This window comes from Pseudonocardia sp. Cha107L01 (assembly GCF_052566575.1).
Genome location: NZ_CP199579.1, coordinates 5,695,038 through 6,146,219 on the forward strand (window position 1 = coordinate 5,695,038; position 451,182 = coordinate 6,146,219).

The 451,182-nt window shown below is 71.6% G+C and carries 433 protein-coding genes and 4 pseudogenes (1 of these 437 cut by a window edge); 216 read left to right on the forward strand and 221 right to left on the reverse strand.

Features of this window, described 5'->3' with window-relative positions:
• Positions 1-392, forward strand: partial view of a 4,5:9,10-diseco-3-hydroxy-5,9,17-trioxoandrosta-1(10),2-diene-4-oate hydrolase gene (gene hsaD / locus ACTXG6_RS26620; RefSeq protein ID WP_445182112.1) — the final stretch only. It extends 463 nt beyond the left edge of the window; the window shows 392 of its 855 coding nt (coding positions 464-855); its start codon lies beyond the left edge, outside the window; it ends in the stop codon at positions 390-392.
• Positions 389-1,294 (forward strand): iron-dependent extradiol dioxygenase HsaC, encoded by a 906-nt coding sequence (gene hsaC, locus ACTXG6_RS26625; RefSeq protein ID WP_445182113.1) that lies wholly within the window; start codon positions 389-391, stop codon positions 1,292-1,294. The genes hsaD and hsaC overlap by 4 nt, the downstream gene beginning before the upstream one ends.
• A 205-nt stretch (positions 1,295-1,499) precedes the next feature.
• Here hsaC and ACTXG6_RS26630 read toward each other — a convergent pair whose 3' ends face one another.
• Both ACTXG6_RS26630 and ACTXG6_RS26635 read right to left on the reverse strand, forming a co-directional pair.
• Entirely contained in the window at positions 1,500-2,585 is a 1,086-nt protein-coding gene (locus tag ACTXG6_RS26630) for an acyl-CoA dehydrogenase family protein (RefSeq protein WP_445182114.1), read from the reverse strand.
• Positions 2,582-4,291 carry a FadD3 family acyl-CoA ligase gene (locus ACTXG6_RS26635; RefSeq protein ID WP_445182115.1) on the reverse strand — a complete coding sequence of 570 codons (1,710 nt, stop codon included), beginning with the start codon at positions 4,289-4,291 and terminating at the stop codon, positions 2,582-2,584. The genes ACTXG6_RS26630 and ACTXG6_RS26635 overlap by 4 nt, the downstream gene beginning before the upstream one ends.
• Positions 4,292-4,340: 49 nt before the next feature.
• Here ACTXG6_RS26635 and ACTXG6_RS26640 point away from each other — a divergent pair, with 49 nt between their 5' ends.
• Genes ACTXG6_RS26640 through ACTXG6_RS26650 form a run of 3 tightly spaced genes read left to right on the forward strand, consistent with a single transcriptional unit; the run spans position 4,341 to position 7,503 of the window.
• Positions 4,341-5,570, forward strand: coding sequence for an acyl-CoA dehydrogenase family protein (locus ACTXG6_RS26640; protein ID WP_445182116.1), 1,230 nt, complete (start codon positions 4,341-4,343; stop codon positions 5,568-5,570).
• Complete coding sequence (locus ACTXG6_RS26645) at positions 5,570-6,331, forward strand: SDR family oxidoreductase (RefSeq protein ID WP_445182117.1); 762 nt, start codon at positions 5,570-5,572, stop codon at positions 6,329-6,331. Before ACTXG6_RS26640 ends, ACTXG6_RS26645 begins: the two co-directional genes overlap by 1 nt.
• An 8-nt stretch (positions 6,332-6,339) precedes the next feature.
• The gene (locus tag ACTXG6_RS26650; RefSeq protein ID WP_445182118.1) at positions 6,340-7,503 is read left to right on the forward strand and encodes an acetyl-CoA C-acetyltransferase; all 1,164 of its coding nucleotides are present in this window, start codon (positions 6,340-6,342) and stop codon (positions 7,501-7,503) included.
• 165 nt (positions 7,504-7,668) lie between these two features.
• On the opposite strand, the gene ACTXG6_RS26655 is transcribed toward ACTXG6_RS26650, so the two are convergent.
• The 8 genes from ACTXG6_RS26655 to ACTXG6_RS26690 are packed head-to-tail and all read right to left on the reverse strand — an operon-like array spanning position 7,669 to position 14,881.
• Complete coding sequence (locus tag ACTXG6_RS26655; protein WP_445182119.1) at positions 7,669-8,634, reverse strand: alpha/beta fold hydrolase; 966 nt, start codon at positions 8,632-8,634, stop codon at positions 7,669-7,671.
• Positions 8,631-9,695, reverse strand: coding sequence for an NAD(P)H-dependent flavin oxidoreductase (locus tag ACTXG6_RS26660; protein ID WP_445190115.1), 1,065 nt, complete (start codon positions 9,693-9,695; stop codon positions 8,631-8,633). The genes ACTXG6_RS26655 and ACTXG6_RS26660 overlap by 4 nt, the downstream gene beginning before the upstream one ends.
• 11 nt (positions 9,696-9,706) lie before the next feature.
• A complete protein-coding gene (locus ACTXG6_RS26665; RefSeq protein ID WP_445182120.1) occupies positions 9,707-10,432 on the reverse strand; it encodes a CoA-transferase subunit beta in 726 nt (241 codons plus the stop codon).
• Positions 10,429-11,280: a CoA transferase subunit A gene (locus ACTXG6_RS26670; RefSeq protein WP_445182121.1), complete on the reverse strand. Its 852-nt coding sequence runs from the start codon at positions 11,278-11,280 to the stop codon at positions 10,429-10,431. The genes ACTXG6_RS26665 and ACTXG6_RS26670 overlap by 4 nt, the downstream gene beginning before the upstream one ends.
• Positions 11,280-12,053, reverse strand: coding sequence for an enoyl-CoA hydratase family protein (locus ACTXG6_RS26675; RefSeq protein WP_445182122.1), 774 nt, complete (start codon positions 12,051-12,053; stop codon positions 11,280-11,282). Before ACTXG6_RS26675 ends, ACTXG6_RS26670 begins: the two co-directional genes overlap by 1 nt.
• 1 nt (position 12,054) lies before the next feature.
• Complete coding sequence (locus tag ACTXG6_RS26680; protein WP_445182123.1) at positions 12,055-12,963, reverse strand: SDR family oxidoreductase; 909 nt, start codon at positions 12,961-12,963, stop codon at positions 12,055-12,057.
• Positions 12,960-13,751: an SDR family oxidoreductase gene (locus ACTXG6_RS26685; RefSeq protein ID WP_445182124.1), complete on the reverse strand. Its 792-nt coding sequence runs from the start codon at positions 13,749-13,751 to the stop codon at positions 12,960-12,962. Before ACTXG6_RS26685 ends, ACTXG6_RS26680 begins: the two co-directional genes overlap by 4 nt.
• The gene (locus ACTXG6_RS26690; RefSeq protein WP_445182125.1) at positions 13,751-14,881 is read right to left on the reverse strand and encodes a steroid 3-ketoacyl-CoA thiolase; all 1,131 of its coding nucleotides are present in this window, start codon (positions 14,879-14,881) and stop codon (positions 13,751-13,753) included. Before ACTXG6_RS26690 ends, ACTXG6_RS26685 begins: the two co-directional genes overlap by 1 nt.
• A gap of 184 nt (positions 14,882-15,065) precedes the next feature.
• Here ACTXG6_RS26690 and ACTXG6_RS26695 point away from each other — a divergent pair, with 184 nt between their 5' ends.
• Positions 15,066-16,301 (forward strand): cytochrome P450, encoded by a 1,236-nt coding sequence (locus tag ACTXG6_RS26695; protein WP_445182126.1) that lies wholly within the window; start codon positions 15,066-15,068, stop codon positions 16,299-16,301.
• Positions 16,301-17,416 (forward strand): NDMA-dependent alcohol dehydrogenase, encoded by a 1,116-nt coding sequence (locus ACTXG6_RS26700; RefSeq protein ID WP_445182127.1) that lies wholly within the window; start codon positions 16,301-16,303, stop codon positions 17,414-17,416. The genes ACTXG6_RS26695 and ACTXG6_RS26700 overlap by 1 nt, the downstream gene beginning before the upstream one ends.
• A gap of 100 nt (positions 17,417-17,516) precedes the next feature.
• Here the strand turns inward: ACTXG6_RS26700 and ACTXG6_RS26705 are convergent, their stop codons facing one another.
• The 7 genes from ACTXG6_RS26705 to ACTXG6_RS26735 all read right to left on the reverse strand — a co-directional run bounded on the left by ACTXG6_RS26705 (position 17,517) and on the right by ACTXG6_RS26735 (position 24,456).
• Positions 17,517-19,196: an alkaline phosphatase family protein gene (locus ACTXG6_RS26705; RefSeq protein ID WP_445182128.1), complete on the reverse strand. Its 1,680-nt coding sequence runs from the start codon at positions 19,194-19,196 to the stop codon at positions 17,517-17,519.
• Between the two features lie 136 nt (positions 19,197-19,332).
• Positions 19,333-19,782 (reverse strand): pyridoxamine 5'-phosphate oxidase family protein, encoded by a 450-nt coding sequence (locus tag ACTXG6_RS26710; RefSeq protein WP_445182129.1) that lies wholly within the window; start codon positions 19,780-19,782, stop codon positions 19,333-19,335.
• Between the two features lie 109 nt (positions 19,783-19,891).
• The gene (locus ACTXG6_RS26715) at positions 19,892-20,326 is read right to left on the reverse strand and encodes a nuclear transport factor 2 family protein (protein WP_445182130.1); all 435 of its coding nucleotides are present in this window, start codon (positions 20,324-20,326) and stop codon (positions 19,892-19,894) included.
• Positions 20,323-21,198, reverse strand: a complete 876-nt coding sequence (locus ACTXG6_RS26720) for a TIGR03619 family F420-dependent LLM class oxidoreductase (RefSeq protein WP_445182131.1) — start codon at positions 21,196-21,198, stop codon at positions 20,323-20,325. Before ACTXG6_RS26720 ends, ACTXG6_RS26715 begins: the two co-directional genes overlap by 4 nt.
• Positions 21,195-22,403 (reverse strand): thiolase domain-containing protein, encoded by a 1,209-nt coding sequence (locus tag ACTXG6_RS26725; RefSeq protein WP_445182132.1) that lies wholly within the window; start codon positions 22,401-22,403, stop codon positions 21,195-21,197. Before ACTXG6_RS26725 ends, ACTXG6_RS26720 begins: the two co-directional genes overlap by 4 nt.
• A 2-nt stretch (positions 22,404-22,405) precedes the next feature.
• The gene (locus tag ACTXG6_RS26730; RefSeq protein ID WP_445182133.1) at positions 22,406-23,467 is read right to left on the reverse strand and encodes a thiolase domain-containing protein; all 1,062 of its coding nucleotides are present in this window, start codon (positions 23,465-23,467) and stop codon (positions 22,406-22,408) included.
• Positions 23,467-24,456 carry a Zn-ribbon domain-containing OB-fold protein gene (locus tag ACTXG6_RS26735; protein WP_445182134.1) on the reverse strand — a complete coding sequence of 330 codons (990 nt, stop codon included), beginning with the start codon at positions 24,454-24,456 and terminating at the stop codon, positions 23,467-23,469. Before ACTXG6_RS26735 ends, ACTXG6_RS26730 begins: the two co-directional genes overlap by 1 nt.
• A gap of 85 nt (positions 24,457-24,541) precedes the next feature.
• Between ACTXG6_RS26735 and ACTXG6_RS26740 the strand changes: the two genes are divergently transcribed.
• Both ACTXG6_RS26740 and ACTXG6_RS26745 read left to right on the forward strand, forming a co-directional pair.
• Positions 24,542-25,603 carry an LLM class F420-dependent oxidoreductase gene (locus tag ACTXG6_RS26740; RefSeq protein ID WP_445182135.1) on the forward strand — a complete coding sequence of 354 codons (1,062 nt, stop codon included), beginning with the start codon at positions 24,542-24,544 and terminating at the stop codon, positions 25,601-25,603.
• A gap of 73 nt (positions 25,604-25,676) precedes the next feature.
• Positions 25,677-27,224, forward strand: coding sequence for an acyl-CoA synthetase (locus ACTXG6_RS26745; protein ID WP_445182136.1), 1,548 nt, complete (start codon positions 25,677-25,679; stop codon positions 27,222-27,224).
• A 102-nt stretch (positions 27,225-27,326) separates the two neighbouring features.
• On the opposite strand, the gene ACTXG6_RS26750 is transcribed toward ACTXG6_RS26745, so the two are convergent.
• Complete coding sequence (locus tag ACTXG6_RS26750; RefSeq protein WP_445182137.1) at positions 27,327-28,160, reverse strand: crotonase/enoyl-CoA hydratase family protein; 834 nt, start codon at positions 28,158-28,160, stop codon at positions 27,327-27,329.
• Between the two features lie 64 nt (positions 28,161-28,224).
• Between ACTXG6_RS26750 and ACTXG6_RS26755 the strand changes: the two genes are divergently transcribed.
• Positions 28,225-29,892 carry an acyl-CoA synthetase gene (locus tag ACTXG6_RS26755; RefSeq protein WP_445182138.1) on the forward strand — a complete coding sequence of 556 codons (1,668 nt, stop codon included), beginning with the start codon at positions 28,225-28,227 and terminating at the stop codon, positions 29,890-29,892.
• Positions 29,893-29,903: 11 nt separating this feature from the next.
• The gene (locus ACTXG6_RS26760; RefSeq protein ID WP_445190116.1) at positions 29,904-31,013 is read left to right on the forward strand and encodes an NAD(P)H-dependent flavin oxidoreductase; all 1,110 of its coding nucleotides are present in this window, start codon (positions 29,904-29,906) and stop codon (positions 31,011-31,013) included.
• 597 nt (positions 31,014-31,610) lie between these two features.
• Here ACTXG6_RS26760 and ACTXG6_RS26765 read toward each other — a convergent pair.
• The 3 genes from ACTXG6_RS26765 to ACTXG6_RS26775 form a co-directional block, all read right to left on the reverse strand.
• Positions 31,611-31,847, reverse strand: a complete 237-nt coding sequence (locus ACTXG6_RS26765) for a DUF5302 domain-containing protein (protein WP_445182139.1) — start codon at positions 31,845-31,847, stop codon at positions 31,611-31,613.
• Between the two features lie 177 nt (positions 31,848-32,024).
• A complete protein-coding gene (locus tag ACTXG6_RS26770; RefSeq protein ID WP_445182140.1) occupies positions 32,025-33,158 on the reverse strand; it encodes an acyl-CoA dehydrogenase family protein in 1,134 nt (377 codons plus the stop codon).
• A gap of 9 nt (positions 33,159-33,167) precedes the next feature.
• The gene (locus ACTXG6_RS26775) at positions 33,168-34,340 is read right to left on the reverse strand and encodes an acyl-CoA dehydrogenase family protein (RefSeq protein ID WP_445182141.1); all 1,173 of its coding nucleotides are present in this window, start codon (positions 34,338-34,340) and stop codon (positions 33,168-33,170) included.
• A 199-nt stretch (positions 34,341-34,539) separates the two neighbouring features.
• On the opposite strand from ACTXG6_RS26775, the gene ACTXG6_RS26780 reads away from it, so the two are divergent.
• Genes ACTXG6_RS26780 through ACTXG6_RS26830 form a run of 11 tightly spaced genes read left to right on the forward strand, consistent with a single transcriptional unit; the run spans position 34,540 to position 45,330 of the window.
• The gene (locus tag ACTXG6_RS26780; protein ID WP_445182142.1) at positions 34,540-35,442 is read left to right on the forward strand and encodes a 3-oxoacyl-ACP reductase; all 903 of its coding nucleotides are present in this window, start codon (positions 34,540-34,542) and stop codon (positions 35,440-35,442) included.
• Positions 35,439-36,245 carry a glucose 1-dehydrogenase gene (locus ACTXG6_RS26785; RefSeq protein WP_445182143.1) on the forward strand — a complete coding sequence of 269 codons (807 nt, stop codon included), beginning with the start codon at positions 35,439-35,441 and terminating at the stop codon, positions 36,243-36,245. Before ACTXG6_RS26780 ends, ACTXG6_RS26785 begins: the two co-directional genes overlap by 4 nt.
• Before the next feature lie 44 nt (positions 36,246-36,289).
• Positions 36,290-37,087 (forward strand): MlaE family ABC transporter permease, encoded by a 798-nt coding sequence (locus ACTXG6_RS26790; protein WP_445182144.1) that lies wholly within the window; start codon positions 36,290-36,292, stop codon positions 37,085-37,087.
• Between the two features lie 4 nt (positions 37,088-37,091).
• Positions 37,092-37,964 (forward strand): MlaE family ABC transporter permease, encoded by an 873-nt coding sequence (locus ACTXG6_RS26795; protein WP_445182145.1) that lies wholly within the window; start codon positions 37,092-37,094, stop codon positions 37,962-37,964.
• Positions 37,961-39,265 carry an MCE family protein gene (locus ACTXG6_RS26800; RefSeq protein WP_445182146.1) on the forward strand — a complete coding sequence of 435 codons (1,305 nt, stop codon included), beginning with the start codon at positions 37,961-37,963 and terminating at the stop codon, positions 39,263-39,265. Before ACTXG6_RS26795 ends, ACTXG6_RS26800 begins: the two co-directional genes overlap by 4 nt.
• Complete coding sequence (locus tag ACTXG6_RS26805) at positions 39,262-40,305, forward strand: MCE family protein (RefSeq protein ID WP_445182147.1); 1,044 nt, start codon at positions 39,262-39,264, stop codon at positions 40,303-40,305. Before ACTXG6_RS26800 ends, ACTXG6_RS26805 begins: the two co-directional genes overlap by 4 nt.
• Positions 40,302-41,339, forward strand: a complete 1,038-nt coding sequence (locus ACTXG6_RS26810; RefSeq protein ID WP_445182148.1) for an MCE family protein — start codon at positions 40,302-40,304, stop codon at positions 41,337-41,339. The genes ACTXG6_RS26805 and ACTXG6_RS26810 overlap by 4 nt, the downstream gene beginning before the upstream one ends.
• A complete protein-coding gene (locus tag ACTXG6_RS26815; protein ID WP_445182149.1) occupies positions 41,336-42,523 on the forward strand; it encodes an MCE family protein in 1,188 nt (395 codons plus the stop codon). The genes ACTXG6_RS26810 and ACTXG6_RS26815 overlap by 4 nt, the downstream gene beginning before the upstream one ends.
• On the forward strand, positions 42,520-43,692 hold the full coding sequence (locus ACTXG6_RS26820) for an MCE family protein (RefSeq protein WP_445182150.1): 1,173 nt from the start codon (positions 42,520-42,522) through the stop codon (positions 43,690-43,692). The genes ACTXG6_RS26815 and ACTXG6_RS26820 overlap by 4 nt, the downstream gene beginning before the upstream one ends.
• Positions 43,689-44,801, forward strand: a complete 1,113-nt coding sequence (locus ACTXG6_RS26825; RefSeq protein ID WP_445182151.1) for an MCE family protein — start codon at positions 43,689-43,691, stop codon at positions 44,799-44,801. Before ACTXG6_RS26820 ends, ACTXG6_RS26825 begins: the two co-directional genes overlap by 4 nt.
• A gap of 55 nt (positions 44,802-44,856) precedes the next feature.
• Positions 44,857-45,330, forward strand: a complete 474-nt coding sequence (locus ACTXG6_RS26830) for a hypothetical protein (RefSeq protein ID WP_445182152.1) — start codon at positions 44,857-44,859, stop codon at positions 45,328-45,330.
• On the opposite strand, the gene ACTXG6_RS26835 is transcribed toward ACTXG6_RS26830, so the two are convergent.
• Positions 45,316-45,669: a hypothetical protein gene (locus ACTXG6_RS26835; RefSeq protein ID WP_445182153.1), complete on the reverse strand. Its 354-nt coding sequence runs from the start codon at positions 45,667-45,669 to the stop codon at positions 45,316-45,318. The genes ACTXG6_RS26830 and ACTXG6_RS26835 overlap by 15 nt on opposite strands.
• A 131-nt stretch (positions 45,670-45,800) precedes the next feature.
• Between ACTXG6_RS26835 and ACTXG6_RS26840 the strand changes: the two genes are divergently transcribed.
• Entirely contained in the window at positions 45,801-47,153 is a 1,353-nt protein-coding gene (locus ACTXG6_RS26840; protein WP_445182154.1) for a purine-cytosine permease family protein, read from the forward strand.
• 16 nt (positions 47,154-47,169) lie between these two features.
• Here ACTXG6_RS26840 and ACTXG6_RS26845 read toward each other — a convergent pair whose 3' ends face one another.
• Positions 47,170-47,796: a TetR/AcrR family transcriptional regulator gene (locus ACTXG6_RS26845; protein ID WP_445182155.1), complete on the reverse strand. Its 627-nt coding sequence runs from the start codon at positions 47,794-47,796 to the stop codon at positions 47,170-47,172.
• 90 nt (positions 47,797-47,886) lie between these two features.
• Between ACTXG6_RS26845 and ACTXG6_RS26850 the strand changes: the two genes are divergently transcribed.
• Positions 47,887-48,915, forward strand: a complete 1,029-nt coding sequence (locus tag ACTXG6_RS26850; RefSeq protein WP_445182156.1) for a hypothetical protein — start codon at positions 47,887-47,889, stop codon at positions 48,913-48,915.
• Entirely contained in the window at positions 48,912-50,585 is a 1,674-nt protein-coding gene (locus ACTXG6_RS26855) for a PEP-utilizing enzyme (RefSeq protein ID WP_445182157.1), read from the forward strand. Before ACTXG6_RS26850 ends, ACTXG6_RS26855 begins: the two co-directional genes overlap by 4 nt.
• On the opposite strand, the gene ACTXG6_RS26860 is transcribed toward ACTXG6_RS26855, so the two are convergent.
• Positions 50,472-51,125, reverse strand: coding sequence for a hypothetical protein (locus ACTXG6_RS26860; protein ID WP_445182158.1), 654 nt, complete (start codon positions 51,123-51,125; stop codon positions 50,472-50,474). The genes ACTXG6_RS26855 and ACTXG6_RS26860 overlap by 114 nt on opposite strands.
• 104 nt (positions 51,126-51,229) lie before the next feature.
• Positions 51,230-51,628: a hypothetical protein gene (locus ACTXG6_RS26865; RefSeq protein WP_445182159.1), complete on the reverse strand. Its 399-nt coding sequence runs from the start codon at positions 51,626-51,628 to the stop codon at positions 51,230-51,232.
• Between the two features lie 286 nt (positions 51,629-51,914).
• On the opposite strand from ACTXG6_RS26865, the gene ACTXG6_RS26870 reads away from it, so the two are divergent.
• A complete protein-coding gene (locus tag ACTXG6_RS26870; protein WP_445182160.1) occupies positions 51,915-52,301 on the forward strand; it encodes a nuclear transport factor 2 family protein in 387 nt (128 codons plus the stop codon).
• Positions 52,302-52,320: 19 nt separating this feature from the next.
• Here the strand turns inward: ACTXG6_RS26870 and ACTXG6_RS26875 are convergent, their stop codons facing one another.
• The 5 genes from ACTXG6_RS26875 to ACTXG6_RS26895 all read right to left on the reverse strand — a co-directional run bounded on the left by ACTXG6_RS26875 (position 52,321) and on the right by ACTXG6_RS26895 (position 55,234).
• Complete coding sequence (locus tag ACTXG6_RS26875) at positions 52,321-53,049, reverse strand: mycothiol-dependent nitroreductase Rv2466c family protein (RefSeq protein ID WP_445182161.1); 729 nt, start codon at positions 53,047-53,049, stop codon at positions 52,321-52,323.
• Positions 53,050-53,130: 81 nt separating this feature from the next.
• Positions 53,131-53,433, reverse strand: a complete 303-nt coding sequence (locus ACTXG6_RS26880; protein ID WP_445182162.1) for a nitrile hydratase accessory protein — start codon at positions 53,431-53,433, stop codon at positions 53,131-53,133.
• A gap of 33 nt (positions 53,434-53,466) precedes the next feature.
• Positions 53,467-54,087 carry a nitrile hydratase subunit alpha gene (gene nthA / locus ACTXG6_RS26885; protein WP_445182163.1) on the reverse strand — a complete coding sequence of 207 codons (621 nt, stop codon included), beginning with the start codon at positions 54,085-54,087 and terminating at the stop codon, positions 53,467-53,469.
• On the reverse strand, positions 54,084-54,851 hold the full coding sequence (gene nthB / locus ACTXG6_RS26890; protein WP_445182164.1) for a nitrile hydratase subunit beta: 768 nt from the start codon (positions 54,849-54,851) through the stop codon (positions 54,084-54,086). Before nthB ends, nthA begins: the two co-directional genes overlap by 4 nt.
• Complete coding sequence (locus tag ACTXG6_RS26895; RefSeq protein WP_445182165.1) at positions 54,848-55,234, reverse strand: DUF1097 domain-containing protein; 387 nt, start codon at positions 55,232-55,234, stop codon at positions 54,848-54,850. Before ACTXG6_RS26895 ends, nthB begins: the two co-directional genes overlap by 4 nt.
• A 216-nt stretch (positions 55,235-55,450) precedes the next feature.
• Here ACTXG6_RS26895 and ACTXG6_RS26900 point away from each other — a divergent pair, with 216 nt between their 5' ends.
• A complete protein-coding gene (locus tag ACTXG6_RS26900) occupies positions 55,451-56,353 on the forward strand; it encodes a GlxA family transcriptional regulator (RefSeq protein ID WP_445182166.1) in 903 nt (300 codons plus the stop codon).
• Here the strand turns inward: ACTXG6_RS26900 and ACTXG6_RS26905 are convergent.
• From ACTXG6_RS26905 to ACTXG6_RS26930, 6 genes are all read right to left on the reverse strand, one after another.
• Positions 56,337-57,803 (reverse strand): OmpA family protein, encoded by a 1,467-nt coding sequence (locus tag ACTXG6_RS26905; protein ID WP_445182167.1) that lies wholly within the window; start codon positions 57,801-57,803, stop codon positions 56,337-56,339. The two genes, ACTXG6_RS26900 and ACTXG6_RS26905, sit on opposite strands and share 17 nt — an antisense overlap.
• A gap of 91 nt (positions 57,804-57,894) precedes the next feature.
• Positions 57,895-58,137 (reverse strand): FCD domain-containing protein, encoded by a 243-nt coding sequence (locus ACTXG6_RS26910; protein ID WP_445190117.1) that lies wholly within the window; start codon positions 58,135-58,137, stop codon positions 57,895-57,897.
• Positions 58,138-58,440: 303 nt separating this feature from the next.
• Positions 58,441-59,235, reverse strand: a complete 795-nt coding sequence (locus tag ACTXG6_RS26915) for a putative hydro-lyase (RefSeq protein ID WP_445182168.1) — start codon at positions 59,233-59,235, stop codon at positions 58,441-58,443.
• A 26-nt stretch (positions 59,236-59,261) separates the two neighbouring features.
• Complete coding sequence (locus ACTXG6_RS26920) at positions 59,262-60,761, reverse strand: nucleobase:cation symporter-2 family protein (RefSeq protein ID WP_445182169.1); 1,500 nt, start codon at positions 60,759-60,761, stop codon at positions 59,262-59,264.
• Between the two features lie 31 nt (positions 60,762-60,792).
• A complete protein-coding gene (locus tag ACTXG6_RS26925) occupies positions 60,793-63,603 on the reverse strand; it encodes a molybdopterin-dependent oxidoreductase (protein ID WP_445182170.1) in 2,811 nt (936 codons plus the stop codon).
• A complete protein-coding gene (locus tag ACTXG6_RS26930; protein ID WP_445182171.1) occupies positions 63,600-64,406 on the reverse strand; it encodes an FAD binding domain-containing protein in 807 nt (268 codons plus the stop codon). The genes ACTXG6_RS26925 and ACTXG6_RS26930 overlap by 4 nt, the downstream gene beginning before the upstream one ends.
• Before the next feature lie 276 nt (positions 64,407-64,682).
• On the opposite strand from ACTXG6_RS26930, the gene ACTXG6_RS26935 reads away from it, so the two are divergent.
• From ACTXG6_RS26935 to ACTXG6_RS26955, 5 genes are read left to right on the forward strand one after another with little or no spacing between them, the layout of a single operon-like run.
• Positions 64,683-64,898, forward strand: a complete 216-nt coding sequence (locus ACTXG6_RS26935; RefSeq protein WP_445182172.1) for a hypothetical protein — start codon at positions 64,683-64,685, stop codon at positions 64,896-64,898.
• A gap of 36 nt (positions 64,899-64,934) precedes the next feature.
• Entirely contained in the window at positions 64,935-65,333 is a 399-nt protein-coding gene (locus ACTXG6_RS26940; protein ID WP_445182173.1) for a hypothetical protein, read from the forward strand.
• A complete protein-coding gene (locus tag ACTXG6_RS26945; protein WP_445182174.1) occupies positions 65,254-66,339 on the forward strand; it encodes an alpha/beta fold hydrolase in 1,086 nt (361 codons plus the stop codon). Before ACTXG6_RS26940 ends, ACTXG6_RS26945 begins: the two co-directional genes overlap by 80 nt.
• On the forward strand, positions 66,336-66,863 hold the full coding sequence (locus ACTXG6_RS26950; RefSeq protein WP_445182175.1) for a GNAT family N-acetyltransferase: 528 nt from the start codon (positions 66,336-66,338) through the stop codon (positions 66,861-66,863). Before ACTXG6_RS26945 ends, ACTXG6_RS26950 begins: the two co-directional genes overlap by 4 nt.
• A gap of 3 nt (positions 66,864-66,866) precedes the next feature.
• Positions 66,867-67,631, forward strand: coding sequence for an SDR family NAD(P)-dependent oxidoreductase (locus tag ACTXG6_RS26955; protein ID WP_445182176.1), 765 nt, complete (start codon positions 66,867-66,869; stop codon positions 67,629-67,631).
• A gap of 12 nt (positions 67,632-67,643) precedes the next feature.
• On the opposite strand, the gene ACTXG6_RS26960 is transcribed toward ACTXG6_RS26955, so the two are convergent.
• Genes ACTXG6_RS26960 through ACTXG6_RS26970 form a run of 3 tightly spaced genes read right to left on the reverse strand, consistent with a single transcriptional unit; the run spans position 67,644 to position 70,195 of the window.
• Positions 67,644-68,474, reverse strand: coding sequence for an HAD family hydrolase (locus tag ACTXG6_RS26960; protein ID WP_445182177.1), 831 nt, complete (start codon positions 68,472-68,474; stop codon positions 67,644-67,646).
• Positions 68,475-68,480: 6 nt separating this feature from the next.
• The gene (locus tag ACTXG6_RS26965; RefSeq protein WP_445182178.1) at positions 68,481-69,434 is read right to left on the reverse strand and encodes a 3-hydroxyacyl-CoA dehydrogenase NAD-binding domain-containing protein; all 954 of its coding nucleotides are present in this window, start codon (positions 69,432-69,434) and stop codon (positions 68,481-68,483) included.
• A 26-nt stretch (positions 69,435-69,460) separates the two neighbouring features.
• The gene (locus ACTXG6_RS26970) at positions 69,461-70,195 is read right to left on the reverse strand and encodes an acetoacetate decarboxylase (RefSeq protein WP_445182179.1); all 735 of its coding nucleotides are present in this window, start codon (positions 70,193-70,195) and stop codon (positions 69,461-69,463) included.
• A 502-nt stretch (positions 70,196-70,697) separates the two neighbouring features.
• Here ACTXG6_RS26970 and ACTXG6_RS26975 point away from each other — a divergent pair.
• Positions 70,698-71,942, forward strand: a complete 1,245-nt coding sequence (locus ACTXG6_RS26975) for a DUF222 domain-containing protein (RefSeq protein WP_445182180.1) — start codon at positions 70,698-70,700, stop codon at positions 71,940-71,942.
• A gap of 257 nt (positions 71,943-72,199) precedes the next feature.
• On the forward strand, positions 72,200-72,616 hold the full coding sequence (locus ACTXG6_RS26980) for a YybH family protein (RefSeq protein ID WP_445182181.1): 417 nt from the start codon (positions 72,200-72,202) through the stop codon (positions 72,614-72,616).
• Between the two features lie 204 nt (positions 72,617-72,820).
• Here ACTXG6_RS26980 and ACTXG6_RS26985 read toward each other — a convergent pair whose 3' ends face one another.
• Positions 72,821-74,197, reverse strand: coding sequence for an aminotransferase class I/II-fold pyridoxal phosphate-dependent enzyme (locus ACTXG6_RS26985; RefSeq protein ID WP_445182182.1), 1,377 nt, complete (start codon positions 74,195-74,197; stop codon positions 72,821-72,823).
• A 124-nt stretch (positions 74,198-74,321) separates the two neighbouring features.
• On the opposite strand from ACTXG6_RS26985, the gene ACTXG6_RS26990 reads away from it, so the two are divergent.
• The 12 genes from ACTXG6_RS26990 to ACTXG6_RS27045 all read left to right on the forward strand — a co-directional run bounded on the left by ACTXG6_RS26990 (position 74,322) and on the right by ACTXG6_RS27045 (position 89,313).
• Entirely contained in the window at positions 74,322-75,164 is an 843-nt protein-coding gene (locus ACTXG6_RS26990; RefSeq protein WP_445182183.1) for a nitrilase-related carbon-nitrogen hydrolase, read from the forward strand.
• An 11-nt stretch (positions 75,165-75,175) separates the two neighbouring features.
• A complete protein-coding gene (locus tag ACTXG6_RS26995) occupies positions 75,176-76,477 on the forward strand; it encodes an aspartate aminotransferase family protein (protein WP_445182184.1) in 1,302 nt (433 codons plus the stop codon).
• A gap of 58 nt (positions 76,478-76,535) precedes the next feature.
• The gene (gene hydA, locus ACTXG6_RS27000; RefSeq protein ID WP_445182185.1) at positions 76,536-77,927 is read left to right on the forward strand and encodes a dihydropyrimidinase; all 1,392 of its coding nucleotides are present in this window, start codon (positions 76,536-76,538) and stop codon (positions 77,925-77,927) included.
• An 8-nt stretch (positions 77,928-77,935) separates the two neighbouring features.
• Positions 77,936-79,438 (forward strand): CoA-acylating methylmalonate-semialdehyde dehydrogenase, encoded by a 1,503-nt coding sequence (locus tag ACTXG6_RS27005; protein WP_445182186.1) that lies wholly within the window; start codon positions 77,936-77,938, stop codon positions 79,436-79,438.
• Between the two features lie 12 nt (positions 79,439-79,450).
• Positions 79,451-80,449, forward strand: coding sequence for a TIGR03842 family LLM class F420-dependent oxidoreductase (locus tag ACTXG6_RS27010; protein WP_445182187.1), 999 nt, complete (start codon positions 79,451-79,453; stop codon positions 80,447-80,449).
• A 36-nt stretch (positions 80,450-80,485) separates the two neighbouring features.
• Positions 80,486-82,045, forward strand: coding sequence for an NCS1 family nucleobase:cation symporter-1 (locus tag ACTXG6_RS27015; protein ID WP_445182188.1), 1,560 nt, complete (start codon positions 80,486-80,488; stop codon positions 82,043-82,045).
• Positions 82,046-82,198: 153 nt separating this feature from the next.
• On the forward strand, positions 82,199-82,417 hold the full coding sequence (locus ACTXG6_RS27020) for a hypothetical protein (RefSeq protein WP_445182189.1): 219 nt from the start codon (positions 82,199-82,201) through the stop codon (positions 82,415-82,417).
• A 2-nt stretch (positions 82,418-82,419) separates the two neighbouring features.
• Entirely contained in the window at positions 82,420-84,846 is a 2,427-nt protein-coding gene (locus tag ACTXG6_RS27025; protein ID WP_445182190.1) for an ATP-binding cassette domain-containing protein, read from the forward strand.
• Positions 84,847-85,390: 544 nt separating this feature from the next.
• Positions 85,391-85,651, forward strand: coding sequence for a hypothetical protein (locus ACTXG6_RS27030; protein ID WP_445182191.1), 261 nt, complete (start codon positions 85,391-85,393; stop codon positions 85,649-85,651).
• A 421-nt stretch (positions 85,652-86,072) separates the two neighbouring features.
• Complete coding sequence (locus ACTXG6_RS27035) at positions 86,073-86,708, forward strand: TetR/AcrR family transcriptional regulator (RefSeq protein ID WP_445182192.1); 636 nt, start codon at positions 86,073-86,075, stop codon at positions 86,706-86,708.
• A gap of 415 nt (positions 86,709-87,123) precedes the next feature.
• Positions 87,124-88,599: an efflux RND transporter periplasmic adaptor subunit gene (locus tag ACTXG6_RS27040; protein WP_445182193.1), complete on the forward strand. Its 1,476-nt coding sequence runs from the start codon at positions 87,124-87,126 to the stop codon at positions 88,597-88,599.
• A gap of 189 nt (positions 88,600-88,788) precedes the next feature.
• Positions 88,789-89,313 carry a universal stress protein gene (locus ACTXG6_RS27045; protein ID WP_445182194.1) on the forward strand — a complete coding sequence of 175 codons (525 nt, stop codon included), beginning with the start codon at positions 88,789-88,791 and terminating at the stop codon, positions 89,311-89,313.
• A gap of 104 nt (positions 89,314-89,417) precedes the next feature.
• On the opposite strand, the gene ACTXG6_RS27050 is transcribed toward ACTXG6_RS27045, so the two are convergent.
• Positions 89,418-89,990, reverse strand: a complete 573-nt coding sequence (locus ACTXG6_RS27050) for a TetR/AcrR family transcriptional regulator (RefSeq protein WP_445182195.1) — start codon at positions 89,988-89,990, stop codon at positions 89,418-89,420.
• 127 nt (positions 89,991-90,117) lie between these two features.
• Here ACTXG6_RS27050 and ACTXG6_RS27055 point away from each other — a divergent pair, with 127 nt between their 5' ends.
• The gene (locus ACTXG6_RS27055; protein ID WP_445182196.1) at positions 90,118-90,981 is read left to right on the forward strand and encodes an alpha/beta fold hydrolase; all 864 of its coding nucleotides are present in this window, start codon (positions 90,118-90,120) and stop codon (positions 90,979-90,981) included.
• 18 nt (positions 90,982-90,999) lie between these two features.
• Here ACTXG6_RS27055 and ACTXG6_RS27060 read toward each other — a convergent pair whose 3' ends face one another.
• Positions 91,000-91,773, reverse strand: a complete 774-nt coding sequence (locus ACTXG6_RS27060) for a lysophospholipid acyltransferase family protein (RefSeq protein WP_445182197.1) — start codon at positions 91,771-91,773, stop codon at positions 91,000-91,002.
• Complete coding sequence (locus tag ACTXG6_RS27065) at positions 91,773-92,402, reverse strand: TetR/AcrR family transcriptional regulator (RefSeq protein ID WP_445182198.1); 630 nt, start codon at positions 92,400-92,402, stop codon at positions 91,773-91,775. The genes ACTXG6_RS27060 and ACTXG6_RS27065 overlap by 1 nt, the downstream gene beginning before the upstream one ends.
• A gap of 79 nt (positions 92,403-92,481) precedes the next feature.
• Here ACTXG6_RS27065 and ACTXG6_RS27070 point away from each other — a divergent pair, with 79 nt between their 5' ends.
• Complete coding sequence (locus ACTXG6_RS27070) at positions 92,482-93,396, forward strand: oxygenase MpaB family protein (RefSeq protein WP_445182199.1); 915 nt, start codon at positions 92,482-92,484, stop codon at positions 93,394-93,396.
• 61 nt (positions 93,397-93,457) lie between these two features.
• Here ACTXG6_RS27070 and ACTXG6_RS27075 read toward each other — a convergent pair whose 3' ends face one another.
• The 8 genes from ACTXG6_RS27075 to ACTXG6_RS27110 form a co-directional block, all read right to left on the reverse strand.
• A complete protein-coding gene (locus tag ACTXG6_RS27075; RefSeq protein WP_445182200.1) occupies positions 93,458-93,886 on the reverse strand; it encodes a MarR family winged helix-turn-helix transcriptional regulator in 429 nt (142 codons plus the stop codon).
• Entirely contained in the window at positions 93,886-94,437 is a 552-nt protein-coding gene (locus tag ACTXG6_RS27080) for an SRPBCC family protein (RefSeq protein ID WP_445182201.1), read from the reverse strand. Before ACTXG6_RS27080 ends, ACTXG6_RS27075 begins: the two co-directional genes overlap by 1 nt.
• A 489-nt stretch (positions 94,438-94,926) precedes the next feature.
• A complete protein-coding gene (locus ACTXG6_RS27085) occupies positions 94,927-95,910 on the reverse strand; it encodes a zinc-dependent alcohol dehydrogenase family protein (protein ID WP_445182202.1) in 984 nt (327 codons plus the stop codon).
• 93 nt (positions 95,911-96,003) lie between these two features.
• A complete protein-coding gene (locus ACTXG6_RS27090) occupies positions 96,004-97,665 on the reverse strand; it encodes a benzoate-CoA ligase family protein (protein WP_445182203.1) in 1,662 nt (553 codons plus the stop codon).
• 101 nt (positions 97,666-97,766) lie between these two features.
• On the reverse strand, positions 97,767-98,105 hold the full coding sequence (gene fdxA, locus ACTXG6_RS27095) for a ferredoxin (RefSeq protein WP_445182204.1): 339 nt from the start codon (positions 98,103-98,105) through the stop codon (positions 97,767-97,769).
• Positions 98,106-98,238: 133 nt separating this feature from the next.
• The gene (locus tag ACTXG6_RS27100; protein ID WP_445182205.1) at positions 98,239-99,699 is read right to left on the reverse strand and encodes a dihydrolipoamide acetyltransferase family protein; all 1,461 of its coding nucleotides are present in this window, start codon (positions 99,697-99,699) and stop codon (positions 98,239-98,241) included.
• Entirely contained in the window at positions 99,696-100,667 is a 972-nt protein-coding gene (locus ACTXG6_RS27105) for an alpha-ketoacid dehydrogenase subunit beta (RefSeq protein ID WP_445190118.1), read from the reverse strand. Before ACTXG6_RS27105 ends, ACTXG6_RS27100 begins: the two co-directional genes overlap by 4 nt.
• Before the next feature lie 68 nt (positions 100,668-100,735).
• Entirely contained in the window at positions 100,736-101,830 is a 1,095-nt protein-coding gene (locus ACTXG6_RS27110; protein WP_445182206.1) for a thiamine pyrophosphate-dependent dehydrogenase E1 component subunit alpha, read from the reverse strand.
• A gap of 160 nt (positions 101,831-101,990) precedes the next feature.
• Here ACTXG6_RS27110 and ACTXG6_RS27115 point away from each other — a divergent pair, with 160 nt between their 5' ends.
• Together ACTXG6_RS27115 and ACTXG6_RS27120 are read left to right on the forward strand one after the other, a co-directional pair.
• Positions 101,991-102,431: an Lrp/AsnC family transcriptional regulator gene (locus ACTXG6_RS27115; RefSeq protein WP_445182207.1), complete on the forward strand. Its 441-nt coding sequence runs from the start codon at positions 101,991-101,993 to the stop codon at positions 102,429-102,431.
• Between the two features lie 153 nt (positions 102,432-102,584).
• Complete coding sequence (locus ACTXG6_RS27120; protein ID WP_445182208.1) at positions 102,585-103,178, forward strand: hypothetical protein; 594 nt, start codon at positions 102,585-102,587, stop codon at positions 103,176-103,178.
• A 35-nt stretch (positions 103,179-103,213) separates the two neighbouring features.
• On the opposite strand, the gene ACTXG6_RS27125 is transcribed toward ACTXG6_RS27120, so the two are convergent.
• Positions 103,214-105,685, reverse strand: a complete 2,472-nt coding sequence (locus ACTXG6_RS27125) for an Hsp70 family protein (protein WP_445182209.1) — start codon at positions 105,683-105,685, stop codon at positions 103,214-103,216.
• Between the two features lie 30 nt (positions 105,686-105,715).
• Positions 105,716-106,576, reverse strand: a complete 861-nt coding sequence (locus ACTXG6_RS27130; protein WP_445182210.1) for a helix-turn-helix domain-containing protein — start codon at positions 106,574-106,576, stop codon at positions 105,716-105,718.
• Between the two features lie 85 nt (positions 106,577-106,661).
• Here ACTXG6_RS27130 and ACTXG6_RS27135 point away from each other — a divergent pair, with 85 nt between their 5' ends.
• The 3 genes from ACTXG6_RS27135 (at position 106,662) to ACTXG6_RS27145 (ending at position 108,595) form a co-directional block, all read left to right on the forward strand.
• Positions 106,662-107,303, forward strand: coding sequence for an NAD(P)-dependent oxidoreductase (locus ACTXG6_RS27135; RefSeq protein WP_445182211.1), 642 nt, complete (start codon positions 106,662-106,664; stop codon positions 107,301-107,303).
• 86 nt (positions 107,304-107,389) lie between these two features.
• Positions 107,390-107,977: a TetR/AcrR family transcriptional regulator gene (locus tag ACTXG6_RS27140; RefSeq protein ID WP_445182212.1), complete on the forward strand. Its 588-nt coding sequence runs from the start codon at positions 107,390-107,392 to the stop codon at positions 107,975-107,977.
• Positions 107,978-108,136: 159 nt separating this feature from the next.
• Positions 108,137-108,595 carry a hypothetical protein gene (locus tag ACTXG6_RS27145; RefSeq protein WP_445182213.1) on the forward strand — a complete coding sequence of 153 codons (459 nt, stop codon included), beginning with the start codon at positions 108,137-108,139 and terminating at the stop codon, positions 108,593-108,595.
• Between the two features lie 10 nt (positions 108,596-108,605).
• On the opposite strand, the gene ACTXG6_RS27150 is transcribed toward ACTXG6_RS27145, so the two are convergent.
• Positions 108,606-109,130: a hypothetical protein gene (locus tag ACTXG6_RS27150; RefSeq protein ID WP_445182214.1), complete on the reverse strand. Its 525-nt coding sequence runs from the start codon at positions 109,128-109,130 to the stop codon at positions 108,606-108,608.
• Between the two features lie 130 nt (positions 109,131-109,260).
• Between ACTXG6_RS27150 and ACTXG6_RS27155 the strand changes: the two genes are divergently transcribed.
• Together ACTXG6_RS27155 and ACTXG6_RS27160 are read left to right on the forward strand one after the other, a co-directional pair.
• On the forward strand, positions 109,261-110,973 hold the full coding sequence (locus ACTXG6_RS27155; RefSeq protein WP_445182215.1) for an NAD-binding protein: 1,713 nt from the start codon (positions 109,261-109,263) through the stop codon (positions 110,971-110,973).
• Positions 110,974-111,083: 110 nt separating this feature from the next.
• A complete protein-coding gene (locus ACTXG6_RS27160; RefSeq protein ID WP_445182216.1) occupies positions 111,084-111,272 on the forward strand; it encodes a hypothetical protein in 189 nt (62 codons plus the stop codon).
• A 173-nt stretch (positions 111,273-111,445) separates the two neighbouring features.
• On the opposite strand, the gene ACTXG6_RS27165 is transcribed toward ACTXG6_RS27160, so the two are convergent.
• A complete protein-coding gene (locus tag ACTXG6_RS27165; protein WP_445182217.1) occupies positions 111,446-111,892 on the reverse strand; it encodes an Lrp/AsnC family transcriptional regulator in 447 nt (148 codons plus the stop codon).
• Positions 111,893-112,015: 123 nt separating this feature from the next.
• On the opposite strand from ACTXG6_RS27165, the gene ACTXG6_RS27170 reads away from it, so the two are divergent.
• From ACTXG6_RS27170 to ACTXG6_RS27190, 5 genes are all read left to right on the forward strand, one after another.
• Positions 112,016-112,915, forward strand: coding sequence for a tryptophan 2,3-dioxygenase (locus tag ACTXG6_RS27170; RefSeq protein ID WP_445182218.1), 900 nt, complete (start codon positions 112,016-112,018; stop codon positions 112,913-112,915).
• 20 nt (positions 112,916-112,935) lie between these two features.
• Positions 112,936-114,189, forward strand: a complete 1,254-nt coding sequence (gene kynU / locus ACTXG6_RS27175; protein ID WP_445182219.1) for a kynureninase — start codon at positions 112,936-112,938, stop codon at positions 114,187-114,189.
• 38 nt (positions 114,190-114,227) lie between these two features.
• Positions 114,228-115,592, forward strand: a complete 1,365-nt coding sequence (locus ACTXG6_RS27180) for an FAD-dependent oxidoreductase (RefSeq protein ID WP_445182220.1) — start codon at positions 114,228-114,230, stop codon at positions 115,590-115,592.
• A 119-nt stretch (positions 115,593-115,711) separates the two neighbouring features.
• Positions 115,712-116,173 carry an NUDIX hydrolase gene (locus ACTXG6_RS27185; RefSeq protein WP_445182221.1) on the forward strand — a complete coding sequence of 154 codons (462 nt, stop codon included), beginning with the start codon at positions 115,712-115,714 and terminating at the stop codon, positions 116,171-116,173.
• A gap of 112 nt (positions 116,174-116,285) precedes the next feature.
• Positions 116,286-116,744, forward strand: a complete 459-nt coding sequence (locus ACTXG6_RS27190) for a carboxymuconolactone decarboxylase family protein (protein ID WP_445182222.1) — start codon at positions 116,286-116,288, stop codon at positions 116,742-116,744.
• A gap of 29 nt (positions 116,745-116,773) precedes the next feature.
• On the opposite strand, the gene ACTXG6_RS27195 is transcribed toward ACTXG6_RS27190, so the two are convergent.
• Positions 116,774-117,331, reverse strand: a complete 558-nt coding sequence (locus tag ACTXG6_RS27195; protein ID WP_445182223.1) for a helix-turn-helix domain-containing protein — start codon at positions 117,329-117,331, stop codon at positions 116,774-116,776.
• Positions 117,332-117,540: 209 nt separating this feature from the next.
• Here ACTXG6_RS27195 and ACTXG6_RS27200 point away from each other — a divergent pair, with 209 nt between their 5' ends.
• The 5 genes from ACTXG6_RS27200 to ACTXG6_RS27220 all read left to right on the forward strand — a co-directional run bounded on the left by ACTXG6_RS27200 (position 117,541) and on the right by ACTXG6_RS27220 (position 121,929).
• Positions 117,541-117,855: a DUF3311 domain-containing protein gene (locus ACTXG6_RS27200; protein ID WP_445182224.1), complete on the forward strand. Its 315-nt coding sequence runs from the start codon at positions 117,541-117,543 to the stop codon at positions 117,853-117,855.
• A complete protein-coding gene (locus tag ACTXG6_RS27205) occupies positions 117,852-119,375 on the forward strand; it encodes a sodium:solute symporter family protein (RefSeq protein ID WP_445182225.1) in 1,524 nt (507 codons plus the stop codon). The genes ACTXG6_RS27200 and ACTXG6_RS27205 overlap by 4 nt, the downstream gene beginning before the upstream one ends.
• Positions 119,365-119,688, forward strand: a complete 324-nt coding sequence (locus ACTXG6_RS27210) for a TIGR04076 family protein (RefSeq protein ID WP_445182226.1) — start codon at positions 119,365-119,367, stop codon at positions 119,686-119,688. Before ACTXG6_RS27205 ends, ACTXG6_RS27210 begins: the two co-directional genes overlap by 11 nt.
• A gap of 56 nt (positions 119,689-119,744) precedes the next feature.
• Positions 119,745-120,764, forward strand: a complete 1,020-nt coding sequence (locus ACTXG6_RS27215; RefSeq protein WP_445182227.1) for an LLM class flavin-dependent oxidoreductase — start codon at positions 119,745-119,747, stop codon at positions 120,762-120,764.
• A gap of 64 nt (positions 120,765-120,828) precedes the next feature.
• The gene (locus tag ACTXG6_RS27220) at positions 120,829-121,929 is read left to right on the forward strand and encodes an LLM class flavin-dependent oxidoreductase (RefSeq protein ID WP_445182228.1); all 1,101 of its coding nucleotides are present in this window, start codon (positions 120,829-120,831) and stop codon (positions 121,927-121,929) included.
• A gap of 3 nt (positions 121,930-121,932) precedes the next feature.
• Here the strand turns inward: ACTXG6_RS27220 and ACTXG6_RS27225 are convergent, their stop codons facing one another.
• Entirely contained in the window at positions 121,933-122,730 is a 798-nt protein-coding gene (locus ACTXG6_RS27225; RefSeq protein ID WP_445182229.1) for a DUF427 domain-containing protein, read from the reverse strand.
• A gap of 41 nt (positions 122,731-122,771) precedes the next feature.
• On the opposite strand from ACTXG6_RS27225, the gene ACTXG6_RS27230 reads away from it, so the two are divergent.
• Positions 122,772-123,959 (forward strand): lactate 2-monooxygenase, encoded by a 1,188-nt coding sequence (locus tag ACTXG6_RS27230; RefSeq protein ID WP_445182230.1) that lies wholly within the window; start codon positions 122,772-122,774, stop codon positions 123,957-123,959.
• 185 nt (positions 123,960-124,144) lie between these two features.
• On the opposite strand, the gene ACTXG6_RS27235 is transcribed toward ACTXG6_RS27230, so the two are convergent.
• The gene (locus ACTXG6_RS27235) at positions 124,145-125,209 is read right to left on the reverse strand and encodes a 3-oxoacyl-ACP synthase III family protein (protein WP_445182231.1); all 1,065 of its coding nucleotides are present in this window, start codon (positions 125,207-125,209) and stop codon (positions 124,145-124,147) included.
• 339 nt (positions 125,210-125,548) lie between these two features.
• Here ACTXG6_RS27235 and ACTXG6_RS27240 point away from each other — a divergent pair, with 339 nt between their 5' ends.
• Both ACTXG6_RS27240 and ACTXG6_RS27245 read left to right on the forward strand, forming a co-directional pair.
• Positions 125,549-127,693: a protein kinase domain-containing protein gene (locus ACTXG6_RS27240; protein ID WP_445182232.1), complete on the forward strand. Its 2,145-nt coding sequence runs from the start codon at positions 125,549-125,551 to the stop codon at positions 127,691-127,693.
• A 106-nt stretch (positions 127,694-127,799) separates the two neighbouring features.
• Positions 127,800-128,492: a DUF4232 domain-containing protein gene (locus tag ACTXG6_RS27245; protein WP_445182233.1), complete on the forward strand. Its 693-nt coding sequence runs from the start codon at positions 127,800-127,802 to the stop codon at positions 128,490-128,492.
• Between the two features lie 19 nt (positions 128,493-128,511).
• Here ACTXG6_RS27245 and ACTXG6_RS27250 read toward each other — a convergent pair whose 3' ends face one another.
• The 3 genes from ACTXG6_RS27250 to ACTXG6_RS27260 form a co-directional block, all read right to left on the reverse strand.
• The gene (locus tag ACTXG6_RS27250; protein WP_445182234.1) at positions 128,512-128,970 is read right to left on the reverse strand and encodes a nuclear transport factor 2 family protein; all 459 of its coding nucleotides are present in this window, start codon (positions 128,968-128,970) and stop codon (positions 128,512-128,514) included.
• A 114-nt stretch (positions 128,971-129,084) separates the two neighbouring features.
• Positions 129,085-129,381, reverse strand: a complete 297-nt coding sequence (locus ACTXG6_RS27255; RefSeq protein ID WP_445182235.1) for a hypothetical protein — start codon at positions 129,379-129,381, stop codon at positions 129,085-129,087.
• Positions 129,382-129,540: 159 nt separating this feature from the next.
• Entirely contained in the window at positions 129,541-130,371 is an 831-nt protein-coding gene (locus ACTXG6_RS27260; protein WP_445182236.1) for a DUF2804 family protein, read from the reverse strand.
• Between the two features lie 897 nt (positions 130,372-131,268).
• Here ACTXG6_RS27260 and ACTXG6_RS27265 point away from each other — a divergent pair.
• A complete protein-coding gene (locus tag ACTXG6_RS27265; RefSeq protein WP_445190119.1) occupies positions 131,269-131,679 on the forward strand; it encodes a ClpP family protease in 411 nt (136 codons plus the stop codon).
• Between the two features lie 392 nt (positions 131,680-132,071).
• Entirely contained in the window at positions 132,072-132,245 is a 174-nt protein-coding gene (locus ACTXG6_RS27270) for an ATP-dependent Clp protease proteolytic subunit (protein WP_445182237.1), read from the forward strand.
• 209 nt (positions 132,246-132,454) lie between these two features.
• On the opposite strand, the gene bfr is transcribed toward ACTXG6_RS27270, so the two are convergent.
• Entirely contained in the window at positions 132,455-132,940 is a 486-nt protein-coding gene (bfr, locus tag ACTXG6_RS27275; RefSeq protein ID WP_445182238.1) for a bacterioferritin, read from the reverse strand.
• 147 nt (positions 132,941-133,087) lie between these two features.
• Positions 133,088-133,279, reverse strand: a complete 192-nt coding sequence (locus ACTXG6_RS27280; protein ID WP_445182239.1) for a (2Fe-2S)-binding protein — start codon at positions 133,277-133,279, stop codon at positions 133,088-133,090.
• Positions 133,280-133,447: 168 nt separating this feature from the next.
• Here ACTXG6_RS27280 and ligD point away from each other — a divergent pair, with 168 nt between their 5' ends.
• The 4 genes from ligD (at position 133,448) to ACTXG6_RS27300 (ending at position 138,642) form a co-directional block, all read left to right on the forward strand.
• Positions 133,448-135,421: a non-homologous end-joining DNA ligase gene (gene ligD, locus ACTXG6_RS27285; protein WP_445182240.1), complete on the forward strand. Its 1,974-nt coding sequence runs from the start codon at positions 133,448-133,450 to the stop codon at positions 135,419-135,421.
• A 325-nt stretch (positions 135,422-135,746) separates the two neighbouring features.
• The gene (locus tag ACTXG6_RS27290; protein WP_445182241.1) at positions 135,747-136,676 is read left to right on the forward strand and encodes a glycerophosphodiester phosphodiesterase; all 930 of its coding nucleotides are present in this window, start codon (positions 135,747-135,749) and stop codon (positions 136,674-136,676) included.
• Positions 136,673-138,031: an MFS transporter gene (locus ACTXG6_RS27295; protein WP_445182242.1), complete on the forward strand. Its 1,359-nt coding sequence runs from the start codon at positions 136,673-136,675 to the stop codon at positions 138,029-138,031. The genes ACTXG6_RS27290 and ACTXG6_RS27295 overlap by 4 nt, the downstream gene beginning before the upstream one ends.
• 266 nt (positions 138,032-138,297) lie before the next feature.
• The gene (locus ACTXG6_RS27300) at positions 138,298-138,642 is read left to right on the forward strand and encodes an RNA polymerase-binding protein RbpA (protein ID WP_445182243.1); all 345 of its coding nucleotides are present in this window, start codon (positions 138,298-138,300) and stop codon (positions 138,640-138,642) included.
• Between the two features lie 107 nt (positions 138,643-138,749).
• Here the strand turns inward: ACTXG6_RS27300 and ACTXG6_RS27305 are convergent, their stop codons facing one another.
• Genes ACTXG6_RS27305 through ACTXG6_RS27315 form a run of 3 tightly spaced genes read right to left on the reverse strand, consistent with a single transcriptional unit; the run spans position 138,750 to position 141,402 of the window.
• Positions 138,750-139,526 carry a polyprenol monophosphomannose synthase gene (locus tag ACTXG6_RS27305; RefSeq protein WP_445182244.1) on the reverse strand — a complete coding sequence of 259 codons (777 nt, stop codon included), beginning with the start codon at positions 139,524-139,526 and terminating at the stop codon, positions 138,750-138,752.
• Positions 139,519-141,171 (reverse strand): apolipoprotein N-acyltransferase, encoded by a 1,653-nt coding sequence (gene lnt, locus ACTXG6_RS27310; protein ID WP_445182245.1) that lies wholly within the window; start codon positions 141,169-141,171, stop codon positions 139,519-139,521. The genes ACTXG6_RS27305 and lnt overlap by 8 nt, the downstream gene beginning before the upstream one ends.
• A gap of 42 nt (positions 141,172-141,213) precedes the next feature.
• Positions 141,214-141,402: a PspC domain-containing protein gene (locus ACTXG6_RS27315; protein WP_445182246.1), complete on the reverse strand. Its 189-nt coding sequence runs from the start codon at positions 141,400-141,402 to the stop codon at positions 141,214-141,216.
• Positions 141,403-141,648: 246 nt separating this feature from the next.
• On the opposite strand from ACTXG6_RS27315, the gene ACTXG6_RS27320 reads away from it, so the two are divergent.
• Entirely contained in the window at positions 141,649-142,722 is a 1,074-nt protein-coding gene (locus ACTXG6_RS27320; protein WP_445182247.1) for a GDSL-type esterase/lipase family protein, read from the forward strand.
• A 28-nt stretch (positions 142,723-142,750) separates the two neighbouring features.
• Here the strand turns inward: ACTXG6_RS27320 and ACTXG6_RS27325 are convergent, their stop codons facing one another.
• Positions 142,751-144,010, reverse strand: coding sequence for a nucleotide-binding protein (locus tag ACTXG6_RS27325; RefSeq protein WP_445182248.1), 1,260 nt, complete (start codon positions 144,008-144,010; stop codon positions 142,751-142,753).
• Between the two features lie 506 nt (positions 144,011-144,516).
• On the opposite strand from ACTXG6_RS27325, the gene ACTXG6_RS27330 reads away from it, so the two are divergent.
• The 7 genes and pseudogenes from ACTXG6_RS27330 (at position 144,517) to ACTXG6_RS27360 (ending at position 151,358) form a co-directional block, all read left to right on the forward strand.
• A complete protein-coding gene (locus tag ACTXG6_RS27330) occupies positions 144,517-144,936 on the forward strand; it encodes a hypothetical protein (RefSeq protein ID WP_445182249.1) in 420 nt (139 codons plus the stop codon).
• A complete protein-coding gene (locus tag ACTXG6_RS27335; RefSeq protein ID WP_445182250.1) occupies positions 144,933-145,925 on the forward strand; it encodes an FAD:protein FMN transferase in 993 nt (330 codons plus the stop codon). Before ACTXG6_RS27330 ends, ACTXG6_RS27335 begins: the two co-directional genes overlap by 4 nt.
• Positions 145,926-145,928: 3 nt before the next feature.
• Positions 145,929-146,498: a ferric reductase-like transmembrane domain-containing protein gene (locus ACTXG6_RS27340; protein ID WP_445182251.1), complete on the forward strand. Its 570-nt coding sequence runs from the start codon at positions 145,929-145,931 to the stop codon at positions 146,496-146,498.
• A gap of 71 nt (positions 146,499-146,569) precedes the next feature.
• Entirely contained in the window at positions 146,570-148,654 is a 2,085-nt protein-coding gene (locus ACTXG6_RS27345) for an NADH-ubiquinone oxidoreductase-F iron-sulfur binding region domain-containing protein (protein ID WP_445182252.1), read from the forward strand.
• On the forward strand, positions 148,651-148,869 hold the full coding sequence (locus tag ACTXG6_RS27350; RefSeq protein WP_445182253.1) for a ferredoxin: 219 nt from the start codon (positions 148,651-148,653) through the stop codon (positions 148,867-148,869). The genes ACTXG6_RS27345 and ACTXG6_RS27350 overlap by 4 nt, the downstream gene beginning before the upstream one ends.
• Before the next feature lie 164 nt (positions 148,870-149,033).
• Positions 149,034-150,554: pseudogene (locus ACTXG6_RS27355) on the forward strand (DHA2 family efflux MFS transporter permease subunit).
• A gap of 132 nt (positions 150,555-150,686) precedes the next feature.
• Entirely contained in the window at positions 150,687-151,358 is a 672-nt protein-coding gene (locus ACTXG6_RS27360) for a hypothetical protein (RefSeq protein WP_445182254.1), read from the forward strand.
• 13 nt (positions 151,359-151,371) lie between these two features.
• Here the strand turns inward: ACTXG6_RS27360 and ACTXG6_RS27365 are convergent, their stop codons facing one another.
• Positions 151,372-151,662 carry a YggT family protein gene (locus tag ACTXG6_RS27365; protein WP_445182255.1) on the reverse strand — a complete coding sequence of 97 codons (291 nt, stop codon included), beginning with the start codon at positions 151,660-151,662 and terminating at the stop codon, positions 151,372-151,374.
• Positions 151,663-151,996: 334 nt separating this feature from the next.
• Between ACTXG6_RS27365 and ACTXG6_RS27370 the strand changes: the two genes are divergently transcribed.
• Together ACTXG6_RS27370 and ACTXG6_RS27375 are read left to right on the forward strand one after the other, a co-directional pair.
• The gene (locus ACTXG6_RS27370; protein WP_445182256.1) at positions 151,997-152,479 is read left to right on the forward strand and encodes a hypothetical protein; all 483 of its coding nucleotides are present in this window, start codon (positions 151,997-151,999) and stop codon (positions 152,477-152,479) included.
• A gap of 17 nt (positions 152,480-152,496) precedes the next feature.
• Positions 152,497-153,498 (forward strand): hypothetical protein, encoded by a 1,002-nt coding sequence (locus tag ACTXG6_RS27375; protein ID WP_445182257.1) that lies wholly within the window; start codon positions 152,497-152,499, stop codon positions 153,496-153,498.
• A gap of 91 nt (positions 153,499-153,589) precedes the next feature.
• On the opposite strand, the gene ACTXG6_RS27380 is transcribed toward ACTXG6_RS27375, so the two are convergent.
• Entirely contained in the window at positions 153,590-154,714 is a 1,125-nt protein-coding gene (locus ACTXG6_RS27380; protein WP_445182258.1) for a DUF5938 domain-containing protein, read from the reverse strand.
• Between the two features lie 85 nt (positions 154,715-154,799).
• A complete protein-coding gene (locus tag ACTXG6_RS27385) occupies positions 154,800-156,365 on the reverse strand; it encodes an AMP-binding protein (protein WP_445182259.1) in 1,566 nt (521 codons plus the stop codon).
• Positions 156,366-156,540: 175 nt separating this feature from the next.
• Between ACTXG6_RS27385 and ACTXG6_RS27390 the strand changes: the two genes are divergently transcribed.
• Both ACTXG6_RS27390 and ACTXG6_RS27395 read left to right on the forward strand, forming a co-directional pair.
• Positions 156,541-157,305, forward strand: coding sequence for an SDR family NAD(P)-dependent oxidoreductase (locus tag ACTXG6_RS27390; RefSeq protein WP_445182260.1), 765 nt, complete (start codon positions 156,541-156,543; stop codon positions 157,303-157,305).
• Entirely contained in the window at positions 157,305-158,069 is a 765-nt protein-coding gene (locus ACTXG6_RS27395) for an SDR family NAD(P)-dependent oxidoreductase (protein WP_445182261.1), read from the forward strand. The genes ACTXG6_RS27390 and ACTXG6_RS27395 overlap by 1 nt, the downstream gene beginning before the upstream one ends.
• Before the next feature lie 43 nt (positions 158,070-158,112).
• Here the strand turns inward: ACTXG6_RS27395 and ACTXG6_RS27400 are convergent, their stop codons facing one another.
• On the reverse strand, positions 158,113-159,315 hold the full coding sequence (locus ACTXG6_RS27400; protein WP_445182262.1) for a PucR family transcriptional regulator: 1,203 nt from the start codon (positions 159,313-159,315) through the stop codon (positions 158,113-158,115).
• Positions 159,316-159,670: 355 nt separating this feature from the next.
• Positions 159,671-161,179 (reverse strand): MFS transporter, encoded by a 1,509-nt coding sequence (locus ACTXG6_RS27405; RefSeq protein WP_445182263.1) that lies wholly within the window; start codon positions 161,177-161,179, stop codon positions 159,671-159,673.
• A 479-nt stretch (positions 161,180-161,658) separates the two neighbouring features.
• Here ACTXG6_RS27405 and ACTXG6_RS27410 point away from each other — a divergent pair, with 479 nt between their 5' ends.
• A complete protein-coding gene (locus tag ACTXG6_RS27410) occupies positions 161,659-162,831 on the forward strand; it encodes an LLM class flavin-dependent oxidoreductase (protein WP_445190120.1) in 1,173 nt (390 codons plus the stop codon).
• A gap of 17 nt (positions 162,832-162,848) precedes the next feature.
• Here ACTXG6_RS27410 and ACTXG6_RS27415 read toward each other — a convergent pair whose 3' ends face one another.
• From ACTXG6_RS27415 to ACTXG6_RS27435, 5 genes are all read right to left on the reverse strand, one after another.
• Positions 162,849-164,774, reverse strand: a complete 1,926-nt coding sequence (locus tag ACTXG6_RS27415) for an ABC transporter ATP-binding protein (RefSeq protein WP_445182264.1) — start codon at positions 164,772-164,774, stop codon at positions 162,849-162,851.
• Positions 164,771-165,904 carry a hypothetical protein gene (locus ACTXG6_RS27420; RefSeq protein WP_445182265.1) on the reverse strand — a complete coding sequence of 378 codons (1,134 nt, stop codon included), beginning with the start codon at positions 165,902-165,904 and terminating at the stop codon, positions 164,771-164,773. The genes ACTXG6_RS27415 and ACTXG6_RS27420 overlap by 4 nt, the downstream gene beginning before the upstream one ends.
• Positions 165,901-166,965: a DUF1611 domain-containing protein gene (locus ACTXG6_RS27425; protein WP_445182266.1), complete on the reverse strand. Its 1,065-nt coding sequence runs from the start codon at positions 166,963-166,965 to the stop codon at positions 165,901-165,903. The genes ACTXG6_RS27420 and ACTXG6_RS27425 overlap by 4 nt, the downstream gene beginning before the upstream one ends.
• Positions 166,966-167,854: 889 nt before the next feature.
• Positions 167,855-168,274, reverse strand: coding sequence for a hypothetical protein (locus ACTXG6_RS27430; RefSeq protein ID WP_445182267.1), 420 nt, complete (start codon positions 168,272-168,274; stop codon positions 167,855-167,857).
• 171 nt (positions 168,275-168,445) lie between these two features.
• Positions 168,446-168,694, reverse strand: a complete 249-nt coding sequence (locus tag ACTXG6_RS27435) for a hypothetical protein (RefSeq protein WP_445182268.1) — start codon at positions 168,692-168,694, stop codon at positions 168,446-168,448.
• A 25-nt stretch (positions 168,695-168,719) separates the two neighbouring features.
• Between ACTXG6_RS27435 and ACTXG6_RS27440 the strand changes: the two genes are divergently transcribed.
• Positions 168,720-169,850, forward strand: a complete 1,131-nt coding sequence (locus ACTXG6_RS27440; protein ID WP_445182269.1) for a right-handed parallel beta-helix repeat-containing protein — start codon at positions 168,720-168,722, stop codon at positions 169,848-169,850.
• Between the two features lie 30 nt (positions 169,851-169,880).
• On the opposite strand, the gene efp is transcribed toward ACTXG6_RS27440, so the two are convergent.
• Positions 169,881-170,444: an elongation factor P gene (gene efp, locus ACTXG6_RS27445; protein ID WP_445182270.1), complete on the reverse strand. Its 564-nt coding sequence runs from the start codon at positions 170,442-170,444 to the stop codon at positions 169,881-169,883.
• A 147-nt stretch (positions 170,445-170,591) separates the two neighbouring features.
• Positions 170,592-171,803 (reverse strand): TDT family transporter, encoded by a 1,212-nt coding sequence (locus tag ACTXG6_RS27450; protein WP_445182271.1) that lies wholly within the window; start codon positions 171,801-171,803, stop codon positions 170,592-170,594.
• Between the two features lie 103 nt (positions 171,804-171,906).
• Between ACTXG6_RS27450 and ACTXG6_RS27455 the strand changes: the two genes are divergently transcribed.
• A complete protein-coding gene (locus ACTXG6_RS27455; protein WP_445182272.1) occupies positions 171,907-172,830 on the forward strand; it encodes a LysR family transcriptional regulator in 924 nt (307 codons plus the stop codon).
• 58 nt (positions 172,831-172,888) lie between these two features.
• Here ACTXG6_RS27455 and ACTXG6_RS27460 read toward each other — a convergent pair whose 3' ends face one another.
• Complete coding sequence (locus tag ACTXG6_RS27460; protein WP_445182273.1) at positions 172,889-174,475, reverse strand: class I adenylate-forming enzyme family protein; 1,587 nt, start codon at positions 174,473-174,475, stop codon at positions 172,889-172,891.
• A gap of 188 nt (positions 174,476-174,663) precedes the next feature.
• Here ACTXG6_RS27460 and ACTXG6_RS27465 point away from each other — a divergent pair, with 188 nt between their 5' ends.
• Positions 174,664-175,296, forward strand: coding sequence for a precorrin-8X methylmutase (locus ACTXG6_RS27465; RefSeq protein ID WP_445190121.1), 633 nt, complete (start codon positions 174,664-174,666; stop codon positions 175,294-175,296).
• A 38-nt stretch (positions 175,297-175,334) separates the two neighbouring features.
• Here ACTXG6_RS27465 and ACTXG6_RS27470 read toward each other — a convergent pair whose 3' ends face one another.
• Positions 175,335-176,114, reverse strand: coding sequence for a cobalt-precorrin-6A reductase (locus ACTXG6_RS27470; protein WP_445182274.1), 780 nt, complete (start codon positions 176,112-176,114; stop codon positions 175,335-175,337).
• 172 nt (positions 176,115-176,286) lie between these two features.
• Between ACTXG6_RS27470 and ACTXG6_RS27475 the strand changes: the two genes are divergently transcribed.
• Complete coding sequence (locus ACTXG6_RS27475; RefSeq protein WP_445182275.1) at positions 176,287-177,273, forward strand: malate dehydrogenase; 987 nt, start codon at positions 176,287-176,289, stop codon at positions 177,271-177,273.
• Positions 177,274-177,361: 88 nt separating this feature from the next.
• A complete protein-coding gene (locus ACTXG6_RS27480) occupies positions 177,362-178,093 on the forward strand; it encodes a hypothetical protein (RefSeq protein ID WP_445182276.1) in 732 nt (243 codons plus the stop codon).
• A gap of 53 nt (positions 178,094-178,146) precedes the next feature.
• Here ACTXG6_RS27480 and cbiE read toward each other — a convergent pair whose 3' ends face one another.
• Both cbiE and ACTXG6_RS27490 read right to left on the reverse strand, forming a co-directional pair.
• Positions 178,147-179,388 carry a precorrin-6y C5,15-methyltransferase (decarboxylating) subunit CbiE gene (cbiE, locus tag ACTXG6_RS27485; protein ID WP_445182277.1) on the reverse strand — a complete coding sequence of 414 codons (1,242 nt, stop codon included), beginning with the start codon at positions 179,386-179,388 and terminating at the stop codon, positions 178,147-178,149.
• A gap of 44 nt (positions 179,389-179,432) precedes the next feature.
• Positions 179,433-180,185 (reverse strand): zf-HC2 domain-containing protein, encoded by a 753-nt coding sequence (locus ACTXG6_RS27490; protein WP_445182278.1) that lies wholly within the window; start codon positions 180,183-180,185, stop codon positions 179,433-179,435.
• A 72-nt stretch (positions 180,186-180,257) separates the two neighbouring features.
• Here ACTXG6_RS27490 and ACTXG6_RS27495 point away from each other — a divergent pair, with 72 nt between their 5' ends.
• Positions 180,258-180,845 carry a sigma-70 family RNA polymerase sigma factor gene (locus tag ACTXG6_RS27495; protein WP_445182279.1) on the forward strand — a complete coding sequence of 196 codons (588 nt, stop codon included), beginning with the start codon at positions 180,258-180,260 and terminating at the stop codon, positions 180,843-180,845.
• 20 nt (positions 180,846-180,865) lie between these two features.
• On the opposite strand, the gene ACTXG6_RS27500 is transcribed toward ACTXG6_RS27495, so the two are convergent.
• Complete coding sequence (locus ACTXG6_RS27500; protein ID WP_445182280.1) at positions 180,866-182,206, reverse strand: MFS transporter; 1,341 nt, start codon at positions 182,204-182,206, stop codon at positions 180,866-180,868.
• Positions 182,207-182,282: 76 nt separating this feature from the next.
• Positions 182,283-183,212, reverse strand: a complete 930-nt coding sequence (locus tag ACTXG6_RS27505; RefSeq protein WP_445182281.1) for an alpha/beta hydrolase — start codon at positions 183,210-183,212, stop codon at positions 182,283-182,285.
• Positions 183,213-183,308: 96 nt separating this feature from the next.
• Between ACTXG6_RS27505 and ACTXG6_RS27510 the strand changes: the two genes are divergently transcribed.
• Both ACTXG6_RS27510 and ACTXG6_RS27515 read left to right on the forward strand, forming a co-directional pair.
• The gene (locus ACTXG6_RS27510; RefSeq protein ID WP_445182282.1) at positions 183,309-184,184 is read left to right on the forward strand and encodes an oxidoreductase; all 876 of its coding nucleotides are present in this window, start codon (positions 183,309-183,311) and stop codon (positions 184,182-184,184) included.
• A 159-nt stretch (positions 184,185-184,343) separates the two neighbouring features.
• Positions 184,344-185,894 (forward strand): FadR/GntR family transcriptional regulator, encoded by a 1,551-nt coding sequence (locus tag ACTXG6_RS27515; protein ID WP_445182283.1) that lies wholly within the window; start codon positions 184,344-184,346, stop codon positions 185,892-185,894.
• 30 nt (positions 185,895-185,924) lie between these two features.
• On the opposite strand, the gene ACTXG6_RS27520 is transcribed toward ACTXG6_RS27515, so the two are convergent.
• Entirely contained in the window at positions 185,925-187,511 is a 1,587-nt protein-coding gene (locus ACTXG6_RS27520; RefSeq protein WP_445182284.1) for an acyl-CoA synthetase, read from the reverse strand.
• Positions 187,512-187,555: 44 nt separating this feature from the next.
• Positions 187,556-188,683 carry a winged helix DNA-binding domain-containing protein gene (locus ACTXG6_RS27525; protein ID WP_445182285.1) on the reverse strand — a complete coding sequence of 376 codons (1,128 nt, stop codon included), beginning with the start codon at positions 188,681-188,683 and terminating at the stop codon, positions 187,556-187,558.
• On the opposite strand from ACTXG6_RS27525, the gene ACTXG6_RS27530 reads away from it, so the two are divergent.
• The 3 genes from ACTXG6_RS27530 (at position 188,682) to ACTXG6_RS27540 (ending at position 191,313) form a co-directional block, all read left to right on the forward strand.
• Positions 188,682-189,920 (forward strand): CaiB/BaiF CoA transferase family protein, encoded by a 1,239-nt coding sequence (locus ACTXG6_RS27530; protein ID WP_445182286.1) that lies wholly within the window; start codon positions 188,682-188,684, stop codon positions 189,918-189,920. The two genes, ACTXG6_RS27525 and ACTXG6_RS27530, sit on opposite strands and share 2 nt — an antisense overlap.
• Positions 189,921-190,107: 187 nt before the next feature.
• Positions 190,108-191,049, forward strand: coding sequence for a hypothetical protein (locus ACTXG6_RS27535; RefSeq protein ID WP_445182287.1), 942 nt, complete (start codon positions 190,108-190,110; stop codon positions 191,047-191,049).
• A 90-nt stretch (positions 191,050-191,139) separates the two neighbouring features.
• Positions 191,140-191,313, forward strand: coding sequence for a hypothetical protein (locus ACTXG6_RS27540; protein WP_445182288.1), 174 nt, complete (start codon positions 191,140-191,142; stop codon positions 191,311-191,313).
• Between the two features lie 146 nt (positions 191,314-191,459).
• Here ACTXG6_RS27540 and ACTXG6_RS27545 read toward each other — a convergent pair whose 3' ends face one another.
• Both ACTXG6_RS27545 and wrbA read right to left on the reverse strand, forming a co-directional pair.
• Entirely contained in the window at positions 191,460-192,236 is a 777-nt protein-coding gene (locus ACTXG6_RS27545) for an SDR family NAD(P)-dependent oxidoreductase (protein WP_445182289.1), read from the reverse strand.
• 50 nt (positions 192,237-192,286) lie between these two features.
• Positions 192,287-192,937, reverse strand: coding sequence for an NAD(P)H:quinone oxidoreductase (wrbA, locus tag ACTXG6_RS27550; protein ID WP_445182290.1), 651 nt, complete (start codon positions 192,935-192,937; stop codon positions 192,287-192,289).
• 510 nt (positions 192,938-193,447) lie between these two features.
• On the opposite strand from wrbA, the gene ACTXG6_RS27555 reads away from it, so the two are divergent.
• Positions 193,448-195,415 carry an ABC transporter ATP-binding protein gene (locus ACTXG6_RS27555; protein ID WP_445182291.1) on the forward strand — a complete coding sequence of 656 codons (1,968 nt, stop codon included), beginning with the start codon at positions 193,448-193,450 and terminating at the stop codon, positions 195,413-195,415.
• On the opposite strand, the gene ACTXG6_RS27560 is transcribed toward ACTXG6_RS27555, so the two are convergent.
• From ACTXG6_RS27560 to ACTXG6_RS27575, 4 genes are all read right to left on the reverse strand, one after another.
• Positions 195,354-196,292 carry a ketopantoate reductase family protein gene (locus tag ACTXG6_RS27560; RefSeq protein ID WP_445182292.1) on the reverse strand — a complete coding sequence of 313 codons (939 nt, stop codon included), beginning with the start codon at positions 196,290-196,292 and terminating at the stop codon, positions 195,354-195,356. The genes ACTXG6_RS27555 and ACTXG6_RS27560 overlap by 62 nt on opposite strands.
• 9 nt (positions 196,293-196,301) lie before the next feature.
• Positions 196,302-197,198 carry an SMP-30/gluconolactonase/LRE family protein gene (locus tag ACTXG6_RS27565; protein WP_445182293.1) on the reverse strand — a complete coding sequence of 299 codons (897 nt, stop codon included), beginning with the start codon at positions 197,196-197,198 and terminating at the stop codon, positions 196,302-196,304.
• Positions 197,199-197,234: 36 nt separating this feature from the next.
• A complete protein-coding gene (dgoD, locus tag ACTXG6_RS27570) occupies positions 197,235-198,380 on the reverse strand; it encodes a galactonate dehydratase (RefSeq protein ID WP_445182294.1) in 1,146 nt (381 codons plus the stop codon).
• Positions 198,381-198,466: 86 nt separating this feature from the next.
• The gene (locus tag ACTXG6_RS27575; protein ID WP_445182295.1) at positions 198,467-199,234 is read right to left on the reverse strand and encodes an SDR family NAD(P)-dependent oxidoreductase; all 768 of its coding nucleotides are present in this window, start codon (positions 199,232-199,234) and stop codon (positions 198,467-198,469) included.
• A gap of 460 nt (positions 199,235-199,694) precedes the next feature.
• Here ACTXG6_RS27575 and ACTXG6_RS27580 point away from each other — a divergent pair, with 460 nt between their 5' ends.
• Positions 199,695-200,375 carry a sugar transferase gene (locus tag ACTXG6_RS27580; RefSeq protein ID WP_445182296.1) on the forward strand — a complete coding sequence of 227 codons (681 nt, stop codon included), beginning with the start codon at positions 199,695-199,697 and terminating at the stop codon, positions 200,373-200,375.
• A gap of 42 nt (positions 200,376-200,417) precedes the next feature.
• Here ACTXG6_RS27580 and ACTXG6_RS27585 read toward each other — a convergent pair whose 3' ends face one another.
• The 9 genes from ACTXG6_RS27585 to ACTXG6_RS27625 form a co-directional block, all read right to left on the reverse strand.
• Positions 200,418-200,879, reverse strand: coding sequence for a MarR family winged helix-turn-helix transcriptional regulator (locus ACTXG6_RS27585; protein ID WP_445182297.1), 462 nt, complete (start codon positions 200,877-200,879; stop codon positions 200,418-200,420).
• A 98-nt stretch (positions 200,880-200,977) separates the two neighbouring features.
• Entirely contained in the window at positions 200,978-202,153 is a 1,176-nt protein-coding gene (locus ACTXG6_RS27590) for an MFS transporter (RefSeq protein ID WP_445182298.1), read from the reverse strand.
• 92 nt (positions 202,154-202,245) lie between these two features.
• On the reverse strand, positions 202,246-202,497 hold the full coding sequence (locus ACTXG6_RS27595; protein ID WP_445182299.1) for a hypothetical protein: 252 nt from the start codon (positions 202,495-202,497) through the stop codon (positions 202,246-202,248).
• 40 nt (positions 202,498-202,537) lie between these two features.
• The gene (locus tag ACTXG6_RS27600; protein WP_445182300.1) at positions 202,538-203,602 is read right to left on the reverse strand and encodes a tartrate dehydrogenase; all 1,065 of its coding nucleotides are present in this window, start codon (positions 203,600-203,602) and stop codon (positions 202,538-202,540) included.
• Between the two features lie 69 nt (positions 203,603-203,671).
• Positions 203,672-204,601, reverse strand: a complete 930-nt coding sequence (locus ACTXG6_RS27605) for a LysR family transcriptional regulator (protein ID WP_445182301.1) — start codon at positions 204,599-204,601, stop codon at positions 203,672-203,674.
• Between the two features lie 137 nt (positions 204,602-204,738).
• Entirely contained in the window at positions 204,739-206,304 is a 1,566-nt protein-coding gene (locus ACTXG6_RS27610) for a GMC family oxidoreductase (protein WP_445182302.1), read from the reverse strand.
• The gene (locus ACTXG6_RS27615) at positions 206,301-207,887 is read right to left on the reverse strand and encodes an APC family permease (protein ID WP_445182303.1); all 1,587 of its coding nucleotides are present in this window, start codon (positions 207,885-207,887) and stop codon (positions 206,301-206,303) included. The genes ACTXG6_RS27610 and ACTXG6_RS27615 overlap by 4 nt, the downstream gene beginning before the upstream one ends.
• 57 nt (positions 207,888-207,944) lie before the next feature.
• Positions 207,945-209,411, reverse strand: a complete 1,467-nt coding sequence (locus ACTXG6_RS27620) for an aldehyde dehydrogenase family protein (protein WP_445182304.1) — start codon at positions 209,409-209,411, stop codon at positions 207,945-207,947.
• Between the two features lie 185 nt (positions 209,412-209,596).
• Positions 209,597-210,337 (reverse strand): IclR family transcriptional regulator, encoded by a 741-nt coding sequence (locus ACTXG6_RS27625; RefSeq protein WP_445182305.1) that lies wholly within the window; start codon positions 210,335-210,337, stop codon positions 209,597-209,599.
• Between the two features lie 184 nt (positions 210,338-210,521).
• On the opposite strand from ACTXG6_RS27625, the gene ACTXG6_RS27630 reads away from it, so the two are divergent.
• The 3 genes from ACTXG6_RS27630 to ACTXG6_RS27640 all read left to right on the forward strand — a co-directional run bounded on the left by ACTXG6_RS27630 (position 210,522) and on the right by ACTXG6_RS27640 (position 213,449).
• Positions 210,522-210,893, forward strand: a complete 372-nt coding sequence (locus tag ACTXG6_RS27630; RefSeq protein ID WP_445182306.1) for a bifunctional 3-phenylpropionate/cinnamic acid dioxygenase ferredoxin subunit — start codon at positions 210,522-210,524, stop codon at positions 210,891-210,893.
• Complete coding sequence (locus tag ACTXG6_RS27635; RefSeq protein WP_445182307.1) at positions 210,890-212,074, forward strand: NAD(P)/FAD-dependent oxidoreductase; 1,185 nt, start codon at positions 210,890-210,892, stop codon at positions 212,072-212,074. Before ACTXG6_RS27630 ends, ACTXG6_RS27635 begins: the two co-directional genes overlap by 4 nt.
• Before the next feature lie 322 nt (positions 212,075-212,396).
• The gene (locus ACTXG6_RS27640; protein ID WP_445190122.1) at positions 212,397-213,449 is read left to right on the forward strand and encodes an aromatic ring-hydroxylating oxygenase subunit alpha; all 1,053 of its coding nucleotides are present in this window, start codon (positions 212,397-212,399) and stop codon (positions 213,447-213,449) included.
• A 142-nt stretch (positions 213,450-213,591) separates the two neighbouring features.
• Here ACTXG6_RS27640 and ACTXG6_RS27645 read toward each other — a convergent pair whose 3' ends face one another.
• The 7 genes from ACTXG6_RS27645 to glyA form a co-directional block, all read right to left on the reverse strand.
• Positions 213,592-214,842: an ABC transporter permease gene (locus ACTXG6_RS27645; RefSeq protein WP_445182308.1), complete on the reverse strand. Its 1,251-nt coding sequence runs from the start codon at positions 214,840-214,842 to the stop codon at positions 213,592-213,594.
• A gap of 207 nt (positions 214,843-215,049) precedes the next feature.
• Positions 215,050-216,423, reverse strand: coding sequence for an L-serine ammonia-lyase (locus tag ACTXG6_RS27650; RefSeq protein ID WP_445182309.1), 1,374 nt, complete (start codon positions 216,421-216,423; stop codon positions 215,050-215,052).
• A complete protein-coding gene (locus ACTXG6_RS27655; protein WP_445182310.1) occupies positions 216,420-217,052 on the reverse strand; it encodes a sarcosine oxidase subunit gamma in 633 nt (210 codons plus the stop codon). Before ACTXG6_RS27655 ends, ACTXG6_RS27650 begins: the two co-directional genes overlap by 4 nt.
• A complete protein-coding gene (locus tag ACTXG6_RS27660; protein WP_445182311.1) occupies positions 217,042-219,945 on the reverse strand; it encodes a 2Fe-2S iron-sulfur cluster-binding protein in 2,904 nt (967 codons plus the stop codon). Before ACTXG6_RS27660 ends, ACTXG6_RS27655 begins: the two co-directional genes overlap by 11 nt.
• Complete coding sequence (locus ACTXG6_RS27665) at positions 219,942-220,220, reverse strand: sarcosine oxidase subunit delta (protein ID WP_445182312.1); 279 nt, start codon at positions 220,218-220,220, stop codon at positions 219,942-219,944. The genes ACTXG6_RS27660 and ACTXG6_RS27665 overlap by 4 nt, the downstream gene beginning before the upstream one ends.
• 107 nt (positions 220,221-220,327) lie before the next feature.
• Positions 220,328-221,545: a sarcosine oxidase subunit beta family protein gene (locus ACTXG6_RS27670; RefSeq protein WP_445182313.1), complete on the reverse strand. Its 1,218-nt coding sequence runs from the start codon at positions 221,543-221,545 to the stop codon at positions 220,328-220,330.
• Positions 221,542-222,822, reverse strand: a complete 1,281-nt coding sequence (gene glyA / locus ACTXG6_RS27675) for a serine hydroxymethyltransferase (protein WP_445182314.1) — start codon at positions 222,820-222,822, stop codon at positions 221,542-221,544. Before glyA ends, ACTXG6_RS27670 begins: the two co-directional genes overlap by 4 nt.
• A 128-nt stretch (positions 222,823-222,950) precedes the next feature.
• Between glyA and ACTXG6_RS27680 the strand changes: the two genes are divergently transcribed.
• Together ACTXG6_RS27680 and ACTXG6_RS27685 are read left to right on the forward strand one after the other, a co-directional pair.
• Positions 222,951-223,607 carry a GntR family transcriptional regulator gene (locus ACTXG6_RS27680; protein WP_445182315.1) on the forward strand — a complete coding sequence of 219 codons (657 nt, stop codon included), beginning with the start codon at positions 222,951-222,953 and terminating at the stop codon, positions 223,605-223,607.
• Positions 223,608-223,742: 135 nt separating this feature from the next.
• Positions 223,743-226,208: a GcvT family protein gene (locus tag ACTXG6_RS27685; RefSeq protein WP_445182316.1), complete on the forward strand. Its 2,466-nt coding sequence runs from the start codon at positions 223,743-223,745 to the stop codon at positions 226,206-226,208.
• A gap of 48 nt (positions 226,209-226,256) precedes the next feature.
• Here ACTXG6_RS27685 and ACTXG6_RS27690 read toward each other — a convergent pair whose 3' ends face one another.
• Positions 226,257-227,672: an MFS transporter gene (locus ACTXG6_RS27690; protein ID WP_445182317.1), complete on the reverse strand. Its 1,416-nt coding sequence runs from the start codon at positions 227,670-227,672 to the stop codon at positions 226,257-226,259.
• A gap of 158 nt (positions 227,673-227,830) precedes the next feature.
• On the opposite strand from ACTXG6_RS27690, the gene ACTXG6_RS27695 reads away from it, so the two are divergent.
• Positions 227,831-228,865, forward strand: coding sequence for a cytochrome c oxidase assembly protein (locus ACTXG6_RS27695; RefSeq protein ID WP_445182318.1), 1,035 nt, complete (start codon positions 227,831-227,833; stop codon positions 228,863-228,865).
• Positions 228,866-228,894: 29 nt separating this feature from the next.
• Positions 228,895-229,782 carry a hypothetical protein gene (locus tag ACTXG6_RS27700; RefSeq protein WP_445182319.1) on the forward strand — a complete coding sequence of 296 codons (888 nt, stop codon included), beginning with the start codon at positions 228,895-228,897 and terminating at the stop codon, positions 229,780-229,782.
• A gap of 35 nt (positions 229,783-229,817) precedes the next feature.
• On the opposite strand, the gene ACTXG6_RS27705 is transcribed toward ACTXG6_RS27700, so the two are convergent.
• Both ACTXG6_RS27705 and ACTXG6_RS27710 read right to left on the reverse strand, forming a co-directional pair.
• A complete protein-coding gene (locus ACTXG6_RS27705) occupies positions 229,818-230,669 on the reverse strand; it encodes an LLM class F420-dependent oxidoreductase (protein ID WP_445182320.1) in 852 nt (283 codons plus the stop codon).
• 48 nt (positions 230,670-230,717) lie between these two features.
• Entirely contained in the window at positions 230,718-231,077 is a 360-nt protein-coding gene (locus ACTXG6_RS27710; RefSeq protein WP_445182321.1) for a MerR family transcriptional regulator, read from the reverse strand.
• A 59-nt stretch (positions 231,078-231,136) separates the two neighbouring features.
• On the opposite strand from ACTXG6_RS27710, the pseudogene ACTXG6_RS27715 reads away from it, so the two are divergent.
• Both ACTXG6_RS27715 and ACTXG6_RS27720 read left to right on the forward strand, forming a co-directional pair.
• Positions 231,137-231,517, forward strand: a pseudogene (locus tag ACTXG6_RS27715) (MFS transporter); the annotation flags it as partial.
• An 82-nt stretch (positions 231,518-231,599) separates the two neighbouring features.
• Positions 231,600-232,562, forward strand: coding sequence for an MFS transporter (locus ACTXG6_RS27720; RefSeq protein WP_445190123.1), 963 nt, complete (start codon positions 231,600-231,602; stop codon positions 232,560-232,562).
• 22 nt (positions 232,563-232,584) lie between these two features.
• Here the strand turns inward: ACTXG6_RS27720 and ACTXG6_RS27725 are convergent, their stop codons facing one another.
• Both ACTXG6_RS27725 and ACTXG6_RS27730 read right to left on the reverse strand, forming a co-directional pair.
• Positions 232,585-233,046 carry a MarR family winged helix-turn-helix transcriptional regulator gene (locus ACTXG6_RS27725; protein ID WP_445182322.1) on the reverse strand — a complete coding sequence of 154 codons (462 nt, stop codon included), beginning with the start codon at positions 233,044-233,046 and terminating at the stop codon, positions 232,585-232,587.
• An 88-nt stretch (positions 233,047-233,134) separates the two neighbouring features.
• Entirely contained in the window at positions 233,135-233,830 is a 696-nt protein-coding gene (locus tag ACTXG6_RS27730; RefSeq protein ID WP_445182323.1) for a PP2C family protein-serine/threonine phosphatase, read from the reverse strand.
• Between the two features lie 110 nt (positions 233,831-233,940).
• On the opposite strand from ACTXG6_RS27730, the gene ACTXG6_RS27735 reads away from it, so the two are divergent.
• The 8 genes from ACTXG6_RS27735 to ACTXG6_RS27770 all read left to right on the forward strand — a co-directional run bounded on the left by ACTXG6_RS27735 (position 233,941) and on the right by ACTXG6_RS27770 (position 242,751).
• The gene (locus ACTXG6_RS27735) at positions 233,941-234,876 is read left to right on the forward strand and encodes an MOSC domain-containing protein (RefSeq protein WP_445182324.1); all 936 of its coding nucleotides are present in this window, start codon (positions 233,941-233,943) and stop codon (positions 234,874-234,876) included.
• Positions 234,873-235,553: an NAD(P)H-binding protein gene (locus tag ACTXG6_RS27740; protein WP_445182325.1), complete on the forward strand. Its 681-nt coding sequence runs from the start codon at positions 234,873-234,875 to the stop codon at positions 235,551-235,553. Before ACTXG6_RS27735 ends, ACTXG6_RS27740 begins: the two co-directional genes overlap by 4 nt.
• Before the next feature lie 120 nt (positions 235,554-235,673).
• On the forward strand, positions 235,674-236,867 hold the full coding sequence (locus ACTXG6_RS27745) for a globin domain-containing protein (RefSeq protein ID WP_445182326.1): 1,194 nt from the start codon (positions 235,674-235,676) through the stop codon (positions 236,865-236,867).
• A 405-nt stretch (positions 236,868-237,272) separates the two neighbouring features.
• Entirely contained in the window at positions 237,273-238,469 is a 1,197-nt protein-coding gene (locus tag ACTXG6_RS27750; RefSeq protein ID WP_445182327.1) for a MurT ligase domain-containing protein, read from the forward strand.
• Between the two features lie 31 nt (positions 238,470-238,500).
• Positions 238,501-239,214 carry a type 1 glutamine amidotransferase gene (locus ACTXG6_RS27755; protein ID WP_445182328.1) on the forward strand — a complete coding sequence of 238 codons (714 nt, stop codon included), beginning with the start codon at positions 238,501-238,503 and terminating at the stop codon, positions 239,212-239,214.
• 146 nt (positions 239,215-239,360) lie between these two features.
• On the forward strand, positions 239,361-239,804 hold the full coding sequence (locus tag ACTXG6_RS27760) for a hypothetical protein (RefSeq protein WP_445182329.1): 444 nt from the start codon (positions 239,361-239,363) through the stop codon (positions 239,802-239,804).
• Positions 239,705-241,267 carry a primary-amine oxidase gene (locus ACTXG6_RS27765; protein WP_445182330.1) on the forward strand — a complete coding sequence of 521 codons (1,563 nt, stop codon included), beginning with the start codon at positions 239,705-239,707 and terminating at the stop codon, positions 241,265-241,267. Before ACTXG6_RS27760 ends, ACTXG6_RS27765 begins: the two co-directional genes overlap by 100 nt.
• Before the next feature lie 38 nt (positions 241,268-241,305).
• Positions 241,306-242,751, forward strand: coding sequence for an aminobutyraldehyde dehydrogenase (locus ACTXG6_RS27770; protein WP_445182331.1), 1,446 nt, complete (start codon positions 241,306-241,308; stop codon positions 242,749-242,751).
• Here the strand turns inward: ACTXG6_RS27770 and ACTXG6_RS27775 are convergent.
• A complete protein-coding gene (locus tag ACTXG6_RS27775) occupies positions 242,736-243,917 on the reverse strand; it encodes a CaiB/BaiF CoA transferase family protein (RefSeq protein WP_445182332.1) in 1,182 nt (393 codons plus the stop codon). The two genes, ACTXG6_RS27770 and ACTXG6_RS27775, sit on opposite strands and share 16 nt — an antisense overlap.
• Before the next feature lie 139 nt (positions 243,918-244,056).
• Here ACTXG6_RS27775 and ACTXG6_RS27780 point away from each other — a divergent pair, with 139 nt between their 5' ends.
• The gene (locus ACTXG6_RS27780) at positions 244,057-244,242 is read left to right on the forward strand and encodes a DUF1707 SHOCT-like domain-containing protein (protein WP_445182333.1); all 186 of its coding nucleotides are present in this window, start codon (positions 244,057-244,059) and stop codon (positions 244,240-244,242) included.
• Here the strand turns inward: ACTXG6_RS27780 and ACTXG6_RS27785 are convergent.
• The 6 genes from ACTXG6_RS27785 to ACTXG6_RS27810 form a co-directional block, all read right to left on the reverse strand.
• Positions 244,211-245,071, reverse strand: a complete 861-nt coding sequence (locus ACTXG6_RS27785) for a slipin family protein (protein ID WP_445182334.1) — start codon at positions 245,069-245,071, stop codon at positions 244,211-244,213. The two genes, ACTXG6_RS27780 and ACTXG6_RS27785, sit on opposite strands and share 32 nt — an antisense overlap.
• A gap of 102 nt (positions 245,072-245,173) precedes the next feature.
• On the reverse strand, positions 245,174-245,491 hold the full coding sequence (locus ACTXG6_RS27790; RefSeq protein WP_445182335.1) for a hypothetical protein: 318 nt from the start codon (positions 245,489-245,491) through the stop codon (positions 245,174-245,176).
• A 37-nt stretch (positions 245,492-245,528) separates the two neighbouring features.
• Positions 245,529-246,122: a GTP-binding protein gene (locus ACTXG6_RS27795; protein ID WP_445182336.1), complete on the reverse strand. Its 594-nt coding sequence runs from the start codon at positions 246,120-246,122 to the stop codon at positions 245,529-245,531.
• On the reverse strand, positions 246,103-246,471 hold the full coding sequence (locus ACTXG6_RS27800; protein WP_445182337.1) for a DUF742 domain-containing protein: 369 nt from the start codon (positions 246,469-246,471) through the stop codon (positions 246,103-246,105). The genes ACTXG6_RS27795 and ACTXG6_RS27800 overlap by 20 nt, the downstream gene beginning before the upstream one ends.
• A 13-nt stretch (positions 246,472-246,484) precedes the next feature.
• Complete coding sequence (locus ACTXG6_RS27805; protein WP_445182338.1) at positions 246,485-246,883, reverse strand: roadblock/LC7 domain-containing protein; 399 nt, start codon at positions 246,881-246,883, stop codon at positions 246,485-246,487.
• On the reverse strand, positions 246,880-248,739 hold the full coding sequence (locus ACTXG6_RS27810) for a sensor histidine kinase (protein ID WP_445182339.1): 1,860 nt from the start codon (positions 248,737-248,739) through the stop codon (positions 246,880-246,882). The genes ACTXG6_RS27805 and ACTXG6_RS27810 overlap by 4 nt, the downstream gene beginning before the upstream one ends.
• Positions 248,740-249,155: 416 nt before the next feature.
• On the opposite strand from ACTXG6_RS27810, the gene ACTXG6_RS27815 reads away from it, so the two are divergent.
• Positions 249,156-250,145, forward strand: coding sequence for a copper resistance D family protein (locus ACTXG6_RS27815; protein ID WP_445182340.1), 990 nt, complete (start codon positions 249,156-249,158; stop codon positions 250,143-250,145).
• Between the two features lie 242 nt (positions 250,146-250,387).
• On the opposite strand, the gene ald is transcribed toward ACTXG6_RS27815, so the two are convergent.
• Positions 250,388-251,503: an alanine dehydrogenase gene (gene ald, locus ACTXG6_RS27820; protein WP_445182341.1), complete on the reverse strand. Its 1,116-nt coding sequence runs from the start codon at positions 251,501-251,503 to the stop codon at positions 250,388-250,390.
• 102 nt (positions 251,504-251,605) lie between these two features.
• On the opposite strand from ald, the gene ACTXG6_RS27825 reads away from it, so the two are divergent.
• Positions 251,606-252,115: an Lrp/AsnC family transcriptional regulator gene (locus ACTXG6_RS27825; RefSeq protein WP_445182342.1), complete on the forward strand. Its 510-nt coding sequence runs from the start codon at positions 251,606-251,608 to the stop codon at positions 252,113-252,115.
• Between the two features lie 35 nt (positions 252,116-252,150).
• Here ACTXG6_RS27825 and ACTXG6_RS27830 read toward each other — a convergent pair whose 3' ends face one another.
• A complete protein-coding gene (locus ACTXG6_RS27830) occupies positions 252,151-252,681 on the reverse strand; it encodes a CGNR zinc finger domain-containing protein (RefSeq protein WP_445182343.1) in 531 nt (176 codons plus the stop codon).
• 93 nt (positions 252,682-252,774) lie between these two features.
• Here ACTXG6_RS27830 and ACTXG6_RS27835 point away from each other — a divergent pair, with 93 nt between their 5' ends.
• On the forward strand, positions 252,775-253,242 hold the full coding sequence (locus ACTXG6_RS27835; RefSeq protein WP_445182344.1) for a VOC family protein: 468 nt from the start codon (positions 252,775-252,777) through the stop codon (positions 253,240-253,242).
• Positions 253,243-253,251: 9 nt separating this feature from the next.
• Entirely contained in the window at positions 253,252-254,175 is a 924-nt protein-coding gene (locus ACTXG6_RS27840) for a pyridoxamine 5'-phosphate oxidase family protein (protein ID WP_445182345.1), read from the forward strand.
• Between the two features lie 395 nt (positions 254,176-254,570).
• Here ACTXG6_RS27840 and ACTXG6_RS27845 read toward each other — a convergent pair whose 3' ends face one another.
• A complete protein-coding gene (locus ACTXG6_RS27845; protein ID WP_445182346.1) occupies positions 254,571-254,837 on the reverse strand; it encodes a hypothetical protein in 267 nt (88 codons plus the stop codon).
• Positions 254,838-254,960: 123 nt separating this feature from the next.
• Between ACTXG6_RS27845 and ACTXG6_RS27850 the strand changes: the two genes are divergently transcribed.
• From ACTXG6_RS27850 to ACTXG6_RS27875, 6 genes are all read left to right on the forward strand, one after another.
• Positions 254,961-256,055 (forward strand): ABC transporter ATP-binding protein, encoded by a 1,095-nt coding sequence (locus ACTXG6_RS27850; protein WP_445182347.1) that lies wholly within the window; start codon positions 254,961-254,963, stop codon positions 256,053-256,055.
• On the forward strand, positions 256,055-256,789 hold the full coding sequence (locus ACTXG6_RS27855) for an ABC transporter permease (RefSeq protein WP_445182348.1): 735 nt from the start codon (positions 256,055-256,057) through the stop codon (positions 256,787-256,789). Before ACTXG6_RS27850 ends, ACTXG6_RS27855 begins: the two co-directional genes overlap by 1 nt.
• Positions 256,786-257,505, forward strand: coding sequence for an ABC transporter permease (locus ACTXG6_RS27860; RefSeq protein WP_445182349.1), 720 nt, complete (start codon positions 256,786-256,788; stop codon positions 257,503-257,505). The genes ACTXG6_RS27855 and ACTXG6_RS27860 overlap by 4 nt, the downstream gene beginning before the upstream one ends.
• 15 nt (positions 257,506-257,520) lie before the next feature.
• Positions 257,521-258,549: an ABC transporter substrate-binding protein gene (locus ACTXG6_RS27865; protein ID WP_445182350.1), complete on the forward strand. Its 1,029-nt coding sequence runs from the start codon at positions 257,521-257,523 to the stop codon at positions 258,547-258,549.
• A gap of 99 nt (positions 258,550-258,648) precedes the next feature.
• Complete coding sequence (locus tag ACTXG6_RS27870) at positions 258,649-259,518, forward strand: metallophosphoesterase family protein (protein WP_445182351.1); 870 nt, start codon at positions 258,649-258,651, stop codon at positions 259,516-259,518.
• 46 nt (positions 259,519-259,564) lie between these two features.
• Positions 259,565-259,981, forward strand: coding sequence for a cupin domain-containing protein (locus ACTXG6_RS27875; protein WP_445182352.1), 417 nt, complete (start codon positions 259,565-259,567; stop codon positions 259,979-259,981).
• Positions 259,982-260,080: 99 nt separating this feature from the next.
• On the opposite strand, the gene ACTXG6_RS27880 is transcribed toward ACTXG6_RS27875, so the two are convergent.
• The 4 genes from ACTXG6_RS27880 to ACTXG6_RS27895 form a co-directional block, all read right to left on the reverse strand.
• A complete protein-coding gene (locus ACTXG6_RS27880; protein ID WP_445182353.1) occupies positions 260,081-260,908 on the reverse strand; it encodes an IniB N-terminal domain-containing protein in 828 nt (275 codons plus the stop codon).
• Between the two features lie 227 nt (positions 260,909-261,135).
• A complete protein-coding gene (locus ACTXG6_RS27885) occupies positions 261,136-261,858 on the reverse strand; it encodes a M24 family metallopeptidase (protein WP_445182354.1) in 723 nt (240 codons plus the stop codon).
• 63 nt (positions 261,859-261,921) lie between these two features.
• The gene (locus ACTXG6_RS27890) at positions 261,922-262,230 is read right to left on the reverse strand and encodes a hypothetical protein (RefSeq protein ID WP_445182355.1); all 309 of its coding nucleotides are present in this window, start codon (positions 262,228-262,230) and stop codon (positions 261,922-261,924) included.
• Between the two features lie 277 nt (positions 262,231-262,507).
• Positions 262,508-263,008 (reverse strand): MarR family winged helix-turn-helix transcriptional regulator, encoded by a 501-nt coding sequence (locus ACTXG6_RS27895; RefSeq protein WP_445182356.1) that lies wholly within the window; start codon positions 263,006-263,008, stop codon positions 262,508-262,510.
• Positions 263,009-263,349: 341 nt separating this feature from the next.
• Between ACTXG6_RS27895 and ACTXG6_RS27900 the strand changes: the two genes are divergently transcribed.
• The gene (locus ACTXG6_RS27900) at positions 263,350-264,168 is read left to right on the forward strand and encodes a YcnI family copper-binding membrane protein (protein ID WP_445182357.1); all 819 of its coding nucleotides are present in this window, start codon (positions 263,350-263,352) and stop codon (positions 264,166-264,168) included.
• Between the two features lie 333 nt (positions 264,169-264,501).
• Positions 264,502-265,452: a hypothetical protein gene (locus ACTXG6_RS27905; protein WP_445182358.1), complete on the forward strand. Its 951-nt coding sequence runs from the start codon at positions 264,502-264,504 to the stop codon at positions 265,450-265,452.
• Positions 265,453-265,718: 266 nt separating this feature from the next.
• Here the strand turns inward: ACTXG6_RS27905 and ACTXG6_RS27910 are convergent, their stop codons facing one another.
• From ACTXG6_RS27910 to ACTXG6_RS27930, 5 genes are all read right to left on the reverse strand, one after another.
• Positions 265,719-266,444 (reverse strand): GntR family transcriptional regulator, encoded by a 726-nt coding sequence (locus ACTXG6_RS27910; protein ID WP_445182359.1) that lies wholly within the window; start codon positions 266,442-266,444, stop codon positions 265,719-265,721.
• Positions 266,445-266,583: 139 nt separating this feature from the next.
• Positions 266,584-267,783 (reverse strand): N-acetylglucosamine-6-phosphate deacetylase, encoded by a 1,200-nt coding sequence (locus ACTXG6_RS27915; RefSeq protein ID WP_445182360.1) that lies wholly within the window; start codon positions 267,781-267,783, stop codon positions 266,584-266,586.
• Positions 267,780-269,444, reverse strand: coding sequence for a phosphoenolpyruvate--protein phosphotransferase (locus tag ACTXG6_RS27920; protein WP_445182361.1), 1,665 nt, complete (start codon positions 269,442-269,444; stop codon positions 267,780-267,782). Before ACTXG6_RS27920 ends, ACTXG6_RS27915 begins: the two co-directional genes overlap by 4 nt.
• On the reverse strand, positions 269,441-269,764 hold the full coding sequence (locus tag ACTXG6_RS27925) for an HPr family phosphocarrier protein (protein ID WP_445182362.1): 324 nt from the start codon (positions 269,762-269,764) through the stop codon (positions 269,441-269,443). The genes ACTXG6_RS27920 and ACTXG6_RS27925 overlap by 4 nt, the downstream gene beginning before the upstream one ends.
• The gene (locus ACTXG6_RS27930; protein ID WP_445182363.1) at positions 269,761-271,050 is read right to left on the reverse strand and encodes a PTS transporter subunit EIIC; all 1,290 of its coding nucleotides are present in this window, start codon (positions 271,048-271,050) and stop codon (positions 269,761-269,763) included. Before ACTXG6_RS27930 ends, ACTXG6_RS27925 begins: the two co-directional genes overlap by 4 nt.
• 224 nt (positions 271,051-271,274) lie before the next feature.
• Here ACTXG6_RS27930 and ACTXG6_RS27935 point away from each other — a divergent pair, with 224 nt between their 5' ends.
• The 3 genes from ACTXG6_RS27935 to ACTXG6_RS27945 are packed head-to-tail and all read left to right on the forward strand — an operon-like array spanning position 271,275 to position 272,673.
• A complete protein-coding gene (locus ACTXG6_RS27935) occupies positions 271,275-271,505 on the forward strand; it encodes a glucose PTS transporter subunit EIIB (protein WP_445182364.1) in 231 nt (76 codons plus the stop codon).
• Positions 271,502-271,972, forward strand: coding sequence for a PTS sugar transporter subunit IIA (locus tag ACTXG6_RS27940; protein ID WP_445182365.1), 471 nt, complete (start codon positions 271,502-271,504; stop codon positions 271,970-271,972). Before ACTXG6_RS27935 ends, ACTXG6_RS27940 begins: the two co-directional genes overlap by 4 nt.
• The gene (locus ACTXG6_RS27945; protein ID WP_445182366.1) at positions 271,969-272,673 is read left to right on the forward strand and encodes an HAD family hydrolase; all 705 of its coding nucleotides are present in this window, start codon (positions 271,969-271,971) and stop codon (positions 272,671-272,673) included. The genes ACTXG6_RS27940 and ACTXG6_RS27945 overlap by 4 nt, the downstream gene beginning before the upstream one ends.
• Here the strand turns inward: ACTXG6_RS27945 and ACTXG6_RS27950 are convergent.
• A complete protein-coding gene (locus ACTXG6_RS27950; protein WP_445182367.1) occupies positions 272,640-273,131 on the reverse strand; it encodes an ester cyclase in 492 nt (163 codons plus the stop codon). The genes ACTXG6_RS27945 and ACTXG6_RS27950 overlap by 34 nt on opposite strands.
• Positions 273,132-273,284: 153 nt before the next feature.
• Between ACTXG6_RS27950 and ACTXG6_RS27955 the strand changes: the two genes are divergently transcribed.
• The 4 genes from ACTXG6_RS27955 to ACTXG6_RS27970 all read left to right on the forward strand — a co-directional run bounded on the left by ACTXG6_RS27955 (position 273,285) and on the right by ACTXG6_RS27970 (position 280,051).
• Positions 273,285-274,322 (forward strand): 5-methyltetrahydropteroyltriglutamate--homocysteine methyltransferase, encoded by a 1,038-nt coding sequence (locus ACTXG6_RS27955; RefSeq protein WP_445182368.1) that lies wholly within the window; start codon positions 273,285-273,287, stop codon positions 274,320-274,322.
• Between the two features lie 277 nt (positions 274,323-274,599).
• Entirely contained in the window at positions 274,600-275,670 is a 1,071-nt protein-coding gene (locus tag ACTXG6_RS27960; protein ID WP_445182369.1) for a cytochrome c oxidase assembly protein, read from the forward strand.
• A gap of 113 nt (positions 275,671-275,783) precedes the next feature.
• Complete coding sequence (locus ACTXG6_RS27965) at positions 275,784-278,042, forward strand: heavy metal translocating P-type ATPase (protein ID WP_445182370.1); 2,259 nt, start codon at positions 275,784-275,786, stop codon at positions 278,040-278,042.
• Entirely contained in the window at positions 278,039-280,051 is a 2,013-nt protein-coding gene (locus ACTXG6_RS27970; RefSeq protein ID WP_445182371.1) for a cytochrome c oxidase assembly protein, read from the forward strand. Before ACTXG6_RS27965 ends, ACTXG6_RS27970 begins: the two co-directional genes overlap by 4 nt.
• A gap of 128 nt (positions 280,052-280,179) precedes the next feature.
• Here ACTXG6_RS27970 and ACTXG6_RS27975 read toward each other — a convergent pair whose 3' ends face one another.
• Positions 280,180-280,932 (reverse strand): SDR family NAD(P)-dependent oxidoreductase, encoded by a 753-nt coding sequence (locus tag ACTXG6_RS27975; RefSeq protein ID WP_445182372.1) that lies wholly within the window; start codon positions 280,930-280,932, stop codon positions 280,180-280,182.
• Entirely contained in the window at positions 280,925-282,277 is a 1,353-nt protein-coding gene (locus ACTXG6_RS27980) for an L-fuconate dehydratase (RefSeq protein ID WP_445182373.1), read from the reverse strand. The genes ACTXG6_RS27975 and ACTXG6_RS27980 overlap by 8 nt, the downstream gene beginning before the upstream one ends.
• 298 nt (positions 282,278-282,575) lie before the next feature.
• Here ACTXG6_RS27980 and ACTXG6_RS27985 point away from each other — a divergent pair, with 298 nt between their 5' ends.
• The 7 genes from ACTXG6_RS27985 to tatA all read left to right on the forward strand — a co-directional run bounded on the left by ACTXG6_RS27985 (position 282,576) and on the right by tatA (position 289,590).
• Entirely contained in the window at positions 282,576-283,319 is a 744-nt protein-coding gene (locus ACTXG6_RS27985) for a FadR/GntR family transcriptional regulator (protein ID WP_445182374.1), read from the forward strand.
• Positions 283,316-284,302: an aldo/keto reductase gene (locus tag ACTXG6_RS27990; protein ID WP_445182375.1), complete on the forward strand. Its 987-nt coding sequence runs from the start codon at positions 283,316-283,318 to the stop codon at positions 284,300-284,302. The genes ACTXG6_RS27985 and ACTXG6_RS27990 overlap by 4 nt, the downstream gene beginning before the upstream one ends.
• Positions 284,299-285,582: an MFS transporter gene (locus ACTXG6_RS27995; RefSeq protein WP_445182376.1), complete on the forward strand. Its 1,284-nt coding sequence runs from the start codon at positions 284,299-284,301 to the stop codon at positions 285,580-285,582. The genes ACTXG6_RS27990 and ACTXG6_RS27995 overlap by 4 nt, the downstream gene beginning before the upstream one ends.
• Before the next feature lie 145 nt (positions 285,583-285,727).
• Positions 285,728-287,041 (forward strand): DUF1800 domain-containing protein, encoded by a 1,314-nt coding sequence (locus tag ACTXG6_RS28000; protein ID WP_445182377.1) that lies wholly within the window; start codon positions 285,728-285,730, stop codon positions 287,039-287,041.
• A gap of 19 nt (positions 287,042-287,060) precedes the next feature.
• Entirely contained in the window at positions 287,061-288,341 is a 1,281-nt protein-coding gene (locus tag ACTXG6_RS28005) for a DUF1501 domain-containing protein (protein ID WP_445182378.1), read from the forward strand.
• Between the two features lie 18 nt (positions 288,342-288,359).
• On the forward strand, positions 288,360-289,232 hold the full coding sequence (locus ACTXG6_RS28010) for a rhomboid-like protein (protein ID WP_445182379.1): 873 nt from the start codon (positions 288,360-288,362) through the stop codon (positions 289,230-289,232).
• A 16-nt stretch (positions 289,233-289,248) separates the two neighbouring features.
• Entirely contained in the window at positions 289,249-289,590 is a 342-nt protein-coding gene (gene tatA, locus ACTXG6_RS28015) for a Sec-independent protein translocase subunit TatA (RefSeq protein ID WP_445182380.1), read from the forward strand.
• A 15-nt stretch (positions 289,591-289,605) separates the two neighbouring features.
• On the opposite strand, the gene ACTXG6_RS28020 is transcribed toward tatA, so the two are convergent.
• Both ACTXG6_RS28020 and lgt read right to left on the reverse strand, forming a co-directional pair.
• The gene (locus ACTXG6_RS28020; RefSeq protein ID WP_445182381.1) at positions 289,606-291,042 is read right to left on the reverse strand and encodes an MFS transporter; all 1,437 of its coding nucleotides are present in this window, start codon (positions 291,040-291,042) and stop codon (positions 289,606-289,608) included.
• On the reverse strand, positions 291,039-291,869 hold the full coding sequence (gene lgt / locus ACTXG6_RS28025) for a prolipoprotein diacylglyceryl transferase (protein WP_445182382.1): 831 nt from the start codon (positions 291,867-291,869) through the stop codon (positions 291,039-291,041). The genes ACTXG6_RS28020 and lgt overlap by 4 nt, the downstream gene beginning before the upstream one ends.
• An 88-nt stretch (positions 291,870-291,957) precedes the next feature.
• Between lgt and ACTXG6_RS28030 the strand changes: the two genes are divergently transcribed.
• Complete coding sequence (locus ACTXG6_RS28030; RefSeq protein ID WP_445182383.1) at positions 291,958-292,434, forward strand: MarR family winged helix-turn-helix transcriptional regulator; 477 nt, start codon at positions 291,958-291,960, stop codon at positions 292,432-292,434.
• 132 nt (positions 292,435-292,566) lie between these two features.
• Here ACTXG6_RS28030 and ACTXG6_RS28035 read toward each other — a convergent pair whose 3' ends face one another.
• From ACTXG6_RS28035 to ACTXG6_RS28060, 6 genes are all read right to left on the reverse strand, one after another.
• Positions 292,567-293,454 (reverse strand): sigma-70 family RNA polymerase sigma factor, encoded by an 888-nt coding sequence (locus tag ACTXG6_RS28035; protein WP_445182384.1) that lies wholly within the window; start codon positions 293,452-293,454, stop codon positions 292,567-292,569.
• A gap of 85 nt (positions 293,455-293,539) precedes the next feature.
• A complete protein-coding gene (locus tag ACTXG6_RS28040) occupies positions 293,540-293,836 on the reverse strand; it encodes an Ada metal-binding domain-containing protein (protein WP_445182385.1) in 297 nt (98 codons plus the stop codon).
• A gap of 4 nt (positions 293,837-293,840) precedes the next feature.
• A complete protein-coding gene (locus ACTXG6_RS28045) occupies positions 293,841-294,584 on the reverse strand; it encodes a 2OG-Fe(II) oxygenase (protein WP_445182386.1) in 744 nt (247 codons plus the stop codon).
• Complete coding sequence (locus ACTXG6_RS28050) at positions 294,581-295,210, reverse strand: methylated-DNA--[protein]-cysteine S-methyltransferase (RefSeq protein WP_445182387.1); 630 nt, start codon at positions 295,208-295,210, stop codon at positions 294,581-294,583. Before ACTXG6_RS28050 ends, ACTXG6_RS28045 begins: the two co-directional genes overlap by 4 nt.
• Positions 295,210-295,704: an RNA polymerase sigma factor gene (locus ACTXG6_RS28055; RefSeq protein WP_445182388.1), complete on the reverse strand. Its 495-nt coding sequence runs from the start codon at positions 295,702-295,704 to the stop codon at positions 295,210-295,212. The genes ACTXG6_RS28050 and ACTXG6_RS28055 overlap by 1 nt, the downstream gene beginning before the upstream one ends.
• Positions 295,705-295,764: 60 nt before the next feature.
• Positions 295,765-296,607: a PaaX family transcriptional regulator gene (locus ACTXG6_RS28060; protein ID WP_445182389.1), complete on the reverse strand. Its 843-nt coding sequence runs from the start codon at positions 296,605-296,607 to the stop codon at positions 295,765-295,767.
• A 134-nt stretch (positions 296,608-296,741) separates the two neighbouring features.
• Between ACTXG6_RS28060 and ACTXG6_RS28065 the strand changes: the two genes are divergently transcribed.
• Positions 296,742-297,794, forward strand: a complete 1,053-nt coding sequence (locus ACTXG6_RS28065; RefSeq protein ID WP_445182390.1) for an aldo/keto reductase — start codon at positions 296,742-296,744, stop codon at positions 297,792-297,794.
• Between the two features lie 45 nt (positions 297,795-297,839).
• On the opposite strand, the gene ACTXG6_RS28070 is transcribed toward ACTXG6_RS28065, so the two are convergent.
• From ACTXG6_RS28070 to ACTXG6_RS28085, 4 genes are all read right to left on the reverse strand, one after another.
• Positions 297,840-299,528, reverse strand: a complete 1,689-nt coding sequence (locus ACTXG6_RS28070) for a SulP family inorganic anion transporter (RefSeq protein WP_445182391.1) — start codon at positions 299,526-299,528, stop codon at positions 297,840-297,842.
• An 80-nt stretch (positions 299,529-299,608) separates the two neighbouring features.
• Positions 299,609-300,421, reverse strand: coding sequence for an enoyl-CoA hydratase/isomerase family protein (locus ACTXG6_RS28075; RefSeq protein ID WP_445182392.1), 813 nt, complete (start codon positions 300,419-300,421; stop codon positions 299,609-299,611).
• An 8-nt stretch (positions 300,422-300,429) separates the two neighbouring features.
• On the reverse strand, positions 300,430-301,554 hold the full coding sequence (locus tag ACTXG6_RS28080; protein ID WP_445182393.1) for an acyl-CoA dehydrogenase family protein: 1,125 nt from the start codon (positions 301,552-301,554) through the stop codon (positions 300,430-300,432).
• Between the two features lie 55 nt (positions 301,555-301,609).
• Complete coding sequence (locus ACTXG6_RS28085) at positions 301,610-302,818, reverse strand: acyl-CoA dehydrogenase family protein (RefSeq protein WP_445182394.1); 1,209 nt, start codon at positions 302,816-302,818, stop codon at positions 301,610-301,612.
• A gap of 118 nt (positions 302,819-302,936) precedes the next feature.
• Between ACTXG6_RS28085 and ACTXG6_RS28090 the strand changes: the two genes are divergently transcribed.
• Entirely contained in the window at positions 302,937-303,701 is a 765-nt protein-coding gene (locus tag ACTXG6_RS28090) for a TetR/AcrR family transcriptional regulator (protein WP_445182395.1), read from the forward strand.
• A gap of 81 nt (positions 303,702-303,782) precedes the next feature.
• Here ACTXG6_RS28090 and ACTXG6_RS28095 read toward each other — a convergent pair whose 3' ends face one another.
• Positions 303,783-304,460: a GntR family transcriptional regulator gene (locus tag ACTXG6_RS28095; protein WP_445182396.1), complete on the reverse strand. Its 678-nt coding sequence runs from the start codon at positions 304,458-304,460 to the stop codon at positions 303,783-303,785.
• Positions 304,461-304,562: 102 nt separating this feature from the next.
• Between ACTXG6_RS28095 and ACTXG6_RS28100 the strand changes: the two genes are divergently transcribed.
• Genes ACTXG6_RS28100 through ACTXG6_RS28120 form a run of 5 tightly spaced genes read left to right on the forward strand, consistent with a single transcriptional unit; the run spans position 304,563 to position 308,485 of the window.
• On the forward strand, positions 304,563-305,528 hold the full coding sequence (locus tag ACTXG6_RS28100; protein ID WP_445182397.1) for an ornithine cyclodeaminase family protein: 966 nt from the start codon (positions 304,563-304,565) through the stop codon (positions 305,526-305,528).
• Positions 305,525-306,304 carry an amino acid ABC transporter ATP-binding protein gene (locus tag ACTXG6_RS28105; protein ID WP_445182398.1) on the forward strand — a complete coding sequence of 260 codons (780 nt, stop codon included), beginning with the start codon at positions 305,525-305,527 and terminating at the stop codon, positions 306,302-306,304. Before ACTXG6_RS28100 ends, ACTXG6_RS28105 begins: the two co-directional genes overlap by 4 nt.
• Complete coding sequence (locus tag ACTXG6_RS28110) at positions 306,304-306,942, forward strand: amino acid ABC transporter permease (RefSeq protein WP_445182399.1); 639 nt, start codon at positions 306,304-306,306, stop codon at positions 306,940-306,942. The genes ACTXG6_RS28105 and ACTXG6_RS28110 overlap by 1 nt, the downstream gene beginning before the upstream one ends.
• Positions 306,939-307,601 carry an amino acid ABC transporter permease gene (locus ACTXG6_RS28115; RefSeq protein WP_445182400.1) on the forward strand — a complete coding sequence of 221 codons (663 nt, stop codon included), beginning with the start codon at positions 306,939-306,941 and terminating at the stop codon, positions 307,599-307,601. The genes ACTXG6_RS28110 and ACTXG6_RS28115 overlap by 4 nt, the downstream gene beginning before the upstream one ends.
• Positions 307,602-307,624: 23 nt before the next feature.
• A complete protein-coding gene (locus tag ACTXG6_RS28120; protein WP_445182401.1) occupies positions 307,625-308,485 on the forward strand; it encodes an ABC transporter substrate-binding protein in 861 nt (286 codons plus the stop codon).
• 14 nt (positions 308,486-308,499) lie between these two features.
• On the opposite strand, the gene ACTXG6_RS28125 is transcribed toward ACTXG6_RS28120, so the two are convergent.
• Complete coding sequence (locus tag ACTXG6_RS28125; RefSeq protein ID WP_445182402.1) at positions 308,500-310,461, reverse strand: oxidoreductase; 1,962 nt, start codon at positions 310,459-310,461, stop codon at positions 308,500-308,502.
• Between the two features lie 29 nt (positions 310,462-310,490).
• Between ACTXG6_RS28125 and ACTXG6_RS28130 the strand changes: the two genes are divergently transcribed.
• Positions 310,491-311,435 carry a hypothetical protein gene (locus ACTXG6_RS28130; protein ID WP_445182403.1) on the forward strand — a complete coding sequence of 315 codons (945 nt, stop codon included), beginning with the start codon at positions 310,491-310,493 and terminating at the stop codon, positions 311,433-311,435.
• 277 nt (positions 311,436-311,712) lie between these two features.
• Here the strand turns inward: ACTXG6_RS28130 and ACTXG6_RS28135 are convergent, their stop codons facing one another.
• A complete protein-coding gene (locus ACTXG6_RS28135) occupies positions 311,713-312,738 on the reverse strand; it encodes an LLM class F420-dependent oxidoreductase (protein ID WP_445182404.1) in 1,026 nt (341 codons plus the stop codon).
• Between the two features lie 79 nt (positions 312,739-312,817).
• On the opposite strand from ACTXG6_RS28135, the gene ACTXG6_RS28140 reads away from it, so the two are divergent.
• Positions 312,818-313,960: an acetyl-CoA C-acetyltransferase gene (locus ACTXG6_RS28140; protein WP_445182405.1), complete on the forward strand. Its 1,143-nt coding sequence runs from the start codon at positions 312,818-312,820 to the stop codon at positions 313,958-313,960.
• Between the two features lie 56 nt (positions 313,961-314,016).
• Here the strand turns inward: ACTXG6_RS28140 and ACTXG6_RS28145 are convergent, their stop codons facing one another.
• Genes ACTXG6_RS28145 through ACTXG6_RS28160 form a run of 4 tightly spaced genes read right to left on the reverse strand, consistent with a single transcriptional unit; the run spans position 314,017 to position 319,015 of the window.
• On the reverse strand, positions 314,017-315,102 hold the full coding sequence (locus ACTXG6_RS28145; RefSeq protein WP_445182406.1) for a phosphotransferase family protein: 1,086 nt from the start codon (positions 315,100-315,102) through the stop codon (positions 314,017-314,019).
• Positions 315,089-316,822 carry a class I adenylate-forming enzyme family protein gene (locus tag ACTXG6_RS28150; protein WP_445182407.1) on the reverse strand — a complete coding sequence of 578 codons (1,734 nt, stop codon included), beginning with the start codon at positions 316,820-316,822 and terminating at the stop codon, positions 315,089-315,091. The genes ACTXG6_RS28145 and ACTXG6_RS28150 overlap by 14 nt, the downstream gene beginning before the upstream one ends.
• Entirely contained in the window at positions 316,819-317,736 is a 918-nt protein-coding gene (locus ACTXG6_RS28155; RefSeq protein ID WP_445182408.1) for an SMP-30/gluconolactonase/LRE family protein, read from the reverse strand. The genes ACTXG6_RS28150 and ACTXG6_RS28155 overlap by 4 nt, the downstream gene beginning before the upstream one ends.
• Positions 317,729-319,015, reverse strand: a complete 1,287-nt coding sequence (locus ACTXG6_RS28160) for an acyl-CoA dehydrogenase family protein (RefSeq protein ID WP_445182409.1) — start codon at positions 319,013-319,015, stop codon at positions 317,729-317,731. Before ACTXG6_RS28160 ends, ACTXG6_RS28155 begins: the two co-directional genes overlap by 8 nt.
• A gap of 244 nt (positions 319,016-319,259) precedes the next feature.
• On the opposite strand from ACTXG6_RS28160, the gene ACTXG6_RS28165 reads away from it, so the two are divergent.
• The 6 genes from ACTXG6_RS28165 (at position 319,260) to ACTXG6_RS28190 (ending at position 326,240) form a co-directional block, all read left to right on the forward strand.
• Complete coding sequence (locus tag ACTXG6_RS28165; protein WP_445182410.1) at positions 319,260-320,264, forward strand: class I fructose-bisphosphate aldolase; 1,005 nt, start codon at positions 319,260-319,262, stop codon at positions 320,262-320,264.
• 79 nt (positions 320,265-320,343) lie between these two features.
• Positions 320,344-321,177 carry an esterase/lipase family protein gene (locus tag ACTXG6_RS28170; RefSeq protein WP_445182411.1) on the forward strand — a complete coding sequence of 278 codons (834 nt, stop codon included), beginning with the start codon at positions 320,344-320,346 and terminating at the stop codon, positions 321,175-321,177.
• Complete coding sequence (locus ACTXG6_RS28175) at positions 321,174-322,172, forward strand: alpha/beta fold hydrolase (protein ID WP_445182412.1); 999 nt, start codon at positions 321,174-321,176, stop codon at positions 322,170-322,172. Before ACTXG6_RS28170 ends, ACTXG6_RS28175 begins: the two co-directional genes overlap by 4 nt.
• The gene (locus tag ACTXG6_RS28180) at positions 322,169-323,608 is read left to right on the forward strand and encodes a WS/DGAT/MGAT family O-acyltransferase (protein WP_445182413.1); all 1,440 of its coding nucleotides are present in this window, start codon (positions 322,169-322,171) and stop codon (positions 323,606-323,608) included. The genes ACTXG6_RS28175 and ACTXG6_RS28180 overlap by 4 nt, the downstream gene beginning before the upstream one ends.
• A 576-nt stretch (positions 323,609-324,184) precedes the next feature.
• Positions 324,185-324,877, forward strand: a complete 693-nt coding sequence (locus ACTXG6_RS28185) for a TetR/AcrR family transcriptional regulator (RefSeq protein WP_445182414.1) — start codon at positions 324,185-324,187, stop codon at positions 324,875-324,877.
• A gap of 43 nt (positions 324,878-324,920) precedes the next feature.
• On the forward strand, positions 324,921-326,240 hold the full coding sequence (locus ACTXG6_RS28190; protein ID WP_445182415.1) for a cytochrome P450: 1,320 nt from the start codon (positions 324,921-324,923) through the stop codon (positions 326,238-326,240).
• Here the strand turns inward: ACTXG6_RS28190 and ACTXG6_RS28195 are convergent.
• Both ACTXG6_RS28195 and ACTXG6_RS28200 read right to left on the reverse strand, forming a co-directional pair.
• A complete protein-coding gene (locus ACTXG6_RS28195) occupies positions 326,192-326,473 on the reverse strand; it encodes an SDR family NAD(P)-dependent oxidoreductase (RefSeq protein WP_445182416.1) in 282 nt (93 codons plus the stop codon). The two genes, ACTXG6_RS28190 and ACTXG6_RS28195, sit on opposite strands and share 49 nt — an antisense overlap.
• Positions 326,474-326,499: 26 nt before the next feature.
• Positions 326,500-327,387, reverse strand: a complete 888-nt coding sequence (locus ACTXG6_RS28200; RefSeq protein ID WP_445182417.1) for an SDR family NAD(P)-dependent oxidoreductase — start codon at positions 327,385-327,387, stop codon at positions 326,500-326,502.
• 71 nt (positions 327,388-327,458) lie between these two features.
• Here ACTXG6_RS28200 and ACTXG6_RS28205 point away from each other — a divergent pair, with 71 nt between their 5' ends.
• Positions 327,459-328,382 (forward strand): LysR family transcriptional regulator, encoded by a 924-nt coding sequence (locus ACTXG6_RS28205; protein ID WP_445182418.1) that lies wholly within the window; start codon positions 327,459-327,461, stop codon positions 328,380-328,382.
• A 30-nt stretch (positions 328,383-328,412) separates the two neighbouring features.
• On the opposite strand, the gene ACTXG6_RS28210 is transcribed toward ACTXG6_RS28205, so the two are convergent.
• Positions 328,413-329,156 carry an SDR family oxidoreductase gene (locus ACTXG6_RS28210; protein ID WP_445182419.1) on the reverse strand — a complete coding sequence of 248 codons (744 nt, stop codon included), beginning with the start codon at positions 329,154-329,156 and terminating at the stop codon, positions 328,413-328,415.
• Between the two features lie 181 nt (positions 329,157-329,337).
• Between ACTXG6_RS28210 and ACTXG6_RS28215 the strand changes: the two genes are divergently transcribed.
• The 3 genes from ACTXG6_RS28215 to ACTXG6_RS28225 all read left to right on the forward strand — a co-directional run bounded on the left by ACTXG6_RS28215 (position 329,338) and on the right by ACTXG6_RS28225 (position 332,039).
• On the forward strand, positions 329,338-330,135 hold the full coding sequence (locus ACTXG6_RS28215) for a hypothetical protein (protein WP_445182420.1): 798 nt from the start codon (positions 329,338-329,340) through the stop codon (positions 330,133-330,135).
• Positions 330,136-330,229: 94 nt separating this feature from the next.
• Positions 330,230-330,838, forward strand: coding sequence for a hypothetical protein (locus tag ACTXG6_RS28220; protein ID WP_445182421.1), 609 nt, complete (start codon positions 330,230-330,232; stop codon positions 330,836-330,838).
• A gap of 160 nt (positions 330,839-330,998) precedes the next feature.
• A complete protein-coding gene (locus ACTXG6_RS28225) occupies positions 330,999-332,039 on the forward strand; it encodes an esterase/lipase family protein (RefSeq protein WP_445182422.1) in 1,041 nt (346 codons plus the stop codon).
• 16 nt (positions 332,040-332,055) lie between these two features.
• Here the strand turns inward: ACTXG6_RS28225 and ACTXG6_RS28230 are convergent, their stop codons facing one another.
• A complete protein-coding gene (locus tag ACTXG6_RS28230) occupies positions 332,056-332,586 on the reverse strand; it encodes a hypothetical protein (protein ID WP_445182423.1) in 531 nt (176 codons plus the stop codon).
• Positions 332,583-333,767 carry a lysylphosphatidylglycerol synthase transmembrane domain-containing protein gene (locus tag ACTXG6_RS28235; protein ID WP_445182424.1) on the reverse strand — a complete coding sequence of 395 codons (1,185 nt, stop codon included), beginning with the start codon at positions 333,765-333,767 and terminating at the stop codon, positions 332,583-332,585. The genes ACTXG6_RS28230 and ACTXG6_RS28235 overlap by 4 nt, the downstream gene beginning before the upstream one ends.
• A gap of 230 nt (positions 333,768-333,997) precedes the next feature.
• On the opposite strand from ACTXG6_RS28235, the gene ACTXG6_RS28240 reads away from it, so the two are divergent.
• The 3 genes from ACTXG6_RS28240 to ACTXG6_RS28250 all read left to right on the forward strand — a co-directional run bounded on the left by ACTXG6_RS28240 (position 333,998) and on the right by ACTXG6_RS28250 (position 340,382).
• On the forward strand, positions 333,998-334,579 hold the full coding sequence (locus ACTXG6_RS28240) for a DUF3558 family protein (RefSeq protein ID WP_445182425.1): 582 nt from the start codon (positions 333,998-334,000) through the stop codon (positions 334,577-334,579).
• Between the two features lie 836 nt (positions 334,580-335,415).
• Positions 335,416-336,621, forward strand: a complete 1,206-nt coding sequence (locus ACTXG6_RS28245; protein WP_445182426.1) for a glycosyltransferase — start codon at positions 335,416-335,418, stop codon at positions 336,619-336,621.
• 50 nt (positions 336,622-336,671) lie between these two features.
• Positions 336,672-340,382: a right-handed parallel beta-helix repeat-containing protein gene (locus ACTXG6_RS28250; RefSeq protein WP_445190124.1), complete on the forward strand. Its 3,711-nt coding sequence runs from the start codon at positions 336,672-336,674 to the stop codon at positions 340,380-340,382.
• 24 nt (positions 340,383-340,406) lie between these two features.
• On the opposite strand, the gene ACTXG6_RS28255 is transcribed toward ACTXG6_RS28250, so the two are convergent.
• The 4 genes and pseudogenes from ACTXG6_RS28255 to ACTXG6_RS28270 all read right to left on the reverse strand — a co-directional run.
• Positions 340,407-340,793 (reverse strand): STAS domain-containing protein, encoded by a 387-nt coding sequence (locus ACTXG6_RS28255; RefSeq protein ID WP_445182427.1) that lies wholly within the window; start codon positions 340,791-340,793, stop codon positions 340,407-340,409.
• A gap of 69 nt (positions 340,794-340,862) precedes the next feature.
• Positions 340,863-341,825, reverse strand: a complete 963-nt coding sequence (locus tag ACTXG6_RS28260; RefSeq protein WP_445182428.1) for a polysaccharide lyase — start codon at positions 341,823-341,825, stop codon at positions 340,863-340,865.
• A gap of 374 nt (positions 341,826-342,199) precedes the next feature.
• Positions 342,200-342,334: a hypothetical protein gene (locus ACTXG6_RS28265; protein ID WP_445182429.1), complete on the reverse strand. Its 135-nt coding sequence runs from the start codon at positions 342,332-342,334 to the stop codon at positions 342,200-342,202.
• A gap of 20 nt (positions 342,335-342,354) precedes the next feature.
• Positions 342,355-342,459: pseudogene (locus tag ACTXG6_RS28270) on the reverse strand (low temperature requirement protein A); the annotation flags it as partial.
• Positions 342,460-342,562: 103 nt separating this feature from the next.
• Here ACTXG6_RS28270 and ACTXG6_RS28275 point away from each other — a divergent pair.
• Together ACTXG6_RS28275 and ACTXG6_RS28280 are read left to right on the forward strand one after the other, a co-directional pair.
• A complete protein-coding gene (locus ACTXG6_RS28275; protein ID WP_445182430.1) occupies positions 342,563-343,432 on the forward strand; it encodes an alpha/beta fold hydrolase in 870 nt (289 codons plus the stop codon).
• Positions 343,433-343,506: 74 nt separating this feature from the next.
• Positions 343,507-345,192: a N,N-dimethylformamidase beta subunit family domain-containing protein gene (locus ACTXG6_RS28280; RefSeq protein WP_445182431.1), complete on the forward strand. Its 1,686-nt coding sequence runs from the start codon at positions 343,507-343,509 to the stop codon at positions 345,190-345,192.
• 93 nt (positions 345,193-345,285) lie between these two features.
• Here the strand turns inward: ACTXG6_RS28280 and ACTXG6_RS28285 are convergent, their stop codons facing one another.
• Positions 345,286-346,038 (reverse strand): GntR family transcriptional regulator, encoded by a 753-nt coding sequence (locus ACTXG6_RS28285; protein WP_445182432.1) that lies wholly within the window; start codon positions 346,036-346,038, stop codon positions 345,286-345,288.
• A gap of 178 nt (positions 346,039-346,216) precedes the next feature.
• Here ACTXG6_RS28285 and ACTXG6_RS28290 point away from each other — a divergent pair, with 178 nt between their 5' ends.
• The 9 genes from ACTXG6_RS28290 to ACTXG6_RS28330 all read left to right on the forward strand — a co-directional run bounded on the left by ACTXG6_RS28290 (position 346,217) and on the right by ACTXG6_RS28330 (position 355,835).
• On the forward strand, positions 346,217-346,984 hold the full coding sequence (locus tag ACTXG6_RS28290; RefSeq protein ID WP_445182433.1) for an inositol monophosphatase family protein: 768 nt from the start codon (positions 346,217-346,219) through the stop codon (positions 346,982-346,984).
• Between the two features lie 12 nt (positions 346,985-346,996).
• On the forward strand, positions 346,997-347,275 hold the full coding sequence (locus tag ACTXG6_RS28295) for a hypothetical protein (RefSeq protein ID WP_445182434.1): 279 nt from the start codon (positions 346,997-346,999) through the stop codon (positions 347,273-347,275).
• A gap of 1 nt (position 347,276) precedes the next feature.
• The gene (locus ACTXG6_RS28300; protein ID WP_445182435.1) at positions 347,277-348,836 is read left to right on the forward strand and encodes a sodium:solute symporter family protein; all 1,560 of its coding nucleotides are present in this window, start codon (positions 347,277-347,279) and stop codon (positions 348,834-348,836) included.
• On the forward strand, positions 348,829-350,064 hold the full coding sequence (locus tag ACTXG6_RS28305) for a M20 family metallo-hydrolase (RefSeq protein ID WP_445182436.1): 1,236 nt from the start codon (positions 348,829-348,831) through the stop codon (positions 350,062-350,064). The genes ACTXG6_RS28300 and ACTXG6_RS28305 overlap by 8 nt, the downstream gene beginning before the upstream one ends.
• Positions 350,061-351,473 (forward strand): amidase, encoded by a 1,413-nt coding sequence (locus ACTXG6_RS28310; RefSeq protein WP_445182437.1) that lies wholly within the window; start codon positions 350,061-350,063, stop codon positions 351,471-351,473. The genes ACTXG6_RS28305 and ACTXG6_RS28310 overlap by 4 nt, the downstream gene beginning before the upstream one ends.
• A complete protein-coding gene (locus tag ACTXG6_RS28315) occupies positions 351,470-352,408 on the forward strand; it encodes a phosphotransferase family protein (RefSeq protein ID WP_445182438.1) in 939 nt (312 codons plus the stop codon). The genes ACTXG6_RS28310 and ACTXG6_RS28315 overlap by 4 nt, the downstream gene beginning before the upstream one ends.
• A gap of 16 nt (positions 352,409-352,424) precedes the next feature.
• Positions 352,425-353,375, forward strand: coding sequence for a phosphotransferase (locus ACTXG6_RS28320; RefSeq protein WP_445182439.1), 951 nt, complete (start codon positions 352,425-352,427; stop codon positions 353,373-353,375).
• Positions 353,376-354,023: 648 nt separating this feature from the next.
• Positions 354,024-354,977, forward strand: a complete 954-nt coding sequence (locus ACTXG6_RS28325) for an FAD-dependent oxidoreductase (RefSeq protein ID WP_445182440.1) — start codon at positions 354,024-354,026, stop codon at positions 354,975-354,977.
• A gap of 69 nt (positions 354,978-355,046) precedes the next feature.
• Complete coding sequence (locus ACTXG6_RS28330) at positions 355,047-355,835, forward strand: MgtC/SapB family protein (protein WP_445182441.1); 789 nt, start codon at positions 355,047-355,049, stop codon at positions 355,833-355,835.
• Positions 355,836-355,837: 2 nt separating this feature from the next.
• Here the strand turns inward: ACTXG6_RS28330 and ACTXG6_RS28335 are convergent, their stop codons facing one another.
• A complete protein-coding gene (locus ACTXG6_RS28335; RefSeq protein ID WP_445182442.1) occupies positions 355,838-356,137 on the reverse strand; it encodes a DUF3040 domain-containing protein in 300 nt (99 codons plus the stop codon).
• A gap of 251 nt (positions 356,138-356,388) precedes the next feature.
• Between ACTXG6_RS28335 and ACTXG6_RS28340 the strand changes: the two genes are divergently transcribed.
• Positions 356,389-357,432, forward strand: coding sequence for a right-handed parallel beta-helix repeat-containing protein (locus ACTXG6_RS28340; protein ID WP_445182443.1), 1,044 nt, complete (start codon positions 356,389-356,391; stop codon positions 357,430-357,432).
• A 100-nt stretch (positions 357,433-357,532) separates the two neighbouring features.
• Here the strand turns inward: ACTXG6_RS28340 and ACTXG6_RS28345 are convergent, their stop codons facing one another.
• From ACTXG6_RS28345 to ACTXG6_RS28355, 3 genes are all read right to left on the reverse strand, one after another.
• Positions 357,533-357,676 (reverse strand): hypothetical protein, encoded by a 144-nt coding sequence (locus ACTXG6_RS28345; RefSeq protein WP_445182444.1) that lies wholly within the window; start codon positions 357,674-357,676, stop codon positions 357,533-357,535.
• 6 nt (positions 357,677-357,682) lie between these two features.
• Positions 357,683-358,615 (reverse strand): nucleoside hydrolase, encoded by a 933-nt coding sequence (locus ACTXG6_RS28350; protein ID WP_445182445.1) that lies wholly within the window; start codon positions 358,613-358,615, stop codon positions 357,683-357,685.
• A 115-nt stretch (positions 358,616-358,730) separates the two neighbouring features.
• A complete protein-coding gene (locus tag ACTXG6_RS28355; protein ID WP_445182446.1) occupies positions 358,731-359,666 on the reverse strand; it encodes a polysaccharide lyase family 7 protein in 936 nt (311 codons plus the stop codon).
• Positions 359,667-359,929: 263 nt separating this feature from the next.
• Here ACTXG6_RS28355 and ACTXG6_RS28360 point away from each other — a divergent pair, with 263 nt between their 5' ends.
• Positions 359,930-361,318, forward strand: coding sequence for a sugar porter family MFS transporter (locus ACTXG6_RS28360; RefSeq protein ID WP_445182447.1), 1,389 nt, complete (start codon positions 359,930-359,932; stop codon positions 361,316-361,318).
• Positions 361,319-361,719: 401 nt separating this feature from the next.
• Here ACTXG6_RS28360 and ACTXG6_RS28365 read toward each other — a convergent pair whose 3' ends face one another.
• The gene (locus ACTXG6_RS28365; protein WP_445182448.1) at positions 361,720-363,633 is read right to left on the reverse strand and encodes an acyl-CoA dehydrogenase family protein; all 1,914 of its coding nucleotides are present in this window, start codon (positions 363,631-363,633) and stop codon (positions 361,720-361,722) included.
• Positions 363,634-363,863: 230 nt separating this feature from the next.
• Here ACTXG6_RS28365 and ACTXG6_RS28370 point away from each other — a divergent pair, with 230 nt between their 5' ends.
• The 4 genes from ACTXG6_RS28370 to ACTXG6_RS28385 all read left to right on the forward strand — a co-directional run bounded on the left by ACTXG6_RS28370 (position 363,864) and on the right by ACTXG6_RS28385 (position 369,164).
• Positions 363,864-365,159, forward strand: a complete 1,296-nt coding sequence (locus ACTXG6_RS28370; protein WP_445182449.1) for an acetyl-CoA C-acetyltransferase — start codon at positions 363,864-363,866, stop codon at positions 365,157-365,159.
• Positions 365,156-366,526, forward strand: coding sequence for a 3-oxoacyl-ACP reductase (locus tag ACTXG6_RS28375; protein ID WP_445182450.1), 1,371 nt, complete (start codon positions 365,156-365,158; stop codon positions 366,524-366,526). The genes ACTXG6_RS28370 and ACTXG6_RS28375 overlap by 4 nt, the downstream gene beginning before the upstream one ends.
• Position 366,527: 1 nt before the next feature.
• Positions 366,528-367,454 (forward strand): MaoC/PaaZ C-terminal domain-containing protein, encoded by a 927-nt coding sequence (locus tag ACTXG6_RS28380; protein WP_445182451.1) that lies wholly within the window; start codon positions 366,528-366,530, stop codon positions 367,452-367,454.
• Between the two features lie 78 nt (positions 367,455-367,532).
• Positions 367,533-369,164 carry an L-lactate permease gene (locus tag ACTXG6_RS28385; RefSeq protein ID WP_445182452.1) on the forward strand — a complete coding sequence of 544 codons (1,632 nt, stop codon included), beginning with the start codon at positions 367,533-367,535 and terminating at the stop codon, positions 369,162-369,164.
• Here the strand turns inward: ACTXG6_RS28385 and ACTXG6_RS28390 are convergent.
• Complete coding sequence (locus ACTXG6_RS28390) at positions 369,161-369,400, reverse strand: hypothetical protein (RefSeq protein ID WP_445182453.1); 240 nt, start codon at positions 369,398-369,400, stop codon at positions 369,161-369,163. The genes ACTXG6_RS28385 and ACTXG6_RS28390 overlap by 4 nt on opposite strands.
• A gap of 124 nt (positions 369,401-369,524) precedes the next feature.
• Between ACTXG6_RS28390 and ACTXG6_RS28395 the strand changes: the two genes are divergently transcribed.
• Positions 369,525-371,108: a S53 family peptidase gene (locus ACTXG6_RS28395; protein ID WP_445182454.1), complete on the forward strand. Its 1,584-nt coding sequence runs from the start codon at positions 369,525-369,527 to the stop codon at positions 371,106-371,108.
• A 588-nt stretch (positions 371,109-371,696) separates the two neighbouring features.
• On the opposite strand, the gene ACTXG6_RS28400 is transcribed toward ACTXG6_RS28395, so the two are convergent.
• The 4 genes from ACTXG6_RS28400 to ACTXG6_RS28415 all read right to left on the reverse strand — a co-directional run bounded on the left by ACTXG6_RS28400 (position 371,697) and on the right by ACTXG6_RS28415 (position 376,991).
• Positions 371,697-372,749 carry a cupin domain-containing protein gene (locus tag ACTXG6_RS28400; RefSeq protein WP_445182455.1) on the reverse strand — a complete coding sequence of 351 codons (1,053 nt, stop codon included), beginning with the start codon at positions 372,747-372,749 and terminating at the stop codon, positions 371,697-371,699.
• A 78-nt stretch (positions 372,750-372,827) separates the two neighbouring features.
• Positions 372,828-374,201, reverse strand: coding sequence for a M1 family aminopeptidase (locus ACTXG6_RS28405; RefSeq protein WP_445182456.1), 1,374 nt, complete (start codon positions 374,199-374,201; stop codon positions 372,828-372,830).
• Between the two features lie 124 nt (positions 374,202-374,325).
• Complete coding sequence (locus ACTXG6_RS28410; RefSeq protein WP_445182457.1) at positions 374,326-375,753, reverse strand: MFS transporter; 1,428 nt, start codon at positions 375,751-375,753, stop codon at positions 374,326-374,328.
• On the reverse strand, positions 375,753-376,991 hold the full coding sequence (locus tag ACTXG6_RS28415) for an amidohydrolase family protein (protein WP_445182458.1): 1,239 nt from the start codon (positions 376,989-376,991) through the stop codon (positions 375,753-375,755). The genes ACTXG6_RS28410 and ACTXG6_RS28415 overlap by 1 nt, the downstream gene beginning before the upstream one ends.
• 174 nt (positions 376,992-377,165) lie before the next feature.
• Between ACTXG6_RS28415 and ACTXG6_RS28420 the strand changes: the two genes are divergently transcribed.
• Positions 377,166-378,014, forward strand: coding sequence for a MurR/RpiR family transcriptional regulator (locus tag ACTXG6_RS28420; RefSeq protein ID WP_445182459.1), 849 nt, complete (start codon positions 377,166-377,168; stop codon positions 378,012-378,014).
• A gap of 6 nt (positions 378,015-378,020) precedes the next feature.
• Here ACTXG6_RS28420 and ACTXG6_RS28425 read toward each other — a convergent pair whose 3' ends face one another.
• Positions 378,021-378,884, reverse strand: coding sequence for an NAD-dependent epimerase/dehydratase family protein (locus tag ACTXG6_RS28425; protein WP_445182460.1), 864 nt, complete (start codon positions 378,882-378,884; stop codon positions 378,021-378,023).
• Positions 378,881-379,684 carry an IclR family transcriptional regulator gene (locus tag ACTXG6_RS28430; protein ID WP_445182461.1) on the reverse strand — a complete coding sequence of 268 codons (804 nt, stop codon included), beginning with the start codon at positions 379,682-379,684 and terminating at the stop codon, positions 378,881-378,883. The genes ACTXG6_RS28425 and ACTXG6_RS28430 overlap by 4 nt, the downstream gene beginning before the upstream one ends.
• 548 nt (positions 379,685-380,232) lie before the next feature.
• On the opposite strand from ACTXG6_RS28430, the gene ACTXG6_RS28435 reads away from it, so the two are divergent.
• The 3 genes from ACTXG6_RS28435 to ACTXG6_RS28445 are packed head-to-tail and all read left to right on the forward strand — an operon-like array spanning position 380,233 to position 382,665.
• A complete protein-coding gene (locus tag ACTXG6_RS28435) occupies positions 380,233-380,562 on the forward strand; it encodes a hypothetical protein (RefSeq protein ID WP_445182462.1) in 330 nt (109 codons plus the stop codon).
• Positions 380,501-381,466, forward strand: a complete 966-nt coding sequence (locus ACTXG6_RS28440; RefSeq protein WP_445182463.1) for a 5-dehydro-4-deoxyglucarate dehydratase — start codon at positions 380,501-380,503, stop codon at positions 381,464-381,466. Before ACTXG6_RS28435 ends, ACTXG6_RS28440 begins: the two co-directional genes overlap by 62 nt.
• Positions 381,463-382,665, forward strand: a complete 1,203-nt coding sequence (locus ACTXG6_RS28445) for a hypothetical protein (protein ID WP_445182464.1) — start codon at positions 381,463-381,465, stop codon at positions 382,663-382,665. Before ACTXG6_RS28440 ends, ACTXG6_RS28445 begins: the two co-directional genes overlap by 4 nt.
• On the opposite strand, the gene ACTXG6_RS28450 is transcribed toward ACTXG6_RS28445, so the two are convergent.
• From ACTXG6_RS28450 to ACTXG6_RS28480, 7 genes are all read right to left on the reverse strand, one after another.
• Positions 382,653-383,399 (reverse strand): response regulator transcription factor, encoded by a 747-nt coding sequence (locus tag ACTXG6_RS28450; protein ID WP_445182465.1) that lies wholly within the window; start codon positions 383,397-383,399, stop codon positions 382,653-382,655. The genes ACTXG6_RS28445 and ACTXG6_RS28450 overlap by 13 nt on opposite strands.
• Before the next feature lie 67 nt (positions 383,400-383,466).
• Positions 383,467-384,111: a K(+)-transporting ATPase subunit C gene (gene kdpC / locus ACTXG6_RS28455; protein WP_445182466.1), complete on the reverse strand. Its 645-nt coding sequence runs from the start codon at positions 384,109-384,111 to the stop codon at positions 383,467-383,469.
• Between the two features lie 5 nt (positions 384,112-384,116).
• Positions 384,117-386,249, reverse strand: coding sequence for a potassium-transporting ATPase subunit KdpB (gene kdpB, locus ACTXG6_RS28460; protein WP_445182467.1), 2,133 nt, complete (start codon positions 386,247-386,249; stop codon positions 384,117-384,119).
• Complete coding sequence (kdpA, locus tag ACTXG6_RS28465; RefSeq protein WP_445182468.1) at positions 386,249-387,910, reverse strand: potassium-transporting ATPase subunit KdpA; 1,662 nt, start codon at positions 387,908-387,910, stop codon at positions 386,249-386,251. The genes kdpB and kdpA overlap by 1 nt, the downstream gene beginning before the upstream one ends.
• The gene (gene kdpF, locus ACTXG6_RS28470; protein ID WP_445182469.1) at positions 387,910-388,254 is read right to left on the reverse strand and encodes a K(+)-transporting ATPase subunit F; all 345 of its coding nucleotides are present in this window, start codon (positions 388,252-388,254) and stop codon (positions 387,910-387,912) included. The genes kdpA and kdpF overlap by 1 nt, the downstream gene beginning before the upstream one ends.
• 40 nt (positions 388,255-388,294) lie before the next feature.
• Positions 388,295-388,963, reverse strand: coding sequence for a response regulator (locus tag ACTXG6_RS28475; protein ID WP_445182470.1), 669 nt, complete (start codon positions 388,961-388,963; stop codon positions 388,295-388,297).
• A complete protein-coding gene (locus ACTXG6_RS28480; RefSeq protein WP_445182471.1) occupies positions 388,960-390,576 on the reverse strand; it encodes a sensor histidine kinase in 1,617 nt (538 codons plus the stop codon). The genes ACTXG6_RS28475 and ACTXG6_RS28480 overlap by 4 nt, the downstream gene beginning before the upstream one ends.
• A 235-nt stretch (positions 390,577-390,811) precedes the next feature.
• Between ACTXG6_RS28480 and ACTXG6_RS28485 the strand changes: the two genes are divergently transcribed.
• Positions 390,812-392,110: a cation:dicarboxylate symporter family transporter gene (locus ACTXG6_RS28485; RefSeq protein WP_445190125.1), complete on the forward strand. Its 1,299-nt coding sequence runs from the start codon at positions 390,812-390,814 to the stop codon at positions 392,108-392,110.
• 407 nt (positions 392,111-392,517) lie between these two features.
• Complete coding sequence (locus ACTXG6_RS28490; RefSeq protein WP_445182472.1) at positions 392,518-393,165, forward strand: HlyD family efflux transporter periplasmic adaptor subunit; 648 nt, start codon at positions 392,518-392,520, stop codon at positions 393,163-393,165.
• Positions 393,166-393,240: 75 nt separating this feature from the next.
• Here the strand turns inward: ACTXG6_RS28490 and ACTXG6_RS28495 are convergent, their stop codons facing one another.
• The 5 genes from ACTXG6_RS28495 to ACTXG6_RS28515 form a co-directional block, all read right to left on the reverse strand.
• On the reverse strand, positions 393,241-394,554 hold the full coding sequence (locus ACTXG6_RS28495) for a bifunctional o-acetylhomoserine/o-acetylserine sulfhydrylase (protein ID WP_445182473.1): 1,314 nt from the start codon (positions 394,552-394,554) through the stop codon (positions 393,241-393,243).
• A gap of 306 nt (positions 394,555-394,860) precedes the next feature.
• The gene (gene fahA / locus ACTXG6_RS28500; protein ID WP_445182474.1) at positions 394,861-396,042 is read right to left on the reverse strand and encodes a fumarylacetoacetase; all 1,182 of its coding nucleotides are present in this window, start codon (positions 396,040-396,042) and stop codon (positions 394,861-394,863) included.
• Positions 396,043-396,057: 15 nt separating this feature from the next.
• On the reverse strand, positions 396,058-396,282 hold the full coding sequence (locus ACTXG6_RS28505; RefSeq protein WP_445182475.1) for a hypothetical protein: 225 nt from the start codon (positions 396,280-396,282) through the stop codon (positions 396,058-396,060).
• Positions 396,283-396,287: 5 nt separating this feature from the next.
• A complete protein-coding gene (locus ACTXG6_RS28510; protein WP_445182476.1) occupies positions 396,288-396,527 on the reverse strand; it encodes a hypothetical protein in 240 nt (79 codons plus the stop codon).
• Between the two features lie 185 nt (positions 396,528-396,712).
• On the reverse strand, positions 396,713-397,396 hold the full coding sequence (locus tag ACTXG6_RS28515; protein WP_445182477.1) for an IclR family transcriptional regulator: 684 nt from the start codon (positions 397,394-397,396) through the stop codon (positions 396,713-396,715).
• 223 nt (positions 397,397-397,619) lie between these two features.
• On the opposite strand from ACTXG6_RS28515, the gene ACTXG6_RS28520 reads away from it, so the two are divergent.
• Both ACTXG6_RS28520 and ACTXG6_RS28525 read left to right on the forward strand, forming a co-directional pair.
• A complete protein-coding gene (locus ACTXG6_RS28520; protein WP_445182478.1) occupies positions 397,620-399,050 on the forward strand; it encodes a pyridoxal-dependent decarboxylase in 1,431 nt (476 codons plus the stop codon).
• 23 nt (positions 399,051-399,073) lie between these two features.
• Positions 399,074-399,505, forward strand: a complete 432-nt coding sequence (locus ACTXG6_RS28525; RefSeq protein WP_445182479.1) for an STAS domain-containing protein — start codon at positions 399,074-399,076, stop codon at positions 399,503-399,505.
• A 102-nt stretch (positions 399,506-399,607) separates the two neighbouring features.
• On the opposite strand, the gene ACTXG6_RS28530 is transcribed toward ACTXG6_RS28525, so the two are convergent.
• The 7 genes from ACTXG6_RS28530 to ACTXG6_RS28560 form a co-directional block, all read right to left on the reverse strand.
• Entirely contained in the window at positions 399,608-401,587 is a 1,980-nt protein-coding gene (locus tag ACTXG6_RS28530; RefSeq protein WP_445182480.1) for a S9 family peptidase, read from the reverse strand.
• A 43-nt stretch (positions 401,588-401,630) separates the two neighbouring features.
• On the reverse strand, positions 401,631-401,954 hold the full coding sequence (locus ACTXG6_RS28535) for an MFS transporter (RefSeq protein WP_445182481.1): 324 nt from the start codon (positions 401,952-401,954) through the stop codon (positions 401,631-401,633).
• A 91-nt stretch (positions 401,955-402,045) separates the two neighbouring features.
• Complete coding sequence (locus ACTXG6_RS28540; RefSeq protein ID WP_445182482.1) at positions 402,046-404,577, reverse strand: ATP-dependent Clp protease ATP-binding subunit; 2,532 nt, start codon at positions 404,575-404,577, stop codon at positions 402,046-402,048.
• Between the two features lie 262 nt (positions 404,578-404,839).
• Entirely contained in the window at positions 404,840-405,841 is a 1,002-nt protein-coding gene (locus ACTXG6_RS28545) for an RNA polymerase sigma factor (protein ID WP_445182483.1), read from the reverse strand.
• A 2-nt stretch (positions 405,842-405,843) separates the two neighbouring features.
• Positions 405,844-406,248, reverse strand: coding sequence for a ribosome hibernation-promoting factor, HPF/YfiA family (gene hpf / locus ACTXG6_RS28550; protein WP_445182484.1), 405 nt, complete (start codon positions 406,246-406,248; stop codon positions 405,844-405,846).
• Positions 406,249-406,706: 458 nt separating this feature from the next.
• Positions 406,707-406,940: a fatty acid desaturase family protein gene (locus tag ACTXG6_RS28555; protein ID WP_445182485.1), complete on the reverse strand. Its 234-nt coding sequence runs from the start codon at positions 406,938-406,940 to the stop codon at positions 406,707-406,709.
• Positions 406,941-407,056: 116 nt separating this feature from the next.
• The gene (locus ACTXG6_RS28560; protein ID WP_445182486.1) at positions 407,057-407,884 is read right to left on the reverse strand and encodes a hypothetical protein; all 828 of its coding nucleotides are present in this window, start codon (positions 407,882-407,884) and stop codon (positions 407,057-407,059) included.
• A 248-nt stretch (positions 407,885-408,132) separates the two neighbouring features.
• Between ACTXG6_RS28560 and ACTXG6_RS28565 the strand changes: the two genes are divergently transcribed.
• Entirely contained in the window at positions 408,133-408,792 is a 660-nt protein-coding gene (locus tag ACTXG6_RS28565) for a hypothetical protein (protein ID WP_445182487.1), read from the forward strand.
• A 62-nt stretch (positions 408,793-408,854) separates the two neighbouring features.
• Complete coding sequence (locus ACTXG6_RS28570; protein ID WP_445182488.1) at positions 408,855-409,613, forward strand: hypothetical protein; 759 nt, start codon at positions 408,855-408,857, stop codon at positions 409,611-409,613.
• A 345-nt stretch (positions 409,614-409,958) separates the two neighbouring features.
• Here ACTXG6_RS28570 and ACTXG6_RS28575 read toward each other — a convergent pair whose 3' ends face one another.
• Complete coding sequence (locus tag ACTXG6_RS28575) at positions 409,959-410,882, reverse strand: EamA family transporter (protein WP_445182489.1); 924 nt, start codon at positions 410,880-410,882, stop codon at positions 409,959-409,961.
• Between the two features lie 83 nt (positions 410,883-410,965).
• On the opposite strand from ACTXG6_RS28575, the gene ACTXG6_RS28580 reads away from it, so the two are divergent.
• Entirely contained in the window at positions 410,966-411,892 is a 927-nt protein-coding gene (locus ACTXG6_RS28580; RefSeq protein WP_445182490.1) for a LysR family transcriptional regulator, read from the forward strand.
• An 83-nt stretch (positions 411,893-411,975) separates the two neighbouring features.
• Here the strand turns inward: ACTXG6_RS28580 and ACTXG6_RS28585 are convergent, their stop codons facing one another.
• The 3 genes from ACTXG6_RS28585 to ACTXG6_RS28595 all read right to left on the reverse strand — a co-directional run bounded on the left by ACTXG6_RS28585 (position 411,976) and on the right by ACTXG6_RS28595 (position 418,996).
• Positions 411,976-413,286: an aspartate aminotransferase family protein gene (locus ACTXG6_RS28585; protein ID WP_445182491.1), complete on the reverse strand. Its 1,311-nt coding sequence runs from the start codon at positions 413,284-413,286 to the stop codon at positions 411,976-411,978.
• Between the two features lie 177 nt (positions 413,287-413,463).
• Positions 413,464-417,594 carry a Pls/PosA family non-ribosomal peptide synthetase gene (locus tag ACTXG6_RS28590; protein ID WP_445182492.1) on the reverse strand — a complete coding sequence of 1,377 codons (4,131 nt, stop codon included), beginning with the start codon at positions 417,592-417,594 and terminating at the stop codon, positions 413,464-413,466.
• 136 nt (positions 417,595-417,730) lie between these two features.
• Positions 417,731-418,996 (reverse strand): aspartate kinase, encoded by a 1,266-nt coding sequence (locus tag ACTXG6_RS28595; RefSeq protein ID WP_445182493.1) that lies wholly within the window; start codon positions 418,994-418,996, stop codon positions 417,731-417,733.
• A 284-nt stretch (positions 418,997-419,280) separates the two neighbouring features.
• Here ACTXG6_RS28595 and ACTXG6_RS28600 point away from each other — a divergent pair, with 284 nt between their 5' ends.
• Positions 419,281-419,823 carry a TetR/AcrR family transcriptional regulator gene (locus ACTXG6_RS28600; RefSeq protein WP_445182494.1) on the forward strand — a complete coding sequence of 181 codons (543 nt, stop codon included), beginning with the start codon at positions 419,281-419,283 and terminating at the stop codon, positions 419,821-419,823.
• Positions 419,824-419,850: 27 nt separating this feature from the next.
• On the opposite strand, the gene ACTXG6_RS28605 is transcribed toward ACTXG6_RS28600, so the two are convergent.
• The gene (locus tag ACTXG6_RS28605) at positions 419,851-420,429 is read right to left on the reverse strand and encodes a hypothetical protein (RefSeq protein WP_445182495.1); all 579 of its coding nucleotides are present in this window, start codon (positions 420,427-420,429) and stop codon (positions 419,851-419,853) included.
• Between the two features lie 45 nt (positions 420,430-420,474).
• A complete protein-coding gene (locus tag ACTXG6_RS28610; protein WP_445182496.1) occupies positions 420,475-421,152 on the reverse strand; it encodes a flavin reductase family protein in 678 nt (225 codons plus the stop codon).
• A gap of 188 nt (positions 421,153-421,340) precedes the next feature.
• Between ACTXG6_RS28610 and ACTXG6_RS28615 the strand changes: the two genes are divergently transcribed.
• From ACTXG6_RS28615 to ACTXG6_RS28650, 8 genes are all read left to right on the forward strand, one after another.
• The gene (locus tag ACTXG6_RS28615) at positions 421,341-421,721 is read left to right on the forward strand and encodes an ArsR/SmtB family transcription factor (protein ID WP_445182497.1); all 381 of its coding nucleotides are present in this window, start codon (positions 421,341-421,343) and stop codon (positions 421,719-421,721) included.
• Positions 421,722-421,810: 89 nt separating this feature from the next.
• Positions 421,811-422,614, forward strand: coding sequence for a DsbA family protein (locus tag ACTXG6_RS28620; protein WP_445182498.1), 804 nt, complete (start codon positions 421,811-421,813; stop codon positions 422,612-422,614).
• A 479-nt stretch (positions 422,615-423,093) separates the two neighbouring features.
• Positions 423,094-423,564, forward strand: coding sequence for a hypothetical protein (locus tag ACTXG6_RS28625; RefSeq protein WP_445182499.1), 471 nt, complete (start codon positions 423,094-423,096; stop codon positions 423,562-423,564).
• Positions 423,565-423,684: 120 nt separating this feature from the next.
• Positions 423,685-424,146, forward strand: a complete 462-nt coding sequence (locus ACTXG6_RS28630) for a cupin domain-containing protein (protein WP_445182500.1) — start codon at positions 423,685-423,687, stop codon at positions 424,144-424,146.
• A gap of 16 nt (positions 424,147-424,162) precedes the next feature.
• Positions 424,163-425,431, forward strand: coding sequence for a flavin-dependent oxidoreductase (locus ACTXG6_RS28635; RefSeq protein WP_445182501.1), 1,269 nt, complete (start codon positions 424,163-424,165; stop codon positions 425,429-425,431).
• A gap of 207 nt (positions 425,432-425,638) precedes the next feature.
• Positions 425,639-427,261, forward strand: coding sequence for a DHA2 family efflux MFS transporter permease subunit (locus ACTXG6_RS28640; RefSeq protein ID WP_445182502.1), 1,623 nt, complete (start codon positions 425,639-425,641; stop codon positions 427,259-427,261).
• A gap of 585 nt (positions 427,262-427,846) precedes the next feature.
• Complete coding sequence (locus tag ACTXG6_RS28645) at positions 427,847-428,116, forward strand: hypothetical protein (protein WP_445182503.1); 270 nt, start codon at positions 427,847-427,849, stop codon at positions 428,114-428,116.
• A 109-nt stretch (positions 428,117-428,225) separates the two neighbouring features.
• Positions 428,226-428,846, forward strand: a complete 621-nt coding sequence (locus ACTXG6_RS28650) for a hypothetical protein (RefSeq protein ID WP_445182504.1) — start codon at positions 428,226-428,228, stop codon at positions 428,844-428,846.
• 30 nt (positions 428,847-428,876) lie between these two features.
• On the opposite strand, the gene ykgO is transcribed toward ACTXG6_RS28650, so the two are convergent.
• The 3 genes from ykgO to ACTXG6_RS28665 form a co-directional block, all read right to left on the reverse strand.
• Positions 428,877-428,999, reverse strand: a complete 123-nt coding sequence (ykgO, locus tag ACTXG6_RS28655) for a type B 50S ribosomal protein L36 (protein ID WP_445182505.1) — start codon at positions 428,997-428,999, stop codon at positions 428,877-428,879.
• Between the two features lie 108 nt (positions 429,000-429,107).
• Complete coding sequence (locus ACTXG6_RS28660) at positions 429,108-429,380, reverse strand: DUF4242 domain-containing protein (RefSeq protein WP_445182506.1); 273 nt, start codon at positions 429,378-429,380, stop codon at positions 429,108-429,110.
• Positions 429,381-429,525: 145 nt separating this feature from the next.
• On the reverse strand, positions 429,526-430,365 hold the full coding sequence (locus tag ACTXG6_RS28665) for a MerR family transcriptional regulator (RefSeq protein ID WP_445182507.1): 840 nt from the start codon (positions 430,363-430,365) through the stop codon (positions 429,526-429,528).
• Between the two features lie 130 nt (positions 430,366-430,495).
• Between ACTXG6_RS28665 and ACTXG6_RS28670 the strand changes: the two genes are divergently transcribed.
• Complete coding sequence (locus ACTXG6_RS28670; RefSeq protein ID WP_445182508.1) at positions 430,496-430,855, forward strand: nuclear transport factor 2 family protein; 360 nt, start codon at positions 430,496-430,498, stop codon at positions 430,853-430,855.
• Between the two features lie 42 nt (positions 430,856-430,897).
• On the opposite strand, the gene ACTXG6_RS28675 is transcribed toward ACTXG6_RS28670, so the two are convergent.
• The 4 genes and pseudogenes from ACTXG6_RS28675 to ACTXG6_RS28690 all read right to left on the reverse strand — a co-directional run.
• Entirely contained in the window at positions 430,898-431,275 is a 378-nt protein-coding gene (locus tag ACTXG6_RS28675) for a hypothetical protein (protein WP_445182509.1), read from the reverse strand.
• 96 nt (positions 431,276-431,371) lie between these two features.
• Positions 431,372-432,688, reverse strand: coding sequence for a bifunctional PIG-L family deacetylase/class I SAM-dependent methyltransferase (locus tag ACTXG6_RS28680; RefSeq protein WP_445182510.1), 1,317 nt, complete (start codon positions 432,686-432,688; stop codon positions 431,372-431,374).
• Positions 432,685-433,608, reverse strand: a complete 924-nt coding sequence (locus tag ACTXG6_RS28685; protein ID WP_445182511.1) for an acyl-CoA dehydrogenase family protein — start codon at positions 433,606-433,608, stop codon at positions 432,685-432,687. The genes ACTXG6_RS28680 and ACTXG6_RS28685 overlap by 4 nt, the downstream gene beginning before the upstream one ends.
• A gap of 226 nt (positions 433,609-433,834) precedes the next feature.
• Positions 433,835-434,494: pseudogene (locus tag ACTXG6_RS28690) on the reverse strand (FAD-dependent oxidoreductase); the annotation flags it as partial.
• Positions 434,495-434,734: 240 nt separating this feature from the next.
• Between ACTXG6_RS28690 and ACTXG6_RS28695 the strand changes: the two are divergent.
• The gene (locus ACTXG6_RS28695) at positions 434,735-435,235 is read left to right on the forward strand and encodes a hypothetical protein (RefSeq protein ID WP_445182512.1); all 501 of its coding nucleotides are present in this window, start codon (positions 434,735-434,737) and stop codon (positions 435,233-435,235) included.
• Positions 435,236-435,241: 6 nt separating this feature from the next.
• Complete coding sequence (locus ACTXG6_RS28700; protein WP_445182513.1) at positions 435,242-435,544, forward strand: hypothetical protein; 303 nt, start codon at positions 435,242-435,244, stop codon at positions 435,542-435,544.
• Positions 435,545-435,570: 26 nt separating this feature from the next.
• On the opposite strand, the gene ACTXG6_RS28705 is transcribed toward ACTXG6_RS28700, so the two are convergent.
• The gene (locus ACTXG6_RS28705; protein WP_445182514.1) at positions 435,571-435,984 is read right to left on the reverse strand and encodes an MmcQ/YjbR family DNA-binding protein; all 414 of its coding nucleotides are present in this window, start codon (positions 435,982-435,984) and stop codon (positions 435,571-435,573) included.
• Between the two features lie 147 nt (positions 435,985-436,131).
• Here ACTXG6_RS28705 and ACTXG6_RS28710 point away from each other — a divergent pair, with 147 nt between their 5' ends.
• The 3 genes from ACTXG6_RS28710 to ACTXG6_RS28720 all read left to right on the forward strand — a co-directional run bounded on the left by ACTXG6_RS28710 (position 436,132) and on the right by ACTXG6_RS28720 (position 438,138).
• The gene (locus ACTXG6_RS28710; protein WP_445182515.1) at positions 436,132-436,818 is read left to right on the forward strand and encodes a hypothetical protein; all 687 of its coding nucleotides are present in this window, start codon (positions 436,132-436,134) and stop codon (positions 436,816-436,818) included.
• A gap of 118 nt (positions 436,819-436,936) precedes the next feature.
• Entirely contained in the window at positions 436,937-437,173 is a 237-nt protein-coding gene (gene mbp1 / locus ACTXG6_RS28715) for a microaggregate-binding protein 1 (protein WP_445182516.1), read from the forward strand.
• Positions 437,174-437,388: 215 nt separating this feature from the next.
• Positions 437,389-438,138 (forward strand): hypothetical protein, encoded by a 750-nt coding sequence (locus tag ACTXG6_RS28720; protein WP_445182517.1) that lies wholly within the window; start codon positions 437,389-437,391, stop codon positions 438,136-438,138.
• Here ACTXG6_RS28720 and ACTXG6_RS28725 read toward each other — a convergent pair.
• Positions 438,127-438,495, reverse strand: a complete 369-nt coding sequence (locus ACTXG6_RS28725; RefSeq protein WP_445182518.1) for a DUF952 domain-containing protein — start codon at positions 438,493-438,495, stop codon at positions 438,127-438,129. The genes ACTXG6_RS28720 and ACTXG6_RS28725 overlap by 12 nt on opposite strands.
• 394 nt (positions 438,496-438,889) lie before the next feature.
• Here ACTXG6_RS28725 and ACTXG6_RS28730 point away from each other — a divergent pair, with 394 nt between their 5' ends.
• The 3 genes from ACTXG6_RS28730 (at position 438,890) to ACTXG6_RS28740 (ending at position 441,109) form a co-directional block, all read left to right on the forward strand.
• A complete protein-coding gene (locus ACTXG6_RS28730; protein ID WP_445182519.1) occupies positions 438,890-439,408 on the forward strand; it encodes a hypothetical protein in 519 nt (172 codons plus the stop codon).
• Between the two features lie 20 nt (positions 439,409-439,428).
• Complete coding sequence (locus tag ACTXG6_RS28735) at positions 439,429-440,532, forward strand: substrate-binding domain-containing protein (RefSeq protein WP_445182520.1); 1,104 nt, start codon at positions 439,429-439,431, stop codon at positions 440,530-440,532.
• Positions 440,533-440,830: 298 nt separating this feature from the next.
• Positions 440,831-441,109: a hypothetical protein gene (locus ACTXG6_RS28740; protein ID WP_445182521.1), complete on the forward strand. Its 279-nt coding sequence runs from the start codon at positions 440,831-440,833 to the stop codon at positions 441,107-441,109.
• 94 nt (positions 441,110-441,203) lie between these two features.
• Here the strand turns inward: ACTXG6_RS28740 and ACTXG6_RS28745 are convergent, their stop codons facing one another.
• The 5 genes from ACTXG6_RS28745 to ACTXG6_RS28765 all read right to left on the reverse strand — a co-directional run bounded on the left by ACTXG6_RS28745 (position 441,204) and on the right by ACTXG6_RS28765 (position 444,755).
• Positions 441,204-441,860 carry a GOLPH3/VPS74 family protein gene (locus ACTXG6_RS28745; protein WP_445182522.1) on the reverse strand — a complete coding sequence of 219 codons (657 nt, stop codon included), beginning with the start codon at positions 441,858-441,860 and terminating at the stop codon, positions 441,204-441,206.
• A 21-nt stretch (positions 441,861-441,881) separates the two neighbouring features.
• Complete coding sequence (locus tag ACTXG6_RS28750; RefSeq protein WP_445182523.1) at positions 441,882-442,382, reverse strand: methylated-DNA--[protein]-cysteine S-methyltransferase; 501 nt, start codon at positions 442,380-442,382, stop codon at positions 441,882-441,884.
• A gap of 179 nt (positions 442,383-442,561) precedes the next feature.
• Complete coding sequence (gene lat / locus ACTXG6_RS28755; protein ID WP_445182524.1) at positions 442,562-443,893, reverse strand: L-lysine 6-transaminase; 1,332 nt, start codon at positions 443,891-443,893, stop codon at positions 442,562-442,564.
• Between the two features lie 60 nt (positions 443,894-443,953).
• On the reverse strand, positions 443,954-444,421 hold the full coding sequence (locus tag ACTXG6_RS28760) for an Lrp/AsnC family transcriptional regulator (protein ID WP_445182525.1): 468 nt from the start codon (positions 444,419-444,421) through the stop codon (positions 443,954-443,956).
• 55 nt (positions 444,422-444,476) lie between these two features.
• Entirely contained in the window at positions 444,477-444,755 is a 279-nt protein-coding gene (locus tag ACTXG6_RS28765; protein WP_445182526.1) for a hypothetical protein, read from the reverse strand.
• Positions 444,756-445,074: 319 nt separating this feature from the next.
• Here ACTXG6_RS28765 and ACTXG6_RS28770 point away from each other — a divergent pair, with 319 nt between their 5' ends.
• A complete protein-coding gene (locus tag ACTXG6_RS28770; RefSeq protein WP_445182527.1) occupies positions 445,075-445,818 on the forward strand; it encodes a COG4705 family protein in 744 nt (247 codons plus the stop codon).
• 59 nt (positions 445,819-445,877) lie between these two features.
• On the opposite strand, the gene ACTXG6_RS28775 is transcribed toward ACTXG6_RS28770, so the two are convergent.
• From ACTXG6_RS28775 to ACTXG6_RS28790, 4 genes are read right to left on the reverse strand one after another with little or no spacing between them, the layout of a single operon-like run.
• A complete protein-coding gene (locus tag ACTXG6_RS28775; RefSeq protein WP_445182528.1) occupies positions 445,878-446,546 on the reverse strand; it encodes a hypothetical protein in 669 nt (222 codons plus the stop codon).
• 55 nt (positions 446,547-446,601) lie between these two features.
• The gene (locus tag ACTXG6_RS28780; protein ID WP_445182529.1) at positions 446,602-447,222 is read right to left on the reverse strand and encodes an efflux RND transporter periplasmic adaptor subunit; all 621 of its coding nucleotides are present in this window, start codon (positions 447,220-447,222) and stop codon (positions 446,602-446,604) included.
• Positions 447,223-447,240: 18 nt separating this feature from the next.
• On the reverse strand, positions 447,241-449,052 hold the full coding sequence (locus tag ACTXG6_RS28785; protein ID WP_445182530.1) for an FAD-dependent monooxygenase: 1,812 nt from the start codon (positions 449,050-449,052) through the stop codon (positions 447,241-447,243).
• A gap of 13 nt (positions 449,053-449,065) precedes the next feature.
• Positions 449,066-449,419 (reverse strand): hypothetical protein, encoded by a 354-nt coding sequence (locus ACTXG6_RS28790; RefSeq protein ID WP_445182531.1) that lies wholly within the window; start codon positions 449,417-449,419, stop codon positions 449,066-449,068.
• 526 nt (positions 449,420-449,945) lie between these two features.
• Here ACTXG6_RS28790 and ACTXG6_RS28795 point away from each other — a divergent pair.
• Positions 449,946-450,626: a GntR family transcriptional regulator gene (locus tag ACTXG6_RS28795; protein WP_445182532.1), complete on the forward strand. Its 681-nt coding sequence runs from the start codon at positions 449,946-449,948 to the stop codon at positions 450,624-450,626.
• A 286-nt stretch (positions 450,627-450,912) separates the two neighbouring features.
• Here the strand turns inward: ACTXG6_RS28795 and ACTXG6_RS28800 are convergent, their stop codons facing one another.
• A complete protein-coding gene (locus ACTXG6_RS28800) occupies positions 450,913-451,182 on the reverse strand; it encodes a hypothetical protein (RefSeq protein ID WP_445182533.1) in 270 nt (89 codons plus the stop codon).

A 451,182-nucleotide genomic window follows, 5' to 3' on the forward strand; every position in this document is an offset into this window, starting at 1 on the left:
CCGCGCCGCCCGGGCCCAGCAGGGAACGGCTCGCCGCGTTCCTGCGCACCCTGGTGTTCGACCCGGCGCTGGTCACCGACGAGCTCGTGGCGGAGCGGTTCGCCGCCGCCAGCGACCCGGCCGCGCTCGCCGCCATGGGTGTGATGGGTCGCATGTTCGGGGCGTTTCCGGAGGACGGGATGCTGTGGCGCGACGCCCACCGGCTGCGCCAGCGGGTGCTGCTGGTGTGGGGCCGGGAGGACCGGGTGATCCCGCTGGACGGGGCGTTGGTCGCGCTCAAGCTGATCAAGCGCGCCCAGCTGCACGTGTTCGGTGGCTGTGGGCACTGGGCGCAGCTGGAGCGCTTCGACGAGTTCAACCGGCTCGTGCTGGACTTCCTGGGGGCGTCGTGATCCGTTCGTTGGGTTACCTGCGGATCGAGGCCACCGATGTGTCGGCCTGGCGGGAGTACGGGCTCAAGGTGCTGGGCATGCTCGAAGGACAGGGTGGCCAGCCGGACGCGCTGTACCTGCGGATGGACGACTTCCCGGCCCGGCTGGTGATCGTGCCGGGGGAGCGGGACCGGCTGGCCGCGTCCGGCTGGGAGGCTGCCGACGCCGCCGGGCTGGCCGAGATCCGGGGCCGGCTGGAGCGGGCCGGAGTGGCCTACAAGGAAGGCAGCGCCGCCGAGCGGGCGGACCGGCGGGTCGACGAGCTGATCCGGTTCGACGACCCGTCCGGCAACGCTCTGGAGGTGTTCCACGGTGCCGCGCTGGAGCACCGCCGGGTGGTCAGCCCCTACGGGCACCGGTTCGTCACCGGTGAGCAGGGGCTCGGCCACGTGGTCCTGTCCACCCACGACGACGAGGCGGCGCTGCGGTTCTACCGCGATGTGCTCGGGTTCCGGCTGCGCGACTCGATGCGGCTGCCACCGCAGCTGGTCGGGCGGCCGGCCGACGGCGCGCCGGCCTGGCTGCGGTTCTTCGGCTGCAACCCCCGCCACCACAGCCTGGCGTTCCTGCCGATGCCCACACCCAGCGGCATCGTGCACCTGATGGTCGAGGTGGAGAACACCGACGATGTGGGGCTGGCCCTGGACCGGGCGCTGCGCCGCAAGGTGCCGATGTCGGCCACCCTCGGGCGGCACGTGAACGACCAGATGCTGTCGTTCTACATGAAGACGCCGGGTGGCTTCGACGTCGAGTTCGGCACCGAGGGCCGCCAGGTCGACGACGAGCGCTGGATCGCCAGGGAGTCCACCGCGGTGAGCCTGTGGGGCCACGACTTCACTATCGGCGCCCGCCCGCGGCCCTAGTTCTACGTCTCACCGGGGCCGCACAGCCGCGCGTGGTTACGTCTCACCGGGGCCGCACAGCCGCGCGTGGTTACGTCTTACCGGGGCCGCACAGCCGCGTGTGGTTACGTCTCACCGGGCCGCACAGACCGGGTGCGGTCGGCACAGACCGTGCAGAGTCTGTGCGGCCCGCGGTGGGTCTGTGCGGGCGATCGGAGGACGACGGTCAGAGCACGAGCGCGGCGAGCCGGTTGATGTGCTCGTGGGGCTGGCCGAGTAGTTGGGCCCCGCCGTGTGCGCGCTTGAAGTACCGGTGCGCCTCGTGCTCCCAGGTGATCGCGATGCCGCCGTGCAGCTGGACCATCTCGGCCGCCGCCCGCCGCGCCACCTCCGTGCAGTGCACCTTCGCCACGCCGGCCAGCAGCGGCAGCTCGGGTCCGCCGGCGCCGGTCGGTCCAGCCGCGCCGGTCGGTGCGCCGGCGCCAACCGTTCCGGCCGCCTCGGCCGCCGCCCAGACCGTCGAGCGCGCCGTCTCGACCAGCACGTGCAGGTCGGCCATCCGGTGCTGCAGCGCCTGGAAATGCGCGATCGGCCGGCCGAACTGGACCCGCTGCTTCGTGTACGCCACGGTCGTGTCCAGGCAGTGCGCCGCGGTGCCGAGCTGCTCGGCGGCCAGTGCCACGCAGCCGACGTCCCGGACGTGCGCCAGGGCGGCGGTCTGGTCGGCCGCGGTGCCCAGCGGGCGGGCAGGGCAGCCGTCCAGCGCGACGGTGGCCAGTGGGCGGGTGGCGTCGAGCGGGGTCGACCCGGTGCGACGGGTGTCGGCGGGGTCGACCTCGAACAGCCGCACCCCGCCGTCGGTGCGCGCCGCCACCACGAACACCTCGGCCGCCGCGCCGTCCAGCACGTAGTGCGCCTCGCCGTGCAACCGGCCGTCCCAGTGGCAGGCCGGCGCGGCGGGATCCCACTGCCCGTCGCGGCCGGCCCAGACCAGCGCCGCCGTGGTGCTGCCGGCCGCGATACCGGGGAGCAGCCGCGCGCAGGAGTCGTCGTCGTGGGTGCCGAGCAGCGCCGCGGCGGCCAGTACGGCGGAGCCGAGCATCGGGCACGGCGTGAGAGTCCGCCCGAGCTCCTCGAGCACCACACACACCTCGGGCAGACCCGCTCCGGTGCCGCCGTACCGCGACGGCACGGCCAGCGATGCGACGCCGACCTCGCCGCACAGCCGCGCCCAGGCGTTCGCCTCCGGGGTCGCGCCGAGGAGGCCGCGCACGGCCGCCCGCAGCGCGTCGAGGTCCTCGTCCTCGCTCACGGCGACCCCAGGCTCGGCGCTGGCTGGTCCGGCGCTGCTCGGTCCGGCACTGATTGGTCCCGCGCTGACTGGCGCAGCGCGGTCTTGAGTACCTTGCCGGCCGCGTTGCGGGGCAACTCCGCACGGAACTCGACCCGGTGCGGCACCTTGTACCCGGCGAGGTTGTCCCGGCAGAACGCCAGCACGTCCTCGGCGGTCAGTGTGGCGCCGGCGCGGGGCACCACGAACGCCGCGCCGACCTCGCCGAGCCGGGCGTCGGGCACCCCGACCACGGCGGCCTCGGCCACCCCCGCCAGCCGGGCCAGCGCCTGCTCCACCTCGGCCGGGTACACGTTGAAGCCGCTCCGGATGTACATGTCCTTGAGCCGGTCGGTGATGCTCAGGTAGCCGTGCGCGTCGAGCCGGCCAATGTCGCCGGTGTGCAGCCAGCCGTCCGCGTCCACGGCCTCGGCGGTGGCCGCCGGATCGTCCAGGTAGCCGAGCATCACGTTCGGGCCGCGCAACAGCACCTCGCCGGTGTCGGAATCCACACTGCCGGCCGGCGCGTCCACCCGCACCTCGAAGCCCGCGGCGGCCCGCCCACAGCTGCGCGCCACGGTGGCCGCGTCGTCGCCGGGGCGGCACATGGTGGCCACCACGGCCTCGGTCAGCCCGTACGCAGTGAGCACGCAGTCGAAGCTGAGCTCGCGGCGCATCTCCTCGACCAGCGCGACGGGCACGACGGCCGCCCCGGTGACCGCGAGCCGCAGGCTGGACAGGTCGTGCCCGGCACGCGCCGGGGCATCCAGGATCGAGCGGTAGAGGGTGGGCGGGCCGGGCAGCACGGTGACCCGCTCCCGCTCGACCAGCGCCAGCGCCCGGTTCACGTCGAACACCGCCATCGGCACGATCGCGGCGCCGGTGAGCACGCAGGCCAGGATGCCCGCCTTGTAGCCGAAGCTGTGGAAGAACGGGTTGACCACCAGGTAGCGGTCCGCCTCGGTCAGCTCGGCGTGCTCCGCCCAGGCCGCCGCGACACCCAGCGACTGCGCGTGGCTGCTCATCGCACCCTTGCTCCGCCCGGTGGTGCCGGAGGTGAACAGCACGTCGGCGACCTGGTCCGGGCGCACCCCGGCGGCGCGCGCCTGGGCCGAGCCGGCCGGCTCCAGCTGCGCCCGGTCGGCCACCTCGGCCCAGCGGTACTCGACCCAGTCGGGTCCGTTGCTCCGTTCGGGGGTGTCGAAATCCGCGACTCGGCCTGCCAAATTCCCCGACTCGCGGGGGACTGGGGTGACGGACGGGCCGCGCGCTTCCGGGCCGGGGGTGCGGAGGATGAGGGTGAGGTCGGGGGCGCTGGTGAGGCCGGCGGCGCGCAGCTCGGCGAGGCGGTCCACGCCGAGGAAGGGTTCGGCAACGACCAGGGCGCGCGCCTTCGACCGGCGCAGCACGTCCAGCGCCTCTGGGGCGGTGAACCGGGTGCTGACCGGGACCAGTTCGGCGCCGGTGCACAGGGCGCCGAGCGCGGCGAGTACCCAGTGCCAGCTGTTCGGGGCCTGCACGGCCACCCGGTGACCCGGCCGTACCCCTTCGGCGGCGAAGAACCGGGCCACCTGGTGCACCTGCTCGGCCAGCTCCGACCAGGTCAGCCGGACCTCGCCGTCGATCAGCGCCGGTCCGTCCGGCCACCGCAGCGCCGCCTCGGCCAACGCGCCCGGGATGGTCGGCACCTCGGACGACACCTCCACAACTAGAACGTGTTCTTGTACTGTAGCGGCCATGGGCTCGCCGAGTACAGCGCTGCCGGAGCGGCCGGACAGGTACGTGTTCCAGGCCGATCCGGGAGCCGATCCGCGCGCTGATCCGGACCGGTTCCGCGCGGCCGTGCGGGACTGGCTGGCCGACGCGCTGGCCGGCGAGTTCAGCGGGCTGCGCGGCGCCGGCGGTCCGGGCCGGGAGCACGAGGCGTTCGACGAGCGGCTGGCCTGGGACCGGCACCTGGCCGAGGCGGGCTGGACGTGCCTCGGCTGGCCGGTCGAGCACGGCGGCGCCGGCGCCCCGCTGGCCCACCAGGTGATCTTCCACGAGGAGTACGCCCGCGCGGACGCCCCGGCTCGGGTCAACCACTTCGGCGAGGAGCTGCTCGGCCCGACCCTGATCGCCTTCGGCACGCCCGCCCAGCAACAGCGGTTCCTGCCCGGCATCGTGGCGGTGCGCGAGCTGTGGTGCCAGGGCTACTCCGAGCCTGGCGCCGGGTCCGACCTGGCCGCCGTGCGTACTCGCGCAACCCTCGACGGCGAGGCGTGGGTGATCGACGGGCAGAAAGTGTGGACGTCGCTGGCGCACGTGGCGCACTGGTGCTTCCTGCTCGCCCGCACCGATCCCGACCAGCAACGACACCGCGGCCTGTCCTACCTGCTGGTGCCGATGCACCAACCCGGCGTCGAGGTTCGGCCGATCCGGCAGCTGACCGGTACCGCCGAGTTCAACGAGGTGTTCTTCACCGGCGCGCGCACCGATGCCGACCTGGTGGTGGGTGCGGTCGGCGACGGGTGGCGGGTCGCGCTGGGCACCCTGGCGATGGAGCGTGGGGTGGCCACCCTCGGTCAGCAGGTCGGGTTCCGCCGCGAGCTGGACGCCCTGGTGGGGCTGGCCCGGCGCACCGGCGCGCTGGCCGACCCGGTGCTGCGCGACAAGCTGGTGCGGGCCCGCATCGGCCTCGAAGTGATGCAGGCGCATGCGCGGCGCACCCTGGGCAGTGACGCACCCGGCGTGGCGTCGGTGTCCAAGCTGGTCTGGGCGGCCTGGCACCGCGGGCTGGGGGAGCTGGCCATGGAGGTTCTCGGCGCCGGTTCGCTGGTCGCCCAGGGGGAGCCGTACGACCTGGACCGCTGGCAGCGGCTGTTCCTGTTCAGCCGCGCGGACACCATCTACGGCGGCTCCGACGAGGTGCAGCGGACCATCCTCGCCGAGCGCGTCCTCGGGCTGCCCCGGCCGGTGCGCCCGTGATGCCCGGGCACGACCTGCTGGCCGGAAAGGTCGTGGTGGTCACCGCGGCGGCGGGTACCGGGATCGGCTCCGCGGTTGCGTCCAGGGCGCTGGAGGAAGGTGCCCAGGTGGTGGTCAGTGATCACCACGAGCGGCGGTTGGGGGAGACGGCGGAGCGGCTGTGCGCCGAGCACGGTGACCGGGTGCACGCGCTGACCTGCGACGTCACCGTGGAGGAGCAGGTGCAGGCGCTGCTGGCCGGTGCGGCGGCGGCGTTCGGCCGGGTCGACGTGATGATGAACAACGCCGGGCTGGGCGGTACCCGGTCGGTACTGGAGATGCCCGATGAAGAGTGGTACCGGGTACTGGACGTGACGCTGAACGGCACGTTCCGGTGCACCCGCGCCGCGCTGCGCCGGATGGTCGAGCAGGGCGGCGGCGGGGTGATTGTGAACAATGCGTCGGTGATCGGCTGGCGCGCGCAGGCGGGGCAGGCGCACTACGCGGCGGCCAAGGCGGGGGTGATGGCACTGACCCGGTGCGCCGCGATGGACGCCGCCGAGCACGGCATCCGGGTCAACGCGGTGGCGCCCAGCCTGGCGATGCACCCGTTCCTGGCCAAGGTCACCAGTCCCGAACTGCTCGACGAGCTCGCCGCGAAGGAGGCGTTCGGCCGTGCGGCGGAGCCGTGGGAGGTGGCCAACGTGATGGTGTTCCTGGCCAGCGACTACTCGTCCTACCTCACCGGCGAAGTCGTCTCGGTGAGCAGCCAACACCCCTAGGAGTGCACATGCTGGACGCGTATCTCATCGACGCGGTGCGCAGCCCGGTCTGCCGGCGGGGTGGTTCGCTGGCGTCCGTGCACCCCGCCGACCTGGCCGGGTACGTCATGACGGCGCTGCTCGAGCGCACCGGGGTGGACCCGGCGGCGGTGGACGACGTGGTGCTCGGCTGCGTGGACTCCGTCGGCCCGCAGGCCGGTGACATCGCGCGCACCGCATGGTTGGCCGCCGGGCTGCCGGAGGAGGTGCCCGGGGTGACCGTGGACCGACAGTGCGGGTCGAGCCAGCAGGCGCTGCACTTCGCCGCGCAGGCGGTGGCCAGCGGGACCGCGGACCTCGTGGTGGCCGGCGGCGTGCAGAACATGAGCGCGGTACCGATCGGCGCGGCGATGACCGTCGGCGAGCAGTTCGGCTTCCCCACCCCGTTCACCGGCTCGCTCGGCTGGGAGAAGCGCTACGGGGGTGAGGAGATCTCGCAGTTCCGGGCCGCGGAGCTGATCGCGCACCGGTGGGACATCTCCCGCGTCGACATGGAGGAGTACGCGCTGCGCAGCCACCAGCGGGCACTCGCGGCGATCGATGGCGGCGCGTTCGGCGGCGAGATCGTGCCGGTCGAAACCCCGCACGGCACCGTGAGCCTCGACGAGGGTCCGCGCCGCGACACCAGCGCCGCCCGGATGGCCAGGCTGGCCGCGCTGACCGACGGCGGGCGGGTCACCGCCGCGACCGCCAGCCAGATCTCCGACGGGGCCAGCGCGGTGCTGGTGGCGTCCTCGCGGGCGGTACGCGAGCACGGACTCAACCCCCGGGCCCGGGTGCACCACCTGTCCGCGCGGGGTTCCGATCCGGTCCTGATGCTGACCGCGCCGATCCCGGCCACCCGGTACGCGCTGGACCGGGCCGGCCTGGGCATCGACGACATCGACCTGTTCGAGATCAACGAGGCGTTCGCCAGCGTGGTGCTGGCCTGGCTGGCCGAGACCGGCGCCGACCCGGAGCGGGTCAATGTCCACGGCGGTGCGATCGCGCTCGGCCACCCACTCGGCGCGACCGGCACCAAACTGTGTGCCACCCTGCTCAACGCCCTGGAACAGCGCGGCGGGCGCTACGGCCTACAGGTCATGTGCGAGGGCGGCGGGCAGGCGAACGTGACCATCCTGGAGCGCCTCTGACTCCGTTCCCCGCCGGTGGGAGGCGAGTGGTCCGGTGCGACCACACGACACTCACAGGGTCCATCAGTAGGTTGGCTCGATGCCCCGCGCGCGGATCATCGGCGGTACCGGTCTGGTCGGGCGCCGGGCCGGTCGGTTGACCCTCGATCCTGGCCGCCGCTCGGGTCAGGCGAACTTGCTCAGGAAAGCGAGCATGATGTCGTTGACCTCCGCGGCAGCTTCCAGCTGCACAAAATGGCCGGCCCCCGGGACGATGTGTATCCCGTCCAGCCCGGGGACCGTGTCCCGCATCGCCTGAAACGGGTCCGGCCCGCTCAGTTGCTGTACCGGATCCCGCTCGCCGGTGATGAACGTGGTGGGCACGGTGATCGGCAGATCGGGTAGTCCCTGCCGCTCGGACCAGACGTGGTCGGCGGCGCGGTACCAGTTCAGGCCGCCGGTGAATCCGGTCCGGGCGAACTCCCGCGCGTAGTGGTCGAGATCCCGCTGGGACATCCACGGCCACGGCAAGGGTGGTGGTTCGGGGAGCACGTCGAGGTAGCCACGACCCTCGCTCGGATGCCGGAAGATGTCCCGGTACCGGTACCCGCCGCTGAGCGCCCAGAAGATCTTGGTGAGGAACAGCGCGGGATTGGCGCCGAGCTCCTCGTCGGCTGGCCCTTTCTCCTGGAAGTAGTGCAGGTGAAAGAAATGCCGGGTTGCGATTTCAGCGAATGTCGTACTGGGCCGGCGCCCCGAGGTCCCGGTCCGCGGGACGCTCAACTGGATGAGTGCCTTGACCCGACCCGGCGCCCACTGTGGCAGATCCCAGGTCAGTGCCGCGCCGAAGTCATGGCCGACGAAGACGGCCTCCTCGATGGCCGATGCGTCCAGCAGACCGACCAGGTCCGCAACGGTGTTCGCCCTGTTGTAGTCGGTGGGGTCCGCCGGCCGGTCGCTCCGGCCGTAACCGCGCATGTCCAGCGCGATGGCGCGGAATCCGTTCGCGGCGAGCACCGGGAGCTGGTTGCGCCAGCTGTACCAGAGCCCGGGAAAACCGTGACACAGGACCACGGCCGGGCCCGCGCCCTGCTCGGCTGTGTGCAACCGAATGCCGCCGACATCGATGGTCCGATGGCGGAGCGGACTCATGGGTGCTCGACGGCAACCGGCGGGGCGAGGCGGGCGAGAATCTCGACGGCCTGACCGACCACGCCGGTGATCAGCTCGGCGCAGCTGGGGAGGTCGTGCAGCAGCCCGACCACCTGGCCGGACGCGAGCACGCCGGCGTCGGTGCGGCCCTGCACCAGACCGGCGCGCAGCAGCATCGGGGTGTTCGCGGCCATCAGCACCTGCGCCCAGGTCAGGTCGCGCCCGTGCCGCATCGCCCGGCCCTCGCGGAGCATGGTCGGCCAGGACATCCCGGTGACCGCCCGGAACCGCGCCGCGTTGGCCACCGCCCGGCCCAGCCCGCGCAGCCGGCCGGCCCGCTCCAGTCCGTCCACCAGCTCGGTGCGCAGTACCCGGTGCGGCAGCCCGTCCACCCGCCTGGTGACCACGGTGCCGTCCAGCCCGAAACCCAGGTACTTCCGCTTCACCTCGTCGGGCACCGTGCTCTCCCTGGTGAGCAGGAACCGGGTCCCCATCGCCACCCCGGCGGCACCGTAGGCCAGCGCGGCGGCCAGCCCCCGCCCGTCGTAGAACCCGCCGGCGGCGATCACCGGGATGTCCACGGCGTCCACCACCGACGGCAGCAGCAGGGTGCTGGCCACCCCGCCGGTGTGCCCGCCGCCCTCGCCGCCCTGCACGATCACCGCGTCGGCGCCCCAGGCCGCGACCTTCTCGGCGTGCCGCGCGGCGCCCACGGACGGGATCACCACGATGCCGGCGTCCTTGAGCCGGGTGATCAGCTCGGGCTTCGGCGCCAGCGCGAACGAGGCCACCGCGACCCGTTCCTCGATCAGCAGCCGCACCCGCTCGGCGGCGTCGGTGGCGTCCGCACGCAGGTTCACCCCGAACGGCGCGGCGGTGCGCTGCTTGGTGTCCCGGATGGCGGCGGCCAGCTCCGGGTAGGTCATCGTCGCCGAGGCGAGAATGCCCAGCCCGCCGGCCTCGGCGACGGCGCCGACCAGCCGGGGACCGGCGACCCAGCCCATCCCGGTCTGCACCACAGGGTGCCGCACGCCGACCAGCTTCGTGAGTGCGGTCTCCAACCTGGGCCCGCTCATGACGAGGGAACCTCCTTCTCCCGCCGGCCGTCCGGGTCGAGCACCGTGCGCAGCAGTTCCAGCTCGGTCGGCGACGGGGTGCGACTTGCCGGGACACCGTCGGTGCGCACCGGGAACCCGGTCTGCGCGACCACCTCATCGACGTCCACCCCGGGGTGCACCGAGCGCAGCCGGATCGCGCCGTCCGGCGTGCCGAAGTCGAACACCGCCAGGTTGGTCACCACGCGGTACACGTCGTGGAACCGCAACCCCACGGCTCGCGCCCGGTCGTGGCCGACGCCGGACACCACGTCCACCGCCTCGACCAGCACCCGCCGGGAGTGCCGGGGCACCCAGTAGCTGGTGCGGTGGTTGGCGGTGTTGCCGGGTGCGCCGCGCATGCCGAGCAGCTGGCGCGCCGGGCGCTCGTGCGCTCCGATGCAGGAGATGTTCTGGTTGCCGTAGCGGTCCACCTGGTTGGCGCCCATCACCACGTGCCGGCGCCCGTACGCGACCACGTCGAACACCTGGCGGAACGGCAGCCAGCCCTCCGGCGCACCGTCCGGGCCGAGCAGCGTCGCCTCGCCGTCCGACAGCAGCAGCTCGGGCGCGCTGGTCAGCCGGGCCAACCGGGCACCGAGCGAGGGGATCAACCCCATCGGCGAGGCGAGGATCTCACCGTCGTCGGCGAACAGGTCGGCGCACGCGGCCACACACACCTCGGCCCTGCTCACCGCGCTCATACCGCCCACTCCTCGACCGCGGCCCGGTAGGCGTTCTCGCCGCCGGTGAGGAACCGCTCGGCGAAGCCGGACCACGCGGCCGGGTCGCGGGAGGCCTCGGCGTAGTGCCGCTGGAACGCCTCGTCGCGGCCGTAGTCGGGCACGCAGCTGGTCGGGTGTGCCCCGCCCGGCGCCTCGACCACGCCGTCGACCATCATCCGGTTCAGCAGCATGGTCTGCGGCGGCGCGCCGGTCAGCTCGGCGGTCGGCACGATCCGTTCGCAGGACACGTACCTGCGGCGCGCGGCCAGGCAGAACAGGTCGTCGAAGTACGGGTCCGGCCCGAGGTACTGCGCGTTGCCGTGCCGGTCGGCCCGGTTGAGGTGCACCAGCGCGGCGTCCAGCGGCAACGCCGGCATCGCGATCAGCTCCTCGCCGTCGTCGTAAGGTGACCGGACGGTCCGCAGCGACGGGTCCAGGGTGAGTACGTCCGAGCCCAGCCCGGCCCGGATCGGCAGGAACGGCAACCGGTGCGCGGCGGCCCGCAGCCCGCACTGCAGCATGCCCTCGTCGAGCTCACGGACCGCGATCGCCGCGTCCTGGCGCGCCCGGGAGAAGTGCGGGTCGTAGGGGATGGTGTCCAGCGTGACGAAGCCGAACACCGCCCGGCGAACCTTGCCCGCCGCGCAGAGCAGGCCCAGGTCGGGACCGCCGTAGGAGACCACGGTCAGATCCCGCAGCGGCGAGGCCAGGATCGCCCGGACCAGCGCCATCGGCTTGCGGCGTGAGCCCCAGCCGCCGATCCCGACGGTCATCCCGTCGGCCAGCTCGGCGACCACCTCGGCGGCCGACATCCGTTTGTCCCGCATCACCGCTCCCCGGGGGCGGTGGTCGGGGTCGCGGCCGCGCCGTTGGCGAACCGGCTCCGCGCCTCGTCCCCGGCGCCGGTCAGGGTGAGCTCGTAGGTGAAGCCCTGCTCGAAGCGGTAGCTGCGGCGCACCGGCTGCGGGTCGATCCCGTTAAGCGCCTCCTTCGCCGCCCGGATCACCCGGGTGTCCTTGGCGGCGATCTCGGCGGCCACCGCCAGCGCGGCCGCGTCCAGCTCGGCGCGGGGCACCACGTCCAGCACCGAACCGTGCCGGTACAGCTCGGCGGCGGTGACGGTGCGCGCGGTGAAGTACAGCGCCCTGAGCAGGTGCTGCGGCACCAACCGGGCCAGGTGGGTGGCCGCGCCCAGCGCACCGCGGTCCACCTCGGGCAGCCCGAAGGTGGCGTCCTCAGCGGCCAGCACCACGTCGGCGTTGCCCACCAGACCGATCCCGCCGCCCAGGCAGAACCCGTGCACTGCGGCCACCACCGGCACCGCGCAGTCGTACACCGCGCCGAACGCCGCCGCGCAGCCCCGGTTCACCCCGACCAGCGCCTGGTGGCCCGGGTCGCGTTGCAGCTCCTTGATGTCCACCCCGGCGCAGAACCCGCGTCCCTCGGCACGCAGCACCACCACGTGCGTCGCCGGGTCGTCGCCGGCTTCGCGGAGCACGGTGGCCAGGTCGAACCAGGCCGCCACCGGCAGCGCGTTGACCGGCGGATGGTCGATGGTGACCAGTGCGACGGGGCCGTCGCGGCGCGTACTGATACCCATGTCAGCTCCCGTATACCGGCTCGGGCGCGGTGGCCTCGGCGAGCAGCTTCGGCACCACGTCGCCGAGCTCGCCCGGCGTCCACCGGCGCCCCTGATCGACCGACGGACCACGCCGCCAGCCGTCGGCGACCACGATCCGGCCACCGTCCACCTCGAACACCCGCCCGGTCACCTCGCGGGACTCGGTGCTGCCCAGCCACACCACCAGCGGTGACACGTTCTCCGGTGCCATCGCGTCGAACGCGCCCCGCTCGGGGGCCGTCATCGCGTCGGCGAAGGCCCGCTCGGTCATCCGGGTCCGGGCCGCCGGGGCGATCGCGTTCACCGTCACGCCGTAGCGGGCCAGCTCGGCGGCCGCGACCATGGTCAACCCGAGGATGCCGGCCTTCGCCGTCGAGTAGCTGCCCTGGCCGACGCTGCCCAACAGGCCGGCACCGGAACTGGTGTTGACCACCCGGGCGTCCACCGGTTCGCCGGCCTTGCCCCGGGCCCGCCAGTGCGCGGCGGCGTGGTGCAGGGTCGCGGCGTGGCCCTTCAGGTGCACCCGCAGCACCGCGTCCCACTCGCCCTCGTCCAGGCTGACCACCATCCGGTCGCGCAGGATGCCGGCGTTGTTCACCAACACGTCGAGGCGGCCGAACTCGCCGACCGCGTGCGCCACCAACCGCGCCGCGCCGGCCCAGTCGGCCACGTCCTCGCCGTCCGCGACGGCCTCGCAACCCGCCGCGCGGATCTCGGCCACCACCTCGGCGGCCGGCCCGGCCGAACCACCGGAGCCGTCCAGTGCGGCGCCGACGTCGTTGACCACCACCCGGGCCCCCTCGGCGGCGAAGGCCAGTGCATGCGCCCTACCCAGTCCCCGGCCGGCGCCGGTCACGATGACCACCCGCCCCGCGCACAGCCCGCTCACGCCGGCGCTCCTTCCGGGACCTGGGCGGTGGCCGCCGCCAGGAACGCCGGCCGCTCACCGCCGCCGTGCACCGCGAGGGTGGCCCCGGTGACATAGGAGGCAAGCGGCGAAGCCAGGAACACCGCGCAGGCACCGACCTCGGCGGGCTCGGCGAGCCGGCCCAGCGGCACCGTGGCGCCCACCGCGGCGATGCCGGCCTCGTCGCCGTAGTGCAGGTGGGCCTGCTCGGTGCGGACCAGACCCACCGCCAGCGCGTTGACCCGCACCTTCGGCGCCCATTCCACGGCCAGGGTGGCGGTGAGGTTCTCCAGGCCGGCCTTCGCTGCACCGTAGGCGGCGGTACCGGGGGAGGGGCGGCGGCCGCTGACACTGCTGACCATGACGATCGCGCCGCCGCCGGCCCGCCGCTGCATGACCGCGTTGGCGGCCTGCGACACCAGCAGCGGCGCGAGCAGGTTCAACTGCAGCACGCCGGCGGAGAAGCGCGGCGAGGCGTCGGCGGCGGGCACCGGTGGCGACCCGCCGGCGTTGTTCACCAGTACGTCGAGCCGGCCGTGCCGGGCCACGATCTCGTCGATGAGCGCGCTGACCTGGTCCGGCTCGCGCACGTCACAGCGGATGAACTCGTCGGCGGGAGCCGGGGGAGTGGTGCGCCCGCAGGTCACCACGGTCGCCCCGGCCCGCCGGAACGACGCCGCGATGCCGGCCCCGACGCCCCGGCCGCCCCCGGTGACCAGCACGACCGCGCCGTCCAACCCGAGCGCCAACCCGGTGCCAGGCTCCGGCATCAGAGGCGCTCCAGGATGGTGCCGGTGGACAGCGCACCGCCAGCGCACATGGTGACCAGCGCGGTGGTCGCGTCCCGGCGCTCCAGCTCGTGCAGCGCGGTGGTGATCAGCCGGGTACCGGTGCTGCCGACCGGGTGCCCGAGCGCGATGGCGCCGCCGTTGACGTTGACGCGCTCCGGGTCGGGCTCGTGCACCGCCGCCCAGGACAGCACCACCGAGGCGAAGGCCTCGTTGACCTCGAACAGGTCCAGGTCGCCGATCTTCATGCCGGTGCGTTCCAGCACCCGTTCGGTGGCCCGGACCGGCCCGTCCAGGTGGTAGTACGGCTCGGCGCCCACCAGGCACTGGGCCAGGATCCGCGCCCGGGGGCGCAGCCCCAGCTCCTTGGCCCGGTCCTCGTCCATCAACACCACGGCAGCCGCGCCGTCGGAGATCTGCGACGAGGTACCCGCGGTGTGCAGGCCGTCGGGCAGCACCGGTTTGAGCCCGGCCAGCGCCGGCAGGCTGGTGTCCCGCAACCCCTCGTCCCGGGTCACCGTCCCGCCGGCGGCCGGCACCGGCACCACCTCACGGTCGAACCGGCCCTCCGCCCAGGCCGCCGCCGCCCGGTTCTGCGACCGCAGCCCGAACTGGTCGACCTGGGCGCGGGTGAGCCCTCGGCGGGTGGCGATCCGCTCGGCGGCCAGGTACTGGTTGGGCAGGTCGATGTCCCAGGAGTCCGGGCGGGGCATCCCCGCGCCGTCGCCGATGTTGGCCCGCAGCGGCACCCGGCTCATCGCCTCGACCCCGCACGCGACGCCGACGTCGATGGCCCCGGTGGCGATCAGCCCGGCGACCAGGTGGGTGGCCTGCTGCGCGGAACCGCACTGGCAGTCCACCGTGGTCGCACCGGTCGCCTCCGGCAGGCCGGCGTGCAGCCAGGCGGTCCGGGTGATGTTGTTGGACTGCTCGCCGGCCTGGGTGACGCAGCCACCGATGACCTGCTCCACGAGCGCCGGGTCGACGCCGCCTCGATCGAGCACGCCGCGCAGGGCGACGCCCAGGATCTCCGCGGCATGCAGCCCGGACAGCACCCCGCGGCGGCGCCCGATCGGCGTCCGTGCCGCCGCCACGATCACCGGACTGCCCATCGGTCTCCTCCCCGAGACTGGTCGAGGCGGACTGACAGACTCACCCGCGACCGGATCAGCACAAAGGTAGAACACGTTCTTGTTAGCGACAACCCGGTGCCGGTCGAGGGGTTCACGCGGTCGGGCCGGTGTGCTTGACTGGAACTAGAACGTGTTTCACGTACCACCGTGGCAGGAGGTAGCCGTGGTCGTTGCACGGATCCCCGAAGGCTTCGACTTCACCGACCCTGACCTGTACGCCGAGCGGGTGCCGCTGGCCGAGTTCGCCGAGCTGCGCCGCTCCGCGCCGGTCTGGTGGAACGCCCAGCGGCGGGGCAGTGCGGGCTTCGACGACGAGGGCTTCTGGGTGGTGAGCAGACACTCCGACGTCAAGGAGGTGTCGCGCAACAGCGACGTCTACTCGACCTGGGAGAACTCCGCGATCATCCGGCTCGGCGAGGGCACCACCCGCGAGCAGATCGACATGCAGCGGTTCATCATGATCAACAATGACCCGCCGCAGCACACCGCGTTGCGTCGCATCGTGTCCCGGGGCTTCACCCCGCGCGCGGTGGACGGCCTGCGCGACGCACTGGCCGAACGCGCGCAGCAGATCATGCACACCGCGCTGTCCGAGGGCACCGGGGACTTCGTCACCGACGTGGCCTGTGAGCTGCCGCTGCAGGCCATCGCCGAGCTGCTCGGGGTGCCCCAGGACGACCGCCGCAAGATCTTCGAGTGGTCCAACCAGATGATCGCCTACGACGACCCCGAGTACGAGGTCGAGCCGGAGACCGCGGCGGTCGAGCTGCTGGGCTACTCGATGGCGATGGCCGAGGAGCGCAAGCGCTGCCCGATGGACGACATCGTCACGAAGCTCGTGCAGGCCGACGTCGACGGGCGCGGGCTGAACGCCGACGAGTTCGGCTTCTTCGTGCTGCTGCTCGCGGTGGCCGGCAACGAGACCACCCGCAACGCGATCACCCACGGCATGATGGCGCTGCTGGACAACCCCGAGCAGTGGGAGCGGTACAAGGCGGACCGACCGGCCACGGCGGCCGACGAGATCGTCCGGTGGGCGACCCCGGTGGTGGCATTCCAGCGCACCGCGAAGGTGGACGCCGAGCTCGGTGGCCAGCAGATCAAGGCCGGGCAGCGGGTCGGCATCTTCTACAGCTCGGCCAACTTCGACGAGACGGTGTTCGATGCGCCGGAGCGCTTCGACATCGGCCGCGACCCGAACCCGCACCTCGGCTTCGGCGGCAGCGGCGCACACTTCTGCCTGGGCGCGAGTCTGGCCCGGCTGGAGATCGACCTCATCTTCAACGCGATCGCCGAGCACATGCCGGACATCAGCCGCGCCGGCCCGGAGCGCCGGCTGCGCTCCGGCTGGCTCAACGGCATCAAGGAGTTCCCGGTGAACTACGGACGGGGGCGCTGATGCGGACGCGGGCGGCGGCGCTGCTGGAACAGCCGGGCAAGTGGCAGGTCGTGGACGTCGAGTTGGACGACCCGGCGGCGAACGAGGTGCTGGTGCGGTTCGTCGCCGCCGGGCTGTGCCACTCCGACGACCACGCGTCGACCGGGGACATGCCGATCGGCAAGCTGCCGCTGATCGGGGGTCACGAGGGTGCCGGGGTGGTCGAGGCGGTCGGTCCCGGGGTCCGCTCGCTGGCGGTCGGCGATCGCGTGGTGGCGCAGTTCGTACCGTCCTGCGGGCGCTGCGGGCCGTGCTCCTCGGGTCGGGGCAACCTCTGTGACCTGGGCATGTACGCGCTGGCCGGGTCCATGACGGACGGCACCTTCCGGGCCCACGTGGACGGCGTCGACGCCGGCCAGATGACCATGGTGGGTACGTTCGCCGAGCACGCCGTGGTGCCCGAGTACTCGCTGACCAGGATCGACGACGACATCCCGTTCCAGGTCGCCGCGCTGCTGTCCTGCGGGGTGCCGACCGGGTGGGGCTCCGCCGAGTACGGCGCCGAGGTCTCCGCCGGCGACACGGTGATCGTGATGGGTACCGGCGGGGTCGGCATGAACGCGGTGCAGGCCGCTTCGGCGCGCGGCGCGGCGCACGTGATCGCGGTCGACCCGGTGGCGTTCAAGCGGGAGTCCGCCGCCCAGTTCGGCGCCACCGAGAGCTTCGCCGACATCAACGAGGCGGCCGACTTCGCCCGCTCGGTGACCGGCGGGCAGGGCGCGCACTCGGCGATCGTGACCGTCGGCGTCACCACCGGCGAGCACGTGGCGCAGGCGGTCAACGCGATCGGCAAGTTCGGCACCGTCGTGGTGACCGGCATCGGCGACATCAAGGACGAGGGTCTGCCGATCAACCTGTGGCTGTTGTCGATGATGCAGAAGCGGATCCAGGGCGTGATCTTCGGGATGGGCACGCCGCCCTACGAGATCACCCGGCTGGCCGGGATGTACCGGGCCGGGCGGCTCAAGCTGGACGAGCTGATCACCACGACGTACCGGCTCGACGAGGTCAACCAGGCCTACGCCGACATGCACGCCGGCCGCAACATCCGCGGCGTCATCCTCCACGACCACTGACCCCGTGCTCCCGGTACTCGACACCTACCCGGGGCAGTTCCCGGAGTACCTCACCCCGGGTTGAACGCGTTGAGGCCCGAGCGCGGCGTTCCGGCGAACCTCAGCGAGGGAGTGAGCTGGTGTGCTCGCGGTCGACCGCCTGCAACTCGCCGGGATCGAGCCCGAGCGCAGTGAGGACGGTCGGCGCTATCTGCGTTGTCTCGACCGGGGCGGGATTGGACCGCCCGCGTTCAACTCCGGGCCCGCTGATCAGGATCGGTACGTTCCGGGACTGGGCATCAGTGCCGCCGTGTTCAGCAATCTTGCTCTTTCCTCCGGTATAGACGGTGCCGTTCTGTGCGATCCCGACGATGTCGGGAACTCGAGCGTCTCCTGGCGTGGCGTGAAAGTATGTTGCCGCCGCCTGGCCTGCCTCGATCTCGCTGAGTCCGGCGGAGGAGAATTGGCGGGCCTTGTCACTGATGTCGTTGCCGGAACCGGACTGTGCGAGCAGGAAGGTGCGCGCGAAATCGGCCGCTGCCTGGGAATGGTCGGCAAGCCACAACAACATTCCGTCGTCGTCGGTGGAATGCACGACCAACTTTCCTGCACCTGGGTGGGCTGCCGCCCAAGCGGCGTTGAGGCCGTCAAGGATCGGGGTATCGTCGATGCGAGTGAGCGCGGCCGGGTTCATGGGGGATTGACCATGTTTGGACGACAGGATGATCGTCGTGCTGCCGGTGAGCTGCTGGGCGTCGATTTCGCGGGTGAATGTGGCGAGCTGCCCATCGACGAAGTCGAGAGCATTTGACAGAAGTGGTCCCGGCGTTACTCCGTCAGGCCCGTATCCGCCGGCCTGGCCGTCGGATGTCGGCAGTTTCTCCGCTGTGGAAACCGATTGAAAATTGATCCCGAAGATGGCGGGCACACCAACCTTCGTGGCACGGGAGTGATCGTATCCGTCGAGCTCATTGACCACGGCCTGAACCTTCCGGCCGTCGTACTCCTGCGTCTTGAGGTTGTCGGTCGTCCAGTCGCCGCCCGCTGGTAGCGCCGGGGCCTCACTATTGATCTCCGGCGTGAACAGATCTTGTACACCGGTGCCCGATGGCCCGTTCAGGATGTCATAGGCGGCGTGCTTGTCGGACCAGGCGGTGCGCAGATTGTGTGCCCTGGCGACCTCGAAAATTGTGTTCACCTGCATGTACTGGTGCGGAAGCATTGGCCTGCAGGTCTTAGGGTCGACCGGTAACTTGGCTGGGTCGATAAGGCCTTGCGGCTGACCGGTCATCTGCAGAACATCGTCCGGGAGCTTGCTCAGGCCCTGGCCGGCGTCCAGGGCCTTGGGATTCCGGTCGATCGTCTCGTCGAACTCGACGTCGGCCCCGGTCGGTGCATTGGCCGGGCAGGAGGTGGTCCCGGCCGGGAGCAGCGCGCGGGAATAGCTGTTGTCGTAGTAGACGCCTGTGGTGGCCGGGTGGCCGCCGGTCACCTGGGCAACTGTGCCGGGAAACGAGTCCGAGGGAAACGAAGTACTCGCCTGCGGGTATTCGGTCCCCGACTGGGTCAGGGCGGCGAGCGCCGACCGCGGACGGTGGGCTACATACCACGCAAGATCCGACTGGTGCAATCCGTCTACTGAGATCAGTAACACATGACGACCGGTGGGGGCGGTGCTGGTAGGGGGAACGCCCGCATTTCCAGAGCCGCCGGACGAGGCACATGCGGAACTGAGAAAAAGCAGTGACGCGACGCCGGCCGCCAGGGCTGCCCGCACCGACAAAATTGATGGTCTGTGCATTCAGAATACCCCAGTCGGCTCGAGCGTCTGTCGCCCAATCGTGACCCGGTGATCAGTGAGTTTGCTTTACGTCCGCATGAACAGTTCAGGTACGCAAAGCAAAGGATCCATTGTCGCCGCTGAACCCGCTACCCGATCAGCTGTGGTCCGTCGAGTACCAGCGCCGGGGCCGCATGTGCAGCGTCACGATCTGGCTGCCCTCGATCGCCTTGAGGTAGCCGTCCAGCGCGTCGCCGTCGAAGTAGCGCCGCGCCATCGCCTCCCGGTCCGGCTGGGTGGTGTCGGACTCGATGGACACAACCGGCCCGGACACGCTCACGTACTTGTACGGCGGCGTCTCCTCCTGCACCAGCAGGCTGAACTCCCGGGCGCTGTCCAGCAGCCGGAACTTCAGCGACTCCGGCCCGGTCTGCACCCGGACCTCGCCGCCCGGCTCGTACTGGTACCAGACCGGCACCGTCAGCGGCGGCCCGTCCGACCGCGCGACGCTGAGCGCTCCGACATGCACCGCCGCCAGGAACTCCTCGCGCTGCGCCACATCCATTGCCGCCATGCCGGTGTCCTCCCCGTTGTCGACCTTCGTCACCGAAGCCAACGGCAGGAGGGGCAGCCCTGTTCCCCGCAACCGGATCCGCGCAGGTCAGCACTCGTGAGTGGCGAGTGGTCCCAGAGGACCACTCGCCGCTCACCGGGCACTAGGCGGGGCGCAGGGTCTTCATGGCGCGGTCGAACTCCCAGAACGCGCGCAGCGAGCGGATCAACCCGTCCGGCCCGACCCGGTAGACGAACACGCCCTCGGCGTCCAGGCACTGCTCGCCAGGCAGGTACGTGGTGATCGTGCCGACGTTGGCCACCTCGTCGCCGGCGGCGAAGGAGTCGCGGACGGCGAACTCGATGCGCTCAGCGTTGCCGATTGTGGCGTCCCAGAACGCGGCCAGCGCGGTGTGCCCGTGGTGGCCCGTGCCGTCCGGGTCGAAGATCGACGGGCCGACCGGGTCCTGTACCACCGCGTCCGGCGCGAACAGCGCGAGCCAGTCCTGCTTGGCCCCGCGCGACACCGCGTCCATCGAGCGGCGGGAGGCGGTGCGCGCCGGGTGCTCGTCCTCCGGGCCGGACCAGTCCACCTTCATCGAACCCCCATCCCGTCCAGGATCACGTCGGCGAACCGCTCGAGGCTGTCCTGCTTGGAGCGCAGGTCGCTGTCGAAGCCGAGCCCGTCGAACGCCCACGGGACGACCGTCGCGTCGGTGACACCGATCTCGGCCTGCCGCTGGTAGCCGTCCAGCCCGAAGCGGTCCACACAGACCGACTGGATCTCGAACGGCGCGTCCGCCCGGCCGCACTCGGCGCGCATCGCGTCCAGCTTGCCGATGGTGTCGCGCAGGTCGTCGAACCGGATCATCGCCGAGGACCAGCCGTCGTAGCGGGCCGCGCGGCGCAGGCCGGCGTCGCTGTGGCCGCCGACGATGATCGGCACCTGCTCGGTCGGCGTCGGGCTCATCTGCAGCTCGTCGAAGTCGTAGAACTCACCGTGGTGGGCGACCATGCCGCCGCCGAGCACCAGCCGCAGCACGTCCAGGAACTCGTCGGCGCGCCGACCCCGGTGCTCGAACGGCACGCCGCACCATTCGAACTCCTCGGGTGACCAGCCCAGGCCCACGCCGAGGGTGAACCGGTTGCCGGTGAGCGCCGCGATCGAGTTGACCTGGCGGGCCAGCGGCAGCGGCTGCCGGGAGCCGAGCTTCAGTACCTGCGTGCAGAACCGGATCCGCTCGGTGACCGCGCCCATCGCGCCGGCGGCGATGAGCGGATCCACCCACGGGGTGTTCGCGGTCCACATCCGGGAACCGTCCGGGGTGTAGGGGTACCGGGCGGACACCTGCTCGGAGTAGAAGATCGAGTCGGGCAGCGCGATGCCGTGGTAGCCGCAGCGCTCGGCGGTGCGGGCCAGTTCGACGAGCTGATTCAGCGGGCACATCGCGACCGCAACGGTGAACTTCATCGTCCTACCCCCGGTTCGTCCGTACTGGTGCGCCGAGCCGTCGGCTTGGCTGAACCCACCACCCACATGGAGAAGAACTGCGACCCGCCGCCGTAGGCGTGACCGAGCGCGGTGCGCGCCCCGTCGACCTGGTGGTCGCCCGCGCGGCCCATGACCTGCATCGCCGACTCGGCGAACCGCAGCAGCCCGGAGGCGCCGATCGGGTTGGACGAGAGCACTCCGCCGGACGGGTTCACCGGCAGCTGGCCGCCCATCTCGGTGCCGCCCGCCTCGGTCAGCTTCCAACCCTCGCCGACCGGTACGAAGCCCAGGTTCTCCAGCCACATCGGTTCGAACCAGGAGAACGGCACGTAGATCTCCGCCACGTCGATCTCGTTCAGCGGGTCGGTGATGCCCGCCTTGGCCCACAGTGCGGCGGCGGCGTCCCGGCCGGCTTGCGGGTTCGCGTGGTTGCGCCCGACCGCGACGGTGGGTTCGGTGCGCATCGCGGTGGCGTGGATCCAGGCCGGCTGGGCACCGGCCGCGAGCGCGGCGTCACCGGCGGCCTCGTCGCCGATCAGCATCGCGCAGGCGCCGTCCGAGGACGGGCAGGTCTCGTCGTAGCGGATCGGGTCCCACAGCATGGTCGACGACATGACCGACTCCAGCGTGATGTCCGGCTGGTGCAGGTGGGCGTACGGGTTGCGCGCGCCGTTGCGCCGGTCCTTCACCGCGACCATCGCGCCCACGTGCTCCGGTGCGCCGGAGCGGCGGATGTAGGACCGCACGTGGGGCGCGAAGTAGCCGCCCGCGCCGGCGTTCACCGGCATGCTGAACGGCACCGCGATGGACAGCGCCCACATCGCGTTGGACTCGGACTGCTTCTCGAACGCGACCGCCAGCACCCGCCGGTGCACCCCGGCCTGCACCAGACTCGCCGCCACCACAGCGGTGGAGCCGCCCACCGAACCGGCCGTGTGCACCCGCAGCAGCGGTTTGCCGGTGGCGCCGATCGCGTCGGCCAGCGCCAGCTCGGGCATCATCACGCCCTCGAACAGGTCCGGCGCCTTGCCCAGCACCACCGCGTCGACCTCGTCCCAGCCGACCCGCGCGTCGGCCAGCGCGCGGTCGATGGCCTCCCGGCACAGCCCGCCCATCGAGACGTCGGTGCGCTTCGAGGTGTGCTTGGTCTGCCCGGTGCCGAGCACCGCGGCCAGCTCAGCCATGGCTAACGCCCCTCCATCACGCAGATCAGGTTCTGCTGCAGCAGCGGGCCGTTGCTGGCGTGCCCGAGCACCCGCTGCGCTCCGCCGTCCAGGACCCGGGACGCCGCCTCGCCGATCCGGACCAACCCGCCGGCGAACATCGGGTTGCCGCACAGCGGGCCGCCGGACGGGTTGATCACCACGTCGTCGGCCAGTCCGAGCTCGCGGCGCAGCAGCAGCTCCTGCGAGGTGAACGGGGTCGCCAGTTCGGCGACCTGGACGCCGTCGATGCCCGCCGCGGCGGCGGCCGCCCCGGCGGACGGGGCCCGGGTGAGGTCGCGGGCGCCGAGTGCGGGGGAGTCCACCCGGTGCTCCAGCCCGGTGATCCAGGCCGGCCGTGCACAGAGCTCGCGGGCCCGGTGGCCGGCGGCGAGCACGATCGCGGCGGCGCCGTCGGTGATCGGTGCGCAGTCGTGCGCGCGCAGCGGGTCGGCCAGGTACGGGGTGTCCAGCAGGGCGGTCGGGTCCACCGGGTCACGCAGCTGGGCGCTCGGGTTGGCGGCGGCGTCGGCGCGGCTGCGGGCGGCGACCTCCGCCATCTCCTTCTCGCTCCACAGCCCGGCGTCGATGCCGAGGCGCGCCTGCAACGCGGCGATGCTCACCGAGTCCGGCCAGAGCGGCGCCACCAGGTACGGGTCCAGCTGCAGCGCGAGCACCCGGCGCAGGTCACCCGCGCTGGACTTGCCGAAGCCGTACACCAGCGCGGTGTCCACCTCGCCGGTGCGGATCTTCACCCACGCCTCGTAGAGCGCCCAGGCCGCGTCCGACTCCACGTGCGACTCGGCGATCGGCGGCAGCGCCCCGATGGCGTCCACCGCGGAGACGAAGGAGAACGCCCGCCCGGCCAGGTAGTCCGACGACCCGGAGCACCAGAACCCCACCTCGCGGCGGGACAGCCCGGTCGCGGCCAGCACCCGCTGGAACACCGGGACCAACATCTCGACGCCGTTGGTGGTGCCGGTGGTCTCCCGTACCTGCGGGGACTGGGCGAACCCGACCACGGCGACCTCGGGAAAGGTACTCATCACAGGTACTCCGCGTACGACTCGAACTCCGCGTCCGGCTCACCGCTGGGGCGGAAGTGGTCGATGTTGCCCAGCGTGCTGCCCCACTCCTCCCGGGGCCGCCACTGCGCCGTCACCCGCATGCCCATCCGCACCTCGTCGGCGGCGCAGCCCAACACCAGGTGCATGAGCGGGATGTCCGCCCCGTCCAGCAGCACGTAGGCGGACACGTACGGCGGTGTGATGCGCTGGCCGAGGAACGGCACGTTGACGATGCAGAACGTGGTGACCGTGCCGGTGTCCGGCAGTTCGACCTCTTCCTCGGTGGGCACGCCGTCGGTGGGGCAGGCGCCGCGCGGCGGGATGTAGACCTTGCCGCACTCCGGGCAGCGCTGGCCGAGCAGCCGGCCCCGTTTCAGTCCGCGCAGGTAGCGGCTCTCCTCCAGGGACGCGGAGTGCCGGTAGTGCAGGTGCACCGGCGTAGTGATCATCGTGACTGGGTTCTCGCTGGTCGGAGGTCGTGAGTGGCGATCGTCGCCATCGCGGCCATCGCCACTCACGGGGTTGTCCAGTGGTTCGAAGCAGGCGATGTCGGTGATGTGCCCGACGGTCTGCTCGGCCCAGCGGATCCGGACCCGCATTCCGGTGCGCATCCGGGCCGGGTCGCCGGCGTCGACGGCGTGCAGCAGTGCGGTGTCCGCGCCGTCCAGGCGGACCAGCGCCCAGCCGAACGGGCGGTCCAGCGGCTGGCCCTCCATCGGCGTGGGCATCCAGGACCAGGTCAGCACGGTGCCCACACTGGCGACCTCGACCGGTTCGGACAGCGGCGCCCCGGTGACCGGGTCGTACTCCGCCGGTGGCACGTGCACCCGGCCGTCGGACCCGCGCACGCCTTCCACCCGGCGGTCCCGCAGTGCGGTGACGAACCGGGACAGGACCGGGCCGAGTGAGCGCGTGTAGTCGAACCCCAACTCCAGCGGTGCCGACATCGGCGCTTCGGTGGCGACCATCGGCCAAGTAGAACAGGTTCTCGATTCGCCTGGCAAGATGGGCCGGCGCCCGGTGTTCGCCGGGGACCGCCGGAAGGAGACCGCGATGCGGCTGGGACTGCAGCTCGGGTACTGGGGTGCCGGCCCGCCGACGGGGGCGGCCGAGCTGGTGCTGGCCGCCGAGCGGGCCGGCTTCGACGCGGTGTTCGCCGCCGAGTCCTGGGGGTCGGACGCGTTCACCCCGCTGGCCTGGTGGGGATCGCGCACCGAGCGGGTGCTGCTCGGCACGTCGGTCGCCCAGCTGTCCGCGCGCACCCCGACCTCGTGCGCCATGCACGCGCTGACCCTGGACCACCTGTCCGGCGGGCGGGCCGTGCTCGGGCTCGGCGTCTCCGGCCCGCAGGTCGTGGAGGGCTGGTACGGCGGGCCGTTCGGCCGACCGCTGGCCCGCACCCGGGAGTACGTGTCGATCGTGCGCCAGGTGTTGGCCAGGGAGGCGCCGGTGCGCAACGACGGGCCGCACTACCCGCTGCCCTACACCGGCCCCGGCGCGGTCGGGCTGGGCAAACCGCTGCGCCCGATCACCCACCCACTCCGCGCTGACCTGCCCATCTGGCTCGGCGCCGAGGGCCCGAGGAACGTGGCGATGACCGGCGAGATCGCCGACGGGTGGCTGGCCATCTACTACTCGCCCCGGCTCGGGCCGATGTACCAGCAGTGGCTTGCCGACGGTATGGCCCGCCCCGGTGCCCGCCGCCGGCGCGCGGAGTTCACCGTCGCGGCGAGCTGCTCGGTGGTGGTCACCGACGACCCCGCCGCCGTGGTCGCCGGGCTCAAGCAGACCATGGCGCTGTACCTGGGCGGCATGGGCGCGCCGGGGCAGAACTTCCACGCCGACGTGTTCTCCCGGATGGGCTACGCCGAGGCGGTGGCCGAGATCGGCGCCCACTTCCAGGCCGGGCGCCGCGCCGAGGCGGCCGCCGCCGTGCCGGACGAGCTGATCGCCGACACCGCGATCATCGGGACGGCCGACCAGGTGCGCGCCGGGGTGGCCCGCTGGGAGGCGTCCGGGGTGGACATGCTGATCGTCGGCTGCCCGGACGCCGAGCGGCTGACGGCCGTCGCCGACGCTGTGGGCCCCGCGTCGCACCACCTTGTCAGCGAGTGAAACTCGTTCTAGTTTGGGGCCGAGTGCCGGCCCGGGACAAGCTCGGGAGCCCGGCACGGACAGGGGCAGCACCGTGACCGCTCTGGGACTGTGGAACATCGCCGGCCAGGAGCCGGACCGCCCGGCCGTCGTCGACCCGGGCGGCGGCACGGTCAGCTACGGCGAGCTGGCCGCCGCCGCGGACCGGTACGCGCGCGGGCTCCACCAGATGGGGCTGCGGGCCGGCGACGCCATCGTGCTGATGATGCCGAACTGCGCGGAGATGCTCGCGGTGCACTTCGCCGCGCTGCAGACCGGGCTCTACATCGTCGCGGTGAACTGGCACCTGGTCAGGCCGGAGGTGGCCTACATCCTGTCCGACAGCGGCGCCAAGGCGTTCGTGGCGCACGAGCGCTTCGCCGAGGTGGCCTCGGCGGCCGCCGAGCAGGCGGGGCTGCCCGCCGGGGCGCGGTTCGCGGTCGGTGAGGTGCCCGGTTTCCGCCCGCTCGCCGAACTGGGCGCCGACCAGCCACCCGGGCGGCCCGGGTCGCGGACCATGGGCGGGCCGATGCTCTACACCTCGGGCACCACCGGCCGCCCCAAGGGTGTCCGCCGCCCGCTCACCGGTGCCGACCCGGACGACGTGCCGGGCACCGCGATCTGGTTCTTCGGCATCTTCGGGTTGGCCCCGCACGACGGGCACGTGCACCTGTGCGGGTCGCCGCTCTATCACACCGCGGTGCTGAACTTCGTGGTCATCTCCATCCAGCTGGGCCATCCGGCGGTGCTGATGGACGGCTGGTCGCCCGCCGAGATGCTGCGGCTGGTCGAGCGGCACCGGGTGACCCACAGCCACCTGGTACCGACCCAGTTCTCCAGGCTGCTGGCGCTGCCCGAGGCCGAACGCACCCGCTACGACCTGTCCTCGATGCGCGCGATGATCCACGGGGCGGCGCCGTGCCCCCGGTCGGTCAAGCGGCGGATGCTGGACTGGTGGGGGCCCGTGGTGGTCGAGTACTACGCGGCCACCGAGGGCGGCGGTACCACGATCATGGCGGAGGAGTGGCTGCGCAAGCCCGGTTCGGTGGGCCGCCCGTGGCCGGGGTCGGTGGTGCGGGTGCTCGACGACGACGGCCACGAGCTGCCGACCGGTGAGCCCGGACTGGTGTACCTGCGGATGGGCACCTCGAGCTTCGAGTACCACGGCGACCGGGAGAAGACCAGGTCGGCGCGGGTGGGGGACCTGTTCACCCTCGGCGACGTCGGGCATCTGGACTCCGACGGCTACCTGTTCCTGCACGACCGCAAGGCCGACATGATCATCACTGGCGGGGTGAACGTGTACCCGGCGGAGATCGAGGGCGAGCTGGCCGGGCATCCCAAGGTGGCCGACGTGGCGGTGTTCGGCATCCCGCACCCGGAGTGGGGTGAGGAGATCAAGGCCGTGGTCCAGCCCGCCGACGGTGTCGCGCCCGGCGACGAGCTCACCGACGAGCTGCTGAGCTACGCCCGGGACCGGCTGGCCCGCTTCAAGCTGCCGCGCACCGTCGACTACGTCACCGAGCTGCCGCGCGACCCCAACGGCAAGCTCTACAAGCGCCGGCTGCGCGACCCGTACTGGGCGGAGGCCGCCCGACCCTGACCGGCCGCCGCCGCCCAGTTCGGTGGGGCCGCACAGACCCAGCGCCTGCCGCACAGACCGTGCATGCTCTGTGCGGCAGGGAGCCGGTCTGTGCGAGCGGTATCACTCGCCGCGGAACTCCGGGGCGCGCTTGGCGGCGAACGCCCGTGGGCCCTCCTTGGCGTCCGCGCTGGCGAACACCGCCATGCCCAACTTGGCCTCGACGGCGAACGCCTCCTGCTCCGCCATGCCCTCGGTCTCCCGCATGGTGCGCAGGATGGCCTGCACCGCGAGCGGGCCGTTCGCCGCCACCAGCTCGGCCAGCTCCAGCGCGCGCGCCAACGCCTCACCGTCCGGCACCACGTGCCCGATCAGCCCGATCGCGCGGGCCTCCTCGGCGGACAGGTGCCGCCCGGTGAGCAGCAGCTCCGCGGCCAGGGTGTACGGGATCTGCCGGGGCAGCCGCACCGCCGAGCCACCCAGCGGGAACAGCCCCCAGCGTGCCTCGGACACCCCGAACCGGGCGCTCTGCCCGGCCACCCGGATGTCGGTGGCCTGCAGGATCTCGGTGCCGCCGGCGATCGCCGGGCCCTCCACAGCGGCGATCAGCGGCTTGGTCAACCGCCGCCCCTTGAGCAGCGGCTCGATCACCGAGAGGTCCCAGCCGCCGCCGGCGAAGCTGTCGCCGGGGTGACTGGTGGTCATGGCCTTGAGGTCGGCGCCGGCGCAGAACGCCCCACCCGCCCCGGTCAGCACGCAGGCCCGGATCGACGGGTCGCCGTCGACCTGGTCCCAGGCGTCCTTCATGATCGCGAGCATCGGGCCGGACAGCGCATTGCGGGCGTGCGGGCGGTTCATGGTCACGATCAACACGGCGCCGCGCCGCTCGAGCAGGCAGTGCGGCTGCTCGTCGTCCTCGGGGCGGGCGGCGGCGTCCGGTCTTGTCGGAACTGTCATCGACACTCCTGATAGCCGGGGCGGAGTATTGTCCGAAACGATAACATGTTCTAGTTTATTGAGAATGGCGCTGAACATCGCGGACCTCTTCGAACACGCCGTCGACCTCGTCCCGGACCGGATCGCGCTGGTCTGCGGAGAGCAGCGGGTGACCTTCGCGCAGTTGGAGGAGAACGCCAACCGGCTGGCCCACCACCTACGAGATCACGGTGTGACACCCGGGTCGCACGTGGGTGTCCAGTGCCAGAACTCGATCGAGGCGGTGCAGGCCATCCTCGCCGCCTACAAGCTGCGCGCGGTGGCCGTCAACGTGAACTACCGCTACGTCGAGAACGAGCTGCGGTACCTGTTCCAGAACGCCGACCTGGTCGCGCTCGTGCACGACCGGCGCTACACCGACCGGGTTGCCCAGGTGCTGCCCGAGGTGCCGACCCTGCGCCACGTCGTCGTGGTGGACGACGGCAGCGGAGTGACCGTCCCGGCCGCGCACGGCACGCACTACCAGGAGGCACTGGCCGGCTCACCCGCCGAGCGTGACTTCGGCGAGCGCAGCGGCGACGACACCTACGTGCTCTACACCGGCGGCACCACCGGCATGCCCAAGGGTGTGCTGTGGCGTCACGAGGACGTCTGGCGCGCGCTCGGCGGTGGGATCGACTTCATCTCCGGCGAGAAGCTCACCGACGAGTGGCAGCAGTCGCTGGCCGGCAAGGACTTCGCGCTGGTCCGGCTGTGCCTGCCGCCGTTGATCCACGGTGCCGCGCAGTGGTCGGTGCTGCCCGCGCTGTTCGGCTGCGGGACCGTGGTGCTGGTGCGGCGGTTCGACCCGGCGGAGGTGTGGCGCGCCATCGAGCGCAACCGGGTGAACGTGGTGACCATGGTCGGCGACGCGATGGCCCGGCCGCTGATCGAGGCGTTCGAGAGCTACCCGGCCGGCAGCTACGACGTGTCCTCACTGGTGGCGATGTCGAGCCACGCCGCGCTGTTCTCCCAGTCGGTGCAGGAACGGATCCTGGCCGCACTGCCGAATGTGGTGCTCACCGACGCGATCGGTTCCTCGGAGTCCGGCTTCAACGGCATCCAGCTCGTCGCCAAGGATGCCGAGCGCACCGGTGGGCCCCGGGTCAGCCCGGGCCCGGACGTGATCGTGATCGACGACGCGGGCCGCCAGGTGCCGGTGGGGTCCGGCCAGGTCGGCCGGGTCGGGCGCGGCGGCCACATCCCGTTCGGCTACTACAAGGACCCGGCGAAGACCGCCGAGCTGTTCGTCGAGATCGACGGCACCCGCTACGCGGTACCCGGCGACTACGCGCGGATGGAGGTCGACGGGACCATGACCCTGCTCGGCCGGGGCAACGTGTCGGTCAACACCGGCGGCGAGAAGGTGTTCCCCGAGGAGGTCGAGGGCGCGCTGAAGTCGCACCCCGACGTGTTCGACGCGCTGGTGATCGGGGTGCCCGACGAGCGGCTCGGGCAGCGGGTCGGGGCGGTGGTGCAGCCGAGGCCGGGTGCCGCGCCGGACCTGGCCGCCCTGGACGCGCACGTCCGCGCCCAGCTGGCCGGGTACAAGGTGCCCCGCAGCCTGTGGCTGGTCGACGAGGTCGGCCGGTCGCCGAGCGGCAAGCCGGACTACCGGTGGGCCCAGGACCACGCCGCGACGCACGCCCCGGTCGCCGAGGCGCCGACGCCGGTCTCGTCGACCGGGTCGTCCGACGGGTCTTCCGTCGGATGAGCGCGGGAAACGTGCGCACCGAGATCTGCGACCGGTTCGGCATCGAGCACCCGATCATCGGCTTCACCCCGTCCGAGCACGTCGCGGCGGCGATCAGCCGCGCCGGCGGCCTCGGCGTGCTGGGGTGTGTGCGGTACAACGACGCCGCCGAGCTGGACCGTGCGCTGCACTGGATGGACGACAACACCGGCGGCCGGCCGTACGGGGTCGACGTGGTGATGCCGGCGACGCTGCCCACCGAGGGCACCCCGGTGGACCTGGGCACGCTGATCCCGGCCGGGCACCGCGAGTTCGTCGAGCGCACCCTCACCGAGCTGGGGGTGCCGCCGCTGCCCGCCGGCTCGGACGCCGCCGGCGGGTCGGGCGTGCTCGGCTGGCTGCACTCGGTGGCCCGCGCGCACGTGGACGTCGCGCTCAAGCACCCGATCGCGCTGATCGCCAACGCCCTCGGTTCGCCGCCCCCGGACGTGCTGGCGCGCGCGCACGACGCCGGCATCCCGGTCGCCGCGCTGGCCGGCACCGCCGCGCACGCCCAGCGGCACGTCGACGCCGGCGTGGACGTTGTGGTCGCGCAGGGCTACGAGGCGGGCGGGCACACCGGGGAGATCGCGACCATGGTGCTGCTGCCCGAGGTGGTGGACGCGGTGGGGGACCGGGCGCCGGTGCTGGCCGCCGGGGGTATCGGCACCGGGCGGCAGATCGCCGCTGCGCTCGCACTCGGCGCCGCCGGCGTCTGGATGGGTTCGACCTGGCTGACCACGAGCGAGTACGCCACCGGCATGCCTGCCTCGGCGACCCAGGCGGCGTTGCTGGCGGCCGGGTCCTCGGACACGGTGCGCTCGCGGGTGTACAGCGGCAAGCCGGCGCGGCTGCTGAAGACCCGCTGGACACAGGCCTGGAGCGCCCCCGATGCGCCTGCGCCGTTGCCCATGCCGCTGCAGAACCTGCTGGTCGGCGCCGCCCACGAGCGGATCTCCCGGTCCGGCGACCCGGACGTGGTGGCGATGCCTGTCGGTCAGATCGTCGGCCGGATGAACGTGGTCCGCCCGGTGGCCGACGTCATGGCCGACCTGCTCGGGGAGCTCGACGGCACGCTGGACCGGCTCGGCGGGCTGCGCTAGGAACCCAGCTAGCTCGAGTCGCGGGCCGGCGCGGCCGGCGGCCGCTCGAGAGTAACGCCAGTCCGTGATTCACATGATCGAAGCGAGCTAGCGTTACGTTGACCTTGAAACACTCGCGTCGTAACCCGGTTCACCTCCGGCGCGTCCGGAGTAGCCCCGCCGGAGCCCTCCGGGACAGCTCGCCCGGGCCCCTGGGGGAGCGCCGTACGCCTCGGGGACACCCTGAACCGACTTATCCGCCTGGGCCGGAGTTCTCCGGTGCAGGGGAGCCAAGTCAGCCGAGAGTAACGCCAGTCCGATAACGCTCATGATTGAAACGAACTGGTGTTACGTTGACCTTGAAACTCGCGCAGGGAACTGACTGACGTCCGAAGTCGCCCTGCCGGCGCGGCGAACCCGGGGGTCCAAGGCGGAGCGATGCCCGCCACAACAGGGCTCGCCCAGCGATCTATCCCGACTCGCTGCAAAATTCCGCGACTCACCCTGCCAAATATCCCGACTCACCCTGCTCAAAATCCCGACTCGCGCAAAATTCCGCGACTCGCCGAAGCGTGCCCCGGTCCCGTCGACACGGCTCGAACCGCGGGCCGGCGGGGGTCAGCCGCTCTTGCGCCGGAAGGTGCGCTTGCCGCCGGCCTTGCGGTGTGCCTCGCCGACCTTCGGTGACGCGGCTCCGTGACCTTGGGAGGACCGGGCCTTGGCCTCGCCGCGTTTGCGGTCGAGCGCCGCGCGGAAGCGGTCCTTGAGCTCGTCGGCGTGGGCGGCGGGATCCGGCGTCGCCTCGGTGGCGTCCGCGTCCGTGCGCGGCTCCTCGGCCTTCGGCGAGTCCGGCATGTGTCCATCCCCCTGTTATCGGTGCGATCTCGGCCAGCCTGGCACGTCCGGAGCACGCCCGCGATCGGGTTTGCCCGGTGATCCACCGTTCACCGTCGATGGTAGTCGCTGCGCCGTGGCGTTCTCACCACCGGCAAGCCGCCGGGCCGCTCTGTCGGGGGCCGGAGGGGCACCGGCTCACTGTTCGGCGGGCAGTGGGGTACCGGGGTCCTCGGCGAGCAGGGCGCCGAGGCGGAGCAGTTGTTCGGTGGCGCCGCCCAGGGCGAACTCGTAACGCTTGGCGGCGGTGAAGTACCGGTGCAGGGGGTGCTCGACGTCGAGCCCCACGCCGCCGTGCACGTGTACCGCGGTGTGCGCGACCCGGTGTCCCGCGTCGGCCGCCCAGAACTTCGCGGTGGCGATCTCGGCGTCGGCGGGCTGCCCGGTGGCCAGCAGCCAGGCCGCCTGCCACAGGGTCAACCGGATCGCCTCCACGTCGACGTAGCCGTCCGCGAGCCGTTGCGACACCGCCTGGAACCCACCGATCGGCCGACCGAACTGGACCCGCGCGCGGGCGTACTCGGCGGTCAGCTCCAGGGCGCGCTCGGTGACTCCCAGCTGCAGCGCGCACAGCCCCACGGTGGCCCGCGCGAGCAGCCAGCCCGCCACCTCCGCCCCCTGCCCGGCCCGCCCGAGCACCCGGTCGGCCGGCAACGCCACGTCCGTCAGTTCGAGCTGGCCGGCGCTGTCCAGGTCGACCATCCGCTGCCGGTGCACCCTCACCCCGCCGTCCGCGGCTTCGACCAGGAGGACGACGGGCCCCTCCGCTGTGGCCGCGGGCACCACGAACAGGTCCGCGATCGCACCGGAGGGCACGGCCACCGCGGTACCGCTGAGCACCCAGCCGCCGCCGGGGCCCGGTACCGCCCTCGGCGCAGCGGCTTCGTCGGACACCTCGAGGGCGGCGGTCAGCACCAGCCGCCCAGCGGCGGCCGGCGCCACCCAGCGGTCCAGCTGCCCGGCGTCGGCAAACCGGGCGAGCGCGGACGCGGCGACCGCGATCGAGGTGAAGTAGGGCACCGGTGCCACCGTGCGGCCGATCTCGACCAGGACCCCGCACTGCTCCAGGAGCCCGAGCCCGCTACCCCCGACCGACTCCGGCAGTGTGGCCGCGAGCACCCCGGCCTCGGCCAGCGCGGACCACAGCTCCGGGTCGAACCGGTCCGCGCCGTCCTCGAGCTTGCGCAGCCGGTCCGGGGTGGCCTGGTCGGTCAGGATGCGGCGGGCCAGCGCGGTGAGGTCGGCCTGCGCCTCGGTGGGGGAGAAGTCCATGGTGACCTTTCAGCGTCGGGAGATCGGCTGGCCCAGGGCGGCTGCGGCGATGATGTCGCGCTGCACCTCGTTGGTACCGCCGCCGACGGTGAGGATCAGCGCGGCCCGGTGCATCCGTTCGATCCGCCCGCGCAGCAGCTCACCCGGCGAGCCGGCCCGGACGGTCGCGGCCGGGCCGAGCACCTCCATCAGCAGTCGGTAGGCCTCGGTGGCGAACTCGGTACCGAACACCTTGGTCGCCGAGGCGTCCGCCGGGCCGGGAGTGGCCTCCGCCGCCGCGAGCCGCCAGCCCATGAGCTTCAGGAACTCGGCCTTCGCGTGCACCCGCGCCAGGTGCACCTGGACCCACTCCCGCCGCAGCGCACCGGTGGCCCTGGCCCACTCGGTCACCTGGCGCAGTGCGGTGAAGATCGGCGCGGCCGTGGTGAGCGCGACCCGCTCGTGGTTGAGCTGGTTGGTGATCAGGCTCCAGCCCCGGTTCTCCTCGCCGACCAGCGCGGACCCCGGCACCCGGACATCGGAGTAGTAGGTGGCGCTGGTGCCGACACCGGCCATGGTGCGCACCGGCGTCCAGGAGAACCCGGGGGCGTCGGTGGGCACGATCAGGATGGACAGCCCCCGGTGCGCCGCCGCGTCAGGGTCGGTCCGGCAGGCCAGCCACACGTAGTCGGCGTGCTGGATCAGGCTGGTCCACATCTTCTGGCCGTTGATGACGAAGTCCGCGTCGGGGCCGTCGCCGTCGCGGACCGCCCTGGTGCGCAGCGATGCCAGGTCGGTGCCGGCCTCCGGCTCGGAGTAGCCGATGGAGAAGTGCAGCTCGCCGCGGGCGATCCGGGGCAGGAAGAACGCCCGCTGCGCCGGGGTGCCGAACCGGATGATCGTCGGGCCGATGGTGTTCAGGGTCAGGAACGGCACCGGTACCCCGGCGGCGGCGGCCTCGTCGGTGAAGATCAGTTGATCGGTCAGCGACCGGTCCTGGCCGCCGTGCTCCGACGGCCAGCCGAGCGTGAGCCAACCGTCCGCCCCGAGCTGGCGGACGATCTCGCGGTAGGCTCCGCCGCTGCCGTACTCGCCTTCCCCAGAGGTCAGGTCGGCGTGGCGCTCCGGGGTCATCACACCGGCGAAGTAGGCCCGCAGTTCGGTGCGTAGCGCGTCCTGTTCCGGGGTGAACGCGAGATGCATCCGGTGCTCCGTTCCGAGGTGGCTACCCAACGGCTAACTGTAACGCGTTACAGAAAGTGTAGAGATCGCGTACAGCCAGGTCCAGTGGGGTGCAGACACAACATTGATACCCCAGGTTTGACTGAAATAAGAACCGGTTCTAGCATCCGCGTGACGTCGGCCGGGGGCTCGGTCGGCGCTCGGAGAGGAGCTGGCGCTGATGGCGGTCGAACCGCGGGATGCCAGTCTGGGCGGCCGGGTCGCGGTGGTCACCGGAGCGGGTGCCGGACTGGGTCGGGCCGAGGCGCTCGCGCTGGCCGCCGACGGCGCCGACCTGGTGCTCAACGATCTCGACCCGGCGGCGGCACAGGTGGTCGACGAGATCGAGGCGCTGGGTGGGAAAGCGGTGCTGGTGACCGGCGACATCGCCGAGCGCGCCACCGCCGACGCACTGGTGGCCACCGCGCTGGAGCGGTTCGGCGCACTGGACGTGGTGGTGAACAACGCCGGTCTGCTGCGCGACCGGATGGTCTTCGGGATGACCGACGAGGACTGGGACCTGGTCATCCGGGTCCACCTGCGCGGGCATTTCCTGCTCTGCCGCAACGCCGCCGCGCACTGGCGGGGCCAGGCCAAGGCGACCGGCGCCCCGGTGTACGGGCGGGTGGTCAACACCTCCTCGGAAGCGTTCCTGCTCGGCCCGCCGGGGCAGGCGAACTACGCCGCCGCGAAGGCCGGCATCGTCGCGCTCACCGTCTCCACCGCCCGGGCGCTGCGGCGGATCGGCGCGACCGCCAACGCGATCTGCCCCCGGGCGCGCACCGCGATGACGTCCGACGTCTTCGGCGCGGCACCCACCGACGGCCCGGACCCGCTGAGCACCGACCACGTCGCACCGCTGGTCGCCTACCTCGCCTCGCCGGCCGCCGCCTCGATCAGCGGGCAGGTGTTCGTGGTGCACGGCGGCAAGGTCGCGCTGCTCGCGCCGCCGACCGTGGAGCAGCGGTTCGACGCGGCCGGCGACCGGTGGTCGGCGGCAGAGCTGGACGCCACCGTCGGGCGCTACTTCACCGACCGCGACCCGGAACGGATGTTCATCGCCTCGGAGGTGCTGGCGCTGTGAGCGCGCACGAGCCCCTCGAGCCCGAGCCCCGCGCCGCGGCGGGGCGCCTGGCCGGCAAGGTCGCGCTGATCACCGGCGCGGCCCGGGGCCAGGGCGCGGCGGCGGTGCGCCGGTTCGTCGCCGAGGGGGCCAGGGTGCTGGCCGCCGACATCGCCGACGAGGCCGGCAAGGCGCTGGCCGAGCAGCTGGGGGACGCGGTCCGCTACACCCACCTCGATGTCGGCTCCGAGGAGGACTGGGCGGCCGCGATCACCGAGGTCACCGGCGCCTTCGGCCGGCTCGACGTGCTGGTCAACAACGCCGGCGTGCTGCACTTCAGCGCGCTCGCGGACACCACCCTCGCCGACTACCTGCGGGTGGTCACGGTCAACCAGGTGGGCACCTTCCTCGGCATGCGGGCCGCCGTGCCGGCGCTGCGGGCCGCCGGCGGCGGCTCGATCGTCAACCTGTCCTCGATCGAGGGGCTGGCCGCCGCCCCGTACCTGACCGCCTACACGGCCAGCAAGTTCGCCATCCGGGGCATGACCAAGGTCGCCGCGCTCGAGCTCGGGCCCGACGGCATCCGGGTCAACTCGGTGCACCCGGGCATGATCGACACGAAGATGATCAGCGACGCGATCGGCGGCGCGGAGCTGGACCTGAGCCGGGTCGGGCGCAAGCTCGCACTGCGCCGGGTGGGCCACGTGGAGGACATCGCCGCGCTGGTGCTCTTCCTGGCCAGCGACGAGAGCGCGTACTGCACCGGCTCGGAGTTCGTGGCCGACGGCGGCGCCACCGCGACGCACGCACTGAACGTCACCTAGGACCGGGGCCAGTCGTTGGATCATCATATCGCCGGGAGGTCAGCATGACCCGTGGAGGCAGGGCCCCCACAGACTTCCCTGGGGTGCGCGCGCTACGGCAGGTCGGCAATCTCGCCACCCTGGCCTGGCTGGTGTTCCGCAACCTGCCCCGCCGCCCGTTCCAGCTCCGCGAGTTCCTGCAGCAGGCGTGGTTGTTCGCCAGCGTCACGATCCTGCCGACCGCGCTGGTGGCCATCCCGTTCGGCGCGGTGATCGCGCTGCAGCTGGGCTCGCTGACCGAGCAGATCGGCGCGCAGTCGTTCACCGGCGCGGCCAGCGCACTGGCCATCGTGCAGCAGGCCAGCCCGCTGATCACCGCTCTGCTGGTGGCCGGCGCCGGCGGCTCGGCGATGTGCGCGGACCTCGGGGCGCGCGCCATCCGCGAGGAGATCGACGCGATGGAGGTGCTCGGGATCAACCCGGTGCACCGCCTCATCGTGCCGAGGGTGCTCGCCGCAATGTTCGTCTCGGTGCTGCTCAACGGCCTGGTCAGTGTGGTCGGCGTGATGGGCGGCTACTTCTTCAACGTGGTCATGCAGGGCGGTACCCCGGGCGCCTACCTGGCCAGCTTCAACGCGCTGGCCCAGCTGCCGGACCTGTGGATCAGCGAGTTCAAGGCGCTGCTCTACGGATTCGTCGCCGGCGTGGTCGCCGCCTACCGGGGCCTGAACCCGCGCGGCGGCCCGAAGGGGGTCGGCGACGCGGTGAACCAAGCCGTGGTGATCACCTTCCTGCTGCTGTTCCTGATCAACCTGATCCTGACCGGGATCTACCTGCAAGTCGTCCCGCCGAAGGCGCTCTGAACCGATGCCCCGCTACTCACCCATCGTGCCGCCGTCGCGGCTGTCGCTCAGCGCCATCGCCGCGCGCGCGGTCGACCGGCGCGCCACCACGCTGGCCGACGTCGGCTGGCAGCTGGCCTTCTACGGGCGGACGGTGGGCTCGGCGCCGCGCGCGGTGCGCCGCTACCCGAGGGAGACGCTGCGGCTGCTCTCCGAGGTGTGCTTCGGCACCGGCGGCCTGGCGGTGATCGGCGGCACGCTCGGCGTGATGATCGGCATGACCGTGTTCACCGGCGCGGTGGTCGGCCTGCAGGGCTACTCGGCGCTGCAGCAGCTCGGTACCGCCGCGCTGACCGGGTTCATCTCGGCGTACTTCAACACCCGCGAAGTGGCGCCGCTGTCCGCCGGACTTGCGCTGTCGGCCACCGTGGGCTGCGGGTTCACCGCCCAGCTCGGCGCGATGCGGATCTCCGAGGAGATCGACGCGCTCGAGGTGATGGCGGTGCGCAGCCTGCCGTATCTGGTGACCACCCGGGTGGTGGCCGGGTTCGTCGCGGTGATCCCGCTCTACGTGGTCGGCCTGCTGGCCGCCTACCTGGCCTCACGGCAGACCACGGTGTGGTTCTACGGCCAGTCCGGTGGCACCTACGACCACTACTTCCACGTGTTCCTGCCGCCCGGCGACGTGCTCTGGTCGTTCCTGAAGGTGCTGGTCTTCGCCCTGGTCGTGATCCTCTCGCACTGCTACTACGGCTATACCGCGACCGGCGGGCCGGCCGGGGTCGGGGTGGCGGTGGGCCGGGCGGTGCGCACCTCGATCGTGCTGGTGTCGTTCACCGACTTCTTCCTGAGCCTGGCCATCTGGGGCTCCACCACCACGGTCCGGATAGCCGGGTGATCTGGTACACCCGCGCCGAGCGGCCCCGCTACCTGCTCCTGGGACTGCTGTTCCTGGTGCTCGCGGTGGGCTTCGTGGCCCTCTCGGTCGGGATCTACCGCAAGGTGTTCACCCCGGTGGACCTGGTCACGCTGCGGGTCGAGCGGACCGGAACCCAGCTGAACGCCGGGGCGGACGTCAAGGTGCGCGGGGTACGGGTGGGGTCGGTGCGCTCGGTGGCCGCCGACGCGGACGGGGCGTCGATCACGCTGGCGCTGGACCCGGACTCGGTGGCGCTGGTGCCGGCGAACGTCTCGGCGCGGGTACTGCCCAAGACGCTGTTCGGCGAGCGGTACGTGGACCTGCGGCTGCCGAGCGCGCCCGCCGCGCCGATCGCCGCCGGCGACGTGATCCCCCAGGACCGGTCCGAGACGGCGATCGAGGCGCAGCAGGTACTTGACCACCTGCTGCCGCTGCTCACCGCCGTGCACCCGGCTCAGGTGGCGACCACGCTGAGCGCACTGTCCCAGGCGCTGCACGGCCGGGGCACCCAGCTGGGCACCACGCTGGTCGGCCTGGACAACTACCTCAAGGGGTTCAACCCCGCGGTGCCTGACCTGATCAAGGTGTTGGACGACCTGCCCCCGGTGGCGGACGCCTACGCCAGGGCGGCGCCGGACCTGTTCGGCGGGCTGGCCGACCTGACCACCACGACCCGGACCTTCGAGGACAAGCGCGACCAGCTGCGGCGCGTCTTCCTCGGGGTGGGCGGCGCGTCCGACGACCTGCACGACTACCTCGACGACCACGGCGACGACCTGGTTGACCTGTCCCGCTCGGCCCGCCCGGCGCTGCAGGTGCTGGCCCACTACGCGCCCGAGCTCCCGTGCTTCTTCCGCCAGGTGGTCGGCGGGATCCCGCGCGCCGAGGCGACGTTCGGCAAGGGCTCCGCGCACCCCGAGCAGGTGAAGGTGCTGCTCGAGATCGCCGCCAACCGCGGTAGGTACGTGCCCGGGGTCGATACGCCGCACTACGAGGACAACCGGGGCCCGCGCTGCTACGACCAGACGCCGGTGTTCCCGCAGTACCCGCCGGGTGGCCCGCTCCAGGACGGTTCCCGCAAGCCCGTGGCGCCGGCCGAGGAGCCCGACCCGCTGTCCGGCCTGCTGCCGCTGGACGACCCGGCCAACCGCGGTCGCGAGGTCGGCCCGGGCGACGGGAGCAAGGGGGACGCCCTGCTCATGGTGCCGATGATCGGTGACCGGCCCGGGGTGCCCACCGAACAGCCGCACCCGGCCACGCCGCTGGAGGGCCCACGATGAGGGACGCGCTGGGCCCCTCGGTCAAGCTGGCGATCTTCACGGTGGTCACCGTGCTGTTCACCGGCATCCTTGCCGCCACCATCGCCAACACCGGCTTCGGCCGCGGCTCCGGGTACACCGCGATCTTCACCGACGCGTCCGGGCTGCAGGACGGCGACGACGTACGGATGCGCGGGGTGAAGATCGGCCAGGTCACCGGGCTGCACGTCCAGGACGGCCAGTTCGCGGCCGTGGACTTCCAGGTGGACTCCTCGCGCACCCTGCCGGCCTCGGTGACCGCCGTGATCAAGTACCGCAACCTGATCGGCCAGCGGTACGTCTCGCTGGACACGGGCACCCCCGGCCCGGCAGAGCCGACCGGCACGCTGCCGGTGGGCGGCACCATCCCGCTGGGCCGCACCCACCCCGCGCTGAACCTGACCGAGCTGTTCAACGGCTTCCAGCCGCTGTTCCAGGCGCTCAGCCCGGACGACGTCAACAAGCTCTCCTTCGAGATCATCCAGGTGTTCCAGGGTGAGGGCCCGACCGTGGAGAGCCTGCTGACGTCCACCGCGTCGCTGACCTCGACGCTGGCCGACCGGGACGAGGTCATCGGGCGGGTCATCGACAACCTGAACACGGTCATCGGCACGGTCAGCGACCGGGCGCCACAGCTGTCGCAGCTGATCGACACGCTGCAACAGCTGGTCAGCGGCCTGAACGAACAGCGCCAGCCCATCGGCTCCGCGATCGACGCCCTCGGCGACCTGACCGACACCACCGCCGGGCTCTTCGAGCACGCCCGGTCGCCGTTGAAGGACGACATCGGCCACCTGCGCGATCTGGCCGGCACGCTGAACGACAACTCCGACACGATCGACCACGCGATCACCACCTGGGGCCCCAAGCTGGACCGGCTGGCCCGGACGGTGGGCTACGGCAGCTGGTTCAACTTCTACATGTGCCAGCTCAATGCCCAGGTCTCGGTGCAGGACAAGGGCGTGGTCGTGCCGGTGTTCCCACTGGAGGGCACCCAGCGCCCGGCCAGGTGCGGGCCGTGAAGGCGCTGAAGGAGCGCAACCAGGCCGCGGTGGGCGCCGTGGCCCTGGTGCTGATCGTGCTCGCGGCGTTCACCGCGTACCACGCGCAGGACCTGCCGGGCATCGGCGGCGGCACCGAGTACACCGCCCAGTTCACCGAGTCGGCCGGGCTGAACCCGTCCGACGAGGTGCGGGTGGCCGGCATCCGGGTCGGCAAGGTCACCGACGTCGGCCTGGCCCGGGGTGCGGTCGTGGTGCGGTTCCGGGTCACCGGGGTGCCGGTGGGGGACCAGAGCCGCGCGTCCATCGAGATCAAGACGCTGCTCGGCGCGAAGTACCTGGCGGTGCACCCGGCCGGCGCCGCCGCGCAGGACCCGGACGTGCCCATCCCGGTCGCCCGCACCAACACCCCGTTCGAGATCCCGGACGCGTTCAACCAGCTCAGCCAGACGGTGAACCGGATCAACACCGACCAGCTCGCCCAGAGCTTCCGGGTGCTGGCCACCACGTTCGCCAACACACCCCAGGAGTTCCGGGGCACGCTGGACGGCCTGTCCCGGCTCTCCCAGACGATCTCCTCGCGGGACCAGGCACTGACCTCGCTGCTGGCCAGCGCCAGCAACGTCAGCGGGGTGCTGGCCCAGCGCAACCAACAGGTGGACAAGCTGATCTCCGACGGGTCGACGCTGCTGGGCGAGCTGCAGCGGCGCAAGGACGCCATCAGCCGGCTGCTGGACGGCACCGAGCGGCTGGCCGACCAGCTGCACGGCGTGGTGAACGACAACCAGGGGCAGCTGCACCCGGCGCTCCAGCAGCTGGACGACCTCACCAAGCTGTTGCAGCGCGACCAGGACGACCTCGCGCACGGCATCGCCGCGCTCGCGCCCTACACGCGGGCCTACAACAACGTGGTCGGCAACGGCCGGTGGTTCGACGGCTACTTCTGCGGGCTGCTCACCCCGACGATCAACCTGGGTGCCGTGGAGCTCAACCCCGGCGGCTGCGGCCCGCCGAAGCCCCTCGACCAGCCGACGGCACTGCGGAGCGGCCGATGAGCGCGCGCGGCAGGACTCCGCTGATCGCGCTGGCCTGCGTTTTCGTCCTCGTGTTGGCCACCGGGCTGTGGTGGCTGACCCGGCCGGCCGCGCCCACCCGGCTGACCGCCTACTTCGACCGGGCGGTCGGCCTGTACGACGGTTCGGACGTCCGGGTGCTCGGGGTGAAGGTGGGCACGGTGCGGGACGTCACCCCGGAGGGCCCGGTCGTCCGGGTGGATCTGACCGTGGACCCGAAGTACCCGATCCCGGCCGGCGCCTCGGCGGCGATCATCGCGTCCAGCCTGGTCAGCGACCGGTACGTGCAGCTCACGCCGGCCTACATCGACGGCCCGACGATGGCCACCGGCACAGTGATCCCCCGGGAGCGCACGGCCACCCCGGTCGAGATCGACGAGCTGCTGCGCAGCGTGGACACGCTGTCGACCGCGCTCGGCCCGAACGGCGCGAACAGCACCGGCGCGCTGTCCGCCGTGCTGGACACCACGGCGGCCAACCTGGCCGGCAACGGCGCCGATCTGAACACGACGCTCACCCAGCTCGGCAAGCTCGCCGACACGCTGGGCCGGTCCCGGGGTGACCTGTTCGCCACGGTGGACAACCTGAACACGTTCACCGCCACGCTGGCCCGGAGCGACGCGCAGGTGCGCCAGTTCCAGTCCCGGCTGGCCGACGTGAGCGGCTACCTCGCCGGCGAGCGCGGCCAGGTGGGGGACACGCTGAAGGCGACGGCCGGCGCGCTCGGCCAGGTGAGCTCGTTCATCAGGGACAACCGCGAGCTGGTCGCGTCGAACCTGCGCCAGCTGACGGACATCACGCAGGCACTGGTCGACGAGCGCAAGGCACTCGCCGAGGTGATCGACGTGGCGCCGCTCGGCTCGGCCAACTACCTGGGTGCCTACGACTCCGCGTCCGCCTCGATCGCGGTGCGCGGCGTGTTCACCGAGCTGCAGCTGCCGATCGGCGTGCTGGCCTGCACGATCCTGCAGCGCTACGGCAAGCAGCAGCCGCAGCTCAACCCGCCCGTCGGGCAGGACGTGCTGAGCGCCTGCGTATCGCTGATGCAGGGGCTGAACAAGATCGTGCCGACGCCGTCGCCGGCGCAGGTGCTCGGCGACGTGCAGCAGGGCAAGCTGCCCCTGCCCGCACTCCCGCCGGCGTCGGCACCGGGAGGTGGCCGGTGAGACGGCTGCTGGGACTGCTGCTCACCGTCGCGGTGGGCGGCGGCCTGCTCGCCGGCTGTGGTTCGGGGCTGTACGGCGCCCCGCTGCCCGGCGGCGCCGACCTGGGCGGCCACCCGTACCGCGTCACCGCCCAGTTCGTCGACGTGCTCGACCTGGTGCCGCAGGCCACCGTGCGGCTGAACGACGTCGCGGTGGGCCGGGTGGACCAGATCTCGCTGGCCCCGGACGGGTCGGTGGCGCTCGTGTCGCTCGCTATCAACGGCGACGTGGCACTGCCGGCGACCACGCACGCCGAACTGAGCTCGGCCAGCCTGCTCGGGGAGAAGTTCGTCGAGCTCGTCGCGCCCCCTGGGCAACCGACTCCGCCAGCCGGCGCACCGCTGCGCGACGGCGCCGTCATCCCGGTCGCCAACACCCGCCGCTACCCCGAGGTGGAGGAGGTGTTCGGCGCGCTGTCGCTGCTGCTCAACGGCGGCGGGCTGGCCCAGCTGCAGGACATCGTCCGCGAGGTCAACGCGACAACCAGCGGCAACGAGCCGCAGCTGCGCGACCTGCTCACCCAGGTGGCCCGGCTGACCGGCCAGCTCGACGCCCAGCGGGCCACCATCGTGCGTGCCATCGACGGCCTGGACCGGCTCGCAGGAGTGCTGGCCGGCCAGACCGGCCACATCGACACGGCGCTGGACCAGCTCGGCCCCGGCCTGCGGGTGCTGAACGACCAGCGCGACCAGCTGGTCACCATGCTCAAGTCGTTGGACCGGCTGTCCGGGGTGGCGGTGGACACCGTGAACCGGAGCCGCGACGACCTGGTGGCCGACCTGCGCGCGCTGACCCCGACGCTGCGCGAGCTGGCCGAGGCCGGCGACAACATCCCCAGGTCGCTGCAGATCCTGCTGACCTACCCGTTCCCGGACTACGCGATGAAGGCGCTCAAGGGCGACTACTTCAACACCGACCTGCTGTTCAAGCTGGACGTGAACAGCACGCTGGGCAACCTGCTCCGGTCCTCGCAGCCGCCGGTGGCGATCCCGGGCACGCCCGCCGAGCCGCTGCCCGGCGCGCTCGGGCAGATCATCCGGACCCCGTTGCTGCCGGAACCGAGGCCGCCGGCCGGGCTGGGCGGGCTGCTGCTGCCCCTGTCCGGTGGCGGCGGCGGGGGAGACCGATGATCAGCCGCCGAGTCAAGATCCAGCTGGTCATCTTCGCGCTCATCGCGGCCATCGGGGTGACGTACACCGGGGCGCGCTACGCCGGGCTGGACCGGCTGTTCGGGGCGGGTGGCTACCAGGTCAGCGTGCGGCTGGCCGACTCCGGCGGCATCTTCCCGAACGCCGAGGTCACCTACCGGGGGGTGGCCGTCGGCCAGGTGACCGCGCTGCGGCTGAACCCGGACGGCGTGACGGCCGACCTGCGCATCGAGGACACCGCCCCGCCGATCCCCGCCGACACCGCGGCCGTGGTCAGCGACCGCTCGGCCATCGGGGAGCAGACGGTCGACCTGCGCCCCGCCCACACCGGCGGCCCCTACCTGGCCGAGGGCGCGGTCATCCCGGTGCAGCGCACCACCCTGCCGCCCACCCCGTCGGACGTGCTGACCAACCTGGACCGGCTCGCCGGCAGCGTGCCCGCCGACTCGCTGCGCACCGTGGTCACCGAGCTGGGCACGGGCTTCGTCGGCACCGGGCCGTCGCTGCGGCAGCTCATCGACGGCGCCGGCGGGTTCAGCCAGACCGCCACGGCGCACCTGCCGCAGACCGTCGGCCTGCTGGACAGCGCGCAGACCGTGCTCAACACCCAGCGCGAGCAGAGCGCCGACGTGCTGGAGCTCAGCCGGGGGCTGCGCCAGATCGCCGCCCAGCTGAAGGACTCCGACCCGGACCTGCGGCGCATCGTCGACGACGCGCCCGAGCTGGCCGAGCAGGTGCGGTGGCTGCTCGACCACGCCGGCCAGCCGCTGTCCGACGTGGTGCGCAACTCGTTGGTGGTCGCCCGGATCACCGAGACCCGGGTGCCCGCGCTGCAGGAGCTGCTCGTCGCGTTCCCGATGGTCAACGCCGTCGGACCGACGCTCGCCCCGGACGGCCGGGGCCGGCTGGCGTTCATCCCGAACTTCTACGACCCGCCGCCGTGTGAGAAGGGCTACCAGGGCACCCAGCAGCGCGGCGCGGACGAGTTCGGGCCGGTCAAGCCCAACTACGGCGTGCACTGCGCCGAGCCGAAGGGCAGCCCGACCAGTGTCCGGGGCTCCCAGAACGCGCCGACCGGTGGCGGTCGATGAAGGGCCGCGACCCGGAGCCCACCTGTCCGGCCGCACTCCATACGATCTGGCAACCGTGAGCATCTCCAACATCGTCATCGCCGTTGCCGTGGTGGTGTGGCTGATCGTGCGGCAGCTGCAGGTGCGACCGGTGAAGGAGAACCGCCCGTACCGGATCGCGCTGGTCCTGGGGGTCATCGGCGTGATCGAGATCAGCAACTACGTCGGCGGCAAGCACCTCCCGGCGGTGGCCTACGTCATCCTGGTGCTCAGCCTGGCGGTCGGCGCCGTCTTCGGGTTCCTCCGGGCCCAGGTGACCGCGGTGTGGCGCGGCGACGACGGCGTGCTCGTGCGGCAGGGCAACGCGGTCACCGTGGTGCTGTGGATCATCGGGCTCGCGCTGCACATCGGGATCGACCTGGTTCTCAGGCGCACCACGACCGCCGCCGACCAGCTCGGCTCGGTCAGCCTGCTGCTCTACCTCGCGGTGACGGTCGCCGCGCAGCGCTGGCTGGTCACCGGCAAGGCCGCCCGTCTAACCCCCGCCTGACCCGGTCACCCGCCGCCCCGTGAGTGGCGGCCTGTTGTTACCGAGCTGCACAACAGGCATGTTTTTCCGCCGCTCAACGTGCACGGTGTGCAGCTCGGTAACGATAGGCGCGTGCGCCCGCCGCTCAACGTGCACCGTGTGCAGCTCGGTAACGGTGGGCACGTGCGCCCACCGCTCAACGTGCACCGTGTGCAGCTCGGTAACGGTGGGCAGGTGCGCCCGCCGCTCGACGTGCACGGTGTGCAGCTCGGTAACGGTGGGCACGTGCGCCCGCCGCTCAACGTGCACGGTGTGCAGCTCGGTAACGGTAGGCACGTGCGCCCGCCGCTCAACGTGCACCGTGTGCAGCTCGGTAACGGTAGGCACGTGCGCCCGCCGCTCACGAGTGTGTCCAGTCGCTCGGTGACCCGGATGGGTCCGGCGTGATCTCATGAGCCGCGAGTCCAGCGCGGCAACATCGGAGGGGACCTGTGGCCGGTAACGCAGCGAAGCAGTCGACGAACGACCCGACCGCGACCGGCAACGAGGTGGCGGTCCGGCTCGACGGCCCGGTCCCACGCACCCTTGGCGTGCTGGACCAGGGTGCTTTCTGGGCGAACCTCGGGGTGAGCCTGCTCGGCTTCGCCGGTGTGCTCGCGGTGCTGCAACCCTCCGGCGCCACCCAGCTCACGGTTGCGGCCGCGGTGCTTGCGACGATTGTCGGGACGGTGATCGGCAGCGCCATGGTGGGCCTGTCCGCCATCCCCGGCGCGATGACCGGGGCGCCGGCGATGGTGCTGCTTCGCGGGCTCTTCGGCGGCCGGCTCTCCGCGGTGCCGACCTTCCTCAACGTCGTGCAGCTGATCGGCTGGGGCACCTTCGAGCTGGTGGTGATCGCGCAGGCGGCGCAGACCGCGTTCCCGAACACGGTGCGCTGGGTCTGGGTGGTGGGCGCCGGCGTGCTGACGGTGCTGCTGACACTGCGCCCGCTGGGCACCATGCGCCTGCTGCGCCGGGTGGTCACGATCGCGGTGGCGATCTCGCTGGCGTATCTCGCGTGGCACCTGCTGCGGCATCCGCTCCCGAGTCTGGGGGAGGGGAGCTGGGAAAGTTTCTGGAAGGGCGCGGACGCGGCGATCGCGGTGGCGATCTCCTGGATCCCGGTGGCGTCGGACTACTCCCGGCACTCGCGTACCCCGTTCGCCGCATTCACGTCGGCGACCATTGGCTACTCGATCGCCCAGATCGTCACGTTCCTGCTCGGACTGGTGGCCCTGGCTCTGGTCGCCGGCAACGGTGACGCGGTGTTCAGCCCGATGTTGGCCGTGCCGTTCGGGCTGGTGGCCTTCCTGGTACTGACGGTGCGCGAGGTCGACCAGTCCTTCGCCAACGTCTACTCGACGGCGGTGTCGGTGCAGAACCTGCTGCCCCGGGCCGACCGGCGGGTGCTGACCGTGTGCACCGGTGCGCTGATCATGTTGTTGGCACTGGCGCTCGACATCAACTCGTACGCGGATTTCCTGTTGGTGATCGGTTCGGTGTTCGTTCCGCTGCTCGGTGTCGGGGTCGGCGATGCGCTGGCCCGGCGCCAACTGGTCCGGGACCTGTCGCCGACCGCTCCGTCCCGGCCGTTGATGCTGCTCGCCTGGCTGATCGGGCTCGTCGTCTACCAGCTGGTGAATCCGGGCGGCCTGGCCGGCTGGTCGGACGCCTGGATCTGGGCTCAGCACGCCGTGCACCTGTCCCCGCCGTCCTGGCTCTCGGCGTCGCTGCTCTCCTTCGTGTGCGCGGGTATCGCGGCGATCGCGCTCGTCCCGCTGGAAGGACGTGCGCGTCGCGGTTAACAGACCGCGCGAGAGGCTAGCGGACCTCGTAGATGCACCACACCATGGTCGCCAGGCTCTCGGCGAGCCTGTCGAGCGCGGCGTTGTCGGCGATCGACGCGATCTTGGTCATGCCGCGCTCCGCCATCCAGGTGAGCCAGGCGGCCGTCTCGTGCGCCAGTACGTCAGGGCGGACAAATCCCGCCCGCTGCCCTTGGGTGATGTGCTCGGCGATGGACCGCTGGACCTCGGCGAAGCCCTGCTCGAAGAGCTCCCGCACGGCGGGTGAGTGGTACGACGCCTCCACCATGGCGCCGATCACCGGCACGTGGGGGAGGTAGATGTCGAAGTTGCGGCGGAGCTCGGCCCGCAGCTCGTCGCGGGTCGGAGCGGTGTCGCGGTCCCACGGTCGGATCGCGGCGGCACGCACGTCGGCGAACACCGGCTCGCCGAGTGCCAGCAGCAGCTCGTTCTTGTCCTTGAAGTACCGGTAGAAGGTCGAACGCGACAGCAGCGCGTCCTGCAGGATGTCCTCCACCCGCAGGTTGGCGTAGCTCCCGGCCTCGGCAACCTTCTGCTCGACCACGGGTAGGACACGCCCGACGATCTCCCGCTTCCGTGCCTCGTGTCGGCGGGCGTCGATCTCCTGCTGATCGATGGTCACCGCGCCGAGCGTAGTCGGTGGCAGGTGGCAGTCACCGCACGGATGGGACCCCGTGTATGTTTTGTGAAACACAGTGTTCCAGGAGGCCCGATGACACGGTCGTTGTCAGTCCACGAGCCGGGCACCGACCTGATCGGCGTCGCCGCGACCGAGGGCGGGTGGGAGCCGCACACGGTTCATACGCACTACTTCGGCTTCCAGGTGCCGGAGGCCGGGATCGGCGCGTTCACCTACATCCGCTACCAGCCGTACTTCTCCCTGTCGCAGGGCAGTGTGATGATCTTCCAGGGACTCGACCACCGGATGCCGCTGGACATGGCGTACCTGGACTGGCAGATGACGATGCCGTACCCGACGGTCGACGGTTCGAAGATCACCGCCGCTAACGGCTACAGGATCGAGTTCCTCGAGCTCGGGCGTCAGGCGCGGATCACCTATGAGAGCGCCGACGCCGCGTTCGACATCACCCAGACCGCCGTGACGCCGCTGGTCGCGCGCGGCGCGGTCATCCCCGGCGAGAATCTGCACGTGTCACACGACCCCGGCGGCAGCGAACAGTTCATGCACTGCACCGGTGAGCTGCGGCTGCGCGGTGAGACCTACGCGGTGGACTGCTACATGCCCCGGGACCGCTCCTGGCGCCAGAGCCGCACCGAGGAGCGCGGTGGGCGCCACGACCCCCCAGTTGCCTGGACACCCATCTACTTCCCGGACAACCAGCTCGCGTTCAACCAGGTCGGGTTCGAGTCACCGGGCACCAACCCGGTGTGGGAAGGCGCGCTGTCGATCCCGGCGGGCGCTCCCGGTCACCATTTCGCCTGGGTGTGCGACCGGGGCGAGCTGCGCGACCTGACCCGCGTGCACCGCTCGGTGGACGAGTTGCACCCGTACGTCCCGGCGCCGCTGCGGCAGACCATCGAGGCCGAGGACAGCGCCGGGGCGGTCTACCGCTTCACCGGCGAGGCGGTGGCCCTGGCGCCGATCCCGTCCTGGCCCAACGCGTTCACCTGGGACAGTGTGATCCGGTGGACCGACGATGCGGGCCGGATCGGCTACGGTCCCTGCCAGGGCATCTGGTACGACGCCTTCCAGCGGCTGATGAAGGACCTCCGGTCGTGACCGGCGAGGCCTGGGACACGCTGCACGACCCCGGCTCGCCGGACGAGCACTGGTCGACGGACAACGTCGGCGAGGCGGCACCGGGGGTGCTCACGCCACTGAGCTGGAGCATGTGGGGCGCCACCGGCGACCGGATGCCGCGCGAGATCGCGTTCCGGATGGGCATGTTCTCCGCGGCGGACCGCCGCGACTTCCCGCGCATCGTGCGCCCCTTCTACGGGCGGATCGCGATGCGCATGGAGTACCTCGGCGCTGTCGGCGACCGGATGCCCGGCGCCACCGGCCAGGACGCGGTGCGCAGCCTGTTCGGGCGGGTGCCGGAGACGATGACCTTCGCCCCGAGCCGCGCCCGCTACCCCGTTGTCGCCTACCGGATGCCTTGGGCGATGCTCGGCACGCCCCGTGCCGTGCGCGCTGTCGCGGCGGAGACCGACGACTGGTGGCGCAGTCAGATCGCCCGGCTGCCGGCGCTGACGACCGAGGGGGCCAGGACGGTGCTGGCCGACGCGGTCGCGCGCTTCGACGAGACGCTGACGATCCACTCGCTCGGCCTGCTCGCCGTAATGCAACCGCTGCTGGTGGAGCTGACCAAGCTCGTCGAGCGCGCCGGGGTCGGTGACGTCGGCGCGCTCAGTGGCACCGGCGGGGCCGAGATGGCGATCATCGAGGACATCTGGGAGGCCTCCCGCGGCAGGATCACGGTCGACGACGTCATCGCCAACCACGGTTTCCACGGCCCCCTCGAGGGCGAGGCCTCGGGTCGGGTGTGGCGTGAGGACCCCGCACCGCTGATCCGGATGATCAGTGGTTACGCCAAGCTCGACGATGCCGAGAGTCCGGTAGCGCGGACGAGACTCGCGCGGGAACGGCTCCCCGAGCTGCAGCGCGCGGTGTTGGCGGCCCTGCCGCCCGGCCGACGCGCGTCGGCCCGGTTGCTGCTGCGCCTCGCGGCTCGGCTGCTGCCGCTGCGTGGCGTCGGCAAGCGCGCGTTCCTGCAGTCGCTCGACGTCGCGCGCGGCGCCACCCGCCGCCTCGGCGAGCAGCTCGAGCTCGACGCCTTCTACCTGACAGCGGCCGAGCTGACCGGGGAACTACCGCCCGGCGCGGGGGAGCTGGTGGCCCGCCGCCGCGAGCGCCGCCGGGAGTACCAGTCGCTCACCATCCCCAGCATGTGGCGGGGCGTTCCCGCGCCGGTGGCAGCGGGGGAGCCGGCGGACAGCGCGGTCAGCGGCATCGGTGTGAGTGCCGGCATCGCGGAAGGCGTCGTGCGGGTGGTCACCGACCCGAGCTTCGCCGAGGTCGAGGAGGGCGAGGTGCTCGTGACGCCGACGACCGACCCGAGCTGGGCGTCGATCATGTTCCTCTCCTCGGCACTCGTGGTGGACATCGGCGGTGCACTGAGCCACGCGGCGGTGGTGGCCAGGGAGCTGGGCATCCCGTGTGTGGTGAACACCCGCAACGGCAGATGCGTGCTGTGTACCGGCGACCGGGTGCGGGTCGACGGCAAGGCCGGCACCGTCGAGGTGCTCGAGCGGGCCGACGAGATCAGGCGGTGGTCAGGAGTCCGCCTGGGCCGGGATGTCGCACCGCTGGTTGGCGTAGATGGACCCGACGATCACCGGCAGGTTGTTCGGCGGGTTGAGCTCGGCGGCGACCCGGCCGGTCAGTGAGTCCTCGCAGGCATTGGTCGCGGCCAGCGTGCCGTCCTGGCCGCCGATCCACATGTCCAGGTGGGTGTCGGTGCCGGCCGGCGCACGGCTGGCACCGGAGTCCTCCACGATGACGTAGCGCTTGACCGTGGGCAGGTAGAACCGGGTGCCCGGCTGCCATGCCATGGCCCCCTGGTGACCGGGTACCGCGACGGTGATCGGGTCGGCGAAGGTGCCGGTGCCGCCGGCCTGTTGGTGCAGGACCGGTTCGCCGACGACGGACGATCCGGGGGGCGTGTTGTCCTGCCAGGAGTAGCCGGTCAGCCAGATGTTGAGTTGCTTGGCGGCGGGCGCCGGGGCGGCAGGTGGCGCGGCGAGTGGCGGCGGAGCGGACGGCCTGACGGCCGGTGCCGGAGCGGGCGCGGCTGGCGCCCGCGCGGGCGGCGCGGGAGCACCGCAGGCGGCGAGCGACACCATGACCGCGGCGAGCCCGACGCCCCAGCGGGCCGACGGACCCAGTCGGCGCGCGGCGGATCTCCAGGACTGCGGCACAGAATTCACGCTACAAGCGCGCCGAGGGGGAGGAGGCCGAGAAAGCGGCGTCACGCGAGATTCACATGTAGGCCACAGCTAACTACCTCGCCGAGTACGTCTCGCCGGACCGGTCAGCCGATGAGTGGCAGTCGGTTGTCCGGGTGTGCGGCCCGACCGGACGCGGCCACCACCCAGACCCGATCGTCGGCCAGGTCGGCCGGGCGCGTTCCGACGGTGCGCCTGGCCAGCAGGTCGTCCAGGATCGCGGCGGTCAGCGTCAGGCCGGGCAGTGTGGTGATCGGGTCCCGGCCCAGCGCCTGGGTGAGGTCCAGCCCGTGCACCACGGCCTCGACGACCCTGCTGGCGACGAACTCGTCCAGTCGCATCGGCGCGAAGTAGCCGGGGCCGACGGTGTCCGGCCCCATGGCGCGCGACTCCGCCACGACCCGCGAGAACGTCTCGTGCAGCACGTCCGCCATCTTGTCCGTCGTGCGGTCGGCGACCATGGTGTAGGCGTACTCGTAGACCACCGGCGCGGTTTCCGAACGCGGGTTGATGAAGAAGCTACACCTGTTCGACGTTGTGCAGCTCCTGGGCCAGAACGTCCAGCAGTCCCTCGTACGACTCCATCTGTGCACCGCCCGCCGGGGGTTTGATGAGGCTGGACGAGTGTGGCCTGGATCGCACACCTGAACAAGGTCTCGCCGCACCCGACCGGTCGCCAGGTCGACGCTTCGGTGGCAGTGTTGACCTCAGTCGAACACCGTGGGTGTCGGAGGTCCGGCAGGACCGCCGGACGACTCGGAAGGAGTGCCGGTGACTGTCACCGAAGACATCGTGGCTCAGATCCACGCGCTGGAGGACCAGCGTTTCGACGCCGCCGTCGCGGGCGACCTGGACACGTTCGGCGGCCTGTGCGACGACGAGCTGGCGTACACCCACAGCAACGGCGTCGTCGACTCCCGCGAGGCCTACCTCAAGAAGTGCGCGGACGGCTACTACGTCTACCACCGCGTCGACCACCCGATCGACCGGGTCATCGTGCTGGGGTCGGACACCGCCGTGGTGGTCGGGCAGATGAACGCCGACATCACCGCCGGTGGAGTGGACAGGCAGCTGACGAACAACATCACCGCGGTGTGGACCCGCCGCGCCAGCGGTTGGAAGTTGATCTCACACGCGTCCACCCCGCGCAGCTACTAGCGCGTCTCCCGGCGGGCGGCTACTTCTTGAGGCGGCGGCTGCCGCCGTGCCAGTCCTCCTGGGTGCCGACCTCGTCGTCGCGCACACCGAACGAGCGCAGCTGGGGCTGCTCGCGCAGGCTGCGCTTGAGCTCGGCGAAGCCGGGGAAACGGGCCAGCCCGACCACGTGGTCCCACAGCTCGGCTGCCTGCTCGTCGGACGGCAGCCGGCTGATCACCGGCCCGAAGAACGCGACGCCGGCCGGCGGCTCGAAGTGCAGGATCGGGGTGCCGACGTCCTTGCCGGTGAGGGCGAGCGCCTCGTCGGTCTCGGCCTGGATCTGGACGTCCCACGAGGTGTCCTCGAGGGCGTCGGCCAGCGTGCCCGGCAGTCCGGCGCCGGCCAGGACCGGCTCGAGGAACGCCAGCGTGCCGCGACGGGCGCCGCTGGCCCGGTCGTCCCCGGTCGGTTCGGTGTCGAAGATCCGCGCACCGAGCGCCGCGTACAGCGTGGCGACGGCGTCGGGGCCGTGCTCCGCCCGGGTGCGCGCCGCCACCCGGAGCAGCCGCAGGCCGGCGGTGTGGCCGGCCTCGTACTCCGGCGGGAAGTGCGCGTCGTAGTCGATGTGCGAGTTGAGCAGCCGCAGCGAGATGAACCGCCAGTCGACCGCGTAGTCACGCTGGGCCTGCACCTGACGCACCCATTTGCTGGTCATCCAGGCGAACGGGCACACCGGGTCGAAGTAGAAATTGATATCCGCGTCGGCCACGAACCCGAGGTTAGAGGATTCCGGGATGCCCCGCCGACGCCGACGCGGCGGCCTCCGGGTGCTCGTCGCGGTCCTCCGGGTTCACTCCGGATTCACGTAGCCCTCCTCGAGCATCCCGTGCCGCGCCACCACCTGCCCGAGTGCGGTGACCCAGTGCTCGTAGTACTCCCACCGGCCCCGGGCGTCGACCGGCGCCTCCTCCCAGCCGCCGATCGCGGTGATCAGCTCCTGTTGGAACGCCTGCCACGGGTAGTGCCCGAACTCGGACAGCGCGACGGCCAGGCCGAACGCGCGCCGCTGCCAGTCCGCGTCGAAGGTCGGCTGGTTGAGGTCGGTGACGCAGCTGGGGTGCAGCCGGAAGTCGGTCGGTTCTGCTTCGCTCATCTCGGCGGTTCCTCTCGGTGCGGCCGGTCGGGATCAGGCGGGGGTGTCGGCGAGCGCGACGCCGATCATCGACTCGGTGGTGACCAGTGCGGCCAGCTCCGCCTCCGACATGCCGTCGGTGCCCTCCGGCCGCGCGGGCACGACGAACCAGCGGGAGTGCCCGCTGGCGTCCCAGACCCGCACCTCGGTGTCCGGGTCCAGCGCCACCCCGAGCTCGCCGAGTACCGTGCGCGGCTCCCGCGCGGCCCGGGCGCGAAATACCGGGTCCTTGTACCAGTACGGCGGCAGCCCGAGCACCGGCCAGGGGAAACACGAGCACAGCGTGCAGATCACCAGGTTGTGCACGCCGGGCTCGTTCAGCACCGCGGCGAGGTGCTCTCCCTCGGCGCCGGCCATGCCGAGCGGCAGGTCCAGCTCGGCGACCGCGGCCGGGGTGTCGGTGGCCAGCAGCCGGGCGAAGTCGGGGTCGGTCCAGGCCCTGGCCACGATCTTCTGGCCGTTCAGCGGCGTCATCTCGGACTCGAAGTAGCCGAGCACCTTGTCCACCGTGCCGCTGCCGATGACGCCCTTCTCGATGAGCAGCGCCTCCAGCGCGCGGACCTGGGCGGCGCTGCGTTCCTCGCGGTCCTCGGGGTAGCCGAACTGTGCGGTCATCGGTCGCCTTCCTGCGCGGGAGCGGGGCTGGGGGATAGGTAGGTCTGGTAGATGTCGGCGAATACCGGGCCCGGGTTCGGCTCGGCGCGCGAGCCCCAGATGTCCGCCGGTTCGAAGCGCACCACGTAGACCGGGACCGGCTCGCCGAGGCCGTCCGCGCCGGTCGAGCAGAAGTACGCGTAGTTGCCCTCGAAGACGCGCGTGACGGTGCCGGGGCGGCCGCGCAGGTAGCCGGGCAGGCGGGTGTGCTCGCCGGCCGGCGGGTCGCCCACGAGTACCCGGTCGCCCACCGTGAACGCCGGCGTGGCGGGCCCTCGGCGTGGTGAGTCGCCCTCGCGCAGGTAACGGATGACCTGCTCGTCGATGGCCGCGCCGTCCCGCGTGGGCAGCGCCGCGTCCGGGTCGGCGCGGTACCGGTCGGTCGCCGCGGCCAGCGCGGACTCGTCGACGTAACCCTGCTCGACCAGGTACGCGGTGATCCCGCCCAGCCACTTCTCGTAGTAGCGGTACTGGAAGTAGGCGAACGGGTTCATCGCCTCGGCGCCCTTGCGCAGGTCGGCCCAGGTCCAGGTGCTCGCGAACGCGGTGGGCACCGCGTCCAGGTCGTAGTTGGGCGCCGCGCCGCGCAGCGAGTCGCTCAGTCCCATCATCGCGGCGTGGATGCCGAAGATCCGCCGCTCCCAGTCCTGGACGAACACCCGCTTCTCGAAGTCGATCGGCTCGGTGAGCCCTTCCAGGCCGCCGAGATGATGTTGGAGTTTCATGCGGACTCCTCCTTCGAGGGCACGGCCGAGGCCACGGCCGGCCGCTGGGTGAGCGCCGAGGCGATGGCCGGGATCGCCGACAGCATCCGCACCCGGGACGCCTGCACCATGGCCGCGCTGCCGACGCCGACGGCGACCGCGGTGAGCAACTGACCCAGGCCGAACCCGGAACTGGCCAGCAGGGTCAGCCCGGCGATCACGATGCCGGCGAGGTTGCTCAGCACCGAGCGCACCAGCCCGCCGACCCCGCCGCCCAGGATGAAGAACGACGCCCACGCGATGAACACCACCCACACCGGCACCGTCACCACCGCGCCGGTGAGCAGGACCGCGAGCGCACCGAGCACGCCGATGCTCAGCGCCAACGCATTCTTCTCCGACACGGTTCCTCGTAGGATTCGACTGGACCTGACCGCCGATGCCATGGCCGGCTTCCTGGTGTCGAATCCTTCGTAGCTGGCATTACCCCGGCGTAACGCAACGGTGACGCCGGGCGCGGAACTGGCCACGATGACCTCAGATCTGGCCATCCGAGCGGAGGCGGGCGGCCACTTCTCACTATTCTCGTGCGAATGGGTCCGCGAGAGCCAGCAGTCATCGTGGTGCTGGTCTACGACGGCGTGCGGCTGCTCGACGTCACCGGCCCGCTCGAGGTCTTCGACGTGGCGGTCTCCATGGGGGCGGCCTACCGGGTCACCGTGTGCTCACCGGACGGGCGCGACGTCACCACCTCCGGCGGCCTGCGGCTCGGGGTGGCCTGTGCGGCTGGCGCGGTGGACGAGGTCGACACGCTCCTGGTCCCGGGTGGGGAGTGCCTGGTCACCGGGCCGCCGGCGGCGCTGTTGGACGCGATCCGGCTGCTCTCGCCGGCGGCGCGGCGGGTCACCTCGGTGTGTGCCGGCTCGTTCGCGCTGGGCGCGGTGGGGCTGCTCGACGGGCGCCGCGCCACCACCCACTGGCGGCACACGGCGGCGCTGGCGCGGCAGTTCCGCGGTGTGGTCGTCGAGGAGGAGGCGATCTACGTCCGGGACGGGCGAATCCTCACCTCGGCGGGGGTCAGTGCCGGCATCGACCTGGCGCTCGCGCTGGTCGAGGAGGACGAGAGCGACGAGCTGGCGCACCACGTCGCCCGGGACATGGTCGTGTTCATGCGCCGCCTCGGCGCCCAGCCGCAGCTGTCGGTGCCGGCCAGGACGGCCCGCCCCCGGCACCAGCCGGTGCGCGCGCTGTGCGACCAGATCGCCGCCGACCCGGCCTCCGACCACAGCCTTGGCGCCCTCGCCGCCAGGTCCGGCCTGAGCGTGCGGCACCTGAGCCGCCTGTTCCAGACCGAGATCGGCGCCACCCCGGCCAGCTACGTCGCCTCGGTCCGCCTCGAGGCGGCGACCGCGCTGCTGCGTTCCGGCGAGACCTTGGGCACCGCGGCCCGGCGCAGCGGCATCGGCAGCGAGGAGACGCTGCGCCGCGCCATGCGCCGCGGTGCGGTCACTGGCCGGCGGTGACCGTCACCGGGAACGACTGCGGGAAACCGCCGATCTGGACGTTGACCGAGGTGGCGGTCGGCGCCGGATCGGGGCTCAGCCCCCAGATGGTGGCCGTGGCCCCACCGGGGATCTTGGCAAGGCCGGTCCCGAAGTCCGTGCCCATCGTGCCGGTGAGCGCGAAGTAGACCGGGGCGGCCACGGTGCACACCTTGGCGTAGTTCTGGCCCGAGCTGTCCAGCACGGTCAGCTCGCCGTCGCCGACCACGTCCTTGCTGGGCTCGACGGAGTAGTCGAAGCGCGCCTGCTCGGTGCCGGGGTTGGTCACCTGGTACTCGGTGATCAGGTAACCGTCCGCCCGCCGGACCTCGCTGACGCTGGCCTTGAGCCCCTCGTTCGCCAGCTGCTGCCCGGGCTGCAGCAGTGCCGCCGACGGCGCCGAGGCGGCGGTCTTGACCACCACGTCCACCCGGCGGTTCTGGGCCCGGCCGTCGGGGTTGTCGCTGCCGTCGGGGTTGGTGTTCGGGGCGATCGGCCTGGTCTCGCCGAAGCCGACCGGGGTGTACTCGAAGTCGGCGCCGAGCCTCTGCTGCAGCAGCTGGGACACCGCGCCGGCGCGCTGCTCGGACAGCCGCTGGTTGGACGGGTCGTCGCCGATGCTGTCGGTGTTGCCCTGGGCGATCACCGTGCCCGCCTTGCCGGTCACCTGGGCGACGAGCGAGTCCAGCGCGGTCTGGGCGGCGGGGGAGAGCGCGGCGCTGCCGAACGCGAACAGCACGTCGCTGGGCAGCCGGAACTCGGTCTGCCCGCCCTGCTGGGTGGCCCCGCAGACCAGCGGGCTGCTCGCCCGGCTCTCATCGGTCGGGGCGGTGAGGATCGGGTCCGGGGTGAGCGCGGGCGAACCGGCCGGCTGCACCGGGACCTCGACCGGCAGCGTCGGGTCGACGGAGACCAGCATGCTGGTGGTCTCCGCCGGTGGCGCGCCGAACACGGCCGTCACGGTGGCCGACTGGCCGGGCTCGACGTTCTCGTCGACGTTGGCGCTCATCTTGCCCCAGGCGCCGGTGTTCGGGACCGACAGCACGCTGTACCCGGTGCGCCTTGGCAGGTCGACCAGCAGGAGCCCTCGCTGCACCCGGTCGATGCCGTAGTTGTCCGGCGCCTGCTTCTCGGTGGTCCCGTTGAAGAAGTCGAACTGCAGTACCAGCTCGTCGCTGCCCTGGCGGACCAACCGGAGGTTGTGGAGCTCGATCGGCAGCGCGCTGGAGGCCGGCTTGGCCACGATGCCGTCGGCCCCGCTGGGCGCGCCCGGCGCCGCCCCGCCGGACGGTGCGAGGCTGGGAGAACCGGTCCCGCTCCGCGGGGTGCCCAACTGCTGCGGAACCCCGGGCCGGGCATTGCCCGCGCATCCGACCAGCGCAAACACGAGCACCACAGCGCACGCCAGTACACCCCGCAATGCAGGTCTCATTTCCGGTGTCCCCCCAGAACGCAGTTCGCGCAAGATCACACCATGGGGACGTTCAATGCAACGTGAATTGTGTCGGCGCCCGGGGTCGGTGTTACGGCTTCTTGTCCAGCGCGCCACGCAGCCGGTCGATGGTCTGCTGGCGGTGGTCGCGCAGGATCTTGACGGCCCGCTCGGTGTCGCGGTGCTTGGCCGCGCGCAGCAGGGCGGCATGCTGCTTCTGCGCGGTGTGCCGGCTGGCCTCCTCGCCGTGGTACACCGCGCGGTACGGGTCGGCGGCGTCCCACAGCTGGCGCAGGATCGGAGTCCAGACCGCCGACGGCGCTACCCCGCCCAGCCAAGAGCTAGGGAGGAACTCGCGGCCATGATCGACAGGGCGCCGCTGCTACGCCGCAGTGGTCACTTTCGGTGATCAGTCGATTGAACCGAGCCGCTGACCTGCGGGCCGGGCTACGTCGAGGTCGACCTGAGTCTGGTTCTCGTCGAAAAATACCGGACTGACGTTGGTCTCGGTGAGGATCACCGCACCAGGGCCGACATCGGGCCGCCCTGTCGGTAACACGGAGTTACCGCCACAGCAGACCCGGGAAATCCTGCCGAAGTGTCAACGTTTCCACACCCTTTCCATACCCAGGTACGGCTAGGGCGCGAGGTCCGCGACCCGCAGATCGGTCAGGAACATGTGCGCCGGGGCGTGCGTGATGGCGATCTCCGGGCGCACCTCGGCGAGCACCGCCTGCGGGGTGACGCCGCAGGCCCAGAAGACCGGGACCTCGCCGGGCTCGACCGTCATCGGCTCACCCCAGTCCGGAGCCGCGAGGTCGCTGATGCCGAGCGCCGCCGGGTCGCCGGCGTGCAGCGGGGCGCCGTGCGCGAACGGCAGCTCGGCGGTGACCGCGCTGGCCCGCTCCAGCTGCCCTTCCGCGATGGCGCGCATGGACACGACCACCGGTCCATGGAACCGGCCGGCCGGCTCACACCGCCGCGAGGTGCGGTACATCGGAACCCCGGCTCCGGTCTCCAGGTGGCGCAGCCGCACCCCGGCCGACCGCAGGGCCTCCTCGGCGCTGAAGCTGCAGCCCAGCAGGAACGCGACGAAGTCGTCCCGCCACAGCGACTCGATCGACGTCGGCTCGCTGTCCAGCACGCCGTGCCGGTAGACCCGGTAGCGCGGCAGGTCGGTGCGCAGATCCGCCCCGGGTGCGGTCCGGAGCTGGTCGGCGACTCCGGCCTGGGTGACCTCCAGCAGCGGCAGCGGGCGCGGGTTGGCCCGGCAGAAGTCGGTGAACTCGCCGGCGAGGGCGGCGGGCAGGATCGCCAGGTTCGCCTGGACGTACCCGCCGCACAGGCCGGTGGTGATTCCGGTCCAGCCGCCCGCGCGGATCGCCGCCCTCGCCTCGGCCGGCGAGCTGGTCTGGTCGATGCCCGAGGTCATTGCACTATCCGATCTCTACGTTCCGGTCACGGGGTATCGGGGGCGCCGGCTACCGCGCCGTGGTCCAGGGCGGTGCCGACCGCGCCGTCGCGGCGCGGGATCCGCGGCCACCAGTGGTTGAACACCAGGTTCAGTACGAACACGACGATGACCGTCGAGGTGATGCTGGAGCCGAAGATGACCTGGAAGTCCGCCGGGAAGTGCTGGTAGAAGGCCGGCTGGATGGTCGGGATCAGCCCCACCGCGAGCGACACCGCGATAATCAACAGGTTGTGGTTGCCCGGCCCGCCGAAGGACACCTTGTGCAGCGTCTGGATACCGACGGCGGTGACCATCGCGAACATCACCGTGGCGGCGCCGCCGATCACCGGCCCGGGCAGCGCGGCCACGATCGCGCCCACCTTGGGGATCAGCCCGAGGACGACCAGGAACCCGCCGGTGACCGTGATGACCCACCGGCTGCGCACCCCGGTCATGCCGATCAGCCCGACGTTCTGCGCGTAGGCGGTGTCCGGGAACGAGTTCATGAAGCCGGCGAGCAGCGCGGAGAACCCATCCGTCGCCAGCCCCCTGGCCAGGTCGTTCGGCGCCAGCTTGCGCTCGGTGAGCTCACCGACGGCGAGCATGTCGGCGGTGGACTCGGTGTAGGTCACCAGCACCACGATGCACATCGAGATGATGGCCGCGGCGGCGAACTTCGGCGGCCCGAAGTGGAACGGCGCGGAGATCCCGACCCAGCCGGCCCCGCCGACACCGGAGAAGTCCAGCAGACCCATCGGCCAGGCGATCAGGGTGCCCAGGACGATGGAGATCAGCACGGCGGTCTGCCCGAGGAACCCCCGGAAGAACCGGGAGATCGCCACGATCAGCAGCACGACCACGCCGGCCAGCACGATGTGCGAGATCTGCCCGGCGTCGGGGTTCACCGCGGTGACCACCTGCCCGTGCTCGACCGTGACCTGCCCGCCCGCATCCAGGACCGGGATCTTCGCGGTGAACGAGCCGGTCTTGTCGCCGGCGATCAGCCCGATGTCCGCGCCGATCAGGGACAGCCCGATCATCATGATCACGGTGCCGGTGACCAGCGGCGGGAAGAACCGCAGCAGCGCCGAGAACGGCTTCGCGATGAGCAGCCCGAAGATGCCGGACACGATCAGCGCGCCGTAGACGTAGGGCAGCCCGGCCCGGCCACCGTACTGGTTGGCGATCACGATCATCGGGTTGAGCACGGTGAACGTCGCACCGGCCACCACCGGCAGCCGCACCCCCATGATCTTGGAGATGCCCACCGACTGGATGATCGACGCGATCCCGGAGACCAGCAGGTCGGCGCTGACCAGGATGGCGATGTCCGAGCTGTCCAGCCCGACGGCGGGCCCGACGATCAGCGGTACCGCAACCGCGCCGGCGTACATGATGAACAGGTGCTGCAGCCCGAGCACGACCAGTCGGGGAGCGGGCAGCACCTGGTCGACCGGGTGCACGGCCGGCAAGGCGGGCGGTGGCGGTGGCGGTGGTGAGGTCATCGTGTCCTCCGCATTCTGGTGCTGAGCTGGTTCATCCGGGTGCGGGCCGCTCGGTCCCACCGGGCTGCTCGGTGCCACCGGGCCGCCCGGCGCAGAGGCGCCAGATCCGGTCGTTGGACATCGGCAGCTCGTAGGGGCGCACTCCGATGGCGTCGCGCACCGCGTTGGCCAGCGCCGGCGCGACCGGGTTGTACGGCGCCTCGCTCATCGACTTGGCACCGAACGGGCCGAGCTCGTCGGTGGTGTCGGCGAACCGCACCTCGGTGCGCGGGACGTCGGCGAACTGCGGCAGGTGGTACTGGCGCAGCACGTCGGTGACCACCCGCCCGTCCCGCACGATCAACTCCTCGAACCGGGCGCTGCCGAACCCCTGCGCCACACCGCCCTCGATCTGCCCGCGCAACTGCTCGGGGTTGAGCACGGTACCGGCGTCGGCGGCGTGCACCGAGCGCAGCACCCGCACCTCACCGGTACCGGGGTGCACCGCGACCCGGAACCCGTGCACGTTGAACGCCAGCGAGCGCGGCGTGCCGTCGTGGCGGCCCTGGCCGACCAGCGGTTCGCCGGCCACCGCGAGCGCGCTGAGCGGGACGAACAGCTCACCGCTCTGCACCCCGACCGGCCCGAGCTTCGCGGTGTGCGGGTCCAGGCCGCCGACCTCGCCGGCCGCCCGCAGGATGGCCTCGCGCAGCGCCGTCGCGGCGGCCTGGACCGCCCGCCCGGCGACCACACTGCCGGCCGAGCCGAACGCCCCGGAGTCGTAGCCGACCGCGTCGGTGTCGGACTGGTGCACCGCGATGAGCTCCGGCTCGGCGCCGAGGACGGCGGCGGCGATCTGGGCGTGCACCGTGGTGGTGCCGTTGCCGAACTCGGCGGTGCCGACCCGGAGCGTGTAGCCGCCGTCCGGTTCCAGGGTCACCGACGCGTCCGCGAAGTGGCCGCGCGGCGGAATGGTGGCGATCATGCTCGCCGCCATGCCCGTGCCCACCCGCCACGCCGGCCCGAGCCCGGCGCCGTCCCCGAGCCCGGCGCCGCCCTCGTCACCGGCACCGGAACCGGCACCGGCCAGCCCCGCCTCGACCAGGTCCAGGCACTGGTCGAGGCCGTAGCTGCCGCCGAACACCAGGTCGGACGGCTGGTCGGGGTCCGGCGGCGAGTCGACGAGCAGCGGGTCACCGGGGCGCACGACGTTGCGCCGGCGCAGTTCGATCGGGTCCATGCCGAGCGTGCGCGCGAGCTCGTCGAGCGCGCACTCGATACCGAACTGCACCTGGCCCAGCCCGTAGCCGCGGAAGGCCCCCGAGGGCACGTTGTGGGTGTACACCGACCGGGCGTCCACCCGCTTGTTCGGGCACCGGTAGAGGGCCATCGACTCGTGGCAGCCGTGGTACATGACGCCGGGGCTGTGGTTGCCGTACCCGCCGGCATCGGCCAGCACGTCGATAGCCAGCGCGGTGAGCACGCCCCCGCCGTCCGCGCCGACCCGGACCCTTACCCGCATCGGGTGCCGGCACGGCGTCGCGGTGAGCGCCTCGGTACGGGTGAGCTCGTGCCGCACCGGGCGCCCGGTACGCAGCACGGCCACCGCGACCAGGTCCTCCACCAACATCTCCTGCTTGCCGCCGAACCCGCCGCCGACCCGCGCGGTGAGCACCCGGACCCGCTCGGGCGGCAGCGACAGGAGCCTGGCCAGCTCGTCGCGCACCAGGAACGGCACCTGGCTGCTGGTGCGCACCACGAGCTGGCCGCCCGCGTCCAGCCAGCCGACGGCGGCGTGCGTCTCCAGTGACGAGTGCGCCACCCGCTGGGTCCGCCAGGTGCCCTCCACGACGGCCGCCGCCGCCGCCAGCCCGGCGGCGACGTCACCGAGCTCGGCGTGCCGCTCGGCCACCACGTTGCGCCCGGGATCGGCGATCCGCAGCTCGGCGGCCGACTCGATCTTGTCCCCGTGTACCAGCGGTGCCCCGGGCTCGGTGGCCAGCTCCGGGTCGAACACGGCCGGCTGTTCGTCGTAGTCGACCACGATCTCGCGGCAGGCCCGTTCCGCGGCCGTGACCGTCTCGGCGACGACCGCGGCCACCCGTTGACCTCGGAAGCGCACCACCGGGTCGAGCATCAGGGTGTCGTCCGGGTCGTCGGTGCGGTTCTGGTGCCGGGCGGTGGAGAACGGCACGGCCGGCACGTTGTGGTGGGTGAGTACCGCGTGCACTCCGGGTACCGCGAGCGCGGCGGCCGTGTCGATGGACCGGATCCGGGCGTGCGGGTGCGGACTGCGCAGCACCACCAGGTGCAGTGGCGCGACCGGGGTGGGCCCGTCCAGGGTGTACGGCTCGAGACCGGCGACCACCCGGCGGGCGGCCGGCGGGGCCAGTGAGCGCCCCGGCCCGCCGCCCTTCTCGGTGTTCACCGTGCCGCGCAGTGCGTCCTCGATCGACCGGTACCCGGTGCAGCGGCACAGGTTGCCCTTGAGCAGCCGGCCCAGCTCCTCCCGGTCGGCGGACTCGGCCATGTCGGCCAGGCCGGCGGCGGTGACGACCAGCCCGGCGGTGCAGTAGCCGCACTGGAACCCGCCCGCGTCGACGAACCGCTGCTGCACCGGGTGCAGGTCGTCCGGGGTACCCAGGCCGACCGCGGTGGTCACCCGGCGGCCGCCGGCGCGCACCGCGGGGTAGACGCAGGAATGCACCGGCGTGCCGTCCACCAGCACCGTGCACGCCCCGCAGTCACCGGAGTCGCAGCCCCGTTTGACCTCGCTGTGCCCGTGCCCGCGCAGCAGCGTGCGCAGGCACTGCCCCGGTGCGGGCGCGGTGTCGGTGGCCACCCCGTTGATCGTGACGATCATGCGAGCTCGGCCCGGACTTCCTCGGCGAGCAGCAGCGTGACCGCGCGCCGCCAGTCCGGTGCGCCGTGCGGGTCGTCGAACCACCGGTCGATGCGGGCCAACGCCCCGGCCAGCTCCGCCGCCGCCGGCAACGCCGCGAAGGCCAGCCGGCGCGGCCGGTCGGTCGCCGCGGTGACGGTGAGCACGAACGCGCCGTCGGCGTCGCGGCGACCGATCACCACCGACCCGGAGCGACCCTGGGTGGCCAGCGCGGCCCGGCGGAACGCGGTGCGCGCGGCCAACGCCGCCGCCGGCAGCTCGATCGCACGCAGCACCTCGCCGGGCCGCAGCACGGTGCGTCGGTCACCGACGACGAACTCGGCGACAGGGATCCGCCGCTGGGAGTCGGCGCCGCTCCAGAGCAGCGCGGTGCCGTCCAGGGCGGCGGCCAGCGAGGTCATCGGGCCGGCCGGCAGCGCGAGGCAGATGTTGCCGCCCACGGTCGCGGTGTGCCAGATCTTGAACGAGCCGGCCAGCGCCTCGCAGCAGGCCCGGAACAGGGCGGCGGCGGGCCACCCCGGGGCCGCGGCGAACCCGGTGAGCTCGGCGAGTGTGCAGGTGGCGGCGATCTCGAGGCCGCGCGCGGTGACGGTGAGCGGCGGCCAGCCGAGGCCGGTGAGGTCGACGAGAGTGTGCAGGTCGGGTTGCGGCTGGGAGAACAACCAGGTGCCGCCGGCCAGCGCCGCGGTGCCCGGCCCGAGGCGTCCGGTCAGGTCGGTGCGGTCGCCCGGCCGGTGCAGGGCGGTGACGGTGTTCAGGTCCATCCCGCCCCTCCCTTGCCCGTCCGGCCGGTGCCCAGCGGGCAGCGTCACCCCTCAGCCCGCCGGGGATGTCGATCGCACCTCACCGGGGCCCCGTTGGGCAATCTGAAACACCCAGACGTAACGCCAGCGTTTCACGCATATCGTGGGCACCACGCGTTCCCGGACCGGGCGTGTCCGGGGGCTCCCGGCACCCGGCCGGCCGGGGATCTGCGATCATCGGCTCGCACATCGGGTGGCCGCGGCGGCGCGGGCACGCACAGCGGAGGTGGAGAGCGCATGAGTCCGGCGCGGATGGATGGCCTGATCTACGGAAGTCTGCTGGCCGTGGTGGCCATCATCTCGATCCTGATCACGCTGGCGGAGCTGCGCCGCAAGAAGGAGACCCGCGACGGCGAGATCCTGCACATGACGGCGGGGTTCGCGCTGTTCTGTGCGATCTTCTCGCTGGTGCTGCTGACCGGCTGGGTCGACCTCCTGCCGCTGCCGCAGTAGAGCTCTACCCCCGGCGGTGGTACTAGGCTCCCGGGCATGGCTGAGCCTCCCGCGCTGTGGCGCCAGGCGTTCGACGCCGCCGAGAAGTTCGTCGCGCCTCGGCTGGAGTCGGTGGTCCGCACCGATCAGTTCGCGCAGGCCACCGCGCTGGGGATCAAGGCCCAGGCCGCGCTGACCCGGCAGGCCAACGGGATCGCAGCCAAACTCTGGCACCTGGTCAATCTGCCCGCCGGTACCGACGTCCTGCGGTTGCGCGCCCAGGTCGGGGCCCTCGACCGCGAGGTCCGCAGGCTCACGCTCGCACTCGAGCAGCAACAGCAGCACGGGTCGCACCTGCCGGAGGAGAGGACCGCCAATGGCGTCGCTGACGAATCCCGTGGCGGTCCTCGACCGAATACGCCACGAGGTCGAACGCAACGCCCTGCGAGCCCGTAACGGCATCAAGCTCGCCGTCGGCGCGGACCGCCCCGGCGTGGGGCGGACGGCGAAGGACGTGGTGTGGCGCGGCGGGCGGTGCGAGCTGTGGCACTACCGCAGCGACAAGGTCACCGTCTCGCCGCCGTTGCTGATCGTGTTCAGCCTGATCAGCCGCAGCTACATCCTCGACCTGACCCCGGGCAACAGCTTCGTCGAGCGGCTGATCGACGCCGGTTTCGACGTGTACCTGCTGGACTGGGGGGTGCCGGACGAGCGCGATGCGCAGAACCGGCTCGAGGACTACGTCGACGGCTATCTGCCCGCCGCGATGGACCGGGTCCGGGACCTCAGCGGCGCGGACCAGGTCAACCTGCTCGGCTACTGCTTCGGCGGGATCCTCACGCTGCTGCACGCCGCGCACCATCCGGACTCGCCGCTGCGCAGCCTCACGGTGATGGCGACCCCGGTCGACTTCCGCCACATGGGGCCGCTCGGCAAGATCTTCGCCGGCGGCGGCCTCGAGGTCGACTCGGTGCTCGACTCGGACGGCAACGTGCCGCCGCAGGTCATCCTGCAGGGGTTCCGCTCGCTCACCCCGACCGCGGAGGTGACCCGGTACGTCAACCTGTGGGACAAGCTGTGGAGCGACGACTACGTCGCGGCGTACCAGGCGATGACCGGCTGGTCGACCGACCACATCCCGTTCCCCGGGGCGGCCGCCCGGGAGACGGTGGACATGCTGCTGCGGCGGAACGGCCTGGTCAACGACCGGCTGACCATCGCCGGTGACCAGGTCCACCTGGCCGACATCACGGTGCCGTTCCTGACCGTGCTCGCCGCGCGGGACCACATCGTGCCCGAGCCGGCCACCGCCCCGCTGATCGACCTGGTCGGCTCGCCGGACAAGCACGAGTTGCGGCTGGAGGCGGGCCACATCGGGCTGGTCGTCGGCAGGACCGCCGCGAAGACCACCGTCCCGACGATCATCGACTTCCTGCGCAGCCGAAGCGAGGTGGCCAGGTGAGCATCACCGAGCTGCAACCGACCCATGTCGACGCGCTCACCCGGTTCTTCCAGGAGCTGCCCGACGGCGACGTCACCTTCATCAAGGAGGACGTCACCGATCCGGACACGGTTCGGTCCTGGACGCAGGGGAGCGCCTCGCGCTGGGTGGCCATGGACGGGGACACCGTCACCGGCTACGTCGCGATCATCCGACTGTCCGGTTGGTCCGACCACGTCGGCGAGCTGCGGCTGGTCGTGCACCCCACGCACCGGGGCACCGGGCTGGGCGGCGAACTGGCCCGCCACGGGCTCAGCCGGGCGCTGGAGGCGGGCCTGAGCAAGCTCGTCGTGGAGCTGGTCGCCGACCAGGAACACGCGCTGGAGATGTTCCTCAAGATCGGTTTTACCGGTGAGGCGCTGCTGCGCGACCACATCCGCGACCGGGACGGCGGGCTGCGCGACCTGGTGGTGCTCGCGCACCACGTGGACGCCAACTGGGAGGCCATGACCGCCGTCGGGCTGGCCGACGAACTAGGGTCCTGAAGAATGACGATCCTTGATCTCTTCCGGCTGGACGGCCGGGTCGCGGTGGTCACCGGCGCCTCGTCCGGCCTCGGTGTCGCCTTCGCCCAGGCGCTGGCCGAGGCCGGGGCCGACGTCGCCCTCGGCGCGCGCCGGGAGGACCGCCTCGCCGACACCCGTGCGCTGGTGGAGAAGGCGGGGCGGCGGGCGCTCACCGTGCGCACCGACGTCACCGAGCCCACCGACTGCGACGCGCTGGTCGCGGCCGCCGTCGCCGAGTTCGGCAAGGTCGACATCCTGGTCAACAACGCCGGCATCGGGACCGCGTACCCGGCGACCCGGGAGACGCCCGAGCAGTTCCGGTCGGTGATCGAGCTGAACCTCAACGGCTGCTACTGGATGGCGCAGGCCTGCGGCCGGGTGATGGGACCGGGCAGCTCCATCATCAACATCTCCAGCGTGCTCGGGCTGACCACCACCGGCCTGCCGCAGGCGGCGTACGCGTCGAGCAAGGCCGGCCTGATCGGGCTGACCCGCGACCTGGCCCAGCAGTGGACCCCCCGCAAGGGCATCCGGGTCAACGCCCTCGCGCCGGGCTACTTCGAGTCCGAGATGACCGACCAGCTCGAGACCAAGTTCCTCCAGGAGAAGGTCGTGCCGCGCACTCTGTTCGGCCGCCTCGGCCGCACCGAGGAGCTGGCCGCCGCGCTGATCTTCCTGGCGAGCGACGCCAGCAGCTACCTGAGCGGCTTCACGCTGCCCGTCGAGGGCGGGATGCTGACCACCTGACCGGGTCTTCGCTCAGCTCAGGGCGTGATCGCTCAGCCAACTGGCCACACCCTCCGCGCTGTTGGCGCCGATCACGGCGGTGGCCCGCCGGATGACCTCCTCCAGCGCATTCGCGACGGCCAGGGACTCGTCGGCGACCTCGAACATCGGCAGGTCGTTCAGGTTGTCGCCGAAGCAGACGACCCGGTCGGCGCCGGCGGCCGCGACTACCGTGTCCAGAGCGGCGGCCTTGGTGCCGCTCAGCGAACCGACCTCGAGCCAGTACTCGCCGCGGGCGTAGATCTCCTCGGTCAGCGTCACATAGCAGCCGTCGAGCGCGTCGGCGATGGTCTCCCGCAGCTGCCGCAACGGCTCGTGCGCGCCAAGGACCGCGTAGAAGAACACCTGGTCCGGGTCGATCTCCCGCCAGTCGGTGACCGGCAGCAGCCGAGGGTCGTCGGCGCGCCTGCCCAGGTACGACTCGACCGACGGGGTGCTGTGCGCCGGCCGCCAGCACACCCGGTCCCGACCCCCGTGGCTGGCGAACAGGATCGGCTGCACCGGACTCGCGGCGTCGGTGGCCCGCAGTACCGCCTCCACCGCCGCCCCCGGTACCCGTGCGGCATACCGCGGTACGCCGGAGCGGGGGTCGACGATGACCGCGCCACCGTAGGTGATCACCGGCAGCTCCAGGCGCAGCTGCCCGGTCACCCGCGACGAGGCCTCGTACCCGCGCGCGGTGGCGTAGGTGAACAGGCCACCGGCGGCGATCAGCGCGTTCACCACGGCGACGGTGCGCTCGCCCAGGGTGCCGTCGGGCAGCAGCAGCGTGCCGTCCAGGTCGGACACGTACAGCGTCGGCATCCCCGGTCAGGCGGGGTCGCCGAGCGCGCGCTGGATGGCCAGCTGGTCGTGGTCGCGCTTGCGCTGCAGTTCCTGGTACGGGGTGCCGCCGAACGTCTGCTCCGCCTGCTCGGTGAGCGTGGCCACCGTCGGTCCGTCGAACTGGGGCGCGCCGAGCTGGGTCCACCGCCGCTCCAGGCCGGGGCCGAGGTGCTCCAGGAAATGCGGGAGACCGCCGGGGCCACCGGCCAGGTGGAAGGTGCGGAAGGGTCCGCAGGCGGCCCAGCGCATGCCGATCGAGCTGGTCACCACCTCGTCCAGCTCGCCGATGTCGACCACGCCCTGCTCGACCAGGTACACGGCCTCGCGGAACAGCGCCGCCTGCAGCCGGTTGGCGACGAACCCGGGCACCTCCTTGCGCAGCACCATCGGCTTCTTGCCCAGCGCCCGGTAGAACTCGACCGCCTCCGCGACGGCCTCGGGGTCGGTCCGCTCGCCGGGCACCACCTCGACCAGTGGCACCAGGTGCGGCGGGTTGAACGGGTGCCCCACCAGCAGCCGTCCCGGCCGGGCCAGGTCGCGGGCGATGTCGGTGACCCGGATCCCGGAGGTCGAGGTCAGCAACAGTGCGCCCGGGCCGACCACCTTCTCGATCCGGCCGAACAGCTCGATCTTGAACGCCAGGTTCTCCGGGCCGTTCTCGACGACCACGTCGGCGCCCCGCACGGCCTGCTCGATGTCGGCCTCGAAGCGCAGCTCGTCGGTCAGCCCGTCGGTGGCCAGTCCGAGCTCGGCGAGCATCGGGGTGAGGCCGGCGAGCTCGGCGCGCACCCGGTCCTCGATGTCGGGCGCCGGGTCGTTGATGGTGACCGCCAGCCCGTGCCCGAGGAACAGGGCCGCCCAGGAGATGCCGATGGTGCCCGCGCCCACCACCGTGACGTGGTGGAACCGGTCCAGGATGTCGCTCTCCGGCGTGGTCATGCGTGGTTCCCTTCGCGGTCGCGGTTCTAGGCCAGGTAGTCGAACACGACGGCGGGCCGCCCGAGGGTCAGGTCGGCGACGAAATGGCTGGCCGCGACCACCTCGAGGACCGGGAAGTCGGCCAGCGGCGCGAGCGCGTGCTCGAACAGCTGCAGCCGGGCCGGGCCGCTCCACGCGCCGTGCACCGTGACGTCGGTGATCTGGGCGCGCACCAGCTCGGCGATCCGCAGTGTCCGGTCGTACCCGGGGACCAGCTTGAGCATGAAGGTGGGCACGCCGATCTCGGCCAGGGCCGCCTCGGTGGTCATCGACTCGTGCTTGTAGCCCATGGTCGCGGTGGCCACCCGCAGCGTGCCGTAGTCCAGGGTGCCGACCAGCGTGTCGGAGTCCACGAACAGCTTCGGCTCACCGAGCTTCTTCGGGAACGCACTGATCTCCCGGCCGCTGGCGATCGCCGGGTGGTTGTCCACGTACATGGCGTGGATGTACTCGCCGTGCTCGCCCTCGTACTCGACGGCGACCGCCTGGCCGCTCTCGTGGTACGAGCCCAGTCCGGTGGTGTCCGGCATCTTCATCACCTCGAACCGCACCAGCGGCTCCGGAATGGTCAGCGGCTCGGGCACCAGCCTGCGCAGCGCATCCGGATCGGTGCGGTAGGTGATGTTGAGGTACTCGCGGTTGTGGAACCGGAAGGGCGGGCGCGGGAACGCCGGCGCGCCGAGGGGAGTCGTGAGCTGGTTGCGCACGGTGGCTATATCCATGACTGGTCCATGGTCCTCCTCGGGACAGCCCGGCCCCGGGCCCGTCCTGCTCGGGGCTGCTTGATCAGCCTGCCACGGGAGACGTGCTCCGCGGTGCCCTGGGTTGGCGGCGCTTTGCTCTGCGTAGGTATAGCCAACAGGGCTGGTCGGGGGTGGGTTGTTGCGTATATGTGCGTCGTGGGGGGTACGTGGTTCGGGGTGGCTGTCGTCCGTGCTCCGTCGGGAGCGTGCGGCGTCCTGACGGCTCGATTGACTTCGTCGGCTTGGTGTGGCTGGGCGCGTTTTACTGAAGCTTTGGACGGGACAGTGGTCAGTTAGGTCGGTCTGGTGTCTGACCTTTTGCTTGGGTCGGGGACTCGCGTCGGGGACGTTCGGCGGGGTTCGCAAAAAATCATGGAATCTTTTTTTCGGGGGCGGCGGTATCGGTCCGGGAATTGTCGTACCCCTTCGACATAATTGCCGTATGTCGGAGAGTTCGATTGTTGCGGCGCGGCGGGTGGTCATGGATTCCATGGCCGCGTTGCGCGCACTCGAGCGCACCGGCGATGCGGAGTGTCGGATTGATGGGTTGAAGAGTTACCAGGTTTTGCGGCGCCAATGTGAGTACGACTCGTTGATGCTGGTTGCCGGGTTGGATCGGGATGGGGAGTTTCTCGAGCGTGGGATGCATTCGGCGAATGCCGTGGCGGATCTGCTCGGGGTGAGCCAGCGGGACGGGCGGCGGATGGTGGCGGTGGCCGCCAGTGTGTTTCCGACGCGGTCGTTGGTGGGTGAGGTGTTGGAGCCGAAACTGCCGGCGACGGCGATGGCGTTGGGTGCGCTGGAGATTGATCTGGCGCATGCTGAGGTGATCGAGTCGGTGTTGGCTACGGATGCCGCGCGGCGGATCACGGTGGAGCAGTGGGTGGCGGCGGAGGTGTTGTTCGCCGACTGGGCGCGGCAGTACAGCCCGGAGTTGTTGGCCCGCAAGGCCCGCGAGGAACTGGACCTGCTCGATCAGGACGGTGCGCCGCCGGGTGAGGACGATCCGCAGGTCAACGAGCTGCATCTGGCCAAGTCCCGCCACGGGGTGGGCGGGAAGATCAAGGGCCAGTTGGACTCGGCGACGTATGAGGTGGTGGCCCGGGCGATCGGGGCGATCCTCAAACCGGCCGCCGACGAGAACAAGTCCCTCGGGCAACGGCAGGCTGATGCGCTCGGGGAGATCTGCGCGCACACCCTGGACGAGGGCCGCCTGCCCGCACAAGGCGGTGAGCGCCCGCACGTGGCGATCACGATGGGTCTGGAAGCGCTGAAGGCCGGGTTGCGTGGGGCGAACCTCGAGTTGGGTGGGCACATCGGCCCGGGTGAGGTGCGCCGACTCAGCTGCGACGCCCAGGTCACCCCGATCGTGCTCGGTGCGAACAGTGAGCCGTTGGATGTGGGGCGGGAGAAACGGTGCGCCACGTTGGCGCAGCGGCGGGCGGTCGCGGTTCGGGATGGGGGTTGTGCCCATCCGGGGTGTGATCGGCCTCCGAGTTCCTGCGAGGTGCACCATATTGTGCACTGGGTTCACCATGGTGAAACAAAACTCGACAATTTGGTGATGTTGTGTTGGACGCATCACCGGATGGTGCACCAGTCCGATTGGGAAGTCCGAATGCACGACGGACTCCCCGAATTCATTCCGCCAAAATGGATCGACTACTCCCAAACACCCCGACGCAAACCACATGCGCTCACGCACTCGCGCGAGTCGAGACTTTAGGGGTCATAACAAGAAGGCCGCGGGGGCCGGTGGCTGCATGTCAGCCGCTTGAGTCCGTGCCTGTGGCTAGGGCGGCTTGAGCTGGGCCCAGGATGACGGGTCTGAGTTGAGACCATTCATGGGATGGCGTGGGCTGGTGTGCGTGGGCGGGAAGGTAGTGTCGGCTTGAGGTGGACCCGGTTCCGGGGGCTGGCTGCGAGGTGGTCGCGCCGACTCCGGTCAGTCCGGATCGACCCCACTCGGGGAGTGAGTCAGCCATGAACACCCAGGAAAGCGCCGATACCCGGATCGTCGACCCGGCCCGCCTCCCGTTCGCGTACCAGGACGCGCTCAACGCCGGGGACGCCGACGCCGTCGTCGCGCTGTTCCACCAGGACGCGACGATGCACACCTTCACCGGCAAGGTCCTCACCGACCAGGAGGCACTGCACGCTGAGGCGGTCCAGTCGATCGCGGCTCAGGCGCGTCTGACCAACAAGCCCAGGTCCACCCTGATCGGGGGCGATACGGCCCTGATCATCGTCGATTGGGACCTCGAGGCGATGTTGCCGGACGGCACCGGGATCTCGCCGACCGGAACGACGACGGCTGTCGCCCGCCGGTCGGCCGACGGGTCGTGGCGGTTCGCCATCCTCGACTGTCAAGGGGCAGTTGGATCTCCCGGGTGGTCGTAGTCGCATCAGGCGGGGCGACACCACGTCCTGCAGTGGCTTCGGTAAGCCCGTTGCTGTCGCCTTGGGTGACGACCGGGGGGTCCGGGTGTGGGATCTGACCACCGAGCCTCAGGACTCCTGACGGAGTGACTTGTTGCGCAGCCGCCGCCAGCAGGTCATGCCCGAGCCGAAGCCCAGCTCCTACGGCAGGAACTCCCAACCCGACTACCGGTGCGGCGTACCGGGGCGTCGGCTGGCGGCTCCGGCCAGAGCCTCGGCGATCTGCCCGGCGGCGGCGACCGGCAGCAGGGCCGTGGTGACCCGCAGGTGGTCGCCGTCGACGGGGGCGGCGAGGAACGGCCGGCCGGGCGCGGCGCCGATGCCCTGGGCGGCCAGCACTACAAGCGCATCCCGCTCGTGAGCGACCGGCACCCACACGTTGAACCCGTCCCTGGCGAACACGTCGATACCCCGTTGCGCCAGCGCATCGGTCAGCGCCAACCGCCGTTCGACGTAGACGTCCCTGGCCTTGGCCACGGTGGCTGTGCAGCCGGCGTCGGTGAGCATGTCCACGAGCAGTTGCTGCAGCAGCCGCGAGGACCACGCCGGTCCTAGGTTGCGGCGGGCGACCACGGGCTCGATCAGCTCGGTCGGCCCACCGACCGCCGCGAGCCGCAGGTCCGGCCCGTGCGACTTGGAGAAACTGCGGATGCTGACCGTGCGCTCCGGCAGGTGCCCGGCCAGGCTCACCGGCTCGGCGACCGCGATGTCGCCGACATGGTCGTCCTCCACCACCACGCAGGATGGCGCCCCGGCACGGAGTACGGCGGCCAGCTCGGCGGCTCTGGCCGGGCTCATGCTGGCGCCGGTGGGGTTGTGCGCCCTCGGCTGCAGCAGCACGGCGGTCACAGCGGCGCCGATCTCGGTGGCCAGCACGGCCCGCAGCGCGTCGGGGCGCATGCCCTCCGCGTCGATCGGCACCGGCACCGCCTGCGCCCCGATCAGTTCCAGCAGGTCCAGGAACGGCGGGAACGTGGGATTCTCCACCAGTACGTGGTCGCCGAGGCGGACCAGACTGGTCAGCACCCGGTCCGCCGCGTCGAGCGAGCCGTCCACCACGGTGAGCGACTCCGGGTCGCAGATGTCACGCCAACTGTGCCGGATCACCGCCTCCAGTTCGGGCAACACCGGCGGGTCGAGGTAGCCGGACAGCTGGGGGCGGCGGCGCATCCGGGTCAGCACGTCGTGCAGGTCGGGCAGCAGGGCCGGGTCCGGCACGCCGGCGGACAGGTCGGAGGCGAACTCACCGGCCGCGCCGGCGATCCGCCAGAACCGGCTCGGCCAGCCGGCGTGCTGCGACTCCGCCACGTAGGACCCGTTGCGGCCCTCGGTGCGCACGGCGCCGATCCGGACCAGGGACCGCCAGGCCTCGTTCACCGTGGTGGGGCTGGTACCGAGTGCCTTGGCCAGCACCCGCACGGTGGGCAGCCGGGACCCGGCGACCAGCTCGCCCGCCTTGATGAGCCGGTTGACGGCGGCCGCGATCCCGGCGGCCGAGCGGGTCGTGGCCGCTTCGGCTATCCGGGCGACCTCGGGCTCCATCCGCTACTCCCTTTCGGCGACAGTGCCGGGATCGAATTGATCTGTAACAAAAGGCGTATTGCCCCAGTAGTAGGAGAACAATACTGTCCGAACCTTCAGTCGCACACCTCGATCGGGAGTTGGCATGCCGAACCTCGTCCGCGCCGCTCTGGTCCAGACCAAGTGGACCGGCGATTCCGCCTCGATGACCGATCTCCACGAGAAGTACGCCCGTGAGGCCGCCCAGCAGGGCGCCAAGATCATGGGCTTCCAGGAGGTCTTCAACGCACCGTACTTCTGCCAGGTGCAGGAGGAGAAGCACTACCAGTGGGCCGAGCCGGTCCCGGAGGGGCCCACGGTGCAGCGGATGTGCTCGCTGGCCAAGGAGCTCGGCATGGTGCTGGTGGTGCCGATCTACGAGCTCGAGAGCTCCGGGTTCTACTACAACACCGCCGCGGTGATCGACGCCGACGGCAGCTACCTGGGCAAGTACCGCAAGCACCACATCCCGCAGCTGCCCGGGTTCTGGGAGAAGTACTACTTCCGGCCCGGCAACCTGGGCTGGCCGGTGTTCGACACCGCCGTGGGCAAGGTCGGCGTCTACATCTGCTACGACCGGCACTTCCCGGAGGGCTGGCGGGCACTGGGCCTGGCCGGCGCGCAGATCGTGTACAACCCGTCGGCCACCAGCCGGGGGCTGTCGTCGTACCTGTGGAAGCTGGAACAGCCCGCCGCGGCGGTGGCCAACCAGTACTTCGTCGCCGCGATCAACCGGGTCGGCGTGGAGGAGTACGGCGACAACGACTTCTACGGCACCAGCTACTTCGTCGACCCGCGCGGCCAGTTCGTCGGCGAGCCGGCCAGCGGCGACGCCGAGGAGCTCGTGGTACGAGACCTGAACCTGGATCAGATCGACGAGGTCCGCCAGCAATGGCAGTTCTACCGGGATCGCCGCCCCGACGCATACGACATCCTGACCAGGCCCTGAGGACGGAACGCATGACTGGAATCCACGCTGACCTGCTCAAACGCCGCCAGGCGGTACTGCCCAGCTGGCTCTCGACCTACTACGCCGAGCCGATCGACCTCGACCACGGCGAGGGCCGGCACGTGGTCGACGCCGAGGGCAACCGGTACCTGGACTTCTTCGGCGGCATCCTCACCACGATGACCGCGCACGCGCTGCCCGAGGTCACCGCCGCCGTCTCCGAACAGGCTGCCAAGATCCTGCACAGCTCGACGCTGTACCTGAACCGGCCGATGGTCGAGCTCGCCGAGCAGGTGGCCGAGCTGTCCGGGATCGCCGAGCCGAAGGTGTTCTTCACCGCCAGCGGCACCGAGGCCACCGACACCGCGCTGCTGCTGGCCACCGGCTACCGCTCGTCCAACCAGGTGCTGGCGCTGCGCAACAGCTACCACGGCCGGTCGTTCTCCTCGATCGGCATCACCGGCAACTCGGGCTGGTCACCGACGAGCCTCTCACCGGTGCAGACCTACTACGTGCACGGCAGCAGTCGCATCGGCGGCCCGCTGGCCGGGTTGACCGACAAGGAGCTCATCGCCGCCTGCGTGGCCGACCTGGAGGACGTGCTCGGCCAGGTCAAGGACAACGTGGCGTGCCTGATCGCGGAGCCGATCCAGGGCGTCGGTGGCTTCGCGATGCCGCCGGACGGGCTGCTCGGCGAGTTCAAGAAGGTGCTCGACCGGCACGGCATCCTGTGGATCTCCGACGAGGTGCAGACCGGTTGGGGCCGCACCGGCGACCACTACTGGGGCTGGCAGGCGCACGCGCAGGACGGCGCCGCGCCGGACATGATCACCTTCGCCAAGGGCCTCGGCAACGGGCTGTCCATCGGCGGCGTGGTGGCCCGCGCCGAGATCATGGACAGCGTCCCTGCGAACTCCATCTCCACCTTCGGCGGCAGCCCCGTCACCGCCGCCGGCGCGCTGGCCAACCTCCGCTACGCACTGGACCACGACCTGCAGGGCAACGCCAAGCGGGTCGGCGCGGTGCTGCGGACGAAGCTGGACGAGGCGGCCGGGCTGCCCGGGGTTGCCGAGATCCGCGGTCGCGGCCTGATGATCGGCATCGAGCTGGTGGACGCCGCCGGCCGGCCCAACCCGAAGGCCGCCACCGACGTGCTCGAGTACACCCGGGCCGACGGCGTGCTGATCGGCAAGGGCGGCCTGCACGGCAACGTGCTGCGCATCGCCCCGCCGCTCACTCTCACCACCGATGAGGCCACCGAGGGCGGCGCGATCGTCGTCGCCGCACTCAAACGCGCAGGTCAACCCTCGTGAGTGGTATTGGTCGCCAGGGCGACCAATACCACTCACAGGCCAAGTACGGAGGCGAGCGATGAGTACGACGCTGATCACCGGTGGGCTGGTCATCTCGGCGACCGACGAGATCACCGCGGACGTGCTGGTCGACGGCGAGCGGGTGGTGGCCCTGCTCGCGCCGGGGTCGGGGCTGGCCGACAGCGCCGACCGGGTCATCGACGCCGCCGGCAAGTACGTGATCCCCGGCGGCGTCGACGCGCACACACACATGGAGATGCCGTTCGGCGGCACCTACGCCAGCGACACCTTCGAGACCGGTACCGCGGCCGCGGCCTGGGGCGGCACCACGACGATCATCGACTTCGCGATCCAGAGCGTCGGTAAGAGCCTGCGCGAGGGGCTGGACGCCTGGCACGCGAAGGCCGAGGGCAACTGCGCGATCGACTACGGCTTCCACATGATCGTCTCGGACGTGGACGAGCAGTCCATGAAGGAGATGGACGTGCTGGTCGGCGAGGGTGTCACCAGCTTCAAGATGTTCATGGCCTACCCGGGGGTGTTCTACTCCGACGACGGCAAGATCCTGCGTGCGATGCAACAGGGCGCGGCCAACGGCGCACTGACGATGATGCACGCGGAGAACGGCATCGCGATCGACCTGCTGGTGCAGCAGGCGCTCGCCCGGGGGCAGAGCGACCCGCGCTACCACGGCGACGTGCGGCACGCGCTGCTCGAGGCCGAGGCCACGCACCGCGCGATCCAGCTGGCCAAGGTCGCCGGCTCGCCGCTGTACGTGGTGCACGTGTCGGCGGAGGAAGCGGTCGCGGAGATCGCCGGCGCCCGCGACGCCGGGTTCCCGGTGTTCGCCGAGACCTGCCCGCAGTACCTGTTCCTGTCCACCGATGACCTGGCGAAACCGGACTTCGAGGGCGCCAAGTACGTGTGCTCGACGCCGCTGCGCCCGGTGGAGAACCAGGCGGCGCTGTGGCGCGGGCTGCGCACCGACGACCTGTCCGTGGTCTCCACCGACCACTGCCCGTTCTGCTTCAAGGGGCAGAAGGAGATGGGCCGCGGCGACTTCTCCAAGATCCCGAACGGCATGCCGGGCGTGGAGAACCGGGTCGACCTGCTGCACCAGGCCGTGGTGGACGGGCACATCAGCCGCCGCCGCTGGGTGGAGCTGACCAGCACCGCGCCGGCCCGGATGTTCGGGCTGCACCCGCGCAAGGGCGCCATCGCGCCGGGTTCGGACGCCGACATCGTGATCTACGACCCGGCCGCCGAGCAGGTCCTGTCCGCCGAGACCCACCACATGAACGTCGACTACTCCGCGTACGAGGGCAAACGCGTCACCGGCAAGGCCCAGACCGTGCTGTCGCGCGGCGAGGTGATCGTGGACGGCGGCGAGTACTTCGGCCGGCCCGGTCGCGGCAGCTACCTGACCCGTTCGACCTGCGACTACCTGTGAGGGGATCCGTGAAGACGGTAGGACACTGGATCGGCGGCAAGTACGTCGACGGCGACTCGGGGCGGACCGCGCCGGTCACCGACCCGGCGACCGCCGAGGTCACCGCGGAGGTCGCGCTGGCCAGCGTGGCGGACGTGGACCTGGCGGTGGCCGCCGCGAGCGAGGCGGCCGCGGACTGGACGCGGTCGTCGCTGTCCACCCGCACCCGGGTGCTGTTCCGCTACCGCGAGCTGCTGGACCGCCGCCGCGACGAGATCGCCAGCCTGATCACCGCCGAGCACGGCAAGGTGCACGCCGACGCGCTCGGCGAGGTGGCCCGGGGTATCGAGGTCGTCGAGTTCGCCTGCTCGATCCCGCAGCTGCTGAAGAGCTCCGGGTCCTACGAGGTGTCCACCGGCGTGGACGTGCGGGAGATCCGCCAGCCGCTCGGGGTCGTCGCCGGCATCACGCCGTTCAACTTCCCGGCGATGGTGCCGCTGTGGATGTTCCCGATGGCCATCGCCTGCGGCAACAGCTTCATCCTCAAGCCCAGTGAGAAGGACCCGTCGGCCGCGCTGCGGGTGGCCGACCTGATGGCCGAGGCAGGCCTGCCGCCGGGCGTGCTGAACGTGGTCAACGGCGACGTGATCGCCGTGCGCCGGCTGCTCGAGCACCCGGACGTGGCCGCGGTCAGCTTCGTCGGCTCCACCCCGGTCGCCCAGGAGGTGTACCGGTCCGGCACGAACGCCGGCAAACGGGTACAGGCCCTCGGCGGTGCGAAGAACCACATGGTGGTGCTGCCGGACGCGGACCTCGACGTGGCGGCGGACAGCGCCGTCTCGGCCGGTTACGGGTCGGCCGGGGAGCGCTGCATGGCCGTCTCCGTGGTGGTCGCGGTGGGCGGCATCGGGGACGAGCTGGTAGCCAAGATCGCCGAGCGCACCCGGGGCCTGCGGATCGGACCGGGTGACCAGGACACCTCCGACATGGGGCCACTGATCACCGCCGCACACCGCGACAAGGTCGCCTCCTACCTGCCGACCGCACGCGAGCAGGGTGCCACCGTCGTGCTGGACGGCACCGCCGAGCCGATCGGCCCGGCCGGCGCGCACTTCCTGGGCGCCAGCCTGCTCGACGACGTGACCCCGGAGATGGACGCCTACCGCGACGAGATCTTCGGCCCGGTGCTGTCCGTGGTGCGCACCGACACGTTCGCCGAGGCGATGCAGCTGGTGAACTCCAGCCCGTGGGGCAACGGCGCCGCCGTCTTCACCTCCGACGGCGCGGCCGCCCGGCGGTTCGAGATGGAGGTCCAGGCCGGCATGGTCGGGGTCAACGTGCCGATCCCGGTGCCGGTGGCCTACCACTCCTTCGGGGGGTGGAAGGGCTCGTTATTCGGTGACCACCACATCTACGGCAGCGATAGCGTCCACTTCTACACCCGGGGCAAGGTCGTCACCAGCCGTTGGGTCGCGCCCCGCGGCCGAGGGCTCGACCTGGCTTTCCCGTCCGACGCCGCCACCATCGCCTGAAGGAGAGCCCGGATGGACTTCGGCATCGTGTTGCAGACCGACCCGCCCGCCAAGGAGGTCGTCACGCGGATGGCCCGGGCCGAGCAGGCCGGCTTCCGCTACGGCTGGACGTTCGACTCCTGTGTGCTCTGGCAGGAGCCGTTCGTCATCTACTCACAGATCCTCGAGCACACCACGGACCTGATCGTCGGCTCCATGGTCACCAACCCGAGGACGCGGGACTGGACGGTGACCGCGTCCGGGTTCGCCACCCTGAACGAGATGTTCGGCAACCGGACCGTGTGCGGCATCGGGCGCGGCGACTCGGCGGTGCGGGTCACCGGCGGCAAGCCGACCACGCTGACCGAGCTCGGCGCCGCGATGCACGCGATCAAGGAGCTGGCCGAGGGCCGCGAGGTCGACCTGGCCGGCACCCCGGTCCGGCTGCCCTGGGTCACCGACGGGCAGCTCCCGGTCTGGATGGGCGCCTACGGGCCGAAGGCACTGGCGATGGCCGGTGCGCAGGCCGACGGGTTCATCCTGCAGCTCGCCGACCCGTACCTGACCGAGTGGATGGTCAAGCACGTGCGGGACGCGGCCGCCGCCGCCGGGCGCAACCCGGACGACGTGACCATCTGCGTGGCGGCGCCGGCCTACGTCTCCGACGACCTCGCGCACGGCAGGGACCAGTGCCGGTGGTTCGGCGGCATGGTCGGCAACCACGTGGCTGACCTGGTCACCCGCTACGGCGAGAGCTCCGACCTGGTGCCGCAGGAGCTGACCGAGTACATCAAGGGCCGTGCCGGCTACGACTACAGCCACCACGGGCGGGCCGGCAACCCGAGCACCGACTTCGTGCCCGACGCGATCGTCGACCGGTTCTGCCTGGTCGGGCCGGTGGAGGCGCACATCGAGAAGCTCCAGCTGCTCCGCGACATCGGCGTCGACCAGTTCGCGGTCTACGACATGCACGACGCCAAGGACGCCACCATCGACGCCTACGGCGAGCACATCATCCCTGCTCTGAGTTGATCCCGCGTTGACCCGAGAGGCCCGAGTGAGGCACCGATGGCACTAACAACCGGTTCAGAGTCCCAGGTCACCGACGCGGACGGTCGGGTCGACCTGACCGATCGCTCCGGCCTGGTGGGTAGCCCCTACGCCAACGAGGAGCTGCTGCCCACCAAGCTGAGCGAGCGGAAGTGGACGACGTACAACTACGCCGCACTGTGGATGGGGATGGCGCACAACATCCCCAGCTACCTGCTGGCCTCCGGGCTGGTCGCGCTGGGCATGGACTGGTTGCAGGCGTTCGTGACCATCACGCTGGCGAACCTCATCGTGCTGGTCCCGATGCTGCTCAACAGCCACGCCGGCACCAAGTACGGGATCCCGTTCCCGGTGTTCGCCCGGGCGTTCTACGGACTGCGCGGGGCGAACCTGCCGGCGCTGCTGCGCGCGTTCATCGCCTGCGGCTGGTTCGGCATCCAGACCTGGGTCGGCGGCCAGGCGATCTTTGTCATCGTCGGCCAGCTGGCCGGTGACGGCTGGACCCGCGCCACCGCGTTCGGCGGCCACCCGTGGACGATGTGGCTGTCCTTCGGGGTGTTCTGGCTGATCCAGATGGCGCTGATCTGGCGCGGCATCGAGGGACTGCGGCGGTTCGAGAACTGGGCCGCGCCGCTGGTCACGGTGGCCTTCCTCGGCCTGATGCTGTGGATCGTGTTCAAGGTCGGCGGCCTCGGTCCGATCTTCACCCAGCCGTCCAAGCTGGGCTGGGGCCCCGAGTTCTGGACCGTGTTCGCGCCGTCGCTAATGGGCATGATCGCGTTCTGGGCAACGCTGTCGCTGAACATGCCCGACTTCACCCGTTTCGGCGGCAGCCAGCGCAAGCAGCTGCTCGGCCAGCTCTACGGCCTGCCGACCACGATGGCGTTCATCTCGATGATCTCCATCGTCGTCACCTCGGGGACGATCGTGCTCTACGGTCAACCGATCTGGGACCCGGTCGAGGTCGCCAGCAAGTTCACCAGCCCGGTCGCGGTCATCATCGGGCTGCTCATGGCGGTGCTGGCCACCATGTCGTGCAACGTGGCGGCGAACGTGGTGAGCCCGTCCTACGACTTCTCCAACGCGCTGCCCCGGTGGCTGAACTTCCGCACCGCGGGCCTGCTCACCGGCGTCATCGGCATCCTGATCCAGCCCTGGCGGCTGGTGTCCGACCCGCGCACGTACATCTTCACCTGGCTCGGCTTCTACGGCGGTGTGCTGGCCGCGGTGGCCGGGGTGCTGATCGGCGGGTACTGGGTGGTCGGGCGCACCCGGCTCAACCTCGGTGACCTGTACCGGCCGGAGGGGCGGTACTGGTACAGCGGCGGCTGGAACTGGCGGGCGGTGCTCGCGACCGTGCTCGGTGCGCTGGTCGGCGTGGGTGGCGCCTACTCCGCGCCGGGCAGCGGCCCGTTCCCGGCCGACGGCCTGATCCCGGTGCTCAAGCCGTTCTACGACTACAGCTGGGTCGCCGGCCTTCTCGTCGGGTTGGTGGTCTACGTCGCGTTGACCCTGCCGGGCAGCCAGCGGTCGGCCTCGACCGACAGCCCGGTCGTCGGGGTCGCCGGCCGCCGGTAGGCCCGGCCCGGTAGGCCCCGGCCCGGTGGGACGCGGGCGGCGGGACGCGCCACGGCCGCACGTCCCGCCGGGCGCCGGCGGGACGTGAGAGCCTGCGTGCGGTGCGCGGGGAACGGTGACACGATCGAGAGTGTCAGCCCACGGGGAGGTGCCATGCGGGACCTGTCGGCGGTCGGCACCGTCGGTGTGCTGACTGTGGCCACCCGGGGCGGTCAGGGCGCCGGCGAGGTGCTCATCTCGCTGCGCGGCGGCTCGGAGTCGCTGCTGGCCTGGTCGGACGAACCGCTACCCAAGGGCACCGACGTCCTCGTGGTCGACGTGATCGCGTCCCGCACGGTGCGGGTGGTCCGCGCCGAGGCCGGCGGGCTGTGAGCATGGCCAGGGGTACGGCGGGTACGGACGCTCGGCCGGGCTCACCGCCCGCGCCGCACGTCGCCGACAGCCACGGTCTGATCCGGGTGCACGGCGCGCGCGTGAACAACCTCAAGGACATCAGCGTCGAGCTTCCGAAGCGCCGGCTGACGGTGTTCACCGGCGTCTCCGGCTCGGGCAAGAGCTCGCTGGTGTTCCACACGATCGCCGCGGAGTCGCAGCGGATGATCAACGAGACCTACAGCGCCTTCGTGCAGGGTTTCATGCCGACGCTGGCGCGGCCCGAGGTCGACGTCCTCGACGGCCTGACCACCGCGATCATCGTCGACCAGCAGCGGATGGGTACCGACCCCCGTTCCACAGTCGGCACCGCGACCGACGCCAACGCGATGCTGCGCATCCTGTTCAGCCGGGTCGGGCGGCCGCACATCGGTTCGCCCCAGGCGTTCTCCTTCAACGTCGCCTCGATCAGTGGAGCGGGCGCGGTCACCCTGGAGCGCGGCGGGAGGACCGTGAAGGAGCGGCGCAGCTTCAGCATCACCGGCGGCATGTGTCCGCGCTGCGAGGGCCGGGGAGCGGTCAACGACATCGACCTGTCCGCGCTCTACGACGACAGCAGGTCGCTCAACGAGGGCGCGATCACGATCCCCGGCTACAGCATGGAGGGCTGGTACGGCCGCATCTACCGCGGCTGCGGGTACTTCGACCCGGACAAACCGATCGCGAAGTTCACCAAGAAGGAACTGCGGGACCTGCTCCACCGGGAGCCGACGAAGATCAAGGTCGAGGGGGTCAACCTGACGTACGCCGGGTTGATCCCGCAGGTCCAGAAGTCGTACCTGGCCAAGGACGTCGACTCGCTGCAGCCGCACATCCGCGCTTTCGTGGAGCGGGCGGTCACCTTCACCACCTGCCCCGATTGCGGCGGCACCCGCCTGTCCGAGGCGGCCCGCTCTTCGAAGATCAACGGGATCAGCATCGCCGACGCGTGCGCGCTGCAGATCAGCGACCTCGCCGACTGGAGCCGCGGCGTCGACGAACCGTCGGTGGCGCCACTGCTCACGACGTTGCGGCACACCCTCGACTCGTTCGTCGAGATCGGGCTGGGCTACCTCTCGCTGGACCGGCCGTCGGGCACGCTGTCCGGCGGCGAGGCGCAGCGCACCAAGATGATCCGCCACCTCGGCTCCGCGCTCACCGACGTCACCTACGTCTTCGACGAGCCCACCATCGGGCTGCACCCGCATGACATCGCGCGGATGAACGAGCTGCTGCTGCAGTTGCGCGACAAGGGCAACACGGTGCTCGTCGTGGAGCACAAGCCGGAGGCGATCGCGATCGCCGACCACGTCGTCGACCTCGGCCCGGGCGCCGGTGTGGGCGGCGGTGAGGTGGTGTTCGAGGGCACCGTCGAGGGACTGCGGGCCAGCGGCACGCTCACCGGGCGGCACCTCGACGACCGCGCCCGCCTGAAGCCGTCAGTACGGACGCCGTCGGGGGCCCTGGAGGTGCGCGGCGCCACCACGCACAACCTGCGGGGAGTCGATGTCGACATCCCGCTCGGCGTGCTTGTCGTAGTGACCGGCGTGGCCGGGTCGGGCAAGAGCTCGCTGATCCACGGCTCGGTGGCCGGCCGGGACGGGGTGGTGGCGATCGACCAGGGCGCCATCCGCGGCTCGCGCCGGAGCAACCCGGCCACGTACACCGGACTGCTCGACCCGATCCGCAAGGCATTCTCCAAGGCCAACGGCGTGAAGCCGGCGCTGTTCAGTGCCAACTCCGAGGGTGCCTGCCCACACTGCAACGGCGCCGGCGTGATCTACACCGACCTGGCGATGATGGCCGGCGTCGCCACCACCTGCGAGGTGTGCGAGGGCAAGCGGTTCGAGGCGTCGGTGCTGGACTACCACCTCGGCGGCCCGGACAACAGCAAGGACATCAGCGAGGTGCTCGCGATGTCGGTGGACGAGGCGCTGGCGTTCTTCGGCGCGGGGGAGGCGCGCACACCCGCCGCGCACGCCATCCTCGACCGGCTCGCCGACGTCGGGCTGGGCTACCTCACCATCGGCCAGCCGCTCACCACGCTGTCCGGCGGCGAACGGCAGCGGCTCAAGCTGGCCACCCGAATGGCCGAGAAGGGGCGAGCCGACTCCCGGGTCTATGTCCTCGACGAGCCGACCAGCGGCCTGCACCTCGCCGACGTCGAGCAGCTGCTCGCCCTGCTCGACCGGCTCGTCGACGACCAGCTGTCGGTCATCGTCATCGAGCACCACCAGGCGGTCATGGCGCACGCGGACTGGATCATCGACCTCGGCCCCGGCGCCGGCCACGACGGCGGCCGGATCGTCTTCGAGGGCACCCCCGCCGACCTCGTCGCCGCCCGCTCCACCCTCACCGGCGAGCACCTCGCGGCCTACGTCGGCACCTGAGGCGAGGCCCTCGCGGGTCGCGGTGCCGAGTTCTGTCTACCACTCGACCGCGGCGATTCATAGCGCGTCCACAGTTTGCACTCAACGAATACTCAAGGAATACTCAGGCACCGCACAAACGAGGGCGCTATACCATGTGGGGCGGCCCTGGCGGCCATGAACAACGCTTTTGAGGAATCCCGGATACTCGGGAGTGGTGTTGTTCACTGAACCCGGTGATGGCCCTGCTCACTCGGTAGGGGCGATTGCACAGCTACTTCGGTACGTGTAGCTTCACCGAAGACAAAACGGCCGTTTTCACTTGAGGAGGCAATGCCCTACCCATGTGACCGGTTTGTCTATTGTTATCGAATCTCCCATGAACCCTCCAATGAACAGAGCCGTGCGGGACCCGACGGTTTCTGAACATTCTTGTCGATGCTCTGTCGGCACCTCCTGGGCTTACGCCGTTGTTATCCCGTGGATCTCTCCCGCGCCCGACATCACGAGTGTCGAGCGAAGGAGCCGGCGGCTCGATTCCTCGAATCCCGAAGGGAACCGTTCCATGTCTGTATCCCGAGCAGTCGTCCGGGCGGGTGTGCCGCTGGCGGCGGCCCTGTTCGTTGCCGGCATCACCATTCCGGCCGCCTGGGCCAGCCCCGGCCCGCCGCCCGGGCCGCACCCGGGTCCGAAGCCGGCGCCGGCCAATGTGCACGGTAACGACTGCACCCGCAATCACGGCCGGATCGTCTTCGACGATCCGCACAACACCCGCGGACCTCAGCATTGCCAGGGCGGGAGCTTCAACGGCCGCCGGATCGGCTGAGCTCGTCCCCGCCGGTTCCCGTCGACTGATCCCGGTCAGTCGACGGGAACCGACGTATGCGCTCAGCGGGTGCCCTACCGGCATTCCGTGCCGTATCCGGTTAATTGCGCGCCCGGAACGGCGGAATTGATTTCGTCGCTATTTAGCGACCCACTCCGGACCACTCCGGACCACTCCGGACCACTCTGGACCCGGAGTTCCGGGGCACTCGAATAAATACCGGTCCGGAGTGGGTCGGCGCGGAATTCAGCGGGCCAGCCGGATTGGGACAAGTCGCGGTAAACGGCCACGCGGCGGCCCTGAATCACCAGGCCCGCCACATAGTTGGTCACCTCGGGCCGGTCCGCTGCCAGGCCAGCGGCGGGACACGTCAACCCCACGACCTCGCGCACACAGCGGACTCTCAGCTTATGGTGGGGGGATGCCCCGGCTCAGCGAGCAGACTCGTGCCACCCGCCGCCGTCATATCCTGACCAGCGCGTGGGGCTGCTTCTCTCGCAATGGGTTCCAGGCAACCTCGATGGACGAGGTGATCGCCGCCACCGGAATGTCCTCGAGCGCGGTCTACCGGTACTTCAGCGGCAAGGACGAGCTGATCGACGCCACCGCGGAGGAGGGCCTTGCCCTCGTGCGCGACATGTTCGCCGAGGCGGTGGCCACGCATCCCGTCCCGGCCCCCGCCACCATCCTGGCGCTGCTGATCAGCGAGCTGCGGGTCCGGACCGAGAACTCGGACTACGACCTGTCCCGGATCGCCATCCAGTCCTGGGCCGAGGCGATGCGCCGGCCCACCCTGCGGACGCGGACCCGCGAGCTGTACCTCCAGGCGCGCGAGCGGCTGGTGGAGTTGGCCACCCGCTGGCAGGCGGAGGGGCAGCTACCCGAGGACGCGGACCCGAGGGCGACGGCGACGGTGCTGTTCGCTCTGATGCCCGGGCTCATCGTGAGTCACCATCTGGTCGAAGACATCCCTCTCGAGGTTCTGGCTCGGGGAATCCCGGGCCTTGCCAGCGCGCTTATGTCACAGGCAGTAACTGACGAGCCGGTTGCTCGTTAAGCCTCCGCAAGGCGTGTACCTGCGGTTCGCTTGATGCGGTGATCTCCAGTCGGTGCTGGTGGTGCCGTTTGCCTCGTACAGAGCGTGATAGTACGATCACCGACAATCGAAAACGGACGTTTCCCTTTACGGCCGGACTCGTGCGGTTCATCGTGTGCTCCCCGAAGGCGCGCGAGTAGACGGCCATTGCTGTGCCGAGCGCTGGCCGACCCAGACTCACCGGTGCCCCGAACACCGGAAACCACGCAAGCAGGAAAGCAAGGGGGAGTTGATGGCTCACACGACGAGCCGTGGCAGTACCCGGGGGGTGCGCGTAGCCGCGGCGGTGTCGCTGGCCCTGGCGATAACAGCGGCGACGGCGGCCTGTGGCAGTACAGCCCCGGCGCCGCCCACGTCGCGCGTGGAGCGCGGGCAGGTGTCGACGAAGGTCTCGGCCTCCGGTGCGTTGGCGTCCGTGAGCTCGCAGAACCTCGGCTTCAACGCGGCGGCTCAGCTGATCGAGCTGGACGTCAAGGTCGGCGACGTTGTTCGTGCGGGTCAGGTACTGGCCCGGGAGGACCCGTTCAACTTCCAGCAGTTGCTCAACCAGCAGCAGGCGCAGCTGAACCAGCAGCAGGCGATCCTGGACCGGCTCGTGCACTCGCCGACGGTGCACGGTGACCACCGCACCCTCGACCAGGCGCAGAAGATCCTCTCGGTGACGAAGAGGAACAGCGACGCGATCCATCAGCGGGACAAGAACTCGGTCGACCGGGCCCGGGTAGCCCTGGACTTCGCGCAACGCCAGTACGAGATCGCCCTGGCTGCGTACAACGCGTGTAAGGCAAGCGAGGGCAAGCCGCTAAGCATGGGCCCGTGCGCCACGGACGACGGCACTATTCTGGCGCAGGATAAGACTGCGGTGGATACCGCCAAGGGTGGTACTACCGGTGTGATCCAGGCGAAGACCACCTACGACCAGGCGAAGAAGACCCTCGAGGTGGACGACACCTCGTCGAGGATCTCCGAGGAGAACGCCCGGCAGAGCGTGGTGACGGCGCGCAACGCGGTGGACTCGGACAGCTCCGACCGCGGCCCCAACATCGCCGCGCAGGCCGCCCTGGTGGCCAACGGCGCCGCTCTGGTGGCCAACGCGCAGCGGAACCTGAACGACACGGTGCTCTACGCACCGGTGGCCGGCACGGTCTCCTCGATCACCGGTGCGGTGGGCGAGTACCTGGGTGCCGGCAGCGGCACCAGTGCCCTCGCACCTGGTACCGATGCGTCCATCCCCGGCGTCGGTGCGGCGGCCACCAGTGACCAGTCCTCCGCCGGGTCCTCCGGTGCCCCCTCGGCCACCCGCCCCGGTGGGGGGTCGTTCATCGTGCTGAACAACATCAACACCTTCCAGGTCGTCGTCCCGTTCGAGGAGTCGGACGCGGCGAAGGTGGCACCGAACCAGAAGGTGCAGGTCACCTTCGACGCACTGCCGGACCTGACCCGCGACGGAACGGTGCTGTCCATCGCCCCCGGTGGTGTGGACATCTCCGGTGTGACGAACTACTACGCCACGATCCTGCTCACCGACACCGACCCCCGGCTGCGTACCGGCCAGACCGCCGAAGCCGGCGTCCTGGTGGCAGACCTGGAGAACGTGCTGGTGGTGCCGAACTCGGCGGTCATCAAGCAGGGCGGCCGGTCCTTCGTCAACGTCCCAGGACCGGACGGCAAACCCCGCCAGCAGGAGTTCCAGCCAGGTCTGGTCGGCGACGACAACACCCAGGTGCTGTCCGGCCTGACCGAGGGACAGCAGATCCAGCTGCCCCAGGCGACCGTCTCCGGCAGCCCCGGTGGTGGCGGTGCCGGCGGCGGTGGCGGTGGCGGCGGCGGTGGAGGCCGCGGCGGCGGCTGATCGTCCACCCGCGCACAACCCAGCGCTGGCCCGCGCCCGTCGAGAACGTTCGACAGGCGCGGGCCAGCGCTTTTCGGTGGGTCGCCAACCGGCCGCCGCGCGTCAAGCCCGCGTAGTGGCGCCGCGCGGGGGCGTCAACAAAGCGCAGTACCCCGGCGCCGCCGGCCGCGCGGGACTTTGCTGGTAACCGTGAAGAACGACCAGCAACGAGTCATCGTCGGCGTGAGCGGCTCGATCGGCAGCCTGCACGCACTGCGCCGCGCCGTCGCCGAGACCAGGATGCGCGACGCCGTCCTCTGGTCCGTGCTGACCTGGGTACCGGCGGGCGGTGAGCTCTCGTACCGGCGCGCGCCGTGCGCCCCGCTGCTGCAGCTGTGGCGCGACGAGGCCGCCCGACGGCTGTGCCAGGCCTGGGACGACGCACTCGGTGGGATACCCGCGGACCTGGACGCTCGGCTGTTCGTACTCCGGGGCGAGCCTGGCGAACGACTGGTGGGGACCGCCGACCGGGAGGGCGACCTGCTCGTGGTGGGCGCCGGGACCAGGGGCACCCTGGGGCGGCTGGTCAAGCCGTCGGTGTCCACCTACTGCAGCCGTAGAGCCCGCTGCGGCGTACTGACGGTGCCGCCGTCACCGGTGGAACGCGAGCTCGCGCACCACCCACTGGCGCGCCGGCGGCTCCTGCGCGAGCTCACCCGCCCCGCCGCCCACTGACCGTCCCGCGAGGCGCACGGCACACATCTCGGTACCGCCGCACACAGGGCCCAACCTGTGTGCGGCGGTACCGGGATGTGTGCCGTGAGACGACGGTGTCGGGGTCAGGACGGCCGGGCGTCGCGGATGGCGGCCGACATGGTGGCGGCGGCCACCTGCAGCGGTTCGGTGCTGCGCTGGGTCCGGGCGAGCACGAACGCGCCCTCCAGGGTGGCGATGAAGGCGATGGTGAGGCGGCGCGCGGCGTCGGCCGGGTAGCCCCAGCGCTCGAACCGCTCGATGCCGGCGGCCGTCCACGCGTCGAACACCTCGGCGGTGACCTGGCGCAGCGCCTCGTTGGTGCTGGCGACCTCGAGGGCGATCGTGGCGATCGGGCAGGCGTCCGCGAAGTCGGTCTCCACCAGCAGCTGGGCCGCGGCGGCGAAGCCGTGTTCCATCGCCTGGACGGGGTCGGCGGCCTGGTCGAGCAGGCTCATGACCAGGTCCTGGTAGATCCGCCCCGACGTCCGGATCACCTCGGCGGCCAGTTCCTGCTTGCCGCCGGGGAAGAAGTGGTAGATCGAACCGAACGGCGCCGAGGCCTCGGTGGCGATCTGCTTGAGGCCGGTCCCGACGTAGCCGTTGCGCCGGAACAGCTCGCCGCTCTTCGTCACGATCCGGGTTTTCGTGTCGGCCATGCGCACCTCTTCGTATTTGCTTGCCCGGACCCGCCGCGGAGCCCTACCCTGACACATAGTAGAACGATCTATCAAGAGCTGAGCGGTTCAGACGCAACAAGACACGGCCTATCGAGGAGCGTGCCCGGTGCCCGAGATCGAGCTGTCCGCGGGAACGATCGAGTACCAGGACACCGGCGGCCCGGGTCCGGTGCTGGTGTTCCTGCACGGGGTGCTGATGACCGGCTCGGCCTGGCGGCACGTGGTCGCCGAGTTCGGGTCCGAGTTCCGCTGTGTGACCCCGACGCTGCCGCTCGGCGGCCACCGGCGGCCGATGGATCCCGAGGCCGACCTCTCGCTGGCCGGCCTCGCCCTGCTGGTCGAGGAGTTTCTGGAGCGGCTGGACCTGCACGAGGTGACCCTGGTGCAGAACGACTGGGGCGGCGCCCAGGTTCTGGTGGCCCTCGGGCGCGACGAGCGGGTGTCCCGGTTGGTACTCATCGCCTGCGAGGCCTTCGACAACTACCCGCCGGGTCTGCCGGGACGGGTGCTGGCGCTGGCCGCGCGGGTACCCGGCGGCCTGGCCGCGACGATGGGGCTGCTGCGCTGGCGTCCGCTGCGCCGTGCGCCCGGCTCCTGGGGCTGGATGAGCAAACGCCCGGTGCCGGCCGAGGTGATGGACGAGTGGTTCACCCCGGCCACCACCCAGCCGGCGATCCGCGCCGACCTGGCCAAGTACGCGGTGAGTGTGCCGCCGAGGGAGGTGCTGCTGGAGTGGGCCGGGCGCAACCGCCGGTTCGACCGGCCGGTGCTGGTGGTGTGGGCGGGGGAGGACCGCATCATGCCGGCCGAGCACGGCGCCGAGCTGGCCGCGACCTACCCGCACGGGCGACTGGTCACCATCGACGACAGCTACACCCTGGTCGCGGAGGACCAGCCGGCGAAGCTGGTGGCCGCGATGCGTGACTTCCTCGCCGAGACCGCGAAACAGGTCATCCCGCACCGGCACTGAGCCCGGGCCGGCGCACGCTCAGCGCGGCGGCGTCTCGCCGCGCAGCTCGCCGAGCAGCTCGGTGATCGCCGTCATGATCTCCGCGGTCGCGGCGGTCAGGTTCTTCCTGGTCAGCGGGGCACCACTGAACCGGCTCAGGTCCACCGGGCCGCCGGCCAGCACCCGCACCGAACGGCGGGGCAGCACCCGCGGCCAGACCGAGCCGAGCGGCAGCAGCTGTTGGTTGCCCCACTGCGCCACCGGGATGACCGGTCGGCCACTCTCCAGGGCCACCCGCGCCACCCCGTTCAGCCCGCGCATCGGCCAACCCTCCGGATGGCGGGTGTACGTCCCCTCCGGGTAGACGACCACGCACTCGCCCCGGCGCACCGCCTCGACCGCGTCCCGGTAGGCCCCCGCCGCTCCTGAGCCGCCGCGGTGCACCGGGATGTGCCCGCCGCCGGCCAGTACCCGCCGCACGACCGGCGTCTGCCACAGCTCCGACTTGGCGAGGTACCGGGGCACCCGCCGGTGCGCCAGCACGAACGCGGTGTCCACGATCGGATCCGCGAACGACAGGTGGTTGACCGCCAGTAGGAAACCGCCCTCGGGCAGGTGCTCGCCGCCGCGCCAGCCGAGCCGGGTGAACACGGCGAGGAACGGCCAGAGCAGCTCGATCGCCAGCCCGAACCAGAAGCCGCGGCCGCGCCGGGGGAAGCGGAAGGTCAGGGCGAGCTTGGCCGCGGCGCTCAGCGGCGGCACCCGCGCCGGGTCGGGGCACCTCGGCCCGGCACTCGTCGGCCCGGGTCCCATCAGCCCGGGGCCGGTCGGGTCAGGTAGCCGATGAGCATGTCAGCCAGTTCGTTGATCATCCGGTCCCTCGCGATGGCGGGCGGTTGGACCAGGTAGCGGATGGCGAGCTGGCTCGGCATCTCGACCATGATCCAGACGGCCGCCTCGATGTCCAGGTCGGCACGGAACTGGTCGCGGTGCGCGCGCAGGTACAGCCGGGCCAGGTCGGCGATCCGGCGGCGAAGCGCGTCCAGCTTGTCGGTGCCGCCGAGCTGGGGGACCCGCTCGATGATGGTGCGCAGCGGCCCGATGTTCTCCTCGAAGACCTCGAACTGCGCCGCGAGCAGCGCGCGGCCGCTGTCCCGCCACGGCATTGTGGCCGCGCGGGCGAGCTGGGCGTCGATGCGCGCCACCAGCTGGTCGGAGAACCGCTCGAGCACCGCCGTGACGATCGCGTCCTTGTTCGGGAAGTACTGGTAGAGCGACCCGCTGCTGATTCCGGCCTCGGCGGCGATCCGGTTCGTCGAGGCGCCGTCGTAGCCGTGCTCGGACAGAACGCGAGTACCCGCCTCGATGATGCGCTCCAGCATGTCCTTGGACCGCTGCTGTCGGGGTGTCTTCCGAGGTGAGAGCTCCGGAGGGCGCGGCATCTGGGTCCTGCCTGAACACGAGTTGAAAGCGGGTATTTAATCGCGTTTCAATATAGACCTCGAGGCGAGGAGGTCAACGATGACAGCGCAGACCACGGACCGGGTCGACCTGGACCGTCCCGCGCCGCCCGCGCCGGAGCTGTTCGCCCCCGGGGACCTGCTCTGGGACCTGAACGGGCACGCCCTGTTCGCCGCGACCACCGGCAGCGCGTTCATCCTGCAGGTGATGCACCCGGCCATCGGCACCGTGGTGGACCAACGCTCGAGCTACCGCACCGACCCGTGGGGGAGGGCGGCGCGGAGCTTCTCCTCGGTGCAGACCTGGATCTACGGCGGGCAGACCGCACTGGACGAGGGCAACCGGCTGCGCCGCATGCACCGGACCCTGAACGCCACCGACGAGCACGGCCACACCCACCACGCACTGGCCGCGGAGCCGTGGGCGTGGGTGCCGCTGACCGCGTACCACGCGACCCTGACCTACTCCCGCTACTTCCTGCCCCGCCCGCTGACCGGCGAGCAGGAGCGGCGGGTCTACCGGGAGGTGCTGCGGATGTGCCGGATCCTGCAGGTGCCGGAGCGGATGCTGCCGCCCACCCCCGCCGCCTACTGGGCCTACTTCGACGACATGATCGAGAACACCCTGGTCGACCATCCCACCGCGCACAACGTGCTGGCCACCGCCGCAAAGGCCCCGCCGCCGTTCGGCCTGCCCGGGCCGCTGCGCGCACTGTGGGCGCCGGTGCGCACGGTCGGGTCCGAACTGAACCGGCTGGTCACCGTCGGCACCCTGCCGCCCGCCGCCCGGGACAAGCTGCGCCTGTCCTGGAGCCGGGCCGACGAGCTCGAGCTGCGTGCGTTCGGGCAGCTGGCCGGCCGGGCCAACGCCGCGCTGCCGGAACGGGTGCGCTACCTGCCCATCGCCTACCACGCACGGCGCGCGGCGCGGGCCCAGCACCGGTTCGCTCAGGTGTTGGCCAGCCGGCCGATGTAGCCGCGCGGTCAGGTCGCGCGGTCAGGTCGTGGTGTCAGGTTCGTGGTGGCAGGGCGCGGGATCAGGTCTCGGGGTGGGCCAGGCGGCCGAGCAGTGCGACCACCTCCCCGACGGCGACCGGCTGGAAGAACCGGGCGTCGACCTGCTCCACGGCGGCGATCGCGCGCGGGGCGAGCACGGTACCGCTGTCGGTGACGCGCAGCCGCTTGGCGCGGGTGTCGGCGGGGTCCACCTCGCGTTCGATCAGCCCCTTGTTCTCCAGTGCGCGCAGCACCTGCGAGGTCATCTTGACGTCGGTGCCGGCCTGGCGGGCGAGGGCCAGCTGGTTGGGGTGCTCGCCCTGGCCGTTGAGCCACCAGGCGCAGGCGAGCAGCACGAACTGGACGTGGGTGAGCCCCAGCGGGGTCAGTGCGGCGGCGATGTCGCGCTGCCAGCGCAGTGTGGCGTGCCAGAGCAGGAACCCGGGACTATCCCCGGGACCGAGGACCATCAGGCCTGCTCCGCGCGGGGCTGTGTTGCATGAGGCTGTGCTGCCTGGGCGAGGGCCGGCTGGGCGAGCGCCGGCTGGGCGAGCGCCGGCTGGGCGAGCGCCGGCTGAGCGAGCGCCGGCTGAGCGAGCGCCGGCTGGGCGAGGGCTGCTCGGGCCAGCGCGGCGACCGTGTCCGGCCAGTCCGCCGTGACCGCCGGACCGAGCTGAGGGCCGATCTCGTCGGCGGCCGGGCCGGTGATCTCCATGCGGTACACCACCCGGGTGCGATACGCATCGAGCCGGTCGAGCCGGTGGATGGTGCGCAGGAGCAGGCCGTCGATCTCGGCCTCGTCGACGAACATCTCCCGCTCGGTGACGTCGGCGACCCGCAGGTGCACCGGATCCTGTCCCGGGGGCGTCATGGTGATCTCGGTGCCGGTGGCGAACGGCCCCCGGATCTCGATGCTATCGATGTCGGCGTTCCAGGTGCCCCAGTTCTCGACGTCGGCCCAGAGTCGCCAGATCGCGTCGGGCGCCGCACTGGTCTCGACGCTGTGCTCGTACACCCACATGAGAGCCTCCCGTCAGATAATCCGCGCACAGACTATCCACGCGAAGACTATCCGTCCAGCCGTCAGCGATCTGCCTGGTGTTACCGAGCTGCACAGGAGGCACGTTTTAGGGCCGAACCACCGGCCTGGTGTGCAGTTCGGTAACAACAGGCCGGTGGTGGCTCGATGTGCGCGGCCCGTGGGCGGCTCGGCCCCGGCGTCCCACCGCGCCCGGCGCCGACAAGCACAGCCTGCGCCCCTGGGGAACGCGTTGATCACTCGGGGGCGCTCAGTTCGCTGTTACCGAGCTGCACAGGAGGCAGGTTCCCGGCGCGAAAAACCTGCCTCCTGTGCAGCTCGGTAACGACAGGCCGCCCCGCCGCCCGCGGGGCCCGCGAGCCCCGCGAGCCCGGCGGGCCCCGCCGCCCGCGGGGCTCGGAAGGCTCGGGGTTCAGAAGGTTCGCCGGGCTCGCGGGGTCCAGTGAGGGTCCACGCCGGGGTGCGCGGGGCTCAGAACGTAAAGAGGATCTTGCCTGCCCGGCGGAACTTGGCGGAGCGCTCGAGGGCCTCCGCGTACTGCTCCAGCGGGTAGCTGGCCTCCACCGGTGCGCTCAGGGTGCCGTCGCCGACGAGACCGGCGAGGTAGCGGTAGGCGCTGTCGATCTCGGCCTGTGGCGCGCTGGTCAGCCAGGTGTGCAGCCAGAACCCGCGCAGCCCGATGTCCCGGAAGATCAGCTGCTGGAACGGCACCGCGTGCGGCCGCCCGGTCAGTGCGGAGTAGGCGACGATGCTCGAGCCGGGCCGCAACAGTCCGCCGAGCTCGCCGGCCTGGCTGCCGGCCAGCGAGTCCACGAACAGTCCCAGCTGCTCGCCGCCCAGTAGCGCGGTGACCTGTTCGACCAGGTCAGGGCCGGACACCAGGACGTTCGGCACCCCGTCGGCGCGCAGTGCCTCGCCGGCCTCCTCACGGCGCACGATGTTGATGGTGCGCAGCCCGGAGAGCCTGGCCAGGTCGATGACGTAGCGACCGACGGCGGAGTTGGACGCGTTCTGCGCCACCCACTCGTCGGCCTTCAGCTCGGCGTACTTGGTCAGCAGCAGATGCGCGGTCATCGGGTTGATCCCGATCATCGCGAGCTGCAGCGGGTCGGCGCCGTCGTCGACGGTCACCAGGTCCCGCTCGGCGGCCACGGTCCGTTCCGCCCAGGTGGTCTGGCGCTGGGTGGGCAGCACGAGCACCCGCTCGCCGACCCGCGCCGGATCGACGCCGTCGCCGACCCCGACCACCCGGCCGACGCCTTCCGCGCCCAGGCGCGCGGGCAGGTCCGGGCGGATCCCGTAGACGCCCTGGATCAGCAGCAGATCGGACGGGTTGATCGGCGCGGCCTCCAGCGCGACGAGCAACTGACCGGGCGCCGGGGTCGGCTCGTCCACCTCGACCAGTCGCACCACGTCGGCTGGTGGGCCGAAGCTGTCGATCCGCAGTTCCTTCATCGGGGCACTCCTGGTTCGGGTGGGGGCAACGCCGGGCTCCAGCACAGTTGTACTTCGAAACCCAGCATCTGTAAAGCGCCCAGGGACCCGAGGTCAGGGAGTGCTGGCCGGGGCACCGAGCACAGTGTCATCCACCAGCTCACGCAGCCGGAAGCGCTGGATCTTCCCGGTGCCGGTCTTGGGCAGCTCGGCCACCTCCAGCACCGCTCGGGGGCGCTTGAATGCGGCCAGGCCGGCGCGGCAGAAGGAGATGACCTCGTCGGACCGGAGCTGGGCGCCGGGCCGGGGGACCACGAACGCGACCGGTTTGTCCAGGCCGTCGGCGTCGGGCACCCCGATGACGGCGGCCTCCAGTACGTCCGGGTGATCGAGCAGCCGGGCCTCGACCTCGGCCGGGCTGACCCAGATCCCGCCGACCTTGAGCACGTCGTCGGCCCGGCCGAGACAGGTGTAGCTGCCGTCGGCGTTGCGCACGTACTGGTCCCCGGTGCGCATCCACTCGCCCTGGAACACCGCGCGGTTCACCGCCGTGCGGCACCAGTACCCCTCGCACAGCGACTCGCCGGCCACGTAGAGCATGCCCGGCTCACCGACCTGCTCGATCACGGTGCTGTCCGCCCGGCGCAGCTCTATACGGTAACCCGGCACCGGCATCCCGGAGCTGCCCGGGACGACGTGGCCGGGGCGGTTGGAGATGTAGATGTGCAGTACCTCGGTGGAGCCGATGCCGTCCAGGATCTCCATCCCGTACCGGTCCCGGATGCCGTGGAAGATCCGCGGCGGCAGGGTCTCACCGGCCGACACGCCGAGCCGCACGGTGGCCAGCGCGCCGTCGGCCACCTCCGTCGGCGAGGCGGCCAGCAGCGGCCCCCAGAAACTGGGCACCCCGAAGAACAGGGTGACCCCGTGCTCGACGACCCGGCCGGCGAACAGGGCCGGGCTGGGCCGCGCCGGCTCGAGCACCGTCGTGGCGCCCACCGAGAGCGGGAAGAACATCGAGTTGCCGATGCCGTAGGCGAAGAACAGCTTGGCGGCGGACAGGCACACGTCGCCCGGCCCGATACCCAGCACCTGCTGGCCGTACTGACGCGCGACGTAGCGGATGTCGGCGTGCCGGTGCATCGCGGCCTTCGGCGTGCCCGTGGTGCCGGAGGTGTAGAGCCACAGCGAGGAGGAGTCCGCCCAGCTCGGGTAAGGCTCGGGGGTCGGTCGGCCGGTGGCCCGGTTCAGCAGCTCGTCCCAGGTCAGGCCGGTGACCCCGGCGGGGAGCTCGTGCGCGGCCGGGGCGTCCGGCCCGGTGAACACCACGGACCGCACCTCGGACCGCGGCTCGGACCGTATCTCGCTCGGGCGCACCGCGACCAGCACGGCACCGCGGTACTCCGGGGACCCGATCACCACCCGGGCCCGCGAGTCGGCCACCAGCTTGGCCAGCTCCGGACCGGTGAGCATGGTGGAGCTGGGCACCGCGACCGCGCCGATGTACATCGCGGCCAGGATCGCGGTGAACAGCTCGACGTCATCGACCATGCAGCACAGCACCCGCTCCTCGGGCCGCACGCCGAGGTCCAGCAACGCGGCGGCCACCCGGCGCACCTGCCCGGCGAGCTGCCGGTAGGACAGCTCGCCGCGGGGGTGGCGCACCGCAACCCGGTCGGCGTGCTGGCCGTCCGCACCGGCGAGCAGGTATTCGGCGGCGTTGAACAGCTCGGGACCGGGCATCGGTGCCCGGTCCCGAAGGGGCCGCTGGTCCATGGTGGTGACTCCTGTCGTGCCCGTGGTGGTGGGGTGGCAGTTCGGAGTGCTGCTCGAGGTGCTGCGTGAGGTGCTGCTTGCAGTGCTGCTTGGAGTGCTGCTCAGTCGCGCGGGAAGTGGGCCACCAGGTCGGTGTCGGCGCCGATCCGGCCCAGGCCCGATGCGCCGCCGGGCGCGCCGATCGCGTCGTCGCGGCCGGGCAGGACGATGTCGAAGAACCGGGCGTTGTCCTCGACGAAGTCCTCGTGGCCCTCCGCGACGCCGCGGTCCTGGGTGATCGCCTCCACCGGGCAGGACGGCTCGCAGGCCCCGCAGTCGATGCACTCGACCGGGTTGATGTAGAGCTTGCGGCCGCCCTCGTAGATGCAGTCGACGGGGCACTCGTCCATGCAGGCCTTGTCCATCACGTCGATGCAGGGCTCGGCGATGACGTACGGCATGGGATCTCCAGCGGGGTGGTCGGTCGGTACTTCCGGTCTGCCCGGGCGACCATCCGCCCAGGTGATGACCATATTCTACGTTAGTACCGCATTCCGTCAAGAGAATGTAGAACGTGACTACAAAACTAAGATCTCACCCTTCCACGAGAGCCGCGAGCGGATGCTCGACGGCATCGGCCACGTGGCGGAGGAACCCGCCGGACGCCCCGCCGTCACAGGCCCGGTGATCGAACACGAGCGAGAGCTGACCGATCTGCCGGGGGACCACCTCGCCGCCCACCACCCACGGCCGCGCGATGATCCGGCCGAGGCCCAGGATGGCGACCTCCGGATAGTTGATGATCGCCGCGCTGCCGTCGACGCCGAACACGCCGTAGTTGTTCAGCGTGAACGAGCCCCGGGTGAGCTCGGCGGAGCTGGCGGTGCCGGCCCGCGCCGCGTCGGTGACCCGGCGGATCCCGGTGTCCAGCGCGCGCACGCTCAACCGGTCCGCGTCGAGGACGGCGGGCACCAGCAGGCCGCGGTCGGTCTGGGTGGCGATGCCCAGGTTGACCCCGTCGAGCCGCACGATCTCCTCGCGTTCGGTGTCGATGCGGGCGTTCAGCTCGGGGTAGGCGCGCAGCCCGGCGACCACGAACCGGGCGAGGAACGCCAGCAGGCTGGGCGCGCGCTGCTCACCCACGGCGAGCGAGGCGCGGAGCGCGATGAGCTCGGTGGCGTCCACGTCGACCCAGGTGGTGGCCTCCGGGATCTCGGCACGGCTGCGGCTCAGCGCCTGCGCGATCACCTTGCGCACCCCGCGCAGCGGGATCCGCTCGCCGACGGCCAGGCCGGTGCGGCGGTCCGTTCCCGGTGCCTCGGCCCGGTCCGTGGCCGTGGCGGTGGTGGTGTCGGTGTCGGCCGGTTCGGTGTCGGTGTCGGCCGGTTCGGTGGCCGTGGCCGGGTCGGTGGCAGGCGGGTTCACCGCGGCGCGCTGCACGTCGCCCCGAGTGATCAGCCCGGTCGGTCCGCTGCCGATGAGCGCGGCGAGATCCACTCCTTCGCGGCGGGCGAGCTGGCGGACCAGCGGCGAGGCCACCCGGGGGCGCTCGGCGCCGGGCCGGTCCGGCGCCGCCGGCGCGTCGGCCACCGGGCGGGTTGGCGGGGTCGGTGCGGCCACCGGTGCGATCGGGGCGGTCGCCAACGGGTTCGGGGCGGTCGCCGCGCCGGCCGCAACGGTCGGTGTGACACCTGACGCCACGCGCCGACCGCGGCGCCGGCCGGTCACCGGCTGCTCGGAGGTCCCGTAGCCGATCAGCACGTTGCCCGAGCCGGCGCGTTCCTCCGCCACGTAGCCGGCCGCGGCGGGAGAATCAAGGTGATCGACGGTGATGAGCGGTGAGCCGACGTCCAGGGTGCCGCCCTCCGCACCGTGCAGCTCGGCGATCACCCCGGCGTACGGGCTCGGCACCTCGACGATGGCCTTCGCGGTCTCCACCTCGGCGACCGGCGCGTCCACCGCGATGGTGTCGCCGACCCGCACCAGCCAGCGGACCAGCTCGGCCTCCGTCAGTCCCTCACCGAGGTCCGGCAGGGTGAACACCTGGCGACTCACGACTCGTCCCACTGCAGGTCGTCGACGGCATCCAGGATGCGGTTGACCCCCGGCAGGAAGTACCGCTCCAGCTTGGGCGGCGGGTAGGGGATGTCGAAGCCGGTGACGCGGCGCACCGGCGCCGCCAGGTGGTGGAAGCACCGCTCGGTGACCCGGGCGGCGATCTCCGAGGCAACCGACGCGAAGCCGGGCGCCTCGGCAACGACGACCGCCCGCCCGGTGGCACGCACCGCCGCCGCGACGGTGTCGTCGTCGAACGGCACGATCGAGCGCACGTCCACGACGCCGATGTCCCGGCCTTCGGTGGCGCCGAGGCGTGCGGCCGCCAGCGCTGTCGTCACCGAGGGGCCGTAGGCGATCAGGGTGGCGTCGCGCCCCGGCCGGCGCACCACGGCCCGCCCGATCGGCGGCACGGCCACGGAGAGGTCCACCTCCTCCCGGCTGAAGTACTGCTTCTTCGGCTCCAGGAAGACCACCGGGTCGGGGCTGTCGATGGCCGCCCGCAGCAGCCCGTAGGCGTCGGCGTTGGTCGCCGGCGCGAGCACGGTCAGGCCCGGGGTGTGCGCGTAGTAGGCCTCGGAGGAGTCGCAGTGGTGCTCCACGCCGCCGATGCCGCCGGCGTAGGGGATGCGGATCACCAGCGGCAGTCGGACCCGGCCCCGGGTGCGGTTGGCCATCTTGGCCACGTGGCTGACGATCTGCTCGAACGCCGGGTAGGCGAATGCGTCGAACTGCATCTCCACCACCGGGCGCATGCCGTTCATCGCCATCCCGACGGCCATCCCGACGATCCCGGACTCGGCCAGCGGGGTGTCGAAACAGCGCTGGTCACCGAAGGTCTCGGTGAGCCCGTCGGTCACCCGGAACACCCCGCCGAGGCGTCCGACGTCCTCGCCGAACACCAGGACGCGCTCGTCCGCCGCCATCGCGTCGCGCAGTGCGGCGTTGATGGCCTCCGCCATGGTCATCTTCTTGGTCCCTGACGGCACAGTCGGCGTCGACGGCCCCGTCCGCGCCTCCACCGGCTCTGTCGCGGTCATCGGGACGCCTCCTCGTCGGCCGCCAGCTCGGCCGCCAACAACTCCGCCTGCTCGGCGCGCTGGCCGCCGCGCCGCACCGTGACGTGGGCGAACAGCTCCAGCGGGTCCACACTGACCTCCTCGGCCATGCCGGCCCGGACCCGCGCGGCCATCTCCTCGGCGTCGGCGGTGATCCGCGCCTCGGCGTCGGCGTCCAGCAGTCGCCGGTCGGTGAGGTAGGTCCGCAGCCGGGTCAGCGGGTCACGCGGGATCCACTGCCGGACCTCGTCGTCGGTGCGGTAGCGGGTCGCGTCGTCGGCGTTGGTGTGCGCCTGCATCCGGTACGTGTCCGCCTCGACCAGGGTCGGCCCGCCGCCCTCGCGGGCCCGGCTCACCGCCTCGGACAGCACCACGGTGAGCGCGGCCAGGTCGTTGCCGTCGACCCGGACACCCGGCATCCCGTAGCCGACGCCCTTGGCCGCCAGCGACGACGCCACCGACTGCCGCGCCAGTGGCACCGAGATCGCGTACTTGTTGTTCTGCACCAGGAACACCACCGGCGCGGCGAACACCGCGGCGAAGTTGAGCGCCTCGTGGAAGTCGCCCTCGCTGGTCGCGCCGTCCCCGCACAGGGCCATCACCACCGTGTCCTCGCGCTTGAGCCGGGCCGCGTGCGCCACGCCGACCGCGTGCAACAGCTGGGTGGCCAGCGGCGTGGCCTGCGGGGCCACCCGGTGCGTCGAGGTGTCATAGCCGCAGTGCCAGTCACCGCGCAGCATGGCCAGCACCTCGACCGGGTCCACGCCGCGGGCGACGATCGCGGCGGTGTCGCGGTAGGTCGGGAAGAGCCAGTCACCGTCGGCGAGCACCGCCGCCGCGGCCACCTGGCAGGCCTCCTGGCCGTGCGAGGACGGGTAGACCGCCAGCCGGCCCTGCCGCACGAGAGCGCTGGCCTGATCGTTCAACCGCCGGGCCGCCACCATCGCCCGGTAACCGGCGAGCAGCTGCTCCCCAGGCGGCGGCGGGGGAGCGGCATCCACCGGCGTGCCGTGCTCGTCGAGGATGCGGACCAGCGCGTCGGCGGGGAGCGGGTGCCCGACCTGGGTGGCCATCAGAACCTCCGAGTGGGAAGACATTAGGCTTGAATTCTTCCCCCGGAGAAGGCACTCGGTCATGATCTACCGGGATAACGAGACAGTTGTACGCATCCGGCGCTAGAGCGGTGCCAGTCAGTCCAGCGGGGCTGCAGCCGGAGGGTGGGAGGCGAGACAGATGGTCGAGGACCTCGACGACATCGACCGGCGCATCGTCGAGGAGCTGCGGGCCGACGGCCGGCTCGCGGTGCGCGCGCTGGCCGAGCGCGTGCGGATCTCCCGGGCCAACGCCTACTCCAGGCTCGAGCGGCTGACCACGACCGGCGTCATCACCGGGTTCAGCGCGGTGGTTGATCCGGTGCGCCTCGGCCTGTCCACGTCGGCGTACGTCACGCTCTCGGTGCGGCAGAACTCCTGGCGTGACCTCAAGGCGCGGCTGGGCACGATTCCCGAGGTTCAGCACATGGCGCTGGTGGGCGGCGATTTCGACGTCATCCTGCTGGTCCGCGCCGCCGACAACGCCGCGCTGCGCCGTGTCGTGCTGGACCAGCTCCAGGCGGTACCCGGGGTATTGGCCACCCGGACTTTCCTGATCTTCGAGGACTCCGGGAACCAGTAGCGGTCCGCGGCGCAATGGTGGCGCGGGCCGCACCTCGTTGACCTTGTCGCTCGTTGTGCAGGTAGCTTGGAAAGCGGTTTCAACGGCGGTCCACCAGATCGCGTGGAGCGCCTGTACGCGGCGCTACCTCGTCGCCCGACCCTGGAGAATCTGATGGCTCGCGCCACCTGTGCGCTGGTCGCCGTGCTGGCCGCCCTGCTGCTCGCCGGCTGTCAGGCGGCACCGCGAGCCCCCCAGACTCCCGTCCCGCCCCCCACCCAGGTGGCGCCACCCAGCTCCACCCCGGCCGCCGCACCGCCGAGCACCCCGCCGCCGCCGGTGGCCGCCCCCGGCAAACAGATCACCATCCAGCTCACCGGGTACTCGTACGCGGACAACACCCCGCCGGGCTCCTCACAGGTGTGCTGCTCGGTGCTGCACCGGACCGCCGGCGGCCAGGGCACCTTCGCGGACCCGATCACGGTCGCGGTGCCGGGTTCGGGCGGGCGCGGGATGCAGTTCGCGCAGGGGACCCGGTTCTACCTGCCCACCGTGCGGCGCTACGTCATCGTGGAGGACTCCGGGGCGTCCAGCTACGGGTTGCCGCACCTGGACATGTGGGTGGACGGCCGGGGCGGCAGCATCGGCGCCGTGGAGAACTGCATGGACGCGATCACCGGCCGGGTGCCGGCCGAGCTCAACCCACCGCCGGGCCGGCCGGTGCTGGCCGGCCCGATCTCCTCCGGTTACGGCTGCCACATCCCCTGACCGGCTCGATCAGCCCGACCGGGGGCCCGAGGGGCTCAGCTGATGTTGAGCACCGTGACGGAGCCGGACCCGGTGTTGGCGAGGTAGGCGTGCCGGCCGTCCGGCGTGATCGCCAGCCCGTTCGGGAGCTGACCGGCGGGAACGGTGGCGGTGACCGCGTTGCTGGTGGTGTCGATCAGTGACACCGAGTTTGCGTCCTGGTTCGTCAGGTACGCGTGGCGGCCGTCCGGTGAGATCGCCAGGTTGGCCGGGTTCCGGCCGACCGGGACAGTGGCGGTGACGGTGTTGTTGTCGGTATCGATCACCGAGACGGTGTCCGAGCCGAAGTTGGTGACGTAGGCATGGCCGCTGTCCGGGGAGATCGCCACGCTGCCGGGTACCGCGCCGACGAGGACGGTGCCGGTCACCGCGTTGGTGGCGATGTCGATCGCCGAGACGCTGCCGGCGGCGGCACCGGCACCGAAGTTGGTCAGGTAGGCCCTCCTGCCGTCCGGTGAGATCGCGACCGCGGCCGGGGTCGCGGCGACCGGGATCGTGGCGGTGACGGAGTTGCGGGCGGTGTCGATCACCGAGACGGTGGCCGACCCCTGGTTGGCGACGTACGCGGTGCGCCCGTCCGGGGTGATCGCCACCCCGGAGGGCAGGCCGCCGACGGGGATCGCGGTGACCGCCGAGTTGCGGGCGGTGTCGATCACCGAAACGGTGCCGGAGCCGTAGTTGGTGACGTACGCGGCGCCGCCGTTCGGGGTGATCGCCACGTTGGCCGGCTGGTGGCCGACGACAACCGTGGCGGTGACCGCGTTGCTGACGGTATCGATCACCGAGACGTCGTTCGAGCCGTTGTTGGTCACGTAGGCGTGCCGGCCGTCCGGGGTGATCGCCACCCGACCCGGCTGCAGCCCGACCGGGACGGCCCCGGCCACCGCTAGGGCCGGGATCGCGGGCGGGGTGTTCACCGGCGGCGGCGCGCTGAGCCGCGGTGAGCTGAGCGCCGGTGTGCTGGCGGGTGCCGTGCCCGCTGGGGCGTCCTCGGTGCCGCGGGTGAGCACCGCGGTCGTGGCCAGCACGACCGCCGCCACCGCGACCACCGAGACGAGGATCGTCGCGCGGACCCGGCGCGGCCGCGCGGTGGTGCCTACCGCCACGGTCTCGGCGCTGCTCAGCCGTGCCGGCTGCGCCGTGGCCGGGGTGCGGGGGATGGCCGGGCGTTCCCGGACCGGCGCGGGCTCGTCCGTCCGGGGAGCGTCCGGGTCGGAACCCGATGGCCCCTGGTCGGGCCCGGCCGGCGGCCTCGGTGCGGGCGGGCTCGGGACGGACGGGTGCGGTGCGGACGGGCTCGGTGCGGACGGGCTCGGTGCGCGCCCGGGGACGGGTGCCGGTGTGGGTGGGGCGGTGGCGGCACTCCGCCGCGGGGTCGGGCGCCCGGCCGGGCGAGCCGTGCCGTTCGCGCTCAGCGCGGCGTGGGCAGCGGCACCGAGCGCCACGGCGTACTTCGGGTGGGTGTCCACCACGGTCGGGCGACCGAGCTCCTCGGACACCATGCGCGCCACCAGCGGGATCCGCGACGAGCCGCCCACCAACAGGACGGCGCTCAGCTCGTCCGGCGTGATCCGCGCCGAGCGCAGCGTCCGGGTCAACGCCCCGACCGTGGACTCGATCTGCGCCCGCACCAGTTCCTCGAACTCGGTACGGGTGATCGTGACCTCGAAGTGCCGGCCGGGCAGGAACACCGGGACCACCGCCTCGGTGTCCACCGAGAGGGTTTCCTTGGCCAGCACGCAGTCCTGGCGCAGCCGCGCGAGCGCGACCATGATCCGGGGGTCGCGCTGGTCCAGCTCGCGCAGGCCGCCGTTCGAGGCGCTGTCGACATGGCTCAGGATCGCGTCGTCGAAGTCGATCCCGCCCAGCCGCTCGATCCCCTCGGGGGCGCCGAGGATGTCGATCCCGTCCGGGCGCTTGCGCAGCACGGTGACGTCGAACGTGCCACCACCGAGGTCGTAGACCGCGACGACCTGGCCGTCCTCCAGGCGCCGGGTCGCCGCGTAGTGCATCGCGGCGGCCTCCGGCTCGGTGATCGCCACCGTGTCGGACAGCCCGGCGAGGGTCGGGACCTCCTCGAACAGGCCGCGCCGGAACGGGCCCCAGTTCGCCGGGTGGGTCAGTACCACGTGGTCCGGTGGCGCGCCCTCCGTCGCGCTGACCCGGGCGAGCACGTCACGCAGCACCGCCGCCAACAACTCGACCGCGGTGTGCCGCTCGCCGCCCAGGATCATCGGCGTCGGGTCGCCCAGCCTGCGCTTGAAGCCCTGCGCCGCCCGGTCCGGGTCACTGGCGGCGCGCCAGCTGGCGGCCTCCCCGGTGAGCAGAGTGCCGTCCTCGCCCACGTAGACAGCCGTCGGCGTCACCACCGAACGGTCACCGAGGGTGAACATCTCCGGCGCGGAATCCTGGGCGGTCGCCGCGGCCACAAAGGTGGTGCCGAGATCGACACCCAAGCTGTAGCCCACCGCACCTCCCCCGGAGCAAAGCAGCCCATGCTAGCCGGCGCGGGCCAGGCCACGGCGGAAGGCGGCTGGGGTGATCCCGGTGCGGCGCAGGAAGAACTTGCCGAAGTTCGTCGGCTCGCTGAACCCCAACCGGCGCCCGACCGCACTGGCCGGCAGGTCGGTGTAGGCCAGCAGCCGCTTGGCCTCCAGGGCGATCCGGGCGTCGACCAGCTCGCGGGCCGAGCGCCCGGTGGCGGCGGCGCTGGCCCTGGTCAGGGTGCGCACGCTGTAGCCGAGCCGGTCGGCGTAGTCGGCCACCCGGTGAGTGCTGGCGAAGTCGCGCTCCACCGCTTCGGCGAACCGCGCCGCGATCCCGTCCGGGTCAGCCGGCGCCGGCTCCGCCGGGCCGAGCCGCCCGATCCGCAGCAGCAGCACGCTGAGCAGGTGCCGCCGGGCCTCGTCGGCGGCCGCGCCGGGGGACTCTGCCTCGAGCAGCAGCTGCCGGGCGGTGTCCCGGATGCGGGCGTAGGGCGCCGGGTCGGCGTGCCAGACCGAGGCGCCCGGCCGGTCGCCGAGGAGCGCGGCCACCTCCGCCGACGGTGCCGGCACGACCGGCGTGAACAGCACCAGCTCGCCCTCGACCGTCGGCCCGAACCGCTGCACCTGGCCGGGCCGGACCCACACCACGGTGTGCTCGGCGCAGCGGTACTCGACGAAGTCGATCTCATGGTGGGTGCTGCCCCGGTCCACCAGCATGATCTGGTGGAACTCGGTGCGGTGCGGCTCGCGCAGCTGGCCCTCCTCGTCCCGGCCGCAGAGCTCGCCCCGGGACACCACCTCGAGCTCCAGCCCCGGCCCGCTGGGCGCGTGGAACCCGATGCGCCGCACCCCGTCACGTCCGATTTCGACCATGCCTAGTCCGCTCGTCACCTTTCCGGCGGCCACCGCCCCGGCAGATCATTGAAGTCTCAATCGAGTGTGTGAGGGGAAGATCCCAATGAGCAAGGTAGTCGTGTTCGGGGCCGCCGGTCAGTTCGGTCGGCGGGTCATCACAGAGGCGGTCAGTCGGGGCCACGAGGTCGTCGCGGCGGTGCGCAACCCGGCGTCGGCGCCGGACTTCGGTGTCGGGGTCGCGGTGGTGACCGGGGACGTGACGTCGGCCGACTCGGTCGCCGCGGTGGCCAAGGACGCCGACGTGCTGCTGCTCGCCGTCGGCGGTCCGGGCCGGGCGCTCTTCACCGACTCCGCCGCCACGGTTCTGGCGGTCGTCGCGGCGCTGCCCGAACCGGCGCCCCGGATCGTGCACATCGGCGGCGGAGCCAGCCTGACCACGCCGGACGGCACCCGCTTCCTGGACCTTCCGTCGTTCCCCGCCGCCTACCTGGACCCGGCTACCGGGCAGTCCGACGCGCTGGAGCTCTACCGGGCCAGCAGCGGCGCCAACTGGACCTACGTGTCGCCGCCGCCGATCCACTTCCACCCGGGGGAGCGGACCGGCAACTACCGCACCGGGCTGGACCAGCCGGTGGCCGGCGACGACGGGCAGGCGCGGCTGAGCTACGAGGACCTGGCGGTGGCCGTGGTGGACGAGATCGAGCGGCCCGAGTTCCAGAACACCCGGTTCACCGCCGGTTACTGAGCCGCCGGTTACTGAGCCGGCGACGGCGGCCCCGGGCACAGCGCGGTATCCGGACCGTTCGGTCAAGATAGACGTATACTTGCTGCATGGGACGACCTCGGGAGTTCGACGAGCCGACAGTGGTCGCCGCCGCGCAGGGTGCGTTCTGGGCGCACGGTTATGCCGGCACCTCACTCGCGGACCTGATGTCGGCGACCGGTCTCGGCAAGGGCAGCCTCTACGGCGCGTTCGGTGACAAGCACGGGCTGTTCGTGCGCACGTTCGACGAGTACTGCACGGATGCGGTCGCCGGCGTCGAGGCCGCGCTGACCGGCGACGGGCCGGCCTACCCCCGGCTCGTCGCGCACATCAGGGACACCGCCGAGTCGACCATCGAGGACGTGGACCGGCGCGGCTGCTTCCTGGCCAAGGGCTCCGCCGAGCTGGCCGGCACCGACGAGGCGGTGTTCGAGCGGGTGCGCGGTGCCTTCATCCGGCTCGTCGAGCTGCTCACCGACTGCATCGCCGCCGCGCAGCGGGAGGGCGACCTGGCCGCCGACGCCGACCCGCGCCAGCTGGCCGCCACCGTGCTGGCCACGCTGCGCGGCATCGAGGCGCTCGGTAAGGCCGGCATGGACGCGGAGCTGCTGCGGGGTGTCGCCGAGACGGCGGTCACCCTGTTGCCGAGGGCTTGAGCCGACCTCGTCGGGTCCGGATCGGTGCCGCTGGCGGTGCACCGAGGTTGCTGAGACGGTCACCGAAAACTCAGATTGCTTTCAGCTGCACCGGCCATCCTCGCCGGTACCTCGGGCCGGCGACCGTCGGCGGCCCATCCCCGACGAGGAGTATTTCGCATGCCCAACCTCCCCGCTCCCCGCTACCGCCGCCCGATCACCGCGGGACTCGCCGCCCTGGTCGGCACCGGCGCCGTGCTCCTGACGGCCGCGTGTTCCGGCGGCAGCACCGCACCGTCGTCGGCGGCGCCGCCGTCGGCCGGGGCGTACCACCGCCCGGCCGGCATAACCGGGAAGATCACCGCCGAGTCCGGCACGACGTGGACCGTGGTCAACGCCCAGGGCACCCAGTTCACCGTGGACATCACGCCCCAGACCACCTTCGGCACCAGGCAGGCGCAGGCCACCGCGCAGCAGTTCCCGGTAGGCACCATGGTCCGGGCGATGGGCCAGGTGAGCGGCTCCACGGTGACCGCGACCCACATCGTCGACGCCCGGATGCGCCAGCGGGGCCAGGTCCCGGCCTCGGCTCCGGCTCCGGCTCCCGCTCCGGCGAGCAGCGCACCCAGCCCGAGCTAGCGGCGGCGGGTCAGGCTGGCTGGTAGACCTGGTAGACCTGGTCGACCGGGGCGCCGAGCAGCCGGTCGGCCATCTCCCGTTTGAGCACGCAGAGGTGGCGCTCCTGTTCGGCGGAGCGGGGATCGGTGCGGGACAGCGCGATGAACTCCTCGGTGACGTAGCCGTCGCGCAGCACCAGGGTCACCGTGTTGCCGCGGTAGTCGAACCGGAACACGTACCGCTCCAGGATGTGTCCCCGGTCGGCCCGCTCCAACCCGCGGTCGACCAGGTACCGACCCTCGGTGACAGCCCGGGTGACCAGCTCGAACGCGTCCCGCGCGCCCGGGCCGGGGAACGCCGTGGACAGCCGGATCTCCCGGCGCTCCGGCGGTTCCCCGGGCGAGATCAGCGGGAAGGCGCGGGCCATCGCGGTGAAGCCGTGCGCGACGCCGCCCGGTGCGAGCGGACCGTGGTAGCGCATCAGGTCGTCCACCCGGAAGCGCAGCGGCTGTCCCTGGTCCAACACGTCCAGCGGGGGGCTCTCGGTCCCGGACATCAGGCGGACTCCCTGCTCGGCTGGATGGGTGGATGGCTGGATGGGTGGATCCGACACTCGCGGGATTCGAGGTGACTTTCCGTGACCCGTTCGGCACTGCGAGACACGGCGGCCATCTAGGCTGACGCGAGTGGTGGATGAGGCGAGCCGCACCGGGCGGCACATGGTGATCTGTGGGGACAACCCGCTGGCACACCGGTTGGCCGCCGAGCTGGTCGACCAGGGCGTCGGGCGGTTGACCGTGATCGTCAGGTCCAGCACCCGCAACCACGCACCCCGGATCGGCGCGCTGCCCGGGGTCCGGCTGGTCGAGGCGGCCGAGCTGGGCCCCGAGGCGTTCCAGGCGGCCGGTCTGGAGCACGCCAGGGCGCTCGCGCTCGTCGACCAGGACGACGTCGGCAACATCCACGCCGCGCTGCGCGCCCAGGAGGTCAACCCGGACATCCGCCTGGTGATCAGGTTCTTCAACATGAGCCTCGGCTACCGGATCCGCGAGCTGTTCCCGGGTTCCGCGGTGTTGTCCGACTCGGCCACCGCCGCGCCCTCGTTCGTCGCGGCCGCGCTCGGCGAGGTGGCGCCGAACCACGCCCGGCTGCCTGGGCGGCCCGGCCGTACCGCGTATGTGGCCCGGCGCGCGGACGTGCCGCCGGCCCGGGTGGTCTGCGGACTGGCCGACACCAGCGGCTCCGGCTCGCCGAAGCGGCTGCCGGCGGACGAGCGGGCCGACCTGGTGCTCGCGCTGGCCGAGGGGGCGGCGGCGCCGAGCCAGCGCGAGATGTCCCGCCGCGCCCGGTTGCGCCCGCGCACCCTGTGGCGGACCGTGCTGTGGCCGCGAGTGCGGGCGGTGGCCAGCCGCAAGCTCGCGATCGCCGCGCTCGGGCTGTGCGTGCTGCTCGGCCTCGGTACCGCGCTGTTCGCCGACGTGGCCGGCTACTCCTGGCCGGACGCGGTGTACCTGACCGTGCTCGATGCCGCCGGCGCCGCCCAGCCGGACCGTGAGTTGAGCATCGCGGAGAAGATCATCCAGTCGATGATCACCATCGTCGGCATCGCGTTCATCCCGGTGGTGACGGCGGCGGTGGTGGACGCGCTCGTGGGCTCCCGGCTGGCCGTGGCCCTCGGGCGGCCGCGTCCGGTCTCCGGGCACGTCGTGGTGGTCGGGCTCGGGAACGTGGGATCGCGGGTGATCGAGCAGCTGCACGACCTCGGTGTCGCGGTGATCGGCGTCGAGCGCGACGAGAGCTCGCGGGGCGTGGCCAAGGCGCGGCACCTCGGCCTGCCGGTGGTGATCGGCGACGCCAGCCGCGAGGACACCCTGCGCGAGGCCTACGTCGAGTCCAGCCGGGCGCTGGTGGCGGTCACCAACAACGATGTGACCAACCTGGAGTCCGCGCTGCACGGCCGCGCCATGCGGCCTGACCTGCGCATCGTGCTGCGGCTGTTCGACGACGACCTCGCCGAGCGGGTGCAGCGCAGCTTCAGCATCCAGATCTCCCGCAGCGTGTCGTTCCTGGCCGCGCCGGCGTTCGCGGCGGCGATGATGCACCACGACGTACTGGCCACCATCCCGGTCGGCCGCCGGGTGCTGCTGATCGCCGAGGTACCGGTGGCCGGCGGCAGTCCGCTCGCCGGCCAGCGGCTCGAACAGATCAACGTCGAAGGTCTGGCCAGGGTGTTCGCCCTGCAGCGCCACGGCAGCGACCAGCTCGAGCTGCCGCCGCCGGCCACGCACCCGCTCGCCGGCGGGGACCGGATCGTCGTGGTCGCCACCCGGGGCGGCCTGTCCACCCTGCTCGCCCGCGCCGAGCCCCCGCAGACCCAGCGCGCCGTCGCCGGCCAGTAGAGCCGGGGGCGCCCGCCGACCCGCGGCGCCCGCCGACCGGCGGTGCCCAGCCGGCCGGCGGTGCGCGCTGCCGGCGGTGCTCGCCGTTACCGAGCTGCACAGGAGGCAGGTTGCAAGCGCCAAAAACCTGCCTGCTGTGCAGCTCCGTAACAGCCGGCCGCCAGGTGAGCCGCCGGGCGCAGGTGGGCGGCGAGCTCGGGGCGGCGGCGGCGCCCAGCCGGCCGGCGGTGCCCAGCTGGCCGGCGGTGCCCAGCTGGCCGACGGTGCCCAGCTGGCCGGCGGTGCCGGCCGCCAGGTGAGCCGCCGGGCGCAGGTGGGCGGCGAGCTCGGGGCGGCGGCCAGCCATGCGGCCGGCCACGCGCGGCGGCCGGCCACGCGCGGCGGTCGACCGGGCGGCGGTCAACCGGGCGGCGGTCAACCGGGCGGCCGGCCACGCGCGGCGGTCAACCCGGCGGCCGGCCACCGGCGGCGGTCAGCCGGCGGGCAGCACCGGGCACCACTCGACAGGGCTGGACAGCACCATCGTGCTGGCCGGCTGCCCGAACGCGGCCAATCGGTCGATCACCGCCTCGAACCCGTCCATCGAGCCGGCCACCACCCGCAGCATGCTGCAGGCGTCCCCGGTGATCCGGTCGATCCCACGGACCTCCGGCCACTCGCCGACCGAGGGGTCCCGGAGCACGCAGCGCGGGCCGTAGCACGACATCCTGATCAGCGCGGCGACCGTCCAGCCGACCTTGGCCAGGTTGACCTGGGCGTGATACCCGGTGATCACCCCGGCTTCCTCGAGCCGGCGGACCCGCTCGGCGACCGCCGGCGGAGACAGGTGCACCCGGCGGGACAGCTCACTGAACGAGAGCCGCGCGTCGGTCTGCAGCTCGCTCAGGAGCAACCAGTCCATGTCATCCATGGCGGTCATCCATGGCCACCTTCCGTTCGGAAACCCCGCTCCCCGATCTAACTCTGACTGCGGGGGTCACCAGGCGAAAGTACCGTTGATGCGGAATTCCGTCCGCGGCCCGGACCGGCCACCATGTTGTAGATGAGGACCACGAACCTGCGACCGGTCACCGAACGCGAGCGCGCCGAGCGGGCGGCGGTCAACGACGGTGAGCCGACGCTCGAGTTCGGCGGTCGGGTGCCCTACGACGCCTATGTGCGCGCCAGCACCCTGCACAGCCTGCAGCGCACCGTCAGCGACGACCCGGGGGAGCGCTCCTTCCTGGTGATCAGCCAGGTGATGGAGCTGTACTTCGGCATGGTCCAGTTCGAGCTGCGGGAGGCCCAGCGGCTGCTGCGCGAGGACCGCGACGACGCAGTGTGGGGTGCGCTGGCCCCGCTGCGCCGGGCCGCCCTGGACCTGGAAGGGCTGAACGCGAGCTGGCGGGCACTGCGCTGGATGACGCCCGCCGACTTCAACCGGTTCCGCGACCTCCTCGGTGAGGGCTCCGGGTTCCAGTCCGCGATGTACCGCCGGATGGAGTTCGCGCTCGGGCTGAAGATGGCCTCGCTGATCCGGCCGTTCCGGCAGCAGCCCTCGGTGTACGGCGAGCTGGCCGCCGAGCTGCGCGCTCCGAGCCTGTGGGACGAGGTGATCGCCCTGCTGGCCCGCCGCGGCTACCCGATCCCGGATGCGGCGGTGGACTGCGAGGTCGGTGCCAGGGATTTCACCAGTGATCACGAGCCGGATCCGGCGGTCGAGGCGGCCTGGGCGGAGATCTACCGCGACACCGGCCCGGACAACCATCTCCGGCTGCTCGGGGAAGCGCTCGGCGAGGTGGCCGAGACCTTCGGCGACTGGCGTTACCAGCACCTCAAGGCGGTGCAGCGGGCGATGGGCGCCAAGGTCGGCTCCGGTGGCACCGACGGCCTCGGCTGGCTGCGCCGCGCGATGGACCGGGTCGTGTTCCCCGAGCTCTGGTCGGCCCGGACACTGATGTGACCCTCGCGGAAAGACAGAACGTGACCGTCGCACTGACCGGTACCGAGGCCGAGGCGCACCACCTCGACCGGGCCGACCCCGGGCACCGCGAGCTGTTCCACATACCGCCGGCGGTCGGCGGACGCTATCCCGACACGGCCTACCTGGCCGGCAACTCCCTCGGCCTGCAACCGAGAGCGACCCGCGAGCAGCTGCTCGCCGACGTCGACGCCTGGGCGCGGCTCGGCGTGGAGGGCCACCTGGACGCCGAACGGCCCTGGCTGCCGTACCACGAGTCGCTCACCGGGCCGGCTGCCCGGCTGGTCGGCGCGGTGCCGGCGGAGACCGTGATGATGAACTCGCTGACGGTCAACCTGCACCTGCTGATGGTGTCGTTCTACCGCCCCGACGGCCGGCGCGACCGGATCGTCATCGAGGACTCCGCGTTCCCCTCCGACAGCTACGCGGTCCGGTCCCAGGCGCGCTTCCACGGCCTCGACCCGGACCGGGCGGTGGTCCGGCTGGACCCCGGCGACGTGCTGGACTACCTGGCCGCCGAGGGCGACACGGTGGCCCTGGTACTGCTCGGCGGGGTGAACTACCTGACCGGCGAGCTGATGGACATCCCGGCGATCACCGAGGCCGGGCACGCCGCCGGCGCCGTCGTCGGCTGGGACCTCGCGCACGCCGTCGGCAACGTTCCGCTGCGGCTGCACGACTGGGACGTCGACTTCGCGGCCTGGTGCACCTACAAGTACCTCAACGCCGGCCCGGGAGCGGTGGCCGGCGCGTTCGTGCACGAGCGGCACCTCGGCGCGCGGGACGACCTGCCCCGGTTCGAGGGCTGGTGGAGCACCGAGGCGGGCACCCGGTTCGAGATGGCACCGGTGTCCCGGCCACCCGCGACCGCCGACGCCTGGCAGGTGTCCAACCCGCCGATCTTCGCGATGGGCCCGGTGCGGACCTCGCTGGAGCTGTTCGACCAGGTCGGCATGGCGGCGCTGCGGGAACGCAGCCTGCGGCTCACCGGGTACCTGGCGCGGCTGCTGGCCACCGCGGTCCCGGACGGGGCGTTCACCGTGCTCACCCCGGCGGACCCGGACCGGCGTGGCTGCCAGCTGTCGGTGCAGCTGCGCGGGTGCAGCGCCGAGGACCTGGTCGAGCGGCTCAGCCGGCGGCACGGCGTGGTCGCCGACGCCCGGCAACCGGACGTGGTGCGCCTCGCCCCGGTGCCGCTGTACTCCACCCACCACGACTGCTGGCGGGCTGTCGAGGCGCTGGCGGCCGAGCTGTGAGCGCCGAGCTGTGAGCGCCGAGCTGTGAGCACCGGACTGTGAGCACCGTGACGGGGGACAGTGCCGAGGTTGCGGTGGTCGGCGGCGGCCTGGCCGGGTGCCTGCTGGCCTGCTTCCTGGCCCGGCGCGGCCATCAGGTCACCGTGTACGAACGCCGCCCGGACCCCCGCACCGCCGGCGCGGAACGCGGCCGGTCGATCAACCTCGCGCTGTCCGAGCGGGGCCTGGACGCGCTGCGCCGGATCGGGCTTGCCGAGCAGGTGCTGGCCGACGCGCTGCCGATGCGCGGCCGGATGATCCACCCGGTGGCCAGGGAGCTGGACTTCCAGTCCTACAGCGTGGCCGGGGACCGGGCGATCAACTCGATCAGCCGGGGCGCGCTGAACAACGCCCTGCTGGACGCCGCGCAGGCCGCGCCCGGCGTCCGCCTGCGTTTCGGGCACCGGCTGACTGCGCTGGACCCGGACACCGGCGAGCTGACCCACGACACCCCGGACGGCCCGGTGCGGACCACCGCCGAGGTGATCCTGGGCGCCGACGGGGCGGGTTCGGCGGTGCGCCGGGCGCTGCGCGAGCGCGGCCTGATCGAGGAGCGGGTGGACTTCCTGGATTACGGCTACAAGGAGCTCACCATCCCGCCCCGGGCCGGGCAGTTCGCGCTGGACCCCGGCGCGCTGCACATCTGGCCGCGCGGCACCTCGATGATGATCGCGCTGCCCAACCCGGACCGTTCCTTCACCTGCACGCTGTTCTGGCCGACCGAGGGTCCCGGCAGCTTCGCCGCACTCGGCGACCCGGCCGCGATCGAGCAGCACTTCGGCACCCACTACCCGGACGTTCCGGCGCTGGCACCGACCCTGGTCGAGGACTACCGGCTCAACCCGGTCGGAACGCTCGGCGCCGTGCACACCAGCAGCTGGCACACCGGCGGCCGCGTCGGGCTGCTCGGCGACGCCGCCCATGCGATCGTGCCGTTCTACGGCCAGGGCGCCAACTGCGCGTTCGAGGACGTCGTCGAGCTGGACCGCTGCCTGACCGACACCGACGGCCGGTGGAGCGCCACGCTGCCGCTGTTCGAGCGCCGCCGCCGGGACAACACCGAGGCGATCGCCGGGATGGCGCTGGCCAACTTCGTGGAGATGCGGGACAGGGTGTCCTCCCCGCTGTTCCAGCTCGGGCGCCGGGTCGAACACGCGCTGGAGCGCGCACTGCCCGGGCTGTACGTGTCCCGCTACGAGCTGGTGTCGTTCTCCACCACGCCGTACGCCCGGGTGCGGCGCCGGGTCGCCCGCCAGCACCGGGCGCTGGCCGGCGCCTCGGCGCTGCTGCTGACCGGCCTGCTCGCCGCGGCCGGTGGTTACGGCCGCAGGTCCAGGGCGGCGCGCAGCGACCCGTCCAGGTAGAACGGCGTCGAGTTGTGCTCGTGCACGATCCGCCAGCTGCCGCCGCCGGCGCCGCACGGCTCGGTTAGCGCTCGAGGCCACGAACTGACACCGACCGCGACGGGGCCCATGCTGGGTCGATGGCTCGCGTGGAGTACTACAACGATCCGAACGCGCCGAAGGCGAACAGTCTCGTCCCGGCGGTCACCGCCTCGATCCGGGACTCCGACGACCGGATCCTGCTGGTCCAGCCGGCCCAGGACGGGCCGTGGGCGCTGCCGGGCGGTGTCATGGTGGCCGGTGAGGCGATCGCCGACGCGGCGATCCGCACGGTCGCCGAGGAAACCGGCATCCAGGTGGAGATCATCGGACTGGTCGGCATCTACACCAGCCCGCACCACGTGACGGCCGACGAGGACGGCACCGTCCGCCAGGAGCTCTCGGTGTGCTTCCACGCCCGGCCGGGCAGCGGGCAGCTGAGCGAGGCCGCGACCGCCCGCTGGCTGGACGTCGCCGAACTGGACGGGCTGCCCATCCATCCCTCCAGCCGGACCCGCATCAACGATGCTCTGGGCGACCGCGCCAGGCCGCGTATCGCCTAGCGCCGCCCCGATCGCGCCGGCCCTCGGTCACATTCTCCGGCCCGGATCCGTCAGAGCTGCGACGGACCGAGACGGCGGCCGGAGTACGGCGCCAGAAGTGGGAGAGCAGCTCATGAAGGCACGGATGAAGAACCCGGCAATGGTCCTCCCGGACGCCATGACCGGCATCCAGCAGCTGTACAAGGCCATGCACCAGGGTGGGGTGCCGGCGACGACGCTGGAGCTGGTGCACCTACGGGCGAGCCAGATCAATGGCTGCTGCGCCTGCGTCGACGCGGGTGTGCAGAGCGCGCGCAAGGCCGGCGAGACCGACTATCGGCTGCTGCGGGTGGTGGCCTGGCGGGAGACCGACCTGTTCACCGACGCGGAGCGAGCCGCACTGGCCCTCACCGAGGCCGCCACCCGGCTGGCCGACCGGCCCGAGGCCGTCACCGACGCGATCTGGGACGAGGCGGCCGACCACTTCGACGAGAAGGGCCTCGCGGCCATCATCCTCATGATCGCCACCACCAACTTCTTCAACCGGATCAACACGACGATCAAGGAACCGGCCGGCGCCAGCTGGAGCTAGAGCCACCGCACTGGGGGAGTCAGCGCTGGTCAGGGGATCGGCGGGGTGACCGAGAGGATGAACTCGACGGGGTCGGCGGAGGTGTTGCGGTAGCGGTGCGGCTGGCGGGAGTCGAAGGTCACGGCCTCGCCGGCCGCCACCGCGTGCGGCACCCCGTCGACCTCGGCGGTCAGCGTGCCGGCGACGACGAACACGCACTCCAGCGAGGCGTGGCTCCACGGTTCCTCGCTGGTCGCCTCGCCCGGTTCCAGCACCCCGCGCAGGACCTCGAGCTGGCCGTTGCCGGGGGTCAGCCGCTCGTAGCCGATCTGGCCCTTCGGCCCGAGCAGCAGGGACCGCTCGCCCGGCCGGCTGATCCACAGCGCCGGCGCCGCCGGGTTCTCGAACAGGCTGGCGAGCGACTCCCCGAACACTCCGGCCAACCGGCGCAGCGTGGCCAGGCTCGGCTCGGTGACCCCGCGTTCGATCTGGCTCAGCAGGGTCGCGGACACCCCGGCCTCGGCCGCCAGGGCGCGCAGGCTCAGGCCCCGCCGGGTGCGCAGCAGACGCAGCTGGTCGCCGATCATGATCTCCTCATGCAGGTGCACTGCACAACATCCGACCCAAAATGTACGACCTGCCGCACGCTGACAGCAATCACCCACGACCGTTTCGTGGGTAAATTGTGCATTGAACTGGGAGTTCTTGCCCGGTGCCGTCTTGACCGGCTCCAGAACCGGCCGTACGGTGCTGCGAGTTAGTGCAGTCACACTGCACAGATTCCTGCCGCACCTCGCTGCCACAGCCCGGAGTCGCCATGGTCACCCCGCCACCGCCTGCCCCGCCGCCCGCCCGTCGGTCGCTGAACCACCGTTGGCTGCTCGTGCTGCCGTTCATCTGGCAGGTGGGCCTGGTGCCGGTGGTCAACGACGTCAGCTTCGCACCGCTGCACATCCCGTTCCCGATGTGCTGGCAGCTGCTCGGCATCGTGGCCACCTCGATCGTGGTCGGCGTTGTGTTCCGGCTGGACCGCCGGGCCGGCGTCGAGCGGGAGGAGGCCGAGTTCCTGGCGGCCACCGAGCCGGCCGGGCACACCGCCGGGTCGCGGCCCGACCGGGGTCCGGAACGATGATCATCGCGCTGGTACTGGTCATCGTGCTGGGCACGATGGCGGGGGCGATGGCCTTCGGTCGGCGCACCGGTGCCGGGACGAACCTGGTCGACTGGGCGGTCGGCGGCCGCCGGTTCGGCACGGTGCTGTTCTGGTTCCTCAACGCCGGCGAGGTCTACACGACGTTCGCGGTACTCGGCATCGCCGGCTACGCGTACGCGCTCGGGGCGCCGGCCTACCTGGCGTTCACCTCGGTCTCCCTGAGCTACGCCATCGGCTACTGGCTGATGCCCAAGGTCTGGCGGGCCGGCCGGTCACACGGCCTGATCACCCAGCCGGACTTCTTCGCGGCCCGGTTCGACGCGGACTGGCTGGGCGTGGTGACCGGCCTGGTGGGGATCGCCGCACTGGTGGTCTACGTGCAGATCCAGCTGGTCAGCCTCAGCCTGATCGTGCAGCTGACCATGGGCAATGCGGTGTCCGCCGGCACGGCCGTGGTCGTCGGCGCGGTGCTGATGGTGGCGTTCGTGCTGTTCGCGGGGCTGCGGTCGGCGGCCTTCTCGGCGGCGGTCAAGGACATCCTGATGCTCGTGATCGTGGTGCTGCTCTCGGTCACGGTGGCCGGCAAGGTCGGTGCGGCCTCGGTGCTGGACGTGTTCCGGCTGGTCGAGACCGCGCACCCGGGGATCGGCAGGTTCCCCGGCCTGGATCCGACCTCGCCGACCACCTCGGTGTGGCTGATGACCTCGGCGCTGAACGTGGCACTGGGCAACTGGGTGTTCCCGCACCTGTTCCAGGTCTCCTACGCGGCCCGCTCGGGCACCGCGATCCGGCGCAACGCGATCTGGCAGCCGCTGTACTCGCTGGCCTACTTCTTCATCATCCTGCTGGGGTTCGCCGCGCTGCTGGCCGGTACGAAGCCGACCGGCGGCAACTCCAACGGCGCGCTGCTGCAGTTCGTCGCCGACAAGTACCCGGCGTGGGTGATCGGGCTGGTCGCCGGCACCGGGTTCCTGCTGGCACTGGCACCGGGCGCCACCCTGCTGCTCACCTCGGGCTCGATCTTCACCCGCAACGTGCTCGGGCCGTTCACGGGCCAGCTGACCGACCGGGGCTCGATGCTGGCCACGCGGCTCTCGATGGCGGTGTTCGCCGGGGTGGCGGTCTGGCTGACCATCGGCAACAGCCAGTCCCTGGTGGACATCCTGCTCTACGCCTACTCCGCGATCGGGATGCTCGCGCCGAGTGTGTTCCTGGCCTTCCGGTGGCGGCGGACCACGGCGATCGGGGTGGTGGCCGGCATCGTGGTCGGGTTCGCCGCGCTGCTCGCTCCGTTCGCCAAGAACTACTGGTCGGACCACCTGCCGCAGTGGGAGCCGGGGCTCATCGCAATGGGGATCAACCTGGTGGTGGTGATCGGGGTCAGCCTGCTCACGCCCCGGCCCGGGGACGCGGCGATCGCGGTCGGCCTGGCACCGGCCGCCCGACCTGCCCGTGAGCTGGACCCGGCCAGCGGGAGAGGTGGCGCGGGTGGAGCCTGACGCGGTGACCGAGCTGTACAACCTGCGGGTCACGGTGGACCGGATCGAGGGGCGCTCGGTCTGCGGAATGCGGGTCGGCGACTACTTCGAGCTGGTCAACAGCTCCCAGCTGACGCTGCCCGAAGGCCGGCCGTTCTGCGTCTACGCGCTGGCATCGGTGCTGCCGCTACTGCCGGCCAAACAGCGCCAGCTGCCGGCGGGCGACTGGCTGGAGCGGGACTCCCTGGTGTGCTGCCCGGACCCGGAGGAGCGGCTCATCATGCGGGTGGAGCGGACCGGGCGGTGCCGGCTCAACACCGACGATCTGACATGAGCGGGGCTGAGCTGGGCCGAGCTGACGGGGGCCGAGCCGACTTGAGCCGAGCCGACTTGAGCCGAGCCGACCGGGGCCGGGTGGAGATCGGGCTCGGGCTGCAGGGGGACAAGCGCCCCGGCGACTACGCCGCGCTCGCCGCGCTCGCCGAGGGGCACGGGTTCGACGTACTGAGTGTGTTCGGCGACTTCATGTTCCAGCCGCCGATCGTGCCGCTGCTGGAGATGGCGGCGGTGACCGAGCGGGTCCGGCTCGGCGCGGCCTGCTGGAACCCGTTCTCGGTGCACCCCTACGAGATCGCCGGCCAGCTGGCCGCCCTGGACCTCGCCTCGGCCGGCCGGGCCTACCTCGGACTGGCCCAGGGCGCCTGGCTGGACGCGGTCGGCATCCGGCGGCCCCGTCCGGTCCGGGCACTGGGCGAGGCCATCGCGCTGATCGGCGCACTGCTGGCCGGCGACGACCGCGAACTGGCCGGCGAGCGGTTCCCGATGGCGGCCGGCACCCGGCTGCGCTGCCCGGTGCACCGCCCGAGGGTGCCGGTGCTGATCGGTGCCTGGGGGCCGAGGATGGCGGCGCTGGCCGGCCGGGTCGCCGACGAGCTGAAGATCGGCGGCACCGCGAACCCGGAGATGGTCGGCGTGCTGCGCTCCCGGATCGCGGTCGGCGCGGCCGAGGTGGGGCGGCGCTCCGACGACGTGGGCATCGTGGTCGGCGCGGTGACCGTGGTCGACGAGGACGAGAAGCTCGCGCGGGCACGGGCGCGCACCGAGGTCGCGCTCTACCTGGGCGAGGTGGCCCACCTGGATCCGACGGTGACCGTGCCGCCCGACCTGCTCACCGAGGTGCGGCGCCGGGTGGCCGAGGGCGACCAGCCCGGCGCCGGCGACCTCATCCCGGACGACGTGCTGGACCTGTTCGCGTTCTCCGGCACCCCGGAGCAGGTGGCCGCCCAGGCGCGGCGGTTGATCGACGCCGGGGTGCACCGGGTGGAGTTCGGCACCCCGCACGGCCTCACCGACGCCGGCGGGGTTGACCTGCTCGGGTCGCGCGTGCTGCCCCTGCTGGACCGCGGTTGAGCCGCCCGCGCTTGCAACTTTTCGAATAGCGAGTAGAAACTGGGGAGGAGACCGGAGGTGGCGGATGCACGTCGGCATGGGGCTGTTCTTCCAGGACCTGGACTCGCCCCGGTCCGACGGCGAGATCGTCCGGGACCAGCTACACGTGGCTGACCAGGCCGAACCCCGCGGCTTCGGCTCGATCTGGACCGCCGAGCACCACTTCACCCGCTACCACATGATGCCCAACCCGGCCCAGTTCCTGACCTGGATGGCGGCGCGCACCCGGACCGCCCGGCTCGGCACCATGGTGATGGTGCTGCCGTGGCACGACCCGGTCCGGGTGGCCGAGGAGATGGCCTGGCTGGACACCGTCTCCGGCGGGCGGGTCGTGCTGGGCCTGGGCAGGGGACTGGGCTCCATCGAGTTCGAGAACTTCCGGCTCGACATGGGGGAGTCCCGGCAGCGGTTCGTGGAGTACGCCACGGCGATCTCGGACAGCCTGGAGACCGGCGTCCTGACCTCCGACGGTGAGCTCTACCGACAGCCGCCCGCCGAGCTGCACCCGCCGGCGGCGGCCAGCTTCCGGGGCCGCACCTACGCCTCGGCGGTGTCCCCGGAGTCCGCGAAGATCATGGCGAAGCTGGGCTACGGGCTGATGCTGATCGCCCAGAAGCCGTGGCAGACGACCGTCGAGGAGACCGAGGCGTACCGGGGGCTGTTCATCGAGCTCAACGGGTTCCCGCCGCCGCGCCCGGTGCTGCTCAACTTCACCACAGTCGACCTCGACGCCGGGCGCGCGCGGGACCTGCACGACCGGTACACCATGGGCTACGCGCGCTCCACCATCGACCACTACGAGTTCACCAACGAGCGCCTCGAGCACATCCCCGGCTACGAGTACTACGCCGGCCTGCGGCGCAACATCGAGAAGCACGGGGTCGCCAAGTTTAACCGGTTCCTCGCCGACCTGCAGATGGGCGGCACCCCGGAGGCGCTGCTCGAGCAGACCGTGGACCGGGTCCGGGCGCTGGACGCCGGCGGAGTGATCAACGTGTTCGGCTTCGGCGGGATGCCGGCCGAGGCGGCGCAGCGCAACCTGGACACCTACGTCGAGCACGTGCTGCCCAAGCTGCTCGCCACCGACACCTTCCGCGACATCTGCGCCCCGAACGGCCGAGACTGAGCACTACAACGGCTGGCCGTCCACCTCGGTGGTGAGCTCGTCGTGCAGGAAGCTGCGGTAACCCTTGATCCGGGCGGACTCGTCGAGCGGCGTCTGGTAGCCCCAGGCCACGTCGGCCAGGTCGCGCCCGTCCACGGTCAGCGTCCAGTAGCTGGCCCAGCCCTTGTACGGGCACACCGTGCGGGTGTCGGTGGCGGTGAGCAGCTCGGTCCGGATGTCGCTCTCCGGCAGGTAGTACCGGTTCGGCAGGCCGGTCTCGGACAGCAGCAGCGCCTTGTCGGACTCGGCCACCACGGTCTGTCCGGCGAGCACCCGCACGTGCTGGCTGGTGGCGCGCACGTCGACGCGGTGGAACGGGTCCGGCAGGTGGCCCACCGCCTCGTCGTCCTCGTCCAGCCACCGGTCCGGCGCCGACCAGTACAGCGCCGCGTACCCGCTCAGCCAGGACGCCGTCTCGATCGGGTCGGCGTAGTGCCAGACCGCGTTCTCCACGACCCGGTCGCCAACGTGGATCGACCGGTAGGAGGCGTCACCCTTGAACGGGCAGTGCGTGCTGTGGTCGGTGGCCTTCAACAGGTCGCTGCGCAGGTCCGCCTCGGGCACGTAGAGCTGCGGCGCCAGGCCGGTCTCGTGCACCAGCACCCCGTTGCGGGTGTCCAGCAGGGTCTCGCCGGCGAGCTCGGCGCGGACCCGGCGGGGGAAGGGGTGCATGAGCAGCCGGTGCGCCGGGCCGTCGATGGTGTAGTTGGTGAGCTGGTCGTCGGAACGTGCCAGCGGCCCGGGGAGCCGGGTGAGCGTCATGGTGATCCTCTCGATCCGTGTCGCTACTAGCCTTGCCCTCTATGACCTCCCCGACACCGCAGGTTGTTCCCACCACGGCGTATCAGTCCGAGATCTACCTGGCCGGGCTGTCCGGCACGACGCCGGCGCTGCCCACCGATCTGACCCGGCTGGAGGCACTCGCCGAGCAGAAGCTGGACAGCGGACCGTTCTGGTACGTCGCCGGCGGCGCCGGTACCGGGGCCACCATGCGGGCCAACCGGGCGGCCATGGACACCTGGCGGATCGTGCCGAGGATGCTGCGGGAGGCCACCCAGCGGCGGCTGGCGACCACGGTGCTGGGTACCGAGCTGCCGGCGCCGGTCCTGCTCGCGCCGGTCGGGGTGCAGTCGATCGTGCACCCCGACGGCGAGCTGGCGGTGGCCCGCGCCGCCGCCGAGCTGGGCGTGCCGATCGTGCTGTCCACCGCGTCCTCGTACACCATCGAAGAGGTCGCCGAGGCCTCCGGCGCCGGTCCGCGCTGGTACCAGCTCTACTGGCCGACCGAGGACGAGGTGACGATCAGCCTGCTGGGACGGGCCCGCGCGGCCGGCTACACCACGCTCGTCGTCACCCTCGACACCTGGACGCTCGGCTACCGACCGCACGACCTCGACCAGTCGTACCTGCCGTTCATCCGCGGCGTCGGCACCGCTATCCCGTTCTCCGACCCGGCGTTCCGGGCCAAGCTGGCCGCCGCGCCGGAGGACGACCTGATGGCCGCCGTCGGGCGGTGGCTGCCGATGTTCACCGGCACCGCCCTGCGTTGGGACCGGCTGCCGCTGCTGCGCGAGCACTGGGACGGGCCGATCGTGCTCAAGGGCGTGCAGCACCCGGAGGACGCCCGCCGGGCCATCGAGGCCGGGATGGACGGGATCGTGGTGTCCAACCACGGCGGCCGGCAGGTCGACGGCGCGGTCGCCGCGCTGGACACGCTGCCCGGGATCGTCGCCGCGGTGGACGGGCGCGCCGCGGTGCTGTTCGACTCCGGGGTGCGCACCGGCGCGGACGTGTTCAAGGCGCTGGCACTCGGCGCGGACGCGGTACTGCTGGCCAGGCCCTACGTGTACGGGCTCGCGCTCGCCGGCCAGGACGGCGTCCGGCACGTGCTGCGTAGCCTGCTCACCGAGCTGGACGTCACTCTCGGGCTGGCCGGGTACGCCGACGTCGCCGAGCTGACCCCCGACGCCCTGGTGTACGGCCGCCCCTAGCCCCGCGAGCGTAGCTGGCACAGACCGTGTACTGCTCGGACGGACCCTGTAGGGCCTGTGCGGGCTGCACCGGGTCTGTGCCAGTCAAGGTGCAGTCTGGCCATCCCAGACGATGGACAGGACTGTGGTTACTCTCAGTGGTGACCGCGGACTCGCTGTTCGAGCGCGTTAGGCCAGCCCCGCGCCTACGCCGCCCGGCTGGCCGGCATCCCGGCCGACCAGCGCAGCATCGCCGCCGCCATGGACATCCCGCCGCCGAAGGCAGCCAGCAGCACGGTCTGCCCGGGGTGGACGCCGACGCCCCGCACCGTCTCGTCCAGGGTGATCGGCACCGACGCCGCGCCGGTGTTGCCGTACTCCCGCACGGTCAGCCGCACCTGTTCGGCCAGCCCGGCGCGGTCGGCAAGGTCGGCCAGCATGAGCCCGTTGGCCTGGTGCGGGACGAAGTGGTCGACGTCGGACGGGGTCAGCCCGGCGGCGAGGATCAGTTCGGCCAGCATCGGCGGCACGTGCTCGGACACGTAGTCGCGGACGTCGCGACCGATCATCCGGAAGTGGTGCAGGCCGGCGTCCAGGGTGGCCGACGAGGCGGGCAGCCGACTGCCGCCGGCCGGCACCTCGATCAACCCGCGCTTCGCGCCGTCGGACACCAGCCTGGTCCGCAGCACCCCGTGGCCGGCCGGCACCGGGCCCAGAACCGCCGCACCCGCCCCGTCGCCGAAGAGCACGGCGGTCCGCCGGTCCGCCGGGTCCACGATCCGGCTGTACAGGTCCGCCCCGATGACCAGCCCGTAACCGCCGTCGCCGAGCAGCCGGGACACGGTGGCCAGGCCGAACACGAACCCGCTGCAGACCGCGTTGAGGTCGAACGCGGCGGCGTTCCTGGCGCCGATGAGGTCCTGCACGATGCACGCGGTGGCCGGCTGCGGCTGATCGGGTGTGGAGGTGGCCACCACGAGGAAACGCAGCTCCTCGGGGTCCAGGCCGGCGGCCTCGAGCGCGGCGACGGCGGCGTGCGCGGCCAGGTCGGAGGTGGCCTCGCCGGCGGCGGCGCGGCGCCGGGACCGGATGCCGGTCTTGCGCTCGATCCACTCCGCGCCGACACCGGCCGGGCCGCCGACCTCGTCGTTGTCGACCACGCGCGCCGGCAGATAGGAACCGGTGCCGACTATCCCGACGCAGGCTTCGGTAGGAATGCCGGTGGGGATGCCGGTGGGACGGCCGGTGGAGCTGCCGCTCGAGGGCGTCATGGCGGGCCTGCCTTTCCTCCGGATGAGGAGTACCCCGGTTGTACTCGGCAGTAACCTCGAAAGGGACCGCCACCCGGGGCCTGCGGGCACCCACTCGGCGGCCCGTTGCTCTGCGCACATATGCGCAACAGCGTGGGACGGGTTCGGCGGCTGTTGCGTATACCTACGCAGAGCAAAGGGCGGGCGACCGTAGGGCGTATCGTCACCCGCCAATTGGTGGATGGTTGACTCGTTCGAGTCGGACACGACTCACTGTGACATTCCTATGAGTGCCACCATCGGGTGATGGCGGTGCCATAGTGGGGTCCAGCGAACGGCAGGGGAGGAGCGTGGCGGCCGGTGGGTGCACTGGTGGCGCTGGTCGGGGGCGCCCTCTCTTTCCTGCAGGCGATCTTCGGGGCGGACGTGTGCCCTGGTAGCTGGGCATGGACGACGACCGCACTCGGCGTCTTCGTCGGTCTGGTGCCGACCGCGGGGGCGGTCACCGTGGCCCTGCTGCGCAGGGGCTCCGGCCCGGCGCGCTCGGGCGGCGGCGCGCTGGTGCCGGTGATCGGGCTGCTCACCTGCGGGCTGCTGCCGTGGCTGATGTTCAACGCGACCGGTGCGGTGTTCCGCGCGCCCAGGCTGGCCGGCGCCGGACTGACCCCGGCGGACCGGGCCACCCTGGGCGAGGCGAGCTGCCTTGGCATGTCCCAGCGGGCGTACCTGGGTTCGGCGTCGGTGTCCGACGCGCTCGGCCACGGCGCCGTACGTACCGCGCTGTTCGCCGCACCGCTGGTGTTCTTCCCGGTGGTCGCGGCGTTCTTCGTGTGGGTACAGGGCAGGATTGCGCTGCGCCGGGGTCCGAAATCGCCGGGCCGGTACTTCTGGCTGCCGCTGCTCCTGGTTGCGCTGCTCACCGGGCGGCTACCGGCCGGGTCGACCGCGCACCTGTGGTTCGGCGTACTCCTCGCCTCGGTGGCCGGGGTGTTCATCGTGCTGCTGGTACCGGCGCCGGCCCCGGTCCGCAGGCGCCCCGTGGTGCCGTCGGTGCGGGCCATCCCGACCCAGCGACCGGCCACCTCGCCACGCTCCGCCCCGAACGCACACTCGGCCCCGAGAGCCGCGCCACCGCCGAAGGCCGCGCCGGCGAAACCCGCGCCGGCGAAGTCGGCCAAGAAGGCACTGCCGCCGGCCGCGAAGTCCCCAGGCCCCGCACCCGCGAAGGCCGCGCCCGTCGCGAGGCCGAACCCCGTCGTGCCGGCGCAGCGGGCCGGCCAGGCGCCCAGCAAGGTCCAGCAGCCGGCGCACAACCGGTCGAAGGTGCCGGCGCACGCGCAACCCGGTGGTCAGCCCAGCCAGGCGATCGCCGGGGCCAAGGCGTGGGCGGCCAACGCACTGGCGAACGCCGGGCTGGCCGGCGGCTGGGCCAACGGCGCCTGGGCCAACGGCGCCTGGCGGGACCGCCTGTTCGGCCCCCCCGCCGAGGCCCCGCGTCCGTCCGCCGGTCGGCCCGGTGCACCCGCACAGCCGGCGAGCGCACCGTTGGCCGCGGACCCCGGACCCCTCCCGACCGGCGCCGCGGTGCCGAAGCCGAGGCCGCCGGCCACGCTGGTCGAGTCGCCGAGCTCCGCTGTGCGGCGGTTCGACCTGATCCGCCAGCTCGGCGCGGGCGGTTTCGGCGGCGTGTGGCTGGCCAATGACCACCGGCTGGGGAAACGGGTGGCGGTCAAGGCGGCGCACGCCCCCGACGAGGACACCGAGCTGCGGATCCGGCGCGAGGCGCGGGCGCTGGGGGCGGTCGCGCACCCGAACTGTGTGCGCATCCTGGATCTGGTGGATAGCCAGTCCGACGCCGGGCTGGCCGGACTGCGTGGCCTGGTGATCGTGATGGAGTACGTGGACGGGCAGTCGCTCGGCGAGCTGGTGACCGCCCGGGGACCGGTGGACGACGTGGCCGCGGCGCGGATCTGGCTGCGCAGCGCCGGCGCACTCGCGGCCGCCCACCACCAGGGTGTGCTGCACCGCGACGTCAAGCCCAGCAACGTCGTGCTGGACGCGTGGGGCGAGCCGCACCTGATCGACTTCGGCATCGCTCGCGCCCGCGGTGACATGACGCTGACCATGCACGGCATGGTGATCGGCACCCCGGACTTCCTGGCACCGGAGACGGCCCGGGGCGACCGGGCCACCCCGTCGTCGGACGCCTGGCAGCTCGCCGCCACGATCTCCTTCGCCCTGACCGGCGCCCCGCCGAGGGGCGACCACACGAACGCGGTGTCCGGCCTGCGCGCGGCCGCCGCGAGCACGGCGCCGAGCAACATGCCACTCGCCAGCGTGCACCGGCAGCTGCTCAGCGCGTGCCTGGCCACCGACCCGGCCGCACGGCCCTCTCTCGCCGACGTGCGTCGCACCCTCGAGCAGTGGCTGTCCGCGCGTCCGGCGCCGGGTGCCACCGGACGTCCGTTCACCGCCGTCCCACCCCGGCAACGCACCCGCGGCTGATCATCGGTGCCGGCTCGGCGGTAGCCTGCGCCACCTCAGGGGCACCAGCGGCATCTTCCGAACCAGCCGGGATCACCTGCCCCCGGGAGAAGCGAGGGGCAAGCGCATGCAGCGAGACCGTTCGAGCCGGCGGGCCGCCCGCCAGGCCACAGTGCTCACCGCCGGCGCGGTGCTGGCGCTGAGCACCGCACTGATCACGGCCGGTTGCGCCGGGGCACCGACCGTCACCGCCCCGCCCAGCCTGACCGACACCGCCGCACCGTCGTCGACCGCCGAAGCGGCTCCGACCACCACGACCGAACCGTCCGGCTCCGGTGAGCAGGCCGGCGGCGGTGGTGGAGTCGCGCCTGCGCAGCCGGGCGGCCCGGTGCCCTGCCGCGCGGGCACGCTGTCGGTCACCCTCGGGCCCGGTGGGGGAGCTGCCGGCACCATCTACGCGCCGCTGCGGTTCAGCAACAAGGGCAGCCGGCCCTGTGTGATCCAGGGCTTCGCCGGCGTCTCCTACGTGACCGGCGACAACGGCACACAGGTCGGTCCGGCCGCCGAGCGCGAGGGCGTCAAGGGAGCACCGGTGACGCTCGCACCCGGGGCGGTCGCCTCGGCGAGCCTGGCCATGGTGCAGGTGCTCAACTACGACGAGTCGGTCTGCAGGCCCACGCCGACCCGCGGTCTCCGGGTGTACCCGCCGGGCGACACGGCGTCGGTGTTCGTCCCGGTCGCCGGTACCGGTTGCGCCGGATCCCCGCCCGGCCCGCAGCTGCGGATCAGCACCGTCAAGGCGGGCCCCGGCGAGCGCTGACCGGGTGAGTTGACAGGACTCACTGCAGCGGGATCTCCTGACCGTGCTCGCTCTCCGGGCGGGGGCCGAAGATCCGGCGGTCCGCCTCGGTGATGGCGAGGTCGTTGATGCTCGCCTCCCGGCGGCGCATCAGGCCGTTCTCGTCGAACTCCCACAGCTCGTTGCCGTAGCTGCGGAACCACTGGCCGTCCGCGTTGTGGCTCTCGTACTGGAACCGCACCGCGATCCGGTTGTCGTCGTGGCACCACAGGCTCTTGCGCAGCGCGTAGTCCAGCTCCCGCTCCCATTTCTGGGTCAGGAAGGCGACGATCGCGGGCCGGCCCGTGACGAACTGGTCCCGGTTGCGCCAGACCGAGTTCTCGGAGTACGCGAGCGAGACCCGCTGCGGGTCGCGGGAGTTCCAGGCGTCCTCGGCGCCTTGCACCTTCTTCAGTGCGTCTTCGCGCGAGAACGGGGGGAGCGGCGGGCGCTGGTTCACAGTGGATCCTCTCCACGAGCTGGATTCCAGGCGGAGAACGCTCGCTCTCCACTGAGTCAGCAGCCTAGAGAACGTTGGTTCTCCATGCAAGGTGGCGCGGCCCGCGAGCGGGGTTCAGTGCCTCGCGGGCACCACGGGACGGCCGATCTCCGGCACCATCAGCGGCAGCCGGTGCGGGCAGATCTGCCAAAAGCGGGACTCCATCTCGCCGGACCGCCAGACGTCCGCCAACCGGGTCGCCGCATCGGGATCGATCACCCGGCGCGGTCGGGGCCGCAACCCGCAGCGGGCCCGCACCTCGCGGTCCAGCGCGCGCCAGGCCTCCTCGGCGGTGGAGTGCACGCTCACCGTCGCGGGACCGTTCTCATCACCCAGCATCAGGGTGTACACACTCATGACGTCGTACGACAACGGATCTGACCTTCCGCTCATGACGGCGGGCCCGGCGCCGGGGGGAGCACTCGCGCGAACCGTTGACCATTCAACTCCATCGGGACGCCCCGGTTACGGAACGCCACGCGCCGATCGCCGGCTGACACCAACCCGCCGCCCGGCCGCCGTGCCGCGCGCTCACCAGCGGGCGCGGTGCCGTTCCAGTACGCCGAACCCCTCGGCCAGTTCGAGCCCTCCGGGCAGGGTTCCGGCGAACGTGCCGAAGGGTTGGACGTACTCACTGCGGATCAGCCCACCGAGCACCCGATCGTCCCGCCGCCGCACCGACTCAGCCGTGAACCGCAGGTCAGCGCCGTCCGCCGTACCTACCCGGTCGAGCTTCCCAGACATCGTCATCGCGCCCACCGGCACCGCAACGCCGTCCAGCCAGACCGCCCGCTCCGTCGCGGGCTCGACGTCGTGCACCCCGGCCACCAGGTTCCAGGTGACCGCCCGCCCGTCCAGCGTGCTGCCCACCCCCGCGCACCAGCGCCACTCGGTCCGCCGGGCGTGATAGCCGGCGGAGTCGTCCAGCAGACCTCGACAGCTCACCGACCGCTCGACGCCGGCCAGGCGGATCGCGCCGGTCAGCTCGACCGGGCTCTTACGGGTCCAGATGTAGGACCGGCCGTGCGGCGACAGCACGGTGAGCGGCTCGCCGTCCGGCCGCACGCGCAGGTCGATCTCCACGTCGGGGCCGCGCACCGAGGCCACCTCCAGCGGGGTACCGGGCGCGCCGAGTCGGACGCCGCGCCGACCCAGCACGGTCCGCTCGGTGAGCCGGCGACCGGCGCGGTGCCAGACCGCCCAGAACGTCTGCACGCCGGGGCCGACCAGCACCACACCGAGGCACAGGCACACGTCCGGCCCGAATCCACCGAGGTAGCGCCAACGCTTGAGTGGCCGGCCGCCGCGGACCAGCCGCATCCGCTCAGGCGGTACCGGGTGCCCGGTCACCGTTCTGGACACGAGCACCCACTTCCGTTTCACACCACCCTGAACCCGCCGGCCTCGAGCATGCCGCACCCCCCGGTCGCGGTACCGAGCAGACCGGCCGGTGGTGACCGAGCTGCACACCAGGCTGGCGTTCTGACCCGAGACCCGAGACCCGAGACCTGAGGCCGAGCACCGGCCGACGGCGCCGGGCCGACCGCACACAGCGCCGGGCCACCGCACACAGCCCCACGCCGACGGCACATCAACGCCGCGCCGCCGCACACAGATTGGGACGTGTGCGCGGCGGCCCCGACCTGTGTGCGGTGGCCCGAACTCGACCGCGCAGCCTGATCAACAGGGTTCGAAGGCGCCATCTCGGAGTACCGGTACCGCCGCTCTGCTGTCCAGCTCGGCGGCCACCCGAACCGGTCTCGACCAGCTGGAAACTGATCGTGGAGCCGTTGGGCGAGGGGAGTACCAGGCGGTCGAGCGGACCGGGGGCGGCGCGTACGGACCGAGGGGAGAGGCTGACCTGCCCAGGGCCGGCGTTCGAGCGCCGAACGGCCAGGGTTGCCTTACGTGCCGCGGCCAGCGTCGCCGCGGCCTGTCGGTCGTCCACTCGAAAGGGGAAGACCCGGGTATTGCGGTCCGCGGCGACGGTCAACGTGGTGGTGAAGCTCAGCACCTGTTGGCCGTGCTCCCTGGCATGCGAGTACACCGGCGCACGGTACCGAGTGAATTCGCTGGCGGCGAATGTGAAGTAACCACTAGTTACCGGCTCGGACCGAATCCGGTCTACGAACGATTGCTGGAAAGGCGCATCGTCGTGCTGGGCCGGGAAATCGATGACGCCGTTACCAACCGGACGTGTACACAATCGCCAGCTTCGACACCGTGCAATTCATCAGCTGCGACGTGGCGACCCGTGCGGTGGGTACGGCGGCTTCCCTGGGGCAGTTCCTGTTGATCTCGGGAACGCCTGGGAAACGTTCGACATTGCCGCACGCGTCCATGCCACGTGCCGGAATTGCAGCACCGCGTCAGACATCCGCGGCAGACATCGTCATTCAGGCCCGGCGGTTCGAACGGCTCCAGCGATGGATCGCCGCGTTGACCGCGGCGCACCGGATAGACCGTGGAACGGATTCCGCGGGACTCGGAACGCGACAGTTCGGGTCACCGCGCACCAGGCGTTGGCGTACCGCTTCATCGATCGGGTTGTCGACGGGACGAGTCAGTTGGTACCCGGATGAGCCGGGGAGCGTCCCAGTCCTCCTGCCACCTCATCATCGTCCGCCCAGGTGGGCGGCCTGCCGACCAGGATCGGCGGGATCCACCTAGGTTGACATAATGTCGATTATCGGCTCAGGGGATAACGATGGGGTAGCGGGCCCGAGAGGGCCGCAGGCGGCCTCGGACGGCTGTGCCGGTATGGCGGTGACCACGTATGGCGTCGCCGACACCGGCGGCGACGCACTCAGTGCGCCGAGACAACAACACCGGACGGGATCGTCGATAACCACCCGAATCCCATGCGGCGCGTTCCATTGACTACTGAGCCGACTACACCGCCGAGCTCAGCTCCACACCGCCTGCCCGGTGCTACCCAATAGTCGGACAGTCAACGGTCCGACTCCGGAGGTATACTGATCAATACTGATCAACAATCAAAAGTTACGGCACGTACGGGTCGAATCCCTACAGTTTCACAGGCACGCCCACCTGCGATTGCGGTGGACAATGATATCGCCGGGCAGTTATTGTACCCGGAGTCGAACGAGCAGGACCGCCCCGTTTCATTATACCTTAATTCACTCGACGGGCCGCTGTCCGCTATGGCCGCCATATACGACACCATGCAGTACATTCGTCCGCCTATTCACACGCTCCGCCGGGCAACCCGGTAGACGGTCCGCCGTGATCTGACCATTCAGGCGGCGGAAACAGGGCGGTTGCGTCAACTGAAGGCCCACCCTGGCGGGCGGGCTCAGTGACCAGAGACCGGGTGGAACTATTCACACCGGCGCAAATGACCGCCCGTCGTCGGAAAAAGACCGGTCGGCGCGGCCCCATGGGGGAAAGCCGCGCCGACCGGGGTCTCAATGAGCGTTTGTTGTCAGCCGTTTGTCGGCGGACGCTCGACCAGCTGGCTCAGGTACAGCTGCTCCCCCAGCTTTTCGACCAGCTCGAGGTTGGTCTCGAGGTAGTCGATGTGCTCTTCCTCGTCGTGCAGGATCTCTTCGAGCAGATTGGCGGTGGTGATATCGCCCTTTTCGCGGCACATCGCGATACCGGGGCGGAGCCGCTCGACGACCTCGAGCTCCACCGCCAGGTCGCAGGTGAACTGCTCGGGGACGGTCTGGCCGACGCGCAGCGAGAACAGCCGCTGGTAGTTCGGCAGGCCCTCCAGGAAGAGGATCCGGTTGGTGATCTTCTCCGCGTGCTGCATCTCTTCGATGGATTCCGCACGGGTGTGTTCGGCGAGCTTGGTGAAGCCCCAGTTCGCCTGCATCTTGGAATGCAGGAAGTACTGGTTGATAGCAGTGAGCTCACTGGTCAGCTGCTCGTTCAGCAGAGCAATGACCTCGTCATCTCCACGCATGAGTGCGCATCCCCCTCATCAAGTCAAGAATGCGGGGGACGCTACACGTAACTCTGCGTATTAGGACACAGTCACGCCCAGTTAGGTAAGCATGTCAACGACTTAGGGCAGCCGATACGCACGTAAGTCTTACCAGAGTTACCGGGCTCACGCGCTCCGTGGTAATGCGCACATTCTTGCTCCGCCAGTCGCCAACATCTGCTCGATACTCTCACGGCAACCACCGCATCCGGTACAGGCAAATGAGAGCTTGCTTACCTCTTCGACAGTCCGGGCGCCGGCATGGATGCAGTCACGGACCTCGTCCTCGGTGACCGCGACACACATGCAGACAAACATCGCGGCCCGCCCTTCCCGCCCGACGACTTAGTGAGGCAAGCCTAAGGAAACCATGCCCAGCCTGGGCTACGCAAGACGTGGCGCTTGGGCAATTCGACGACCCCCGGGCATGCTGTGGCGCCAGGACAGGCGTTAGGACAGGCGTTAGGACACCGGGGAAGGGGTGCCGTGCCGCTCGACGAGTACCGCCGCAAGCGCGATCGGCAACGGACCCCGGAGCCGGTCCCCGCCGAGGACCCGAAGCCCGCCGGTGACGGCCGCGGCGAGGTGTTCGTGATCCAGCAGCACCATGCCCGGAGCCTGCACTGGGACCTGCGGCTGGAGCGGGACGGCGTGCTGGTCTCGTGGGCGGTGCCCAAGGGGTTGCCCGAGGACCGCGGCACGGTGCGGCTCGCGGTGCGCACCGAGGACCATCCGATGGAGTACGCCGACTTCTCCGGCGACATCCCGACCGGCGAGTACGGGGCCGGCCGGATGACCATCTGGGACCGAGGTCACTACGAGACCGTCAAGTGGACCGACTCCGAGGTACAGGTCGTACTGCACGGTGAACGGGCCAGCGGGCGCTACGTGCTGCTGCGGCGCGGCCGCACACCGAAGGACTGGTTGCTGCGGCGGGGGGATCCGCCGGCCGACCCGGACCGCCAGCCGCTCCCCCGCGAGCTCTCCCCCGTGATCCCCGCCCCGGGCCAGCTGCCTGTGCCGGACGAGGATTGGTGCTACGAGGTGCGGTTCGGCGGGGTGCGGGTGCTCGCCCGGGTCGACGGTGGCCGGGTCGAGCTGCTCGATACCGAGAGCATGCCGCTGCCCGAACGGCACCCGGAGCTCGCCGGGCTCGGCGCCACCCTGGGCAGCACGGCGGTCCTGCTGGACGGCGAGATCGGCGGTACTCCCCCGGGACTGTGGATCAGCGACCTGTTGCACCTGGACGGCCGGGACTGCCTGGCCCTGCCGTACCGGGAACGGCGCGCGCTCGCCGAGTCGCTGCCGCTGACCGGGCCGCACTGGCGGTTGGTGCCGTCGTACCCGGGCGGCGGCGCCGCGGTGCTCGCGGCGGCCACCGAGCAGGGGTTGCCCGCCGTGGTGGCCAAGCGGGCGGACTCCCCCTACCGACCGGGGTCCTCCGACTGGATCGAGATCAGCACCGGCGTCGCGGCTCCCCCGGTCCAGCCGGATCAACCCGAGCGGCGGACGCCGGCGGCACCGGTCCCGCCGCGCAGCGCCGGCAGCGGCCGGACGGTGACGACCGTGGAGGTCGCCGGCCGGCGGGTCCGGTTGGCCAACCCGGACAAGGTCATCTACCCGCTGACCGGCTTCCGGAAGCGGGACGTGCTGGCGCACTACCTGGCGGTCGCGGACGTGATGCTGCCGCACCTGGCCGCCCGCGCGGTCACCCTGCGCCGCTGGCCGGACGGGGTGACGGCGCCGTCGTTCTTCGAGAAGAACGTGTCCCGGCACGTGCCGTCCTGGGTGCGCACCGTCCGACTGCCCACCCCGGGCAGCGCGGCGGGCTCGGAGGCGATCGACTACCCGCTGATCGACGACGCGGCGGGGCTGGCCTGGGTGGCCAACCTCGCGGCGCTCGAGCTGCACGTGCCGCAGTGGAAGGTCGGCCCCAGGGGCGGGCAGCACGACCCGGACCTGCTGGTCTTCGACCTCGACCCGGGCGAGGGCACCAGCATTGTGGAGTGCGCCCGGGTGGCCCAGCGGGTCGCGGCGGTGCTCGCCGAGGACGGACTGCCCGCGTACCCGCGCACCAGCGGCGGCAAGGGCATGCAGCTCTACACCCCGGTTCGGGTCTCCCGCGCGGACCGGACCAGCGAGTACGCCCGGGCGGTCGCCGACCGGCTGGCCGCCGAGGACCCCGCCAGGGTGATCGCGGTGATGGCCAAGCAGCGTCGCCGTGGCCGGGTGTTCATCGACTGGAGCCAGAACAACCCGGCAAAGACCACGGTGGCCAGCTACTCGCTGCGCGGCCGCCAGCGCCCGACCGTCGCCACCCCGCTCACCTGGGACGAGGTGCGGGCCTGCACCCACGCCGAGGAGCTGGTGTTCACCGCCGCCGACCTACCGGACCGGTTGGCCCGCCACGGCGACCTGATGGCACCGCTACTGGGCGAGGGCCACCGACTGCCCTCGTGAGTGGTAAGTGGTCCCCTGGGACCACTTACCACTCACGGCTCCGGAGCTCGGTCGGCGCTGGTCAGGTGGAGCAGACAGGCTTGTTCGGGTTCGACGGTGGGTAACTGGATGCCGACCTGGGTGAGGACAGCGCCGGTCAGCACGACGTCGCCGTCCGAATTGCTGAGGTCGCCGCACACACGTCGGGGCCGCCGCACGCACGTTCCAACCTGTGTGCGGCGGCCTGGTGCTGTGTGCCGTCGGCCTGGGGCCCGCCCGGCGTGCTGCCCACACCAGTGCACCGGTGCCACTCGGTTCGCCGCGCGCTACTCCTAGACTCAGCGCGGTGAGGCCAGATGCGGCCGGTGCGCGGCGCGGGGCGACGCACCCGTACCTGACGGGCCCGTACCCGCGCGCGCTGGTGCACCGGGGCTGGCGGCTCGGCGAGCTCGCCGGCCTGGAGAACTCGATGGCCTCGTTCCGGCGGGCGCTGGCCGAGGGTTTCCGGTACCTGGAGATCGACGTGCACGCCACCTCCGACGGTGAGGTGGTGGTGCTGCACGACGCGAACCTGGACCGCACCACCGACGCCGCCGGCCCGATCGCCGCACAACCGTGGGAGCAGGTCCGCCGGGCCCGCATCGGCGGCCGCGAACCGATACCGAGCCTGCGCCAGGTGATCGACGAGCTGCCCGGGGCGCTGCTCAACATCGACGTCAAGGCCAACCTCGCGACCGCGCCGACGCTGCGGCTGCTGACCGAGACGGACGTCTGGCACCGGGTCTGCCTTGCCTCGTTCTCTCCGGCCCGGATGAGCGCCCTGCGCCGCGTCGGTGGACCACGACTGATCACCTCCTGTTCACCCCGGGACGTGGTGAACCTGCGGCTGCGTAGCTGGCTGGGCCAGGGCCTGCTGGGCTGGGCCGGCCGGCGGCTGTCGGTGCCCGCCACGTTGGCCCAGGTGCCCCGCCGACAGGGCCGGGTCACCGTGGTGGACCCGGCGTTCATCGGCACCGCCCACGAGCTCGGCATGGAGGTGCACGTGTGGACGATCAACGACGCCGCCGAAATGCGGGAGCTGCTGGACATGGGGGTGGACGGGCTGGTCACCGACCGCCCGGACCTGCTGCGCGAGGTGCTCGCCGAACGCGGCCAGTGGCCCGACCACAAGCAGCTGCCCGGGCACGAGGAGCTGCCCGGTCACGAGCAGCCCGACCACGAGCAGCCCGGTCAGCAGCCTGACCATGAGCGGCCCGGTCAGCAGCCTGACCGGTGACCGGCCGCCTGACCCGCCCGCAGCGGGCCTGGTGCGTCTACGACTGGGCCAACTCGGTGTTCAAGGTCTCGGTGCTGACCGTGTTCTTCTCGCTGTACCTGACCGACGTGGCGACCCAGGACGCGCGCGCCGGGGGGCAGCCCTGTCGGAGCGCGCTGCGGGACTGTGCGGTGTCCATGTTCGGGGTGTCGGTGCAGGCCGGCTCGGTGTTCGGATTCCTGCTGGCCGGGTCGACGGTGCTGCAGGTGTTCGTGCTGCCGATCACCGGCGCGATCGCCGACCGGGCGCGGAACAAGCGGGCCCTGCTGGGCTGGTTCGCGATGGCCGGCGCGGCGGCAACCTGCGGCCTTGCGGTGGTCAGTGGGACCTCCTGGCGCCTCGGCGCCGTCCTGTTCGCGCTGGCCAACCTCTGCTACTACGCCTCGGTCGTCGTCTACTACGCGTACCTGCCGGAGATCGCCACACCGGACCAGCGCGACGGCGTGTCCTCGAAGGGCTGGGCGTTCGGCTACCTGGGCGGTGGCCTCTGCCTGGCGATCAACATCGCGCTGATCCAGGCCAGGGCGCTGTTCGGGCTGTCCGAGTCCGGCGCGATCCGGGTCTGCTTCGTGATCTGTGGACTCTGGTGGGCGGCGTTCACCGTGATCCCACTGCGGCTGCTGCCCGAACGGGGCGAGGCGGCGGCGGTCCCCGAGCCCGGTGGCACCCAGCTCGCCGCCGGCTTCCGCCAACTCGCCCGCACGTTGGCCGACGCCCGCCGGTACCCGATCACGCTGGCCTTCCTGGCCGGGTTCCTGGTCTACATCGACGGGGTCAACACGGTGAATGCGACGGCGGGGCTGTACGGCGCCCAGGAGCTCCGGCTGCCGGTCGAGGTGCTGACCGTGACGATCCTGGCGGTGCAGTTCGTCGCGTTCGGCGGCGGCCTGGCGCACGGCTGGCTGGCTGCCCGGATCGGCGCCAAGCGGACCCTGCTGATCAGCTTGGCGCTGTGGACCGTGGTCATCGCGGGCGCCTACTTCGTGCAGGCCGGTCAGCGGCTGCAGTTCTTCGCGGTGGCGTTGGGCATCGGGCTGGTGATCGCCGGCCCGGCCGCGCTGTCCCGCTCGCTGTTCAGCCAGCTGGTACCCAAGGGCCGCGCCGCGGAGTACTTCGCGCTTTACACGCTGGGCGAGCGCGGCACCTCCTCGCTGGGGCCGCTGGTGTTCGCGCTGGTGGCCAATGCGACGGGCTCGTTCCGGCCGGCGATCCTGTCGCTGATCGGCTTCCTGGTGATCGGCTTCGTGATCGTCGCGGCGGTGCCGCTGCGCCGGGGTATCCGCGACGTGGGCAATCCGGAGCCCCGATTGGTGTAACAAGTTGGCCTGGTTGGCCTAATTGCCCCTGGTTGTCGAACTGTGATGTAGCTCACACATGGCGACCCGGTCACAAATAGGATTGCAAACGGCCCTGATGGGGGACACTAAGGGACGGCGCGGAAGGTTGCGGCGGCGGCGAGTGTCATCGACGCCACGTCAACTGACGTGCCGGAGAGGGAACGTACGCGCTAGGGGCGACGTTACACGAGGTACTGCAAGCCCGGGATCCCTCCTCCGGGCCACGATAGTGAGAGGACTACACCATGGCGGACCGTGTGCTGCGAGGCAGCCGGCTCGGGGCTGTCAGCTACGAGACCGACCGCAATCACGACCTCGCGCCGCGCCGGTCGGTCCAGTACGCCTGCCCCAAGGGACACGACTTCGACGTCCCCTTCTCCGACGACGCAGAGCCTCCGATGAACTGGGAATGTCGCCTGCACGGCAGCGTTTCCAAGTTGATCGACGGTGTCGAGCCGGAGTCGAAGAAGGTCAAGCCCCCGCGTACGCACTGGGACATGCTGCTCGAGCGTCGCTCGCTCGCCGAGTTAGACGAACTGCTCGCCGAGCGGCTCGAAGAACTGCGCGGCCGTCGCTCGAAGAGCGCGTGACGCGCGGCTGACGTTCGTAGTCAGCGCACTGAACTGAACCGAGCCGCGGCAGTCGAGAGCGGTAACCGTGTCGGCCTGATCCCCCGGGGGTCAGGCCGACACTGCGTTCAAGCCGAAACCGCGTCTCGGGGCTGGTCTTCCTCGCCCAGCCCCAGCCGGCTGGTCACGCCCCACCGGGTGACCCGCCAGAGCGCCTCGCGGACGATCGAGCCGCTCATCTTCGAGTTGCCCCGCTCCCGCTCGGTGAACGTGATAGGCACCTCGTGGACCCGGAAGCCGGCCCGCACCGCGCGCCAGGCCATGTCGATCTGGAAGCAGTAGCCCTGCGAGTTGACCTCACCGAGGGCCAGCTCGGCGAGCAGGTGGCGGCGGAACACCCGGTAGCCGGCGGTGATGTCCTTGATCTGCACGCCCAGGGCCAACCGGGAGTAAAGGTTGCCGCCGCGGGAGAGCAGCTGCCGGTGCTTCGGCCAGTTCACCACGGTGCCACCGGGTACGTACCGGGAGCCGAGCACCAGGTCCGCTCCGGCCAGCTCCTCGAGCATTCCCGGCAGCGCCTCCGGAGGGTGTGACCCGTCCGCGTCCATCTGCACCACGACCTGGTAGTCCCGGGCCAGCGCCCAGCTGAAGCCGGCGAGGTAGGCGGCGCCGAGACCGTCCTTCGCCTGCCGGTGCAGCACCTGCACCCGGTCGTCCTCGGCGGCCAGCCCGTCGGCCAGCTCGCCGGTGCCGTCCGGGCTGGCGTCGTCGACGATCAGCGCGTGCGCGGTGGGCACGGCCGCGTGCAGCCGGTGCACGATCTGCAGCAGGTTGTCGCGCTCGTTGTAGGTCGGGATGACCACCACTAACGACTTCGTGCCGTCGTGGGCGTGCTGGTCAGCCATCCTCGTCCTCTCGCGTCTCATCAGGGTCGACCGGCGGCCCGGGTGTCACCCCGGCCGCACCACGGCGCCAGGCGATCCCGAAGGCAACCAGGCCCAGGACCGCGAGCAACCACTCCGGCCCCGCACCGAGCCGGGTAGCCAGGGTAGTCGTCGTCCGCAACGGCACCTGCTCGACCAGCGCCGCCGGCGTGAACACCGGCGTCCGGGCAACCTCGGCTCCGTCCGGTGCAATGATCGCACTCACCCCACTCGTGGCTGCGACCACCACCGCCCGATCATGCTCGACCGCGCGCAACCGGGACATCGACAGCTGTTGGTAGGTCATGTCCGACTCGCCGAACGTCGCGTTGTTGGTCGGCACCGCGAGCAGCTGTGCGCCGTTGCGGACGCTGTCGTCGACCAGGTCGTCGAAGGCGACCTCCCAGCAGATGGCCACCCCGACCGGGATGCCGGCCATGGTCACCACACCCGGCCCGTTGCCCGGCACGAAGTTGCCGGCCCGGTCCGCGTACGGGGAGAGCAGCCGGAAGAAGCCGCGCCACGGCAGGTACTCGCCGAACGGCAGCACCCGGCGTTTGTCGTTGCGCTCGGTCGGCCCGACGCCGGGTACCCAGACCAGCGCGGAGTTCGCGGTGTGTACGTCGTCGGGCAGCACCAGCACCGCGCCGACCAGGATCGGCACCCGCATCCGGTCCACCGCGGCGCTGATCTCGGCGTAGGCGTCGGGGTTGCGCAGCGGATCGATGTCGGAGGAGTTCTCCGGCCAGATCACCAGGTCCGGGTGCGGCACCTTGCCGGCGGCGATGTCGTCGGCCAACTGCAGGGTGCGCCGGACGTGGTAGTCGAGCACGGCCCGGCGCTGGGCGTTGAAGTCCAGCCCGAGTCGGGGCACGTTGCCCTGCACGGCGGCGACCGTGATGGTGCGCAACGGTGGCCCGGCGGCGCCGGTCAGCCACGCCGGTACCGCCACCGCGACCAGTACCGGTGCCAGTACGCAGGCCACCGCCGCCCAGCCCGGCCGCCAGCCGCGCGGCGGCCAGTGCGCCGTGCGCGCCAGCGCGGCCAGCCCGAAGCCGGTCAGTACCACGGCGAAGGAGACCAGCGGGGTGCCGCCGAGTGCGGCCAGTCGCAGGAACGGCCCGTCGGCCTGGGAGAACGCCACCTTGCCCCAGGAAAAGCCACCGAACGGGAACCTGGCGGTGAACGCCTCGGTGGCCACCCACAGCGCCGCCATCCAGACCGGGGCGGCCGGCAGCCGCGACGCCACCGCGATGAGCGCGCAGCCGAGACCGACGAACAGCGCCTCCATCACGGCCAGCGCCAACCAGGGCACCGGTCCGACGTAGATCCCGACCCAGGGCAGCAGCGGCGCGAAGTAGGCGAGCCCGAACAGCAGGCCCAGGCCGAGGCCGGCCCGCCAGCGCCGACCCCGCAGCACCGCGCCGAGCAGCGCGAACGCGATCGGCGCCAGCCACCACAGCGTCCTGGGCGCACAGGCCAGGTACATCAGCACGCCGCCGGTCGGCGCCGCCACCAGCCGGGCCACCGGCACCCGCCAGCCCGGCCCGCCGAAGCGGGTGGGCCAGGTCGGTCGGGGCGGTGACGGCGCCTGTGTCGAAGCGGCCGAAGCCGAGGTCGAGGTCACCGGGCCAGCCTAGTGTCCTGACTCGGAGAGCCGCGGCGGCGCTCAGACCGGGCGCTTCGGCATGATCACCCACAGCACCAGGTAGATGACGAACTGCGGGCCGGGCAGCAGGCAGGACAGCACGAACAGCAGCCGGACCACGAACGGGCTCATCCCGAATCGGTCGGCCAGGCCGGCGCACACCCCCGCAATGACCGTTCCGTGCCGAGGACGAGTCAACGTCGAACTCACGACTGCCTCCTTCTTTGTCAGCTTGCGTAGTCAGCGGGCACCGAATCGCCCGCTGAACCAAGAGTGCCCGGCCCCGGCCCATCCTGAACTCGGTGGAGCCCCTGAGTTCGCACTCGGGGTGACCCCGAGATTGCCCCGGTGGTGCAACGCCGACACGAATTAACGGCCCTGGGTGCCGCCGTCCGGGGCGACTGCCTACACGTTCGGTTAATTCACCTCGCGTCGATCACTGGTTACGGTGATCCGGTGCCCCGACGAGCCACCACCAGCACCACCCGCATCGCGGCGGCCGCACTGCTCTTCGGGCTGGTCACGGCGGTGCTGCCGGGGGTGGGTACCGCCTCGGCCGCGCCACCCGCACCGGCGAAACGCACCGCGATCGTGGCACTCGGGGACAGCTCGGCATCCGGTGAGGGCGCCGGCGACTACGACGCGGGCACCCGGGGCGAGAAGGGTGACTGGTGCCACCGGTCGTCGCACGCCTACGTGCGGCACACCGGGCTGGCCAGCACCGCGATCAACCTGGCCTGCTCGGGTGCGACCTCGGCGAACGTCGGCTTCGGCACGGCCACCCACGACACCGAGGGCTCGCAGGCACGGCGGCTGGGCCAGCTCGCCAAGAACTACAAGGTCACCACCGTGGTCGCCCAGCTCGGCGCGAACGACGACCCGTCCTTCGGCAGCTCGATGGTGCGCTGCGTGGCGGCCTTCCTGAACCCGTCACTGCCCGGCTGCGCCAAGTCCCTCGCCACCCAGTGGCCGGCCCGGTTGACCGCAATGGCGCCGAAGGTGCAGAAGGCGCTGACCGATGTCCGCACCGCCATGCGCCAGGCCGGCTACCAGGACAAGGACTACGTGCTGGTGCTCGCGTCCTACGCATCGCCGGTCACCGAGACAATGACCAAGACCCACGGCTTCGTCGGCTGCCCGTACCGCGCCGAGGACGCCCGCTGGGGCCGCACCGTCGCCGTACCGCAGCTGTCCGCCGCGCTGCGCGGGGTGGCCGACAAGGTCGGCGCGCGGTTCCTCGACCTGTCCAGGGCCACCGAGGGCCACGAGGCGTGCACCTCCGCCGGCCCGGAGTGGCAGCGCCGGCTCACCGTCGACCCGAAGGCGTTCGCCACCGGCGGCGCGGCCGCGATCACCCACCTCGCCCAGGAGTCCTTCCACCCGAACGCGGTGGGGCACACCCAGCTGGCGGGCTGCCTCACCGCGTTCGTGCGGGGCACCGCCAAGCACGGCCTGTGCGTGCCCGGCAAGGACGGCAAGCTGCACGTCCAGGCCGGCGATTCCACACCGGCGCGGGCGCTCGCCAGATAACCGCCCTGCCGCGGCCCGCCGAGTCTCCTCAGGCGGAGAACTCGTCGGCGATCAGCGCGCCGAGCTCGAGGAACGCGAGCTGCGTCTCCTCCCGCATGGCGCCGAGGTCGAGCCGCCCGCCGGTGGCCAGGTGTGGGTCGTACGGGATCTCCACCACGGCCCGGGTGCGGGCCAGGAAGTGGTCGCGGACCCGGTCCCGGTCGATCTCCGGGCTCACCCGGTCGAGGCACAGCACGACGACGGCGTCGGCCACCTGCTCGGCGTAGCCGTGCGCGACCAGCCAGTCCAGCGTCTTCGACGCCCGTGAGGAGCCGTCCACCGTGGGCGACCCGACGACCACGAGTGAGTCGGCCAGCGCGAGGGTGCCCTCCATCGCCGAGTGCACCAGCCCGGTGCCGGAGTCGGTGATGATGATGTTGTAGAACTTGGCGAGCACCGCGCAGATCTGCTCGTACTCCGTGCGGTTGAACGCCTCGCTCATCGCCGGGTCCTGCTCGGAGGCCAGCACCTGCAGCCGCCCGGCCAGGCTCGTGTAGTGCGACACCGCGGTCAGCGAGTCGATGTTGGCGATGTTCTCCAGCATCTGCCGGACCGTCACCCCGATCTCCCCGGTCAGCCGGTCGGCCAGCGTGCCGGCATCGGGGTTCGCGTCGACCGCGACGACCCGGTCGCCCCGGTACTCGGCCAACGTCAGCCCCAGCACCGCCGACACCGTGGTCTTGCCGACCCCGCCCTTCAGCGAGCTCACCGCGATCTGGTGCGCGCCGGGCAGGTTCCGGCGGATCCTGCGCAGCAGCACGTTGCGCGCCGCCTCCGCCTCGCTCACGCCCGGGTTGATCCGCCCGCCGGACGCGGAGAACACCGCACCGCGCCAGCCCGTCGCCGGCCGGTCGGCCCTCGATCGGACGATCATGTCGTCGGTGAGGTCCGCCGCGCTGCCGGTGAACCCGTAGCTGGTCGGCGCCGGCCGGTTCGGCGGCGGACCGGGGTGGCCCTGACCGCGGTCCGGAGCCATCGCGTCGGCCGACCACGCGGGCTCGCTGGGCGGCGGTCCCCCAGGCGCTGGTCGGCTCGCCGGGGGTTGCGGGCGCGGGGCGGCAGGGGGTGGGTAGCCGGCGCCGGGTGCCGCGGCGGGGCGGGCCGAAGCGCCCACCGCCAACCGACCGGTCTCGGCGGGATAGTCCAGCTCGCCGTCGTCCAGGCCGCCGCGCAAGCGCCGCCCGGCCGCCCGGTGCGCCGCGCTGCAGTACTTCCGGGCCGGTTTACCCGGCACCTGCTCGATGCTCACTTCGCACCCGGGCAAGGCACACTGGTGCACCGAAATCTCCCCCATGCCCAACTCACTCCCGCGCATCGGCCCCTTCGACACCGCACAATGCGCGGTGCCGACACCCCGACACCCTAATAAAATGCCCGTACCGGCGGTACTCGTGGACACGGTTGAAACGCTCTTGTCGCATTGGGCACCCCGCTCGAACGCGGCACTGCCCACCGCTGACCGGCGGTTCAGCCCGACCTGAGCGAGCTACAGGGCCAACTGGCGTACTGGGCGCCGCGAACGGAGCAATCCCACGTTGCTCGACGCCACCGGGGCACCTGTCACCGATACCGCGTAACCCCGCCTCTCAGGTACGGCGACCTGGCCGGAACGGCTGCCTACATTCGGATCCGCTCCAGCCCGAGCAGCGCGTGCTCCCCCCTGTCCGATCCCCAGCGGACAGCGCGAGCTGATCGGCCCGGTGCGCGACGCGTGTCGTGCGCCGGCTCCCCCCGAAACGAGGAGCTCGAAGTCAGATGGGACAGCATCTCCGCAGCCTGCGCCGCCAGCGCGAGCGCGGGCAGCAGCGGGTCACCGTGGTCACCGCCAGCAGCGCGGCCGGCGCGACCGCACTGGCCGCCGCGTTCGGCGCGGTACTCGCCGCCGGCCACACACCGCCCGCCGCGCCGTCGCACGCCCACGCGCCGGCCGAAACCGCCGCCGTACGGCCGGTGGACAGCGTCGCCGACGTCACCCGGTCCGTCGGCGCCCACCACACGGCGGCGGCCGTCGTGCCGCCCGCCGGGCCCGCCAGGACACCGACGGCCGCGGCGGTACGGATCCCGGCCGCCGCACCGAAGTCGGTGACCGGGCCCGAGCGGCTCCGGGCGCCCGAGCAGGCACCCCGTGCTGTGGCACCGAAGGAGACCGCCCAGGCGCCCTCGGGTGCTTCATGAACGGCGCGCTCACCCTCCCCGGCCGATTCGAGCTGACCGCGTTGGGTACCTCCGCCCTGCTGCTGGTGACCCAGCCGAGACTGCTCGACCGGGCGGCCGAGGTGCTGCGCGGTGAGCTCGCCGAGATCGACCGGGTGTGCAGCCGGTTCCGGACCGACTCCGAGATCACCAAGCTGCACCGGGCCGCCGGCCGCACTGTCATCGTCAGTCCCCTGCTCGCCGAGGCGCTGGACGCCGCGCTGCGGGCCGCCGCGATCACCGGCGGCCTTGTCGACCCCACGGTCGGCGCGGCGGTGCGCGCGTTGGGCTACGACCGGGACTTCGCCCAGGTCCAGGCGCTTGAGTCACGGCGTGGCGCCGACGGGGGCGGTGTCGACGGCCGAGGCAGCGGCGGTTCCGCGCCGGTCGAGGAGCCCCGACCGGCGCCCGGCTGGTGGCGGCTGCACTGGGACCCGGCCGCCCGCGAGCTCCTGCTCCCCCGCGGTGTCTCGCTGGACCTCGGCGCCACCGCCAAGGCGCTCGCCGCCGACCGGGCCGCCCGGCGCGCCGCCGAGGTCACCGGGTGCGGCGTGCTCGTCGGCCTCGGCGGTGACCTCGGGATGGCCGGCACACCGCCCGAGGGCGGCTGGCGGGTCGCGGTGGCCGACGACCACCGCGACGCCCTGGACTCCCCGGCGCAGACCATCTCGGTGGCCTCCGGCGGGCTCGCCACCTCCAGCACGGTGGCACGCGCGTGGCGGCACGGTGGCCGCCGCCGGCACCACATCGTCGACCCGAGGACCGGCGACAACCCGGCGCCGCTGTGGCGAACGGTGAGCGTCGCGGCCGGCAGTTGCATGGACGCGAACATCGCGAGCACCGCGGCGATCGTGCTCGGCGGCGTGGCGCCCGACTGGCTGGCCAGCCGCGGTCTGCCGGCGAGGCTGGTCACCGAGACGGGCCAGGTGGTGCACACCGCCGGCTGGCCGATGACCGAGGAAGGGGTGTGATCGGTGGACCACGCACTCTGGTTCGCCAGTAGGGCCACCGGGTTGGTCGCGCTCGTCCTGCTCACGTTGAGCCTGGTGCTCGGCATCGTGGGCGGCGGGCGGGCCGTGAGCGAACGCTGGCCGCGCTTCACCCTGGCCGCGCTGCACCGCAACATCGCGCTGATCAGCGTGCTTTTCCTGACCGTGCACGTAGCCAGCGCGGTCGTCGACCCGTACGCCGGGATCGGCTGGATCGACACCGTGCTGCCGTTCGTGTCGGTGTACCACCCGTTCTGGCTGGGGCTCGGCGCGGTCGCTCTGGACGTGCTGATCGCGGTACTGGTGACCAGCATGCTGCGGACCCGGATCAGCGTGCGGCTCTGGCGCGCGGTGCACCGGGTCGGCTACGTCTGTTGGCCGGTCGCGCTGGTGCACGGGCTCGGCATCGGTGGCAAGGACGCCGGCCTGACCTGGGTGATCAGCCTCAACGTGAGCTGTGCGCTCGTGGTGGTCGCCGCGGTGGTCGGCCGACTGCGCGGTCGCGGCCACCCGGACAGCGCCGCCCGGCGCGCGGCAACCCTCGGGGGGCGATGACGATGGGCCGCCACTCAGTTCCCAGTCCGGTCCCGGTCGCCGAGCCGGCGTGGGCACCACAGGCAGAGCCGGTGCCGGTGCCAGCAGCGACGGCGACGGCGACGGCGACGGCGGCAGTCCCAGCAGCAGTGCCCGCGGCGCACGCGCGCCACGGCGTGCCGACGGCCCGACCGCCGCTCGGCCCGGAGCACACCCAGCCCATCCCGCTGCGGAGCGCGCCGCCGAGAGCCGTGGCCGGCCCGTCCGTCGCACCGGCGCCGTCCGTCGGTCCCGGCTCGGTGTTGCCGCGCCGCGTTCCGGGCGCCCACCATGTTCCCGGTGTGCCGGCGCCGCGCCAGGTCCATCCGCGCACGGTCGCCGGGTTGGGCAAGGTGCTGGACATGGCCAGCATCCTGGGTCTGGACACTGACCTGGACACCGACGTAGGCGTGGACCTGGACACCGAGCTGGCCCCGGATCCGGGTGCCCACGCCGATCTGGCCGCGAGCCCCGGAGCGAACGGCACCAGCTCACGCGGCGGCTTGGACACCTCCGCCGCGCCCGGCGGGGCCATTCCCATCCCCCGTATCCCGGCGATCCCCGGTCAGCGCCGACCGGTGCTGTCCTCCGGCCCACTGCACGCCGTCCGGCCACCCGCGCCGCCGAGCCGCCAGGGCACACCACCGCCGGGCACCGGGACCACCCCGCCGGTCGTCCCGTGGTCCCCCTCGCCGGACGCCCCGCCGGCCACCCCGTGGTCCACCCTCCAACAGCCCGCCCTCCAGCAGCCCGCCCTCCAGCAGCCCGCCGCGCCGCTCACCCGCCGGGCGGCCCCAACACCCGCACCGGCCAGACCCGCTCCCCGGCGCCCCGCCGCACCCCCGGCCGCCCCGTCGGCGCCGCGGCTGCTCGCCGGCTGGCTGGCCACCGGTCAGCCCGCCGACCTGGAGGAACACCTGCGCCGCTACGGCGAGCTGCCCCGCGCGCGCTTCGCCGGCCGGCACGGCGCGGAGCGGCTGCGTGAGCTCACCGAGGACGCCGGGCTGCGCGGCCGGGGCGGCGCCGGTTTCCCCACCGCCCGCAAGATGGCGGCGGTCGCCGGGGCAGCCACCGGCCGGCGTCGCCCGGTGGTGGTCGCCAACGGCTGCGAGGGCGACCCGACCAGCGCCAAGGACCAGCTGCTGCTGTACGCCGCGCCGCACCTGGTGCTGGACGGCCTGGCGCTCGCCGCGCACGCGGTCGGCGCCGACCAGGCCATCGTCTGCGTGCCCAGGGGCAGCGCGCTGGTCGAACCGCTGGAGGACGCCGTCGCCCGGCGCCTCGAGGACCCCGCCCAGGTACACGTGGTGACCACGCCGCGCCGGTTCGTCGCCAGCGAGGCGTCCGCCCTGGTCAACTTCCTGACCACCGGTGACGCCCGACCGACCAGTTCGCCGCCGCTGCCCGCCGAGCGCGGTGTCCAGGGCCGCCCGACCCTGCTCGACAACGTGGAGACCCTGGCCCACCTCGCGCTGCTGGCCCGCCACGACGCGGACTGGTTCCGTGGCCGGGGCACCGAGGACTCGCCGGGGACCGCCCTGGTCACGATCGGTGGCGCGGTGCACCGGCCCGGGGTGTACGAGGTGGACCTGGGCAGCCCGGCCGGTCAGCTGGCCCGGCTCGCCGGCGGGGTCACCGGTCCGGCGGGCGCCGTGCTGCTCGGTGGCCTCGGCGGCACCTGGCTCCCGCTCGAGGGTGCCGCGAGCGTGCCGCTGGACTACCGGCGACCCGGCTGGACCGGCCCCTCACTCGGGTTGGCGTCCCTGCTGGTGCTGCCGGCCGAGGTGTGTGGCCTGGCGGTGACCTCGGCTGTCGTCGGGTACCTGGCCGGCGAGTCGGCCGGCCAGTGCGGGCCGTGCATGTTCGGCCTGCCGGCCGTGGCCGCCGACCTGCACGCCCTGGCGGAGGGCACCGGCCGTGCCGAGCTGCTGGAGCGGCTGCGCCGGCGCCTCGGCGTCATCCCCGGCCGAGGTGCCTGCGGCCACCCGGACGGCGCGGTCCGGCTGGCCGCCAGTGCGCTCGAGGTGTTCGCCGACGACGTCGCGCAGCACGCCGACGGGCGCCCCTGCGGCCGCCGCGGTGTCGACGCGGTGGCGGTGCTGCGGGAGCTGACCAACGCGGAACGGGGCTGGCGATGAGGCGGCGGTCCCGGGCCCGGTTGCGGGTCGACCCGATCGGCTGCCGGGCGCACGGGCTGTGCCAGGAGCTGCTCCCCGAGCTTGTCGACCTGGACGAGTGGGGCTATCCGCTGCTCGCCGACCGGGCGGTCCCCGCCGAGCTGGTGGCGCACGCCCGCCGCGCCGCCGCCGCCTGCCCGACGCTCGCCCTGCGGCTCGTCCGACAGGACGAGTAGGCCCGCCGGACGGACTAGCCGAACAGGGCCGACCGGGCGGTCCACCAGCGGAAACCGGCTGGCTGACAGGTGACCCGGACTACCCTTCGCCCATGACGGGCGCCGCCGCCCCTTCCCCGCCACCGGTCCGCTGGGGACTGCCGCTGGCGGTGCTGATCGTCGGCATGTTCATGTCCGTCCTGGACGTGAGCATCGTCAACGTGGCGATCCCGACCATCCAGAAGGACTTCGGCGCGACCACCGACGACGTGCAGTGGGTGGCCACCGGGTACTCGCTGGCGCTGGGCGTGGTGGTGCCGCTGAGTGGCTGGCTGGGCGACAAACTCGGCATGGCCAGGGTCTACAACGTCGCCCTGCTTGCCTTCGCGGCCGGTTCCGCGCTCTGCGGGCTGGCCTGGGACCTGAACAGCATGGTCACGTTCCGGATCGTCCAGGCCATCCCGGGCGGCATCCTGCCGGTGATGACCCTGTCGATGGTCTACCGCATCGTGCCGAAGCAGAAGATCGGCGCCGCGATGGGCATGTACGGGTTCGGCATCGTGTTCGCCCCGGCCATCGGGCCCACGCTCGGCGGTTACCTGGTCGAGTAGGTGGACTGGCGGCTGATCTTCTTCATCAACGTGCCGGTCGGGCTGATCGGGTTCGTCGCCGCACTCGTGGTGCTGCCCGCCTTCCCCGCCGGTCGTGCCGGCCGCTTCGACCTGCCGGGCTTCCTTGCCATCTCCAGCGGGCTGTTCGCCCTGCTGCTCGCGCTGTCCGAGGGCGCCAGCTGGGGTTGGGACTCCTACCGGATCCTGATGCTGTTCACCTACAGCGGGCTTGCCCTGGCGCTGTTCGTGGTGATCGAGCTGGAGGTCGAGGAGCCGCTGTTGGACGTGCGGGTGTTCCGCTACTGGCCGTTCACCAACTCGCTGCTGCTCATCGCGGTGCTGTCGGTGGGGTTGTTCGGCGTGCTCTTCTACGTGCCGCTGCTGCTGCAGCAGGCTCAGCACCTCGGCGCCTTCGAGACCGGCCTGGTGCTGTTCCCGCAGGCGCTGGTGATGGGCCTGCTGATGCCGATCTCCGGCCGGCTCTACGACCGGATCGGGCCCAGGCTGCCGGCCAGTGTCGGGTTGTTGATCCTGGCGACCGGCACCTACCTGTTGCACAACCTGACCGTCGACGCACCGCGCGCGCACGTCATGGGGCTGCTCGCGTTCCGGGCCGTCGGCATGGGCCTCGCCATGATGCCGATCATGACCGGCGGCCTCTCGGTCATCCCGCCCGAGCTGGTCAGCCGGGCCAGCGCGTTCAACAACGTGGTGCAGCGCTCGGTCGCGGCGCTCGGGCTGGCGGTGCTCACCGCGATGCTGACCAGCCAGCGGGCCCAACTGATGGCGGACCGGTCCGCACGGCTGCGCCCCGACCTGGTGGTCCCGGCGGTCGGCCCACCGGGCGCACCGCCGATTCTCGGGCACTACGCGCTCTACCAGGCGATCTCCGGCCGGGTGTTCGTCGCGGCGATCGACAACCTGTTCCTGGTGACGTCCTGGCTCACCCTGCTCGGCGTCGGGCTCGCACTGCTGCTGCGCTCCAACGTCTTCCACCGCCCGGCCGACCAGTCCACCGGATCGGCCGGGGGCTCCCGTGCCGCGCCGGCGGGTGCGTCCCGGCCCGAGCTCGACGCGGTCTCCCCTGCGCACTGACCGGTCTCCGCGCCGACCGGTATCAGCGCCGACAGTGATCGGTAGCTCGATGGTGTGATCACGATAACGGGCCCCGCCCCGCCACCGATGCTCCAGACAGCGGTACTGATTACGGCGAACGGAGCAACCCCGATGCATTCGATGCCCACCCGGATCGTGCTGGCCGGCTCAGTGTTGGCCCTGGGGTCGGTCGGCACTGTGAGTGCGGTCCACCTCGAATCCGCTCCGCTCGGCAGGACCCCCGGTACCCCGCTGGCGCTGACTCCCGTCCCGGCCACCCCGGCGACGACGAAGGCCCCGGAGGCGCTGGCGCCGGTCCGCGTCCTGCCTACGCCGAAGGACGGTTCCACGGCGAGGACGAAGTCCGACGAGCGCGCGCCGCTCAACGCCAAGGATCTGGTGGACCTTGCTGCCGGGCCGCTGCCCAAGCGCACCGTCACGGTGGCCCTGCACCAGCTCGAGGACGCCGCCGACAGCGACTCCGACGACTCCGACGCTGAGGACTCCGACTCCAGCGACGAGGACACCCAGGACTTCGCCGGACAGACCAGCCGGCACTGGTCCGGACACACCGACGGCTGGCGGGGTCACGACGCTCAGGACGGGTCCCGCTGGGGGCGGCGGATCAGCAACCCGTTCCAGGCCGCCCAGCAGTGGCGGGACAGCGGACCCCGGTCGTACGGGGTCTCGTCGGGCGCCCGTTCGGCACAGTGGGAGTCGCGCCAGGAGTCGCCGCGCTGGGAGTCGTCGCGTATGGAGTCGTCGGACCGCGACTACGTCGGCCGGCACCGCGCGGACTGCTGAGGCCGACAGCCGCTCAGGGGTGCGCCACGCTCATCGCGATGAACACCACGAAGAACAGCACGGTGATCGACAGGTCCAGGTTGACCGCGCCGAGCCGTACCGGCGGGATGAGCCTGCGCAGCAGCCGGATCGGCGGGTCGGTGACCACGAAGGCGATCTCCAGGGTGCCGGCCGCGATCGCCGAGTGCGGCCCGCGCCACTGGCGGGCGAAGCTCTTCACGACCTCGACCACCAGCCGGGCGACCAGTGCCAGCCAGAAGAAGAACAGCACGTAGTAGATGGCGAACTGAACCCCGAGACCCATGCCTCTAGCATGCACCGACCGAGGGGGTGCGCACTCCCCCGCCCCCGTCACAGGGCGGCCGGGGCGCCGCGGACGGTGCCGGGGGCCAACTTTCGTCCGCCGGGCTGTGTGGATCTTGTCACACCGTCGGTCGATGCACAGGCCGCGCTGTGCGTGGCCGATGAGCTGCGTGAATTCGCCCTACTCAGCGATACTCATGATCACCTGAACGCCACAGGTGCGTTGATATAACTACCGTTGGTGATACAGAAGCGCTCTCTCGGGGAAATTCGTCATTCAATCGAGTGAGAAGTTCCGTCATCATATGGTTATGGTCCGCACAGCGGAGGCTGTTGTGGCGGGTGCGCCAGGAGTCGCGCCCGCCGGGCAGTTGGTCGCGCTGCGCGGGGAACTGTGGCAACGGCACGTGCTGCTGCAGACCATGGACCAGGATGACGACCGCTACGAGGATGCCACCGCCGAGCTGCTCGACCTGACCGCCGAACTGCTCCGCGTCGAGGCCGAGGTCAGCGAGATCCAGCGGGCTGCCCGGCAGCGGGCCGGGCGGATCGGGTTCAGCATCGCGGGGGTACTGCTGCTCGCCGCGATCGGTCTCGCGCTGGCCGCGCCCGTTCTCGGTCTGTTCGTCTCGCGGGTGGCCGCCGGTTCGGTCCTGCTGGCCGTGGTCGTGGTGTCTGTCGGGACCCTCGCTGTGCGCCGCCGCAACGCCCCGGACCGCGTTGCCAGGGGCCGAAGCCGCAAGGTGATCCCGGTGGTGCCGCCCGGGTCGGTCGGCGGCGGCGCGACCGGCCCCGTACTCGAGCCGGCCCGGGACTGAGGGGAGCTGGTCACACGGTGGATGACTACACCGACCTGGAACGCCGGTTGGACCTGCTCGACCGCGACCTCGACCTCCCCCGCGACAGCGCGGTGCCGAACAGCGCGGTGCCGAACAGCGCGGTGCCGAACAGCGCGGTGCCGAACAGCGCGGAACCGGCCACCGCGCCCCAGCCGCGCACCGAGCTGACCCACCTGCCGGAGCCCCGCGTGCCCGGCGACGAGGGTCTTGCCGAGCGGACCGACCGGAGGCCGGCCGATCACCTGATCGCCGCGTTGGAACGACGGCTGCACCGGCTCGAGCAGCTGGCCTGGGGCACCGACGGGAACGACCTCACCGAGCTCGACCTCGCCGACCCTGAGCTGGTGGAGCTGGCCGTCGCCGCGGAGTACGCCCAGACGCTGAGCCGGATGCTGGTGACACCGCGGCTGCGGGCGGCCTGCGAGCAGACGATCGAGGCGTGCCGGCAGTGGCAGCAGCGCTACGACTACGCCAGGGACACCGCCGTCGCGGCCTCCCGCACCATCGCCACCACCCGCGCCGACCAGGAACGCCACCGCGAGGCCGCGCAGGTGTTCGAGGCCGCGCGCGCCGAGCTGGCCGTCTTGCTGCCCAGGCGGCGGCGCACCCTGAACACCGCGCACAACGCCCGCCGCCAGCTGGCCCACGACCAGGGTGTCCGGGAGCGGTACGGCCGCGAGATTGCCGAGGGCCACCGGGCCTGGGCCACGCTCACCACCCGGCTGCGGATCCGGACCTCGGCGGCCGTCGAACGCGGCGAGCCGTTGCCGAACTGGCTGGTCGAGTCGCTCGGTGTGCCACCGAGTGCCAAGGCGGCGGGCTGGCGCGAGCTCGCCGTCCAGCTGCTCGCCTACCGGCTCAGCTACGCCGTCACCGACCCGGGCTGGCCATTGGGCACCGAGCCGGGCACGCAGGACTCGACCCGGCGCCGGCAGTGGTACCGCGACCTGGACCGCCAGCTCACCTCCTGGTGCAGCGGCGCCCCCGGGTCGATCTGATCCCGGGGCACTCGCCGCACCCCCGGACTTGAGAAAGAACGGCCCGGCCTGGTGGGGGTCAGGCCGGGCCGAGTCCGTGGGCAGGGCAGAACTAGCCGACGTGTCCCGTGACGATCGGGTCGCCCAGGAAGCCGAAGCCCTGCAGCATGCCGAGTAGCTCCCGGTGGCCGAACGCCTGGCAGGCGGAGGCGAAGCCGGCCTTGCGCGGCCCCGCCACGATCAGCTGGCGGGCGGCGAACGCCTGGATCGCACCGGTCTGCAGGTACGTGGCATTGCCGTGGATGACGCAGTGCACCAGCTTGTTGGGCCCCCGGCCGATCACCGAGTCCAGGGTGCGGTGGATCCGCCGGTTCTCCCTCGGCGGCATGCCACCCTGCACGCCGGAGGCCTGCTCCTCCAGCGCCTTCTTCTGCTCCAGCGGCGGCAGCGGCTTGATGTTCTCCTCGAAGTGCTTGGCCATCGCGGCCACGCCGTCCATCAGGGCCTGGTCGAAGACGCCGGACAGGGCGCGGGCGTTGGCCACCCTCGGGTCGTCCTGCCACCACACCGGGTGCGCGCTGCCGCCCCAGGGCAGCGCGGTGAAGATCTCGTGCTGGCCCGGGACCTGCACCTTGTACGCGGCCGCGCCCGGCCACTGCACGAGCTTGTCCTGCTCGAGGTAGAAGTGGTCGGCGGCCAGGATGGTGAAGATGCTCTGGGTGGAGGCGAACGTCGGTGTACCGGAGAACAGCGTGAGCAGCTCCAGGCTGTCGATGCCCTCGGTCTCCAGCACGACGTTCGCCGCGATGTCGCTGACCGAGTGCATGTACGCGGTGGACGGGGCGAGCAGCAGGCCCTCGTCGGCGAACTTCTGGCCGTAGGCGTCCCGGGCGTGCAGCACCCAGTTCTGCTCGCCGGTGGTGTCCAGGTAGTGGCAGCCGGCGGCCAGCGCGGCCTGCACGACCTCGTCGCCGAAGCTGGCGAACGGCCCGACCGTGTTGCAGATGACCTTGGCACCGGTGAACAGCTCGGTCAGCGCCTCGACGGTGTGCTCGACCTCGACGATCTCGTACTCGATGGTGTCGATGCCGGGCACGTTCTCGATGGCCTCCGCGATGCGCTTGGCATCCCGGCCGGCGGCGATGAACGGCAGGTTGAACTCGCGGAGGTACTCCGCGATCAACCGGCCGGTGTAGCCGCTCGCGCCGTAGATGACGACGGGCTTGTCAGTGCTCATTCCACGTACTCCCTGCTCAGAGGCCGTGAGTGGCAAGTGGTCCGATAGGACCACTCGCCACTCACGGGTTTGGTACTCGAAATGGTCAGTTGACGCCTCGGTCGCGGCCGCCCCAGTGCGCGGAGCGCAGCGCCGGTTTGTCGTGCTTGCCCACGGCGGTCAGTGGGATGGCGTCGACGAAGTCCACCGTCTTGGGGGTCAGCACCGGGCCCTTGCGCTCCCGCACGTAGGCAATCAGCTCGCCGGCCTCGACCGACACGTCCGGGTCCAGGACCACGACGGCCTTGACGCTCTCGCCCCACTTGTCGTCTGGTACCCCGATGACGCAGACGTCCTTGACCGCCGGGTGGCCGAACAGGGTGGCCTCGACCTCCTTCGGGTAGACGTTGAAGCCACCCGAGATGATCATGTCCTTCTTGCGGTCCACGATGTAGAGGAAGCCCCGCTCGTCGGCCTTGGCCACGTCACCGGTGCACAGCCAGCCGTCGCGCAGCGCGGCGGCGGTCTCCTCCGGCCTGTTCCAGTAGCCGCGCATGATGTGCGGACCCTGGGCCACGATCTCGCCGGGGTCGCCGTCCGCGACGTCCTTGAGGTCGTCGTCCACCAGACGCACGTCCGCGATCCCCACCGGCCGCCCGCAGGAGGACAGCGGGGTCAGGTCGCCGCTCTCGATGGCCATGGCGTGGTCGCTCTTGCGCAGCACGGTGAGCTGGTTGGGCGCCTCGGTCTGACCGTAGAGCTGCGAGAAGATCGGGCCGAAGGTGTCGATCGCCTGCAGCAGCCGCTCCTTGCCGATCGGCGAGGCGCCGTAGATCACTGTGGACAGCGACTCCAGGCCCTCGCTGCCGTTCTTGAGGCTGTCCATCAGCACGTACAGCATCGTCGGCACCATCATCGACGAGGTGATCTTCTCCGCCGCGACGGTCGCCTTGAACTGGTCCGGGTTGAAGCCGCCGAGGATCACGTTGGTGCCGCCGCGCAGCCAGACCGGGAGCACGAACAGGCCGCCCGCGTGGGTCAGCGGGGCGACGTGGGCGAACCGGTCCCGCTCGCCGAGGCCCAGCTCCAGCATCTCGCTCATGATCGCCGCGACGAACGCCCGGTGGTTGTGCTCGACGCCCTTGGGTCGGCCGGTCGTGCCGCCGGTGTAGAAGATGCCGTACCGGTCGTCCGGGGTGACCTCCGGCCGCCCCGGTCCGTCGGACTGCTTGGCCACCAGGTGCGGCAGGTAACCGCCCCCGCCCAGCACCGCTTCCTCGTCGACGCTGAACACGTGCTCGATGTCGGTCTCGCCACGGGCGCCGTCGACCCGGTCCGCCTTGCTGCCGTCGTGCACCACGACACGGGCACCGCAGTCGCCGATGATGTAGGCGTGGTCCGACGCGCTGGCCTTGGCGTTCAGCGGGACGATCGCCAGCCCGGCCCACAGCGCGCCGTAGTAGACGTCGAGCAGCTCCGGGCGGTCGGCCATCAGCACCGCGACCCGGTCACCCTTCTCCAGGCCCAGGGTGAGCAACGCCCGCCCGGTCTGGCGGATGCGCGCGATCTGCTCCGTGTACGTGATCCGCCGGTCGCCGTAGACCACGGCGGTCTGCGGCCCGTACGCGAGCCCGCAACGCTCGAGCAGCGCACCGGCACTGTGCACCAACATGTATCGGTCCTTCCGTCCTGGCTGGGCGAGCCTGTGCTGGAGCTGGGCGGGCCCTCCCCGGAGATCTTGGCCGCACCGCGCCCGCCCGCCAATGTGGAGACACCACCTACCGGTGGGGTGCGACAGTGGGATTTCGACATACCGGCCGCACCTCCGCCGCCCCTAGCCTCGCGCCATGCTCTCTGACCTCAAGGACAAACGAGCGCTGGTGACCGGCGCCGCCCAAGGATTGGGCCGCGCCGTCGCCGAGCTGTTCGTCGAGCGCGGCGCCCGTGTCGTGCTCACTGACATTGACGGGGACCTGCTCGAGAAGGCGGTCGCCGACCTCGGCGACGCGGCGCACGCGGTGGTCTGCGACGTCACCAAGGAGGACCAGGTCGCGGCTTCGGTCCAAGCGACCGTGGATGCCCTCGGCGGGCTGGACATCGCGGTGAACAACGCCGGTATCGAGATCGCCAAGCCGCTGGTCGAGCAGACCGAGGAAGAGTTCGACCGGCTCATGGCGATCAACGTCAAGGGCGTCTTCTTCGGCATCAAGCACCAGACCCCGGCACTGGTGGCGGCAGGCGGCGGCGTGATCGTGAACATGTCGTCGGTGGCCGGGCTCGGCGGGGTCCCGCTGCTCGGCTCCTACTGCGCCTCCAAGGCCGCCGTGCTGCGGCTGACCGAGACCGCCGCGATCGAGCTCCGGGCGGCAGGCATCCGGGTGACCGCGGTGTGCCCGTCGTTCATCAGCACTCAGATGGTCGACCGGCTGGTCAACCCGTTCGAGGGGGCCACCGGCGCGAAGTTCGACGATCTGGTCGCGGTGAAGCAGCAGCGTCTCGGCACTCCGGAGGAGGTCGCCGAGATGGTGGCGTTCCTCGCCTCGGACGACGCGAAGTTCGTCACCGGCTCGCACTACGTACTCGACAGCGGACTGACCGGGAGCTTGTTCTGATGGCTGACCTACTCAAGGACAAGATCGCGATCGTCACCGGTGGGGCCAAGGGGCTCGGTGCGGCCATTGCGGTCGAGCTGGCGTCCGAGGGCGCCCACGTGGTGGTGACCGACGTCGACGGCGACGGCGCCCGCAAGACCGCCGAGGGCCTCCTCCACGGTGAGTCGGCGGTGTGCGACGTCCGCGACGACGCGGCGGTCGCCGCGCTGATCGAGGACGTGGTGGCCCGGCACGGCACGCTGGACATCATGGTGGCCAACGCCGGCATCGCCACCGTCACCCCGATCTCCGAGATGACCCTGGAGATCTGGCGCTCGGTGATGTCGGTCAACCTGGACGGGGTGTTCTCCTCGGTCCGCTACGCCGGCAAGGCGATGGCTGCCACCGGCGGCGGCTCGATCATCACCATGGCCTCGATCACCGGCCTCGCCGGCTCACCGCTGATCGCGCACTACGCGGCGGCCAAGGCGGCGGTCATCTCGCTGACTCAGACGGCGGCCGTCGAGTGGCGTGGGCACGGGGTTCGGGTCAACGCGATCGCCCCCGGGTTCATCGGCACCGACCTGGTGCTGGACCGGGCGTCACAGTTCGAGCAGGGCCTCGGCATCGACGACTTCGGCGCGGTGATCGACGGGGCCCAGGGGCGGCTCGGCGAGGTGGGCGACGTGGCCCCGCTCGCGGTCTTCCTTGCCTCGGACCGGTCCAGGTTCTCCAACGGCTCGACCTACGTGGTCGACGGTGGGATGTCGGCGTCGCTGGTGTGACGCCGCGCTCCGGCCTCGCCGGGCGGTGACGTTTCCCCCGACGTCACTGCTCGGCGGGGTCGGCCTCCGGGCCGAGCGCCTCGCAGAGGCGCAGCGCGACCAGGAGCTCGGTGCGGCGCTCGGACAGCGCGGTGCCGAGCTCTTCGGCGGCGACCCGGATGCGCAGGCGGACCGTGTTCTCGTGCACCCCGAGATCGGTGGCGGCCCTGGCCTGCGAGCCGACCGCCAGCCAGGCCAGCAGGGTGTCCCGGATCCGCTGCGCGCGTTCGGTCCCGGCGGCCAGGTCGCCGAGTTCGTCGCGCACGAACCGCCGTGCCGAGCCCGGGTTCTCCAGCAGGAACGTCTCCAGCCGCAGGTCTCGCGCACACAGACAACTGGGCGCGCGGCGCAGGGTGTCCCTCAGCTCAGCTGTGCGCCGGGCGCTCTGGTGCGAGCGGCGGAACCCGTCCAGCCCCCGGGCCGGGTCGCCGATCGCCACCGGCTCGCCGATCGAGATCGCGGTGCGCCGCAGCGCGTCCAGCCGGGCGGCGTCCATCCCGTCCTGGTAGCCGAGCCAGCCGAACCAGGTCCCGGCGTCGGGTTGGACCAGCAGCGCGGAGCGCGCGCCCGACTCGGTGCGCAGGGTGGCCAGCGCACGGGTCACCTCGCGGCGCCGGTCCGAGTCGAACAGCAGCCCGACGTGGGTGGCCCGCATCCGGTAGCCGAGCAGCGCGTCGACCGCCTCACCGGCGTCGGTGACCGAGCCGTCGAGAAGCCGCAGCACCACATCCCGGCGCCGGTCCTCACAGGTCGCCGACATCTCTTCGCTGACCGCGTTGTAGCGCTGCACCACCTGCGAGAGCACCCGGTCGACGTAGCCGAACAGCAGTGACGTGGATCCGCCGAGCAGGTCCGGCAGGTCGCCCTTGCCCTCCACCGTCGAGCTGCGGCACAGATCGAACCAGTCCTGCCAGAGCCGCTCGACCCCGACCCAGTAGGACCGCTCCAGCTCGGCCAGCGGGATGCCGAGGCGGGCGACCAGCCCGGCGAACTCGCAGGCGCACTGGGCGTCGATGTCGTGCATCGCCAGCCGGCCGGCGAGGATCTCCACCACGCTGGCCACGTTCTCCTGCGAGCAGCGGCTCAGGGTGGCCACGAAGGTGGCGTCGTTCGCCCGTTCCGGGAACACCGTGCTCAGGATCGCGCCGCTCACCGAGTCGGCCCGCGCCGACACGTCCACCCGGGTGGCCAGGCCACGAACCAGCATGCTGGAACCGGGTTGGAGAACAGTTACCGACACGGCACGTTCCTCCCTCTCGACCTCGTCGTCGACACGATCGGCCCGCCTGTCACGGTGCTCCACGATGACGGTGTCACCGAGAGCGAGCCCGGTCACTGTGTCGGAGGTACGACGAGCAGTGACCGCATTGTGACAGGGTGCCAAACACGCGGGTGCGACCGGGCTCACACTAGCAGCGGACGGCTGTTACCACCGGTTCTGATGAGGCGAATGGGACGAGTGAGGTCCGGGTACCGGGCGGGTGTGCTCAGCCGCCCAGTGACTTGTTGTAGTCGGCGATCTGGCTATTCGCGGCGTTCTGCGCGTCGGTCAGTGCCCGGACTCAGGCCGTCGGGCTGGCGGCCCCTTCGGCCCGGGTGGTGCCCGGGCGGCCCCTGGCAGCCAGCGGCGCCGCGATGTCCTCCAGCGACTTGCCTTCGGCGGCGACCCCGAACGCGATGGTCACCAGACCACCGACGATCATCACGACCGCACCGACCATGTACCCGATGAACAGGTTGAACGGGTTCGAGCCGTCTCCGATCAGTGCGCCGTAGATGATCGGGCCCAGCGCGCCGAAGCACTGCGCGATGGCGAAGAACACCGCGATCGCCTTGGCTCGCACTTCGAGCGGGAAGATCTCGCTCACCGTCAGGTAACCAGCACTCGCGCCCGCCGAGGCGAAGAAGAAAATCACGCACCAGGTGAGCGTCTGGGTGAAGGCTGTCAGCGCGCCGGCGTTGAAAAGCACGGCGCTCAGCGCCAGCAGCACCCCGGACAGGATGTACGTCCCGGAAATCATCTTCTTGCGGCCGATGGTGTCGAAGAAATGGCCGAGCAGCAACGGACCGGCCAGGTTGCCGACGCAGAACCCGATCAGATAGAGCGACTGGTTGCTGTCCGGCACGCCATAGACTTTCCCGAGCACCAGCGAATAGGTGAAGAAGATCGCGTTGTACAGGAACGACTGCGTGATCATCAACGTCGCCGCGTAGATCGACCGCGTCGGGTAGTCCCGGAACAGCACCCGGGTCAGCGCCAGGTAGCCGATGTCGTCGGCCGGCGTCAGCTCCATCACCTTGCTCTGGTCCACCGGCGGCAGCTTCCTACCGCTGGCCTCGACCTCGTGCTCGATGAAGTTGATTGACTTCTCGGCTTCCTCGGTGCGCCCGTTCATCACCTGCCAACGGGGGCTCTCCGGTAGGTTCCGCCGCACGAAGATGATCACGAGGCCGAGGACCGGGCCGAGTAGGAAACCGAGCCGCCAGGCCAGGCTGGGATGGACCTCATTGAGGATGATGTAGGTCCCGAGGGTGCCGAGGATCGCGCCGGCCCAGTACGTGCCATTCACCCCGATGTCCACCCGGCCGCGATATCGCGACGGGATGAGCTCGTCGATCGCGGAGTTGATCGCGGCGTACTCGCCACCGATGCCCATGCCCGCGATGAACCGGGTGAGGTAGAGGAACGCGACCCAGCCGGGGCCGGAGCCCAGGGTGAACGCGGTGAGGCCGCTGCCGATGAGATAGACGGCCAACGTCAGGATGAACAGGTTCCGGCGCCCGAGTTTGTCCGACAGCCGTCCGAAGAACAGCGCCCCGACGACCTCACCGACGAGGTACACGGAGGCGACCGCACCGACCTCGGCCGAGCTCAGGCCGAGTGTCTCCGGCTTGGTGAGGAGGTTGCCAACGCCGCTGGCGACGGTGATCTCCAGACCGTCCAGGATCCACGCCACGCCCAGAGCGGCGACCAACCTGGAGTGGAACGGCGACCAGGGCAATCGGTCGATCCTGGCGGGAATCAGGCTGCGTATCGCGCCTTTGCCCGGGGCGTTGGCCTCTGCCGACATTCGACGACCTCCGTTGCTCGTCCAGGTAGCCCCGGGGGGTATCCCGGCCGACCGGGCGCCCACCCGCGCGATCACTACCGGCACAGAGCGTGAATCCCGGGCAAAATCCTGTCAAGCGGGAGCCCCCGGGTGGCCGTACCACGGGTCGCGAACTGCGCAATCGGCCGCGACCGGGCTGTCCGCGCGGCTGCCCGGACCGATCCGAGGGGCGCCGGGGTGTGGCGCGCGGTCGGGGACGTTTGGCGGCGTGTGCGCGATGGCTCACATTTCGGCGCCGAATGTGCGCGATGGCTCACAGCGTTGTGGGGCAGTCCCACGGAGGAGGCCGGCGAACCGGCGAACCGAGTGCGACGCGGCTGTCCGCGCCGCTGCCGCGCGACCGGGCGGGATGCGCGGCATCATGATCCGGGATCGACGCCGATCTCACCGGCACTGCCATCGGGGCCACTGTCGACGACCTAGGAGTCTCCTTGAACAAGATGCGGTTCGGCATCTTCATGCCGCCGTTCAACAGTCCGCCGACCCAGAACGTGACCACCTCCCTGCAGCGCAACCTCGAGACACTGCAGCTGATGGACCGGCTGGGCTACGACGAGGCCTGGATCGGCGAGCACCACTCGGCGGGTACCGAGATCATCGCCGATCCACTCACGTTCATCGCGCACGCCGGCGCGCTGACCAGGAACATCAAGCTGGGCACCGGGGTGGTGTCGCTGCCCTACCACAACCCGCTCTGGATCGCGGACCGGGCAATCCTGGTCGACCACCTGATCCGCGGCCGGCTGATGCTTGGGGTCGGTCCCGGTTCGTTGCCCACCGATGCGGAGATGATCGGCCTGGAGCCGGCGCAGCTGCGCCCCGCGCTGGCCGAGGACCTGGAGGTGCTGCTGCGGTTGCTGCTCTCCGACGAGCGGGTCAACGCGCAGACCGACCGCTACCGGCTCGTCGACGCGCGCACCCAGCTCGCCCCGTACTCCGACCCATGCTTCGAGGTCGTGGTCGCGGCCACCGCCTCCCCCGCCGGGCCCATCCTGGCCGGCACCCACGGTCTCGGTCTGCTGTCCCTCGGCGCCACCACCCGGGAGGGCTTCGACGTGCTCGCCCACCACTGGAACGTGGTGGAGGCCGAGGCGGGCAAACACGACCGGGGCACCGACCGCTCCGCCTGGCGCCTCGTCGGCCCGATGCACATAGCGGAGACCAAGAAGCAGGCCATCGAGGACGTCCGCTACGGCTTCGACCAGTTCTGCGACTACACCCAGCGGACGCTGGCCCTGCCCACCTTCCGCGCCCAGGGCGACACCTTCGAGGAGCGGGTGGCCTGGATCAACGAGACCGGCCTCGGCGTGATTGGCACCCCGGACGAGGCGATCGCGCAGATCCAGCGGCTCGTCGAGCAGTCCGCCGGCGGGTTCGGCTGCTACATGATGATGCAGCACGACTGGGCCAACTGGGAGGCGACCCAGCGGCACTACGAACTGTTCGCGCGGCACGTGATGCCGGCCTTCCAGCCCTCCCAGCGGCGGCTGCTCGCGGCCGAGCAGTGGGCCCGGTCCCGGCACGGCGAGCTGGACGCCAAGAACGGCGCCGCGATCCAGGCCTGGTCGGACAAGTACCTCGCCGAGCAGAAGTCACCCGCCGAACAGGGCTAGAGCGTCCCCCGCCCCGGTCAGCGCCGGGGCGCGGGGCGCTGTCGGTCGACCCGGTGCCGCCCTGGTCCGGTCGGGCGCGGCGCCGCGAGGGCGGCGTCGTCGAAGGCGCCGATCCGGTTGGGCCGGCTGAGTCGGGGCTCCAGGAACACCCGTTGCGCCGAGTGCAACCGGTTCGGCGGCGCCGCCACCGGCATCGCGGCGACGCTGCCGTTGCTCAGGTGCACGGTGCGGGTGGCCAGCCTGGTCAGCGCCGGCCGATGGGTGGTCATCACGACGGTCCGGCCGTCCGCCAGCCGGGTCAGCGCGCGGACCACGAGCTCCTCGGCCTGCACGTCGAGCCCGGTGGTTGGCTCGTCGAGCAGTACCACCGGGGCGTCCAGCAGCAGGGCCCTGGCGATGCCGACCCGCTGGCGCTGGCCACCGGACAGCCCGACGCCGCCGTCCTGCAGCTCGGTCCGTAGCCCGTCCGGCAGCCGGTCGGCGAACTCGGTGACCAGGGCGGCGTTGGCCGCGGCGGTGACCTCGCCGTCGCTGGCGTCCGGGCGGCCGTAGCGGATGTTGTCGGCCACCGAGCCGGAGAACAGGAAGGTGTCCTGCAGCACGACCGAGATCTGCCGGTGGATCCACCAGTCCGGCAGCTCGGACAGCGGCAGCCCGTCCAGCCGCACCTCGCCCTCGGTCGGCGGGTAGAGACCGGCGATCAGGGACAGCACGGTGGACTTGCCGGCGCCGTTGTGCCCGAGCAACGCGATCCGCTCACCGGGGCGGATGGACAGGTCCAGCCCGTCCAGCACTTTGCCCCGGCCGTAGTCCAGCCCGACACCACGCAGCTCGATCGCGCCGATGGCGCGCTTCGGCAGTGGCCGGTCGGTCTCGCTGATCGGCGGCTTCTGGTCGATGATCGCGGTGATCCGTTCGGCCGAGGCGGCACCCTGCGTGAACGTCATGGACAGTCGCGACAGCGAGCGCATCGGCTTGAGCATGTCCCGGAGATAGCTGCTGACGACCACCAGCACGCCGATGGTCCACCAGCTGTGCAGCACCCCGTAGCCGCCGATGAACAGCAGCGCCGCGGTGCCGAACGCCGTCACGGCCTCCAGCAGCGGGGTGAACCGGGCCCGCAGCTCGACCGCGCGCAGGCCGGTCCTGAGCACCTTGTCGTTCGAGGCGCCGAACCTCCGGTCGTGCAGATCCTGGCGACCGAACGCCTGGATGGTGCGGATGCCCTGCAGCGACTCGGCCACGAACCCGGACAGCTTGCCCTCGGCGGCGCGCCGGTTGCGGGCGGACTTGCGGGTCAGCCGGGTGTAGCGGGCCGCCGTGAGGAACACCAGCGGCGCCGCGCACAGCGCGATGAGGCCCAGCCGCCAGTTCACCGAGAGCAGCACGGTGGCGAAGCCGGCGAGGGACAGGATGCCGGGCACCAGGGTGGAGAACAGGTCCACCAGGCTGTCCTCGATGCGCGCGGTGTCGGTGCCGACCCGGCTGGTCAGCTCGCCGACGGACATCTGGTCGTGGTAGCCCATCGGCAACCGCTGCAGGTGCCCGAACACGTCCGACCGGATGTGCGAGGTGATCCGCTCCCCGGAACTGTTCATGATCCGGTCGCCCAGGTAGTCGAATACGCCGGACGCCGCGGTGATCACCAGTACCGCCAGGGCGGCCACCCCGAGCATGCCCACAGCGGAGGGGCCGAACAAGCGCGCCAGGTGGCCGAGTCCACCGCGCGGTTGGTGGCCCTTGAGCACGTTGTCGATCACCAGGGCGAGCGGCCACGGCGTGGCCAGGTCAGCGACCAGCTCACCGATCCGCATCCCGACACCGGCCAGCAGCGGCCGCAGCTCGCGCCGCCCGTACGACCGGAACCGCCAGAGCTGTTTCAGCATGCCGATATCCGGCTGCGCGGGATCGAGCTGCGCGGGAGCCGTGTGCGCGCCGGTCATCCGCCCACCGCGACCAGCAGGTGAGCCCGGGCTGCCTCCCGCAGCTCAGCGTTCGTCGAGCCGGGTGCGATGCCGTGCTCGGCCATGCCGACGAGCACCGGGCCGGCCAGCCCTGGGTCCGCGCGCAGCATGGCCTCCAGCAGCGCGCCGAAGTGCCGGCGGCGGCGCAGGGTCTGCTCGGTGACGTCGGTGTCCGGCCGGACACCGGTCCTGGCGCTGACCCCGAGACCCACCCCCGCCTCGACGGCGGACAGGGACAGCCCACGCAACAGCATCCGGTCGAACCGCGACCGGTCGTAGCCGGCCTCGGCCACCCGCTCGCGGGCTGTCCAGCAGGCCGAGGCCCAGATGGTGCCGTCAGCGTGCGGGTCGCTGCGCCCACCCCGGAAGTTCGTCATCGTCCAGCGCCCGTCGAGCAGGCGGCGGCGCCGGTCCCAGGTAGGGACCGAACCCCGATGCCAGCCGTAGATGTCCGACGAGTCGAGCAGGACTGCGGTCAGCAGGTCGCAGGTGCCCTCGTCGACGGCGACCTTCTTGTTGGTCTGCGCGTGCGACCAGCGCTGCCGGTTGAGCCGGAAGTCCGCGGTGTGCCGGCAGACGTGGTGGCCGATCTCGTGGTAGATGATCGCCAGGTTGTGCGAGGGGGCGGCGAAGTAGGTCTCGCCGTTGCCCGCCGGCAGGAAACCGTTGCCCCCACCGAGGTGCACCTCGCCGTGGGCGTGGACGTCGGTCGGCTCGACGGTGTCGTAGGTGCGGGCCGGCAGCCGATAGTGGCCGCCGCCCCAGCGCCGGCCATCGTCGTGCATGCCGATCCGGACCACCAGGTGCGGCAGCGGCCGTCCGAGCAGCCCGGTGACCAGGCGCAGCGCCCGCTGGGTATGGAAGGCGACGTTGACCAGCCCGAACGCCCGGGCCGCACGATCCCGTTCGGCGCTGCTCAACGGGCCGCCGCCGCCGGACGGATCGCTGAGCAGGCCGCGGTCCAGCAGGTCGCCGCCGCGTTCGTCGCGGATGGTCGCCTCGGGCAGCACCAGCTCCGCCGGACCCGCGCCGAGCACCTCGAGCGGGACCTCGGACAGCCGCCCTGGACCTGGTCGGTCGTCCGGCAGGTAGGCCGAGCAGAGCGTCATGCCGATCTACCGCCCAGGTCCACCAGGTCGCCGAAGGACTCCGCCGAGAGCACACCCGCATCGGCGAGCAGTCCCACCGCGGCACCCTTGGCCAGGTCGGTCGGTGAGAGCACCGGCAGCCCGGTGGCGGCGGCCGCCTCGCGAGTGGCCAGCGGGCTCGCGGTCACCACGCCGCTGACCACGCGCACAGCCACGTTGAGCTCGGCGAGCACGCTGATCCCGGCCACCGCACCCAGCGCGTCACCGACGCAGAGCACCACGTGGTCGGCAAATCCCGGGAGCTCGGCGGCCAGCGCCCTGGTCTCCTCCTGCAGCACGCCGTCCGCCACTTCGAGGACCACGACGTCGGAGCCTTCCTCCACCAACCGGTCGCGGATGGCGAACATCGTGCTCACCAGGCGCTCGGTGGGGTAGCCGAAGGTCGACGCCATCCCGAAGTCCAGGAAGTCCGCGACTGTGGCGGCACCCGCGTCGACGTAGGCCCAGTGGTCCTTGCCGCTGCCGGAACCGGTCACTTTGCCGGCCCCGACCCGTAGCCCGGCCCGGGAAAGGCCGCGCACGATCGCCGACGTCGAGGTCGTCTTGCCGGCGTTCATCGACGAGCCCAGCACGACGATGGTGCCCAGCTCGGGGCGGCCGGGCGGCGCGGGCGGCAGCGCCACGTCGTCCGCGCTCAGTGCCCTGCCGGCGGCGTCGGTGAGCGGACCGAGCACCTCCAGCTCGGTCGGCGGTTCCTTGCTGGTGTGCGCGGAGGCCACGGTGCCGATCAGGCCACCCGAGGTGAGCAGGTGCACCGCGTCGCCGGGGACGGGCAGGTACCCCTCGTAGAAGTCGGTGGCGTACCGGTTGCCGAAGGCGCCGACAACGACGTCTCCGGGGTACATCCGCATCCGCCGGCCGTGCGGGTCCTCAAGGTGCTCGTGCGCACCCATGGTGGCAACCCTGGCGACCACGAAGTCACCAAGCCGAGGCGGGCGGATCGTCCCGCCGATCTGCGCCTCGCTGACCTCCGACACCCGGCGGGTGACATATCCCCACTTGGCCGATGACAGCCTCTGCATCAACTGCTCCCAACACCAAAGACACGGACGCCCACGGTGACCGTCTGACCGGCCGTCCATGGCACGTTCCTCAGCTGCCGCCCATTCGGGGGTGACACCCGCGGATCGCTCACGTGGGTGCCGCCGAAATCCGGTCGGTCGGACTCCCGCGTCCCTACAACGATCAAACGAGTCCGGTCCTCCTGAGTTGCGGGCGGGGGCGGCGCGGGTCTGCCTCTGGGGAAGACAGCCGGGCCGCGCGCCCTCACAGGATCAGTCCCCCACGCTAGGCCACGTCCAAACGGGCGCCCCAGTTGGGTGAATAGCTCGAGGGAGTGGTCGCTCGTATGTCGTAACTCTCCGACATTCAGCGGTGCCCTCTTACGACATATGGGCTAACTCCCCATAACCGCTGCTCTGCACGGGTGAATCTGGCCGAGGCGCCTGGCCGACACCCGTAAACGATCATGACGAAGCAGACCCGACTGATATCACAAGATGACTTTGTGTGCTCAACCTGAGGGGGCCGACTCACGCTCTGTGGTGAATCTTGCCACCGAGGTGATCGTTTGCATTTATCCTCCGTGTGCACAGTGTGACTCGCGTTAACAACCGGGGCACAAGTAACCAGTGTGATGCATGGGACCGAAGGGTGGTCACCCATCGCCGCCGGCGCCGACCAGGCCAACTGCCCACCTCTCTCTGCCGCTGACGCCGGTTGCGCCGGACCCGCGGGCACTCAGCGGCCGAGCGGAAAGGACCACGTCATGGCGAAGCGGCCCACCTCGGGCGCCACGCCGGCCCGCGCCGGCCGTGTCAGCGGTTCCCGGTCTCCCCTGGCCGGCGGGCTCGGCCTCGCCATCGGGGCGGTCCTGCTCTCCGCCGCGATGACACCCGTCGAGGCACCGAGTCAGACCGGGTTCGTCTCGGCGGCGCAACAGCCCGTCGTGCCGGCCGCCATGGTCTCCGCGCTGGTCTCCGCACTGCCCTCGGCCCCCCAGCCGCCACCGATCCCGAAGCCGCCGAAGCCGCCCGCGCCGCCGCCACCCCCCAGCATTCCGCCGATGCCCAGCCGGTCCCCTTCCGCACCGCCCTCCTCGATCGAACCGCCGTCCGCCGAGCCAGCGGCGGCGGCGCCGGTCGCGCCCAAACCGAAAGCGGCCCACAAGCCCAGGAAGGCCGCCCCCAGGCCCAAGCCGGCGAAGGTCGAACCGGCCGCGGTCGCACCGCCGGCGGCCAACCCCGCCCCGCCTTCACCGCCGGCGGACCCGACGGCGGGCGCACCGGGCGCGGTCGACCCGAAGACGGCCGACCCGAACACCGGCGTCACGCCCGCTCCTCCCACCGGATTCACCGGCGACGGCCCGGCCCCCGAGGCAGCCGCCAGTAGTCCGGCGCCCGCCGCGGCCAACGCGCTACCCGGCGGAATGCCCGCGTCCGCCCCGGCACTGCCCGGCGCCGCGGCACTGCCGGGTACCCGCGCTCAGCCAGGTGCACCCACTCAGCCCGGCGGCGCCGCGGCACCCGACGCGGCCACCCAACCGGCCGCGCCGGCCGCACCGGCCGCATCCGCCCAACCGACCGCGCCCGCCGCGCCGGCGTTGCCCGCCGCACCCGGCCAACCGGCCGCGCCGGCCGCGCCGGTGTTGCCCGCCCAACCGGCCGCTGCTGCCGCGCCGGCGTTGCCCACCCCACCCGCCCAACCGGGCGGCGCAGCGGTGCCGGGCGCTCCGGTCACCCCGGCAGCCACAGCGACTCAACCTGGCGCACCGGCCGTGCCCGGTGCACCCGCCGCCGCGGCACTACCGGGTACCGCAACCAAACCTGGTGCCCCGACGCTGCCCGGCACGCCCGCCACGCCGACGCCGCAAGGCACTCCGGCCGCCGCGGCATTACCGGGCGCGGCAACCCCACCGGCCGCGCCGGCCCTGCCCGGTGCACCCGCGTCGGCACCGGCGGCCGTCGCCCCCGGTTACCCGGCCCCGGTCGCCACCGCCTGCGCGACCTCCTGGGCCCTGGGCCCCTCCAACGATGGGCTGTCCATCCCCAACGTGCCGGCCGCCGGGAACATCTGCGGAGCGGGCGCGGTCCGTCCCACCCCACTGACCGCCGCGTGCACGAAGACCGTGGACGGCGCTGGTCTGCAGGCCGCGGTGGACGCCGCCAGGCCCGGGGACCGGATCTGCGCCACCGGCAACTCGCCGACCCGGCTCACGGTGTCCCACTCGGGCACCCCGGCGGCACCCATTCTGGTCCTCGGCGACGGCAAGGCCGCGGTGAAGGGCCTGACGATCAAGGCCGACAACGTGACGGTCGGCGGGCTCAACCTGACCGGCGCGGCGGCACCCGGGGTGGAGATGACCGGCAACGGCATCACCCTGGTCAACAACACGGTCGCCTCGCCCCGGGGTGGCGACGGTGACGGCATCCGGTTCTTCGGCAGCAACCTGCGGATCCTGCACAACACGATCAGCGACACCAGGAACCTCAACGGCGCACATGCCGACTGCATGCAGACCTTCGCCTCCGACTCCCCCGCCAGCCAGCACGTCCTGATCGACAGCAACCGCTGTGACAAGATCGCCAATCAGTGCCTGATCGCGGAGGGGCCGAACAGCAGTGCCGGCGACGGCAGCGGCAAGGGTCGGAGCTCGGACATCCAGTTCACGCACAACTTCTGCGACTCGAACGCATCCCAGGCCGTCATGATCGACGACGTGCAGAACGTCTCGGTGACCGACAACCAGATCACCGGCGGGAACGAGAAGGCGTTCGCCTTCGACAACAAGTCCACCGGGGCGAAGGTCAGCGGGAACATCCTCGGCCTGCGCATCAAGTTCGAGGTCGGCATGGACCACACGTCCAAGCTCGGCTACCTCGGACCGCTCATCGGCGGCCTGCCGTAACCCGGCCGCGGTGGCGGTACCCCGGGCCGATCAGGCCCGGGTGAGGTACTCCCCGGTGCGGGTGTCGACCTTGATCCGGTCCCCGTTGACGACGAACAGCGGCACCTGGACGACCTTCCCGGTCTCCAGCGTGGCTGCCTTCGTCGCGCCGGAGACCCGGTTGCCCTGCACACCCGGCTCGGTATCGGCGACGCTCAGCTCGACCGAGGCAGGCAGGGCCGCGCCGACGATCTCGGTGCCGTAGAAGCGCAGCGCCGGCGTCATCTCCGGGAGCAGGTAGTCGGCGATGTCCTCGACCACCTCGAGCGGCACCTCGAGCTGCTCGAAGTTCTCCTGGTCCATGAAGACGTACATGTCGCCCTCGTTGTAGAGGAACTGCAGTTCCCGGGTCTCGATGATGGCCTGCTCGACCCGCTCACCGGCCCGGAACGTCTTGTCCACGACGGCGCCGTTGCGCACGTTCTTCAACTTGGTGCGCACGAACGCGCCACCCTTGCCGGGCTTCACATGTTGGAACGTGACGACGTTGAACAGCCCGTCCGGGAGGTCGATACTGATTCCACCCTTGAAGTCGGCCGTGCTGATCTGCGGCATTACGCGGTCTCCCAGAAGCTGTCATGAAGCGCCGGCGGCGGGCGCGGTATCTACGCTGAAACTCTGTCCATCGTAGGCCAGCCGGCCGACGTGCCGTGTTCTGCGGTCCCGGAGCGGCCGATTCGGGACCGCGGAACCGGTCGGCACCTAGCGAGACGCCGGCTGGCTGACCCCGAGGTGGCCCGCCGGCAATGCCGGGGCCGCGGGCGGCGCCGGGGTCGCGGGCAGGAACAGCGTGCCGCGCAGCGAGCCGGCCGCGGTGCGGACCGCGACGGTGCCCCAGGCGCCGACGAGCGCGAGGTAGCCAAGGCCGGCGACCACCGCGAGGGCCCGGGCACCGGTGTGCACGGCGAGCGCGCTGGTCCCGGTGACCACGGTGCCGACCGGGAAGGTGAACGACCACCAGGTGAGCGAGAACGGCAGGTGCTCGCGTGCGGCCCGGATGGTGACCGCCGCCGCGAGGGCCACCCACAGCATGGCGAAGCCGAACACCGGCACGCCGTACGCCAGGCCGAACACCTCGAGCCCGGTCGCGTACGGGGCCGGCAGTGCCAGGTGGGCCACGGTGCCGAGCGCGTTGACCGCCGTGACGGACTGGCCGAGCCAGCCCAGCACGATCCACAGCGTCGGGACCAGCCGCGTGGGGCCGACATTGTGCATGGCGAGCCGCTGCCAGATCAGCATCGTCACGATGACCGAGGGCAGCAGGCTCAGCCCGAACAGCGCGTATCCGGCCAGCAGCATGGTCAGCCGGAGTTGTCCGGCCGGCGCGAACGGCACCAGGAGTGCCCCGCTCGCGGCCGACACCATCGGCGGCACCACCGGCATCAGCCAGCCGCCGAACACCGACTCACCGGTCAGCCGGAACCGAGTGAACACGAGGTACGGGACGGCCACCGCCGCGACCAGCCCGGTCAGCGTGCCGGCGAGCCACAGCGTCCAGGAGATGTCGATCGCCAGGTTGCCGAGCACCCCCCTGCCGAGCAGCAGGCTGCCGGAACCGATGGTCAGCAGCGCCATCGGTGGGGCGCCGTAGAACTGCGCCATCACCGGGTCGGCGGCGTGCCCGAGCGCCGCCGCCCGGTGCCGCATCCAGTGCGCGCCGAACGCGAGGCACAGCCCGACCAGTGCAACCGAGGCGAGCATCCAGACCACCGTCGCGGCCACCCGCAGCCCGGGTACCTGGAACGGCAGGGTGACCGCGGCGTTCGCCACGATGCCGGTGCCCATGATCGAGGCGAACCAGTTCGGCCCGATGTTCGCCAGCGCGGCGGCCGGCGTCGGTAGGTCGCGGAGCAGGCCGAACCGGGAGATCGGGCGGCGGTACAACGGGTTGAAGGGGGCGCTACCTATGGTCATGAATCCATCGTGGGACGGCCCGCCGGCCGAGAGCAGGTGCGCTGGCTGAGGGTACCCACAAGGTCACTTTGTGACTCGCGGGCGCCGGCGATAGGGTCCGCCGGTGGCGTTGTCCGCGCACGTACCCGACCTGAGCTCGCTCGAGCTGCTGCTCGCGGTGGCCCGCACCGGCAGCCTGGGTGCGGCCGGGCGCGAGCTGGGGCTCACCCAGCAGGCCGTGTCCGCCCGGATCCGCACGGTCGAGCGTCTCGTCGGCGTACCGGTGGTGAGCCGGGGTCCCCGGGGCAGTCAGCTCACCAAGTCCGGCGCACTGGTGGCGGACTGGGCACGCGGTGTGCTCGCCGCCGCCGAACAGCTGGATGCCGGGATCGCCGCGCTGCGCGGGGAGCGCGACGCCCACCTGACCGTGGCGTCCAGCCTCACCGTCGCCGAGTACCTGCTGCCCGGCTGGCTGGTGGCGCTGCGTGCCGAGCAGCTGGCCGCCGGCGCGCTGCCGGCGACGGTGCGGCTCGGGGTGTACAACACCGAGCGGGTCGCCGAGCAGGTGCTTGCCGGTGAGGCCGACATGGGGTTCGTGGAGGGCCCCGACGTGCCCGCCGGGCTGTCCGCCCGCCAGGTCGGCACGGACACATTGGTGCTGGTGGTGGCTCCCGGGCACCGCTGGGCGCGGCGGTCCCGGCCGCTGGCCCCGGCTGAGCTGGCCAGCACCCCGCTGGTCGCCAGGGAGGCCGGTTCGGGTACCCGACGGGTGTTGGAGTCCGCACTGGCCGCGGCGGGGGTGGAGCCGGCGCCACCGGCACTGGAGCTGTCCTCCACGGCGTCCATCCGGGGTGCGGTGTTGGCCGGCGCGGGCGCGGCGGTGCTGTCCGACCTGGCCGTGCGCGACGACCTCGCCGGCGGGCGGCTGGTTGAGGTGGGGATATCCGGGCTGGCGTTGCGGCGGGTGCTGCGCGGTGTCTGGGCGGGTGGCCCCGCGCCGGCCGGGCCGGTGCGCGACCTGCTGCGGATCGCCGCGCAACCGGCCTGAGCCGCGCTGTTGCGTATGCCTACGCAGAGCTGCTCTGCGTAGGCATACGCAACAGGCACTAGGCGTACCGCTCGCGCAGCGCCGCCTTGGCGACCTTGCCGGACGGGGTGGTCGGCAGCTCGGTGACGAACTCGATCTGGCGGGGCACCTTGTAGTTGGCCAGCCGCTCCGCGCAGAACGAGGTGAGCTGCTCGGCGGTCGGCTCGTGGCCCGGCCGCGGCTGGACGTAGTAGCGGCCGACCTCGCCGAGTACCCGGTCCGGCACCCCGATGCCGGCCGCCATGGCCACCCCGGGGTGCGCGGTCAGCACGTTCTCCACCTCGACCGGGTACACGTTGTAGCCGCCCTGCAGGAACATCTCCTTGCGCCGGCCCCGGATGGTGAGGTGCCCGTCCGGGTCGGCGGTCACGATGTCGCCGGTGGCCACCCAACCGCCCGGCAGGAACACCTCCGCACTGGCCTCCGGCAGGCCCCAGTAGCCGGCGGCGGTTCCCGGCCCACCGACCAGCAGCTCGCCCTCGCCACCCGGCGCCACGTCGGCACCGTCGGCGTCCACCACCCGGGTCCGCACCCCGTCCAGCGGAGTCCCCAGCGTGCGCGCCACGGTGTCCAGGTCGTCGTCGGCGCCGGACATCACACAGGCCCCGGATACCTCCGACAACCCGTAAAGGTTGTACAGGCGGGCACCGGGGAAGCCGCTGCCGATCGCCGCGCACAGGGCGGGGTCGGCGTTCGCGCCGCCGACCACCGCGACGCGCACCGAGCTGGTGTCCCGCTCGGCGAACGACCCGTGGCCCAGGATGAGCGTCCACATGGTGGGCACGCCGGCGACCACGGTCGCCCGGTGCTCCGCGATATCCCGCAGCGCGGTGGCCGGGGAGAACGCCCGCGCCAGCACCACGGTGGAGCGCCCGACGAACGCGCTGGTCACCGTGCACGTCAGGCCGCCGACGTGGTTCAGCGGCAACGCGCTGACCACGACGTCGTCCGCCCCGGTGCCCAGCCGTGCGGCCTGTGCGCGAGCGGAGCCGAGCAGGCTGGCGTGGGTGAGTACCGCGCCCTTCGGGGTGCCGGTGGTGCCCGAGGTGTACAGGATCACCGCCAGGTCGCTCGGCAGTACCGCGTCGGCCCGCCGGTCCAGGTCGGCGTGCTCCGCCGTGGTCACCGGATCGACCGGCAGCGCGAGGTACGGCTCGCCCGCGCCGGTGCCCCCCAGGAACAGCACGTGCTCGACGGTCGGCACGGCGGGCAGGAACCCCGGGTAGAACGCCTCCAGGTCCACCTCGCCGGCCTTCGCGGCGGTCACCACCAGCCGGACCCGTGCCTGGTTGAGCATGTACTCCAGCTCGGCCGCCCGGTACCGCACGTTCAGGGTGACCACCACGACGCCGATCCGGGCCGCGCCGAGGAACAGCTCGAGCCACTCGGCCCTGTTCGCCGCGGCCACCGCGATCCGGTCGCCGGGGCCGAGCCCGCGGGCCAGCAGGCCGGCCGCCACCCGGCGGCTGCGCAGCTCCAGCTCGCCGAAGGTCACCGTGTCGCGTTCGGTGAGCTCCGAGGCGCAGTGCAGGAACACCCGGTCGGGCATCTCGGCCGCCGCGGCCCGCACCAGGGCCGGATAGGTATCACTCGCCGCGGCCGCCATGCCGGCAGCCTATGGGTCGTGTCCCCCGCCGGCTGTCCCGACCGCCCGGTCGGGCCGCCAGCCGGCTGGGCCACCCGCCGGCTGTCCCCCGCCGGCTGTCCTGACCGCCCCGCCGGACCGCCCCGCCGGCGTCGCCGTACCAGCGGCCCGGGCCGGCGGCGTGCGTGGTGTCGCTTACCGTGGCACGCATGCCGGACTACGAGTACCTGCGCGACGCCGCCGAGATCTACCGGCGTTCGTTCGCCACCATCCGGGCCGAGGCCGACCTGTCCGGGCTGCCCGCCGAGCTGGCCACCGTCGCCGTCCGCATGATCCACACCTGTGGCATGACGGACCTGCCCGCCGACCTGGGCTTCTCGCCGGACGTCGTGGCCAAGGGCCGGGCCGCACTCGCCGCCGGCGGCCCGGTGCTGTGCGACACGAACATGGTCGCGTCCGGCATCACCCGGCGCCGGCTGCCGGCCGACAACGAGGTGCTGTGCCTGCTCGGCGAACCGGGCCTACCCGCGCTGGCCGCCCGGCTGGGTACCACCCGCACCGCGGCGGCCGTCGACCTCTGGGCGGACCGGTTGGCCGGCGCCGTGGTGGCCATCGGCAACGCGCCGACCGCGCTGTTCCGGCTGCTCGAGCTGATCGACGCGGGCGCACCGGCACCGGCCGCCGTCATCGGCGTTCCGGTCGGCTTCATCGGCGCCGCCGAGTCCAAGCTCGCGCTCGCCGAGCACCGGGGCGGGCTGGAGTACCTGGTGGTGCACGGCCGCCGAGGTGGCAGCGCGCTGGCCGCCGCCGCGATCAACGCCATCGCCGACCCCGTCGAGTAGTCGTGAGTGCCTAGTGGTCCTCCCCGACCATTCGCGACTCACGCCCCCCGGACGGCGGCCAGCCAGCGGGCTGCGCCGGCCACCGTGGTCTCGACCGGCACCCCGGCAGGCACCGGCGGGCGGGACTGGATCACGACAGGGATGCCCAGCTCACCGGCCGCGCGCAGCTTGGCCTCGGTCATCGCCCCGCCGCTGTCCTTGGTCACCAGCACGTCGATGCGGTGCTCCCGCAGCAGCTCCCGCTCCGCGTCCAGGGTGAAGGGGCCCCTGGCCAACAGCGTCCGCAGCCGCGGCGGCATCGGCGGCTCCGGCGGGTCGACCGAGCGCACCAGGAACCAGTGCTCCCCCAGCCCGGCGAACGCCGCGAGCCCGCCGCGGCCGGTGGTGAGGAAGACGCGGCGGCCCAGTCCGGGCAGCGCCTCGGCGGCGGCGGCCAGCGTCGGCACCCAGTGCCAGCGGTCCCCGTCGCCCGGGGTCCAACCGGGTCGGCGCAGTACCAGCAGCGGGATTCCCAGCTCGGTCGTCGCGGCGGCGGCCGAGGCGCTCATGGTGGCCGCGAACGGGTGGGTCGCGTCCACCACCGCCGCGATCCGCTCGGCCCACAGGTAGGCGCGCAGCCCGGCTACCCCACCGAAACCGCCGACGCGTACCTCGCCCGGTGGCAGCACCGGCGAGCGCACCCGACCGGCCAGCGACGACACCACGGACAGCCCCGGCCGCCCCACCGCTGACCCCGCCGACCCCCCGGCCGACGCCGCGGTCAGCACCTCGGCCAGCCGGCGGGCGTCCCCGGTACCGCCGAGGATGAGCACCCGCATCCGGTCATCGTGGCGTACCCGACCCTCCGGTCGGGCGACGCCCCCGAGATACCGGTCACCACCGGCCGCGGCGCCCGAATGGACGTGGGTACTCTGCGGTCACCGCGGTGATGCGGGCCCCGAGGGCCTGGCCGCCGCGGCACCTGAACTCGCGGATCGGAAGGAACCTCCTGTGGCACGCTCCGTCAACGTCACCGTGACAGGTGCGGCGGGTCAGATCGGCTATGCGCTCCTGTTCCGGATCGCCTCCGGCCATCTGCTCGGCCCGGACACCCGGGTCAACCTGCGCCTGCTGGAGATCCCGCAGGCGGTCAAGGCCGCCGAGGGCACCGCGATGGAGCTGCTGGACTGCGCCTTCCCGCTGCTGGACACCATCGATATCACCGACGACGCCAAGACCGCCTTCGACGGCGTCAACGTCGCGCTGCTGGTCGGCGCGCGCCCGCGCACCAAGGGCATGGAGCGGGGCGATCTGCTCTCGGCCAACGGCGGCATCTTCAAGCCGCAGGGCGAGGCGATCAACTCTGGCGCGGCCGACGACGTGCGGGTGCTCGTGGTGGGCAACCCGGCGAACACCAACGCGCTCATCGCCCAGTCGCACGCCCCGGACGTACCGGCCGAGCGGTTCACCGCGATGACCCGGCTGGACCACAACCGGGCACTGTCGCAGCTCGCCACCAAGCTGGGCGTCGAGCTGTCCGAGATCAAGAAGCTGACCATCTGGGGCAACCACTCGGCCACCCAGTACCCCGACCTGTTCCACGCCGAGGTCGGCGGGCGCAACGCGGTCGAGGTGGTCGACGACCTCGACTGGCTCCGCGACACCTTCATCCCGACCGTGGCCAAGCGCGGCGCGGCGATCATCGAGGCGCGCGGTGCCTCGTCGGCGGCCTCGGCCGCGAACGCCGCGCTGGACCACGTCTACGACTGGGTCAACGGCACCCCGGACGGCAACTGGACCTCGATGGGCATCCCGTCCGACGGCTCGTACGGCGTGCCGGAGGGCCTCATCTCGTCCTTCCCGGTGGTCTGCAAGGACGGGAAGTACGAGATCGTGCAGGGGCTGGAGATCGACGAGTTCTCCCGGCAGCGGATCGACGCGTCGGTAGCCGAGCTGGCCGAGGAGCGCGACGCGGTCCGCGAGCTCGGGCTGCTCTGACCCGCCACACCTGACCTACCCGAGGGCCCCGGCCGGTAGCTGCGAAAACAGCCGCCGCCGGGGTCCGTTCCGGTGCCATACTCCCGATGTGGAAACCACCATCGCCGAGGTCGCCGACGGTATCTTCCGGCTGTCCACCTATCTGCCGCAGATCGCCGCGCCGGCGGGCTTCACCATGAACCAGTTCCTGCTGGTCGCCGACGAGCCGATGCTGTTCCATCTCGGGCACCGCGAGCTGTTCCCGCTGGTGGCGCCGGCGGTGGCCAGGTTGCTGCCGGTGGAGCGGCTGCGCTGGCTCGCCTTCGGGCATGTCGAGGCGGACGAGTGCGGCTCGATGAACCAGTGGCTCGCCGCCGCGCCGCATGCCGAGGTCGCCCACGGTGCCGTGGGCTGCATGGTCTCGCTCAACGACATGGCCGACCGGCCGCCGCGACCGCTGGCCGACGGCGAGGTGCTCGACCTCGGCGGCAAACGGGTACGCCACCTGGACACTCCGCACGTGCCGCACAACTGGGAGTCCAGGGTGCTGTACGAGGAGACCACCGGCACGCTGCTCTGCGGTGACCTGTTCACCCACCTCGGCAACGGCCCGCCGGTGGTGTCCGACGACCTGCGGGAACAGGCGATGATCGCCGAGGAGGCGTTCCTGGCGACCTCGCTCGGGCCGCACACCGTGAGCACCCTGCACCGGTTGGCCGAGCTGGAGCCGCGCACCCTGGCGGTGATGCACGGGTCGTCGTTCTCCGGGGACGGCGGCGGCGCACTGCGCGGGCTGGCCGACGCGTACCAGGGCCGGCTGGACGCGATGGCAGCCGTCTGAGGATGCCGGTCAGCTCTCGGCGCGCGGCACCCGCCGGCGGGGGCCGACTCGGGTCAGGGCTTCTCCGCGACCCATTGCGTCACCGGCATCGCCGAGCGCCAGCCGGTGAACCCACCCACCGGCGCGGCCCGCTGCACCTGCAACCGGGTCAGGGTCCCGCCGTGCCTTTCGTACCAGTCCGCGAGCAGCCCCTCGGCCTGCACGGTGACCCCGTTCGCCACGAGCCGCCCGCCGGTGCGCAGCGCTGACCAGCAGTCCGCCAGGACGCCGTCGACGGTCACCCCGCCCCCGATGAACACCGTGGACGGCGGTTCCAGGTCCGCCAGGGCCGCGGGGGCGGCGCCGGTCACCACCCGCAGCGCGGGCACCCCCAGGGCGGCCGCGTTGCGGCCGATCCGGGCCGCTCGCACCGGGTCGCGCTCGACGGCGACCGCCGTACAGGACTGCTCGGCACGCAGCCACTCGATCGCGATGCTGCCCGAACCGGCGCCGACGTCCCAGAGCAGCTGGCCGGGCAGCGGCGCCAGCCGGGCCAGCGTGACCGCCCGGATCTCCCGCTTGGTCAGCTGCCCGTCGTGCTCGAACGTGTCGTCCGGAAGCCCCGGCACCAGGGTCAGCCCCACCGTGCCGGGATCGGCCACGCAGCGCACCGCCACCACCGCGAGCGGATCCCCCGGCGTTTCGTGCCAGTCGCCGGCGTGGCCGCTCCGGATCCGCTCGGCCGGGCCGCCGAGCTGCTCGAGCACGGTCAGCTCGCTGTCGTGGTAGCCCAGTTCGGTGAGCACCCCGGCAACCTGGCCCGGCCCGTCCGCGGTCGAGGTGAGCACCAGGATCCGCCGGCCCGGCGCCGCCCACGCCCGCATCCGGTCCAGCGGGCGCCCGACGGTGCTCACGACCGTCACCTCCTGCACCGGCCAGCGCAGCCGGGCGCAGGCCAGCGACACCGACGACGGGTGCGGGTGCACCTCGATCCGGTCCGGGCCGAGCACCCGGCACAGCGTGGAGCCGAGGCCGAAGAACATCGGGTCGCCGCTGGCCAGTGCGCACACCAGCCGGCCGGCGAACCGTTCGAACAGCGCCGGCAGCGCCGGTACCAGCGGGCTGGGCCACTCGACGTGCTCGGCGCCCTGCCCGAGGTGCCCGTCGCCGACACTGCCCAGCAGCTCCAGCTGGCGCCGGCTGCCCAGCACCACCTCGGCGCCGGCCACCGCCTGGCGCGCCGCCGGGGACAGTCCGTCCCAACCGTCCGCGCCGATGCCGACCACAGCCACCGGTGCCGATTCGTTCTCTGTCACCGGGCGATCGTGTCATCACCGCCCGGCGCTTCGGACTCAGGACACTAGGCGGCGTGGTGGCGGGCGGTCGGCTTCAGGTCCGCCGCACCGCCGGCGCCGGGCGGGGCGGACCGTGGTGCGCCGTGGCCCCTCGGCGCACCGGGGCCTCCGGCGCTCGGCTCACCGAGAGCACGCGGGGTGCCGTCGAACGGTGCGGACGCGACCCGCGCGAGTACCACCAGCGCGAGCAGGCCGAGCACCACCAGCCCGTGCGACAGCAGCCGCGACCCGGCCACCCGGTGCAGCGCCAAGTCCACCGCACTGAGCGCGGTGAGCACCCCGACGAACGCCCCGACCAGCGGTAACATGCCGCGGATCCGGACCGGCCTCGCGGCCACGCACAGGAAGCCCACCGCGAGCGCCAGGTTCCAGGCCGAGCTCTCGTGGGAGAAGTGGGTCAGCGTCGCGCCACCTACCCCGTGGCCGCCGTTCTCGTCACCGGTGGCCGCCAGGACGTCGCTGGTGGCCAGGCCGAGCTGGCCGACGCCGATCGCGGCCAGCAGCACCCGCAGCGCGGTCTCCCGCCCACCGGCGCACCAGCCGGGCCCGGGCATTGCGTGCCGCACCGCGTCCACCAGGTCCGGAACCGGCTCGACCAGCTCGGTCCTGGCCAGCCGGGTGACGTGCGCGGCCCGCTCGGCGTACCGCCGGCACTCCGGACAGCCGACCAGGTGCGCTTCCACCTCGACCCGCTCCCCGGGCGACTCCTCGTCGTCCAGCCGGGCCGACAGCGCCTCACGACACTCCGCACAGGTCATAACTGAGATAGTCGTCGGGCTCGCCCGCGCGGTTCCCGTCAGCCGGGCGCGTGCCATCGGTAGGCTCCTGCTGTGACCGGCGGTGCCCGAGATGACGAGATCACCCGAGCCGCGCTGGCCGGTGCCCGGGGCGACACCGAGGCGACGGTGGTGTTCATCCGGGCCACCCAGCGGGACGTGCACCGATTCCTGACCAGCCAGGTCGGGGCCCGGGAGGCCGACGACCTCGCCCAGGAGACCTACCTGCGGGCGCTGCGCTCACTGCCGCGGTTCGCGGCCCGCTCCTCGGCCCGCACCTGGCTGCTGTCGATCGCCCGCCGGGCCGCCGCCGACCACGTGCGGACCGCGGTGCGTCGGCCCCGGACCGGCGCCGAGCCGGACTGGGACCTGCTGCCCGAGCAGGCCCCGACGATGCCCGGCGTGGACGAGCGGGTGCTGCTGCGGGAACTGGTCCTGGGGTTGGCGGAGGACCGCCGGGAGGCGTTCGTCCTGACCCAGATGCTCGACCTGAGCTACGCCGACGCCGCCGCCGTGTGCGGCTGCCCGGTGGGCACCATCCGGTCCCGGGTGGCCCGCGCACGGGCCGACCTGGTGGCCGCACTGGCCGGTGGCCGGCCGGGCGAGCTCGGCGGGGACCGACTGGACGCCGCCGGCCACTGAACCCCGCCGTGCGCCGCAGGTCAGCCCGGCGGCGGGCTGTCGTCGGCGGGCAACCGCCGGGCTGAACCCCGCCCTACGCTCAGCACGATCACCCCCGCCACCGCCATCGCCGCCGCGATCACCCACATCCCCGAGCGGAAGTCACCGGTCGCTGTCTTCAGCGCCCCGGTGACGAAGGGGCCGACGAACCCGCTCAGGTTGCCGAACGAGTTGATCAAGGCGATGCCGGCGGCCGCCCCGTAGCCGCCGAGGAACGTCGACGGCAGCTGCCAGAACACCGGGATCGCGGCCAGCACGCCGGCCGTGCACACCGACAGCGCCGCCACCGCGAGCGTCGGTGTCCTCAGGTAGAGCGCGATCGCCACGCCGACGGCGCCGAGGAACGCCGGGATCGCGGTGTGCCACACCCGCTCGCCGGTCCGGTCCGAGTGCCGCGCGTTCAGGATCATCACGATCGCGCCGACGGCGTACGGGATCGCGGTCACCAGCCCGATCTGGACCAGCGAGAACTTCACCCCGAACTGGTCCTGGAGGCCGGACACGATCTGCGGGAGGAAGAAGCCGAGGCCGTAGAGGCCGAACACGATGCCGAAGTACACGGCCGCGAGCGCCACCACCCTCGGATGGCGCAGGCTGGCCAGTACCCCGAGCTCGTTGCCCACCTGTTTGGCGTCCTCGGCGTCGATCGTGGCGGTCAGTGCCTCGGCCTGCTCCGGGCGCAGCCAGCGCGCGTTCACCGGGCGGCTGGGCATCAGCACCAGCGTGAGCACCCCCATCAGGATCGCCGGGAGCCCCTCGACGAAGAACATCGTGCGCCAGCCCTGGTCGAAGCCGAACCAGCCGGCGCCGTGCGCGATCAGCAGCGTCGACAGCGGCGCGCCGAACACCGAGGCCAGCGGCACCCCGAGCATGAACAGCGACATGACCTTCGCCCGCTGCGCCCGGGGGAACCAGTAGGTCAGGTACAGCACGATGCCGGGGAAGAAACCGGCCTCGGCCAGGCCCAACAGCACCCGGAGCAGGTAGAAGCTCGCCGGGCCCTGGACGAACGCCATGGCACAGGCCAACACGCCCCAGGAGACCATGATCCGGGCCATCCAGACCTTCGCGCCGACCTTGTGCATGATCAGGTTGCTGGGTACCTCGAACAGGAAGTACCCGATGAAGAACAACCCGGCGCCGAGGCCGTAGGCGGCCGCGCTCAGTCCGATGTCCGCGTTCATCCTCAGCGCGGCGAACCCGACGTTGACCCGGTCCAGATAGTTGATCACGTACAGCAGCACCAGCAGCCAGACCAGCCGCCGGCCGGCCTTGGTCACCGCCGACGCGGCGAGTGCGCTGGGCACAGCCGAGATGCTCATCCGGTTCCCCCCGTTGCGAACGCCCGACAGGCAACCTTAGGTCGTCGCCGGGCCGCGAGGGACACCCAAATCCGCTTCAGGCCCAGGCCTTGCGCAGCACGCCGACCATGTCGTCCAGCACGCCCGCCGCGCTCGGGACTGCCGCCAACATCCAGAAGAAGCCGTGCAGCAAACCGTCGAAGCGCTTCGCGGTCACCGCGACACCCGCCTCCTCGAGCCGGCGCGCGTAGGCCTCGCCCTCGTCGCGCAGCGGGTCGTACTCGCTGGTCGCCACGTACGCGGGTGGCAGGCCGACCAGGCTGTCCGCGCGCAGCGGGCAGGCGTAGGGGTCCTTGTCCAGGTCCTGCGCGCCCAGGTAGTGCGCCCAGAACCACTGCATCGAGCCCTTGGTCAGCAGGTAGCCCTCGCGGTTGTCCTGATAGGACGCGGTGCCGAAGTTGAAGTCGGTCACCGGGTAGATCAGCAGCTGGGCGGCCAGCTCGGGACCGCCGCGGTCGCGGGCGGCGAGCGCCACCGCGGCGGCCAGGTTGCCGCCGGCGCTGTCCCCGGCGACGGCGAGCCTGGCCGGGTCGCCGCCGATCTCGGCGGCGTGCGCGCCGACCCACACGGTGGCCGCGTAGCTGTCGTCGAAGGCGGCCGGGTAGCGGTGCTCGGGAGCCAACCGGTAGTCGACCGAGACGACGATCGCGCCGGCCGCCGAGGCGAGCTGCCGGCACGGCTGGTCCACCACCTCGAGGTCGCCGATCACCCAGCCGCCGCCGTGGAAGTAGACCACCACCGGAAACGGTCCCTCGCCGGCCGGTGTGTACACCCGCACCGGGATCTCCCCGGCCGGGCCGGGCACCGTGCGGTCCAGCACCGAGGCCACCTCGACGGGCTCGCCCTGCAGTGCGAGGAACCCCGCCGTGGCGGCCCGCGCGTTGGGCACGGTCATCTCCTCGGTCGCCGGCAGGCCGGCCTCCGCGAGCGCGTCGAGGAGCCCCTGGGCTTCCGGGTGGACGGGCATCGTTGACCTCCTGGGTGAGCACCGGCTGCTACCCCGGACGCTATCGGGCCCTCGGGCGCCGCGCTCGCCGACTCCGCGTGTCTCTACCCTGCGGACATGCAGTGGAGCAGCTCGGACATTCCGGACCAGACCGGCCGGGTCATCGTGGTGACCGGCGCGAACAGCGGCCTCGGGTTGGTCACGGCCCGCGCGCTGGCCGCCGCCGGGGCCCGGGTGGTCTGCGCCTGCCGCAACACCGCCAAGGGCGAGGAGGCCATGGCCGGGCAGCCGGGCGACTGGGAGGTACGGCCCCTCGACCTGGCCGACCTCTCCTCGGTCGCCGCGTTCGCCACCGACCTGACCGGGCCGGTCGACGTCCTGGTCAACAACGCCGGTCTGATGGCCGTGCCCGCGCAGCGCACCGCCGACGGCTTCGAGATGCAGTTCGGCACCAACCACGTCGGCCACTTCGCGCTCACCGGCCGGCTGTTGCCCCAGGTCACCGACCGGGTGGTCACCATGTCCAGTTTCCTGCACCGGATCGGTGGGATCGAGCTGTCCGACCTCAACTGGGAACGCCGCCACTACCGGCGCTGGCTCGCCTACGGCCAGTCGAAGCTGGCCAACCTGATGTTCGCCTACGAGCTGCAGCACCGACTGCTCGCGGCCGGGTCCTCGGTGCGGTCGATGGCGGCGCACCCCGGCTACGCCGCGACCAACCTGCAGGGGCGCACCGGCACCGTGCAGGACCGGTTCACCGGCCTGGTGAACGCCGTCGCCGCGCAGTCCGCCGAGATGGGCGCGCTGCCCGAGCTGTTCGCGGCCACCGTGGTGGATCTGCCGGGCGGGACATACGTCGGCCCGGGCGGGCCCGGCGAGATGCGCGGCCATCCGAGGCCGGTGGGCTCCAGCGGCCGGTCACACGACCGGGTGGTCCAGCGGGAGCTGTGGGCGGCCTCCGAACAGCTCACAGACCTGCGTTTTCCGGCGTGATCGGCGCGTCCTGGATGCCGATGTGCGGAACTGGGATTGCTTTACGCCGCATAGCCCAATCGGGCTGCGTCCGATCGGGCGATATAACGTGCTGGACTGTCCGTGCTCAGGGGGGCACGCTGCGTAGAATGGCCAGCCCGCGGCCCTGAGGAGCTTCGCTTGATCGCCCACTTCGACGTGAGTCCGACCGCCGTGCCGGCCGCGCACCGAGAACGAGCGGTCTCGGCGATCTCGGAGTCGACCGCGGCCGAGCGCGCCGGCACCGGGAAGCTCGCCGCCCGGGTGGCGCGTCAGATCGAGCAGGACGTGCTGCGCACGGGGTGGCCGGTCGGTGAGGTGCTCGGTTCGGAGACCGAGCTGCGGGAGCGATACCAGGTCAGCCGGGCGGTGCTGCGGGAGGCGATCCGGCTGGTCGAGCATCACCAGGTGGCCTCGATGCGCCGGGGCCCGGCCGGTGGGCTGGTGGTCCGCGCGCCCGATGCGGGCGCCGCCACCAGCGCGATGGTGGTGTACCTGGAGTTCGTCGGGACCACGATCCAACACCTGTTCGCGGCTCGGCTGATGATCGAGCCGCTGGCCGCGGCGCTGGCCGCCGAGACCATCACGGAGTCCGGCATCGCGGAGCTGCGCACCGCGCTGGCCGACGAGTTCGCGGCCGGCCCCAACCGGGACGGGCACGCCCGCAGCGCCCTGCACCTGACCCTCGCGGAGCTGTCCGGCAACCCGGCCCTGAACCTGTTCATCGACGTGCTGCTGCGGCTGACCTGGCGCTACGCCGGCGACCAGCTCAACCACCTGCCGGAGGACCCTCGCCATCCCGCGTTCACCTCGTCGGACATCTCGCACGAGGCCATGGTCAACGCCGTGGTGGCCGGGGACGGCCCGACGGCCCAGTATCTCGTCACCCAGCACCTGGAGATGCTGGGTGAGTTCCTGATCAACTGGCGCCCGGACACGAACTACCCACCGAGCGCGCTCTGGTCGGTCCCGACGCCCGGCCACACCCAGGACCAGAAGCTGGCCGAGGTGGTGGCCCAGCGGCTGCTCGCCGAGATAACCGGCGGCGGCTGGGAGGTCGGCTCGGTGATCGGGTCCGAGGCCGCACTGCTGGACCGGTTCGGCGTCAGCCGCGCGGTGCTGCGGGAGGCGGTGCGGCTGCTGGAGTACCACTCGGTGGCCCGGATGCGGCGCGGCCCCGGTGGCGGGCTGGTGGTGGCCGAACCCGACCCGAGCGCCAGCATCGAGGCGATGGCGCTCTACCTGGACTACCAGGGCATCGAGGTCGAGCACCTGCGCGCCGTGCGGGAGGCGGTCGAGCTGGCCTGCCTGGACCGGGTAGCGGCCCGGGTCGGCGAGCCCGAGGTGGCCCGCCGGCTGCGCGCGGTACTGCACGGCGCGGAGACGGCGAACCCGTTCGGCGGCGGCAAGCCCCCGGCGCACCTGGGCGAGCTGTCCCACCTGCTGCACGTGGAGCTGGCCGAACTGGCCGGCAACCCGGTGCTGGCACTGTTCCTGCGCATCCTGATCACGCTGTGGGCGCGACAGCGCGAGGCCAAGGGCACCGCACCGGCCGAGCCACAGCCCGAGGTGAACGCCTCGGTCGCCCGCGCCCACCAGGGCATCGTGGACGCCCTGCTGGTCGGCGACGGCGGTCTGGCCCGGCACCGGATGCGCCGCCACCTGAGCCTGCTCACCGAGTGGTGGCAGTAGCCCACACCCTCCGGTAGAACCGGCGCGCCGTCAGCGGACCGGCTGCCCGGAGCGGTAGGCGTCCCGGAGCAGCCGCTTGTAGAGCTTGCCGTTCTCCTGTCTGGGCAGCTCGGCGGTGAAGTCGATGCTGCGCGGGCACTTGTAGTGCGCCAGCCGGGCCCGGCAGTACTCGATCAGCTCCCCGGCCAGGGCCGGGTTGCCCAGGCTCGGGTCGACCAGCTGCACGACGGCCTTGACCTGCTCGCCCATGTCCGGGTCCGGTACCCCGATGACCGCTACGTCGGCGACCGAGGGGTGCATCGTGAGCACGTTCTCGGTCTCCTGCGGGTAGATGTTCACCCCGCCCGAGATGATCATGTGGGAGAGCCGGTCGGTGAGATAGAGGTAACCGTCGGGGTCCAGGTGGCCGACGTCGCCGAGGGTGCTCCAGCCCAGCGGGTGGTAGCTGCCTTCGGTCTTGGCCGGGTCGTTGTGGTACTCGAACCGCGCCCCGCCGCCGAAGTACACCGTGCCGGTCTCGCCCTGGGGCAGCTCACCGCCGCCCTCCCCCACCACGTGCACCTCGCCGGTCAGGGCCCGGCCGACCGAGCCGGGGTGCGCCAGCCAGTCGTCGGCGGAGATCAGGGTCATCCCGTTGCCCTCGGTGCCCGCGTAGTACTCCCAGAGGATCGGGCCCCACCAGTCGATCATGGCCCGCTTGAGCTCGACCGGGCACGGCGCCGCGGCGTGCACCACCGATTGCAGGCTGGACAGGTCGTAGCCGGAACGGACCTGTTCGGGCAGCCGCAGCAGCCGGCCGAACATGGTCGGCACGAACTGGGCGTGGGTGACCCGGTACTCGGCCACCAGGCGCAGCGTCTGTTCGGCGTCGAACCGCGACATCACCACCGCGGTGCCGCCGAGGCGGTGGATCGCCATCGTGTAGCCCAGCGGCGCGGCGTGGTAGAGCGGCGCCGGGCTGAGGTAGACCGTGGAGCGGTCGTAGCCCATCGCCCCGACCATCGCGCTCAGCCGGAACTCGGTACCGACGGCGCCGCCGGTGAGCGCCCGCTTGACCCCCTTCGGCCGGCCCGTGGTGCCGGACGAGTAGAGCATCGTCTCGCCCTCGGACTCGCCGGGCAGCGGCGAGCTCGGCGCCGCCGCCAGCGCGGCGACGTAGTCGTCGTGCCCAGCCAGGACGCCGCCCACGATGAGCCGGCGCGCCACCCCGGGGGTGGCCGGCACGATCGCGGCGGCCAGCTCGGCCATCGCGGCCGAGGTGATCAGCACCCGGGAACCGCTGTCGTCGACCACGTAGCCGGCCTCGTCCGGGCTGAGCTTGGTGTTCACCACGGTCACGTACAGCCCGGAGCGCACCGCCGCCCAGCACACCTCGAACACCTCGGTGCGGTTCTCCATCAGCACCGCGACGTGGTCGCCGGTGGTGAGGCCGGCCGCCCGCAGCAGGTGTGCGCACCGCACCGAGCGGTCGTCCAGCTCGGCGTAGGTCAGCGTCTGCACCGGGCGCGACTCGGCGTCCACCACGACCACCGCGAGCTTGTCCGGGGTCAGCCGCGCCCATGTCGAGGGGAACTCCGGCCCTGCCTGCTGAGCCGCCACCACGGGGTCCGACACCATCCCTGGACGCTACCTCGCCGGGTCCGGGCCAGCCCGGTGATCACCTACTCGGGATCGGCGAGCACCACCCGCACCGGGCTGCCCTGGGCGGCGAACTCCGCGAGCCGCTCCACCTCCGCGCGCAGCTGGGCACCGTGGCGCGGGGCCAGCGCCCGGAACGGCCGCACGGTCAGCACGGCGGACCCGCCGAGGTGCTGACCGTGCGGCCGCTCCACCGCCCACAGCCCGCGCACGAAACCGTCCACCAGCACGGTGCCCGGTACGACGGCGTTCTTGCTCTTCAGCCTGACCCGGTACTGCTCGGGCACCACGCGGGACCGGTCGGCGTGCGCCAGCAGCACGTTGTCGTAGGGCGCCAACAGCCGTACCGGTGCCGCGGTGGCCGCCGGCGGGCGGGGCGCATCCGGCAGGTCGAACAGCTCGCGGCCCCGCTCGTCGGCGAACACCCGCAGTCGGGGCCGCAGCTCGTCGAGCACCGGGCGCACGGCGGTCCGCCCCGACCAGGTCGCCACGTCGGACACCGTCGCCGGGCCGAACGCGGCGAGGTAGCGCAGCACCAGGGCGGCCGGGTCCGGCTCCGGGCACACCGGCTCGCCGAGCCACGCCGGCACGGTGCTCAGCCTGGGCAGCCCGCCAACCGCCCAGATCCCCCTCGGCGGCACCTGCACGGTCGGCGTGAGTGCCAGCGCCGCGAAGCCCAACCGGTCGACGTCGGCCCCGGGCCAGCGGGTCGCGAGCAGGGCGCGCAGCTCGGCGGCGGTGCGCGGTGCCTCGGCGAGCAGCTCGGCGGTGACCGCCAGCACCTCGCCCAGCTGCCGGCCGGCGATCCGGTGACCGTCGTAGTCGGTGTTGGTGCGCACCGCGCGCTCCTGGGTGGGCTGGGCCAGCATCCGCAGCGCCAGGCAGTCCGCCGAGGTCACCGCGTGCAGCGTGCCGCGCATCATCGTCGCCCGGACCGCGCGCCGGCTGGTGAGCAGCTCGACCAGCTCGGCGGGCCGGAACCCGTCCAGGCGCGACCAGAGACCGTAGTACGGCGCATCGGGCGCCTGCGCCTGCATCCCGACCAGGTGGGTGAGCACGTCGGCGACCGGGCGGCGGACCCGGCGCAGCAGCAGCTGGCGGGCCAGCAGCGCCCGGTTCAGCGCCTTCGGGGCGAGCACCTCGGGGCTCATGGGCGAGAGTATGGCCGTGCACACCGACACCGACACCGACACCGACACCGACCGACCGCGCCGCCCGCTGGACGGCGTGCTGGTGGCGACCCTGGAGCAGGCGGTCTCGGCCCCGCTGTGCACCCGCCACCTGGCCGACTACGGCGCCCGGGTCATCAAGATCGAACCGCCGGGGCGCGGCGACTTCACCCGGGACTACGACGACGTCGTGCGGGGCCTGGCCGCGCATTTCGTCTGGGTCAGCCGGGGCAAGGAGTCGCTCACCCTCGACCTGAAGTCCGAGTCCGGCATCGCCGTGCTGCACCAGCTGCTGGCCGAGGCGGACGTGCTGGTCAGCAACCTGGGACCGGGCGCGGTCGACCGGCTCGGACTGGGCGCAGGCGCGCTGGCCGGCCGCTACCCCCGGCTGATCACCGTGACGATCTCCGGCTACGGCACCGGCGGCACCCTGGAGCACAAGCGCGCCTACGACCTGCTCGCCCAGGCCGAGGCCGGCTCCTGCGCGATCACCGGGTGGCCCGGGCAGCCGGCCAAGCCGGGCATCCCGATCGCCGACGTGGGCACCGCGATGTACGCCTTCTCCGCCACGCTGGCCGCGCTCTACGACCGGGACCGCACCGGGCGCGGGTCGGCCATCTCGGTCAGCATGTTCGACTCGATGATGGAGTTCATGGGCTACGCCCTGAACCATGCCCAGCACAGCGGCCGCGACCAGGCACCGAACGGGTTCAGCTCGCCCGCGGTGGCGCCGTACGGGGCGTTCCGGACCTCGGACGGGCAGACCGTGGTGCTGGGCACCACCAACGACGCCGAGTGGCGCCGGCTGGCCGCGCGGGTACTCGGCAGCGACGAGCTGGCCGCCGATCCCCGCTACGCCCACAACGGGGACCGCCTCGCGCACCGGGCCGAGCTGGACACCGTGATCGGCACCTGGTGCGCCGAGCGCCCGCTGGCCGACATCCAGGCCGCCGCCGACGCGGCCGGGATCGGCAACGCCCGCCACAACACCCCGACCGAGGTGGTTGCGCACCCGCACCTGAGAGAACGCAACCGTTGGCGCACCGTCGAAACACCGGCCGGACCGATCGCCGCGCTGCTGCCGCCACCGGTGGTAACCGGCTGGGAACCGAGCATGGGAGCGATCCCCGCACTCGGCGCGCACACCGACCGGATACTCGCTGAGCTGGGCTTTTCCCCCGACCAGGTCGACCAGCTACGCCGCGACGCGGTCGTCTGACGCGCACCTGAGCCGGGCCCGTGGATGCTTCAGAAACGCGCGAGTACTGTCGCGACGCGAGGCGGTCGACCGCACGAGACGCTGGCCACAACCGCCCGGGTAAGTAACGTTCCAGCGCGAACCGCGTTGAACTAGGTAAGGCAGACCTACATAGATCACGTGCGTCTCTACAGGGGAGTTCTTCGTCGTGCCACGCGTCTTCGACACCATCGCACCTCGCGATATCCAGCTCTGGGGCAACCACACCGTCAAGTTGCGGCACAACTTGGCTCAGCGGGAGGACCTCTTCTCGGACGAATCGCTGGCCAACCTGGTCGAGCGGATCGACCCGAAGCACATCGACATCACCACCATGGGCGACGACGTCTCCACCTGGGGCCACGTCGACCGGGCCGGTCAGCCCGGCGCCAAGGTGCTCGATGCGGTGCGCGGCGGGCGCGTCTGGATCAACATGATGGCCATCGAGAAGGCCGACCCCCGGTTCGCGGACCTGCTCGACCAGATGTACGGCGAGCTGGAGGGCACGCTCCCGGACTTCAAGACCTTCAAGCGCAAGCTGGGTCTGTTGATCTCGTCGCCGACCGCGCGGGTGTTCTACCACTTCGACGTCCCCGGCCAGGCGCTCTGGCAGATCCGCGGCCGCAAGCGGATCTGGATCTACCCGCCCACCGAGCCGTTCCTGCCGCCGACCGAGGTGGAGAACGTGGTGCGCAGCCTGTCCCTCGAGGACCTGTCGTACCAGCCGTGGTTCGACGACTACGCCGAGGTCTACGACATGGAGCCCGGCGACATGCTGCACTGGGCGCTGAACGGGCCGCACCGGGTCAGCAACCTCGACGGCTTCAGCGTCTCGCTGACCACCGAGCACTGGACCAGCAAGATCCGCCGCTCCTACGCGATGCACTACGGCAACGGCGTCCTGCGCAACAACGCGCACTGGGCGCCGAAGTCCAGCTCGCTGGACGGCCCGGCGTTCTGGGCGAAGGTCGGCCTGACCGCCGCCTGGCGCAAGAGCGGTATGGAGAAGAAGCAGGGCTACAAGCGGGTGCTGACCTACAAGGTCGACCCGGACGCCCCGCTCGGCGTCGTGCCGCTGGAGGAGAAGGACCGGACCACGGTCAGCCTGTAGCCACACACCAGTTCGTTCCGCCGGGTGCCCGGCGGGCGGTGCGTACCCAGCACCCCCGCCGGGCACCCGTCTGTTCCAGGAGCACCAATCATGATCATCGACGGGTGGGCGCAGCCCAACTTCGTCGCCGCGCGGGACCGGCTGCCGATGCCGGAGGTACGGCGGCTGCTGGAGAAGTCCGGTACCGCCGACCGGGCGCCCTGGACTTCCCCGAGCTGGTCATCGTCGGCGGGCACATCGGCCACCCGTGGACCAACGAGATGATCGGGGTGGTCTGGAAGCACGACAACGTCTACCTGGACACCTCGGCCTACCTGCCCCGCTACTACCCGGCGCCGCGCGGCCGCCCGGGTGTTCACGCTACCCGCCGGCCGGGCCGCCCACTGAAGTACTGGCTCAGAGGTACTGGCTCAGAGGTACTGGCTCAGGTCCGGGTAGTTGGTGATCTCCCAGCCGCCGTCGACCACCAGGCTGGTGCCGGTGATGTAGCGGGCGTCGTCGCTGGCCAGGTACACGCACGGACCGGCGATGTCGTCCGGATCCGCCGCCCTGGCCAGTGGAATCCGGCGCAGGTAGTCCTCGCGCAGCCCCGGGATGGCCAGCAGCGGGGCGGTCAGCGGGGTCTCCACCAGCCCAGGCAGCACGGCGTTCACCCGAACCCGGTACGGGGCCAGCTCCAGCGCGGCGCCCTTGGTGAAGTTCTCCGCGCCGGCCTTGCCGGCCGCGTACGAGCTGGCGCCCCAGAGCGGGACGTGCGCGTTGAGCGAGGCGACGTTCACGATCGCGCCGCCCCGGTCGCCCTCCCGCATCGCCAGCGCGGCGTGCCGGGTGCCCAGGTAGGTGCCCTTCAGCAGCAGGTCGACGGTGGCCGACCAGTCCTCCACTGTGCCGTCCAGGATGCTGCCGAACCGGGCTGCCCCGGCCACGTTGAACGCCAGGTCGAGCCGTCCGAACCTGCTGATCGCGGTGGCGACGGCATCCCGCACCTGGTCGTCCACCGTGACGTCGGCGACGGCCACCGCGAGCGTCCGGGGGCCCTTCGCCTCGGCCTCGGCCAGCGCGTCCGCGTTGATGTCCGCGGCCAGTACCCGGGCGCCCTCACCGAGCAGTCGAGCGACGATCGCCGCGCCGATACCCGACGCCCCACCGGTGACCAGGGCGACCTGCCCCTCGAACCGGCCGCTCATCGGAGCCATCCACATCGACGAAGGTTCGGCGACGCTGCCATTGCCCCACCCTATTCGAGATCGCCGGCCCGGCCAGCGGCCACGTAGCGGGAAATCCTGGCGAGCCGGGCGCCCTGTACCCGGCAGGCCGCCAGCGCCTCCTCGTCCGGGGCGGCAGACTTGCGGGACACGAACGACCCGCCGTACGGGTTGCCCGACTCCATCACGGCCGGGTCGGAGTAACCGAGCGGCAGCACGATCGAGCCCCAGTGGTAGAAGACGTTGTTCATCGCCAGGATCGTCGACTCCAGGCCGCCGTGCTTGGTGGACGAGCTGGTGAACGCGGTGCCCACCTTGTCGATCAGCTTGCCCTTCGCCCACAGCCCACCCGTGGTGTCCAGGAACTCCTTGAGCTGCCCCGCCGGGCCGCCGAACCGGGTGGGGCTGCCCAGCGCGATGCCGTCCGCCCAGTCCAGGTCGTCCAGCGTGGCCGGCTGCTCGTAGGGATTCGTGTCCACCCAGGTCTGCCACCTCGGGTTGCTGGCGATCGCCTGGGGCGGCGCGAGCTCCGGCACCGGGCGCACCCGCACCTCGGCGCCCTCCTTGCGGGCGCCCTCCGCCACCGCCTCGGCCAGCGCGGCCACGTTGCCGGTGGCGCTGTAGAACACCACGGCGACCTTGGGAGTCGTCACCGCATCCGCCGCACCTGTCGTACCCGTCATCCGATCTTCGCCCTTCCCGCCACGCCCACCTCGGTCACACCAACGTAGATCCTGGTGGCGCACGGCGCGCGCCCAGTTCTTCAGGCACCGGCCGATTCACACACCTTTAACTTATGGCGCGCATATTCAGGGCGAGGACAATGGGTCAGCCGACACCCGGCGAGTCGATCACCTATCAGCTCCTGAGGCAGTCGCTACGCGTTAGCTGTGAAGGCTCAGAGTTAGCAACCAGTTAATTCAGCGAGGAGTAGGTTACTAATCAGGGCCGCACGGAACGGCTCCCCCGCAAGATGGAGGACAGAGTTATGGCACGCGTCAGCGACCAATTCAGGTGGACCCCGGGCCGACGCAATGACGACCGCCGCCGGCCCAACCGCGGTGAGGACATGTACGACAGGTACGACAACCACCGTCGCGGAGACCGGCACAGGTAACCACGAGTGGCGGTGGCGGACCGGGCAGCCGGTCCGCCACCGCGGGCCCGACCGAGACAGAGCGGTTGTAGATCACATGACACAGGCCAGGTCCGCCACCGATCGGACGCCGACGGTGCCGATCACCCGGATCGGCCCCGCCCCGGCGCCGGCTCAGCCGGGGGCCCGGCCGGCGACCCAGCACCCCCGTACCGCGAAACCGGCCCGGTCAGCTGGCTCTGAACTGGCTAATCGGCCGATCGAGCCGGTCGAGTCGGAACCGTCGGCGGAACCGGTGGTACCCGCCGCGCCCACCCAGGCGATGCGGCTGATCCTCCGCCGGTTCTGGCCGCAGCTGCGGCCGTACCGCTGGTGGCTGCTGCTGGCCCTGTTCGTGATCGCCATCGGCCAGGGTCTGGACGCCGCCGCGATCTGGCTCTTCGAGATCCTGGTCGACGACGTGCTGACCCCGCCGAACCCGGCGCTCTTCGGCAAGCTCGCCGCCGGGTACGCCGGGATCACGGTGGCACTCGGGCTGGTCACCTTCACCGACCAGTATCTCGCCGCATGGATGGGTGAGGGATTCCTGCACCGGCTGCGCATGCGTGTTTTCAGTCACCTGCAGTCGCTCCCCCTGCATTTCTTCGAAAGACGTCCGATCGGTGACACCATTTCCCGGCTGACCTCGGACATCAACGCTATTGAGGACCTACTGCTCACCGGCGCGACCGGCGCAGTGGCCAATATCCTCAAAATCGTCATCTATGGCGGGATCCTCTTCTATCTGAACTGGCACCTCACGCTCGCCGCACTGATTGCGATGCCCATCTTCGCGCTCTGCTCCCGGTTCTTCGCCACCCGCAGCCGGCGGGCCGCGCGGGAGGTTCGCCGCCGCGGTGGCCAGATCGGCGCGGTCGCCGAAGAGAACCTGGGTGCCATGGCATTGGTGCAGGCCTACGGGATGGCACCGCGCGAGATCGCCCGGTTCGGCGTGCAGAGCAACGCGGCCCGCGGCGCCGAACTGGCCGCCACCCGGATCCGCGCGCTGTTCTCGCCGGTCACCGACCTGTTCGAGGTGGCCGGGGTGCTGGTCATCCTCGGTCTAGGCCTGGTCGAGCTGATGAACCACCGGCTCACCCTGGGCGACCTACTGGCGTTCCTGATCTACGTCAGCCAGCTCTATGCGCCGGCCCGTGGCCTGGCCGGGCTGGCCACCACGGTGTACGCGGCCACCGCGGGCGCCGAGCGGGTCATCGACCTGCTCGACCAGAAGCCGACCCCGACCCCCCAACTGGTTCGCCCCGCGCTGGCCGCTCGACCCGTCACCGAGGGCCCACCGGCCGGGCCGGTACGGCGTGGTCTCGAGTTCAACCGGGTTCGGTTCAGCTACCCGGGCCAGGGCGTCGATGCGGTCAGCGAGGTCAGCTTCGCGGTCCCGCGCGGCAGGTGCGTCGCGGTGCTCGGACCCAGCGGTTCCGGTAAGTCGACGCTGCTGCGGCTGCTGCTGCGCTTCGACGACCCCACCGGCGGCACCATCCGCCTCGACGAGCGCGACCTGCGCCTGATCGACCCGGACGCGCTGCGCGCGCGGATCGCCCTGGTCCCCCAGGAGGCGACGCTCTTCGACGTCCCGGTCGCGGAGAACATCCTGATCGGGCGACCCGGTGCGACTCCGGGCGAGGTGATGGCGGCGGCCCGCGCGGCGGGCGCGGACGAGTTCGTCCGGCGGCTGCCCCAGGGATACCTGACCCCGGTGGGGCAACGCGGCCGGTTGCTGTCCGGTGGGCAGCGCCAGCGCATCTCGCTGGCCAGGGCCCTGCTGCGGGACGCCGAGGTCCTGCTGCTCGACGAGCCGACCACCGGGCTGGACGGGCGGGCGCGCGACGAGCTGCTCGCCGTGCTGGCCCGGCTGACCCTGAACCGCACCACGGTGCTGATCACCCACGACCCGCTGGTGGCGGCGCTGGCCGACGAGGTGGTGTACCTGAACCAGGGCCGGTTGGTCAGCCCGCCGCCGGCGCGGTCCGGCGCAGTCGGTTCCGGTACACCCGCAGCTGCATCGTGACCAGTTCCAACAGCGGCACCGGCACACCCGACGCGGCCGCCCGGGCCACCAGGTCCCCCAGGATCTGCTCGACCTCCACGTCCATCCCGCCGGTCAGGTCGCGGTAGAGCGACGACGCGAACGGCGAGCCCTTCTGGGTCACGTGGGCGCGCGCGTCGGCCAGGCTGGCCTCGGGCACCGGGTGGCCCGCTGCCGCCGCCACGGCCGCCGCCTCCGCCACCACGGCCTCGGCGAACCGGGCGCCGCCCGGCACCGCCTCGACCTCACCGATCGTGCCGCGCATCAGGCAGGTCACCGCGCAGATGCTGGCGATGAAGACCCACTTGGACCACATCGCGGTGGTGATGTCGGTGGACAGCTCGGCGCCGAACCCGGCGCCGCTCAGCGTGCGGTGCACCTCGTCCAGCCGAGGGTCGGGCTGCCCGTCGCGGGTACCGTAGATCAGGCTGCCCAGGTCCGCCAGCCGCTCGATATCACCGTTGGCGTCGATGGTGGTGGCCACGAACGCGACCCCGCCGAGCACCGCGCGCTCGCCGAACCGCTGGACCAGCGCGTCCACGTGCCGGATCCCGTTGAGCACCGGCAGGATCAGCGTGTCCGGCCCGACCGCCGGGGCCAGGTCGGCGATGGCGCCGTCCAGCCCGGCCTCCTTGACGGTCACCAGCACCAGGTCGAACGGCGCGGTCAGGTCGGCGGCCAGCGCCAGCTTCGGCTCGAGCTCGAGCTGCTCACCGAGACCCACGACGCGCAGCCCACGCTCCCGCAGCAGCGCCGCCCGCACCGGCCGCACCAGGAACGTGACGTCCCGACCGGCCCGCGCCAGCAGCGCCCCGAAGAAGCCGCCGGTGGCACCGGCCCCGACGACCAGAATCCTCATACCGCGAAGCTACCTCGCGGCGGCGATGCCCGCCCGTGCCGCCGGGACACCGCGGACCGGCACCGGAATGTGCTGCACCGCCCCGTCGGACTCGGCCGGTTCGACCAGGCCGACCGTGGCCGAGGTGGCCACGAGCCGCCCGCCCGACAGGCACACGCTGGTCGGTTGGCCGGCCGGGATCGCCAGCACCCGGTCCACCGAGCCGGTCGGGCTGAACCGCCGGATCTCACCCGCACCCCAGATCGCCGACCACAGGTAGCCCTCGGCGTCCACCGTCATGCCGTCCGGGCTGCCATCGGCCACCGTGGCGAACTCGGTGTGCCGGCCGAGCCCGCCGGTGCGCGGGTCCACCGGGTACCGGTAGATCACCCCGCGCGCGCTGTCGGCCAGGTACATCAGCTCGCCGTCCGGGGTGAACGCCGGCCCGTTGGGCACCGTCAGCTCACCGACCACCCGGTGCACCGAGCCGTCGACGTCCACCCGGTACAGCGCGCCCGCTCCCTCGGCGGTGTCGTAGGCCATCGACCCGGCCCAGAACCGGCCGCTCGGGTCGGCCACCCCGTCGTTCATCCGCATCCGGTGCGGCGCACCGTCCTCCGGCCGGGCCAGCCAGTGCACCTCACCGGCGGCTCCGGCACCGGCACCGGCTCCGATCAGGGCGATCCCGGTGCCGGTGGCCGCGACCCAGCCGCCACCGGCCAGCGGAGCGACCGCGCCCAGCGGGTCGGCCAACTCCAGGAGCACCCTGGGCGGCCCGGCCAGGTCCGCCGGCAGCGCCAACAACCGCCCGGTGAGGATGTCCACCATGATCAGATGATCGCCGACGTCACGCAGCCCCTCCCCGAGCGCGAACCGCTCGCCGGGCACCGCCGTCCACCCGTCCGTGCTGGCCTCAGAATCCGTCACCGCGCAGCGGCCCTCCCGATCTCTCGTCACACCCGCTCACCACTCGGCGAACGATCCGTCCTCGTGCCGCCACCGCGGCGGCCGCCAGTGGTGCCCGACCGCGTCCGCACGGCGGACCTGGGCCTCGTCGATGTCCACCCCGAGCCCGGGCGCATCGGTGACCCGCACGTACCCGTCCGGAAAGGCGAACGGCGCCCGGTCCAGGACGTAGTCCAGCAGCTCCGCATCCCTGTTGTAGTGGATCCCGATGCTCTGCTCCTGGATCAGGAAGTTCGGCGTGGCGAACGCGACCTGCAGGCTCGCGGCGAGCGCGATCGGCCCGAGCGGGCAGTGCGGGGCGAGTAGCGCGTCGTAGGTCTCGGCGAGCGAGGCGATCCGGCGTACCTCGGAGATCCCGCCGGCGTGCGAGAGGTCGGGCTGCACCACAGCGACCCCGGCGCCCAGTACCGGCAGGAAGTCGGTCCTGGAGAACAGCCGCTCCCCGCAGGCCACCGGCACCGGCGAGACCGCCACCACGTCAGCCAGCCGGTGACCGAACTCGGGCAGCACCGGCTCCTCCACGAACAGCGGATGCAGTGGCGCCAGCAGCGGGATCACCCGCCGGGCGGCGGCCACGGTGAACCGGCCGTGGAAGTCGACCGCAACGTCGCGGTGCTCCCCCACCATGTCGCGCACAGCGGCGAGGCGCGCCACCACCTCGGCGGTCTCTGCGGCGGTCGGCAGCTTGCTCATCCGCCCACTGGCGTTCATCTTCACCGCGGTCAACCCCGCCTCGACCTGAGCGGCCGCCGCGTCGGCCACCTCGGCCGGTTCGTCACCGCCGATCCAGCCGTAGACCCGCACCCGGTCGCGCACCGCCCCGCCGAGCAGCTGGTGCACCGGCACCCCCAGCGAGCGGCCGAGGATGTCCCAGAGCGCCTGGTCGACGCCGGCCACCGCACTGGACAGCACCGGGCCGCCCCGGTAGAACGCCGCCTTGGTCATCGTCTGCCACAGGTCCTCGATGCGCCGGGGGTCGTGGCCCAGCAGCAGCTCGGACAGCTCGCCGACCGCCGCGCGGACCGTCTCGGCCCGGCCCTCGACCACCGGCTCACCCCAGCCGACCAGGCCGTCGTCGGTCGCCACCCGGCAGAACAGCCACCTCGGCGGCACCAGGAACGTCTCGACAGCCGTGATCTTCACGTCGGTGTGGCCCTCCGCTGCTCGTTCGCCGCTCCGGAGATTGTCGCTCCCTCGATTGTCGGCGGGGTCGTCCCGGGTCGCCCTGTTCAGGAGGACGTCTTGTAGACGCTCCAACCGCCGTCCACCACGAGTGCCGCGCCGGTCACGAAGGAGGCGTCATCGCTGGCCAGGAACGCGATGGCGGCGGCGACCTCGGCCGGGTCACCGAGGCGGCCGAGCACCGTCTGTGCCGCGCTGGCCGCCCGCTCGTCGGGCCCGATGCCGTCCCACGCGGCGGTGAGCACCGGCCCGGGCAGTACCGAGTTCACCCGCAGGTCGGCGCCGTACTCGGCCGCGAGCTGCCGCGCCAGGCCGGTCAGTCCCGCCTTGCTCGCCGCGTAGGCGGGCCGGCCGGGGAGCCCGACCAGCGCATGCACCGACGACGTCAGCACCACCGCGCCCCGCCGGTGTCGACGCAGATCGCCGAGGCAGGCCCGGACGCCCAGGAACGCTCCGGTCAGGTTCACCGTGAGCTGGTGCTCCCAGGACGCGAGGCTGAGCTCGTGCGCCGGCAGCACCTCGACCGTGTAGGCGTTGTTCACCAGCACATCCACCGGCCCCAGCTCGGCCCGGCACCGCCCGACCGCGTCGGCCCAGGCCAGCTCCGAGCTCACGTCACAGCGGATCGGGACAGCCCGGCCGCCCGCCGCCGTGACGGTGGCACAGGTCTCGTCGGGCTGGTCCAGGTCCAGCAGGGCGACCGCGGCGCCCTCGGCGGCAAGGCGGTGTGCGGTGGCTGCCCCGATGCCCCGGGCCGCCCCGGTGACGACCGCGACGCGCCCGTCGAACCGCGCGGTCCCGGCTCTGCGCTCCACGTCGATCAAGCTACTAGCGCGATCACTCCACGGCGTGACGCGGCAACCGCTCGTTCGAGTGATGCTCTCAGAAACCTCAGTCGGGAGAACTCTCAGTAGCGAATCTCGTCATGAGAAGTATCTCAGTTGAGAACTAGCCGTACTCTATGTCACCCTGTAGTGGAGACATGTGCAGCCAGTCGATGGTGTGGCACTCAACGGGGAGCAGGAACGGTGGCAGTGGTCGAGATGGCCAGGTCCAGGCGGCAACGGGACGCCGCCGACCTCGTACTCGATCTACGTTCAGTCACGATTGTGGCCGCATTCGCACACGGAGAGATACCTCCGGCCGTCACGGTCGTTGAGATGGACAGCTCGGGTTCCACACGCTCGGTGCCGGCTACCGGTCCGGGTGCCCTGTGGAGCCCGATCTCGGCGGGGTACCGCCGCGCACGGGGTATCGCCAGGGCAGGAGGATTTGATGGTCACCCTCGGAGGTGACGCTAGGGACGCTGGTATCAGCAGCGCCTTCCTGGCGACGTCGTGGGAATCGGTCGCGCGCCGTGCGATCGACCTGACGGTGGCCGGGATCGGCCTGCTCGTGATGGCGATCCCGATGTTCGTGATCGGGATCGTGATCCGCTGTACCAGTGAGGGCCCGGCGCTGTTCCGGCAGCAGCGGGTCGGCTTCGGTGGACGGACGTTCACCATGTACAAGTTCCGCACCATGCGCACCGGCGTGGGCGACGAGATGCTCCGCGAGCTCATCGCCGCCGAACTGCGCGGCGAGGACACCTCGGTCAACGGCAGCTTCAAGTTGGACAACGACCCCCGGGTCACCAAGGTCGGCAACTTCCTGCGCAAGACCAGCCTCGACGAGCTACCTCAGCTGATCAACGTGCTGTTCGGCGACATGGCGCTGGTCGGGCCCCGGCCCTGCCTGGAATGGGAAGCCCGGATGTTCCCCGCCGAGTTCCGACCGCGGTTCTCGGTCCGCCCCGGCCTGACCGGCCTGTGGCAGGTCAGCGGCCGCAGCGCGATGGGCACCCTCGAGATGCTGCACCTCGACCTGGCCTACGTACACACCCGGAACCTGGTGGGCGACCTGTCGATCCTGGTCCGCACCGTCCCGGCGATGCTCAAGGACAGCACCGCCAAGTAGGCCCGCGAGCGGGCTCGGGACACCAGTGTCCCGAGCCGGCCGCTAGCCCGCGACGAGCGGCTCGCCCTCGGCCACCCCGATGGCGGCGACCAGGTGGGCCATCTCCGGGTTCAGCGCGGCCTCGGTCAGCGCCGCCCGCAAGGTGGCGTTGTGCTCCGGCCGGGCCCGGTCCAGCAGCTCGAACCCGGCCCGCGTGACCTCGCTGTAGATCCCCCGCCGATCGGTCGGGCACAGGTACCGGGCCAGCAGGCCGCGGTCCTCGAGCCGGTTGACCAGCCGGGTGGTGGCGCTCTGGCTCAACGCCATCGCGGTGGCCAGCTGCCCCATCCGCAGGTGGTGTTCCTCCTGCCGGGACAGCAGCTCCAGCACGCCGTACTCGCTCACACTCAGCTCGTGCCGGGCCTGCAGTACTCGCTCCAGCCGCGCCTCGATCCGGGCGTGCAGGACGGCGAGCAGCCGCCAGCCGTGCACCTGGGCCTCGACTTCGTTGTCAGCCAGCGACACGGTCTCCTCCTTCGGCAGGTCGGCCTTCACGGTAGCGCGCCACGATGACTACCCGCGTCCGCAACTGCCGGCCGACGCGGTACTTCGACCGCATCGGCTCAGCCGGTGACAGCGGCGGCGGCATCCGGCACCGGGCGGCTCGGTCGCACCGAGCCGGCCACCAGCACGACCAGTCCGGCGACGGTGACCCCGGCCCCCACCCAGAGCGGCGAGACGAACCCGAACCCGGCGCCGATGGCCAGCCCACTCAGCCAGGCGCCGAGGGCGTTGCCGATGTTGAAGGCCGCGATGTTGGCACCGGACGCCATCGTCGGCGCGTCCTGGGCGTAGCCCATGATCCGCAGCTGCAGCCCGGCCACGGAGGCGAACCCGACGGCGCCCATCAGCAGCAGCGACACGATCGTCATCACCTTGCTCTGCGCGGTCAGCGCGAACACCACGAGTACGACGGTCAGCAGCGCCAGAATCACCATCAACGAGGTGTTCAGGGCCCGGTCGGCGAGCTTGCCGCCGACGAAGTTGCCCACGAACATGCCAGCCCCGAACAGCACCAGCAGCCAGGGCACGGAGGTGGTGGCGAACCCGCTGACCTCGGTGAGCGTGAACGCGATGTAGGTGAACCCGCCGAACATGCCGCCGAAGCCGAGCACGGTGACGGCCGCGGAGATCCAGACCTGCGGCCGGCGGAACGCACCCAGCTCGGTGCGCAGGCTGGTCTCCGCGGGGGCCGGCGTCGGCGGGACCAGCAGCCGGATGCCGGCCAGCGCGACGATGCCGATGATCGTGATCGCCCAGAACGTCGAACGCCAGCCGAGCTGCTGACCGAGCAGCGTGCCCAGTGGCACCCCGAGGACGTTGGCCACGGTGAGCCCGGTGAACATCAGCGCGATGGCGCCGGCCCGCTTGTTCGGCGCGACCATGTCGGCGGCCACCACGGAACCCACGCCGAAGAACGCGCCGTGACACAGCGCCGCCACGATCCGGCCGACCATCAGCACCGAGTAGGTCGGCGCGAGAGCGGAGATCAGGTTGCCCGCGATGAACAGCACCATCAGCGCGAGCAGTACTTTCTTGCGGTCGAACCGGGTGATCGCCGCGGTCAGCGCGATGCCGCCGACCGCGACACTCAACGCGTAACCCGAGATCAGATACCCGGCGACCGGCTCGGAAACCCCGAAGTCCGCCGCCACCTGGGGCAGCAGACCCATGATCCCGAACTCGGTGAGCCCGATACCGAAGCCCCCCAGTGCCAGGGCGAGAAGCCCGATAGGCATGTCCAAACCCTCCGTCGCAGTGCGTCCGCCTTTATACGGCTTCTGCAATCATTGCGCGCGCCTTATATCGGCGCAAGCGCCCTTGACAGAGGTCACATCGGTGGGTAACTCACGCGAGCCGGGCGGCCAGCTCCTCGGCCACCTCGCCGGGCGCCTCCTCCGGCAGGGTCACCGCCGAGGAGGCGCTCGGGGATGCCATTGCCGGCGGCCAGGAAGAACCAGTGGTAGTGGCCGAGCCCGAACGCGGCGTCCGCGTGCCGGAAGACATGCCGGGTCGGCACGATGTCCAGTACCGCGAGCCGGGTCACGGCGGACGGCTCGTCCAGCGCCAGCCGGTGCCCCACTCGGGCTGAACTCCGCCGGCAGTGGTAGGGCCACGGGCGGTCAGCCGCCGAGGAACTGCAGGACGGCGGCGGTGAACTCGGTCGTGGTGGCGCTGCCGCCCAGGTCGGGGGTGCGCAGGTCGGTCTTGGCCAGCACGCCGGCGATCGCGGCAAGCACCTCGTGGGCGGCGGCCGGGTGGCCCAGGTGCTCAAGCATCATCGCGGCGGTCCAGATCGCGCCGATCGGGTTGGCGATGCCCTGCCCGAAGATGTCCGGCGCGGACCCGTGCACCGGCTCGAACATGGACGGGAACTCCCGCTCCGGGTTGATGTTGCCGGCCGGCGCCATCCCGATGCTGCCGGCCAGCGCCGCGGCCAGGTCACTGAGGATGTCGCCGAACAGGTTGGAGGCCACGATCACGTCGAACCGGGCCGGGTCGAGCACCAGCTTGGCGGCCAGCGCGTCGATGTGCTCGGAGTTCCAGCTCACGCCCGGGTACCCGGCGGCCCGCTCCGCGACGATCTCGTCCCAGAACGGCATGGTGTGCACGATCCCGTTGGACTTGGTCGCCGAGGTGAGCCGGTTGCCGCGCCGGGTGGCCAGCTCGAATGCGTAGTCCGCGATCCGGGTCACCCCGGCCCGGGTGAAGACCGCCTCCTGCAGCGCCATCTCCTCCGGGAAGCCGCGCCCGTAGCGGCCGCCGACCTCGCTGTACTCGCCCTCCATGTTCTCCCGGACCACCACCAGGTCGACGTCACCCGGGTTGGCGTTGCGCAGCGGGCTGGGCACGCCCTCGAAGACCTTGATCGGGCGCAAGTTCACGTACTGCCGGAAGCTTCGCCGGATCGGGATCAACAGCCCCCACAGCGACACGTGGTCCGGCACACCGGGCGCGCCGACCGCGCCGAGGAAGATGGCGTCGTGCTGGCGGACCTGCTCGAGGCCGTCCGCCGGCATCATGGCGCCCTCGCGCTGGTACCGCGCGCAGGACCAGTCGAACTCGTCGTAGCGGAACGTCACGTCGTGGCGGCCGCCGACGGCGTCGAGGACCTCGCGGGCGGCCGGACAGACCTCCTGCCCGATTCCGTCCCCTGGGATGACTGCGATGCGGTGGGTGCTGGACATGCCTACATCACATCAACTCCGGGCCGGGTCCGTCCAAGACGGGGTGCCGAACTACCTGATAGGCAGTGCCTACCGATCGGCGGGCTGGGCCGAGGGCACCGCCGGCGGCGCCCCGGGGTCGGCCACCACCGCGCGGGCAACGGCGAGGAACTCCCGCGCCGCCGGGGTCAGGCTGTCCGGGCGGGCAACCAGAGCCACGTCCAGGTAGGTCACCGGGTCGAGGTCCAGCACCCGGGCACCGGCGCGGCGGGCCAGCGCGGCCCAGGAGTCGGCGAGCACGGTCAGGCCGGTGCCACCCAGCACCAGCGGCAGGATCGTCTCCCGGTGCTCGGTCTCCACGACGACGGTCGCGCCCGTCGCGGCGGCCAGGATCGTGTCCACCACCGTCCGCATGCCGGTGCCCGGCTGCCCCGCGATCAACCGCTGCCCGGCCAGCTGTGCGTGCCGCACCGCCCGGTCCGTCGGGAACGGCGCGTCCGGCGGTGTGATCAGCACGAACCGTTGCCGGGCCACCGGGTGCAGCTCCAGGCCGCCCGCCGCGATCGGTTCCACGCTGGCCAGCAGACCGAGCTCGGTGACCCCGGTGCGCACCGACTCGAGCACGTCGCGCGCGGTGAACGCGGCCCGCACCGCCACCGAGACGCCGGGGAACCGCTCGGCGAAGCCGCCGATCATGCGGCTCAGCGGGTCCACGGCCTGCGACGGCATCGCGGCGATCTCCACCCGGCCGGTCACCAGCCCGTTCACCGCCTCGACGCTGGCCCGGGCCAGACCCAGCCCGCGCACCACCTCCCGGGCCGGCTCGACCAGCGCCCGACCGGCCTCGGTGAGCACCACCCGGCGGCCGAACCGGTGGAACAGGTCGCTGCCGAGATCCCGTTCGAGCAGCCGGATCGCCTGGGACAGTGACGGCTGGGCGATGTAGCGGGCCCGCGCCGCCCGGTTGAACCCGCCGTGGTCGACGACCGCCAGGAAGTACTCCAACTGCCGAACATCCATACGCGGAATCCTCGCGCAGCACGCCGCACCCTGGCGCAGCACGCACGGCACACACCGCCAGGTCGCGCCACGCAGGCCCCAACCTCGTGTGGCGACACGACGCTGTGTGCCGGGTGGGTGACGCTGTGCCGTGCGGGTCAGCTCCTGATCAGGTCGGCCGCCTTCTCGCCGATCATCATGCAGGTGATGTTGGGATTGATCGCCGGCAGGAACGGCATGATCGACGCATCCGCCACCCGCAGGCCCTGCACCCCGCGCACCCGCAGCTGCGGGTCCACCACGGCCATCGGGTCGCTGTCCGGGCCCATCTTGGCGGTGCAGGCCGGGTGGTAGACGGTGTTGTGGGTCTTGCTGATGTAGTCGATGATCTCGTCGTCGGTCACCCTGTCCGGCCCCGGGGCCAGCTCCTTGGTGATCCACTCCTTCAGCGACGGCTGCTCCGCGATCCGCCGGGCCAGCTTCACCCCGGTGAGCATCACGGTCATGTCGTGGTCCTCGGGGTCGGTGAAGTACCGAGGGTCGACCCGCGCCCGGTCCCGGAAGTCCCGGCTGCGCAGCTTCACGGTGCCCCGGGACCGGCCCCGGGTGACGTTCGGCGTCAAGCAGAACCCGTTGTCCGTGCTCGGGTAGCCCCAGCGGACCGTGTTCAGGTCGAACGGCACCGAGCCGTAGTGCATCATCAGGTCCGGCCGGTCCAGGCCGGGCTGGGTGCGGGTGAACAGCCCGATCTCCCACCACTGGGTCGACGTGGTGACCATCGGTCGGGCCGCGTCCCACATCACCAGGCCCTCGACGTGGTCGTCCAGGTTCTCGCCCACCCCGGGCGCGTCCACCAGCACGTCCACCCGGAAATCGCGCAGCTGGGCGGCCGGCCCGATGCCGGAGAGCATCAGCAGCTTCGGAGTGTCGATCGCGCCGCTGGACAGGATCACCTCGCGCCGCGCGGCCACCACGACCCGCCCCGGCCCGATGCCGTGCTGGTACTCCACGCCGGTGGCCCGCCGGTCCGCATTGAACAGCACCCGGGAGGCCCATGCCTCGGTGCGCACCTCGAGGTTGGCCCGCTTGCCCAGGATCGGGTGCAGGTAGGCGTGCGAGGACGACATCCGGGTGTTGTCCTCGGCGGCGTTGATCTGGAAGAAGCCGGCGCCCTCGCAGACCGTGCTGCCCTCGTTGAACTTCACCGTGGGCAGCCCGACCGCGGCGGCCGCCTCCAGCACCGCCACGCCGCACGGATCGTCCGGCGGGATCTGCCGCAGGTTCACCGGGCCGGACCGGCCGTGGCCCTCCCACGGGCCGTCGTTGGTCTCCAGCCGGCGGATCAGCGGCCAGCACTCGTCGGCGGTCCACCCGGTGCAGCCCTGCGCGGCCCACTCGTCGAGATCCTCGCGCGGCGTCCAGAACGCGATGCACGAGTTGTGCGAGGAGCAACCGCCGAGCACCCGGGCCCTGGCGTGGCGCAGGAAGGAGTTACCGCGCTGCTGCGGCTCGACCAGGTAGTCCCAGTCGTAGCCGGAGTCGAGCAGGTACATCCAGTCCTCGAGCCGCAGGATCGCCGGGTCGCCGACATCACTGGGGCCCGCCTCGAGCAGGCACACTGTCACGTTCGGGTCCTCGGACAGCCTGGCGGCCAGCGCGCAACCGGACGACCCGCCGCCCACCACGACGTAGTCGAACTGGTCGCTCGCCACGGCATCGGTCATGCCTGTTCCCCCAGCACCGTCGGGTCGATGTCCAGCTGCTTGGCCATGTGCTCGGGCAGGCAGCCGAGCTGGTGGCGGCCCTTGGCGTAGAACCAGCCGAGCCCGATCGCCACGATGGCCCCGATGAAGATGAACGCGATCCAGCGCAGCGCCCCGGAGCCGTAGACCGCCTCGCGAGGCCAGGCCAGGTTGATCGCCATCCCGGCGCCCCACAGCACCGCGATGACGTTCACCGGCAGCCCCCACCTGCCCAGCGAGAAGTAGCCGCTGCGCTTGCCGTCCGCGTCCGGCCACTCGCCGCGCAGTCGCTTGATCAGCAGCGGGCCGGTGACCAGCACGTAGGCCACATAGATCATGATCACCGCGACGCTGGTGACCGCGGTGAAGATCTCCGGGGTGCCGATGTTGACCACCAGGATCAGCACCGAAGCGATGCCGATCACGATCGCCGGCACCACCGGGGTCTTGCGCTTCGGGTCGATCTTGGCCAGCGTCGCTCCGGCCGGCAGCGCGTTGTCCCTGGCCATCGCGAACATCAGCCGGATCGCCGCCGTGTGCACCGCGAGGGCACACACCGTGACCGCGACGACGGCCGCGATCAGGAAGACGGTGCCGACGCCGCCGCCGAGCGCCTGCAGGACGATCAGCTGCAGCCCGCCGCCGGCGGTGCCCAGCTTGGGGTCGTACAGGTCGGGCGCGGCGAGGATGCCGAACATCAGGATCAGCCCGCCGAGGATGAACGAGGCGATGACCGCCCGTAGGATGGCCGACGGGGCGGTCCGCCTCGGGTCGACGGTCTCCTCCCCCAGCGAGCTGGCGGTGTCGAAGCCGTACATGACGTACGCCGAGGCCAGCGCCGCGACCAGGAAGGCGCCGAGGTATCCGAACGGGTGGGTGGCCCCCAGGTCGTGGGTGTCGAACAGCACCGACGGCGGGTTGACGATGTTGATCCCGAGCAGCACCACCAGCAGCACGGCCGCGATCAGCTCGATGAAGACCCCGGCGCTGTTGATCCGGGTCATCAGCTTGACCCCGAACGCGTTCACCATCGTGGTGAAGCTGATCAGGATGGCGCCCCAGAGCACCGCGTCGAGCCCGAAGCTCGCCCCGGTGCCGTCACCGATCAGCTGGAAGCCGGCCCAGATCTGCGGCAGCGTGATCTGGTACGACAGCGCCACGGCGGCCAGCGTGACCACCGACGCGGTGAACATCATCCAGCCGGCCAGCCAGGACGTCGCCGGCCCGGCCAGTTGTTTGGACCAGTTGTAGACCGAACCGGCCACCGGGTAGCGCCCGGCCAGCTCGGCGAAGCACAACGCGATCATGAGCTGGCCGATGAACACCATCGGCCACGACCACCAGTAGGCCGGTCCGCCCAGGCCGAGTCCGAAGTAGAAGAGCTGGAACGTGCCGGTGAGGATCGAGATGTAGCTGATCCCCGCCGCGAAACTGGCGAACTTGCCGATCGAGCGGTCCAAGGACTGGTTGTAGCCGAACTCGGCCAGCCCGTGGTCCGCCCCGTCACCGTTCGCCCCGCCAGGCCCCGCCCCAGCCGAGCCCGACCCGTCCTGTGTCGCGGTCATGGGTAAACCTCCGTGTCCTACTCGAGCCTGTCCTGCTCGAGTACGTCCAACTCGAGCTCAGCCCTTGAACCACCTCAGCGGCGCGGGCGCGGTGTTGTGCCAGATGTGCTTGGCCTCGCGGTACTCGGCCAGTCCGGTCGGTCCGAGCTCCCGGCCGTTGCCGGAGCGCTTGAACCCGCCCCACTCGGCCTGGGGCACGTAGGGGTGGTAGTCGTTGATCCACACGGTGCCGTGCCGCAGCGCGGCCGAGACCCGCTGCGCGGTACCCATGTCGCTGGTCCACACCGCGCCGGCCAGGCCGTAGTCGGTGTCGTTGCCCAGCTCGATGGCCTCCGCCTCGTCGCTGAACCGCTCGACGGTGAGGATCGGGCCGAAGGTCTCCTCGCGGATCACCTTCATCCCGCGGTGGCAGTCGGCGAACAGGGTCGGGCGGTAGAAGAAGCCCTTGTCCAGCGCCGGGTCGTCCGGGCGGTGCCCACCGGCGACCAGCCGGGCACCTTCCTGCTGCGCCGACGCCACATAGGCCTCGATCTTCGCCCGGTGCGCGGCGGAGACCAGTGGCCCGGACTCGGACTTCGGGTCCAGCCCGTTGCCCAGCCGGATGCGCTCGGCGCGGCGGCCCACCTCGGCGACGAACTCGTCGTGCAGCGAGTCGGCCACGATCAGCCGGGCGCCGGCCGAGCAGACCTGGCCGGAGTGCAGGAACACCGCGGTGAGCGCGTAGTCGATCGCGGTCTCCAGGTCGGCGTCCGCGAAGACGATGTTGGGGTTCTTGCCGCCGAGCTCCACGGCGACCTTCTTGACCGTGTCCGCGCTGGCCCGGATGATTGACTGGCCGGTCGAGAGACCGCCGGTGAACGACACCAGCTCGACGTCGGGGTGCGACACCAGCGGGGCGCCGACATCGGGCCCGTCGCCGAGCACCAGGTTGACCACGCCGCGTGGGGCGCCGGCCTCCTCGAGCAGCTGGACCAGCTTGATCGAGCTGAGCGGGGTGACCTCGCTGGGTTTGATCACCACGGTGTTGCCGGCGGCCAGCGCGGGCGCCACCTTCCAGGACAGCTGCAGCAGCGGGTAGTTCCACGGGGTGATCAGCGCGCAGACCCCGACCGGCTCGTAGACCACCCGGCTCAGGACGTTGGCCATGCCGGTGTCGACGATGCGCCCGGGGTCCTGGTCCGCCATGCCCGCGTAGTAGCGGAAGACGGCGGTCACGTCGTCGATGTCGAGCTTGCTCTCCACCAGCGTCTTGCCGGTGTCCAGCGTCTCGATGCGGGCAATCTCGTCCTTGTCCCTGGTCAGCAGGTCGGCCACCCGCAGCAGCAGTGCCTTGCGCTCCGACGCGGGGGTGCGGAACCACTCGCCGGCGAACGCGGCCTTGGCGGCGGCGACCGCGGCGTTCACGTCCTCGGCGTCGGCCAGGTCAACGGCCTGCACCACGCTCTGGTCGAAGGGGTTGATCACGTCGTCGCGCCGCGCGGCGTGGCCGTTGGTCCACGTCCCGTCGATGAACAGGCTCGGCACGACAGCTCCTTCGAACAGGGGAATTGTGTTGCAAGTGGTACAACGCGGCGTGATATGTGCAACAAAGTGGAACTGTGATGGACCTGGGTCGATCCGTCAAGAGATGAGCTTGGACTCCCTCGCCGGAAAAATCGACCGCTCGGCGAATGACCCCGAATGACCCCCGAATGACGCAGTGCGCCGGGTCAGCGGTGCGGGAAGAAGCCGAGCCGCACGCTGATCGCGTCGGCCCCGGCGAGCAGTCGCTCGGCGATCGAGGGGAAGTCGTCCGTGGTCAACCGGTAGGACGGGCCGGAGACGCTCACCGCGCCGACCATCTCTCCGTCGCCGGCGAAGATCGGTGCGGCCACCGAGTTCAGCCCGACCTCCAGCTCTTCGCGGCAGCAGGCCCAGTCCCGCCCGCGCACGCCGGCGAGCTCCTCGCGCAGCGCGCGCGAGTCGGTGACGGTGTGCTCGGTGTAGCGCTCGAGGCCGCCATCGAGCACCTCGGCCACGGTCTCGGCGTCGGCGTAGGCCAGCAGCACCTTGCCACTGGAGGTGGCGTGCAGCGGGGTGCGCTTGCCGACCCAGTTGCGGGTGGCCACCACCGTGCTGCCGTGTTCCTGAGTGATATTGACAGCCGAACCTGAGTCCAGCACCGCGATGTTGACCGTCTCACCGAACTCGCCGGCCAGCCGGACACACACCGGCCGGCCGACCTTCGTCAGGTCCAGCTGAGCACTGGTGGCGCCGGCCAGCCGGATCAGGCCGAAGCCCAACCGGTACTTGCCGCGCTCCTCGACCTGCTCCACCAGCTGGCGGTTCTCCAGGGCAACTACCAGCCGAAAAGCGGTCGACTTGTGCACGTCCAGGCTTTTAGCTATCTCAGTCACGCCGGAGCTGCCGTGTTCAGCGAGATACTCGAGGATCGTCAGCGCTCGGTCCACCGACTGGACCTGCGTCGTCGACCCTTCCGAGTCTCCCCGCTTGCCTGAACGCCTGTTGTCCATAACGCAACTCTAAACATCAGACGCATCGACGTCTCTCTGGACATTGACTGCGGTCCCCCCGTCCGGGCATCCTGTTTCACATAACACACGCTGTTGTCTATTACGGAACAGAGGTTGCACGATGATCCCTGTGGGCGCGCTCGCCGACATCCCCATCGGTGAGGCGATCCGGGTCGAGGCCGACGTCCCGATCGCGGTGTTCAGGGTCGCCGCCGAGGACTCGGACGGTGCGGACAGCACGGTGTACGCGATCGACGACACGTGCACCCACCAGAAGGCGTCCCTGGCCGACGGCTGGCTGGACGGCTGCATGGTCGAGTGCCCGCTGCACTCCGCCTGCTTCGACCTGCGGACCGGGCTACCGGACGGCCCGCCGGCGAAGGTGCCGGTGCGCACCCACCGGGTCGTCGTGGTGGACGGCATGGTGTACCTGCAGGTCCCCACCGCGGTACCGGCCACCATCGACTCGGTCCCGGAGGAAGAGGTCGCGTGACCGCCTCGGTCACCGTCGTGGGGGCGTCGCTGGCCGGGGTGTCCACCGCCAGGGCGCTGCGTGAACAGGGCTTCGACGGGCGGCTCACCGTGGTCGGCGACGAACCGCACCCGCCGTACGACCGGCCACCGCTGTCCAAGGACTACCTCGCCGGCACCGTCGAGCGCGCGGAGTTGGACCTGCTCACCAGCGCGGACGGCGCGCTCGAGGTGGACTGGCGGCTCGGGTGCACCGCTGTCGGGCTGGACACCGCCGCGCGGGCGGTCCTGCTGGAGGGCGGCGGGCGGCTGGTGTCGGACGCCGTGGTGATCGCCACCGGGGCACGTGCCCGGCGGCTGCCCGGCCCCACGCTGGCCGGTGTGCACACCGTGCGGACCGTGGACGACGCCACCGCGCTGCGCGCCGAGCTGGTGCCCGGCGCCCGGCTGGTGCTCATCGGCGGCGGCTTCATCGGCGCCGAGATCGCCTCCACCGCGCGCGCCCTCGGCGTCGATGTCGTCGTGGTGGAGGCGCTGGCTACGCCGCTGGCCGGGCCGCTCGGCACCGACATCGGCCGGGTCTGCGCCGGGTTGCACGCCGACAACGGGGTGCGGCTGCTGACCGGCGTCGGCGTCGAGCGGGTGCTCGGCGACGGCCAGGTCCGGGCGGTCCGCCTTGTCGACGGCCGCGAGCTGCCGGCGGACGTCGTCGTGGTCGGCATCGGGGCGACGCCCTGCGTGGGCTGGCTCGCCGGTTCGGGCCTCGCCATCGACCCGGTGGGCGGCGGCGTGCGCACCGATGCGCACTGCGCCACCGACGTCGCGGCGGTGCTGGCGGTCGGCGACTGCGCGTCGCCGTACCGCCGCTATGCCGGCGGGGCACTGCGGCTGGAGCACTGGACCAATGCGCTCAAGCAGCCCGCTACCGCCGCGGCCACCCTGCTCGGCCAGCCCGGTGTGCCGTCGGCGGACCACGAGGTGCCGTACTTCTGGTCCGACCAGTACGACTCGCGCCTGCAGTTCGCCGGGCACCGGGCGGACGGTGACCAGGTCGAGATCGTCGAGGGCGACGTCGAGACCCGCAACTTCCTGGCCGTGTACCGGCGCAATAGCGAGCCGGTGGCCGCGTTCGCGATGAACCGCCCGCGACCGTTCGGCCGCTGGCGGCGCGACCTGGCCAGCCGGGCCACCGCGCCCGTCTGACCGCACCCGCCCGGCCCTGACCTCAGCTGGGCCGGAACGTCCCTTCCCGCGTACCACCCGCCAGCCCAGAGGGGGCCTTGTGGACACCAACACCGCGCTGCCCACCAGCGTCGTGGACACCACCGCGACTCCGCCGACCCAGGCCATGCCCGCTCCCGTGCCCGCCGCCGTGCCCACCACCGCGGTCCCGACCGACACCGTCCCGACCGACACCGTCCCGACCGACACCGTCCCGACCGGCACCATTCCGACCGCAAAAGGGCCCGCGCTGCCGGCCAGCCTGGTCGCCACCCCGCCCGGTGAGCACTACGCCGACGCGGGAATGTTCGCCCTCGAACAGGCCCGCATCTTCGAGGCCACCTGGTTCGCCGCCGCCCGCACCGCCGACATGCCCACCGCCGGCGCCTTCCGGACCGTGCAGGTCGGGCGGGAGAACGTACTGCTGGTGCGGGACCGGCGCGGCAAGCTGGGCGCATTCCTCAACGTGTGCCGCCACCGGGGCGCGCGGCTGTGCACCGAGCCGGCCGGCACCGTGCGGAACGCCGTCCGCTGCCCGTACCACGCCTGGACCTACGGGCTGGACGGCAAGCTGATCGCGGCACCCAACCTGGACGCGATGGCCGATGTGGACCGCACCGAGTACGGCATGCGCCGGGTGCACCTGCGAGAATGGCTGGGCACCGCGTGGGTCTGTCTGGCGCCGGAGCCGCCGAGCTTCGAGCAGACCGTGATGGGCTCGGTGGCCGACCGCCTCGGCGGCGAGAGCGTCATCGACGACTGGCGGGTCGACGAGCTGCTACTGGGCCGGCGGATCGTCTACGACGTCAAGGCGAACTGGAAGCTCATCGTGGAGAACTTCATGGAGTGCTACCACTGCGCGACCATCCACCCCGAGCTGACCGAGGTCCTGCCCGAGTTCGCCGACGGCTACGCGGCCCAGTACTACGTCGGGCACGGCGCCGAGTTCGGCGAGGACGTGCAGGGGTTCACACTCGACGGCAGCGCGAGCTTCCCGAGGCTGAACACGGTGGACGAGTCCCACGACCGGCGCTACTACGCGATCACGGTGAACCCGCAGGTCTTCATCAACCTGGTGCCGGACCACGTGATCTTCCACCGGATGTACCCGATGGCGGCCGACCGCACGATCGTCGAGTGCGACTGGCTCTACGCCCCGGAGGTGGTGGCCGGCGGCGCGGACGTGTCCAACTCCGTCGAGCTGTTCCACCGGGTCAACCAGCAGGACTTCGACGCCTGCGAGCGCTGCCAGCTGTCCATGACGTCGCGGATGTACGCCGACGGTGGCGTCCTGGTGCCCAGCGAGCACCACATCAGTGCGTTCCACGAGTGGGTCGCCACGCAGCTGGCCGGCTGACCACGGGCTCGCGCTCACCGCCGGCGCTCACCGCCGGCGCTCACACAGCCCGTCCGGCTCGACACAGCAGCCCAACGCGCTGTGTGAGCGGGGCGCGGGCTGTGTGAGTGGTCTGACCCGTTGATCACCGGCTCGGCGCTCGTCAGTAGCGCAGGGCGTCGATGGGGTGTAGCCGCGAGGCCCGCAGCGCCGGGTAGCCGCCGGCCACGAACCCGATGACGATGCTCACCGCGAACGCGAGCAGCACCGCGGTCGGGGACACCTCGGGCGCGCCGAGCTTCGGCAGGTACAGCGGCACCAACTTCGCACTCACGAGAGTCAGGCCGACGCCGAGCGCCACGCCGCCCAACCCGCCCAGACTGGCGAGCGTCATCGACTCGATCAGGAACTGCTTCATGATCGCGCTGCGCCGCGCGCCGATGGCCTTGCGGATACCGATCTCACTGGTCCGCTCGGTCACCGTGACCAGCATGATGTTGGCGACCCCCAACGCACCGACGAACAACGAGATGCCGGCGACCCCGACCGCGAACCAGGTCAACAGGGTCAGGTACTGGTCGGTGTCCTCCATCTGGTTGATCAACGCAACGATGCTGTAGTCGCGCTGGCCGGGTTCCTTGACGAGATGCTGCTTGTCCAGGATCGCGTGGATCTCGTCGACGGCGGCCGGCACCCGGTCGGCGCTGGTCGCCATCACGCCGATCCCGCTGAGGTTGTTGCCGCCGGGCCCCACGCCGAAGACGGAGTACCGCGCGGTCGTCATCGGCATCACCGCGATGTTGTCCTGGTCGCCGCCGGTCCGCAGCACCCCGACGACCTTGTAGTTGGCCCGGTCGACCTTGACCTCCGAGCCGACCGCGGCGGCCCCGTCGCCCCCGTACAGGTACATGACCGCTCTCGGCGCCAGTACAACCACCTTCGCCTTGGCGCGGTACTCCTCGTCGGTGAAGAACCGGCCGAACTCGACCTCGCGGTTACGGATGTTCAGCCAGCCCGCGTCGGTGCCGACCAGGGTCGCGCTGTAGGTGTTGGTGCCTTCGTGCAGCGTCCCCACCCCAGACAGCAGCGGCGTCAGGTCGGTGACGTCCGGCGCCTTGCGCAGCGCCTGCAGGTCGTCGTCGTTGAGGTTGCGCGCACCGTTGCCACCGGGCACCTCGCCGGTCGACTTGCCGATGGTGATGCCGGCGGCCAAGGACCCCATCTGCTCGTTGAACGACGTCTTCATCCCGTTGCCGAGCCCCACCAGCACGATCACCGCTGTCACGCCGATCACGATGCTCAGCATGGTCAACGCGGTACGGAGCCGGGCTGCACCCATGCTCCGCAACGCAATGATGAGTGCCTCTCTGACGTGCATCCGCGCTCCCCGCTCGACCGCCAACTCGTCCAGCATTCAATATCCCCACACATAAGGGAAGCTTTACCTACCTGTGAATGCTGCTCGAGTCTCAGGCATCGGGGCCCCACCCGCGGCGGCGCGCTCGCCAGGTGCGGCAGGTCACAGCGCTGGCCGAGAACCACTGGCCCAGGAACCACTGGCCGAGAAACCACACTGCCCGCCTCGCATGCGGCGAGACGGGCAGTGCGCAACAGCGGGAGCTCAGCACTCGATGACGTTCACCGCGAGACCGCCGCGCGAGGTCTCCTTGTACTTGACCTTCATATCGGCGCCGGTCTCCCGCATTGTCTTGATCACCTTGTCGAGGCTGACCACATGCGTGCCATCACCGCGCAGTGCCATCCGGGCCGCGTTGATCGCCTTGATCGAGCCCATCGCATTGCGCTCGATGCACGGGATCTGCACCAGCCCGCCGACCGGGTCGCAGGTCAGGCCCAGGTTGTGCTCCATGCCGATCTCGGCCGCGTTCTCCACCTGCCGAGCGCTGCCCCCCAGCACCTCACACAGCGCGCCGGCCGCCATCGAGCACGCCGAGCCCACCTCGCCCTGGCAGCCGACCTCGGCCCCGGAGATCGACGCGCCCTCCTTGTAGATCGTCCCGATCGCGCCGGCGGTGAGCAGGAACCGCACCACTCCGTCGTCGCTGGCGCCGGGCACGAAGCGCTTGTAGTAGTGCAGGACCGCCGGCACGATGCCGGCCGCGCCGTTGGTCGGGGCGGTGACCACACGGCCGCCGGAGGCGTTCTCCTCGTTCACCGCGAGCGCGTACAGCGACACCCAGTCCATCACCTGCAGCGGGTCGACGCTGCCGCCCTCGGCCAGCAGTCGCTGGTAGAGGTCCGCCGCCCGCCGGCGGACCCGCAGGCCACCGGGCATCACGCCGCCCCGCTCACAGCCGCGCGCCACGCAGGCCTGCATGACCTGCCAGATCCGCAGCAGGTCGTCCCGCACCTGCGCCTCGGTGCGTCGGGACAGCTCGTTGGCGAGCATCACGCCGCTCACCGGCAGCCCGGTGTCGGAGCAGTGCAGCAGCAGGTCGGCCGCGGTACGGAACGGGTGGGCCACCGGGGCGGTGTCCGGCACGATCCGGGCCGGCTCCCCCGCCGGGTCGTCCAGCACGAAACCGCCGCCCACCGAGTAGTAGGTGCGCTCGGCCACCAGCTCGCCGGTACCGGAGCGGGCTTGGAACAGCATGCCGTTCGGGTGCAGCGGCAGGGTGCGCCGCCGGTGCAGCACCAGGTCCTCGCCCTCGTCGAAGTCGACCTCGGGGCCGCCGGCGCCCAGCCGCAGGCGGCCGCTCTCCCGGACCGCCGCGACCCACTCCGGCGACCGCTCGGTGTCCACCGTCTCCGGTCGTTCACCGGCCAGCCCCAACAGGACCGCCGCCGGTGAGCCGTGCCCGTGGCCGGTGGCGCCGAGCGAGCCGAACAGCTCGCACCGCACCTGGGCCACCGAGTCCAGCTGCCCGTCGGCGGCCAGCCGCTCGACGAACCGCAGCGCGGCCCGCATCGGGCCGACCGTGTGCGAGGACGACGGGCCGATGCCGACGGAGAACAGGTCGAAGACGCTGATCACTGTGGCGCGACCGTCCAGTACTCCCCGGCGGCGTCGGTCAGCCAGGCGGCCAGGTAACCGGCGAAGGAGCCGCGCACCAGCAGCCGGAAGGTCTCCCCCGGCGAGTCCTCTGCGCCGTCTGTTGCGTCGCTGGCGGGGCGCCAGATCACCACCTGTGCCCTGGCCAGCATTGTCTGTACGCACCGCCCTGGACCGAACACCCGGGGGTGCAGGTCCAGCGGGCAGCCCTGCTCCAGCACCTCCCTGGCGGACGGGCCGGTCAGCTCGATCGTGGTCCGGTTGGCCGAGAGGTCGACCGCCGACCCACGCTGGCCGGCGAGCAGCCCGCGCAGCAGCTCGACCAGGTCCGACGCCGCCCCGTCCGGCCCCAGCACCAGCCACTCGTCCGGCCCCAGCCAGAGCACCGACCAGCCCGGCGAGCTGACCGCCGTGTTCGGCTCGGTGGGCAGCTCGACGCCCAGCAGCGCGGCGATCCGCCCGGCCACCGGGCCGGCCGGGTCCACCCGCAGGTTCACCATGGACAGGTAGGGCACCTCGGCGAGCTGCAGGCGATCCGGTCGCCCGGCCCGCCAGCCCTCGAGCGGGCTGTGCCGGACCTCGGGCTGCGCAGCGCTGGTCTCAACCGTCACGGCGGGCTCCCTCCTTGTCGTAGAACACCGGCTCGGTGACCGTGGCTGCGATCGTGCGGTCGCCCAGCGGGGCCAACACGGTCTCGCCGATCCGGTGCCGGCCGTTCTTGATCAGCGCCAGCGCGAAGGTGCGCTCCAGCGCCGCGCTGTGGTAGCTGGACGTGACGTGGCCGAGCATCGGCACCGGCGCCACCTCCGGGGTGATCGGCACCCCCTCGGCCACCAGCTGGACACCCTCCGGCAACAGCGCCCCCGGGTCCACCGGCAGCAGGCCGACCAGGTGCTTGCGGTCGGTCCGCGCGGTGTCCGGACGGGCCAGCGAGCGGCGCCCGACGAAGTCCTTGCGGGTGGACACGACCCAGCTCATGCCGAGGTCCTCCGGGGTGACCGTGCCGTCGGTGTCCTGCCCGACGATCGGGAACCCCTTCTCCGCGCGCAGCACGTGCATCGTCTCGGTGCCGTACGGGGTGATGCCGTACGGCTGGCCGGCGGCGAACACGGTCTCCCAGGTCGAGAGCCCGTGCCAGCTCGCCACGTTGATCTCGTAGGCCAGCTCGCCGGAGAACGACACCCGGGCGATCCGGGCCGGCACGCCGCTGCTGAGCACCGCGTCCCGCACCGTCATGAACGGGAACTCCTCGGCGGAGCAGGCCAGCCCGGGGGCCACCGCCGAGACCACCGCGCGCGACTGGGGCCCGACCACCGCGATGGTCACCCACTGCTCGGTGACCGAGGTGAACGTGACGTCCAGCTCCGGCCACTCGGTCTGCGACCACTCCTCCAGCCAGTCCATCACCGCGGCCGCGTTGCCGGTGGTGGTGGTGAGGTAGAAGTGGTCCTCGGCCAGTCGGATCGTCACGCCGTCGTCGAACACCATGCCGTCGGCCTTGCACATCACGCCGTAGCGCGCCCAGCCGACCTTCAGCTTGGCGAACGCGTTGGTGTAGATCCGGTTCAGGAACTCCCCGGCGTCCCGACCGCGGATGTCGATCTTGCCGAGGGTGGTGGCGTCCATCATGCCGACCCCGGTGCGCGCGGCCCGGCACTCGCGCAGCACGGCCGCGTGCAGATCCTCGCCGTCGCGGGGGTAGTACCACGGCCGCTTCCACTGGCCGACGTTCTCGAACTCGGCGCCGGCGGCCACGTGCCACGGGTGGACCGCGGTGGTGCGCACCGGGTCGTGCAGCTCGCCCCGGTTCCGGCCGGCCATCAGGGCGAACGAGACCGGCGTGTACGGCGCGCGGAAGGTGGTCGTGCCCAGCTCGCCGGGCGAGGCGAGCCCCAGCGCGGCGGCGATCACCCCGTTGGCCACCACGCCCGAGGTGCGGCCCTGGTCCTGGCCGGTGCCGATGGTCGTGTAGCGCTTGATGTGCTCCACCGAGCGCATGCCCGCCCCGGTGGCCCGCCAGACGTCGGCCACCGTGGCGTCGCGCTGCAGGTCCACGAAGTGGTCCCGCCAGCCGCCCGGCTCGCCCTCCCCCGGCACCAGCCACACCGGCCGGTCCGGAGCGGGGTGGCGGGCCGGCACAGCCGGCAGCTCGGGACGCGCCCCCGGGTAGCCCGAACGGGCGGCCGCTTCGACGCCGGCGTCGGCGCCTTCGGCCAGGCAACCGGCCAGGTCGCGGGTGCCGTTCGCGGCGCCCACCACCCGCAACCCGTCGAGCTGGGCCGCCGGCACGAACGCGGCGCGCTCGTCGTCCCACCGCAGCGTGCCCCTGGCCTGGCTGAACAGGTGCACCACCGGGTTCCAGCCACCGGAGCTGGCGAGCAGGTCGCAGTCCAGCTCCCGGCCGTTGTCCAGCCGGACGGCGCTGATCCGCGCGGTACCGGCCGCGGCGGAGGTACCGCTGACGACCGCGCCGGCGATCACCTCGATGCCCGCCGCTGTGGCCCGCTCGACCAGCTCTGCCGGCGGCTCCGGGCGGGTGTCCACCAGCGCGGACACCTCGGCGCCGGCGGCGCGCAGGTCCAGCGCCGTGTCGTAGGCGCTGTCGTTCGTGGTCAGCAGCACCGCGCGGCGGCCGGGCAGCACGGCGTAGCGGTTCAGGTAGGTGCGCACCGCGCCGGCCAGCATGATGCCCGGCCGGTCGTTGTCGGCGAACACCATCGGCCGCTCGTGCGCACCGGCGGCCAGCACGATCCGCTTCGCGCGCACGTGCCACAGCCGCTGCCGGGACACCTCCGCCGGTGCGGCAGCCCCGAGGTGGTCGGTGCGGCGCTCGGCGACCAGCACGTAGTTCGCGGCGACGCTGAACGCGGTGGCGCGGCGCAGCACCCGCACCTCCGGCCGGGCGGCCAGCGCGGCGGCCGCGCCGGCCACCCAGTCCGCCAGCGCGGGGTTGCGCTCGGCCAGCAGCTGGCCGCCGGGCTCGGGCTGCTCGTCCACCAGCAGCACCCGGGCGCCCCCGGCGGACGCGGCCAGCGCGGCGGCCAGCCCGGCCGGCCCGGCGCCGACCACCAGCACGTCGGTGTGCACGAACTTCTTGTCGTGCCGCGCCTCGTCGGTGCTCGGGTCCAGCCGGCCGACCCCGGACAGCGTCTCGGCGGACAGCCCGTCGAACAGCTCCACCGCGGTCGCCGGCAGCATCGGTTCGGCGTTGTCCCCCGGGCGGGCGCCGGCGAGCTGGAGCAGCGCGTTCGGCTCCTCCACCCCGGCCGCCACGATGCCCCTCGGCCGCCCCCGGTAGATCGACGGGGCCACCTCGAGCCGCCCGTTGGCGATCAGCGCGGACGCCACGGTGTCGCCGGGGTGCCCGGTCAGCTCGACGCCGTCGACGGTGGCCCGCAGCGTGACCGATCGGTCGATGCGCCCGCCGGTGGGCAGCCGGTTGGGCTGTCCGGTCGGCGTGGAAGGGGCGCTCGGTGCCGATGACTCGCTCGTGAACTCACTCATGCCGTCACCGGCCGCTGCTCGCCGGTCCGGTACACGGCGAGGATCTCGCTGGTCACCGTGTCCCGCACGACGTTGAACCAGCGGCGGCACCCCGCGCTGTGCACCCAGCGCTCGGCGTACGGGCCCTTGGTGTTGTCCCGGACGAACAGGTACTCCGCCCAGGTGGCGTCGTCGAGCTCCAGCGTGTTGGCCGGGTAGGCGACGTGCGCCTGCCCGCCGTAGTGGAACTCGGTCTCCTCACGCGGCCCGCACCACGGGCAGCTGATCAACAACATCGGTAGCTCCTAGTGAGCGGTGGGCCTGGTGTTACCGAGCTGCACAGGAGGCAGGTTTCGAGCCGCTCGAACCTGCCTGGTGTGCAGCTCGGTAACAAGGGGACGGGTCAGTGTGCGACGCCGGCGGCGCCGTGCTCGTCGATCAGTGCGCCCGAGGTGAAGCGGTCCAGCCCGAACGGGGCGGCCAGCGCGTCCGGCGCCCCGGTGGCCAGCAGGTGGGCGAACACCCGACCGACGGCCGGGGTGGCCTTGAAACCGCCGGTCCCCCAGCCGCAGTTGATGAACAGGTTCTCCAGCGGCGTCGGTCCGATGATCGGCGACGCGTCCGGGGTGACGTCCACGATGCCGCCCCAGCTCCGGATCATGTGCGCCCGGCCGAAGATCGGGAACAGCTCTAGCGCGGCGGCCATCTGCTCCTCGATCACGTGCACCGACCCGCGCTGGCCGTAGGAGTTGTACGGGTCGATGCCCGCCCCCATCACCAGCTCGCCCTTGTGCGCCTGGCTGACGTAGACGTGCACGTGGTTGGACATCACCACGGTGGGGTGCACGGGTTCGAGCAGCTCCGAGACCAGCGCCTGCAGCGGGTGGCTCTGGATCGGCAGCCGCACCCCGACGGTGTCGGCGAGCACGCTGGAGTGCCCGGCAGCGGCCATCCCGACCCGGCCGGCGCGAATGGGCCCGAGCTTCGTCTGTACGCCGGTGACCCGGTCGCCATCGCGCAGGAAGCCGGTGACCTCGCAGCCCTGGATCAGGTCCACGCCCAGGTCGTCGCTGCGCCGGGCGAATGCCCAGGCCACGTGGTCGTGCTTGGCGATGCCGGCCCTGGGCTGCCAGGTGCCGCCGAGCACCGGGTACCGGACGTCCGGCGACACGTTGAGGATCGGGCAGACCTTCTGCGCCTCGGCGGCGTCCAGCCACTCGCCGTCGACCCCGTTGAGCCGGTTGGCGTAGACCCGGCGCATGCTGTCCCGCGCGTCCTGCAGGGTGTGCGCCAGGTTCAGCACACCGCGCTGGCTGAACAGGAAGTCGTAGTCCAGCTCGGCGGGCAGCCCCTCCCACAGCTTCAGCGCGTGCTCGTAGATCGCCGAGCTCTCGTCGAGGAGGTAGTTGGACCGGATGATCGTGGTGTTGCGGGCCATGTTGCCGCCGGCCAGCCAACCCTTCTCCAGCACCGCCACGTTGCGCACGCCGTAGTGCTGTGCCAGGTAGTAGGCGGTGGCCAGGCCGTGTCCACCGGCCCCGACGATGACCACGTCGTAGGCGCGCTTCGGCTCCGGGGTGCGCCACAGCCAGTCCGGCTGCTCCGGCAGTGCCGGGGTCACGCCGGCTTCCCGAAGTTCGCCACCCCGGGGTAGAGCGGGTGCTTGGCGACCAGCGCGTCCACCCGGGCCCGCAGGGCGTCCTCCCGGTAACCGGGCTTCAATGCCTCGGCCAGGATGTCGGCCACCTCGACGAAGTCCTCGGTGTCGAAGCCCCGGGTGGCCAGCGCGGGGGTGCCGATCCGCAGCCCGGAGCTGACCATCGGCGGCCTCGGGTCGAACGGCACCGCGTTGCGGTTGACCGTGATGCCGATCCGGTGCAGCCGGTCCTCGCCCTGCTGCCCGTCCAGCTCGGCGTTGCGCAGGTCGACGAGCACCAGGTGCACGTCGGTACCGCCGGTGGCCACCGTGATGCCGTGCTCGGCGACGTCGGCCGCGAGCAGCCGCTCGGCGAGGATCCGCGCGCCGTCCAGCGTGCGCTGCTGGCGTTCGGCGAACTCCGGGGCCGCCGCCGCCTTGAAGGACACCGCCTTGGCCGCGATCACATGCTCCAGCGGTCCGCCCTGCTGCCCCGGGAACACCGCGGAGTTGATCTTCTTGGCGAGGTCGGCGCGGCACAGGATGGCACCGCCGCGCGGCCCGCCGAGGGTCTTGTGCGTGGTCGTGGTGACCACGTCGGCGTAGGGCACCGGATTCTCGTGCAGCCCGGCGGCGACCAGGCCGGCGAAGTGGGCCATGTCCACCATCAGGTGCGCACCCACCTCGTCGGCCACCCGGCGGAAGTGCGCGAAGTCCAGCTGGCGGGGGTAGGCCGACCAGCCGGCGAGGATCAGCTTCGGCTGGTGCTCCTTGGCCAGTCGTTCCACCTCGTCGGCGTCGATCAGGCCGTCCTCGGCCCGGACGTGGTAGGCGGCGACGTCGTAGAGCCGGCCGGAGAAGTTCAGCTTCATGCCGTGCGAGAGATGGCCGCCGTGCGCGAGGTCCAGCCCGAGAATCGTGTCCCCGGGCCGCAACAGCGCGTGCATCACCGCCGCGTTCGCCTGCGCGCCGGAGTGCGGCTGCACGTTGGCGTGCTCGGCCCCGAACAGCGCCTTGAGCCGGTCGATGGCCAGCTGCTCGACGACGTCGACGTGCTCGCACCCGCCGTAGTAGCGCCGGCCCGGGTAGCCCTCGGCGTACTTGTTGGTGAGCACCGAACCCTGCGCCTGCAGAACCGCGACCGGCGCGAAGTTCTCCGAGGCGATCATCTCCAGGGTGTCGCGCTGACGCCCCAGCTCGGCATCCAGTGCGGCGGCGACCTCGGGGTCAAAGCTCCCCAGGTCCTGGTCGAAGGCGCTCATCAGGCTCCTCGCGTCTCGGTGCGGGCACGTATCGGTGGCGACTCAGTGGCGACTCGGTGGCGACTCGCGGCAACTTAAATACCGCTGCCTGCGTTCTGATATTTCAGATGTACGTTAGGCTAGGAACCATGACCGGCGGCGTCAACCACTTCCTTCCAGGTCGAACCCCCCTCCTCGCCGACAAGGCGTACGCGGAGGTCCGCGACATGATCGTCACGCTCCGGCTGCCGCCGGGTGCGCCGATCAACGAGGAACGGCTGTCCGCCGAGCTCGGCGTCGGTCGTACCCCGCTGCGGGATGCGCTGAAGCGGCTCGAGTCGGAGACGCTGGTGGCGATCTACCCGAGGCAGGGCACCTTCGTCACCGAGGTGAACATCACCGACCACGGGCTCATCGCCGACGTGCGCCGGCAGCTGGAGGGGCACGCGGCACAGCGCGCGGCTGAGCGGGTCACCTCGGCCGACCGGACGATGCTGCACGAGCTGATCGCCGAGGTCCGGCACAGCGACGGCGGCCGGGAGACCAGCATGCGGCTGGACACCGCGATCCACCGGGCGATCTACCGCTGCGCGCACAACCGGTACCTCGAGTCGACCCTCGACCACTACTACAACCTGTCGCTGCGCATCTGGTACCTGTTCCTGGAGCAGCTGCCCGAGGTCGACCACGTCGAGCACCACGTGCCGATGATCGAGGCGATCCTGGCCGGCAACGGCGTGCTGGCCCGCGAGCTCGCGGTGCACCACGTCGACCACTTCGAGCAGTCCGTCCGCGAGACGCTGTAGTGGCCTGGTGCGGCCGGGTGGCGCCCTCGTCAGGCGGCGATACGCGGCCACACACCCCTTGACACGGCGCTCCCCGACGGGCGACTCTCGTTGCGTCAGGTGATGTGTGTTGCAGATAGTGCACCGGAGGCACTCATGGTCGGACCCCAGGTCGTCATCATCGGGGCGGGCGTTGTCGGGGCCGCCCTCGCCGATGAGCTCTCGGCGAAGGGCTGGGACGACATCACGCTGGTCGATCAGGGCCCGCTGCCGGAACCCGGCGGCTCGTCCTCGCACGCGCCCGGCCTGGTGTTCCAGACGAACTCCTCGAAGACGATGACCGAGCTGGCCACCTACACGGTGGAGAAGCTGTGCTCCCTGGACGTCGCGGGTGAGCCGTGCTTCCTGCAGGTCGGCGGCCTGGAGGTGGCCACCAGCGAGGCGCGGCTGGCCGAGCTGCACCGGCGCGCCGGCTGGGCCCGCGCCTGGGGCGTGGCCGCCGAGGTGGTCGGGCCCGACCGGTGTCTGGAGTTGGCCCCGATGCTGGACCGGGACCGGGTGCTCGGCGGGCTGCACGTGCCGACCGACGGGCTGGCCAAGGCGGTGCGCGCGGTGCAGGCACAGGTGGAGCGGGCCGCCGCGCGGGGCGTCCGAGTTCTGGAGCGCACCGAGGTGCTCGACGTCCGGACCGACGGTGACCGGGTCACCTCGGTGCTGACCGGTGCCGGCGAGCTGCCCGCCGAGATCGTGGTGTGCTGCGCCGGGATCTGGGGCCAGAATGTCGCCGGGATGGTCGGTATGACGCTGCCGCTGACGCCGTTGGCGCACCAGCTGGCCTGGACCGGCCAGGTCCCCGGCCTCGCCGGCCAGGCCGAGGAGGCCGTGCGCCCGATCCTGCGGCACCAGGACGCCGGTCTGTACTACCGGGAGCGCTTCGACACCCTGGGCATCGGCTACTACGGGCACCGCCCGATGCCGGTCGGGGTCGCCGACATCCTCAGCGTGGACGACGCTCGCAAGCTGACAGGGATGCCCTCGGTGCAGCCGTTCACCGACGAGGACTTCGCCGAGGCGTGGCGCGAGACCAACGCGCTGCTGCCGAGCACCGCCGGCGCGAAGATCGAGGAAGGCATCAACGGCCTGTTCTCCTTCACCACCGACGACATGCCGCTGCTCGGCGAGTCCGCGCGGGTGAAGGGCTTCTGGGTGGCCGAGGCGGTGTGGGTGACGCACTCCGCCGGGGTCGGCCGGGCGATGGCCGAGTGGCTGGTCGACGGGCACTGCTCGTCGTTCGACCTGCACGCCTGCGACGTCAACCGGTTCGAGCAGCACCAGCTGGCGCCGGACTACGTGGTCGACCGGGGCTGCCAGAACTTCGTCGAGATCTACGACATCAAGCACCCGCTGCAGCCGATGGAGGAGCCGCGGCCGCTGCGCACCAGCCCGTTCTACCAGCGCCAGCGCGAGCTCGGCGCCTTCTTCCTCGAGGCGAACGGCTGGGAGCGGCCGCACTGGTACGAGGCCAACGCCGGTCTGGTGGAGGGCCGCGACATCCCGGTGCCCAACAACCACCCGGACGACTGGGCGGCCCGGTACTGGTCGCCGATCGTCGGCGCCGAGGCCCAGTACACCCGCGAAGCGGTAGCCATCTACGACATGAGCGCGCTCAAGCACCTCGAGGTCGCCGGGCCGGGAGCCGCCGCGTTCCTGAACCGGATGTGCACCGGTTCGGTCGACAAGTCGGTCGGCGCGGTGACCTACACGCTGCTGTTGGACGTCGACGGCGGCATCCGTAGCGATGTCACCGTGGCCCGGCTGGAGCGGGACCTCTTCCAGGTCGGCGCCAACGGCAACCTGGACCTGGACTGGCTGACCCGGTGGTTGCCGGCGGACGGCTCGGTGTCGGTCCGCGACGTCACCCCGGGCACCTGCTGCATCGGACTCTGGGGGCCGCGCGCTCGCGACGTGCTGCAGCCGCTGACCAGCGACGACTTCTCCGCCGGCGGGCTGAAGTACTTCCGGGGCCGGCGCACCTACCTGGGCAACGTGGGAGTCACCGCGCTGCGGCTGTCCTACGTCGGCGAGCTGGGTTGGGAGCTGTACACCACCGCCGACCAGGGCCTCAAGCTCTGGGACACGCTGTGGGCGGCCGGCGCCGAGCACGGGCTCATCGCGGCCGGCCGGGGCGCGTTCAACAGCCTGCGACTGGAGAAGGGCTACCGCTCGTTCGGCACCGACATGACGTTCGAACACGATCCGTGGGAGGCCGGCGTCGGGTTCGCGGTGAAGGCGGACAAGCCGGAGTTCCTCGGCCGCGACGCCGCACTGCGCCGCCGCGAGCAGCCCACCCGCCGACTCAGCTGCCTGACGTTGGCCCGGCCCGGGGCGACGGTGGTGGGCAGCGAGCCGGTGTACGCCGGTTCCGGTGACGCCGCGGTCGGTTACGTGACCAGCGCGGCCTACGGCTACACCACCGGCGCCGGCATCGCCTACGCCTGGCTGCCCGCCGAGCTGAGCACCCCGGGCACCCAGGTACAGATCGGCTACTTCGACAGCCGGCTCACCGCGACCGTCGCCGAGGAACCGCTGTTCGACCCGAAGATGACCCGCCTGCGCGGCTGACCCCCACTACCCGTGAGTGGCGAGTGGTCCCATCGGACCACTCGCCACTCACGAGGTCCGGGCGGCGATGAGCTCGCGGGCCTCCTGTTCGGTGCCGACGGCGGGCTGTGAACCGGCCAGTGGGTCCCCCGCGCTCTCCGCCAGCAGGTACACGCAGACCAGGCCGACCACCCCGGCGCCGACCAGGTAGTAACCCGGCCAGTTCAGGTCACCGGTGGCCAGTACCAGTGCGCTGACCACGGTCGCCGTGGTCCCACCGAACGCCGACACGAACAGGTTGAACGTGATCGACAGCCCGCCGTAGCGGATGTGGGTCGGGAACATCGCGGGCAGCGTGGACGGCGCGGTCGAAGAGAAGCAGACCAGCACCAGCCCGATCACCAGCAGACCGAGGAACGTGGTGAACAGGCCACCGGCGCGGAGCAGCAGCACCGCCGGGAGCCCCAGCACGACCAGCGCGCCGGACCCGATGAGCAGCACCGGGCGGCGGCCGATCCGGTCGCTCAGCCGGCCGAGGAACGTGATCACCACCATCAGCAGGACCAGCACCACGATCTGCAGCAGGTCGGAGGCGTGCTCGCTGATCCCGTGCTCCCCCTTGGACGGCAGCGTCTCGGTCAGGTACGTCGGCACGTAGCTGGTGAGCAGGTAGTTGGTCACGTTCCAGGCGACGATCACGCCCCCGGCCAGCAGCATCGTGCGCCAGTGCTCCACGAAGATCGACCGCAGTGCCTCCTTGGCGCTGATGCCCTCGTGCTGCTCGGAGGAGTCCAGCAGCTGCTCGAACGCCGGCGTCTCCTCCAGCCGGGTCCGCAGGTACAGCCCGGCCAGGCCCAGCGGCAGCGCGAGCAGGAACGGCAGCCGCCAGCCCCAGCTGACCATCTGCGCGTCGGACAGCACCGTCGTCAGCACGGTGACCAGGGTGGCGCCGAGGGCGTAGCCGGTCAGCGTGCCGAACTCCAGCCAACTGCCGAAGAAGCCGCGCCGCCGGTCCGCGCTGTACTCGGCGATGAACGTCATCGCCCCGCCGTACTCACCCCCGGTGGACAACCCCTGCACCACCCGCACCAGCAGCACCAGCAGCGGCGCCGCGATCCCGGCGGCGGCGTAGCTGGGCAGCAGCCCGAGCACCGTGGTGCCGGCCGCCATCATGATCACCGTGATGGCCAGCACCTTGGTCCGGCCGATGCGGTCGCCCAGCGGGCCGAAGATGAAGCCACCGAGCGGGCGGACCAGGAAGGACACCGCGAACACGCCGAACGCGTAGATCACCGCGACCGACTTCGGCAGCTCGGAGAAGAACACCTTGGTGATCGTCGGCACGAGGTAGGCGTAGACGCCGAAGTCGTACCACTCGGTGACGTTCCCGATGGCCGCCGCCGCTACCGCCCGCCGCATGGTCTTGTCGTCGGTGATCGTGACACCGGCGAGGTCGTCCGCCCCGGCGGCTCCGCTCGCGCCCATGTCTCCTCCGCTCCCCGCGAAGATCAGACGTTAGCTCCGCGAAACACCCGTCGCAGCATGGAGGACCCGCACCCTCCCGCCGGGCTCCGCTGAGCGGTTCCTGAGCACGGACGCGACCCGTTTTCGTGATCGACGGCCCCCGGGTGCACGCTGGGCGGGTGCAAGCAGCTGTGTCAGCCGCGGCGGCGGCCCGGGTGATGGCCGCCGGTTACCCCGGACCACCCCCGCTGACCTGGGTCCGGGTGATCACCGCGTGGCAACTGACCCCGGCAACCGTCGCCGCGCTGCTGCTCGCGGCGGCCTACCGAGCCGCGGTACGCCGGTTGCGCGCCAGGGGCGGCCAGTGGCCGGCCACCCGGTGCTGGAGCTTCGTCGCCGGCGGTGTCGGGGCGCTGGTGCTGGTGAACTCGGCGTTCATCGGGGTCTACGCCGGGGTGCTGTTCTGGGCGCGCGCGGTGCAGAACGTGACCCTGCTGATGATCGTGCCGATGTTCTTCGCCATGGGTGCGCCGCTGACCCTGCTGCGCGAGCTGGCCCCGCCGTCGGTGCGCGCGCCGCTGGGCCGGGCACTGCGCTCCCGACTGGCCCGCAAGCTGACCTTCCCGCTGGTGGTCACCCCGATCTTCCTGGTGCCGTTGCCGCTGGTCTACCTGACCCCGATCTACCCGGCCAGCCTCGAGCACGGCTGGGTCGCCGCGCTGGTCGGGACCGGGCTGGTGGGCGCCGGTTGGATGTACTTCTGGACCCGCTTCCGGGTCGACCCGACCCCGCGTACCGACCCGTACCTGGTGAGCCTCGGGATCAGCGCCGCCGAGGTCGTGCTGGACGGGGCGCTCGGGCTGTTCGTCTGGCTCGGGCCGTTGCTCGCGCCGCGCTACTACCTGGCGCTGGGCCGGCCGTGGGGCCCCGACGTACGGCTCGACCAGATCATCGGCGCCGGCGTGCTGTGGATCGGCGGCGACCTCGCCGGGCTGCCCTTCCTCGCCGTGGTGCTGCGCCGGATGACCGGGGAGGACGCCGAGCAGGCCGCGCAGGTGGACGCCGAGCTCGACCATCAGGAGCTCCTGGACAGCCGGGCGGCGCTCGAGCGTGCCGCCGAGGCCGCCGGTACCCAGCCCGCCGCCGAGCCCGACCGCCCCCGCCTGTGGTGGGAGGACCACCCCGAACTGGCCGAACGCTTCCGCCGGCACTGAGCTCCGGTGGGACAGAGGAGGCACCACCCGTGAGTACCGAGGAGTCGACCCCACCCGGTCCGGCCGCCCCCGAACCAGCCCCGACGACCGCGCCGGACGCCGCCCATCTGGCGCAGCTGAACTCGGTGCGGGCCGAGCTGAGTCGGCTCGAGGAGATCATCTGCGCTGGGCACCACCCGATCTCCTCGGTCACCAGCACGGTGACCCACTCACTCAGCCACAGCGCGGAGCGGGTGCACGACGCCGCTCGGCAGGTCCACGTGCCGGCCTGGCTGCGGGCCACCCGGGGCGAGAGCCGCTGGCCGGTCGCCGGCATCGTTGTGGTGGCGATCGCGCTGCAGCTGGCCCTGCCGGACCGGTTGACCCTGCTGTCCAGGTGGTTGATGCCCAGCCTGGAAGCGGCACTGCTGCTGGCCCTGATCGCGGCGAACCCGACCCGGCTGGACCGGGAGTCCGCCGTGCTCCGGGCGGGCAGCCTGACCCTGACCTCGCTGATCAGCCTGACCAACGCCTGGGCCGCCGTGGTGTTGGCGACCGACCTGGTGGCCGGCCGCGCCGGCGACGAGGCCGGCCCGCTGCTGTCCACCGGCGCCGCCGTCTGGCTGACGAACATCATCTCGTTCGCGCTGTGGTACTGGCAGTTCGACCGCGGTGGGCCGGCCGCCAGAGCCCACGCGCGGCGCCGCATCCCGGACTTCGCGTTCGTCCAGATGCAGTCCCCGGACCTGGCCCACCCGGACTGGGAGCCGGGCTTCGTGGACTATCTCTACCTGTCGTTCACCAACGCCACCGCCTTCAGCCCCACCGACGTGATGCCGCTGTCCCGGTGGGCGAAGCTGACCATGCTGGTCCAGTCGCTGGTCTCGCTGATCACGGTCGCGCTGGTGATCGCGCGTGCGGTGAACGTACTGAAGTGACCGGCGCGGCCCGACCCCGACGCGGCCGGCCACACTCAGCCCAGCAGCACCTCGGCGAGCGCCCGGTAACCGGGCATCGGGTCCGCCCCCGGGCCAGCGAGCACCTGGATGCCGACGTGGTCCGCGCCGGCCTCGACGTGCCGCAACACGCTGGCCCCGATCTCCGCCGGCGTCCCGTGCGGTACCAGCGCGTCCACCATCCGGTCACTGCCGCCGCCGGCCACGTCCGCCTCGGTGAACCCCAGGCTGAGCAGGTTGTTCACGTAGTTGCGCAGGCTGAGGTACGGCGTGCGCAGGAACGGCCGCGCGATCGCCCTGGCGGCCGCCGGGCCGGTCTCGACCACCACGGTCTGCTCGGGTACCAGCAGTCGGTCCGGCCCGAGCGCGGCGCGGGCCCGGTGGGTGTGTTCGGGCACCGTCAGGTACGGGTGCGACCCGGCGGCCCGATCAGCCGCCAGTACCAACGCCTTCGGCCCGAGCGCGGCGAGCACCCGCCGCGAGGCCGGCACCCCACCCTCGTCGAGCCCGTCCAGGTACTCGACGATCTTGTCGATCGGCCGCTGGTACGTCTTGACGGCCTCGGGGTGGCCGACGCCGACACCGAGCAGGAACCGGTCCGGATGCTTCGCCGCGATCCGCTGGTACGACCGGGCGATCTCGGCCGCGTCGTTGGTCCACATGTTCACGATCGCGGTGGCCACCGTGATCGTCTCGGTGGCGTCCAGCACCCGTTCGACCAGCTCCAGCTCCGGGACCGGGGCGACGCCGAGGCCGAGCCACACCGTGCCGTAGCCCAGTGCCTCCGCCTCGACCGCGTACCTCAGGCGCGCCCCGTCACCATGGACCGGGTTGAGCCACGCGCCGATCGTGCCCAGTTCGATAACCATGCCCCCACGGTCCCCCGGCCCGGCCCACCGTGGCAGGCATTGCCAGTCCTACCCGCGGCGGACGGCGTCGAGGTAGGCGCTGATCGCGTCCCGGTTGCGGCCAAGGCAGCTGATCCGGGCGTCCATCTGGTCGCGTTCCCGCTCGAGGGTCGCGATCAGGTCGGGGGTCGCGTCCGTGACGTGGATCGTGCAGGGGTTGTCCAGGCAGGGCAGCACCTGTTTGATGATCTTGGTGGGCAACCCGGCGTCGAGCAGCCCCCGGATCTGGACGACCCGGTTGACGAGGGCCTCGGCGTAGTCGCGGTAGCCGTTCGCCGCCCGGTCCGGCGTGAGCAGCTCCTGCTCCTCGTAGTAGCGCAGCAGGCGGGTGGGCACGCCGGTGCGCTCGGCCAGCTCTCCGATGCGCATGCGGGATACCTCTCAATCGACTTTCCCTCACATTAGTGTGAACGTCCGACGATGGCGGCATGCCCGTACCGCCCGCGAACCCGGCCGCCAAGACTTCGGCCGCCAAGACTTCGGCTGCCAGGACCTCGGCCGCGACGACACGGGCCACGCTGGCCGTGCTGTCGACGGCCCAGTTCCTGATCGCGCTGGACTACTCGATCATCTACATCGCGCTGCCGAGCGTGGCGGCCGACCTGCACCTGGAACCGGCGCTGGCGCAGTGGGTGGTCAGCGCGTACGCCGTGCTCTTCGCCGGGTTCCTCGTCGTCGGGGGGCGGCTGACCGACCGGGTCGGGGCCAAGCGGCTGTTCATCGTCGCGATGGTGGCCTTCGGGGTGGCCAGCGCGATCGGCGGCGCGGCCGGGGACGGGGCGGTGCTGCTGGCCGCCCGCGGTGCCCAGGGGCTCGGCGCGGCGCTGCTGCAACCCGCGGTGCTCGGCCTCATCGGGACCACGTTAGACCGGCCCGGCGCGGAGCAGGGCGCTGGCGGTCTGGGGTTCGGTCGGCGCGTCCGGGCTCGCCGCCGGCGCGATCCTCGGCGGACTGCTCACCGCCGCGTCCTGGCGGCTCACCTTCGTGATCAACGTGCCGCTCACGCTGCTGTGCGCGCTCGGCGCGGCGGCCTGGGTCGGCGCCGGGCAGCGGACGCCGGCCGGCCGCACCCCGCTGCTCGCCTCGGTACTCGGCACCGGCACCGTGCTCGCGCTGGTCCTCGGCCTGACTCTGGGCTCGGAGCGGGGGTGGACCGCCACCCCGACCGTCGGCTGCCTGGGGCTCGCGCTGCTGCTGTTCGTCGGTTTTGTGCACAACGAGCGGACCGCGCGCACCGTACTGATCGAGCCCGTGCTGCGGCGCACCGGCTCGCTGCGGGTCGGGGCGGCGGCCACCGCGCTGTACATGGCCAGCGTCGGCTCCGAGTTCTACCTGCTGACCCTGCTGCTGCAGGCCGCGAAGGGCTATCCGCCGCTGCGCGCGGGACTGGCGTTCCTGCCACTGGCCGTACTGGTGACCGCGGGCAGCACGGCGGCGGGTCGGGCAGTGCGCCGGTTCACCCCGTCCACCGTACTGACCAGCGGTTTTCTCATCGCCACCGGCGGTCTGCTCTGGCTCTCCCTGACCCTGCACGGCGACTCCTACGCCGTGGACCTGCTCCCCGGGCTGCTGCTCAGCGGGTTCGGGCACGGACTGATCTACACGTCCATGTTCATCATCGGCACCCGGGACGTGCCGGCGGCGCACCAGGGCACGGCGGGGGCCTTGCTCACCACGTCGCAGTACCTGTCCGGGGCGGTCATCGTCGCCGTCCTGACGCTCACGCTCGCCCAGGCGCCGGGCCCGGCGAGCTTCCGGACCGCCTTCCTGCTCACCACCGCCGCGGCCGCGGCGGGCCTGGTCCTCGCCCTCGGCACCACCCGGCGGGCGGAGCCCCCGAGTCGCAGCGGATGAGCCGCACCGCCGGCGCCCGGCGTCAGGAGGAGCTGAACTGACGCTGGTGCTCGGTCACCTCGATCAGCAACTTCTTGAACTCGTCGAACGTCTCCCGCCCCAGCCGGTCGGCGTGCCGCCGCTGGATGCCGGCCATGATCCGGTCGGCCGCCCGCACCAGCCGCAGTCCCCTCGGGGTCGGGCAGACCAGCTTGGCCCGCCGGTCGGCCGGATCCGGGTGGCGCTCGACGTAGCCGAGGCTCTCCAGCTCGTCGACCATGCTGCCCACGACCTGCTTGTGCTGCCCGGACAACCGGGACAGCTCGGTCGCCCGGACACCCTGCGGGTCGAGGTAGGCCAGTACCGCGCCGTGCCTGGGCTGGATGTCGGCGAAGCCCTTCGCCGCGAGCGAGGCGAACAGCTCGCTCTGCACCGCGAACAGCAGCCGCCCGGACAGGACGCCCAGGTCGGGGTTCGTCCTGTTGCGCTCCGCGCGGATGCCCATCGTGCGCGCCGCCCCCCCGCCGTGTCCCCAGGGCGCCCCCCGCCCACGTGGCAGCTCAGTCTAGGGCGTGTCCGGTGTCCTGGTCCCGTTACCAGGTGTCCCTGACCAGCGCGGCCGCGGCGTTGTCCCGGCTGCCGGCCCGGCGGGCCGCCGCCAGCAGCGCCTCGGCCGGGTCCTGCTCGGCGTCGCGCAGCGCGGCCTCGATCTCGTCGCGGCCCAGCGTCTTGTGCACGCCGTCGGTGGTCAGTAGCAGCGGGCCGGGCGGCAGCGTCGCGGTACCGTCGGGTTCCAGCCGCGACCGCAGGCTGGAGGTGAGGATGTGCTCCGCGCTCGCCGGCGGGTCCTGGCCGAGCGCACGCATCCCCTGCGCCAGCGTGTGGTCCGTGGTGGCCTGCACCAGCGCACCGTCGCGCCAGGTCCAGGCGCGGCAGTCGCCGACCCACGCGATGTCCCACCCGCTCCGCGGCTCGCCGACCGCCACCACCAGCGCGCTGTCACCGGCGCCGGCCGGGTCGACGGACACCACGACGTCCCGCGCCTCGGCCAGTGCCTCCAGTGCGCCGGCGGCCACGCCGGCCCGCGCGGCGGTGTCCGCGGCCACCTGCCCGGCCCACGCGGCGTCCAGGCTGTCGCCGACGCCGTCGGCGACCGCGACCGCTATTCGGTAGCGGTCGCGCCGGTACGCGGTAGCGTCGGCACCGTACCGACGTGCCCCCTGGTCAACGGCGACCCAGATTGCTGAGCCGGACGCGGCCCCGCGCATGGGTTGCTCGATCGCGGTCATGGTGACCTCCCCCGCCGATGCGGTTCTACTGTGACCAGATTGATCTCCGAAGCTGTGTAGGCGCTGTAAAACCGGTATGCGGCGGTGAGCAGCATGACCGGAGGTGACAGGTGAGCCGAACCGACGGCCCGCTCGGCGGACAACGGACCCGACCGGCGCCGGCGCTTCGCCCGGACGCCCGCTCGGGCACGCTGAGCGCCATCTGGCGCTACCCGGTGAAGTCGTGCCGGGGGCACCCGGTCGACACCGCCGTGGTGGAGCCCTGGGGGTTGGCCGGGGACCGGCGGTGGGCACTCCTCGACGCCGACGGCAGGACGGTGACCGGCCGCGAGTACCCGCGGTTCGTGCTGATCACACCGGAGATCGTCTCCCCGGCGGGTCTGGTGCTGCGGGCGCCCGGCGCGCCCGACCTGCGGGTGCGGAGCCCGGAACACGGCCGCCCCGTCGAGTTGACGCTGTGGGCCAGCCGGCTGCGGGCGCTGCCGGCGGACGAGGCCGCGAGTGCCTGGTTCAGCGCGGTACTGGACGCGCCGGTGCGGCTGGTGTACCTGGCCGACCCCACCGTGCGCCCGGTCGACCCCACCTACGGCCTGGCCGGGGACCGGGTGTCCCTGGCGGACGGCTACCCGCTCCTGCTCACCGCGCGGGAGTCGCTGGACGCGCTCAACGACCTGGTGGCGGAAGGCTCCGGCGGCGCCGACGGGCCGTTGTCGATGATCCGGTTCCGGCCCAACCTCGTGGTGTCCGGCGGACCGGCATGGGCCGAGGACGACTGGCGCCGGGTGCGGATCGGCGACGCCGTGTTCCGGATGGTGAAGCGGTGCGCCCGGTGCGTGTTCACCACCGTCGACCCGGACACCGCCGAGCGCGGCAAGGAGCCGCTGCGCACCCTGGCAAGGCACCGCAGGTGGGATGGCAAGACCTGGTTCGGGGTGAACCTGATCCCGGACAACCCCAGCGTCACCGTGCGGGTCGGGGATCCGGTCGAGGTGCTCGAGTGGTCCGGGGCCAAGATGAGTCGATCACAGGGAGGCGGGGGCCGGTGAAGGTGATCCTGTTCGGCGCGACGGGCATGGTGGGCCAGGGTGTGCTGCGCGAGTGCCTGCTCGACGACCGGGTGGAGCAGGTGCTCGCGGTGGGGCGCACCCCGGTCGGCACCGCGCACGCCAAGCTCACCGAGATCGTCCGGGTCGACGTGTCCGACCTGTCCGGGGTGCGGGAGCAGCTCGCCGGCTACCAGGCGTGCTTCTTCTGCCTCGGCGTCTCCTCGGCCGGCATGGCCGCGGCCGAGTACCACCGCCTCACCTACGACCTGACGCTGGCCGCCGCGGCCGCCGTCGCCGAGGCAAGCCCGGACCTGACCTTCATCTACGTCTCCGGACAGGGCGCCGACAGCACCGAGAAGGGCCGGATCCGGTGGGCCCGGGTGAAGGGTGCCACCGAGAACGCGCTGCGGGCGCTGCCGATGCGCAACTACGCCTTCCGGCCCGGCGTCATCCAACCGGTCCACGGCGTCACCTCGAAGACCCGGCTCTACGCGGTGATCTACCGGGTGGCCGGCCCGCTGTTCCCGGTGCTGCGCCGCCTGGCGCCGGGCTCGCTCACCACCACCGAGACCCTGGGCAGGGCGATGATCGCGGTGGCCGAGCGCGGCTACCCCGAGCCGGTGCTGGAGAACAGGGACATCAACTCGGCTGGAAGATCGAGCCGCACTATCGGGTGATGAGCCCTGCTCGAGGACCCTCCAGAGCACTAGTCTGGCCGCAGCGGACAGGCCGGGTAGCTCTTCCGAGGGATGCCCCAAGGCGGAATGAACACGTTGAGCGAGCAGGGGTGAGGCGTTGTGTCCGCTGAGCGGGTCGCGTTCAGCGACGTGGCGGCTCAGGTCCCGGTGACCGGCTCCCCCGTGCCGCCCCCTGACCTGAACCGCAATGCGGAACTGGTCCGGAGCAGCTTCGTCGCCATGGCGCCCCGGCTGGACAAGGTCCTCGCCCGGTTCTACGCCGTGCTCTTCTCCTGGTCCCCCCAGCTGCGCGAGTACTTCCCGATCAGCATGGAGTCCCAGCGCGACCGTCTGGCCCGGGTGCTCAACCACGTCGTCGGCGCGCTCGACCGGCCCGACGACCTCGTCCCGTTCCTGGCCCAGCTCGGCCGCGACCACCGCAAGTTCTCCGTGCTCGACGAGCACTACCCGATCTTCGGGAAGGCACTGCTGACGGCACTGGCCGCCGAGTCCGGCGACGTCTGGACCATGGAGGTCGCCACCGCCTGGGCGCAGACCTACCAGTTCATGGCCGAGACGATGGCCGCCGCCGCGCGCGCCGAGACGACGCCGGCGTGCTGGGCCGGGGAGATCATCGAACACCAGCGGCTGGACCGGGACGTGGCGGCGGTTCGGGTGCGCACCGACCCGCCGCTGCCCTACCGGCCCGGCCAGTACGTCAGCGTGGAAACCCCGCACCGCCCGAGAGTGTGGCGGTACTACACGCCCACCACCGCGCCCCGGGCCGACGGCACCATCGAGCTGCTGGTGAAAGCGGTCGGCTACGGCGGCGTGAGCCGTGCGATCGTGTCCTCCGGGCGCGCCGGCGACACCTGGCGGCTCGGCCCCGCACTGGGCCGACTGCCCGACCAGATCTCGCCGGACCGCGGCCTGGTGATGATCGGCGGCGGAACCGGGATCGCACCGATCCAGGCGATCCTGCACGGCATGGAGACCGCCGGGACGCCGCCCCGCGGCGCGATCGTCTACTACGGCGCCCGCTCCTGGGAGGGCCTGCACGCACTGGACAACCTGCGCTCGATGTCCTACCGGAACCGCTGGCTCGACGTGGTGCCGGTGGTGCAGGAGCCGCCGCCGGTCAGCGGTCCCGAGATCGGTCAGCTCGCCGAGACCGTCGTCCGGCACCGGACCTGGGCGGACCGTGACGTGCTCGTCAGCGGCTCCCCCGCGATGCTGCGCGCCACCGTCGGAGCGCTGCTCACCGCCGGCCTGCCGCTGGAGCGCATCCACTACGACCCGTTCGTGGACGACTAGACCACCTCAGACGACCGCATCGGGTGCCCCGGGAACCTCGTTCCCCGGGCACCCGCGCGTCGGCCGAACGGCCCAACTTTGATCGCTGACTGTGACCGCTCTCAGCGGAAAGTTTCTCCGTTCACCCGCTGACCAGCCACTTTGCGCGGGCCTCGCGAGATTTTGAGATAACACCCGCACGGAGCGTCGCCGATCGCCCGTGGCATCGTTGGTTCCTGTGTAGTTCCTAAGACTGTTTATGAGGTTCCTGTGGATCTGGCAAGGAGCCTCCCGCCGCGGTCGTGGCCGGATTGCTGACGAGTGGGGTGTACCACGAGCACGTCCAGAGTTGTCGAGTCGCCGCCTCAGATCCTCGCTGCCCCGACGGGCCGTCCCGCTGGCCTCGGCCGGTGGACCGCGACCGCGGTGCGCGCCGGTCAGGCGGTCGCCGCGCTGTCGCGCCGGGCCGGGCGGGGTAGCGGCTCCATCATCGGTGGCCGGGTCACCCTGGCCCTCGATCCGTCCGCGCTGCGCCGGCTGGCGGCCGGTCGCCGGGTGGTGCTGGTCTCGGGCACCAACGGGAAGACCACCACCAGCCACATGCTCGCCGCCGCCCTGGGCAACCTCGGCGCGGTCGCGCACAACGCCTCCGGCTCGAACATGGCCGACGGCGCCGTCGCCGCGCTGGCCGAGCGACCGGACGCGCCCTGGGCCGTCCTCGAGGTCGACGAGCTGCACCTGGCCTCGGTGGCCCGCCGCTGCCACCCCACCGCGATCGTGCTGCTCAACCTCACCCGCGACCAGCTGGACCGGGCCGCCGAGGTACGCCGCACCGCGGCCAGCATCGGCGCGGCCCTGGCCGAGCTGCCGGACACCGCGGTGTTCGCCAACGCCGACGACCCGATGACGGTATGGGCCGCCGACCACGCCACCGGCCCGGTGCACTGGGTCGCCGCCGGCTCGGAATGGCGGGCGGACTCGCTGACCTGCCCCCGCTGCGGGCGGCTACTCGTCGAGGCCACCGCGCACTGGAGCTGCGGCTGCGGGCTGGCCCGCCCACGCCCGACCTGGTGGCTCGACGGCGAGGCGGCCTGCCACGCCGAGTCGAGCACCCCGCTGTCACTGGGTCTACCCGGCGGGGTCAACCGCGCCAACGCACTGATGGCGCTCGCCGCCGCGCACCACGAACTGGTGCCACCGGCCCGCGCCGCTGACGCGATCGCCGAGCTGAGCCAGGTCGCCGGCCGCTACGCCGCCGTCACCCACGGACGGCACACCCTACGGCTGCTGCTGGCCAAGAACCCGGCCGGCTGGGCCGCCACCCTGTCCATGCTCGCCACCACACGCCCACTGGTCATCGCGGTCAACGCCCGAGAGGCCGACGGGCGCGACACCTCCTGGCTCTGGGACGTCGACTTCACCGCCCTGGGACGCCGCCCGATCGCGGCCAGCGGCGACCACGCCGCCGACGTCGGAATCAGACTCAGCTACGCCGACCTCGAACACCACACCGAAACCGACCCACTCACCGCCCTGGACCACCTACCCGCCGGCGACGTCGACGTGGTCGCCAACTACACCGCCTTCTACGCCCTGCAACAACGGCTGGGTGCCGGGCGCTGAGGCCTCGCGACGCGATGACGCTGACCAACGCATGACGAGCGACTCGTCAGTCCTGATCGGGCTGCTGCTGCCCGACGTACTCGGCACCTACTCGGACTCCGGCAACGCCACCGTGCTGGCGCAGCGCCTGCGCTGGCGCGGCATCCCGGCCGAGGTGCTGCGCTGCACCGCCGGGCAGGACCCGCCCACCGGGTGCGACATCTACCTGCTCGGTGGCGGCGAGGACACCGCCCAGCTGTTCGCCGCGAGCTGGCTGCGCAGCCACCGGGCGCTGTGCCGGGCCATGGAGCGCGGCGGCGTGACCCTCGCGGTCTGCGCCGGCCTGCAGATCCTGGGCCACACCATGGCGGACGGCACCGGCCGCGACCATCCTGGCGCCGGGCTGCTCGACATCACCACCCGACCGAGGCGTCGCCGGGCCATCGGCAACATCGTCACGGAGTGCCACCTGCCTGGCGTCGGACAGCTGTGCGGGTTCGAGAACCATCGCGGCGCCACCTCCCTCGGCCGGGACGCGCGCCCGCTGGGCCAGGTCGTCGACGGCATCGGGAACGGCGCCACCCCGTTCGGCCGGGCGGCCGTCGAGGGTGTGCTGAGCGAGCGGATCATCGGCACCTACCTGCACGGCCCGGTGCTGGCCCGCAACCCGGCTCTGGCCGATCACATCCTGGTCCGGGCCACCGGCGGGCCGCTGCCCCCGCTCGAGCTGCCCGACCAAGCGGTGCTGCGCGAGATGTACCTCTGACCCAGGTCCGTTCGGACCAACATAGGACCCACGTAGCCGCGGAAGTGGCCAGCTCCCGGGTGGAAAATAGCCAGATTGGCGTGGCACCAACACCCCCGCCGCCGCACCAGACTTCCGTGCATGGTCCTGGCAGGAGATGCTCACCGATGACTGCTCACCCGCTGGATCCGCTGTCCGAGGACGAGATCCGCGAGGTCGCCCGGATCCTGCGCCGCGAGCGCGAGGTAACCCGGCCCCAGTGGCGGATCGCCTCGATCGAGCTCGTCGAGCCGGCCAAGCAGCTGGTCCGGGAGTTCCGGCCCGGCGACCCGATCGAGCGCCGGGCCCGGGTGGTGCTGTGGAGCACGGAGACCGGCTCCGCCTACGTCGCCGTGCTGTCGCTGACCACCGGGAACGAAGCCGGGGAAGAAAACACCGTCGAGTCCTGGCAGCCCAACCGGGCCGCCAACCCAACGCCACCGTGGACGAGTGGCACGACTGCGACCGGGCCATGCGCTCCCATCCGGAGGTTCTCGCGGCGCTGGCCAAGCGCGGCATCGACGATCCCGAGCTGGTGCTGGTCGACGTCTGGACCTACGGCGCGCACCTGATCCCGGAGAAGTACACCGGGCTGCGCATCGGCTGGTGCGACCTGTGGCTGCGGGCGGCGCCGGACTCCAACCCCTACGCGCACCCGATCAGCGGGCTCAAGCTCGTCGTGGACCTGAACACGATGGCGCTGCTCGAGATCGAGGACACCCCGAGCGCGGGGTTCCCGCCGGTCCAGGGCGAGTACACCCCCAGGCACGTACCCGGATACACCGCCCGCACCGACCTCAGGCCGCTGGAGGTCAGCCAACCCGACGGCGCCTCGTTCACCCTGGACGGACACCTGCTCAGCTGGCAGAACTGGTCGCTGCGGCTGGGCTTCAACTACCGGGAGGGCCTGGTGCTGCACACCGTGTCCTACGCCGGGCGCCCCGTCGCCAACCGGATGTCCTTCGCCGAGATGGTGGTGCCCTACCGCGACCCCACCCCCGACCACGTCCGGCGCACCGCCTACGACATCGGCGAGTGGGGCCTCGGCTTCATGACCACCTCACTCGAACTGGGCTGCGACTGCCTCGGCGAGATCACCTACCTGGACGCGGTGCTGCACGACAGCGCCGGCGAGCCGAGGCTGGTCCGCAACGCGATCTGCATCCACGAGGACGACAACGCCGTGCTGTGGAAGCACGTCGACGAGCGGGCCGGCGCCGAGGTCCGCCGGATGCGCCGCCTCGTCGTGTCCATGCACGTCACCGTGGCCAACTACGAGTACCTGGTCTACTGGCGGCTGCACGAGGACGGCAGCATCGAGTGCGAGGTGCGGGCCACCGGGATCATGGTGACTACGCCGTTCGCCGGGGACGAGCCGCCGCCCTACGGCACCGTGGTGGACACCCAGACCTACGCGCCGATCCACCAGCACTTCATCGTCGCCCGCCTCGACATGGAGGTCGACGGCCCGGACAACACCGTGGTCGCCTCGGAGACCGAGCAGCTGCCGATCGGCCCGGACAACCCGCACGGCCTCGGACTCACCCAGCGCAGCCGGCCGCTGCGCACCGAGGACGAGGGACGCCAGGACTGCAACTGGGCCACCCAGCGCGCATGGAAGGTCACCAACCCGGGCCGGCGGAACAAGGTCGGCACCCCGGTGGCCTACAAGCTGGTGCCCGGCGCCGCCGTACCGCCGATGCTGGACCCGGCCTCGCCGGTGTTCCAGCGGGCCCAGGTGCTCGGCCACACGCTGTGGGTCACCCCGTTCCACCCCGACGAGCGCTGGCCGTGCGGCGAGTTCGTGAACCAGAGCGGCACCGACGAGGGGCTGCCGGTGTGGACCGCCGCGAACCGCTCGATCGAGAACACCGACCTGGTGCTCTGGTACGTGTTCGGCATCCACCACGTGCCCCGGGTCGAGGACTGGCCGATCATGCCGGCCGACACGGTCTCGTTCTGGCTGAAGCCGGCCGGCTTCTTCGACCACAACCCGGCGCTGGACGTGGCACCCAGCCGCCCCACCTGCCACTGAGCCGCCCACACCGAGAATTTCGGAGGAGACTGCCGACCATGACCGAGAAGAGCCAGCTGTCCAACTTCATCGACGGCGAGTTCGTGCCGCCGGCCGAGGGCAACTACACCGACGTGGTCAACCCGTCGACCGGTGCGGTGTACGCCTCGGCCCCGCTGTCCACCGGGCCGGACATCGACGCCGCGTTCAACTCGGCCCAACGGGCCTTCCGGGACTGGCGCAAGACGACGCCGGGCGACCGGATGAACTATCTGCTGAAGATGGCCGACGCGATCGAGGCCAACGCCGAGCGGCTGGTCCAGGTGGAGGCGGAGAACACCGGCAAGCCGGTGGCGCTGACCCTCGCCGAGGAGATCCCGCCGATGGTTGACCAGATCCGGTTCTTCGCCGGCGCCGCCCGGATGCTGGAGGGCAAGGCCAGCGCCGAGTACATGGCCGGCTTCACCTCCACCATCCGCCGCGAGCCGGTCGGCGTGGTCGGCTCGGTGGCGCCGTGGAACTACCCGATGATGATGGCGACCTGGAAGTTCGCACCGGCACTGGCCGCCGGCAACACCATCGTGCTCAAGCCGTCGGACACCACGCCGGCCAGTGCGGTGCTGATGGCCGAGCTGTTCGCCGACGTGCTGCCGGCCGGCGTGTTCAACGTCGTCTGCGGGGACCGTTCGACCGGCGCCGCGCTGACCCAGCACCCGATCCCGGCCATGGTGTCCATCACCGGCAGCACCGCGGCCGGCAAGGCCGTCGCGCACGCCGCCGCCGACCGGGTCAAGCGCGTGCACCTGGAGCTCGGCGGCAAGGCCCCGGTGATCGTGTTCGCGGACGCCGACATCGCAGCGGCGGCCGAGGGCATCGCGGTCGCCGGCTACTTCAACGCCGGGCAGGACTGCACCGCCGCCACCAGGGTGATCGCGGCGGCGAGCATCCGCGACGACCTGGTCGCGGCACTGGCCGAGCAGGCCGCCACCGTGCGGCTGTCCCGCGACGAGACGGCCGGCAGCGAGGACTTCTTCATCCCGCCGGTGAACAACCCCAACCAGCTGCGGCACGTGTCCGGGCTGGTGGAGCGCGCGCCGGCGCACGCACGGGTGGTGACCGGCGGGGAGCTGGGCGGCGGCGACGGTTTCTTCTACACCCCGACCCTGGTCGACGGGCTGCACCAGGACGACGAGCTGATCCGCACCGAGATCTTCGGCCCGGTGATCACGGTGCAGACCTTCACCGACGAGGCGGAGGCCATCTCGATGGCCAACGACACCGACTACGGCCTGGCCAGCAGCGTCTGGACCCGTGACCACGGCACCGCGCTGCGGGTCTCCGCCGCCATCGACACCGGCTGTGTCTGGGTGAACTGCCACATCCCGCTGGTGGCCGAGATGCCGCACGGCGGGGTGAAGCAGTCCGGCTACGGCAAGGACCTGTCGATGTACTCCCTGGAGGACTACACCCGCGTCAAGCACGTGATGTCCTACCTGGGCGAGTAACTCCCCAGCCACTTGCGCAGCTCCACGCCGTGCTCGTCCAGCTCCGGCGGCGGCAGCTGGTAGGCCACCGGGGTGGCGGAGAAGCGGATCGGGTGCCGGGTGGTGGGTACCGCCCGGTCCCCCTCGCCCACCGAGACGATCGGGTCCAGCCCGAGCTGCTCGGCGGTCTGGAAGCCGCCGTCGATGGTGTTGATCGGCCCGCACGGCACGCCGGCCGAGACGAGCGCGTCGAACCATTCGCCGGCACCGCGGGTGGCCAGCCGCTCGATCAGCCGCCGGCGCAGCTCGACCCGGTTGGCCGTGCGGTCGCTGTTGTTGCGGAACCGGGGGTCGTCGGCCAGCTCCGCACAGCCGAGCACCGCGCACAGCTTGCCGAACTGGCCGTTATTGGCCACTGCGATGATCATTTCCCGGTCGGCGGTGGGGAACGGCTCGTACGGGTAGACGCTCGGGTGCGCGTTGCCCATCCGGTACGGCACCACGCCGGCGGCGGCGTAGGCCGAGCTCTGGTTCACCATCCCGGTGAGCGCCGAGGACAGCAGGTTCACCTCGACGTGCTGTCCCTCGCCGGTGGCGTCCCGGTGGCGCAGCGCGGCCAGGATGCCGATCGTGGCGTGGTTGCCGGCGATCACGTCGATCACCGAGATACCGGCCCGGTACGCGGGGCCGTCCGGTTCCCCGGTCAGGCTCATCAGCCCGGAGATGGCCTGCACCATCAGGTCGTAGCCGGGCAGGTGCGCGCCGCCGGCCGCGCCGAACCCGCTGATCGAGGCGTACACGACGGCGGCGTTGGTGGCCCGCACGTTCGGGTAGTCCAGCCCGTACTTGGCCAGCCCGCCCGGTTTGAAGTTCTGGATCACGACGTCGGCCCGCCGCGCCAGCTCACGGCCCAGCTCGGCGTCGGCGGGGTCGCGCAGGTCCAGCACGATCGAACGTTTGCCCCGGTTGATGCTCAGGTAGTAGGTGGAGGTCTCGCCCCGGGCCGGCGGCGTCCAGGTACGCGTCTCGTCGCCCTGCGGCCCCTCGACCTTGATCACCTCGGCGCCCAGGTCCGCCAGCAGCATGGTGGCGTACGGCCCGGCCAGTACCCGTGAGAAGTCGGCCACCAGCAGGCCCGCCAGCGGCCCGCTCCCCCGCCGGGTATCCCCCGCCGCGCTGTCCACCATCCGAATCCGCCTCTCCGCAAAAAAAGAAGACCTACCGGCACCCGCCCCGCTGCCGTGCCGGGTCCAACCTCCCACATCTACACCGCCCGCCGCCCGGACCGGTGTCCTACCCTCGGGCGAACGGAGTGAAGGGCGGGCGATGCACCGGGATGTGCGCGCGTCGGACAGCGAGCGGGACGCGGTCGTGGAGCGGCTGCGGCGTGCGCTCGGGCAGGGGCGACTGAGCCTGGACGAGTACGACGTGCGGGTGGCGGCCGCCTACGCGGCCAGGACGCGGGGCGACCTCGCCGACCTCACCCAGGATCTGCCGGGGAGTCTCTGGTAACCAGCGGCTGCCCGTTGAGGGCGGCACCGGTCACCGGTGGCCGCTCGGCGGCCGGCGGTGTCTCGGTCCGCGCGCCGGTGGCCCGCTCGAAGAACCGCAGCAGCTCGACCGGGAACGGCATCACCAGCGTGCTGTTCTTCTCCGCCGCCACGTCGACGACGGTCTGCAAGAGCCGCAGCTGCAGTGCGCCCGGCGTCGCGGCCATCGCACCGGCCGCCTGGGACAGCTTCGTGGAGGCCTGCAGCTCGGCGTCGGCGACGATGATCCGGGCCCGGCGCTCCCGTTCCGCCTCCGCCTGCCGCGACATGGAGCGGCGCATCCCGTCGGGCAGCGAGATGTCCTTCACCTCGACCCGGTCGATGCTGATCCCCCAGTCCTCGGTGGGTGCGTCCAGTACCGCCTTCAGCTCACCGTTGATCTGCTCGCGGTCCGAGAGCAGCGTGTCCAGTTCCGCGCGGCCGATCACCGAGCGCAGCGAGGTCCGGGCCACCTGGGAGGTGGCCTGCAGGTAGTTCTCCACGTTGATGATCGCCTTGACCGGGTCCTCGACCCGGAAGTAGACGACCGCGTCCACCCCGATGCTGACGTTGTCCCTGGTGATCGCGCTCTGCGCCGGAATGTCGAGCACCACGGTCTGCAGCGACACCTTGGTCATCCGGTCCGCGAACGGCACGATCGCCCGCAACCCGGGTTCCCTGGTCTCCGGCAGCAGCTTCCCGAAGCGCAACACCACGCCGCGCTGGTACTGCTGCACCAGCCGCAGGCTCGAGCTGGTCAGCACCAGCGCCGCGATCACGATGACAATGAGGATGCTCAGCACGACGCTCATCCGATCGGCCCCTTTGAGGACGGAGCCGTAAATTCTGCCACCGATCCGGGCCGGGGGAACACTTCCTCCGCGAGAACGACCCGACTGTCCCAGTGGGCCCGCTCAGCCCGAGGTGACCCAGGCTTCCGGGTGCCTCGGCTCCGGCGCGGTGCTGGTGCGGGCCGGGGCGGGGCGCAGGCGGTGCAGGTGGTCGAGCAGCTCGGCGGAGGTGCGGGCCAGCTCGTCCAGCCGGATCTGCCGGGCCGCATCGTCCCTGCCGTACGGGCCGTCCGCGTCGAGCAGCCCCACCGCGACGCCGCGCAGCACGCCGACCAGGTACAGGTCCACCAGCTCCTCGCTGAGGTAGTAGCCGTCCCGCAGTCGGATGCTGGACCGGATCGTGGCGACCAGGCCGGCTACCGGCTCCGACTTGTGTTCCATGGTGGCCTCCTGAGGCATCGGGTCTTCGTGCGCTGTCTCAGGCATGCGTCAACGCGTGCTCGACCAGCGCGATGAGCGCGGCGCGGCTGGATGCCGTGTCGCGGGCGTCCATTCGCACCACGGGGAAGTTGCCGGGAAGTACCAGCGCCTCGCGTACCGAGTCGTCGCTGAACCCCGGTGTGTTCGGGAACTGGTTGAGCGCGAGCACGAAGGGCAGGCCGCGGTTCTCGAAGTAGTCGATCGCGGCGAAGGAGTCGTCGACCCGGCGCAGGTCGACGAGCACGATGGCACCGACCGCGCCGCGGGCCAGCTCGTCCCACATGAACCAGAACCGGTTCTGGCCGGGGGTGCCGAACAGGTAGAGGATCATCGCGTCGTCCACGGTGATGCGCCCGAAGTCCATCGCCACCGTGGTCGTCCGTTTCTCCGGCACCGCGTCCGCGTCGTCGACGCCGATCGACGCGGTGGTCATCTCCTCCTCGGTGCTCAGCGGCGGGATCTCGGACAGCGACCCGACGAACGTCGTCTTGCCGACGCCGAACCCGCCGGCGATCAGCACCTTCAGGGCCACCAGCTCGGACTCGGCCGACGCCGGTTGGCGGTACGGGGCCTCAGAGCGAGCGGAGTCCATCCAGGAGCCTCTCTAGGAGCTCGGCGTTGGGCCGGCCGTTCGGTTCGATGGGTGGTGGCAGGTGCATCGTGAGATAGCCGGCGTTGGCCAGGTCGCTCACCAGGACCCGGGTCACCGCGGCGGGCACCCGCAATGTCGCGCTGATCTCGATGACCGACACCGGCCCGGACACCAGGTCGAGGATCTCGCGGTACTCCACGTGCAGTGCGGCGTTGTGCCGGTCGGCCAGGTCGTTGGCGGTCACCATCGCCTCGATCGGCAACTCCTCGCCGCCCGAGCGGGTGCGGCCCCTGGTCAGCGCGTAGACCGGGACCACCCGCCAGGTGTCCTGCGCCTCGTGCGAACTCACGCCCATCCCACGTCTAGGACCGGGGGGTCGAGGCGAGGAGATGCCCGACCCGGTTGGCGAGCATGGTCATCTCGTAGCCGAGCAGCCCGATGTCGCACTCGCGCTCCGCGTAGACGGTCAGCGTGGAGCCCTGGCTCAGCGAGCTCACGAACAGGTACCCGCCGGCCATCTCGACGATCGTCTGGCTGAGCGGCTCGGCGCCGAGCACCTTGGCGGTTCCCCGGGACAGGCTGATCAGACCGGACGCGGCGGCCGCCAGTCGGTCCGCGAACGACGGATCGAGCCGCTCGGACGCCGCAACCCGCAACCCGTCCCCGGAGACGACCAGAGCGTGCCGCACACCGGGCAGAGCCTTGGCGAAGTCCGCCAGCAGCCAGTCGAGCTGACCGTTGGCGGGTGCTCCCAGCTTCATGCCCCTCCCCTGGGTCGTCCGTTGTCACCGGCGAATTCGCTGGCCCGGCCGCTGCCGGACTCGGCAACCGCCGCCTGACGGCTGGCCTGGTACTGGGACAGGGCGTGGGTGGGGTGCGGCGGCCGCGCCGGTGGGTCCGGTGGGTCCGGTGGCTCCGGTTGATCCGTGGGGTACCGCAGCTCCTCGGCGAGGTGGCTCTGGGGTACCCGCCGGGTGAGCCGGGGCTCCTCCGGGGCCGCCGGGGTCTCGCTCGGCTCCGGGTACGGCCGGGGTCGGGGTCGGGGTCGCGGACTGGGTGCTTCGGTCCGGCGGTCCGGCGCTGCTCGGTCACCGGGGTCTTCCGTCGGGCGCGGGGCCCGGTCCTGCGCCGGGCGGCCCATCGGGGGCACGAAGGGCGGCGGGCCCGACGGCGGTTCGACGAGTTCGTTCGGCGTCCACCAGCCGGTCCAGTCGCCGTTCGCACCGGTTCCCGGGATCGACGGCACCGACCGGGCGGTGGCCTCGATCGCCGGTGCCGTCGCCTGGCGGGGCATGGTCACCACCCAGTCGACCTCGGCCTCCAGAACGGTGCCCCGGTGTGGGTTCCGCGCGTGCCGGGACCTGCCCGGCGCCTGTCCCCAGCGCGCCGGGGCCGGCTCGACCCGGTGCCCGCGCGCTGCCCGTGGCAGCCCGCCCACCTCGGCGAGGCCCATGATCAGGCTGGCCGGCAGCAGTACGGCCGCGGTCAGGCCCCCGCCAGGGGTCGGTGTGAACGTGACCGCGATGTCGTGGCGGCGGGCCAGCCGGGCCACCACGTGGAAGCCGAGCTGCTGGGGCACCGTCAGGTCGACCTCCGGCGGATCGGTGAGCACCGTGTTGCTCGCCGCCAGCACGTCCGGTGTCATCCCGACACCCCAGTCCTCGATGGTGATGAGATGCGCCCCATCGGTCCCCACCTGGGCCCGGCTGCGGATCGTCACCGCGGCCGTCGGCGGTGAGTAGCGCACGGCGTTCTCGGTCAGCTCGGCCAGCAGGTGGGTCAGGTCGGACACGCTCCGCCCGGTCACCGCGACACTCTCGTCGATCGCGATGTCGACCCGCTCCAGGTCCTCGGTCTCCGCGATGGCCGCCCTGATGACCTCGTGAAGCGGCACCGGCGCGCTCCAGATCCGGGTCGGCGGCTCGCCGGAGAGCACCAGCAGGCTTTCCGCGTTGCGCCTGACCCGGGTGGCGAGGTGTTCGAGCTGGAACAGTTCGGACAGCGCGTCCGGGTCCCGTTCCTTGTCCTCGAGCTGGTTGATGATGTCGAGCTGCCGGTACAGCATGCTCTGGTTGCGCCGCGCGAGGTTGACCAACAGCTGCGAGGTGAACCGCCGCCGCTCCGCGCTGGCCAGTTTCTTGGTCAACTCGAACCGTTCGCGCTGGTCGTCCTCACTCACCCGCCAGTACATCACCATGCCGACGCACGCGGCCAGCACCGCGGCACCGTGAATGCCCGACCACACCCAGGGATTCTGCTGCGCCGCGGGATAGTCGAAAATCAAGTCGGTCTTGTACACGGAACCGAGACCGTGACTGAGCACGGTAAACCCGATATTCCACAGGAACGGGACCCAGTCCTGGTACAGCGCAATGAATCCGATGATGATGAAGAAATGGAAGTGCGCCTCGATCGAGCCGCGTGAAAAAACCACCAGTGCAGCCGAGCAGTAGGTCAGACCAGCGGTGATGAACACCGAGGCCGGCCGCCGCCGGGTAATGTAGTGGCCAAGTACCACACAAATTAGCGGTACTACCAGGATCCCGGTGACCGTGGCCAGATCATGGTGCAGGGCGAGCCCGAATATGAAGAGTGCCGGGAGGTGGATGCCCAGCACCCACTGCAACAACCTGTGTCGGCGCTGCCACTCAGCGTCATCGAGAAGGTTTCCCCTCGGCAGGTAATCAATTAGTGCCCCCATCGGTGGTCTCACCGAACCTCCAGGCCTCAATCACCATCGGTAGCGCCAAGTGGACCATTGCGCGGGGAGCGCCTCGGCGTCTGACGCGACTACGCTGACTCGCGCTCGAGGCACGCTACACACGTTGACGAGGTCGGTCACTATTGGATGCCCACAATCTTGATGACCGAGATAAGCAATTGCGTCATTCGGCCTAAACGCATTGTGGCATTTGGTGGTTTCCGGCGGCAGCCCGTTCGGCCAATCTGATTCGAGCGATGACCCTCGACCCCCGAACCCCAACGCGCACCAGCCTCCCCCGCCTCCTCGCTGCTCCCGCGGCAGGTCCTGTCGTGGGTCTGACGGCTGCCGTGCTCGCCACCTCCGTGGGCGCCTGGCTGACCGAGCCGGGGTCGGTGCCCGGCCTGGTGTTGCCGCCCCAGCTCGTCGAGTTCGGGGTTCCACTGGCGCGGGTGCTGCTCGACGTATCACTGACCGGCGTGCTCGGGCTGGGCCTGCTCCCCCTGTTGTTCAGCCGGCGCCAGGAGGCCGAGCTGCGCCCGGTGCTGGCCCTCGCGTACCGCGGTGCCCTGGTCGCGGCGCTCTGCTGGTTGACCGCGGCGCTGGTCTCGGTCGTTCTGCAGACCGCCGAGCTCGCCCCGGTCGCCGGGGTCACCGCGACGACACTGAGCGACTACGTCCGCAACTTCAGCGGCGCGCAAGCCCTGCTGGCCACCGCCTGCGTCTCCGCGTTCGCCGCCGCGCTGGCCGGCATCGGCATCCGGGCGCCGGGGCAGCTGCCGGCCCGGCTTCTCGTGGTCACCGTCGGGGTCGGCCTGCTGCCGCTGCTGGCGACCGGGCATTCCGGTGAGCTGTCCGCACGGTGGCACGACCTCACCATGGTGTCCCTGGAGCTGCACGTGTTCGCCGCGACGGCGTGGACCGGCGGGCTCGCCGCGGTTGCCGCCCTGCTGCTGACCCGCCCGGCGTTGCTGGCTCGCGCGCTACCGCGGTTCTCCGGGCTGGCCGGGGGGTGCCTGGCCGTGGTGGGCGCCACCGGGGTGCTCAACGCCTTCGTGGAGCTGGCCACCACACCGGGTGTGCGGGTACCCGCCGCACTGTTCAGCAGCCACTACGGACAGTTGGTGCTCGCCAAGGCCGGCTGTCTGGCCGTGCTCGCGCTGTTCGGCGGGCACATCCGGTTCCGGCTGCTGCCGTCGGTGGCACGGGGGCATCGGACGGTGCTGGCCGGGTGGATCGCCGGGGAGCTCGCCGTCATGGGCGTCGCCTTCGGCATCGCGGTCGTGCTGAGCCGGTCCGGCGTACAACCGGCCGGCGGCTGACCGGCACAGCATCGAACCTCGCCGACCTGGATGGACGACGTAGCCCTCGCCGAGTTCAACCACAGCGGCCCTCCCGGCGTGATCAACAGCTGGTCGGGTTGAACTCGGCGAAAACGGCCCAGAGCGACCGGCCCGCTTCGGTGGGCACCGACAACCTCGGTTAGAACGGTGTACCGACGGCAACCGGCCGGGGAGCGTTGCACTCCCCGGCCGGTTTCGCCACTCTGCTCTGTTTGCTCGGCTCAGCCGATGATCTCCTGAGCCGGCACGTACGCCAGGCCGTGCGCCTCGGCCACGGCGGCGGAGGTCAGCGAGCCGTCGTGCGTGCTCAGGCCCTCGGCCAGGCTCGGGTTGGCGCGCAGCGCGTCCCGCCAGCCCTTGTCGGCCAGCTGCAGCACGTAGGGCAGCGTCGCGTTGGTCAGCGCGTGGGTGGAGGTGTGCGGCACCGCCCCGGGCATGTTCGCCACGCAGTAGAAGACCGTGTCGTGCACCGGGTAGGTCGGGTCGGCGTGCGTGGTCGGGTGCGAGTCTTCGAAGCAGCCGCCCTGGTCGATGGCGATGTCGACCAGTACCGCGCCCTTCTTCATCCGGGACACCAGGTCGTTCGACACCAGCCGGGGCGCGCGGGCGCCGGGGATCAGCACGGCACCGATCACCAGGTCGGCGTCGAGCACGGCCTGCTCGAGGGAGAAGGCCGTGGAGTACACGGTCTGCACCCGGCCGTGGTAGCGGAAGTCCAGCTCGCGCAGCTTGTCGACGTCCCTGTCCAGCACGGTGACCCGGGCGCCCATGCCGACCGCGATGGCGGTGGCGTGCTGCCCGGAGACACCGGCGCCGATGACCACGACGTGCGCTCCGGGGGCACCGGGGACGCCGCCCATGAGCACACCACGGCCGCCCGAGCTGCGCATCAGGTGGTACGCGCCGGCCTGCGGCGCGAGCCGCCCGGCGACCTCGCTCATCGGGGCGAGCAGCGGCAGCCGGCCGTCCGGGGTGCGCACGGTCTCGTAGGCGATCGACGTGGTGCCGCCGGACAGCAGCGCGTCGGTGCACGGCGCGGACGCGGCCAGGTGCAGGTAGGTGAACAGGGTGAGGTCGGGGCGCAGGAAGCCGTACTCCTGGGCGATCGGCTCCTTGACCTTGAGCAGCAGGTCCGCGGTGCCCCACACCGACGCGGCGTCACTGAGGATCTGCGCGCCGGCCGACTTGAACTCCTCGTCGGGGATCGCCGAGCCCACTCCCGCGTCCTGCTCGATGACCACCTCGTGGCCTCGGGCGACCAGCTCCTGGACGCCGGCCGGGGTGATGGCAACCCGGAACTCGTTGTCCTTGACCTCGCGGGGAACGGCGATCCTCATGTCATCTCCCTAATAAGCGCTGAGTGGGTGGCGATGTCCCAATTGTGAAGATATAGGCCGTCAAGCGGAACAGATATGCAGATAATTCTGTACGCTACCCAGATGAACGCAGGAAGCTCGACCAGTCACCCCACGGCGGGGGCCGCGCCGCATGATGTGCGAGCGCCGCTGGACCGGGTCGACCGGGAGCTGCTGCGCCACCTCGAGCGCGACGCGCGGATCCCCAACAACGCACTCGCGGAACTGGCCGGAATCGCGCCGTCCACCTGCCTCGGGCGGGTGCGCGCCCTGCGCGCCAAGGGGGTGATCCGCGGCTACCACGCGGACATCGACCCGGTCTCCACCGGGCACCCGCTGCAGGCGATGATCTCGGTCCGGCTGCAGAGCGACGCCCGCAACCGGCTCGCCGAGTTCGTCAGCCGGGTCGGCGTGCTGCCGGAGGTGCGCGACGTCTACTTCCTGGCCGGGGTGGACGACTACATGGTCCACGTCGCCACGGCGGACACCGCCGCCCTGCGGGACTTCGTGGTGACGCTCAACGGGAACCCGGATGTGGCCGGCACCCAGACCAGCCTGATCTTCGAGCACATCCGGGTGCCGCAGACCTACTGACGCCGAGCGGCCGCGGACCGAGTCCCCGTGCGGAGTCAGGCCTCCTTGGCGCGCGCGTAGTGCCGGGCGGCCTTGGCCCGGTTGCCGCAGCCGGCCATCGAGCACCAGCGACGACCGCGCTTGGGGCTGGTGTCGTAGAAGTAGAGAACGCAGTCCGGGTGCGCGCAGTGCCGAACCCGGGAGGCGTCGCGGGTCAGCAGCTCCAGGTAGTTCACCGCCGCCGCCCAGCCGGCGCCCCGGGCCGGGTCGTCCAGCGCACTTGCCGTGCCGGGCCCGTCCGGGCCGAGCACCGGCCAGCTGTGACCCCAGCCCAGCACCTCGTTCAGCGCGGCCCGGGCCGACTCCGAGTCCGGCGCGTCAACGTGCGCCCTGATCGCTTCGCGGGCGATGAGCAGCGCGCGCCGGACCGGCTCGGTGGCCGGTTGGTCCAGGCCGACCTCGCCGAGCCACTGCCGGGTGCCCTCGACGTCGGAGAGCAGGTCCGACGGGGTGCCCCGGTTGTTCCACACGGTGTTGAGCAAGTCCAGGCCCAGCGGTTCGCCGAGCAGGGGTCGTTCGGTCGTCATGGTACGAGTCTAACCCCTCAGGACACATTGACAGGTATCACACTAACCGGTAGACATGAATGCATCGGTTAGCTCAAGCCTGGAGGGTATCCCATGACCACAGCACTGACCCCGACCGCCCTCAAGACCGGCCACGTGGGCCTCAACGTCACCGACCTAACCCGGTCGAAGGACTTCTACCAGCGGGTTCTCGGCCTCGAACTGATGGTGGACGGCCGCGACGGAGACCGCGAGTGGGCTTTCCTCGGCCGTGACGGGACCCTGCTGATCACCCTGTGGCGCCAGTCCGAAGGCCTGTTCGCCACCGCGCTGCCCGGCCTGCACCATCTCGCATTCCAGGTCGACACGCCGGAGGAGGTGCTCGCGGTGCAGCGGAATCTGAGCGACCTGGGCGCCGACTTCCACTACGACGGCGTGGTCGCGCACCGCGAAGGAGGCGACTCGGGCGGCGTGTTCTTCACCGACCCGGACGGCATCCGGCTCGAGGTCTACACGCCGTCCGGACTGGCCGGCAAGGACGCGGCGCCGGTCGGCGAAGCGCCGACCTGCGGATTCTTCTAGGAAGGTGCGGTGATCAGCGTCTTTCACCCCGGTGAGCTCGCCGCACAGGCAAAGGCCGGACTGAGCGCCGAGGCCGAGCGCGTCGGCGGCATAGTCCGCACCACCGTGCCGCCGGCCGCGGCCGACTTTCTCACCGAACAGTCGATGCTGGTCATCGGCGGCGGCGACGAACAGGGCCGGGTGTGGGCCTCGCTACTCACCGGCGCGCCGGGCTTCCTTCGCGCCGGCGCGGTGGCCGCCGGCGACGTCGGGGATCCAGCTGTCGTGGACATCGCGGCACATCCGCTGCCCAGCGACCCGCTCGCGGCCGCGCTCGCCCACGAGACCCGGATCGGGGCCATCGCCATCGACCCGAGCACCCGGCGACGGATGCGGATCAACGGCCTCGCCGGCCCGACCGCCGCCGGCCTGCGCCTGACCGCCGAGCAGGTCTACTCGAACTGCCCGAAGTACATCCAGCGGCGCGACCTGGAGTCGGTGCGGCCGGACGGGCCCGGGAGGGTTGCCACCGTGCACAACACGTTCGACGCCGCCGCACGACAGATGATCATCGAGGCGGACACTTTCTTCATCGCCACCGTCTCGGCCACCGGTGACTACGACGCCTCGCACCGCGGCGGCAACCCGGGCTTCGTCACCATCGACCGGGACGGCACGCTGATCTGGCCGGACTACCGGGGCAACGCGATGATGATGACCCTGGGCAACCTCGAGCAGAACCCCGCCGCCGGCCTGCTCTTCGTCGACTGGTCGACCGGCACGACGTTGCAGCTCACCGGCACGGCGCGAGTCGAATGGGGTCATCCGGAGCGACCGATCCGGTTCAGCATCGCGGCCGTTCACCGTACCGAGCTGGCCAGCCCACTGAGTTGGAGCGAGCCCGAGTACTCCCGGTTCAACCCGTCCGGCGGAGCACCATTTGCCGGGCGATAAACCCATTGCGGCGCGCGAACGGTCCGTATAAGGCGAGCAAAATAGTGAACTTGTTCACCGAGCCGAATAGCGACACGCCGTGGACACGCCGAGCGGAACGCCGGCCGGGCCGTCAACCGATCGTTGATCGTTTGTTTATGCGGCCCGAAGATCGGTGCTTCGACAGACCGTCCTAGAATTTCCCGCGATGTGCGCCGTACTCCGGCTGGGAGCCCTTCGGGTACGGCGCACATCGTGCTTTCCGCAAGATCAAGCACGCCACCATCAACCCCGCCCGCAGCCCACTGGCACGTGATGCCACCAGCCCGGACGCCCCCGCGGCGACAGGGCGCTCCCCCGCTAACCACGCGAAACCCGGCCCGGGAGCTGTGCGACATCCCGAATCACCCTGTGGTTCAGACGGTTGCGATGGAATGGCGCCGCGAGCCTATTGCCACAACGTCGCAAACCGCACGGACAGCCTCGCCAGTTCCGCCGAACACGTACGAATTCCCAACGGTGCGGATAGCATGGGAGTCCCGTCGCGGCGGTGGCGGCCGGAACCCGCCGCCGATCCGTTCCAGAACCGAGGCCAGCGCAAACAGACGGTCCTCGTCCCCGGCCCGCTCGAGATCGGTGTCCACCACCGCGTAGAGCAGGGAGCGCAGGGTCTTGACGCTCACCCGAACGGGGAGGCACAGTGTTGCGCACCAGAAGTGCAGTTTTGTATCACGCAACCGTATGGGTCAGCCAGCTTCGGCGTCGACTGGCCGGTGACAAGGCCCGCCAGCGAACCAGGAGGCAGGATGGCCCATCTCACCGGACCAGGCGGGCGCGACGCGAAGCTCCCGGGCATCGATCATGGAGCTGACCCGGCCGCCGTCGGTTTCGACCCGGAGCACGACCTGCTCGACGGGGCCGCCCACGGCGAGCGGCGGTCCGGCCTGGAGATCGAGTTCCGCAACGTCACCAAGCGCTACCCCGGGCAGGACCAACCCGCGATCACCGATCTGTCGCTGACCATCCCGGCCGGCACCATCTGCTGCCTGGTCGGACCGTCCGGTGGCGGCAAGACGACCGCGATGAAGCTGGTCAACCGCCTGATCGAGTTCAGCGACGGCGACATCCTGATCGGCGGTCGCAGTGTCCGCTCGGTCGACGTCACGACCCTGCGGCGGGACATCGGCTATGTGATCCAGCAGGTCGGCCTGTTCCCGCACATGACCATTGCCGGGAACATCGGCGTCGTGCCGACCCTGCTGGGCTGGTCGAAGGAGCGGATCCGCGACCGGGTCGCCGAGCTGCTGGACCTGGTCCGGCTGGACCGGAGCCTGGCCAAGCGGTACCCGGCGCAGCTGTCCGGCGGTCAGCAGCAGCGCATCGGGCTGGCCAGGGCGCTGGCGGTCGACCCGCCCGTGATGCTGATGGACGAGCCCTTCGGCGCGCTCGACCCGATCACCAGGGCCGCCGTGCAGGACGAGTTCCTGCGGCTCCAGGAGCAGATCAACAAGACGGTCATCTTCGTCACCCACGACATCGACGAGGCGATCCGGATGGGCGACTCGATCGCGGTGCTGCGCGAGGGCGGTGTCCTGGCACAGTTCGGCACCGCGGACGACCTGCTGGCGAACCCGGCCGACGACTACGTCGCCGACTTCGTGGGCGCCGACCGGGGCCTCAAGCGCCTGTCGCTGCGGCGGCTCGGCGAACTGGTGAACGGGCGGGACATCCCGGCCGGCGCGCCGACGGTCACCGCGGACACCTCGTTCCGGATCGGGCTGTCGGTGCTGTTCGCCACCAACGCCCCGGTCCTTGGCATCACCGACGACGCCGGTGCCCCGCTCTGCTCGGTCACGCTCGAGGAACTGCGCAGCGCGGTGGCCGCGGAGCCCGGTTCCTGATGGACCCGGTCGCGGTGCCAAGCCCGGCGCAGGGCCCGGTGATCCCCGACTTCGGCGGTGGCGGCTGTCCCAATGACGCCACCTTCTGCTGGAGCTGGGTACGCGAGAACTGGGGCAGCCAGCTCGTGCCCCACCTGGTGCAGCACATCTACATCACCGCGATCGCGGTGATGATCGGGCTGGTCATCTCGCTGGCCGCCGCGGTGCTCGCCTACCGGCTGAGTTGGTTCGAGAAGGGCTTCATGGCCTTCTCCACCGTGCTGTACACCATTCCGGCGCTGGCGTTCTTCCTGTTCTTCGTGCCGATCACCGGGCTGAGCCTGCTCACCGTGGAGATCGGGCTGGTCGGCTACACGTTCCTGCTGCTGTTCCGCAACACGCTGACCGGGCTGCGCTCGGTACCGCCGGGAGCGATGGCGGCCGCCGCCGGGATGGGGATGACGCCGAGGGAGATCTTCCTGCGGATCAACCTGCCGCTGGCCGTGCCGTCGATCATGGCCGGCGCCCGCATCGCGACCGTCACGGTGATCTCGCTGGCCACCATCGCGGCCGACGTCACGCCGCTCGGGCTCGGTGAGCTGATCTTCACCGCGCTGCACACCGTGTTCCGCACCGAGCTGATCGCGGCCGGCGCGCTGGCCATCCTGCTCGCGCTCGTCGCCGATGCGCTGCTGGTGCTGGCGCAGCGGGCAGCGACCCCGTGGATCCGCGTCCGGCGAGGGAGGACGGCATGAGCTTCTGGGCGCAGGTCGGGCAGTTCTTCGTGCACAACTACGCACTGCTGCTCAGCGAGGCCGGCCACCAGATCGTGCTGGCGCTGCTCGCCGTGTGCACCGCGACGGTGATCGCACTGCCGATCGGGGTGACGGTCGGGCACCTGCACCGCTGGTCGTTCCTGGCGATCAGCGGCGGGAACGCGCTGCGGGCACTGCCCACGCTGGCCATCGTCGCGGTCGGCATCGGCATCTACGGGCTCGGCTACGTCAACATCTGGGTGGCCCTGGTTGTACTGGCGCTGCCGCTGATCCTGACCAACACCTACGTCGCGGTGGACGGGGTCAGCCACGAGATGGTCGAGGCGGCCAGGGGCATGGGCATGAACGCCTGGCAGATCGTCACCCGGGTAGAGCTGCCCAGCGCGGTGCCGCTGATCATGGCCGGGATCCGCACCGCCACCGTCTACGTGATCGCCACCGCGTACCTGGCCGGTTTCGCCGGCAGTCCGGGGACGCTCGGCGACATCATCACCAACCCGGGCAGCTACCAACTGGCCGGGGTACTCGCCGCGTCCGTGGTCGCGGTGGCCCTCGCCTTCCTCGCCGAGCTGGTTCTCGGCGTCGCGCAGCGCGCCCTCACCCCGCGCGGGCTGAGCTACCTGCGCGACGACCACCACCCGACACCCGACGCCCCCGCCACGCCCACCACCACCGCCGCTTCAGCGGCCGCCTGAGGGAAGCGAGCCACCATGTCGAACCCAGTCCCCGGAGCCGTGCGCCGGCCAGCCCACCGAACCGCCGCGGTCGCCGCACTGGCTGTGTTGACCCTGGTGCTGGCCGGCTGCGGCGGCGGGGCGCCCGGTGGCGCGGCCGGATCGGGTGGCGGCGCGGCGGCGCCATCCAGCTCCGGCGCCGGGGTGGGGCTGCCCGCCGGCACGCCCGGTCAGGGCAAACCGGCGGTGACCGTGGGCGACAAGGACTTCTCCGAGGCGTTCCTGATCGGCGATCTCTACGAGCAGGCGCTGAAGGCCAAGGGATACACGGTCAACCTGAAGGCCAACGTGGGCGGCTCGGAGGTGATCGACAGCGCCTTCAAGGCCGGCCAGATCGACGTGTACCCCGAGTACACCGGCGAGATCCTCTCCAGCGTCGCCGGTGACCAGGGCCGCACCACCTCCGCCGAGGAGACCTGGCAGAAGGCGAAGGCGTTCGAGGAGGCCAACCGGGGTGCCACCCTGCTGCCGCAGACCCCGTTCCAGGACATCGACGTGGTGATCGTCAAGCCGGAGTTCGCCAGCGCCCACAACCTGAAGGCGATCGGTGACCTGAAGAACGTCGGCCCCGGCGGGCAGGGGGTCAGCTGGGCCGCGCAGCCGCCGGACAAGACCCGCTACGCCGGGCTCGTCGGCATGCAGCAGGCGTACGGGCTGACCAACGTGGCGTTCGTCGGCGTCGACGTCGGCGTCACCTACAGCGCGCTGGACACCGGCACGGTCAACTCCGCCGACGCGTTCTCCACCGACGGGCAGCTGACCACCAACAAGTACACGGTGCTGGACGACCCGGAGCACATCATGGGCTTCCAGCACGTCGCGCCGGTGGTCAAGCAGTCCGTGCTCGCCGCGCAGGGACCGGAGTTCGCGCAGACCCTGAACTGGGTGGACTCGCTGCTCACCCAACAGGCGATCCTGCAGATGAACGCGGCCATCCAGCTGAACCACGTGGACCCGGCCACCGTCGCCCAGAAGTTCCTCGCCGCCAACGGCCTCCAGTCCTGACCCGCCGCCCCCACCCGCACCCGCACCCGTCGGCGAGTCGGGGAATTAATCAGCGCGAGTCGGGGATTCTGTCAGGGTGAGTCGCGGAATTCAGCACAGGTGACGGCGAAGCTGCTGGCCACCAGCGACCTGCACGTCAACCGCAAGGACAACCGGCCCCTCGTCGAACAGCTCCGCCCGACCACCGACGAGGACTGGTTGATCGTCGCCGGGGATGTCGGCGACCGGATGGACGACATCGGCTGGGCGCTGGAGTTGCTGGCCGCGCGGTTCGCCAGGGTGGTGTGGGTGCCGGGCAACCACGAGCTGTGGACATCGCGCGCCGAACGGCACCCCGTACGCGGGGTGGCCCGCTACGAGCGCCTGGTCGAGCTGTGCCGCGGCCTCGGCGTGCACACCCCGGAGGACGAGTACTCGCGCTGGGAAGGCTCCGGCGGCCCGGTGCTCGTGGCCGCGCTGTTCGTGCTCTACGACTACTCGTTCCTGGCACCGGGGGCGGCGGACAAGGAGCAGTCACTGGAGATCGCGCGGGCGGCCCGGGTGGTCTGCAGCGACGAGATCCTGCTGGACCCCGACCCGTACCCGACCCGTGAGGACTGGTGCCGGGCCCGCGTCGCGGAGACCGAAAAGCGGCTGTCGGCGTGCGACCCGGCGGTACCGCTGGTGCTGGTGAACCACTGGCCGCTGTCCCGCGAGCCCACCCGGGTCCTGCGCCACCCCGAGTTCGCCCAGTGGTGCGGCACCGAGCTGACCGCCGACTGGCACACCCGGTTCCGCACCGCGGTGTCGGTCTACGGCCACCTGCACATCCCGAGGACGACCTGGCAGGACGGCGTGCGCTTCGAGGAGGTCTCGCTGGGCTACCCCCGCGAGTGGCGCCGGCGCAAACACTCCCCCGTGCTGCCGCGCACCATCCTGCCCGCACCGGGAGACCACGGCAGCCGGCCCACGCCGGTCGGGCACAACTGAGGACGCGACGCTTGCCCGGGCGGGCACCGGCGGGCACGCTGGGCGGGTGACCGCTGACCGCACCATCCGCTACGCCGGTGACGTGCTCACGGTGCTGGGCGAATGCGACGGCGTCGCGTTCGGGGAGCTGACCGTGCCGGCCGGGTTCGCCGGGCCGCCGCCGCACATCCACCACGGCTTCGACGAGGCCCTCTACGTCCTTTCCGGGTCGCTCACCATGGTGCGCGACCGCGACGAACCGGTGGAGGTCGCGGCCGGCGGACTCATCCTGGCGCCGCGCGGCATCCGGCACACCTTCGCCAACCCCACCGGCTCACCGGCCCGGGTGCTCGGCGTCTGGACCCCGGGCGGCGCACTCGAGTTCATGACCGAGATCGGGGCCGCGCTGCCTGCCGCCGGCCCACCCGACGCGGAGCTGCTCGCCGACATCTACCGGCGGCACAACAGCGAGATCGTGCTGTGACCTGACCTGACCTGCCTGACACGGAAGCGGCGGCCGGCTCCGCGCCCCGGGAGGCGCATACGGAACCGACCGCCGCGTAAAGCTGGTCGAGCGGGAACGTCAGTGGTGGACGTCCACGTCGTGGCTGTCGCTGTAGTCGTGGTGGTTGCCCGAGTTGACATCGTCGTGGCTGTCGCTGCTCGAGTGGTCCTCGTAGTTCGAGCGCGTGCTGTCGTCGTGCTCGCTCTGGTTCGCGTACTGGCCCGCGTCGCCGTGGCTACCGGCGGCGTTGACCGAGGTGTCGCCGGAGCCGGAGTTGTGCACCGACGTGCTGGTGTCGTTGTTCTCGTTGTGGCCGTAGGCGTTGCCGCCGATGGACAGCGAGCCGCCGTCGCCGAGGTTGGTGTGGCCGAGGTCGGCGTTGGTCGCGTCGCCGGAGCCGAAGGCGGTGGTGTTGCCGTCGCCGGTTACCGCGTGGTTGCCGTCGCCGACCACGTTGTGGTCGCCGGTGGTGACCGTGCTGTCCCGGATGTCGCCGCCGGCGGCCACCGCGCCGTCGCCGGACGCCACCACCGGGTCGTTGTCGATGGTCTGGTTGAAGTCGCCGCCACCGGTGTCGATGTTCTGGTGCACCGAGTCATCGATGTTGGTGTTGTGCTCTTCGATGGTGGTGTAGTTGTTCGTGATGTAGCTGCGCAGGTAGTTGGCGCCACCGTCGTTGTGCCCGTGGTCGTAGTCCCGCGGCGCCGGGTAGTGCGTGCCGTGGTCGGAGCGCGACGAGTTGTCGTCGTCCGCGATCAAGCACAGCGCGTCGTGCACGTCGCCCGAGGTCAGGTTGTCGAAGCCGTGGTCGGCGGCGTAGCCCTGCGGGTCGGCCTGGAAGTCGGCGCGTGCGTCGGGGTTGCGCAGCAGGCTCAGGATCCAGTCCAGCAGCGAGGTGTCGCTCATGTCGGTCAGCTCCTTCGGGTACGGGTGGTTGCACTCAGCCAGTTCGTCGGCGTTGAGACAAAACGTAGAGCCGAAGCGGCCTGCGGCAATCGGGGATCCCACCTGGTTCAGGGGGAACCGTAGCCAGGTACGCGGACCAGCCCGCCATTGGGGGTTTGGGGGATCATCCCCGCCCCCTAACGCGCCCGCCCGCTCGATCGAGTGACGGAGCGGGCCGCGGAGCAACCTCAGGCCGGGCCGTCACCGACCCGGCGCAGGGTGAGCAGCTGCTCGTAGAATCCGCCGATGGCGCGTTCCCGGTCGACCAGGTGCACCTCGAGGATCCAGTGACAGGCGCGGCCGACCTTGTCGGTACGTCGCATCGCACCGTCGCTACCAGGGGCGATGTAACTGTCGATGCGGTCGCCGTCCACCAGCTCGTGCGGGAACTCCCCGACCAGATGCCCGGAGTGCGGCCCGCCGAACTCCCAGCCAGCCGCCGCCGCGAGCTCGACCATGTGCGCGTAGAGCTCCGCGCCGGTGATCCCGGGCCGAGCCTCGAAGTAGTCCCGCCCGGCCGACCAGATGACGGACAGGTCATCGCGCAGCCGCAGCTTCACCGGGTCCTCGCCGAGCACGTAGGTGCGACCGAAGTCCGCCTCCCACTCGGCGAAGATCGGGCCGAAGTCGAGGAAGACGATGTCGTCGGTGCCGATCACCCGGTCCGGCGGGTTCTCCCGGTAGGGCTTGAGCGTGTTGGGGCCGGACCGCACGATGCGCTTGTGCCAGTGCCGCCGGGTGCCGAACAGGTCGGCGGCGAGGTCGCGCACCTGGTCGCTGACCACCGTCTCGGCGAGTCCCGGCTTGATGAGGCCGAGCCGCTCCACCTCGTCGAACAGCACGGCGGCCTTGCGCTCCGCGGCGACCAGGTTGCGCGCCCTGGCATCCTCGTCGATCGACGACTGGCTCAAGTGATCACCTCGGCGGGACTCGGGACGGCCGGACCCATTCGACAGTAGTTGCCGAGGACGCACCTAGCTGTCCGGATCTATGCCCTGCAGGCGGAGCGAGTCGTCGGTGTAGAACTGGCAGCCGTTCTTGACAATGCCCTGCTGGCAGTAGTCCCGTTGCTGCCTCTCGTTCGCGGTGAGCGGGCGTAGCCCCACGATCGGCCCCGGTGCGGCCGGTGCCGCCGCCGGCGCGCTCGGTGCCGCCGAGGTGACCGGCGCCGGCGCGGGCGCCTGTGCCGGTGCGTCATCCGAAGCCGCTGGGCTGTCGTTGCAGCCGGCCAGCAACGCGAGGACGCCGGCCACCAGGACCGGCGTCAGCTTTCTGTACTTCATGGCGTGCACGATATGGCGTGCCTAGGGGGTTTGATGTCACCGGCCGGCGGGCGGGGTGTCCGCCGACCGGTGACGCGGGGCGACGGCAGATATCGGATTCATCGGGTCAGGGGTCGGACCCTATTTCCCTGTCGTCCCAATCATCATCGCCGACCCACCAATGGCGTCTCATCCACTAAATGGGGTATTTTCCACCGAACAAATACACGATGGGAAAGACGAGAACGGCACGTATCTTGACAGTCGAGTTTCTCAGCCGCGAACTCTGGTGCGGGCACTAGTGCTCGGCGCCCGGGCCATCACCGGGGCGGCGCCCGGCCACCCGGTCCGCGAGGCTACCAGCCAGGGCGGCGCGGTCCCCCGCCTTGAGGTGCAGCGATTCGGCGATGCCGGCGAGCACCTGGGCCAACTCCTCGACGTGCCCCGGCTCGGCGGCCCGCACCGATGCCGCCACGTCATCGCTGAACATCTCGAACGCGGCCGACAGCATCGCCTCCCCCACGTCGGTCAACTGGATCAGCACGCTGCGCCGATCCACCGGGTGCCGGTGGCGTACCACCAGTTGGGCAGCTTCCAGGCGGTCCAGCATCGACGTGACGCTCGGCGAGGTGAGGCCGAGGCGCCGGGAGAGGTCGGACGGGGTGAGCGGGCCGTCCTGCCGTAGCTCGCCGAGCGCGGACGCCTCGGTGACCCCGACCCCCAGCGCTACCGCCATCGAGCGCCGATAGGTGTCCGCGGCAATCATCACCGCCCTCACCTGATTGGCCAGTTCCTGCATCAGTGCCTCGTTGGGTCGGGGGCCACGATGGTAGCTCGGTCACCGTGAATCACGGCGGTCGAATTATCCGGGTTTTCCATCTTCATCAAAATTGACCATCGCACGGCCCGCACCGGCGAAAATAATGAAAGAACGGCGGTACCGAATGGGGTAATTCGGGCCGGCGGATGGCGGAATGCCACGGGCCTCGACGCGACGGACTGACCTGTCGGCGATCGGCTGGCACGAGGTTCTCAGAATCCCCGTCCCGACCGAGCGGCCGGCCTACCGTCGGTGCGCTCCCCGCACGGCCGGCTCGCCCGCGCTCGCGGCCCGTCAGCCGCCCAAGACAAGGACTCATGATGACCGCTACACCTCCCCGGTGGTGGGCTCCGGCCCGCACCGCACTGGCACTCGGCGCCGCCCTACTGCTCACCGTGCTCGGTTCCGGCATGGCCGCCGCCCACGTCACCGCCCAACCCGGCTGGGCCACCCAGGGTGGGTACGCCATGGTGGCCTTGCGGGTGCCGTCGGAGTCGGACACCGCCGGCACGGTGAAGGTCGAGGTCACGCTGCCCGCCGAGCACCCGATCGCCGAGGTACTGACCACCCCGATGCCAGGTTGGACCGAGCGGATCACCAGGATCCCGGTCAACCCGCCGCTCCGGACCGACGACGGCACCGTCAACCAGGTGGTGCACACCATCAGCTGGACCGCGCAGTCCGGCAAGCGGCTGGAACCAGCGCAGTTCGCCGACTTCGACGTGTCGATGGGACCGCTGCCCGAGGGCGCCGACCAGCTCGTTCTTCCAGTCGTGCAGACCTACGACGACGGCACCGTGGTGCGCTGGGACCAGCCCCGGGCGGCTGATGGCGCCGAACCCGAGCACCCGGCGCCAACGCTGGCGCTGCGACCCGCGACCGGCGCCGGGCACGGCGGTGAGACCGCGGCGACGATGGCGGTCGGTGGCTCCGCCGAGGCCGCCGGCACCGGGGACACGGCCGCCCGCTGGCTGGGCGGCGCCGGGCTACTGTTCGGCGTGATCGCGCTGATCGTGGCGGCCGGCGTGGCCGGACGGACACGGCGGGTGCGGCAACGGCCGCTCAACCGGCACGGGCGGCCGCCCACCGCACCGGAACCCAGGGTCAGCACATCATCCGGGGGCCGGCGTAGTAGCTGAACTTGAGCGCGCACCGTCAACGCCGCCGGCCCGCACGCTACGTCGCGGGCCCCGGTGCGCCGGTCCCGACGAGGCCCCGCCCGGCACCCGGCTCAGCGGTTGCGCCAGGATGGTCGCGTTCCCTGCCGGCGACCGAGTCGCCGGAAATCCCCGGCCGTTGGACCCGTAGATGCCCCGAACGCACCAAGCTCCCACCCGCGGGGTGGCTGACCAGGGTGAACCAGTCCTTTTCCCCGTTGCGGATGGGGCTGGTGTGGTCATAGTTTCTGGTGTTATGGGGAACGCGATCATATCGACGGCATTGGACCCCGCTTCTGGAGGAGCTGACTAAGCATGGCCACATCGCTGCTGGACTGGATCTCGAACCTGCTGAACGACTCGGACGCCCGCAACGCGTTCGACAACGACCCGCGCGGGTACGCGTCGGAGCACGGGTTCCACAACCTGTCGGGCGGGGACGTGCACGACGCGCTGTCCCTGCTGGCGGACGACGACTCGTACTCCAACCACGGGCACCACTTCCCGGCGCCGCACGACTGGAACCACAACGACCACGATGGTGGCGCGCACTACCTGCGCAGCTACATCAACAACAACCACGAGTCGTTCGACCGCGGCGAGACCAACATCGACAACTCGGTGCACCAGGACATCGACACCGGCGGCCGCCGCGGCGGCGGCTGGGACCGCGACGACGACCGCCACGACGGCCGGGACCACGACGGCCGGGACTCGGACCGCAACGACGACCGCAACGACCGCGATGACCGGTTCGACCACGACCGAGGACACAACGGCGGCGACTTCCACCAGGTGATCGACAACGACCCGGTGGTCGCCTCCGGGCACGGTTCGGTGGCCGCCGGCGGCGACATCCGCGACAGCACCATCACCTCGGGCCACGGCAACGTGGTCGGCGACCACAACCAGGCCGTCACCGGTGACCACAACACCACCGCCTTCGGCTCCGGGGACGCCACCAACGCCAACCTCGGCCACACCAACGTCGGCGACGGCGGCGCGATCTCCATCGGTGGCGATGCGCACGGCAGCAACACCGACAACGACACCAACACCTCGGTGCACAACTCCGGGTCGGGCAGCACCTCGGTGAACGCCGCCGGCGACCACGGCAACGCGAACCAGTACGCCGACCAGCACGAGTCGGACAACAGCACGCACAGCAACTACGAGGACGACTCACGCACCGAGAGCCACGACGACTACAACTCGCACAACAGCAGTGACTACAACGACAGCCACGACGTGGACGTCCACCACTGACCTGGCCCAGCCGCACCACCTCGGCCGGCTCCGCACCCGATCACCACCGGGCGCGGAGCCGGCCGAGCTCGTTTGGCCGCCGCACCAGCACGGGGCGCCCGGACATCGCCGTTCCGCCGCCGCACACCCTCTCCGGTTGCCGCGCACCCACTGCGGTGGGTGCGCGGCAACGAAAGAGGGTGTGCGGCCCCGGGGCTCCGGCCCCGGGCCTCCGGCCCCGGGGCTCCGGCCCAGTGACTCCGGCCCAGTGACTCCGGCCCCGGGGCTCAGCGGTCGAGCGACATCTGCAGTTCGTAGCGGTCACCCCGGTACCAGGAGCGAGCGTGCTCGATGACCGAGTCGCCGCTGTAGGTGACCCGGTCGAACACCAGCACCGGGCGGGATGCGGGCAGCCCCAGGAGGGCCGCGATCTCCCGGCTGGCACCGATCGCGCCGACGGTCTGCTCGGCGCGGTCCAGGCCGCGGCCGAAGTGCTCGGTCAACGCCCGGTAGATGGACCGGGTCAGGTCCAGCTGGTCCAGCCCGGGCGCCAGCGCCGCGTTGTACCAGGCGTCGTCCACCGCGATCGGAATGCCGTCGGCCACCCGCAGCCGACGGATGTGGAAGCCTTCCGCCCGGCCGCCGGGTGCGAACAGCTCGGCGGTCCGGGCCGGCGGCTCGGCACGCTCGACAGACAGCAGCACGGTCGTGGGCTCCAGGCCCAGCCGGCGCATGTCCTCCTGGAACGAGGCCAGGTGCAGCCGGGAGCGCACGGTGCGCTCCGCGACGAAGGTGCCCTTGCCCCGGACCCGGACCAGCAGCCCCTCGCTGACCAGCTGGCCGATCGCCTCGCGCACGGTGATCCGGCTGACGCCGTGGTCGAGGCACAGCTGCCGCTCGCTGGGCAGCATGTCCCCCGGGGAGAGCTCGCGGGTGGCCAGCTCCGTCAGGATGGTGCGCAGCTGCTCGTGCTTGGGCACCACGCCGTCCACGATGCGCACGGGTTGCGCCATTCCCGACCTCCGCGCTGATCCGGTGTTAGTTCCCGTCCGGAACATCCTCGCATCTGGTCATGACCAGCGATACACAGAGTGTCACCGAATTTGGTCACACCTTGGATCGGACCGGACTCCCCGGACCGGACGATCATGCTCAGACCGTCAGCAGGTCCCTCCCACCGACGAGCCAGCGACCACCGCGCATGACGTCCAGCGGGGTGAGCTCGGTGTCGGTCAGCACCACGTCGGCCCGGCGTCCGACCGCGAGATCGCCGACCTCGTGATCGATCCCGAGGAGCCGGGCCGGCGTCCCGCTGGCCGCCGCAACCGCGGCGGCCAGCGGAACCCCCGCATGCTGCACGACGCGACGTACTACGTCGATCAGTCGCGCCGTCCCCCCAGCGATGACTCCGGGCATGCCGCCTGGCTGCTCCGCCAGCCGGGCGATGCCGTGGACCACCTCGACCTGCTGCGGGCCGAGCGGGTAGCGGCCGTCCGGCATCCCGGCGGCCGCCATCGCGTCGGTGATCAGCGCGATCTGTCCCGGGCCGACCAGGTCGAACACCATGGCGACCGTCTCGTCGGCCAGGTGCACGCCGTCGGCGACCAGCTCCAGGACCATCTCGCCGCGCGCGGCCGCGCCCAGGCAGGCCGCCACCGGACCGGGTGCCCGGTGCAGCATCGAGGGCATGGCGTTGAACAGGTGGGTGGCGCTGAGCCGGCCGCCGCCGACCTGGTTGATGCCGGCGTTGGCCACCGCGGCGGTGGCATCGGTGTGCCCGAGGCTGGGCAGCACGCCGTGCCGGGCCATCACCCGCAGCAGCTCGCGGTAGCGCGGTGTCTCCGGCGCCAGCGTCATGGAGCTGATCCGGCCGCCACCGACGTCGATCAGCCGGTCCAGCAGGGCGGGGTCGCCAGGGATGATCGCCCGGGGGTCCTGCGCGCCGCACTGGGCGGTGGCCAGGAACGGCCCTTCCAGGTGGATACCGGCCAGCTCGCCGGCCTCGACCAGCGGGGCGAGTACCCGGATCCGCTGCTCGAGCACCCCGGGCAACGCCGAGACCAGGCTGCCCAGCACCGTGGTCGTGCCGTGGCGGTAGTGGTGCTCGATGGTCACCCGCAGCCCGGCGACGTCCGCCTCCGGGAAGCCGTGGCCGGCGCCGCCGTGGCAGTGCACATCCACCAGGCCGGGCAGCAGGAACCGGTTGGGCGCCGGCGGCGGGGCCGGGGCGCCGCGCCACTCGTGCGCCGGGCCGACCCAGGAGATCCGGTCGCCGGCCACCGCGACCACACCGTCGTCGAGCTGCAGTCCGCCGTGCACCACGACCCCGCGCAGGACCTGTGCCTCCGTCACGCCGGCACGCCCCACCGCTCGTCCCGGGCCTTGCGGGCGCGTGCCCTGCCGGCCGCGGCCCCGCCGACACCGCGAGCTGCCCTGGCGATGGCAACGCAGTCCTCGACGCTGAGCCCTGCCAGCTCGGCGTGCACCGCCGGCCGGCTGACCGGGGCCATGGACAGACTGGTCACACCGAGCCCGACCAGGACAGCGGCCAACAGGGGATCGCTGGCCGCCTCGCCGCATACCCCGACCGGTTTCCCGCGCTCCCGGCCCTCGGCGCCGACCATGGCGATCAGGTCCAGCAGCGCCGGCTGCCACGGGTCGAGCAGGTGCCCCAGCGCGCCGGCGGCCCGATCGGCGGCCATCGTGTACTGGCCGAGGTCGTTGGTGCCGATGCTGACGAAGTCGACCACGTCGAGCAGCTCGTCGGCCCGCAGCGCGGCCGCCGGCACCTCGATCATCACACCGATGTCGTCGAGCCCGTGCGCCCGCGCGGTCGCCACGAAGGCGGCCGCCTCCTCGGCAGTGGCCACCATGGGCGCCATCACCCGCACCGGACGGCCGGCCGAGCGCGCCGCCTTGGCGATCGCGGTGAGCTGCTCGCCGAGTGCCTCGGGATAGATCGTCGAGGTCCGCAGCCCGCGCACCCCGAGCGCCGGGTTCTCCTCCTCGCCCAGTGGCAGGAACGGCAGCGGCTTGTCCGAGCCGGCGTCCAGCGTGCGCACCAGCACCGGGCGCTCGCCGAACGCGCGCAGCACCTCCGCATAGACCTCGGTCTGCTCGTCGGCACTCGGCTCGGTGCGTCGGCCCAGGAAGAGGAACTCGGTGCGGAACAGCCCGACACCCTCGGAGTCGGTGGCCGCGGCGGCGTGGGCGTCCGCGAGGGTGCCCACGTTGCTCAACAGCGCGACGGCCACGTCGTCCCTGGTCCGGCCCGGGCCGGGCGCCGCCGGCACCGCGAGCGCGGTCGCGCCGAGCTGGACGGACCCGGCGTCCGCGCCGATCCGCACCTCACCGGTCGACCCGTCGACCAGGACCGGCACCCCGGCCGGGATCCCGGCGGCGCCCCGGCAGCCGACCACGGCCGGCAGTCCGAGCGACTTGGCCAGGATCGCGGTGTGGCTGGTCGGGCCACCCTCCTCGGTGAGCAGCGCGACCACGTCGCTGCCGGCCAGGGTGGCGGTGTCGGCCGGGGACAGGTCCCGCGCGGTGAGCACGATGGGATGTCCCGGCGCCGGGACACCCGGCATCGGCACGCCGGCCAGCAGGGCGACCGCGCGCGCGGCGATGTCCCGCAGGTCGGTGACCCGCTCGGCCAGGTAGCCGCCGTGCGCCTCCAGCTGCGCGCAGAAGCTCTCCACGGCCAGCGTCACCGCGTGGCCGGTGGGGCTGCCGGCTCTCAGCTGCTCGCCGGCCGCGGCGACCAGTGACGGGTCACCGGCCATCGCCGAGGTGGTCGAGAGGATGTCCGCCGCGACGCCCTCCGCCCGCTCGGCCCGTTCGGCCATCTCCGCGGCCACCGCGCCGAGCGCCCACTCGACCCTGGCCAGCGCTGCCTCCGGCTCCTCGGTCACCGGGTCGGCGCGCGACGTCACCACCGGTGGGGCGAGCCGGGCCAGCGGTGCCCTGGCGACCCCGGGGCTGACCCCGAGACCGTGGATCGTGCCAGCCTTCACTGGCCGTCCTCCTCGCTCGCCAGCAGCTCGGCGAGGCTGTCCAGGGCCTGCTCCGCGCCGGTTCCCTCGGCGGTCAGCGTGACCTGCTGGCCGTACTCGACGCCGAGTCCCATCACCGCCAGGATGCTCGCGGCGTTGACCGGCTCCTTGTCCCCCACGCTCAGTGTGACCGGCAGTCCGGTGGCCGCGGCGGCGCGGCTGAAGGTGGCCGCCGGTCGGGCGTGCAGGCCGACCCGGGAGGCGATGGTGACGGTGCGGGAGACCACGGGGTGCTCAGCTCCTGATCGGGACGGCGGGGTGGGGGCCAGGCCGGAGCTCATGTCGCCGCCTTCGGTTCGGCGGTCGCGGACATCGCTGCCGGGGCGTCGGTCCCGGCCGGCTGCGCCGCGCCGGTGTCGTCCAGTTCCTCGTCCTCACGGCCCGGGGTGCGCAGGTTCCACCGGCGGATGACGAACCGGAACACCACGTAGTAGATCACCGCGTAGACCAGGCCGATCGGGATCAGCAGCAGCGGCCGCGTCGCGTGACCGAAGTTGATCACGTAGTCGATGAAGCCGGCGGAGAAGCTGAAGCCGTCGTGGATGCCGAGCGCGTTGGCCACCGCCAGCGAGGTGCCGGTGAGGAACGCGTGGATCACGTACAGCGGCCACGCCACGTAGACGAAGGAGAACTCGATCGGCTCGGTGATCCCGGTGAGGAACGAGGTCAGCGCGACGGAGATCATGATGCCGCCGACCACCTTGCGCTGGCCGGGGCGGGCCTCGTGCCAGATCGCGATCGCGGCGGCCGGCAGCGCGAACATCATGATCGGGAAGAAGCCGGTCATGAAGACACCCGCGCTCGGGTCGCCGGCGAAGAACCGGTTCAGGTCGCCGTGCGTGCCGTGGTAGTCGCCGAGGATGAACCAGACCACCGAGTTCAGAATGTGGTGCAGGCCGACCGGGATGAGCAGCCGGTTGGCCACCCCGAAGACGCCGCCGCCGACCACCGGGTTGCTGTTGACCGCGTTACCCAGCCAGGTCAACCCGTCGTTGAACAGCGGGTACACCAGGCTCATCAGCACACCGATCACCAGCATGACGATCGAGACCACAATGGGCACGAACCGGCGGCCGTTGAAGAAGCCCAGGTAGGTGGGCAGTTTCGTGCGGTACAGCCGCTGCCAGAGGATGGCCGACACCAGGCCGACCACGATGCCACCCAGCACCCCGAAGTTGACCAGCGCCGGCTTGCCGGAGGAGTCCAGCTTGCCGGCCAGTACCAGCGGGCTCATCGCGGTGAACACCCCGTCGAGCACCAGCCAGCCGACCACGGCGGCCAGCGCGGTGGAACCGTCGGCCTTGCGCGCCCAGCCGATCGCGATGCCCACCGCGAAGATCAGCGGCAGGTGGTCGAACAGCGCACCGCCGGCGGCCGAGATCACCGACGCGGTGCTCTTCAGGCCGGCGAACCGGCCGAGCAGGTCGTCCTGCCCCAGCCGGAGCAGCAGGCCGGCGGCCGGTAGTGCGGCGATGGGCAGCATCAGGCTTCGGCCCAGCCGTTGCAGTCCGGCTAGCCCTCTGCGGTTCTTGGATGGCGGCGCGGAGGCGGCGACACTCGTGCTCATGACGACCTCAGGCTCGTGAGTTGGACAGGACGCCGGGCCGACCGGACAGTCATAGTTGCTGGTCGGATCGGTGGATCCACCATTGCGATGTTGCGTGATCCACCGGTACGGTCCGGTCATAACCAGTGGCAAGAGAATGAGCCGCGCAACCCATTCGTGTCAACCACCGGGTGCGGCAAGTTCCGGAAAACCCGCGGCGATGATCGCCGCCTAGGGAGCAGAACATGTCCAAAGCGGACGACATCCTGGCCGGCCTCGGCGGCGCGGCGAACATCATCGAGGTGGAGGGGTGCATCACCCGGCTGCGCACCGAGGTGAAGGACCCGTCGCTGGTCGACGACGCCGCGCTCAAGCGGACCGGGGCACACGGCGTGATGCGGATGGGCCAGATCGTCCAGGTCGTGGTGGGCCCCGAGGCGGACAGCCTTGCCGACGACATCCAGGACCTGCTGTGACCGAGGTGGACGCCCCGCTCGCGGGCACCCTGACCGCGATCACCGACGTACCGGACCCGGTGTTCGCCGGGCAGCTGGTCGGCTCCGGGGCGGCCGTCGAACCACCGGCCGACGCCGGACCGCTCGACGTGGTGTCGCCGATCGACGGTCAGCTGGTCAAGGTGCACCCGCACGCGTTCATCGTGGTCGCGCCGGGCGGCACCGGGATCCTGGTGCACCTGGGCATCGACACCGTCAAGCTCGAGGGCGAGGGGTTCACCCTGCACGCTGCCGAAGGTGACCAGGTCCGCGCCGGCACCCGGATCGTCACCTTCGACCCCGCCGTGGCGCGCGGCCGCGGCCTGTCCGCGAGCTGCCCGGTCGTGGTGCTGGACTCCGAGCCGGACAGCGTGCCCGACCTCGCCTACGGCGCCCAGGTCCAGCCCGGCGACCTGCTGTTCAGCTGGCCGGACGGTCCCGGCGAGTGACCGGAGCGAGGTCCGCCGGCGGGGCCGTGCTGCTGGACATGGACGGCACCCTGGTGCTGAGTGAGCAGGTGCACCGGCAGACCTGGTGGCGGTTCTTCGAGCACTGGGGCGTCGCGGTGAGCGAGGCGGAGTACGAGCGGAGCTACAAGGGCCGCCGCGCCCGCGACGTGCTCGCCCAGGTCGACGGGCCGTGGACCGGTACCGACACCGCGGCGGCACTGCGCATCCTGGACGAGCACACCGGCGAGATGCTGGCCGCCGTCCAGGTGGTGCCCGGCGCGCGTGAGCTGCTGCGCGCGCTGCACCGCGAAGCTCGCCCGGTGGCCGTGGTGACCAGCGCCGGCAGGGACTGGGCGCGCCAGGTGCTGGGCGACGTACTCGACGCCGGTGACCAGGTGTCCGTGCTGGTCACCGCCGACGACATCGACCTCGGCAAGCCGTCACCGGAGGGTTATCTGCGGGCCTGCGAGCTGCTCGGGCGCGCGCCGGGCGACTGCGCCGGGGTGGAGGACTCGGTGTCCGGGATCCGTGCGTTGGTGGCCGCCGGCGTCGGCGAGATCGTCGGCATCACCACCACGTCCTCCCCCGCCGAGCTGCGTGCGGCCGGAGCCCACCGGACGGTTCCCGACCTGCGCCGCGAGCGGTGGCCGGGCGCCGGCTCACCTGGTCAGCGCGGGACCGAAGCGGTGGCGCCGCGGTAGACGCCGATCTGGCGCATCAACCCGAGCAGGTCGTAGGAGGCGTTCAGGTAGCAGGCCCGGTCGCCGCGGAAGTCGAAGACCTCGAGGCCGGAGAAGTCGAAGGGCCGGCCGGTGCCCGGGATGCCGGGCGGGTCCAGCCGGCCGCTGAAGTGCCCGGTGCCCCGCCAGCTGAACGCGGCCCTCGGGATGTCGTCGCGGAACATCGGTGGGGCGGTGACCTCCCAGATCAGGTCCGGGTAGGCGGTGATCACGTACCGGACGTAGTCGCTGGCCGCCTGTTGGCCCCGCACCTCCCATCCGGTGTGCCGGGTGGTGGGGCTGTCCAGCACGAAGTCGTCGGTCACGATCGCCTTCACCCGGTCCGGCTCGTGGCTGTTCCAGGCGTCGATCCAGCTCTGGTACCAGGCCACCGCGAAATCCCGGTCCACGGTGCTGACCTGCGATTCCGGAACGTTCATGGCGGGGCCTCCCTGGCTAAAATTTAATTACGATTAGATACTAGCAGTTGGTTCCGCCCCGGTGGGCCGGTCTGCCACGCCCGGTCGCCGGGCCGCCGGTGGCCCGGCGCGGCAGACTCGGTACCAGGTTGCCCGACCCGCCGGAGGTGCCCCATGAGCGTGCTGCCGCTGCTGCCTACCTCGCTGGTCGGCAGCTACGCCCAACCCGACTGGCTGATCGACCGGGACAGGCTGCGCGACACCTTCCCGCCGAGGATCCGGGCGAAGGAGCTGTGGCGGGTCGCCCCCGAGCTGCTCGCCGAGGCGCAGGACGACGCCACGCTGCTCGCGATCGGCGCCCAGCGCGACGCCGGGTTGGACATCCTGACCGATGGGGAGATCCGCCGGGAGAGCTACTCCAACCACTTCGCCACCGCGCTCGAGGGCGTGGACCTCGACAACCCGGGGATGGCGCTCAGCCGCAGTGGTACGCCGAACCCGGTGCCCCGGATCACCGGCCCGATCCGCCGCCCGCACCCGATCCAGCTCGCCGACCTCCGATACCTCAAGGCCCACTCCGACCGTCCCGTCAAGATCACCGTGCCCGGGCCGTTCACCATGACGAAGCAGGCCCAGAACGATCACTACCCGGACCCGGCGGCCGCCGCCATGGGCTACGCCGCCGTGGTGAACGCCGAGGTCAAAGACCTGTTCTCGGCCGGCGCGGACATCGTCCAGCTCGACGAACCGGGCCTGCAGGGCTGGCCGGACGAAGCGCGGCAGTACGGGTTGGCCGCACTCAACGCCGCACTGGACGGCGTCACCGGCACCACGGCGGTGCACCTGTGCTTCGGCTACGCGGCGCTGGTGCCCGGGAGGCCGGACGGCTACTCGTTCCTGCCCGAGCTCGCCGGGTGCCCGGCCGACCAGATCTCCATCGAGACCGCCCAGTCCGGGCTCGATCTCGGGGTGCTCGCCGACCTGTCGGAGAAGACCGTCATCCTCGGGGTGATCGACCTGTCCACCGACGAGGTCGAGTCGGTCGAGGTGGTGGCCGGCAGGGTCCGGCGGGCGTTCGACCACCTGCCGCCGGAGCAGCTGGTGATCGCGCCGGACTGCGGGATGAAGTACCTGCCGATGGCCGCCGCCGCGGGCAAGATGCGGGCCATGGTCGGCGCCGCGCACCTGCTGCGCGCCGAGCTGGGCGACTGAGCGCCCCGCCGGCGCGCACCGAGGGCGCGGCGGTGTCTCACGGCACACATCCCGGTACCGCCGCACACAGGTTGGGCCCTATGGGCGGCGGTACGGAGATGTGTGCCGTGCACCTCCCGGTACGGGGGCCAACTGAGCGCCCGATCACGATCGGTGGCCGAGGGGAACCACCGGCGGGCTCGCACCGACTGTTAGGTCAGACAGCCGTTCGGTCCGGGCCCGCGCACGAGGCGGTCCGCACCGGGCGGAGATCAACAATCGGAGCAGATTCGTCATCGTGTTTCCCTCCGCGCCGGGCCTGACCGCGGCGCTCACCAGCTGGTCGCCGGCACCGCTGTCCGACCTGGCGGTACTGCTCGGCACGGTTTGCTACGGCTGGCTGGCACGCCGGGCCCGGGCTCGGGGCGGCTGGCCGGCCGGCCGCACGGTGAGTTGGGTGCTGGCCATGTTCGCGCTGGTGGTGGCGATGAACAGCGCGGTGGCCCGCTACAGCGACGTGCTGTTCTGGGTGCACATGGTGCAACACCTACTCCTGATCATGATCGCGCCGATCCTGCTGGTCTGGGCACAACCGGTGCGGTTGCTCCAGACGGCGAGCCCGGCGGTGGGCGCCCGGCTGGACCGGCTGCTCACGATGCGCACGGTGCGCTGGGCCACCGCGCCGCTGACCGGGCTCGCGCTGTACACCGCGCTGGTCGTGCTGACCCACCTGACCGGCTTCCAGCAGCTATCCGCGACCGACGGCTGGCTGCGTGGCGCGGAGCTCGCGGCGTATCTGCTGTGCGGCTGGCTGTTCTTCTTCCCGCTGCTCGGCGGTGAGCTCGGGTCCTGGTCGATGCCGTACCTGTTCCGCTTCCTGGTGCTCGCGATGGGCATGGGCGCGGACACCCTGACCGGCGTCGCGCTGATGCTGACCAGCCGCCCACTCGCCCCGGCCTACGCGGCCGTGCACCCGGGCTGGGGTCCCGGCGCACTGGCCGACCAGGAGGCCGCCGGCGCGATCATGTGGTTCGGCGGAGACCTGCTGATGATGATTCTGATGGTGCTGGTCGCGGTGCAGTGGGGTCGGGCCGGATCCGACCAGCAGGGCCTCGGCAGCTGGTTGGAGGGGGTCCGGCGGCGGTCGCTGCTCGGCTCCGAGTTCGGTGCGAAGGCCGGAGCGCCGGGCCGTCCCGACCAGACCGGCAACCGGACCGACAGCGAGACCGACAGCGAGATCGACAGCGACGGGGACATGGACATCGACGAGGACCAGCGAGCGCTCGACGCCTACAACGCGGCGCTGGCCGCGCTGCACGGGCGGACGCCCTCCCGGCGGCCCGGGCCGGGATCGGCCGGCCGGCGGTGACGGCCGCGAGAACGCCGACCGGCGCCACCGAGCCCGGAACCGCTGGGCCCGACACCACCAGGCCCGACACCACGAAGCCCGACACCACGAAGCCCGGCACCGCCGAACCCGACGTGACCGAACCCGACACCGGGCGGCGCTACGAGATCTCCGTCGGCGGCATGACCTGCGCGGCCTGCGCGGCCCGGGTGCAGCGCACCCTGAACAAGCTGCCCGGGGTGTCCGCCGAGGTCAACTACGCGACCGAGCGGGCCCAGGTGCGGTGCGGCCCCGACACCGACCCTGGCGACCTGATCGACCAGGTGCGCCGCGCCGGCTACGTGGCCAGGCGGGTGGACGACGTCGGCGGTGTCAGCGGCATCGATGACGAGGCCGAGCACCAGCGCCGGGTCGTCGACCTGCGCCGGCGGCTGGCGGTGGCCGCGGTGCTCGCGGTGCCGCTCTGTGATCTGTCGCTGGCGCTGTCGCTGTTCCCCGAGCTGCGTTTCCCCGGCTGGCAGTGGGTCTGTTTGGTACTCGCGCTGCCGGTGGTCGGGTGGTGTGCGCTGCCGTTCCACCGGGTCGCGCTGGCCGGCATCCGACACCGGCAGTCGTCGATGGACACGCTGGTCTCCGGCGGTGTGCTGGCCTCGTTCGGCTGGTCCCTGTGGGTGATGGCGACCAGCGGCGGCTCCGCCGCGCCGGGGCTCGGTCGGGGGCTGGCGGTGGTCGCCGGCGGGCAGCACGCGCTGTACCTGGACGTGGCCGCCGGGGTCACCACGTTCGTGCTGGCCGGGCGGTACTTCGAGGCGCGCGCCAAGCGATCGGCGGGTGCGGCGATGCGGGCGCTCCTCGAGCTCGGCGCCAAGGATGTCGAGGTGCTCCGGGACGGCGCCGCCACCCGGATCCCGGTCGCCGAGCTGGTGGTGGACGACGAGTTCCTGGTCCGCCCCGGGGAGAAGGTCGCCACCGACGCCGTCGTGCTGGAGGGCACCTCCGCGCTGGATGTCAGCCTGCTGACCGGAGAGCCGGTGCCCCGCGAGGTACTCGCCGGCGACGCGGTGGTCGGCGGCGCGGTGAACGTCGGTGGCCGGCTGCGGCTGCGGGCCACCCGGGTCGGCGCCGACGCCCAGCTGGCCCGGATGGCACAGCTGGTCCGCCGCGCCCAGCAGGGCAAGGCCGCCGCGCAGCGTCTCGCCGACCGGATCGCCTCGGTGTTCGTGCCGGCCGTGCTGCTGCTCGCCGTCGGGACCTGCGTCGGGTGGCTGGTCGCCGGACGCCCGGCCGGGCTGGCCGTCACGGCGGCGGTCGCGGTGCTGGTGGTGGCCTGCCCGTGCGCGCTCGGGCTGGCCACCCCCACCGCGCTGCTGGTGGGCACCGGCCGGGGCGCGCAGCTGGGCATCTTCATCAAGGGACCCGCCGCGCTGGAGTCCACCCGGGGCGTGGACACCGTGGTGCTGGACAAGACCGGCACCCTCACCGAGGGCCGGATGAGCCTGGTCGAGGTCCGGACCGGGCCCGGGGTGTCGCACCTGCGGCTGCTGCGTTTGGCCGGCGCGGTGGAGGCCGCCTCCGAGCACCCGATCGCCTCGGCGGTGTCCGCCGCCGCGACCGCGGAGGTCGGGGCGCTGCCGGCGGTGACCGGGTTCGCGGCGCTGCCCGGCCTGGGCGCCCTCGGCCTGGTGGACGGTGAGCAGGTGGTACTCGGCCGGGCCCAGCTGCTCGCCGAGCGCGGCCTGGTGCTGCCCGCCGAGCTGGACGCCGGGCGCCTCGAGCTGGAGGCGACCGGGCGCACCGTGGTGCTGGTGGGTTGGGCGGACCGGGTCCAGGGGCTGCTCGCGGTCGCGGACACGGTGCGGCCCAGCAGCGCGGCGGCGGTCGCGGCGCTGCGCCGGCTGGGGCTGCACCCGCTGCTGGTCACCGGCGACAACGCCCGCACCGCGCACGCGGTGGCCGCCGAGGTGGGCATCGACGACGTGGTCGCCGAGACGGTGCCGGAGCAGAAGGTGGCGGTCGTCCGCCGGCTGCAGCGCGCGGGGCACCGGGTCGCGGTGGTCGGTGACGGGGTGAACGACGCCGCCGCTCTCGCCGCCGCCGACCTGGGCATGGCGATCGGGCGCGGTACCGACGCCGCGATCGCGGCCGCCGACGTGGTTCTCGCCAGGGAGGATTTGCTGGTCATTCCGGATGCGATCGAGCTGGCCCGCCGCACCCACCGCACCATCAGGGGCAACCTGGTCTGGGCGTTCGGCTACAACATCGCCGCGCTACCGCTGGCGATGACCGGGCTGCTCAGCCCACTGATCGCGGGCGCCGCCATGTCGCTGTCCTCGGTCTTCGTCGTCTCGCACAGCCTGCGGCTGCGTCGCTTCCAGCCCGCCGGCCGCCGGTGACCGGGCTGGAACCGACGCGGCCGGCACACCACAGCGGCCGGGGTGCGCGCGGCCGGGGTGCGGGCGGCTGGGGTCCGGGCGGCCGCTGGCCGGCGACGGCGCTGGGCGTCCTCGCGGCCGCAGCGCTCACCGGCGGCCTGCTCGCCGCGTTCGCGCCCAGCCTCTCGGTGCTCTACGGGCTGCCGCCGGCCGGGGTTCTGGTGGCGGCCGGGTTGCCGGCGGCCCGGGTCGTCGCGATCGGCGCGGCGGCCGCCGGTATCGGGCAGTTGCTGCTGGCGGCGGTGCTGGTCCCCGGTGAACCGGGTGACCTGGTCTCCCCCGCCGGCTACGCCGGGCTGCGGGCCACCCGCTGGTGCGCGTTGACCCAGGCGGTGGCCTCGGCCGTCGTCGCGGTGCTCACCGTCGTGGAGAACACCGGCCTGCGGGCAACTCAGCTGATGGACAGCGTCCCCGCGCTGCTGATCGGCCTCCAGCAGATCGAACCGGCCACCGGCTGGCTGCTCGGCGCACTGGTGTCACTGCTGGTGGCGGGGCTGGCCGGCTGGGTGTTGAGCTGGCGCGGCGCCGTCGGGCTGCTGGTGCTCGCGCTGTGCGGACTGCTGCCGGTCACCCTCACCGCCGCCACCAACGCGCAGCGCTCGCACGACATCGCCGGGGACGCACTCGCGCTGCACGTACTCGGGGCCGTGCTGTGGCTGGGCAGCGCGATCGCGGTGGGCTGTCATCTGGCCGGGCGCGGCGACCGGGCTGCCGTCGTGCTGCGCCGCCACGCAGCCCTCGCGACCTGGTCACTGATCGTGGTCGGCGCCTCCGGCGTGATCTCCTCGGCGTACGCGCTGCCGGCGGCGGACCTGTTCAGCAGCGGTTTCGGGCTGCTCGTGGTGCTCAGCGCCGTGCTGTTGGCGGGGTTGGCGGTGCTGGGCAACCGGATCCGGGCGCTCGCGGTGGCCTCGGCCCGACCGGCCGGCGCGACGCCGTCATTGGCACGGTCACGGGCACTGTCACTGCTGACCCTCGAACTGGTACTGCTCGGCGCCGCCGCCGCGGTGGGCAGCGGGCTGTCCCGGCTGGTCCCGCCCGCCGAGCTCGGCTACGAGACGAGCCGCTCCATCTACCTCATCGGCTATGACCTGCCGGCCGACTTCCACCCGGTGGATCTGCTGCTGCGCTGCCGGCTGGACCTGGTGTTCGGCCCGCTGGCGCTGCTGGCCGCCGCGCTGTACCTGTGCGGGGTTCGGCGGCTGCGCCGGTCCGGCGAGCTCTGGCCGCGCCGGTACTCGGTGTCCTGGTACGCGGGGTGCACGGTGCTGCTGGCGGCCACCTCGTCCGGGCTGGGCAGCTACGCGCCGGCCATGTTCAGCGTGCACATGGTGCAGCACATGCTGCTGGCCACCCTCGCGCCCGCGCTGCTGGTCCTCGGTCACGGCGCCACCCTCGCGCGCCGGGCCGCCACGCCGAGGACCGGGCGCCGGCTGAGCAGTCTGCTCGGCTCCCCCGCCGTCGGGCTGGCCGCCAACCCGGTGATCGCCTGGGCGGCGGTGGCCGGCACCCTGTTCGGCCTCTACCCGACCGGCCTGTACGCCTCGATCGCGGCGCAACACTGGGCACACCTGAGCATGAACGTGGCGTTCTTCGGGACCGGGCTCGGGCTGTTCTGGTCGATCCTGGGCAAGAGCCTGGGCCGCCGCGCGCTGCCCCCGATCGGGCAGCTCGTGATGGTGTTCGCGGTGATGGCCCTGCACGCCGCCTTTGCCGCCTGGCTGCTCGGTCAGTCGGTCCCGGTCGCGGCGGGTTTCTACGGGGGGCTGCGGCTGCCGTTCGTCCCCGACCTGCTCGCCGACCAGCGCCTCGGCGCGATCCTGGCCTGGATCCTCGGCGAGGTCCCGGTGATCCTCGCGGTGCTGGCGCTGGTGCTGCGCTGGACCCGCGACGACGCTCCGCTGACCGGGCCCGCCGGCACCGCGCTCCCGCCCTGGCACGCCCCGCTGGAGTCACCGGCCAGGTCGTAGGCCCGCCCGCCTCCGCGACCGCACAGACCGGGCACCCTCGGCACAGACCGTGCAGGCTCTGTGCCGGCCGCACCAGGTCTGTGCGGGCGCGGGACGGGGTCCGGGCGCGCGGGGGACGGCGTGGTCCGTTAGCGGCGGACGCGCAGGCCCTGCATGCCGCCGTCCACGGCGAGGTCGGTGCCGGTGGTGGCGCCGGAGGCGGGGCTGGCCAGGTAGCCGATGGCCGAGGCCACCTCCTCCGCCGAGACCAGCCGACCCATCGGCTGGCGGGCCTGCAGCGCGGCCAGCTCGGCGTCCGGGTCGTCGGTGGCCGCGAGCAGCCGGCCGATCCACGGGGTGTGCGCGGTACCCGGGTTCACGCAGGTCACCCGGACGCCGTCGGCCACCAGGTCGGCGGCCATCGCCCTGGTGAGCGAGAGCACGGCGCCCTTGGAGGCCGAGTAGACCGCGCGCTGCGGCAGGCCGGCGGTGGCCGCGATCGAGCAGGTGTTCACGATCGCGGCGTGCTCCGAGCGGCGCAGGTACGGCAGCGCGGCCCTGCTGACCCGCACCAGGCCCAGCACGTTGATCTCGAAGACCCGGCGCCACTCGTCGTCGTCGTTGTCCTCGACGCCGCCCTGCGCGCCGATGCCGGCGTTGTTGACCAGGATGTCGATGCCACCGAGCTGCTCGGCGGCGGCCGCCACCCCGGCACGGACCGACTCGTCGTCGGACACATCGGCCCGGAAGCCGAGCAGCGGCTCGGGCACGGCGGGCTCCAGGTCCAGGGTCGCCACCCGGGCGCCGCGGCGGCTCAGCAGCTGCGCGGTGGCCAACCCGATGCCGGACGCGCCCCCGGTGACCACCGCGCGCAGCCCGTCGAACTCCAGTCCCTCAGTCATCGTTCTCCCCGCTCGAGACCTCGTCGCGCCACACCGGTCCGTCCGGGAAGCGGTACCGCTCCAGCGAGTGTGGCTTCAGCTGCGCGCCGAGGCCCGGCTCGGTGGGCGCCAGGTAGCGGCCGGACCGGATCCGCACCGGGTCCACGAAGTGTTCGTGCAGGTGGTCGACGTACTCGATCACCCGGTCCCGCTGGGTCCCGCTCACCGCGACGTAGTCGAACATCGACAGATGTTGCACCATCTCGCACAGCCCGACACCACCGGCATGCGGGCACACCGGCACCCCGAACTTGGCCGCCAGCAGCAGGATCGCGAGGTTCTCGTTGACCCCGGCGACCCGGCTCGCGTCCAGCTGCAGCACGTCGATGGCCTCGGCCTGCAACAGCTGTTTGAACATGATCCGGTTGTGCGTGTGCTCGCCGGTGGCGACCTTCATCGGCGCGACCGCCCGGCGGATGGTGGCGTGCCCGAGGATGTCGTCCGGCGAGGTCGGCTCCTCGATCCAGTACGGGTCGTACGGGGCGAGCGGCCGCAGCCACTCGATCGCCTGCACCACCCCCCAGGTCTGGTTGGCGTCGATCGCGATCCGGATGTCCGGGCCGACCGCCTCCCTGGCCAGCCGGACCCGCCGCACGTCCTGCTCGGGGTCGGCGCCGACCTTCAGCTTGATCTGGGTGAACCCGTCGGCCACCGCCTCGCGGGACAGCCGGGCCAGCTTCTCGTCGGTGTAGCCCAGCCAGCCGGGTGTGGTGGTGTAGGCGGGGTAACCGCGGGCCAGCAGGTCGGCCTGGCGCTCGGCGCGGCCGGGCTCGGCGGCGCGCAGGATGTCCAGTGCCTCGTCGCGGCTCAGCGCGTCGTCGATGTAGCGGAAGTCGACCAGGTCGACCAGTTCCGCCGGGGACAGCTCGGCGAGCAGGCGCCACACCGGCTTGCCCTCGCGCCGCGCCCGCAGGTCCCACGCGGCGTTGACCAGCGCGCCGGCCGCCATGTGCATGACGCCCTTCTCCGGCCCCAGCCACCGCAGCTGGCTGTCCCAGCTGAGCCGGCGGGAGAACGCGCCGAGGTCGGCGCACACGTCGTCGACCGGCAGCCCCAGGATCAGCGGCGCGAACGCCCGGATGGCCGCCACCTGCACGTCGTTGCCGCGCCCGATGGTGAAGGCCAGTGCATGGCCGGCCGCGCCCGAGGTGGTGCGGATCGTCACGTAGGCGGCCGAGTAGTCCGGCTCCGGGTTCATCGCGTCCGAACCGTCGAGCTCGCGCGAGGTCGGGAACCGGACGTCCACCGCCTCGACCGCGGTGATCAGATCAGTCACGGGCTGTCCCGCCGCCGGATACCGGACCATCGCCGCACCGGACCGCCATGCCGAACCTCCGCCGTGTGCCCCTGCCGACGCCGCTCTCAGCCGCGGCACCGGTTAATGGTTAATACATCATACGTCTTTTTACGTGACGCCAAGCACATCTGTCCAGTACATTGCATACTGCCCGGCTAAGGCACGAATCTGGCTCGGCGGGCCGGTCAATATTGCGGATCCAACTGATGTCTATGCAAGATCGGGGGGTAGACATCACATGTTTGACCGGCCCGCCGAGCCAGCTCGACGCCGACCTGCCGGTCCGGCACCGGGAGGAGCAGCACGGATGTCGCTGACCGACGAAGCCATCTCACGAATCCGTGAGCTGGTGCAGTCCGGCCGGTTCCCCGCCGGCTCCAAGCTGCCGGCGGAGCACGAGCTGGCCGCCGAGCTCGGGGTGTCCCGCAGCCCGGTGCGCGAGGCGGTCAAGGCCCTGTCGGTGGCCCGGGTACTGGACGTACGGCGGGGCGACGGCACCTACGTGACCAGTCTGGCCCCGGGCCTGCTGCTCGCCGGGCTGGGTAGCGCGCTGGAGATGATGGGCGCCAGCACCCTGCTCGAGTTCCTCGAGATCCGGCGCCTGCTGGAGCCCGCGGCCACCGCGCTGGCCGCCGCCCGCATCACCGACGAGCAGCTCGCGGTGGTGTTCCAGCACCTGGAGGCCATGCGGGAGGCCGCCGACGACGTCGAGCTGCTGATCGTGCACGACGCCGCGTTCCACCGGGCGGTGAGCCTGGCGACCGGCAACGAGTCGCTCACCGCGCTGCTGGAGGGCATCTCAAGCCGCACCCTGCGCGCACGGGCCTGGCGGGCCACCGTGGACCGGGGCGCGGTGCACCTCACCCTGGACCAGCACACCGCGATCTACACCGCCCTCGCCGACCGGGACGCCACCGTCGCGATGGCCACCGCCCTGGTGCACGTACACACCTCGGAACGCTGGCTGCGCACCCACCTGGACGACGAGGACGTGCCGGTCGGCCTGACCGAGCCATCGGACCTCGCCGACGCCCCGGCGGACCGGCCGTGAGCGCCCCTGGCGACAAGCTCGTCGACCAGCGGCGGCAGTTGGGGCGCTCGCCGGTCACCGTGAGCCGGATCGGTTTCGGCACCGCGCCGCTCGGCGGGCTGTACTCGGAGCTCACCGATGCCGACGCGGCGGCCACCTGCGCCGCCGCCTGGGACGCCGGCATCCGCTACTTCGACACCGCCCCGCACTACGGCACGGGGCTGGCCGAACGGCGCCTCGGCGCCTTCCTCGCCGACCGGCCGCGCGCCGAGGTGACCGTGTCCACCAAGGTCGGCCGGCTGCTGGTACCCGGGCCGAGCACACCGGGCGACGACGCCTTCTACGGCGACCCCGGCCTGGTCCGGGTCCGGGACTACACCGAGCAGGGGGTGTACCGGTCGCTGGCCGACAGCCTCGAACGCACCGGGCTCGACCGGTTCGACGTGGTGCTCATCCACGACCCGGACGACTACTGGGCGCCGGCGCTGCGGCAGACCTTCCCGGCGCTGGCCCGGCTGCGCGCGGAGGGCGCGATCGGCGCGATCGGGGTCGGCATGAACCAGACCGCGATGCTCGCCCGGTTCGTCCGGGAGACCGACCTGGACGCGGTGATGGTCGCCGGGCGCTACTCGCTGCTGGACCGGAGCGCCGCCGACGAGCTGCTGCCGCTCTGCGCGAGCCGCCAGGTCGGCGTGCTGGTCGCCGGCGTGTTCAACAGCGGCATCCTGGCCGACCCGGTACCGGGCGCGCACTACGACTACGCGCCGGCCCCGCCCGCCGTGCTGGCCAGGGCCCAGGCGATGGCCGCCCGCTGCGCCGAGTTCGGCGTCTCGCTGGCCGCCGCCGCGGTGCGCTTCCCGCTGCGGCATGCCGCGGTGACCGGCGTGGTGCTGGGCCTGCGCGGCGTGGCCGAGGTGACCGCCGCACAGCGCTACGCCGAGGAGGAGATACCCGCCGAGCTGTGGGACGAGCTCGCGGACTGGCCATCGGGAGGTGTCGGATGACAGCCGGGCGCGACGTCACCAGACCACACGGGCATCCCGCCTCGTGGTGGATGCTGCTCATCTCGACGCTCGCCATCCTGATCACCGCGATCGACCGGTCCATCCTGCCCACGGTGCTCCCCGGGATCCTGGACGAGTTCCACCTGACCAACACCGAGGGCGGCGCGCTGATCTCGCTGTCGTTCATCGGCACGTTCGTCGGGGCGATCCTGTTCGGCGCGGTCGGCGACATCGTCGGGCGCGGTCACCGGCGCGCCTGGACCTGGGTGGCCGCCGTCGCGGTCACCTGCGTCTCCGCGATCGCCACCGCGCTGACGAGCACCCTGGGCGCGCTGCGTGCGTGGCGGGTGGTGATGGGCATCGGGACCGGTGGGATGGAGCCGGTCAACGTCGCGATGATCGCCGAGTGGTGGCCGAAGGAGCACCGGGGGTTCGCCACCGGCGTGCACCACACCGGTTTCCCCTTCGGCCAGTTCCTCGGCCCTGTGGTGATCGGCGCGGCCCTCGCGGCGGGTACCTGGCGCACCGCGTTCCTGTGGATCCCGCTCATCGCGGTGCCGATCATGATCGCCCAGCTGATGGTGGGCACCCGGGCCAACCTGGAGCGGGTCAACCAGTGGGCGCTGCGGCGGAAGCTGACCCCTTCGGTCGCGCTGGCGGAGGCGGTCCGCCCGGAGAACCCGCTGCGCGCGATCCGGCAGGTACTGCGCGAGCGCAACATCTGGTGCTGCCTGGGCATGGTGTTCGGCCTGCTGTGGGTGGAGACGGCCGTGACCTCGTTCCTCACCACCCAGCTGGTCCAGGTTGCCGGGTTCTCGCTGGCCACCGCCGCGGTCGTGTCCGGCGCCTCCGGCATCACCGGCTGGATCGGCCAGATCGCCTGGGGCACCATCTCCGACCGGCGCGGCCGCAAGCCGGCACTGGTCATCATCTGCGTGGGCTGGGCGGTCACGGTCGCCGCGATGCCTCTCATCCACGACGGGCTGACCGCGTGGACCATCCTGATCCTGTGGGGACTGTTCCGGAACGCGTCCTTCCCGGTCGCCTACGCGTTGATCATCGACACCGCGCCGAAGGCGGCATCGTCGGGAATGGGGCTGACGCTGGCCCTGGCGCTCGGCCTGTCCGGGGTCATCGCCGCGCCGATCGCCGGCTGGATGATCGACCATGTCGGCTTCACCGGGAACTACCTGCTGCTGACCGTCATCTGCCTGCTGTCGCTGATCCCGCTGCGGTTCGTCCGCACCCCGAAGCGCGTCGAGGAACCCGCCACCGGCTGATCCGTGCGTAGGTCGTGAGTGGCGAGTGGTCCACCCGGACCACTCGCCACTCACGGGTCGACGAAGCCGCGGCCAGCTGAAGGGGCACTGAAGATCCGCCCGCATTGCTGGCCCGGCTGCGCACCGGCGGCCTACCTTGACCGCCGTGAACCCGCACAGCGCCATTTCCGAGCAGGCCGCGGCGCGGCGCCTGGTGCAGCGGGTGGGGCTGGGGCCGCGTCCCGGTGAGTTGGCCGCGGCCGGGTTCGAGGACACGCTGGCGGCGCTCATCGGGACCGGGAACCAACCTGATCCCGGCGCCGCGGCGACCCCGGCGCCGACCTTCGCCCCGGAGGCCAGGGTGCGCAAGAGTGCCGGCCAGGCGCCGCGGCGGGCCCAGCGCCAGGAGCTCGCCGGCCAGGCGCACCAGCTCGGCGTGTGGTGGCTGGACCGGATGGCCGCGGTGGAGGCCCCCTTTCCGGAGCGGATGACCTGGTTCTGGCACGGGCACTTCGCGACGAGCGTGCGGAAGGTCAAGTTCGCCCAGCTGATGTACCAGCAGAACGACACCCTGCGCCGGCTGGGACGGGGCGACTTCCGGACCCTGGCCCAGGCGATGATCGTCGACCCGGCGATGCTGGTCTGGCTGGACGGCGGCGGCAACCGGGTCGGGCGGCCCAACGAGAACCTGGCCCGCGAGTTCATGGAGCTGTTCACCCTCGGTGTCGGGGACTACTCCGAGAACGACGTCCGCCAGGCCGCGCGGGCGCTGACCGGCTGGCGGGTGAACCACACCAGCGACACCGCGACCTTCGCCGAGGCGGCGCACGACCCGGGCCCGGAGACGGTACTGGGCACCTCCGCCAGCTACGACGCCGCCGGCCTGGTCGACCTGCTGCTGCGCCAGCCCGCCGCGCCCCGGTACCTGGCCGGGCGGATCTGGGCCCGGTTCGTCTCCGACACCCCACCGGACCCGGCAACCCTCGACCGGCTGGTCGGCGCGTACGGCGCGCACCACGACATCACCGCGCTCCTCGCCGAGGCGGTGCGCTCGCCGGCGTTCCGGGACCCCGCCTCGGCCCTGGTCCGCGAGCCGGTGCTGTGGTTGGTGGGTGCCCTGCGAGCGCTGCGCCTACCCGCCTCCGCGCTGCCCGAACCGGCACTGACTCAGGCGCTCACCGGCCTGGGGCAGGTGCCGTTCACCCCGCCCAGCGTGGGCGGCTGGCCGGCCGGCGTGCCCTGGCTCACCACGGCCGCCGCGCTGACCCGGTTCCGCTGCGCGCAGGTGCTGGCCGGCGCCGGGGACATCACCCCGGTCAGCGCCACGGCGCCGAGCGGGCGGATCGACGCAACCGCCGCGCTGCTCGGGCTCGCGGGGTTCACCGACCGGACGGTCGCGGCGCTGCGCCCGCTGGTCAACCAGCCGGCCGCGCTGGTCGGCGTCGCGCTGAGCAGCCCCGAGTACACGGTGAGCGCATGAACGAGAGCGGGGATTGTCGATGAGTGGCACGGTGAGCCGGCGCCGGTTCCTGGCCTACTCCGGCGGGGCGGCGGTGGCCGTTGCCGGCGCCGGCTGGGGTGTCGATGCACTGCTCGCCCGCGCCCGTACCGATCCGCTGCCGCCCGGTGCCGGTGTGTTGGTGATGGTGACCCTCTACGGCGGCAACGACGGGCTCAACACCGTGGTGCCGGCGGGCGACCCGGCCTACCAGAGCGCCCGTCCCGAGCTCGCCTACACCGAGCAGGAGGTGCTGCCACTGGGTGAGGGCCTCGGGCTGAACCCGGGTCTGACCGGCCTGAAGGGGCTGTGGGACGACAACCGGCTGGCGATCGTGCGGGGGGTGTCCTACCCGAGGCCCGACCACAGCCACTTCCGCTCGATGGACATCTGGCAGACCGCGTCCCCGGATCACCCACAGACGACCGGCTGGCTCGGCCGCTGGCTCGACGCGACCGGGCACGACCCACTGCACGCGGTGTCCCTGGACCCGGTGCTGCCGCCGATGCTCGCCGGTGCCACCACCGCCGGCGCCGCGCTCCCCCTGACCGGGCTCACCCTCCCCCAGGGTGACCTGGGCACCGCGTTGGCCGCACTCGGTGCGCCGGCGGCCGGGGAGCCCTCGGTGCAGGCGACCGCGGCCAGAGCGATCACCGACCTGCACCGCGCCGCCGCGGCGCTCGGGCCCGGGCTCGCGGCGGTCAACCCGGCAGCGGCCACCACCCACACCAGGGCCGGCAGGAAGGGCCAGAACGGCAAGAACGGCACGGTCGCCACACCGGGCAAGGCGGGCCGGACCGGCGGCGGCCTCGCGGCCCAGCTGGGCGTGGTGGCCAGCTGCGTCGAGATGGGCGCCCCCACCAGGGTCTACTCGGTCAGTCTCGGCGGTTTCGACACACACACCGGCGAGCGTGATACCCAACAGCGGCTGCTCACCGAGGTCGACCAGGCGGTGACGGCCTTCCTGCACCGGATGGCCGGGTCCGACCGGGGACGGGGTGTCGTGCTCGTGGCCTACTCCGAGTTCGGTCGCCGGGTGGTCGCGAACGCGAACCAGGGCACCGACCACGGCACGGCGGGCCCGGTGTTCGTGGCCGGCGCGGGGGTCCGGGGCGGATTCGTCGGTGCCCAGCCCAGCCTCACCGATCTCGACAACGGTGACCTGAAGCCGACAACCGACTTCCGCGACATCTACGCCACCCTGCTCACCGGGGTGCTGCAGGCCGATCCTGAGCCCGTTCTTGGTTCCGGACGGGGTCATCTTCCGCTGTTCACAGTCTGAGACGTAGATGATGGAGGCATGGTCATCGAACGCGCCGCGCTCGACCGGGGTTCGGCCCGGCTCGGGGCGTACCTGCGCGCGGCCCCGGCGACCCTGATCTACCTGTTCACGCTGCTGGTCACACAGCTCACGCTGAGCACGGTCGACAACCACCTCGGGCAGCGACTGCTGATCAGCGAGTCCACCAACCTGGCCAACATGGCCCGGGTGCCGCTGCAGGTGCTGATCGGGTCGGCGTTCTGGCTCGACACCAGCCCGGTCGTGACCTATGTCGCACTGGCCACGCTGCTGATCGTGATGGCGGCGTTGGAACGGTGGCTGGGTACCGGCCGCTGGCTGCTCACCGTGCTCACCGGGCACATCGGCGCCACCCTGCTCACCCTCGTCGTGACCACCTGCCTGCTCCGCCGGGGCCTGCTCAGCCCGGCCGTGGCACACGCCTCCGACGTCGGTGTCAGCTACGCACTGCTCGCCGCGCTCGGCATGCTGGTGCACCGGCTTCCTCGGCTGCGCTACCGACTGGGTGTGGCCCTGCTGGCCGGAGTCGGCCTCGGCGTGGTCCTGGTGCTCGACCAGGAGATCGCCGACCTCGGGCACCTGCTGTCGTTCCTCATCGGGGTCGGGCTGTTCCCGCTGGTACCGCGGGCTGTCCGGGCCGTCCAGGTTGCGGTCGAACCCGTCACCGCGGACCCCGCTATGCCGGACCCAGTCGCGCCGGACCTCGTTGCTCCGTTGCCCCGGCCCCGCACCGCCGCTGAGCCGCTGAGCCGCTGGCACCTGCCCCGGCAGCGGGCTCACCCCACACCGGACGGTCCGAGGGTGAGCCCCTGGTCGGCTGCCGAGCCGACCAATTACCGTAGTCAATGGCCGGATCCAGCTGGCCGCGAGTGAGAAGAGCTGATACCTCATGGGCGAGCTGAGTCCCACCCACTGGTTGATCGTGATCGTGGTGGCGGTCGTGCTGTTCGGTGCCCGCCGGCTGCCGGACGCGGCCCGCAGTCTCGGCCGCTCCGCGCGGATCCTGAAGTCGGAGATCTCCGGCATCCACGACGACGCGAAGCCCGCCGACCCGGCCCCGGCCGACGCCGAGGCCCCGGCCCAGCCGGCAGCCCCGCCGGCGCTGGAGAGTGCTCCGCCGAGCGCCGACGCCAACGCGCCGTCGACCACCCCGGTGAGCGCCGAGCAACCGGCCGCCGAGGCACCCGTGAAGTCCGAGGCCGACGTCCAGGGCGGCGGCGTCCGGTCCTAGTGCCCCGCGCGGGCCTCAGCGGGACGGCGAAGCACCGCCCGGTGCGCGACCGCGCTGGGCCCGGGCGGAACCGAGGGTGACGAGTGCGGCCGCGGCGAGCACCAGCACCGCGAGCGTCGGCCCGTCGAGCGGCCGCATGCCGGCCCCGGCGGTCAGCGCCAGGGTCACCAGCGCAACGCCGAGCGCCGTGCCGAGGCCGCGCGCCATGTTGACCAGCCCGCCGCCGGTCGCCGCCGTCGAACCCGGGATCGCGGCCATGATCAGCGTGTTGTTGGCCGGGGTGAACAGGCCGAGCGCCACCCCGAGCAGGATCAGCGGGCCGATCAGCCAGGTACTCGCCGGCGGCACCGCGAACAGCCCGGCCAGCGCCAGCACGCTCAACGCGGCACCTGTGGTGGCACGCGTCCGCTCGGTCCAACCATCCGGCAGCAGCCGGTCCGCGACCGTCGCGGCCAGCGCGAACCCCGCCGGTAGCGCGGTGAGCACCAACCCGGCACGCAGCGGCGACCGGCCCGCGTCGGCGAAGGTGACCGGCACCAGCACCAGCGGGCCGAACAGCACCAGGTAGCCGCCGAGTGCGCCGAGCAGACCGGCGGCCACGTCCCGGTTGCGCAGCAGCGCGGGGTCGACCAGCGGCGCCGAGGCGCACCGCAACCGCGCGACGAACCCGATCGACGTCGCCACCGCGAGCCCGAGCAGCGCGATCGCCACCCAGTGCGGCACCCCCGGCCCAGCCACCCCGGAGAGGCCGAGGAGCAGGCTGGTGGACGCGGCGGCCAGCAGCAGCGTGCCGGGCAGGTCGCGGCCGGTGACCGCCGCCCGGTGCCGGGTCCGGGGCAGTAGGTAGATCCCGGCGACGACCGCCAGCACACCGACCGGGACGTTGATCCAGAACACCCAGCGCCAGCCCAGGGTCGCCACCAGCAGGCCGCCGAGGGTGGGGCCCAGCGCCAGGCCGAGTGCCTGCGCGGCGGCCTGCACGCCCAGCGCGGCACGCATCCGGTCGGCGGGCGCGCTGGTGGTGACCAGTGCGACGCTGTTGGCCTGCAGCATCGACGCCCCGACCGCCTGCAGCACCCGGAACCCGACCAGCGCGCCGAGCGTCGGCGCCAGCCCGCAGGCCGCCGAGGCCGCGGTGAACACGACGAAGCCGTACAGGTAGGTCAGCTTGCGGCCGTGCGCATCGGCGAGCCGACCGACCGGGATGAGCAGCGCGGTCAGCGCCAGCAGGTACCCGAGCGACACCCACTGCACCTCGGCCAGCGAGGCGTGGAACGCGGTGCGCAGCGGGTGGTAGGTCAGCGTCACGATGCTGGCGTCGAGCTGGCCCATGAACGCCCCGAAGCAGACCGTGCCCACCACCAACCAGCCGGCGTGCGGCCAGTCCCGCAGCCGGGTCGGTCGGGCGCGCTCCCTGCCGAGTGCGCTCAACCAGCCCGGCGCGGTGCTCACGGTCCGGGGGTGCCGGTCAGGGCCGGGTCCGAGGCGGCCTTGCGCTGGCGTACCCACAGCAGCGCCACGGCGACCAGGAACACGACCAGGCTGGTCCAGTCGTTGAGCCGCAGGCCAAGGAAGTGGTTGGCGTGGTCGACCCGCAGCGCCTCGATCCAACCGCGGCCGACCGTGTACACGGCCACGTACAGCGCGAACAGGTTGCCCCGGCGCAGTCGGAACCGACGTTCCGCCCAGATCAGCAGGGCCGCGGCCGCGAGGTCCCAGAGGCACTCGTAGAGGAACGTCGGGTGGTAGAGCCCGATGTCCGGGGTGCCCGGCGGGCGGTGCGCCGGGTCGATCTCCAGCGCCCAGGGCAACGTGGTTGCGCGGCCGTAGAGCTCCTGGTTGAAGTAGTTGCCCCAGCGGCCGATCGCCTGCGCGACGAGCAGCCCGGGCGCCAGCGCGTCGGCGAAGTCGAGCAGCCGCACGCCCTTCTTCCGGCAGCCGATCCAGGCACCGACCGCGCCCAGCGCCACCGCGCCCCAGATACCCAGTCCGCCGTCCCAGATGTACAGCGCCCGGATCGGCTGCTGGCCGGCCGCGAAGTACAGCTCGGGGTCGGTGATCACGTGGTAGAGCCGCCCACCGACGATGCCGAACGGCACCGCCCACACCGCGATGTCGAGCACGTCGTCGGCCACGCCGCCGCGCGCGGTCCAGCGGCGCCGGGTCCAGATGATCGCGACCACGATGCCCAGCAGGATGCACAGCGCGTAGGCCCGGATCGGTACGAACCCGAGGTACCAGACACCGCGCGGTGGGCTCGGCAGGTACGCCAAGTTCATCTGACCCGTGCTCCCTCCGACGCCGGCCCCAATCATATCGGTTACCGACATAGTCGGTCACCGACGCACCTGAGAGTATGCTGACCGGATGGTGGCAGCCTCCCCCGACCGGACCTCGGCCACCGACGCCGGGGTGCTGACCGAGGTCGTCACGCGGCTGCGCCGGGTGCTGCGGACCAGCATCCGCGGCGAGTATCCGTGGGAGTCGCTGCCGATGGCGCAGGTGGAGCTGCTGCTCGCGCTGCGTGAGCGTGAGCCGGCCCGGATCGGCGAGCTCGCCACCCGCCTCAAGCTCGCGCCGAACACCATCAGCGGCCTGGTGCAGCAGCTCGTCGAGGCGCGGCTGGTCGGCCGGGGACCCGACCCGGCCGACCGCAGGGTCGCCGCCGTCACCCTCACCCCGGCGGGCCTGGCCAAGCTGGACGAGTGGGAGCTGGCCCACCAGCGCCGGCTCGGCGCCGCACTGGCCGAGCTCGGCGCCGCCGACCAGGCCGCGGTCCGGTCCGCACTGCCCGCGCTGGCCCGGCTGGTGGAGCGGCTCGCCGAGCCGACCGAACCGGCCTGACCACGTCGACGACACAGACCTGGCGTCACCCGCGCAGAGGTTGCACCGTCTGTGCGGCGCGCAGCCGGTCTGTGCCAGCCTCGCTCAGTGCCAGCCTCGGTCTGTGCCAGCCTCGCTCAGTGCCAGCCTCGCTCAGTCGACGAGGACCGCGAGGTCGAGCTGGTCCAGGCGCTCGGGATCCGCGATGATGTCGATCTCGGTGATCTTCCCGTCCGCGATGGTGAGGCCCAGCGCGAGCAGCAGCCGCCCGCGCGGAGCCACCACCATGCCCACGGACCCGTTGACCAACGCGGGCTGGGTGAAGCGGGCCCGCCGGGAGAACAGCAGGGCCTGCCTGGCGACGGCGGGCGCGCCGCGAATCAGCCGGGTGGCGCCGGCCGGCACGGCCGAGGCGTCGATCCGGAGCACCGCGTCCGGGTCCAGCACCGCGAGCAACGCGTCGAAGCCACCCCCGCGACAGGCGGCCAGGAAGGCGTTCACGACCTCGCGCTGGCGGGCCAGGTCGGGATCCGGCACGGCCGTCCCCTGGACGCGGCGGCGGGCCCGGCTGGCGAGCTGGCGGGCCGCGGTCGGCGTGCGCCCCACGATGGGTGCGATCTCGTCGAAGGGCAGCGCGAACATGTCGTGCAGCACGAACGCGAGCCGTTCGGCCGGCTCGAGGGTCTCCAGCACGACCAGCAGCGCGAGCCCGACCGAGTCGGCCAGCACCGCCTCCCGCTCCGGATCGACCGGATCGACGCGGTGGTCCCCAGCGATCGGCTCCGGCAGTGCTCCGTCCAGGAGTTCCTCGCGCCGCGACCCTCGGCTGCGCAACATGTCCAGACAGACCCGCCCGACCACCGTGGTCAGCCAGCCGCCCAGGTTCTGTACCTCACTGGTGTCGGCGCGGCTCAGCCGCAGCCAGGCCTCCTGCACCGCGTCCTCGGCCTCCGTGAGCGAACCGAGCATCCGGTAGGCCACCGCGCGCAGGTGCCCGCGGCTGGACTCGAACTGCTCGGCCAACCAGTCCTGTTCCACCACAGCCACACCCTCCGCCTCGTCGCCGTCCCAACACTGGCCGTCCCAACACTGGCCGTCCCAACACTGGCCGTCCCAACACCGACGGTCACAGCACTGACGAACCCGGCCCCTCGGATGTGACCGGGAGCCGCGACGGACCGCCAGCCTTCCAGGCCCGGTACCGCGCCGGCAGGCAGACCGCGCACGGCCGGTAGCCGGCGGCGACCGCGGTGGCCTCGTCGGCGAAGAACACCCGGTGCCGGGCGTAGCCGCCCCGGGCCAGTGCACGCAGCGCGGAGCGGCAGTCCAGCCGGCCGTAGATCCGGCTCCGCCGGTGGCCGCCCCAGGCGCCGGGGGTGGCGCTGAGGTACGCCACCCCGCGCCCGTCCAGCAGCGCGTACACCAGCTCAGGTGGCGTCGTGGAAGACCAGCCCGAGGGTGTGCCGCTCCCCGGACCGCAGCACCGAGACGCCGTGCCGCATCGGGGCGGCGGACCAGCCGCGCGCCGAGCGGACCGGCCGGTCCCGCGTGGTGAACACCAGCCCCCGGCCCTGTGGGATGAGCACCGACGTGCCCCGGGACTGGGCCCTGGGCCGCTGCTCCACCAGCAGGAACTCGCCGCCGGTGTGGTCGGTGCCGGGATCGTTGAGGTTGATCACCACCTGGAGCGGGAAGACCTTGTCGCCGTACAGGTCGCGGTGCAGCGCGTTCCAGTCCCCGGCGCGGTAGCGCAGCAGGATCGGCGTGGGTCGGCGCTGGCCGGCCCGGTGACAGGTCTCCAGCCACTCGGCCAGGGTGTCCGGCCACTCCGGCTCGCGGCCCAGCTTCCGGTACCAGTCCCGCGCGATCGGCAGCAGCCGCGGGTAGAGCGCCTCGCGGAGCAGCCGTACCGGTTCGGGGAACGGTGTGTCGAAGTAGCGGTACTCCCCCTCACCGAACCGGTACCGGGCCATGTTGATGGTGGAGCGGAACTGGCCCTCGTCGTCGTAGCGTGCGGCCAGCTCGGCGCACTCGTCCGGGGTCAGCAGGGTCGGCAGCAGCGCGCAGCCGTACTCGTTGACCTCCTCGGTGACGCCGGCCCAGTCGGCCGAGGCCACCCGGTCGGCGAAGTGGCCGCCGGGTCCCGCGAGGTACTCGGTGCGGGCGCTCATGCGGCCGTCTCCAGCCGCAGCAGCGCCTGCTTGGCCGCCGCCCCGCCGGCGTACTGACCGAGGGTGCCGTCGGAACGGATCACCCGGTGGCACGGCAGCACCAGCGGCAACGGGTTCGTGGCGCACGCGGTGCCGACCGCGCGGACCGCCTTCGGGCTGCCCGCGGCCACCGCCACCTGCGCGTAGCTCGCGGTGCGGCCGTACGCGATCTCCGGCAGGTGCGCGAGCACGCCACGGCGGAACCCGGTGGACAGGCGCAGGTCCAACGGCACGTCGAACGCGGTGCGCTGCCCGGCGAAGTACTGCTCGAGCTGGCGGCACACCTCGTCGAGGCGGGCCGGGGACCGCAGGATGCGCGGGCTGACCGCGGTGCTCAGGCCGGCCAGCACGGCGTCGTGGTCCTGGCTCTGGAACGCCACCCGCACCAGGCCCTGCCCGGTCGCGGCCAGCAGCAGCGTGCCGACCGGGGTGTCCAGGGTCCGGTAGCCGACGTCCAGCACGCCGTCCCGCTCGGCGGCGTCGGCCAGCCGGGCGTGCAGCCGGGCCAGCGCCTGCCCCTCATCGGTGGACAGCGCGGCGAACAGAGCGGAGGTGTCGTCGGCGCCGGGCTCGAATGCGGTCATCATCATTTCACTCCCTCGGTGCTCAGGGCGGGCAGGTAACCGGCCCGCAGTTTCTTGATGCCGTCGGCGGCGGCCCGGCGCGCGGCGTCCTCGGTGCCCCCGGTGATCGTGGCGATCTCCCGGTACGGCAGCCCGGCCAGGTAGTGGTAGGCGACCGAGGCGCGCTGCTTGGTCGGCAGGTCGCGCAGGGCCGCCCACAGGTCGCCGTCCCAGTCCTCGGGTCGCTCGGTCGAGCTCGGATGCTCGGGCAGGTCCCCGACCGCGGTCGGGCGCCGCGCTCTCGCGCGGGTCAGGTCGATCGCCTTGCGGTGCGCGATCGTGACCAGCCAGGCTTCCACGTTGGCGTCCGCCGCCAGCTCCGGATACGCCCGCAGCGCCGCCAGGAACGTCTCCGACCAGGCGTCCTCCGCGTCGACCGGGCCCACTACGGCCCGGCAGACGCGCAGCACCGCCGGCCCGTGCTCGGCCACGATCTCCTCGAACGGTCTCACCATCACACCGGGTAGACGTCCGGGGCGGGCGGTTCGTGAGATCCGGGTGCTGGCACTGTCCACTCCCTAGACGGGCGAGCCGGCGGTGGCGCCGAGCAGCTGGTCCACCCAGGCCTCGGCGGGTACCCGCAGCAGCTCGTGTGCCTCCAGGAACACCTGGTGCGACGCCGGGCCGGGCCATCCGGCGGGCAGCAGCTCGGCCGGCAGGTCGGGGTCGCGCAGCGGGTACATCCGGTAGTCGTGCAGCAACCGCATGCGCTCGACCAGCGCGTCCCGCTCGGTCAGCGTGCCGGCCCGGTAGCCGGGCAGCAGTGGGCGGTAGTGGTCGAGCAGCCTGGCGTAGCCGCGGTCCAGCGCGGTGAGGTCCCAGGCGCGGGCCGCGATGTCCAGGTCGGCGGCGCGGCCCTCCGACTCGGTGTGGAAGATGTCGAGCCGGATGGCCGGCTGGTGCTCGGCGTGCGCCCGCAACTGCTCCAACGTGTCCCTCGGGCTCACCCAGACCGACGACGACAGCGGCCCGAAGCCCAACCACGACAACTGTTTGCGCAGCTGTTCACGCAGCGCGCGCTCGCTCTCCGGAACCGAGTAGATGGCCATCCGCCACTGGCCGTCCCACGCCTCGCCGCCGCGGTGGAACAGCCGGCTCCGACGCTCGTCCAATAATCGCCAGGCGTCCTCGGTGAGCAGGTAGGTGGTCTCCCGGCCGTCCCGCCTACTGGTCAGCCAGCCTTCTTTGCGCAGCCTGGTGACCGCGACCCGGACCGTGCTCTCCGGCACGCCGAAGCAGTCCATCAGGGCGACCAGCCCGCGCAGTCGCACCGCGCCGTCCCGCCCGCGCAGGTAGTCGCCGAAGAGGTCGAACACCAGAGCGCGTGCCTTCACCCCGACCACCCCGTCTCGACCAGGCATGGTGCCACACCGCCCGCCGTGGCCCGAACGGGAAAGCGTGTGGTCGAAGTCGCTGCCCTGAACCCGAGGCGCCCCGCTCGGGCGTGCCAGGCTGGAACCGGTAGCGATCAGTGCTCGACCGGAAGGGGCAGTCCATGCAGTACCGCCAACTCGGGCGATCCGGCCTGCGGGTGTCCGCACTCACGATGGGCACCGCCACGTTCGGCGGAGCCGGGGTCTTCTCGGTGTGGGGCGACACCGACGTCGCGGGCGCGAAACGGCAGATCGACATGTGTCTCGACGCGGGAGTGAACCTGCTGGACACCGCGAACGTGTACTCGGCCGGGTTGTCCGAGGAGATCGTCGGCAAGGCGATCGAGGGGCGGCGGGACCAGCTGCTGCTCTCCACCAAGGTCCGGATGCCGATGGGTGACGGCCCGAACGACGCCGGCCTGTCCCGCCAGCACATCCGCACCCAGGTGGAGGCGAGCCTGCGCCGGTTGGGCGTCGAGCACATCGACATCTACCACGTGCACGAGTGGGACGGCCAGACCCCGCTGGAGGAGACGCTGGAGACCCTGGACTCGCTGGTGCGCGAGGGCAAGGTCCGCTACCTCGGGGTCTCGAACTACACCGGCTGGCAGTTGATGAAGGCGCTCGCGGTGTCCGACGCGCACGGCTATCAGCGGTTCGTCAGCAACCAGATCTACTACTCGCTGGAGAGCCGCGACGCCGAGTACGAGCAGGTGCCGCTGTCGGTGGACCAGGGCCTCGGGGTGCTGGTGTGGAGCCCGCTTGCCGGTGGCCTGCTCTCCGGCAAGTACCGGCGCGGCCTGGCGACCGCCGAGGGCCGCCACGTCAGCGACTGGGACGAGCCGCCGGTGCGCAACGAGGAGAAGCTCTACGACACCATCGAGGTGCTGGTCAAGGTCGCCGACGGGCACGGCGTCTCGGCCGCACAGGTGGCGCTGGCCTACCTGCTGACCAGGCCGGCGGTGAGCAGCCTGGTGATCGGGGCGCGCAAGGACTCGCAGCTGGCCGACAACCTTGCCGCCGCCGACCTGGTCCTCGGCGCCGAGGAGATCGAGCAGCTGGACGCGGTCAGCGCGCCCGAGCTGATCTACCCGCACTGGCACCAGGCCCGCACCGCGGCGGACCGGTTCAGCCCCGCCGACCTCGCACTGCACCGCTCCGCCCGCACAACCTGACCGCTCATCCTGACCGCGGGACCGACCCGCCGGGCGCCCTCGCGACTAGCGGGTGCCCGGCGGGCGGGCCGACCGGTACGCGTCCAACGCCTCACCGGCGGTCTCGTAGAAGCAGTCCGCGCCGATCGTCGCGGCCAGCCCGTAGCGGTCCAGCTGGGCGTGCACCGGATCGATGATGTTGGAGAACACCACCCGGACCCCGCCGCCGCGCAGGTTCTCCAGCACGGTGCCCAGCACCAGCGCGGCGGAGTAGTCCACGTCGCCGATCGCGGCGCCGTCCAGGCAGTACCAGGACACCGCCGGCCCGGACCTCGTCAGCGTGTTCACGTCCTCCACCAGCCGGGATGCGTTCGCGAAGTACAGGCTGGTACCGAAGCGGTGGATGACGAGTCCCGCGTCGGTCCTGGCCCCCGGCGCCACCGGCAGCGAGCGCCAGTGCCCGGCCGGCGACTTCGCCAGGACGCTGCTGCGCGGGCGGTAGCTGTGCCGCAGGTGGTCCACCACCGACACCGCGATGGCCAGCACGATGCCCTGCTCCACGCCCAGGAACACCACGGCGGCCGCGGTCAGCAGCGCCACCCCGAACTCCGTCCTACGGACCGCGTAGATCCGGCGCAGCCCGGCCACGTCGACGAGCTCGACGCCGATCAGGAACACCACCGCGGCGAGCGCGGCCAGCGGTAGCCCGGCCAGCGGGCCGGTCAACACCAGCACCACCACCAGCACCACGACGGAGGCGCTGAGCTGTGCGAGCTGGGAGCAGCCGCCGGCGCTGTCCACCATCTGCGTCTTCGTCGGGCTGCCGTTGACCACGAACGCACCGGTGACCGAGGCCGCCAGGTTCGCCCCGGCCAGCCCGACCAGGTCGGCGTCGGAGTCCACCGGCTCGCCGTAGCGCAGCCCGTACGCCCGCGAGGTGGCCGCGCTCTGCGCCAGGATCACCACCGCCATCGAGATCACCATGGGCAGCAGCGCGCCGATGTCGGCGACGGAGAGCCCGGGCACTCCGAACCCCGGGCGGCCGGCCGGCACCGGGCCCAGCACCGCCACCCCGAGCGCCGGCAGACCGAGCAGCTGGCTGGCCCCGATCGCGCCGATCACCGCGAGCAACGCGCCCGGTACCCGCTTGGCCACCAGCCGGGTACCGAGCACCACGGCGACCACCGCGAGCGACACCGCCACGGTGACCGGCCGCGCCGAGGGCAGCTCACGCAGGGTGTGCAGCAGCTGGGTCACCGTGGAGCCGCCCACCTCCGCCACCCCGAGCAGCTGGCCGAGCTGGCTCACCGCGACCTGGAGGCCGACGCCGGTGAGGAACCCGACCAGCACCGTGCGGGACAGGAAGTTGGCCAGGAAGCCCAGCCGCAGGACCCGGGCGAGCACCAGCAGGACCGCCACCAGCAGCGCGGCGGTCCCGGCCAGCTGCACGTAGCGGGGCGAGCCGGGTACCGCCAGCGCGGTCAGACCGGCGGCCAGGATCGCCGCGGTCGCGGAGTCGGCGCCGATGACCAGGTGCCGCGACGAGCCGAGCAGGGCGAACACGACCGGCGGCAGCAGCATCGTGTAGAGGCCGGTGACCACCGGCATCCCGGCGATCCGGGCGTAACCGAGGACCTCCGGGATGGCCAGTGCCGCCAGGGTCAGCCCGGCCAGCACTTCGGGCACCAGCCTGGACCGGTCCACCGGCAGCAGGCCGCGCAGCAGCGGCAGGTGTGCGGGCCAGCGCCCGACCATCGCCCATCACCTATCCCCCGGGCCCGCCGGCCCTACCTGATCTCAAACGAGCGGGCCGCGCGGGGGTACCGCCGAGGTTGCTACTTGTCGTCGGTTGAGGGGACGCCCCACTCGCCGGTGTAGGCGGCCTCGGTCTTGTCCAGGAAGGCCCGGAACGCCGCCGGGGTGTCGGTGGTCGCGAAGTTGATCGTCTGGGTACGCGCCTCGCTGGCCAGCGCGTCCCGCATGGTGCGGTCCGCGTTCTCGTTCAGCAGCGCCTTGCTCTGCGCCAGCGCCACCGGCGGCCCCGCGGCGAGCCGGTTGGCCAGGTCGGTGACGAAGCCGTCGAGCTCGCCGGCCTCGACCACCCAGGTCACCAACCCGAGTGAGCGGGCCTCCTCGGCGCCGATCATCTCGGCCAGCAGCGCGAGCCGCTTGGCCTGCTGCAGCCCGACCAGCTTGGGCAGCAGCCAGGAGCCGCCGAAGTCCAGCGACAGGGCGCGCTTGGCGAAGATCTGGGAGAACCGCGACTCCGGGGTCGCCACCACCAGGTCACAGCCCAGCGCCAGGTTCCAGCCGGCTCCGACCGCCACGCCCGACACCTTGGCGACCGTCGGGACGGCCAGCTCGTGCAGCAGTAGTGCCACCTCGTTGATGCCGCGCATCCGGGTCAGTGGGTGGCCGCCCTTGACACCGCCGGAGAGGTCGGCGCCGGCACAGAACGCGCCACCGGCACCGGTGAGAACCAGGGCACGCACCTCCGGGTCGTGGCCCGCCTCGGACAGCGCCCCGTGCAGCAGGTCCCACAGCGGGCCGTCGATCGCGTTCTTGCGCGCCGGCCGGTTCAGGGTCAGCGTGAGCACCCCGGTGGCCTTGTCGTGCTCGGACAGCAGCGCCGCCTGCTCGTCACTCATCGTCGCCCCTATACGCCGAGCCGGTCGGCGAGCCGGGCGCGGTGCCGCGCCGGGCTGCCGAACAGCAGTTCTGAGCTCTTGGCCCGCTTGTAGTACAGGTGGGCGTCGTGCTCCCAGGTGTAGCCGATGCCGCCGTGGTACTGCACCATGCCGGTCGCCACCTCGAAGTAGGCCGGACCGAGGTAGGCCTGCGCAAGCTCGGCGGCCACCGGCAGCTCGGCCAGGTTGTGGTCCGCGACCCAGGCCGCGTAGCGCACCACCGAGACCCCGTGCTCCCACGCGCTGTACATGTCCGCGCAGCCGTGCTTCACCGCCTGATAGGAGCCGATCGGGCGCCCGAACTGCACCCGGACCTTGGCGTAGTCGACGGTCACCTCCATGGCCCGCTCCAGCCCGCCGAGCTGTTCGGCGGCCAGCGCGACGGCGGCCAGGTCGGCCACCAGGTCCAGCGCCGCGGCCGGGTCCGCGCTGGTCAGCGGGCGGGCCGGGGTGGCGGCGAAGCGCAGCCGGGCCAGCCGCCGGGTCGGGTCGATGCCGGTCAGCGTGGTGCGCTCTAGGCCCGCCGCGGGGTTGTCCGGCGGACTGTCCACCGCGAACCAGCCGGGGCCGTCCGGGGTGGCGGCGTAGACCAGCACCAGGTCGGCAATGTCACCGGCGAGCACCAGCGTCTTCACCCCGTCCAGCACCCACTGACCGTCCCGCTCGGTGGCGGTGGTGGTCCCGCCGGAGCGGTCCCAGTCGCCGCTGCCCTCGGCCACCGCGGCGGTGCCGATCCGCTCGCCGGCGGCCAGCGCGGGCAGCAGCTCGGCGCGCGCGGGCTCGTCGTCGAGAGCCAGCAGCGCGTCCACCGCGAGCACCGCGGTGGCCAGGAACGGCGAGGGAACCAGCACGCGGCCCAGCTCCTCCAGCACCACCGACCGCTCCACGTGGCCGGCCCCGGAGCCGCCGTACTCCTCCGGCACGACCAGCCCGATCAGCCCGAGCTCGGCGCCGAGGCGACGCCACAGCTCGGCGTCGTACCCCGACTCGGAGACCATCGCGGCGCGGACCTTCGCCGACGGGGACTGGTCGAGCAGGAACTTGCGGACGGCGGAGCGCAGCTCGCGCTGCTCGGAGTCCAGGACCAGCTGCACGGGGCACCTTCTTCGGCGGTGGGGCGGTGAGGAACGAGTGGGGGGTGTGCGGACCTCAGGTGCGCTGGGTGCCGACCTTCAGCTCACGGAACGGGACGTCCCGGTCGACCTGCGGCTCCTTCGGCAGCCCGAGGATGCGCTCGCCGATGATGCCGCGCTGGATCTCGTTGGTGCCGCCGGCGATGCTGGACGCCGGCGAGGAGTTGATGCCGAGCGCGAGCTCCGGTCCCCGGGTGTCCTCGGGGTCCCAGGCGACCACGTCGGCGCCGGCCACCTCGCCGGCGGTCTCGATCGCCCGGCGCAGCAGCATCGCGCCGGCGAGCTTCGCCACCGAGCCACGGGCCCCCGGCGGGTTGCCGGCGGCGGTCTCCTGGCGCATCCGGACGTTGAACAGCTCCAGCGCGCGCTCGTGCGCGAACAGATCCGCCAGCACCTCACGCACCTTCGGTTCACCGGCGACGCCCGCCGAACGGGCCAGCTCGACCAGCGATGCGAACTCCAGCGGGTTGCTGCGCGGGCGGCGGCTGGCGCCGATGGACACCCGCTCGTGGCCGAGCATGGTCACCGCCGCGTGCCAGCCCTGGTTGACCTGGCCGATCACCGCGTCGGCCGGCATCCGCACGTCGTCGAAGTAGACCTCGTTGAACGGGGCCCGCCCGGACATGTCCCGCAGCGGGCGCACCGTCACCCCCGGTGCGTGCATGTCGACGATGAACATCGTCATGCCGGCGTGTTTGACCCGGTCCGGATCGGTGCGGGCGAGCACAGCCCCGAAGTCGGCCCACTGCGCGTTCGTGGTCCACACCTTCTGGCCGTTGAGCACCCAGCCGTCGTCGTCCCGCACCGCCTTGGCTTGCAGGCTCGCCACGTCCGAACCCGCGCCGGGCTCGGAGAACAGCTGGCACCAGATCTCCTCGCCGGACAGCAGCTTGGGCAGGTACCGGGCCTTCTGCTCGGGGGTACCCAGGTCGACCAGCGTGGGCCCGCACATGCCCATCCCGATGACGAACGGGCCGACGGGCAGCTCGTACTCGGCGGCCTCGTCGCTGAAGATCTGCGCCTCGGCAGTGCCCAAGCCCCGGCCGCCGGCGTCGGTGGGCCAGGTGATGCCGGAGTAGCCGGCCTCGTAGAGCGCGGCCTGGAAGTCGCGGGCGCGGCTCAGCAGGCCGTCCGCGTCCAGTTTTGCCGCCGGGCCGGGGGCGTGCTCACGCAGCCAGGCACGTGCGGCGCTCCGGTAGTCCTGTTGCTCTTCGAGCACACTCATCCGCGACATCCCTACAGCGACCTCGACAGCGGGAACCTCTCGAACTTAACGTTCAATCGTTAAGTTCACAACGCTGGGGTATGGACCCGAGGGGGTCACCCGGCCATATGCTGAGCGGGTGAGCACCGCACCCGACTACGGCGCGGCCGGGCCCGCCGCCGGCACTATCGCTGTCGGTGCCGCCGCCATCGGTGCCGCTGCTGCCGGTGCCGCCGCCGGTGGTGCCGCCGCTGCCGGTGCCGCTGCCGGTGCCGCCGCCAGTGGTGTGGCCGCCGCGGTGGCCGGCGAGCCGGGCCCGGTCATCCCGAGGGGCGCCGGCCGGGAAGCGATCAGCAACGCTGCCAGGGAGATCTTCGCCGAGCGCGGCTACCACGGCGCCTCGATCCGGGACATCGCACGGCGTGCCGGGCTGAGCCTCTCCGCGCTGTACCACTGGCACTCGAGCAAGCAGGATCTGCTCGCGGCGTTGATCCAGGAGAGCACCAACGACTACTTCCAGGCCTGCGAGGACGCGCTGCGCGCCGCCGGCGACGACCCGGCGGACCGGCTGAGCGCACTGGTCGGTGCCGCGGTGGAGTGGCGGGTGCGGCGCCGGATCGAGAGCGAGATCCGGGCCCGCGAGTGGCGGAACCTGGATTCGGCGCACCAGGCCAGGTTGGACAGCCTGCGCCGGGCCGCCACCGGGCTGTGGAAGACCATCGTCGCCGACGGGGTGGCCAGCGGAGCGTTCCACTGCGAGCACCCGGACGACGCCCGCCGGGCCGCACTGGCCGCCTGCAACGCGATCTCCCAGTGGTACGACCCCGCCGGCGAGGTCGGCCTGGCCGAACTGGTCGAGCGCTACCAGACCATCTGCCTGCGCATCGTCGACTACCGCCCCTAGTCCGCCAGCGTCCAGGGCGAACGCGTCCCCTGCCCGCGAGTCGGGCGTCTCAGCACACTGAGTCGGGCGTCTCAGCACACCTCAGTCCAGGGTGTCTGGCTGGTCCTGGTCCCCGGCGTCGGCCCAGTCGCCCCGGACGTGCGCGAGGTGCTTCACCATCTCCTCGGCGGCGCGGTCGGGGTCGCCGGCGAGCACCGCGTCGAGCAGGCCGAAGTGCTCCAGCGAGGTGGCCACGAGCTTGCCCTCCTTCGCCAGCGTGCGCAGGCCGTACAGGCGGGTCTGGTCGCGCAGCATCTCCACGAGCTGCACCAGCCGCCCGTTGTCGAGCAGGCCGAGCATCCTCAGGTGGAAGTCGCGGTCGGCCTCGAGGAACACCGTCATGTCCCCGTCCTCGGCGGCCTGGGTGCACCGGCTGGCGTGCCCGCGCAGCATCTCGGCATGCTCGCCGAGATCCCGTTGCGCAAGCTGCCGGACTGCCGGCACCTCGAGCATGACGCGCAGCTGGTGGACCTCGTCGAGGTCTTTGTCGGTGACCGGGGTGACCCGGTAGCCCCGGTTCGGCACGACCTCCATCACACCCTGGTTGACCAGCGTCAACATCGCCTCGCGGACCGGCGCGTTCGAGGTGCCCAGCTCGCTGGCCATGCCGGAGGCCGAGTAGATGGCGCCGGGGCGGATCTCGCCGGCGACCAGTGCCTGCCTGATCACGGCGAGTGCCTGATCGCGCAGGTTCGGCCGCCTGAGCGGTAACGAGTCCACGACGGCTTCCCCTTCAGCTGTTGACATCACTCCGAGGTTTGGGCACATTCTGCCACTTAACGGTTATCGATTACCAACAACTCACCGGGACGAAGGACATCGATGACGTCAGCGGCGGCATGCCTCCCGGACGACGGCGGCCCGGCGTGGATCAGCGCCGCCGCAATCGGGCGGAGCCTGTCGATGATCGACGCGATCGACGCGCTGGAGCAGACCCTGCTGGCCGGGCTGGACCCGGAGCGGGACGGCCAGCGGTCCCGGTTGGACACCCCCGACGGCCAGCTGCTCCAGATGCCCTCGGCGAGCGACCGGTACTGCGGCAGCAAGATCATCAGCATCCGCCCGGCCAACGACGGCGACGGCGTCCCGGTGATCCAGGGCGTCTACGTGCTGTTCGACGGCGCGCACCTGTCGCCGGTCGCCGTGCTCGACGGGGCAGCGCTCACCGCGCTGCGCACGCCGGCGGTCTCCGGGCTCGCCGTGCGACACCTCGCCACCCCCGGCTCGTCCCGGATCGCACTGTTCGGCACCGGCGTGCAGGCGTGGGGCCATGTCGAGGCGATCCGCGCCGTGCTGGACGTCGCGCACGTCGACGTCATCGGCCGCACCCCGACGAACGTCGAGGAAATGGTGCGGCGGATCCGCGCGACCGGGACGAGCGCCGCCGCCGCCGGCATCGAGGCGGTATCGGCGGCCGACGTGGTGGTGTGCACGACCGCCGCGCACTCCCCCCTCTTCGACGGCGCGCTCGTCGCGGACCACGCCGTCGCCGTCGCCATCGGCAGCCACTCCCCGGACGCCCGCGAGGTCGACACCGCGCTGGTCCGGCGCTCGTCGGTGGTCGTCGAGTCACGCACCAGCGCGCTGCGGGAGGCCGGTGACGTGGTCATCCCCATCTCCGACGGTGCCTTCGACCCCGAGGACCTCATCACCCTGGCCGACCTGGTCCGCGGCGTCGTCACCATCACCCACGACCGGCCACGGCTGTTCAAGGGCTGTGGCATGCCCTGGCAGGACCTGGCCGTCGCCGGTGCCATCGCCGACCGAGTGCTCGGAGGTACCGGATGACCGCAACCCCGGGCGCACTGGCCGGCAGCCCGGTCGGCGTCACCCTGCGCGATGTACGCAAGCAGTTCGGCGACCACGTCGTGGTGGACGACGTCTCCTTGGCGGTCGCCCCCGGCGAGGTGGTCTCCATCATCGGCCCGAGCGGGGCGGGCAAGAGCACGCTGCTGCGCTGCATCAACCTGCTGGAGCGGCCCGACTCCGGCGACATCACCGTCGGCGACGTGACGATCCATCCCGGGACGGGCGTCTCGCCCAAGGACCTGACCAGCCTGCGCCGGACCGCGGGCATGGTGTTCCAGTCGTTCAACCTGTTCCCGCACCTCACGGTGCTGCGCAACATCTCGATCGCGCAGGAGCGGGTCCTCGGCCGCGACCGCGAGGAGGCCGACGCCCACTCCCGGGAGCTGCTGGGGCGGGTCGGGCTCGCCGAGAAGGCCGACACCTACCCGACCCGGTCCTCCGGCGGCCAGCAGCAGCGCATCGCGATCGCCCGGGCGCTGGCCATGGAGCCCAAGGTGATGCTCTTCGACGAACCCACCTCGGCACTGGACCCCGAGCTCGGCCTGGACGTGCTGGAGGTGATGCGGGGTCTCGCCGGCGAGGGCATGACCATGATCATCGTCACCCACGAGATGCACTTCGCGCAGGACGTCTCCGACCGCATCGTGGTGATGGCCGACGGGCGGATCATCGAGCAGGGGCCGCCCTCGCAGGTGCTGACCGCGCCGTCCAACGAACGGACCAAGCGCTTCCTGCGAGCCGTGACGGATCGCTGATGGTCTTCGTACAGGCCGTCCTCCTCGGCGTTCCGATGACCGTGCTGATCACGGTCCTCGCGTTCGCCCTCGGCGCGGTGCTCGGGGTTCCCCTGGCACTGGGCCGCCGCTCCGCGTTGGCGCCGCTGCGGTGGGTGGCCCGCTTCGTGATCGACGTGCTGCGCGGCATCCCGCCGGTGGTACTGCTGTTCGTCGTCTACTTCGGCGTCGGCACCGACGTGGTCAAGCTCAGCTCGCTGGCGGCCGCCGTGATCGGCCTCGGCCTGATCGCCGCCGGCTACCTCGCGGAGATCTACCGAGGTGGCCTGCTCGCCGTGCACCGGGGGCAGTTCGAGTCGGCGGCGGCGCTGGGGATGAACTCGTGGACGTCGATGTCGCGGATCATCGGGCCGCAGGCGTTCCGGGTCGCGCTCCCGTCGGCGACGACCTACGCGATCGGGCTGCTCAAGGACTCCTCGATCGCCTCGACGATCACCGCCACCGAGATCCTCTACCGGGCAACGGCCGCCTCGCGTGGCCACGGCGCCGGGCTCGAACCGTTCCTGATCGCCGCGGTCGTCTACATCGCGCTGGGTGCGCCGCTGGCGTGGCTGTCCCGGACCATGGACGCGAAGATGAGGGCGAGGGTCGCCCGGTGAACGACGACACCCTGCTCGGCGGCTGGCTCGAATGGCTGCCCAGCCTGCTCGACGGACTGTGGCTGAGTGTCCGGCTGGCCGGCGCCAGCCTGGTCATCGGCATCCCGCTGGGTCTGGCGCTAGCGCTGCTGATGTCCGCAAGGCACAGGTGGGTGCGGGTGGTCGCGATCATCGTCGTCGAGGTCGGGCGCGGCACCCCGGCGCTGGTGATGCTGCAGATCGTCTACTTCGGGCTGCCGTCGGCCGGGCTCACGGTCGGGTCGTTCGTCGCCGCGGTCGTCGCGCTGGCGCTCACCACCGGCGCCTACACCAGCGAGATCCTGCGGGCCGGGCTGCAGGCGGTGCCGCACGGTGAGGTGGAGGCGGCCTCGGCGCTGGCCATGAGCAACCGGGACACGCTGCGGTTCATCGTCATCCCGCAGGGCGTGCGGATCGCCATCCCGGCGCTGCTGGGGTTCGCGATCCTGATCCTCCAGGCGACCGCGCTGACCTTCACCATCGCACTGCCCGAGCTGCTCAGCCGGGCCTACTCGATCGGCTCCAACACGTTCCGCTACCTGGACGTGCTGCTGCTGGCCGGGCTGCTCTACCTGCTCATCACCCTGCCGGCCGGCTGGCTGACCAACTGGACCGAGCGGCGGATGGCGCGCCACCTCTGAACTCTGACAGGAATGAGGCCCACATGTCCCGATCCCGAGTTGGCTCTGCCGTCAGCACCGCCCTCATCGGTGCCGCCGCGGTCCTGCTCCTGACCACCGCGTGCGGTGGCGGCGGTGGTGGCACCCAGGCCGCCGGCAACTGCACGCCGAAGCACCAGTTCTCGACGATCGAGAAGGGCACTCTGACCGTCGGCGTGTACGACCTGCCGCCCTACGCGATGACGACCGGACCCGACGGGATGAGCGGGGTCGACGCCGACGTACTCCGGGAGATCGCCAAGCGCGAGTGCCTGACGATCACCGCGCAGGCCGGCAACACCGCATCGCTCATCCCGAGCGTGCAGCAGGGCCGCGCCGACCTCGCCATCGGCGACTGGTACCGGACCGTGCCCCGTTCCAAGGTCGTGAACCTGTCCGCCCCGCTCTACCTCGACCAGATGGGCATCGTCTCCGACGCCGGCTTGTCGCGCGTGACGGAGCTGCAGGGCAAGAAGGTCGGCACGGTCGACGGGTACCTGTGGGTCAAGGACCTGCAGCAGGTACTCGGCGACAGCCTGCGCCTCTACCCCTCCGCGGTCGACATGAACCAGGACCTCAAGGCCGGTCGCATCGAGGTCGGCGTCGACAGCTACGGGTCGGCGCTCTTCACCCACAAGGGCGTCGCCACGAAGGTCCTGGTGGCCCAGCCCGACGACCGGGTCGCGGCGTCGAAGGAGGCGGCGCAGGCCACGTTCCCGATGGCGAAGGACAACCAGGACATGCTCAAGGCCTTCGACGAGACGATCGCCGAGCTGCACAAGGACGGCACCATCACCAAGATCCTCGAGGCGAACGGGCTCCCGGCGTCGGCCGAGCAGACCGGCACCCCCCGCCTGATCCCGTAACCCCGTAACCCGGCTCAGTCGATCGCGGCACCCGTGAGGGCGCCGTCGGCGGTGGCCGCGTCGAAACCGCGGGGCGCGAGCGCGTCACCGACCAGCCGCACGTCCAGCTCCGGGCGGGCGGCCAGCAGGTCGGCGCGCAGTCCGTTCTCGGCCTGGCGGTGCCCGGCGACGACCACGATCTCCGGTGACCGGAGTGTTCGGATGGCCCCGGTCAGCACGTGCTCCAGGACCACGTCCGCGCCGGGTTCGGGCAGCAGCCGCACGTCCGGGATGACCGTGGGCGCGGCCTTGGCCAGGCGCTCGTGCACGAAGCGGATCTGGGTGGCGTCGACCTCGGCCGCCAGCGCCGGCAACGGGGTGGCGATGGTGACCGACCAGCCCTGCTCGCCCAGCGCGGCCGCCGCGGTCGGCGCGACGAACCCGCCGTCGTCGTCGATCACCACCGCGAGCCCGTCGGCCCGGACCGGGGGCGGCGAAGCGATCACCTCGTCGGCGTCCACCAGGGACATACCGGGCATCGACCGCAGCCGCGACCCGGTGGCGACGATCACGACCGACGGCGCCAACGCCAGCACCTCGGCCACGGAGCCGGCTGCCCCGCACCGGACGGCGACGCCGAGGTCGGACAGCTCCGCCGCGAGCCAGTCCAGGTACTGCCGCCAGCTCGGCCGCCACCCGTGCACCGCGTTGAGCTCCGCCCGGCCGCCGACCCGGCCGGCCCGCTCCAGCACCACCACGTCGTGGCCCTTCAGCGCGGCATTGCGGGCCGCCTCCAACCCGGCCACCCCGGCGCCGACGACCACCACCCGGCGCGGCGCCGCGGTCGGCGGCACGTGCTCCAGCTGGGGGTCACGGATCGCCGGGTTCACCGAGCACACGATCGGATAGTGCTGGTAGAGCCGCCCGATGCAGCCCTGGTTGATGCCGATGCACGGCCGCACCCGGCCACCGTCGGCCAGCTTCCTGGGCAGGTCGGGGTCGGCGATCAGCGCCCTGGTCATCACCACCAGGTCGGCCTTGCCCTCGGCCAGCGCCGACTCCCCCGCGGGCCCGGAGTTGACCCGGCCGGCCAGCAGCACCGGGACGTCCACGGCGGCGGTGACCCGCGCGGCGGCGTCGCCGGCGGTCACCGGCGGCACGAAGTCCGGGCCCATCGCGACGGACAGGGCCGGCCTGGTCATCGCGTCGCCGCCGGTCACGCTGAGCAGGTCGATGTCCCCGGTCGCGGCCATCTCGGTGGCGATGGTGAACAGCTCGTCGGTGCCGGTACCGATGCGCCGCCCGCCGCTGCGCGGGTCCAAGCTCATCCGGAAACCGAGGATGAACTCGTCGGGCACCGCCGCCCGGACCGCGGCCACCACTTGCTTGCCGAACCGCATCCGGTTCGCCAGCGACCCGCCGTACTCGTCGGTGCGAGTGTTGATCGCCGGGTCCCAGAACTGCTCGATGAGGTGGGCGAACGAGGTGACCTCCGCGCCGTCCCACCCGCAGCGGTGCAGCCGCAGCGCGACGTCGACGAACCGCCGCGCCAGCGTGTGCAGCTCCTCGACGGTCAGCGGCACCGCGACCTCACGGTGCTCGGGCTCCGGCAGGTCGGACACCCCGCGCACCGGGGTCAGCGCGACCTTCGAGGAGCCGCGGTGGCCCATGTGCGTCATCTGCGACATGACCAGCCCGCCGTGCGCGTGCACCCCGTCGGCGAGGCGGCGCAGCTGCCGCTCGTTGGCCGGGTTCCACAGCGCGATCGACCCGTAGGACGCGGCCGTGGACGGGTCCACCGAGGCCGAGCCGAACGTCATCACCAGCCCGACACCGCCGGCCGCCTTGCGGACGTGGTAGTCGACCTCCTTGTCGGAGATCAACCCGCCGGGGTGCTCCCAGCCGGTGGCGTGCGGCGAGGAGACGATCCGGTTGCGGATCTGTCTGCCGCGCACGGTCAGCGGGGCGAGCAGGTGCGGGTAACCAGGCTCTTCCACCAAACCAGTGTCATGCCACCGAGGCGGGGATGCAGGATCAATCCATGGTGCTGTTCGCCGACGCCGACACCGTGCACGCCCACCTGCCGTACCCGGAGCTGGTGGAGGCGCTGTGCCGCGCGCACCAGGACCCATCCCCCGAGTTCGCCGCGGTGGTCGCCGCCGACCCCACCGGAGCGCCGAACAGCTTCCTCGCGCTCACCGCGTGGCAGCCGAACGACATGGTCGCGGCGAAGCTGGTCAGCGTCTTCCCCGGCAACCGGACGAGGCCGTCCGTGCAGGGCGTCGTCGTGCTCTTCGACGGCGCCGACGGCTCGGTGCGCCTGGTCGCCGACGGGGCGGCCATGACGTTCCGCAAGACCGCCGCCGACTCGGCGCTCGGCGCGGCGCTGCTCTCCCGCGAGGACGCGCGGGTGCTGCTCGTCGTCGGGGCCGGCGGGCTCGCCCCGCACATGATCGCGGCGCACCTCGGCGTCCGGCCCTCGCTGCGCACGGTGTTGGTGTGGAACCGCACGCCCGCGCGGGCCGCCGCACTGGCCGCCGCCACCACGCTGCCGGGGGTGCACGTCGAAGCGGTGTCCGACCTGGACTCCTCGGTCGCGCGGGCGGACATCGTGAGCTGCGTGACGATGTCCACCGAGCCACTGGTCCGGGGTGAGCTGCTGCGCCCCGGCACCCATCTCGACCTCGTCGGCAGCTTCACCCCGGCGATGCGGGAGGCGGACGACGAGGCGCTGCGACGGTCGGCCGTCTTCGTCGACACCCGCAACGGGCTGGAGCGTTCCGGCGAGATCCAGCACGCGTTGTCGACCGGCGCCCTGTCCCCCGCCGACATCCGGGGCGATCTGTTCGAGCTGTGCGCCGGGCAGGTACCCGGCCGCACCGGTCCCGAGGAGATCACGCTGTACAAGAACCTGGGCGGCGCCCACCTGGACCTCTTCACCGCGCGCCACCTACTGGGCGCGCTGGGCTGAGCTCGCGGGGCAGAGTTCCTGCGCTGCCCGCGAACGGGGCACACCCACCGCCGTCACGCTGTCCGGTAACGCCGCGTCACCGACAAGGCGACCCGGTGTCGACCCCTGGCGCGTCCAGTGTCGTCCAGTGTCACCGAGACCAACGTCAGTCCGGTATTTTTCGCAGAGATCCAGCCCCAGGTTGACCTCGGCGCAGCCCGGCCTCTCAGGTCAGCGGTCCGAGTGGATCGGCCGATCACCGACTGTGACTATCGCGGCGCGGCGGCGCGCGGCTCCCCTAGAGCCAGTCGCGCAACTGCTCGAGGTCGGCGATCGGGTCCGCGCCGATCGGGTTGACGTTCAGGATGGTCACGCCGGCCTCCCGGTAGGCGGCCACCCGCTCCTTCACGTGGCCGGCCGGGCCGATCAGCGAGGTGCGCTCGAGCAGCTCGGCCGGCACCAGCGCGGCGGCCTCCTCCTTGCGCCCCTCCAGGTAGAGGTCCTGGATCCGGTTCGCCTCGTCCTCGAAGCCGTAACGACAGGCCAGGTTGAAGTAGAAGTTGCGTTCCCTGGCGCCCATGCCGCCGATGTAGAGCGCGAAGTTCGGCCGGGCCCGCTCGCGCAGCGCGGTCACGTCCTCGCCGATCGCCAGCGGGCCGCCGGCCACCACCCGCAGCGGCCCGAGCTCGGCGGGGCGCGCCTTCGCCCCGGCGGCCAACGCGCCACCCCAGACCGCGCCGGCCTGCTCCGGGATGAACATGGTCGGGATCCAGCCGTCCGCCACCTCGGCGGTCAGCGCCACGTTCTTCTCCCCCAGCGCCGCTACGAAGATCGGGATGTCGGCGCGGTCCGGGTGGTTGATCAGCTTCAGTGGCTTGCCGAGGCCGGTGCCCTGCCCCGCCGGCAGCGGGATCGGGTACACCCCGTCGTTGACCAGCGGCTCGCGCCGCCAGACCCGGCGGCAGATGTCGATGATCTCGCGGGTGCGGGCCAGCGGCTTGTCGTAGGGCACCGCGTGCCAGCCCTCGATGACCTGCGGGCCGGACGCGCCGAGCCCGAGGATCGCCCGGCCGCCGGAGATGTGGTCCAGCCCGGCCGCGGTCTGGGCGAGCAGGGCCGGCGTCCGGGAGTACAGCGGCAGGATCGCCGAGCCGATCTGGACCCGCTCGGTGCGCGCCGCGAGGTAGCCCATCATGGTCGGCGCGTCGTAGCCGTAGGCCTCCGCGACCCACACCACGTCGAGCCCGATCGCCTCCCAGGTGCGCACCCGCTCGGCCATCTCCAGGACGTTCCCCGCGTAGTGAACCGCCGAACCCAACTCCATGGAGCCCTCCCGAGAAGCAACCACCTAAGCGTACGATCGTTAAGTTACCGTCCAATCGAAACTCACGGGAGGTCCCCCGGTGCCAGAGGCTTACATCGTCGGCGCGGTACGTACCCCGGTCGGTACCCGCAAGGGTGCGTTGGCCGCCGTACACCCCGCTGACCTGGGCGCACACGTGCTGCGCGAGCTGATGCAGCGGACCGGCGTCGACCCCTCAGCGGTCGATGACGTGGTCATGGGCTGTGTCAACGCGATGGGGCCGCAGTCCGGCTGCATCGCCCGCACGTCCTGGTTGTCCGCCGGATTGCCGCAGGGTGTGCCAGGAGTCACTATCGACCGCCAGTGCGGTTCGGCGCAGCAGGCACTGCACTTCGCGGCGCAGGGCGTGATGTCGGGCACCCAGGACCTGGTCGTCGCCGCCGGCGTCGAGAACATGGCCATGGTGCCGATCGACGCCAACCGGACGATGGTCAAGCAGCTCGGCGCCAACCCCTACGGCGTCGGCTGGAACGAGCGCTACGCCGACGAGGAGATCTCCCAGTTCCGCGGCGCCCAGCTGATCTGCGAGAAGTGGGACCTGTCCCGCGAGGACCTGGAGCGCTTCTCCCTGCAGAGCCATCAGCGTGCGGTGGCCGCCATCGACGACGGCCGGTTCGTCGACCAGATCGCGCCCCTTGGCGAGGCCACCACCGACGAGGGCGCCCGCCGCGACACCTCGCTGGAGAAGATGGCCACCCTCGCGCCGCTGCGTGAGGGCTGGGCGGTCACCGCCGCGGTCGCCAGCCAGATCTCGGTCGGCGCCGGGGCACTGCTGGTCGCCTCCGAGGAAGCGGTGCGCACCCACGACCTGACCCCGCTGGCCCGGGTGCACGCGCTTTCCGTGGTCGGCGACGACCCGGTGTTCATGCTGACCGGCCCGATCCCGGCCACCCAGCACGCGCTCAAGCGCTCCGGGCTGACCATCGACGACATCGACGCGTTCGAGATCAACGAGGCGTTCGCGCCGGTCGTGCTGGCCTGGGCCCGGGAAACCGGTGCCTCGCTGGAGAAGACCAACATCAACGGCGGCGCGATCGCGCTGGGCCACCCGCTCGGTGCGACCGGGGCCATCCTGGCCACCAAGCTGATCTACGAGCTGCAGCGCACCGGTGGGCGCTACGGCCTGCAGTCGATGTGTGAGGGCGGCGGCCAGGCCAACGCCACCATCATCGAACGGCTCTGACACACCGTGAGTGGCGAGTGGTCCCCTGGGACCACTCGCCACTCACGAGGCTCTGGTCAGTCGAGACTGTCCGCGCGCAGCGTGTCCCGGGCGTCGGCCACCAGGCGTTCGCTCTGGTCGGCGCGTTCCTGGGCTTCGCCCGCGTAGCCGTCGTCGCCCATCACACCGGCCTGGTAGCGGGCGTTGACCCCGGCCAGGATGCAGGCCGAGCGCCAGCGGTTGAACGCGACGAAGTACGGCAGGGCCGACACGTCCCGCCCCGAGCTCCGCGCGTACTGGGCGACCAGCTCGGCACGGCTCGCGAAGCCGGGGGCGGTGCTCGGGACGAGGCCGAACCCGAACTCCTCGCCGGGCTCCGCCCAGGTCGACACCAGGTAGCCGAGGTCGGCCAGCGGGTCGCCGGAGGTGGCCAGCTCCCAGTCGAACACCGCGCGCACCGAACCGTCCGGGCCGAACGCCATGTTGCCCGGCCGGAAGTCGCCGTGCACGATGCCGTTGGTCTGCGCCGGCACCCGCGCCGCGAGCAGGTCGTGGACCTCGTCCAGCAGCGCCAGGTCGCCGGCCCCGGACAGGTGCACCTGCTGGTGCCAGCGGCGCAGTTGGCGCTCCAGGTAGCCGGTGGAGCGGACGATCTCGCCCAGCCCGACCGCCGCCGGGTCCAGCGCGTGCAGCCGCACCAGCACGTCGACCAGGTTCCGCCCGGCCGCCGCCCGGGCTGCCGGCGCCAGCTTCAGCCCGGAGGCGGCGTCGGCCAGCACCAGTCCGTCCACGAACGCCATCAGGTAGAACTGGGCGCCGGTCACCTCGACGTCGCCGCAGAACGCCACCGGCTCGGGCACCGGCACGTCGGTCGGCGCCATCGCGGACAGGAACAGCCACTCCCGGCCCATGTCGTGCGCGGTGGACAGCACGCCGCCGGTCGGCGGGCGGCGCAGCGCGTACACCGCCCCAGCCGCGTCGGTGACCCGGTAGGTCAGGTTCGACCGGCCACCGGCGACCAGGGTGAACTCGAGCGGCATCGCCAGCCCGGGCACCTGCTCCGCCAGCCACCGGGTCACCGACTCCGCGTCGATCCCGGCCGGCGCCGCGGCGGACACCCCGACACCAACACCAGCACCGGACTCACGATCATCCACGGACATCCGCACCCACCTCGCTGATCACCGCGGCCCGCAGGTCGCGTTTGAGTACCTTGCCGGTCGCCGTGCGTGGCAGCGGCGCGGACCGGAACACTACGTACCGGGGCACCTTGAACCCGGCCAGCCGCTCGGCCAGGTGCCCGCGCAGCGCCGCCGCCGCCGAGGGCCCGGTCGCCGCACCGGGGCGCAGCTGGACCACCGCCGCGGCCTCCTCGCCGAGCGATGGGTCCGGCACGCCGACGATCGCCACGTCCGCCACCGAGGGATGCTCGAACAACGCCGCCTCGACCTCCGCGCAGTAGATGTTCTCACCACCCCGGATCACCACGTCCTTGATCCGGTCTACCACGTAGACCCAGCCGTCGAGGACGCGGCCCAGGTCACCGGTGTGGAACCAGCCGTCGGTGAACGCCGCGCCGGTCGCCGCCGGGTCGTTCCAGTACCCGCGCACCACGTTCGGGCCGCGGAACCACAGCTCGCCGATGTCGCCGTCGGGCAGGTCGTCGCCGGTGCCGGGGTCCACCACCCGCAGGTCCGCGCCCGGGACGCAGCGGCCGACGCTGTCCGGGTGCGCGAGGTAGTCCGCGCCGCCGTTGGTGACCACGGCCGAGGTGGTCTCGGTGAGCCCGTACCCGTTGGCCGGCGCGACCGGCGCGGCGAACGCGGCACCGATCCGGGCGATCAGCTCCGGCGGCACCGGCGCGGCGCCCATCCCGATGCCGGTCAGCGAGGCCACCGAGTCCGGGTCCGCCGCCGAGTCCTCGATCAGCTGGCGCATCACGGTCGGCACCCCGCCGGTCGCGGTCAGCCGTTCCCGCCGGATCAGCTCACGCGCCAGCACCCGGTCCCACCGGTACATCGTGACCAGCTTGGACCCGGCGTGCGCGGTGCCGCACAGCGAGTTGATGCCGGCGATGTGGAACATCGGGAAGGTGCACAGGGTGCCCGGCCGCGCGTCCGGGTCCGGCGCCGGGAGCTCGCCGCCGTTGGCCAGCATCGCGCCCACCACGCCGCTGAGCAGCATGTTCCGCACGTTGGTGCAGTGGTTGAGGTGGCTGGCCACCGCGCCCTTGGGCCGGCCGGTGGTGCCCGAGGTGTACAGGATCGTGGCGTCGTCGCCCGGGTCCACCGCCACCTCGGGTACCGCCGCCCCCAGCTCCAGCGAGTCGACCAGCTCCGCCCACGGCCGCGCTCCGGTAGTCGGCCGGGCACCGCCGCGCACCTCGATCAGCTGGACGCCACCCAGCTGCCCGGCGAGGAGCCCGGCGCGCTCGGCGTCGGCGACCACCAGCCGGGCGCCGCTGTCGGTGAGTGCGTAGCCCAGCTCGCCCGCCGTCCACCAGGCGTTCAGCGGCACCGCCACCAGCCCGGCGACCTGCACGGCGTAGAACACCGGCGCCCACTCCGGGTAGTTGCGCATGCTCACCGCGACCCGGTCGCCCCGGCGCAGGCCGTACTCCTCGAGCAGGCAGCGGGCCAGTGCGGCGACCAACCGGAAGTGCTCGGCGAAGGTCCACCGCTCGGTCCCGTAGACCAGGTAGTCCCGGTCGCCGAACGCGGCGCTGCCCACCACGAGGTCGCGCAGCGTGGCCGGCCCGCCGGAGTACACCCGCATCGGGATGCCGCCCACGTCCCGCTCGACCAGCTCGAACAGCTGCCCGGGCGCCGTCAGCCGGGCGATCAGCTCGGCCCGCTGACTGCCGCCGTACCCGCCCGGGATCATGCGCCGAAGGCCAGGTCCAGGCCGGGGCGGTGCCACTCGGTGACGTACAGCCGGCCGAGCCCGGACGAGGTGACCCACGCGGTCCGCGAGTCGGCGCCGGCGAAGCAGATGTTCGTCACGTACGGGTCCGGCTCGGGCACCGGCACCTGCCGCTCCAGCGTGCCGTCCGGGTTCAGCACGCTGATCGCGCCGGTGAGCAACGTCGCCACGCACACGTTGCCGGCACCGTCCACGGCGAGCGAGTCGAGCAGCTGGAAGCCGCTGAACCCGTGCAGCAGCGACGCCCCGTTCGCACCCACCGGGCGGTCCGCCGGGCGCAGCTGCCCCGGCCCGGCCACGTCCCAGTACCAGACCCGGCCCGGCCCGGTCTCCGCCACGTACAGCCTCGACCCGTCCGGGGACAGGCCGATCCCGTTGGGCTGGACCATCGGGTGCAGCACCTCGGTGATCGACGAGCCGTCGGCGGCCGCGTAGTACACCGCCCCGGTGTCGAACTCCCTGGCCCTGCCCTTGCCGAGGTCGGTGAACCAGAACCCGCCGTCGGTGTCGAACACGATGTCGTTCGGGCCGCGCAGCGCCCGCCCGTCGACCTCCGTGTAGATGTCGGTGACGGCGCCGTCCAACGTCACGCGCTGGATCCGGCCCCCGGTGTAGTCGTCGGGTTGGTGGCCGGGTGCGGTGAACCCGTTGCGGTCGTGCCACTGCAGGCCGCCGTTGTTGCACACGTACACCGCGCCGTCCGGGCCGATGGCGGCGCCGTTCGGGCCGCCGCCCAGCTCCGCGACCACGTCCACCCGGCCGTCCGGCCACACCCGCGTCAGCGTGCCGCGCTGGATCTCCACCAGCACCACCGACCCGTCGCGCAGCGCGATCGGCCCCTCCGGGAACAGCAGACCGCGGGTTACCTCACGCACCTGAGCCACCGGAGTCGACCTTGCGCGGGCCGGCGAACCCGAACAGGTAACCGGCGACCTTGCGCATCTGGACCTCCTCCGAGCCCTCGGTGATCCGGTACCGGCGGTGGTGGCGGTAGATGTGCTCGAACGGGGTGTGCCGGGTGTAGCCGAGGCCGCCGTGCACCTGCATGGCCCGGTCGGCCGCCTCGCAGACCAGCCGGTTGGCCCGGTAGTTGCACATGGAGACCTTGTCGCTGATCTGCATGTGCGGCACCCGGTCCAGCTCCCACGCGGTCTTGCGGACGAGTCCCCGGACCATCTCCGCCTCGGTGTGCAGCTCCACCAGCGGCCACTGGATCGCCTGCCGGGTGGCCAGCGGCTGACCGAAAGTCTTGCGCTTGCGGGCGTAGTCGACGCTGCGGTCGATGCAGAACTGCGCGGCGCCCACCCCGGAGGCGGCCTGGCGGATCCGGTTCTCGTGCACGAACGTCTGGGCCACCGCGAGCCCCTCGCCGACCTCACCGAGCACCGCGCCGGCGGGTACCCGCACATCGCGCAGGGTGACCTCGGCGTGGTCGGTGGGCATGTTCAGCGTCCACCAGTGGAAGTCCACGGACAGGCCGGGGGCGTCCACCGGAGTGATCAGCGCGGAGATGCCCCGCGCTGAGCCGTCCTCCCCCGAGGTCCGGGCGAAGATCACGTCGTGGGTGGCCGAGTGCATCCCGGAGTTGAACCGCTTGACCCCGTTGATGATCCAGTCGGCGTCGGGCCCGGAGCCGTCGCGGACCGCCGTGGTCTCCATCCAGGTGGCGTCGCTGCCGTGGTCCGGCTCGGTGAGCCCGAACCCGAGCCGCTTCTCCCGCGCCAGCATCGGCTCCAGGAACTCCGCGCGCTGCTCCGGCGTGCCGAAGCCCAGCAGCATGTGCGCGACCGGGAAGTTGCCGACCACCGAGGACTCGTTCTGCAGGTCGTTGTGCAGCCCGAGGCCCTTGTGCGCCAGGTGCTCCCGGATCACCGCCATGTCGAAGTTCGACCCGTCCTGCCCGCCGATCTCCTTGGGCAGCCCGTAGCGCAGCCAGCCGGCCGCATCGGCCTTCGCCAGCATCTCGCCGAGCAGCTCCTCCCACTCGGGCCGGGGGGTGCCGCCGGCCTCGAAGTCGGTACGGGCCCACTCCCGGCGGTGGTCGAAGAACCGCTCGTTGTCGTCCCGCCGCTGCAGCGGAACGATCTCCCGCTCGATGAACTCGTCGAGATCGGCCAGGCGCTGGACCAGCTCCACGGGCAGTTCGAAATCCACGAAACCTCCTAAACGATCGTTCAGCCAGCATTGCATCACCGCCCGTCGCGGGAAAGGCCGGACACCACTCGACCGGGTCAGCCGCCGGCGCCGGTGGAATTCCCCACTACGTGGGGACAGATCCCCCGCGCAGGGGGTGTCCCGGTGCGCCGGGTCGGCCAGGCTGAGAGATTCGGCGGCCGGGCAGCCGGCGTCCATCGGGGGGCGTCCAGCGGAACCGGCCGGCGGGAGAGGTGTCGCGACCATGGAGGATCTGCACCGCCGAGCGCGCCGCTTGTTCGCCTTCCGCCGGGGCATTCTCGGCCTGGATTCCGCGCCCGCCTGCCTGACCGCCCGGTTCCGGGTGGCCTCGATCCGCCCGTCGGTGCGCGCCACCGATGGTTATCTCGCCATGCTGCTCGGCACCGCCGACCTCGCCGACGCGACCAGCGGCGTCGTGCTGCACCCGGAGACGTTCGAGCGGCTCGCCTGCCGTGCGCAGCGGACCGCCGCACTGCTCGGCGACGCCGGCATCCTGGTCGGGGTCCGCGCGGACACCGGATCCGAGCCGCTGTCCTCGGACGGCCGCGAGCTGGTCACCTCCGGGGTGGACGGGCTGGCCGCGCGGCTGGGCCGGATGGCCGAGCTGGGCGCCACCTTCGCGGTCTGGAGCACGGTGACCAGCATCGACCCCGACGCGCTGCGGATGGTCACCGCGAACAGCCAGGCCGCCGCCCGGTTCGGCTACCTCTGCCAGGACCTCGGCCTCGTCCCGGTGATCCGGGTCGGCACCCGGATGACCGGGGGCGCCGCCGCCGCGCTGACCGGCGGCCTGTTCTGCCCCAGGGACGCGTCGGTGGCGGCCGCGCTGCTGAGCGTCTGCGGGCACCTCGAGGACTTCGGCGTCGACCTGGGCGCGGTGGTGATCAGCACCGATCCGGGGACCGCCAGCCCGCACCCGCTCGCCGGCAGCCCGTTGGCCGCGCTGCCCGACGGGCTCGGCGGGGTGGCGCTGACCGGCGGCTGGCCCTCGCCCGCGGCAGCCGCCGACGCGGTGGCCCGGGTGTGCCTGGCCGAGCCACCGTGGCCGGTCACCTTCTACCTCGGCCGGCAGCTGACCCAGCCCGCGCTCGCCGCCTGGGGCGGCCGCGCGGCGTCGGTCCCGGCCGGGCAGCGGGTGCTGCGCGCCGGACTGTCCACCGCGTCCGCCGCCCTGTGCGCCGCCGAAGTGGTGGACAGCCCGGCGCTCGCCGCCCGCACCACCCCGTAACCACCGGCCGCTCTGACCGGCCCCCGGGGTGCGCAACGAACTCTGGGTACTGGCCTGGATCACCGCATAGAGTGGCCGGATGCACCTCACCGGCGAGGCCGACCTGGCGGCTGGCCCCACCTCGGCCCCCAGCGGTCGGGCCCGGCTCCGCAGCGGGACGCGGCGCTCCCCCTCGCTCGCGCTGTTCGTCACCGAGCCGGCGCGGGGCGCGCTGGAGTACGCCACGCTGCCGCTGGCCCGACCATGGCTCGCGCTGGCCCCGCGCGGCGACGGCCACGGCGTGCTGGTGCTGCCCGGCCTGATGGCGGACGACGCCAGCACCCGACCGCTGCGGGCCTACCTGCGCAGACTCGGCTACTACAGCCGCGGCTGGCGACTGGGCCGCAACGTCGGGCCGACCGAGCAGGTGCTGGACGGGCTGCCCCGGGCACTGCACGCACTGGCGGAGCGCACCGGCGGCCCGGTGTCCGTCATCGGCTGGAGCCTCGGCGGGATCTTCGCCAGGGAGCTGGGCCGCGACCACCCGGACCAGGTCCGCCAGGTGATCACGCTGGGCAGCCCGTTCACGCTCGTCGACCCGCGCCAGAGCAGGGCCGACCGGACCTTCCGCCGCCGCGACCACCTGCATGCCCCGCCGGCCCGGCTGCCGTCCCGGGAGCGGATACGCCAACCGATCCCGGTGCGCTCCACCGCCGTCTACTCCCGGTTCGACGGCATCGTGTCCTGGCGGGCCTGCGTGGAGCCGACCAGCGACCTTCATCAGAACGTCGCGGTCCGCTGCAGTCATCTCGGCTTCGGCGTCGACCCGGCCACCTTCTGGCTGACCGCGGACCGGCTGGCCCAACCGGCGGGGCAGGGGCGGCCGTTCGAGCCACCGCGCTGGTTGCGCACCCTGTACCCGGTGGCCCGGTGACCGCCCGGCCGGCCGGCGCGCTGGACACCCGCGAGTCGCCGTGGTCGTTCAGTGCGCCGTGGGGCACCCGGGGCTGGATCACCGACCTGGACGGACCGGTGCACTGGATCGAGTTCGGCGCGCCGGCCTCGAACGGGCACGACAACGGGCGCCGCGCCGCGCCGCCGGTCGTCTTCGTGCACGGCCTCGGCGGCTCGCACCTGAACTGGGTCACGATCGGGCCGGCGTTGGCCGCCGACCGCCGCGCGGTGGCGCTGGACCTGCGCGGCTTCGGGCTGACCCCGGGCACCCGGCGGACCTCCACGGTCACCGCGAACGTCGGGCTGCTCGACCGGTTCCTCCGCGAGGTCATCGGCACCCCGGCGGTGCTGGTCGGCAACTCGATGGGCGGACTGATCTCGATCCTGCAGAGCCAGGCCAACCCGGACACGGTCGCCGGCGCGGTACTGCTCGACCCGGCGTTGCCACAGCTCGGCCAACGCCCGGACCCGATGGTCATCGGCCAGTTCCTGACCTACGCGATGCCCGGAGCCGGTGAGCTGTTCCTGCGGGCCAGCAACTCGCGGGTCTCACCGGAACAGTCCGTGCGCCGGGTGCTCGATCTCTGCTTCGCCGACCCGAGCCGGGCAGCAGAGCCGCTGGTCGATGCCCTGGTCGCACTCGCCCGGGCGCGCCGCCACCTGACCGGCGCCGAGGCGGCGTTCCTCGGCGCGGCCCGCTCCACCATCCGCGCGGTCGCCAACCCGCGCCGCTACCAGGCCGTCATGGCCGGCGTCCGGGCTCCGGTGCTGCTGATCCAGGGCGAGCTCGACCGGCTGGTGTCCCTTGCCTCGGCACGCACGGCCGCCGCGGCCAACCCCGGTTGGCAGACCTGCTACCTGCCCGGCGTCGGGCACACCCCCCAGCTCGAGGTTCCCGAGCTGGTCGTCGACGCCGTCGGCGCCTGGCTGTCCCACCACCCGGCGCTGCGCGCCGGTCGAGGAGTCGCGTCATGAACCAGCTCAGCGGACTCGACGCCGCCTTCCTCGCGCTGGAGACCGCGACCTCGACCGGCCATGTCGGCGGCGTCTGCGTGCTGGACCCTTCCGACGCGCCGAAACCGCTGGACCTCGCCCTGCTCACCGAGCTGTTCGCCCAGCGCCTCGACCTGGTGCCGGTGCTGCGCCAGAAGCTGCTGGAGGTACCGCTCGGGCTGGACCAGCCGTACTGGGTCGACGACCCGGACTTCGACCTCGAGTACCACATCCGCGAGCTCGCGCTACCCCAGCCGGGCTCGGATGCGCAGCTCGGCGAGCAGATCGCCCGACTGCACGCGCGCCCGCTGGACCGCGCCCGCCCACTCTGGGAGATCTACCTGATCACCGGCCTGACCGGCGGGCGGGTCGTGGTCTACACGAAGATCCACCACGCGGCCATCGACGGCCGTTCCGGTGCCGAGCTGCTGACCGTCCTGCTCGACCTGTCCCCCGGCGGGCGCGAGCTGCCCGCGCCGAAACCGTTCCGGGCGGGCGCCGCACCGGCCCGGTTCGCCCTCGCCGCCCGCGCGGCGGCCCGGCTGGTGTGGCGGCCGGTGGAGACCGTGCGACTGACCACCGGGCTGATCCGCGCGGTCCCGACACTGGCGCCGGCGATCACCCCGCTGGTCGGTGGGCTGCTCGGGCTCAACCGGGGCGACGGTGACGTCATCCGCACGCCGGCCGGGGTGGCCCCCGCGACGCCGTTCAACAAGCCGATCACGCCGCACCGCCGGGTCGCCTTCCGCAGCGTGGACCTGGGCGTCGTCAAGGCGGTGAAGAACGCCTTCGGGGTGTCGGTGAACGACGTCGTGATGGCCATGTGCGCGGGTGCGCTGCGCCGGTGGTTGACCGAGCACGACGCCCTGCCGTCCGCCCCGCTGGTCTCGATGATCCCGGTCTCGGTGCGCGACGAGGCCAGCAAGGGCGCGCTCGGCAACCGGGTCTCGGCGATGTTGGCGATGCTGCCCACCCACATCGACGACCCGGAGCACCGGCTCACCCTGGTCCACGAGGCCACCAAGCTGGCGAAGTCGCAACAGGCCGCGATCCCGCAGGGCCTGGTCGACGACATCTCCGACTTCGCCCCGCCGGCGCTGGTCGCCCGGGCGGCCCGGGTGGTGTTCGCCACCGGGCTGCTGCACCGGCTGCCGGCGTTCAACCTCTGCATCTCCAACGTCCCCGGCCCGAACGTCCCGGTGTACCTCGGCGGCGCCAAGCTGCTCGCCCAGTACCCGGTCTCGGTGATCACCGACGGCCAGGGCCTCAACATCACGCTGGTCGGCTACCTCGGCCAGCTGCACTTCGGTCTCATCGCGTGCCGGGAACTGGTGCCGGACGTCGACGCACTGGCCGGTTACCTGGTCGACGAGCTGGACCTGCTAGGGAAGATCGCCGCCGGGCGCGCGAAGCCCTGACCCAACCCCGCTCCAGCACGCCGCACCCGGCACTCCGCACCCGGCACTCCGCTCGCACTCCGCACCCGGCACTCCGCCCGCACTCCGCACCCGGCACTCCGCCCGCACACCGCCCGCCCCGAACCACCAGAGCGCACGGGCTCGACCCGATGCTCCCCTACCGGACTCGTGTTACCGAGCTGCACACTAGGCAGGTTCTGACGGCCCGCGACCGGCCTCTTGTGCAGCTCGGTAGCAACAGGCGGGTGCAGCTCGTTAACCACAAGCCGCCTCTCGGCCCCGGCCATTCCGCTCCGGAGCACGCCGTTCTCGCACAGCGCAGAGCTCCCGCCAGCAACCCAGGTAACCCACTGCGAACCACGCGATACCGCACACCCTCTCCGTTCGCCGCGCATCTCCTGCAGCGGGTGTGCGACACCGGAAGAGGGTGTGCGGTGCTCAGGCCGGCGCGGCCGCAACGAAGGGGCGCCATCAGCCCGCACTCGGACGGCCTTCAACGCGCGTCCCCGCCAACACTATTGAACTTGCGGTCAGTAGGCTATTGACCGGGTGTTCAATACGACCTAACCTGCAGTCGTGGCGAGGCAGCGGCTCAGTGTCGATCACCGGCGGGAACACCTGCTGCGCACCGGCCTGCAGGTGCTCGGCGCGCACGGGGGCAACCCGCCGGTCGGTGAGATCGCGCGCGCCGCGGGGGTGTCCAAAGGGCTGCTCTACCACTACTTCCCGGACAAGGAAGACTTCCTGGTCGAGGTGGTGCGGTCCGCCGCGGCCGAGATCACCGCGGCCACCGCGACCACGCCGACCAGCTCGGTCGCCGAGCAGATCGAGCAGGCTGTCGACGGGTTCCTCGACTACGCCGAGGCGCACTCGGCGGGCCTGCGGGTGATCTTCGGGCACAAGTACCGCAGCACCGAGGTGATGCGGGTGGTCAGCGAGCAGCGCGCCGCGCGGGTCGACCGGGTCGTCGAACAGGTCGCCGGTGCCCGGCCGGGCCGCGCTGACGTCATCCGGGCCTCGGTGGCGCTGCACACGGCGTTGGACGGCGCGGTGTCCTTCATGGAGACGGCCACCCTGCGCTGGCTCGAGGACGGCGTCCTCGGCCGCCCGGCGATGCGGACGCTGCTGATGGGCGCACTGGGCTCGGCGCTCGCGCTGGCCGCCCAGATCGACCCGGAGCTGCGGCTGGACCTGACCGAGCCCGGTGCTGCGCCGCAGCAGTCACCCGAGCAGTCACCGCAGCAGTCACCGGACGAGAACACGTCATGAGCAACGCGGTGCCCCGGCGCCGGGAGAACACGGGAGGTGCCCGATGACAGCACGCGTGATGGCCAGGTGGGCGGCGACGCAGGGGTTGCTGCGGTTCGGGCTGAACCGGCAGGCCCGCCGGGGCAACCTGGACGCCCGGCTCATGGTCGACCCGGCACTGCAGGCCGACCCGTTCCCCTACTACGAACAGCTGCGCGCGGAGTACCCGCTGTCCAAGGGCAGTTTCGCCTGGGCGACGGTGCACCACGACGTGTGCACCGAGGTGCTGCGCGGCGAGGACTTCGGGGTGGCCCGCCCGGACCTGATCCTGCCGGCGCCGGCCCGCGCGGTGCTCAAGGTCGTCGGCGCGCGCACCTCGCCCGGCCCGATCGACCCGCCGTCCATGCTCGCGGTGGACCCGCCGGACCACACCCGCTACCGCAAGCTGGTCAGCCGGGTGTTCACCGCGAAGGCGGTCGCCGGGCTGCGCGAGCGCACCGTGGAGGTGGCCGACCAGCTGCTCGATGAGCTGGCCGCCGCCGACCGGGGCGACCCGGTCGACCTGGTGGACCGCTACGCCAGCCTGCTCCCGGTCACGGTGATCTCGGAGATCCTCGGCGTGCCGATGTCCATGCGCGAGCAGTTCCTGGAGTGGGGCGACGGCGCGGCCGCGTCGCTGGACCTCGGACTGTCCTGGTCCCGGTTCCGGCGCAGCGAGCAGAACCTGGACGCACTGCACGAGTGGTTCCTCGGTCACTTCCAGCGGCTGCGCGCCAACCCGGGCGAGGACATCCTCTCCCAGCTGGTCGCGCTGGTGGACGAGGACGGCGGCCGGCTGTCCGAGCCGGAGCTGTCCGCGACCGCGCTGCTGCTGCTCGGCGCCGGCTTCGAGACCACGGTGAACCTGATCGGCAACGGTGCCGCGCTGCTGTTCGACCACCCCGAGCAGCGCGGCGAGCTGGCGGACGATCCGTCGCTCTGGCCGAACGCGGTCGACGAGGTGCTCCGCTTCGAATCGCCGGTGCAACGCACCGCCCGGCGGGCCCGGCGCGACACCGAGCTGCACGGCGTGCGGGTCGCCCAGGGCTCGGTCGTGGTCACCATGCTCGGCGGCGCGAACCGTGACCCGCGCAGGTTCGACAACCCGAACCGCTTCGACATCCACCGGGCCAACGCCCGCGAGCACGTCGCGTTCTCCAGCGGCCTGCACTTCTGTCTGGGCGCCGCGCTGGCCCGGATGGAGGGCGAGGTCGCGCTGCGGCGGCTCTTCGAACGCTTCCCGCACCTCACCCCGGCCGGCCAGCCGCACCGCCGCCCCACCCGGGTACTGCGTGGCTACGACGCGATGCCGGTACTGGTCGGCTCGCATGCGGTGGCCCGCTGACTCGGGCGGCGGTGCGTGGTCGCGGTGATGTCCTTGACGGTGCGCTCGCCCGCGGCGGCGTCACGCACCGCCAGGGTGACCTCGGCACCGGCGCCGGCCAGCGCCCGCGCCGTCTCGACGCCGATGCCGGACGCGCCGCCGGTGACCACCGCGCGGCGGCCGGTCAGGTCGACGCCGGCCGCGACCTCGGCGGCGGTGCTGGCGAAGCCGAATGGGGTCTTGATGAGTCTCACGGTGTGAACTCCTAGGTAGTCAGGGACTACTGGGTGAGCGATTGGTCCAGGTAGCGGGACGGCGATCCCCCGTGCCAGGGCAGCACGTCGCCGAACCGGACGAGCTCGCCGTAGGTCGCCGGGTCGACCCGGGGGGACAGCGCCAGCTCGAGCACCGCCCGAGCGGCCTGCGCCGGCGTCTGCGCCTGGCTGAAGTCGTCGAACCACGGCCGCGACGCCCGCGTGTCCACGAGCCCCGGGCAGACCGACGCGACCAGGGTGCCGTCGGCCAGGTCGCTCGCCCGCCGCTGTGCCGCGACCGCCCGCACCGCGGCGACCTGGGCCACCTTGGACGGCACGTTGATCCAGCGCGGCCACCCCAGGTCCTCGGCCGTGCCGGCGTGGATGGCGGTGCGCCAGGACTCCACCGCCTGTTCGGCGCCCTCGAGGGTGACACCGTCGAACAGGGGGTGCAGGCGAGGGTCGAGGTGACCGAGGGGGCCCAGGGAGCTGGCCACCACGAGCAGGCGGCCGCCGGGGCGCAGCACCGGGGCGAACGAGCGCAGCATCGCGTGGGTGCCGCCGTTGGCGACGTCGATGAACTCGTCGGCCTGCTCGGACTGCGGCCGGTCCGGCGCGAGCGGGGCGACCGCGTTGGACACCACGATGTCCACCCCGCCGTGGCGCTCCCCGAGCTCGCCGGCCAGCCGGGCCACCGCGCCGGCGTCGGTGACGTCGAGTACCCGGCCCGCTACCCGGCTCCGCGTGCCCGGGGCCGCGGCGACGAGCGCGGCGGCGTCCGCGACCCGCTGGGCGTTGCGCCCGGTGAGCAGGACCAGGTCCTCCGACCCCAGCCGCGCCGCCAGACCCTCGACGAGGGCGAGGCCGATGCCCTGGTTGGCCCCGGTGACCATGGCGATCCGTACAGCTGTCATGACAACCACGCTAAGAACGCACGAGTCATGCGTCCAACGAGAGTTGATCATACCTGGTATGCGTAATAGGCATGGACTTCCACGACGTCTCGCTGGTCGCGTTGCGCGTGTTCCGGGAGGTGGCCGAGCGCGGCACGCTCACCGCGGCGGCGGCGGCGCTGGGCTACACCCAGTCCGCGGTCTCCCGGCAGATCGCCGCGCTCGAGCGGGCCGCGCACGCACCGCTGCTGGAGCGGCGCCGCGACGGGGTACGGCTGACCGCCGCCGGGCAGATCGTGCTGCGGCGGGCGGCGGCGGTGCTCGAACAGATCGACGCCACGGCGCGCGAGCTCGACGGGCTGCCGGCCGAGGGCGGGGCGGTGCGCCTGGGCTGGTTCGCCAGTGCCGGCGCCGTCCTGGTGCCCAGGGCCATCGCCGCGCTGCGTCGCACCCACCCGGCCATCACGGTCAGCACCCGGGAGGGCAGCACGCCCGCGCTGGTCCGCGCGCTACGGGCCGGCAGCCTGGACCTCGCACTGTTGGCCTCGGCGCCGCCGTTCCGTCCCTTCGACGCCGAGTCCCCGCCGCTGGCGCTGCGGACGCTCACCGAGCGCACCCTGTGCCTCGCGGTGCCCGCCTCCCACCCGCTCGCCAGGGGCGACTCCGTCGACGTGGCCGACCTGCGCGGGCAGCGCTGGATCGCCAGCCCGTCCACCGGCGAGGACAAGCGGATGGGTGTCTGGCCCGGGTTGGACGAGCGGCCCGAGATCGCGCACACCGTCCGCGACTGGCTGGCCAAGCTGAACCTCGTGGCCGCCGGCTGCGGGCTGACCACCGTGCCCGCCTCACTCGTGTCCGCCGTGCCCCCGGGCGTGCGGATCCTGGCGGTCCGGGGCGGCCCGGTGGAACAGCGGCGCGTCGTCCTGGCGCGGCTCCCGCACCCGCTGCCGGAGTCGGCCGCGCACCTCGCCGACGCCCTGCACGCCGCGGCGCTCGACGTGGCCACGCCGCTGTAGCCCCCAGCTGGTCGGACGAACCGGCGGGAGCTAACCCCGGGCGAGCCAGGGCATCGTGGTCGCCGCGATGGTCAGGAACTGCACGTTCGCGTCCAGCGGCAGCCCGGCCATGAACAACACGGCCTCGGCGACGTGGCGGACGTCGAAGGTCGGCTCGGGCCGCACGCTGCCGTCGGCCTGCCGCGCCCCCTGCGAGATGCCGGCCGTCATCTCGGTGGCGGCGTTGCCGATGTCGATCTGACCGCAGGCGATGTCGAACGGCCGCCCGTCCAGCGACAGCGTCTTGGTAAGCCCGGTGATCGCGTGCTTGGTCGAGGTGTACCCGGCGGAGCCGGGACGCGGCGCGTGCGCGGAGATCGAGCCGTTGTTGATGATGCGCCCACCGCCCGGTTCCTGGTGCCGCATCAGGGTGAACGCCTCCCGCGCGCACAGGAACGACCCGGTCAGGTTGACCTCGACGCAGGCCCGCCAGTCCTCGACGGATACCTCGTCGATGGTGCCGGCCGGCCCGAACGTGCCGGCGTTGTTGAACAGCACGTCGAGCCGGCCCCAGCGGTCCCGGACCGTTGTGAACAGCGCCGCCACCGACTCCGCGTCCGCCACGTCGGTGACGACCGCGAGCGCACCGGCACGGTCGGCCGCGGTGGCCAGCAGCGGCTCCTCCCGACGCCCGGCCAGGGCTACCCGGTACCCCGCGTCCAGCAACGCGTGGGCCACCGCGCGGCCGATGCCAGAACCCGCGCCGGTGACGATCGCGGTCCGGGAGTTGCTCATCATGTGCACCTCGGTTGAGCCAGCAGTGATCCGACGTGATCCGCGTCGAACATATAGAACCCCCGCCGCCCTGATCCGCTCACCCGGTCGAGTGGCTCACCATTAACCAATCGTCGTTATATTTAGCCGGTGTCGGGCGCTGGTGCCCGCCACCGGAGCGATACGGGATGGGGCGACGACCATGAACGGAAGGGTTGCGCGGCTGTGCGCCTGGAGCGGCATCGGCATGGTGGTGTTCTGGATGGTCGGGTTCTGGTTCTTCGCCGGGTTCGTGCCGCCGCCCTCGCCGGCGGCCACCGCGCAGGAGATCACCCGGCTCTACCTGGCCCACCCGAACTCGATCCGCTTCGGACTGCTCCTGACCATGGTCGGTTCCGCCCTGCTGGCCCCGTACTGCGCGCTGATCTCGGTGCAGCTCAGGCGTGTCGAGGGCGAGCGCGCCCTGCTGGCGAACACCCAGCTCATCCTGGGCGCCACCCTGATCCTGGAGTTCATCTTCCCGGTCATGGCGCTGGAGGCCGCGCTGTTCCGGCCGGACCGGCCGGAGGCGGCGATCCAGACCGTGAGCGACATCGTCTGGATCACCTTCGTCGGCACCGTCTCCACCGCGGTGCTGCAGCTCATCGTGATCGGCATCGGCATGCTGCAGGACCAGCGCACCGAGCCGATCTTCCCCAGGTGGGGCGGCTACCTCAACATCTGGATCGGCCTGATCTTCGCCTGCGGCGGGCTCTGCGTGTTCTTCAAGACCGGGCCCTTCGCCTGGAACGGCATCTTCGCGTTCTGGGTGCCGCTGTCCGTCTTCGGCATCTGGATCGCCTCGATGACCTACCTGCTGCTCAAGGCTGTCGCGGGGGACGAGGCAGCCGGGCCGCCCGGCGGCGCGCTCGATACCCGCGAGCAGGTCGAGCTGCTGACCGTCCAGCTCGGGGACCTGCGCCGGCAACTGGGCCTGGACACCCCAGCTCCGGCCGAATGACTGACAGGGGGCCCGGCGGAGGGCGGTTCGACCACCGGCAGCATCGCCCGGGCCGTAGCAACCCACTGGCGGCAGCCACTGGCAGAGTGGCGCGATGCGTTGGATCCGCGCCGTGGCGGTTGCCCTGCCGGGGTTGGTGCTCGCCGGCATCGGTCTGACCCACCCCTCGGTTCTCACGCCGGCTACCGCGCACCACTGGTGGAGCATGCACATCGTCCTGCTGCCGCTGTTCCCGCTGCTGGCGGTGACCTTCTGGGCGCTGCTGCACGGGGATCGCACGCCGCTGGCGTGGCTGGCGCGGATCGCGGGGTACGGGTACGCGGCCTTCTACACCGCGCTCGATGTGCTGGCCGGGATCGCCGCCGGTCTGGTGGTCGAGCACGACGGCCGGACCGGCGAGAACACGGCCCGGCTGATCGGCGTCGGTGACCAGCTCGGACTGGTCGGCTCGTGGTGCTTCCTGGTCGCCGCCGGGCTCACCACGGCCGCCCTCGCGCTGCGCGGCGGGGTGTGGGCGCTGCCCGGCGGTCTACTCGTCCTGGTCTCCGGATGGCTGTTCCTGGAGCACCACATATTCGCGCCCTACGGGGTGCTCGGGCAGGTCGGCATTTCGGTGGGTACCGCCCTGTTGGCGCTGGCCACCGTGCCGCCCGGAAGGCACCGAGCCGCCGCGCACAGCCTCCAGCCCGAGCGCGCGACCTGAACCCTTGCCGTAACCCTGACGACTCCCCCGCGCCGCCGCGGTCTGGCAGGCTAGGCACATCGAACGCAGCGAGGTCCGGGGCGTCGCGCGGCTGACGGCGGATGCCGTCGGTCTGATCGCCACACCCATCCAGCAGACCCAGCGCGCCCTGTCCCGTCGGGTGTTCGACGCGGTCGGACCGGTCGCCGACCCGGTGCGGGCGCTGCACGACGCGGTCACCACGACGAGCTACGCCGCGGTGCGCGGGGTGGCCGGGCTGACCGGCGCCGCGGTGGCCGTCGGCGTGCGACTGGCGAACCGACCCGAACCGCGCCGGCTGGACCGGAGCGTATGGGGCTCGGCCGCCGTGGCCGGCGTGAACGGCATCCTCGGCACCAGGATCGCCGAGTCGAACCATGACCTCGACCTGGGCATGACGCTGCGCCTCGCCGGTCGGGACCTACCGGTGGAGGCCGAGGCGCTGGCCGCCGCCTACCCCGCCGCCGGTCCGCACCTGGTGCTGCTGCTGCCCGGACTGTGCGAGACCGAGCACGCCTGGCGGTACCGCCGTTCCCGGGACACCCCCGCCGACCCGGACTACGGGCAGCGGCTGGCCGCCGATCTCGGCGCAAGCCCGCTCTACCTGCGCTACAACACCGGGCTGCCGCTGGCCACCAACGGGGAACGGCTGAGCCGGCTGCTGGGCGAGGTGCTGGCCGCCTGGCCGGTCCCGGTGCGGCGCATCGATCTGATCGGCCACTCGATGGGCGGGCTGGTGGTGCGGCACGCCTGTCTGAGCGGCGTGGAGGCCGGGTCGACCTGGCCGGACCTGGTGTCGAACGTGGTCTACCTGGGCAGCCCGCACACCGGCGCGTCGCTGGCCAGAGGGGCCGGTGTGCTGGCTGACCTGCTCAGCAGGCGACCGGCCAGCCGAGGCTGGGGCGAACTCATCGACCTACCCGGCTCCGGGGTGTACGACCTGCGGCTCGGCGTCCCGAGCACGCTCGCCCCGCTCCCGGGCGCCGCGCACCATTCGGTCATCGCCGAGCTCATCGCGTCCGAGCACAACGTGGTCGGTCGTTTCCTCGGCGATCTGTTGGTCTCCCGGGGCAGCGGCCGGATGAGCGTCGGCGACAGCGTACGGATCGCCCCGGCACACCATTTCGACCTGCTCAACCACCCCGAGGTCTACCGCGCGCTGCACACCTGGCTGAGCACCTGACCCAGCCGGGGAGCGGTCAGAAGTGCCACCACGACCGGGAGGCCGAGGCCGGCAGGGTGTCGGTCACCAGCACCCGGTCCACCGCGGGATGGCGCACCTTCACCACGATGAGCGCGTACTGCCCCCCGTGCGCCGGCGGCAGGGCCGACGGGATCGACCCGGCCGGGTAGTTGCCCCGGTAGACGATCAGGCACGCCTTCGGCAGCGGCGGCCCGGCCTGGTTCTGGGACGGATTGGGTGGTTTGGGGGGTTTGGGTGACGCCGGCGACTTGCTGGCCGGGGCGGGCGGGACGTCCGCACCCGCCTCACGGGTGATGTCATCGACGTCCGACCGGTCCACCGGCCGGACCACGGTGAGCGTGCCCTGCCCGTGCACGACGTCGCGGGCCATCGGCAGTACGGCGGCACAGCGGGCGACATCGCTGTGCGCGGATGCGCCTCCGCCGGGCGCGGCGCAGCCGGTCAGCACGAACGCGACCAGCACAGCCAACAGCGCTATCGGCGCGAACCCGGTCGCGCCGCACGACCGCTCACCCGAGCTTTTCATCGCGGGTCTCCCTGCATGACCGGCGCGGCGGCCGGCGGCACCGCCCGGTCCGGGGGGACCAGCGCGCGCAGTACCAGCCAGGCGACTCCACCGAGCGGGATGCACGCCCAGTATGCGATCAGCCGGTACAGCAGCACAGCGGCCAAGGTGATGGATGCGGCGCCGCCGAACGCGACCAGCGCCAGCGTCAGGCTGCCCTCGACCACGCCTATCCCGCCGGGGGTCACCGGCAACGCGCCCGCGATCTGGCCCGCGCAGTAGGCGAGCAGCAGACCGGCCCACGGCGGCACGGCCCCCACCGCCGCATAGGCGATCCCGAGCACCGCGATGTCACAGGACCAGCTGACCAGCATCAGGCCGAACGCGATCGCCCCGCTGCGGGCCGGCAGCCGAATCGTCCGGAGCTCGTCCACCCGGTGGTGCAACCACGCGGCGACCCGGGTCGGAGCGCTGCTCGGCCGACCCGCCTCGGCCCGGGCGGCCCGCCGACGCCCGGCCGATGCCCGGACCGGGGCGGTCAGCGCGCGAGCCGACCGGATCAGCCCGGCGAGCGGCCGCGCCACCAGCGCGGCCGTCCGCTTGCGGTGGGCCAGTGCGTAGCCGAGCCCGACCAGCAACAGGGCGGCCAGCAGCCCGACGCTGAGCGACTGAAGCCCGGGTACCGGGTCGGCGTCGCCCGCGACCTGCACCGCCACGACGGTCAGCAGTGCCACCGCGCCGACGTACTGCACGGTGGAGACGGCGTACATCCAGGCTGCCACGGTGGGATCCACGCCGCGGCGGCGCAGCAGTCCGAACACCACCACGCCGGAGGCGGCGAACCCGAGCGGCAGGCAGTAGGCGGCGGCGTCACCGGCCAGCATGCCGGCGCCCAACGCCACCGGCCCCGGCATCGAAGCGGCCGACGAGGGCCGGTCGACCAAGGAGGCCTCCCGGTACGCAATGCCGCGACGCAGCACGACGTACTGGGCACCGCCGCGCAGCAGGTAGGAGACGGCCTCGGCGACCAGCGCCACCGCCACCCACCACCATTGCAGGTGGGTCAGCGTATCCGCCGCGGCCAGGACCTCGTCGCTGCTGTTGTACAGCACCTCGCCGGCCAGCGCGGCCGCCGCCAGGGCGAGCGCGACCAGCAACCACCGGCGCCGACGCGAGCCGCCGGACCGACTGGTCCCAGTCACCAGATCGACCTGGGCCATGCCCGGTGCCCCCCGCCCACGACTGCCCATCCCCCGACCATTGTGCTCGATCCGCTTCGGCGCCCCGCCGTGGCCGGGGGCGAGGGGATGTCCAAGGCAGCGGCTGATCCCGTTCCTGAGAGCGTCGGGGCCGCGAACACCGACCTCACACACCGGCGGGGACGCTGGGGGTCGCCGACTTCCCGGCTCCGGACCGCACCCCAGAGGCCACCGTGACGAACCCGCCTCGAGCACGGACCTACCTCGGTCGCGCGGCGCTGCTCCTCGCGGTGGCGAGCGCCGCCGGTTGCGCGACTCCCACACCGGCGCGGCTGTCCCCGCCGATCACGCTGGACCAGCTCGACGTCAGCCAGTACAGCGGTGCCCCGTGCACGCTGCTGCGGCCGGACCGGGCGGCGCGACGGCACCTCGTGCCACCGGGCAGGCCGGTCACCGATGCCGCCACCGGCGGTCCGGGCTGCCAGTGGGCACCCGCCGGCCCCAGCTACCCCGCGATCACCGCCGGCGCATCGACGACCGAGGGTCTGGAGGAGGTCTACCGGGGGCGGGCCGGCTACTCCTACTTCGCGCCGACCGACATCGCCCACTATCCGGCGGCGGAACTGAGTACCGCCCCGGGTGGTCCGCACGCGGGACGGTGCACCGTGCGGATCGGGGTCGCCGACGGCGCGACCATCTCGGTCACCGCCGCCTATCCACCGTCCAGCGGCTCCCCGTTCGCGGCCGATCCGTGTGGCGACGCCGACACGCTAGCCACCGAGGTCATGGGGCAGCTACTCGCCGCGAGTCCGTAGGAGGGTCCTGAATGATGCCGCTCGTCGCGAGCGGTGATCCTTGGATGGCTCGCAAGGCTTGTGTCGTTCTCGGAGTGGCCGATACCGCTGTTGTATCGGCCGCGACGACAACGCCGCGAGGCGCCGACTGGGCGCCGCGCAGCAGAGCATGCATTGTTCAGGGCGCTCCTAGAGCTCCTGCGCCGTGAGACAGCTGGTGCGGCTGCCCGCTCCGGGTTCCGGAGATCCAAGGTCTGGCCAGCCAACCGTTGAGGTGGCACGGCCGGTCACACGGGACACACAACCACCGCCGTGACGCTGGGAGTAACGCTGCGTTACCGACAGCGCGGCCTCGTCTCGGCGCCCTGGCACGTTCATTGTCTCCGAGGCCAACGTCAGTCCGGTATTTTTCGCCCCAGATCCAGACTCAGGTGGACCTCGACGCAGCCCCTCCCCAGATCAGCGGCCTGAGTCGATCCGCCGGTCACCGACTGTGACGACCGCGGCCAAGCGGCGGGCGGCGGTCTGCCGATCATGACCCCGAGTCACCAGCACGAGCGTTAGTCACGTCAAGTCGCTCCGCGGAACGCCCGACTCAGCCACCTCGGTGTTACTTCTCGACGGCCCGGCGAGATCGACGATCACACCCCCAGCGCCCGGCACCGCCGCGACCTGTGCCACGCTCGGTCCCGGTGACGACGCCTTGATCCCGGTTATTAGAGGTGCGGTTGTCCGGTCGGCCAACATAGCGTTTCTCAACACTGGTTGTACTCGTTGGCAGGTTGGGCCGTGTTTTCTGTCCGTCTCACGAGGGGGCTCGTAGTGACAGAGCGATCGAGGACTGGGCGAGACATCGCATGACGCTGCCGTGGTGGTACTACGTCCTCGGTACGCCGCTGGGCATCCTCGGGCTGATCCGCTGGTCGCTCTGGCTGGTGCGGCGGGTGCCCGCCGTGCTCTACACCCCCATCGTGGGCGACTACCGGCTGCCGATGAGCATCGTGGTGCCGGTGTACCAGGAAGACCCGGAGATTTTCGAGACCGCCATCAGGTCGTGGCTGGACAACAGGGTCGCGGAGATCATCCTGGTCATCGACGTCACCGACGCGGCGTGTATCGCCATCGCGCGGCGCTACCCGGTCACCGTGCTGCTGACCGACGTCCCGGGCAAGCGCGACGCACTGCGGAAAGGCTGGAACGCCGCCTCGACCGAGCTGGTCGCCCTGGTCGACTCCGACACGATCTGGGCGCCGGACGTCTACGCCGAGGTCTGCAAGCCGTTCGCCGACCCCCGGATCGGCGGGGTCGGCACCCGGCAGAACGTGTACCGGCCGAACGGGTTCCTGGCCCGGATCACCGACATGTTCCTGGACCACCGCTACTACGACGAGAACGCGTGCCAGAGCTACGTCGGGCAAGCGGTGTCGTGTCTGTCCGGGCGGACCGCGATCTACCGGCGCGCGCTGCTGATGGAGATCCAGCAGGAGTTCATGCACGAGACGTTCTGGGGCGTGCAGTGCCTGTCCGGCGACGACAAGCGCCTCACCACACTGATCCTGGAACGCGGGCACCTGACCTACATGCAGCGCAGCGCGCTGGTCTGGTCGACCTTCCCGACCGGGTGGAAGCAGTTCAGGTCACAGCGCCTGCGGTGGGCCCGCAATACCTGGCGCTCGGACCTGCGCGCGCTGTCCCGCGGTTGGTCCTGGCAACACCCGTTCCTCGCGTACACGATGCTGGACAAGGCCGTGAGCTGCTTCACCCTGCTGGTCGGGCCGGGTTTCCTGATCTACTCCTTGATCACCGAGCGGTGGCTGTTCGTCGCCGTGCTCGCGATCTGGTGGCAGATCAGCCGGTCCGCCAAGCTGCTCCCGCACCTGAGGCGCCAGCCGTCGTCGTTCTTCATCATCCTGGGCTACGTCGGCGTCTCCTGGGTCATGGCACTGATCAAGATCCGGGCGTTGCTCACGATCCGCCAGCAGCGTTGGCTCACCCGTGACGTCGCGGTCGAAGGTGGCGCGGTCGTACGGACCAGTGCCGCCGGTCCGGAGACCTCCCCGTGAGGAGTTCCCCGGGGGCGCGAGCACGGCGTGCGCTGGCAGCGGCCGTGCTGATGGCTGTCCTGATCCCGGCCACCGGCGCGCTCGTGCCGCACCAGCCGGCACCGGCCGCCGCCGCTGCCGATCCCCGGGTGGTGCCGGTGGCCGACGGTGACCCGGTAGACCCGAACCCCGTCGACCCCGGCGACAACGGCCCCAGCACGGACGGCAGCCCCAACAGCGCTCCGACAGACAACGCGGACAACGGGGGCAATGGCGACAGCGGGGACACCTCCACCGGGCCATCCGCCGATCCGTCCGCCGGGCCGGAGCCCAGCCAGGAGCCCACCCCGGACCCGGAGGCGGCCGCCGCCGCGAAGGCCGCCGCGGCCGCCGCGAAGGCCGCCGCCGAACGGGCCGCCGCCGCCGAGCGCGCGGCCGCGCGGCGCGCCGTCAATGCCGAGCGCCGCGCCCAGCACACCGCCAACGCCGCCCGCTCGGCGACCTCGAGCTGGAACCGGGCCGGTCAGCCCAACCGGCTGATCATCGTGCGCTCGCGGAACATCGACCTGGTCACCGGTGGCCACCTGACCTCCCGGGTGCCCCGCCCGGCGGGTGCCGCGTTGACCCTGAAGTCGCTCTCCCGGTACCTGCCCGCCGGCTGGCTGACGCTGAACGAGGACGGCACCGCGCTGCTCTCCGCCGCACTGATGATGAACGCCGGTACCGCGCTCGACTCGGGCACCGAGGTGCGCATCCTGCGGCTGGCCGGTGGTCCGGTGCCCGGCGCGGCCGCGAATATCCTGCTCAGCCAGGCGCGGCTGCGGCTGCACAACATCGAGGTCGCCGCGGTCGACCCGAACACCGGGGAGCCGCTGTCCCCCACCGTCCAGGGCCGGCCCTTCATCGTCGCCGGGGCGGGCGCCACCCTGGACATCGCTGACGCCACGCTGCGCAACCTCGGTGCGCCGATCGGGCAGGTACTGGCCCGGCCGACCGCCCCGCCGCCGGTGCCCGGCCGCGCTCCGGGTGCCCCCGGGGTCGCACCGGCCATCCCCGGCGCGGCCGGCTCGACGCCGGGCCCGGGGCAACCGCCCGTCGCCCCCGCGCCCACCCCGCAGGTTGTCGCCACCCAGATCGCGGTGCACCCGGGTGTGCTCTACGGGACGGGCAGCACCGGCTCGATCGCGCGCAGCGAGGTCACCGGCAACACCATCGGCGTCCAACTGGCCGGGTCACGCAACGTCGTGCTGGACACCGTCACTCTCGACCACGCCAGCATGGACGGCCTCGTCCTGCACGGTGATCAGGGCACCACGCTGCGCTCGGTCCAGAGCACCAGCAACGGCCGCAACGGCGTTATGGTCAGCGGGGCGAGCAGCAACCGGGTCGTCACCGGGATCACCACGATCTCCAACATCGGCTTCGGCATCGCCGCGGTGCGCCAGGTCCAGCTGCAGATCACCGCGGTGACGACCCGGGGCGACCAGGCGGGTGGGCTGCGCCTGACCGGCACCACCGGTGCCACCGTCAGCAACACCGTGATCGCCGACGAACCGGTGGGCCTGCTGCTCAACGGCGTCAACGCCCGGTCCCGGCTGAGCGATGTGCGCATCCAGAACGGTCACAACGGGATCGTGCTGACCCACGGGGTCAGCGGGGCGTCGATCACCGACACCAACATCGTGGGCTCCTCGGGTACCGGTCTCAAGGTCGCCAGCGGCGACACCGAGATCCGCTCGCTCGCGGTGACCGGTGCGGCCACCGCGGTACGGATCAGCCCGGCCGCGCACACCGTCGCCGTGGTGAACCCCTCGGTACACGGTGGCGGGGACGGGTTCGTGATCGCCCGGGGCGCGCGCGGCGTCACGCTCACCAATCCGACCATCGAGGGTCTCGGTCGCAACGGCATCAAGACCGCCGCGGCCAACACCCGGATCGTGGGCGGCCGGATCGTCGGTGGCGCCACCGCCATCAACGTCCGTGCCGCGACCATCGTGTCCGGAACCAGCATCACCAACGCCGGCGACGGCATCCGCACCTCTGCCGGCGGCGGGGTGGCCGCCGATCACATCGACGTGCTCGGTGGCGACGTCGGGGTCAAGGCGGAGCCGACGACCACGTTCACGATCACCGACTCGCGGATCCGCTCCCGCGACTCACTGCGCGGCGCGATCTCGCTGGTCGGCAACGGCAACACCGTCAGCCCGCCGCCGTTCAACTGGATCGCCGCGCTCGGCGTGCTGTTCGTGGTGCTCGCGTTGCTGCTCGAGATGACGGCGATGGCGAAGCTCCGCAAGTACCGTCTCCGGGTGGCCGCCGCGGCCGCCGGCACGGTACCGGGGGTCCTCACCGCCGCGGCGAGGACCCGGGCGATCGACGCACCGACTGTCGCCATCCCGATCGTCGCCCCGCCGCCCGCGGCCGACCCGGTGGCCGATCCCCCGACCGCGGCGATCCCGGTCATCGACCCGCCCACCGCGGCGATCCCGATCATCGACCCGCCCACCACCGCGATCCCGATCATCGACCCGCCGACCACCGCAATCCCGATCATCGACCCGCCCACCGCCGCGATCCCGACGGTTACGGCACCGGCCGAGGCCACCGAGACGCCGGCGGAGCGCGCCGAGCCGGCGGCCGACGCCGCCGAGGTCACCGTCGAAAAGGCGGGCATCGCGCCCGGCGTCGAGGCCACCACAGCCGCCATCCCCGCCGTGGCCGCGAAGCCCGGGAGCGAGGACGCGGAGGCCCGCGCAACGGTCGCGGCCGAGATCGCCGAGCCGGAGAGCGGCGAGACCGATAGCGACGAGGTGACGAGCACGGACGGTGTCGCCGCCGAGGCGAGCGAGGCCGCGCCGGCCGAGGTGCCCGCCGCAGCCGCAGCCGACGGGGCCGGCGAGCCGAAACCTGGCGTCGCCGCCGAGGCAGGCGAGGCCGCGCCGGCCGAGGTGCCCGCCGCAGCCGCGGCCGACGGGGCCGACGAGCCGACAGCCGACGCCGCCGCCAAGGGCGGGACCGCCGCCGCCAAGGACGACAAGCCCGAGGTCGTGACTCCGGACGCCGGTGACGTGGCCGTCGAGCCCTCGGCGGCCCCGCCCACCGCCGAACCTGCCGCTACCCAGGCCACGGAGCCGTCCACCGCCGACAAAGCGGTCGCGCCCGCTGCCGAGGGCGGGACCGCCGCCGGCGCGGACGAGCCCTCGGTCGGAGCGCTGCCGGAAACCGACGCGGCACCCGACCAGCCCGAGCCCACCAAGCCACCAAGGCCCCGTCCCAGTCCCCGGCCCCGGCCCCGGCCAAGTCCCACTCCACGGTCTGCCGCCGCCAAGCCCATGCCCGCAACGAAGCCCGCAACCAGGCCCAGGCCCTCGCCCCGGCCCCGGCCGGTCCCCGCCGAACCCGAGCCCGAGCCCATCGAGCCCGAACTCGTCGAGCCCGACGCCGCCGAACCAGCGGCCGCGGACAACAAGGAGCCCGCCACGGGGTCGCCCGCGGCTCAGTCCGACGCTGACGTCCCGGTTGACGAGTCCACGACTGACGAGTCCGCCAAGAACGAGGTCGGGTCGACGGAGCTAACGACCACCGCTGAGAGCGGCGGGGAGCCTACCGGCGGCGAAGCGGAGTCCAACGGCAGCGCACCGGCCACCGGCCACGAGAAGACCGCCGAGCGGTCAGCGGACAAGCAGGCCGCCGCGGAGAACGGCGCCGCGAAGAACGGCAAGAACGGCGACGGCACCGAGCGCGACGAGGTGGACCACGTAGAGGCGACCGCGGTCAGGTAGACCGCGGCCGGCTGGCAGCTGGCCTCAGTGGGCGTCCACCGCACGCAGGGCCGCGTCGACATCGTGGTGCAGCCCCAGGTGCCGGTCGACGCCCGCCGATTGCAGAGTCCGGTGGACCGGGCCGTCCGCGGCAACCACGATCGCGAGCGGGATGTTCAGCTGCTCGGCCTGCCAGTGCGCGTCGACCAGCACGGCGATGCCGGTCGACCCGAGGAAGTGCACGGCGCCCAGGTCGAGGATGACGGGCACGGGCTCCGGCTGCTCGAGCAGCCCCGCGAGTGCGGCACGCAGCCGTGGACCCGTTTCCAGGTCGACCTCGCCGGCGGCGGCGAGCACGACCGCCGGGCCGGCATCAACCGGGGTGATCCGCAGTCCCTCGTCACCCGTCTCAATGAGCCCATCGCGTTCCACGCGGCCTGACCCTACCCGTCGGACGCCCGGAACCCAGCCCTGGCGCGCCTGGGCCGGGCTCGCCGGGCCCTACGGGCGACCCGGGCCCAGCCCTCGGACGGGCACGAAGCTGAAACCGGAGAAGTCCACGTATTGGTTGGTCGGACTCACCCAGGACCTGTCACCACCACCGAAGAAGGTGGAGAAGAACAGCCCGTCGATGTGCACGTTGCCCTGGGTTCGGTAGGTCAGGCCGCCCTGCGTGAACACCTGCCGGCCGTTCACCCACACGGTCACCGTTCCGTTGTTGCGGCCCGGGGTGTTGAGCACCACCCGCTGCGCGATCCGGTCCCACCGCCCCGGCGTGAACCGCCACCTGCCGCGACCGAGGGACTCGCCGTCGCCCGTCGCCTGGGGGAAGTACGCGTAGACCTCGCCGGCGCCGGCGGCCCGCCACATGAACCGCGTGGAGAAGCCGGCGGCCTTGTGGTGCCCACCGCTGCCGGCGTCGCCGCCGAACAGACCCGGCAGCTTCCCGCCCTTGACGAACTTGAACCCGGGTTGGAAGCGCACCGAGTAGGTCAGTGTCATCGCATCGGCCGAACGCGGAAGCCGCAGGTAGGACTGGGCCCCACCGGACTTCGCGCCGCTCCTGGCCACCGTCGGCGAGGCCGAGCCGGCCGGGTAGGCCACGCGCAGCAGCCGGCCTTTCGGGGCGCTCCGGTCGGCCACCATCCTCGCCCGGTCCAGGCCGAACGAGCCGTGGTCGATCCAGGCCAGTGCAGTGCCGAAGAACCTGACCAGATCCGTCGTGGCCGCCAGTGGTTTGGGTGAAGCGTCGGTGGCCGGCGCCAGGTCGGCCCCCGACTCCGCCAGGGGATCCGGGGGTGGGTCCTCGACCGGACCGTCATCCGTTCCCGCCGCGGCCGGCGCAGCGATGCCACCAGCGGGCGGACCCGCCACCGGCGGGGCGGCCGCGCCTGCGGTCCCCTGGCTGGCGATCAGTACAACGAGCACGGTGAGCAGGCCCGCCAGGGCCGACCGCGGACCCATCACCGGACACCTCGCGCAACGGCCCCGACCCGGTTCAGCTGTCCCGAGCGGTGCACCCGCCGATCGGGCCCGGCGCCGATGGTCCGGCAGCGACAAGACATGCCACGTCCTCCGATGATCTACGTCCGATCGTGTTACGGGCGACCATTCGGCCACCGTGTGTCGCCAAACCATACGTCACGCCAGTCACACAAGACACTATTGAGCACTCTGGTCACACAGAGGATAAGTGCTGTCCGTCGCGACACCAGTCGGTTTCACCACTGCGCATGATCTCGGGCGGCCGAGGGCGCAACCGGTCGGAAACTGTGGTAGCTGCTGGGGCAGCCTGGCCGGGCGGACCGTGCTGCTGGCGCACGGCGACCAGGACCGCGTCAGCGAATACCGAGGCCGATCCGGCGCTGGAGCAGCGACATCACGACCAGCACCGCCGCCAGCGGAACAGCGACGGACAGCGCGGCGGTCAGCCCGGACAGCTCGCTGTGGTGCGTCGCCACGTCCACCGCCACCCGGACAGACCGTGCCCGCCGAGGGAGGACTGGATCGCGGTGGTGGTCCCCAGGATCGCCTCGCCGAGCACGATGAGGGTGAACAGCCCGTAGCGCTCCGCGATGTGCACCGGGTGCCAGCTGGTCGCGGTGCCCCCCGGTCACACCACCATTCCGTAGGTCACCGAACGTGAGCGACTGACCACGCCGTAACGTGCGGTGCGACGGCCCGCAAATGAGGAGAAGTCAGTGGCGGATCAGCCAACACGGGTGGAGTTCGAGCACGGTCCACTCACGCTGGTCGGCGATCTCTGGCAGGCCGAGCAGCCGCGCGGCACCGTGGTCCTGCTGCACGGCGGCGGCCAGACCCGGCACTCCTGGTACCGCACCGGCCAACGCCTCGGCGCCGCCGGCTGGACGGTCCTCAGCATGGATGCGCGGGGACACGGCGAGTCCGGCTGGGCGCCGGACAAGGAGTACGGCATCGACGCGCTGGTCTCCGACCTGCGGTTCATCGTGGCGACCCTGGACCGGCCGCCGGTGCTGGTCGGCGCCTCGATGGGCGGCAGCACCGCGCTGGTGGGCCAGGGTGAGAACCCGGGGCTCGCCGATGGCCTGGTGCTGGTGGACATCGTGCCCCGCATCGAGCCGGCCGGCGTCGCCAAGATCACCGCCTTCATGAACTCCCGGCCGGACGGGTTCGAGTCGCTGGCCGAGGTCGCCGAGGTGGTCCGGGCGTACAACCCGCACCGCAAGCGCCCGCCGACCCAGGAGGGCCTGCGCAAGAATGTCCGGCAGCGCGCCGACGGCCGCTGGTACTGGCACTGGGACCCGGCGTTCCTGCTCCGGGGTGACGAGCCGGCCCGGGACGAGCGGGCCGAACGGATGGTGGCCGCCGCCCGCGAGATCACCGTGCCGACCCTGCTGGTGCGGGGCAAGCAGTCCGACATCGTCAGCGACGAGGGCGTTGCGGAGCTGCTGTCGCTGATCCCGCACGCCCGGCTGGCCGACGTCAGCGACGCCGGGCACATGGTCGCCGGCGACGACAACGACGTGTTCACCGCGAACCTGATCGACTTCCTGCTGGACGTTGCGGCCGACGACGCGGAAAAGCCCTAGTGTCCTGAGGTACGCACCGATCGGTCCTGAGCACCGGCGTGGCGAGACTCAGGACACTGGCTACCGTGCAGCGTGTGAAGAGATTCCCGGCGTTCGCGGCCGCCCTGCTGGTCGCCGCGCTGAGTGCCGGCGCCCTGGGCCAGGTCCGGCCCCCGGCCGAGCGCGCACCGGCCGTCACCGCCGCGGCGCCGGCCGAAGCCGCACCGCCCGAAGCCGCACCGCCCGAAGCCGCACCGCCCGCCGCGCCGCCCGATGACGCGACCGAGCCGGGCCCGGCGGGCGTACGGGCGGCCTGGGTGGTCCGGGAGAACGAGCGACCGGGCACCGATGCCTGGCGGATCACCGGGCGGCCACCTGGGACGATCGCCGGGTTCACCGACCGCACCTACGCCTCGGCCGGCGACACCGTGACCCTCGAAGTCTCCACCGACGCCCCTCGGTTCACCGTGGCGGCCTACCGGATGGGTTACTACGGCGGCGCCGGCGGCCGGCTGGTGTGGCACTCGGCGGACCTCGCGGGTCACCTCCAGCCGCCCTGCCCGTTGACCGCCGGGGTGAACCTGGTGTCCTGCGCGAACTGGTCACCGAGCCTGCGGCTGCCCGTCACGGCCGAGTTCGCACCCGGTGACTACCTGCTCAAGCTCACCGGCAGCGGCGGTCAGCAGAGCTACGTCCCGCTCACCGTGTGGAACCCCGCCAGCCACGCCGCCTACCTGGTCAAGAACGACGTACTGACCTGGCAGGCCTGGAACCCGTACGGCGGCTACGACTACTACGACGGTCGGGGCGCGTGCCCGGCCGGGGTCTACCCGCTGTGCTCGCGGGCCAGGGTGGTGTCCTTCGACCGGCCGTACGCGTTCGACTACAACGGCGGCAAGGGCACCGGCGACTTCCTCGCCCTCGAGCTGCCCCTGGTGCGCTGGGTCGAGCAGCACGGGCTCGACGTCAGCTACGCGACCGACCTGACGGTGATCGACCACCCGGCGGTGCTCACCGCGCACCGGGCGGTGTTCTCCCTCGGCCACGACGAGTGCTGGGAGCTGCGGGAACGCCAGGCCGCGGTGGCCGCCCAGCGGGCCGGGGTGAACTTCGCGTTCTTCGGCGCCAGCGCGGTGCTGCGGCATGTCCGCCTGCAACCCTCGCCGCTCGGGCCGGACCGCCAGGAGGTCGACTACCGCGATTCCTCCGCCGACCCGCTCAACGGCCACGGCGATCCGCGCGCGGTCACCGGCAACACCTGGGCGGCACCGCCGGCGAGCTGGCCGGAGGACAGCTTCGTCGGCGAGGGTTACAACGGCTTCCTGGCACCGGACGCCCCGGCCGGCGCGCTGCGGGTCACCGATACCGCCGCGTGGATCTTCGCGGGGACCGGGCTGCGCGACGGGCAGGCGGTGCCGGGGGTCATCCGGTCCGATGTGGACAGCCTGGTGCCCTCGGTCGGGCATCCGCCGAACGTGCAGGTGTTCGCGCACTCACCACTGGACGCGCGCCACGCGCAGGCCCGCACCCAGGCCAACGGGATCTTCTACTCCGACATGACCTACTACACCGACCCGGTGTCGCGGTCCGGCGTGTGGGACTCGGGCACCAACAACTGGATTCCCGCCCTGACGCCCTGCCCGCCCGGCCAACCCTGCCCGGCCGGCCCGGTCGGCGCGATCACCGGCAACCTGCTGCGCGCCTTCGGCGCCGGCCCGGCCGGCACCGCCCACCCCTCAACCCCCACCCAACCGACGGGCCCGCAGGTGCCCGGCCCCTAGGTGCCCGGCGCTCACACAGCACATGTGGCGCCGACACAGCCGCCCAGGCCGCTGTGTCGAGCCGCCAGAGCTGTGTGAGCAGCGTGCCCGGCGCTACGCGGCGCCGGTGTGCACGTTCAGGCGGGTGCGGTCCGCGCGGAACAGGTCCACCGAGTACTCGATGGGGCTGCCGAGCTCGTCGTAGCCCACCCGCTCCAGCCGCAGCACCGGCGTCCCGACCGGCTGGCCGAGCAACTCCCCCACCGGCTCGTTCACCGTAGCGAGGTCGATCGCCTCGTCGGCGCTGGACACCCGCACACCGCACTCGGTGCGCAGCGCCTCGTACACCGAGTCCAGGTAGGTGCCGAGGATGCCGGCGCACCGGCTGGCGGACAGGTACATCCACTCCAGGGACAGGGTGTCGCCGTCGGCGAAGCGCAGCCGCAGCAGGGACACCACATCGTCGTCCGGATGCACGCCGAGACTGGCCGCGGCCCGGGGCGGTGGCCGGCGCAGCCGCGCCGAGATCACCTTGGTGCCCTCGCGGAACCCCTGCTCGTGCAGCATCTGCGGCACGCCCTTGACGGTGTTCAAGCTGCGCTGCAAGCGCCTGCCGTCCGCGATGTCGACCAGGTCGTCCGCCGCGCCGGGCCCGACCTGGGTCAGGTACGCACCGCCGGCCCGACCCCGGACGCGCCGGATCACCCCGTCCTGCTCGAGCACCTCGAGGGCCTTGCGGACCGTGGTGCGGGAGATGCCGAGGCGCAACGCAAGGTCCCGTTCGGGCGGCAGCCGGCGGACCGAGCGGTCGGCGAGCTCCTCGCTGAGTCGCAGCAGCGCGGCGTGCGCCTGGTCGACAAGCGGCATCTTTCACCTCACAGCACTGTCGTGCGGGTATTCCCAAACTAGTGCCGACACAGGAGTGAAACAACGCCGGACCTACCTCGTAACCGACCGGTTACCGCCGCGCCACGGGACGTCCCGTAACACAGGCGTAACAGCTGTTTGAGGAACCAGAAATGGTCTGGTCCGCATAGTTGTGCCGGTGAATGACTTGCACTCCAGCCGCGCCGAGGTTGCGGTCAATATTGTCACGGAAGCCGGCCAAATCGCGAAACGTTGGTATGAGAACGCCAACTACCGGGTCGACGCGAAGGATGACGGTTCGCCGGTGACCCAGGCCGACCTGGAGATCGAGACCTTCCTGCGAGCGGCGCTGCTCGAGCATTTCCCCGACGACGCCATTCTCGGCGAGGAGTTCGGCGAGACCCCCGGTACCAGCGGCTACCGCTGGATCGTCGATCCGATCGACGGGACGAAGTCGTTCGTACGCGCGGTGCCGCTCTACGCAAACCTGATCGCATTGGAACGGGACGGCGAGGTCCTGTTCGGCGCCATCAACCTGCCCAGCGCGGGCATCCTGGTCCACGCCGAGAAAGGTGGCGGCTGCTGGCGGAACGGGCAGCCGACCCAGGTCTCGGGCCACGACCGGCTCGAAGGTGCCTACGTCATGGCGACCTGGCTGGAGGACTGGCGGCCGGAGACCATCGGCGAGCTGACCGGCCAGGGCGTCATCCTGCGGACCTGGGGCGATGCGTACGGCTACGCCATGGTGGCCAGCGGGCACGCGGACGCGGTGGTCGACTACACCACCAAGGCCTACGACCTCGCCCCCATGCCGGTGATCATCGCGGAGGCCGGTGGCCGGTTCACCAGCCTCGACGGCGACCCGAGCTACGACCGGGGCAGCGGGATCGCATCCAACGGGTTGCTGCACGACCCGTTGCTGAAACTCGTCAGCCAGGCCAACTGAAGGATTTCCACAATGAAAGATTTCATCCGAGGTCTGAGCCGCCGGACGGTGACGACATTCTTCGGCACGGTGTACGCAATTACGTTGCTCTTCGCGCTCTTTCCGCCGTTCTACCTGGCCAGCAGCGGAATTAGGACGCCGGTGTTCGGGATCCCCTTCTCGATCACGTACTGGATTCTCGACGCTATCGTGCTCGGGCTCAGCCTGTGGGCGTTCTACCGCGTCGAGGACATTCGCGGTGAGCTGGACGAGAACCTGCCCGTTGCCGGCCCGCCCCTGACAGGAGAATGACATGCTGGTCATGCTCGGGATGTTGGCCGTGTTCTACGCGGTGGTCATCGGGATCTTGTACTCCACCCAGCAGCGCAGCAAGCCCTCGTTCAACGAGTACTCGGTGGGCAACCGCAGCTACGGCCCGTGGTACGTGGCGATGTCCTACGCGAACTCCTGGTGGCCGGGGTCGACATTCATCGCGTTCTTCGGGTTGGCCGCCGGGGTGGGGGTGTTCGGCCTGTACGGGCTGGCCTACTCGATCCTCGGGGTGGCCATGATGTATTTCATGGCCACCAGGGCCTGGCGCTGGGGAGCCCGGTACAACCTGCGGTCGCAGCCGGACCTGCTCGGCCTGCGCTTCAACTCGCGCCCGGTCAAGGTGGTGGCCAGCGTGATCGGCATCGTCTCGCTGTTCCCGTGGGTCGTGCTCGGCATGCAGGCCTTCGGCGAGATCTTCAGGTTCGCCAGCGGCGACCGGTGGCCGGTCACCGTGTGCCTGCTGGTCGGCCTCGCGGTCATCGTGGCGCGGCAGTACTGGACGGTCCGGATGGGCATGCGCGGGCTGATCATGACCGACCTGTTCCAGGGTGTGGTCGCGTACGTGTTCTCCGCCGCGCTCTGCCTGTTCCTGCTCTCCGGCCTCGGCGGTGGGCCGATCAGCTTCGCCACCCTGTCCCGGGTGTCCGAGTCGGTGCTGCGGGTGCCCGGTGACGGCGGGCACTACGGCCCGCTCTACCTGCTCAGCCTGATCTTCACCGGCGTGATCGGGTCGCTCTGCTGGCCGACCAGCTTCCAACGGATCTACACCGCGGCCGGGGTGCGGGCGGTCAAGGCCGGCACGATCCGCACGGTGCTCATCTCCGGGGTGTTCTACACGCTGCTGATGCTGCTCGGCATCGCCGCGACGACGATCCCGGCGGTCACCGCGAACCCGCAGGCGGGCTGGTTCACGGTCATGCAGACCTACGGCGGCACCTGGCTGCTCGGGCTCGGCATCACCATTGTCTTCGCCGCCTCGATGGGCCACGTGGACGGCAGCGTGCAGGTGTGCGGCCTGCAGATCGCCAACGACCTGGTCAACTCCGAGAAGCGCAACCTCTCCGACGCCCGGTTGATGCAGGTGGCCAAGAGCAGCATGATCGGTTACATGGTGCTGGCCGGGGTGATCGCCTACCTGACCTTCAACCTGGCGCGGCTGCAGCTGCTCGCGCAGGTGTCCTACCAGGGCATCGTGCAGCTGGCGGTGCCGCTGTTCCTCGGCGTGTTCTGGCGCGGCGGCAATGCCAAGGGCGCGGTCGCCGGCATGGTGTCCGGCTTCGGCGTGGCGATGGTGCTGACCTTCCTCTACCCGGATGACATCGCCGGGTTGGGCAGCCTGACCGGCGGCATCCTGGGCATCGCGGTCAACCTGCTGGTCTTCCTCGTGGTCTCGGCGGCCACCGGCACGCCGGCCGACGAGAGGGCCCGGGTCGAGGAGATGTTCGAGATCGCGAAGAACCCGGTCCGCCCGGCCGCCCGGACCGCGCAGGTCGCGCAACCGTTGGGGGCCCCGGTGCTACGGGAGCAGCTGGATGGCTGAGCGCGACTTCCTCGCCGACTTCGCGGCACTGTCCCGGATCGGCGCGACCCCGAACGGCGGCGTGCACCGCGAAGCCGCGACCCCCGACGACGGCGCGGCCCGGCGCTGGCTGTGCAGCTGGTTCGAGCGGCACGGGCTGCGCACCGCCGTCGACGAGGTCGGCAACATGTACGGCTCGGCGGAATGGCTGCCCGGGGCGCCGTACGTGCTGGTCGGCTCGCATCTGGACAGCCAGCCGACGGCCGGGCGGTTCGACGGGGCGTACGGGGTGCTCGCCGCGGTGCACGCGGTGGCGGCGGTCCGGGACGCGGTCACCGCCGGCACAGTCACCCCGATGTATAACCTCGCCGTGGTGAACTGGTTCAACGAGGAGGGCTCCCGGTTCACCCCGAGCCTGATGGGCAGCGGCGTGTACGTCGGTGCGTTCGACGTGGAGAGCACGCTCGCGGTCACCGACCGGGCCGGGGTCACCGTCGGCGAGGCGCTGGCCGACATCGGGTTCGCCGGCACCGACCCGATGCCACCGGCCGTGTCGTACGCCGAGATCCACATCGAGCAGGGCCGCATCCTGGAGGACACCGGCACCGACATCGGCATCGTGACCGCGAACTGGGCGGCCCGGAAGTACTCGGTCACCGTGCACGGCGCCCAGGCGCACACCGGCGCGACGCACCTCGCCGACCGCCACGACGCACTGGTCGGGGCCAGTCGGCTGGTGCTGGCGGTCCGCGAGCTGGCCGAGGCGTTCGAACCCGGCCAGCTGCTCGGCTCGGTCGGGCGGTTCACCGTCCGGCCCAACTCACCGGTCGTGGTGCCCGGCACCGTCACCCTCGCTGTCGACCTGCGCTCGGCCGACCCCGATGTGCTGGAGAAGGCCCACGAGCAGTTCCTCGCGGTCCTCGACGCGGTCAACAATGTCGGCGAGGTGGAGGTCGACATCGACTCGCTGTCGCTGCGGCCCACCACGCGTTTCCAGCCGTCCGCTATCGCGCTGGCCGAGGCGGCGGCCGAGCGGGCCGGGCTGTCCAGCCGGAGGATGCTGACCATGGCCGGGCACGACTCGGTCAACCTGAAGGACGTGGTGCCCACCGTGATGCTGTTCGTGCCGAGTGCTGCCGGCGTCTCGCACAACGAGGCCGAGTACACCGCTGACCAGGACCTGCTGAACGGGGTCGCCATGCTGTCCGAGGTCGTGACCGCGCTGCTCACGAAGTGTTCCACCGGATGAGCGAGCCGGCGCACGACCCACTCGATCTCACCCTGGCGCAGGTCGGCGGCCGGTTCCGGGCCGGCACCCTGACCCCGGTGGAGCTGCTGGACGCCACCCTGAACCGGATCAACCGGACCAACCCGGTGATCAACGCCATGGCCGGTCTGGCCGGCGCGAGCGCCAGGGCCGCCGCCGAGGCGGCCGCCGCGCGTTGGGCGGCCGGCGAGCCGCGCGGCGAGCTGGACGGTGTCCCGGTGACCGTGAAGGACAGCGTGCGCACCGTCGGCCTGCCCTGGCGGCACGGCAGCGCCGCGCATGCCGGCCAGCCGGACTCCACGGTGGACTCGCCGCCGGCCGCGCGGCTGAAGGAGGCCGGCGCGGTCATCGTCGGCAACACCACGATGCCGGACTTCGGCATGCTGGCCGCCGGGGTCAGCTCGCTGTACGGGATCACCCGCAACCCGTGGGACCCCACCCGCAACCCGGGTGGCTCCAGCGCGGGCGGTGGCGCGAGCCTGGCCGCCGGCATCGGCTTCGGGTCGGTCGGCTCCGACATCGCAGGCTCGGTGCGGCTGCCCGCCGCCCAGTGCGGCCTGGTCTCGCTCAAGCCGACGCAGGGGCGGGTGCCGCACCTGCCGGTCTCCACGATGCGCTCGGCCGGCCCGATGGCGCGCACCGTCGACGAGCTCATCGCGGTGTACCGGGTGATCAGCCGTCCGGACCCGAGGGACGTCTGGAGCCTGCCGGCGCAGGAGTGGGACCACACCGCCGGGCCGCTGGACCCGCGCGGGCTGCGCGTCGGGCTGCTCACCGACCTCGGTTGCGGACCGGCGCCGACCAACCGGGTGCTGGCCGCCGTGCACGATGCCGCCGCCGCGTTCACCTCGGCCGGTGCCACGCTCGACACGCTGACACCGCCGTTCGTCCGCGACCCCTATCCGGCGCTGAACCGGCTGTTCCAGGTACGCGCCAGAGCGGAGTGGGAGTCGCTGCCCCCGGAGCGGCGCAGTCAGGTGCTGCCGGCGGTGGCCGACTGGGCCGCCGAGGCCGCCGGGCGCACCGCCGTGCAGTTCGGCCGCGACACCGACGCCGTGCTGGCCGCGCAGGAGCTGCTGCGCGCGCACCTGGACGGCTTCGACCTGGTGCTCAGCCCGGTGCTGCCGGTGGTGGGCTTCGCCGCCGAGGACGTCGGGCCCGACCCGGCCCGGCCACTGGCGCACACCGGGTTCACCGCCTGGTTCAACCAGACCGGCCAGCCCGCCGCGTCGCTGTGCTTCGGGATGGACGCCGGCTGCCCGGTCGGCGTCCAGATCGCCGGCCGGCGCTTCTCCGACCAGCTGGTACTGCGGGCGGCGCGCTGGCTGGAATCGCGCCGGCCGTTCACGATGAGCTGGCCGACCGATCTCGAAGTGCGGGCCGGCCGATGACGGTGCGCGCGACGTTGGCCGAGATGGGCGTGTGGGCCGGTACCGAGCTCACCCTCGAGGAGTCGGTGACCATGGCCAGCCCGAGCTGGTGGGGCGCGGACTCGCTGCGCTGCTCGGCCCGGTCCACCGGGGCGGACCCGGCTGCCGGCCGCGCGGCGTTCGTTAAGGTCATGGCGCCGCACGCACTGGCCTACGTGGACCTGGCCGCCACCTTCGCCGCCGCGACCGCCGCCGGTACCGCCGGCATCGGGCCCCGGGTGCACATCGCGGACGTGGCCTGCGGTGCGCTGGTGATGGACGACCTCACCGACACCTTCGGCACCGCGACCGTCGACCGGTTCGACGACAGCGCCGCCGCGGCGCGGCTGGTCACGCTCCGCCGCGCGGTGCACGCGCTGCCCCCGTTCGACCGCCGCGCCAGTCTGTTCGACGACATCCGCGCCGCGCACCGCCTGGTGCGCGATGCCGGCGGGGCGCTGCCGCTGGACCTGGACTGGATGCTGCGCCTGCTGGGTCCGGCCGAGCAGCGGATCGCCGCCGCCGGCTACGACGCCGTGGCCTGCCACGGCGACGGCAACGTGTCCAACGTGCTGTTCGAGCGCGCCGGCGACGGCCTGGCGCTCCTCGACTGGGACTGCGCCGCGATGATGGACCCGCTGCAGGACCTCGGGGTGCTCCTGCAGGAGATCCGGCCGTTCGACGGGTCGGCGCGCGAGGTGTTCGAGATGTACTGGGGTTCCTGGGACGGCTCGCTGTTCGACCGCTGCCGGGTGTACGGGATCGCCGACTGCGTGCGCTGGGGCCTGCTCGGCCGTTACGCCGGCACCGTGTCGCCCGGCACCCATGAGTACACCAAGTTCGCCGACTGGCAGTTCCTGCGGGCGCGGGCGGGGTTGGGCGACCCGCGCTTCGACGACCGGGTACGCAACCTGTGAGGGCGCGGTGACCACGATGGATGCAGCTGGGCGGCCGCTCGGTTCAGCGCGCACCGACGCGGAGCGGGCGGTGGAGAAGGCGCTCGCGGGGCTCGGCGCGTGGTCCGGCCGGCGGATCCACTACGCGCCGGTCTCCGGCGGGCTGCAGAACAACAACTGGCTGCTGACTGTGGAGGGCGCACCGAAGCGGTACATCATGAAGATCCCCGGGGCCGGCAGCGAGGCCTTCATCGACCGGGCGGTCGCCAACCAGGCCGCCCGCCAGGCCAGCGCATTGGGCATCGGCCCCGAGGTGGAGCTGTTCGACCCGACCAGTGGCATCGAGGTGATCGAGTTCCTGGACGAGTACCGCGCCTGCACCAGCGGCGACTTCGCCCAGCTCGAGCTCGCGCACAGCGTCATCGAGCACTACCGCGCGCTGCACTCCGCCGCCCCGCTGAGCCTGACCAAGACGGTGTTCGACATGACCGACGAGCACCTGGCGCAGGTCGAGGAGCTGGGTGTCGCGCTGCCCGAGGACGCCGGGTCGCTGCTCGCCGAGTACGCGACCGCGAAGGCGGCGATGCTGGCGTCCGGGCTGGACCTGGTGCCGTGCCACAACGACCCGATGCCGGGCAACTTCCTGGTCGCCGACGGCCTACCGCTGAAAATGATCGACTTCGAGTTCGCGTCCAACAACGAGCGTGCCTACGAGATCGCCGTGCTCACCACGGAGATGTTCTACACCGAGCGGCAGCTCCTGGAGCTCGTCGAGGCCTACTACGGCTCCGCCGACTGGTCGGTGACCGCCCGGGTCCAGGTCTGCGGGGCGCTCGCCGACGTCAAGTGGGGCCTGTGGGGCTGCATGAACGGCGCGCTGATCACCTCGTGGGACTTCGACTACCCGAAGTACGGCCGGTGGAAGCTGCTGCGGGCCCGGCTGAAGATGGCGGACCCGCGCTGGCCGTTCTGGCTCGCCTCGCTCTAGGCCCGCCGCCGCCGCCCGGCGCGCTGGGGGCTTGCGCCGGGCGGCCGGGCACCGGGCGGCCCGGCGGCGCGGCGCCGGGCGGCCCGGCGCGCAGGGCGGGCCCGGCGCGCGGGGGGCTCGTTACCGAGCTGCACAGGAGGCAGGTCGCGGGCGCCCACAACCTGCCTGGTGTGCAGCTCGGTAACAACAGGCCGCGGTAACAACAGGCCGCGCCCGCAACAACCTGCCTGGTGTGCAGCTCGGTAACAACAGGCCGCGGTAACAACAGGCCGCGCCCGCAACAACCTGCCTGGTGTGCAGCTCGGTAACAACAGGCCGCGGTAACTACAGGCCGCGGCCCGCATCAACCTGCCTGGTGTGCAGCTCGGTAACAACAGGCCGCGGTAACAACAGGCCGCGCCCGCAACAACGTGCCTGGTGTGCAGCTCGGTAACAACGTGCCGCGCCCGCAACAACCTGCCTGGTGTGCAGCTCGGTAACAACGTGCCGCGCCCGCAACAACGTGCCTGGTGTGCAGCTCGGTAACAACGTGCCGCACCCGCAACAACCTGCCTGGTGTGCAGCTCGGTAACAACAGGCCGCGGCAACAACGTGCCGCGCCCGCAACAGGCCGACGCGGCGTCGGCTCGGGGGTGCCAAGCTGACGGAGTGAGCGAGCAGGTGGACGCGGTGGTGGTGGGAGCCGGCATCTCCGGGCTGGCGTCGGCCCTCGCGCTGCAGGCACGGGGGCGGCGGGTGACGATCGTGAGCGAGCGCCCGGCGGTCGCGTCCACGTCGTACCTGGCCGCCGCGGTGTGGTTCCCCACCAGGGCAGGGCCGAGGGAGAAGGTCCTGGCCTGGGGTGCCCGCACCTACACGGCGCTCGCCGAGCAGGCCGCCCAGGGTGTGCCCGGCATCGTGATGCGGGAGAGCCTGATGCTGTTCCGCGAGCCACCCGGCGAGCAGTGGTGGGCCTCGGCGGTCGGCGGGGTGCGCGCCGCGGCACCGGCCGAGCTGCCGCCGGGCTACCGCTACGGGCTGCGCTTCGTGGTGCCCCTGGCCGAGATGCCCAGCTACCTGCCCTGGCTGGTGGCGCGGTTCGAGGCCGGCGGCGGGCGACTGGAGGACCGCCGGGTCGGATCGCTGGCGGAGCTCGATGCCCCGGTGGTGGTCAACTGCTCGGGGCTCGGCGCCCGGGAGCTGGTCGGCGACCTCAGCGTCGTTCCGGTGCGCGGCCAGATCGTCCGGGTGCGCAACCCCGGGCTGCGGATGTCCGTCCGCGACGAGCACCACCCGGGCGGCCGGGCCTACGTCCACCCGCGCGGTCGGGACGCCATCCTGGGCGGCACCCTCGACGAGGGCAGCTGGGACGACCGCGTCGACCCGGCCACCTCACGGGCCATCCTCGAGCGCTGCCGCGACCTGGTCCCCGCCCTGGCCGGCGCCGAGGTGCTCGAGCACATCGTGGGCCTGCGACCGGCCCGCCCGACCGTGCGCCTGGAGCTGGACGCCGACACCGGCGGGGCCACCCGGGTGATCCACAACTACGGGCACGGCGGATCCGGGATCACGCTGTCCTGGGGGTGCGCGGAGGAGGTCGCCGCGCTGGCGACCGCGAGCTGACCGGCATCGGTTCTCTCACTCCCCGGCCCCGGAGCGTTGCCAGCGGGGCGCGCAGGGTAGAGAGGTGCCATGGGATCACTCCTGGGTGAGCCGATCGGCCAGGGCTGGGTTCAGCTGTTCGAGCTGGGCGTCGCGCTGGTGCTGTCCGCGCTGATCGGCCTCGAGCGCGAGCTCCGCCAGAAGAGCGCGGGGCTGCGCACCCACGCCCTGATCGGGTTCAGCTCCGCGCTGATCATGCTGGTGTCGAAGTACGGCTTCACCGATGTGCTCGGCCAGCACGTCACGCTGGACCCGTCCCGGGTCGCCGCGCAGATCGTGTCCGGCATCGGCTTCATCGGCGGCGGCCTGATCTTCGTCAAGCGGGACCTGGTCCGGGGGCTCACCACCGCCGCGGCGGTGTGGCTGACCACCGCCGTGGGCATGGCCGCCGGTGCCGGGCTGCCCATCCTCGCGTTCGCCACCACGGTCGGCTACTTCGCGATCGTGTACGGCTTCACCCCGCTGTCCGCGCGGCTGCGGCGCGACCAACCCCGCTCCCACTTCATCGAGGTCATCTACGAGGACGGCCGGGGACTACTGCGGCAGGTACTGAACGCGTGCACCACGCGGGGCTGGGTGATCGCGCGGCTGACCACCCGGCACCTCGAGTCGTCCATCGGGCTGGGCGAAGCGGACTCGACCCGGCGCAACCGGGCGTCCGAGCGCCAGCGGCGTGACCACAACGCGGTCTCGGTGGTGATCGGGCTGCACGGCTCGGGCGACTACGAGGACCTGGTCGCCGCCCTCACCGAGGTCGACGGGGTGCTCGCGGTCAGCGCAACCACCCCGGACGACGATTCCGACCCCGAGGTCGAGTGATGTCAGGCCTGGTACTGACCGGTCGTCGGCTGTGCCGCCGGGACGGTGAACCGCGCCCGCCGTACCTCCAGCACCAGCACCGCGAACAGCAGCGCCACCATGCCTGAGCCGATCTGGCCGAGCACCAGGCACAGGAGGCCCAACACCGCCGCGACGACGAAGACCACGTCGTGCACCACCCGGGCGACCCGCCCCGGCTCGCCGACCCGGCGATTGGCGAGGAGAGAGGCCAACCCTGGATCGCTCGCCACGAGCGTCTGCTCGATCTCGTGCAGCACCCGCTGCTCCGGTTCGCTCAACATGCGACTGCCTCCCGCGCCGCTCAAAACACACCTAATTCCGGTCTACCACGGCTAGCTTGTGTCGAACAGTCGCCCTGGTCACAGTGGCCTGTGCGCCATAGCACTCGAAAGAGTGAGAGAACTTTCAGCTTTGGGCGCCCCGTCAAATCAGACGTGCCAAAATATTGCGGGGCCGCGGTGTGCATCCGTTGCCGGTCGTCACGCCGCGCGCGCGGCAATAGCGCGGGTAACCGCGTAATCGGAGTGTGTGGATGTCTGCCTTGTCTAGCGCCGGTGACCGCCGGGGCGCTCCGGTGGTCGGGCGCACCCGTCGAGGGCGGCCCCGAGGAGCGGTGGGGCTGCTCGCGGCACTGCTGGCGGCCGGCCTGGTGGTGGCCGGCTGCGGCGCACCGGCGCCCACCGTGCACGCCCCCGCCACGGGCACCAGTCCGGTGCCCGCGACCTCGCCGGACGGCCGGGGGGCGATCCGCCCGCTGCCGGCACCCACCGGATGTACCAGCGTCGCGACCGACGCCGCCAGCCTGGAGGCCGCCACCACGCAGGCACTGCCCGGAGACACGATCTGTGTACAGGGCGTGATCGCGGACAAGCGGCTCGTGATGAAGAACTCGGGCGCCGCCGGCTCTCCCATCAAGATCGTGGGCAACGGACAGAGCACCGTGCACGGCATCACGGTGAACGCCGACTACGTCTCGATCGCCGGCATCAACGCAGTCAATCCGGCTGCCCCGGGTATCTCGCTCACCGGCAGCAACATCACCCTGGAGAACTCGACGTCGATCAGCCCACGCGGCGACGACGGCGACGCGCTGCGGTTCTGGGGCAACAACATCACCATCCGGCACAACACCCTGCGTGACACCAAGAACCTCAACAACGCGCACGCCGACTGCATGCAGACCTTCTCCACCGACGCGGACAGCCCGGCGAGTCAGCACGTCGTGATCGACAGCAATCGCTGCGAGGACATCGACAACACCTGCCTGATCATGGAGGGCCCGCACAGCCTGGCCGGGGACGGCAGCGGGGTCGGTGCCAGCAGCGACATCACCTACATCAACAACTACTGCCAGAACCACGCCAGTGAGGCGCTGCAGATCGACGACGTACAAAACCTGACGATCACCAACAACGACCTTGAAGGCGACAACGACCACGCATTCGCGTTGCAGAATATGAGCACCGGCGCAAAGGTCAGCGGCAACAAACTCAACCCGGCTATTCATTTCGAGGTCGGCATGGACGACTCCTCCGCTCCCGGCTACCAGGGGCCGCCGTCCGGCGGAAATCCGTGATATTCGGCCCCGCAATTCCGGCGATGATTGGGCTCTCGGTGCCGAGGTATGTTTTCACCGGATCGGCTGACCCTCGGTCCGGGGTGGCTCGGGGGGCCTTCTAGGCCGCGGCGGCGGTGTCCGCCGGGTCCGGGGCGCTGCCGAGTTCGGCGGCCGCCGGCCTCGGGATCAGGAACGAGACGCCCAGCGCACCGGCGGGGAACCCGCCGACCGTCCACGATTCCCCACTGTTCGACGCGGTCACCCAGAGCTAACGCATGCGCCGGATAGCGTCCTCGACGGTCTTCCAGAACCGGTCCGCGTCCAGGTCCACCGCCACGTGCGCGTTGGCCGGGCGGCCCAGCTTGTTGTGCAGGTCGACGCTGGTCGCGCCCACCGTCTCCGGGCCGTGCAGCTCGATGTCCAGCCTGGTGTGCACCGTGGTGACGATCTCCGGCACCGCGACCAGGGCGACCGCGACCGGGTCGTGCAGCGGCGGGGCGGCCATCCCCTCCGCCTCCTGATAGCTCGCGCGAAAGAACTTCAGCAGCTCCACCGCGAACGCGGAGGTGGCGTTCCCGACCGCGGCAAGCTGGTCCAGCACCTCCGGGGTGACCAGCGCCAGGTGGGTGACGTTCAGCCCGACCATGCTGAACCGGAGGCCGGCGGCCACCACCACGGCGGCCGCCTCCGGGTCGACCCAGCAGTTGAACTCGGCGTAGGGGGTCACGTTGCCCCGGCCCGTGGAGCCGCCCATCCAGGCGATCTCCTTGATCTTCGTCCGGACCTGGGGGTGGATCCGCAGCAGCAGCGCGATGTTGGTCAGCGGCCCGGTCGCGATCACCACGACCGGCTGGGGTGAGTCGGTCAGCAGGTCGTGCAGCAACTGGACCGCGCCGCGCGGGTCGAGGTCGACGTCCGGCTCGGGCGGCACCGGCCCGTCCAGCGCGCTCGCGCCGTGGATGTCGCCGGCCGTCTGCAGCGTGCGCGTCAGCGGGCTGTCCGCACCGGCGGCGATGGGCACGTCCCGGATGCCGGCGACGGTGCACACGACCTGCGCGTTGCGGGTGGTCTGCGCGAGCTGGCCGTTGCCGCCGACCGTGGTGATGCCGAGCAGGTTCAGGTTCGGGTCGCCGGCGGCCAGCCAGATGGCGAACGCATCGTCATGCCCAGGATCGCAGTCCAAGATCACCGGCACGGCCATCAACGGCACCCCTCATCCACACCCAACGCGGCGTCGGCCGCGGCGCGGCTGATCGAGTCTGACGTTACCTCGCGGGTCGGGGTGGGCGCGCCGGCGGAAACAGCCGCGCGACGGCTCAGCGCACCCGCACCCGCCGCCAGATCAGGTACCCGAGCCCGAGCACCAGGACCGCCGCGACACCGACGGGCAGCCAGGTGGTGAACCAGTCCCAGATCAGGTCCCACTGGGTCACGTGGTGGGTGACCGCGACGCTGTAGACCATCGTCTCGCCGTAGTTGTCCCTGTTGCACGGCGACGAGTCGGCGCAGTTCGCCTGGGTGTAGGCGCCGGCCTTGAAGTAGGCGCCGCGGAAGCGCTCGGCGATGGTCGTCTGCAGCACGCCGTTGTAGTAGGCCTCGATCTTGCCGCCGGCCACCACGTACTTGGCCTCGAACTTCGTGCCCAGGACGTAGTCACTGGTCACGAGCTTGTAGTGGGTGTCGTTTCCGTTGGTGACGTAGAGGTTGCGACCTTCCAGCCGGAACACCGAGATGTCGTCGTCCGCGTCGTGGATCTGGACGCCGACCAATTCCGGCTTGACCGAGGGCAGGTGCACGAAGGCCTCGTCGACCACCATGCTGTGGGTGCCGGCCGTCGAGGACCAGCTCGCGTTGGTCGAACCGTTGTCGGCCATCTCCCGGAGCTCGGACCGGGGGTTCTTCGAGCCCTTGGTGGTCACGCCGTCGACCGGCGCCCGGAACACCACGGCATCGCAGGTGGACGTCGCGTCGAACCACGGCGAGGTGGAGTAGGTGTCCAGATCGGGCTGCAGCACCTCGAGCGGTTTCTTCGGGTCGTTGTCCGGGCCGCTGACCGGGAGCGTGACCTTCCAGTTGGTGAGGTCGAGGATCTCCGCCGGGTCGCCGCAGGTCGAACCGGTCGCGGCGGGCACGGGCGCCACAGCCGGTTGTGTCCCCGGGGCGGCCGCCGCCGCGGCTGCCCCGCCGAGGACGGCGGGGATCGTCACCGCCGCGACGGCCAGAGCCTTCACCAGCAGTCCGGAAATGACCACGGCACGCATCTCCTCACCGGGGTCTCAGCGGCATGTTCTCCCCTGGCAGCCCCATCGGTGGCAACGCGGTGAGGCTAGCCGGCAAGTGATCACGACTGTGCGGCGGCCGACCTAACCGGGATGGCGGCCTAGGTCTTCACATATGTGAACAATAATCAGATTTCTGAATTGTTATCGCCATTTGTCTTGTCCGCCCGGGCGCGGCATGTGACTGTGGGGCCGTCCCCTGGGTGGCCTGGACCACAGAAAGAGGCGCTCGGCAAATGACGCAGACCTCGCCCCTTCGGCGCCAGATCAGCCGGACCACGCTGTACTTCTTCGGCGCGCTCGGCGGCATCCTGTTCGGCTACGACCTCGGCGTCATCTCCGGTGTCCTGCCCTTCATCAGCAAGGTCTGGCAGCTGACCAGCTTCGACAAGGGTGTGATCACGGCCAGCCTCTCGGTCGGGGCCATCGGCGGCGCCCTGGCCTCCACCAGGACGAACGAGCGGCTCGGCCGGCGGCACACGATCATGGTGGCCGCCGTGATCGTGATCATCGGAACGATCGCGGCCACCTTCTCGCCGAGCTTCGGCCTGCTGACCGTGTCCCGGCTGATCATCGGCCTCGGCATCGGACTCTCCTCGTCCACGGTGCCGACCTACCTGTCCGAGCTGGCGCCGGCGCGCTTGCGCGGTGCGATGGGCGCGCTCAACCAGATCTTCATCGTGCTGGGCATCCTGATCGCGTTCCTGGTCAGCTTCGGCCTCGGGCCGTCGGCCAACTGGCGCGCCATGTTCGCCGGCGCTCTGGTCCCGGCGATCGTCCTGCTCCTCGGCCTGGTCGTCCTGCCGGAGACGCCGCGCTGGCTGGTGAAGAACGGCCGCGAGGACGAGGCGCGCTCGGTGCTGATCAGCTCGCACGGCGGCACCGCGGACCTCGACGAGGAGATCGCCACCATTCGCGAGGTCATCCGGCTGGACACCGAGCAGAAGGCCCGCGTCCGCGACCTGTTCGCCCCGTGGGTGCGGCCGATGTTGATCGTGACACTCCTGCTCGCCGTCGGGCAGCAGTTCAGCGGGGTCAACGCGATCAACGCCTACTTCCCGACGATGCTCCTGGCCCTCGGCTTCGCCACCCAGGCCGCGCTGCTGGCCGGGGTAGTGCTGGGGATCACCAAGTTCCTGTTCACCGCGTGGGTGGTCTTCGTGGTCGACCGGTGGGGCCGCAAACCGCTGCTGCTGATCGGCAATGTGATCATGGTGGTGACGCTCACGGCGGCCGGACTGGTCGTGCTCAACGTCCATGACACCGGCACCCGGGGCATCCTGATGCTGGTCATGATGATCTTCTACCTGGTGGGCTACGAGCTCGGCTGGGGCGCGGTCGTCTGGGTGATGATGGCCGAGGTGTTCCCGCTCAGGCTGCGGGCCGCCGGCATGGGGGTCGGCAGCGTCGTGCTGTGGGCCGCGACCGGCATCGTCAGTGCCGTCTTCCCGCTGATCTCAGACGCGAAGTCGCTGGGTGTCGGCGGCTCGATGTTCGTCTTCGCGGGGATCAACGTGGTGCTGTTCGGGTTGACGCTGTGGCTCGTCCCGGAGACCAAGGGCCGCAGCCTGGAGCAGATCGAGCTGGACCTGCGGGCCCGCACCCAGCTCCGCGCGAGCGGCTGAGCGGGTGGGGTGTGGACGGGGGCACCCCACCCATCAGCGCTAGGACGCTCGGCGCGGCGCATGCTCCGCGGCGAGGCGCCCAGCCGGCGCCGTCGGCGGTCACAGTTAGTCACCGATCGGTCGAATCAGGCCGCTGACCTGGGGTTCGGCTACGCCGACATCAGCCTGAAGTCCGGTCTTCATCGAGATTTTCCGGACTCAAGTTGGTCTCGGTGACGATCCTGAGTCCGGGGACGCTCTCGGTTCGACACCTGGCCGGTCCTGTCGGTGACGCGGCGTCACCAAGAGCATTACCGCGGTGTTTGGTGTCCTCCCGGAGGGCGTCCGCCCCCAGTGCGCTCAGCCTCCGGCCGCCGACGAGGTGGCTGCTGGGCATTCCTTCAGAGTCCAGGCCGGAGCACCTACCGCAGGATGACCGCGTCCACCCAGGCGTCCGGGATACCGAACCCGTCCACCAGCGTGTCGGCGTACGGCCGGAGCTCCGCACAGAGCTCGTTGACCGTGGCGGTGACCGCCTTGGCCTGGCCCGCGGTCAGCCGCCCGTGCTCCAGGAACCAACCGCGGTCCGCCTCGACCACGCTCAGCGCGTACAGCGCGCGGACCCGGGTCAGCAGTGCGGTGACCCCGTCGTCGTCGCAGCGGGCCAACCCGGCGGTGAACCCGTCCAGCACCCAGCGGTCCACGTGCGCCGAGGCGGCCGACAAGAGGTGGTCCTGGGCGGCGTTGAACACCGCGAAGGCGTCGGCGTCCGGCTCACCGGCCCGGCGCAGCCGGCGTGCCAGCCCGGCCAGCAGGTGCTCCTCCCGGTCGGCCAACAGCTCGTGGTGCCACTCGGCGTCGTCCGGAGCCGGATCCTTGAACCGCTGCGCGAGGCCGCGCGCGGCGGTCCGCTCCGCGATCGTGTCCACCACCTGCTCGGTGATGAACTTGATCATCCCCAGCGTGTTCAGGTCGCCGACGTGGTCCCGGTACTCGGTGAGTAGCCCCTTGGCGACGAGCTGCAGCAGCACCGTGTTGTCGCCCTCGAACGTGGTGAACACATCGGTGTCGGCCTTGAGCTGCGGCAACAGGTTCTCGACGAGGTAGCCGGCGCCGCCGCACGCCTCCCGGCAGGCCTGGATGGCGTGCGTGGCGTGCCAGGTGGTGACCGCCTTCATGCCGGCGGCGAGCCCCTCCAGCTCACGCTGCGCCGCCTCGTCCCGGGTTCCGCCGGACTGCACCTCGTGCAGCATCCGGACCAGCTCCTCCTGCGCGAAGTGCAGCGCGTAGCTCTTGGCGAGCGCGGGCAGCAGCTTGCGCTGGTGGCTGAGGTAGTCCAGCAGGACGATCTCGCCGTCGCGGCCCGGCGCCTCGAACTGCCGCCGCCGCTGGCCGTAGCGCACCGCGATGGTCAGCGCGGACTGGGTGGCGCTGGCCGCCGAGCCGGCCACGCTGATCCGGCCCCGCACCAGGGTGCCGAGCATGGTGAAGAACCGGGCACTCTCGTTCTCGATCGGACTGGAGTAGGTGCCGTCCGGGGCCACGTCGCCGTACTTGTTGAGCAGCGCCTCGCGGGGCACCCGCACCGAATCGAAGACCAGCCGGCCGTTGTCCACCCCGTTGAGCCCGGCCTTGCGCCCGCAGTCGGAGATCGTCACCCCCGGGCACGGCCGGCCGTCGGCGTCCCGGATCGGCACCAGCAGTGCGTGCACCCCGTGCCCGCCGGCGGGGGTGATCAGCTGCGCGAACACGACCGCCAGCCGGCCGTCGCGTGCCGCGTTGCCGATGTAGTCCTTGCGCGCCGACGGGGTCGGGCTGTGCACCACGAACTCACCGGCCGCCACGTCGTAGGTGGCGGTGGTCTCCGCGGCGGCGACGTTGCTGCCGTGCCCGGTCTCGGTCATCGCGAAGCAGCCCGGCAGTTCGAAGCTCATGATCGCGGGCAGGTACTTCCGGTGGTGCGCGTCGGTGCCGAGCGCCTGCACGGCGCCGCCGAACAGCCCCCACTGCACCCCGGCCTTCACCATCAGCGACAGGTCGGCGTAGGCCAGCATCGAGATCGAGTTCACCGAGCCGCCGATGTCGTCCTCGCCGCCGTGCTCGCTGGTGAAGCCCAGCGCGGTGTGGCCGCTCGCGGCGAGCTCCCGGGCCAGGTCGGTGATGTACGCCCGGTGCTGCTCGGTGGTCCAGTCCGGGTCCGGGTGCAGCCGGCGCTGGCCCAGCTGGGCGCGCACGTCCGCCCGGACCGATGCCCAGCGCCCGTCCAGCAGCGTGCGCAGCGCCTCGCTGTCGACCTTGGCGGGCAGCTCGGACGAAACGGTCGCGGTGCTACTCATGATCCCTCCGATACGAGATCGAGCTGGCCGGCCCTGGCCACGATCCCCGATCAGTTGAACTGTCCCACCAACTGGGTCGGCGCGAAGTCGGCACGGCCGCGGTCTGTGGATCATTGCCGGGATTGGGTACCCCGTAGTGCGGGTGGGTGAACCACTGGTGCGCGGCGTCACGTCGCGCCGCATGCTACCGGCGAGTAGGAATGCGTACACAGGCTCGGAAGGAGATCGGTATGGCGGACAGGTCACGCCGCGCGGAGTCCCGGCGCGCCGCGGTCATCGGCGGCAACCGGATCCCGTTCGGCCGCGCCGGCGGGCACTACGCAAAGGCCTCCAACCAGGACATGCTGACCGTCGCGCTGGACGGGCTGGTGGCCCGCTTCGGGTTGCGCGACGAGCGGCTCGGCGAGGTGGCCGGCGGCGCGGTGCTCAAACACAGCAGGGACCGCGATCTCACCAGGGAGTCCGTGCTGGGTAGCCGGCTCTCCCCCGCCACCCCGGCCTACGACGTGCAGCAGGCCTGCGGCACCGGCCTGGAGACCGTCGTGCTGGTGGCCAACAAGATCGCGCTCGGCCAGATCGAGAGCGGCATCGCCGGCGGGGTGGACTCGGTCAGCGACGCACCGGTCTCGCTGAACGACGAGCTGCGCCGGGTGCTGATGGAGCTCAACCACGCCCGCTCGCTGGGTGACCGGCTGGCCGCACTGGCCAAGCTGCGGCCCGGGCAGATCGTGCCGGACCTGCCGCGCAACGCCGAGCCGAGGACCGGGCTGTCCATGGGCGAGCACGCCGCGATCACCGCCGCCGAGTGGGAGATCGGGCGCGCCGAGCAGGACGAGTTGGCCGTGGCCAGCCACCGGAACCTCGCCGCGGCCTACGACCGGGGCTTCTTCGACGACCTGGTCACCCCCTACCTGGGCCTGTCCAGGGACGCCACGCTGCGCCCGGACGCGAGCGTCGAGGCGATGGCCAAGCTCAAGCCGGTCTTCGGCGGTGCCGGCGGCACCATGACCGCCGGGAACTCGACGCCGCTGTCCGACGGCGCCTCGGCGGTACTGCTGGGCAGCGACGAGTGGGCCCGCGAGCGCGGACTGCCGGTCCTGGCCCACCTGGTGGACGCCGAGACCGCCGCGGTGGACTACGTGCACGGCGGTGAGGGTCTGCTGATGGCGCCGGCGTACGCGGTGCCCAGGATGCTCGCCCGCCAGGGGCTGACGCTGCGGGACTTCGACTTCTACGAGATCCACGAGGCGTTCGCCTCGACCGTGCTGGCGACCCTGGCGGCCTGGGAGGACAAGGCGTTCTGCACCGAGCGTCTCGGGCTCGACGCACCGCTGGGCCCCATCGACCGCACCCGGCTCAACGTCGTCGGCTCGTCGCTGGCCGCCGGCCACCCGTTCGCGGCCACCGGTGGGCGGATCGTGGCCACGCTGGCCAAGCAGCTCGCCGAGAAGGGCTCCGGCCGCGGCCTCATCTCGATCTGCGCGGCCGGCGGGCAGGGCGTGGTAGCCATCCTGGAGGCGCCGTGAGCGACACCGGCAACGCCCGGACCAGCAGCGACTGGTACCGGATGCTGGCAAACGGCCGGATCGGCGGGCCGCTGAGCCGCCAGCTGGGCCTGCCCCGGCCGGCACAGCTGCGCCGGTACCGCCCCGGTCAGTCCCTCACCGACGGACCGGTGCGCCTCGCCACGGCGGGCACCGGCAAGCTCGCCGACCACGTGCTGACGCTGCCGGAGGTCGACCAGGTCGTCGAGCCGGACGCCCGGCTGGGTGCCCTGGTGCTCGACGCCACCGGGCTGGACACGCTGCACGAGCTGTCCGTGGCACAGGAGCTCCTGGGCAGCGGGATCCGCCGGCTGCGGCCGTGCGGGCGGGTGCTGGTGCTGGCCGGCACGCCGGAGCAGGCCGGCGACATCACGGCGGCCGCCGCCCGGCAGGCGCTGGACGGGCTGATCCGGTCGGTCGCCAAGGAGCTGCGCGACGGTGCCACCGCGAACCTGGTGCAGGTGTCCACCGAGGCCGCCCCGGCCGACACCGACTCCACGGTGCGCTTCCTGCTCTCCGCGCGGTCGGCCTACGTGGACGGCCAGGTCGTCCGGGTCGGCGCGGCGGGATCAGCCGGTGGCGCCTCACCGGATACCGACGCGGGCGCCCCGCCGCACGCCGGCCGGGTCGTGGTGGTCACCGGGTCGGCACGGGGCATCGGCGCCGCCATCGCCGAGGTGTTCGCCCGCGACGGCGCGACCGTGGTGTGTCTGGACGTGCCGGCCCAGGGCGAGGCGCTGGCCGCGACCGCGAACCGGATCGGCGGCCTCGCCCTGCAGCTGGACATCACCACCCCGGACGCGGCGGACCGGCTCAGCGAGTACGTCACCGGGCGACTCGGCGGCGTCGACGTCATCGTGCACAACGCCGGCATCACCCGGGACAAGCTGCTGGTCAACATGGACGACGCCCGGTGGAACTCGGTGCTCGCGGTCAACCTGCGCGCCCAGCTGGAGCTCAACGCCGCCCTGCTGGCACCGGAGACTCCGCTACGGACCGGCGGGCGCATCGTCTCGGTGGCCTCCACCAGCGGCATCGCCGGCAACCGGGGCCAGACCAACTACGCGGCCAGCAAGGCCGGCGTCATCGGCATGGTGCGCGCGCTCGCCCCGCGCGCGGCCGGGCAGGGCATCACGGTCAACGCGGTGGCGCCCGGTTTCATCGAGACCGAGATGACCGCCGCGATGCCGTTCGGCACCCGGGAGGCCGGCCGGCGGATCAACAGCCTGCACCAGGGTGGTGAACCGGTGGACGTCGCCGAGACGGTGGCCTGGCTGGCCGAGCCGGGCAGCGGCGGCGTGACCGGCCAGGTCGTGCGGGTGTGCGGCCAGAGTCTGCTGGGGGCCTGACATGTCCGAAACCGGCCGGCGCGGAAGCGACGGACCGACCACCGAGCGCCTCAGCGGGACCCCCCGGCTCGGGCCGAGGTACGCGGTGGCGCTGCTGCCCGGGCGCGGCGGTGGCGGTGTGCTGCCGGACCGCGAGCTCGCGCTGTCCCTGCCGGGGGTCGACACCGATCAGTTGGCGGCCTACTCGCGGGTCTGCGGCTTCGCCGTGGACGGCACCCTGCCGGTGACCTACCCGCAGGTCCTGGCGTTCGGCGCGCAGATCAAGCTGATGACCGGGGCCGGCTTCCCGCTGCGGCTGCCCGGGCTGGTACACGTGCGGCAGCGGATGCGGCTGTACCGGGCGATCGGGGCCGACGAGCCGCTGGAGCTGCGGGTGCGCGCGGAGCGGCTGCGGCCGCACCCGCGCGGCGCCCAGGTGGACCTGGTCGCCGACGTCTCGGTGGACGGCGAACCGGTCTGGCGGGCCCGTAGCGGCTACCTGTCCCGCGGTGCCACGGCCCAGGCGTCCCCGACCGAGCCGGACGAGCCGGAACCGACGGAGGTCACCGCCCCGCTGTCGGCCCGCTGGGACCTCGCCGGCGACACCGGGCGCCGCTACGCCTCGGTCAGCGGCGACGTGAACCCGATCCACCTGCATCCGCTGACCGCGCGGCTGTTCGGCTTCCCCGGCGCCATCGCGCACGGCATGTGGACCGCCGCCCGCTGCCTGTCCACCCTGCAGGGGCGGCTGCCCGAGGCCTACGCGGTCGACGTGGTGTTCCGCGCACCGGTGGTGCTGCCCACCGCGGTGGCGCTGCACACCGCCGTGGGCAGCACCACCGCGGGCAGCACCGCCGCCGACGGCTGGGCGCTGACGCTGCGCTCGGCGGGATCACCGGAGCGGATCCACCTGGTCATGACGGTGAGTGCGACACACCTACACCGGTGACACGCCGACACCCCACTTGCGCAGTGATCGACTCCAGCTCATCGTGGACACATGATCGCTGAGACCGGGAGGTAGGACGTGCCGCCCTTCCTGCAGATGGTCGACCCGCTCGGGTCAGTGTTCGCCAGCACCCTGGTCGCGATGGTCCCGGTCGCCGTCCTGCTGGTGTTGCTGGCCGGTCTCCGGTTCTCCGCCCTGCCGGCGGTGATCCTCGGCGCGGTGGTGACCCTGTCGCTCGCCGTCATGGTCTGGCAGGCCCCACCCGCGGAGAGCTTCGAGGCGTACGGGCTCGGCATGTTGACCGGTCTGTGGTCGGTGGACTGGATCGTGCTCTGGGGCGTGATCATCTATAACACGATGGTGGCCACCGGCGCGTTCGAGGCGTTCAAGCAGTGGCTGATCCAGCAGGCCACGGCGGACATCCGGGTGCAGACCATCCTGATGGCGTGGGCGTTCGGTGCCCTGATGGAGGGGTTGGTCGGCTTCGGCTACCCGTGGGCGGTCGTCGCGCCGATCCTGATCGCGCTCGGGGTGGCCGATCTGGCGGCGATCCGGGTGGCGGCCATCGCGAACAACGCCCCGGTCTCCTACGGTGCGCTCGGTGCCCCGATCATCGGTCTCGCCGCGGTCACCGGGCTGCCGCTGATGGAGCTGTCGGCGTCCATCGGCAAGATCGTCGCCATCCTGGCGCTGCTGCCGCCGTTCGTACTGATCTACCTGGTCAGCGGCCGCCGAGGTCTGCGCGACGGCTGGCCGCTCGGCGTGGTGGGCGCGCTGGGGTTCATCGCGGGGCAGTTCCCGACGTCGCAGTTCCTCGGCCCGTACCTGCCCGACGTGGTCGGTTCGCTGGTGTGCTTCGCCGCGCTGCTGGTGTTCCTGAAGTTCTGGCAGCCCAAGGTGCCACTCGGCTTCGGCGGCGTCCCGCTCGAGCCGGCGACCATCCGCACCGGTCCCGGCGCCGCCGAGGCCGGCGACCGGATCAGCACCCGCGCGGCGGTGCGCGGGCTGGTGCCGTTCGGGATCCTGGTCGCGGTGGTGGTCGTCTGGACCGGGCCCTGGTCGCCTCTGCCCGGCTACACGCCGTTCGCGCCGGCCGTGAAGGCGATCAGTTCGCTGGACTACAAGATCACCAGCGTGAGCTTCAAGTGGGCGCCGTTCGTGGCCGGCACCGCGATCCTGGTGGCCTGGCTGCTCGTGGTGGCGTTCCTGCGCCCCACCGTGAGCCAGCTCGCGCGCACCTTCCGGGAGACGTTCCGGCAGATGTGGGGCGCGCTGCTGGTCGCGCCGTTCATCTTCGGGCTGGCCAACGTCTTCAACTACGCCGGGATGGCCAACTCCATGGCCAACGGATTCGCCAAGATCGGCCCGGTGTACGCGGTGCTGGCCCCGGTGCTCGGTTGGATCGCGGTGGCGCTGTCCGGCAGCAACACCTCGTCGAACGCGGTCTTCGGTGCGTTCCAGCTCACCGTGGGCAAGCTGCTCGGCGCCCCGGTGCTGCTGTTCCCGGCGCTGAACTCGGTGGGCGCCGAGGTCGGCAAACCGGTGGCCCCACAGACGGCCAGTGTGGGGGTGGCGACGACGTCCATGGTCCGCAAGGAGGGCGACGTCATCCGCTACAACATGCCCTGGACGCTGGTCATCCTGGCCTATCTGATCCTGATCGCCCTGCTGTTCTACTTCGTCTTCCCGGACGCCATGAGACTGCGCTAGCTAGGAGCACCCCCCTGCTGGGCGGCCGCCGCCATCTGTTTGAGCATGTCGTCGTGGATGATGTCCACCCGGTTCCTTGCCTCCGCCGCGACGAGGGCGTCCCGGATGACGGTGAGCTTGAGTGCCTCGTGCACCTGGTCGACGGGGCTGTAGAAGGTCCTCGCGGACTCCGGGTAGCCCGGCGCGAAGGGTTCCGCCTTGTACTGGTCCAGCTCGCTCAGCGAGGGCAGTGCCATGCCGACCTCCCACTCCTTAGGACGATCACCGGGTGATCTGTCCAGCCTCTCAGTCCACGCTCTGTGGGTGTCGCAGTCGCCTGGCAGAATGCGCCACTCCAAGAACAACACGGAGGTGGCTCAGGTGCCGAACGGCCCTCGGTTGGTGGCGCTACCCGGCAGCGCGCGGGGCGCCGTGGCGGCCTGGACGGAAACGTCGGCCGTCCCGGCGGACACCGATGTCGAGGTGACCGTGGTGCTGCGGCGGCGGTCCGCGTTGCCCTCGCTGGTCGCGGCTGCCGCGATCGCGCCCGAGGAGTTCGCCGAGCGGTACGGCGCCGACCCGGCAGACCTTGACCTGGTCACCGCCGAGGCTGCCCGCCAGGGGGTCGAGGTGCTGGCCGTGCACCCGGCCGCCCGCCAGGTGCGGCTGCGCGGCAGCGCCGAGACGCTGTCCGGCATGTTCGGCACCGAGCTGCGCCAGGTGAACCGGCCCGGCCCGGGCGGCACCGAGATCGCCCACCGGTACCGCACCGGCGAGCTGAGTGTCCCGGCCGCCTGGGACGGCGTGGTGACCGCCGTGCTCGGTCTCGACGACCGGCCGCAGGCGAGTCCCCGGTTCCAGGTCGCGCACCCGAGGGCGGTCTCCCAGAGCTACACGCCGCCGCAGCTCGGCCAGATCTACCGGTTCCCGCCGAACACCGACGGCGCCGGCCAGACCATCGCCATCGTGGAGCTGGGCGGCGGCTACCAGCAGAGCGACCTGGACGCCTACTTCAGCGGTCTCGGCCTGCGCACCCCCTCGGTCAGCGCGGTCGGGGTGGACGGCGCGGCGAACGCACCGGGGCGGGACCCGCAGGGCGCGGACGGCGAGGTGATGCTCGACATCGAGGTGGCCGGCGCCCTCGCCCCGGCGGCCGACATCGTCGTCTACTTCGCGCCGAACTCCGACGCCGGCTTCGTGGACGCGGTGGCCCAGGCGGCGCACGCCACGCCGACCCCGGCCGCGATCAGCATCAGCTGGGGCGCCAGCGAGGACAGCTGGACGGCACAGGCCCGTACCGCGCTGGACGAGGCGATCGCCGACGCGGCCGCGCTCGGGGTCACGGTGACCGCGGCCGCCGGCGACGACGGCAGCAGCGACCGGGCCCCCGACGGCCGCGCGCACGTCGACTTCCCGGCGTCCAGCCCGCACACCCTGGGATGCGGCGGCACCCGGCTGGTCGCCGACACCCGGACCGGCGCGGTGACCGAGGAGACCGTGTGGAACAACGGCACCGGCGGCGGGGCCACCGGGGGCGGTGTGAGCGCGGCCTTCCCGCTGCCCGCCTGGCAGAACGGCGCGGGTGTGCCGGCCCGCAACGGCGCCCCCGGTCAGGGCGGCCGGGGTGTGCCGGACGTGGCGGCCGTGGCCGACCCACAGACCGGCTACCAGGTGCGGGTCGACGGCTCGAACACGGTCATCGGCGGTACCAGCGCGGTCGCTCCGCTCTGGGCCGCGCTGGTGGCCCGGCTGGCCCAGGCGACCGGTCAGCGGCCCGGGCTGCTGGCGCCCGCGCTGTACGCCCGGGTGCGGGCCGGCGTGGTGAGCCAGGGGTTCCGCGACATCACGACCGGCGCCAACGGCGCCTACCGGGCCGGGCCGGGGTGGGACGCGTGCACCGGCCTCGGCGTGCCGGTGGGCACCGACCTGCTCACCGCGCTCAGCAAGCCGCCGGCCGCCGTCTAGTGTCCCGCGTCGGAAATTCGTGTGATAAGTCCGGGGATCCAGGTGGCGGCTGGCAAGGCGCCGCCCGCTGCTCATACCGGGGTATTCGCCAGGGCGGCAACGCCGCCAGGCGTCATCTGGGTGCCGGATTATTGCGCAGATTTCCGGCGGGGCACTAGGAACGGTCTGAACAATGCATGCTCTGCTGCGCGGCCGCCCAGTCGGCGCCGCGCGACGTTATCGGAGTGGCCGATACAACCCAGGTAGCGGCCACTCCGAAGACGACACAAGCCCTGCGATGCATCGGTCTGTGGTCGGGCTGGGCCGCGGCCGTCACAGTCGGTGATCGGCAGATTGAGCAAGGCTGCTGACCTGGGGAGGGGCTACGTCGAGGTCGACGTGAGTCCGGTTTGCGGCGAAAAATAGCGGACTGACGTGGGTCTCGGTGACAAGGGACGGCGCCAGTCGCGCCAGGTCGACACCGGGCCGCCCCGTCGGTGACAGGGCGTTACCGCCAGCGTTACGGCGGTGCTGTGTGTCCTGTTCGGAAGGCGTGGGCGTTCCACGACCGGCTCACCGCGCCGACTCAGACCCGCTCGCCGCGGCGGTTCAGAGCCACTGTTCGCGGTAGAGGCCCAGGGTGCGCAGTACTGGTTCGTCGGTGTAGGAGAACAGGGTTGCGTCGCTGCCGGGGGGTACCTGGTGGGAGTACTGGGCCCAGCCGGGCACGCAGAAGATGTCCCGTTCGGACCAGTCGAGCCGGGTGTCACCGACGGTGGTGGCGCCCGAGCCGGAGACCACGTGGTAGATGGTGCTGGCGGTGTGGCGGCGGGGCAGGCCGGTGAACCCGGCGCGCAGCCGGGCGATCCGGGCGCCGATGGTCGGTAGCACCGGGCCGCCGGTCCACGGGTTGGTGTACTCGAGCAGGATGCCCTCGGCGGCGCTGCCCTGGGCGTCGTCGGCGATCGCGGCGAGGGCCCGCTCGGTTTCGGCCCAGGGGTAGTTGCCGACCGGGGAGACCTTCGGGTGCTCGGTGTCGGGGGTGAGCCAGGTCGGGTTGAGCCGCCCGTGCATGAACTGCCGCGTGGACAGCTCATCCGGGGTCCTCGGCGGTGGCGCCGGGTGGTCGTAGATCTCGAAGAACCCCGCGTGCAGGCTGTTGACCAGCGGGTAGTCCAGCCCGTCGAGCCACATCATCGGGGTGTCGCCGTCGTGGGCGTGGTCGTGCCAGTGCCAGCCGGGGGTCAGCAGCAGGTCGCCGGGGTGCATCCGCAGCCGCTCGCCGTTGACCGTCGTGACCGCGCCGTCGCCCTCGATGATGAACCGGAATGCGTTCGCGCTGTGCCGATGGGTCCGCGCGGTCTCCCCCGGCATGATGATCTGGATGCCGGCGAACAGGGTGTTCACCGTGGCCGGCGGGTCGGTCAGGCCCGGGTTGACCAGCATCAGCACCCGCCGCTCGGCTTCGGCGATGGACAGCGCCGTGCTGAAGTGCAGCGCCAGCGGCCGCAGCCGCGCATAGGGCCACAGGTGCGCCACGGCCGGGCTCACCGGCTGGGCCGGCATCAGGTCGCCGTACTGCCGCCACAGCGGAGCCGCCGCGAGGCCCGCCAGGTCGGCGTAGGCGCCCTCGTCGGTCGTCGGAACATCCGTGCTGGTCATGCCTCACCCCGAAGCCGGTCCGACTGATCTCTGACCCGATGGTAGGCCCCGCCCCGGCCGCGCGGGTCAACGAAAGGATCAGTTGGCGAATGCACCGGCCGTGCGCAGCAGACCGAGCACCGCCTGGTCACCGGAGAAGGCGCGGGCGAAGTCGTCGGGCGTCGCCACCCGGTGCGCGTTCGCCTTGATGTAGGACCGCAGCTCGCTGTCGAACCGGTCCGCGCCGATCTCCGAGCGGGCCTTGAGCAGCGCCGCCGCGCCCTGGTTGTAGGCCGCCTCGGTGTAGCGGTCGTTGCCGCCCCGGCTGGGCCAGTAGCTCATCGGCTGGCCCATCAGACCGACCACCCGCTCCGGGGTGTCGTCGTAGGCGTAGGAGCTGGCGTCGCCGCCGACGAGCGCCTCGCCGACGGTGGCCAGCGTCTCGTCCAGCCACGGGTGCTCGGCCTGGTTGTTGCCGACCAGCGAGTAGAACCACTGGTGCGACACCTCGTGGCTGACCAGGGCGCGCAGGTCGCTCTTCTTGGCGTCGCTGAACTGGATGGCCGTGGGGAACTCGGTGCCGTCGCCGGGCTCCGGGGTGACCGTGACCCACAGGTCCGGATAGGGGAACGGGCCGAAGTGGTCGGAGAGCGCGGTGACCGCCCTGCTGATCTCGGCGGCCCAGGTCTGCGCGTCGACATGGCTGCCCTCGGCCGGGGTACCCACGTGCAGCCGCACGCCGTTGATGTCGCGCTCGAGCATGGCGTAGCGGCCGACCGCGATCGAGACGTCGCGCACCGACGCCGCGGTGAACCGGTGCGTCGTGGTGCCCGGCGAGCTGCCTGCCGCCTGCCCGGCCGCGGTGCCGGTACCGAGCACCTGGAAGTCGGACGGCGCGGTCACCGAGAGGCTGCGCAGGTTGAACTCCTCGCTCGCCGCGGTCTCGCCGTTCATCGCCACCGCCGGGTCGCGGGCCCAGCCGGAGCCCCGGATCCAGGCCAGCAGCGGGAACCCGCTGCCGATCCAGGACGTCGGCCCGGTGCTGGAGTACCCGACACGCTCGTCCGAGTCCTTGCCGAGTGCGACCTGGAATCCCAGGTCGGCGCGCACCGACTGGCCGGCGTTCACACACTGCGCGAGCGGGATGCTGATCAGGGTGCCGGGGGCGCCGTCCGGGGCACCCGCGGGGAGGACCTGCCCGGGCACCTCGCGGCCGTCCACCGCGGCACCGGTGACCCGCAGGGAAGCACCGTTCGCGGCGGTCGTCGGGTTGTTCGTCCAGGCCCGGAACACCAGCTCGCAGACCCTGGCGTCCGGGGTGAAGACCACCGACTCCCGGCCGGTCGCCGTGCGCAGGTCGGGTGCCATCTCGTAGCTGAGGTCCACGACCGGGCGCTGGGGCCAGAGCGTCGCGTCGTAGGCCGACGCGTCGACCCCCGAACCCGCGCAGGCCCCGAGCAGGGCGACCGACATCGTCAGGACCAATCCCGGGGTCCAGAGCGCACCGCCCCGAACCCGCCCCCACCGCACACCACGCACCCCAGCGACGTTACGCCGGCCGAGGCCCGTGGATCATGAGAATCAGATATGTGCCGGATCAGTGAGCGGGCGGGGCCGGCCCGGCGGGCGCGGCGGTGCCGGTGGTCTGCGCGGTGATGTCCTCCAGGGTGCGGCCCGCGGTGGACACGCCCAGGGTCGACACCGCCAGCACACCGACCGCCAGCACCGCGCAGGTCAGCACGAACACCCCGAAGAACCCGAGACTCGAGTACGCGCTGCCGATGATCAGCGGCGACAGGATGCCGCCGACCCGGCCGAACGCGGACGCGGCGCCCATCCCGGTGGCCCGCACGGCGGTCGGGTACACCTCCGGGGTGTAGCTGTACAGGCAGGCGTAGGTGCCGTTCATGAAGAACGACAGCAGAATGCCGAACACGAGCAGCTGGGTGTTGCCGGCCGCGGTGGCCAGCCCGAACGCGGACAGCGCGCCACCGGACAGGTAGGCGCCGATCGTCCACTTGCGGTCCAGCCGCTCCGAGACGAACGCCGCCGAGTAGTAGCCGGGGATCTGCGCCAGGTAGATGGCGATCGAGTAGCCGAAGCTCTTGGTGATCGTCAGGCCCTGCAGGATCAGCAGTGACGGGATGAAGGTGAAGAAGCCGTAGTAGGCGAAGGTGATCGAGAACCACAGCGTCCAGGTGGTCGCGGTCTGCCGGGCCATCGCGCCGCGCCACAGCCAGAGCACCGCCGCGAGCCCCTGCCCGGCCGGCCCGGCCACCCGCTCGGCGGTCCGCTCGGTGGCACTGATCTCCGGCAGCGGCCGGCCGGTGGCCCGCCGCACCTGCTCCTCGAGCCGGCCGACGACCGCCTCGGCCTCCTCGACCCGGCCCTTCGCCAGCAGGTAGCGCGGTGACTCCGGCAGGGACCGGCGCCACCACAGCACCATCACGATGGGCAGCGCGGTGACCAGCTGGACGATCCGCCAGCCGTTCGCGAGCGGCGGCACCAGGAAGTAGCCCAACAGCGCGGCGAACACGAACCCGAAGGCGAAGAAGCCGGCCAGCGACCCGATGAAGCGGCCGCGGAACCGGCTGGGTACGAACTCGGAGAGGAACGGCGCGATGATGGCGCTCTCCGCGCCGGTGCCGATGCCGGCGATCACCCGGAACGCGAACAGCACCGGCCAGTTCGGCGCGAACGCGGCCACCACCGAGGCCGACGCGTAGAGCACCAGGGCGTACATCATCACCCGGCGCCGGCCGATCCGGTCTCCGAGCAGACCGGCCGCCAGCGCACCGACCAGGAAGCCCATCAGCGTCGAGCTGGCCAGCAGGCCCTGTTCCCGCCCGGAGAGCGCGAACACGGCGGCCGCCGAGGGCAGGATGAACGCGATGACCGCGCCGTCCATCCCGTCGAAGGTGTAGCCGAGGCCGCCCTGGAACAGCAGCCGCAGGTGCGGCCGCGACATCGGCAGCCGCTCGACCCTGGCGAGCAGTTCCCGCTGCTCCGCCGGCGCCTCGGTCATCAGATCAGGGTGTTCTTGTGGACACGGCCGCGATGCATGATCAACCGCAGCGCGTCGGCCGGTTTGGTCAGCACCGCGATGTCCTCGAGCGGGTTGCCATCGAGGACGAGCAGGTCCGCCGAGGCGCCCGGCGCGAGGGTGCCGATACGGCCGGGCAGCCCGAGCAGCTCGGCGGCCGTGGTGGTGGCGGACCGGAGGATGTCGGCGGCCGGCTGCACCTGGGCGCGCAGCGCGAACTCGGTGAGCTGGCGGTAGTGCATGTCGCCGAGCAGGTCGGTGCCGTACACGATCTTCACGCCGCCCCGGTGGGCCAGCTCCAGGGCGTGCAGCCCCGCGTCGAGCACCTCGAAGACCTTGGCGAAGCTCTCCGCCGGCAGCCCGGCGGCCGGCCCTTCCTCGGCCAGCGCGGAGTAGGTGGCCAGCGTGGGCACGTAGAAGGCGTCGTGCTCGAGGAACAGCGGGATGCTGGTCTCGTCGATCAAGTTGCCGTGCTCGATGGACCGGACGCCGGCCGCCAGGCCGCGGTTGACCGCCTTCGACGTGTAGGCGTGCCCGAGCACGTACCGGTTCGCCGCGGTGGCCTCCTGAACGGCCGCCCGGATCTCCTCGACGGAGAACTGGGTGCTGTCGATCCGGTCGGTCGGCGAGGCCACCCCGCCGCCCAGCATCAGCTTGATGTGCTCGGCGCCCTTGCGGATCTCGTCGCGCACCGCCCTGCGGACCTCGTCGACGCCGTCCACGACCCGGCAGTGGGTCGGCGCGCAGTAGGCGTCGTCGTGCACCTCCCGGCCCCGGGGGCGGCCGTCGCCGTGCCCGCCGGTCTGCGACAGCGCCTTGCCACCGAACACCACTGTCGGCCCGACGAAGTAGCCCTCGCGCACCGCGTCGGCCAGCCCGTAGTCCGCGCCGGCCGCGTCGCGCACGGTGGTGAAGCCCCGGTCCAGCATGCCGCGCAGGATCTCGCCGGCCCGGGCGGCGACGTAGTAGGGCGACTGCTCGGCGGCGGCCGGCAGGTTCGCCGTGTAGGCCAGTACGTGCACGTGCCCGTCGATAAGCCCCGGCATCACCACCCGGCCGCCGGCGTCGATCTGGCGTGCGCCGGTGCTGGCTCCGGGTGAGTCGCCGACGTCGACGATGTCGCCGCCCTCGACCGTGATGACCCGATCGGGCAGCAGTTCACCGGCGGCCGGATCGAGGATCGACGCGTTTCGGATGACTACTCTGCCCTGGTCAGCCATGGTTTACCCCTCCGGCGAACGACCGCTGCGGCAACACGACACCCGGCACCGGCGCACTGGCTGGCATCGTGGATGCATGCAATGCTGACAGCATCCCTAGGGCGATGCAATATTCGTAGCAGCAGTTTTCCAGCGGAAATGTGCGGCAACAGTCGGGAGCGGAGGGCGCGCGCGATGGAGACCGCCGAGACCTGGGTGCGCGACCGCACCGACGGCGCCGTGCTCGGGCCGAAGTCCGAACGCGTCGTGCACCTGCTGGCCACCCAGGCGGAGTTCACCTCCTACGCCTCGGCCAGCGCGGTCGCCGGGCGCGCCGGGGTGGACGCCGCGACCGTGGTGCGCACCGCCCGCGCGCTCGGCTTCGCCGGCTGGCCCGACCTGCGGCTGGAGCTGCGCAACCGATACCTGTCCTCACTGCGGGCGAACGAGGTTCTCAGCGAGCACGAGGACGCCGCCTCGGACCCGATCCTGCACGCGCTGCGCAGTGACGCCGACAACCTGGCGCTCGCGATCCGGACCGTCGACGTCGCCGCGGTGCGGGCCGTCGCGGCGGCGATCGCGACCGCCCGGCGCACCCTGGTGATCGCCTCCGGTAGCTTCGCCGGCCCGGCGCACCAGCTGGTGCACTCCGCCGCGTTCATGGGCCTGGACGCGCAGCTGCCCGGCCGGGGCGGCACCACCCTGGTCAACGCGCTGACCAAGCTCGGCCCCGGGGACTGCCTGGTCGCGATCAACTTCTGGCGGCTGCCCCGGGAGATCCGGGCCGCCACCGAGGCCGCGCACCGCGCCGGCGTGACGACCTGCGTGCTGACCGACCTGCGCAGGTCCGCGCTGACCGAGCTGGCCGATCACACCGTCACCGTGCCCTGCGAGGGAACCAGCCACTTCCCCTCGCTGACCGCGTCGATGGCCGTGGTGCACGCGATCCTGGCCGAGATCACCCGCACCCTCGGCGAGCCGGCCCGGGCGGCGATGCGCGCCACCGAGGACCTGTGGTCACGGCTGGACCTGATGTGTGACTGACCGGCCTCACATCGGGTTGGGCGCACCCAGCGGTGCGGTGCAGAACGCGGCGCCGCCGACGTAGGGGAACTTCAGCGCCTCCGCGCCGTCGCCGGCCAGCAGCTGGTCGGCATACCGCTCCGCGTTGTCCAGCGACTTGTACCCGAGCGCCTCGGCCTCGGCCAGTGAGCAGATCCGCCGGGTGTTGTCCGAGACGCCCCAGATCAGCCGGTAGCCGGGGGCCGGAGCGGCCAGGCAGGCCTCGAACAGCCGCGCGCCGTCGTCCGGCGACAGCCAGGTGATCAGCCCCCGGGGCCCCAGCGGCAGCGGCGTCTCGAAGCAGGAGCCGATCCGGACCGCGATCACGTCCATGCCGAAGCGGGAGTGGTAGAGGCTGCCCAGCGCCTCGATGGCCGCCTTGCTGACCCCGTAGTAGGTGTCCGGGCGGGGCGAGGAGTCGGCCGGCAGCCCGCCGGGGCCGGCCGCCGTGACTTCGGTGACCTCGCGGAAGCCCACCGCGTGGTTGCTCGACGCCAGGACCACCCTCGGCACGCCGGCCAGCCGCGCGGCCTCCAGCACGGTGTGCGTGCCGCTGATGTTGACCTCGACGGTGTCCGCCCAGGCGGTCTCCCTGCTGTGCCCGCCCAGGTGGATGATCGCGTCCACACCGGCACAGGCGCTGGCCATCGCCGCTGGATCGGTCACCGAGCCGGCGACCAGCTCGACCCGCTCCCCCGGTTCGGCCGGCGCCAGGGTCGCCACGTCGAGCAGCCGCAGCACCCGGCCGTCGCGGCGCAGCCGGGGCCGCATCAGCCGGCCCATCCCGCCCGCCGCGCCGGTGATCAGGATCCGCTGTGCCGCATAGCCGGCGCCGTCGCCATGGCCGGTCATCGGACGCCGGCCCGGCGCAGCCGCGCACCCAGCTGTTCGGTCGTCTCCATCAGCAGCTCCCCCACCCGGCGGGCCTCCTCGTCGGTGACTTTCTCGACCGGCATCGAGCAGCTCATCGCGTCACTGCCGGGAATCCGGTACGGGATGACGGCGGCGACGCAGCGCACCCCGAGGGTGCCCTCCTCGGTCTCGGTCGAGTAGCCGCGCTCCCGGATCGCGGCGCACTCGGTGTGCAGCGCACCCAGGTCGGTGATCGTGTACGGGGTGAGCGGCGTGAGCGTGCCCGGCAACAGCGCGCCGATCTCGTCCTGGGTCAGCTCGGACAGCAGGGCCTTGCCCAGCGCGGTGGCATACGCCGGCAGGGTGCGCCCGACCCGGGACACCAGCCGGATGGAGTGCCGGGACTCCCGGGTCTCCAGGTACACCACCTCGGCGCCGTAGCGGCGGGCGAAGTGCGCGGTGTACCCGGTCACCTCGCGGAGCTGCTCCAGGGCGTCGGTGGCGTACGGCACCACCGGGTCCCGGTCGACGTACGCGGTCCCGCAGATGAGGGCACGCACGCCGAGGCGGTACTTGGTGCCGCTCGCGTCGACCTGCAGCCAGCCGGCCTCGAACAAGGTGTGCAGCAGCCCGTGCAGGCTGGACCGGGGAAAGCCGGTCCGCGCGTGCAGGTCCGACAGCGACAGCCAGGCGTCGGTCGCCGCGAACGTCTCGATCAGGTCGATGGCCCTGCGGGCGGACTTCACCCCCACCGGCGCGGCACCGGACTCGACGGCCGTTAGTTCGGTCTGCTCGGACATGAGCTCCCTGCCCTGTTCATTGACTTGTGACTCGGGCCATATTAGCGTCCTGAAAGCTGTTCGCCTATGCGAACAGAGTCACATATGTGAATTTCTCAGCAGATTCCCTGGCTGCGTCTGGCCGCGAAGGAGCCCAGCGGTGCACGTGCTCGACTGGACCATGGTGTCCGCGTACTTCCTGCTGATGATCGGAATCGGGTGGTGGTCGCACCGTAGAATCCACGACGTCCGGGACTTCTTCACCGCCGGCGGTCGCATGCCGTGGTGGCTGGCCGGCATCTCGCACCACATGTCCGGGTACAGCGCGGTGCTGTTCGTGGCCTACGCCTCGGTGGCCTACACCGACGGCATCACCGTCTACCTGTGGGGATTCGCCAGCATCGGGATCGGCGTGGGGATCGGCTCCTGGCTGTTCGCCGGCCGGTGGAACCGGTTGCGCGCCACGCTCGGCGTGGCCTCGCCGCTGGAGTACCTGGTCCAGCGCGACAACGTGCCGACCCAGCAGGCGCTGGCCTGGAGCGGCGGGCTGCTGAAGATGCCCGATCTCGGTGCCGCTGCTGCTGGGCATGCTGCCCTGGTTCCGGCGGTGTGGCCCCAGGGCGGCACTGACCTCCTGGGCCGGTGGTCTGCTGTCCTACGCGCTGGTCTACTACGTACTGCAGGCGAGCCAGGCGGCGGTCGTGGCCACCCCGGTGCTGGTGTCCCTGGCCCTGTTCGCCGGCCTCGGGCTGATCGCCGGCGAGCAGAGCGCGGCGGTCGACGAGATCATCGACACGCTCAACCACGACGACCCCAGGCAAGGAGAAGGCACCGAGCATGACGTTTTCCAGGATCGAGCTGACCGGTCTGCTGGCGTTCCCCCTCACTCCGTTCACTGACGATCTTGAGCTGAACCTGGACGCCTTCGCCGAACACGTCGAGGGCCACCTGGACGCCGGGGCGGGTGCGCTGTTCATCGGGTGCGGCACCGGCGAGTTCAGTGCGCTATGCCCGGCCGAGCTGACCGAGCTGCTGCGCACCGCCCGGGACGTGGTTGCCGGGCGGGTGCCGGTGTGGATCGGCGCCGGCGGCGGTGCGGCGACGGCACGGGCCGGCATCGCGGCCGCGCGGTCCGGCGGCGCCGACGGAGTGCTGCTCCTGCCCCCGTACCTGGTCAGCGGGCCGCCGGCCGGGCTGCTCGACCACGTGCGCTACGCGGTCCACGACAGCGCCGTCCCGGTGATCGTCTACCAGCGCTCGCCGGGGGTGTTCCCGGCGCCGGCGGCCGTGCGGCTGCTGGACATCCCGTCGGTGGTGGGGCTCAAGGACGGGTACGGGGACGTGGACCTGATGAGCCGGATCGTGGCGGCCGTCCGGGGTACCGCCACCGACCGCGCCCAGCGGTTCCTGTTCTTCAACGGGCTGCCCACCGCCGAGGTGTCGGCCCGGGCGTACTCGGCGATCGGCGTCGCCCGGTACTCCTCGGCGGTGCACTGCTTCGCCCCGGAGATCGCCAACCGGTTCTACCGCGCGCTGTCCGAGCGGGACGACCCGGCGATCGACGCCCTGCTCACCGGCTTCTACCTGCCGCTGGTGGCGCTGCGGGACGAGACGCCCGGGTTCGCGGTGTCGCTGGTGAAGGCGGCGGCCCGGCTGCGCGGCCACCGGGTCGGCGGGGTGCGCCCACCGTTGGTCGAGCCGACCACCGGCCAGCTCGAGCGGCTGGAGCGGATCGTGGACGGCGGCCTCGCCACCCTCCGGCTGCTGAGCAACGGCGCGCCCGCTCAGCCGGTGGCCGGATGAAGGTCACCGGGTACAGCTATCCGTGGGACGTGCTGGAGTCCCCCGGCTTCGTCGACCGGGCCGCGCGGCTCGGTCTCGACGAGGTCGCGGTGGCCGTGAGCTACCACAGCACCCGCGCTGCGACGCCGTGGGCGAGCGAGCGCACCGCGGTGCTCGCCCGGCACGCGGCGCTCTACCGCACGGTCCGCGAGCAGGCCTGGGCCGGCGCCCGGCTGCGGCCGGCCGTACCGGACTGGGTCGCCGCCGAGGACTCCGCCTCGGCCGCGGTGCACGCCCTGACCGCGGCCGGGCTGCCCACCGCGGCCTGGTTGGTGCTGACCCACAACTCGGCGCTGGGCAGGGCGAACCCCGACGTCACGGTGCACAACTGCTTCGGGGAGTCCTACCCCTGGGCGCTGTGCCCGTCCCGGCCCGAGGTACGGGACTTCACCGCCACCCTGACCGCCGAGGCGCTGGCCGGCCTGCCGGTGTCCACCGTCGTGCTGGAGGCCTGCGGGCAGCTCGGCGCGGTGCACCAGTGCGAGCACGAGAAGACCGACGCGGTGTGGGGACCGGCGGCGGCACGGCTGCTCTCGGTGTGCTGCTGCCCGGCCTGCGGGGCTCGCTGGGCGGCCGCCGGCGCCGACCCGGTCGAGGTCCGGGGCCGGCTGCGCGCCGAGGTACGGGTCCTGATCGACGGCGGCGACCTCACCGCCACCGGGGACGGGCTGCCCGCCGACCTCGGTCAGTTGCTGCTCGGTACCCGGCAGCTGGCCACCGATGCGCTGCGCGAGGGGGTGCTGGCCGGCGTGCGCACCGCACTCGGTGGCGCCGCCCGGGTCGTGCTGCACGCCGCGGTCGACCCGTGGACCACCGGCGCGCTGCCCGGGCTCACCCCCACCGCCGCCGGGGAGGTCGACGCGGTGGTGCTGCAGTGCTGGCAGCCCGGCGCCGCGAGCCTCGGCGCCGTGGCCACCGCGCACACCGAGCTGCCGACCGGGACCGACCTCGGCGCGTACGTCACCGCTGTGGGCGCCAACCCGGTGCCGGACCTGGCCGGTTACGTCACCGAGCTCGGCCGGGCCGGGGCGAACGAGCTGCACCTCTACCACCTCGGCCTGGCCGGGCCGGCGCGCCAGCCCGACCTGACCGCCGCCGTGGCCGCCGCCCGTGAGCTCCGACCCGGCCGGGCTCGGACCGCCACGGCTCACGGTTCGTAGCGGTATCCCATGCCGGGCTCGGTGATCAGGTGCCGGGGGCTGGACGGGACCGGTTCGAGCTTGGCGCGCAGCTGCCACAGGTAGACCCTCAGGTAGTTCGTCGAGTGCTCGGAGCCGATGCCCCACACCTGGCTCAGCAGGTGCCGTGAGTCCACCAGCTCGCCCGGGTGTACCAGCAGAATCTCGAGCAGCTTCCACTCGGTCGGCGTCAGGTGCGGCTTCGGTGGCGGCGCGGTCGGTTCGCCGGCAGCCGAGCCCGCCGCCGGGGCCGTACCCGAGCCCGTGTTGGGTGAGTGGGCGACGGTGTGCGCCCCCAGGTCGATCAGCCACTCCCCGATCCGGTGGATGCGCTGCGTCGCCGGCTCGAGTCCGGACGTCCCCCGGCGCAGCGCGGCGCGGATGCGGGCGTTGAGCTCGGCCATCGAGAACGGCTTGGTGACGTAGTCGTCCGCCCCGAGGTCGAGGGCCTGGGTCTTCGTGGCCGGGTCGGTCCGACCGGAGAGCACGATGATCGGCACGCTGGTCCAGCCGCGCAGCGCCCTGATCACCGCGGTGCCCTCCAGGTCGGGCAGGCCGAGGTCGAGGATCACCAGGTCGAGCCGCTGCCGGGCGGCGCAGGCCAGTGCGTCCGCGCCGGTCGCCGCGGTGTGCACCTCGTAGCTGAAGGCCCGCAAGGTGATGCCGAGCGCGCGGAGCAGCTGCGGCTCGTCATCGACGATCAACACCTGTGGCATCGCATGCGCCTCGACCCTGTTCCCCGCACTCCCGACCGGTCCCCCCGCACTCGGCGCCCTCACCTCGTCATCGGGTGCCACCCAGCCTGTCCAGCGCGACGTTGAGCCCGAGCACGTCCACCCGGGGCTCACCGAGGAACCCGAGGGTCCGGCCCTGCGTGTGGCCGGCCACCAACGCCCGGACCACTCCCACGTCGAGATGCCGGGCCCGGGCGACCCGGTTGACCTGCTCCTCCGCGTAGGCCGGCGAGATGTCGGGGTCCAGACCGGACCCACTGGCGGTCACCGCGTCATCCGGCACGTCGGCCGGGGCGACGCCGTCGAAGGCCGCGACCGCCGCGCGCCGGTCGTCGATCGTCTTGATCAGGTCGGTGTTGCTGGGCCCCTTGTTGCTGGGCGCGGAGAACCCGGTGTTGTAACCGGGGTCGGCGCTGTTGGACGGGTCGGTGGCGGCGGACGGGCGGGACTGGAACCACTGCGGCAGCGGGTTGCCCTTCGCGTCGACCCAGGCCTGCCCGAGCAGGCTCGAGCCCACGATCTTTCCGTTGAGGGTCACCGGCGAACCGTTGGCCTGGCTGGGGAAGGCCAGCTGGCCGACGGCGGCGACGGCGAGCGGGTAGATGATGCCGAGCAGGACGGTGAACACCAGCAGGGCGCGCAGTGCGGCGAGGTGCTGGCGGACCGGGGTCGGCAGTCGGGTGGCGATGGTCATGGTTGTCACCGGATCCCTGGGATGAATTGGACGATCAGGTCGATCAGCTTGATGGCGATGAACGGCAGGACGAACCCGCCGACGCCGTAGATCAGCAGGTTGCGGCGCAGCAGTGCCGAGGCCGACGCGGGCCGGTAGCGCACGCCGCGCAGTGCCAGCGGGATCAGCACTATGATGATCAGCGCGTTGAAGATGATCGCCGAGGTGATCGCCGAGGTCGGGCTGTGCAGGCCCATGATGTTGAGCTTGTTCAGGCCCGGGTAGACCGAGGCGAACATCGCCGGGATGATCGCGAAGTACTTGGCGACGTCGTTGGTGATGGAGAACGTGGTCAGCGCGCCGCGGGTGATGAGCAGCTGCTTGCCGATCTGCACGATCTCGATGAGCTTGGTCGGGTTGGAGTCCAGGTCGACCATGTTCCCGGCCTCCTTGGCGGCCGAGGTGCCGGTGTTCATGGCCACGCCGACGTCGGCCTGGGCGAGCGCCGGGGCGTCGTTGGTGCCGTCGCCGGTCATCGCGACCAGCTTGTTGCCCTCCTGCTCCTTCTTGATCAAAGCCATCTTGTCTTCCGGGGTCGCCTCGGCGAGGAAGTCGTCGACGCCCGCCTCGGCCGCGATCGCCTTGGCGGTCAGCGGGTTGTCCCCGGTGATCATGATCGTGCGGATGCCCATCGCCCGCAGCTCCGCGAAGCGCTCGGCGATGCCTTCCTTGACCACGTCCTTGAGGTGGATCACCCCGAGCGCGCGGGCGGTGCCGTTGACCCGTTCAGCCACCACCAGCGGGGTGCCGCCGGCGTTGGAGATGTCGTCCACCAGCCGGCCCAGCTCCGGTGCCGGGGCGCCGCCGTTGTCCCGCACCCACTCCCGGACCGCGTTGGCCGCGCCCTTGCGCACCTGGTGGTGATCGGCCAGGTCGACCCCGCTCATCCTGGTCTGGGCGGTGAACTCGATGAACTGCGCGCCGGCGAGCTCCCCGGGCTGGCGTTCCCGCAGGCCGTAGGCGGACTTGGCGAGCACCACGATGCTGCGCCCCTCCGGGGTCTCATCGGCCAGGCTCGCCAGCTGCGCGGCGTCGGCGAGCGCATCGGCGTCCACCCCGGACACCGGGACGAACTCGCTGGCCTGCCGGTTGCCGAGGGTGATGGTGCCGGTCTTGTCCAGCAGCAGCGTGTTGACGTCGCCGGCGGCCTCCACCGCGCGCCCGGACATCGCCAGCACGTTGCGCTGCACCAGCCGGTCCATGCCGGCGATGCCGATCGCGGACAGCAACGCACCGATGGTGGTCGGGATCAGCGCGACCAACAGAGCGACCAGCACGACGATGCTCTGCTCGGCGCCGGAGTAGATCGCCATCGGCTGCAGGGTGACCACCGCGAGCAGGAAGATGATGGTCAACGAGGCAAGCAGGATGTTCAGCGCGATCTCGTTCGGCGTCTTCTGTCGCGACGCCCCCTCGACCAGGGCGATCATCCGGTCGATGAACGTCTCCCCCGGCTTGGAGGTGATGCGCACGACGACGCGGTCCGACAGCACCTTGGTGCCTCCGGTGACCGCGCTGCGGTCACCACCGGACTCCCGGATCACCGGCGCGGACTCACCGGTGATCGCCGACTCGTCGACGCTGGCGATGCCCTCCACCACGTCCCCGTCACCGGGGATGATCTCGCCGGCCTCGACCACCACGTGGTCACCCAGCGTCAGCGCCGAGCCGGACACCTCCTGCTCGTCGGCGTCCCCGGCCGGCTGGCCGAACTGCCAACCGGTCAGCCGGCGCGCCATCGTCTCGCGCTTCGTGCGGCGCAGCGTCTCGGCCTGCGCCTTGCCCCGGCCCTCGGCCACCGCCTCGGCCAGGTTGGCGAAGATCACCGTCAGCCACAGCCAGACGGCGATCATCCAGTCGAACACGCTGGGGTTGATGATCGCTGAGACCGTGGTCAGCGCGGAGCCGACCTCAACGACGAACATGACCGGGTTGCGCAGCTGCACCCTCGGGTCCAGCTTGCGCAGCGCATCCGGCAGGGAGCGCAGCAGCTGGGACGGATCGAGCAGCCCGCCGGACACCCGGTTCGGCTGCCCCGGGTCGCCGCTCGGGCCGCCGCTGGGCGGCGTGTGTGACTTACCGACAGTAGTGAGCGACATCAGGACAGACCTTCCGCGAGAGGCCCCAGCGCCAGGGCTGGGAAGTAGGTAAGGCCGACGACGATCAAGATCACGCCCAGCAGCATCATCATGAACAGCGGCCGGTGGGTGGGCAGCGTGCCCGCCGAGGCCGGGATCGGCTTCTGCTGGGCGAACGACCCGGCCAGCGCGACCACGAAGATCAATGGCACGAACCGGCTCAGCAGCATCACAACGCCGAAGACCGAGTTGTACCAAACCGTGTTCACGCTCAGGCCGCCGAACGCCGAGCCATTGTTGTTGCCGGTCGAGGTGAATGCATAGAGCACCTCACTCAGACCGTGCGCACCCGGATTCGCAATGGAGGCCCGCTCCCCGGCCAGCGCGATAGCGACGCCGGTCCCGACCAGTACCAGAGTCGGCGTGGTCAGAATGTAGAGCGAGGCGAGCTTGATCTCCCGGGCCTGAATCTTCTTCTTCAGGTACTCCGGTGTCCGGCCCACCATCAGCCCGGCCACGAATACCGTGACCACCGCGAGCACCAGGATGCCGTAGAGGCCGGACCCGGTACCGCCGGGCGCGACTTCGCCGAGCATCATGTTGAACAGCGCGATACCGCCGCCGAAAGGCGTCAGCGAATCGTGCGCGGCGTTGACCGCGCCGGTCGAGGTCAGGGTCGTCGAGGAGGCGAACAACGCCGAGGCAGGTATCCCGAACCGAACCTCCTTGCCCTCCATCGCCCCGCCGGCGGCCAACGCGGCCGCACTGCGAGCGCCGGACTCGAAGAAGCTGATCGCTCCGGCCGAGACCGCCCAGATGGCCGCCATCACACCGGCGACGGCGTAACCCTGGCGGTGGTCGCCCAGCATCTTGCCGAGCGTGCGGGGCAGCGCGAACGCGATCACCAGCAACAGGTAGATCTCCACCAGGTTGGTGAAGGGGTTGGAGTTCTCGAACGGGTGCGCGGAGTTGGCGTTGTAGAAACCACCACCGTTGGTGCCCAGCTCCTTGATGGCCTCCTGGGAAGCCACCGGGCCACCCACGATGCCCTGCTGGGCACCGGCCAGCGTGGTCACGTCGTGGGCGCTGGAGAAGTTCTGCACCACCCCGCCGGCCACCAGTACGAGGGCGAACACGAACGCGATCGGGAGCAGGATCCGCAGCGAACCCCGGGTCAGGTCGACCCAGAAGTTGCCGAGCCGATCAGTCCGGGACCGGACGAACCCCCGGATCAGCGCGACCACGACCGCGATGCCGACCGCGGCGGACACGAAGTTCTGCACCGCCAGCCCGGCCATCTGCACCAGGTGCCCCATGGTCGACTCACCGGAGTACGACTGCCAGTTCGTGTTGGTCACGAACGACGCCGCCGTGTTGAACGACTGGTCCGGCGTCACCGGCCCGAATCCGAGCGAGAGCAGCAGATGATTCTGCACGCGCTGGAACAGGTAGAGGAACAGAACCGACACCGCGGAGAAGGCCAGCACACTCCGCGCGTACACCGGCCATTGCTGGTCCGCGTCGGGGTCGACGCCCATCAGGCGGTAGAGACCGCGCTCACCGCGCAGGTGTTTGTCCGTGGTGAAGGTGTAGGCCATGTAGTCACCGAGTGGCCGGTAACTGACCACGAGGGCGAGTACCAACAGGCCGGCTTGCAACCAGCCGGCGGCAGCGGCGCTCATCAGAATTTCTCCGGACGTACGAGGGCTATTACCAGATAGCCGGCCAACAACACCGACACAACCAAACCGACGACGTTTTCCACGCTCACAGTCGCTCCACTCCCCGCAGCAGCAGCGCCAGGACCGCGAAAACGCCGATGATCAGCACCGTAAAGATCAGATCCGCCATCGGAGCTCCTGTTCCCAATCCACACTTGAGCAGCCGTACGGAGAACGAGTGATTCGCCGCCGGTCCACTCGAGTACAGCTCTCGCACCCGAGGTCAGGTAGGGACCAGCACGCCGTCCTAACACCCTGACTACGGCTTCCTGACGGGTCTTTAACGGTGCTGTCGCCCCCGCCACACCCAGGGACGCACAGCTCAGGGGCCAGGTACGGAGTGGCTCAGCGGGTCAGGCCGCGGTACCAGATCTCCGGGCGACCCACCTGGCCGTAGCGCGGTACCCGCTTGGCCAGTCCGTTGTCGGCCAGGTACTCCAGGTAGCGCCGGGCGGTCACCCGGGCCACGCCGGTCACCTCGGCCGCGGCCGCCGCCGACAAGCCGTCGGGCTGCTCGCGCAGCGTGGTGACGATCGCGGTGAGGGTCTGGTCGCTCATGCCCTTGGGCAGCGTGTGCGGCGCCGGCGCACGCAGGGTGGCCAGGGCGTGGTCGATCTCGGCCTGGTCGGCAGCGTGCCCCACGCTGCGGCGGAACTCCGCATACCGCTCCAGCTTGTCCCGCAGCGAGGCGAAGGTGAACGGTTTGAGCAGGTACTGGATGACGCCGATGGACACGGCGGCCTTGACCACCGCGAGGTCGCGCGCCGAGGTCACGGCGATCACGTCGACCTGGCTGCTGGCGGCCCGCAGCGCCCGGCAGACCGCCAGGCCGTGGGTGTCGGGCAGGTAGAAGTCGAGCAGTACGAGGTCGACCTCCTCCCGGTCGCAGAACCGCAGCGCCTCGGCCCCGGTCAGCACCACGCCGGCCACGGTGAAGCCCTCGACCCGCTGCACGTACGTCCGGTGTGCCTCGGCGACGATCGGGTCGTCCTCCACGACGAGGACCCGGATCACCTGGCCGCCCGGTGCCGCAGTGGCAGGCGCACGGTGAACACCGCGCCGCCGTCGTTGACCAGTTCGATGCTGCCGTCGAACCGGCGGACAGCCTGCCCGACCAGCGCCAGGCCGAGCCCGTGCCCGACCGGTCCGTCCGGTGCCTTGGTCGACCAGCCCCGCTGGAAGACCTCATGGCGCGCGGTGTCGGCGACGCCGGGCCCGGTGTCGGCGACCCGCAGTACGAGATCACGCCCGTCCAGCCGCACCGCCACGATCACCCTCGGCCGGCCGTCGCGCAGCCCGGCGCCCTCGATCGCGGCGTCGATGCCGTTGTCCACCAGGTTGCCGACGATCGTCACCAGGGCCCTCGGGTCCAGGCCCTCGGTGTCGAGGTCACCGACCTCGGTGTCCTCGGTGATCACCAGCTCGACGCCACGCTCGTTCGCGTCGGCCGCCTTGCCGAGCAGCAGGGCCGCGAGCACCGGCTCCGACACCGCGCCCACGACCCGGTCGGTCAGCTGCTGGGCGATGTCCAGCTCGGCGGTGGCGAACTCGACGGCTTCCCGGGGGCGGCCCATCTCGACCAGCGACACCACCGTGTGCAGGCGGTTGGCCGCCTCGTGGGCCTGCGCCCGCAGCGACTCGGCGAGCCCCCGGCTGCTGTTCAGCTCACCGGTCAGCCGTTGCAGGTCGGTGTGGTCGCGCAGCGTGACCACGTTGGCCCGGCCCCCGTCGCCGGAGCTCACCGGCGCCGCGTTCAGCACCAGCACCCGGGTGTCGGTCACATGGATCTCGTCCAGCCTCGACTCCCCGGAGCACAGCGCCCGGGCCAGCGTGGCCGGCAGCCCGAGCTCGGTCGCCGACGCGCCCACCGGGTTGTCGGTCAGACCGAGCAGCTCGCGGGCGCCGTCGTTGCACAACACCACCCGACCGTCCGCCTGGACCAGGATCAACCCTTCGCGCACCGCGTACAGCGTTGCCTCGTAGAAGGCGAACACCCGGTTCAGCTCGACGGAACCAAGGCCCCGGGTGTGTCGCCGCAGCCGCACACTGATCAGGAAGCTGCCCACCCCACCGACCGCCAGCACGGCCGCCGCCACCGCGAGCAGCGGGACGAGGCGCTCGGTCAGCTCGGCGGAGATCGCCGCGACGGTGATCCCGACCGCGACCATGGCCACCACCTGGTGCGCCGCGTCGACCACCGGCACCACCGCCCGCATGGAGGGGCCCAGGGTGCCGGTGTAGGTCTCGGTGAACACGTGGCCGGCGCGCGCGACGGCCGTGTTGCCCAGGAACCGCTGGCCGATCTGGGTGGGATCGGGGTGGGTGAACCGGATGCCGTCCGGGCTCATGATCGTGATGAAGTCGACCCCGGTGTCCACGCGCACCCGCTCGGCGAACGGCTGCAGCGCACCGCGCGGCTCCGGCGTCGACGCCGCCGCGAGCACGACCGGCGAGTCGGCGATCGTGGCGGCCACCGCGATCACCTTGTCCCGCGCCTGGTCGTGGGTCGCCCGGGACGCGTCGAGGTAGGCCAGGCAGCCGCCCACCGCCACCACCGCGGCGACCCCGGCCAGCTGCAACACCAGCAGCTGGCGGGCCAGACTCCAGCGTCTGCCGCGGATACGCACCCGCCAATATCAGCACACAACACCCGCGCACAACACCAGCGCGGACGCAGCGATGTCCGCGAACTCTATGACCACAACAGTGACCTCGTTCACAGCGCACCGGATAGTCCCCGCCAAGCGGCGCCGCTGAGGGCCCGCGACGAATCCTCTGGAGGCAACGGTGCCCGTACCGAGTCCCACCGACGGTAGGCCGGCAACGGCCACCCCCGATCGCAACCACAGCCATCGCCTCTACATCGCGGTGGTCGTCGCCGTGGCCCTGGGCGTGATCGTCGGCTTCGCCGCCCCCGGCGTCGCCAAGGAGCTCGCGCCGCTCGGCGCCGGGTTCGTCAGCCTGATCAAGATGATGATCTCGCCGATCATCTTCTGCACCATCGTGCTCGGGATCGGCTCGGTCGCCAAGGCCAGCCAGGTCGGCAAGGTCGGGCTGCTCGCGCTGGGCTACTTCCTGGTGATGTCCACGGTCGCGCTGGCGATCGGGCTCGTCGTCGGCAACCTGTTGCACCCGGGTTCCGGCCTGCACCTGGACCCGTCGGCGGCCGCCAAGGCGCACCAGTCGGCGACCGGTGCCGAAGGTGGCACCGACTTCCTGCTCGGCATCATCCCCACCTCGCTCGTCTCCGCCTTCACCGACAACTCCGTCCTGCAGACCCTGCTGGTCGCGCTGCTGTGCGGATTCGCGGTCCAGAAGCTCGGCTCCGCCGGGGCGCCGATCCTGCGCGGCATCGAGCACATCCAGCGGCTGGTGTTCCGCATCCTGTCGATGATCATGTGGGCGGCCCCGATCGGCGCGTTCGGGGCGATCGCCGCGGTGGTCGGCTCCACCGGCTGGGCGGCGCTGCGCAGCCTCGGGATGGTCATGCTCGCGTTCTACGCCACCTGTGCGGTGTTCGTGTTCGTGGTGCTCGGCGCGATCCTGTGGATCGGCGCGCGCACCAACGTGTTCAGCCTGATGCGGTACCTGCGCCGGGAGTTCCTGCTGATCCTGTCCACGTCGTCGTCGGAGTCGGCGCTGCCGCGGCTGATCGCCAAGATGCAGCACCTCGGGGTCAGCAAGTCCGTCGTCGGGATCACCGTGCCGACCGGCTACTCCTTCAACCTGGACGGCACCGCGATCTACCTGACGATGGCGACCCTGTTCATCGCCTCCGCGCAGGGCAGCCCGCTGTCGACCGGCGAGCAGATCTCGCTGCTGGTATTCATGATCATCGCGGCCAAGGGTGCCGCCGGCGTCAGCGGGGCCGGCATCGCCACCCTCGCTGGCGGGTTGCAGACCCACCGCCCCGACCTGGTCGGCGGCGTCGGGTTCATCCTCGGCATCGACCGGTTCATGTCCGAGGCCCGGGCCCTGACCAACTTCGCCGGCAACGCCGTCGCCACCGTCCTGATCGGCTCCTGGACCGGCGAGTTCGACCGGGCGAAGTCACAGGAGGTGCTCGCCGGGCGGGACCCGTTCGACGAGACGAGCCAACTCGACGAACCACTGCCAGTCCCTATCCCCGCCGCCCAGCCGGTACCGGCGGTCGCCGGGTGACAACGGCACCCCAGGGATAGGGTCGATCACTCCGTGACCTTCTCCCTGGGGTGCCCCGCGTGGATACCGACACACTGGGCCGGCGCAGGCTGTGGTCCAGGACACTGATAGCACGATCACACTCCTGACCTGCTGAGAACGGCTAAGACATGGAATTTAAATAAGGTACGGTTCGTTCCTTAGCTCAGAGGGGTCCGCCGATACCCGACCGGCCCGTAACACGAGTTTTGGAGGCCACGGTGACAGGCCCAGACACCGCATCCGGCACCACGACACAGCAGCGGCAAGCTCCTACCCAGCGGCCCGGCACGAACGGGTCAGCGCCGGCCGCCCCAGCGCCGGCCCCGGCTCCCGCTCCGGCGCCCGCTCCCGCGGCAGCCGAACCCGCCGCGCCGACGAAGAAGAAAATGAAGCGCGGCAAGAAGCTCGCGCTGATCTTCCTGGTCATCGTCGTGGTGCTCGGCGGCGCCATCGGTGGTGGTGCGTACCTGATCTACTCGAGCCAGTTCGTCTCCACCGACAACGCCCAGGTGGACGGCGACAAGGTAGACATCGCCGCGCCGGTCACCGGCACCCTGACCGACTGGCAGGGCGAACAGGGCACCGACGTCACCACCAACGAGACCCTCGGCCGCGTCCAGATCCAGGGCACCGGTCCGCAGCAGACCATCAAGTCCCCCGGCAACGGCACCATCGCCGTCAACAACGTGGTCAACGGGCAATGGGTGACCGCCGGCGACGAACTGGCCACCGCCTACGACTTCAACGACATCTACGTCACCGCCCGGGTCGACGAGACCGATATTGCCGCCGTGCACCCCGGACAGCTCGTCGACATCGACGTGGACGCCTTCGGCAGCACGCCGATCACCGGCACCGTCGAAGACGTCCAGGCCGGCGCGGCGGGCGAGTTCTCACTGTTCCCGCAGTCCAACAGCACCGGGAACTTCCAGAAGGTCACCCAGGTCATCCCGGTCAAGATCGCGCTGAACGACACCCGAGGCCTGGCGCTGGTGCCGGGCATGAACGTGACCGTGCACATCCACAAGAACTGACCCGCGCCCCTCAGCGGTGCAGTGCCTTGCGAGCCGCCCAGTTCCCCGCGAACTGGGCGGCTTGCACGATGCCGGTCAGGCGCCCTTCGCCGCGCGGAAGCCGGCGTCCAGGTCGGCCTTGATGTCCTCGATGCCCTCCAGGCCCACCGACAGCCGGACCAGCCCCGGGCTCACCCCGGTGGCAAGTTGCTCCTCACCGGAGAGCTGGCTGTGCGTGGTGCTCGCCGGGTGGATCACCAGGCTGCGCACGTCGCCGATGTTGGCCAGGTGGCTGTGCAGCTCGAGTGCGTCCACGAACCGCTTCCCGGCCTCGAGTCCACCGGCGATGTCGAAGGCGACCACGGCGCCGGCGCCACGGGGCAGGTAGCGCTGCTGCAACGCGTGCCACGGGCTGGACGGCAGCGCGGCGTAGTACACCCTCTCCACCTCGTCGCGCTGTTCGAGCCACTCGGCGACCGCGGTGGCGTTCTGTACGTGCCGCTCGATGCGCAGCGAGAGCGTCTCGATGCCCTGGATCAGCAGGAAGCTGTTGAGTGGGGCGATGGCCGGCCCGAGGTCGCGCAGCAGCTGCACCCGGAACTTGATCAGGAACGACTGCGGGCCGAGCGCCTCCCAGTAGTTCAGCCCGTGGTAGCTCGGGTCCGGCGTGGTCAGCCCCGGGTACTTGTCGGCGTGCGCGCCCCAGTCGAAGTTGCCGCTGTCCACCACGACGCCGCCGATCGACGTGCCGTGCCCGCCGAGGAACTTGGTCGCCGAGTGCACCACGAGGTCCGCGCCGTGCTCGAAGGGGCGCAGCAGGTACGGCGTCGGGACGGTGTTGTCCACCGCGAGCGGGACGCCGAGCTCGTGGGCCAGGTCGGCCACCGCGCGGATGTCGAGCACGTTGCTGCGCGGGTTGCCGATGGTCTCGGCGTAGAACAGCTTCGTGTTCGGCCGGGCGGCGGCCCGCCAGGCCTCCAGGTCGTCCGGGTCCTCGACGAAGCTGACCTCGATACCGAGCTTCGGCAGGGTGTAGTGGAACAGGTTGTAGGTGCCGCCGTACAGCGACGCGCTGGACACCAGGTGGTCACCGGCCTGCGCGAGGTTCAGGATCAACAGCGTCTGCGCGGCCTGGCCGGATGCGACGGCCACCGCGCCGATCCCACCCTCCAGCGCCGCGACGCGCTGCTCCAGCACGTCCTGCGTCGGGTTCATAATGCGGGTGTAGATGTTGCCGACCTCGGCCAGCCCGAACAGCGCGGCCGCGTGCTCGGTGTCGCGGAAGGTGTAGGACGTCGTCTGGTAGATCGGGGTGGCACGCGCCCCGGTGGCCGGGTCGGAGGTGGCACCGGCGTGGACCTGTTTGGTCTCGAAGGACCAACCGGCGGTCGGATCGGAAGCCTGGGTCACAACGTTCTCCTTGAACTTGGGCAGGGCAATGGGCGGCCCGGGAAGTCGGGCACGGCGGACAGATCAGACCGGAACTGCGAAGAGTGCGACCCGGCCATGACGGGACGGCACACGCGGCTGATGCGAGCGGTCAGCGGCAGGGGCGACAGGATGTGCTCGTGACACGCATGAAGTCGACATGCAGTCGCGCCACGAGCCAGATCACCGCGCCACCGTAGCCGGGTACCGGGTCGGGCACAACGACCCACGGTCGCGATCATCGTGCGAGGGGCGCGGTCCAGAGATCCCGCGGTGTTCGGGCCGCTCCTAATGGGCCGGCAGCACCCGGCCGCTGACCTCGCCGAAGCCGATCTGTCCGCCACCGGCGCCCGGTGCTGTCGCCGTGATGGTGATCTCGTCGCCGTCGAGCAGGAACGTGCGGGGTTCCCCGTTGACCTCGATCGGCTCCTGACCGCCCCAGGTCAGTTCGATGAACGCGCCGCGCTGCTCCTTCGCCGGCCCGGAGATGGTGCCGGAGGCGTAGAGGTCCCCGGTGCGGGTCGCCGCGCCGTTGACGCTCAGGTGCGCCAGCATCTGGGCCGGTGACCAGTACATCTCGCGGTACGGCGGGTGGCTGACGGGCTGGCCGTTCCAGCTGACGGTCAGCGCGATGTCCAGCCCCCACGGTTGGGACCCGCGCAGGTAGGGCAGCGGTTGGGGGTCCTGCTCGGGGGTGGGGACGCGGGCGGCCTCGAGGGCCAGTAGCGGCACCACCCACGGGGATATCGAGGTCGCGAAGCTCTTGCCGAGGAACGGTCCGAGTGGCACGTACTCCCAGGCCTGGATGTCACGGGCGGACCAGTCGTTGACCAGGACCGCACCGAAGACGCGGTCGCCGAACTCGTCGCACGGCACGCTGGTGCCCAGCGGCGAGCCGGTACCGAGGATGAACCCGAGCTCGGCCTCGATGTCCAGCCGGCGGCACGGGCCGAAGGACGGGGCCGGGTCGTCGGGGGCCTTGTACTGCCCGTGCGGGCGCACGATGTCGGTGCCGGAGACCACCACCGTGCCGGCCCGGCCGTGGTAGCCCACCGGCAGGTGCTTCCAGTTCGGCATCAGCGGCTCCGCGTTCGGGCGGAACAGCCGTCCGAGGTTCGAGGCGTGGTGCTCCGAGGCGTAGTAGTCGACGTAGTCGGCGACCGCGATGGGCAGCTGCATCCGCACCTCGGCGACCGGGTACACGGCTGCCGCGACGTCCCCGGTGGCCTCCCCGGAGACCAGCTCGGTGATGGCCTGGCGCACCTGCACCCAGCGCTGGTGGCCCTGTGCCATGAACGCGTTCAGCGACGGCCGCGCGAACACCTCATCGCCCAGTGCCTCGGCAAGGTCCAGTACCGAGTCACCGACCCGGACCCCGACCCTCGGTGCGCCGCCGGCGTGGGAGAACACCCCGTACGGCAGGTTGTCCAGGCCGAACAGCGAGCCCTCGGGGATCACGATCGCGGTCATGCGGATAACTCCGTTTCAGGCCAGCACGGTGGCGGGGATCAGGTCCAATTCGATCAGCTCGGTCAACGGGTCGGTGATGCTGCACGTCCCGAACGAGCGGAACAGGGCCCGGGCGGCCTCGGTGCGCCCCGCGCCGAGCTCGGTGACGGCGCCGGCGACCGCCTCGGGATCCCGCTCGGCCAGCACCCGGGTCACCTCGGCCGGCGCCGCGCCGCACAGCGCCGCGTCGGTGGCCAGCAACAGGTTCAGGAAGCCGTCCGGCTCGAACCCGGTCGCGGGGTCGGCACCGTCGGCACGGCCAGGATCAGCGGCCCGACCAGCTCGGCATACCCGGCCGCCTCGTGCCGCAGATGTGCGGGCACCGCGTCGACCAGCGACATCAGCCCGGGCGGGAACACCGCGGCGTCGTCGCACCACCCCCGCGCAAAAGCGGGCAACCCACGCCCGCCCGGCACCGTGGCGGGCCGTGACTGCTCCTTCGCCATGTCGGTCCTCCCGCGCCGGGCGGCCCAGTGTCACGCCACGTCAGGCGTGCACCGAGTTACTTTTATCGCACAGCATGTTGCGCTCAACGAACGTCGCTGACGCTATGGAGGCGCCGAAGACCCGTCAAGGGCACGGCACAACCGACCCGCCCCGGACACCCCCGACCCGGACACCCTGCGCCGCACTACGCCGAGACGAGCGCGCTGATCTCGCGGGCGGCCCGCACGACGGCGGTGGCGGCCGCGGCGACATCCAGCCCGTCGAGGGCGACCACACCGACACAGGCCTCGATGCCGGTACCGCCGCCCATGCCGCTCGGCACCTCGATCCCCGAGGCAACGCCCACCGCACCGCGCTCGAGCTGCCCAGCGGTCACGCAGTACCCGTCCCGGCGGGCCGCTTCGACCGCCTCGGGTTCACCGTGGCGCCGGGGCCGCAGTGCGAGGATCGCGATGCCGGCGGCGCCCACGGTCAACCGGTGCCTGCTCCCGACCCGGTACCCCACCCGGATCAGGCTGGACTCGGGCTCGGCGACCAGCACGACGATGCAGTCCTCACCCTGGGCGACCGACACGTACGCCGTGGCCCGCGTCTCGCGCGCCAGCGCGTGCAGCACGGGCTGGGCGGTGTGCCGAAGCTGCGGCTCGAACCGCGCGGCGAGCACCGCGGTACCGGCCCCCAGCCGGACCCGGCCGTCCTCGGCACGCGACACCAGCGCGTGCGCCTCCAGTGTGGCGACGATGCGGTAGCAGATCGCCCGGTGCACGTCGAGCGCCGCGGCCAGCTCGGCGACCGAGACACCCGCCGGGCGCTGGGAGACCAGCTCGAGAACGCTCAGACCACGATCGAGGGTCTGCAGGGTGCTCATCGCCGCCGCCTCGTCCTGCCATTTCGCCGGGGTAGTACAAAACTCACTGTGTTGTCGGTCGAGCCCTCAGGTCATCCACTTGACGGGCGTTCGGCCGCACTTTACGTTCGATGTGCGTTGAACGCACTAATTTGTTCGATAATAGTAATGACGCACGTGTTGTGATCCCTCACGCTGTGCCTCAGGCACCTCCGCGGAAAGTCAACCCACCGTGACCGGCCATATGAGCCCAGAGCAGTTCCGTCAGCTCGGCAAACAGACCGTCGACTGGATCGCCGACTACCTGGAGCGCATCGCGGAATTGCCCGTTCTCTCCCAGGTCGCGCCGGGTGACGTTCGCGCTCAGCTGCCCGCGCACCCGCCGGGGCAGGGCGAGTCCTTCGATGCCGTACTCAAGGATCTCGACCAGGTGATCCTGCCCGGTGTCACCCACTGGCAGCACCCCAGTTTCTTCGCCTACTTCCCCGCCAACTCCTCCGGCCCGGCGGTCCTCGGCGAACTGCTCTCGGCCGGGCTCGGCGCCCAGGGCATGCTGTGGGCGACCAGTCCGGCCTGCACGGAGCTGGAGACCGTCGTGGTCGACTGGCTGGCCGAGCTGCTCGGGTTGCCCGCGCACTTCCGCACCGACGGCCCCGGTGGCGGCACCATCGAGGACTCCGCGTCGAGCTCCACCCTGGTCGCGCTCCTCGCCGCGTTGCAGCGGGCCCGCGACAGCGGCGGGTCGGCGGAGCAGACCACCGTGTACCTGACCTCCCAGGCGCATTCCTCGGTGGAGAAGGCGGCTCGCATCGCCGGGGTCGACGCCACCTACCTGCGCGTCGTCGAGGTCGACCCGAAGACGCTCGAGATGCGACCGGACCACCTTGCGACCCTGCTGGCCGCCGATGTGGCCGCCGGCCTGACCCCGGCGATGGTCTGCGCGACGATCGGAACCACGTCCACCACCGCGATCGACCCGGTCCGCCGCATCGGCGAGATCTGCCGCCGGCACAACGTCTGGCTGCACGTGGACGCGGCCTACGCCGGCGTTGCCGCGGTGTGCCCGGAGCTGCGCTGGATCAATGACGGCGTCGCCGAGTACGCCGACTCGTACTGCACGGACCCGCACAAGTGGCTGCTCACCAACTTCGACTGCAGCGTCCTGTGGGTCGCCGACCGCGCACCGCTGGTCAGCGCACTGTCGATCATGCCGGAGTACCTGCGCAACACCGCCAGCACCGCCGGCTCGGTGATCGACTACCGGGATTGGCAGATTCCGCTCGGCCGCCGGTTCCGCTCACTCAAGCTCTGGCTGGTGATTCGCTGGTACGGCGCCGACGGCCTCGCCGCGCACATCCGCGCCGGGGTGGACCTGGCCAGCCAGTTCGCCTCCTGGATCGCCGCTGACCCCCGCTTCGAGGTGCTGCCGCACCACCCGCTCGGGCTCGTCTGCTTCCGTCCACTCTGGCCGACCCTCGCGCCCGAGCAGGGCGACGCGGCCACCCTCGGGTTGATGGAGCGGCTCAACGCGTCGGGGCAGCTCTATCTCACCCATACCCGGGTCGACGGGAGGGTCGTGCTGCGTTTCGCGGTCGGCGCGCCCAGTACCGAGCTCCGGCACGTCCAGGCGGCCTGGCAGTACATCGGCGACCAGCTCGAGACGGCGTTGCGCTGATCCGACTTTTCCTCTGTGCAGGCGTGACCAGCGCCGATACCATCACCGACGTGACCGAAGAGGCAGAGGGGTCTCCCTCCCCGGAGGATCTGCTGACCGTGCACACCAGGACGGTGGGCGCGGCGGTGGTGATCGCCGCGGTCGGTGAGATCGACATGATGACAGCGCCACTGCTGGAGCGGGCCATCGCGGCCGAGTTGCCCCAGCGTGACATCGTGCTCGACCTGACCGCGGTGTCGTTCATCGGCTCCACCGGGTTGGGTCTGCTCCTGGAAGCGAACCGCCGGTGCCACGAGAGTAACCGCGCGCTGCCGCTCGTGGTCGGCAGCCAGCGGGCGGTCATCCGCACGATCACCGCGTCCGGGCTGGCCCCGGTCCTCTCGATGCGCAAGAGCGTCAGCGACGCGCTCGCCCAGGACTTCGGCCAGCGGCACGCGGAGACCAGGCCGGCCTGACCGGCTTCACGCCGGGTCCTGGTCGCCTCACCGCCACGCCGGCTGCGGGGACCGGGCCAAAGCGGCGGCCTACCGCCTCCGCCGACAGGCCGGCCCGGACCTCTAGTACTCCAGGTTCTCGATCGTCACCGGCTCGATCCCCTCGCCGGCCGGCAGCCCGAACCCGAACACCTGGGCGTAGAAGGACAGCTCGGCGTCGATCGCCCGGCGGATGTTCTCCGCACGCCGGAATCCGTGCTGCTCACCGTCGAACAGCAGGTAGGCCACTGGCACTCCCTTCCCGCGCAGCGCGTCGACGATCACCTCGGACTGGCTGGGCGGCACCACCGCGTCCTCGCTGCCCTGCAGCACGATCAGCGGCCGGGTCAACCGCTCCACGTGCGAGATCGGGGACCTCTCCCGGTAGACGTCCCGGGCCTGCGGGTACGGCCCGACCAGGCGATCCAGGTAGCGGCTCTCGAACTTGTGGGTCTCCGCCGCGAGCGCCTCCAGATCGGACACGCCGTAGTGGTCCGCGCCGGCCGCGAACGGGGTGTCGGGCAGCGCGAGGGCAGCCAGCGTGGTGTAACCACCGGCGGAACCGCCCCGGATGCACAGCCGGGACGGGTCGGCCCGGCGCTGGTCGGCGAGCCATCGGGCGGCCGCCACGCAGTCGGCGACGTCGACCAGCCCCCAGTTGCCGAGCAACTCCTCGCGGTAGGCCCGGCCGTAGCCGGTCGACCCGCCGTAGTTCACGTCGACGACGGCGAACCCCCGGCTCGTCCAGTACTGCAGGCCGACCTGCAGCACCGGCACCGCGGCCGCTGTCGGACCGCCGTGGATCACCACCAGCAGCGGCGGCAGCTCGTGTTCCGGGCCCTGGTACCCGGGGTTGGCCGGCGGGTAGAACAGCGCGTGTGAGGTGCGCCCGGTGCCGTCCGGGGCAACGCTGGGGAACGACACGTGCTCGGGCACGGACAGGTAGCCCACGTCGATCCCCAGGTCGCGTGCCGGGCGCAGGCTGGTGACCCGGGGATCGACGTGAGCACCGGCCAGGTCGATCCGGGCGACCTCGGGCTCCGTGGTCGGGCTGCCCGCTACCACCACCACCCCGTCCGGGCCGGCGGCGCGGACCGAGGCGTACCCGGAGAACGGCAGGTCGAGCTCCGACACGGCGCCGTCCGGGTGGCGCAGCGCCAGCCCGTCGTAGCCGGCGCGCTGCCGGGCGAACACCACCCGCCCGTCCTCGAGCACGACGTACCGGGCCGATCCCAGTGCCCAGCCGGGTACCCCGATCTCGGCCTCGATCCGCACCATCGACTCGACGCCGGCGGCGGCCGACCACCGGTAGAGGTTCCACCAGCCGTCGCGGTCGGAGAGGAACCACAACGCGCCGTCCGGCGTCCAGACCGGCTCGGCGACCGACTCTCCCGGCCCGCCGGCGACCACCGTCGGGGTCCCGGAGGCCAGGTCGAGCAGGACCAGCTCGGTGGCGTCCCACGGCATCGCCGGATGGTTCCACCGCAGGTGGGCCAGCACGCGGCCGTCGGGTGAGAGCCGAGGGGCCGCGACGAAGTCGTACCCGGTCACCAGTACCTCGGGCGTCGACGGGGCGTGTGCGTCGAGCCGGACGATCTCGTTGCGCACGTCGGCGGCACCCCTCCCGCCGACCGGGTGCTGCTCGCGGACGCAGTAGATCGAGGCCCCGTCCGGGCTCACCTCGCCGTCGGCGAAACGGTCGCCCCGGGGCACCGCCGGCTCGGCGGTGAGCGGTTCCGGGTCCGCACCGGGCGCCACCCGGTACAGCCGCTGGTCGGCCCAGTTGGTGAACCAGGTGACCCCGCCGGCGACCCACCAGGCCGCGCCGCCGTACTCGTGCACGCCGGTGCGCGCGTCGAACCCGTCCGGCAACAGGTCGGCGGTGCCGCCGTCGCCGCCGCGGCGCACGAGCTGGGTACGCCCGCCCGCCGCGGGGCGCCCCTCGGACCAGACCACGTCCGCACCGTCCACCCGCACCTCGGACAGACGCACCGCGGCGGCGACCAACAGCTCGGAGGTGATCGGGGTGGCCCAGGAACCGTAGGCCTGCTCCGAGATCGTCATGTCGCAACCCTAGAACGTGTCCGGACCGACCCCCGGGACCGCGTCAGGACGTTGCCTTCTCGCCGTACATCAGCTCCCGCTCGATGGCCTCCAGGCTGCGGCCCTTGGTCGCCGGCATCAGTTTCGTGACGAACAGGAACGCCAGCGCGGTCATCAGGGCGAAGAACACGAAGTTCGCACCGGCGCCGAAGCGGTCCAGCAGACTGGGGAACACCAGCGCCACGATCAGGTTGAACAGCCAGTTGAAGATCACGCACACGCCGACGGCGGCAGCCCGGATGACGCCGGTGTCATAGCCCCAGAGAATTCCGCCGAGCGCACCGAAGAACCAGATCCCCACGTTGCGCACCCGCCGCGTCGACTTCACTCCCTCATCTCCACAGCCATGGGCGGACACGAAAAAGCTGGTGGGTCCGGGTATGCACCCGGACCCACCAGCCTCAGATCAGCGTCCGCGGTTACGCCTCGCCCAGCCCGGCGGGCACCGTGTCCGGCACGACCGCCGGCTTCGGCTCGCCCCGGAAGGTGAACTTGGCCTTGTCGGTCGCGGCGCGGGTGGTGTCGTCGGGGTCGAAGTTCTCCACGTCGATGATGACGATCTGACCGGCCTCGACCTCGCCGAACAGGATCTTCTCCGACAGCTGGTCCTCGATCTCGCGCTGGATGGTGCGGCGCAGCGGCCGCGCCCCCAGCACCGGGTCGAACCCACGACGGGCGAGCAACGTGCGCGCGTTCGGCGTGAGCTCGATCGCCATGTCCTTGTTCTTCAGCTGCGCCTCGACGCGGGTGATCATCAGGTCGACCATGGCCACGATCTGCGGCTCGGTGAGCTGGTGGAACACCACGATGTCGTCGATACGGTTGAGGAACTCCGGCCTGAAGTGCTTCTTCAGCTCGTCGTTGACCTTCGCCTTCATCCGCTCGTAGTTCGAGCCCGCGTCGTTGCCCTGGACGAAGCCGAGCCCGACCGCCTTGGAGATGTCCTGCGTACCGAGGTTCGAGGTGAAGATGATCACGGTGTTCTTGAAGTCCACCGTGCGGCCCTGGCCATCGGTCAGCCGGCCGTCCTCGAGCACCTGCAACAGGGTGTTGTAGATGTCCTGGTGCGCCTTCTCGATCTCGTCGAACAGCACCACCGAGAACGGCTTGCGCCGCACCTTCTCGGTCAGCTGCCCGCCCTCCTCGTAACCCACGTAGCCGGGGGGCGCACCGAACAGCCTCGACGCGGTGAACCGGTCGTGGAACTCACCCATGTCGATCTGGATCAATGCGTCGTCGTCGCCGAACAGGAAGTTCGCCAGCGCCTTGGACAGCTCGGTCTTACCCACACCGGACGGGCCGGCGAAGATGAACGAGCCGGACGGCCGCTTCGGGTCCTTCAGGCCGGCCCGGGTACGCCGGATGGCCTGCGAGACCGACTTGACGGCCTCCTCCTGACCGATGATGCGCTTGTGGAGCTCGTCCTCCATGCGCAGCAGCCGGGAGGTCTCCTCCTCGGTCAGCTTGAACACCGGGATGCCGGTCCAGTTGGCGAGGACCTCGGCGATCTGCTCGTCGTCGACCTCGGCGACCACGTCCAGGTCACCGGACTTCCACTGCTTCTCCCGCTCGGAGCGGCGCGCGAGCAGCTGCTTCTCCGAGTCGCGCAGGTGCGCGGCCCGCTCGAAGTCCTGGCCGTCGATCGCCGACTCCTTGTCCCGACGGACGTTCGCGACCTTCTCGTCGAACTCGCGGAGCTCGGGCGGTGCGGTCATCCGGCGGATCCGCATCCGGGCGCCGGCCTCGTCGATCAGGTCGATTGCCTTGTCCGGGAGGTGCCGGTCGTTGATGTAGCGGTCCGCCAGGGTGGCCGCGGCGACCAGCGCGGAGTCGGTGAAGCTGACCCGGTGGTGCGCCTCGTAGCGGTCGCGCAGACCCTTCAGGATCTCGATGGTGTGCCCGACGCTCGGCTCGCCCACCTGGATCGGCTGGAAGCGGCGCTCGAGGGCGGCGTCCTTCTCGACGTACTTGCGGTACTCGTCGAGCGTGGTGGCACCGATGGTCTGCAGCTCACCCCGCGCCAGCATCGGCTTCAGGATGGACGCGGCGTCGATCGCGCCCTCGGCGGCACCCGCACCCACGAGCGTGTGCATCTCGTCGATGAACAGGATGATGTCGCCCCGGGTGCGGATCTCCTTGAGCACCTTCTTCATGCGCTCTTCGAAGTCACCCCGGTACCGGGAGCCGGCGACCATCGAACCCATGTCGAGGGTGTAGATCTGCTTGTCCTTCAGCGTCTCGGGCACCTCGCCCGCGACGATGCTCAGCGCGAGGCCCTCGACGACCGCGGTCTTACCCACGCCCGCCTCACCGATCAGCGCCGGGTTGTTCTTGGTGCGCCTCGACAGCACCTGCATGACCCGCTCGATTTCCTTCTCCCGGCCGATGACCGGATCGAGCTTGCCCTCGCGGGCCGACTGGGTCAGGTTGCGCCCGAACTGGTCGAGCACCAGCGAGCTGGACGGGGTGGCCTCGCCGCGAGTCCCGGAGGTGCCCTCGGCCGGCTCCTTGCCCTGGTAACCCGACAGCAGCTGCAGCACCTGCTGGCGCACCCGGTTCAGGTCAGCACCGAGCTTGACCAGCACCTGCGCCGCGACGCCCTCGCCCTCGCGGATCAGCCCGAGCAGGATGTGCTCGGTGCCGATGTAGTTGTGCCCCAGCTGCAGCGCCTCGCGCAGGGACAGCTCGAGCACCTTCTTAGCCCTCGGTGTGAAGGGGATGTGTCCGCTGGGGGCCTGCTGCCCCTGGCCGATGATCTCCTCGACCTGCTGGCGGACCCCTTCGAGGGCGATTCCGAGCGACGCCAGCGACTTCGCCGCGACGCCCTCGCCCTCGTGGATCAGGCCCAGCAGGACGTGCTCGGTACCGATGTAGTTGTGGTTGAGCGCCCGAGCCTCTTCTTGAGCCAGGACGACAACTCGCCTAGCGCGGTCGGTGAATCTCTCAAACATTTTGCACTCCCTGACTGCGCAGCCGCGCTGGCCTCGCTTCCGGGCGTGCCGGAACCGCGTTCCCTACTGTATCTGGCGAATGGCCGTCGCCGCTTCGTACGCACGGCTGGACCGCTGACCGAGTGTCCCGCCACTCTCCGTAACAACACCCCACTGGCCCGATGACCTGCGGGCGAGCTGTGGTGGGCAGTGGCTTCAGCTGCGAGAGAACACCCGGTCTCGTCGTCCTGGAGCGTCGGGAGGACGGGCCCAGCCGGTTACCTCAGTTGAGGTAGTCCCGCAGTTCCCGGGTCTGCGCGGACAGCCGAAGCCTCGCCATCGCCGTCGACTCGATCTGGCGGATCCGTTCCCGGCTCACCCCGTAGACCTGGCCGATGTCGTCCAGCGTGCGGGCCTGGCCGTCGGTGAACCCGAACCGGAGCCCGATCACACCGGCCTCCCGCTCGGGCAGCGTGGCCAGCACGGCCCGCAGGTTGTCCCCCAGCAGCGAGAAGCTCGCGATGTCGGCGATGCCGATGGCCTGGGCGTCCTCGATGAAGTCGCCAAGGTGCGCGTCGCCGTCGCCGATCAGCTTGTCCAGCGAGACCGGCTCGCGGGCGTAGTCCTGGACCTCCCGCACCTTCTCCACGGTGAGGTCCAGTGCCGTGGCCAGCTCCTCCCGGGTGGGGTCCCGGCCCGTCTCCTGCCGCATCTGCCGCTGGACCCGGGCGAGCTTGTTGATGATCTCGACCAGGTGCACCGGGATCCGGATGGTGCGACTCTGGTCGCCCATGGCCCGGGTGATCGCCTGTCGGATCCACCAGGTCGCGTAGGTGGAGAACTTGCAGCCCTTCGTGTAGTCGAACTTCTCGACCGCACGGATGAGGCCCAGGTTGCCTTCCTGGATCAGGTCGAGGAAGTCCATGCCGCGGCCGGTGTAGCGCTTGGCCAGTGAGACCACCAGCCGCAGGTTGGCCTCCAGCAGGTGGTTCTTGGCCCGCTCGCCGTCGCGCACGATCCAGCGCAGGTCCCGGCGCAGCTGCCGGGAGAGCTGCTCCGCGTCCCGGTCCTCGGTGGCCTCGCCGCGACGCAGCCGTTCGGCGGCGTAGAGGCCGGCTTCGACATGCTTGGACACCTCGACCTCGGCCTCGGCGTTCAGCAGGGCGACCTTGCCGATCTGGTTGAGGTACGCCCGCACCGGGTCCGTCGAGACCGTCAGCTCGGCGTCGCGGCGTACCCGGCCCCGCCTGGTGGCCGGCCCGAGGGCGGCGCCGGTGTCTGCCATGGCTAGCCGCCGCGCAGGGGCCGCGGCAGGGGCTCGCCCTCGCCCGGCACAACGGGCAGTGCGTCGGCCAGCGGCGCGGTGGCCTCCGCGACCGAGATCGGCTGATGCTGGCCGTAGTGCACTCGGCGGCGATCGCGGTTGCGCCGCAGCTGTGCCTCCAGCTTTCCGACCGCGGCGTCGAGCGCGGCGTAGAGATCGTGCGCGGAGGCTTCGGCGCGCACCACTGAGCCATCGACGTCGCCGGTGATCTCGACGCGTTGGCACTCCTTGGCCTGTCGGGGGTTCTTCTCCTCGTGCAGGACGACCTCGTAGCGGGTGACGTGGCTGTTGTACCGCTCGAGTCCGGCGAGCTTGTCGGCGATGTAGCCGCGGTGATGGTCGGACACGTCGACGTTCCGGCCGGTCACCACGATAACGTCGCCCGGACCGGAGTCCTGGGTTGTGCCGGATTTCCTGGACCGCGATCTTCTCAGGCCGCTCACGTCATTCATGGAAGTCCACTTCCCAGGCCGTATCGCCAGGCCCGCTGAATTCGATCGGTGGTTGTTGCTGCCGTGCAACCCTGGAGGGGACGGCAATTCGACCGGTTCGATTCGCGCGGCAAAACTACGCTAGGTCAGTTCCCAGGAATGTCCACCGTCGGTCTCCCATCGCTTAATGGGAGAGCTGTCTTCAGCATTATCGACCGGGGTGGGCCGGACCGGGCCGAGAACCGACGCCATGTCGGTGCTCCTGTCTCCGGCCAGAGGAAAAACCGGAACCGCCGTGCGCTGGCGACGACGCCAGCATGGACGCCGACGCTCGAAATGTCTTCAGCAGTACCGACCATACTCCGGTTCGGTCCACCCGGCGTTCCGGAAATGGCTCAGCGGGTGGCGGCCCGCAGCGGCGCGCTCACCCTGTGCAGGTGTTGCAGCACCTCCCCGTAGGTCCGGAGCCAGCCGCACTCCGCGTACTCGATGCCCAGTGTTGCGCAGTGCGCGCGCACGATCGGTTGTGCCCGGCGCAGGTTCGGCCGCGGCATGTTCGGGAACAGGTGGTGCTCGATCTGGTAGTTCAGGCCGCCGAGGGCAAAATCCACCCAGCGACCAGGCGGCACCGCATCGCGGCGTCCCCGCGATCTAGGTAAAGCGTTCCACGGGACTCCCCGATCGGCAAACGACCGCCGTGTGAACTTACGTCGTCCTTACTCGCGTGCCCGCGTGGCCGGCGCGGTCAGGGGACCGCGGCGGGTTCCAGCGGTGGCCGCGCGGGCGAGCGGGCCAGCACCAACACGCCGAGGGCCGCCAGCACCAGGCCCACCGCCATCGGGAACTGCCAGCCGGCGCGCACCGTGTCGTCGAGCAGCACGATGCCGACCAGGCCCGGCACGATCACCTCGGTCACCTGGAACACCGCGGTGACCCGGTCCAGACTGCCCAGCCGCAGGGCCCGTGTGTAGCTGAGCATGCCGATCGCCCAGAGGACGAGCACCAGGTAGAACGCCGGCTGGCTGAGCAGGTCGACCAGGCCGAAGGCCCGCCCCGGCTGCACGTGCACGGCACGGACCGCCAGCGAGGTGCCGCCGAAGCCCAGCCCGGCGATGATGGACAGCGGCCAGGCGCCCCGGTCACGCCACAGCAGGACCATCGCCACCGCGAGCAGCACCGCCGCCCCGAACAGGACGCCGTACGCGGTCGCCGTCGCGGTCGCGGGCCGGTCGCCGCCGGCACTCCCCGCGACCAGCACCAGGCCGACGAGGCAGGCCCCGATCGCCAAGCGGTCGACCTGGCGCAGTGCCCAGCCGTAGCGAATCCGGGCGGCCACAGCGGTCAACGCGATGGACCCGCCCAGAATCCCCTGGACCGCGAAGACCGGCAGGTGCCGCAGTGCGACGACCGTGCACACCCAGGCCAGCCCGTCGACGAGCAGGCCGACGACGTAGTGCGGTTGGGTCAGCAGCTGCCGTTGTCGCTTCACCCGCTGGGTCGCGTCGGCCTGCAGCAGACCCGCGACGCTGTTCAGCACCATCCCGCCCAGCGCGAAGAGCATCCCGATCAACACGACCCCATCACCCCCGGCCGTCCGGCGTCTGCCCAGCGCGCATCATTGCCCAAATCATGCCCGGTGGCCGATTCGGGCCGACAAGGGCGCGCCGTTCGGCACCAAGGCCACCGAGCGGACCAGCGCTTTTGGTGGCGAGGGCGGGTAGAGTCCAGCACGAGCCCGGGACCCCGGCGATGGCTACGCGCTGTCCGCTGGAAGGGTCCGCGATGGTGAGAGACGGTTGGCCGCCGGGGGCGCGACATCGCGTGGCACGCATCGTGCTGAGTGCCGGTGGCGCCGCTGTACTGGCCTCGTTGGCGGCCGCCGGCGTGTTGTTGGAACCGATGAGTGTGGCCTCCTTGGTTCCGCTCGCCATGGTGGGCGCGGTCGTGAGATTCAGTCACCCAGGGCCCACTCCGTCCAGTATTGACGACGGCCGGGCACTGGCGGCGGCCGCGGCCGTGACCGCGTTCGAGGTGTACGTCGTCGGTTTGAGCCTGGTGGGGCTCGTGGTGCTGACCGGACTGGCTGCCACGCCGATCCTGACCTTCGCGGTGGTCTGTGGCGCTGGCCGGTGGTGGATCAAGGGGCAGCGCCGCCACGGTTGGCTCCTGGTGGGCGACGACCCGTCCGATCAGCCGCTCGCGCCGCGCTCGCCACTGGAGCTGACGTCCACCGCCGCGCTGTGCCGTCGCTGGCGGGCCAGCTACCTGCGGCTCGACCGCGCGCCCAGCCCGGTCACGCGGGAACGCATCGCGGCCGCGCGACGCGATCTGCTGGCCGAGTTCGAGCGTCGCGATCCCGCGGGTTTCGCCAGGTTCCTCGCCTCCCGCGATCCGGCCGGCCGGTACCCCGTCCGGTTCTGCCGCGACATGACCGCCGACGAGCTGCCTGCCCCCCACTCGGCCTCGCCGCCACCCCACTGAGCTGATCGGCCGGCACCGGGACTACCCGTCGGCCTCGGCGCGTTGTTACGTCTGTGGGCTCGATGCTGAGCAGGCGCCAGACAAGCGGGTTGATGCTGTACGCCGACGCACTCGAGGCATTCGGCCGGGACGGGGTGCTCGGGCAGCGGTACGACGAGGTGCCGGTCGGCCAGATCGTCGGCACGATGGCCCGCACCCGCGACTTCGACGGCGAGTTCCGGCTGCGCAACCGTGCCCTGACCGGCCGCTGGCGGTCGGTGGCCGCCGTGATGGCCCTCGGTGTCGAGCCACCGGTCGAGCTGATCCAGCTGGGCGAGCTGTACTTCGTCGTCGACGGTCATCACCGGGTCTCGGTGGCCCGGTCGCTGGGCCGGCGGAGCGTGACCGCGCAGGTGCTGCACCTCTGCACGGTCGCCTACGCGATGGCCTGCCTGCGGCTGCCGGACCTGCCCAGCAAGGCCGCTGAACGGCGGTTCCTGCAGCGGGTTCCGCTGCCCGACGCGGTGCGTCCCGAGCTGTGGCTCGACGAGCCGGCCCAGTGGGCACGGCTCGCGGACGCTGCCGAAGCGTGGGCGTTCCGCCAGTCGCGCGGCGGCCGGGCACTGACCGACCCGGAGACACTCGCCTCGACGTGGTGGGCGGAGGAGGTCGTACCGGTGCTGGAGCGGCTGCGCGCCGGCGGCGCCCCGGTGTCGCTGCGGGACGTGCAGGTCTACGCCACCGCGCTCGGCGCCCGCGACAGGTTCGGCTGGGCGGAGTGGCCCGCCGACCTGGCCGATCAGGTCTTCGACCCCGCCGGCCGACCCAGGGCCACCGGCTAGAGATCCTTGGGCGACCATGGCGACAGCTCGTCGCAACGGGACGCCCTGTGAACGGGACACAAGGCTCAGGGTGACGCCGCGTCACTGACAGGAGCCTGGTCTAGCGCACCGATGGTCCACCGAGACCCACGCCAGTCCGGTATTTTCCGCCCAGATCCGGACTCACGTTAACCTCGACGCTTCCCCGGACTCAGGGCACTGGCCTGAGTCGATCTGCCGGTCACCGACTGTGACTGCCGTGGCGTAGCGGCCGGCGGCGGTCTGTCGTCCACTCCGACAACGCCGCGAGGCGCCGACTGCGCCGCGCGGCAGAGCGCATTGTTCGGGGCGCTCCCAGGGCGGACCCTAGAGCGTTTCACCGCGCGGGCAGGTGACCCCGGCCGGCTCGACGGTGTCCGGCCGGGCGAGGGCCAACGTCGGCGCGACCGGTGCTTCGACCGGGTCGAGAGGGGCCTTGCGCTGGGCGCCGATACCCGCCGCGATCACCAGTGCAACCCCGACCACCTGCACCGGGCTCGGGGTCTGGGCCAGCAACAACAGGCCGAATGCGGTGCCGAGGCCGGGTTCCAGCGCCATCAACGTGCCGAACGCGGTCACCGACATCCGGCGCAGGGCCAACATCTCGAACGCGAACGCCAGCAACGGTACGAGCAGCGCCAGACCGAGTCCCTGCAGGGCGATCATCGGCGTCAACCCGTGGATCGCCGGCCAGGCACCGAACGGGGCCGCCACCAGGGCGGCGATGCTGAGCGACATCGCCAGTCCCTGCAGCCCGCGCACCTGGGCGCCGACGCGCTGGGTCAGCAGGATGTAGCCGCCCCAGCCGACCGCCGAGGCGACCGCGAACCCGATTCCGGGCAGGTTCAGCTGGCCGACCCAGGGGCGGGTCAACCCGACCACCCCGACGAGGGCGAGAGCCGGCCAGACCAGCGCCGAGCGCCGGTGCGCACGGATCGCGGCCACGCTCAGCGGCCCGAGGAACTCGATCGCGACCACGGTACCGAGCGGGAGCCGGGCCACCGCCTCGATGAACACCAGCGTCATCGCACCGGTCGCCGTGCCGAGCAACAGGGTGCCCACCAGCACTGAGCGGGTGAGACCGCGCAGTCTGGGCCGGGTGACCGCCATCAGGATCACCGCCGCGATGGCCACCCGGATCCATGCCGATCCCGCCGGGGTGAGTGCGGCGAACAGGTGCGTGCTCAGTGCCGCGCCGAGCTGCACCGACACCATCGCCGACACGGCCAGGGCGGGAGCGGGGATCCTCATGGTGCCCAGTTAACGTGCGCTTTCAGTACACGTCCAGCGATGATTTCGCACTATATTGTTCACAGATCATGAACAATGGGCGGATGGACCTGGACAAGCTGCGCGCCCTCGTCGAGCTCTCCAGGCTGGGCACGATGACCGAGGTCGCCCAGGCCACCGGTTTCGGCACCTCGGCCGTCAGCCAGCAGCTGGCCGCGCTGGAACGCCAGGTCGGGGTGACGTTGCTGGAGGCCGCCGGGCGACGGGTCCGGTTGACCCCCGCCGGCCGCAGGTTGGCCGCCCACGGGCGCGACATCCTGGCCGCGGTCACCGCCGCCGAGCTCGACCTGGCGGCCAGGGACGAACCGCACGGTCTGGTCCGGGTCGCCGGCTACACCACCGCACTGCGCCGGCATCTGCTGCCGACCCTCGACGGGCTGGCGCGCTTGTATCCCCGGGTGCGGTTGGAGCTGCACGAGAGCGAGCCCGACGAGGTGGACGCGCTGCTCGACGCCGATCTGATCGACCTGGGGCTCGTCTACGACTACACCCTGGTCCCGAGGCAGTGGCGACACTCCCCCACCCTGCTCTCGACCCGGCCGATGGTGCTGGCGGTGCCACCCGGCCTGGTCGTGGCGGACCGCATCCGCACCCCGGACGACCTGGATCCGCTGCGCGACCTGGACTGGATCGGCAACTCCCGCGACACCGGCGACGACGAGCTCGCCGAGCGGCTGTGCGCGCTGGCCGGCTGGACACCGCGACTGCGGCACCGGGCCGACAGCCTCGAGCTGGTCGTCGACCTCGTACTCGCGGGCCAGGGCGTCTGCGTGCTGGCCACCGATGCCCCCGAGACGCAGCGCGTGCGGACCGTCCCGTTCGACCTGGCCCGCACCGAACGGCGGATGTGGAGCCTGGTCCGCGCCGGTACCCAGGCCTGGCCGGCGACCGTGGCCGTCATCGACCGCGTCCGCGCGCACGCGGACAACGAGGTCGGGGCAATGGAAGAGCACGACCGCAAGGACCGCTAGGGGAGCTCAGGCCGGCAGTCCGGCGGCCCGCCCCAGCTCTGCGTAGGGATACGCAACACGGAGCCCGCGCCAGTCTCCGTCAGCTAGCCGACGGCGGCGCTCTGGCTCGTGCCCACGTAGCTGGCCTCGAGGGCCTGCACCAGGATCGACAGGGCCATGTCGACGACCTCCTCGGTGACGTTGAGCGGCGGCAGCATCCGCACCACGCAGTCGTCGCGGCCGCCAAGCTCGAGGATGAGACCCGCGCGCACCGCCCGGGCCTGCACCTCCTCGGCGAGCTCGCCCGCGGTTCGCCCGTCGGCCGGCGCGTTCAGCTCGATGCCCCACATCAGGCCACGGCCGCGAACCTCGCGGACGGCGGGATGCGGTTCGAGGTCCGCCAGCCGCCGGGCGATCTGCTCGCCGCGGGCGCGGACGTTGCCCAGGATGTCGTCACGGCGGAACATCTCGACCGCCTTCACCCCCGCCGCGAACGCCAGCTGGTTGCCCCGGAACGTGCCCGAGTGCGCACCCGGCTTCCACACATCCAGCTCCCGGCCGTACAGGATGATCGCCACCGGCAACCCCATCCCGCTCAACGCCTTCGACGCCACAACCACATCCGGCTCGATGTCGTACTGCTCGAACGCGAACCAACTCCCCGTCCGACCACACCCGGTCTGCACCTCATCCACGATCAACACAACACCCAGCTCACGAGTCAACCGCCGCACCCGCTGCACAAACTCCCTGATCGCCGGGTTGACCCCACCCTCACCCTGCACCATCTCCATGATCACCGCCGCCGGCAACGGAATCCCACCATTCGGATCCGTCAACGCGTACTCCAGGAACGCCGCACAGTTCGCATCCCAACTCACCGGATCCGCACCCGCCGGACAACTCCCCCCCGAGGCAAACGGAAAGAAATGCACCCCCGGCATCCCGTTCGCGATCGGCCCCTTCTGCGCCAGATTCCCGGTCAACGCCATCCCCACATGCGAACTGCCATGGAACCCACCCTGAAACGCCACAATGTCACCCCGACCCGTCGCCGTCTTGGCCAACTTGATCGCCGCATCCACCGCATTCGCCCCGGTCGGCCCACAAAACTGGATCTTCATCCGATCCCGCATACCGACCGGCAACATCGACAACTGCGCCTCCGTGAACGCATCCTTCACCGGCGACGGCATATCCAACCCATGCGTGAACACACCCATCTGCTCCGCCGCCACCCGCACCAACTCCGGATGGTTGTGCCCGAACGACAACACCCCCGCACCCGCCAAAAAATCGATGAACACATTCCCGTCAAGATCACGGATGAAGGACCCAGCCGCATCCGCCACCGCGAACGGGAAGTGCCGCGGATAGACCCGGGCATTCGACTCCCGCAACTCCTGCCGGGCCAACAGCTCGGCGGAACGGGGCCCGGGCAGCGCACCGGTCACGTGCGGGCGGGACGGCATCTCCCGGTGAGCCGGGCTGGGCCTCTCGGGCGCGACGGTCATGGCGTTCTCCTACGGTTCGGGTCGAAGTGGTAGACGTCTACGGGGTCGCGGCCCGCTGACCGGGCCGGTCAGCCTTGGTCAGGCAGCCTGGACGACGGGTGTCGGCGCCACGACCGACGTGATCGGAGTAGCGGTGGCGGGCTGGGCGACGGGCCGGACCTCGGTGGCCGGGTTGCCGCCCCAGCGGGTGAACGGGGCGGTCTGTTCGCCCTTCATCAGGAAGGTGTCGGAGTCCAGGACGGTGCCCTCGCCCACGGTGACGCCGTAGTGCACGAAGGCCGCGACGCCCAGGACGGCCCCGGAGCCGATCACCGTGTAGTCGGACTTGAAGGTGCCGTCCTCGAGTGAGTGGCACTGGATGACGGCGCCGGCGTTGAGCACGACGTCGTCGCCGAGGGAGACCAGGGTCTTTTCCGGGATCCCGGCGCCGTCGTCGAACAGCCGCTTGCCGACCCGCACGCCGAGTAGCCGCCAGGACAGCCCACGGAACGGGGTGCCCGCGAACAGTGGCGCGGCGAGCACCTTCCAGAGCCGCTCGTGGCGCCAGAAGTAGGGGTCGTAGATGGAGACGAAGCGTGGGATCAGGCGGTGGAAGCCCATCACGGCCCGCTCGGCGAAGGCGGCGAAGAGCGCGTTGAACACCATCATCGCGAGGAGCCCGAGCGCGATGGAGAAGTTGCCGAAGCGGCGGTAGAAGCTGGCCGCCGCCGTCAGCAGCAGGAACACCGCGAAGAACTGCACCCAGCGGAACAGCAGGAACATGACCATGCTGGCGACGTTGCTGCGGGCCTTGGCCGCGAGGCGCTTGCGTAGCACCGCGGGGGCCTTGAGCTCGTCGAAGGCGGAGTCGCGGGCGACCGAGCGCGGGATCTCGAACGGCGGCGAGCCGAGCAGGCCGACGTTCTCCCGTACGGGTCCGTCGATCGGGACCATCACCTTGGTGCCGAGCAGCACGTTCTCGCCGATCCGGGCGCCGGCGGGCAGGGCGATGTTGTTGCCCATGAAGTTCCGCGCGCCGATCTCGATCCGCGACATCTTGAACGAGGTGCTCGAGAAGTCCGAGTTCATGATCTGCAGGCCGTCGGACAACATCGTGCCGGTGCCGACGGTCGTGAGCAGCGCCGAGTCGTGGGTGATCTCGGTGCCGAAGTTCGATCCGGTCTGCTCGACGACCCCGAGGCGGTAGCCGATGCCGCGTGTGTAGCCGACGGCGGCGGAGCTGTCGCCGAACATCAGCATGAAGAACCGGGAGTTGCTCAGCACGGTGATCGCCTGCGCGACGAGGTAGCGCAACCCGTAGAGCCGGTAGGTCTTGCCGGGGCGCACCAGTGGGCTGAGCAGCCGGGGCCCGATGATCATCGCGAGCAGGCTGAGCAGGCTGAACCCGAAGAACACGATCGCCGAGATCGCGGCCATCGACAGGTAGAACCGAGCCCCGGTGAGCTGCAGCTTCGTCGAGTCGAAGTAGATCGCGACCAGCGGGATCTTCGTGAGCAGGGTGACCACGACACCGGAGATGACCGGGACTCCGACCAGCGTGGCCAGCAGCTGCGCCGCGCTGAAGAAGAACCGCCGCGCGGTACGCATCCGGACCGGGTTGACCACCCGGTAGTCGGTGTCGGTCGGCTCCGCGGGCACGCCGTGCCAGGTCTCACCGGGCGGCACGACCTGGCCGGTGTGCAGCGACGAGCTGTGCCCGAGCTGCGCATCGTCGCCCATGGTGGTGCCGGTGTCGAGCACGCTCGTCTCGCCGACGAAGACGTCACGCCCCAGGGTCACCCGCCCGGTCCGCAGGTAACCGTTGACCGCGTGGTAGCCGGTGAACGAGACGCCCCGCCGGATGAGGGTGCCGGCGCCGATGGTGATCAGGTCGGTGGCCACCGGCACGGTGGTCGACAGGATGGTGGCACCGCGACCGATCTTCGCGCCGAGTGCCCGCAGGTAGAGAACGTAGATCGGGGATCCGGCGAACAGCACCAGCGGGTTGGCCCTGATCAGCGTCTTGACCGTCCAGAAGCGCAGGTAGTCCAGGCTCCACAGCCGGATGTCGCGTTCCTTCCAGCGCCCGACGAGGATCCACTTCGCCAGGACCGGCAGCACGCAGGCCAACAGGAACAGTGCGGCGGTGTAGACGCCGGACCGCTCGAACACCGCCAGTGGGGTGGCGCCGGCGGCGGCCCAGGTGAAGCCGACGTCGAGCAGCAGCGCGCCGAGGTAGGTGAAGGCCAAAAAGATCAGCAGCTGCAGCGCCCCGGTCATCAGGTACAGCGCGTTGCTGGTGCGCACCACGGTGGCCGTGCTGTTCTCCGGGGCCGCCTCGGCATCCCCCAGGGCCGCCGCGAGCCGGCGGACCGTCGGGTTGCCGTAGATCTCGCGCATGGACAGCGACGGCAGTGTGCTCTCCCGGCGCACCAGTGCGGAGAACCGGGCCATCAGCAGTGAGTTCGCGCCGAGGTCGGTGTAGAAATCGCTCTCCACCGACACCTCGTCGACCCCGAGGATACGGGCCAGCGCGTCGGCGAGAATGGTCTCGGTCCCGGTGGCCGGCGCGACGTAGTCGCCGCTCGGGGCACTGCGGCGGGTGGTGGGTGCGGGTAGGGCCTTGCGGTCGGCTTTGTCCGAGGTGGTCATCGGGATGACGTCGAGGTGCTGCAGGTAGGCGGGCACCATGTAGGAGGGCAGCCGTTCGCGCAGGTGGTCGTAGATGATCTCGGTGTCCAGCTCGGCGACTCCGGTGCGCAGGCTGTAGTAGCCGGCCAGCTCGACGGTGCCCGGCGTGGGTTCGAAGGTGTCGACCACCGCCGCGGCGACCCCGGGTACGTGCAGCAGCACCGATTCGATCTCGGTGAGCTCGATGCGGTAGCCGCGGATCTTGACCTGCAGGTCGATCCGGCCGAGGTACTCGATCTCGCCCTCGGCGTTGATCCGGCCCAGGTCACCGGTGCGGTAGATCCGCCGGGACGGGTTGTCGGCGATGCCGACCAGGTCCGGGATGAACGCCTTCTCGGTCAGGTCGTCGCGGTTGAGATATCCGGTGGCCAGGCCGATACCGGCGATGCCGATCTCGCCGACCTCACCGAAGGGCAGCGCCTGGAACGGGTTGTCCCGGTCCAGCACGAGGATGGAGTAGGTGGGCAGCGGTACCCCGATGGTGACCGGGTGCTCCGGGTGCAGCACGGTCCAGGTGGCGGTCACGGTGGCCTCGGTGGGCCCGTAGACGTTGAGGAAGCGGCGCCCGGGGCGGTGCCAGCGGGCGATCAGGTCCTGGGGGCACGCCTCACCGGAGACCAGCAGGAACCGCAGCCGCGGCAGGTCGTCCTCGATCGTGGCCAGCAGCGTCGGCACCACACACATCGCGGTGATCCGCTGCTCGGTGAGGAACTGGTGCAGGTCCAACCCCAACAGGCTCGGCCCGGCCGGCTTCGGCACCAGCGTCGCCCCGGCCATCCAGGGCACCCAGATCTCCTCGATCGAGAAGTCGAACGCGATCGTCATGCCCTGATACACCCGGTCGGTGGCGTGTACGCCGTAAACCTCGGCGGCCACCCGCACGAAGTTGCAGATGCTCGCGTGACTGATCGCCACGCCCTTGGGCCGCCCGGTGGTGCCGGAGGTGTAGATCAGGTACGCCAGATCCTCAACCGCCGGGCCCCGCTCGGCCGCGGTGAGGCGGGCATCGGAGTGGGCGGCGATGGTGTCGGCGTCGATGTCCAGGTACAGCAGCCCGGGGGCGAAGTCCGCCAGCCCCTCGACCCGCTCACGCACCGGCGAGAGCGACAGCACGAACCGCGCACCGGCGTCGGACAGGATGTAGCTGATCCGGTCGGACGGGAAGCCGACATCCAGCGGCACGTACGCGGCGTTGATCTTCAGCACCGCCAGCATGCTGACGTAGGAGTACACAGCCTGGTCGAACAGCAGGCCGATCCGATCGCCAGGGCGGGCACCGTTCGCCAGCAGGTAACGGGCCAGCTGGTTCGCGCGCTCGTCCAGTTCCGGAAAACTCAACTTGACCTCACCGGCATCAACGGCCAGGTGATCAGGATTTTCGTAGGCGCGCATCCAGTCGACGCGTTCCTCGAACACGTGATCCAGCCGCTCACCAGGGACGGTCCGAAATCCCTCCGGATAACCGGCGGCGACGAGTACCGGTGGCCCATCCGCGCCCGGGTCTGGCGCCTGGTTCGGTTCCTGCAGCAGCGTGGACACGGTCACTCCTCGAAACTCTCGATCTAGCCTGGTCAGAAGGTTTAGGGCCCGGCGCTCCGGGGTTCTCGCTCAGTCGTCTCGCCGGCGCCGAGCAGGTGGTGCTGGAGACGAGACGACGGTTGGGACCGCCGGTGGGTCATCCGGCCGCTCGCAGGCCGGCTTCGAGGGGAGTCGGGATGAACGTCCGGTGCAGCAGTCGCACCGCGTCGTCGACGGTGTCGGCATCGACGAGCACCGACACCCGGCCCGGGGTGGTGGTTGCCAGGCACGGCTCGATGCCGGCCTCCTGAAGCGCTCCCAGGGTGCGGACGACCACGTCGGGGCGCCGCGCGATCCCCAGACTCACGACGCTCACCGAGCCGAGTTCCCGGTCGACCTTCACCGACGCGCCGACCGCGTCCAGGGCGGCCGCCACCTCGGTGACCGCAACGCCGGGGGCGGTGAACCGCAGTCCGGCCAGCTCGGGCTGGAGGTAGCCGAGGGCGATGCCGCGCTCGGCGAGTGCCACCGCGACGTGCGCGGCGTCGATGTCCTTGACCAGATAGAGGTTCTCGCTGCGCCGGTGTGCGATCCCCGCGACGTCACTGGCGCCGGCGCCCTCGAACCGGGCCGGCTCGTGGCGGATCCAGGTGCCCGCCTCGGTGCTGAAACTGGAGCGCAGGTGGATGTCGATGCCGTGGGCCACCGCCAGCTCGATCGAGCGCGACTGCATCACGCCGGACCCGGCCTCGGCCATCTCGAGCATCTCTTCGTGGCGGATCGACGCGAGCGGGGTTGCGTCGGGGACGACTCGAGGGTCGGCGGTGAACACCGCCGGCACATCGGTGAAGATCTCGCACTCGGTCGCGCCGAGGGCCGCGGCGAGAGCGACGGCGGACGCATCCGAGCCACCCCGCCCCAGCGTGGTGACATCGCCGTCGGCCGACATGCCCTGGAAGCCGGTGACCAGCACGATCGAGCCCTGGGCGAGCGCGTCGTGGATTCGCTGCGGGTGGATCTCCCGCATCCGCGCGTTCCCGTGCTGGTCGTCGGTCTGGATACCGGCCTGCGGGCCGCTCAGCGACACCGCGTGCGACCCGAGCTCCGAAACCGCCATCGAGGCCAGCGCCACCGAGATCGACTCGCCGACCGAGAGCAGTGCGTCCAGCTCACGCAACGGCGGGCGGGACGACATCTGGTAGGCCATCGCCGACAGCTCGTCGGTGGATTTACCCATGGCCGAGAGGATCGCCACGACGTCGCGGCCGGAACGCTGGGCGGCAACCATCCGTTCGGCGACCGCGCGCAGGCGGCCATGGTCGGCGACGGACGTACCGCCGAACTTCCACACCAACGGCGCGGCCGGGCTGACGATCGCCCGTGGTGCCTGCATGCCGTTCTGGTGTTCCCCCGTCGTACTCATCTGCCAGTCCTCCAGTGGCTCTTCCGCGACATATCGGGTGCGGTCGCTGGGCCTCGCGGCGTAGATCGGGTCTTGGCTCTTCCGCGTCCCCAAACGGCTCGCGGCGCTACCCGGTTCGACAACGTGCGGTCCCTCACACAGACCAAGATGGCCGCCAGGTTGTACCGGGCCGATGACACCTTGGCTGCTAACCACCACACCAACGTAGCAAATGTGTCCATTAGGTAAGTCTCAGGTGTGACATAAGCCGAGTGAGCTGCCACACGTAGTAAGCTCCGCGTTCTATGCGAGCAGATGCGATCCGCAACCTCGACGCGGTCCTGCAGACCGGTGCCCGGCTACTGGCCCAGGACCCGGGTACCAGCATGGCCACAATCGCGGCTGAGGCCGGGGTCGATCGGCGCACCGTGTACCGCCGCTTCGCCTGTCGCGAGGCGTTACTCGCAGCCGTGTTCCGCACCAAGCTCGACGCGGTGGACGAGGTTTTCGACGATGCCAGGCTCGAGGACGCTCCGGTCGCCGTGGCACTGCACCGCTACGTCGAAGGCATCGTCCCGGTCATCCGGCGCTGGCCGCTCGATCCCGAGCAGATGCGCTGCGACACCGAGGCCTACGACCGCATGCTGGACCAACGGAAGCGGTTCGGCGCGTTCGTCGATCGCGCCATCGCGGAAGGCGTGTTCCGCGCCGACCTTCCCGACGGCATGGCCAGGGCACTGCTGTTCCGGACCGTCGATCTGGTGGCTTCCCAGTTCCCCGACCTCGAGCCGGCGCCGGCGGCCGACATCATCGTCGACGCCGTCCTCTGCGGGGTCGGGCAACCCTGACCCGGACGGGCCCCGGGCGAGCCTCGATCAACGGCGGCTCGGGCTCACCCGCCACGTGCGCTTGCGCCGGTGCCTGGCCAGCCGGCGGCGCATCTCGGTGCGCCGCCCGCCGGAGGAGATGAAGGCATCGGACCGGGGCAGGTAGAGCAGGACCGTGCCGACCGCGGCCAGTACCAGTGTCAGGACGCTGACCGGCCCCGGAGAGATACTTCCGATCGCGAAGGCCAGCACCAGCACCTCGAGCGCGACAAGCACGGTGCTGAGGAGGCGGGCACCGCGACTGGGTCGCACGGTCAACCAGACCAGCGCACCGAACGCGACCGCGAGAACGACCAGGAGCAGCCCGCTGACCCGGAACACCGCCGCCAGCACGGTGAGGCTGGTGGCCGGCTCCGCCCCGGTGATCTTCCGCCACAGATCGACGCCCGCCCGGGAGGGCTCTACAACCAGCAGCAACCCGAGGACCGCCACCGGCACGACGGCCGCCGTGATGGCCGCCGCGCCCGCCCACAGTTCCGGCGGTCGGCGGCTCACCTCGGCCGAGGCGATCAGCGAAGCCACGCCCGGGGCGACGCGCGAGCTGCCCGGATCGGACGGTGCGTTCACATAGATAGCCTAACCTCCGGGCCGGGGCGCACGATCACTTCTTGATCACGTCAGCGAACTCGCGGCGGCGGCATGTGCGCCCGCTCTCGGGTACGCACTCTGGGGTATCTCGGCGAGTTCGGACCGGTGCACGCGCCCGTCCGCCAGGCCGTAGAACTCGGCAAAGCTCATGATCAGCGGACGCCATTTGTCCGGGTCGACCCGGTCCGGGCTGCCGTCGAGCAGGATCGACTCCTCCAGGTGCAGGCGCTCGATGCTGACCTCGATGACCATGGCGAAACCACCGTAGGTCGGGTCCTCGGCGGCGAGGCCGCGGATGTCGGTCACCGAGCACTCCATCTGTACCGGGCACTCCGCGATGCGTGGCGGCCGCACCACCCGCGACGGCGCCGGCGTCAGCCCCGCCCGGCCGAACTTGTCGTGCACGGACGAGTAGCCGCGCGCGACCTTGGAACCGGGCACCGGATCCGAGCCGGTCGTCCTGGCGATCGCATCAACCGCGCCGACCTGGGCGTCGGAGGGCAGGTTGAGCACACACTGCCCGGTGCGCGCCAGGTTCTGGGTGGTCTTCGAGCTGGCGCCCATGCCGAGCACAGCCCGCCAGCCCAGCCACCACGCCGACGACATCGGCGCCAGGTTCGCCGAACCGTCCTCGTTGAGCGTGCTGATCAGCACCACGGGCGTGCCGAAGTAGAGGATCGGCGACTCGCTGGTGACGTGCATGGGCATCTCCCTCGTTCGCGGCCACAACCTGTCACCGGGAAGACGGCGGAGCCCGGGCGCGTCGTGAGCCACCACCCCCAGACGTGAGCCAGGTCATGCGGGCGTCGGCTGGCGCCCTCGCCCGATGGGCCCGGTTGCCGGCCGCACCGAGGCAGGGGGTTGCGCCGTGCGGAACAATTCAGCTCGACATGCCGAATTCCTCGTCGCCCGACGCCTCACGGACCGCCCTGTCCAGGCGTGACCCGGAGCCCACCCGGGCCCAGTTGAGCGCGGGCGCGGCGACGTTCGCCCTGCTGGCCAGTCCACCGAGGCTGCACCTCGTGTGGCTGATCACGCACGGCGCCTACGACGTCGGCACGCTGGCCACCCGGGTCGGCATCAGCATCGCCACGGTCAGCCAGCACCTGAGCAAACTCCGGCTCGCCGGCGTGATCACCGTCCGCCGAGAGGGTCGCCGCCACTTCTACACCGTCGACGACCCGCACGTGCTCACCCTCGTCGAGCAGATCTTCGACCACATCGCGCCGGATGGCAGCCTCGCGCCCGACCCCCCGCCGACCGCCCCCTAGGGTGTGCCGCACGGCGTTCGCCGGTGGCCGCCGAGATGAGCGCGCCCGCCTGGTCGGCGGCTGCGCGTGCGGCGAGGAAGGGCAATGTCATGGACGAGGGGCAGCACGACGAGCAACCCGCCGGGCACCTCGACGACGGACCACACGACGACGGACAACACGACGACGGACAGCGCACGGGCAGCCGGCGCACCGTGTGGGTCGGCGTCGGGACAGCGGTCGTGCTGCTCGCGGTCCTCATCATCGTGGGCGTGACCAGCGGTGGCGGCGGACCGGCGGCGGCAGACAAGAACCCCGACCGGGCCGCCCCCAGCGCGGTCGTCCCCACCCCGCCGCCGCCGGCGGCCCGGCGCATCCCGGGCGACCCGCTGGCGATGGGCAGCCCCACCGCACCGGTCGTGATCGTGGAATGGGCCGACTTCCAGTGCCCGTTCTGCGCCGCCTTCGCCCGCGACACCGAACCGGCCCTGGTCGACCAGTACGTCAAGACGGGCAAGGCGCGGTTCGAGTGGCGCGACTTCGCGTTCCTGGGCCCGGAATCCACCTCGGCGGCCGTCGCCGCGCGGGCCGCCGGGCGGCAGGGCAAGTTCTGGGCGTACCACGACGCGCTGTACACCCAGCAGCACTCGGAGAACTCCGGCGCGCTGACCAGCGACTACCTACTCGGACTGGCCCGGCAGCTCGGCCTGGACCCGACCAGGTTCCAGGCCGACGTGGCCGACCCGATCCTGGCGCAGCAGGTTGCGACGGACCAGAAGGAGGGCGAGGCACTAGGCATCGACGGCACACCGGCAGTGGTGATCAACGGTCACCTGATGTCCGGCGCCCAGCAGCTGCCGAACTACCAGAAGGTCATCGACGCGGCGCTCTCCCGCGCGACCGCGACCCGGTGAGCCGGACTTAGAGCCCGCGATCCTTGGGGTGTGGAAACCTTGACACTGAGCAGAGTTTTCCGGGCGTCTACGGTTGCAGTAACGCCGCGTTACCGCCAGGGCGGCTCGGTCTCGACCCCGGTGCGCCGATCGTCACCGAGACCAACGTCAGTCCGGTATTTTTCGAGATCCAGACTCAGGTTGATCTCGACGCACCCCGCCCGTCAGGCCGGCGGCCTGAGTCGATCGGCCGGTCACCGAACGTGAGCCGGACTCAGGACACTAGAGCCCGAGGTTGCCCAGGATGAAACCGATCTGGCGGCCCACAGTCCCGAAGTAGCCGGCACCCGCGGCGGCGCTACCGGAGTCGCCGGTGTCGGCGAGGGCCACTCTTCGATACGACCGCCTCACCCGGCACAGCGACAACCGCCGTTACGGACGACACGGATCGGGTAACCAACATCATGACTAGCTCAGGACGCGCCGAAACGGATCGGCCGGTGGGGTCGGGCAAACGCCCGGGCGGAGTCATCGCCATCGTGGGTGGTGTCCTGGCCGGACTGGCCTACCTGGTGCTGCCGGTCGCGACCGTCCCCCTGCTGGGATCGATCACCGCGCCCAGCCTGGCCGGCGAGGTAGGGGCTGGCGGGTCACTCGCGCTGCTCCCCCTGGTGCCCGTCGCGGCGGCCGCCACCATCGGGATCGGGCTGTGGCTGTGGCTGGGTAGTCCGGGCAGCCGGGCACGGACGGTCGGGGCGAGCGGCATCCTGCTCTGCTCCGTGCTGACCGCGCTCGCCTACCTCATCCCGCTCAACAGTCTCGACAACGAGATCACCAGCGCGGGCGCGGACATCTTCGGCATCAGTGCGACAACGTTCACCGGCACCGGGTTCTGGTTCACCCTGCTCGGCGCGGTCCTTGCGGCGGTGGGCGCCGCGGTGGAGCTGGCCGGCCGCAAGAGATCCACCTGACCGCTGGTTCGTCACCGGGAAATGGCCCGACCGAGCGCTCGCCCAATGCCGTGGACGCTCTCCGGCAGTCCCCTTAGGGTGAAGGTCAAACTGTGCGGACCCGACCCTAAGGCGGACAGCGTGACGTTGGTGGAAGCCGCGGGTGTGACCCAGGCCGGCGAGGGTATCGACGGCATCCGTTGGAACATCCTCGGCCAGACCTACGTGCCGAAACAGCATTCGGAGAGCTCGCTGTCCTGGCATGCGACGTTCCCGTCCGGCACCTTCGTACCGCCGCACATCCACCCGAACCAGGACGAGTTCATCTACCTGCTCGAGGGCCGGCTGTCACTGGTGCTCGACGGCAAGGACGGGTTCGCCGACCCGGGCGACACGGTTCGGCTGCCCCGCGGCATTCCGCACGGGCTGTTCAACCGCAGCGACTACGAGGTGAAGTGCTTCTTCTGGGTCACCCCGGCGCGACGCCTCTACGACCTGTTCTGGGCGCTGCACAACCTCGGGCCGAACGCCGACCCGGCCCAGGTCGTCGCCGTGGCAGCGAAGCACGAGGTCGACTTCCTACCCCCACCCGAGGGCGAGTGACGTCCGGGGCGAGCAGGTGAAGGTCATCATCGTCGGGGCCGGCATCGGCGGGCTCAGCACCGCGCTGATGCTGCATCAGCGCGGCATCCACGCCGAGGTCTACGAGCAGTCCACGGAGGTGCGCGAGGCCGGGGTCGGTATCAACACCCTGCCGCACGCCATCCGCGAGCTCGCCGATCTGGGACTGCTGCCGGCGCTCGACAACATCGGCATCCGCACCCGCGAGCTCATCTACTACAACCGCCTCGGCCAGCAGGTCTGGCGGGAGCTGCGCGGCACCGATGCCGGGCATTCGTATCCGCAGTTCTCGATCCACCGCGGGCGGCTGCAGAAGGTCATCTACGACGCCGTCCGCGAACGCCTGGGGCCGGACGCGGTCCGCACCGGGCTCAGCCTCTCCGGCTTCCTGCAGGACGAGGGCGGGGTCACCGCGCACTTCACCGACTCCCGCGACGGCGGCCCCGGCCGGACGGTGCGGGGCGATGTGCTCATCTGCGCCGACGGCATCCACTCGGTCGCCCGGCAGCAGTTCTACCCGGACCAGGGCGCGCCGAGCTGGAACGGGGTGCTGATGTGGCGCGGCGCCACCGACTGGCCGGCCTGGCGGGACGGGCGCACGATGGCGATCGGTGGGGGCATGGGCGCGAAGTTCGTGCTCTACCCGATCGGCGGGGGCACCGACGGACGCCAGCTGATGAACTGGGTCGTCTGCATCAAGATGGCGGACGGCCAGGTCTCGCCGCCACCGAAGGACAGCTGGTCACGCCGGGCGCTGCGCTCACTCGTGCTGCCGTACGCCAAGCGCTTCGCCATCCCCGACTTCGACATCACCGGTCTCGTCGAGGCGACGCCGGAGGCGTTCGAGTACCCGATGTGCGACCGCGACCCGCTGCCCCGCTGGACCTTCGGGCGGGTGACGCTGCTCGGCGACGCGGCGCACCCGATGTACCCGGTGGGCTCCAACGGCGCCTCACAGGCCATCCTCGACGCCCGCACCCTCGCTGACGCGCTGGCCTACGCCGAGCACCCCGGTGAGGCGCTCTGGGCCTACGAACGGGAGCGGCTGCCGGCGACGGCCGAGGTCGTGCGGCTCAACCGCGTGGGCGGGCCGGAGCGGGTCATCGACGAGGTCGAGAAACTCGCTCCCGGCGGGTTTACCGACGTCGACGCGGTACTCAGCCGTGCCGAGCGCCAGGAAATCGCCGTCGGATATGCGGGTACCGCTGGATTTGCGACGAAGACCCGCCGTTTTGCCGAGCGAAGAATCACCTCGGCCCAACGCTGATCCGCTCTATTGCCACGGGTGAACTCGATGAGCTCCGACTCGCTCAGTAGCGACTCGGGAGCTATTCGCCGCGCTTTCGCGCGCCCGGACGGTAGATCGTCGTTATAGCGCCGCCGCTCGACATCGCCCGACTGCACCTGGGATGCCCCGTGCCGCGCGGCTACGGTCGAAGCGCTCGACGAGCAGTGTTGCTGGGAGGTCGTGCGCATGGCCAATCCCGAGGTGACCGGGCGCGGCGCGACCGAGCCCACCCGAGCCGCGACCGCGCCCCCGGCCCGGTGGGCATTGCCGCTGGCCGTACTGGTGGTGGGCATGTTCATGTCCGTGCTGGACGTGACCATCGTCAACGTGGCCATCCCCGCGATCCAGAAGGACTTCGGCGGGGCGCTGGATGACGTGCTGTGGATCGCGACCGCGTACACCCTGACCCTGGGCGTGGTCGTACCGGTGAGCAGCTGGCTGGGTGACCGGTTCGGGCTGCGTACGGTCTATCTGCTGTCCCTGCTCAGCTTCGCGGCGGGGTCGGCGTTGTGCGGGGTTGCCTGGAACCTCGACTCCCTGATCGCGTTCCGCATCCTGCAGGCGATCCCCGGCGGGATCCTGCCGGTGGTCACCCTGACGATGGTCTACCGCATCGTGCCGGGTGCCAAGATCGGCGCGGCGATGGGCATGTACGGGCTGGGGATCGTGGTGGCGCCGGCGGTCGGCCCGGTGCTCGGCGGGTACCTGGTGGAGTACCTGGACTGGCGGCTGGTGTTCTACATCAACGTCCCGATCGGGCTGCTCGGCACTGCGGCCGCCTCGATCGTCATCCCCAAGGTAACCAGGGGCACCGCCCGGCGGTTCGACCTCGCCGGGTTCGCCAGCATCGCGTTCGGGCTGTTCGCGATCCTGCTGGCGGCCTCGGAGGGCCAGTCGTGGGGTTGGAGCAGCTATCGGATCCTGATGTTGCTGACCGCCGGGGTGTTGAGCCTGGCGCTGTTCGTGGTGATCGAGCTCGAGGTCGAGTTCCCGCTGTTGGACGTGCGCGTGTTCAAGATATGGCCGTTCACGCTCTCCCTGCTGTTGGGCTCCATCCTGTTCATCAGCCTGCTCGCCGTGGCGTTCTACGTACCGGTGTTCCTGCAGCAGGGACAGGGCAAACAGGCATTCGACGCCGGCCTGCTGATCTTGCCGCAGGCACTGGTGATGGGCGCGATGATGCCCCTTGCCGGGCGCCTCTACGACAAGATCGGCGCGCGCTGGCTGGCCACCGTCGGGCTCGCCCTCTGCGGCTACGGCACCTACCTGATGTGCGGCATCACCCCGGACATGACACGTGGCGACATCATCTTCTGGACCTGTGTACGGGCCGCTGGGCTGGGACTGTCCATGATGCCCATCATGACCGCGGGGCTGGCCGCCGTCCCGCCGTCGCTGACCAACCAGGCCAGTGGGCTCAACAACGTCGCCCGGCAGGTGACCGGCGCGCTCGGGCTGGCCGCGCTCGGCGCGCTGGGCATCACCCAACAGGCGGAGCTGTTCGCCGCCCGCGCGGCACTGGTGCGCCCCGATCCGGCCATCGCGGCCCACTCCGGCGCGCTGGATGCGCACGGCTTCGCCGCCGCCTACCTGCGGTACCAACACCTGAGCCTCGAGGTCCTGGCCACCTCGTACAGCAACCTGTTCCTCCTGATCGCCATCCTCACGGCGGCCGGCGCGGTGCTCGGTCTGCTGCTGCGCCCCGGGCCCACCGCCGTGGCGACCGATCGGCCCGTCGCCGCCCCGGCCGCACGGGTGAGCCCGTCGACCAACGGGCACCGCGCACCGGTGACCGCCGTTCATCGGTGACGTCGACAGCGCGACGACCCATTCGGTCCGCGTGCCGGATTGGGACACCGGGTTGGGATGCCGGATTGGGATGTCGCGGAATAACTGGAAATGCGCCACAACCTGAACTCCTATCAGGTTGGGCGGCTGCGCGGATAACGCGCCGGCACCGGCCGCCAATGGCAACTGCACGCTCGTGTAATCGAAGTCGTACAGTTCTCGCGACTGCCGATCGAGCATCCGGAAAGAAGGCACCTCTGTGAGCCGTGGGTCGAAGCGCCAGGGGGTCGCCGTGCTGGCACTCGGCGCGATGCTGTTGCTCGGGTCGTGCGCGGGGCGGCCGATCAGCCCGGCACCGGCACCGAGCCAGCAGCCGAGCAGCGCGGCGGGGGCGAACCCGCTGAGCGACCTGGTGGCGCTCGCGGCGCGGCGGATCGGTACCGGGGATGTGGTCGCGGCCGCCAAGTTCGGCATCCCGACGGCGATCGACGACCCGGCACGTGAGAAGCAGGAACTCGATGCGGTTGCGGCCGAGCACCTGGTCTCGGCATCAACCCCGCCGAGAGCACCCAGTTCTTCCGCGACCAGATCGCGGCCAGCAAGGTCGTGCAGCGCGGCCTCTACCAGTTGTGGACCGCGCACCCCGAGCTGCGGCCGACGACCAAACCGGACCTGACGAAGACGGTCCGCCCGGAGTTGGACGCGCTCACCACCGAGATCATGAGCCAGCTGAAGGTCACCACGGCCGCACGGCACAGCGGGGCGCAGTGTGCGGCACAGTCCGCGGCGGCGGTTACCGACGCGGGGAAGCCGCTGGACCAGCTCCATCGTGACGCACTCGCCGTTGCCACCCGCTCCGTCTGCGCTCCGGCCTGACCACAGCTGCCCGGGACCCGGGTACCCGCCGTTCGGCGCCGTCGGCAACTGGGCTAGCGTCCTACCCCCTTCAGCGGGGATGACCCGTCTGGGTGAGTGGGGGTCTTGGATGGGGACCGGCGCACTGCGGCGCTGTGCCACCGCAATGTTGGAAGCCATCGGCGAGCGCCGGTGGGGTTACCCGCCACGGTTGATGGCACCCGCGGTCGCGCAGCTCGGTCCCGTCGGGGCGCTGCGCTGGTTCGCCTGGAACATGCCGCGCTACGAGCGGACCATACGAAACCTCGGGGAGGTGCGCACCCACCTGCTCTGCCTGGCGATCTCCCTGGTCAACGACTGTGAGTACTGCACCCATGCCTACGCGTACGCGCTCGAGCTGGCCTACCTGGACAACCACGGCCGCCTCTTCCCGCTGGGGGCGCGGACGATCGGCGCTCTGCGCGGTCTGCCGCCGGCGGTGATCCGCCACTCGCTGGTCGAGGCCACCCAACGCGCCGGGCTGCACGTCGACGCGCGCTGGCTCGACCGCACCATCGAGATGACGGTCACCGCGGATCGGCGACCGACCGATCCCGACGACGTGCGCATCGCTCACCTGGTGCGCATGTTCAGCCGGCTCAACGCGATCGCCATCGCCGGCCGCATCACCCCCGACGAAGCACCCACCCGACTGAACAAGGACCAGGCACTCAAGATGCGCTACCTCACGATGCGGGGCGGGGCCACCTGATCCCCGGAGACCACGCGCCCCGCACCCGGCTCAGCCCTGGCGGCCCTTGAACCGCGGGTTCAACTTGTTGATCACATACACCCGCCCGTTGCGGCGGACGACCTGTGACCCTGGCTTGTTCTTCAGCGAGCGCAGCGAGTTGCGAACCTTCATGGCCCCGAGCTTACCTGATAACGATTTTCATTGCAGTTCCTGCCGTAGATGTCCCTGCCCGGTCCTCGGGTCGGCGGTGCCGCGCCGACCAGCGGACAGCTACCCGGGTCAGTGGTAGAAGTACGGGTCCAGGACGCGGACCTCGGTCACCCGGTCCACCGGCAGCCCATTGGTCCGCGCGGCGGCCCGGATGGTGTCCGGGCTCGGACCGTCATAGATGCAGTAGGTCGTTGTCCGGTCCGGACTGACGTAGGAGTGCACCCAGCTGACGCCGTGCACGGCATTGCCGTCCACGACGTTCAGGCACGCCTTGGCGCCCTGGTCGTCGGTCGGGATGGCGAGGCCGTCCGGAAACGTGCGCTCGACTAGATAACGCGGCATGGAGAAGTCCTCCCGTGGAGCTGATCGAATTCGCGGAACCGTTGTTCTGCCGACCAGACACTGCGCCGACGGCCGGCCGGGGACCAGGGAGCCAGCCCTACCCCGAACCCCACCGTTTCGGTGGGGAGAACCCGCCGCGACCCGATCAGCCCTCCGCCGCTCCCCAACGTCCGGTCTGGAAAATCGGCCAGCCGATCTCGGTCCGCCACCGCGACTCGTCGGCAGTGTCCTCGCGGGCCACCAGGTAGTACTCCCGGATGGGCCCGTCGACGGCCAGCGCATGCCGCGTCACATAGCCGCCCAGCGCACCGTAGGCGCGGTCGATGTCGGTGTGCGGGCCCACGTGCACGGTGGTCGCCAGCTCGGCGCCCGGCACGACGAGCGGCGCCACCCGGCCCATCGGCCGCACCGTGCCACGGCAGGGAAGGAAGATCGTCGCCTGCCCGCGTTCCTGGGAGAACAGCTCGGTGGCGAAGATGCCGCCACCCCATCCGGTGCTGGGCAAGCCCTGCGCGGCCAGGGTTGCGTACAGCTCACCGAGCGCCCCTTGGTACCAGTCCAACGCGTCCCGGACATCGACCACCTCGCTGATCGCCGCGGTCCGGGTCTCCGCGACGGTCCGGTGCTGGATGTCGATCGGCGCCGAGGTCTCCGGGCGCAACAGGTCGCGCAACGAGGAGACGGCGCTCTGCGTACGAGCGAGGCCTTCCTCCAGGCGGTCCAGGTGGGCGGCTATGAGGTCGTTGCGCGCTGCCAGGTCGGGAGCGGCCAGGACGGCGGAGATCACGTCCAACGGCATGTCCAGATTCCGGAACCGGCGGATGACCTGCGCGGTCGGGATCTGGTCCGGCGCGTAGAAGCGGTACCCGGTCTGTGGGTCCACCTCGGCGGGCTCGAGAAGGCCGACCTGGTGGTAGTGACGCAGCGTCTTGATGCTCAGGTGCGTCGCTCGGGCAAAGTCGCCGATCGCTAGGGCTGACCGCATGCCCCCAGTCTGGGGTCTCCCCCGGGGGGAGAGTCAGCCGCCACCGGAGATCTTGAGCCTCCCCCGGCGGGACCGGCCACCGTGGTTGCTACCGGCCACCCGGCCGGCCAACCGAGAGGAACCACGAGCCATGGCAACCGAGCTGACCGGCGTCGTCGCGGACCACGTCGCCGCCGTCAACGCCTTCGACACCGTCGGGATCGTCGCGACCTTCGCCGAGGATGCCTACGTCAACGACAACCGCCGCGAGATCGCGGGCATCGACGCGATCAGGCGCTGGGTGGAGAAGGAGATTGTCGGCGACAAGGTGACCATGGATGTCCGCGAGGTCGTCGATCACTACGGCGACACCGTCGTCCGGGCCGCGTACGACGGCGAGTACGACAAGGCGAACCTGCCGGACGTGCTGGTCATGTCGAACTACTTCAGCGTCCGGGACGGCAAGATCGTGAGCCTTGCGATCATCTTCAACCAGCCGTCCGAGTACTGACCCGGCGCGCCGGGTGCGGGAGCTGCCCCGGGAGTGCGCCGCCTACGGGGCGGTGAAGCTCCCCACCTGGCCGCACTGGGTCCCCGCCGCCCGCCCACCGGCCGTCGTCGACGTGGATCCGCCCTGTGCGCAGGCGCCGTCGTTGCCCGGCCGGGTGTAGGCCCACGCCGGCATGGCGGGGCCGAGCGCGCCGGTCTGCCCGGACAGGTCGGCCGATCCGGCGGCGCCGGACTGGGACACCGGGCCCTGCATGGTGGCGGGCGGCGACAGGGTACCGGCGAGCAGCAGCACCCCGCACATGGCGACCAGGAGCCAGCCGAGCGCGACCGGCAGCGCCCGCTGCAGCGCATCGCGGCGCGTGGGTGTCGCCAGCGAAATCCAGAGACCGACAGCAAGCCCGATGACACCAAGTCCGTCCACTAGTACCTCTCTACACGCCCGTCGCCCGAGCGGCGGCGGTTCCGCTCGACCGGGTGACGCCGCCGAACCCGGGATGGCGCCGCCCGACCGCCGGGGTCACCGCCGCCTGAGCACCCGCACCACGAAGTCTTCGTCGACGTGCTCGACGAGGTCGACCAGTTCCGGCCGGGCGCGGACCAGCGCGGCGGTGGTGGCCTCGTCCCGGGGGGCCTCCGCCGGCCAACCCCGCCAGTGCGCCAGCACGAGGTCACCGCCCGGTTCGAGGGCGCGGACGATCGTTTCCAGGGTGTCGTGCACGGTGTCGTCGTCGAGGTAGTAGAGCACCTCGCTGAACACGGCGAGGTCGATCTGCCCGTCTGGTACGCCCGCCGGCAACGCCGTTTCAGCGATCCGAACCCCGGGCAGCCCGGCGGTGGCGCGCCTGGCCCGCCGGGCCGCTTCGGGCACCGGCTCGGTGCTGTCCAGCCGCTCACAGCGCGGTGCCAGCTCCAGCGTCAACGCCCCCGTGCCGCAGCCCGGTTCGAACCCGTGGCGGTACCGCTCCCGGGGCAGGCTCGCGGTCAGCACCGCGCGCTTGCGCCGCTCGTACCAGGACCGGTCCCGCCACGGGTCGGCCCCGGCCGCGTAGAGGGTGGCGAACCGCCCCAACGGTGCGCTGCCCTGGCGGGGCTCCCGGAACACCAGCTCCGCCGCCCGGTCGCTGTGGGCCAGCATCTCCGGGCTCAGGACCGGCTCGGCACCGGAGGGCGCCCGGCTGACCTGGGAGACGAAGCACGACCGGGCAGCCTGTTTGGCGGCCAGGTCAGCCGCGTCGAGCCGGAGCAGGTGTGCCCGGTCCCAGCTCACCGAGGGGTCCTCGGGCCGCATCCACGGCCACATCCAGATCGGGTATCCCCACCCGTAGGCGGTTGGCGGCGCCGCCGCCGCGGCGGCACGTCCGGCCGCGCGGTGGTCCGGATGCGGGTCACCGGTCCATGGCGCGAGGTAGGCGTCGGCGTCGGCGAGCAGCCCGGTGAGCCGCTCGGTCAGCTCCCCGGTGTGCTCGGCCAGCGCCGAGTCGGGCAGTCCGAGCCAGTGCACCGGCACATCGCCGAGGCCACCCCGCCGCAGCGCGCTGTGCAGCTCGGCCCGGCGCACCCCGGCCAGCTCGCGGCGCTGCTCCGGCCCGAGCCCCGGGTACGCGGCCTCACCGTCGGTGGCGACCACCAGCGTGATCGCCACACCCGCCCGGTGGGCCACCCGCAGCGCGCCGCCCACCCCGAGCGTCTCGTCGTCCGGGTGTGCCGCGACCACCAGTATCCGCTGGTAGCCGCCCGGGTCGAAGGCAGGCGGAAGCTGCTCGGCCAGTGCCCGCGACCAGTGTTCCGGCGAGGTGATCTCGCGGGCCCCGTCCCGCTGCGCGGTCCCGCTCACCGGTCACGCTCCCGCAGCAGAGCGGCGGCCAGCGCGGCGTTGTCCCGCTCGCCGTGGTGCTGGCGCACGTACATCTGCAGATCGGCGAGCATCTCGGCGAGCTGGGCGTCACCGCTCCACGACGTCGGCCCGAGAACGCGCGGCACCCGGTCCACGACCGCCCGGCAGCACAGTTCCACCGCGCTGCGCACCGTTGCGACGGCCAACCCGTGGTCGGCGCCCGGCAGGGCATCGAGCTCGTCCGCCGTGGCCCGCAGCAGAGCGTGCGACGCGGCGAGCATCGCGTGCAGCTCCCCCAGGTGCGCCAGCTGGTGCGGATCCGGGCCGGCCGCCGCGACGTGGGCCGACGCGCGGTCCAGCAGGCCGGCCGCACCGCCCCACCACACGGCCGCCACCCCACCGCCACCGGCGGCGAATCCGGGGCGCCGGGTGTACCAGCCCGCATCGCCGACGAGCCGGTCGACCGCCGCGTCGGCGAACCGCACGTCCAGGGTGTCCGAGCCCGCCATCCCGTCGGCCCGCCACGAGTCCGGGTCGGCCGACACCCGGGTTCGATCCAGCTCGACCTCGACGAGCAGCGGCTCGGACTCGGACTGTTCCGGCCGCGCGACCAACAGGGCCCGGTCCAGCATCCGCGCTCCGGAGCAGAACCTGGCCAACCCGGCCACCCGCGCCGGCTCGTCCGGGCCGGCCACCAGGGTCGGCCCCACCCCGCCGGGTCGAGCGGCCCACACCCCGTAGAGGGCGTCCGGCTGCGGGGTCAGGCCGGCCTCGGCCAGGATCGCCAGTGCGTCGGTGTGGCCCTCGGCGAGCCGGGCGACCGCGAGGTCGGAGCGGCCCCAGCGGGCCAGCGCACCCCACCGGCGCGCGGTACTTCCGCTCCTCGGCTGCGGGAGGGCCAGTTCCCCGTCCTTCAGCATGGACCGCAGAGCGTCCTCGACAGCGTGACAGGCTCGCACCGGCGCACGTCCTCTCCCGTTTCACGATCACGTCGGCACCGCACCGGATCCGTCCGGGCCCGGGGAGAGGATGGGCAGAACGAGCGCGTTCAAAACCCGAAGGTCGCTGGACCGTCAGCTTCAGCAGGGCGTTCTCCACCACCTCCGGCAGCGCCGGGTGGATCCAGTACGGCCGCCGGGCCAGCGCGCGCGCACCGATGTCGAAGGTCATGGCGATCACCAGCGGTTGGATCAGCGTCGGCGCCTGGGGACCCATGAGGTGGGCACCGAGCAGCCGCCCGCTGCCCCGTTCGGCGATGATCTTGCAGAATCCGGTGGTGTCCTCCAGCGCCCACCCGTAGGCGGTGTCGGAGTAGGGCTGCGTACTGACGGTGTAATCGAGCTCCTCGTCGCGGCAGTCCTGTTCGGTCCGGCCGACGCTGGCGATCTGCGGGTTGGTGAACACCGCGGCGGGCACGGGGCTGTTGTCGGTTTCGATGGGGTCGTCGGGATGCAGCAGGTTGTGCGCCACGACCCGCGCTTCCCGGTTGGCCACATGCTTCAGCTGCACCGCTGTGCTCAGGTCGCCGAGGGCGTAGATGCCGGGGACGCTCGTGCGCTGCTGGCTGTCGACGGCGACGCGGCCGTCCGGGTGCATGTCGATCCCGGCCGCACGAACGTTCAACCGATCACTGTTGGGCACTCGGCCGACCGCCACGAGCAGCGTGTCCGCCTCAAGTGCGGCGCCGTCGTCCAGGGTGATCAGGATGTCGCCCTCCTCGCCGGTCACCTCCGAGACCTGTCCGCCGAGCCGAACGCCGTAGCGCCGGCGGGCCGTGCCGATGACGACCAGGTCGTGATGGCGCATCCGGCGAGGGTAGGCGCCGACCGCCGCATCGGCTCGTCCTGGCGCCGGCGGGGACGCGGACAGGGCCGTACCGCCGACCGGGCGCGCCCGCACCGCCGCACCCCGCAGTAGTCGGCTCACCGGACGAGCCCACTAGGCCGTCGGGGGGAAACCCCGCATGACCTGGCCGAACACGGGTAAGCCCGGTACAGGAACAGCCGCCCGGCCCGGATGCGGCCGGCGTCAACCCGGGAGCGCGACATGAGTGACCAGTCCCTGCCCCACGAGGAGTCGACCGGAGCGGAGGCGGCCAAGCTCACCCGCCGCCGGAAGAAGATGCAGGTGGCCAGATCCACCGCCGCCGCCGCCACCGCGAAGCTCACGGACCTCGAAGGACGGCTGGAGTCGCTCACCCGGCTGCGTCGACAGCAAAAGGCCGCGTTGCGCGAGGCGAAGAGCCAACAGAGCGTTCTCGAGAGCGCAGTCAAAGCGTCGACCAGACAGCGCAGGTCGCTGCGGGAATCCCGCAAGGACGCTCGTAAGGCCGCGGCGAAGGCCCAGCGACGCGCCCATGAGGTCGAGTCAAGGTACGACCGGGCGGTGCTCGCGGACATGGTCCACCGGGAAAAGCAGGCCGACCTGACCACACACCCCACGAGCGGTGCCGTGGCGCGGCCGAGCACGCGACCCGCGCTCGACGAGTCGCCGCACGGAGCGGTTGCCGCGATTGCGCCCGCGCGCGAACGACCCGTCGAGGAGTGACGCCCGATGTGCTGGTTGATCATTCATAGACCTGTCCTCCCGGTCCCGGGCAACGGGCGGCGGTTCCGACTCAGCCTCGATGAGCGGCCGCTGGAACGCCTGTCCCTCGGCGCCACGATCCAGCTGCCGGTGTACTCGGGGCCGCACGTGCTCCGTGCCAGCTGCTGGCCGATGGGCACAGCGGAGATCATCTTCTCGGCGCTCCCGGACGGCCGGATCACCGTGGTCACCTACGCCGACACCCTGGGCCAACTGTGCCTCTGCCTGGACAACCCCGAGGCGGACGTCTCCTGGCTGTCCGCGGGCTGACGGCCGGCGGCACCCGAGGTTGCCCCTCAGCCGGGCGGCCGCCGCACCAACGCGGCCAGCTTCTTCGGCGCCAGCACGCAGTAGCTGTCGGTGAGCAGCTCGGCCATCTCGTCCCAGTCGACGGCGGCGCCGAGCAGCATCCCGACGATGTTGGGCGCCCACACCGGCCGGAAGAACGGATCGCCCGCCACGCTGAGCGCGTCCAGGTCCGGACCGCTCGACCGGAACGTCAGCACCGTCACCGGCCCGTCGGTCGCCGCGGCCCGCGCGTACGCCGGCGGCCACCCCGCGTCGACCGTGAGCACGTGGGCGAAGGTCCGGCTGCGCACCCGCCAACGGGTACCCACCCACGCCTGCTCCTCGTAGGCCTCCGGCAGCCCCAGGCATACCGCGCGCAGCCGTGCGACGATCTCCGGCGGAACGTCCTCGGCCGCGGTCACCGGCCCCTCCCTCGCGCACCGCGCTCCCCGTCCCGGCACTGGCGAACAGGGTGACAGCCGGCCCTGCACCACACCAACGAGTTGTCCGGTCCAGCCGTTGGGGTCTGCCGGGTTTGAGTTCGCCGGGATCGACTCAGACTGATCCCTGTGCGGACCGGCGCGATCACAGTTGCGGTACTGGTGTGCCTGCTGCTGCCCACCCAGGGGGCGGCGTTGGGGCCCACCGGATCATCACCGGTGCCGGCGCGCGTGCGGCTGGTCGTGGCCGCGCCCGGCGCTGGAGGTGCCACGAAGGCCGAGCGGGCCGCCGTGGCGGCGGTGGACGGGTTCTGGCGGCGGCATTTCACCGAGCTGTTCGGCAAGCCGTACCGGAGCCCTCGGGTCGCCGGCGGCTACCACGGCAGCGGCGGCCCCACCTGCGGCGGACAACCGGCGTTGCCGTTCAACGCGTTCTACTGCCCCGCCCAGGACTTCCTGGCCTGGGACGAGAACCTGATGGACGCGGGCTACCAACGGGTCGGCGACGCCTGGATCTACCTGATCGTCGCGCACGAGTGGGGGCACGCGATCCAGTTCCGGCTCAACCGCTACCTGGTATCAGTTGCCGCCGAGCTCCAGGCCGACTGCCTGGCGGGCGCGACGTTGACCGGCGCTCAGCGCGACGGCCTGATCAGGCTGCAGCCGGGCGACAACCAGGAACTGGGCGCAACCCTCACCTCGCTGTCCGACACCTATCCCTGGACCAGCCAACGCGATCACGGCGACGGGGCGCAGCGGATCGCGTCGTTCAATCTCGGCGGGCAGCGCGGGGTCCAGGCCTGCCTGGCGCGGTAGGGCGCGGCAGACGCCGCTCCGATCACCCGGGTGTGAAACGCGGGCGAAAGGGAATGCACTACTCGCCCGCGCCCCGACCGGTGCGCGGTCCCGCACAACGATCAGAAGGTGGCGTGACATGGTCGAGAAGGACAGCGGTCCCGAGTCCGGTGTGAAGGGCGTCGTCGAGGACGCCAAGGGCAAGGTCAAGGAAGCAACCGGCACCCTGACCGGCAACGACTCGCTCAAGCGCGAAGGCAGGGCGCAGCAGGACAAGGCCGAGTCGCAGCGTGAAGTGGCCAGCAAGGAGGCGGCCGCCGAGAAGGCGCGCGCCAAGGCCGCGGCGGACGAGGCACGCGAGCGCGCCGAGCAGTAGCCCAGCGCATGCTCATCGCCCGCGAGATCGGCGCAACCGGCTGAACGTTTCGGTGCCCCGCCAGCGGGTAGGCAACCGGTCCGCGCACATCGGGGGAGATTGGCTTGAGCACGACGTCGGCTCCTCGGGCGGCCCCCATCTCGGGCAGGGGGCGCTGGTGTGTGCTCGATCGCCGGCATCCCGGCCACGCCGGTCACGTCGGCACCTGCCGAACCATGGCGTACTGGGACACGCTGCCCTCGACGCTCCGGCGGACAGGTTCGGTGCACCGGGTCGAGCTGAAGGTTCAGCTCGACCCCGAGTACCAGACGGCCGCGGAGGTGGCTCAGGTGCTCGGACTTGCCGCCGGCACCGGCACGGCCGGCGAGGTCTACTACCTCGACAACGCCGACCGCACGCTGCGCCGGAGCGGGCTCGTCGCTCGAGCCCGCCTCGGCGGCGCGGGCGGCGCCGACCTGGTGTTCAAGATGCGCAGCCCGCTGCCGTTCCCGCTGCCGAAGGCGGTACGTCGCCTGTCCCGACTGGCCGTGGAACTCGATGCGCTGCCCCATCGCACGATGTGGTGCGCCTCGGTCAAGCATCTGCCGCGCCGATCGGTATTGGCGGACACGGTCCGCCGCGGCGGGTCCTGGCATGCCGTCTGCTCCGCCGAACAGCAACTGTTCCTGCGCTGCCTGACCGGCGATCCCCGGGCGGTGAAGGACCTGCGACCGTCCGGGCCGATCCCGGTGCTCAAGCGGACCGGACGGGTGCCGGGGCTGCCCCGCCTGACGCTCGAGAGCTGGCAGTACCCCGACGGGCGCCAAGTTCTCGAGCTGTCGACCAAATGCCGGCCCGAGTATTCGAACCGTTCAGCGAAGGCACTTCGCCGGCTGCTCACCGCGCACGGTCTCGCGCCGGCTTCCATCCAGCGGCTGAAGACCGAGACGGCGATGCGGTACGTCGACTCCGGACTACGTCGGTGAGAAGGCGAACCGGCCGTCGCCGCCCGCCTCGAGCGGGCGGACATCAATGACCGCGTCGGTGTTCAACGGGCCGTAGATGTGCGGGAACAGTTCGGCCATGCCGGGGGCGGGCGGCTCGTACTCGATGGGCGGGCCCACCTTGTCCTCGTCGATCACGAGCACCGTGAGCCCCTCCTCGCCGGTGTAGAAGGCGTTGGCCACCCCTGCCACCTGCGCGGCCGTGCTCGCATGGATGAAGCCCTGTTCGGCCAATGAGACGCCTCGGGTGGACACCGAGTACTGCCCGGCGCGACGCGCCTGCTCCCAGTCTGCGCGGTAAGCGATGTGGTAGATCACGCCCATGGGGAGTCCGGACACTGACACCTAAAGGGTTTCCCAATTTTCTTGGATGGGTGGATCCTCACCAGTACGGTCCTTTCAGCGTTGCTTTCGAGTGGGTGTCCGTACGAATGCCGGCTCGCACGGCAACTCCGCTGTCCGATCGTGCCACGCCTTTGGGGGGATTGTGGGTCGGCGCAAGCGCGCCGGGGGAAGCATCACCTGGTTGACGCTCGCCCTGGTCACGTCACTGTCACTCGCCGGATGCTCGTCCAGCTCCCGAGAACAGCCATCCGATCAGGGCTTCAGCACGCTTCCGGTGGGGGCGCCATTGCCCAGCGGCGACGATTGCGCCTACCGGGTTGTGCGCGGGCATCCGGAGGAGGTGCCGGACAACGCGAAGGCCAACAGCGTTGTACCGGACAAGGTTTCGATGCCGATCTGGGAAGACTTCACCGAGCAGGCCAACAAGACGTTCGTCCCCCGGATCGACGGCAGGTTCACCGGCACGACCGGGGAGATCCTGCAGTGGGGTGCCTGCAAGTGGGGCCTGGATGTCAACACGCTGCGTGCGGCCGCCTACCAGGAGAGCGACTGGGACCAGTCCACCACCGGCGACCAGTCCGACGACGCCGCGGACTGCGCCGCCGGCGTCGCGCCACCGTGTCCGACCAGCTTCGGGATCCTGCAGCTCAAGGGTCTGGACCTACCCGGCTCGTACCCGCTGTCGCAGACCAGCACCGCGTTCAACGTGGACTACTACGGCGCGCGCATGCGCAGCTGCTACGAGGGATGGGTCACCTACCTCGGCGGCGACTACGCACCCGGCGACCTGTGGGGCTGCGTGGGATGGCACAAGTCGGGCAGGTGGAAGGACTCCGCCTCGCTCAACTACACCGCCCGGGTGCGCAACTACATCGGTCAGCAGCCGTGGCGGAAGTTCGACAACTGATGACAACCAGGGGACGGATCATGAGCAGCCGAGCGGGTGGGGTCGGGCTGGTGGTCGGGCTGGCGCTGGTCCTGTCCGGGTGTTCGGGCCCGGCGGCACCGGACAGGCCGAAGGTGGGGGTCATCCTGCCCACCTCGGACACGGCGCCGCACTGGGAGGACGCCGACGCACAGGTTCTCGAGCGCGTACTGCGGACCGAAGGTCTCGAGCCGACCGTGGAAAACATCGCCGGGGACGCGGCCCCGCTCATCGCAATGGCGAACCAGATGATCAACAACGGATCGAAGGTCCTGGTGATAGCCACGCCGGATGACGCGGTCGAGGCGGCCGTAGTGGCCGAGGTGAAGAAGCGCGGCGTACCGACCATTGACTACGACCTGCGCGGGACGAGCAGCCCGGCCGACTACGCGCTGACCCTGGACTACCGCAAGATCGGCGAACTGCAGGGCCGGGGGCTGATCCGGGGCGTGCGCGGAACTCCGGCCGCCAAGATCGTCGAGCTCGAGCAGGGGCCGACCGATTCGGCCGTCGCCGAGCTCGCCGAGGGGCAGCGCAACATCCTGCAGCCCAGGTACGACAAGGGCAGCTACAACCTGGCGGGCAGCGAACGGCTCCCCTCCGGCGCGGAGGCCGCCGGTGCCGGTGACCCCGCCGCCGGCAACCCAGCGGCGACCGCGGCGTTCACCAGGCTGCTGGCCGCGGCCGGTGGGTCGGTGGACGGTGTGGTGGCGGCCAACGACCAGGTCGCCGCCGCCGCGATCGTGGTACTGCGGGCGAAGCAGCTGACCGGGAAGGTCACCGTGACCGGGTTCGGCGCGAGCCCGGACGCACTGAAGTCGATCCTGCGCGGGGAGCAGTTCATGACTGTGTACGCGCCCGTTGAGTCCCAGGCCGGCGCGACCGCGAAACTCGCCGCCGCACTGGCCGGTGGAGACCGCCCGGCGGCCGACCGGCTCACGCTCGGCGACCCGGCCAAGGCGGGCGCGGCCCGTGCCGTCGCGGTGGCACCGGCATCGGTCACGTTGGACACGATCAAGCAGGTCTTCGACAGCGGCGCCGTCAGCTCGGACGACGTCTGCGCCGGCGACCTGGCCCTGCGCTGCAACCAGCTCAGCATCTCCTGAGCGGTCGTCGCGCCGCGATCCGCCCGAGCAGATCGCTACACAGAGTTACCCGACTCACCCGCTTGATTCGGCTGAATCATCGTAGACCCTTCATTTGATTACTCTCGCCATAAATTCGTTCACCCGAAAGGGAGCGCGCCTTCTTGGGGTCGAAGTTCTGGCCTACTTTCGGCATGCCTGTGTAGGAATCACTGAGAACGTCCGCTATATTCGTCGTCGTCAGCGAGGGCTCCCCAATCACCGCTGACAGCCAAGGCGTTCGTCAAGCGACGTCGCCGATTTGAACAGGAGAGTAACTGTGCTGAAGAAGGCTGGAATCGTGGTGGCGGCCGCCGCTGCAGGTCTACTGGCCGTGAGTCCGCTCGCCTTCGCCAATGGCATTCTGGACGGCGCGCACGGGCAGCTCGGTCTCGTGAACGTTCAGGACAGCGCCGTTCAGGTGCCGATCCAGGCGTGCAACAACTCGGTCATCGAGGGCGCGCTGGGCATTCTGGCCAAGGGCCAGAAGAACAGCGACAGCCACGACGGCGACTGCAAGCAGAAGAACAGCTGGGACGACAGCGCGGGCAGCAACTGATCCTGCACGTCGGAACACGAGAAGGGCGTCGGACCTCTGGTCCGGCGCCCTTCTCGTATCTTCACCCCGGGTGACCGGCGGTCCCGGCACGAGCTCAGCTGCCGGAGGCCGCCGCCGAGTTCGCCGCGCTGACAGCGGCCATGGTCGCCGCGTGCGCGGCCCGGATCGCCTTGCGTACCGCGGCCGCCGCCCAGTCGCCCTCCGCGATCTCCTTCAGCCGCCGCTTGACCAGCTTGCGGTCGTCCCGGGGGAACACCCGCCGCTCCAGGCCGGCCGCGGCCAGCATGCTGGCCAGCGCGGCGGTGCGCTCGTCGGGATCGGCACCGTCGATCACCACCGCCCTGAGCCGCGCCTCGATCGCCTGCCTCGGCCCCGGGTCGACGGCCGGGTAGCGCCGGGCCGGCAGGACACCGAGGCGGCGGTACCCCTCCTCGGTCAGCACGTTCCGCGCGACCAGGTCGTCCAGCAGTCGGCGCCGGGCTCCCTTGGCCAGCCGCTGCACCCAGGACTTCGGCCGCCGCGGCTTCGTCGCGATCGCGGTCAGCGCAGCCGCCAGCTCGGGGTGAGCCGGCACCGGACGCTGACCAGCCGCGACCACATCCTTCTCGGCAAGCTCCACGTTGCCGGACAGCGCGAGCTCGACCAGCAGCGCGCCGCCGAGCGCCATGTCCAGCTCAGTCCCCTTGCCGTGCGCGGTGCCATCCTCGCGGTAGGCCACGAGCAGCAGTTCCTGAGCGATCAGCAAGGCCATGGCGCCAGCCTAGGGCCCGGGTCAGAAGAGCGTTCCGATCGGCTCCGCGCCCGATTTCTCCAGGTCGAGGAGGAACCGCTTGCGGTCGAGCCCGCCCGCGTAGCCGGTGAGTTTGCCGCCCTTGCCGACGACGCGGTGGCACGGCACGAGGATGCTCAGCGGGTTGCGGCCGACCGCGGCGCCGACGTCACGCGCGAGCGACGGGTCGCCCAGCTCCCGGGCGAGCTCGCCGTACGTGGTGGTGCACCCGTGCCCGATGTCCGCGAGCAGCGCCCACACCCGGCGCTGGAACTGGTCGCCGGCCGCGCGCAGCGGGAGGTCGAACGCCTGCCGGTCCCCCGCGAAATACTCGGCCAGTTGCTGTTTCGCCTCGTCGTAGCCGTGCTCGACCCTCGGGCCGAAGGTGGCCCGGTCCGGTAGGTACCAGTGGTGTCGGAAGTACAGCCCGGTCAGTGCACCGCGCTCCGCGACGAGAGTCAGTGCACCGAGCGGCGAGTCGACGACGGTATGGGTCGCGGTCATCGGGAACTCCTCCGGTAGAGCGGTGTGTACCGGGTAGACGTCGCACGCGACCGGAACGTGAGGTCTGTCCGTGACCGCGTAGTGCCGAGCTCCGTCAGGCCGCGTCGAGTCGGGCCAGTTCCGCGTCGGACACGCAGGAAGCCGATGCCCAGCTACAGGAGCCGCCGCTCCTCTCGGCTCTAGTGACCCAGAGCGGAGAGCACCCGGTCGAGCGCCGTCACAGCCCGGTCCAGCTCTTCGACCGACACGGTCAGGGCGGGCCGGAAGCGCAGGCTGGACACACCGCAGCCGAGCAGGATCACCCGCTCGTCCTCGCGCAGCCGGGTCACGACCTCGTCACGCAGCGCCGGGTCCGCCACCGTGAGCGCACACATCAGACCTCGGCCGCGCACTTCGGACAGCACCGGATGCCGGGCCGCGAGCGCACGCAACTCCGCATGCAGGTGCACGCCCAGAGCCGACGCACACTCGATGAGCTCCTCGCTCTCGATGACCTCGAGGATGCGGCGGGCGCGCACCATGTCGGTCAGGTTGCCGCCCCAGGTGGAGTTGATGCGCGACGACACGGCGAACACGTTGTCTCGGACCTCGTCCAGGCGGCCGCCGGCCATCACGCCGCAGACCTGGGCCTTCTTGCCGAACGCGACGATGTCGGGTTGCACGCCGAGCTGCTGGTAGGCCCAGGCGGTGCCGGTCATGCCGACGCCGGTCTGCACCTCGTCCAGTACGAAGAGCGCGTCGAACTCGCGGCACAGCACCTGCATCGCCCGGAGGAACTCCGGCCGGAAGTGGTTGTCGCCGCCCTCCCCCTGGATCGGCTCGGCGATGAAGCAGGCGATGTCGTGCGGGTTCGCCTCGAACGCGGCGCGGGCCGCGGCGAGGGCGGTCCGCTCGGCGGCGGCGACGTCGGCATGGCCGTTGATCGACGGCGACGGGATGCGCGGCCAGTCGAACTTCGGGAAGCGGTCGACCTTGTTCGGGTCGGTGTTGGTCAGCGACATCGTGTACCCGCTGCGACCGTGGAAGGCGTGCTCAAGGTGCAACACCTTCGTGCCGAGACCCGGGTCGATGCCGTGCGCCTCGTTCCACCGGCTCTTCCAGTCGAAGGCGATCTTCAGCGCGTTCTCCACCGCGAGCGCGCCGCCGTCGATGAAGAACAGGTGCGGCAGCGCCGGGTCACCGAGCACCCGCGCGAAGGTCTCGACGAACCGCGCCATCGGGACGGTGTAGACGTCGGAGTTGCTCGGCTTGTTCACCGCGACGCGCGCCAGTTCGCCGAGGAACTCCTCGTCCTGGGCGAGCGCGGGATGGTTCATCCCGAGTGCGGACGACGCGAAGAAGGTGAAGAGGTCCAGGTATTCCGTGCCGTCCCGCCCGTCGACCAGGACCGAGCCCCGGGAACGGTCGAGATCCAGCACGAGGTCGTAGCCGTCGGCGAGCAGGTGCCGACCGATCGACGCATGGACTTCCGCGGCGGTGAGCCGCACGGGGGCAGCGCAGGTTACCGTCATACCCCCGCACTATACGGTAAATATTCCGTCAGGATCGACTCATTACCGGATAAGTTCCTGTCAGCGTGGCGTATCCGCCGGTTGGGCCCGCCGTTCGAACGATGTCTGCAGCACGACGGTCGTCCGGGTGGCGACGTTGGCCCGGGTGCGGATCTCCCGGATCAACGTCTCGAGCGCGGTCGGTGACGCCACCCGGACGAAGAGCATGAAACTGAAGTCCCCGGCGACGGAGTGGCACGACGCGATCTCGCTCAGACCCTCGAGGGTTGCCGGGATCTCGTACTCATGGGCCGGGTCGAGCGGCGTCAACGAGATGAACGCGGCCAGTGGCTGGCCGACGGCTTCCGGGTCGACCTCCGCGACGTAGCCGCGGATCACACCGTCCGCCTCCAGCCGACGCACCCGCGCCTGTACCGCCGACAACGAGAGCCCGCTCGCCTCGGCGAGGCTCTTCAGCGTGGCGCGGCCGTCGGCCACCAACAGCGAGGTGAGCAGCATGTCCGTCGCATCGTCGAGCTGTCGAACCATGAGCCGAGAGCCTAGAGCGTGATCGCCGGAACGGTCGGCCGCGGCGTCCACCGTCCTACCGGGTGGCGCAGCCGCCCTGTGCGAGTAGGCCCCGATCGGGGACCGGCGGCTGTCCCTCCATGGCCCCCAACAGGTTGACCGCTCCCGGGGAGACCTCGACGCAGCCCGCCCGGGGGGTCCCTGAGATCGCCGTGGCATGGGGGTTGGCGTAGGAGAGCGCCAGCGTCACCAGCAGTGCACCGAGGAGGATCGGAGCGGCCCGGCGTGGCGACCAACGGTCCGGCGACGGCGCCGGGATGTCGCGCGGTGTCTGGCCAGAATATTTGATCAGCATGGGGCCAAAGTTACGCAGCGGGGCGCAAGCGCTTGGACGTGCGAAGGCAAACGCTCGGCAAGATCTGCCCGCGATCCCGCGCGAGGGGCTGCCGGGCGATCGCCGGCACGCTCACCCGATCCGGAGGACGCGCACCCCGAGCGCACCGGACATGGCTCTGCGCATGCACGCATTCACGATCAAATTGGACGCTTGCTAACTGGCGGATTGCCGTCACCTTAACCTGCGCATGGAAGCTTGAGATAGACGTTGTGAACCTCCGGGCACCGCCCGCCCGCACTTGCGAAAGGCTGGTATGAGTAAGCTCCCGATCGTCGCTGTGACCTTCTGGATCATGAAGATCATCGCTACCACTCTCGGTGAGACTGGCGCCGACATGGTGTCGCAAACTCTCAATCTCGGGTATCTCAGCAGCACTTTCCTGTTCCTTGCCCTGTTCGCGGTCAGCCTGATAGCCCAGCTGCGCGCAAAGCGATACCACCCGGCGATATTCTGGGCAGTGATCCTCACCACGAGCACCGCCGGCACGACGATGTCCGACTTCATGAACCGGACCGCGGGCCTTGGCTACCTGGGCGGCGCACTGGTTCTGACCGCGTGCCTCGTCATCGTGTTCATTGTCTGGAAAGCCAGTGGTCAGACGATGAACGTCGAGCGAATCAGCACGTTCCGGGGCGAGGTGCTTTACTGGATCGCAACCTTGGTCTCGAACACCTTGGGCACCTCGAGCGGCGACCTGTTGGCCCACAACACCGGGATCGGATTCGTCACCAGCACGGTTCTGCTCACCGCGGCACTCGCGCTGATTGTTGCCGCGCACTACCTGACCCCGATATCGGGCACTCTCCTGTTCTGGGTTGCGTATGTGCTCACCCGCCCGTTCGGCGCCAATGCCGGCAATACGCTGACAAAGACCCACGACGAAGGCGGAGTGGGCCTGGGTACATTCGGGGCGTCCGGACTGCTGTTCGGAGTGCTCATAGCGCTGGTTATCTACCAGACGGTGTCACACCGCAGGCAGACCCGCGAAATCCCCGAGTCGGTGGGCACGTTGTCCGAATAACCCGCCTGACCGTCCGCGCGTGTCGCCGATCCCATCGACTCGGCGGCACGCGCGGTCAGCTAGTTGCCGCCGCTGTCGCTGTCGTCGCTGTCGTGGTGCCCGTGATGGCCACTGCCGCTGCCACCGTCGCTGTCGCTGTCGCCGCTGGCGTCCTTGTAGGTCCCCATGTCGGCGGGCTGGGCGGGGATGTTGCACTTCTGGTTGGCGAAGATCGGACCGGCCATCACCGGCAGGTTGTCCGGCGGGTTGACCTGGGCCGCCACCCTGCCGGTGAAGGTGTTCTCGCAGTCATCGGTCGCCTGCTTGGTGCCGTCCTGGCCACCGATCCACATGTCCAGGTGCGTATCGGTACCCGCCGGCTGCTTCGCCGCACCGGAATCCTCCACGATCACATACCGCTGCACCGTCGGCAGATAGAACTTCGTCCCCGGCTGCCACGCCATCTTGCCCTCATGACCAGGCACCGCCACCGTGATCGGGTCCGCGAACGTACCCTGCCCATCCGCCTGCTTGTGCAACACCGGCTCACCCACGACCGACGAACCGGGCGGCGTGTTGTCCTGCCAGGAGTAACCGGTCAACCAGATGGTCAGCTGCTTGGCTGCTTCCGGCTGTTGCGGCGACTTCGAGCACGCGCAGGCCAGCACGACGACGGTGCCGAGAACGGCGGCCACCAGCGCCGACCGGCCGTACACCGAGGCCCCCTCGGAGTGATCCTTTAGACGCACCGCGCCAGTCTGCACCATCGTCCCTGAGACCCCTCCGGACCGTCCCGGCAACAGGTCAACCGGTCCCGGAGGTCCCTGCTGCCGACCGGGTCAGCAGGACCACCTGCCCCTCACTCAGGCCCGACAGCACCTGGGTGTTCCCACCCCCGGACACACCGGCCTGGAACTGGACCCGCACCGGCTCTCCACCGGGGCCCGGGGTGTTCACGTACGACCGGCCGCCCTCCCTGGTCACGGCGGCGTCGGGCACCACGAGCGCGTTGTCCACCGAGGCGGTGATCACCGATACCTCGACGGTCTGCCCGGCCCTGAGCCGGGGATCGCCCGCCGCCAGGACGACCGTGACGTAGTAGTTCGTCACCCCGGAGATGTCCACCCCAGCCGGGGCGACGGCGAGCACACTGCCGTCGAGCTCCAGACCGGGTACCGCGGTGACCGTGACGCGCGCCCGTTGGCCGGCGATGATGTTCGCCGCGTCCGACTCCTGGAACGGGATGACCGCCACGCTGCCCGGACCGGGCGTGGCGCCGGACAGCGCCCCGGTCGCCGACACCGTCGTGGTGATCGACCCCCGGTGCACCGTCGCGGTCTCCCGCGCCTGCACCGGCGTGGCCCCGCACGCCGCGAGCACGGCGAGCAACGCGCCGGCCACCGCCAACGCCCGTATCGCCGCCACCACCCGCACCCGACGAAGCTAGCGCCTGGCCGGCTCCGGTAGGTGCGCGGGCGCGGGGTCCGGTGCCGCGCGATCGAGGGCCAGCACCGCCTCGACCGCCGCCGCAAGGCCACCGGCGCGGTCGGCGTCGAACCGAACGGCCCGCCAGGCGACGTGGCGGTCCGGGCGGACCAGCACGCAGCCGGTGGGCTCGATCTCGCGGACGGCGGCCCACTCGCCGTAGGGGTCGGTCAGTGCGCCGGGCCCGGGCGCGCCGATGACGTGCACCGCGATGGGCACCCCGGTCCGCCGCGCGATGTCGGCGGCCGCGTCCGCCCACGGTTCGCCGCCCACCCCGGTGAGCAGCGCGAACCCGAGGCCGTCGACCAGATCGAGCGTGGACAACGTGGTCCGGTCGCGCTCCAGCCGCGCGTGCGGCACCCGGGCCCCCGGGCGGCTGGTGGCCTGGTAGTAGAGCTGCGGGTCGCGCGCCGGCGGCGGCCCCGGCGTGGTGTCGACCACGATCGCCGGACCGCCGTAGCGGTAGCCGAGCTCGACGCCGTGCGCGTTGAACTGGTACTCGGTGATCTCCACCGCCGCCCGCAGCGCCCGGCGCCGCTCCTCGCCGGCCGGTCCGGGCTCGTCGAGCTGTTCGAGCGTGGCCCAGCCGTCCTCGGCGGACTGGCCCGGGGTGAAGCCGAGCGCGGCGTCGATCTCGCCCAGCTCCTGGAGGCTGGTGATGGCCCGGTCGACGCCCTGGGCACCGACCGGTTGGCGTTCGATCGAGTAGCTGTCCAGCAGGCGCGGGCCGGCGCGCCCGTCGAGGACGAGCGCCAACTTCCAGGCCAGGTTGTACGCGTCGGCGATCGACATGTTCAGGCCGAGACCGTTCGTCGGCGGGTGGCGGTGCACGGCGTCGCCCATGCAGAACACCCGCCCTGCCGAGTACCGGGGTGCGACCTGCGCGTTCACCTGCCAGCCGGCCACCCCCTTGATCTCGACCGGGACCGCGTCGTCGCCGACCGCTGTCCGCACCAGGCGCACCATGTCGTCCTCGGACAGCGCGGTGAGGTCCACCTCGGCCGGGTCGTACATGGTCACCAGGACGAACTCGGTGAACGGCCGGTGGCAGATCAGGGTGCCAAGGCGCAGCGGCGGCAGCGGACCGGGCATCACGTTCCAGGTCAGCACGCCGGGGCGGTGCGCGAGGTAGCGGGTCAGGTCGGCGCGGAACCAGATGTTCGCCGCGTGAGCGAGCCCCGACGGCCCTTCGACGGTCAACCCGGCCTGGCCGAGCACGCGGCTGCGCGCGCCGTCGCCGCCGAGCAGGAACCGCGACGCGACGGTGAACTCCTCGCCGGTGACCCGGTCGCGCACGACGCTGGTGACGCCCTCGTCGTCCTGGCTGAAGCTCTGGAACTCGTGCTGGAAGCGCAGGTCGCCGCCGGCCTCGAGAGCGGACTCCAGCAGCAGCGGCTCCAACACCGTCTGCGGGCAGTTCGCCATCGGGGACGGGCTGGCGGCCCGGTAGTCCGCGGCACGCCGGTCGCTGGTCCCCCACGTCTCGGACCGGGCCACCTCCCGCCCGGCCACGCTGGTCACCCACAGGTTGTTGCGCATCATCTCCTGCGGTGTGGAGGCCGCGAGGAAGCGGTCCTCGATGCCCAGGTGGCGGAAGATCTCCACGGTGCGCTGGTTGATGATGTGCGCGCGGGGGGTGTGCGCGGTGCCGGGGTGCCGTTCCACCAGCAGGTACTCGACCCCGTACCGGGACAGCGCGAGCGCGGCGGCCAACCCGGCCGGACCGGCGCCGACGATCAGGACGGGGACCTCGAGACGGGGACGGGGCACTCGAACCAGCTCCTCAGCCCTGCGCGGAGTGGGCGCCGGTCATCATGGCGGCCAGATCCTCCGGGTGGACGAACGACGGCGGGACCGGCGGGCCCCAGTTGAACAGGCCGCGGGCACCCTCCACCACGTCCGGCTTCCAGAGCTGATCGTCGATGATCTCGTCAAGATCGGAGTAGTACTCGGAGAAGTTGCCGGCCGGGTCGCGCAGGTACCAGAAGAAGTTGGACCCGATGTGGTGCCGGCCCAGGCCCCAGGCGTGCCGCTCCGGGTGCTCCTCGAGCATCTGGTAGGCCCCCCGGCCCACCTCGTCCACGTCGTCGACCTCCCAGGCGGTGTGGTGCAGGAAGTTCACCGGCGCGGCCTGCACCAGGATGTTGTGGTGGTCGGTCGAGCAGCGGCGTCGCCGGCACCGGAGTCTGAACCAGGTGCGGCAGCACCCGGAGAGTCGCGCGCACGCCGGTGACCGGCTCGACAGCGACCAGCGAGTCCGCGCCCCGCTCGGTGGGCACGCCGAACCGGGCCAGGTCACGGGCCGCCCGATCGAGGTCCTCGACGTCGTCGACCCCGATCTCGACCGACACCAGCCGCCTGGTCGCGGCGTGCTCGATGCGCAGCTGCTCGCCACCGTCGACGGTCGCGAACCGACCTGGTGCGACCTGCTCGAGCCCGAACTCGGAGTAGTAGTCCGACACCTCCCGGACGTCGGGCACCCCCATGGTGATCGAGGCCAGTCGGTGCAGCGCCATCGCGGGCTCCTCGGTGAACGATCGGTGGTGCGCGACGGCGGTCAACCGCCGCGGTGTCCTACCCCAGACACAAGCAGCGGCGTCTCGGAAAGTCAATGAAGTCTCGATATTTTGTCAAATTGTCGCAGAAAGTGTTCTACTAGGACCATGACTGGGCCAGCGTCGCGCGTCGAGGAGATCTACCGCCGGGTGCGCACCGACATCCTGAGCGGGCGTCATGAGCCCGGATCGCGGCTGCTGACCGCCGCGCTGTGCGAGCGCTACGAGATCAGCAGCGGCATGCTCCGCGAGGTGCTGCCCCGGCTCGCCGGCGAGGGGCTGGTGGTGTCCGAGCCACAGCGGGGGTTCCGGGTCACCCAGGTCTCGGTCGACGACCTGCGCCAGCTGACCGAGGCCCGGGTGCTTGTCGAGTCGGTCACGCTGCGCCAGTCGATCGAGCACGGTGACGTCGGGTTCGAGTCGGACCTGGTCGCGGCACACCACACCCTGGCCCGCACCGCGGCGCTCGACGACTCCGGCGCGGTGAACGACAGTTGGCTCACCGCGCACGCCGCGTTCCACCACCGGCTGCTCGCCGGCTCGCCGAACCTGCGGCTGCGCGCCATCGCCGACTCGCTGCGCGACGCGACCGAGGTCTACCGGTGCTGGTCAGGCCTGCTCGGCGACGAACCGCACCGTGATGTCGCCGGCGAGCACCGCCGGATCCTCGAAGCCACTCTGGCCCGCGAAGCCGACCTTGCCGTCACCGAGCTGACCGAGCACATCGAGCACACCACCCGCGTGCTGCTCCGGCTGGCGACCGCACGGGCCGGCTCGGCACCCAGCTGACCCGATACCCGCGCCCGCTCAGCCGGGCCGCGCAGCCCGCTGGGCAATGTGCGGCGGCACCGGAACCAGGTGCTCGGTCAGACAGCGCAGGCCGGTCAGTTTCTCGTCCGGATCGCTGACCGGCGCGCAGCACCGCGTCGAGCTCCGCGCGCTCGGACCGGCCCTGTTCCCGCAGGCGCCGGTGCCGGGTCCGTTCGCTGGATGACAACTCGACCGGTGGCGGCTCGGCCGGTGGCTGCTCGGTCGGTGCCGGTCGATTTTCAGCCATGGCCCCGGGGCTGGTTCCCTACTTCTCGAGCGGCAGGTAGATGTCGATGTAGTGCTCAATGTGCCGCGCGATGCGCTCGGCGTTCTCCCGCACGTCCGGTGCCACGTCGTCGCCGCGCTCCAGCGAGGTGGCGATGGACTCGAGTAACCGCGCCATCGCGAAGAGCAGGAACTCCGCGCTCGGACTGGGCAGTTCCACGTCGGGCGAGTTGCGTTCGTACAGCAGGTGGACCGCCTGCCTCAGCACGGCGACGTCCAGCGTGTCCCGCTCACCATCCGCGCTCGTCAC

Bases quoted from the DNA above. Each gene is read 5' to 3' on its own strand.
- ACTXG6_RS26640 (WP_445182116.1), top strand. From the start codon at position 4,341: ATGGGCTCGCCGAGTACAGCGCTGCCGGAGCGGCCGGACAGGTACGTG.
- ACTXG6_RS26645 (WP_445182117.1), top strand. From the start codon at position 5,570: ATGCCCGGGCACGACCTGCTGGCCGGAAAGGTCGTGGTGGTCACCGCG.
- ACTXG6_RS26650 (WP_445182118.1), top strand. From the start codon at position 6,340: ATGCTGGACGCGTATCTCATCGACGCGGTGCGCAGCCCGGTCTGCCGG.
- ACTXG6_RS26655 (WP_445182119.1), bottom strand. From the start codon at position 8,634: ATGAGTCCGCTCCGCCATCGGACCATCGATGTCGGCGGCATTCGGTTG.
- ACTXG6_RS26665 (WP_445182120.1), bottom strand. From the start codon at position 10,432: ATGAGCGCGGTGAGCAGGGCCGAGGTGTGTGTGGCCGCGTGCGCCGAC.
- ACTXG6_RS26670 (WP_445182121.1), bottom strand. From the start codon at position 11,280: ATGCGGGACAAACGGATGTCGGCCGCCGAGGTGGTCGCCGAGCTGGCC.
- ACTXG6_RS26675 (WP_445182122.1), bottom strand. From the start codon at position 12,053: ATGGGTATCAGTACGCGCCGCGACGGCCCCGTCGCACTGGTCACCATC.
- ACTXG6_RS26685 (WP_445182124.1), bottom strand. From the start codon at position 13,751: ATGCCGGAGCCTGGCACCGGGTTGGCGCTCGGGTTGGACGGCGCGGTC.
- ACTXG6_RS26690 (WP_445182125.1), bottom strand. From the start codon at position 14,881: ATGGGCAGTCCGGTGATCGTGGCGGCGGCACGGACGCCGATCGGGCGC.
- ACTXG6_RS26700 (WP_445182127.1), top strand. From the start codon at position 16,301: ATGCGGACGCGGGCGGCGGCGCTGCTGGAACAGCCGGGCAAGTGGCAG.
- ACTXG6_RS26705 (WP_445182128.1), bottom strand. From the start codon at position 19,196: ATGCACAGACCATCAATTTTGTCGGTGCGGGCAGCCCTGGCGGCCGGC.
- ACTXG6_RS26715 (WP_445182130.1), bottom strand. From the start codon at position 20,326: ATGAAGGTGGACTGGTCCGGCCCGGAGGACGAGCACCCGGCGCGCACC.
- ACTXG6_RS26720 (WP_445182131.1), bottom strand. From the start codon at position 21,198: ATGAAGTTCACCGTTGCGGTCGCGATGTGCCCGCTGAATCAGCTCGTC.
- ACTXG6_RS26725 (WP_445182132.1), bottom strand. From the start codon at position 22,403: ATGGCTGAGCTGGCCGCGGTGCTCGGCACCGGGCAGACCAAGCACACC.
- ACTXG6_RS26730 (WP_445182133.1), bottom strand. From the start codon at position 23,467: ATGAGTACCTTTCCCGAGGTCGCCGTGGTCGGGTTCGCCCAGTCCCCG.
- ACTXG6_RS26735 (WP_445182134.1), bottom strand. From the start codon at position 24,456: ATGGTCGCCACCGAAGCGCCGATGTCGGCACCGCTGGAGTTGGGGTTC.
- ACTXG6_RS26740 (WP_445182135.1), top strand. From the start codon at position 24,542: ATGCGGCTGGGACTGCAGCTCGGGTACTGGGGTGCCGGCCCGCCGACG.
- ACTXG6_RS26750 (WP_445182137.1), bottom strand. From the start codon at position 28,160: ATGACAGTTCCGACAAGACCGGACGCCGCCGCCCGCCCCGAGGACGAC.
- ACTXG6_RS26755 (WP_445182138.1), top strand. From the start codon at position 28,225: ATGGCGCTGAACATCGCGGACCTCTTCGAACACGCCGTCGACCTCGTC.
- ACTXG6_RS26765 (WP_445182139.1), bottom strand. From the start codon at position 31,847: ATGCCGGACTCGCCGAAGGCCGAGGAGCCGCGCACGGACGCGGACGCC.
- ACTXG6_RS26770 (WP_445182140.1), bottom strand. From the start codon at position 33,158: ATGGACTTCTCCCCCACCGAGGCGCAGGCCGACCTCACCGCGCTGGCC.
- ACTXG6_RS26775 (WP_445182141.1), bottom strand. From the start codon at position 34,340: ATGCATCTCGCGTTCACCCCGGAACAGGACGCGCTACGCACCGAACTG.
- ACTXG6_RS26780 (WP_445182142.1), top strand. From the start codon at position 34,540: ATGGCGGTCGAACCGCGGGATGCCAGTCTGGGCGGCCGGGTCGCGGTG.
- ACTXG6_RS26790 (WP_445182144.1), top strand. From the start codon at position 36,290: ATGACCCGTGGAGGCAGGGCCCCCACAGACTTCCCTGGGGTGCGCGCG.
- ACTXG6_RS26795 (WP_445182145.1), top strand. From the start codon at position 37,092: ATGCCCCGCTACTCACCCATCGTGCCGCCGTCGCGGCTGTCGCTCAGC.
- ACTXG6_RS26805 (WP_445182147.1), top strand. From the start codon at position 39,262: ATGAGGGACGCGCTGGGCCCCTCGGTCAAGCTGGCGATCTTCACGGTG.
- ACTXG6_RS26815 (WP_445182149.1), top strand. From the start codon at position 41,336: ATGAGCGCGCGCGGCAGGACTCCGCTGATCGCGCTGGCCTGCGTTTTC.
- ACTXG6_RS26825 (WP_445182151.1), top strand. From the start codon at position 43,689: ATGATCAGCCGCCGAGTCAAGATCCAGCTGGTCATCTTCGCGCTCATC.
- ACTXG6_RS26850 (WP_445182156.1), top strand. From the start codon at position 47,887: ATGACACGGTCGTTGTCAGTCCACGAGCCGGGCACCGACCTGATCGGC.
- ACTXG6_RS26880 (WP_445182162.1), bottom strand. From the start codon at position 53,433: ATGAGCGAAGCAGAACCGACCGACTTCCGGCTGCACCCCAGCTGCGTC.
- nthA (WP_445182163.1), bottom strand. From the start codon at position 54,087: ATGACCGCACAGTTCGGCTACCCCGAGGACCGCGAGGAACGCAGCGCC.
- nthB (WP_445182164.1), bottom strand. From the start codon at position 54,851: ATGAAACTCCAACATCATCTCGGCGGCCTGGAAGGGCTCACCGAGCCG.
- ACTXG6_RS26905 (WP_445182167.1), bottom strand. From the start codon at position 57,803: ATGAGACCTGCATTGCGGGGTGTACTGGCGTGCGCTGTGGTGCTCGTG.
- ACTXG6_RS26915 (WP_445182168.1), bottom strand. From the start codon at position 59,235: ATGACCTCGGGCATCGACCAGACCAGCTCGCCGGCCGAGGCGAGGGCG.
- ACTXG6_RS26920 (WP_445182169.1), bottom strand. From the start codon at position 60,761: ATGACCTCACCACCGCCACCGCCACCGCCCGCCTTGCCGGCCGTGCAC.
- ACTXG6_RS26925 (WP_445182170.1), bottom strand. From the start codon at position 63,603: ATGATCGTCACGATCAACGGGGTGGCCACCGACACCGCGCCCGCACCG.
- ACTXG6_RS26930 (WP_445182171.1), bottom strand. From the start codon at position 64,406: ATGGACCTGAACACCGTCACCGCCCTGCACCGGCCGGGCGACCGCACC.
- ACTXG6_RS26935 (WP_445182172.1), top strand. From the start codon at position 64,683: ATGAGTCCGGCGCGGATGGATGGCCTGATCTACGGAAGTCTGCTGGCC.
- ACTXG6_RS26940 (WP_445182173.1), top strand. From the start codon at position 64,935: ATGGCTGAGCCTCCCGCGCTGTGGCGCCAGGCGTTCGACGCCGCCGAG.
- ACTXG6_RS26945 (WP_445182174.1), top strand. From the start codon at position 65,254: ATGGCGTCGCTGACGAATCCCGTGGCGGTCCTCGACCGAATACGCCAC.
- ACTXG6_RS26955 (WP_445182176.1), top strand. From the start codon at position 66,867: ATGACGATCCTTGATCTCTTCCGGCTGGACGGCCGGGTCGCGGTGGTC.
- ACTXG6_RS26960 (WP_445182177.1), bottom strand. From the start codon at position 68,474: ATGCCGACGCTGTACGTGTCCGACCTGGACGGCACGCTGCTGCTGCCC.
- ACTXG6_RS26965 (WP_445182178.1), bottom strand. From the start codon at position 69,434: ATGACCACGCCGGAGAGCGACATCCTGGACCGGTTCCACCACGTCACG.
- ACTXG6_RS26970 (WP_445182179.1), bottom strand. From the start codon at position 70,195: ATGGATATAGCCACCGTGCGCAACCAGCTCACGACTCCCCTCGGCGCG.
- ACTXG6_RS26975 (WP_445182180.1), top strand. From the start codon at position 70,698: ATGGATTCCATGGCCGCGTTGCGCGCACTCGAGCGCACCGGCGATGCG.
- ACTXG6_RS26980 (WP_445182181.1), top strand. From the start codon at position 72,200: ATGAACACCCAGGAAAGCGCCGATACCCGGATCGTCGACCCGGCCCGC.
- ACTXG6_RS26985 (WP_445182182.1), bottom strand. From the start codon at position 74,197: ATGGAGCCCGAGGTCGCCCGGATAGCCGAAGCGGCCACGACCCGCTCG.
- ACTXG6_RS26990 (WP_445182183.1), top strand. From the start codon at position 74,322: ATGCCGAACCTCGTCCGCGCCGCTCTGGTCCAGACCAAGTGGACCGGC.
- ACTXG6_RS26995 (WP_445182184.1), top strand. From the start codon at position 75,176: ATGACTGGAATCCACGCTGACCTGCTCAAACGCCGCCAGGCGGTACTG.
- hydA (WP_445182185.1), top strand. From the start codon at position 76,536: ATGAGTACGACGCTGATCACCGGTGGGCTGGTCATCTCGGCGACCGAC.
- ACTXG6_RS27010 (WP_445182187.1), top strand. From the start codon at position 79,451: ATGGACTTCGGCATCGTGTTGCAGACCGACCCGCCCGCCAAGGAGGTC.
- ACTXG6_RS27015 (WP_445182188.1), top strand. From the start codon at position 80,486: ATGGCACTAACAACCGGTTCAGAGTCCCAGGTCACCGACGCGGACGGT.
- ACTXG6_RS27020 (WP_445182189.1), top strand. From the start codon at position 82,199: ATGCGGGACCTGTCGGCGGTCGGCACCGTCGGTGTGCTGACTGTGGCC.
- ACTXG6_RS27025 (WP_445182190.1), top strand. From the start codon at position 82,420: ATGGCCAGGGGTACGGCGGGTACGGACGCTCGGCCGGGCTCACCGCCC.
- ACTXG6_RS27030 (WP_445182191.1), top strand. From the start codon at position 85,391: ATGTCTGTATCCCGAGCAGTCGTCCGGGCGGGTGTGCCGCTGGCGGCG.
- ACTXG6_RS27035 (WP_445182192.1), top strand. From the start codon at position 86,073: ATGCCCCGGCTCAGCGAGCAGACTCGTGCCACCCGCCGCCGTCATATC.
- ACTXG6_RS27050 (WP_445182195.1), bottom strand. From the start codon at position 89,990: ATGGCCGACACGAAAACCCGGATCGTGACGAAGAGCGGCGAGCTGTTC.
- ACTXG6_RS27060 (WP_445182197.1), bottom strand. From the start codon at position 91,773: ATGGGACCCGGGCCGACGAGTGCCGGGCCGAGGTGCCCCGACCCGGCG.
- ACTXG6_RS27065 (WP_445182198.1), bottom strand. From the start codon at position 92,402: ATGCCGCGCCCTCCGGAGCTCTCACCTCGGAAGACACCCCGACAGCAG.
- ACTXG6_RS27070 (WP_445182199.1), top strand. From the start codon at position 92,482: ATGACAGCGCAGACCACGGACCGGGTCGACCTGGACCGTCCCGCGCCG.
- ACTXG6_RS27075 (WP_445182200.1), bottom strand. From the start codon at position 93,886: ATGGTCCTCGGTCCCGGGGATAGTCCCGGGTTCCTGCTCTGGCACGCC.
- ACTXG6_RS27080 (WP_445182201.1), bottom strand. From the start codon at position 94,437: ATGTGGGTGTACGAGCACAGCGTCGAGACCAGTGCGGCGCCCGACGCG.
- ACTXG6_RS27085 (WP_445182202.1), bottom strand. From the start codon at position 95,910: ATGAAGGAACTGCGGATCGACAGCTTCGGCCCACCAGCCGACGTGGTG.
- ACTXG6_RS27090 (WP_445182203.1), bottom strand. From the start codon at position 97,665: ATGGACCAGCGGCCCCTTCGGGACCGGGCACCGATGCCCGGTCCCGAG.
- fdxA (WP_445182204.1), bottom strand. From the start codon at position 98,105: ATGCCGTACGTCATCGCCGAGCCCTGCATCGACGTGATGGACAAGGCC.
- ACTXG6_RS27105 (WP_445190118.1), bottom strand. From the start codon at position 100,667: ATGACCATGGCGGAGGCCATCAACGCCGCACTGCGCGACGCGATGGCG.
- ACTXG6_RS27110 (WP_445182206.1), bottom strand. From the start codon at position 101,830: ATGGCCACCCAGGTCGGGCACCCGCTCCCCGCCGACGCGCTGGTCCGC.
- ACTXG6_RS27115 (WP_445182207.1), top strand. From the start codon at position 101,991: ATGGTCGAGGACCTCGACGACATCGACCGGCGCATCGTCGAGGAGCTG.
- ACTXG6_RS27120 (WP_445182208.1), top strand. From the start codon at position 102,585: ATGGCTCGCGCCACCTGTGCGCTGGTCGCCGTGCTGGCCGCCCTGCTG.
- ACTXG6_RS27130 (WP_445182210.1), bottom strand. From the start codon at position 106,576: ATGGTCGAAATCGGACGTGACGGGGTGCGGCGCATCGGGTTCCACGCG.
- ACTXG6_RS27135 (WP_445182211.1), top strand. From the start codon at position 106,662: ATGAGCAAGGTAGTCGTGTTCGGGGCCGCCGGTCAGTTCGGTCGGCGG.
- ACTXG6_RS27140 (WP_445182212.1), top strand. From the start codon at position 107,390: ATGGGACGACCTCGGGAGTTCGACGAGCCGACAGTGGTCGCCGCCGCG.
- ACTXG6_RS27145 (WP_445182213.1), top strand. From the start codon at position 108,137: ATGCCCAACCTCCCCGCTCCCCGCTACCGCCGCCCGATCACCGCGGGA.
- ACTXG6_RS27150 (WP_445182214.1), bottom strand. From the start codon at position 109,130: ATGTCCGGGACCGAGAGCCCCCCGCTGGACGTGTTGGACCAGGGACAG.
- ACTXG6_RS27165 (WP_445182217.1), bottom strand. From the start codon at position 111,892: ATGACCGCCATGGATGACATGGACTGGTTGCTCCTGAGCGAGCTGCAG.
- ACTXG6_RS27170 (WP_445182218.1), top strand. From the start codon at position 112,016: ATGAGGACCACGAACCTGCGACCGGTCACCGAACGCGAGCGCGCCGAG.
- ACTXG6_RS27185 (WP_445182221.1), top strand. From the start codon at position 115,712: ATGGCTCGCGTGGAGTACTACAACGATCCGAACGCGCCGAAGGCGAAC.
- ACTXG6_RS27190 (WP_445182222.1), top strand. From the start codon at position 116,286: ATGAAGGCACGGATGAAGAACCCGGCAATGGTCCTCCCGGACGCCATG.
- ACTXG6_RS27200 (WP_445182224.1), top strand. From the start codon at position 117,541: ATGGTCACCCCGCCACCGCCTGCCCCGCCGCCCGCCCGTCGGTCGCTG.
- ACTXG6_RS27205 (WP_445182225.1), top strand. From the start codon at position 117,852: ATGATCATCGCGCTGGTACTGGTCATCGTGCTGGGCACGATGGCGGGG.
- ACTXG6_RS27220 (WP_445182228.1), top strand. From the start codon at position 120,829: ATGCACGTCGGCATGGGGCTGTTCTTCCAGGACCTGGACTCGCCCCGG.
- ACTXG6_RS27225 (WP_445182229.1), bottom strand. From the start codon at position 122,730: ATGACGCTCACCCGGCTCCCCGGGCCGCTGGCACGTTCCGACGACCAG.
- ACTXG6_RS27230 (WP_445182230.1), top strand. From the start codon at position 122,772: ATGACCTCCCCGACACCGCAGGTTGTTCCCACCACGGCGTATCAGTCC.
- ACTXG6_RS27235 (WP_445182231.1), bottom strand. From the start codon at position 125,209: ATGACGCCCTCGAGCGGCAGCTCCACCGGCCGTCCCACCGGCATCCCC.
- ACTXG6_RS27245 (WP_445182233.1), top strand. From the start codon at position 127,800: ATGCAGCGAGACCGTTCGAGCCGGCGGGCCGCCCGCCAGGCCACAGTG.
- bfr (WP_445182238.1), bottom strand. From the start codon at position 132,940: ATGCGTGGAGATGACGAGGTCATTGCTCTGCTGAACGAGCAGCTGACC.
- ACTXG6_RS27280 (WP_445182239.1), bottom strand. From the start codon at position 133,279: ATGTTTGTCTGCATGTGTGTCGCGGTCACCGAGGACGAGGTCCGTGAC.
- ACTXG6_RS27300 (WP_445182243.1), top strand. From the start codon at position 138,298: ATGGCGGACCGTGTGCTGCGAGGCAGCCGGCTCGGGGCTGTCAGCTAC.
- ACTXG6_RS27305 (WP_445182244.1), bottom strand. From the start codon at position 139,526: ATGGCTGACCAGCACGCCCACGACGGCACGAAGTCGTTAGTGGTGGTC.
- ACTXG6_RS27330 (WP_445182249.1), top strand. From the start codon at position 144,517: ATGGGACAGCATCTCCGCAGCCTGCGCCGCCAGCGCGAGCGCGGGCAG.
- ACTXG6_RS27335 (WP_445182250.1), top strand. From the start codon at position 144,933: ATGAACGGCGCGCTCACCCTCCCCGGCCGATTCGAGCTGACCGCGTTG.
- ACTXG6_RS27350 (WP_445182253.1), top strand. From the start codon at position 148,651: ATGAGGCGGCGGTCCCGGGCCCGGTTGCGGGTCGACCCGATCGGCTGC.
- ACTXG6_RS27360 (WP_445182254.1), top strand. From the start codon at position 150,687: ATGCATTCGATGCCCACCCGGATCGTGCTGGCCGGCTCAGTGTTGGCC.
- ACTXG6_RS27365 (WP_445182255.1), bottom strand. From the start codon at position 151,662: ATGGGTCTCGGGGTTCAGTTCGCCATCTACTACGTGCTGTTCTTCTTC.
- ACTXG6_RS27380 (WP_445182258.1), bottom strand. From the start codon at position 154,714: ATGAGCACTGACAAGCCCGTCGTCATCTACGGCGCGAGCGGCTACACC.
- ACTXG6_RS27385 (WP_445182259.1), bottom strand. From the start codon at position 156,365: ATGTTGGTGCACAGTGCCGGTGCGCTGCTCGAGCGTTGCGGGCTCGCG.
- ACTXG6_RS27390 (WP_445182260.1), top strand. From the start codon at position 156,541: ATGCTCTCTGACCTCAAGGACAAACGAGCGCTGGTGACCGGCGCCGCC.
- ACTXG6_RS27395 (WP_445182261.1), top strand. From the start codon at position 157,305: ATGGCTGACCTACTCAAGGACAAGATCGCGATCGTCACCGGTGGGGCC.
- ACTXG6_RS27400 (WP_445182262.1), bottom strand. From the start codon at position 159,315: ATGCTGGTTCGTGGCCTGGCCACCCGGGTGGACGTGTCGGCGCGGGCC.
- ACTXG6_RS27405 (WP_445182263.1), bottom strand. From the start codon at position 161,179: ATGTCGGCAGAGGCCAACGCCCCGGGCAAAGGCGCGATACGCAGCCTG.
- ACTXG6_RS27410 (WP_445190120.1), top strand. From the start codon at position 161,659: ATGCGGTTCGGCATCTTCATGCCGCCGTTCAACAGTCCGCCGACCCAG.
- ACTXG6_RS27415 (WP_445182264.1), bottom strand. From the start codon at position 164,774: ATGACCGGCGCGCACACGGCTCCCGCGCAGCTCGATCCCGCGCAGCCG.
- ACTXG6_RS27420 (WP_445182265.1), bottom strand. From the start codon at position 165,904: ATGACGCTCTGCTCGGCCTACCTGCCGGACGACCGACCAGGTCCAGGG.
- ACTXG6_RS27425 (WP_445182266.1), bottom strand. From the start codon at position 166,965: ATGCAGAGGCTGTCATCGGCCAAGTGGGGATATGTCACCCGCCGGGTG.
- efp (WP_445182270.1), bottom strand. From the start codon at position 170,444: ATGCCGCAGATCAGCACGGCCGACTTCAAGGGTGGAATCAGTATCGAC.
- ACTXG6_RS27450 (WP_445182271.1), bottom strand. From the start codon at position 171,803: ATGACCATAGGTAGCGCCCCCTTCAACCCGTTGTACCGCCGCCCGATC.
- ACTXG6_RS27460 (WP_445182273.1), bottom strand. From the start codon at position 174,475: ATGGCGGCCGCGGCGAGTGATACCTATCCGGCCCTGGTGCGGGCCGCG.
- ACTXG6_RS27465 (WP_445190121.1), top strand. From the start codon at position 174,664: ATGCCGGACTACGAGTACCTGCGCGACGCCGCCGAGATCTACCGGCGT.
- ACTXG6_RS27470 (WP_445182274.1), bottom strand. From the start codon at position 176,114: ATGCGGGTGCTCATCCTCGGCGGTACCGGGGACGCCCGCCGGCTGGCC.
- ACTXG6_RS27490 (WP_445182278.1), bottom strand. From the start codon at position 180,185: ATGACCTGTGCGGAGTGTCGTGAGGCGCTGTCGGCCCGGCTGGACGAC.
- ACTXG6_RS27500 (WP_445182280.1), bottom strand. From the start codon at position 182,206: ATGAGCATCTCGGCTGTGCCCAGCGCACTCGCCGCGTCGGCGGTGACC.
- ACTXG6_RS27505 (WP_445182281.1), bottom strand. From the start codon at position 183,212: ATGCCCGTCCACCCGGAAGCCCAGGGGCTCCTCGACGCGCTCGCGGAG.
- ACTXG6_RS27510 (WP_445182282.1), top strand. From the start codon at position 183,309: ATGCAGTGGAGCAGCTCGGACATTCCGGACCAGACCGGCCGGGTCATC.
- ACTXG6_RS27520 (WP_445182284.1), bottom strand. From the start codon at position 187,511: ATGGTGTCGGACCCCGTGGTGGCGGCTCAGCAGGCAGGGCCGGAGTTC.
- ACTXG6_RS27530 (WP_445182286.1), top strand. From the start codon at position 188,682: ATGGGCGAGAGTATGGCCGTGCACACCGACACCGACACCGACACCGAC.
- ACTXG6_RS27525 (WP_445182285.1), bottom strand. From the start codon at position 188,683: ATGAGCCCCGAGGTGCTCGCCCCGAAGGCGCTGAACCGGGCGCTGCTG.
- ACTXG6_RS27540 (WP_445182288.1), top strand. From the start codon at position 191,140: ATGATCATCGACGGGTGGGCGCAGCCCAACTTCGTCGCCGCGCGGGAC.
- ACTXG6_RS27545 (WP_445182289.1), bottom strand. From the start codon at position 192,236: ATGAGCGGCCGGTTCGAGGGGCAGGTCGCCCTGGTCACCGGTGGGGCG.
- wrbA (WP_445182290.1), bottom strand. From the start codon at position 192,937: ATGACGGGTACGACAGGTGCGGCGGATGCGGTGACGACTCCCAAGGTC.
- ACTXG6_RS27555 (WP_445182291.1), top strand. From the start codon at position 193,448: ATGACACAGGCCAGGTCCGCCACCGATCGGACGCCGACGGTGCCGATC.
- ACTXG6_RS27560 (WP_445182292.1), bottom strand. From the start codon at position 196,292: ATGAGGATTCTGGTCGTCGGGGCCGGTGCCACCGGCGGCTTCTTCGGG.
- ACTXG6_RS27580 (WP_445182296.1), top strand. From the start codon at position 199,695: ATGGTCACCCTCGGAGGTGACGCTAGGGACGCTGGTATCAGCAGCGCC.
- ACTXG6_RS27590 (WP_445182298.1), bottom strand. From the start codon at position 202,153: ATGCCTATCGGGCTTCTCGCCCTGGCACTGGGGGGCTTCGGTATCGGG.
- ACTXG6_RS27600 (WP_445182300.1), bottom strand. From the start codon at position 203,602: ATGTCCAGCACCCACCGCATCGCAGTCATCCCAGGGGACGGAATCGGG.
- ACTXG6_RS27605 (WP_445182301.1), bottom strand. From the start codon at position 204,601: ATGGATGTTCGGCAGTTGGAGTACTTCCTGGCGGTCGTCGACCACGGC.
- ACTXG6_RS27610 (WP_445182302.1), bottom strand. From the start codon at position 206,304: ATGACCGATGCCGTGGCGAGCGACCAGTTCGACTACGTCGTGGTGGGC.
- ACTXG6_RS27615 (WP_445182303.1), bottom strand. From the start codon at position 207,887: ATGACCGCGACACAGGACGGGTCGGGCTCGGCTGGGGCGGGGCCTGGC.
- ACTXG6_RS27630 (WP_445182306.1), top strand. From the start codon at position 210,522: ATGATCCCTGTGGGCGCGCTCGCCGACATCCCCATCGGTGAGGCGATC.
- ACTXG6_RS27640 (WP_445190122.1), top strand. From the start codon at position 212,397: ATGTTCGCCCTCGAACAGGCCCGCATCTTCGAGGCCACCTGGTTCGCC.
- ACTXG6_RS27645 (WP_445182308.1), bottom strand. From the start codon at position 214,842: ATGCTGGACGAGTTGGCGGTCGAGCGGGGAGCGCGGATGCACGTCAGA.
- ACTXG6_RS27660 (WP_445182311.1), bottom strand. From the start codon at position 219,945: ATGAGTGAGTTCACGAGCGAGTCATCGGCACCGAGCGCCCCTTCCACG.
- ACTXG6_RS27665 (WP_445182312.1), bottom strand. From the start codon at position 220,220: ATGTTGTTGATCAGCTGCCCGTGGTGCGGGCCGCGTGAGGAGACCGAG.
- glyA (WP_445182314.1), bottom strand. From the start codon at position 222,822: ATGAGCGCCTTCGACCAGGACCTGGGGAGCTTTGACCCCGAGGTCGCC.
- ACTXG6_RS27680 (WP_445182315.1), top strand. From the start codon at position 222,951: ATGACCGGCGGCGTCAACCACTTCCTTCCAGGTCGAACCCCCCTCCTC.
- ACTXG6_RS27685 (WP_445182316.1), top strand. From the start codon at position 223,743: ATGGTCGGACCCCAGGTCGTCATCATCGGGGCGGGCGTTGTCGGGGCC.
- ACTXG6_RS27690 (WP_445182317.1), bottom strand. From the start codon at position 227,672: ATGGGCGCGAGCGGAGCCGCCGGGGCGGACGACCTCGCCGGTGTCACG.
- ACTXG6_RS27705 (WP_445182320.1), bottom strand. From the start codon at position 230,669: ATGGTTATCGAACTGGGCACGATCGGCGCGTGGCTCAACCCGGTCCAT.
- ACTXG6_RS27710 (WP_445182321.1), bottom strand. From the start codon at position 231,077: ATGCGCATCGGAGAGCTGGCCGAGCGCACCGGCGTGCCCACCCGCCTG.
- ACTXG6_RS27725 (WP_445182322.1), bottom strand. From the start codon at position 233,046: ATGGGCATCCGCGCGGAGCGCAACAGGACGAACCCCGACCTGGGCGTC.
- ACTXG6_RS27730 (WP_445182323.1), bottom strand. From the start codon at position 233,830: ATGACCGCGATCGAGCAACCCATGCGCGGGGCCGCGTCCGGCTCAGCA.
- ACTXG6_RS27755 (WP_445182328.1), top strand. From the start codon at position 238,501: ATGACGAGCGACTCGTCAGTCCTGATCGGGCTGCTGCTGCCCGACGTA.
- ACTXG6_RS27760 (WP_445182329.1), top strand. From the start codon at position 239,361: ATGACTGCTCACCCGCTGGATCCGCTGTCCGAGGACGAGATCCGCGAG.
- ACTXG6_RS27765 (WP_445182330.1), top strand. From the start codon at position 239,705: ATGCGCTCCCATCCGGAGGTTCTCGCGGCGCTGGCCAAGCGCGGCATC.
- ACTXG6_RS27770 (WP_445182331.1), top strand. From the start codon at position 241,306: ATGACCGAGAAGAGCCAGCTGTCCAACTTCATCGACGGCGAGTTCGTG.
- ACTXG6_RS27775 (WP_445182332.1), bottom strand. From the start codon at position 243,917: ATGGTGGACAGCGCGGCGGGGGATACCCGGCGGGGGAGCGGGCCGCTG.
- ACTXG6_RS27780 (WP_445182333.1), top strand. From the start codon at position 244,057: ATGCACCGGGATGTGCGCGCGTCGGACAGCGAGCGGGACGCGGTCGTG.
- ACTXG6_RS27785 (WP_445182334.1), bottom strand. From the start codon at position 245,071: ATGAGCGTCGTGCTGAGCATCCTCATTGTCATCGTGATCGCGGCGCTG.
- ACTXG6_RS27790 (WP_445182335.1), bottom strand. From the start codon at position 245,491: ATGGAACACAAGTCGGAGCCGGTAGCCGGCCTGGTCGCCACGATCCGG.
- ACTXG6_RS27795 (WP_445182336.1), bottom strand. From the start codon at position 246,122: ATGGACTCCGCTCGCTCTGAGGCCCCGTACCGCCAACCGGCGTCGGCC.
- ACTXG6_RS27805 (WP_445182338.1), bottom strand. From the start codon at position 246,883: ATGAAGCTGGGAGCACCCGCCAACGGTCAGCTCGACTGGCTGCTGGCG.
- ald (WP_445182341.1), bottom strand. From the start codon at position 251,503: ATGAGGATCGCCGTTCCCCGCGAGGTCAAGGACAACGAGTTCCGGGTT.
- ACTXG6_RS27825 (WP_445182342.1), top strand. From the start codon at position 251,606: ATGAACGCAGGAAGCTCGACCAGTCACCCCACGGCGGGGGCCGCGCCG.
- ACTXG6_RS27830 (WP_445182343.1), bottom strand. From the start codon at position 252,681: ATGACGACCGAACGACCCCTGCTCGGCGAACCGCTGGGCCTGGACTTG.
- ACTXG6_RS27835 (WP_445182344.1), top strand. From the start codon at position 252,775: ATGACCACAGCACTGACCCCGACCGCCCTCAAGACCGGCCACGTGGGC.
- ACTXG6_RS27850 (WP_445182347.1), top strand. From the start codon at position 254,961: ATGGCCCATCTCACCGGACCAGGCGGGCGCGACGCGAAGCTCCCGGGC.
- ACTXG6_RS27855 (WP_445182348.1), top strand. From the start codon at position 256,055: ATGGACCCGGTCGCGGTGCCAAGCCCGGCGCAGGGCCCGGTGATCCCC.
- ACTXG6_RS27860 (WP_445182349.1), top strand. From the start codon at position 256,786: ATGAGCTTCTGGGCGCAGGTCGGGCAGTTCTTCGTGCACAACTACGCA.
- ACTXG6_RS27865 (WP_445182350.1), top strand. From the start codon at position 257,521: ATGTCGAACCCAGTCCCCGGAGCCGTGCGCCGGCCAGCCCACCGAACC.
- ACTXG6_RS27880 (WP_445182353.1), bottom strand. From the start codon at position 260,908: ATGAGCGACACCTCGCTGCTGGACTGGATCCTGAGCCTGCTGCGCAAC.
- ACTXG6_RS27890 (WP_445182355.1), bottom strand. From the start codon at position 262,230: ATGAAGTACAGAAAGCTGACGCCGGTCCTGGTGGCCGGCGTCCTCGCG.
- ACTXG6_RS27895 (WP_445182356.1), bottom strand. From the start codon at position 263,008: ATGCAGGAACTGGCCAATCAGGTGAGGGCGGTGATGATTGCCGCGGAC.
- ACTXG6_RS27900 (WP_445182357.1), top strand. From the start codon at position 263,350: ATGACCGCTACACCTCCCCGGTGGTGGGCTCCGGCCCGCACCGCACTG.
- ACTXG6_RS27905 (WP_445182358.1), top strand. From the start codon at position 264,502: ATGGCCACATCGCTGCTGGACTGGATCTCGAACCTGCTGAACGACTCG.
- ACTXG6_RS27910 (WP_445182359.1), bottom strand. From the start codon at position 266,444: ATGGCGCAACCCGTGCGCATCGTGGACGGCGTGGTGCCCAAGCACGAG.
- ACTXG6_RS27925 (WP_445182362.1), bottom strand. From the start codon at position 269,764: ATGAGCTCCGGCCTGGCCCCCACCCCGCCGTCCCGATCAGGAGCTGAG.
- ACTXG6_RS27930 (WP_445182363.1), bottom strand. From the start codon at position 271,050: ATGAGCACGAGTGTCGCCGCCTCCGCGCCGCCATCCAAGAACCGCAGA.
- ACTXG6_RS27935 (WP_445182364.1), top strand. From the start codon at position 271,275: ATGTCCAAAGCGGACGACATCCTGGCCGGCCTCGGCGGCGCGGCGAAC.
- ACTXG6_RS27950 (WP_445182367.1), bottom strand. From the start codon at position 273,131: ATGAACGTTCCGGAATCGCAGGTCAGCACCGTGGACCGGGATTTCGCG.
- ACTXG6_RS27955 (WP_445182368.1), top strand. From the start codon at position 273,285: ATGAGCGTGCTGCCGCTGCTGCCTACCTCGCTGGTCGGCAGCTACGCC.
- ACTXG6_RS27975 (WP_445182372.1), bottom strand. From the start codon at position 280,932: ATGACTGAGGGACTGGAGTTCGACGGGCTGCGCGCGGTGGTCACCGGG.
- ACTXG6_RS27980 (WP_445182373.1), bottom strand. From the start codon at position 282,277: ATGGTCCGGTATCCGGCGGCGGGACAGCCCGTGACTGATCTGATCACC.
- ACTXG6_RS27985 (WP_445182374.1), top strand. From the start codon at position 282,576: ATGTCGCTGACCGACGAAGCCATCTCACGAATCCGTGAGCTGGTGCAG.
- ACTXG6_RS27995 (WP_445182376.1), top strand. From the start codon at position 284,299: ATGACAGCCGGGCGCGACGTCACCAGACCACACGGGCATCCCGCCTCG.
- ACTXG6_RS28005 (WP_445182378.1), top strand. From the start codon at position 287,061: ATGAGTGGCACGGTGAGCCGGCGCCGGTTCCTGGCCTACTCCGGCGGG.
- ACTXG6_RS28010 (WP_445182379.1), top strand. From the start codon at position 288,360: ATGGTCATCGAACGCGCCGCGCTCGACCGGGGTTCGGCCCGGCTCGGG.
- tatA (WP_445182380.1), top strand. From the start codon at position 289,249: ATGGGCGAGCTGAGTCCCACCCACTGGTTGATCGTGATCGTGGTGGCG.
- lgt (WP_445182382.1), bottom strand. From the start codon at position 291,869: ATGAACTTGGCGTACCTGCCGAGCCCACCGCGCGGTGTCTGGTACCTC.
- ACTXG6_RS28030 (WP_445182383.1), top strand. From the start codon at position 291,958: ATGGTGGCAGCCTCCCCCGACCGGACCTCGGCCACCGACGCCGGGGTG.
- ACTXG6_RS28045 (WP_445182386.1), bottom strand. From the start codon at position 294,584: ATGAGCGCCCGCACCGAGTACCTCGCGGGACCCGGCGGCCACTTCGCC.
- ACTXG6_RS28050 (WP_445182387.1), bottom strand. From the start codon at position 295,210: ATGATGACCGCATTCGAGCCCGGCGCCGACGACACCTCCGCTCTGTTC.
- ACTXG6_RS28060 (WP_445182389.1), bottom strand. From the start codon at position 296,607: ATGCCTGGTCGAGACGGGGTGGTCGGGGTGAAGGCACGCGCTCTGGTG.
- ACTXG6_RS28065 (WP_445182390.1), top strand. From the start codon at position 296,742: ATGCAGTACCGCCAACTCGGGCGATCCGGCCTGCGGGTGTCCGCACTC.
- ACTXG6_RS28070 (WP_445182391.1), bottom strand. From the start codon at position 299,528: ATGGTCGGGCGCTGGCCCGCACACCTGCCGCTGCTGCGCGGCCTGCTG.
- ACTXG6_RS28075 (WP_445182392.1), bottom strand. From the start codon at position 300,421: ATGAGTGACGAGCAGGCGGCGCTGCTGTCCGAGCACGACAAGGCCACC.
- ACTXG6_RS28085 (WP_445182394.1), bottom strand. From the start codon at position 302,818: ATGAGTGTGCTCGAAGAGCAACAGGACTACCGGAGCGCCGCACGTGCC.
- ACTXG6_RS28100 (WP_445182397.1), top strand. From the start codon at position 304,563: ATGACGTCAGCGGCGGCATGCCTCCCGGACGACGGCGGCCCGGCGTGG.
- ACTXG6_RS28105 (WP_445182398.1), top strand. From the start codon at position 305,525: ATGACCGCAACCCCGGGCGCACTGGCCGGCAGCCCGGTCGGCGTCACC.
- ACTXG6_RS28110 (WP_445182399.1), top strand. From the start codon at position 306,304: ATGGTCTTCGTACAGGCCGTCCTCCTCGGCGTTCCGATGACCGTGCTG.
- ACTXG6_RS28120 (WP_445182401.1), top strand. From the start codon at position 307,625: ATGTCCCGATCCCGAGTTGGCTCTGCCGTCAGCACCGCCCTCATCGGT.
- ACTXG6_RS28130 (WP_445182403.1), top strand. From the start codon at position 310,491: ATGCAGGATCAATCCATGGTGCTGTTCGCCGACGCCGACACCGTGCAC.
- ACTXG6_RS28135 (WP_445182404.1), bottom strand. From the start codon at position 312,738: ATGGAGTTGGGTTCGGCGGTTCACTACGCGGGGAACGTCCTGGAGATG.
- ACTXG6_RS28145 (WP_445182406.1), bottom strand. From the start codon at position 315,102: ATGTCCGTGGATGATCGTGAGTCCGGTGCTGGTGTTGGTGTCGGGGTG.
- ACTXG6_RS28150 (WP_445182407.1), bottom strand. From the start codon at position 316,822: ATGATCCCGGGCGGGTACGGCGGCAGTCAGCGGGCCGAGCTGATCGCC.
- ACTXG6_RS28165 (WP_445182410.1), top strand. From the start codon at position 319,260: ATGGAGGATCTGCACCGCCGAGCGCGCCGCTTGTTCGCCTTCCGCCGG.
- ACTXG6_RS28170 (WP_445182411.1), top strand. From the start codon at position 320,344: ATGCACCTCACCGGCGAGGCCGACCTGGCGGCTGGCCCCACCTCGGCC.
- ACTXG6_RS28180 (WP_445182413.1), top strand. From the start codon at position 322,169: ATGAACCAGCTCAGCGGACTCGACGCCGCCTTCCTCGCGCTGGAGACC.
- ACTXG6_RS28190 (WP_445182415.1), top strand. From the start codon at position 324,921: ATGACAGCACGCGTGATGGCCAGGTGGGCGGCGACGCAGGGGTTGCTG.
- ACTXG6_RS28200 (WP_445182417.1), bottom strand. From the start codon at position 327,387: ATGACAGCTGTACGGATCGCCATGGTCACCGGGGCCAACCAGGGCATC.
- ACTXG6_RS28205 (WP_445182418.1), top strand. From the start codon at position 327,459: ATGGACTTCCACGACGTCTCGCTGGTCGCGTTGCGCGTGTTCCGGGAG.
- ACTXG6_RS28210 (WP_445182419.1), bottom strand. From the start codon at position 329,156: ATGAGCAACTCCCGGACCGCGATCGTCACCGGCGCGGGTTCTGGCATC.
- ACTXG6_RS28215 (WP_445182420.1), top strand. From the start codon at position 329,338: ATGAACGGAAGGGTTGCGCGGCTGTGCGCCTGGAGCGGCATCGGCATG.
- ACTXG6_RS28220 (WP_445182421.1), top strand. From the start codon at position 330,230: ATGCGTTGGATCCGCGCCGTGGCGGTTGCCCTGCCGGGGTTGGTGCTC.
- ACTXG6_RS28230 (WP_445182423.1), bottom strand. From the start codon at position 332,586: ATGAAAAGCTCGGGTGAGCGGTCGTGCGGCGCGACCGGGTTCGCGCCG.
- ACTXG6_RS28245 (WP_445182426.1), top strand. From the start codon at position 335,416: ATGACGCTGCCGTGGTGGTACTACGTCCTCGGTACGCCGCTGGGCATC.
- ACTXG6_RS28250 (WP_445190124.1), top strand. From the start codon at position 336,672: ATGGCTGTCCTGATCCCGGCCACCGGCGCGCTCGTGCCGCACCAGCCG.
- ACTXG6_RS28260 (WP_445182428.1), bottom strand. From the start codon at position 341,825: ATGGGTCCGCGGTCGGCCCTGGCGGGCCTGCTCACCGTGCTCGTTGTA.
- ACTXG6_RS28285 (WP_445182432.1), bottom strand. From the start codon at position 346,038: ATGCCGCTTGTCGACCAGGCGCACGCCGCGCTGCTGCGACTCAGCGAG.
- ACTXG6_RS28295 (WP_445182434.1), top strand. From the start codon at position 346,997: ATGAAAGATTTCATCCGAGGTCTGAGCCGCCGGACGGTGACGACATTC.
- ACTXG6_RS28300 (WP_445182435.1), top strand. From the start codon at position 347,277: ATGCTGGTCATGCTCGGGATGTTGGCCGTGTTCTACGCGGTGGTCATC.
- ACTXG6_RS28305 (WP_445182436.1), top strand. From the start codon at position 348,829: ATGGCTGAGCGCGACTTCCTCGCCGACTTCGCGGCACTGTCCCGGATC.
- ACTXG6_RS28310 (WP_445182437.1), top strand. From the start codon at position 350,061: ATGAGCGAGCCGGCGCACGACCCACTCGATCTCACCCTGGCGCAGGTC.
- ACTXG6_RS28315 (WP_445182438.1), top strand. From the start codon at position 351,470: ATGACGGTGCGCGCGACGTTGGCCGAGATGGGCGTGTGGGCCGGTACC.
- ACTXG6_RS28320 (WP_445182439.1), top strand. From the start codon at position 352,425: ATGGATGCAGCTGGGCGGCCGCTCGGTTCAGCGCGCACCGACGCGGAG.
- ACTXG6_RS28330 (WP_445182441.1), top strand. From the start codon at position 355,047: ATGGGATCACTCCTGGGTGAGCCGATCGGCCAGGGCTGGGTTCAGCTG.
- ACTXG6_RS28335 (WP_445182442.1), bottom strand. From the start codon at position 356,137: ATGTTGAGCGAACCGGAGCAGCGGGTGCTGCACGAGATCGAGCAGACG.
- ACTXG6_RS28340 (WP_445182443.1), top strand. From the start codon at position 356,389: ATGTCTGCCTTGTCTAGCGCCGGTGACCGCCGGGGCGCTCCGGTGGTC.
- ACTXG6_RS28350 (WP_445182445.1), bottom strand. From the start codon at position 358,615: ATGGCCGTGCCGGTGATCTTGGACTGCGATCCTGGGCATGACGATGCG.
- ACTXG6_RS28360 (WP_445182447.1), top strand. From the start codon at position 359,930: ATGACGCAGACCTCGCCCCTTCGGCGCCAGATCAGCCGGACCACGCTG.
- ACTXG6_RS28365 (WP_445182448.1), bottom strand. From the start codon at position 363,633: ATGAGTAGCACCGCGACCGTTTCGTCCGAGCTGCCCGCCAAGGTCGAC.
- ACTXG6_RS28370 (WP_445182449.1), top strand. From the start codon at position 363,864: ATGGCGGACAGGTCACGCCGCGCGGAGTCCCGGCGCGCCGCGGTCATC.
- ACTXG6_RS28380 (WP_445182451.1), top strand. From the start codon at position 366,528: ATGTCCGAAACCGGCCGGCGCGGAAGCGACGGACCGACCACCGAGCGC.
- ACTXG6_RS28390 (WP_445182453.1), bottom strand. From the start codon at position 369,400: ATGGCACTGCCCTCGCTGAGCGAGCTGGACCAGTACAAGGCGGAACCC.
- ACTXG6_RS28400 (WP_445182455.1), bottom strand. From the start codon at position 372,749: ATGACCAGCACGGATGTTCCGACGACCGACGAGGGCGCCTACGCCGAC.
- ACTXG6_RS28405 (WP_445182456.1), bottom strand. From the start codon at position 374,201: ATGTCGGTCGCCCTGCTCGGGGCCTGCGCGGGTTCGGGGGTCGACGCG.
- ACTXG6_RS28410 (WP_445182457.1), bottom strand. From the start codon at position 375,753: ATGACCGAGGCGCCGGCGGAGCAGCGGGAACTGCTCGCCAGGGTCGAG.
- ACTXG6_RS28415 (WP_445182458.1), bottom strand. From the start codon at position 376,991: ATGGCTGACCAGGGCAGAGTAGTCATCCGAAACGCGTCGATCCTCGAT.
- ACTXG6_RS28420 (WP_445182459.1), top strand. From the start codon at position 377,166: ATGGAGACCGCCGAGACCTGGGTGCGCGACCGCACCGACGGCGCCGTG.
- ACTXG6_RS28425 (WP_445182460.1), bottom strand. From the start codon at position 378,884: ATGACCGGCCATGGCGACGGCGCCGGCTATGCGGCACAGCGGATCCTG.
- ACTXG6_RS28430 (WP_445182461.1), bottom strand. From the start codon at position 379,684: ATGTCCGAGCAGACCGAACTAACGGCCGTCGAGTCCGGTGCCGCGCCG.
- ACTXG6_RS28440 (WP_445182463.1), top strand. From the start codon at position 380,501: ATGACGTTTTCCAGGATCGAGCTGACCGGTCTGCTGGCGTTCCCCCTC.
- ACTXG6_RS28445 (WP_445182464.1), top strand. From the start codon at position 381,463: ATGAAGGTCACCGGGTACAGCTATCCGTGGGACGTGCTGGAGTCCCCC.
- ACTXG6_RS28450 (WP_445182465.1), bottom strand. From the start codon at position 383,399: ATGCCACAGGTGTTGATCGTCGATGACGAGCCGCAGCTGCTCCGCGCG.
- kdpC (WP_445182466.1), bottom strand. From the start codon at position 384,111: ATGACCATCGCCACCCGACTGCCGACCCCGGTCCGCCAGCACCTCGCC.
- kdpB (WP_445182467.1), bottom strand. From the start codon at position 386,249: ATGTCGCTCACTACTGTCGGTAAGTCACACACGCCGCCCAGCGGCGGC.
- kdpA (WP_445182468.1), bottom strand. From the start codon at position 387,910: ATGAGCGCCGCTGCCGCCGGCTGGTTGCAAGCCGGCCTGTTGGTACTC.
- ACTXG6_RS28490 (WP_445182472.1), top strand. From the start codon at position 392,518: ATGAAGCGCGGCAAGAAGCTCGCGCTGATCTTCCTGGTCATCGTCGTG.
- fahA (WP_445182474.1), bottom strand. From the start codon at position 396,042: ATGACCGCGATCGTGATCCCCGAGGGCTCGCTGTTCGGCCTGGACAAC.
- ACTXG6_RS28510 (WP_445182476.1), bottom strand. From the start codon at position 396,527: ATGGCGAAGGAGCAGTCACGGCCCGCCACGGTGCCGGGCGGGCGTGGG.
- ACTXG6_RS28515 (WP_445182477.1), bottom strand. From the start codon at position 397,396: ATGAGCACCCTGCAGACCCTCGATCGTGGTCTGAGCGTTCTCGAGCTG.
- ACTXG6_RS28520 (WP_445182478.1), top strand. From the start codon at position 397,620: ATGAGCCCAGAGCAGTTCCGTCAGCTCGGCAAACAGACCGTCGACTGG.
- ACTXG6_RS28530 (WP_445182480.1), bottom strand. From the start codon at position 401,587: ATGACGATCTCGGAGCAGGCCTACGGTTCCTGGGCCACCCCGATCACC.
- ACTXG6_RS28540 (WP_445182482.1), bottom strand. From the start codon at position 404,577: ATGTTTGAGAGATTCACCGACCGCGCTAGGCGAGTTGTCGTCCTGGCT.
- ACTXG6_RS28545 (WP_445182483.1), bottom strand. From the start codon at position 405,841: ATGGCAGACACCGGCGCCGCCCTCGGGCCGGCCACCAGGCGGGGCCGG.
- ACTXG6_RS28570 (WP_445182488.1), top strand. From the start codon at position 408,855: ATGCTGAGCAGGCGCCAGACAAGCGGGTTGATGCTGTACGCCGACGCA.
- ACTXG6_RS28575 (WP_445182489.1), bottom strand. From the start codon at position 410,882: ATGAGGATCCCCGCTCCCGCCCTGGCCGTGTCGGCGATGGTGTCGGTG.
- ACTXG6_RS28580 (WP_445182490.1), top strand. From the start codon at position 410,966: ATGGACCTGGACAAGCTGCGCGCCCTCGTCGAGCTCTCCAGGCTGGGC.
- ACTXG6_RS28595 (WP_445182493.1), bottom strand. From the start codon at position 418,996: ATGAGTACGACGGGGGAACACCAGAACGGCATGCAGGCACCACGGGCG.
- ACTXG6_RS28600 (WP_445182494.1), top strand. From the start codon at position 419,281: ATGCGAGCAGATGCGATCCGCAACCTCGACGCGGTCCTGCAGACCGGT.
- ACTXG6_RS28610 (WP_445182496.1), bottom strand. From the start codon at position 421,152: ATGCACGTCACCAGCGAGTCGCCGATCCTCTACTTCGGCACGCCCGTG.
- ACTXG6_RS28615 (WP_445182497.1), top strand. From the start codon at position 421,341: ATGCCGAATTCCTCGTCGCCCGACGCCTCACGGACCGCCCTGTCCAGG.
- ACTXG6_RS28620 (WP_445182498.1), top strand. From the start codon at position 421,811: ATGGACGAGGGGCAGCACGACGAGCAACCCGCCGGGCACCTCGACGAC.
- ACTXG6_RS28640 (WP_445182502.1), top strand. From the start codon at position 425,639: ATGGCCAATCCCGAGGTGACCGGGCGCGGCGCGACCGAGCCCACCCGA.
- ACTXG6_RS28650 (WP_445182504.1), top strand. From the start codon at position 428,226: ATGGGGACCGGCGCACTGCGGCGCTGTGCCACCGCAATGTTGGAAGCC.
- ykgO (WP_445182505.1), bottom strand. From the start codon at position 428,999: ATGAAGGTTCGCAACTCGCTGCGCTCGCTGAAGAACAAGCCAGGGTCA.
- ACTXG6_RS28660 (WP_445182506.1), bottom strand. From the start codon at position 429,380: ATGCCGCGTTATCTAGTCGAGCGCACGTTTCCGGACGGCCTCGCCATC.
- ACTXG6_RS28665 (WP_445182507.1), bottom strand. From the start codon at position 430,365: ATGCGGTCAGCCCTAGCGATCGGCGACTTTGCCCGAGCGACGCACCTG.
- ACTXG6_RS28670 (WP_445182508.1), top strand. From the start codon at position 430,496: ATGGCAACCGAGCTGACCGGCGTCGTCGCGGACCACGTCGCCGCCGTC.
- ACTXG6_RS28685 (WP_445182511.1), bottom strand. From the start codon at position 433,608: ATGCTGAAGGACGGGGAACTGGCCCTCCCGCAGCCGAGGAGCGGAAGT.
- ACTXG6_RS28695 (WP_445182512.1), top strand. From the start codon at position 434,735: ATGAGTGACCAGTCCCTGCCCCACGAGGAGTCGACCGGAGCGGAGGCG.
- ACTXG6_RS28700 (WP_445182513.1), top strand. From the start codon at position 435,242: ATGTGCTGGTTGATCATTCATAGACCTGTCCTCCCGGTCCCGGGCAAC.
- mbp1 (WP_445182516.1), top strand. From the start codon at position 436,937: ATGGTCGAGAAGGACAGCGGTCCCGAGTCCGGTGTGAAGGGCGTCGTC.
- ACTXG6_RS28720 (WP_445182517.1), top strand. From the start codon at position 437,389: ATGGCGTACTGGGACACGCTGCCCTCGACGCTCCGGCGGACAGGTTCG.
- ACTXG6_RS28730 (WP_445182519.1), top strand. From the start codon at position 438,890: ATGCCGATCTGGGAAGACTTCACCGAGCAGGCCAACAAGACGTTCGTC.
- ACTXG6_RS28735 (WP_445182520.1), top strand. From the start codon at position 439,429: ATGAGCAGCCGAGCGGGTGGGGTCGGGCTGGTGGTCGGGCTGGCGCTG.
- ACTXG6_RS28745 (WP_445182522.1), bottom strand. From the start codon at position 441,860: ATGGCCTTGCTGATCGCTCAGGAACTGCTGCTCGTGGCCTACCGCGAG.
- ACTXG6_RS28750 (WP_445182523.1), bottom strand. From the start codon at position 442,382: ATGACCGCGACCCATACCGTCGTCGACTCGCCGCTCGGTGCACTGACT.
- lat (WP_445182524.1), bottom strand. From the start codon at position 443,893: ATGACGGTAACCTGCGCTGCCCCCGTGCGGCTCACCGCCGCGGAAGTC.
- ACTXG6_RS28760 (WP_445182525.1), bottom strand. From the start codon at position 444,421: ATGGTTCGACAGCTCGACGATGCGACGGACATGCTGCTCACCTCGCTG.
- ACTXG6_RS28765 (WP_445182526.1), bottom strand. From the start codon at position 444,755: ATGCTGATCAAATATTCTGGCCAGACACCGCGCGACATCCCGGCGCCG.
- ACTXG6_RS28795 (WP_445182532.1), top strand. From the start codon at position 449,946: ATGACTGGGCCAGCGTCGCGCGTCGAGGAGATCTACCGCCGGGTGCGC.